The organism is Bacillus sp. FSL P2-0069 (assembly GCF_038593315.1).
GTDB lineage: Bacteria > Bacillota > Bacilli > Bacillales > Bacillaceae > Bacillus > Bacillus safensis.
The window spans coordinates 630,189-1,091,561 of record NZ_CP151984.1 but is presented as its reverse complement, the minus strand read 5'-3'; the positions used below and the strand labels follow the sequence as shown (position 1 = coordinate 1,091,561).

Below are 461,373 nucleotides of genomic sequence, written 5' to 3'. Positions count from 1 at the left end.
ACACTTGGATTTATTTGGATGTTCGATACATAAGTTCTTTCATTAACGCTTTTTGCACATGCAGGCGGTTTTCTGCCTGTTGAAATACTTTTGAGTGCGGCCCGTCAATAATATCTGCCGTCACTTCTTCCCCGCGATGTGCCGGGAGACAATGAAGGAAAATATAATCCTTTGCTGCATGACTCATCAGTTCGTTATTGACTTGATATTCTTTAAATTCAGCAAGACGTTTCTCTGTTTCTGCTTCCTGCCCCATGCTTGTAAACACATCTGAATAAATAACATCTGCATCTTTTACAGCTGCAACAGGATCTGTTGTCACGGTCACTTCTGCCCCTGATTGTTTTGCAAACTCACGGGCAGTGTCTGTGACTTCTTGAAGTGGTTCATAGCCTTTTGGTGATGCAACCGCAATGTCACAGCCTAGCTGCGCACAGCCGATCATTAAGGAGTGCGCCACGTTATTTCCGTCACCGATATAGGCCACTTTGATTCCTTTTAAAGTACCTTTTGTTTCTTTAATGGTTAATAAATCAGCAAGCGCCTGACATGGATGTGAGTAGTCGGTTAATCCATTAATGACTGGAATAGACGCGTATTGTGCAAGCTCTTCAACCTTCTCATGTTCAAAGGTTCGAATCATAATACCGTCGACATAACCAGACAGCACCTGCGCTGTATCACTGATGGTTTCTCCTCTGCCAATTTGCAAATCATTTGAGCTGAGGAAGAGCGCATGTCCTCCTAGCTGCGTCATCCCCGCTTCAAACGAGACACGGGTTCTAGTTGAAGATTTTTCAAAGATCATCGCTAACGTTTTTCCTTTGAATAAATCTTGATATGGGTTTTGTTTCATTTCTTCCGCTTTTTCAATTAAATATGCAATCTCATGGATTGAGAAATCTTTTAATGATAAAAAGTCTTTTCCGTATAATGCCGGTTGCACGTCGACTTGACTCATGCCGTCACTTCCTTTTTATATAATTCATGGAGCGATACTGGTGATACATCTCCATTTTTTCCTTGCAGGAATGCTTGAACTGTTTCATATTCGGTTAGGACTTGAACGCCGTGTGTGAGTGCTTTTACACGCTGCTCTTTTGCCTCTTCATCTTCTCCTAAATGAATATGAAGGGATTTATCTTCATTCTGCAGCCAAGATTCAAAGCTGCCAGTCCAGACGTCAAAGCCTGCATGCTTCGCTTCATCTATCAATTGCTCGCTACCTTGTATAAAAAGGCTTCCTTTTTGCTTCCAGATCGGCGCAAATACTTTTTTCAAGGCGCTTTCGGCGTTCTTGCCTACACACATTCCTTCTCCTGTCGCTTTCATTTCAGGTGTCAGCTTGAGGTCGATATCTTGAATGGCATGTGATGAGAACACTGGGAATTTGACCGCTGTCCCCCCTTTGTTTTTCGTTGCAGGGTTTAGTTCTTCAAGCGATGCACCAGCTAATAATTGAGTGGCCATTGGGATCATATCAATGCCCATTACCTTACTGACGACCGGTACAGTCCGGCTTGCCCGCGGATTCACTTCTAATACAAGCGCCTGATCCCCTTTGATGACAAATTGGATATTCATAATGCCCTTGAATGATAATTTCTTCGCTATTTGTTCAGACGCGGTATGCACCTGCTGTTTGATGTCTTCACTGATTGAGATACTTGGTAAAATGGCAAAGCTGTCACCTGAGTGCACGCCCGCTTTCTCAATATGTTCTACGATGGTTGGAATGAACGCCTTTTTTCCGTCAGAAATAAGATCGACTTCAATTTCTTTTCCAGTGACGTACTCATCAATTAAGATTGGGTATGGCAAATGATCTGGCTGATCAAGCAGTGATGCCAAATGTGCTTCTGACTGAACAACGATCATTCCCATTCCACCAATGACATACGATGGGCGAATTAATACAGGGTAACCGATGCTTTTCGCATGTACGAGTGCTTCTTCTTTTGAATGAGCCGTATCTCCTTTTGCGTGAGGAAGATTCAGTTCATCAAGAAGCTGATAGAATAAATCGCGGTCTTCAAGTGCATCCAGCGTATCAAAGGACGTACCTAACAATGTGACACCGGCTTTTTCTAAGCCTTCTGCGACGTTAATCGCAGTCTGTCCGCCAAATTGGACAATGACAAAATCAATTTGTTCTGCTTCCACAACATTTAAAATGTGCTCTAATGTAATCGGCTCAAAATATAAACGATCTGCAATCTCATAATCAGTACTTACTGTTTCTGGATTGTTGTTCATCATGATGGTTTCAAATCCAAGCTTTTGCAAGGTCAGAACGCCATGAACAGCGCTATAATCAAACTCGACCCCCTGCCCGATTCGAATCGGACCAGAGCCAATGATGAGTGCACGCTGCTTTGTTTTTTCTTGATGTTCACCATCGCTTTTGCCGAAGTAGGTGGAATAGAAGTAATTCGTTTTAGCATCAAATTCCGCCGCACATGTGTCGACAATTTTAAATGAAGCAGCAATGCCGTATTCTTGACGAAGCTGCCTGATTGACTCTTCCGTGTGACCCGTAAGAAGAGCAATCGTTTCATCAAGGAAACCCTTTTCCTTTACCTTTTTCAAGGTATCTTTTGATAGTGTCCCCTTATGATCTTTCAATTCTTGTTCGAGCGTAATCATATTCTGGAACACATGTAAGAAGAATCGATCGATTTTCGTCGTTTGATGAATCGTTTCAACTGTTTCTTGTCTTGAAAGAAGCTCCATAACAGCGAAAAACCGGCGATCGTCTGGTGTTTTGATAAGTTCAAATAAAAGTTCTGTCGATTGCTCTTTCAGTTCTGGCAGGTGGAAGCCCTTCGTTTTAATTTCAAGTGATGCAACTGCTTTTTGAATGGCTGACTCTAAATTCCGATCAATCGCCATGACTTCACCAGTCGCCTTCATTTTTGTGCCTAATTGACGGTCTGCCTGTTTAAATTTATCAAACGGCCAGCGCGGGAATTTCACGACAACATAATCTAGTGCCGGCTCAAAACTAGCATAGGTTGTACCTGTGAGCGGGTTTTTCAATTCGTCTAGCGTATAACCCACCGCAAGCTTAGCTGCCATTTTCGCAATCGGATAGCCAGTTGCTTTTGATGCAAGAGCAGAAGAACGGCTGACCCGAGGATTCACCTCAATGACAAAGTATTCTTTACTGAGTGGATCAAGGGCAAATTGAATGTTGCAGCCGCCGACTACATCCAGCGCTGAAATGATTTTCAGGCTCGCTGAACGGAGCATTTGATAATCCTGATCCGTTAATGTTTGGGAAGGTGCAACGACAATCGAGTCTCCTGTATGCACACCAACTGGATCGATATTTTCCATGTTGCATACCGTGATACACGTATTTTGACGGTCTCTCATGACCTCATATTCGACTTCTTTAAAGCCAGCTATGCTTTTTTCAACTAAACACTGGTGAATTGGACTCGCTAAAAGAGCTCCTTCAATGAGCGGCTTAAACGCCTCTTCTGTTAGAGCGATTCCGCCGCCTTTACCGCCAAGTGTGTATGCTGGTCTTAGGATAACTGGGAAGCCGACTTCTTTTGCAAATTGAAGAGCATCTTCCGCATTATCCACAATTTCACTATCCGGCACGGGTTCGTTCAAATGCTTCATGAGAGCACGGAATTTCTCTCGATCTTCACCGTTTTCAATGGTTTCAACTGACGTTCCGAGCAGGGTCACCCCATGCTTTTTCAGCACACCGGCTTTTTCCAGCTCGACAGCAAGGTTTAAAGCCGTCTGTCCGCCAAGGTTGGCTAAAAGACCATCTGGTTTTTCCTTTTCAATGATTCTTGTCACTGAATCAACTGAAAGCGGTTCAAAATAGATTTCATCAGCAAATGACTCGTCTGTCATAATGGTTGCTGGGTTATTATTCACTAAGATGACTTTGTAGCCTTCTTCTTTTAAGGCCATACATCCTTGTGTTCCTGAGTAATCAAATTCTGCTGCCTGACCAATGATGATTGGACCAGACCCGATGACTAGAATGGTTTGTATGCTTTGATCTTTAGGCATGTGCGACTTCTCTCCTTGCTTGTTTCACTTTCTCAATAAAATCATCGAATACCCATTCACTTTCAGCAGGCCCTGGGTGTGCTTCTGGATGAAATTGAACTGACATAATCAGCTTTTCTTTATGAATGAATCCTTCTACAGATCCATCATTGACATGAAGGAATTTCACATCCACTTCTTTGTCATTCATGCTTTTTTCATTCACAACATAGCTATGGTTCTGACTTGTCATAAAGACACGTTTGGATTCTGTATCCTGGACAGGATGATTCGCTCCCCTGTGGCCAAATGGCAGCTTATACGTATCTCCGCCAAGTGCAAGAGCGATTAATTGGTGACCTAGGCAGATCCCAAGTGTCGGAAATGACATCATGATGTCATGAATTGTTTTTAAATACGGTGTCATGGTTTTCGGGTCTCCAGGTCCGTTTGACAAGAGGATCGCATCCGGCTTGATCTCAAATACCTTTTCCATTTGTTTATATGGAATGACGGTTACTTTACAGCCGCGCGCTGCAAGCGAATCTGCAATTGATTTTTTAAAGCCAAAATCAATGAGCGCCACATGTTCCTCACCGCAGCCTTGTGTGTAAATCTCACTATCTGTCACCTGTGCGACGACATTGTCTTGTTTCATTGCAGGCGGTGTTTCGTTTTCGTCTACACTGAGCACAGCGTTCATCGTTCCATTTGCCCGGATGTTTTGCACGACTGCGCGCGTATCTGTATGTGTCAGAAGCGGGATATTCCACTTTTGTAAATAATCTTTTAAGCTGACCGCTGCAAGATGATGTGAAAAATGCTCTGCTGCCTCGTACACAACCACCGCTTTTACTTGAGGCTTCTTGCTCTCAAAGTCTTCATGGTTAATGCCGTAATTTCCGATCAGCGGATATGTGAAAACAATGATCTGACCTTTATAGGAAGGATCTGTGAGCACCTCTTGATAACCTGTCATACCTGTAAAAAAGACCACTTCACCTGTGATGCCAGCTTCTCCTGTCAGATCTCCTTCAAAAGAGGCTCCATCTTCTAAATTTAAATAACCTTTCATGCTTATGTCACCCCAAAAATTGAATAATTAATGATACAAATGTATTTTTATACGTTCGTTTGTAAAAAAATTTACACCGAAACTGTTTTATTGGCTAATACTTGAACAATTGCTTCGATCGCTTGATCCAGCTCTGCTTTCTTCACATTCAGCGGAGGTAATAAACGAATGACATTCGGACCAGCTGGAAGCACCAGCAGCCCTTGTTCTCTAAGAGCTGTGATATAGCCGGCGACTGGCTGATCACATTCAATACCTGCCATCAATCCTTTTCCCCGCACTTCTTTTACGATATTCAGCTGTTTGACATTTTGCAGCTTTTCTAACAGGTAATCACCCTTTTCTTTCACTTCTGAAAGAAACTCTTCTTTGAAAATGACATCGAGTGTCGCATTCACAGCGGCCATGGCGAGCATATTCCCACCAAATGTTGTACCATGTGAACCTGGAGAGAATGCATCTCCTAGAGCTTTTTTCCCTATGACTGCACCAACTGGAAAGCCGCTTCCTAACCCTTTTGCCGAAGAGATAATATCAGGGTCAAGACACGTCTCTTCGTACGCAAATGCTGTTCCTGTACGACCGATGCCCGTTTGAATTTCATCTACAATCAGCAGTGCTTCATGCTTTTTGCAAAATGCTTGAACGGCTTCAAGGAATGCTGGTGTCGCTGGATTCACTCCACCTTCACCTTGCACAACCTCCAGCATCACTGCTGCCACATCATCGACTTCACACGCTGACATAGCGTCTGGATCATTAAACGGTACGTAGTGAAAGCCTTCTAGCATAGGACCAAAGCCAGTTTTGATTTTATCTTGACCTGTGGCAGCCATACCAGCATACGTGCGCCCATGGAAAGAGTGCAAAAATGTGATGATATTTGTTTTCCCTGTCGCTTTACGTGCTAATTTAATGGCACCTTCATTTGCCTCTGCCCCGCTATTGCAGAAAAACACGAGATCCCCTGAACTGTTTTCTGCCAGCTTTTCTGCTGCTTTTTCTTGCAGTCCATTTTCAAATAGATTTGAAACATGCCAGACGTGGTCAAGCTGTTCCTTAATGGCTTCATTGACCTTTGGGTGATTGTGGCCTAAATTTGTAACCGCAATGCCTTGTATAAAGTCTAAATATTTTTTTCCATTTGTATCGACTGCCCAAGAACCTGCAGCCTCTTTAATTTCAACATTCCACCGACCATAAGTTTGAAAGAGATGACTCACAGGACCGCCTCCTTTTGTTTCACAATTCTTGTTCCTTTAAAGGTTTCTCCTGTAAAGATACTGCCTTTGCCATTTACGATCATCACTTCATCCACATCACCTGATAAAGCACTCAATGCGGATTGTACTTTTGGAATCATTCCCCCGGAAATAATGCCTTCATCAATGAGTGAAAGGGCTTCTTGTTCGGTGACGACATCTAATAGTTCACCATTTTTTAAAATGCCTTCAACATCTGTGACAAACATAAGCTTATCAGCCTTCATGGCTCCGGCGACAGCTGATGCTGCTAAATCGGCATTCACATTTAAGGTTTGGCATTCTTCCGTCATAGACAGCGGCGCAATCACAGGAATGAATTGTTTTTCCATGAGTGCTTCTGCCATCTCTGGATGAACTTCTTTGATTTCGCCAACGTACCCGTAAACGTCTTGATCTAGGAAATCGGCGACAAGCATCTGCCCATCTTTACCGGATACGCCGACAGATGAAATATCATGCTTTGCGAGCTCTGACACAAAGTATTTATTGACCGTTCCCGAAAGAACCATTTCGGCTACCTCTAACACAGGCTTCGTTGTTTTACGCTGCCCGTCAACAAATTCTGTTTTCACTTCTAATTTTTGCAGCATGTCGGTGATTTCAGGTCCTCCGCCATGCACGATAGCCAGTTTAAATCCAGCGGCTTGAAGTGAGCGGACATTTTCATAAAAGGTATCTGAAAGTTCTCGAATGACACTGCCTCCACACTTGAACACGATCGTTTTATTCATGTCTATCTCCTTCTTTATGTGCGATAGCTCGCGTTAATTTTCACATAATCATAGGTAAGGTCACAGCCCCATGCTGCTGCTTCACCATTCCCCTCACTCATTTGAATGAAAATCGTAATCTCATCCTTTTCTAGATATGCTTTTGCTTCCTCTTCTGAGAATGGCTGCGGTTCATTGCGTTTGAACAAACATTGTCCGCCTAAATAGACTTCTACCTCTTCCGGTGTGACGGAAGCTGCGCTATGACCAATGGCTCCAACGATTCGGCCCCAGTTGGCATCCGTACCATATACGGCAGTTTTAACAAGACTTGAACCAACGATTTTTTTCGCAATGATGCCGGCTTCCAAGTTATTTTTAGCACCAGCGACTTTCGCTTCAATTAATTTTGTTGCGCCTTCTCCATCTCTCGCAATCTCTTTGGCTAAATCCTCACAAGCAAGTTTTAATCCTTCTTTAAACAATGGCCATTCTGGATGCTCTTCATTGAGTACATCGTTTTGTGCCATGCCATTTGCCATCACAAGCACCATATCGTTTGTCGAAGTTTCTCCGTCGACGGTAATTTGATTAAAGGTCACATCCGTAATGTCACGAAGCGCTTGCTGTAAGGCTTCCTGTTCAACATTTGCATCTGTTGTGACAAAGCCAAGCATTGTCGCCATGTTCGGGTGAATCATGCCAGAGCCTTTTGCTGCGCCTGAAATGATAATCTCTTTTTCGTCTATCGTAAGAGTGTATGCTGTATTTTTAATGACAGTATCTGTCGTTAAGATCGCTTCTTCAAAATGGCCTTTTTCGGCTTTTGCTTCTTTTAAATCGGCGATGCCCTTTTTGATTTTATCCATCTCCAGACATTCCCCAATGACACCAGTAGAAGAAACAGCAATGTAATCAGGTGCTACACCTAACATATCTGCACAGGCTGCCTGCATGTCGTATGCGTCTTTTATTCCCTGCTCACCAGTACATGCATTGGCGATAGCACTATTGACAATGACACCTTTTAATTGTCCTGTCTTTTTTAAGCTTTGTTGTGTGACTTTGAGAGGCGCAGCTTGAAAGTGACTTTGTGTGTAGACCGCTGCACTTGCTGCTGGTACTTCGCTGACGATGAGGCCAAGGTCTTTTTTTGAATAGCGCAAGCCAATGTGAATCCCCTTTGCTTCAAAGCCTTTTGGTGATGATACGTCACCGTCTATTTTGACAATGCTTTTTTCATTCAATTCGATCATGTTTGTTGTCTCCCCTGTTCTCTTATGGATAAAGAGGTGTCATTGTGAGGCCCGCCTCTTCATGTAAGCCTTTGATAATGTTGAAGTTTTGAACCGCTTGGCCGGCCGCGCCTTTCATGAGATTGTCTATGACCGACACGATTGTCAGTCTCCCTGTTCGCTCATCTAAATGAAAGCCAATATCACAGAAGTTACTGCCGTATACTTCTTTCGTTTGTGGATAAACGCCGTGATCTCTCACTCTGACAAAATAGGAATCTTCATAAAAGTCTTTCATTCGCTTCATCAATTCTTCTTTTGTGGCTTCTGTTTTTAATTGTGTATACATCGTCGCCATAATCCCTCTTGTCATCGGGACAAGATGCGTAGAAAATGTGACGTTCGCCGTCTGCGGATTCCATTCTCTTAATATTTGCTCTATTTCTGGCGTATGCTGATGCTCATTCACCTTATAAATTTTAAAGTTATCGTTTAGTTCTGAAAAATGCGTGCCAAGTGAGGCAGATCGTCCGGCACCGGACACCCCTGTTTTTGCATCTATTATAATCATGGATTCATCGATGACATTCTGTTTGATGAGCGGTGCTAAACCGAGAAGAACTGCGGTAGGAAAGCAGCCCGGATTGGCAATCACTTCAGCCTGTTGAATTTTGTCACGATTCAGTTCGGATAAACCGTACACCGCTTGCTGGACAGATGCTGCATCCGCTGCCCTTCGTTTATACCAAGCTTCATAGGTTGCTCCATCTTGAATGCGCAAATCACCTGATAAATCAATGATCGGCACTCCTTGATTCATCAGCTTTGGTGTCAGTTCACTAGATACGCCTGCTGGTGTCGCTAAAAACACAGCATCTGTCTCTTGCACAATGGCAGCCGGGTCAATGGCTTTTAATGTTTGGTCAGTCATGTTTGTCAGATGCGGATAAGATTGACTGTATGATTGCCCATCACCACTTGATGAATACAATATACATTCCTCCACATGCGGGTGATGCTTGAAGATACGAACCAATTCCGCACCACCGTACCCTGTAGCACCTATAATACCTATTTTCAACGTCAATACACCCTCTTGATCTTTGTGAAATTATTTAACATTATAACATGTATAAAAATTAATTCAATTGTATATTTAATATTCGTTTTCATTTTTTTTCAACAAAAAAACCGCATATCTTCATGAGACATGCGGATTTATCTTTCGTTTTTGATATAGAGGACCATGAGTGCACTGCATAAATATAATATGGAGCTTGCATAAAAAATGAAGTAAACGGTAAAGAAATCAGCAAACAGGCCGCCAAGCATAATGGCAATGGATGAAAATAGGGCTGTCCAAAAATGATAGTGACCGACTTCTTTCATTCTTTTGTTCTCTGTTGTCAGATCAGTGACAAGCAGTTTCTCCCCATGTTTTTGAAAGCCGCCCAGCGCACCAAGTGCAAGCTGAATGATATACACTTGCTCCACTTCTGTTATATGCGGAAAAAGCAGCAAAAGAAACGCCATACCGAACGAATGAATGATTAAAAAGAGCCGCCTGTCAGTGGTTTCCGGCAGTTTTCCTAAAAGTAAATGAATAAACGCACCGCTTAAACCAAACAGACCATAGGCGAGTCCAAACTGTGAATAGCTTGATCCAACATTTTTAATAAAAAGAATGTAAAAGGGGAATATCAAACTGCTGGCGAAAAACAGCAGACTTTGAGAGTAGACGAACCATTTCATTGCTTTTGCATTCATTGTGTATTGTACCTCTCATAAAAGTAGTTGGTAAACGTGCCATCTGGATCTGCTTGTTTTTTCTTTTGGAAAAATACATCGGTTTTAGGATAAGCCCGCTTCATTTGCGCCTTCGTTTGATAAGGCATGTACGGTAAGTAATAGCTTCCATCGTGCCGCAGCGTGATATCTGTCATTTTTCGAATGATCCGCTCTGCTTCCGCCTTCTCTTCTTTTTCGAACCCGTAATTCACTAAAAGCACAAGGGCAAACATATCTTGTTTCGCATATGAGAGATCCGCTTTTTCATTTTTTTGAACGTAGCGGATTGTGATATTCATTAGATTCAAATCTTCCTGTTGTAAGAAGGCTCTCATGTCATCGATGTACGCACGAAAACGGTCAACTGGGACGAAATATTCCTGCAGCACATCTGTGTCTGACTCATTTTCATATTCCAAAAAGGCAGAATCAGAACGCATCACATTGTTTCTTGTGATCAGCTGATCATTTTGACTTAGGAAATACTTCTTTTGCAAATTCCAGAGCAGATCTTTCCCCATATCAAATCTCCTTGAAAGGCCGAGCATAAATTTCAATGGCATAACGAGTTGATCTTCTTTCAGCTCTTGATATGATTCGTTTTTTTGATCTGAAGAGAGGGAATAATTCGTCACATACATTTCTTTCAAAAAGTTTGTTTTTGCTGTTGAGATTCTGGCAAGATGCATGCGTACTTCTTTATTGTGTTTGACATGCTTTTGAAAATAATCCGTATACTCATCGTAATCTAGAGAGGTTGTCTCCATTTTATATAATTCATCTTTTGTTAAAGAAAGATCAGCATCTAAAATGACACCGAACAATCCGTATCCCCCAATGACCGCAGAAAACAAATCATCACCTGGCTTTACTGTGACAATCTCACCATTTGCTTTTAACAGCCTAAAGGAACGTACCGTATCAATGAGTGACCCGTAGCGAATGTCACGTCCATGTGCATTTGCACTTAAAGATCCGCCAATTGTAAAGATATTCTGCGATTGCATCACCTTCACAGCTAGGCCATATGGATTCACATATTTTTGTATATCATCCCATGTAGCACCGCTTTGAACGCGAATCGTTTTCTTTTTTGGATCAAACGCTAAAATCTGGCGGAATTCCGTCATATCGAGCACGATGCCGTTTTCATAATATGTGTGGCCGCCCATACTATGCTGTTTTCCGGCAATAGAAATCGGCAGGTGTTTAGCTTTTGCTTCTTTCAATACTTCTTTTAACGTGTCTATCTCTTTCCCTTGAACAATTTTTTTGATTTTGACAGGCATGAGATGACTGACATCAGTAAAAGCCTCAAGATCCTTTTTTTTGTGTACTTGGCCTTCTCGTATAGTGATTGATATAAGAAATGCAGCAGCATATACGATCAAAAGAACGATCCATAGCCATTTTTGTTTCATGATAGGTACTCCGTTCTATAAAATTACATCCATTATATCAAGCTACTCTCTTCCTCCACCTTAATTTTTCATAAAAAAACCTGGCATGAGTTCAACTCATACCAGGCATTTTTCATTTTGTGCTTATTGAATACCGAGCGCGATTTTTGCGTATCTTGACATTTTGTCTCGTGTCCAAGGGGGATTCCATACGATGTGAACTTCTGTTTCTTTTACTTCTGGAAGATCACTTAATGCTTTTTTGACTTCGTCTACGATAATTGGTGCAAGAGGACACCCCATTGATGTTAAGGTCATGGTGATATCCGCTTTTCCATTCTCATCAAGATCGACATCATAGACAAGTCCAAGGTTGACGATGTCGACATTCAGCTCAGGGTCAATCACCTGTTCTAGGGCGCCTAAAATATTTTCTTTCAATGCTTCATCCATGATATCCACTCCTTTTTCCATTAGTATAACGTACTTTTTCTTATGACTAAACGTTTGTGCTTTTCAGATGTGTCTCAAACCAGTCTATCGTTTCGAACATCGCTTGTCTTGAGACCTTATGTCCAGCTTGTCCATCAGTGATAAAACGAATCAGATGCGGATCCTGCTTATATTGTGTGGCTACTAACTCATCATATAGAGTTTTTGCGTGCCGGTAAGGGACGACAGGATCGTTTTCTGCATGCCAGAATAACAGCGGTCTTTTGTTTAATCGATCCGTTTGCAGCGTTAAATCATATGGGCGCAGGGCGTCTAATTGCAGATGAACCTCTTCGTCTGTAATGTCTTTCATTAACCCTTTGTGACGCATGTCCATGATTTGTGCTTTTAGAAACGTCGTATAGTTTGGACTTCCCATCAAGCTGACAGCGGCTTTGATCCAATCATGCTTGGCAAGTGCACCAAAGGTGGTGATGCCGCCCATGGATGTACCCGCAACGCCTATCAGATCGGCTTCAATCAATTGTTTTTCTTGAAAGTATGTTTTAAGTATATCGATTTCACGAATTTCGTTCAGGACAATTTCCCAGAACTTTGATGCCAGTTCCTCTAAGCTGAGGTTTTCTGATCTTACACCATGATAAGCACAGTCAGGCAAAATGACTCTTATGCCTTTTTCCGCCAAATGGAAGGCAAAGTGTAAATTATGCTCGCGTGCACTTGTAAATCCGTGAATAAAAAATACAAGCGGCAGCGGTTTGTCTTTATTTTCAGCTTTTACGATATGTAAAAATGGAATATCGCGCGTAATTTGCTCATCAATGGTGATCACAGCCTATGAATCCTCCTTTATCATTCCCGTCTTTGTTTATTTTAACATGTAGACAACAAAGATGTGATAAAGATACACTATAGAAAGAGGCGCTAACATGAATTGCCTCCTATCACTTACAGATCAAAGGAGATTTTATGGAGACTAAACCTTATCTAATCGCACTTGACCTGGATGGCACATTATTAAAAGATGATAAAACCATTTCTGCGCATACACTTGACGTCATTCAAAAAGTGAGAGACAGCGGGCATCACGTCTGTATATCAACAGGCCGGCCATTTCGTTCCAGCTCTCCTTATTATCAGCAATTACAGCTTGATTCACCCATTGTGAATTTTAACGGAGCGTTTGTCCATCATCCTCTTGATGAAAAATGGGGCAGATTTCATACGTCACTTGATCTTCAAGTAGTCAAACAGCTTGTAGACATTAGTGAAGAATATAAAGTGCATAATGTCTTAGCTGAAGTGTTAGACGATTTGTATTTCCATTATCATGATGAAAAACTCATTGATATCTTTAATATGAATGCAAACAAAGTCACTGTTGGAGACCTTAGGGACAACCTTGGAGAGAATGTGACGAGCGTGTTAATTCATGCAAAAGAAGAGGACGTCGGAGCCATTCGAAGCTATTTATCAGATGTTCATGCAGAAGTGATTGATCACAGGCGCTGGGCTGCCCCGTGGCACGTGATTGAAATCATTAAAACAGGCATGAACAAAGCCGTTGGACTGCAAAAGATCAGTGATTATTACGGTGTTCCTAAGGAGCGGATTGTGGCATTCGGAGATGAAGACAATGATTTAGAAATGCTTGAATTTGCTGGATGCGGTGTAGCAATGGGCAACGGAATTGATGCCGTGAAACGTGTCTCAAATGAAGTCACTGATACAAATGAACAAGATGGGATTGCAAAGTTTCTAACGAATTACTTCTCGCTTTAATTTTTCCATTCATACATAGCAGATGAAAGCGGGCATACTACCGTTAGACAGGTTGTCCTGTCAGCTTGTGTAAAGGGGCGGATTCCGAATGGGTAAAAGAAGCAAATCGAAACGCTTTATACAACAAGGTAAAGATTCAGTCAGTCTTCATGACGCACGTTTTCCTTATCGTTCGACACTTGAAGAAGCGTCAGACAGAGGGAATATGAAGACTGATGCTTCTGGAGGTTCATTGTGAGAAACGAACTTTTTGATCAAGCCAAATCGTTTACTGAAGAAGCTCTTACTTCTTCATTTTCATCTGGGTTAGAGCGTCAGCAGGCAGTCAAACGAGCGAAAAATGCCGTATCCTCTGCATTTGCCAATTCGACAGATGCAGAAAGAAACCAGCTGCATACCTTCCAAGACTTGCTCGATGATCTCTAACATAAAAAAAGCTGTTCACCTAATGTGGACAGCTTTTTCTGATTCCCTCGCTTATTTGACTTGGAATGTTTTCTTCTCCGTGATTTGTTTCAGCCCTTCTGCTTTTCCTTTAAACGTTACGACTGCTTCGTATGTTCCGGGCTTTACACCGTTTGACCATGTATCTTGAAAATCATAGGCCTCGCCTTTTTTCAGCACAAAAGTCTGGATGGCCTGTGTGAACATACGGTCTTTCGAATAGCGGTATTGTTCATTCCCGTTTTCGTCATACACACTAAGCTCGAATTTTTGGCTTGTGTTAAAAGTAAATTCAAAATCTCGATCTGATTCATTTTTCAGTGACATGTTAAATTGAACTGAAGAACCTTTCTGGACGGGGTCTACTGTGAGCTCAACCGTTTTTTCTCCCATTTGACCGGATACCTCCTTGTCTGGTTCATCCTTTTTTTGTTGTCCACAAGCGGCTAAAACCAATAGAATGAGAAGAAGCACAAACCCTTTTTTCATCTGCTACCCACCTTTTAATCTCGTCTGAAAAATCCAAGAATATTGGTTGTCTGCACAATATTTGTAAAGGCTTTTGGATCGACTTCTTTAATAATTTGTTCAAGTTCATAAAGCTCATACCTTGTAATAACGATCACCATCATTTCCTTTTGCTCGTTGGTGAATGCGCCTTTTGCAGGTACAGTCGTAATGCCTCTGACCATTTTTCCGTAAATGGCTTCTTTGATTTCATCTGCTTTCTTCGTGACAATCATCGCGGTCAGCTTCTCATGTCTTGTATGGATGGCATCAATGACCCTTGTAGTCACATATAATGTGACAAGGGTATATAATGCTTTCTCCCAACCTTGTAATAATCCTGCTGTAAAAATGATGATTCCATTTAAAATGAAGAAATACGTGCCAACTGGTTTATCCTTCCACTTCGCTAAAACCATAGCAACAATGTCTAGTCCGCCTGTCGATGCCCCGTATTTGAGCGTAATCCCAATCCCTACTGCGGATATGACACCGCCAAACACAGCATTTAATAAAATATCGTGGGAAACACTCGTTTCTGGTAAAATGCCAAGGAAAATGGTCGTCAGTGCAACACTGATGATGCTGTACAAAGTAAAGGAACGGCCAACTTTCATCCAGCCTAAAATGCCGACTGGAATGTTTAAAATAAATAATAGAATCCCTGTTGATACATAAAATGGCGCATATTGATCGATTAAGCTGGATAACAGCTGGGCTACCCCTGTAAAACCGCTTGCATATACGTCAGCTGGGATTAAAAATAAATTCAGTCCAATCGCATTGAGTAATGCACCAATAACGACGACAATGAGTTTTTTTGCTTCTCCAATGAACATGTTGTCATTCCTCCACTTACCATTCTCTCTATGGTTTTCCCTAAAATTTAGAATTTGAACACGAAAAGATGATTTCTATGATATAGTTAGGCTAAAAAGATGTAAAATATGGCTTATTTTTTAGAAAGAAGGGATTTATATGACTGTTCATATCATAGCAGACAGTGCTGCTGATCTGCCTCTTTCTTATTATGATGAACATAACATAACGCTCATTCCGCTCCGCGTGTTACTTGGCGAGCAGGAATTTGAGGATTTGATCACCATTGAACCAAAACAAGTATTTGATGCGATGAGACAAGGAGCCAGTCCAAAAACGTCACAGGCTTCACCAAACCGGATCAAGGAAACCTTTGTTTCTGCCGCTCAAACCCATACATCTGCTATCTATGTCGCTTTTTCATCAGAGCTTTCAGGTACATACCAGACAGCTGTGATGATGGCAAACGAAGTGAAGGAAGAATACCCTGATTTTGATTTACGAATCATTGATTCTAAATGCGCTTCACTCGGCTATGGGCTTGCTGTCAAACACGCTCAATCACTTGCCATTGACGGAAATACAATACAAGAAATTGAAACGTCTGTAAAGCATTTTTGTGAATCTTTACAACATATTTTTACTGTAGACGATTTATCGTATTTAGCAAGGGGCGGAAGAATCAGTAAAGCGTCCGCATTTGTTGGCGGTTTGTTAAGTATTAAGCCCATTTTACATGTCGAAGATGGAAAACTCATCCCGCTTGAAAAAATCCGCGGACGTAAAAAACTGCTGAAACGCATTATTGAACTAATGAAAGAACGCGGAACGGATTGGTCGAACCAAACGGTCGGTATTAGTCATGGTGATGATCCTGCACTGGCGGAAGACATGAAACAGCTGATCGAAGCCGAATTTCATCCAAAGGAAATTGATATTCAAATCATCGGTGCCGCTGTTGGGTCCCATTCAGGGCCTAGCACGCTTGCGATCTTTTTTACAGGCAAATGATCATAAAAAGCACCCTTCCCTGACACAACACGGGAAGGGTGCTTTTCTTATGAAAGTTTAAATCGCTGGACGGTTTCATTTAACCTCGCCGTCATACTCATCAATTCTTCGACCTGTTTGTTCATTTGATGGAACGATTGCAGCTGTTCATTGGCTGAGGCAGAAATTTCTTCGCTGCCAGCTGCTGTTTCTTCTACAACTGCACTAATATTTTCAATCGAGTGCAGCACTTGTCCGCCAAGTTCTGTTGATTGCATAATTTGGTCATTTAAGACCGCCATTTCTTGTTTAATATGCTGCGCTTTTGTTTCTATATCTTCAAAGGAGTGTGAGGTTTTGTCCATCGCATCCTGCTGCTGAAGTGAAAGTTTGACCCCTTCTTGAACAGTTTGACTAATGGATTGAATGCCTCTTTCAATATGACTGACCATGTCAAAGATTTGTCTTGTTGCATTAGACGATTCATCAGCAAGCTTGCGAATTTCATCTGCTACAACGGCAAAGCCTTTTCCAGCTTCGCCTGCTCTTGCCGCTTCAATGGCTGCGTTTAAGGAAAGCAGGTTTGTTTGGTCCGCAATGTCAGAAACCGTTTTGGCCATGGCCGAGATTCCGCTGGCGTATTGCGTAAATTCTCCTGCTGATTCTTCGATTTGTCTCGTGGCATGTGTATTTTTTTCAATCGCTGTTTTTGTTTCTGTTAACGTGTGCTTTCCGCTTTCTACGGCTTCGATGGCATCCTCTGTACTGCGGATGACCGTTTGCGAGCGTTCTGAATTTTTACGTCCATGCTGGTCCATTTTCTCAATCAAGCTGACGCCGTGCTGGAGATCTTCTGAAATCGCTTGTGACCCATTGGCCATTTCGTCTGTCGAAACAGATACTTGATTCGCAGACTCCATCATCTTTTTGTTTTCATCATTCAGGTGGATCGAGAATGTCTCTACTCGGCTTGAGACATTGCTGATTTCTTTAATCAGACTAATCAGCTGATCTGTCATTTGATTAAAGGATTCATTCAAGCCGCCGATTTCATCCTTGCGCTGAATATCCATCCGCTCCACAGCAAGATTGCCTTCTGCGATCTGCTTTGCTCTGTAGGATAGTGATTTGATGGGTGTCACGATGGATCGCGTTAATCCAATATTCAAAAAGACAGCAATGACAATTAGTGTAAGTGCTGAGACGAGTGCACTTGTAATAATCCATTGGACATTGTCTGCTGCAGCCTCTAGATTTTGTTTATACGCTTCTTCTGCCCTTTTATTCATCGTATGCACATCGTTTAAAACGCCATCAATTCTTGCTGCCACACGTCTTGCATCCGATGCGTTTTTTTCACCAATGGCGTTGTTTGCTTCCTTGGTCCACGTGTCAAATTTTGAATTTAACCTTGTTAATGCCTCTTTGTTCATATTTCCTGCATGTTTGTTTAGCGTTTGCAGCTGCTTTTTTGCTGTAGAAATATCGTTTTGAACGATCTCTAGCTGTTCATCTGAGAGTGTCATCGAATAATTGGTCATGGCTTGCTCGACACTTTCAAAGCTTGCCTTCGTTTTTTGTACGTTTAATAAGGTTTGCACATCTGTCTCATTTGATGATTGGATCTTTGTCATGCTGACAATGATAAAGGCGATGACGCCAACTGCTAAAAGAAGTGAAATAAGTGAGTTAAGTAAAATTTTGACGCGTAAGCTCATGATGCGTCCCCCTCTTCTTTTAGAAGCGTCTGCTTCAGACCATTTAATTTTTTGGTCAGTGTCTCAGCATTTTTCAGGATCCGGATTTTTGCCATATCGATTCCATCATTGCTTAAGTCATAGACAACATGACCGCTTTTCATTTGATTGTTCTTGACGAGCTGTTCACTGAATTGATAGACCACTTCATCGACTTTTTTCACCATAGACGAAATGACCGCTTTTTCAGCAGTATAGTACTGATCGCTGTCTACACCAATGGCATATTTACCCTGCGCCTGCGCTTCTTTTAATACACCGACACCTGTATAACCGGCTGCGGCATATAAAACGTCTGCTTTCTTTTTGATCATGTCTTTGGCTATTTTACTACCCTTGCCTGCATCACTAAACGTACCGGCATAGGTGGATAAGATCTTGATTTTCGGATTGACTGATTTGGCGCCTTTTTGAAATCCTTTTTCAAAACGATGAATGACATCTGCGTCAACACCGCCAACAAATCCAATGACATCGCTTTTCGTTGTCATCGCAGCAAGTGCTCCCGCTAAATAGCTGCCTTGCTCTTCTTTAAACGTCACAGAGGTCACATTTTTCAGCTCAGATACAGCATCGATCAAAAGGAACTGCTTCTTCGGATATTTCTTTGCGACTTTTTCCAGGTCTTCTTGCATACTGAAACCTACACCAATGACAAGATCATTTCCATCTTTTACGAGTTCTGTCAGCCCTTTTTCATATGTATCAGTTTCTGCAATTTCTCTATAATCAAATTCAATGCCAAGCTCATCACGTGCTTTTTCTAATCCTTTAAATGATGAATCGTTAAATGATTGATCACCAAGACCATCATCTGTGAGCATAACGCCAATATGCTTCGCAGTTGATTTTGGCGAACTCTCCTGTTGATTACCGCATGCGGCGAGCACCATAAGCATGGCTGCCATCAGAAGTAATGAAATCTTCACTTTCATCCAAAAACACACTCCTTTTATCATCCTTACTCCTTTTTTATCGGATTTGAGAGGCGTTGTTTCAATGATTAGTGAAGGTTTTTCATGACTTTTTTCACAGAAAAAATCCATTATTTAAGACAAAAATAAAAAAGTGAGCAAATGCTCACTTTTTCTCGTATGTCCAGCCTTCTTTTTGGTAAACTAAATCATTTTTCATGAGATGACCTAGTGCTCGTTTAAAGGCTGCCTTGCTCATTTGAAATCTTTCGCGGATATCCTCTGGATCACTTTTGTCCCCATAAGGCATGGCGCCGTTTCTTGTTCTCATATAGGTTAAAATTTCTTCTGCATCGACAGATAGTGCATCCTGTTTTCTAGGAAGCAGAGAAACGTTCACCGTTCCGTCCTCTTTCACTGCAATGACGCGTCCTGTCACGGTCGATCCTAATCGTGGCTCTTCCTTTCGTTCCGTGCGGTGAATAAACCCACGCACGCCTGTATCTGTCAGCATAAAAGAACCTGTCGCAATTAAACGATAGATTGTTCCAGTGATTTCTTTGTTCATTAAGGTTTCTGGTGCCTCTGTGAACAATTCACTGATCACGTCTTCTGTGGCTGGTTTTGCGAACATTCTGCCGTAGCTTGTGACTTTCAGCATACAGTAGAGTTTGTCTCCTTTTTTCGGCCATGCTTCCTCAAAAGGCGGGAGGTGTTCTGTTGCAACAAGTGCATCCTTTGACAGCCCAACATCAACAAATGCGCCCATGTCTTCTACCACGTCCACGACTTCTACCCAGTCGTATGTATGTGCGTTAATTGTAGGTATTTTCATCGTGGCAGCGAGTCTTTCTTCATGATCTACATATAAGTAGACCTCTACTTCATCTCGGTCACCAATATCTTCTGTCATTTCACTGCGGTGTAAGAGGACCGAATCTTCACCGTCTGTCAAAAAGTAGCCGTATTCCATTTCATTCTCTATTTGCAAGGTCAGTTGCTCACCTGGTCTCATGTTCTCTTCCTTCCTATCTGCCCATAAAAGAGCGTTCGTTCATCTTTTGATTCACTCTATTCTACTATACTTCTTCCTGCATGAACATCTCTAGTTCTGTTAGCTAAAGTGGACAAACTGGACACGATTTATACGGCTGGCGGCTTTACTCTTTGATAAAGTTTTCTTCTTCTGCTATTTGCATGATAAAATAGACGCAATATCTAAACTTGGAGGTCATGTGTGATGGCAAAAGAAAGCTCATTTGACATTGTATCGAAGGTTGAACTGCCTGAAGTGCAAAACGCTGTTCAAGCAGCACTGAAAGAAATTAAAAACCGTTATGATTTTAAAGGAAGTAAAAGTGATATTTCTCTCGAAAAAGAAGAGCTTGTCCTCATTTCTGATGATGACTTCAAACTTGAGCAGCTAAAAGATGTACTTGTGACAAAGCTGATCAAACGAAATGTTCCAACTAAAAACATCGATTACGGAAAAACTGAGCATGCCCTAGGCGGTACAGTACGCCAGCGTGCGAAGCTGATCAGCGGGATTGATCAAGACAACGCCAAAAAGATCAACGCGCTTATCAAGCAGTCTGGCATCAAAGTGAAATCACAATTTCAGGATGACCAAGTGCGTGTGACAGGGAAAAATAAAGATGATTTACAAGAGGTGATTTCTCTTATGCGCAAGGCTGATTTACCGATTGATGTCCAATTTATAAATTTTCGATAAATTTCAAATTTTCCATTGATTATTTCTGCATTTTTCGTTACAGTTGATGGAAGTTCAATTCATTGACATGTTCATATTGCTTTCTTATCAAGAGAGGCAGAGGGACTGGCCCTGTGAAGCCTCAGCAACCGGTGTAGTAGAAATCTATTTTCTATGACCAAGGTGCTAAATCCAGCAAGCAACTGCTTGGAAGATAAGGAGAAGAATTACGATATAGCCAAAAAGTCTTCTTCTTATCAGAAGGCTTTTTTTGTTACATAGAAATAAGGAGGAATACAATGGGCCTATTACAAGACTTACAAAACCGCGTACTGATAGCTGACGGAGCGATGGGAACACTTTTATACTCTTACGGCATTGACCGCTGCTTTGAAGAATTAAATTTATCGAAAGAGGATGAAGTGAAACGCGTGCACGAAGCATATGTGCAGGCAGGCGCTGACATCATCCAAACGAACACATACGGTGCGAATTATATTAAACTATCCCGCTACGGCTTAGAGGAAGAAACGAAACGCATCAATACAAAAGCGGTACAAATTGCAAAAGCAGCCGCAGGCTCTGCTTATGTACTCGGAACAATTGGCGGCATTCGAACGTTTAACAAAAATGCTTACTCTATAGAAGAAATCAAACGAAGCTTTAGAGAGCAGCTGTACATCCTATTAAATGAAGAGCCTGACGGAATATTGCTTGAAACATATTATGATATAGAAGAAGCGAAGGCTGTTCTCCAAATTGCCCGCAAAGAAACGACTCTTCCGATTGTCATGAACGTCTCAATGCATGAACAAGGCGTTTTGCAGGATGGTACCCCCCTGAAGGATGGTTTATCTGAGTTATCATCTCTTGGTGCAGATGTTGTCGGCATCAACTGCCGGCTGGGCCCTTATCACATGATTCAGGCACTCGAAGGCGTTCCACTTTTGGAAAATTCGCATTTATCTGTCTATCCTAACAGCAGTCTCCCCTCTCTTGAAGCAGGCAGACTCGTCTATGATACCGATAACGATTATTTCCGAAAAAGTGCACTTGAATTTAGAAATCAGGGCGCACGTATTATCGGAGGCTGCTGCGGAACAACACCTCAGCATATTAGCGCAATGGCTGAAGCGGTCAAAGATTTAGCACCGATCACTGAAAAAGAAGTGAAGGTGTTAAAAGAAGAAATCATTTCCATCCAAGATCAGCGCACTGAGCCAGGTCTTGATGAGCTGGCTGTGAAAAAACGATCGATTATCGTAGAGCTTGATCCTCCGAAGAAGCTGAACTTCGAAAAATTTCTCGTTGCTGCAAATGAATTAAAGAATGCTGGCATTGATGCATTGACGTTAGCCGATAATTCTCTTGCGACTCCGCGCATTAGCAATGTCGCTTGCGGCGCATTATTAAAGCAGCAGCTCGATATGCGTTCTCTTGTTCATATCACATGCCGCGACCGTAATTTGATTGGGCTTCAATCTCATTTAATGGGGCTCGACACCCTTGGATTAACCGATATTTTAGCGATCACAGGCGATCCATCTAAAATTGGAGACTTCCCAGGTGCAACATCTGTGTATGATTTAACCTCCTTTGATTTGATTCGTCTTATCAAACAGTTTAACGAAGGCCTTTCTTTCTCAGGAAAGCCCCTTGGCAAAAAGACCAATTTTTCAGTGGCTGGCGCGTTTAACCCAAATGTGCGCCATATTGATAAAGCGGTGAAACGTCTTGAGAAAAAAATCGAATACGGTGCTGATTATTTTATTTCACAGCCTGTTTATTCTGAGGAACAGCTTGTGAAAATTCATGAGGAAAGCCGCCACTTGGATAAACCGATTTATATCGGCATTATGCCGTTAACAAGCAGCCGAAATGCAGAGTTTATTCATCACGAAATTCCAGGCATCAAATTATCTGATTCTATTCGTGACATTATGGCTAAGGCTGGCGAGGATAAAGAAAAGCAGCGAGCAGAAGGCTTAGCGATTGCCCGCTCTTTATTAGATACAGCCTGCGAATTGTTTAATGGCATTTATTTAATTACTCCTTTCCTTCGATCAGATTTAACAGCAGAACTGACCACCTACATCCATCAGAAAGAAAAGGAGTCTAACGTCCATGTCAACTATCACTGAACAGCTCAAAAAACGCATCCTCGTCCTTGATGGGGCAATGGGCACAATGATTCAAAACGCCAACCTGACAGCAGAGGACTTTGGCGGAGAAGAGTATGAGGGCTGTAACGAGTATTTGAATGTGACAGCCCCTCACATCATCTCTAAGATCCATAGGGAGTACCTTGAAGCAAGTGCTGACCTCATTGAAACAAATACGTTCGGCGCGACAAAGCTCGTCCTTGACGAATATGGGCTTGGGCACCTTGCCTATGAACTCAATGTTCGAGCTGCGCAGCTGGCAAAGGCAGAAGCTGACCGTTTCTCCACACCAGAAAAGCCTCGTTTTGTTGTAGGCGCAATGGGCCCGACAACGAAAACATTATCTGTAACAGGCGGCACAACCTTCAGTGAGCTCGTCAGAAATTATGAAGAGCAGGCCCGCGCCCTGATTGACGGAAAGTGTGATGCCCTTCTTTTAGAAACAAGCCAAGATATGCTGAATGTAAAAGCTGGATTCAAAGGGATTCAGGAAGCCTTTCAGCAGACGGGCATCCAATTACCACTCATGGTATCAGGAACGATTGAACCGATGGGCACCACCCTTGCTGGTCAGGATATTGAAGCCTTTTATATCTCTCTTGAGCATATGAAACCAATCAGTGTGGGCCTTAACTGTGCGACTGGTCCAGAATTTATGACAGACCACATCCGCACGCTCTCCTCCATTGCAAAGTCAGCGGTGAGCTGCTATCCGAATGCTGGTCTCCCAGATGAAGAAGGCCAATATCACGAATCCCCTGCCTCTCTTGCTAAAAAAATCGCCGCCTTTGCTAAGGAAGGCTGGTTAAATATTGTCGGCGGCTGCTGCGGGACTACACCTGCGCATATTCAAGCATTGTCAGATGAAGTACGCACGCTTCAGCCGCGTCATATCAACCGCGAATCACCGCAGCATACCGTATCAGGAATTGAGCCTCTTATTTATGAGGATTCGATGCGTCCTCTTTTTGTAGGCGAACGGACCAATGTCATTGGTTCTCGCAAATTCAAACGGCTCATTGCGGAACAAAAGTTTGAAGAAGCAGCAGAAATTGCTCGTGCTCAAGTGAAAAATGGCGCTCACGTCGTTGATGTGTGTCTCGCCGATCCAGACCGTGATGAGGCAGCAGACATGGAAGGCTTTTTACAAGAAGCCATGAAAAAGGTGAAAGCCCCTTTTGTCATTGATTCAACGGATAAACACGTGATTGAAAAGGCACTCACCTACTCTCAAGGGAAAGCCATCATCAATTCCATCAACCTTGAGGATGGCGAGGAACGCTTTGAAGAGATTCTTCCTCTTGTGAAGCTATATGGCGGTGCACTCGTTGTTGGCACGATTGATGAAATAGGAATGGCGGTGACAGCAGAACGAAAGCTTGAAATTGCTGTACGTTCTCACGATTTACTAACAAAGAAATATGGTATTCCCGCAAGTGACATCATTTTTGATCCGCTTGTCTTTCCCGTAGGCACTGGAGACGAGCAATATATTGGCGCCGCTGAAGAAACGATCAAAGGCATTAAAATGATTAAGGAAACCCTGCCTGAGTGCCTCACCATTTTAGGCATCAGCAACGTATCTTTCGGACTTCCGCCTGTTGGCAGAGAAATCTTAAATGCCGTCTATTTGTATCACTGCGTGCAAGCAGGGCTTGACTATGCCATTGTCAATACAGAAAAGCTTGAACGCTTCGCTTCCATTCCAAAGGAAGAAATCAAACTAGCTGAAACCTTGCTTTATGAAACAAATGATCAAACACTGGCTGAATTCACCCAATTTTACCGCGGCAAAAAGAAAACGGAGAAAAAACCAAAGATCTCCTTATCACTTGATGAAAGGCTGGCGCTCTATGTCGTCGAGGGAACGAAAGAAGGTCTCATCGATGACCTATCCCTTGCTTTGGAGCAATATGAATCGCCGCTTCATATCATCAATGGCCCGTTAATGCAGGGAATGGCTGAAGTTGGTCGTCTTTTTAATCAAAACGAATTGATTGTAGCCGAAGTGCTTCAATCGGCTGAGGTCATGAAAGCATCTGTTTCGTTTCTTGAGCAATATATGGAAAAGCAGCATGCGAGCGGGAAAGGAAAGATTCTACTTGCGACCGTAAAAGGAGATGTCCATGATATCGGGAAAAACCTCGTCGACATCATTTTGAGCAATAACGGCTTTCAGGTGGTCGACCTCGGCATCAAGGTGACACCTCAAACATTGATTGAAGCTGTGCAAAAGGAAAAACCAGATATGATTGGATTATCAGGCTTACTTGTAAAATCCGCACAGCAAATGGTACTAACCGCTCAAGATTTACAAAAAGCCAATATTTCTGTTCCTATTTTGGTCGGCGGTGCTGCCCTTTCTCGTAAATTTACGAAAATGAAAATTTCGCCTCATTATGATGGACCTGTTCTTTATGCAAAAGATGCGATGGACGGACTATCATTAGCCAATGAGTTAAAAGCGAATCCTCTTCAATTTCAAACAAAACCAAAAGAAGAGCCAGCGGCACCTTTCAAGGAAAAAGAAGGAAAGCAGCCGAAAGCTGTCATAGAATTACTAGAAAAACGCGCAGCACTCCCGAAGGCACCGGTATTTACGCCAGAAAATACCGCACGCCATTATGTGAGAGACATCGATTTGCATCATATTATGCCTTATGTGAATGAACAAATGCTTATTGGTCATCATCTCGGCTTAAAGGGAAAGATCAAAACCTTATTAGCTGAAAAGCACCCAAAAGCATTGGAATTAAAACAGCTTGTCACAGATCTTCTAAACGAAGGCAGAGAGAAAAACTGGTTTGCGCCAGCATTTGTGTATCAATTCTTCCCTGCCAGTTCAGACGGAAATGATTTGCATATTTATGATCCCGAAGAGCCTGACCGCATCATTGAAACGTTCCAATTTCCAAGGCAGGAGAAGCTCCCGTACCGCTCCATTTCTGATTATGTACGGAAAAGTGATGAAAACGAGAAAGATTATATTGCCTTATTCGCCGTCACAGCCGGCGCGCGTATACGCGAGGTCGCGCAGCAATTTAAGCAGGAAGGAGATTATTTAAAAATGCATGCTGTCCAAGCTCTGGCACTTGAGCTTGCAGAAGGATTAGCTGAAAGAGCCCACCAAGTGATTCGTGACAAATGGGGATTCCCTGACCCAGTCGATTTTACAATGGAAAAACGATTCCAAGCGAAATATCAAGGGCAGCGCTATTCCTTTGGTTATCCAGCGTGTCCAAATCTTGAGGATCAAGAAAAGCTGTTCAAGCTGCTTCAGCCTGAAAAAATCGGCATCCATCTGACAGAAGGATTCATGATGGAACCTGAAGCATCTGTTTCAGCGATCGTCGTTTCCCACCCTGATGCTCGATATTTTAATGTTCATTAAGACTGGCCCCTCCGTCATTGGGGGTTCTTTTTTCATACACGCTGAGAGGAAAAGGATCTTCCTTTTCCTTTTTCTTATGCCTTCATATGGTACGATACATATAGATGAAATCAGCTAAGAAGGAGTTGCGTGTATTGGAAAACGTTGTACAACGAACTTTAACACTTGATGACATACCCGATCTTATCGCATTGTCAAAAGAGGTCGACTGGCCTGATTACAATGCGGATGAGCTTACATCTCTTTTAACAAACGGATATTTTACAGGTTTTTCAACAACAGATGGACAAGTGATCTCATGTGCAGGACTTTTCCAATATGATAAAGCAGCATCAATTGGTGCCGTTATTGTATCTGAGACACATCGCGGCTTAGGCCTTGCACGGAAAATGATTGACACCCTGCTTCGCAGAAGCGATCAAAGCGTTCCTGTCGTTTTAACCGCTACTGTACAAGGACAGCCCGTTTACGAAAAAATTGGATTTCAAACGGCCGGCTACATTCATACATACAAAGCACAGACCACGAATCCAGCGGCTTTTCGTGTGTCAGGCGGGATTCACCTTTCTCCTGCTGATGGAGCAGACCTTCCGTCTATTGAAGCACTTGACGAAAAAGGTGCAGGCACCAATCGATCAAGCTTTATAAGAAAGCGAATGGAACGAGCATCGTTCCGGCTGATTGCAAAGAATGAGCACCATGAAACAACTGGATTTGCCTTTGGCATCGAAACCCCTGCTAATCTAATGATTGGACCGCTTACAGCAAACGATGAACAAACCGCTCTCTCGCTCATCCAATCACTCATCTCGTCTTATTCAGGCGCAATTCGTTTAGATATGCAGGAAGAAACTGCTGAACGCCTGCATGAAACACTTGTTGAAGCAGGATTTACAAAAACAAACGTAGCGCATTTTATGATGATTCGCGGGAAAGAAAAACTGAATGATCCCGCCCTTTTCTATTTCCTTGCCTCTCAAGCATTTTCTTAAAAAACAAACAAGCTGTAGACACTTGATGTCTACAGCTTTTCTATTACTTCTCCCCAACTGACGAAAGAACATGAGCGAGTGCATTTGTGACCTTCCCATGCTCTGATGCATGCGGGCGGTCATCTCCATCTCCATAGCCATAATCAATCATTCGATTTCGATTTAAGCAAAGCTTTGTCAGCTTCGGCTGGAATAGATCAAATAATTCAAAACGGTCTTTTAGCTGCGGGAATTGATTTTGATACTGCTGAATTTCTTCAGCAAGCAAACGCCAAAGAGTCGTTTCATCTAACAGATTGTGATTGTCTAATACGTTGGATACATAACGCAGATTGCAAATAAATAGTCCTGTAAAGATAAATTGCACCAGACCTTCTGGCGGCTCACTGCGCAGCACTTCTCTTAAATCTTCTTCTAATGAAGCTAATTCAGGCAGCGGCTGGTCACTTATATTCACATCATCAACGAAATCTTTGATCGCCAAACGATGCGGCTGATGATTTTTTAACACAAGAATTGTATTTTGCCCATGCGGTGAAAAGACTGTGCCGTATTGATACATAAAGTGCAGCAGCGGCGGCATCACGACATGGAAAAACTTCGCCATCCATTCTTTTGCTGAGAGACCTGATTTTTCAATCAGCTGCTTGATATACGGCTCACCTTCATGATCCTCATAAGTGAGTGCCGCAAGTGTAACAGGGCTCTCCCCTTCTTCTAAGTACGTATAAATGCTTTCTCTAAAAATGACACCGAGCATCTCAAGATATTGATACGGCGCACCAGGCAGTTTGCTGTAGTATGGATGATCGACATTGATACTTGCATTCTCACCTGGTAAAATGACGCGGCAGACATCAGATAAAAATGAGTCTTGATCGGCAATCCCTTTAATATGCGCTGTAATGCGCGGGGCAATGACCGTACGTTCTGATGGGAGTCCACGGTACACGAGTGTATTTAAAATACTCATTGGCAGTTTAATATGATGCTTGCCTTTGTTTGAGATATTTGTAAAGGTTCTGATCGACTGCTGCGGGATATATTGATCCAGTCCCTCTCCCAAATACACAATCCGGCGCAAGGCCAAATCTTCCGGGAAATGCTGAATAATCATATGTGTCCACTGCCACTGATGAACAGGCATCATATAATAGTCAGCTGCATTCAGTCCTTCATCCTTTAACACACGCTGAAATTGACGAATCGTGACTTCATCTAATTCTTTGGCAATTACCTGGTCATAGTTTTCATGGTCGACTGCATGGAATGTCGCAAGCTCTCTATGTACAGCAATCCAAGACAGCTGCACACATTCCTGCCGTTCTGGTGCATAAGCTAAGTAATCATCGTAGCTGAATCCTATACGTCCTTTGTTATACACAATCCAAGGATGGCCTGTCATTTCTCCTTCAATCCATGCATAATCCGTATCTGTCAGTTCATCCGCACGAAGTGCTTTTTTCGACAGCAAATGGACATCGGCTAACAAAGTATGGTGAAGCTCTTTGATAAGATGGCCTGTTGTATCAGAAGACATTGGAATGATCGGCTGAATGTCTAGTAAAAACACAATGGCACTGACATCCTTTGACCATTTTCCATCTTGACAGCACTCAATTGATTCAGCGATTGTATCAAAACTATCAAACAACCGAGGTTTTGCCAGATAACGATATTTCTTATGTTCGTGAATGATTAATTCATACTGCGCGATGCCATCCTTACAATCCAGCTCAACAGGATGAAGCATGTCCTCATACATATATTCAGACAGCATTTTTGCCACCATTCGCTGGTTTGCCTTTTTCCAAGCAGCAGGATTCACCGCTTTTTTCAATTCATCTTGTACACTCATCGCTTCATCCTCCTTATCCTTTGATTTCTTCAAATGTGTGTGCGTTCTTGTGTGTACCAAATGTCTGGAAGACATGCTTTTGATAAAGTGGATACACGGTTTGACGAGCAAGTTCATTGATGATCACACTGTTTCGATAAGCCCCCAGCCCCAAATCTGGAGCGCCGACCCCATGTGTATGAAGCTCTGCATTTTGTACAAAAATATCATTTTCACCCATCGTATTTGTTTTCAAACGATATTCACGTTCAACTTGGAAACGTCCTTGATCATCCCATTGAATGTGATGAGAAATAGGGTTGATAAACGGCGGCAGAACGGATTGGTAGCCAGTCGCCAATACGACAATATCCGTTTCATGTGTAAAGGATTCTTCCTTGACCCATTGCGTACATGAAAGTGATAATCTGCCTGTAGTTTCCTCAATCAGGTTAACCTCTGTCATGGCTTGAAGCACTGTGTTCAGCTGCTTTCCACAGGCAGAACGTTCATAAAGCAAATGATAAATATCACGAATCATCGCCGAACTGATACCTTTATACAGCAAGTCTTGCTGTTTTAATAACGCATCCTTTTTGGCTTGCGGAAGCTCATAAAAGAAATCAATATAGTCAGGGGAGAAATACTCAAGTCCAAGGTTTGAATATTCCATTGGGAAAAATCCTTTTGACCGTGTGAACCAGTGAATATCCTTCGCCTCATCATCTGATAAAATGTCATAAAACACTTCTGCCGCACTTTGACCAGAGCCGATAACTGTCACAGATTTCCCTTTGAAACAGACTTCTTTCTTTCGTTTTAAATAGTCAGCTGAGTGAAAAACCTTCTCTCCTAAAGCTGGCTGGAGCGATGCGGGTATCGCCGGCTGCGTGCCAATTCCTAAGACGAGATGTTTGCTTTCAAACACCTCTACAGTTTGGTCCTTTACATGACGGACATGCACTTCATACCGCTTTTCCCCTGCCTTTTCGATCAGTGAGACAGATTCGACATTCATGCCGAATCGGCAAGAGTCTAACTGGTCAGCGACCCAGCGGCAATAATGACTGTATTCCTTGCGCGGGATATGGAAGTCTTCTAGAAAGTAAAATGAATACAAACGGTTTTGTTCCTGCAAATAGTTGAGGAAGCTATATTTGCTTTTCACATCTGCCATGCTGACAAGGTCCGCTAAAAATGGGACTTGCAGTGTTGTCCCTTCAATGAGCATCCCTGGGTGCCAGTGAAAGGCTTCACTTCTTTCAAAAAACAAAGCGTCGATTTCATTTACCTCTTCAGATAATGCGGCAAGCCCGAGGTTAAACGGGCCAATGCCGATCCCAATTACATCCACTATATTATTTTGCTTGTTGAACCGCGTCATGGTTATACTTCCTTTCGAATCGTTCTCGATCACAAAACATCAAAAGACCTGTTTTATCGGGTAAAGTGACTGGTTTCACACGTTCGAAGCCGCATTTTTCAAATACATGAATCATTTTTTCATTGCGAATATCCGGCTCAGCAACGATTTTTTCTGTTCGTTTGTTCTGCTCAAATTGAAATGCTGTCATTGCCTGAAGGAGCGGCGCAGCAAATCCTTTTCCCACATAATCCGGCTCCCCTATTAACAGGTGGATGCCTTGATCATGCGGAGAAGGCTCATAGTAGGATTCAATGATATCCCCTTTGACGTTGTAAGCCTCAAAATAACTCATTGGCGTCCCATCAATCGTGCCTAAATAAAGGGTTTGATGCGGATCATGTATGGCCTGATAAAAATGCTTTTCAAAAGCAGGAAATGGAATATTCAAATGCCAAAATGGGTGAACGTACTCTTCTTGCATCCACTTATGGACAAGCTGGACATCTCTTTCATATTCAGCACGAATAAACCTGATGCGATGCCTCATCCAATCAGCGCCTCCTTATGTAAAAAGAGCGGATTCAAGACAGCCGTGTAACGAGACTGTGTTTCCAGAGATCCTGTCAGCTCATCCATATCTTCAAATCGTGTCAGCAAATTCGCTTTTGAAGGAAGTTCTTTTGAGCGGAGAAGGCTGTTAGTCAGATCAGATGCTCCGTACGTCTCCTCATGAGCGAGCAATGTATCTCTCACGAGTGCCAGCAAATCTTCTTCCTTTGCTAGACCTTCTGTGCCAAAGCCATTAATGAGACCAAATAAATGATTAAAGAAGAAATAATAACGGAGTCTCTCAACGGCTACATCATCCGCACAAATGGTTTCACTTCTTACGCTCAAGTTTTGAACTAGATTTGCGAGCTTATCTTTTTTTGATTCACTATAATAGTAGCCTTGGTTGTCACGATAATAGAAAGTCTCTGGATAACCATCCTTCATTTGCACAACAGCATTTTGCTGATGGGCCTCGAGTGCAAGACCATACGTTTCAAACAGCCAGAGCATCGGTTTTAACGAAATGGTCAAATATTGTTTAAACCAATCTTGGCTGACCGCTTCAGTTGACCGGCCTTCTGAATCTGCAAGTTTATGAATAATTCCTGCTAATCTCGATTTTCCTCCGTACGCATGATCCTGACATAGCCCAGCAATTAAGCTTGCGCCTTTTTCACGATGCAAGAATGGATTTTGACGAATGACCACTTCAAAGCCTGATTCCGCTTCATCTCCTCGAATAGAGAGATATGCAGGATCTTCAATGACACGGAATCCAGAGAATTTTTCATATAAAGAAACGCCTAATTCTGTTTTTAAGATGCGGGACATCTCTACTCCTCGATCCAGTTCCTTTTGTTTATTGATACGTAAAGAGTTCGTAATTTTCACAGGAACAGAGAATTTGAGCATGTAAGCAGAATCCTTTTGATAGACCGTTCTAAAGGATGAGGTCGCTGTGTATTCAGACCCGAGCGGTCCTAAATAAGTCAGTTTCCCCTCCTCTATATAACGCTTCACGAATGCCTTCTCCATGACCACTTTGACTTGCAGCGGATGAATCGGAATGAGCACAAATTCTCCGTTTTCTGTTAACCTATTCAGTCTCTCTGTTTCTTCTGGCACCTGACGCATAAGCTCTTCTAACATGAGGCTTGCCGCAGATTGTGAAATAGACGAATCCTGAAGCACAATCGAATGGTGCGCTTTAAAGTAATGAAGCTGGAAAGCTCCTTTCAGCTCAGGAGAATAGACGGCTTCCTCCTCTTCTGTCATCCCTTGTCTGCTTTTTGGTGTAGGATGTGTTAAATGTCCAAGGAGAAGTGACTGCTCAGCCTCGATGTACTCAAAATCAGCTTGAGATAAAGCAGCTTGATCACTTTCTCTCTCCCGTAAGAATCGTTCAATATTTCGGCAGCTTAAAATGATGCGAAGCATGAATTCATCCTCTGCATCAGTGCGGCCATATGCAATGAGGAGCTCCTTTGAACATAAAGCAACAAGTGTCGTGTAATCGACGATCGTTCCCTCTTTTTCGCTGCCACTTGGACGAAAGCGAATCGGAAAATCAAAGAGATGGCGGCCTACAGATGAAAAATATCGGATCGGAATCACAAGCTCAAGGTCTTGCTTTGCTAGTTTTGCCACGAATACAAGCGAACCATCTGCTTTCGTCTCTTTTTTTGCAGATCGATCGATTCCTGTTTCACGTAAAAAACAGTTTAAAAAGCTTTGCATAGTTGCATTTTCAGCCATTTGTTTATATTGACTCAACGTAGTACCCTCCCGGATTGAATATGAGCGATCCCGATATCAACGATGTCAGAAAGGATTTCCTCAATATGTGTGATTGTCGTTCTCGGATTTAACAAAGTGAATTTTAAGCATGTTTGACCATCCACCACTGTTTTCGCAATGACAGCAGCTCCTGATTTGAATAACGTTCGATGGATGATTTTATTGATGTCATCCGCCCCCTTAAATCGAAACACAACTGCATTGATTTCTGGCTCAGGATTGATCACGTCAAGGTGATCATTGCTTTCAATAAGCGCAGCCACATCCTTTGCAAAATCAATGGTATGGTCAATGATGTCACCAAACCCTTCCTCACCAATCAGACGAAGAGAAAGAAGCAATTTCAGTGCGTCAAACCGGCGCGTCGTTTGCACAGATTTATGGACAAGATGTAGTATTCCATCCAGTTCATCTTCCTTTGGGTTGAGATAATCTGCATGATAATGAATCAAACCAAAATGTCTTTTATCCTTCAGCAAAAATGCTCCGCAGGAGATCGGCTGATAAAATTGTTTATGAAAGTCAATCGTGATGGAATCAGCAAGTTCAATACCGTCTAATTTATTCCCGTAGGTTTCGCTTAATACAAGCGCTCCGCCGTAGGCAGCATCTGCGTGAATCCATAGACCGTATGGCTTGACGATTTCATACACTTCTCGAACCGGGTCAATACTGCCAAAATCAGTTGTCCCGCAAGTCGCCACTACCGCAAAAGGCAGGAGATCATGCTCCTTTAATTCAACAAGTTTCTTCTTCAAATCGTTGAGGTCCATGCGGTGATGCTCATCTGTCTCTACCAGAACAACTGCCTGCTCCCCTAAGCCTAGCTGGGATGCAGATTTCTTCACAGTGAAATGAGCATTCTTAGAACAAAGAATTTTCATGCGGTGAGCCTCACTCGGCAAGCCTTTCTGCTGAACATTCCATTGCCATGTGTTTTCACAAAATGCATCTCTTGCAAGAAGCAGTCCCATGTAGTTAGATTGGGTGCCACCGCTCGTAAATGTCCCATCTGCTAGATTTCCATAAGAAAACTTCGCACATAGCCACTTTAAAATTTCCTCCTCAACCAAAGATGCAATACCGCTTTGATCGAAGGAATCCATTGATTGGTTAAAGGAGCTCACTATCACCTCTGCGGCAAGTGCAGGGATAAGCGGCGGACAATGCAAATGTGCCAAGCATTTAGGATGCGATACATCAACGAGATGCGGCAAAAGGTGCTGCTGTATATCTTGAAAGACAGATTCCATTGATTCGCCAGACGGTTGAAGCTGAAATAAGGATTCGACACTAGCCGCTAATTTCCCAGGCAATATTCCGCTGTATGGACCTTGGTCTTTTTGCCACTGATCTAGTAAGCTGTCGATAGATGTATGAAGAGCCGCTCGGAAGGACTCTCTTCCAAGCTGGCTTTGATTGATAAATAATGAATCCACAGAAGCTTTAGTTGATTGCATCGTAAACGGCCTCTTTGAAAATAGCGATGACTTGTTCAAGCTGTTCTTCTGTCATGATCAATGGCGGTAAGAATCGAATGACGCTACCGAAACGGCCTCCTGTCTCTACAATTAAGCCTTTGTCGAAGCAATTCTTTTGAATGAGACTGGCTAGCTCAGGATTTGCTGGATAACTTACATCCACATCCTGCTTTTCATTTGGATTGACTATTTCAGCACCAATCATTAATCCTCTTCCTCGAACATCACCAATAGCAGGTACATTTTTTTGAATGTCTTTTAGATAAGCCTGCATGCGATCCCCTAGCTGGTCTACATGATCAAGCAGATTGGTTTCTTTTATAAATTTAAGCGTAGCGGTTCCTGCAGCCATCGCCATTTGATTCCCTCTAAATGTGCCAATGTGTGCACCTGGATTCCATTGATCCAAATCTTGATCATAAATCACAACTGAAAGCGGCAGGCTTCCACCAATGGCTTTAGATAATACAATAACGTCTGGCACAATTCCCGCATGTTCAAAGGCAAACATCTTGCCTGTTCGGCCAATGCCTGATTGAACCTCATCGATAATGAGCGGAATGCCTTTTTCTTTTGTGATTCTTCTCATTTCTTTTATCCATTCAATAGATGCTGGAATTGAACCTCCCTCACCTTGCACTGCTTCAAAGATCATACCTGCTGGCGGAAGAATACCACTTTCAGGATCATTTAATACACGCTCAATATAAGAGCTGGAAATGCGGTGTGAATCTTTCCCGCCAATGCCAAATGGGCAGCGATATTCATATGGATAAGGCATGAAATGCACATCTGGAATTAACCCTTGCACTCTTTCCTTTGGAGACAAATTTCCGCTTAATGACATCGTGCCATGTGTCGCACCGTGATAAGCACCGTGGAAAGAAAGAATGGAACGATTTCCTGTCGCTGTCTTGACTAATTTAATCGCAGCTTCTATGGCATCACCGCCAGTTGGTCCACAAAATTGAATTTTTGCTCTCTTTGCAAACTCTTCTGGCAGGTGAGAAAAAATTTCATTCACAAATTCTTCTTTAATTTCTGAGGTTATGTCCAACGTATGCAATGGTCTTTTTTCATGAAGCATACGTTCAATAGCTTCTATAACAACCGGATGATTGTGACCAAGTGCAAGTGTTCCTGCGCCTGCCAGACAGTCATAAAACTCTCTGCCATCTGCATCTGTCACGATCATACCCTCGGCTTTTTGCATGGCTAACGGGAACCGTCTCGGGTAAGACCTTGCATTAGATTCTCTTTGACTTTGCTGCTCTAAAAATTGCTGATTTTTAGAAACGGTTTTGATGGACATAATAAAACACTCCTCCAATTGATAAAGATTATCATTTTCATTTATTAGCCTAGAGGATATGAGATAGGAAAGTCAATTGTATTCAAAAAGATGATTCAAAAAGCATATGAATGCTATATTCTCTTTTTAATGAGTATTTTCGAGTAATTTTTACAAACCTTACTGCCATAAGGAGATGGAACGCATGAGACGGTTTGATATTGAAAAAAATTACAAATCATTCTTCCTGGTTCTTTTGTTCTACTCAACTCAAAGCGCTTATTTAATGAAGAAATTTGGATGAAATGAAGGTAGAAAATTGAAGAAGTAACATCATTTTTTCTTGATATAAATGGTTTGGATGGTATAATTTCTCTGAAACATAAAGGAATGGAGGGGAATTTGATGATTTTTACAAAGCACGATCTTCACCATTACTTAACGCAGGATAAGATAGCATTAGCGATCACGCGCAAAAGGCCAAAGTGGTTTGGGGACGATATATGGAAATATCAAAGGTATTTGCGAAAATATGAATACTATTCTAATAGCGGCGCTCTACTGCGCAAATGGTTTTATCGCTATTTACATAAAAAGAAAGGCATGCAGCTTGGCTTTGATATTCCGATTGGCGTCTTTGGCCCCGGCCTTAGAATCAATCATAGTGGTCTCTTAATTGTGAATAAGCACGCAAAAATTGGGGCATTTTGTGATATTCATCAAGGGGTGAATATTGGCCAAAACCATTCCGAAAAGGATGTACCAACCATTGGAGATCACGTATGGGTTGGCCCCGGTGCTAAGCTGTTTGGAGACATTTACATTGCAAATCATATTTCAATCGGAGCAAATGCCGTGGTGAATCGTTCCTTTCATGAAGAGCAGATCGTCATTGCTGGTGTACCGGCTCAAAAGGTAAAAGAAAAAGGCCCTTCTTCATGAAGGCGCCTGATAAAAAAGAATAACACCGATCAAAACAGAGATGAGCAGCATGAGATAAAACAAGATGGTTAAAATCAAGATCGTCCAGCCCAGCCCCTTCCTCTCTGTCTTGATCAAATAAATACCAAGTACGATGGTGCTAAATAGCACGCCTAAAACAGCCCACAGCCATTTGTCTTTGTTATGTTTTGGCGCATCAAACCATAAATAGATGGCAACAGCAAGTGAAACGAATAGACCCGTTAATCTCATATTTAAATTCCCCCTTATGTAAAAAAACACATTTTCTATTATTCGCTTGAAAAACCGATTTTTTTCAGTTTATTCAAACATACAATACTTTTGTCCTAAAATATTTTATCATTGTTCCGCGGAAGGCTTCTCCATTCTTCTCTCAACATTCCGTAGCGCATTGAATCATAATAAACCCCTTGATAATAACGGACCTTTCTCAGTCTCCCCTCAAGGATAAATCCGCAATTCTCTGCGCACCGCATCATCCGTTCATTCCCTGACCAAGTTGTTAAACCAATTCGAGGGATATCAATATGCGTAAATAACACATCAATCCAAAGATTTAATGCCTTTGTCCCAATACCCCCGTTCCAAAAGCGTGAATCATAAATGATAATACCGCATTCAAGCCACCTCGTACGTTCATTCTCCCAATAATATGATACGGTGCCTTTGATATCACCATCTATTTCAATGCCATATAGCTTTTGAGGAATGGATTCTTCCTGTAAGTACCGTTTCTTAAATGCAGCAAGCGGGATTTCGTGTTCATAAAAATAAGGGGCATTCCATTTTCGATAGGACTGGTCTGATGCTTTAAATTTTAAATGCCACACCGTTTCTAAGTCCGTTTCGGTTAATGGACGTATGTTCACAAGCTCTTCCTTTTCTTTTTTCATCTGTTCACGTTCCTTTACTTTGTCGTTCTTTTTGCTAAATGACGGTACTCGATCGGCGTCATGCCTTCATTTTGCCGAAACAGCTTAGAAAAATAAGTAGGGTCGTCAATACCTACATGATCTGCAATGGCAGCGATTTTTTCATTCGTTGAGGCCAGCATGCTTTTGGCTTTTTCGATTTTGAGTCGATGGCTGTACTGGTTTGGCGTCAATCCATACACCGTCTGCATACATCTTGTCATGTAATCAGGATGATAGTGCAGTTTCTCTGCAAGCTGCTCCATGTGTAATTTCTCCATAAAGTGATGCTCAAGATAATGAACCACTTCTGATGCGACAGTCTCCTTTGCACTTGGAATATGGAATGCTTCCTTTTGCAGGTGAATGAGCATTTCCTCAAATAATAGCTGTTTTTTCAGCGGAAGTTCAGATGCATCATGATTTAGTGCTCTCATCGCTGAAAGGTGTTTTTTTAACACACTTCGCCCTTTCACTTTTCCTAAACGGGGCAGACTAAATTCATAGGTTGCCGGCTTTTCGAAGGTCGCTTGATTTTGTTTCATATCAATCCAGTGTTCTCTCGGCCGGTTCGTCAGCTCAAATCGGTCAATTGAGAAATGCAGCCACTCATAGTGCGTTTCCTCTTCACATGGCAGATGTCCACCATGAGACAGGCCCGGTGAGAGAATCATATATTCACCTTCTTTTACATGAAAAGCCTCCTCGCCCTCTGTCATCCATAGTTCACCTTTTGTGACATAGAGCAGATCAAATACAGTGAAGGTTCTTGAGATATGTCTTTCTCCTTGATGAAATACCCCTTTACCTGAAGCAATATAAATAGGAAACGGCGGTACAGTAAATGTAATAAATCGATCCATATTCATCCCCTTATGAAGTCGGATTTCTCCAATAAGTTTCGGTTTCATCTCTTCTTATTATAGTCGATGCACGGTACACTATAAATCGGATTTATACGAAAGGAGGCTATGTGATGAAATCTCAAACCCTGTCATATGAAAAGGTTCAAGCCAAAGATGAGAAAACACACCCTTCATTATTTGCATTAACTTGGCCTATTTTTATCGAAATCTCTTTATATATGCTCATGGGGAGCGCTGATACACTTATGCTCAGCCAATACTCCGATAACAGTGTGGCCGCAGTAGGTGTAAGCAATCAGCTCCTGAATTTATTAATTGTCATGTTCAGCTTCATTACAACAGGAACGACCATTGTGATTGCGCAGCTTTTAGGAGCTGACCGCAAGCAGGAAGCGACTCAAGTCGCCTATGTCTCACTAGGAACCAACTTCTTGATCAGCTTTGTCATTAGTCTCCTCATGTTTGTGTTAGCTGTTCCAATCCTGCACATGATGGGCTTATCAAGTGAACTCATGCCGGATGCGGCGGTCTTTTTACAAATTGTCGGCCTGCTTTCTTTTATTCAAGCACTCATTATGACGTATAGTGCTATTTTAAAAAGCTACGGATATACAAGAGACACGATGTATGTCACCATCGGAATGAATTTGCTCAACGTTGCCGGCAATTATTTGGTCATTTTTGGTCCGTTTGGCTTTCCTGTATTAGGTGTCATGGGTGTTGCCTTTTCAACCTCGCTGGCTCGTTTGATCGGATTGATGGCGATGATCCTCATTGTCCGCCGCCGAATTGGATTGCACTTTTCACTGAAGAGTATGTTTCACATCCAGCGGACGCATTTAAGAAAGCTGCTGAAAATTGGCATTCCTTCTGCTGGAGAGCAGCTTTCTTATAACGGCTCTCAAATGATTATTACACTGTTTATTACATTTATGGGGACGCAGGCTTTAGCCGCAAAGGTCTACACTCAAAATTTGATGATGTTTATTATGTTGTTTGGTGCAGCGATTAGCCAAGGGACACAGATTTTAATCGGGCGCCATATTGGAGCGAAAGAATTTGATGCTGCCTACCGCAGATGTATGAAAAGCTTATACTGGGCCATTGGGATCTCTCTTCTTTCTTCCACTGCTTTATCTTTATCATCGACGCATTTGCTTACCTTTTTCACTAGCAATCGTGAAATCATTGAAATCGCCGCCACACTTCTCCTATTGACGATCATTTTAGAGCCGGGACGCTCTTTTAATATGGTCATTATTAATTCATTGCGGGCTGCTGGTGACGCGAAGTTTCCAGTGTATATGGCGATGATTTCAATGTGGGGAATTGGGCTTCCGATCGCTTATTTGTTAGGCATTCAGTTTGAAATGGGGCTCATCGGGGTTTGGATTTCTTTTATTGTGGATGAATGGGTAAGAGGTATCTTCATGTATAGGCGCTGGCGTTCCAGAGTATGGACGGAGTATCGTTTTTCTTCCACATAAAAAGGACTGCGGGTGCAGTCCTTTTTTACGTAATATCTTCTAAAATAAGTGCTTTTTCCTGTTTTGAAATAAATGCTCGCTCTGTAAAGACGCGGTATTCGTTTTCTCTTGTTTTATCTAAAATGGCTTTATAAAAGTAGGCTGCTGCTTTCACCGGTATTCGTGAATAGAGCGGGAATTCATGAAGATGGTCAAAAAACTCCTCGTAGTATGCCTCTGCCTCAAAGGCAATGTACTCCCAGACGTGCTGGAAGGCTTGATTCACAATCCCTTCCTGCAATTCTTGCTCTGTGTACCCGAATTGATCCATCACTTGCTTTGGCAAATAAATGCGGTCTCTTTCAGCCTGATCTTCGCCGATATCTCGAAGGATGTTGGTTAGCTGCATAGCAATCCCTAACGAAATGGCTGCTTCTTTTAGCTGCTCTTTTTTACGCGGTGCAATAATGGGAAGGAGCATAAGCCCAACTGTACTAGCAACATGATAGGAATAGATGAGCAGTTCATCCAACGTTTCGTATCGCTGCTGCTCTAAATCCATCTCCTGTCCTTGGAGCAGGTCACGGAACGGGGCTTCATCCATCCGAAACTCTTGAAATGTATGCTCTAGCGCCACCCATATTGGATCATTCCGGTCTACCTCACCTTGTAAAAATCGATCAAACGTCTCCCGAAAGGATGCAAGGTCCTCTTTTGGCGAAGGAGATTCATCTACAATGTCATCTGCTCTACGGCAAAAGGAATATACGGCCCAGACGGCCTGTCTTTTCTTTTTAGGCAGCATGGAAAAGGCCCGGTAAAACGTTTTTGAATGGGTTTGAATGGTTTCCTCACACACTTTTAATGCTGTTTGTACATCAACCACTTAGCTTCACTTCCTTTCTATCATTCAAATCTTTTAGTAGTACAGAAGCCATAAGCTTCGCACTTTGCATCACGATCGGCACCCCGCCGCCCGGATGGATGGAAGCACCTGCCGCATAAAGATTATCTGTCTCACTGACCTTCACTTGCGGGCGGAAGACACCTGATTGAAACAAATTAGGCGCAAGTCCAAAGCTGCCGCCTTCAAACAATCCTTCTCGCAAGGAATCATTCGGTGTTCTGACCTTTTTCCAGACAATCGACTCTCGCAATCTCGGAAAGCCTCTTTTCTCAAGGACATCCACCATCTTCTCGACAAACTCTGTCTCCTCTTCCCAGTTGATATGATCTCCTGAAGGAACGGGAACGAGCATGTATAGAACACTGCAGCCTTCTGGGGCAAGAGATGGATCAATGATCGATGGATTAAATGTATAAAACGACGGGTCTTGAGGAATCGTTTTCGTTTGAAAAACTTCTTTCATATGCTGATCAAAGTGTTCTCCCATAAAAAATTGATGAACAGGTGCTTCTTGATACATCTTGTTTAACCCGAGATACACCATCACGCAGCCAGAGGACGGCACGTATTTACGGCAATCTTGTTCGTCTAAACCAAGCTGTTTTAACGCAGCTGGATAATCTCCATTGATCACAAATGCATCAGCGGTTTCATATTCATCATTTACTTTAGCTTTGACTGCCCGTTTCCCCTCAAACACCAATTGCGTGACTTCTTCATTTTTTCTTACATGCACACCCATTTTGATGAGCTGCCCTTCCAATATATCTACTAAACTCGCATATCCGCCTTTTAAATAGTAGATTCCATGCGCGTGCTCACTATAGGACACAAGCGAATAAATAGCCGATGCTTCATACGGGTTTCCCCCAACATAGAGGGTTTGAAGTGCGTATGCATCTCGCAGGCGTTCGTCTGAGAAATATTTTTTCAGAGCACTTTGTACCGTTCGATACGCCTTTAATTTCATTAAAATCTTCATATTCGCTTTTGTAAAAAATGTACGTTTTTCGTGAAATGATTTTTCTAGAAAGGCTTGCTGCCCTTCTTGAAACCGGTCTGTCATTTCTTCCATAAACCTCAGGAACCCTTGATCTTCCTTTGGAAATACACGTCTGATTTCATCTAGCTGACGAAGTGCATCAGAGTATTTCGTATAGGAGGTTCCATCTTGATATTGAATTGTGTACAGCGGATCAAGCTGCAGCAGATCAAGAGATGAATCGTCAATTCCTACCTCATGTAAAATGCCTTTTAACATGTCAGGAAGTAGGACAATGGTCGGACCTTCATCTACTTTATATCCTTTCTCACGTACAAAAGCAAGTCTCCCGCCAAGCCGTTCATTTTTTTCGACAAGGGTGACATCATGTCCCGCTTTTTTTAAATAAAGCGCTGAGATCATTCCGCCAATACCGCCGCCTGCAATTAATATATGTTTTTTCATGAGGCGCTCCCCTTTTCTTGATGCGGCATTGTTTTGTGTGAATGTTTCTCTTTTTTAAGAATGGCATTTGTCGTGATACGTGCTGATTCTAAAATGGTTGGCAGTCCGCTTCCTGGATGTGTTCCTCCTCCAACGAGCCAGCAGTGCTTTAATTCATCAAATTCATTGTGCGGCCTTAGGACCATCATCTGCGTCAGCTGGTGGCCGAGGTTAAATGTAGCTCCTTCATATACGTAAAGGTCTTCCTCCCATTGCTTCGGTGTGATCATCCGCTCGACTTCTATATGCTGTCTCACATTCTGAAAGCCTGTTTTCCGCTCCAATGTATCCAGCACAAGCTCTCTAAATTCATGTTGATGCGCCTCCCAATCAATACCGCTTTGGTTATTGGCAACTGGAGCCAGCACATAAAGAGCTGATTTTCCTTTTGGAGCAAGTGAGTCATCGGTTACACTTGCATTTTGAATATAAATAGACGGGTCATCTGGCAGCTCATATGTTTTCGTAATGCCTTTGACAAATCTAGCATAATCATCGGAAAAAACGATGGTATGATGCGGCTCATCATATATGGTATCCAGTCCTAAATAAAGCATAAAGGTAGAGCAAGAGAATTTTTTCTTTTTTAATTTCCTCTCGCTATATTTCTTTAAGAGTCCTGGCTCGACAAGCTTTGTCATCACATGTGCAAAGTCTCCATTGACGACAACCTCATCTGCTTGTATTTCTTCCCCAGATTCTAAACGAATGCCTTTTACTTTCCTTCCCTCCGTGAGCAGCTTTTCGACGCCAGCTGACAGATGAATCTCTGCTCCAGCTTCAAGCGCGGCCTTTGCCATCGCTTCTGACAGCTGATTGACACCGCCCTTCGGATGAAATACACCTGTGTCATGTTCCATAAACGAAAGGATCGAGAACGCACCAGGGCATTCCCACGGGGACATTCCTAAGTACTTTGATTGAAATGTAAAAGCATATTTCACTGATTCATTCGAAAAATAGTCTGACAGCACATCATACAAACTTTTATTTAGTGAAAGCTGTGGAAGTGCTTTGATCACCTTCAGGCGAAGGTAATGATGAAAGCGGTCCATTTTACTTTGTAGAATTGGTGTCAAACGATCCATTTTGCGCTTTGTATCCTTCATAAATCTTAGATACCCTTCGCCCTCACCAGGTGCAAAGGCTTCTAATCGTTTGTACATTTCATCGCGATCCCGAATCATATCGAGCTGATTGTCTTGAAATATTAATCTATACATCTCTTTTAATTCAATCACATCAATATAGTCATAAAGATTTTTACCAGCAAAGGTGAACAGCTCCTCTGCAATATGAATCATGCTGAGAAAGGTAGGACCTGTATCAAACGTGAAATCACCAAGTTGAAACTTAGCGTTACGCCCGCCAACAAAGGGCTGTTTTTCGTATACATGAACATCATGTCCTTTGCTTTGAAGCATCATAGCTGCTGCAAGGCCCCCTGGTCCCGCTCCGATCACAATGATTTTCATTATCCTTTTTCCTCCAAATTAATTCACTTTAAGTTAATTATACAAATTAGAAAGATTAGATCAACTTTTGATGTGCTCAAAAAGTCTCATGTTATGTATCAAAAAAGCCGGCTTCCTTTCAACAAGTGCAAGAAAGCCGACCCTTTATTACGCTTCTATATCAATTCGATACGTTTCAAACCAATGATGAATCTGTGCAAGATGGGCAATCAACTGCGGGCCCTTCATGAGCTGGCCATACCATGGCACATGAAAAGAAGCTCCTTCCGTTTCAATCAGCTGCTTTAATTGATGTGGGTCTAAAAATTCGTGAAGTACAGAGTCTTTTTGCGCGAGGCAGTCTGTTAGCATCTCTTTCACAGCCTGAGTATAGGCTGGATGATGTGTTTTCGGATAAGGACTCTTCTTTCGATAAAGCACTTCATTCGGTAAAATTCCCTCTAATGCTTTTCGTAAAACCCCTTTTTCACGATTTCCATGCATTTTCATTTCCCAAGGAATATTCCACACATATTCGACAAGACGATGATCTGCAAATGGCACACGTACCTCAAGACTAGCCCCCATACTCATTCGATCTTTTCGATCAAGCAGTGTTGTCATAAACCAGATCATATTTAAGTAAAAAAGTTCTCTACGGGCTTTATCAACGCCAGTTTCTCCATCTAAAAGAGGCGTTTCTGCCACCGTTTCTTCATATTTGCTTTGCGCGTATTCCTTAAGTGACAGCTTTTTTTGCCACGAGTCTTGCAGGAGCTGAGTTCTCGCTTCAGTCGATCTCATCCACGGAAAACCATTCGTTTCATTTTCCATATGGAACCAAGGGTAGCCGCCAAAGATTTCATCAGCACATTCACCTGACAAGCCAACAACGAAGTCCTTTTTAATTTCTCGGCAAAACCAAAGCAAGGAAGAATCAATATCTGCCATACCCGGTAAGTCTCGAACCTCAACGGCTTCCTTCAGATAGGAAGCGAGCTCTTTTTGTCCAATGATACAGCTGTGATGATTCGTTTGAAACGCTTTTGTCATTTGATCAATCCATGGGCCGTCAGCATTCGGCTGGAATTGATTTGCCTCAAAGAATTGATCGTTTCCTTCGTAGTCAATGGAATACGTATGAAGCGGTGCTTCCCCTATTTTCTCAAAGTGCTTAGCGGCAATGGCAGTAATGGCACTAGAATCGACGCCACCAGATAAAAATGTACATACAGGCACATCAGAGACGAGCTGTCTTGTCACGGCATCTGTAAAGAGATGCTTAATGTGCTGTGCGGTGTCATCAAGTGAGTCGGTATGCTCCTTGCTTTTGACATTCCAATATCTCCACACGCGCAGTCCGTCTTTTGAAAAGGTCAAGGCATGTGCAGGTCTCAGCTCTTTTATCCCTTTAAACACTCCTTGACCTGGTGTTCTTGACGGTCCTAAGCCAAAGATCTCCGACAGCCCTTCATAATCGACTTTTGCTTTGATATCAGGATGAGCAAGAAGTGCTTTGATCTCTGAACCAAATAAGAAGGAATGATGACGTTCTGTATAGAAAAATGGCTTGACACCTAGCCGGTCTCTCCCTGCAAATAACAATTCACGCTCACTATCCCAGATCACAAATGCAAAAATGCCATTAAAATGGGAGACACACTCTTCCTTCCATTCTGTATAGGCATGAAGAAGAACTTCTGTATCAGAATGCCCAAGAAAGCGGTGCCCCCTTTTTAATAATTCTTTTCTTATATCCTCCGTGTTATAGAGCTCTCCATTGTATACAATCGTATAAGCATGGTTTTGATGTGTATATGTCATCGGCTGCTTTCCGCCTTCTACATCTACCACCGCTAACCTTTTATGCCCGAAAAGAACGTGCTCACTTTTCCACGTATTTGTATCATCTGGCCCTCTTTTAGATAATGTATCTGTCATTTGATTGATTACATGATCCTGTTGGATGAGCTGCTTTTTAAAGTCTGCCCAGCCTGTAATTCCACACATCATCATCAGCTCCCATCCGTTTTTCCTCAAGTGTTCTCATTCAGCCTTTCTTAGTTTATGCATCGTTTCCTTGATAGTTGATTTGTCCTTTTTTCCCGGCGTATAGGACAAGCTTGATTTGGTAAGAAAAGAAAGAAGAAAGGAGCTTTTGCAAATGGAAAATCGAATGAAGCAGCTTGAACGCTGCAGCCGAAGATGGTGTAACGGGTATTTGCTCATTGAAAACGGGCATTGTCTGATTGAAGATGAAGAAGGAGAGATCATGCTGCCAGAAAGTCTTCAAAGCACAATGATCTGTTTGAAGGAAAATGACCAATGGACAAAAGGGGAATTGCTCGGTTCTATGATTCTTCATGAAAACGGGCAACTAATAGAAGTACAGGGAGGAGAAAACATTCAATATACGGCGTCCCTTGCCAAAGGATGGCTTGATCTTCTCATGTTCGTACCGGAAAACGTTTTTGATCACATCCTTGAACAGGTAGAGCAGCTTGGTTTTTCCGTCTATGATTGTGTCTTCTCCTCCTTTTATTCAATGCAGCGCGTCTCTTTCTTTCAGTTTTCGACAGATACGCAATCACTTGCACTTCAATGTCACTATGAGCCTGCAGCCAGCCACATTCGTTTTGAATGGACCACTTCAGACGGACAACGGATCGTTTCACAATTTGATGCCACATAAAAAGGACACTGCTTCGTATAAGCAATGCCCTTTTTATATTAAAAGATATGGAAACCGATCGGCAGACGTAAACCGAGAAGAATGGTCACAATCGCAAATACGATAAACCCAATCAACACACCAGTCACCGATTTTCCTTTTTTCTTGCGCACTAGGACCATTTCCATGAAACCGATCACGAGGATACCGAGAATCATTTTTCCAATATACTCGCCCCCGAAACCTGGAATTTTCATTCCTGTGCGAACATACAATTCTACGCCTGTTGCGATAATGATCAAGTAGAATAAGCGAACGATCATGTGCACAATTTTAGCGCCTTTGTCGTTTTTACCTGCAAGAGCAAAGGCTACGAAGAATAAAATAATCCCCAGCACCCATGCTGTGATATGTAAATGTGTTCCCATTTGTGATTTCCCCCTTTATCAGAACAAGTACCTTCTCATCGTACCACGAAATAAGTCGAACACAAAGCGACAATCCTGTGTCATCACGCGCTTTATTTGACGTGATTTGTCAGCGTTCCAATCGGCTCAATTGTGATGTCAATTCGATCTCCAGAAGCTAAAAACTTAGGCGGTTCAAAGCCCTTCCCTACCCCAGAAGGTGTACCTGTTGCAATGATGTCACCCGCTTCTAATGTCATCCCTTTTGAAAGAGTGGAGACAATGTCTTCAATTGTGAAGATCATTAATTCCGTACTGGCAGACTGACGAACCTCTCCGTTTACCTTTGTTTCCACATGGAGCGCACCATGGTCCTCGATCATTGACTTATGAACGATATAAGGTCCTATCGGACAGGTAGCATCTAAGCTCTTGCCAATGAAAAATTGTTTATGTTTTTTCTGCAAATCTCTTGCCGTCACATCATTTAAAATGGTGTAACCGAATATATAATCTTGGACCTCTTCAGGAGCAATGTTTTTCCCTGATTTGCCCATCACAATGGCAAGCTCTCCTTCATAATCCAGTTCACTGGTCACACCTTCATGAAGAAGAATGTCCGCTCCGTGTCCAATGACAGAAGTAGGTGCCTTTGTAAAAATCATCACGTCTTTAGGAATATCCGCCGCACTTCCCATCTCCATGACATGGTCTTGATAATTCTTTCCGACACACATGATGTTTTTAGACGGCTTTGGAATCGGCGCATGGAGTTTCACGTCCGAAAGCGGATATACATAAGAACCGCGGTCTTCTTCTTTTTTCTCAGCCCAATCAAGAAGCTGTCCTACATGTTCAACAAACTTGTCCCCCATTTTGATACACTCAGATAAAGAGTTTGGCAGTGTCTCAAGCTCAAATAATTTGGCTTCTGCCTTTTTGACGTCCATCACCCATTCATCATCAATGACTACCCCAATAAACATGCTGCTATGTATCTCACCTGTAAAAAACTTCATGTCTTCCCCTCACAATCTTCATTTCGCTAAGTTATGATGTCTCATTTTATTTCTCTACGAAATAAAAAAACCCTTTTTTATCATACTCTCTTTTAAAAAGGGTTTCAAAAATGATGATTGAATGCTTAGCGGAAACGGCGATACTCCCACATGTTCCCTTGATCCCATTTACGCTCAACATTTCCTCTATTTCTGGAACGATGCGACTTCTTTCCACATCTTCGGCAAGAGCGGCTGCGTTTATGGTGATGAGAACGTTTAGATCTATGGCTGCGGCGCGACTTTCGGCTCTTCTTATGATGAGATCTGCATTTGCTGCGGTGTGACTTGCGGCAGCTCTTCTTATGGTGCGATCTGCATTTGCTGCGGTGTGACTTGCGGCAGCTCTTCTTATGATGAGATCTGCATTTGCTGCGATGTGACTTTTTCGGTTCGCTCTTTTTGCTTCTGTAAGATTTTTTGCTTTTATATGACTTTTTACTCTTCATGCTTTTCTTCGAACGATAGCTTTTCTTAGAGCGATAACTTTTCTTTGAACGATAGCTTCTGTAGCTTTTTTTACTGCGGCGTGATTTACGGCGTCCACCACCGCCAAAGAACCAATGACCGCGACTTGAATGACGAGAACGAGCTGACTTATGCGAACGTCTCGATTCTGGTTCACGATCTAAGTGATGATCACGTCCCTCACTTCGAAGTGAAGCTACTGCATGTTCAATGTGTGAATGATCAAATGTACTCACGAACAATTCCCCTCCCAGTCTATCTTCGACAAAACAAACAGACAAAGCTGTTTATCTTCTCTGCTTTATGTTACGAGACTCGGTAGACAAGTGTTCGTGACGAATGCCTCTTTCCTTGAAAACTCCATGAATACCTACCAGCCGGTACAGGACATTCCTTCACTTTCATATCGTAAAGAAGAGCATATAGGAGGCTGATGAACATATGAACACAGAACCTTTAAAACAACTTGATATGTGGATTCATCCAAAGGACCTGATTGAATTAAAAAAAGACATTTGGAACGATGAACCTGTTGAAGCTATTCTAAAAACCGGCCAAACCAAATCACATATTTATGCTTCATACCGCGGATCGCACATTAGAAAGCTTAAGAAAAAGTCCTATCAAATTGAATACCGAAAGCCAAAACAAAGACAAGGCGAATCCATCTTTCATTTAAATGCAGAGTACAATGATCCGTCGTTTATCCGAAACAGGCTGTCCTTTTATTTCTTTGAGCAGATGGGGGTGCATAGCCCAGCCGCTTCTCATGTGTTTCTCACCATAAATGGAAGAAAAGAAGGGATTTATTTGAAAATAGAATCTGTCGATGAGTTCTTTCTTCAAAAACGGCAGCTTTCAGGAGGCGGCATTTATTATGCGGTTGATGATGACGCGAACTTCTCCCTTTTGAGTTCTTTTGATAAAAAACCAAAAAAGCACCTTCTTCTCGGATATGAGAAAAAAACGGGGACTTCTCAACATGATCAGCAGCTGAGCGAATTTATTTACTTTCTCAACACAGCGAAAGATGACACTTTTGCAGAAAAAATTGAACAATACCTAGATGTGACACAATATTTCCGCTGGCTCATCGGTGTGGTATGCACACAAAACTTTGATGGTTTTGTTCATAACTACGCTCTTTATGTAAATGAACAAGGGAGGTTTCAAGTACTTCCTTGGGATTATGATGCAACATGGGGTCGTGACATTCATGGAGAAGAAATGCCGTTTGATTATATCCCAGTAAACGGGTTTAATACATTAACTGCTAGATTACTAGATATCCCTTCGTTTAAAAGAGCCTATTACACACTTTTCCAGCATGTACTCGATACACATTTTGTAGAAGACCGGCTCTGCCCAATCATAGAGAAATGGCATGAATCGATTGAGGATCGAATTGGAGATGATCCATATACGAAAGGCCGAAAAGACATCTTGCAGTCTGAAAGAGACTTAATCCGGCAATATATCAACAAAAGACGACGTTATTTACAGACTGAGATCAAAAAAGAGATTTTTGGTACGTAAGAACACTTTCGAATTTTGTCACTTTATTACTCATATTGACGAAACAGCTTTTTTTATAGAAAAATAGGGTATACTAACCATATCCTTCTATTTGATAAAAAATGTGAGAGTTGGCGTCCGTTATGATCAATTATGAAATTGAACAAAAAAGATTACATTTAATTGAGACTGCAAAAAAATTCGGGATGAATGCCGAAGAAACGATCAGGTGCAGTCAAGAGCTTGACACACTCTTAAATAAAGGCATCAAATCCACCTCTAAAGATTGCTCAAAAAAAGGGTAAACCATACATCTAATTCCTCTCATCAAAAGCTTTCAAAAAGACAATCACACATTAAAAGACCCATCATAAGCTATGGTGAAACGCCCAAAACAAGTGCCCTAATTTTATAAAGGATGTGCACCGCTATGCCGGCTATTGTGGGAGCCTTTAAAGTAAATGCCGTCGGAACGAGCGGAGTCGTTCATGTTGGAGACTGCATCACTATTTCTCCAAATAGTCAGGTTAAAACGTTTGCTGGCGCAGGCAGTTTTAATACTGGTGATCAATTGCGAATTAGCAACTACAAAAGTGTGACAAATACGTACGACAGTGATGTCATTGATCAACCGCTTGTTGGTAACTTGTAAGGAGTGAGGATCCGTTGAACTTCTATATTAATCAAGCGATACAAATTAATTATTTACGTGTAGAGTCTGTAAGTAACTCCTCTGTTCTGCAAATTGGGAGTGCTGGATCCATCAAGGCCCTTTCCAACCTGTATAACACGGGAAGCTACGTAGAAGCAGCGCCTGCCGCAGCAGGTACACAAGGAATTGAAGAATCTCAAGGCGCAAGCACAGCACCTTTTGTACCGCTTCAGTCACCAACAACTTAAGTCATCTGCAATCCCCGGAGGTGTATGTAAATGTATGATTATCAGAGCAACGCTTCACAGGTATATGGCATCATTCAAAAACACTCGCAACAAATCATGATGCTTGAAAAAAGGCTTAACGAGCTTCAGCAGGAAATACAAATGATCAAAGATAAACCGACAACGAATATTGAACGGATTGATTATCAATTTGATCAACTGAAAATCGAACGGCTGGAAGGAACGCTGAATATCGGCCTCAATCCATCTGATCCAAACAGTGTTCAAAACTTTGAAGTGGGCCAAACAACAACCCCGGGAATTGGAATGATGCAGCAAGAAATGGCTGATCAATTTTTCAATCAAACACGGCAGCTTGTCGATGCATTTTTAAATGAAGAAGCCCCAGAACTTCTTGAAGAACTAGAACAGCGATATGAAGGGTCCCTCGATGAAAGCAACAAACACCATATCATTGAGGATATTCGCAAGCAAATTGACAGCAGGATCAAATACTATGCGGGACAGCTGCCACACCGGGAAGAAATGACACCGCTGCAGCGTTCAGAGCAAATTGCTGAATATGTGAAGCATGATGTAAAGCGGGCGATTGAGCACTTTTTAGCCCATATTCCAAGTGAAACGAAAGGAGAGGAAAACGGATGAATTTCACAGTTGTCAACCGCAACATCGAGACCGGAAGCATTAAAGTAGTCGGGGTTTCGTCCTCTTCCCTGTTTATCATCGGGGACACAGACCATGTACAATTATCCTCGATTTTCGATACACCGCCAGAATCACTGATTATTGGCCCGTTTGTTCCTCTGGCACCTCGATAATGATCAAGCGCACATCTAAAGTGAAGTTCTCAAAGGTGAATTCTGTCGGGATTTCGAGTGTGGTTCAAATTGGTGATACACAAGAGCTGTGCCCGGCAGTCAAGGTTTTAGCTGTTCAACGAACCATTAGTTTGTTTTATGGCTATGAAGCAGAAAATTTAGATGCGAAAGAATTTGAAGTGTATTATGAGCCCATTCCATTGATGCTGCCAGAACGATCAGTGAGAACGGCATTTTACCATGAAAAGCCTGTGATTAAAGTGTCTTCAATCCATGTAGAAGGGGTATCATCGTCCTCTGTCTATCAAATCGGCTCTACTTGTAGAATGAATGGCATTGCGCGAGTGAAGCATATTAGAGAGCTGTTTAGCAATGATGAAAGTCCGCAAAACTCACAAATGGACCTACCTGCGCATATGATGGTGATATGACTTCGAATAAAGGATGTCGATTATGCCAGCAATTGTCGGACCCATTTACATTAACTCTATTTCTGGAGGCGTCGTAAACGTCGGTGACTCATTCTACCTGTCGCCTAAAAGTTCGTCAAAATCTGCTTTAGGCTCTGGAGCGGGGAATACCGGAGATTTCTTGATATTAAATAATGGCATTAGCGCCACCAACTATGTGGATCCTGACTTAAATGATCAGAATATGGTAGGCAATGCATAAAGCAGCTCCTCTACACCCATTTCAAATAGAGGAGCGCTTTTTTATGCTTATTTTTTTCTGCGCTGTCTCGATTTTTTCGTTTTGACCAGCTTGCTTGCCGGCTGTTTCCGAATCCATTTGATGTACGAAGCAAGCTTTTCATCCTGCCTCAGCGCATCAATTGTATTCAAACGTGCGGCAAGCTCCTGGTTTGTAAAGAGGGCATGTACTTGTTTATGACAAGGAATGCATAGGAAGGCAGTCGGTAAAAAAGCCCCGCCCTCTTCTCTTGGCGTTAAGTGATGTTCTGTGAGCAGGACATCTTGTCTTCCGCACATCTCACATAATCCAATTGTTTGCTTTGCCACCGCGTCATCACCTCAATATTTACATTAATTCCATTGAGACTGTTGTCCCTTTCCCGCTTGGATCTGCTGGATGGACAATCAGTTTTTTCGGCAGCCGCATTTTCAATTCTTCCACATGGCTGATGACACCAACAGCTAAGTTTTGAGACTGTAATTTCTCTAATGCGGTAATCACTGTATCGAGCAAGTCTTGATCAAGGGTACCAAAGCCTTCATCAAGGAAAAAGAATTGCAGCGGGAACTCACCTCTCAGCTGAATCTGCGCTGAAAGAGCTAGTGCAAGCGCAAGCGACGTCAGGAAGGTTTCCCCGCCGGACAAGCTGGACACTGGACGTCTGACACCGCCATTCGCATCATCACGCATGACAAAGCCGCCTTCTGAATCAACTTCAATCGCATACCTTTGTCTTGTCAAAATACCAAGACGGGCAGATGCATCACGACTGACACTTTCCAGCTGTTCTTCTGCTAAGAACTCAACAAATGTATTTCCTTTAAACACGGTTTGCAGCTTATCGAGCCGATCAATTTCTTGCTGCAGCTCCGCCAAGCGTTCATGAATACTTGCAAATCGCTGGTGATTCTCTTCCATTACACGCAGATGTTCATATGCAGAGCCGCTCATCACTGTTGCTTCTTCCAATGCCTTCTCTGCCGCTTCTTTCCTCAGTTGAATATCAGACCACTGCTTTTCATCTAGTGACTCATCTTTCAGCAGCTCAGAAATTCGCTTTAAGTTTGCGGCACATTGCTTTCTTTTATCCTCAAATTCGTCAATTTCCTGTTTAACCGAGTGACGTACTGCCTGATTCATAAAAGCAGATTCAATCTCTTGAGGCTTATCAAAAGGAGAAGACTCCGATTCTTTAGCCCATGCTGCACTTGCTTCTTGTTTTCTCCGGTCAGCCTCTTGAAGCTGACGCTCACAGCTTGAAAAATGACTTTGTGCTTCACTAAAGAGCTCCTGCGCGTGCTGTAATTGCTTGTACGATTGCTGTTCCATTTCATTGAGACGAGCAAGCGTGTGTTCAACCTCGATCAGCTCTTCAGAAATAGAGACAGCTTTCAATGGATATCTCCCTAAATCTGTTTCATATTGATAAATGAGCTGCTGCTGGCTTTCTAGCTGATGCGCTAGTTTATCAAGTTCCTTCTCTACATCATATATGGCTGTTTGCAGCTGTTCTTTTGCCTGCTGTTTTTCTTCCAAAAATGAAATACTTTTCTCAATACGCTCTTTATAGCCTTCCGCTTGCTGGTCCTTTTCGTCGATCTGCTTTTGCATCTCTTGTACTTGGTGCAATGTAAAGTGCGGGAAGGCCTGTTCAAATTGAGACGTTTGCTCTGAAAGCTCAGATTGAAGCTCCTTGATCAGCCCGTCTAATTCTTCGATACGCTGCTGATCAAATGTCATTTGATCTTTCGTCTTGCTTATCTCTGCTGCTTGATCATATGTTTCATCCATTAAACGAGCTCGTTTACGTTCAACTTCTTGAATATCTTGTTTCAAGCCTTTCCATTCTTGCATGAGATACTGCAAGGACTCCGGCTTTTGCACTGCTTCTACTGCTGCTGCAACTTCCGCACCTGGAGCTTTCTGAGATAAAAAGGCAAACTGCTTTACTAATTGATTGGCGTGCGTTTCCAATAACTGCTTGGCGGCATACATGTCTCTTGTATATTCCTCTGCCTGCTTGAGCTCTGTGTCCATCCGTTGAATCACTTCATCGATTTGTGCCACTGTTTCTTCATGGTCATTGTTTTCCAATGCCTTTGGGTCATGATGAATCGATCCACAAACAGGACATGGCTCACCATCTACGAGCTCTGCCGCTAATTCTTTTCTTAATTCTGCCGCCCTAACAGCATCACGCTGTTTTAATTTTGCGAGCTTCTGACTTTGTTCTCTTTTACTCCATTCTGTAAAAGCCCGTTCGAATTCACATACATAGAAATAGAGCTGTTCAATCGCTTGAAACGATTGGTCTATTTTTTCATGATGGTCTTTTTGCTGTTTTTGAAGCTTTTCAAATGCTGCTGCGGTCTGTGATGATCGCTTTTTGAGCTCCTCCATCTTTTGTTCTTCCTTGTGTATGCTTTGGTGTATTCTTTGAACATTTTCGCTTAAACGCAAAGCATCCTGTACACTTTTCCGTTCTTTTACAGAGACTTGTAATTGCTCCAGCTCACGCTTCAGCTGTGTTTGTTTTGCCAGTGCACGTTCTAACAAAGATTGGAGATTGTCTGCTTCTTCTTTTTTTTGTAATAATTGCTGCGCTGTATCGTTTTTTCGCTGTTCGATTGCCGTCTTTTCCTGAAGAGCCGCCTCTTTTTTCCGTTCAATTTCCTTTAGCTGAAGCAGCTGCTCTTTCTTTTGAAGAAGTTCTGGCTCAGTTTCTATTTTCTTTTGCCTTGCTTGCTCATAGTTCTGTGTCATTTGATCATAGATCGTTCGTTGATGCAGCAGCTGATTTTCTGCTTCCTGCTTCTCTTTTAATGCTTGAGAAAGCTGATTTTCAGCCTTTGTTAATGCATCCGCATAAGGCTTTAATGCCTCTGCCTGCTCAGCAATATGAAGCTTGGCCTTTTTCTCTTCCATTGATGGTGCCAGTTGATTCAGATGGTTTAGTTCCGTCTCATAAGCTTCTCGTTCCTTTTGATACTGCCAAATTGTTTGCGCCTTTGTAAAAGCAGTGAACGCTTTATCCCGCGCTTGTTTTTTCTCATGAAAAATAGCCTTTGCCTGCTCAGCCGCTTCCCTTGCCTTTGCGAGCGCCTCTGGGCCAGCTTCTCCTAAGCCATTCAGCTCAGCAAGCAGTTCATTTTTTTGTCCATACTGATTCTGCGCCTTTGCGCGCAAACGTTTAACGAGCTGATCCCCATACTTCTCTAGGTTAAACAATCGCTGAAGCATTTGTCGTCTATCGGCTCCTTTTAAAGATAGGAATTCTGCAAACTTCCCTTGGGGCAAGACAACCGCACGCGTAAAATCATCAATGGTTAACCCGAGTAATTCTTCTATTTTACGATTGACCTCACTCGCTTTATCTGCAAGAACTGTCTGCGTATCTCCAATTTCAATCAGACGGCATAGTGTCGTTCTGACTTTCATTTCATCTGCTCGCTTGAAAGCACGTTCGACTTTATAAGAAATGTGGTGTTCCTTTTGTAAAGCGAACGTAAAGGAAACTGACAGCTTCTCTTCCGCTTGGTTCAAAATACCATGTGTATTATTTAACGCACGTTCCACTTTGCCATAAAGTGCCAGGGTCATAGCGTCTAATATGGACGACTTTCCGCTTCCTGTCGGTCCAAAAATGCCAAACACACCTGCATCACATAATGAGCTAAAGTCAATTGTTTGTTCTTCTCTGAAGCTATGAAGTCCTTTAATGGTTAGTGTAATCGGCTTCAAGTCGCTTCCTCCTCTTGCATTTCATTGGCGAGCTCCAAAAACAGCTTGACTGTTTTTTCATCAGGAAGACCGCCGCCTGTCTGGCGCTCATAAAATTTCACGAACCGCTCTTCGATTGAGAGCTTTTCGGCTTGTTTTTGTTCTTCCATTTGCTGAAGTTCTTTAAATTTCGGTCTAATATGGACAAACCCGCTATGCTGCTTTCGGAGCTGATGAATCTCTTCTATGGAGAGCTGATCTGTTAAATGAATCTCTAAATCAATCCATGCCTGAAGATCCCGTTTTTCATCCAGCCACTCGTGTACTTGGCTCAATCCTTCAGTTGCCTTCCATTTCACAAGTGGTTTTCCGCTTGATAACAACACTTCCTTCCAGCTTGCTTTTTCATTAGGTTTTGCCTCTACAATCGTGACTGATTTGGCATATCCTGATTCAGAAAAGCTGTAAGCAAGAGGTGACCCGGAATAGCGAGCAGTCGTTTTGGCACGTTTGATGGTTTGCGGGCGGTGCAAATGACCAAGGGCCACATAGCAGGCTGCTTCTGGCAGACTTTCAGCCGCAACGGTATATGCACCGCCTACTTCAATCGGTCTTTCTGAATCTGTTTGACTTCCTCCTGCCACATAAATATGGCTTGTTGCGATATTGACCGTATCGGCTTGAAATTGAGCGCTTAAATGTTGGAACGCTTGCTGTATTTTTAAATTGTAATGATCACGAAGCAATTTCTCTTCAAATGTTTCAGCCAGCACCTCGTTAAGTCTCGCTTCAGACGGATAAGCGAGTGCTGCAATGGATAAACGTTCACTCGAAGAAGGAACATCGACGCGGATGATGTCATTTGTCGGATATCCAATTAAATGAATCCCCTGATCATTTGTTAAAGGCGATGCGGCAGATAGTCGATCCGGATTATCATGGTTGCCTGAGATGACCACGACCTGACGTTTTCCTTTATCAGATAAGGCGGATAGACTTTCATAAAAAAGCTGTTCTGCTCTAGCAGGTGGATTCACTGTATCAAAGGCGTCTCCAGCCATGACAATGACATCAATGTGTTCGTCTTTTACGATTTGATACAGCTCATCTAAAAACTGTGCTTGCTCATCAAGCCGGCTCCGGCCTTCAAGGGTTTTTCCTAAATGCCAATCTGCCGTATGCAAAATCCTCATGTGATTCACCTCTCATTCCGATACATTTATAATGAAATTTCTAAATTCCCATCAAAGAAATAAAGAATTTTCTCCTCTAATGTTCTGTTTGTTAAACGTTCTACTGCTTTTGCATATAACGCTATTTGAGTTTCATAGCGCTTTTTCAAAATAGGTACAGCTGCTTCAAGACCGCCTGTATATCTGCCTTGCACTCTATCTGTTTTATAATCTAGTAAATATAGTTTTCCATCCGTTTCAAATAAACAGTCAATCATCCCTTGAATAAGGACAGGCTCCCCCTCTGCATCAATATGGCTGTATACCTCTTTAACAGGTAACACCATACTAAATGACACTTCTCGTTTCACCCAGTCCGCTTTCAGCAGCTTTTGACCAATAGAAGTAGAGAAAAAAGCTGCAATTCCTTCTTGATCAATTGACTGAACTTGTTCATTTGTTAGCAAGTCTCGCTGCTGTAAGAAATCGAGCAGCTGATGTATACGGATTTCATCGAAGGGCTCGTCAGAAGGAAGCGCAATATGCTGCATGACTGTATGCATTGCGGTGCCTTGCTCTGCGGCAGTGAGTGTTTTTTTCTTCATGAAAGCCGGCCGGTCATACATCGTGGCACGGGCTTTTCGAAGAGAAGAAGGAACACTATACTCATCCTGTATTTCTTTCATTCTTTTTATCTCGGAAACTGACTGCTTTGTGCCGACTTGTGAGGCCGCTAGGTATGGGTATCTCCATGAAAGTCTCTCTGCTACTTTCTCATCAGCATCACCATATTCTTCAACAGGCAGACCTTCCATCAAAGCTTGTACCACCTCGTCCTGCTGCTTCTTTTCAAGTGACATATCTTCTTTTAGAAGATCGGAAGCTTGAGTAAATGAGATTGTGAATGCTGATGGGTGTGAAAGAACAACATCACCTGTTTCTTCTAAAATAGATGACATTGCTTGGTGACGGATGAGAGCAGGGCCAATAAAATCTAAGTATGTTTTCGATTGATAACGTTCAAAATCAGGGAGGAGCCAGTCCTCTCCGGTTGCAGCATTTTGCCATTTGCTTAATGCCTTCACCTGATTTTTGACAGAGCCGACAAGAAATAATTTTTCCTTAGCCCTTGTGAGCGCTACATATAGAACTCTCAGCTCTTCAGATAATAGCTCTTTCCTCATCTTTTTTTTCATCGCCACAAGCGGTAATGTTGCATAGCTAATTCTCAGCTCTGGATGAATATATTTGCTTCCAAAGCCTAATTCTTTATCAAGCAAGTAGGACTGGTTTAAGTCCATCATATTAAAGTTTCTGCCGAGTCCTGCGGTAAAGACGACTGGAAATTCTAATCCTTTACTGCTGTGGATCGTCATCATGCGAACAACGTCCTCTGTTTCACTGAACGTTTTTGCCGCACCAAGATCATCTCCACGCTCCTGCATTCTTTCGATAAAACGAAGAAAACGGAACAGCCCTCTAAAGGCAGCTTTTTCATACTGCTTCGCTCGATCATAAAGAGCACGGAGGTTCGCCTGTCTCTGCTTGCCTCCAGGCATCCCGCCAACGTAATCTAGATACTGCGTATCGCGGTATACTTCCCAAATCAATTCCGCTACTGAATGATTCATGGAGAAATCACGCCACTTACGCAGCAACCTGAAAAACCGTTCTAGTTTTTTGCATGTAGGGTGATCTGAATGAGTCACACTCATAAATGCCTTCACAGCATCATAATAAGTGCCTTTTTTATCACTCGTGCGAATCAGTGCCATTTCATTTTCGTCTAAATGAACAATTGGTGATCTTAATACAGCTGCAAGCGGGATATCCTGATATGGATTATCGATGACTTTTAACAGAGAAAGAATCACAGACACCTCTGTTGCTTCAAAATAACCCGAGGAAAGATTCGCATACACAGGGATTCCCTGCTTCTTCAATTCCTCCATCATTTGCGGGGCCCAAGGCATGGAGCGAAGTAAAATCACAATGTCCCGATACTGCAAGTTACGGGTCATTTGCTGTTTTGCATCGTACACTTGAAATGGCTGCTCCACCAGTTCTCTTATTTTTTTAGCAATGACTCTCGCTTCTAGTTGTACGGTCTCTAGTTCTTCTCGCTCTTCGTCAGTTTCTGCTTCCTGTTGATCTAAATGTACAAGAAGCATTTCTGTCGTTGTATCTTCGCTTTCTGGATAACTAGCTCCAAGCTTTAATTCAGCTTGTTCATCGTAATCAATTTCTCCAACTGTTTCCCCCATCAGCTGTTTGAACAAAAAGTTCGTACTGTCTAACACATCTGAACGGCTGCGGAAGTTTTTATTTAAATCAATTCTTTTCCCTGTTTCTTCGCCGTCTGGTGTAAATTGTTTATATTTGTTTAAAAAGAGCATAGGCTCAGCCAGTCTAAAACGATAAATGGACTGCTTTACATCACCAACCATAAACAGGTTGCCCTCTGCAGCATGTTCCCCTTTAGATACAAGCCTTAAAATCGTTTCCTGTACAAGGTTTGTATCCTGGTATTCATCAACGAGCACTTCTTCAAACTGCTGTTGATAGTACTTGGCCGCTTCTGTTTCAATCAAATTTCCTTCCGCGTCCTGCTCTGCTAAAATGCGTAAGCAATAATGCTCTAAATCCGAAAAATCCACGATTGATTTTTCTTGCTTCGCTCTTTCGAAACGCTGTCCAAATTGGATGACAAGCTCCACAAGTGTTTCGACCACCGGCTTCATTTCAGCTAAGCTTTTCAAATGCTGGGCGGGACTGCGCATAAAGTATTCATCTTTGAGCTTTTCTAGTTGTTTTTTTGCTTGATTGCGTGCATCTGTGGCTTTTTCTAACAGCACAGGGTCATATTCGTCCCCTTTACATGTTTTGAGCCTTTTAAAATTGATGTTTGGCAAAAGCTCGTAAAGCTTCTCAAAATCATCTTGGTGCCTGATTAATTCATTGATCTGCTCTAAATCATCTATAAAATTTTCTGCTCTCGGCGCGGGGCCACCCGGTTCTTTTGATAGGGCTAGAGCTCGTTCGAGCAGTTCCAGACAGCTTCGAAAAACGAGAGAAAGATCCTCTTTGATATATGGGTAAAACGGTAATTGTTCTACTTTTGTTTGAGCATCTACATCATAAAGAGAAAGGAATGCCCTCATCCATTGTTCAGGTGAAGGATGAGATCTGGAAAACTCATAAATTCTCTTCACAAGCCATTGCAAATCTAAATCATGACGGTCAGAAGTGTAACGATCAACCAGTTCAAAGAACGCTGGCTTTCCAGCCTTATATTCATCCTCAAACAGTTCATCTAACACTTCATCTCCTAATAATTCTCCTTCTGTTTGATCAGCCAAACGAAAGCCTGGATCAAGGTCAATCTCATAGTAAAAGGTGCGCAAAACCTGCAAACAAAAGGAGTGCAGGGTGGAAATATTGGCACGATTCATGAGCGACAGCTGTCTTCTCATATGAAGGGACCCGGGGTTCTTAGCTAATTCCTTTTCAAGTGCTTCTGTGATCCGATGCTTCATCTCTGCCGCAGATGCATTTGTGAAAGTCACAACGAGCAGACGATCCACATCAACTGGATCTTCAGGACGGGTCATTTTTCGAATCAGCCGTTCAACCAAAACAGCTGTTTTACCTGACCCTGCCGCCGCCGCAACAAGGATATCTTGTCCTTCTGAAACGATGGCTTCCCACTGGTCATCCGTCCAAGTACTGTTATTCGGTTTTGGTATTTGCATACTGATCCCCTTCTTTTTTGATCCGGTCTATCACAACATCATCCTTTTCAGATGAAAGCACTCTAAATTCATTATCCTCTATCGATTCATCAAATTGGCAAATAGACTTAAATGAACAAAAGCGGCATGGTGTTTGATCCTTCAATTTATATGGATTAATGGCTACCTCGCCATTTGTAATTCTTTCGCCTGCCTCTTCAAACGTGCGCCGAACATGCTGTGTGAGTATATGGAAATGATCTTCACTTAAAACAGCAGAGTCAGAACGGAAAGACCCATCCTTTTTCAAGCCAGCTTGAATGACTTGTGATCTTCCTGATTCAAGCGTTTGATCCATTAGCTTTACCGCTTCTACATCTTCAAGCAAAAGACCTTTCATTTTAAATTTCTTGAATATTTCCTGCTCAATTTCATCCTCTGCAAGCGGAATCGGTGCTTGAATGAGCGGATCATGAATATGGAAATATAAAATGCCAGCTGGCGTTGCTTCTACACCGAGCCACTCCTTTGAATACGTAATCGTCAGGTCTAAGTATGTGAGCATTTGCAAGGCCAGCCCATAGTATACTTCTGCTAGATCAAGGCCTTTCTCACTCGATTTGTAGTCGACGATTCTCAACAGCAGCCCTTTTGAACCTTCTGCTTTATCCACCCGGTCAATTCTTCCGACAAGCTCCATCGTGCAGCCATTTTTCAATTTAAAAGTAAACGGCGGAAGTGGCCCTTGGCCGCCAAAGCCTAACTCAAGCCCAACGGGAGAAAATCCACTCACTCTTGCATGCTCACTTAATATAGAAGAGACTCGAATCAAGATTTTCTGGAGCTTTTCTTTAATATAAGCATGTCGGTTAGAGCTTAATAGGATTTCCTTTTGAAGACGCGGTGCAAGCTGTTCGATTGCATGTCTTGAATAGTTGACACAGTCATCCTTCGTTAGGTTTTTCCAATCCTTTTTTTGTTCAACAAGCGTATCTGAAATATGCTTTAAGGCCGAGTGAAACAGCTGGCCGATATCGGGTGCTTCCAATTTATAAAATTGCCGGTCCTTTAGTTTTAACCCGTGGGAAGCAAAGTGAGAAAATGCACACGCATTGAATTTCTCCATTCTTGAAACACTGCCTTGAATGTGATCACCATAAAGTTCTTTTGTGACGTTAGGTTTTAAGCGCTTCGCTCGATTTGTAAAAAACAAACTCGACAAGATGTTTTTTGATACATCCCGATGAGATGACGTCATCAAATAATTATAGACACTCCACCATACACCACTGATGGGGTATTGGCTGAGCCATTGCTGCAGCTGCGAGACAGTATACGATAACGAGACATGCTCATTCGCTACAAATTTTAATTGCTCCTTGTCATCCAGCTGTTCCGGGTCTAACACATACAAAGTATGCTCATGATTTGGCATAAGCTCCTGACAATACTTGATAAGAGGCGAAGGCAATAGAGAGCGCCCCTCTTCATCTGACACTGAATAAGACAGATACAAATGATGAGATGGACTCGACAGCGCCTGGTAAATTAAAAATTGCTCATCTAGCAGCCGTTCTTTTCCTGTCTCTGCGAGTTCTGCTCCTGCTCGTTTTAACCACTCCCGGTCATCCTCAGACAAAACACTTTCGTCAGAAGGACGTGCGGGAATAACGCCATCATTTACCCCAATGATAAACATACACTTCACTTGATACATTCTCGATAAATCCATACTTCCGATAAATACTTGGTCGAGTGAAGGCGGAATTAAAGCGAATTTTAAAGAGGCCAATCCTGTATCCATCATCTGTTGGAATAAAGGAAATGAGAGCTCCTCCTCACCGAGCATTTCAACAAATTCATCCATTAATTGAATAACAGCATCCCATACTTGTCCATGCTGCATGGCTTCAGCTAATCTACCTGCTTCTTCAGCTTCCAGCCTAGCCTTTTCAAGTTTATCAGGCACTTGTATTTCCTCTAAAAAGACATAGACTGCCTCTACCATGTCTTTTACCTTTTGCGCTTTTTTCAGCCTTTTTTGCAATTGGAAAAGCGGCGGTGCGATCCATTCCTTTACATCATTCAGCATCTGTTCCATTTCAATTTCTTGATCTGTTTGTCCAAAATCCTCATCTAAGGATTGGAATCGTCTGTAATGGAAACGGGAACCGTTTGTCCAGCGTTCTCCTTTTACACCATAAGCAATACAGTAGTTTTCAAGCTGGTCTGCCTGTTCTCTCGCTTTGTTTTTGGCAAGTTCGAGCGGAAATAAGAACTCTGTCTTCACGCAGCGAAACACGGCCTCATAACGCCAGTTTCCTTTTATGACATCCAAGCTTGAACGAATTAATTCAATGAGCGGATGATACTGCATCGATTCATTTCCATCAATAAAAAATGGAATATCGTAATCTCGAAAAACCTCTTTTAACGTATCTTTATAGTCGTCTACATGCCGCGCTACAATCGAAATATCTCGCAGTCTAAGTCCTTCTTCTCTCACTAAATGAAGAATTTCTCTCGCTACTCCCTCAATTTCAGCTCGTTTACTCGCACTTTTAGACACTGTGAGATGAGGGGTTATTTCCTGATATGGCTTCACCGGTCTCTGCTCATATTGCCGTTCTAAATAAGCAAGATCCGACGTATGAAGATGACGGTTATTTTTCTCCAAAATGTGCTCAGAAATGGACGCGCCGCACTCTTTAGCAAGCTGATAGAGCTGGAAATACGTTTTACCTGTCATACGAAATAAATCAAGTTCATTTGGCTGTTTATCATGATAGGAACGATCCACTGTGAAAGCAGCCGTTATTTTCTCAGCATGCAGCAAAAGCTGTTCAATGACGAGAAGCTGCTGCGGTGTAAATTGATAAAAACCATCTATATAAATGTGTGCTCCTTTTATTTCTTCAGATAAAGGAATTTGCTCCGTGAGAAGCGTCAAATAGTCTTCTGAGTGCACATATTCATCTTGTAAATGCTGCTCCATCTGCTGATAAAGAACATGCAGATCATGCAATTTCTCGGCTGCCCGTCTTTCTTCTGTATACTCTGAATGCATGCTCGATAATGAAATTTTTTCAATATCCTCAGGCAGCATGCAATATCTCTTGAACTCAGCCATCGTCTTTTCGATTTGCTCGACAAACCCCGGCTTATCACTCGCTTTTTTGAATACCTTAAACTTTTCTTTCTCCTCTTCAATCACTTTTCTTAAAAGCATTTGAATTCCTGTGCTTGTCACAAATTGCCGGTTCGCTCCGCCAGTCTGCTGTAAAATAGACCAAGCAAGACGCGTGAAACTAAATACTTTGGCCCTGATCATCCCGCCAGCTTCAGACGTTTTTGCAAGCTCGTATTCCATTAAGAATGTCATTTGATCCGGGACTAAAAAAATGATTGGCGGACCCAACGGATCAAGCCGAAGCTGTTCTTTGATTTCCTCTAAGATTGCAGTCGTTTTTCCACTCCCCGATCTGCCTGCTAAAAACTGAATCTCCACGCTCCACAACACCTTTCTTATGTACTCATATTCTAGCGAAAATAAAAGTAAATAGCTATTTTCCCCTTCTCCTTCCTAAAAAGATATAGGCACCTTTCCTTACTCATCTCATATCATAAACCATCATGAACTCAAAGGAGGCTGGCAATATCATGTATTACGGTTATTACGACTACCCGCCATATGACATGCGCCAAAACACAAGAATCATTTCAGACCTTGAAAAAGCAATCAATGGTGAATATTCTGCGATCCAATGCTACGAAAAACTTGCTCAAAGAGCAAAAACTCCTGAGGCAAAAAAAATCATTCAAGAAATACGCCAGGATGAAGTCAGACACTATCAACTATTTTCAAAGCTGTATTATTCTTTAACAGGTAAAAATCACAAACCAAGCGTAACAGAACCTTGTCCAGATCAATTTAGAGAAGGGCTTATTTTCGCATTTAAAGATGAACAAAGAACGGTTGATTTTTACTTAACGATATCAGATTATGTCCGGGATCAAGGAACAAAAGAGCTGATGAAACGTATCGCTCAAGATGAACAGCAGCATGCTGTATGGTTTTTATATCTTTTAACGCACCATGTGTCTTAGATAGTCCTATTTTAATAGGAGATCGTATGTTCCGTCAAAAAATGAAATCGTCTTTTTGTTCATTCAATCTATCAAATAAAATACTATTCTCAATAAATCCCTCATCTCTTTCACTTTTTCAAACGTGAAAACGACAATTTGATAAATAAAAAAACTCCTCTGCCACAAATAGCAGAAGGAGTTTTTTTCATGATCGTTTAATGAAATTTTGCTTCATTGCTTTGCTGCTGATGTTTTAGCAACCCATCAATGGACAGCATCTTACTGCCGCTGAGTGTTAAATAAAGGGCCATGACAAGCAGCGATAGTTCAAATTCATAACCACCAACAAATCCTTTAGAAAAACCAACCGTAATAATCGCCACAGCCATAATTGGTACAAATAATGCTGCGAAAATACGTGTTCCTAGACCTAAAATCAAGGCGATACCACCGACCAGCTCAATTGTCTTTACAATATAGGCCATAAATTCCGGTACACCGATTTGTCCAAAGAATGCCGCTGTTCCTCCCAGACCTCCTTGATATGCCTGAAGTCCGTGTAGAAAGAAGATAATACCTAAAATAACACGTACAAAAAGTGTTCCTATTTCTTGATTCGTTTTCATATAGTGATTTCCTCCTGTTTTTACACTACATAATGTAATGTTAATAAGTAAAAAAAAAATTAGTAATTTAGGTTAAGCATAATCATTAAGGCCACCATGAGAATGGTTGATGTGACAATGGGAATGATGGGTACATTGAAAGGAATATTGTATGTTGGATTTAAGATCTTCTGTATTCTTAAATTCAATGCCCGATCTCCAAAGGATACCGCAAACTTCGTTTGTTTTTGAAACTGCGTTCTCTTTTTAATCAGCTTCAAAAGGGCTTGCCCTACTCCAAGCTCAGTGCCTGTCTGCCGAATCGCATAGTCATCTGCGATCACTTCACGAAAAACGGAATAGCTTTGTCTCATATGCTTTAACACTGGAATGTACCAAATGACTTTTGTGAGCATTGAGAATGTGAAAGCCTTTAAAGGATCATAGCTGTATTTGTGGTGTAATTCATGATAAACAACAGCGTCAATCTCCTCTTCATCCAGCATGTCCATGAGAGACGTTGATAAGTAAACCTTTGGGTGAAGCATCCCCATGGCAAAAGCAAGCGGTTCATGACAATGAAACACAATGATGTCATTTGCATATTTCTCAGATAAAGATTCGGTCGAGTGGTAATCGACTGCAAGCATCAGATTTTGCTTGAATTGAATGTACGTTTTGATTTGCTTCGTCATATAGAAAATCGCAAATCCCAGTGTGTAGAGGACTAAAGCATCTAGAAAATATTTCAAAGGAGTGAATCCATAGAATTCGAGAACAGACTGGCATACATGAATAAGATTATATGCTTGATTCCAGCCAAAAAAGCTTGAAAGCACGTAATAACCCATCTGATAAAAAATCGTTAAACCAATCAATATACCGCCTAAAAACAGCAGGCTCGATTTCATTTTATTCATTTTGCTGCTCCTCTTTTTTGGATGCCAGCCTTGCTTCAAGCACTTTGAGTAATTCAGGGTCAGCACTTTCAATTGCATCCACCATATGATTCACTGCCAGTGGACCAAAATCGTCCATCAGCCCTTGGGTAATCCATTTTGTCTGCTCATTTAGAAATTCTTCTTTTGTTAAAATGGGATTATAAATAGATGAACGCCCTTTTGTTTTCTTCTCGACAATTCCCTTTTCGGTTAAGCGGTTCAGCACAGTCATCACCGTGTTGAAATTAATCGGCTTCTCATCTGACAGCTTCTGCTGCACTTCTTTAATCGGCATACCCTCACCTTGATAAAGGATCTCCATAATCCTTCCCTCTAAAGGACCGAAAAAGCGATTCAAACCCTTTTCATTATATTTAAAAGAAGGAATTTTCATGTCATCACCTCACACTATGGATTGTAGTGTAATTGAAAATGATAGTCAACAGATAACCAAAATAGGGGAAAATCGTTGCATATTACCTTGCTTCTTGGTAAAAATTACGAACCTATTTATATCAATAGGCAATCTGATTCTCGATAAGATAATCTTATGAAATTGGTAAAAAAATTCGTATTTTATTTATAGAGACTTTTGTATTATAGTGAAGATAACAACATTTCACTTACTGAACAAATTTATAGGAAGAAGGTTTACATGTGATGAAACAAGGAAACAGCCTTCGAACCGATCTCATTTTGATCGCGATAAGCGGTTTAGGTGGATTTCTTTTGTCTTTAACAGGAATGTCTATTGGCTGGATGATCGGAACATTAATCACGGCTGCATTTATTGCCATGCGACGTCCCGCCCTGTTTCAGCGTAAAGGAAACAACACCTTGCGTATCCACAGCAGATGGCTACTCCTTGGTCAATTTATTCTCGGAATCGAACTCGGACAGAAAATGAACATGAAAGTTCTTCATATTTTCACTGAACATTGGCTCCCTGTGAGTTTCATGCTCGTTTTTTCTATTCTACTGGCGATGCTCTCTGGCTTTGCCTTATGGAAGCTGAGTAAAACAGATATGCTGACCAGCTTTGTCGGAACAGCACCAGGCGGTTTATCTGCTATGCCAGGGATTGCCCAAGAAGTTGGAGCAAATACAGCCGTTGTCAGTCTCGTACAAACAACACGTGTATTAATGGTGGTACTCACCATCCCATTTACGGTGTTCTATTTAAATACAAAAAATCCAGCGGATGCAGCTGCAACCGTGCAAGGGAGCGCCTTTTCATCCGGCGTTTTCACCCTGTCAAATATCTCGTGGAGTATCGCACTTATTTTAGGTGCCTGGCTTATGTCACGCCTCGCGGTTCGTCTTCATTTCCCTGCCCCTTGGCTGATTGGCAGTATGTTAGGAGTTGCAGCTCTTCAAATAGGTGCAGGTGCGCTCATAGGTCATGATTTGATTCCTTACTGGCCAGCACAAGCGAATATCGCGTCACAGGTATTTCTAGGTGCAACCATCGGTTCAAAAATGAATAAACAGATGTTTGTCGGGCTAAAAAACACGTTAATTGTGGCCGTCGTCAGCTCAGCTGGACTGATTGCTGCAACGGTTCTCAGTTCAATTGCCATTGCAGAGGTCACAGGCATTTCTGTCATTACAGCCATTCTTGCCTTTTCGCCTGGCGGTATTGCAGAAATGGCAACAACAGCAGTCACACTCCATGAGGACTCAACCTTTGTAGTAGCTGTACAAGTCGTTAGAATCATTCTTGTCATTGCGATGCTGCCACCGTTTTTTCGATTCTTACATCATGTCTGGGCAAAAAGACATCCTGAATATAAAGCCGCAAAATAAAAAAAGAGACGCTTTGCATGTGCAGAGCGCCTCTTCTTTTATTCATTCTGATTTCTTTTGACACCAACTACTTGATCCTTTGAAATCGTTCCAAAATGCCGGCTGTCGAAGCTATGTATTCGGTTATCTCCGATCACGAAGTAATGGTTTTTTTTGATTTTATCTTGTCCTGTGATAGCTTTCAGCTGAAAATCTCCTGTCAGGACATTCCCCATTTTATTTTTTTTCTGCTCTTTTAAATAGGGTTCTTTCCATTTTTCCCCATCGACAAATAACTGATCATCTACATACTTGATCGATTCTCCTGGGAGCCCAATGACCCGTTTGATCAAAATTTGATTTTTGGGTCCGTGAAATAACACATAATCAAACCGGCTAATTTTCGTGAGTTTTGGCGAGAACTTGTTGATTAATAATTCTGTTCCATCTGTAAATGTAGGGTCCATACTAACCCCTTCTACTTTATACTTCACAAACATGAAATTCTTTACCTGGAACAATAAGACGATGCATGTAATAATCATCAACCATAGCAATGGCTTCTTTTTCATTAAGAGCCTCCTTTGTCCTCACGCTTGCTCATTCGAATATTCAACCTATTTTCTACTCTCTTTCCAACATACCATAATAAAACGATAACTAGAACCGCAAAAACACTTCTTAACGGATTCTTTACTAAAGCAGAAAGATCATAACCGATAAAACTAATGATAAAGAGCATGACACACTTACCAGCTAAAGCAGCTAATGAAAATTGCCACATGCTAATTCTTGATAAGCCTGCGACAACATTGACAGCCGCAGAAGGTGTAAAAGGAAAGCAGAGTAAAATAAATAACGGACCAAATCCCCGCTTCTCTACCCAAAGCATCAATTTCTTAATGGAAGGGTGTCTGCTGATAAAGTTCAGCATTCTCATCTGTCCAAATTTTCTGATCAGTAAAAAGACAAGAATAGACCCTGCACTTGCACCGATCCAGGTTAATAAAAAGCCTTCCCAAAGGCCGAATGCATTTGCATTGGCCACCGCAAACGCCACAAGTGGTAAAAACGGAAGAAATGCTTCAATCAGAGGAAGCAATATAGCGACAATTGGTCCAAAAGCCTTGTAGCTTTCAAAAAATGATGTGATATTTTCATGAGTAAGTAGAGAAAGAAATGATGTCAACTTGTTTGACTCCTTCAAGGTTTGTCTACATTTCATTTTACATGGAAAACATAAAAATATACAAATGAATCCCACTCGCCCCCTTGAGATTGTTTGACTCATTCGATATAATAAACAAGAACATTTGTTCTATTCATAAAGAAAGCAGGCTTGGACATGACAAGACTATCAAGAATACAGCTTCAGATGATGGAACAGGCCATCTTTCTTCCAATGGTCATCTCCATCCTCAATCGTGACCTGACACACTTAAAACAACATCAAACATTTAAACTAAATGAACCATACATTCAGCTTGTGACCTCTGTGTTAAAGGAAGCACAGAAAGCACTTTACGAACTGAAGCAGCATTTACGTAAAGAAAATATGAAAGTACAGCAAATTGAACACGATGAAGGATTTACAACGTATCTATTTATCATAAATGGCTATGAAGAAAAGCATAAATACTTTAATCCGCGTATACGTCACCGGGTAGAGGAACTGCTGACTGCATATTTTCTGCATCAAGCAAATTAACTTCTTGCTGAAATGCGGCGCGGTACCCAAGCAAAAAAAGCCTGCCGCGGCGGCAGGCTCCTTCTTATTTATGATAATTCAAGCTGTTTTCTCAGCTCTGTTCTAACTTCTTCTAATCCTGGTCCATCTAACTCAAAGTAATACACATTCCCAGGCTGATAATCATGGCCCTTTAGCTGAATCGTATCCACTGATTTCAATGAGCTCAGTAATGGAAAAAGACCGATGAACTGTTTCATGGAAAGGTTGGTTGAGACATTATCACCAAGCGTATCAATGATGTTGTCGTATGACGGGATCGAAGAAATCGATTTAGATTTTTCAAAGATGGCTTGAAGTGCTTCCATTTGGCGCTTTCCGCGCATGAGATCACTATCAGCCTTTCTCGTTCTCACAAAGGCCAAAGCTTCTTCGCCATTCAGTCTATGAGTGCCTGTTTGCACTTGAACTTTTCCCTTTGAATCCTTTTCCATCTGTTTTGCGATGCTTTCATCTTCAATCGTTACGTCAATTCCATTTAGCTCATCCACAATGTCTTGAAACGCCTTAAAGTTCCCTGAAATCACATAGTCTACAGGAATGTTCAACAAGTTTTCGACCGTTTTGACTGACAAATCTGCACTCCCAAACGCATGGGCGTGAGCAATTTTATCATATCCTCTTCCCGGTATATCTACATAAGAATCACGAGGAATACTGAGAAGCTTAATGGTTTTGTCTGTTCGGTTCACCGCCGCCAGTAAGACCGCATCACTTCTTGCTTCATCTACCGTTTCACCTGGACGGCTGTCAATTCCAAGCAGCAGCACCGAAAAGCTGTCCTTTCCTGGATCAAAAGCTTTCACACGCTTTTGCGAGGTGTCTCCTCTTTCTAATGATACTTGCGCCTTATTCGACGCTTTTGAAATTTTATAGTATGCGTATCCAGTCACGGACACTGCCATCACCATGACAAATGCCATGATAAACAGCACGGCTTTTACCCAAGGCCTTAGTCTTCTTTTTGATCTTTTTTCCTTCATCCTTTCCGAACCCTCACTCTATCTTAGTCTATCAATGTAGGTTCCACTATAACATATTTTGATGAAAGTTTCCTGCACGCAACATATTTTTATGAATCCACAATAAAAAAAGCCGCTCAAGATGAGCAGCTTTCGTTCATTATTTTTGGCTAATACCTTGTTTTACTTCACCAATCATGGCAGATAATGATTCAAGCCCGCCACCGGATAAATACCACATGTCAGAGTTCAAATACACCACATGGTTGTTTTTGACCGCTTTGACTGATTTCACATAATCATTCTCAACAAGCTGTTTCGCAGACGTTTCTTCTCCGATCGCTGCGCCTCGATCAACGACAAAAAGATAGTCTGGGTTCGTTTTGACCATGTATTCATACGAAATGCTTTGACCGTGTTTATCAGATGGCTCAAGCTTTTGATCTGCCGGTGTGATACCAAACACATCGTGGATGAGACCGTATCTTGACTTAGGTCCGAACGCTGTCATTTTGCTGTCGTTCGCCATGATCACCAGCCCATTTTTCTTTAACTCTTTTGCTTCTTTCTTTAAAGCGTCCACTTTTTGATCAATGGCTGCAAGTTCTTCTTTAACTTTGTCTTCTTTATCAAAAATCTTGCCTAAAGTTTTGACATTCTTTTTAAAGGATTCCATATAATTGGCATTGTCTACATCCATATAAATCGTAGGGGCAATTTCAGAAAATTCATCGAATGCATCTGCTTGACGGTGCTGGATAATGATTAAATCCGGCTTGATTTCTGCAATTTTTTCAAAGTTCGGCTCTTTTAATCCGCCGACATTTTCATATTTGTCTCCTTCATATTTAGATAAATATTTAGGCACCACTTGTTTCGGTAAAGCTGTTACATTCACACCTAGTTTGTCTAACGTATCAAGACTTCCCATATCAAACACGACCACTTTTTTCGGGTTTTTCTTGATCTTTACACCATCTTTATTCAGCATGTCTTTTACCGTGACGGTTTCCCCTTTTGTGCCTTCAGTTTTTCCTTGGTTCCCGCAGGCAGCGAGTACCACGATTGCTATTAATATAGTCATCATCCAAGTCCATTTTTTCATACGTAATCACCTCTTCATTTTTTAAGAAAAATATAAGCAAATACGCTCACCGCGAATAACTTCAATCGGTATGCGCATGTCATAAATTTGTTCAAGTGCTTCTGTTTGAATCACGTCGTCCACTCCACCTTCTTTAATGACCTGTCCATCTTTTAAGGCGACGATATGATCGGAATACACAGAGGCAAAGTTAATATCATGAAGAACCACAACAATTGTTTTCCCAAGATCTTTGACGAGCTGCTGAAAGAGCTTCATCATCTCGACAGAATGATTCATATCCAAATTGTTTAAAGGCTCATCTAAGAAAATATAATCTGTATCCTGCGCCAGCACCATTGCAATAAAAGCTCTTTGTCTTTGTCCACCGCTCAGTTCTTCTACATATTGATGCTGGATATCGGCAAGCTTCATGTATTGGAGGGACACATCAATCATCTTCTCATCCTCTTTTGTCAGATGACCCTGCGAGTAAGGGAAACGGCCAAAGCTGACAAGCTCCCGAACGGTCAGCCGCACATTCATATGATTGGCCTGCTTTAAAATACTCATCTTCTTTGCAAGTTCCTGCGGAGGGTATGCACTATATGGCTTGTCTTCTAAATAAGCTGCACCTGAGTCTGGCTGAATCAGCCGGCTCATGATGGATAAAAGCGTGCTTTTCCCCGCACCATTCGGACCAATGAGAGACGTCAGCTGTCCCTTTTTCACACTGATCGTTGTGTCGTGAAGCACTGTTTTTCCGTTATACGCCTTACTGACGCCCTTCATCAAGACCATGAACGACTCTCCTTTAACAGTAAATAAATAAAATACAGTCCGCCGACTAAATCAATCAACACACTAAGCGGCGTTTGAAAAGTAAATACCTTTTCTACAAGAAATTCCCCGCCTATAAGGGCAATCACGCTGATAAAAAAAGAGCCTAATAGCAAGTATGTATGCCGGTATGTCCGAAAAAGCTCTCGTGCGACGTTTACGGCGAGTAAGCCGAGGAACGTAATTGGTCCGACAAGTGCCGTTGCGATAGACACAAGGACAGCTATCACGATCAGCATTTTTTTTGTGATGCTGTCGTAGTCAATGCCTAGATTCACCGCATGTTCCTTGCCAAGAGACATGACATCTAATTTGGAGCGGAAAGTCCAAATGTAAACACACAGCGCCGCAAATAAAACAGAAGCAATCAGTAAGATGTCCGTGTTCATGTGATTAAAGCTTGCAAAGGATTTATCCTGTACGACCTGATATTCATTCGGATCGATCAGCATTTCCATAAACGAAGAAAGACTTTTGAATAATGTCCCAAACACAATTCCAACTAGCAGAAGTAAGAAAATGTGTTTATTTTTGCGTTTGAACATGACTGTATACAGCAATACAGAAAATAGAATCATCAGCCCAACGCAAAGGAAAAAATTAATATTCTTATTGACGATCATTAAATGAGTCGACCCAAACACATAAATAATCGCTGTTTGCAAAAACAAGTACAGTGCGTCTAAGCCCAATATGCTCGGCGTTAAGATTCGATTGTTGGTCAAAGTTTGAAAGACAACAGATGAAAAGGCAATCGCGCCTCCCGTTAATGTCATCGCAAGCACTTTCTTTAAACGGCTTGGGACTGTGTACGGCCAGTAGCCCATTTGAAAGGTAATAAAAATTACGATCAACACGGCTGCAATGGCTGCAATCAGACATAATATACGTTTCTTATGCATAGCGTTTCCTCCTTAATAACATGTACAGGAAGATCGCACTCCCGATGATGCCTACCATGAGCCCAACTGATATTTCATATGGATAAATGATCACCCTTCCGAGCACATCACAAATCAGAACAAAAATAGCTCCTAGTAAAGCTGTATGCGGGAGGCTTTTTTTCAAGTGATCGCCGCGGTAGATCGAAACAATATTCGGAATGATTAATCCAAGGAATGGCAGCATCCCGACAGTTAAAATGGTGACAGACGTAATCATTGAAACGATCACCAAACCAACTGCCATCACACGTTTATACGTTAAACCTAAGTTGACAGCAAAGCTCTCGCCCATGCCTGCCACTGTAAAGCGGTCAGCATATAAATACGCAATGATCAATAGTGGAACGCTCACATAGAGCAGTTCATAACGCCCTTGGACAATAAGAGAAAAATCCCCTTGAAGCCATGCGGATACGTTTTGGATCAAATCATATTTATAGGCTATAAACGTAGATATTGAACTGACAATCCCCCCAAACATTAAGCCGACTAATGGTACATAAATCGTATCATTCACCTTGATATGCCGCAGGATTTTTAAGAAAAGAAGATTCCCAGCTAAAGTAAATAGAAACGCAATCCCCATTTTCATAAGCGGATTCGCATGTGTAAAAACAAGCATTGCTGCTAAAATACCAAGCTTCGCCCAATCCATCGTTCCTGCAGTGGTTGGTGAAACAAATTTATTCCTCGTCATGCTTTGCATAATAAAGCCGCATAAACTAAGGCTCATACCAGCAAGCACAATACTCACGAGACGCGGGAGGCGGCTTGAAACTAACGTGTGCACTTGTTCATCTGTTAAATGAAACAGTTCTAAAATGGACAGATCCTGTACGCCGACAAACAGAGATATACATGCCAAACATACAAATAACAAACTTAATTGATACAACTTCATACAGGTTTCTCACTTTCTATCAAGCTCTATCCGCCATAAATGATTATCATTATCAATTAAGCGACAGTTCATATATTATCACATCTAGTGAAATATTCAATAGCGGTATAAAAAAGACGAAAACTCAAAAAACAGCCTGCGGCAGCGGCTGCTTTTTCTCTTATTGAATATTCAATTGAAATTGTCCATTCAGTTCTTCTTCTGCTTCTTGAAATAACTGACGCAAGCTCTCAGCATAATCACCAAGAGCGTCTTTGCTCGTTTGAAAATTCACCCATGTCAGTTCAACTGGAAGAGTCACCTCTCCTGTCAAACAGTCCCAAAGGGCATCAAGGTTTTTCCCATAATAGTCAGGAAGGTGTAAAACTGTTTTTAGCTGGTCATGAAGCTCTTCTTGCGACCTGCACGCTGCGCCGTCAAGCTGCACTTTTTTCATGTTCATCTTCCCCTCTCTTGCCTATATTTTAAACGAATTGGAAGAGAAAGAGAAAGATGGACATCTTACTTTTGTTTCTGCCTGACCCCTGAGATCAAGAGAATGAGGCAGGCAGCCAAAACGATCAAGAGAAAGAGGGTTAACACGATCTGAGTACCGTATATATCAGCAAAGAGTCCAACAAAAACACTCGGAATACCAAGTCCTAAATAGGCAAACAAGTAATACCCTGCAACGGCTCTAGCCGCCTCCTTTTTCCCTCGCTCAACAATGAGCTGAAGGCCACCTAAATAAGTAAATCCATAGCAGGCAGTACCCGCCAGCATCGTTCCGGCAAGTACAAGGAAAATAGACCCGCTGCTTGCACCGTATAGTAAGAGGCCATATCCGCACGGAAGACAGATAAACCCCAAAAGGAGCGCTGTGCTGCTATTCATCTTGCGCACAAAGGGCTGCATCAGGACACCTGCCATATTAATTAAAAAGAGCGCTGGCCCTACCCACAATTCATAACCATTTAGTTTAAGCTGTGCTGGCAAAATTGAAATGACAAGGCCGCACACCGACCATGCGATAGCAATGGCTGCATTCGCCGGCATTGTTCCTTTTGGAAATCTTGGCATGTTCATCATCGGTTTACCTGAATCTCCTTGGACAGGCGGCACGAAAAAGAAGACACCCACAATGGTTAAGATCAAAAAAGCCAGCACAATCCAATAGCTAAGCGGCGTGAGGGACACACGCTGAAAAGAAAGAAGTGCCGTAAAAAGAGCACCGCCCCCAAATCCAACCGAACTGCATAGTGCAATAAAAGTTGGAATCCAGCCTGACTTCTCTGGATATAAAGCAATCAAATATGCGGTGCATGTTCCAACACTAAGACCAAGTCCGACACCTTGCAAGAGCCGGGCAGCAAAGAGCATCTGTATGGAAGGGTGGATAATCATCAACAAGGTGGCACATAACGAAAAGCTAAGCGCAACCAATAAAATCGGTTTGCGTCCAACCCGGTCAGAAATGCCGCCAAGAAAAAGCAAAACTGGAATAAGTCCGAAGACATACGCGGCAAATACAAGTGCTGTTGCCGCCTTTCCGTACCCTGCGTGTTCTGCATACGCCGTATAAAGGGGCACTTGCAGATTCACAGCAATCGTAATCATAAAAAGACCAAGTAAAACGAAAATAAACGGGATGATGGATAAGTGTGCCGTTTCCTCTTTGGATGCTGGGATCATTTGACTCTCTCCTCTATGTCATTGCATATGAGAACAGTGTACACACCATTTGGCTTACTTCCTACATCCAAAAATGACACTATTGACCAGTCCATAATTCAGTGTCATCATCAACTTATGATGTGAAAACGAGAGAAGGTGCACGATGTATATTCATTTAGACCGTTCAAGCGCTACTCCGCTCTGGCAGCAAATCGTGACTGAGATCATTCAAAAAATTCATACACAAAAACTGCATCCTGACGATCAGTTAACACCGACAAGAGTGTTAGCACAGGAGCTTAATGTATCAAGATCAACCGTACAGCTTGCCTATGATGAGCTGCTGGCAAGAGGTTACGTGAGCACATCTAGAAGAGGCGGTACCAAGGTCATTTCAAGCGATCAATATACAGCTTCCCCTCCCTATCAAAGTGAACCGCCTTTTTCACCTCCGACAAGACCTCACTTTGAAGAAGCCGAAAAACAAATGGATCATTGGCTGTCAGCCAATCAATTTCATGAGAAGCTTGATATTGATTTTCGTCATCAGGAGCCAGCCATCGATGCACACTTTCAAAACATATGGAAGCGCTCGCTCATGAAAGCATTACAGCGATTAGATATGAAGGATTGGGGCTATTCCTCACCGCATGGATTATGGGAGGTGCGTTCAGAAATACGCCAATATTTATCTGTTGAACGCGGGATTGATGTAGAAGAAGATCAAATGGTGTTAACAGGTGGTACGCAGCAAGCCATTGATTTGATTTCACAGGTATTGCTTAAAAAAGGTGATACAGTGGCTGTTGAAGATCCAGGTTTCCCTGGGGCAAGGCTGTCGTTTATGCATCGCGAAATGAACATTCACCCCGCACCAGTTGATGAAGAAGGAATGGTGGTGAACACATTGCCCCGGCGAACAAAACTGATTGCTGTGACGCCCTCCCATCAGCGTCCAACTGGAGTATGTATGAGTGTAAACAGAAGGCAGCTGCTGCTGAAGTTTGCTGTCAGCCATCAGTCTTATATATTAGAGGATGATTTTGATGGGGATTATCGTTACCATGGCGGGCCGCTCCCTTCCCTATTTTCAGAAGCACCCGAGCATGTGATTTACATCTTAAGCTTCTCAAAAGTGCTGGCACCTGGCATCCGCCTGGCTGCCATTGTCGGCTCCAAAGCAGTCATGAAAGAAATTGCCGCACTGCAATCACTCATTCAAAGGCAGCTGCCCATTATGGAACAAATCACACTCGCTTCTTTTTTCAAAGAAGGAGAATTCACGCGGTATGTCAGGCGAATGAGACAGTTGTATAAAAAAAGACAGGCAGCCATGATGGAAGCCCTTTTGACACATCACTTTGACAAACACTTCCGTATCTACGGAACCGATACGGGCCTTCATGTCTTTTTAGAAGGAGCGCAAGACTTTGATGAAAAAGGAAGCATTGAGGCAGCAAAAGCAGCTGGCGTTGGCATTTATCCATTAAGTCCTTATTGTTTTGAAAGCAATCGAAAGGGATTACTGCTAGGATTCGCCTGTACGGACGAAAGCATGATTCAAGAGGGCGTTCGCCGTTTAAAGAAAATCCTTCACATCTAAAAAAGTCTGGAAGGTTTACTTCCAGGCTTTTTTAGGATGATTGCTGAATCTGACCTACTTCTTCCATAAATGCGGCTGTCTGCTGCAAGCCATCCTGAAAATGATGGGTAGCGGAAATAAACAGCTTTTCTTGATCGGGATGCTTCAAGAGCTTTTCCACCTTACTGATCCCTTTTTCAAATGAAGCAAGGCCTGTCTTTAATTGTTGATCGGCCTTTTGGTAAGCAGCTGGAACTTCTTGATGATCAAGCCCTTTTTGAATCACACGATCAAATGCTTTCGTCGCTTCTGTCAATTTTTTATTTGTTTGGATCTTTCCATGTCCATCTGAGATAAACTGACCGGTCATATTTTCATATGCTTTATTTAACTCATCCATATAAGACTGCACCCATTGTTCATAAGCAGCTTCTTTTGTGTCTTGCTTTGAAGGCGGCTGACCTGCTTGCTGACAGGCTGCTAGTAATGTCAAAGTTAGGATAAATAGCAGCACCAAATGTGATTGTTTTTTCATACAGAGCCTCCATTTCTTCATCCCATTCGTTCATATCGGTCAAATATAAGCATCCTTTACCACATAAGATTTCTTTTATTGTAACAGACAAGCTCGTGTCTCTTCTGTGATTTATGGATAAATGAATGAAAATATGTCTAAGGATTCACATTTCCCTGTCATTTCCCAAACAACCAATAGACGACGAGACATACGTATTTGGTTTCAATGAATTCTTCTTTATGATGTAGCGGCGCCTTTTTGCATTTCATTCATGCTGGATAAGAGGTCCAGCGGCTGCTCTGCCGCTGGCTTTTGACTAATATTTGTTTCGAAGCTCCCTTAATATAAAATCGTATACGAGATTGAGCTGCTGTTCTTTTGGATACAGCATAAATTCTTGTTTCTTCGGAAGACCTCCATCGAGACGATCTTGAAATTTCGTTCGGAGATATGCTGTCCGGTGCACCTGACTCTCAAATGATTTATATGAGACATCAAGTTTGACGGTTTGCTCGTTTGTAAAGGTGACCACCGTGTCTCCGAGGGATGATTCTTGGAAGGTATGAATGTATTTGTGGGAGATCCAGCCGCACTGAGGACGGTTGGATGAATAGGTTGGGAAAAAATACAGATGATTGGATGAGTCAATCACAATTGGGGGTTTGTGAGAAATTCCTGTTACTTCGTATGTTCCCGCCTTTCTGCCTGCATAGCTTGAGCCGAAGAATCTGCAGCTGCGTTCAATAATTTGCAGGGGCTTTAATTCAACGTAAAAGCTTGTCTCTCTTTCTATAACTTTTGAATATACTCTTTTTCCTTCTTCAACTGGAAGGACCGCCATTGTTGTTTGATTAATGACGTATGAATCTAAAGGTGTTTCACTAATTCCTGACACTTCATTTCCTCCTGTGTTAATATTTGGTTATTTGAGATACTATTAATCTATCACCAACATATAAGAAACGACAGGATTTTTTCAAAATTTATTAAAAATCATCTTTTTATCATATTTTTTAGTCCATTCGATCTATCGAAAAGCCATTTTTAAAGATATATCACATCCTGTCGATTGGACAAGTGGTGTCGATTCTGCTCAAAAATAAATTGTCTAAAAATTATAAATTCTTGTTGATTTTTTCTCCGCCAATCCATATACTATAAAAAAGGCATCGGGGGGATTCTTTATGAAAGAGAAAAAAACGTATGCTGAGCTCATGAAGTCCCGCAACACCCAAAAAACCGAAGAAAACGGCGTCACCATTTTAGACATCTATATTCAAATGGTTTTAGATGAGGCGCTTTATAAACAGCGCTTAACCTTCCTAAGAGAAGAGATTGATAAGGCACTGGATCAGCGTGATGAAAAGCGATTCAATGACTTGTCAGCTCAATATGCAGAACACTGCTTACATCAATCATGATGATTTTACTTGCGGCAGAGAGACAGTAACTCGTCTCTTTACCGCAAGTTTTTTGTTTATCCATTTAAAATGGTCCCGCCATTCACATGCAGCATTTGTCCATTCATATAAGATGAGTCTTCGCTCGCTAAAAATAAATAACTTGGCGCAAGCTCTACTGGCTCACCAGGACGTTCCATTGGGACATCTCCGCCAAATTCAGAGACTTCTTTTTCCGTAAAGGTTGAGGGAATCAGCGGTGTCCAAATAGGACCGGGAGCTACTCCATTCACTCTAATCCCTTGTTTAATGAGCGATAAAGATAATGATCTCGTAAAGGTAACGACCGCCCCTTTTGTGGATGAATAATCGATCAATGTTTCATGCCCTTTATAGGCGGTGACAGAGGCTGTATTAATGATACTGCTTCCTTTTTTTAAATGAGGAAGAACAGCCTTTGTTAAATAAAACATGGCAAAAATATTCGTTTGAAACGTCCGAAGAAGCTGATGCGAGGTAATTTGCTCAATGCTTTTTTGCGGATGCTGTTCCCCGGCGTTATTCACCAAAATATCAATGGAACCGAAGGCATCTTTTGTTTTTTTGACGACCTCATTAGAAAAAGCCTCATCCCCTAAATCACCTGCAATTAAGATGACACGGCCTCCCGCTTTCTCAATATAGTCCTTCGTCTCCTCGGCATCACGATGTTCACTTAAGTAAACAATGGCGACATTGGCACCTTCCTTCGCAAATAAAACAGAGACTGCTCTTCCAATCCCGCTGTCTCCACCTGTCACAATGGCTGTTTTTCCTGCTAACTTTTTATTCTGCACCTCACGATCAAAGACAGGTCTAGGGTTCATTTTATATTCAAGACCCGGACGTTCATTTTGGTGCTGAGGCGGTAATGTTTTCTTCGGCTGCTTTGTTGACACGTTAGTCCACTCCTTCCTTTTATCTTGTTTATTTTTATGTGCTGGCTGCTTTTTTATGTATGACGCCCCTGTTTCCTTTCAGATGTATGATTTTCAGCATTGTGGAAAAATTATACACAACAAATCATTGGAGGCGACAACATGGAACAAGAACATAAAGGAATGGAACAGGCAAAATCGTTATGGCTGGCGGATAGTCAGAAGCATTCTTTTCCTGCTGTCAGTGAAGATCTCACAGCAGATGTGATCATTGTCGGCGGCGGTATTACCGGTATCGCTGCGGCGTTTGAAATGACAGAGCGAGGACTAGATGTGATCATCATTGATGCCGAACAATTGCTGCAAGGCACGACCGGACACACAACGGCTAAAATCACCTCACAGCATGATGTGTACTATTATGAGCTGATTCAACAAATTGGGATGCCAAAAGCACGTTTGTATGTAGAAGCAAATGAGAAAGCAAAAGACCTCATCCAAGCTCGTATCAAAGAGCACGACATTGATTGTCAGCTAGAGATAAAAGATGCTTACCTTTATACAAAGGAAGAAAGCGGTGTAAAAAAGTTAAAGAAGGAATTAGATGCCTACAAACAGCTTGGTATTGACCGGGAATGGAAAACAAAGCTTCCTTTTGACGGTGACATCAAAGCAGCACTTGCGATGACCAATCAGGCACAGTTTCATCCCCTTCATTATCTCAATGCGCTAATCGACAAGCTCCTAGAGCGAGGTGTACGTATCTTTGAACAAACAACCGCTGTTGATGTAAAAGAAGGGAACCGCCCTGCTGTCGTCACAAAAAGCGGACATCATTTGACAGGGCGCTATGTCATTTCATGCTCACACTTTCCTTTTTATGATGGAAAAGGACTTTATTTCACCCGTATTCATCCAGAGCAATCCTATGTCGTAGCAGCTAAAACAACCAAACCACTCCCAGACGGAATGTACTTAGGAATTGACCAGCCTGCTCACTCTTTAAGAACGGCAGAATGGGACGGAGAAGAAGTAGTCCTCATCGGAGGAGAAGGCCATAAAACAGGACAAGGCGGAGATGAATCCGCTCACTATGAAGGACTAGAAACGTTTGGAGATGCCACCCTTGGAATAGAAGAAGTGCTGTATCGATGGTCGACACACGATATGGTCACAATGGATCAAATCCCTTACATTGGCCGCCTGACCAAACACCACCAGAATATCTTTGTAGCAACCGGCTTTAGAAAATGGGGCATGACCACAAGCCACGTCGCAGCCACTCTTATCGGTGATTTAATTGAAGGTAAATCGAATCCATACGAATCAATCTTTACGCCATCAAGACCTGTTACTGACTCTTTCGTCAAAGATTTCGTTAAAGAAAATGCCAATGTCGCTGCCAAGCTGATCAGTGGTAAATTCAAACGAACTGATCAAACAATCGATGATTTAAAACCAGGTGAGGGCGGCATTATCTCGTATGAACATAAAAAGTGCGGCGCCTATAAATCAGAGGATGGGAATGTCTTTCTAGTCGATACAACGTGCACTCACCTAGGCTGTGAAGTGGCTTGGAATAATAGTGACCGCACTTGGGACTGTCCGTGTCACGGTTCACGTTTTTCCATTACTGGAGAAGTAGTAGAAGGCCCTGCTAAAAAACCACTAAAAAGGTCATATAAAGAACAGTAAAATTTCACTCGTCCCCCCCTTTAAAAAATCCAATATTATCCGATAAAAAACATAAAGTCTGATATTTTTGATGATTATGGGGGGACAAACACATTGTTATTTAAAAAAGAACCGAAAAGAAAAAACACTGCTTTTTTCACACAGCAGGATGATGGGATAAAACGAATCAACTTCTCGAACAATACGGACATCGCGAAACAAATCAAAATGATTGACCTGACGCAGCATGACCTATTGATATTAAAGCAGCTCAATCCAATTGTTCAGGATGATATTGCACATATTGTTGATAAGTTTTATAAAAATTTAGAAGTCGAGTCTTCCTTGATGCATATCATTCAAGACAATAGTTCTGTCGATCGTTTGAAAAAAACACTCCGCATTCATATTAGCGAAATGTTTGCAGGCGTGATTGACGAAGCCTATGTGGCAAAACGCATTAAAATTGCGCAAGTTCATTTACGGATTGGACTCCAGCCTAAATGGTACATGGCAGCATTCCAAGACCTTCTGCTATCAATTATGGATTTATTCGCTAACCATATCCAAGATTTCAAAGAATATCAGACAGCGGTCAAAGCGACGACGAAAATTTTAAATTTAGAGCAGCAGCTTGTCCTAGATACATTCCAAAATGAATATTCTAAAATTCGTGATGAAGCAGAAGAGCAGCAGCAAGAGCTTCATACAAAAATCACAGAGACTTCAAATTCGCTTGCTTCGCTCTTCTCAAACACAACAAGTGCGGTCGACAAGCTTGTCTCAAAATCGGATGAGATGGCGGACATGTCACAAGCTGGAACACAAATTTCAGCACAGGTCGAAGAAAAATCAATCGGCGGTAAAAAAGAATTAGAAATTCAGCAAACACAAATGAATCAGATTGATGGCAGCATGACGAAGATTGAAACAGAAATTAAGCGTCTTGAGGAAATCGCCAAACAAATTGAACAAATCTTTGGGATTGTCACAGGCATTGCAGAGCAGACGAACTTGTTATCTTTAAATGCTTCAATCGAATCTGCACGAGCAGGAGAACATGGAAAAGGCTTTGCTGTCGTTGCAAACGAGGTGCGCAAATTATCAGAGGACACAAAGAAAACGGTTTCAACTGTATCTGAACTTGTCAACAATACCAATTCACAAATCGCCATTGTCTCTCAGCACATTGCGGACGTGAATTTACTTGTGACAGACAGTAAAGAAAAAATGACACAAATCAATTCACTCTTCGATGATATCGTCAGCAGCATGAACTTAAGCAAAAACCAAAACGGAAAAATTGAAATTGACCTTCAGACTTTCCTTAACGAATTGAAGGAAGTCAAACAAACGGTGTCTCAAGTCGCAAGCTCCGTCGAATCCTTAACAAGCCTGACAAATCGCTAATACAGTCTTTTTTCTTCTGCTTTAGTATAATAGAAGAAAAGATAGAAAAGGCGGGATTTGATTGACAACAATTTGCCTAGTCAGACACGGGGAAACAGATTGGAATGCAGCGAAACGAATTCAAGGACGAACAGATATCCCTTTAAACGACACAGGTAAATGGCAGGCTGAACAAACTGGACTTTACTTAAAGGATGTCCATTGGGATGTTGTCATTTCCAGTCCACTAACAAGGGCAAAAGAAACGGCACACTTGATTTTAAATCATGTCCATGCTCCACTTGTCATCATGGATGATTTTATAGAACGAGATTATGGTGACGCTGAAGGCATGTCGTTTGAGGAGCGTCAGAAGCTGTTTCCAGATAAACAGTATCCAAATATGGAACCAATTGAGACGATTCAAAACCGAATGCTAGAAGGTATTGAGAAAGTCAGAGCCGCCTATCCAGATCAACATGTCCTGATCGTGGCTCACGGAGCTGCTATCCATGCTTTACTCACCACTTTGGCAGATGAACATATGGGTCTACAGAACACGAGACTTGTTAATGCTTGCTTAAATTATGTGGAATGGTCAGATGGTAAATGGAAGGTCCGTGATTACAACGTGGTCAGCCATTTAACTCAATCCGCCCCTTCTTAAAGAGCCTGTTATCTTAGCAGGTTCTTTTTTATGGCAAAAACAATGATAAAATAATATTTTTTTATATCGAAATTCGAAATAGATGCTAGACGATTCTACCTATTTTATGGCTTTTCGGGTATCGAATATTTAACCGGAAATGGATCATGAGAAAAAAAGCACACTCCCTTTTTAATAGAACATCGCTGAAATGATAGAATAAACATATTTTACCACCAGTTCCAAGTGACTTAATTCCCCAATTTTCGCTAGGACTTTCACAAAAATTCGGGTCTACTCTTATTTGCCTACTTCCCTTAAACTGAATATACAGAATAATCAAACGGTTCATTCTTATAGACTACGGATGATTATTCTGAAATAAGAAAAAAGGGATGTGGAATGTGCGTGAAAAAGAAAAATGTGATGACAAGTGTTTTATTGGCTGTCCCTCTTCTGTTTTCAGCAGGGTTTGGAGGATCCATGGCAAATGCCGAAACGGTCTCCAAAACAGATAGTGAAAAAAGCTATATTGTTGGTTTTAAAGCCTCTGCCACCACAAACAGCTCTAAGAAACAAGCTGTCATTCAAAATGGTGGAAAACTAGAAAAACAATACCGCCTCATTAATGCTGCACAAGTGAAAATGTCCGAACAAGCCGCCAAGAAACTTGAACATGACCCTAGCATTGCTTACGTAGAAGAAGACCATAAAGCAGAAGCATATGCACAAACCGTCCCTTATGGAATCCCTCAAATCAAAGCTCCAGCTGTACACGCTCAAGGTTATAAAGGTGCTAATGTCAAAGTAGCTGTCCTTGATACTGGAATCCACGCTGCACACCCTGACTTAAATGTTGCAGGCGGTGCGAGCTTCGTCCCTTCAGAGCCAAATGCCACCCAAGACTTTCAATCACATGGAACTCACGTAGCAGGAACCATTGCTGCCCTTGATAACACAATTGGTGTTCTTGGGGTCGCTCCAAGCGCTTCCCTATATGCTGTGAAAGTATTAGACCGTAATGGCGACGGACAATACAGCTGGATTATTAGCGGTATTGAATGGGCTGTAGCGAATAACATGGATGTCATCAATATGAGCTTAGGCGGACCAAACGGCTCCACAGCGCTTAAAAATGCTGTTGACACAGCGAATAACCGCGGAGTAGTTGTCGTTGCCGCAGCAGGAAATTCAGGTTCATTTGGCTCTACTAGCACCGTTGGCTATCCAGCAAAATACGATTCTACAATTGCTGTTGCCAATGTAAACAGTAACAATGTCAGAAACTCATCTTCTAGCGCAGGTCCTGAATTAGATGTTTCTGCACCTGGTACTTCTATTTTAAGTACGGTGCCAAGCAGTGGATACACTTCTTATACTGGAACATCTATGGCGTCTCCTCATGTAGCAGGAGCAGCAGCGCTTATCCTTTCTAAGTATCCGAATCTATCAACTTCTCAGGTTCGCCAGCGCTTAGAAAACACGGCAACACCGCTTGGTGACTCATTCTATTACGGAAAAGGGTTAATCAACGTTCAAGCGGCTTCTAACTAATCCAAATGTGATAATAAAAATCCGGCTGATCCAGCCGGATTTTATTTATTCCTGCTTTTTCGGCGTTTTCTCTTTTTCCGCTGCTTTTTCCATATCCATAATTCTTTCCATCATGGTCGGGTGTCCATAGCGGAAAATCTTCACTAGAAATGGTGGATTCACCTGGGAGAGCCCTGATTTTGCAAGCTTTTGAAAAGACGTTACGCCTGCATTCCCGTCTTTTGTCATGTTCACCGCATATTCGTCGGCTGCCCGTTCTTGATGCCTTGACACTGCATTTGTAAAAGGTGAAGCTGCAAATGACAGCATGGAAACGATGATTAAAAGAAGCGGAAGAGCGGCGATGTCGTTAGACACCTTGAGTCGAAATGAGGCTGCTCCTTTTTGATAAAGATAAAAATAAAGACGGTCGATTACAAAAAATCCGGCCAGTGACAGCACTAAATATCCTGCTAACCCAATATAGACATGTTTCATGACGTAATGTCCCATTTCATGCGCCATGATAAATAAAATTTCGCGGTCTTTCAGCTTTTGCAGTGTTGTATCCCATAAAACAATACGCTTATTTTCACCTATTCCTGTGACATAAGCGTTCATCGTATTCGTTTTTTCAGACATATTGACCTCGTATACATGATCTGCCGGAATATGCGCTTTGTCTGCCAGCGTTAATATCTTCTTCTCTAGGGCTTGATCCTTTAGTGGATAAAAATTGTTATATAACGGATCAATGACGACCGGCTGTATAAAGAAGAGAAACAGCGTAACTGGGACTGTCAAACACCACGCATACAGCCACCAGCGCTTTCTTCTCTTTTGAATCAGCCAAAAGAACACAATAGCACAAAGGGCAAGGAGCGGATATTGAATCCAAAAATCCAGTGTTTGATCTTTCAACCAGCTTGCCGTACTTTGTGAAGATACTCCGTAGTGTAAAGACAGCTGATAGCCAATCCATTTAATTGGGAATGAAATGATCATTGTTAAAAGTGACAGCACAAACACATACACAAGTTTGCTTAAAAACTTGAAACGGGCTGCTGCCAAGCTCCAGTCTGCTATTTTCCGTGAAAACCCTGAAATGAGCAAAAGAAAAAAGACATACCAATCTAATGGGATGGTTATGAAATACAGCAGGTTCCGTATGTTCGAGAAATTCTCACTGATCACAAGCTCATGGCTTGTCATAAAAGTATGCGGATCTGCACTTGTCTCTTTTATACTTTCAGGTACCGATGAATCCCCCATTAGAAACAAATACGAATAAATAAAAAGACCGTACAATATGTATGCTACCGTTACAAGAGCTATCCATTTACGTACTCGCACAGGTCAGCCTCCTTTCCATCCCTCTCTCTATTCTAGTCGCGCATTTTTTCGTTTAGAACCTGTCTCATGTGGCTCCATCATAGCATGCCCCATCTGAAAAAGCTTTCGCGAAAAAAATGATTATGCGGCTCAAAAATCGGAGAAGCTACATGTAAAACAGTAAGTTGGAGGATCAAAATGAAGAAAATCCTTGCAGGAGTTGTGATTTTTGGACTTTTATTAATCACTTTCTTTTATGTGTTCAGCCGGACGAGCGAAATCTTTGATGAGAATCGAGCAGAAAAATTGCTGCTCTCACCTGCGAATGAATCAATCTCTTATGAAATAGATGATAAGGACACAGCAGAAGATTTAATTGAAGAATTAAATAAAGGCAAACAAACAAGCAATCATCTCAAGAAAAATTTAAAAAAGCCTGATTATATCGCCAAGGTGATGTTCGGACGAACAAACGGCACCACCTTCCAGCTTTGGACCAACCGATCACAGGTCGTTTTTTTAGTTGATGGAACGTTTTATGAACTGAATCAAAAACAGTCGAATTCTTTTCAGAGACAGTTAAAAGAAGCCATTCAAAAGAGCTAAAATGTCTTTGAGAGAAAACCTTGAAGTGCGGGGATTTGTAAGGGAGCCTCCTCATCAGAGACTCCCTTTTTTTATTTACTTTCTTCTGCTTGATACTTTTCTCTTAGCGCTCTTCTTAAAATTTTACCTGTTGTGTTTTTAGGAATATCATCTATGAAATGGATCGTTTGGGGCTGCTTATATTTTGCTAAATAGCGTGAACAATGTGTGATGATGTCTTCTTGATTGATGTGAGCATGTTTCTTAGGGGAAATGTAACAGACGACTGCCTCTCCTGTGTTTGGGTCTGGCACACCGATGACAACGGCTTCTGCTACACCTTCATGTTGATAGAGTACTTCTTCTACTTCTCTTGGATAAACATTATAACCGCCAACAAGAATCATATCCTTTTTCCGATCGACAATGTAAATATATCCGTCTTCATCTCTTCTCGCCAAATCGCCAGTATACAGCCAGCCGTCTCTTAGTGCAGCTTCCGTATCTTCTAGCATTTGATAATAGCCTTTCATGATGTTTGGCCCTTTTGCTATCAGCTCTCCGACTTCATTAGGACCGACTTCTTCTCCAAGTTCATTCACAATTTTATTCTTCACATTCATAATGTCAGTTCCGACAGAACCCGGTTTTCTTTTTCCGTCAAGAGGATTGAATGCAGTCACTGGAGATGCCTCTGATAACCCATAGCCCTCAAGGACCGTAACTCCGAACTTTTTCTCAAAGCCATGCAGTAAGGCAACAGGCATTGAGGCACCGCCTGATATACAGATCCTCACAGATGACATCGCTTCATTATGCCCCTCCTGTCGGTACAAATAGTTATACATGGTGGGCACACCAACAAATAGCGTTGGCTTCTCTTTTTCCATCATGCGCAAAAGCTCTGACGGGCTGAAATGCGGCAAGACATAAATCGTCGCACCATGAATCAACGGCGCATTCATACAGACTGTTAAACAAAATACATGGAACATTGGCAAAGCGGCAATGACCTTGTCCTTTTTATCAATCGATAAATACTCAGCGACATCTCTGGCATTTGAATAAAGGTTGAAATGAGTCAGCATGGCACCTTTTGGTTTTCCTGTCGTGCCAGATGTAAATAAAATAACAGCGGTATCATCTGGCTGAATGGAAGGGTGTACGTTTTCATTCGCAGCACCTGTCACAAGCTTTCCAAAGAAAACAAGCCGATCAGATACTTCCTTGAAGCTTGATCTGCACGCCGCTTCATTTTCTGCACAAATAATGACTCTTTCAATGGAAGGAAGCTGCTCATACACCTGCTCGTACACTGGCAGAAGCTGTTCAGGCGCAACAATCCCTTTAACATCACCTGTGATGAGCATATATCCAATTTCACTAGGTGTGTATGTTGGGTTAATAGGCACAACGACAAGCCCTGCCTTTAATGCGCCAAAAAAAGAAATGACAAAATGCGGTGAATTTCCTAAAATAAGCGCGATATGATCCCCGACTTGAAACCCTTCGCTCACTAATCCATCTGCAAAACGCTCGATACTTGTCATCAGCTCTCGATAGGTCCACTTCTTTCCTTCAAAGATCAATGCGATATCTTCTCCCTTCGTCATCGCCGTCTGCTGAAGATTTTTGATCAAATCCATTCTCCCACCCCTTACATGTCATCAATGAATGAATGACCATTCATTTTATGGCCGAACATTCCTCCTTTCTATTATAATCGACAATCGAAAAAATCCACAAGATCAAATGTAAATCGCTTTCATTTCCTTCAATCAAAAAAGCACTGCTATGCCTAGCAGTGCTTTCCCGCGATTAATAAATCAAATCAAGAAAATCCTCTTTTGATACGTTGCCGAAATAGTGACGCATGTCCATATTTTCTAAGACGTCACTGATCGTTTTACGATCATATTGCTGGCCAATGAGCCGCTTCTCAATATCGGCAATATCTCCTACGCCAAAGAAATCACCAAAGATTTTGCAATCCTGGATCATCCCTTTTTTCACTTCTAATCGCAAATCAATGGAGCCTGCAGGGAATCTCTTAGAATGCTGCAAATTAAATTTCGGTGAACGGCCATAGTTCCATTCCCATTTTTGATAGCGATCTCGGGAAATCTCGTGAATCTTTTCCCAATCCTTTTCAGTCAGGCGATATTGAGGCACGTCCCCATTTGTATCAAAAATGTAGCTTAAAAGAATTTTTCTAAACTCTTCTGTTGTCATTTTTTGATCCATCAGTTCACTAATATTGGCAACCCTGCTTCTAATTGATTTGATGCCTTTTGATTCAATCTTTTCTTTTTTCACATTTAAAGCCGAAACGACATGTTCAATTTCTGAATCAAATAGCAGTGTGCCGTGGCTGAAAATACGTCCTCTTGTTGCGAACTGGGCATTTCCAGAAATTTTACGTCCATCTGCCATGATGTCATTTCTGCCGCTCAATTCAGCTTTAACGCCTAGCTTTTCAAGCGCTTTGATAACTGGCTCTGTGAACTTTTTAAAGTTATGAAAGCTGTCTCCATCATCTTTTGTGATAAAGCTGAAGTTTAAGTTCCCTTTGTCATGGTAAACTGCACCACCGCCGGATAAGCGGCGCACGACTTTGATTCCATTGTCTTCCACATACTTTGTGTTGATTTCTTCTATTGTATTTTGGTTCTTTCCAATAATGATCGACGGCTGATTGATGTAAAACAGCAAATATGTTTCTTCTGGATCTAAATATTTTAAGCAATATTCTTCAATTGCCAAATTAATCATTGGATCATAATGTTGTTCGTTATCGATAAACAGCATCTCTATCTTCCTTCCTTGTTCCATCTAAGCCCTGAATGGGCAAGCTGTATACTGCCAGTATATAACGCCTGTGCTTCATTGACTAGGTCTTTATGACGACCAAAATGGGGCAGATGGGTGATGATGAGTTCCCCAACATTTGCTTCCTTTGCAATCTTCCCTACTTCCGTACTGTTCATATGTCCGGCACCTGATCCATCTTGTCCAGCGTAAAAATTGCTTTCGGCAATGAGCAGATCTGCCCCTTTGCTAAATGGAATAAATGCCTCCTGATAGCTTGAGTCTGCTGTATACACGACCACAGCATCTTCTGCCTGAATTCTCATCGCATAGCATTCTGCCGGATGAACCGTTTTCAAAAAATCAATTTGAAAGGGTCCGAGTTCAATCCCTTCTTTTGGCTGGTAAGGCTTTGCCTTTGTATGTACATCATCAGAAAGCCGCCCAAATGCTTCTTGATCACCAGTATGTCCATAGATCGGAAGCGGGCCGCTGCTTTTTCCTAAATGATATCCCACTAGCTTTGCATATTGGAGTGGTCCGATATCAGCAATATGATCGTGGTGATAATGAGAAAGGAGAACAGCATCTAGTTCTTCTATATCAATGTATTGCTGCAGCTTTGAAAGAACACCGCTTCCGCAGTCTACAAGAAGACGAAAGCCATTTGATTCAAAAAGGTAGCCTGATGTCGCTTCACCAGCTGCCGGAAACCCTCCATAGCATCCAATCACGGTTAAGTTCAACGTCATTTTTCCCTCCTTTTCTAAAAATCCCCTTCTTACAATATACCCATTTTTCAAGGAAAAAGCATTCTTCCTGCCTATTGTTACAAAACAGATTGACAATTATTAATCTGTTATAATACAATAATAGCAACAAATCGTATTGGAGGATGACAAATGCTGGGAAAAATCACAGAGTTTTTTAGAAATTTGCCCTCAAAGAAATGCACAAAATGTGGAAATGATTTAATGGAACAGCACGAGTGTTACGGTAATGAATGTGAGGAATGCTCACAAGTAAGTTATCTTAAATAAGGAAATAAATTGAATAAAAAAGCACTTTTTTCCTCCGTCATCAGTTGGAGTCAAAGGTGCTTTTTATTTTTTCTGAAAAATAGGTAAAAAGGTAAAACCCTCGTCACAAAAGGGTTTTTTAGTATTTTCATATGATGACTTTTAGTTCTGAAGGCACTTTTTATTGACTCGAAACAATGGAGGGGGTTCTAAATGTCTATTTTTTCTAATAATTTTGTATTTTCTTAATATAATTTAATCGTGGACGAACCTCTTTAAATTTAGTTATACTTTAATTCATATATTAAAACTTAATATGGTGGGAATATTCCTTTAATGAATATGTTAGGGAGGAAATCTATGAAAAAATTAAAATTTGGATTGGCTACTCAAATCCTAATCGGTCTTATTCTCGGTGTTGTTGTTGGGGCAATCTTTTTCGGTAACCCAGGTGTCGAGACATACTTAAAACCAATTGGAGACTTCTTCTTAAGGCTCATAAAGATGATTGTCATACCAATTGTCGTATCCAGCTTAATTTTAGGTGTTGCAGGTGCGGGTGATGGTAAAAAAGTAGGGAAACTAGGTTTTAGAACCATTCTTTATTTTGAAATTATCACAACATTTGCGATTGTCCTTGGTCTTGTGCTTGCAAACTTTGTACAGCCTGGTGCAGGCGTTGACTTTGGAAATACGGAAAAGCAAGATATTAGCCAGTATGTTGAAACGGAAAAAGAGCAAAGCAGCAAATCAGTTGCTGATACGTTCCTTCATATCGTTCCAACGAACTTCTTCCAATCATTGGCGGAAGGTGATTTGCTTGCGATTATTTTCTTCACTGTGCTATTTGCACTTGGCGTTTCAGCAATTGGCGAACGCGGTAAACCAGTGCTCGCCTTCTTCGAGGGTGTATCACATGCCATGTTCCATGTCGTCAATGTTGTGATGAAAGCTGCACCATTTGGTGTATTTGCACTCATTGGTGTGACCGTATCAAAATTTGGTCTTGAATCTCTCATTTCATTAGGTAAGCTTGTAGGTCTTGTTTATTTTGCGCTCGCTCTCTTCCTTATCGTTGTATTCGGAATTATCGGAAAGATGATTGGCGTCAATATTTTCAGATTTCTTGCTTACATGAAAGACGAAATGCTTCTTGCCTTTAGTACATCCAGCTCTGAAACAGTTTTACCAAGAGTCATGGATAAAATGGAGCGCATCGGATGTCCAAAAGGAATTGTTTCGTTCGTTATCCCAATCGGTTATACGTTTAATCTGGACGGCTCCGTCTTGTATCAAGCCATTGCTGCGCTTTTCCTTGCACAGGTATATGGCATTGACCTCACGATCGTCCAGCAGCTTACACTAGTTCTTGTGCTGATGGTAACATCTAAAGGAATGGCTGCCGTTCCTGGTACTTCATTTGTTGTATTACTCGCGACATTAGGAACGATCGGTGTACCTGCTGAAGGTCTTGCATTTATTGCAGGTGTGGACCGTATCATGGATATGGCACGGACTGTTGTCAACTTAACAGGAAATGCACTTGCAGCTGTTGTCATGTCTAAATGGGAAGGGCAGTATGACCCTGAAAAAGGACATCGTGTGATGACTGGACAAGAGGCACCTGAGCCAACACAGCTTTCAAGCTAACCAAAAAGAACCCCATCTATCAGGGGTTCTTTTTTTATGCTGTGATTAATGGTGATTGAACATAGTAGTAAAGGAGATCCGCTGTATGGACAAGTGAATCTTCATGTGTTCTTTCAAAAGCATGCGAGGAATCTATACCAGGACCAATCAGTCCATGAATGATATCATGCCCTGCTCTAATGGCTGCTGATGCATCAGAGCCATAATAAGGGTAGATATCAAGGCGGTAATCAATGTTGTTCTCTTCTGCTAATGCAGCTAAATGCTTGCGAAATCCATAGTGATAAGGGCCGCTCGAATCCTTTACACAAATCGATACACTGTATTCATCTGTCGATTGACCGTCACCGATCGCACCCATATCTACAGCGAGATATTCCACTGTTTCTTCTGGAATATTCGAGTTGCCGCCGTAGCCAATCTCTTCATTATTGGAAATTAAAAAATGCGTCGTATGCGGCAATGTGATGTTTTCCTTTTGAATCCGGTGGATGAGCCGCAAAAGCAGCGCAACACTTGCCTTATCATCAAGATGTCTTGATTTAATAAACCCTGAAGACGTCACTTCCACTCTCGGATCAAATGAAATAAAGTCCCCTACTTGAATGCCAAGTGCTTTGACATCGTCTGCATTTTTCACCTTTTCATCGAGACGAATCTCCATATTTTCTTGGTTTCGTTTCGCTTTTCCAGCATCCGCATAAACATGAACGGATGTTTGATGCATAAGAATGGTCCCTGTGTATGTATGGCCTGATGCTGTTTCAATTTCACAATATTCGCCTTCAATTGAGTTATATTGAAAGCCTCCAATAAGTGCAAGACGAAGCCGTCCATTTGATTTAATTTCCTTAACCATCGCACCGAGCGTATCGACATGCGCTGTCAGCATGCGGTGTTCCTTGTCATCTGTTCCTTTGATTGTGGCAATTAATCCGCCTTTTCGATTTCGTTTTGTCTCAATATTCAAATCTTGTAAAAAACGTTCAACAAAGCCGATCACTTTTTCCGTATTTCCTGATGGACTTGGGATTGATACGAGCTTTTGAATCAGCTGAACGGTTTCGTTTACTTCAGTTGTCATTCGGCATTTCCTCCTTTGTCTGAAAGCAATTCCTTCCATGTATGCCTTTTTCAGCATCTCTTCTTAAAATATATCGCTTCAGGTTCGAGATGTCTAATTTCAAATGAAAAATCCTTCCTCTATAAAGAGAAAGGATTCATGAATTAAGCTTCGTCCTGTTTCATTTTTCTTACGTTCCAAGCAAAGTATGCTGTTGTTGCCGCCATCATGATGATCGCAACTGTTCCAAGGATCGCTGCTTGGTGCCATAAATAGCTGTCATCACCGCTTGCAATGATCGTTCTAAATCCGTTGATTGTATACGTCATTGGAAGCAGACTATGAATGACTTGGAAGAATTTCGGCACAAGTTCAAGCGGGAATGTACCAGCACTTGCTGCGAGCTGAAGAACCAAGATAATAACGGCAATGAAGCGTCCTGGGTTCCCCATAGTTGTCGCCAGCAGCTGAATGATCGCTAAGAATGTCAGACTGACGATAATCGCAAAGAGATAGAAGCGCCAGAGGCTTTCCACCTCAAGACCAAGCCCAAAGATGAGCATGGAGCTTGCAATGACTGCTTGCAGGATACCGACAAAGAGGAGTACGCTATATTTGCTGAAAAACCATTCAAACGCGTTTCTAGGGCGTCCAGCAGGGTCTTTCATTGGGAATACAACGGTGAGCATGAGAGCCCCTACAAAGAGTCCCATCGATAAAATATAAGGTGTGAGCCCTGTACCATAATTATCGATCTTTTTCGCTGTATCATTTTCTGTTTTCACGGGACTCGCAATCATATTGTAATTGTCTTGACCCGCATCAATTTCTCCTGTTTCATCAGCGGCACTTTTTAATTTATCGGACAGCTTACCTGTACCGCTCTTTAAATCTCCCAATCCTTTATCGAGTGATTTTGAGCCTTCAGCAAGCTTAGATGTGTTGCTTTGGATATTCGTTGAACCACTTTCCAGCTTATTTAACGCTGCACTCAGCTGGCTTGAACCATTCGCAAGCTTATCTGCACCGCTTTTCGCTGTATCCAGCTTTCCATTTGCTGTTTGCAGACCATCTTGTAATTGGCCTTGACCTGCTTGGAGCTTAAGTGCACCTTGATACAATTTATTCGTACCAGATGTCATTTGATCAATCGCATTTTGTATCGCGACTGTAGATGTGTACAGCTGTTCCGTTTTCTTTGGCAGCTGTTTGACTTGCTGCAGCTGAGCTTTTGCAGAAGCAACCGCAGATTGAACCTCACTTGCATCAGGCAGTTCCTGCAAGGCCGCTAAGCTTTGTTCAAGTCCAGACAGATCTGGCAGTTCGATTTTAGGCAGACTGTCAAGCTGATCCATTGCCGCCTTTTTCTCTTCATCTGTCATTGAGCTGTTTTGGATGATGCTTTTTACTTTAGCATCTCGATTCGATAGCGCTTCTTTTAATGAAGCAAGTTTTGTACGAAACGTTTTTGCGTCTTTTTTCACCTGATCGAGTTTAGGCGCCATCTTTTCAAGGTTCGCTAATTCTGGTGACGACAAGACTTTTTCTACTGCTTCAATTTTTTCTGAAAAAGATTGTGCTTTGTTGTTTAGCTGCTCAATACCCGCTGTGAATTGTGGCATTTTAGAAGCGAGCTGCTGATGACCTTCACGGCTTGTGTTTAACCCTTCAGTCAATGTATCAATTCCTGTACCAAGCTCTCCAAATTTCTGATCGATGGTTTGATAGCCTGTTAAGAGCTGGCCAAGTCCGCTGTCAAGAGATTGTATCCCTGTGTTCAGTTCACCCATTTTACCAGCAAACTGATGAACACCTTCGCTATAGGTTAACGTTCCTTCAGCCAATTTTGCTAAATTGTCCTTTAACTTGTTACTGCCATCTTTTGCATTTTTTGTTCCGTCATCAATTTTCTTCGCACCATCGCTTGCTTGATCTAAGCCTTTTGCAATCGTTTTGAAGTTATCAAAAATGACCTCTGCATAATTTTTTGTGACTTCCTTTGAAACCGAATCTTTTAATTTGATAATGGCATTATTCGCAATTTGTGACGCCGCATAGTTGGCGCCTGGATTCGTATAATATTTCAGATTCGATTTTTTTGGATGCTTATCAAGGACTGTACTTGCATTTTTCGAGAAATCCTTTGGTATTTCCACGACGAGATAATAATCCTCATTATTTAATCCCTTCACTGCCTTTTCTTCACTATCGACAAAGTTCCATTTGAAATTATCGTTTTTCTTTAATTCCTTCACTAAATCATCGCCGACATGCAGTGTCTTCCCGTCATAATGACTGCCTTCATCCAAGTTGACAACCGCTACAGGCAACTGATCGACTGTACCATATGGATCCCAGTACGCTTTTAAAAATACACCGCTGTAAATCAGCGGAATAAATAAGACAGCTAAAATCGGGATCAGTAGTTTTTTGCTCGTCACAATGTCTTTCCATTGATTCCGAATTAAATTCATTGCTGTTTTCCTCCCATAGATGAATGACTAAATTTAGAATTTGGTCATTTGAACTAAAAAAAAATTATGGTGCTGCTAAAAGTCCTTTGAGTACATAAAGTTCCAGCGACTCGGCCACCTCTTCTTTTGTTAAAGGCTCGTATCGCTTTTCCCAATCAAAAATAAGTGCAATATATAGTTTCACCATCACAAATGCAGTCAATTCAGGATCACATGGCTTAATGTCGCCTTTATCAATCGCTTCTTTTACTTTCGTTTTGATATAGCGAATGATCATTTGCTCCATCTTCTCAATCATTTCCTTGACCGCTGACGTGCCAAGCTCCGCACTTTCCTGAAAGATTTTGATTGTGAGCTGGTGGTTTTTTCGAAATTCCAATATTGCAAAGAGTGCTAAGTGAAGGTTTTCAGAGAAACTTTTTTCCTCATCCATTGCTTCATCCGCAATTTTCCTCATCTCCATTAAAAGGGATGTGAAAATTTCATCGAACAGCTCTTCTTTGTTTTTGAAAAAGGTATAAATGGTTCCTTTTCCGACGTTGGCAAGCTTCGCCACAAGGTCCATTGTGGTGGCTTTATACCCGAATTGAGTAAATGCCTTCGTAGCCCCGTCTAAAATCATTTGTCTCCTATCAACACTCATGATCTCACTCCCAAAATGACTATTTGAACGTTTTGGTCATTAAGTACAGAAAGTAATATACCACACCCTTTTCCCCGGATGCAACAACTTTGTTCACATTTATGATTCCCAACTCTTTTCGATTGATTCGAACATGAAAAACTCCCTTTCCATGACAGAAAAGGGAGTTGTTTTTTATGAAAATAGGTAAGATAAAGCTTCTGAAATAGCAGCTTTTCCTTGATCAATACAATCAGGGATTCCGACACCTTCAAAAGCAGCACCTGTGATATAAACACCAGGATATGATTGCTTAAACGTTTCTCGCATGTTCGAAATAGCTTTTTGATGACCGACGTGATATTGCGGCATGCTCGTCTTCCAGCGAGTCACTGTCGTCAGTTCTGGATCTGCTTTAATATCCATGATTTTTTTCAAATCCTCCAGCACGATGCTGACGATTTGATGGTCTGACTGCTCGACAATTGATTCGTCGCCAGCTTTCCCTACATAGGCACGCAATAGCGTTTTTCCTTTAGGAGCTGTATGCGGCCATTTTTTGTTCGTCCACGTACAGGCTGTAATAGAGAAATCACTGTTTCTTGAGATGACAAAACCAGTACCGTCATATTCATTATGAACATCCTCTTCTTTAAAACCGAGTGCCACCGTTGCAACAGAAGTTGATGTCATATCATGCAAGTACTCAAGCCCTGCTTCTTTTGGAATCATGGAATAGATCGATTGATGCGGAGTTGTCACAATGGCTGAATCAGCAAAAAGCGTTTGACCGCTGTCTAACTGCACACCGTAGCCCCCATCTGTTTTTTCAATCTGCTGCACTTTTGTCCCTTTATAAATCGTTGTCAGCTTGAGCTTGCTTTCTACTGCTTCAACAAGCGCTTGCAGTCCTTGATTGATCGTTTGGAACTGCCCTTGTCTTTTCGCTGTCACTTGCTGCGCTTTCGCATGCTGCTGTGATTTTTTCATCCCAAGAATCAAACTGCGATGCTTTTGTTCTGTTTGATAAAACTGCGGGAAGGTAGACATTAAGCTGAGACGGTCAATGTCACCTGCATAAATGCCTGATAGAAGAGGTTCGATTAAATTCTCAACTACTTCATCACCGACACGTCTTCTAAAAAATTCACCGAGCGACTGATCTTCTGTTTGCTTGCTTTTTGGCAAGACGAAATCCATTGCGGCTCTCGCTTTTCCTGCAACTGAAAAAAGACCGGTTGTGATGAATGGGCTGATTTGAGTTGGAATACCCATGACAGCGCCTTTTGGCATCGGGTGAAGAGTTTCATTGACTAGTACATATGCCTGCCCTGTTTCATTATTGACGAGCTGATCTGCGAGACCCACATCCTTCGCCAGCTGCGGTCCACTGACCTTTCTTTCTAAAAATGAATCAGGTCCACGTTCAATGATGTAGCCGTCTTTATATAATGTTTGTATTTTTCCACCTAGCCTAGGGCTCGCTTCAATAAGAGATATTTGAATGGGAAGACCTTTTTCTTCGACTTCCTTTTCCAAATAGAAGGCGGCGGCTAAACCAGTGATGCCACCGCCAATGATGACAAGGTGTTTTTGATTGTCATGCATAGGATCGCCTTCTTTTATATAATTACTTGCTTTCGTCAAGCTTCTTTAATACGACAGTTGCGAGAGCATCAATAAATGCTGGTTTCGCATTTGGCATTTCTGGACGATAGTAGGCTGCACCGATTTCATCTGTCACGACTTTACATTCATAATCGTTGTCGTATAACACTTCAAGATGGTCAGCGACAAATCCAACAGGCACATATACGAACGTTTTATAGCCTTTTTGTTCGAATAGGTCCCGTGTTAAGTCTTGAACGTCTGGTCCAAGCCATGGATCAGGCGTGTTGCCTTCACTTTGCCAGCCAATTTCATAATGTTCAATTCCTGCACCTTCTGCAATCATTTTGGCAGATTGTGCGAGCTGATCAGGATATGGATCTCCTGCTGCAATAATCTTTTCAGGAAGGCTGTGTGCAGACACAATGAGTACGGCTGATTCTCTTTCCTCTTCACTCATCGATGCATACGTATCCTTCACTTGTTTCACCCAATAGTCCACAAACTTCGGCTCATCGTACCAGCTTTCCACAGACGTAATCTTCAGATTGCCAAGCTTGTCTGCCTCATCTTGTGCACGCTTGTTATACGATTTCACGCTAAAGGTTGAAAAATGCGGCGCAAGAACAATACTCACTGCTTCTGTGATGCCGTCCTTGTGCATCTCTGCAACTGCATCCTCAATGAACGGCTCAATATGCTTTAAGCCAATGTAGACATGAAATTCAATGTCGTCTTGGATGTCGTTCAAATGATCACACAAACCATTTGCCTGCTGTTCGGTAATTTTTGATAAAGGAGAAATACCGCCGATTGCCTTGTAGCGATCCTTCAAATCTTGCAGCATCTCTGGCTCCGGCTTTCTGCCTCTGCGGATATGTGTATAATAACGCTCAATATCTTCTTCTTTATATGGGGTGCCATATGCCATGACAAGAAGTCCCATTTTCTTTTTCTCCACAACCAACACTCCTTCAGATCATTTGAAATAGTTTAGATGGATGATTTTTTATGTTTCGCTGAATAATCGTGAATAAAATCTGTCAGCTTCTTTAACGTATCTGGTGAAACATCTGGAAATACCCCATGACCTAAGTTAAAGATAAAGTGATCTGATTTCATTCCTTGATCTAAAATATCTTTTGCTCTCTCTTCAATGACTTCCCAAGGAGCAAGTAAAATGGTTGGATCAAGGTTCCCCTGTAACGTTTTTGTGAGCCCTTCTTTTCTTGCTTCGTCTACACTCATACGCCAATCCAGTCCAACCACATCAAGCGGCAGGTCATGCCAGTCTTTCGCTAAATGGCTTGCTCCAACTCCATACATGATCATTGGGACGTTTTCAGACTTCAGCTCTGTGAAAATTCGCTGCATGACAGGCTTAATGAATGTCCGGTAATCTGCTGCATTTAAAGCACCAACCCATGAGTCGAAAATTTGAAATGCACTGACCCCGGCTTTTACCTGCGCGCGTATGTACGTAATCGTCATATCAGCTAACTTGTTCATAAGCAGCATCCACGCCTCAGGATCACTGTACATCAGTGCCTTTGTTTTATGATAATTTTTAGATGGGCCGCCTTCAATCATATAGCTTGCCATCGTAAATGGTGCGCCAGCAAAACCGATAAGCGGAACATTCAGCTGCTCCTTCGTTAAAAGCTGAATGGTATCAAGCACATATGGCAGGTCTTCTTCAGGATGAAGTTCCCCAAGACGTTCGATATCTGCTTTAGATCGAATCGGTGCATCAATCACAGGTCCAATTCCATTTTTAATTTCTACGTCCACTCCAATAGCCGGAAGCGGGGTCATAATATCTTTATATAAAATAGCGGCATCTACACCATATTGTTCTACAGGAAGTCTCGTTACATAAGCACATAGCTCTGGCTGATGCGTAATTTCAAATAGCCCGTATTTTTCTTTAAGGGCACGATATTCAGGCTGTGAGCGTCCTGCCTGTCTCATATACCAAACTGGTACATGGTCTGTTTTTTCCCCTTTACACGCCTTTAAGAACGTGTCATTAAAAACCTTCGTTTTTCCCATTACCTTTCATTCCACCTTTCGCCTTATACTCTCTTTTTGTACAAGGCTCAAACCTGCTTTTACTATACCGTTTTTTCAAGGCACGGTATACTAAAGCGGCTCAATGTTCAAAAAATCGCCGAATATTAACGTCCAAAAGCCTCTGGCTTGACATATGGACTGCCTTCGCCTTCTTCTTGCGTTTGGGTATTATATGGAACAACCTTATACTCTGCATTTGAAAATACATTGGCATACGGCATTGTATAGCTGCCCACGCCTGTCACTGTGTCGATCAGCGTCTCGCTTCCATTTCTCTTTTCATAAATGCGGTATTCAACGCGTTTATCCTCTTGATTGTCCCAAGACAGCTCTAATGTAAACAATCCTTTGATTTTAAACGCATAGCGGGCTTCAAATCCTGATAGTCCCTCTAAATGGATAGGCGACTCGAGCTCTTTTATCCCCTCTGGTTTTTCAAACGTTTCATTGGTGATTTGAGCTGCTGTTAAAATATCTTTAAACAGCTGCACCGGGAATTGACTGCCGCCGGTTAAATAGTGACTGTTATCGGTTTTGTCATACCCCATCCAAATCGCACCCGTTGTACTAGGCGTATAGCCGGCAAACCAAGCATCCTTTGTTGCACCTTTCACACCTGAATATGTGGTCGTACCTGTCTTACCTGCTAAATCTCCAGCGTATGAACCGCTCTGGGCTGTCCCGCCTTTGACGACTTGCTGAAGCATTCTTGTCATATTCCAAGCATTCTGCACGCTAAACACTCGTTCTTGCTTACCACGATTCTTTTCTACAGTTTCTCCTTCATCATTGGTGATTTTCTGAATGAAGAAAGGCTTTTTATATACGCCTTCATTTGCAAATGTATGGAAGGCTCCAGCGATCTGTAATGGAGAAACTCCTTTTTCTAAACCGCCAAGCGCCATGGCTAGTCCTTTATCCGAGATATCTATCCCCATTTTCTCAAGATATGATTTCGACGTGTCAATGCCCAGCTGGCTTAACGTCCACACAGCAGCGGTATTTTTACTTTTCATGAGGGCATCCACCATTGTGACCCTTCCTTCATACTGCCCATCGTAATTTTTTGGTGAATAGCCGTCATAGCTTTTTTCTTTGTCTTCAAGCAATGAATAAGGTCTGAATTTTTTCTCCTGCATTGCCGGACCGTAGACCGCGATCGGCTTAAAAACAGATCCAGGCTGCCTAACAGCTGTCACCCTGTTGTAGCCTCTCGCCTGATATTCTCGTCCACCGATGGCTGCTTTCACTCCACCAGACTCGTTATCAATGAATACGGCGCTGCCTTCCGGAGAACCGCTTTTTCCCGGGAAATAACGGTTGTTCTTCATCGCATCATATGCGGTTTTTTGCAGATTCATATCAATCGGAACTGTAATGGTATAGCCGCCTTGAAGCAATTGTTCATGTGAAATGGCATACTCTGACTCTGCTTCTTTAATGATGAGATCAACATAGCTGTCCACCCAAGGCGTTTCTGATTTCTTTTTCAAATGAATGCCTAGTGTTCTCCCTTTTGCTTCTACTGTTTCTGTTGAAGACAAATATCCTTGTTCGTTCATTAAATTCAGGATGGTGTCCCGCCTTTGTTTATTTTTATCAGGGTGTAAAACAGGCGAATAAGAAGATGGTGCCTTTGGCATCGCAGCGAGTGTGGCACCTTCGCTGACCGTTAAATCTTTGACATCCTTACTAAAGTAATAATTGGCTGCTGCCTGAATACCATAAACACCATGGCCAAAGTATAGCTGATTCAAATACATCTCAAGCAGCTTATCCTTTGAATAATCTCTTTCTAAGTTAATGGCAATAATGACTTCTTTTGTTTTTCGAAGAAAGGTTTTGTCATTTGTGAGAAAAATATTTTTTGCGAGCTGCTGGGTGATTGTACTGCCGCCCTCTACCTTCCCTCCTGCTAATATATCTCGATAAACCGCCCTTGAAATAGACTGTGCATCAATGCCGTGATGCTCATAAAAACGCTTGTCCTCAACAGCCACAAAAGCTTTTGCTACTTTATCAGGCACCTCTTTTAATGACACAGGATCCCGATTTTCTGAATACATGCTTGTGAGTTCTTTTCCATTCTGATCAATGATTTTGGAGGAAGCGTGAAAAACAAGCTTCTTTTCATCTATGACATAATGTCCTAAAAATAAAATCGTCAGATAGCCAATAAATGAGAGTACGATTGTACTTCCTGCAATGACTAATGGAATGATTATCTTCTTTTTCTTCAAATTAGGTCACCTCATTCCTTTATACGGATAGTATGGGATGTATTGCTTCATAATATGTTTTATGGATTGACTGCCAAAGAATTATATATCATTCTTTTGTTATACTATCAAGCAGGAGGCGGTTTAGATGAATTTCTATATTACATATGGAACAGCAGATTTTTTGCATAAAATCGCAAAGAAACACCATCTGGAAAATCTGCTTTATATGGTCGGAAAAGAACAAGCAGCTCTTTTTCATGAAACGGAGGGTGAGACTGTATTTAAAGCCCCTCATGCCTATGATGTGATTTATGCGAAAGGCGCGCTTGTCCAATCTGGTTTCGTCACCTTGAATCATATCCCTGTTAAGCTTGAAAGCAGAGCACTGTTTGAATCCACCTTTCAGAAAAAGACGAACATCTCAGAACATCAGCGCGGCTTCCAGGCTATTCGCGTTTTAAGACCGCAAAAAGATGAAGAAGTTTATTTGATTTTGACACTTTGGGAATCAGAGGACTTATTTCAAGACTTTCAAGAATCAGAAGCATTCTTTCAGCCACACGAGGATACAGGCTCCATTTTCTCTCGTCCAGCTTACCTCACATCCTATCATGCCGTCACAGACAATTAAGGAAGTGCTGCTCTCAGCACTTCTTTTTTTCATCAAAAAAAGCCCAGTCGATGGGCTCTTCATTTTATGAGCTTGATTTCAGCTCGTACCGATGAATGATCGGCTGAAGCACATAGAAATTCAGCAATATCCAACCTAATAAGACCGGCCACTTCAACATAGGTGAAGCACCTTTCAATTGAATCAACAGCACCAATAGTGGAATCAAGCAGATCATGAAAAAACTCATTTTTGAGAGAAATGTTTCTTTAATTTGATGCCGGCAGCTTGGACACATCATCATTTTCGTATGTGATAAATGAAATTTTTCGACGAAAGAAAATGTTTTTGAACAATTTGGACAGCTTCCCAACGCTACTCCTCCCTTTCCCTGCTTCATATCAACTTCGACTTTTATGTAAAATGACCTTTTGCTACTGACCACGAAATCCTCTTCTGTTGAAAGATTCTAACAATTACCATACAATCAGTAAAAGAGCATGAAGGAGGTTTTCGATTCAATGACAATATCCACTTTACAAAAAAGCATCAATGAACGTCTTGATGAACATTATGAGGAAATGGTTGAAATTAGACGCCATCTCCATATGAATCCTGAACTTTCTTTTCAGGAAGAAGAAACAGCCGCTTTCATCGCCAGCTACTATGATACATTACAAATACCTACGCGCACCAAGGTGGGCGGTCATGGCGTACTCGCTTTTATTGAAGGAGCTTCTCCGGGACCAACCATTGCCCTCAGAGCTGATTTTGATGCACTTCCCATCCACGATGAAAAAGATGTACCTTACAAATCAACAAAGCCTGGTGTGATGCATGCGTGCGGTCACGATGGGCATACTGCGACACTTCTTGTATTAGCAAAAGTCTTGCATACGCATCGTAATCAATTAAAAGGAAAGATCGTCCTCATTCATCAGCATGCGGAGGAATATGCTCCCGGCGGTGCAAAACCAATGATTGAAGACGGCTGTTTAGACGGTGTCGATGTGATATTCGGTACGCACCTTTGGTCTTCAGAGCCTTGTGGCACGATTCTTTATAAAAGCGGGAACTTTATGGCAGCGGCCGATCGTTTCTCCATTCAAGTCCAAGGGAAAGGCGGACACGGCGCTCAGCCTCATTTAACAAAAGATGCCGTACTCATCGGTTCACAAATCGTCGCAAACCTGCAGCAAGTCGTTGCACGTAAAGTCAATCCGATTGATTCTGCTGTTGTTTCTGTTGGAGGTTTTGTAGCAGAGAATGCCTTTAACGTTATTGCAGATTCAGCTGTTTTAACTGGTACTGCACGATCCTTTGAAGAAAGTGCACGGCATATTATCGAACGAGAAATTGAACAGGTGGTAAAAGGGGTATGCCAGATGCATGATGCTGCCTACACATATGAGTACGTCAGAGGATACCCTGCTGTCAAAAACCATCCAAAGCCGACGGAATATATTGCTGGCATCGCAAACCAGACAGAAGGTGTCACAGAAGTAAAAGAAGCGGAAACCCAAATGGGCGGAGAAGACTTTGCTTACTACCTTCAGCATGTCCCTGGTACCTTCTTCTACACAGGCGCCATGCCGGAAAACAGCCAGGACGTGTATCCACATCATCATCCAAAGTTTGATATCAACGAAAAAGCAATGCCTATTGCAGCAAAGGTACTCGCGAACGCCGTTCTTTCCTACAATGAATAAAAAAAGCCGCTGTCATCAGCGGCTTTTCTATATCATTTCTTTCAATATTCGCAAGTGAAACACATGGCGTGCGACCTCTCCGAGCTGTCCTGTCAGCTGATGATTCGCCACCCCGCCAACAGCGGCTCCGACGACCGGCATTAATTGAAACAGCTTTACAAGATCAATGTAATCTCGATACTCCTGCTGAAAGCTGTACCAATCCATTTCCTCGCGGCTCGTTTCCCAATCATCTATGATCTTCATCATTTTTTGACGATGGGGACTGCTGGAAAAGGCGAGCTGAAATATACAGAGCAAAAAGAGTCTTTCCTCCTTTTGAGATAAATCAAAGCCATAAATACACGCCAGCTCATAAAGGCATTTCATCTTTATGCTTAACAGCAGCGGAAAGTCTGCCATTCCGAGGAATAAACCGCCTGCACCTGTTCCAACCCCTTCGATAGCAGCCGCCTTTTGGTAATACTTCACTTTATCCTTTGCCAGTTCATTTCGTTCTACAATAGATAATTGTTCATCAATCACTGAAAATGAAGTAAAGTGTGATCCTGATACGGTGGATTCAACCATTGTTTTGACTGCACTTGTGATGACTTGATGAAACCTGGCAGGAATTCGGCGGTTCACATGCTGCTGAACTCCTTTTGAAAACCGTTCGATCTTTGAAGGTTTTCTTAAAAAACGTGTTTGAAAAAGAATGGCTTCTTCATACAACTCCCGTTCAGCTGCATTCATCCGGTCCCCTCCTTGATGTCATCATACGCTCGCTGTAATCTCCACTTATCTCATCTTTTTTAACCTGCTTTGTACGTAAGGCTTAAAGAGGACAAGCACAAATGCTAAAGAAATGAGAAAGGCCAGTCCGCTTCCCTGCCAGCCTCCCGCTGGAAGTACCGCACAGCTCAGCAAGATTGATTGGATGATCAGCACATTACGGACGAGAACAAAAAAGCTTCGATCCTTTTCTTTTTGAGAAACTGGATAAAGTGCCTGTAATGAAAGATGAGCAAAGTGCTTCGTTAACGGCACAAGCTGTACACCTGTGATAAATACTGTGAACAAGACTAGTAACGCACCCACCCAGCCTGCTGCACCTGTATACAAAATAATCAGGACAAACACGGCCGTTAATCTAAACACCAGACCAAAATAATCATTTGAGCGTACAAACGCCCTCACATACATATAAGAAAAAGTTTTACGCTGATCGTAAGGAACAAACTTCATAAGCCAATCCATGTATGCTCTTCTTTTCACCTGTTTCTTTAAGTGAGGCACATCTGTAAATAAGTTTGCCAAACGATAAAAGCGCTGCTTCCGTTTTAATTCATCAGAAATATGCATTTCCCATTGAAAGGGCTGTTTTTTCACTGCATTTGTTAAGTAGACGAGATATACACCATAGATAAGATAAAAAACGATTGCAATCGCATAGGCTGCCTGTAAGACGGTGTAGATCAACATCACATTTAATAGAAAACGAAGAGCTGCATCGAGCCATCTCACGTGTTTTCCTTGAAAATATGTGATTCTCCATTGAATGGCTGTATTCAGGCCCTTTATTAAGATCATTTGCGCCAGTATCAGCACATATCCCGTGATGCCTCCTGAAGACACCGCCGAATAAAGCGGAAGTGCGACAATGGATACAGCAATGAGAGGAAACAGCTGAGAAATGAAGCTAAAATTAAACGCTTGTTTTAGGTAAGGCTCCATCTTCCCTTCCAAAGGAAGCAAAAACACGAGATCGGCTTCTTTAATCAACGTACGTACGTATGAGCTTGTAAGTACCAATGAGAAAACAACTGCCATCACCCAGTAAGATGGGAAGTGAGCCGGAATATGTTTAAGCCAGCTGCTGTACCAGCTTGCTCCGCCAGCAAGGAAAAAAATGAGCACAATGACAAGATGATCGTTGAACATGTATTTTAAGTATTTTCTTGTTTCTTGTACGTGTTCCTCTAGTCTTGATTTCCAAATGGTTTGTGTTGTTTTACTCATAGCTTTCTTCCTTTGTTAATTCCAAATAAAGATCATCGAGTGTCGCATCTCTCATATTGAACTGTTCTCTCAGCTCTGCCAGCGTTCCTTTCGCTCTGATTTCCCCTTCGTGCAAAATAATAAAGGAATCACAATAGCGTTCAGCTGTCGCCAAAATATGCGTTGACATCAGGACACTAGCGCCATTTTTCTTCGCAGCATTCATCCGTTCAAGCAGTGCATTGATCGCAAGAGGATCAAGCCCTAAAAACGGTTCATCGATGATATACAGCTCTGGTTCCACAAGGAATGCACACATAATCATGACCTTCTGCTTCATTCCTTTTGAAAAATGAGCAGGGAACCATTTCAGCCGTTTCTCCATTCGAAATTCTTTCAGCAATGATGGCAGGCGTTCGTCTAATTGTTCCTTTGATAGACCGTAAGCCATCGCTGTCAGCTCTAAATGCTCTTTTAGCGTTAATTCTTCATATAAAACAGGTGTTTCAGGAATAAATGTAAATTGTGAACGATACGCCTCTTGGTCGTCTTGAAGAGTTCGTCCATTCAATTCAATGACACCTTTATGCGGTTTCATGAGCCCGATAATATGGCGGATGGTTGTACTTTTCCCCGCCCCGTTTAAGCCAATGAGACCGACGATTTGATTTCTTTCTAATTCAAATGAAATATTTTTTAGAACGGGATTCTTCGTATATCCACCCGTTACATCTTTTACAGTGAGAAGGGACATGAATTCGTTCCTTTCTTTCTTTTTTCCTTTATAGTAACAAAAACGAATGATAATTTGAAATGTTTACCTATAGACGAGTCATGAATAAAAAATAGGCGCTTTGGTCATCATAATGTATGTAGAAGAAATGAACTTGATGACCAATAAGTAAATGAGGTGTTTGTTAAAGGCAAAGAACCGCATGACAAGTTGGTTTTTCATCTAAAAACCTTAGCTTCTGTTTTGCTTCACTGATTCTTGATTTTTGTGTCCTATACAATATGTATACGACAAACCAAAACGTCAAATGAGGTGTTTACGGCAGAAATAGCAGGCATATGAATTCTTTATTTCAGTAAATAGAGAATTCAAAAGGCATTCGAATGAAAGTATCAGCATTTCTTCTGCAGGAGCAGGATGAGCGACCAAAGGAGTTCGCTTGTCCTGTTTTCTTTTTTGCTTCTTTTTGTGATACGATAAAGGAAAAATAATGAGGAGTGACATGGCGTGAGCGACTGCATTTTTTGCAAGATCATTGATGGAGACATTCCATGTGCAAAAGTATATGAAGACGAGCATGTATTGGCTTTTCTTGATATCAGCCAAGTAACAAAAGGACATACCCTTGTAATCCCGAAAATACATAAAGAAAACATCTATGAGATGACACCAGAAGTGTCTAACCACTACTTCCAAGCGATTCCGAAAATTGCAAGGGCGATCAAACAGGAATTTGAACCTATCGGGTTAAACCTCCTGAACAACAACGGTGAAAAAGCCGGACAATCGGTATTCCATTACCATATGCACATCATTCCGCGCTACGGAAAAGGTGATGGCTTTGGTGCCGTATGGAAATCACATCAAGATCAATACACGTCAGAGGATTTAAAAGACATTTCTTCTGCCATCCACACGCGGCTTACCTCATCTTAACAGATGAGGTTTTTCTTATTTTCACCCCTTTTCATCGCTTCCGCCTTTTAATAGTAAGATATTTTGAACGATTCAATTTTTTTGTCCAAATGCTTCAAATTTGTGATAGGATGGTTTTATCTTTTGATCCATTAACGCGAGAAATAGGGAGAGATTGTGATGAAGCGAACGACGAATTTTAATGCTGGTCCGGCGGCATTGCCGCTAGAAGTGCTTCAAAAAGCACAGGAAGAACTTGTTGATTTTAAACAAACTGGGATGTCTGTGATGGAGCTTTCTCATCGCAGCGGTGAATATGAAGCAGTCCACAATAAAGCAAAAGCGCTTTTAGTGGAACTGATGGACATTCCAGAAGATTATGAAGTCCTCTTTTTACAAGGCGGAGCTAGTCTTCAATTTGCGATGATTCCAATGAACTTCTTACATGAAGGCGAAACAGCTCATTTCATTCAAACAGGCGCTTGGTCAGAAAAAGCATTGTCAGAAGCAAAAGGGTTTGGGCAGACATCTGTGCTTGCTTCAAGTGAAGATGACAACTACTCGTATATTCCAGAAGTAGATGCATCCGGTTTAACAGATGGCGCTTACTTACATATCACATCGAACAATACGATCTTCGGCACTCAGTGGAAAACGTTCCCAAACACGTCACTCCCGCTCATTGCGGATATGTCCAGTGATATTCTCAGCAAAAAAATAGACGTTTCTTCATTTGATCTCATCTATGCCGGGGCACAAAAAAACCTAGGGCCTTCAGGTATCACGATTGTGATTGCGCGCAAACGTTTATTAGAGAAAGAGAAAAGCAGCACGCCAAAAATATTAAAATATTCAACACATGCAAAAGCCAATTCTCTTTATCATACACCACCGACTTTTGCGATTTATATGCTGTCACTTGTCCTTGAGCATGTCAAACATGCTGGCGGTGTAGAAGCAGCGGAAAAACGCAATGAACAAAAAGCAGGCATTCTCTATGATACCATTGATCAAAGCGGCGGTTTTTATCAAGGACATGCGCGTGCTGACAGCCGTTCTCATATGAACGTCACCTTTACTCTTCGTGATGATGCACTTACTTCTTCCTTTGTGGAAAAAGCAAAGCAAGAGCAAATGGTTGGACTTGCCGGCCACCGTTCTGTCGGCGGATGCAGAGCATCTATTTACAATGCGGTCTCAATAGAAGACTGCCAAAAGCTTGCGGACTTTATGAAAAAGTTCCAGCAAGAAAATGAGTAAAAAGGCTTTTCTATAGGGAAATAAATTTGTTATAATAACGAGAAATATAAAGTCATGACTCTTGCAATAAATGATGAGCCATATTATTGGAGAGTCCTATAAGAGCTTAGCAGAGGAGAGCATAGAAATGAAAACAAAAGAATTAGTGATTATGTCATTGCTTGCAGCAATGGGAGCTGTTTTGCATACGATTTTCCCGCCCATCTTTTTCGGAATGAAACCTGATATGATGCTGGTCATGATGTTTTTAAGCATCATCCTTTTCCCAAAGGTTCAGCATGTTGTCGTGATTGCGCTAGTGACTGGCGTGATTTCTGCATTAACAACGGGATTCCCAGGCGGACAAATTCCGAATATGATTGATAAACCAGTGACAGCCTTTATCTTCCTAGCCCTTTTCTTATCTTGCTTGAAGATAAAGAACAAAGTGGTGCTGACCGCTGTGTTAACTGCGATTGGAACCATCGTATCCGGTGTGATTTTCCTATCTGCCGCTTTACTGATCACTGGACTGCCAGCTGCATTACCGGCACTTCTTGTGGGCGTGGTCCTGCCAGCAGCCGTGATTAATACCATTGCTATGGTATTTGTCTTCCCAATTGCTCAGTCCATTTTAAGACGTGCAAGAATGATAGAAGTTGCTTAACGAATAACCGAACCTCTTCATGATAGATGAAGAGGTTTCAGATTGTTGACAAAGGGCTAAAATGATCTTGATTTTAGCCCTTTGTCTTCTTTTCAGCGTGATAGAAAACCTTTGAAGTCTAGGAAGGACGAGTACTGGCGCGGAGCGAATTTGATATTCGTGAGCACCAGCACGCAGGACTGACAAAGAATGCGAGGGTTTGTCTACACGCTGGAACCTCTTCATGATAGATGAAGAGGTTTTTTTCATGCTTTTATAAAAGAAAAAGGGTCAGCAGCAAAATGAGGAGCGAAATCCCTGCACCAGCCGCACACACAAGTGCTTTTTGCTTTAAGACATGTTTTGGCGGATAAGACCCTGCATATCCAAGCTGTCTTGCATAATGAATAGAACCAACTGTAAAAACGATGCCGATACACATAAAAACGAACAGAAAGACAGACAACCTTCTCCCCTCCCTTTTCTTCAAAAGTATGCTAAAATAAAGCAAGCTATGTATGGAAGTTCAATGAAGCTGATCGTCAGCTCAGAGAGAACATGCGAATGTGTAAAATTTGACTAGAGGTGATTTGAATGGCTAGTGGACGTTCTTTATTAACAGGATTATTTGTAGGCGGTCTCCTCGGAGGTGCGGCAGTGCTCCTGACGACTCCCTCTTCTGGCAGAGATGTGCGCGGAAAAGTGAAAGACGGCTATGACAAATTCGAAGATACGCTGACAAAATTAAAAAGAGACGGACAAGCTTTAAAAGAGCAAATTGTGGAAACAGCAAAAGAAAGCGCAGAGGTGATTAAAGAAGTCGGGTCTGAATTGCAAACATCGATTCAGCAATGGCGCGAAGAAATCAAACCTCATCAGCAGGACTTACAAAAGGAAATTCAGGAAATTGAAGAAAAGCTCAAACAACTGGAGAAAACCTTACAAAACTAATATACTCACAAAAAAATATTCGTTTACAAAAGTGTGCGGGGTGCGTATCCCGCACTTTTTTTGTTGAAAAAAGGTTATTTTGACAATGTTTTTCATGACTTTTAAAAATTCTTGAATTTTCAGCTTTATTAATCTTTATTTTATTGGCATAATAGAATTACAAGAAAAAGAGAAGTAGGTGAAATGGATGAATCATTCGGAACAGCCTTTCGATGTAAAAGAAGCACTTTTATTCAGTCAAAGAATGGCCCAATTGAGCAAAGCTCTTTGGAAATCCATTGAAAAGGACTGGCAGCAGTGGATCAAACCGTATAACCTAAATATCAATGAACATCATATTTTGTGGATTGCGTATCAATTAAAAGGAGCTTCAATATCAGAAATTGCAAAGTTTGGCGTCATGCATGTATCAACGGCGTTTAACTTTTCCAAGAAACTGGAGGAACGAGGATTTTTAAAATTTTCTAAAAAGTTAAACGATAAGCGCAATACGTATATTGAGCTAACGCCAAAAGGCGAAGAGACATTCCATAAACTACTCGAAGATTATGACCCGGCACGAACTGGTATTGTCAAAGGCGCACAGCCGCTCCATGACATTTACGGAAAGTTCCCTGAGATTTTAGAAATGATGTGTATTATCCGAAACATTTATGGTGAGGATTTCATGGAGATTTTTGAGAAATCGTTTTCAAACATTGAGAAGGACTTTTTGAATGAGCGAGGAAAAGTCACAAAAAAGACTGAGGAACTTGAAAACTCAGCTGAGGCAGCAGAAAAAGCGGCTAAAACAAATCAAATTGTTTAATGATCTTTATAAATTCATTCATTAGCGGCTGAAACAGCCCCTGATCATGCAAAGCAAATATCGTCTCATGAACATCCAGCTTTTCAATTAACTGTCCCGCAAAGAGCGCAAGGAGATCGTCAAACATGACGTAGCCTTGTGCTTTTTGCTTATCCATTTCCTCTGAAAGCTCAGCACAAATACGCTCAATTTCCTCTGCCTCTTCTTTCGATACACGCTGCCTGATCAATAACGCATAATATGGATAACGGCTCATATCGGCTGCCGTCAATAAAAGTTCCATGTAATATTCAAGCTGGCTCATTCGTTCCTCAATACTCATGTACGTTCCCTCTTTCTCTTAGTCCTTCTATTTTAGCCGAAATTACTCATTGACGAAAGAGACGAACCTCCCCCTTCTGTTCTTTTTTCTTGAAAAACCCAAAGTTTCCTCTCCTTATTCCATATGAAGGCACCATTTTATTTTTTTTCATCAAAACCATTGATTTTTATCCTCAGGAAGAGTAAATTATCTTGAGATATTCAATTCGATTTTTAGATTGGAAGGATGAAAAATGAATTGTTGGAAGACCATTAATCTTGAAAAGGATTATGGTTATACGAGAATGATGATTTCAGCCATAAGTCTTGCTATCCTTTTTTTCATTATGGCATTTTTATGTTTTCAACTGACTCATCCTGAAACGCGGCTAAGCAGCCATAACGCACCGCTTTTTGCCGTGCTCTTACTTGTGACATTGCTTGTCCACCGTGTGGTTCACTTGATCCCAGTGATGAAAAATAAGAAAAAAATGACGCTATTGATGAAACGAAATTGCTGGCAGCGCGTGCCTAAGAAAGTGATGCTTTTTTCACTTCTCAGCCCGTTTTGTGTCATCTCACCGGTTTACTTTTTGTTAGGCGTGGCGTTTCCTATGTACGCACACTATTTTATCATCATCGCAAGTATACATGCAGGCTATTGTTTGCCTGACTTTTTATTTGCATGGAAGCTGCTCAAAGCACCTAAATCCTGCATCATCGATCAAGCTCAAGACGAGTTTGATATTTTAGTTGACCAAACTTCCTCATCATGAGGTTTTTAAAGCCAACTTCTATCTTTTTCATAAAAAATTTGGTAATGTAGTATGGGAATAGCATAGAGAGGGGGGATCTCCGATAGTTTTATTTTACTTCATCGTCTTTGCCGCGTTTATTGTGTATTCAATAAACAGGCTTACTAATACATTATGCCTTGTCAGAGAGATTCCTGAAGAACGGCAAGATAAGGTGTTTCGCTTTATCAATGTATCGATACTGATCTTACTTATCTCATCATTTGTTGAAATTACCATTTCCATTTAAGATCAAAGCAAAAGCTGCCAGTTTGAGGGCAGCTTTTTGTGTATATTTTCATTAGCAAATCCAAGATGCACCGATGATGATCAATAAAATAAATAATACGACGACTAGTGCAAAACCGCCAGCAAAGACTTCTCCTCCCATGTGAAAACACCTCCTGCCAGTTCTTCCTCTGTTCTAAGCTCAGTGTATGCAGAAAAATAAAAAACGTTTAGGCACCTGTCATCGTTTGAAAAAAGAACCGCCCTCACGCACGGCAGGACGGCTCCCTTCTGTCACAGCGATTTAATTAGTAAAGATATGCTGCACCAACGATGATCAGCAAAATGAATAGCACGACCAATAAAGCAAACCCATTAGAATATCCTGCTCCCATATAATTCAGCCTCCTTTTTGTGATCACTATATGTGTATGTCGCGCGCAATTTTTTGACTAGACGAATGCCCTTCCATTTGCATTTCTTTTTACAGCGTGTCACAATATGTTATGATACAAGCAATGATAAATAAATTGGAAAGATTAGGAGTGTTTTTTGAATGAAAAAAATGGCTTTAGCAGCTGTAACAGCAGTAAGTGTTTTAACTCTTGGCGCATGCAGTAGCGGTGATAAAGATGTGATCGCCACAACAAAATCAGGAGATGTCACAAAAGGAGAACTTTATACTACTCTTAAGAAACAAGCAGGTGGAGATGCTTTAAACCTACTTGTTCAACAAAAGGTTCTTGCTGACAAATACAAAGTATCTGATAAAGAAATTGATAAGAAATTGGAAGAATATAAAAAGACACTTGGTGAAGATCGTTTAAAACAGCTTCAAGATGAATTCGGTAAAGATTACATCAAAGATCAAGTGAAATATGAGCTGCTGACTCAAAAGGCTGCCAAAGCTAACATCAAAATCACTGATAAAGAAGTAAAATCGTATTACGATGACCTTAAAGGAAAAATCCGCGCAAGTCACATTTTAGTAGCTGATAAGAAAACAGCTGACGAAGTGGAAAAGAAATTAGATAAAGGTGAAAAATGGGATGCCCTTGTCTCTGAATATTCAACTGATACTGCTTCAGCAGCACAAGGCGGCGATGTAGGCTGGTTCGCAAAAGAAGGCCAAATGGACGAGAACTTCAGCAAAGCTGCTTTCAAACTAAAAGTAAATGAAATCAGCAAGCCAGTAAAATCCCAATTCGGCTACCATATCATTAAAAAGACTGAAGAACGCGGTAAATATGATGACATGAAAGCGGACTTGAAAAAAGAACTGCTTGACCAAAAACAAGCAGACACAAATGAAATCCAAAACATCTTAAACAAATTAGTAAAAGATGCTGATGTGAAAGTAAAAGATAAAGAGCTTCAAAAAACGTTCAAAGAAAAATCTGAACAGCCTGCACAAAATCAGCAGCCTCAACAAGGCCAGTAATCACAAAAAAACCCTCTGCCGTCATCGTGCAGAGGGGTTTTTGTATGACGAGATTAAGCAATCGAATGATCTTCATGTGCCGCAGTATCCTGCGATCTTTTCACCTGCTGATCCTGACGTCTGCGCTCTCTTTCCTGTTCCATTCGCTCGATAAAAATTTCTCCTTCCTTTTCAATAAAGGATTGATCAATCTCTTGCTCCTCTTTGGCTGTTGTCATTAATTTATACGCACAGAAAATAATGCCGATGATACATGCATACACCCACCACGGAAAAAACAACATTTTTTCATCGCCTCCTTTTCTTAAGGACATTCCTCTCTTCCTTTGTGTTACATGCTTATGCGAAAAGAAGACAAGTTATGAAAAAAAACGCCCGCATAAACGGACGTTTTGACATGATTATTCGTGATGGAAGGTTGGTTTATAAAACGAACGATTCTCAAGTGCAAAAATACGTTCTGTATATTCTCCTGGTTTCACATGCTCAAGCGCACGATCCATCATGTTCATTTTCGCATCTAAATTATCAATATAGTGGAGAATTTCAGCTTCTTTTACCATTGGTGGTTTCGGGCTGCCCCATTCTCCTTTTCCATGATGACTCAGGACTAAGTGCTGTAAAATGAGAATTTCCTCTGAATCAATGCTAAGCTCTTCCGCAGCTTTCGCAATTTCTGTCACCATAATGGAAATGTGGCCAATTAAATTCCCTTCCACAGTATATGTCGTGGAGACTGGGCCCGAAAGCTCTTTGACTTTCCCTAAATCATGAAGAATGATACCTGAATATAAAAGATCTCGATCTAGTGATGGATATAGGTCAACAATGGATTTTGCTAAATGCAGCATAGACACGACGTGGTAGGCGAGTCCAGAGACAAATTCGTGATGATTTTTTGTCGCTGCTGGATAATCAGCAAATTCCTGTCCATATTTCTTCAGCAAATGCCTTGTAACACGCTGAATATTAGGGTTTTTCATATCAAAGATATATTGCATAATCGTATCCATCATATCGTGTTTTGGAATAGGAGCTGTTTCGAGAAAGTCATCAATTCGAATTTGCTCGTTTTCAGCAACAGGGCGTATATTCCTAAGCTTCAGCTGATTCCTCCCGCGATAATGATGAATGTCGCCTACTACCTTCACGATGGTTTGCGGTCCATAGGTGATTTCATCATTCTGCTTTGCATCCCATAGTTTCGCCTCAATATCTCCACTTTGATCTTGAAGAATGAGCGTTAAAAATGGTTTGCCATTACTTGCAATTCCTTTAGTAGATGATTTAATTAATAAATGCAGGTCAACTTGTTCGCCGACATCATAGGTCATGATCCCTTTAGCCATTCAATAAAAGCTCCTTCCATGTTTCTGCTCATATAAGTATAACATAAGTCATTATTTGTCAATCATTCAACTGCTAAACTCGTAATCTGTCCATCTTCAGCTGCCTGCATCATATGCTGATGACAGGTAAAATAAAACAGCTGTGTTTCAAAACGCGTGAGTTCATTCATCAACTCCAGCACTCTTCCTAGACGAACATGATCAAAATGAACGAAGCTGTCATCCATCATAAACGGAAGCTGACATTCCTGCTGATGAGACAAGGCGAGTGCAAAACGAATGGCCAGATAGACTTGTTCACATGTTGCTTGCGAGAGCTCTTCTGGGCGGAATATTCGTCCATCCATCCTTTTCACGATCAGCCGGTCATCCTCTGGTGAAAATAAAATGGCTTCATATCGATCATTCGTTAACGGCTGAATAAAGCGGGAAGCTGTTTGCAGCAGTGCTGGCAGCCTTTTTTCTTTATGTTCATTCAATTTTTCTCGAATGACGGAGCGGACAAGCTGAATCGCCGCCCATTTTTTCGCAAGGTGTTTTGCATGCTCCTGCTCAGCTGAAAGCTGATGAGTCAAATCAGACACCGTACCTGAAGCTTCTATTTGCCGGATTTCCACTGCTCGTTCTGCCAGACGTTTTTCCATATTCGCCGCATTCGATTGTATGTTATTCAGGTGCTGCTTTGCTTCCGCACACTCTTCTTCAAGAAGGCGCAATCCTTTACGAACAATCGATTCTTCCTCATCAAAGCAGCCGCTTCTATGCAGCTCTTGATTCAGCTGCTGCAAATGGGAAAGCCGTTCCCGATATTCTTTCGATAGATGAGAAAGAATTTGGTAATCTTTTTTGGACTCTGCCTCTACTTGGCGAAAAAGCGCGTCCATTTGTTTTTCGTAATAGTCAATTTCCCCTTCCAGCGTCGTGATCTGCTGTTTCACATGTTGAATCGATACATCCAATGTCTGACGTTCTTTTTCTCTTTTCGCCTCATCTTTCAATATCTCTTGAAAGGCCGAGATGTTCTCTTGAATGGTGCCTTCCTTTCGCTGCAGAAGACTGCTTAACGCTTCCACCCTTTGCTCATAATTGGACTGCTGGCCGGCAAGCTCGTCTATTTCCCGGCTAAGCTCCTCATATCCCGCTGTATTCGTTTTTAATTGCTTCAGGATAAGGAAGGCTTCTACTAGGAAAGAAAGCTCTGAGGACAAGCCCAGCTGTTTTTTCTTTTCCTCTACTTGCTGCTGGACAGGTTCCAGCTCCTGCTCCCAGTCTTCATATTGCCGGATGATCCTTTCGTACAAAAGCTCCTTCTGCCTCACAAGCGTTTCAGCTGAAGCTGCCTGTACTTGGAAGGAATCGAATGTTCCCCCGCCGCTTCCCTGTTTCACCTGTGTCGATTTCAAAAATGGGTAAATAGCAAATAAGACAAAAACAGAAAACCCTGCAAATAAGAAAGTAACCCACCACTCTGTTAAAAAGAAAAGGACAAGCAGAAATGCAGCATCAAATATCACCATCACAGAGAATAACCACGCCCGGGAATGAACCTGTTTCTCTTTTGCTCTTGTCCCCCCAGCTTCCACTGTACTATGCGATTTGGCCTGCTGTTCCTTTAATCCTTTTAAAGCGGTTTCCGCTTCTTCCAGCTCATGTCTTGCATGATCAAACCGGTCATCCAGCTGTGCCTTTCTGTCCATTAAACGAACGTAGTGGCTGACAGCCTCCTTTAATTCCCACTCAAATTCAAGGGAGTCGTCAATCTGCCCAAGCTTGACTGAACGCTGCCACTTTAGCTTCGCTGCGGCTTCGTCCATTTTTTGTTTCAATGAATCACGTTCTGCTTTACATTCTGCTAAGCGGTTTTTGACACGTTCAGCATGAGGAGATTCATCAACGACACGCTTCATCTCCAGTAATGTATCCTTGTCATAAAGCGGTTGAACTTGTGCCAGCGAGGTTTGCAAATGATCTAATTTTTGCTTTAGTGCAGTCATTTGAGCCTTTTTCGGGTGAAGGTGTGATTCTAATTTATCCAATTCATGCTCTGTTTCTGCTCTAAAGCGTTTGACTCGTTCTGGATAACGGGCTAATTCTTTTTTTAACTCCATCTTCTTCTCTAACATGGGATAAAGTCGAATGTGTTCGTTTAACTGCTGAATCTGTTCTTCTGTCTGCTTCATTTCCTTTTGAAGCGCTGTGATCGTCTCTATGAATTCAGAATGCTCCCGTTTTTTTTCTGTATAACGGCCTTCTGCCAATCTAGCTTGTTTCAGCTGGGCAGCCAGCTCTTTTAAACGATCAAGCTGCTGGTTTAATTCCGGCTTGCGTCCATTTGGTTTAAACAGCTGCTCCTGCTGCTTAAGCAGCCTGCTATCCATCTTGGAGGCAGCATCTGAGCCAAATAAACTTGAGAAAAGGAGAAATTCACCGATTTGATCTTCGTTTAAGGCTTGGACATTTTGCAGTCCAAACACATCAAATGAATAGATTGATTGGAATAATCTGCGATCTGTTCCCTTTAAAAGAGTTCGTAGAAATGCTTCATCTTTCACTTCACCATTCGGTAAAAACACCTGCGTTTGACCGCCTCGATCGGACGATCTCTCAATGTGAATGACACCTAACTCCTCATCTAAGCAAGTGAGGGAGCCGCCATAGAAAGATCCTTGTTTCGGCTTGTATATCTTGTTTTTTGAAAAACCAAATAACATCGACTCAATAAATGCCTTCAATGTCGTTTTCCCCGATTCATTCAGGCCGTAAACTAGCTGAAAACCGTCATCAGAAAAGTGAAAGGTTCGATTTGAAAATTTCCCGAAATTCGCTATATGGAGTGAACGTATTTTCATCATACCTCTCCTGTTCTCATAATTGCTTCAGCTGTTCCGTCAGCAGCCTTTGTGCTTCTTCTTTTATATCCACTTCATCCTCTTTTGTGAGCGCTTTTCCTGACTTCCTGTAGGTTGGGTGACGCTTGATCGGTGAAAGCAGCTCTTCATATGACTCAAACTGTGCAATTTCTGCAGTTAGTTCCTTCAAAAAGGAGTCTTCTGGATCAATCACATCCTCGTTTGTTCGGCAATCAATTGACATCACCCAAACAAACACATCTTCATCTTCCTCCTGCTCATGAAAAACAGTCATCAGCTCTTCGAGGACCTCAAGCTGCGTATGCTCAAAGTAAGAAGGCGCATCACCTGTCAATTCAATTCTCACAAAATGAGGAACGCCTTCCTCTTTCAGCTCATTGATTTTGCTTTCCACAAGTGTGACAAGGTCCGTCATATGAGCCGTTTTTGTGATGTCTATGGCCAGTTTCTCAAAGATGATATCTGCACAGCTGATAAAATCCGCTGCCCGTGAATCTTCGGAGAGGTGAATCAAGTAACAGCCTTTTTCTCCCGTTTCTTTAATATGTCTGCCCTGCACATTACCAGGGTAAATAATAAATGGATCTTCATACAGAAGGGCTCTTTTATGTATATGTCCGAGCGCCCAATAATCAAAATCCCGTGCTATGAGCTGCTGAAGCTGAAATGGGGCATATGCATCATGTCCTTCTTGTCCGGCTAAAGTGCCGTGAAGCATCGCAATGTGATAGGCAGCATCTGTTGTTTTGACATAATGAGATGTCATATTTTCATAGACAGCCCGCTCTTTGTAGCTAAACCCATAAATACTCGCGACAAGCTGCTTCCCTCGATAATAGGAGTGCTCACTTGGTGTACTGCTCGAAAAGACATGTACATTCTCGGGCCACTCAATCGGTGTCCATTCCCCGCCTAAATGATCATGATTCCCATAAATAATAAAGACTTCAATGCCGTGCGTTTGCAGTCTTACAAACTGATTTCTTAAAAACAGCTGTGCTTTTAAGCTGCGATTGGATTCATCAAATAAATCTCCGCTCAGCAGCACAAAGTCTACCGCCCGCGCAACGGCGAGATCAAAGATGTTCTTAGCACTTTGAAATGTACTTTCTTTGAGCCGCTTAAATATAGAATTAGGTATAGTCGACATTCCTGCAAATGGACTGTCTAAATGTAAATCTGCGGCATGAATAAAGGTGAGCTTAGTCAAACGTCTATCTCCTTGTCCGATACTGTCATTGTCCATATTTTATCATGCCATTTTTACGAATGCACGTTCTATCACTCTCAATCTAAAAAACACATTTTTAAGGGCTAAAAAAGAGGTTTTGTCTTATTCCATGTTTAATTACATTAAAAAACAGAGGAAAGGAAGATGAGGAATGGAGAAGACATACTTTTTAACCGTATTTGACCGGTCGGGTGAGACTTTATTAAATGAAAAAATCACAGCGGATAATGACGAGAAGGCAAAGGAATTAGGACGCCATCGCTTAATGGAACAGCAATACACAAAGCATTCTCATCGACTCGTTGATCAAGCAGGAAAGCTGCTTTTATTTGAACGTTAAAAAAGCCGGCTTTCGCCGGCCTCATGTTCATTTATGCTTTTTGAAAGACAGGACGTCTTTTTTCTAAAAAGGCTTGTATACCTTCCTTGTGATCATGACTTTTTCTCAGTCTTGCCTGTGCGGCTCTCTCTTTTTGAAGAACGGCTAAGAGCTTTGATTCTGACTGCTGGAAATAGATCATCTTTGTTTCGATAAAGGCTTGAAGCGGCATGTTCATAAATGGCTTCACACACACTTTTTGGTACGTATCGACCTCATCCTGAAACACCCCGTCTGCAAGGCGCAGCTTTAACGCTTCTTCAGCCGGCAGCTTTTGTCCGCTCCAAATCAATTGTTTAGCGGTTTGCTCACTCACTCTTTTTGTGAGGAAAAAATGCCCCCCGCCATCTGGAATTAATCCTACTCCATTAAAATTCATGGCAAGTTTTGCATCCTGATGCATAAACAAGTAGTCACAGCTTAGAGCAAAGCTAAAAGCGAGGCCTGCTGCTGACCCGTGGACAAGCGCAATCGTCACTTTTTTCATACCAGCTAGAGAAAGTGTTATTCCCTCGATCAAATCCATCACACGATGGAAATCTTCTTCACTTTCCTGCTTGAGCATCATCCCAATATCTCCGCCTGCTGAAAATCCTTTTCCCGCTCCCTTGATGACAACTACTTTTGCACTGCTTTCCTCCGCTGCATCACATGCTTCTTTGAATTCAGCAAACATGTCCACATGAAAAGAATTATAAGCTTCAGGCCTATTGAAAACGATTTCAAAAACATCCCCGTCTAACTGACAATTGATATATGTCATCATCCATCCCCCTCTTCTTTTAAAAGCTCATAACTTACTTCCATTTCCATCATGTAAAACCTTTTTCTCTAAACAAAAAATTTCAAGATCAATTGATACTAAAATAAGCATAATGATTGAAACAAGAAATATATTTTTATATAGTAAAAAAAGAAAGAAAATAAATTTGAAAGGAGGAGGATGATTGATCAGATGTTCCATCATGATAGTGGTTAGCTTCATCGTCATGTTTTCTCCTTTTTCAAATGTCGTTTTTGCTTCACAGGCAGAAGCGAGTATACCTAGCCTGATTTCTCCATCCATTTATGATGAAGAAATCAATGCTGTGAAGACACCTTCGTTTTCAAAAAAACATGCTTCATCCATTCTGTTGAAGGACAGATTATCAATGATGGATGCCAAGACTTTTCTGCCAAAGCCTGCCCCATCAGCTGCATTGTCCATTGATCTATGTTTTTTGGAAATGAAGTGTGCGATCCCCGTTATGTATCAATCTAATTACCTCTACTGATTCATTTTATTTCATCCGCATTTACTATATAAAAAACACAGACTATCAAATTCGGAGGGATAAAATGAACATTAAAGAAAATGATCTTCCTGGGATCGGAAAGAAATTTGAAATTGAAACGAGAAATAGAGAAAAAATGACGATTGTGATTCATGATGATGGCAGACGGGAAATTTATCGTTTTGACGATGATGATCCAGATGAAGTGCTGTCTACCATTTCACTCGATGATGCTGAATCCCGGCAAATCGCTGCTATTATCGGCGGTATGGTGTATAAACCGCAGGCACTAGAAACCATTGAAATGGCCTTCAACGACTTGATCATTGAATGGTTTAAAGTGGAAAAAGGTGCAAAAGCGGTTGGACATACACTCGGTGATTTAGATGTGAGACAAAATTATGAAGTCACCGTGATTGCGATCATTAAACATACAAATGAAAAATTACTCAACCCTGGTGCCGATTCGATTATTCAAGCAAATGATACGATGGTCATTTCGGGCGAAAGAAAACACTTGAAACGATTGGTACGTGATTTTCTTTCTAGAGGGGGAGAGTGATGAATGGATCATTTAGTCTTTGAAGTTGGGACGGCGCTAATTCTTATCGCCATCGCCAGCTTAATCGCCAATAAAATTAAATTTTCTATCATCCCTTTTCTCATTGTCCTCGGAATGATTGTTGGGCCGCATGCTCCAACTATCGGGATCATTGATTTGAAATTTATCGAAAGCACGGAGATCATTTCGTTTTTTGGCAGAATGGGCGTCCTGTTCCTTCTTTTCTATCTTGGACTTGAGTTCTCTGTCGGAAAACTCATTAAATCGGGTAAATCTATTGCAGTCGGCGGATCTATTTATATTTTGATCAACTTCAGCTTAGGACTGCTCTACGGTTTTATCACAGGGTTTGGATTCCTTGAGATTCTCATTATGGCAGGTGTGATCACCATTTCATCCAGCGCCATTGTGGCCAAAGTCCTTGTCGATTTGAAACGGACGGCAAATCCTGAAACAGAGTTAATTCTAGGGATTATTATGTTTGAGGATATTTTCCTTGCCGTATATTTATCTGTCGTATCAGGTCTTGTCCTTGGAGATGCCACTACTGTTGGCGGTGCCTTATTATCAATTTTAATCGCTTTTGGTTATATGATGCTTTTCTTTATCATTGCGCGGAAGATGCCAAAACTATTAAATAAGTTGTTTGATATCCGTTCGAACGAAGTATTCATCATTGTGATTTTTGCCGCTTTGTTCTTTGTCGCTGGTTTTTCAGAAACAATTCATGTAGCAGAGGCTATTGGGGCTCTCTTACTTGGTCTTGTTTTCTCAGAAACAGAGCACTCAGACCGCATCGAGCATCTCGTGGTTCCGTTTAGAGATTTCTTTGGAGCGATGTTCTTTTTCAGCTTTGGTCTCAGTATCGATCCGTTTACATTGGGTGATGCCTTCTGGCTTGCGATCGGCGCTGTGATTCTTACCTTAATTGGGAACTTCACTGCCGGAATGTTCGCTGGACGGAGAGCTGGATTTTCTCATAAAGCCTCTTCTAATATTGGATTAACCATCGTATCGAGAGGAGAGTTTTCAATCATTGTTGCCGAGCTTGGCATCGCCGGCGGACTTGCCGCTACTTTGAAGCCCTTTGCTGCTTTGTATGTCTTAATCCTTGCGATCTTAGGACCGCTCGTAACGAAAGAATCTAAGAAAATCTATCAAATCCTAAACAAAATCTTCAAATGGAAACCTGAAAAACCAAAAGTAAAAAAAGAAACGACGATCTAATGAAAAAGGGCCCTATGCTTGGGCCCTTTTCTATGTTTTATTCAAATTGCTGAAATGCAGTTTCTTGCTTGACTGGCGCTTCCTCGACCCCGCGAATGGTTCGAATGACTTTCTGGTTGCGGTAAATCGATAGTTTCAAATTGGTTGCCGCTGTTCCATGAGAATGATCAAGATTCGTGAATGTAAATAAATGATTTGAGCGTTTGTCTTTGAACACAAGCCTGAAGTCGTCTGTCACTTTAAAATGCTCATCACTTTCCCATTCAATCAAAGGTTCATATGCACTAAACCATTCAGGAATATTCGGTGTGTATCCTGTAGCCAATACAGCATGATCTACAGTTATGCTTTTTTCTTTCTTCAGCTGCCACTGTTTGAGATGCAGCTCCAAAGGCTGATGCTCTCCTCTTTGAATCGCTTCAAGCTCTGTCATTGGCTGAATGAGCACAGATGGCTCTTCACCTGAAACAGAGCGATGATACAGCTCCTGATAAATGCGCGAAAGCGTTGATGCATCGATGCCATTTCTTAATCCTGTCAGCCTAGGCAATGTGTTCATACGTTCTTCATAAGGAAGCGAATGAAAATACTCGACATACTTTGGTGTAAAAAGTTCTTGGCCAAGCTCTGCCGTCTCCAGCTCTCTAAATTCACTAGAACGTGTAAACCATGAAAGCTGCTGTCCTTTCTTTTGATGCTGAAGCAGGTCTAAGAAAATTTCAGCTGCACTCTGCCCTGAGCCGATTACCGCCACCGACTCAGCTTCGTGAAGTGCTTTCTGCTGATCTAAATAACGGCTGCTATGGGTCACATATGGGTATGCTGCTTCAGGCACATCGACTGGAATCATTGGTTTGCTTCCTGTGCCTAACACGACATGCTTTGCACGATACTCAGAAAGCGATCCATCGTTCAGCCGTCTGACTTTCACAAGATAGCCATCTTGGCAGTCCGTCACTTCTTCTACCTTCATCCCAAACTGACAGCTGTCTAATTCCCCTGCCACCCATGATAAATACTCATTGAATTCTCTCCGCGGGATATCAAACTGTTCAAATGTATAGAATCGGTGAAGTCTATTTGATTCATGTAAATAATTTAAAAATGTATACCTGCTCCTTGGATTCGCCATTGTGACAAGGTCTGCTAAAAAGGAAACTTGCAAATCCGTTCCTTTGATCAGCATACCAGGATGCCAAGCAAACTCAGACTCTTGTTCAAAAAAACAGCATGAGACATCCTCATACTCCTCTAACAAAGCGGCCAATCCTAAATTGGCGGGCCCAATCCCAATTCCGATCACATCTATCATATGTACACCTGCTTTAACTTTTTATCACTTATATACCCTTTTACAAATGAAAAAAACACTGCGTCATCGCAGTGTTTAAACGTGAGAAACAAATAATGATTCAAGGAATTGAATTTTCTCTTCTGTATAGTGTTCATACCGGTCATTATACGATTTTGGATCTTTTGGATTGGCATACTGCGTAATTTTTCCTGTCCGTGGATCAATGAATTTACTCGCTGCACCGCACCCAATGCCAATGATTGTCTGTACTTCTTCCATGATAATGATATTATACAAACTTTCCTGTCCATCTAATGAATACCCGACATTTTCGAGATTTCCCAAAATATTTTTTTGTCTATATAAATAATACGGGTGATATTGATGTGCTTTCGTCCAAGAGACCGCTTCATCCATCATACGTGTGATTTCTTCTCGGTCTGCTACTTGGTATTTCTCCTTATTGCGCGTCATTTCAGATGCTCTTTTAAAGGAGAGTGTATGCACGGTTAAAGATTCAGGCTTGAGCTCTTCAGTCTGCTGCAAGGAGTGCTGAAATTCTTTGAGCCCTTCTCCCGGCAATCCAATGATTAAGTCCATATTGATATTATTCATGCCGTACTGTCTTGATAAGTGATACTTTTCAATCGTTTCTTCCACACTATGATGCCGGCCAATAGCCTTTAGTGTTTCATTCTCATACGATTGCGGGTTAATGCTAATCCGGTCAATATTGTAGCGGTTTAGCACCTCTAGCTTATCAGGCGAAATCGTATCAGGACGCCCTGCTTCGACAGTCACTTCCCGTATATGCTTCACATCTGGGAACGAGCGATACATTTCTTCATACAGCAAATCCATTTCTTCCGCTGTGATGCTCGTCGGCGTGCCTCCGCCAAAGTAAACGGTCGTCACTTTGATCCCGTGTTCTTTTAGCCATGCGCCCATTTTTTGCATTTCATAATGCAGACCAAACAAAAACGTTCCCACTCTGCCAGCTTGTCCTTTAATGGCGTAAGCAGGGAACGTGCAGTAAGCACATTTTGTGGGGCAGAAAGGAATGCCAATATAAATACTCACTTCCTGCTGAAGGTCATACAGATCTGGAATGGCTTTAAGCTGACGATCGACAATCTCCTGCATCAAATTGATTTTTTCATCATGAATCAAGTAATCACGTTTTAACGCCGCATGTGCATCTTCCTTTGACATGCCCTCTCTCAGCATCTTATGAAGTAATTTCGTCGGACGTATTCCTGTGAGAATCCCCCACTTTTGTGTCATTCCTGTGTGCTCCTGAAGCAAGTGTAAATAAACAGACAGCACTGTGTTTTTGATTTGTTTCCAGCGCTCCTTATCGTTCAAGCTCTCTGGGACATTCCGCGAAAAACGACTGGTGATGTCTGATCCATCGATATGACCAGATGCTTCCACCATGCCATTTTCTTCCTTCCAGCTAAATTCCATGATCAAACCATCATCCAGTTCACTTGGTTCAAACATCACTTCACTATCTTCTTCAAATAAATTGGCTATATTGACAAGCGGGCGATGAAATCGTTCATCTGACAGCCCTTTAATTAAAATTCGCATCATATCACCTTTATCTTCAAACTTGTTTCATTTTACAAAATTCATGTAGGAAAAGCAATGAAGGGAACAGACGAAGGCCCTGTCATTTCTTGATTGACAGGGCCTTCAGTGTATTATCTCTTAATATCGAATTGATGTAAAAATCCTTCTCTTTGCTGCATTCTAAAGTATTCCTTGATCATATAAGCCACACCCTGTTCATCATGCGAGCGCGTCACCCAATCGGCTTTGCGCTTGACATCATTGGGGGCATTTCCCATAGCAACGCCTAAACCAGCCAATTCAAGCATTGGAATGTCATCTGTTCCATGACCAATGACAACCGTATCTTCTAAAGTAAAACCGAGTGCAGAGGTTAAAAGAGAAAGTCCCGCTTCCTTCGAAACCCCTTTGCATACAATATTCATTTTCTCATCACTGATCCTAATAAGATCAACAGATGGGAATGCTTGTTGAATGGTCCTGTGAATCTCAGGCTGAAGCTCCGCGGTCGAATATACTTCAATCACTGGTGTACTGACTGGTTCATCCATCAGCATATCACTTAAAGATTCAACAAATTGGACGGGATAGAAAATGGGATCAGACGGATGAATGAGCGTCTTTCCCATCAGCTGAGACTGCGTTTTTTTCCGGTTGCCGATCGAGAATTTTTCATGCAGCAAGCGGACATTACAATCGAAACTTTCAAGAATTTGCACAAGATTAAATGTCTTTTCTTCCGTTAATTTCTTCACATGAAGCGGCTCATCGAGTTTATCGGCGATAAATGCACCACTATGCGTCACAAGGGTTGATGTTGGAATCTTCAACGCCTTGGCAATTTTTTGAGCGGAACGAAAATGCCGGTTGGTGACAATCGTCACGTAAACCCCTTTTTTCTTTACATATTCCACAGCTTCTTTTGTAGCGGAATGGATTTTACCATTGGAACGAAGTAACGTCCCATCTATATTGAGTGCAAGTAGTTTTTTTGACACTGAGGCATCCCCCTTCTTGATGACTGTACTTACGATGAGGATATGCCCTAGCTTGGCGCTTTAGAACATGCAGTTGAAAGAGCCCAAAGTTATGAATGATTGATATAAATAAAAAAAGCCTACCCCTAGGCTTTTTTTTATGTATGGTTTGGATGCGTTACAATGGAGTGATGAAGCTCCCCATGATCCCCTTATCATTTACACACCAAAGCATTGCTTATATCAGATCCCCTTATGATGCTTTGCGTTTCTCCCAGAAGCGCTTCTCTCTCGTTTGGCTCACCGCCATAAATCCCAAGTGAAACGCACCCAATTGTCCCTTGAGAGCGCCTTTTGAAAGCACTTTCAATATAAGTATTATCGCAGAATTTATGTGCTTCGACAACCTTTTTTTAAAAGATATTGAGGAGAAAAGATAAAACAAAAAAGGGCGAATGACATCGCCCTTTCCATTAGTTTTCTTCTGGATTCCCATAAAGCTCTTCAAGTGGCTTCATGATAATTTTATTTAACTCACCGATAAGAACACTCACACGTTGTTCTGCTTCCATCAACTGAGAGATTTTGTCGTGCTGCTGAACAAGAGCAACTGTTTTTTGAGCTTGCTCCACTTCTTCTTGTGTGATCTCTTGACCAGTCATTTGTTTTTGTTGAAGGTTTACTTGAATGTCACGGAAGTTCTCAAACATTCTTTTAGAGGACTCATCCGCGTTTACCTCATCATAAAGATTTCTTAAAGTTGAATATTCTTCGCTATGACGCAATGCTTTTTCAAGGTCATATGCAACATCATAAAGATTTACAGACATGTTATGTCTCCTTTCTATCCGTTATCACCGATATGATCGGCGGACACCACTCCACTATAACAAACTATGGCTTTCGTTTCACATATATACAATGAATTCATTAAAATTTCTATAGCTTGTCTTAGAATAGCGCCACAAAAACAGCCTGGATAGCACCAATCATCCCGCCTAAAAGACCGCCTAGAAATGTTATCATCTTCAGCTCCTTATTAGAGATGCTGACTACAAGCTCTTCCATTTTTTCAAGCGGGAAAAGTTCAATTTGTTCACGAATGATATCTTCAAATTGCAGCTTTGCAAGCAGACTCTCTAAAGCATTTGAAGCCGCTTCGATCCCCTTACCAATCAACACTGGCGCAAAATGTGTTTTAAGGTCATCCGCTACAGCACTGACATATGTTCCAACTGGTTTGTCTAATATCAGCTTTGTAGAGAAATGAGAAAGCAATTGATTTTTCACACTAAAAATAAGTTCCTTCACATTCCATTTTTCATCAAGCTCATGAAGAGAAAATAGCTTCACCTTGTCCCATTCTTGAACAAGTAAATCTGATAAAAATCTTTTTGTTTCTGCATTCCTTAAGAACTTGATAATTTCTGGATGCACACGGTCAATTAAGCTTGAATTCCCTAGAAACATTTGGACCATACTGCCAAGCATTCCCCGTTCTTTTAAGAAATCATCAATCATATTGCCAAGCCTGGCTTTGCCTTCATCACTTTCAAAATAATGAATGCCTCTCTTTAAAATATAATCTGCTGCATCTGGAATTTTTGATGATATTTTGGTTTCCACTTCTACCGGGAGCAATTCAGATAAAGTTTGCTCGTTATATGTTTCAAGCAATGAAGCGAGCTTCTGGTCAGACCACTGATGGAGCCATCTATCTGCTTTGACATCAGCCTCTGTAACGCCGAATTTTTCTAGCAGGGAGAATACGGTGATCTGCATATTTGCGCCTTTGTCAATATATTGATGGACTGTACGCAGGATCTCCTGCTTTGCATCCGATGATTCAAATCGCTTTTGAATACCTTCTGGCGTGAGCAAATGCTCCATAACCATGACACCAACCTGCTTGGCTACTTCGTCTCTTCTTTTAGGGATAAGCCCTGGTGTAAATGGAAGCTGTTTTCCGAATAAGTAATATGGCTTATAAGGCCGAAAAAGCATTTTAATTGCAAGATGGTTTGTCGCTGCTCCTATGACTGCGCCGATAACAATCATAAAGATAAACGTTGTGAATATATTCAAAGTCGTCATCTACCTTTCAAACAACACCCGAGGTTTATTGTTTTGATCTATACGTATTATAGTTGTTGTCTAGTTCCCAAGCAAATGAAGCATGCAGCGAGACATATGATCAAGCGATCTGTCGTAATGATAAAGGAGCGTAAGCTTTATGTAAAATCATAAAAAAATGTTTTTGTGATGGTAAAAAAAAGAAGTTGAAAAGAAGGTGTTTTTTAATGACAACATTAGGTATTGTGAGCCTTTCTCCGCAGTATGAAGAGGCATTCACACGGCAGCTCGCCAAAGCTGCCTCTTCTTATCGTTTAGTGGTTGTTCGTTTTACACCATTTGATTTAAAGCCGGCTTCAAATTTGATACAAGGCCAAACATATACGAATGGCCAAGGGTTTGCCGACGCACAATTTCCGATTCCCGACTTGATTTATGACCGATGTCTTTACCGGCATGACGCACTATCTAAAAAAGCAAAACCCATCATGGAATGGCTAAAAAAATATCCAAAAACAAATTTTTTGAATACCGGCATTTCAAATAAAATGGTGCTATTTGAGCAGCTCCGTCTCCGCTCTGCTTTACAGCCATATTTACCTGGCTGCTTTATATTAAAAGAGCCCTCAGACCTGATCAATATGGTAAGGGAGTGCGGGGCTGGCGATTATTGTAGAATGCAGCCTCTCTCCCATCAGCATGCAGCATCTACTTACTTCATTTCCTTTGATGGCAAATCAACATTTACCGTTCAGCTAAGTTCCAATCAAACCATTACATTTTCTCGTACGTCAGAGCTGGAGCGCTGGTGCAAAAAATATGCAGGCCGGTATTTTCTTCAATTTTTCAACACGAATGATCAAAAAGAAATTTTATTCAATGAAATCAAGATTTTCCTTATGAAAGATTCACAAAATCAATGGAAACGCATGGGAATTCACACAAAATCACCTGCAGAAAATAGTCTTTTAAGTCATACACAAAAATCAGCTCCTGTGATAGGCTTTGAACACTATCTAAATACATTGCAGCCACACATCAAGGAGCTCCTTTTAGATGATATTGCATCCATTCAGGCATCAATCCCAGCTTATATAGATAAAACTTACTCTCCTTGCTTTGAATTCGCAGTAGACTTACTTCATTCAAGTGAAGGCAGACTTTTCATATCAAATATCAGATCAAAGCCAGGGCGGTCCGCTTTTTTAAAAGCTTACCCTGAGAAGGAACACCAATTGATTCGTACCATTCTTGAACATGCGCAAACGATAAAGTCTCAACCGAAGGAGGTTTCTTATGAACAGAAATCGCTGCATCATCGCCCCACACCTCACAAGTGAAAAAACAATTCATCTTCCCGTCCATTATAAACAGAAAGATGCCATCTATTCTCTTGCTCTAGGGTCCCGTTTAGTAGATGGCTTCAACATTTCCTATCATCTGCATCCAAATAAAATTTTATTATCTGAAGATCTATACAGAGGATTACTGATTCCTTACCCATCAAAAGCTGATGTGATCATCATTGACCATACACTTTTTATAGGGCCGTTGATGGGCATTTTCACTGCGGGTTTTGAGCAAAGTACACAGCCATTGGGAACGAGATCAGAATTTTTTATCAAACTGCTGCACTCTTTCAGGCAGCATCCTGGTTTTGCCTATCTTTTTGGGTCACATTCGATTGATTGGGAAAAAGGAATTGTAGAAGGACTGTTGTACCACGAAGATTCATGGGTTAAAAAACAGCTTCCCCTTCCGTCAGTCATTTATGACCGGCTTCCAAATAGAAAAGCTGCTCAGTCGGCACTCATTCAAGAAACGAAGCGAAAACTCACACAAGACTATGATATCCCTTGGTTCAATCCTTACTTTTTTAATAAATGGGAGATTCATGAACAGCTATTAACAGATGAAAAAACATGGTCCTTTCTCCCACATTCTGTACAATTAGATCCCGTGGACGCTCTAAGTAAAATTGAAACACTTCTCCATCTGCATCAAGTTATATACTTAAAACCGACAAACGGAAGTCATGGAGACGGGATTTATCAGTTAAAAAAGGAAAACGACGGAATCACTGTATCCTCAAATTTCGGAAATTCTATTCCATATGATTCAATAGATCAGTTTGTTCAAAGGCTGCGAAAGGATCATGCAATTCATGATTTTATTGCACAACAAGGCATTGAGCTTCTTCAAATAGACAATCAACCGATGGATTTCAGAGTTCATACGAATAAAAATAAAGAAGGTGATTGGACAGTCACAGCAGCAGCAGCAAAGGTTTCTGGAGATCATACCATTACGACTCACCAGTTACACGGGGGAACGGTGAAAACACTTTATGCTGTCTTTCCAGAAGAAAAGAAACGTTTGCAGATTTTACAACAGCTTTCTCATACTGCCATCATGCTTAGCCAAGTGATAGATAAAAAAATGACCGGGCATATTGGTGAAATCGGTTTTGACTTAGGCATTGATCAAACAGGTGCAATTTGGATGTTCGAAGCCAATTCTCGCCCTGGCCGAGAGATTTTCCAGCAGGTCTCTTTGAAAAAATCAGAATGGCTGATTGGGAAAAGAATCATGGATTACGCATCTTACCTTTCAAAAACGGCACTCACCACTTCAGATCACGCGAACGTCTACTGACGCTTTTTTGTCACATGTCAGTGCTCTTAAATCTATGCTTTTTCTATGCTCTTTTCATGAGATGAGATACAATAAAATCAAGTTCAAGGTTGTTTCCGTGTTGTCGTGTTTGTTTATTGTTTCATCAATAAAAGCAAGGAGGCAATGATGATATGATTTCTCATTTTCAATGGAAACCCCTTTTTAAGAAAGCACAATTGCCAGGCTGGAAAATATCCTTTTTCCACAATGGTGCACACTATGAAGGCATCTACCACAAAACAGGTGACATTGAATGGGGCTCTCAGCTTCCGCCCCATGAAGTAGAACCAACTTTAAAAGAAGAAATCCACGAATTAATGCTGTTCCATGTCTATGATTAAACTGTTTAAGGAGCCCCGCCATGTTAGAAAAATTAAAACTTGTTTACGGAGACCATATCATCAGCACACCTACTCATGACAAACAAATTCTTTGGTATCAAACAGACGAAGGTGAAATATTTGGAGTAAACAAATCGGAGCTTTCAGAAAGAGAAACACTTCTTCTCAACTCTTTTCTTACACCAATTGATCTATTTCAAAAAGCGCAGACCGAGGATGAACAAAAATGGTTCAGCTATCTTTTTGAAAACAAACCACTAACTGTTCAACATCCCGTCCGTGTTTATTATTTTCAAATGATCCATCAAGAAGAACAAAGACAGCAAATAAAAGAGGCTGTGAATAACAGCCTCGAACATACTCATTTCATATGGACAGGCCCTGAAACAGCTATGCTGATTCAACCAAATGCCACATCAGAAAACAGTCAATTAGATCAGTTAAATGATTTGTCTCTGGCTATTACAAGTGATTTTTTAACAGACTCAGTCTTTATACAAGGACAGCTGCATTTGCCAAATGACCATTTACAGATGAGGTTATTAAATGAACAACAGCTATTTTTATACCATATGCAGCGAGAAAAGCTTAGATCAGGGGCTGCTACATTTTATCAATGCCTGCCTTCGTTCATTTGTTATGATGCATCCGCACTCTCTCATGCTATTTCAGATGCTTTTAAAGAAGCGGTCTTTGACCGGGATGTTTACCGAACCCTCATGACCTATATGCAATGTAATTTAAACGCATCCAAAGCAGCAAAAGCGTTATATGTTCACAGAAACAGTCTTCAATATCGAATTGATAAATTTATTGAGCGCACTGGGCTAGATATACGACATTTTCCAGAAGCATCCGCTGCTTATTTGATGATGACTCTACTCGATCTTTCATAAAGAATGAAGACATGAGCACCCTGCCCAAAAATGAAAATAGGATGTTGTGCACGTTGTCCATTTACAGACTCTTCCTCATTTTATACACTTTATTTACTAGTAAAGCGCTTTCAAAAAAAGAGGGACTGGGGAGGCTGACATCTAATGGCTGAAATGATGCTCAATCAAATTTATAAAGTATACGATAACAAGGTAACAGCAGTAGACAACTTTAATCTACATATAGAAGATAAAGAATTTATTGTGTTTGTTGGTCCATCAGGCTGCGGAAAATCAACAACCCTTCGCATGATTGCAGGTCTAGAAGAAATATCACAAGGAGACTTTCTGTTAGATGGAAAACGGATGAATGATGTAGCGCCGAAAGACAGGGATATCGCAATGGTTTTCCAAAACTATGCATTATATCCTCATATGAATGTGTACGATAATATGGCTTTTGGATTAAAGCTTCGGAAGTTTCCAAAAGCAGAAATTGATGAGCGGGTTCGAAATGCCGCTAAAATATTAGGGCTTGAGCAATATTTAGACAGAAAACCAAAAGCACTGTCTGGCGGTCAAAGACAGCGTGTTGCACTTGGCAGAGCGATTGTACGTGATGCAAAGGTTTTCCTTTTGGATGAGCCGCTTTCTAATTTAGATGCAAAACTCCGTGTTCAGATGCGTGCTGAAATTTCTAAGCTTCATCAGCGTCTGCAAACAACATTTATCTATGTGACACATGATCAGACTGAAGCCATGACAATGGCAACACGCCTTGTTGTCATGAAAGATGGTTTTATTCAGCAGGTAGGAGCGCCGAAAGATGTATATGAAAACCCAGAGAATGTGTTTGTAGGTGGATTTATTGGCTCACCTGCGATGAACTTTTTTACAGGAAAGCTCTCTGACGGTGCCATTGCGGTTGGAAAAACTCATATTCGTGTACCAGAAGGAAAAATGAAAGTATTACGCAGCCAAGGCTATATTGGAAAGGATGTCATTTTAGGCATCAGACCAGAAGATTTTCACGATGAACCAGTATTTATAGAGGCGTCTGAAGGCACAAAAATTCATGCTGACGTAGAAGTAGCTGAATTAATGGGGGCAGAAACGATGCTTTATTCTTCTATCGATGGTCAATCGTTTATTGCACGTGTTGATTCTCGTACCGATGTACAGGCCGGACAGTCTATCCCTCTTGCGATTAATATGAACAAAGCCCATTTCTTTGATTCGGATACGGAGCTGCGCATTCGCTCAGCAGAATAAAAAGATATATAAGCAGCGCCATCACTCATCATTGGGTGATGGTTTTTTGTATGTTAACACAACATTTACCATGTTCTTTTTTCGTATGTTTTTTTCGGAAATAACCATAATACTTAGTACAAAGCAGTTACTGCATTGGGTTTCGCCAAGTGGCAAATGACTTGATCATTTCGCTGGTGCGATTCCAGCAAACCCAACCAAAAAAACAAATCATATACAAAAAGGAGAATCACATCATGGCTAATTCTAATAGTTCAAACCAATTACTAGTTCCTGGAGCAGAGCAAGCGATCGATCAAATGAAATACGAAATCGCTTCTGAATTTGGTGTAAATCTTGGAGCAGAAACAACATCTCGTGCTAACGGTTCAGTTGGTGGAGAAATTACAAAACGTCTTGTGTCTTTCGCTCAACAAAACCTTGGCGGAACAAAAGCTTAATTTCATATCTGGATCATAGAAGGCACCTCTTATGGTGTCTTCTTTTTTTGTTTTTATCCCTCACCAAACTCCTTTCAGCTCATATCATGTAGTAGAAAGGAGCGGATCTTCATGGACATTTTTTCTGGTATGAACTTTGAACTTTTACAATTTGTAGGGATCTCTCTATTATGTGAATATGCTCATAGTATTCGGTCCTTTCATCTTTATAAAAAAAGCATCACATAAAAGTTGTACCAATTTGGGTTCTTTTCACTTATAGTATGTAGTGGAGGGATCGAACAGATGAAAATAGCTCTTTTCGGTGCTCATGGACGTGTAGGACAAGCATTTCTTCGTTTCGTTCAAGTAGATGAGCGTTACATGGTTCGTTCATTGATTCGGACAAACCGAGAAGAAATGCTTGCGGGTATGTTTCAAGTCACCGGCAATTCAAGAAATCGAGAAGATGTGCTTGAGACAATCAAAGGAGCAGATATTGTTGTGAGCTGTCTATCAACAGATGGTGATGATACATTATCTGTTTCAATGGAGCATACCGTACAAGCCATGAAGCAAACGAATACATCAAGAATTATTACAATTGGTACAGCTGGTATTTTAAAAGCAAGGCAGCAGCCGGAGCTCTACCGTTTTGAAACAAATGAATCAAGACGGACCACTTCCCGAGCAGCTAAAGAGCATGCGAAAGCGTTTGAAATCCTTCAATCGACTGATCTAGATTGGACCATTATTTGTCCAACCTATTTACCAGATGGAGAAGTGACACGGTCATATCGCTATGAGAAAGATTTTCTCCCTATAGATGGAAAGAAAATTTCAGTTGAAGATACCGCACACTTTTTATATCAGCAGTTAAATTCGAAGGAGTTTGTACATCAACGCGTCGGCATCGCTTATTGATGATGATGCCTGTCCAAACAATATAACCAGTAAAAGTCGAGGACAGAACCCTCGACTTTTTCATGCAAAGGAAAGAGCCTCTTCCAATTGAATGAGGCTCTTTTTTTCTACTATTCATCAGCTGTTTGCAACAGCACCTTTTTGCAGTTCATACATTTGTGCATACAGCCCTTCTTGCTGCATGAGTTGTTCATGACTGCCACGCTCGACGATTTCACCTTTTTCTAACACCAAGATCATATCGGCTTTTTTAATAGTGGATAATCGGTGAGCGATCACAAAAGTCGTTCGTCCTTCTTTCACTACATCAAGCGCCCGCTGAATGATCGCTTCTGTTTCTGTATCAATGTTCGCGGTGGCTTCATCTAAAATTAAAATTGCTGGATCGTACGCCAATGCGCGCGCAAATGAAATCAACTGACGTTCCCCTGAGGAAAGGGTGCTTCCCTTTTCAACGACTGGTTCATCAAAGCCTTCTGGCAAATGCTTCAATAACTCTGCGGCACCTACTTGCTTTAATGAGGATTCAATCGTTTCTCTTTTGATGTCTTCATTTCCTAAGCTCACATTGGAAGCAATCGTTCCAGAAAATAAATATGGGTCTTGCAGCACAATGCCCGTTTGTTTACGGAGCGTTTGGCGCGACTGATCATAAATGCTTTCGCCATCTATGAGAATGTCTCCTTGCTGAATGTCATAAAAACGCAGCAGCAAGTTCATGATCGAGCTTTTCCCAGAACCAGTATGCCCCACAAGTGCAACCGTTTGACCTTTCTTCGCTTCAAACGTAATGTTCTTTAAGACATTTTTCCCTTCATTATAAGCAAAGGTGACATCTTTGAACTGAACGTGTCCCTCCAGCTTCTTCTGAACAGGTTCTTCCACTTCTGTTCCTGGTTCATCTAATAATCGGAAAACCCTTTCTGATGAAACCCTTGCTAATTCCAACCTAGAGAACTGATTCACAATGCCTGTAATCGGCTGGAACAATCGATTTAAATAATCGACAAACGCATAGAGCACACCAATGGACACAATGCCTGTCGCACTTAGCGACGCACCGCCAAAATACCAAATGAGTGCCACATATGCTAAATTTCGCAGCAGGTTAACCAAGTTATGTGAAAGAAGTGAATTTAAATGCAGCATCTTTCGCTGATATCGAAAGTGATTGTTGTTCAGCTCATCAAATTCCTCTTGCGTCGCTTTTTCATGACGAAAGGCTTGAATGATTGTCATCCCTTGAATGGCTTCATTTAGTTTGGCATTGATTTCACTGATGATCGAACGAATGCGGTGATTGTACACTGATGCAAACTTTCTATAAGTCATCGACCATAGGAAAATAATCGGTACTGCGACCAAACAGATGAGTGCCAGCTTCACATTTAATAAAAACATGGCAATGTAAATCCCAATCATGTAAATAGCACTCGTCACGAAATTTGCAAGGACTGTTACATATAAATCACGAATGGTTTCCGTATCATTTGTAATCCTCGCGACAACTTTTCCAGCCGGTAAATTATCAAAATATCGGATCGGCAGCGTTTGGATGTGCTCAAATACGTCTACCCTCATTTTTTGAATAATTCGATTTGCAATCCTCTGGAGCAAATAATGCTGCCCATACTGAAAGAAAATTGCAACGATGAGCAGTCCTAGATAAAATAGAACAAGCTGCACCAAACCACTGATTTCCGGCTGATAAAAAGCGAAAATCTCCTCTTTTGATAAACGCTTTACCTCATAGGTTTCACGCTCGTTCCCATTATCAATGGTGAGCTGATCTCCCGATATTTTTCTGTTTCCATCAAAACGAATCGGCTCATTCACAAAATAGTAACCGAACCCGACTTGCACTACATTGATTTGCTTTCCAGAATCCATTCCATTATTTAATCGATCGCTTCGTATATAGTTATTTCCCTGGTAATAAACGGTTTTGTCTGTCTTTTCATTGACCTCGACATACGGTTTTTCTACACCTAAAATATGATCATCAATCATTTTCTTCCCAATAAACGGCCCTGTCAGCTCAGCACCAACTGCAATCATTAGAAAGATTAAGGCAACAGACAACACTTTCTTATATAGGAGTGCGTAGGCAAGGAGTCTTCTTCCTGTTGTCATGCCTCATCCCCTCCTTCCAGCTGATTTGTTAGCTGCTGACGCAAAAATTGTTCTTTGTACCACCCATCCTGCTGGATGAGCTCGTTGTGGGTGCCCTTTTGGACAATGCGCCCTTCTTCCATGACAAGAATGAGATCCGCATGTTCAACAGCTGATAGGCGATGAGTTGTAATAAACGTCGTTTTGCCATGACGGTTTTGTCTTAGATTTTCTAAAATAGCGGTTTCTGTTTTTGCATCTACCGCAGATAATGAGTCATCCAGAATTAAAATGTCTGGATCAATTAATAAAGCACGTGCAATGGATATTCGCTGTTTTTGTCCGCCTGACAGCGCCACACCTTTTTCCCCAACCATGGTTTCCAGACCCTCTGGCAAAAGGCGTAAATCCTTTTCAAAGTAAGCATCTTTGATTGCTTGTGCTAACTCATCTTGTTTCGCGTCACGATGACCAAAGCGCATATTCTGTTCCACGCTTTTTGAGAAAAGTATATGATCCTGCGGTACATATCCGATCCATTGAAATAACTGATCTAATTCAATGTTTTGGATTGGAACACCTGATAGCAAGATTTGCCCATCACCTGCCGGGTACTGGCGCAGAAGCTGTTTGACAATGGTCGTTTTGCCGCTTCCCGTTTTGCCTGTAATCCCAATTGTCTGCCCTTTTCGAACGGTAAAGGACACATCAATGAGATTATCTTTAGATGAGGTTGGATATCTGAATGACACATGATCAAACTCAATATCTCCAGGCTCTTGTAACGTTTTCGGCTGAGCAGCATCTGTTACGTCCGGCTTGTAGCTGAGTGTATGATTTAACCGGTCTAACGACGCATTTCCTCTTTGCATAATATTAATCAATTCGCCGATCGCAAACATTGGCCAGATCATCATGCCAAGATAGACGTTAAATGCAACAAGCTCCCCAATGGTTAAATCACTTTGGAACACGAGGTATGCTCCGTAGCCGATTCCGATTAAATAGCTGATCCCCACAAGTAATTTCACTGTCGGCTCAAACAAAGAATCAATGATCGCTACTCGCATGTTTTTTTGAAATACATCATCTGTCATTTCTCGAAAGCGTTCGACATCTTGTTTCTCCTGCACAAAAGACCGAATGACCCGGACACCTGCCACTGATTCAAGAACGCGATCGTTCATATCACCAAATGCATCTTGAGCGACTGTAAAGCGCTCATGGATTTTGCTTCCATAAAACGCAATCAAGAGCGCCATCAGCGGCATAGGAATAATCGCCATTAAGGTTAATTTCCAGCTAATCGTCAGCCCCATCGTAAAGAAGATCATCAGCATATAAGCAGTGGAATCAACCAAGGTCAGAACGCCAAAGCCTGTTGTTAAGGCCACAGCATTCAAGTCGTTTGTACCTAATGCCATTAAGTTGCCCGTTTTTTTCTTTTCATAAAAGGTAGGCGTCATCTTAAGCAAGTGGCGCATCAGTTTCCCACGCATCACACGCTCCATGACATTTGCGCCGCCAAATAACTGATACATCCAAAAATATGTAAGTGTATAGACGACGACACCTAGTAAGCAAAAAATGGTCACATAAAACACAATACTGGATGTTGTAAATTGACCAGAACGAATGTCATCAACTGCCTGGCCAAGGTATCTTGGCGGTAGCATTTCAAGCACATTCACAATGAGCAGAAGCGTAATAGCAATCGTATAACGCCTCCACTCTTGTTTAAAGAACCAGCCTAATTTCGCAAATACTGAAAACATGTTTGTCTCTCCTTTTCAAGCTAGCCGCTTTCTAAATTTTCCTGCAAGTCACCTTGTTTCGTTTTTTGAGCTTTTGTCATTTGTCTTGATTTTGGCATGTTCACATGCTTTCACTCCTCTTCATTTACTTGTTGTTTTTCATCCCTTTATTTCGAAATGCGAAATGAATTCAACAAAAAAAGAGGCCACCAGCTGGCTGGTACGCCTCTTTTCGTCATGTAAAAAGGCGCATGTTGACAAATACGCAACATACGCCTTGATTCATCCGATCAATTGGAACAGACGAGTTCCTTTTCCATGACCAATGAAGGTGTAATTGTCACGTGAATCAACCCATTCATGCAGTTTGATTTCATTCTTCCAATGTTGCACATGACATTTCCTCCTTTTGGCTCTTGAATCTTTTTTTATCTTATAGTGGCTGTCACTATTTTGTCAATAAATATTTTTCAATAAATGAAATTTTCTAACAAAAATCATTCTCCTTCATGTGTATCTTTTTCTATTAACGGGTATACCATGAGTGTAAAGACTCCTTTTGAAAGGAATGAGGACATTGTTTCAAGCTGATCGGATGGTCGTAGCGTTTGATGGACATGAAGACAGTAAGAAAGCATTAAAAAAGGCAATCGCTTTAGCTAAAACCTTACATGCCAAGCTGACCGTTACCTATGCACATGATGGCAAAACAGACAGACAGGTGTTCGATGTGCCGCGCCCAATGACTGGCGGAGCTTATATCGGCGGCGGTACGGCAGATCTTCAAACACCCCCTGTATATGTACCTCATGATGAACAGCAAAGTCCCTTGATTTTTGAAGACCATACAGAAGAGGTCGTTGCGGAAGCAAGAATGCTTTTAAATGAGGAGCAGTTTGAGGCTGCCATTGAAATTGTAGAGGGAGAACCAGCGGAAGCGATTATCGAATATGCGGAGGAAATATCAGCAGACCTCATCGTCATGGGAGCACGTGACCAAAGCAGATTGAAAAAAATGCTGTTTGGCAGTGTGAGTGAAAAGTTATCAGCAAAATCAGATATACCTGTGCTTATTGTGAAATAAATGCATCACAAAAGGCTGTAAACATTAGTTTACAGCCTTTTTTTATTTATGAAGAGATCGATGCTTCACTTTCATGGTTAATTTTTTGCTGGAAGCCTTCCTGTACGCGCTTTGTCAGCTTGCCCGGAACGCCTTCCCCTACTGGCTCGCCATCTATTTCAACAATCGGAATGACTTCAGCTGTCGTCGAGCTGATGAAAATTTCCTGAGCGCGCAGCAGTTCTTCTTTGCTTATACGAGTTTCTTCAACAGTACACCCTTCTTCCTCACATACCTCCAGCAGCTTTCTACGAGTAATGCCGTTTAAAATGAGATTGTTTGCAGGGTGAGTACGAATCACGCCATCAATCACGGCATATACATTCGAGGAGGTTCCCTCGGTCACAAAACTGTCTCTCACAAGGATTGCTTCAAACGCACCAGCTTCAGATGCTTTCTGCTTTTCCATGATGTTATATAAAAGGTTTAAGCTTTTGATATCACACCTTAACCAGCGAAGATCCTCAGATAAAATGGCCTTTGCCCCAGCTTCCTGCTCTTGAACAGGCTTTTTCACCTGGAACGTATATGCCGTGATTTGAGGAGTGAGAGAATCACTATATTGATGCTTACGAGGGGCGACACCCCGCGTGACTTGAATATACACACCGCCATCTGTTAATTGATTGTGAGCGACGAGCTGTTGTAACTTTTCTTCCATATCTGATACTGTACCTTGCAGATGAATGCCAATTTCCTTTGCACTCTTGAACAGACGCTCTGTATGTTCCTTTAACGTAAACAAAGTACCATTGTATACACGGATGACCTCATAGACTCCGTCACCAAATTGATAGCCTCTGTCCTCAATATCAACATGTGCATCCTTTTTTTCAATGAAATCTCCATTGTACAATATTTTCATATGGAATCTCCCCTTCGCTTTGCAATAATGGTTGAATCTGATGCTATCTTAGCGGATAAATGGGTTCGTTTCAATGATTATTCAGAATTATTTCACATCATATGAAATGGATAACCTTTCATTGTAACAAATATAGATTGATAACCAAAAAGATTCCAATTTTTTAGCATCTTCTATATTCATAGGCTCTTTTTTCCTGTATACTTACTCCATATAAACACGACAAAAAACAGCGAAAAAAGACAGAATCCACTACATGATTCGACACAAATTTTTGATTTATTGGAGCGATTGTAATGCAACGGGTTAAAAAAAAACAGACACCTTCAAACACAATGCTGCTCTCAAAGGCGATTGGTTTTGTCCTCCTGACACTGATCCTCTTTTTTATTTGGGATATGTCCAAAACCAATATGCAGGCAGCAGATCAGCCGGCGAAATTATCTGCGAGCAGTCAATTTAGAGACACAAGCACTAGTATGAAAGCAAAAGATGCTTCTCGGAAAACATTAGATGCACATTTTAAGATCAATTCAGATAAACATATAACGGATCAAACGATCTTTTTAACCTTTGATGATGGTCCATCAGCGACTTCAAATCAGCTGTTAGATGTGCTAAAAGCGCATCAAGTGAAAGCCACATTCTTTATGCTCGGACCGCAGATTAAAGAACACCCGGCAGCTGTGAAAAGACTCCATCAAGAAGGTCATCAATTAGGGCTTCATGGCATCACCCATGATGTGAAACGCTTTTATCAAAAAAAAGATTCTCCTGTTAACGAGATGAAGGAAGATCAGCGCATTTTGGCTTCTGTCACAGGTGAGTATACCCATCTTGTGAGAACACCTTATGGCAGCACCCCAAATTTAACCGATCAGCAAAAAGCACGTTTAAAACAAAAAGGCTTTGTCTACTGGGACTGGACCATTGACAGTCTTGATTGGAAATATAAAAGCTCAAAATATGTACCAGAGGTATTAAATCAGCTGCAAGTGCTGGAGACAAAAAATCCAAAAGAACCAAAAATCATCTTAATGCATGATCAGCCGGCGACGGCAAAATACTTAAGCAGCTTAATTACGCAGCTAAAGGCAAAGGGCTATACATTTGAAGTCCTTGATGAAACAATGAAGCCGCTGCAGCAATAAAGTAAAACCCGCACCTTTAGGATGCGGGTTTTTTAATGATTTATAAAGCTTTCACGAGATCGCCAATTCGCTCATGAAAGACAAGATCAAAAAGCGGATCGAATTCTGTTTCACTCAAATTCATCATCACCATGAAGATGGAAGGATCATGAGCTGCATCTTCTGGAATATACCTTGCTGGCGCTACCTCCAAGGAAGTCCCCATGACAAGGAGCATGTCCGTTTTCTGAAGTGATGTCTCCACTTGGTCTAAATGTTTGACCATATCGCCAAATAGGACAACATCTGTCTTTAGCACACGTCCACACGTACTGCCGTCTGAGGTAACCCTTTGACAGATCGGCACCTCTTCTTTTAATAAATAAGGCAGATCATATACCGCCTGACACGATGGACAAGTGGCCGTTTGAATGGAGCCATGGAGTTCATATACATGCTGGCTTCCCGCCTTTTTATGAAGACCGTCAATATTTTGGGTAAAAATATCCACATGCTTCCCTTGTTGCTCAAGGCTGGCTAAAAAGGTATGCCCGCTATTTGGCTCATATTCTCCACTCATTTTCATTTGAAACAATTCTTTAAATTTTGGCCAGAATTGATGAGGGTTTGATAAAAAGTAGGACCGGCTCATCGCCTCCATGCGGGAAGTATCTTCTGTCCACAGACCACCCGTTGATCTAAAATCAGGAATACCCGATTCTGTACTCATACCTGCACCTGAGAGTACTGTGATATGTGAAGCCTGCGATAATTTCTCTCTTAACACATCCACCTTTGTTTGGTCCACTCACCATTCCTCCTTTATTCACCCAGCTGCTTCTCACCTTTTTGTTTCATATAAATAGCCTGACCAGGGAAAGCAAATTCTACGCCTTCCTCGTGAAAAATATCTATGATGCGATAGTTAATATCCTGCTTAATATCAAGGTTTTCAGACCAAGCTGTCGTGTTTGTGTAAAAGTTGAAAAACAAGTTCAAATAGCTGTCTGCCAGTACATCGAGATTTACCATAATCGTCTCCTTATGCACACCATCATGCTCGTGAAGCATCTGTTTGAGACGCTTAATACACTGATCAATGTTTTCCTTTGGTGTATTGTAAGAAACGCGAACAGAGAACGTAATCTGACGTTTATTCATTCTTGTCCAGTTTGTGATTGGCTCCTTTGAAAGCGTAGAATTCGGAACGGTCACGACGGCTTCAGCAGGTGTTCGAAACCTTGTACTTCGAAATGTAATGTCCTCCACAGTCCCAAGAACACTTGGTGTCTCCACAAAGTCGCCCATCGTAAAAGGCTTCTCTGTAATGATGACAATCCCTCCAAAAAAGTTAGCCACTGTATCCTGAGCGGCGAGCGCAAAGGCTAGACCACCTAGACCGAGACCTGCCACAAGTCCATTTACGTCATAATTAAATTCTTGTGCAATGACACTAATACTCAGTGCAATAATAATGAAGCGAAGTACCTTTGATAAAAATGGTGCTAAAATATCATCCATATCTAATTCAAATTTCGAATTGACCTTTTGAAACAAGAAAGAAGATGCAGCGGTTAAATTACAAAGCCCCCACGTCAGCATCAATATAATAGAAGATCTATACAATTTAATGATGACATCCATATGATGCTCAAAGTATGGCGCTTGTCTTAACGCAAAATATAAACCAAGTGCCACGAAAAACAGCCTGGCTGGTTTTTCAAATGCCACAACAATTTGGTTAATGACCTCTGTTTTAGACCGATTCGTCAGCCTAAACAAAAGCTGAAATAAATACTTCGTAAATACTTTCCGAAGCAATAAAAAAAGCAATAAAATACAAAGGCTAATACCAATTTGGATCGCAATATCTACTGTAAAATATGTATCCATCCATTTTTGTGTAAACATGTCTGTCTCTCTCCTTTAAAACAATCCTCTCTAGTTTATAATATAACCTTCGTTCATGTCCTCTCTTAAATGTCTGACCTCTACATAAAAAGCCTCGGGACTGATCCCGAGGCATGAAGTTCAAATATGAAATTTTGGCTAGAGACATATCGACGGGCAGCAAACTACTTTTTCTTCTGAGCCTGATCAAGGAGAGTCGCTTTAAACATTTCAGCATCCGTTTCGGCCTTAATACGTTCTTCCACTCTAATTCTCCCTTTACCCAATCATCTCGCCTCCTTTTCATCATTATAAAACATCAGAATTTTCAGTCAACATGACGAAAGCACTAATATTTTGACGAACGCTGACGATTTGGACAAAATTGATCGAAGAAAAAATGATGTAGTTCAGATTTACTCAATAAGAGCTTGGGATATTCCTGCAACTTTTCACCTTTCATACACGATGCTTTCTCACCATATGCCATGTTCCATTACATACAGCTCTCCCTCGTACCATATAGTAAAGAAGGAAAAACAGCAAAAATTTGATATGATAAGACCAGAACTTATGTCAGGAGCTGGAGCATGTGTATATTATCGCGCATAGAGGTTCTTCAAGCGCTGCCCCAGAAAATACAATCGCCGCATTTGATTTAGCTGTTCAGCAGGGTGCGGATTATATTGAGTTAGACGTCCAGTTGACAATGGATCAGCACGTAGCCGTCATCCATGATGATACTGTTGATCGGACGAGTAACGGAAGCGGCTTAGTGAAAGGTTATACACTTGATCGGCTGAAGAAATTGGATGCAGGAAGCTGGTTTCATTCTCAGTACGCCAACGAACGAATTCCCACATTACAAGAAATTCTTGAAAGATACAGTCAGCGTGTCGGGATACTGATTGAGATCAAGCATCCAAAACGGCAGATTGGGATTGAAAAGGCAGTTGTCGACATCATCAACCGGTTTGCCTATTCCCGTCACATCATGGTTCAATCTTTTGATGCCAATGCACTTCAAAGAGTCAAAGCTTACGCCCCTTCTCTTCGAACAGCTTTTATTATAAAACCCTCTGCCTTTAAACTGACGAAAAGGAAATTAGCGGAGTACCGCTCCTTTGCGGATTGCCTTAATATGAAGAAAACGATGATCAACAGATGGTGGATTGATCGCATCCACTCATTTGGAATGGATGTCTTTATATGGACAGTGAAAGATCAAAAAACAGCCGACAGGATGAAAACATACCACATTGATGGAGTGGTGACGGATCACCCGCCATTTTTTCTAAAGGAGAAATGATGTAAATGAAAGCATATCTCGCCGTATTTATCGGTGGATTGGTTGGTACTCTTTGCAGATATGAACTTAGCCAATCCGTTGTCAGCCAGACATTCCCCTATGCAACACTGATTGAAAACATGACAGGCAGTCTGCTTCTTGGCTTTTCAACAGGGTATTTTATGTTTCGGAAAGGAAAAAAATATCTTGCTGCTTTGATCGGAACAGGATTTTGCGGTGGTTTTACGACAATGTCCACTTTTTCTAAAGAAACGGTTCTCTTATTACAGGATGGACTGTTCACATCAAGTATCATGTACATTCTACTCTCAGTGATTGCTGGAGTGGGCGCTGCCTTATGTGGACTGATCACCGCTCAGCGCCTCTTTCAACAAGATGAGCAGCCGAAAGGAAGCAGATAAATGATTGTATTTTATACAGCTGTTGCCGGCGGGATAGGCAGTGCCCTTCGTTTTTTCCTCAGTCAATCGATTCAGAAAACCAAGTTTCATACTCGTTTTCCGTATAGTATTATTCTCATCAACTTACTCGGCGCTGCCGGTTTAGGTTTACTGACAGGTGCAGTGACTGACAGTGATCCGCTGCTAATGATCATAGGTACTGGGTTTTTCGGTGGTTTTACAACCTTCTCTACATTTAGTGTAGAGGCTGCGTCCATGCTGCAAGAGCGGCAAATTGGACAACTTGCTGTCTACTTATTGGTCACAATCATCGGGTCTTTATGTCTCTTTGCTGCGTTTTATCAAATAGGACAGCATCTTTAAATATTGGTAATAGCGGCTAAGCTGATGAGCAGCTGATCCATCAGCTGGCGCTTCATCAAAAAGAGTGTTTTTTCACTATAGCCAATTTCCATTGCACACTTTGCCATCCGCCAATCTCGAAAATATTTGTAATCGATGAGCTGCTGCTCTATTTCGTCCAACTCTTTTAATGCCGTTTCAATACAAGCAACGATGAGTTCATACTGATTTTTTTGCTCTTCTAACTTTTTCCGTGTCATGTGGTCGAGATGATGCGGGCTTCTTTTTTCAAGCTGCCTTTCGATATTTAAGATTGCTGCTTGATAATTTTTGAAATTCTTTAAATGAAACTCAATTCGTTTCATTGAGGTTTTTTTCTCCGTGATACTTGCTGTTTCATACCAAAGCATGTCCATCCCCCTCTATCGAACGTTTGTTCTCATTATATACCGAACATATATTCGTACAAAAGAGACTAAATACCTAAAAAAACCTTGAGCTTATTTTTCGCTCAAGGTCATTTCGTTTACTAACAGCGGCTCCTTTATATCAAGTCCAGTGCGTGCACTGCCTTTTTCTGACGATGTGACGCCTTTTTTCAAATCGATCTTTTTAACGTAGCGTCCATCCATTTCCAGCACTTTCATTCGAATATCATCAAGATAGACGGATTGTCCTTCTCTGATATCAATATTCTCTTTTAAGATGAGTCCGCCGATTGTATCAATTTCCTCATCATGATAAGAGATCTCGATCAAATCTTGAACTTCATCTAATCTCACTTTGCCATCTAAAACATAATGATGATCGGCTCTTTTTTGAATCACTGGTTGTTCATCTTCATCGAATTCATCTCGAATATCTCCGACAATCTCTTCTAAAATATCCTCCGTTGTGACAAGTCCAGACGTTCCGCCATATTCGTCAGTTAAGATCGCCATATGCATTCTATCACGCTGCATCTTGACGAGAAGCTCTTGAATAGGAATCGTGTCGATAACCTCAATCACTGGATATATATAATCTTGAATTTTCAGTTGATCTTTTTCACCTTGATACACAAGATCTGCAAAGAGCTGCTTTTTGTTCAGCATGCCAATGACATGGTCTTTATCTCCTGAAAACACAGGGAAACGTGTATACTTTTCCTGCGTCATGATGGCGAGGATATCATCTAACGGCATATCTTCTGGAATCGCACAAATTTCTCGCCGCGGTACCATGATCTCTCTGGCAATTCGATTATCGAAATCGAAAATCTTGTTCATATAATTATATTCTGATGGGTTGATTTCCCCATTTTTTAAGCTCTCAGATAATAAAATCTTCAGTTCCTCTTCAGAATGGGAATGTTCTTTTTCAGACCCCATATCGATGCCCATCATTTTAGTTAGCAGACGTGCTGACCCGTTTAACACATAAATGAAAGGGAACATAAGGATATAAAATGCATGCAGCGGGCCTGACAGCCATAGTGTCATTTTTTCCGCCTTTTGAATGGCAAGCGTTTTTGGTGCAAGCTCACCTACAACTACATGCAAAAAGGTAATAATAGAGAACGCAAGTGTTGCTGAGATCAGGCTGATTGCTGAATCAGGAATGTTTGTCAAACCAAAACCTCGAACCAAAAGTTCTTTCACAGCCGGCTTACCAATCCACCCTAAACCAAGGGATGTCACTGTAATACCGAGCTGACAGGCTGACAAATATTCATCTAGCCTTGATGTCACCTTTTTCGCCATGATGGCCTTTTTGGACCCTTCGGCAACAAGCTGATTAATTCTTGAACTTCTCACCTTTACTATGGCAAATTCAGATGCAACAAAGAAAGCTGTTAAAGCAATCAAAACACCGACTATACTCAGATTAACAATATCGTCCATTTAACCTTGCTCTTTCTTAGAAGAACAAGGAGTCACCTCCTGATTGATGATGTTATGTTTTGCAAAACGGTTAACTGATTAAATAAGACTACATTGAGGGCCCCACTTAACCACCTCCGGTTCACGTAAAATTCCGCCTCTCTACATATATATGAAACGGTATTCATTTTATCTTACCATAAATAATCTGAAAATTCCTGTATCATCATGCTGTTTTTGACATGACTGACTAAATTGAGGGAAATCCTCCTCTGTTTCTTCTTATTGGCAGGAAATATGAACAATTAACTTGTGTTTCAGACTAGAATTATATTAAACTATTTTCATAAACTATAACGTGACGGTTAGGAGGAGATGTTCAGATGGGGCTGAGAAAAAGTATCGTATTGGTGAACTAGCACAGATTGCACAGGTGACGAAACGAACTGTAGATTATTATACAAATCTAGGTTTGCTTGCGCCTGTTAGATCTTGCTCAAATTATCGTTATTACGATGAATATGCTTTAAAACGATTACAATTAATCGTTCTTTGCAAACAGCAGAGATTGGCTCTTTCTGACATCAAATCCAGATTAGATGAACAATTCCCTTCTCAAAAGGAAGATCATGATGAACTTGTCCATTTAACCTCTGATATCGATCGGATGAATGAGCATATGGACCGCATTTTGGCACGTTGTAAGCAGCTTCAGCCAGAACAACGTGAAAAACTAAAAGAGCAGCTTACTCCTGAAAAAATGACGGCTGTCCAATCATTTTTACTGCTGTTAAGTTAAAATTTTTACTAAACAGGAGGTGTTACCTTCGTTCTCAAAGTCAGAACGAAGGCCTTAATTGGACATAGTTAATTTACTCATAGTCGCTTTACTTATAGCTTTAACCGCGTTTTTCGTTGCATCAGAGTTTGCGATCATTCGCTTAAGAAGCTCAAGAATTGATCAGTTAATCGCAGAAGGTAATAAAACAGCAGTTGCTGTCAAGCATGTAACGACTCATCTTGATGAGTACCTATCAGCCTGTCAGCTTGGTATTACCATTACCGCCCTTGGTATTGGTTGGTTAGGGGAAGAAACAATTGCGCATATGCTTGCGCCGCTCTTTGCAGAGCTGTCCATTCCTCAATCAGCTAGTTCTATTGTCACTTTTATTATTGCGTTTAGTATCATGACGTTTTTACACGTTGTCGTTGGAGAACTTGCACCGAAAACACTCGCCATTCAAAAGGCTGAGCAAGTATCCCTTCTTTTTGCTAGACCACTGATGATCTTTTATAAAGTGATGTTCCCGTTCATTTGGGTATTAAATGGATCTGCTCGTTTGTTAACGAAAGCGTTCGGTCTTCAGCAAGTATCTGAGCATGACATGGCGCACTCTGAGGAAGAATTGCGGATTATTTTATCAGAGAGCTATAAGAGCGGCGAGATTAACCAGTCTGAATTCAAATATGTAAATAAAATTTTCGAATTTGATGACCGTCTGGCGAAAGAAATTATGATTCCTCGTACCGAAGTTGTCAGCTTCCCATATGATATTACCATTGAGGAAATGCTGAAGGTAACAAAGGTAGAGAAATATACACGTTATCCAATTGAAGATGGCGACAAAGACAACATTATCGGTGTTCTTAACATTAAAGAGGTTCTCACTGCCTGCATTAGCGGTGAGTGCTCTACAAGCGATACGATCGAAAAGTTTGTAAATCCAATTATTCACGTGATTGAAACGGTTCCTGTTCATGATTTACTGCTCAAAATGCAGCGTGAACGTGTACACATGGCCATTTTATCAGATGAATATGGCGGTACAGCAGGTCTTGTCACTGTTGAAGACATCCTTGAAGAAATCGTTGGTGAAATTCGTGATGAGTTCGACATTGATGAAATCAACGAAGTGCGTAAACTTGGAGAAGACCATTACATCTTTGATGGCAAGGTTCTTGTTGATCAAGTCAACCTGCTATTAGGTATACAGCTTGATAATGAAGAGGTCGACACAATCGGCGGCTGGTTCCTTACTCAGAAATATGAAGTAGAGAAAAATGACGCCATTCGTGAACAAGGCTATGAATTTATTATTAATGAAGTCGATGGACACCATGTGGCATACATCGAAGTAAAAAAGTTAAATGAACAATTATTAGAAGCAGCTGAAGAAGGCGCTTCTTAAGAAAAAAACGACCCTTGCCTAAGCAAGCGGTCGTTTTTCTTATGCCTTTTCCATTAATTGAGCTTCTAGCTCTTTGATTCTTGTGTTTAATACTTCTGTCATGGCACCTAATCTTTCTTTTGGCGGCAGATGGTCAAATTCAGACAGCTCAATCGGTTCACCGATGATTAAGCGCATTTTCCCTTTTTTGAAAAGGCTTTTCGCATTTGAAGGTCCTTTGTATGCGGCTGGAACAATTGGCGCTTTACCGAGCTGCGCAATGGTAACCGCTCCTCTTTTTAAAGGAACATCCTCTGTAGTACGTGTGCCGCTTGGAAAAATCCCAACGATCTTTCCCTCTTTTAATAATTTAATGGGCGTTTTAATACTGCTTGGCCCAGGATTCTCTCGATCAACTGGAAAGGCATGAATCTTTTTTAAAAATCCACCGATCCATTTATTTGCAAACAATTCTTTTTTCGCCATGTAGTGGATCTCAAACGGAAGAATTCCTGCGCCTAATGCAAGAACATCCACAAAACCCTCATGTGTACAAGCAATGACAAAACCCCGATCAGTTGGCAGATTCTCTTTTTGATATACTTTGATTCCACCTCGGAGACCAAATAATAATTTGACGGTATAGCCTGAAAATTTATACATAGTGCACTTCCTTTGTTTGAAGAATGAAGGATTTGTCTCTATTATAACAAATTTTTTATTACCTGGTACTAAAAATTTGTACGCAGTCCAATCCTCCCTATTTTTTTCGTTTAAAATGAACGTTCTGACTGTATTCAAGCACAAGGTTTTAGGGGAGAATAGAATAGGAATTGTGTCCAATTTTGTCGTTTTTCGATGTTTTTTCCTGATTTGTTCTATTGAAAATACTTTATAAATGATGCAAATTTCGCTATGATAAGGAGAAATGATTTTGATTCGGCGAAAGAAATGAGTAATGTACGGTAATGAGAAGTTTCGTGCAACTTTATGCCTTTCTTATGCGTGTATAACATAGAGGGGAGAAAAATCAGTGACGATCGATGAAATTTATCAAATGTATATGAACGATGTTTACAGGTTTCTGCTCTCCATGACAAAAGACAAACATTTGGCAGAAGACTTATTGCAGGAAACCTTTATGCGTGCGTATATACATATTCATTCCTACGACCATAGCAAAGTGAAACCTTGGTTATTTCAGGTGGCACGAAATGCTTTTATTGATTATGTCAGGAAACATAAAAAAGAAGTGACCATATCGGATGACCTCATTGGCGGTCTTTTACAAACGTCTGTACAAAGCCCTGCTGAACAGGTTGAAATAAAGGAAGTTCTCACCATGTATTTGGAGCAGCTTCCAGATAACTACAAGGAAGCGTTGACATTGTATTATTTAAAAGAGCTAAATTACAAGGAAGCATCCAAGGTCATGAATATTACTGAAGCAAATTTTAAAAGTGTTTTATTTCGTGCAAGGCAGCGCCTAAAAGCACTTTACAACAGAGGTGTTAATGATGAATGAAGAGTTTAACAAGCGATGGGAACAATATAATAATGGTGAGATGAATGAGGAAGAAATGATAGCGTTTGAAGAAGAACTTGAAGAAAACGAAAAACGCTTAAGCCAGGAACTGAACGACTCAGATTGGACAGATTTTTCCATCAGTCCTGAGAAGCAAAAAGCCATTTTACAATACGGAAAAAGAAAGTCATATTTACGTATTTCCGTACTTGCTGTCATATCGACACTCATTATTTTACCGCTTTGTACATTAGGAAGTTATTTATACTACGGCGTTGGCGGCGCCGAGAGCAAAGGCAATCACTTCATGGAAACAGCAGCTGTCACCGTCGCTTTAACCAAACCAAACGTGGCCATTGATATGAAGGATTTAAAAGGTCAGGTCAAACTTTTTGGGATGAACACCGAATTGAAGCTGCAAAAGCAAATTGGCAATAAAACAGAAGCTATTGGCAGCGAACAAATCGAGATGTTTTTCGATAAATTAAAGCAGCCTACCATCTCTTATTATGGTGACAGCGCACGCGAAACGGAGGGTTTCTTTACCCATCCTTCGGCGCAGGCAGATGCCTCAAAAAAACAAACACTCACTACGTTAGACAAGCTTCCTGAAGGAACAGTAAGTGAAGTGTATGTATCCTATGACAGAGCTTACACACCAAAGGATGTTTATTCCTTTGCTAAAAAATACGATATGAAAGTGCTGTGGAATGCGATTAAAACAGAGGATTCATTAAGTGGAAATCAGCGGCCAATCGGCTTTCCTGGGAAGGACTCTGAATTTTTAAAAGAGCTTCAGCACACATCAAAAACTGAGGTAGATCAATTCAAAGATGCCCTTGCTTATGTTAATCAGCACCCGACATGGGCAACAACGATCTCTGGCAGACCTGATCTTGACCTGTCTAATCGTATACGCTATATCGATCAAAATGGCGTCACGGTTTATGGCTCTGTGGTCACTGGGCCTTCAAAAGAGATTGAGAAATTTGTAAAGACAAAACGCATTAAAACGGCAAAAGTGAGCGAGGTGGAATTATGGAATTGGTAAGAATTTTTAAAGAGCATAATGTATTTGGCTGGATTTCTGTCGGCACAGCGATATTATCCCTGCTCATGCTAAACCTCGCCATTATCAGCAACGTGACATTTTATTCTTTTCAAATGCTTCCTTTTGCAATGGCCGCAGTTCCATTTGGCATTATTGAACTGTTCATTAAAAAAGGCCGTACGGGTCCAGGTTTCCTCGGTGTCGTACTGAATATCTTTGTCATTGTTTGTGTCTATGCCATCGTATCAATCGATGTCGATCTTCAATTAGGTTTTTAATCAGCACTCAAAAGCAAAAGCCCGTGTTACTTGACTAATGCCAAGCATCACGGGCTTTTTTCATTTATTGTTTATTCAATTCTGAATGCTTTCTTGAATATAAGAAATACACAACCAGCCCAATGGCAAGCCAGATTAAGAAACGTACAAAGGTGATTGCACCAAGCTTATAAATGAGCAATCCGCAAGATAGAATAGCTAAGATCGGAATAAGCGGAACTGCCGGGCATCTGAAAGCTCTTGGTAAGTCCGGCTGCGTTTTTCTCATCACAATGACCGCCACTGAAATCAAAATGAATGCTGAAAGTGTCCCGATGTTCACTAAACTTGCCAGCTCATCAAGTGGAATAAATCCACCCATTAATGCTGACAATGTACCGAAGAACAATGTATTGATGTAAGGAGTTTTATGCTTTGGATGAACTTTTGATAATACCTTTGGCACCAAGCCATCACGAGACATAGCAAACATCACGCGTGTCTGGCCGTACAGCATGACAAGCATCACGGTTGTCATCCCTAGAATCGCTCCGACATCCACAATACCAGCCACCCAGTTTTGTCCGGCTACTTGTAAAACGAGAGACACTGGATGTGATACTCCTTCAAAATTCATAAAAGGAACGATGCCCGTCATAATCGCACTGACAACGACATAAAGCAGCGTACAAATCAATAAAGAAGTAATAATTCCTCTAGGCAGGTTGCGTGATGGATTTTTTGTCTCCTCTGCCGCAGAAGCAACTGCATCAAACCCGATAAATGCAAAGAATACTAGGGCTGCTGCACTTAAGACCCCTGATGTCCCAAATGGAACGAATGGTGTCCAGTTTTCAGGTTTTACATATTTCACAGCGACTAAAATAAAGAGCAGAATCACAGCAATTTTCATAATAACCATGATGTTATTTACTCGTTTTGATTCTTTAATACCAAAGTACAGCAGGAAGGTGATGACCATTAAAATAATAAATGCTGGAAGATTAAAATATGTCACGTGTCCCTTTAAACCACCTGGTGCTGCTGTTAACTCAACTGGTATATGAACCCCTATCCCATTTAAAAAAGACACAAAATAGCCTGACCAGCCCGCTGAAACGGCACTAGCAGCCAGCATATATTCTAATATTAAATCCCAGCCAATGATGAATGCTAGAAATTCCCCCATTGATGCGTACGTAAATGTATACACAGACCCTGACACAGGCACTGTTGAAGCAAATTCCGCATATGACAGTGCTGCAAACAAACAAGCAAGACCTGCGATGACAAATGATAGCACAAGTCCTGGCCCCGCAGTGACGGCTCCTGTACCTGTTAGAACAAATATCCCTGTCCCGATAATGGCTCCAATGCCCAGCATGGTTAAATCAAATGAACCCAATTCCTTTTTTAATGCTTTTTCCCCTTGTGTTGCCGCAATGAGCTCTGAAATGCTCTTTTTTCTAAACAACGAATTGCTCATACCATCACTCCCAAAACTTAGTATCAGTCTAAAGACGCCACATTCATATAATTCACAATATTTTCTGAATATTTAGATTAAATTTAGCGCAATAAATTGGTGGCGTAAAATTATTATATATGAAAATTAAAAAATGAAAACACTTTTTTAAAAAATAGAGTGAAAATTCTTATATATCAACGAAAATATTGTCAATAAAACGGTTAGATTTTCTTCAATCCTTATTCAATTGATAGTTTGTCTCCCTCTATTTATGATACAACATGGAAGATTATATTTTTTTCATATACTTATTATTCAACAAAAATAAGACCCTTTTTTTAAAAGCGGGGTCACAATTATGTTATTTTAAAGCCTTTAGACCGATAGTGATCTATGAGAAAAAGACCAGTTCTGCGGCACAAATGATATATGAAAAAAGAGACTGCTTCATAGCAGTCTCTTAAAATGAATTAGTTTACAAATGTTTTCGCTCCAAGATAAATAGGCTTCCAATAGCTTGATGTCATATCACTGATCGTTACACCGTCAGAAGCAGCATGGATAAACTTATTGTTCCCAAGGTAGACACCCATGTGAGATGGACCCGATTTATACGTTGTAAAGAAGACAAAATCTCCAGCCTTTGGTTTGGATACACTTTTCATCGATCCCCAGAAACCTTCAGTTGTTTGTCTTGAAATCTTTTTTTGTTTGTTAATGATATACCACATAAATCCGCTGCAATCAAAGCCCTTCGGTGTCGTTCCACCCCATCTATATGGAGTACCGTTTTGCGCTTTAGCATCTGCTATGAGCTTAGACGTGTTTAAGGAAGAAGTAGAGACTGTTTTTTCTTTCACAGGTTTCGCCTTTACTTTAGACGTCTTTTTCACCTTTAGCTTTTGCCCGATTTTAATGAGGTCTGTTTTAAGTTTATTTAACGATTTCAACTCTTTCACAGTCATCCCGTATTTTTTGCCGATCTTAGATAATGTATCACCTTTGACAACTTTATGAGTGGCAGTTGCTGAAGCCGTTTTTACTTTTGTTGTTGTTTTTGATGTCTTCACTGCTTTTTTCGAAGAAGTGCCATTCACTTTTAAGGTTTGTCCAACATAAATCACGTTAGATTTCAGCTTATTGTCTGATTTAATTTTGCTCACGCTTGTTTTGTATCTTTTCGCTAGAACAGAAAGAGAGTCACCTTTTTGAACTTTTACTGATTGTGCTGAGGCAGCGCCGGCAAATAATGTCGTCCCAAGTAGAACTGCACTTGCAGCTGTGATCAATTGTTTTTTCATTTGTTCCTCCTGTATGTATCTATCTGATCCGAATTTTTATCTACTCCCTATTATAAGGATCAAATACCAGAAGAAATAGTCTTGACTTCCTACGACATTATGCTTATTAATTCGGCAAAATTTATTTTTTTTTAGGGTTCTTTTTATTTCATTTTCATTACACAATCATGACAAAATAATCGCATCTTGTCATGGATAAATGATACATTCATTTCTCTTTTTGGTTCATTCTATGTAAAGTGGACCTTTACAATTTTAAAGTGAACTTTACGGTGCTGTAAAAAGGAATCCACACTTCTGCTCTACCATTGTAAACGTAAGAGCGATACATAAACAATGAGGAGGCAAAATGAATGAGTGTGTTGAAAAGCTCGAAAACGAAAATTGCTGCAGTGGCAGCAGCATCTGTGCTATCGATTGGCATTTTTTCAGGGATTGAATTTGGACAAGCTGACAAAGCTGAGGCTAAAAAGAAGCCGAAAAATGACGTGCAAAATGTGATCGTGCTGATTGGAGATGGCATGGGAACACCTTATCTTTCAACTTACCGCTCATTTAAACACAACGGTGACCTTTCAAAGCAAACAGCGTTTGACCCTTACCTCACTGGCATGCATAAAACATACCCTGACGACTCTAAAAGTAACATTACCGATTCAGCAGCAGCTGGTACAGCCATGGCCACTGGTAAAAAGACATACAACAATGCCATTGGTGTAAACAAAAACGGCAAAAAACTAAAAACCGTTTTAGAAGAAGCCAAACGAAAAGGAAAATCGACGGGTCTTGTCGTGACATCTGAATTAACAAATGCTACGCCTGCTGCGTATGCCGCTCACGATGTGTCTAGGAAAAACACTGCAGCCATCGCTGATGATTTCTTCGATGAGAAAATCGGGAAACAGCATACAGTCGATGTCATGCTTGGCGGAGGACTTGTCGATTTTGTCCGAAAGGATCGTGATCTGACGAAGGAATTCAGACAAGCCGGTTATGATTATGTCACCAATAAAGCCGCCTTACAAAAAAACAAAAATGAAAAAGTGTTAGGCATTTTTGCTGATGGAGGTCTCGATAAAGCCATTGATCGTGATCAAACGACCCCTTCCCTGCAAGATATGACATCCTCAGCCATCAAACAGCTGTCTAAAAACAAAAAAGGATTTTTCCTTATGGTCGAAGGCAGTCAAATTGACTGGGCTGGACATGATCATGATATTGTCAGTGCAATGAGCGAAATGAAGGATTTTGAAAAAGCATTTGAAGAAGCGATTCGTTTTGCGAAAAAGGATAAAAACACGTTAGTCATCACGACCGCAGATCATTCAACTGGCGGACTTTCCTTCGGAGCAGACGGTTCAGGCAGCTGGGATTACAAACCGGTAAAAGCAGCGAAAAAAACGCCTGACTTTATCGCAAACAAAATTGTCAGCGGCATGACTGTTGAGTCAGCGCTGAAACAATATATCAATCTTGATTTCACAAAAGAAGAAACAGCCTCTATTCAAAAGGCCGCTGAAACAAAAGATACTGTTAAAATTGATGATGCGATTGAAGAAGTGATCAATACAAGATCACATACAGGCTGGACAACTTCTGGTCATACCGGTGATGAAGTTCCATTCTTTGCGTATGGCCCAACAAGCCAGCAGCTAAAAGGTCTGATGGAAAATACAGATCAAGCAAAACATATCTTTAAATTACTTCATCAATAAAACGAAGAACATTGTAAGAGCAGGTGTAGAAAATGCCTGCTCTTTTTATTGTTCAATCTTCCAGTTGAAATTTCTGAAAATAAAGATATTGACAAATTGTTTATTTGTCTTACAATTAAACAAAAGAGTTTTTGGTAGCGCTTACCTTTCTTTTTAACAAATTACAGGAGGTTTTTAGCAATGATTCAAGGTAGAAGAGCACCAGAAGGCATATTAGGTTTTCCTATCGCTCCTTTTCAAGCAAATGGTCAGCTTTCTGAGGAAGCACTATTTCAAAACATTCAATTCTTACTAGACGAAGGGCTCGATGCCATTTTTATTGCATGTGGGTCGGGAGAATTTCAGTCTATTAGTCAAAAAGAATACGAGCAAATGATTGATGTGGCACTTGCAGCTGCCGGTGGTCAAGTTCCTGTTTATTCAGGAGTTGGAGGAAATTTAAATACCGCACTGGAGTGGGCGAAAATTTCCGAGGAAAAAGGCGTTGACGGTTACTTATTACTCCCTCCTTATTTAATTCATGGTGAACAAGAAGGACTATATGAATACGCCAAAACCATTATAGAAAGTACAAACCTAAATGCCATCTTATATCAACGAGATAATGCTGTTCTTTCTGTGCAGCAAATCAAACGGCTCACTTCTTTTGAACAGCTTGTTGGTGTAAAAGATGGGGTCGGTGATATGGATTTAAACGTGAATCTTTCCTATACAATAGGCAGCAGGCTCAGCTATATAAATGGATTGCCTATGGCAGAGGTCACAATGCCGGCTTACTTACCGATTGGTTTTCATTCCTATTCCTCCGCAATTTCTAATTATATCCCGCACATCTCAAGAATGTTTTATCACGCACTAAAAACGGGTGATCAAGAAACGGTCAAGGACATTTACACAACTGTTATTCTACCGATTAACCGGATTCGCCAACAGAGAAAGGGCTATGCCGTCTCACTCATTAAAGCCGGCATGAACATTATGGGACATTCTGTCCGCAATTCAGCAAGACCGCCTGTTGTTCCTGTAGAAAAAGAACACTATCAAGAACTAGAGAACATTTTACAGCACGCAATGGAACGCTTCCCGAAAAAAGCGGCTGTGAATTAACGAAAGAAAGGAGCTCATATTATGTCCACTTCAGTGAAACAAAAAACGTACTTCAATTATATCAATGGTGAATGGGTAAAGGCTTCCACAGGAGAAGTGATCCCCATTCAAAATCCTGCCGACAAAGAGGAGGCTGCTGGATATGTGCAGCGCTCAAGTCTCGAAGATGTAAACGGAGCCATCACTGCAGCTCATGAAGCAAAGACGATGTGGCGAGATTTATCAGGTGCAGAACGAGGACAATATCTTTATAAAGCAGCTGATTTGCTGGAAGAACGTCTCGATGACATTGCCATTACTGCTGTAAAAGAAATGGGTAAAACTCTGCCTGAGGCAAAAGGAGAAGCGGCACGCGGTGTAGCCATTCTCCGCTACTATGCCGGCGAAGGAATGCGCAAAGAAGGCGATGTCATTCCTTCTACTGACCGAGAGGCACTCATGTTCACTAAAAGGGTTCCATTAGGTGTTGTAGGCATCATCTCTCCTTGGAATTTCCCTATTGCCATCCCTATTTGGAAAATGGCTCCTGCACTCATTTATGGGAACACGGTCGTCATTAAACCTGCGACAGAAACTGCCGTTACTTGCGCAAAAATCATGGCCTGCTTTGCAGATGCCCACCTTCCAAAAGGAGTAGTCAATATGGTCACAGGATCGGGAGCTGTCGTAGGTCAAGGAATGATTGAACATCCAAATATCCAAGGAATTACATTTACTGGATCAAATGCAACGGGTAAAGCCATCGGTCAAAAAGCCTTTGATCGCGGGATTAAGTATCAGCTTGAAATGGGAGGAAAAAACCCCGTTATCGTAGCCAATGATGCGGATCTTGATCTTGCGGTAGAAGCAGCCATTACAGGAGCCTTCCGGTCAACTGGACAAAAATGTACAGCAACGAGCCGAGTCATTGTCCAAGAAGACATCTATGATGCCTTTAAAGAAAAACTCGTTCAAAAAACGCAAGAGATCACTATTGGGGACAGTTTAAAAAAAGACGTATGGATGGGTCCGATCGCAAGCAAACAGCAGCTTGATCAATGCCTTTCCTATATTGAAACTGGAAAAAAAGAAGGTGCCACCCTCCTTTTTGGCGGGAAACCATTAACAGATGGTGATTATCAGAATGGTTATTTTATTGAGCCTGCTATCTTCGAACATGTCACCTCAGACATGACCATCGCTCAAGAAGAAATATTTGGTCCTGTCATTGCTTTAATCAAAGTGCAAGATATCAATGAAGCATTTCACATTGCCAATGATGTGGTTTTTGGCTTAAGCGCTTCTATTTTCACCCAAAATATCGGTCGTATGCTGTCCTTTATTCAGAATATCCAAGCTGGGCTCATTAGAATTAATGCAGAAAGTGCTGGTGTAGAGTTACAGGCACCATTTGGTGGAATGAAACAATCAAGCTCTCATTCTCGTGAACAAGGAGAAGCGGCAAAGGAATTCTTTACAGCCATTCAAACCGTTTTCATTAAATCGTAAAATTGAAGCATTTGAGAGGGCATCTGCCCTCCTCAATTCTCTATTTTAGAAAAGGAGAAGAAATGATGATAAATAACCTCTTCCATGCTTCACAAACTGATAAAAAAACGTCTGTCCGCTGGTTTATCGTCTTCATGCTGTTTCTTGTCACTTCTGTCAATTATGCAGATCGTGCTACCCTTTCTATTGCTGGAGATTCTGTTCAACATGACCTTGGTCTTAGCTCTGTATCAATGGGTTATGTCTTTTCTGCTTTTGGCTGGGCATATGTCATTGGCCAATTGCCTGGCGGTTATTTATTGGATAAATTCGGTTCTAAAATGGTGATTGCCTGCAGTATTTTCTTTTGGTCTTTGTTTACATTGTTTCAAGGTGCCATAGGTTTTTTTACAGCGGGTACTGCGATTATTCTCCTTTTTACCCTGCGATTTTTAGTAGGGCTGGCGGAAGCTCCTTCCTTTCCAGGCAATAGCCGTGTAGTGGCTGCATGGTTTCCTAGTTCTGAACGTGGAACAGCTTCTGCTTTCTTTAATTCAGCTCAGTATTTTGCGCTTGTCATTTTCTCTCCAATTATGGGCTGGCTTACACATTCTTTAGGATGGCATTCTGTTTTTGTTGTTATGGGAATCCTCGGTATTTTGCTGTCTTTTCTTTGGATAAAAACCGTCTATAATCCAAAACAACACCCGAAAATTAACGCAGCAGAGCTCGATTACATATCAAAAGGCGGGGCTTTGACCTCAATGGACGATGAAAAGAGCCAGCAAAACAAAGAATCCAAATGGCCATACGTGAAACAATTACTTTCAAATCGGATGTTAATTGGGGTTTATATTGCTCAATATTGCATTACCACCCTCACTTATTTTTTCTTGACGTGGTTTCCTGTGTATCTTGTTCAAGCAAAAGGAATGTCCATTCTCGAAGCAGGTTTTGTTGCTTCCCTGCCAGCTCTCTGCGGTTTTTTAGGCGGAATCCTTGGCGGCTTGTTATCCGATTTTTTATTAAAAAGCGGGAAATCGCTTACTTTCGCACGAAAGACACCCATTATTATCGGCATGCTTCTTTCATGCAGTATGATCATCTGCAACTATACAGAATCTTCATGGATTGTTGTTGCGATTATGTCGCTTGCTTTCTTTGGAAAAGGATTCGGTGCACTTGGCTGGGCCGTTGTATCAGATACCTCCCCAAAGGAATGTGCCGGGTTAAGCGGCGGTTTATTTAATACCTTTGGCAACATTGCATCCATTACAACACCCATTATCATTGGATATATTGTCAATGCGACAGGCTCTTTCAGTGGTGCGCTCGTCTTTGTCGGCAGTAATGCCGTTATTGCAATCTTAAGTTATTTATTCCTTGTGGGTCCCATTAAACGTGTGAAGTTAAAAGAACCCCCTTCAACACCTGCGGCCCAAGTCCCATCCAGCTCTATTTGAAAGCGCTTTATATAAAGGAGGATATATATGAATCAATACTTAAAAGAAGTCAAAAAGGAACGAGCAAACAATCTCCCTTACATTACTGACATGAAGGTGATTCCTGTTGCCGGCTATGACAGTATGCTTTTGAATCTAAGCGGAGCGCATGGACCTTTTTTCACAAGAAATGTTGTCATACTAACAGACAGCAGTGGCCGTCAAGGAGTCGGAGAAGTTCCCGGCGGTGAAAACATTCGACAAACACTTGAAAAAGCCGCCAGACTTGTCCTCCAAAAACCAATTGGGCAATATCATGCCATCCTGCAATCGGTGCAGCAAACATATCAAGACCTCGATAGAAGCGGGAGAGGCAATCAAACCTTTGACTTACGGACAACAATACATGCTGTTACAGCGTTAGAAGCGGCTCTCTTGGATTTATTAGGTCAATTTTTAGAAGAACCGGTTGCCTCTTTATTAGGAACAGGTCAACAAAGACAGGTCGTTGACATGCTTGGGTATTTATTTTACATAGGGGATCAAATGAAAACCCCTCTCCCCTATTTGAAAGAAGATCATTCATCTTGCAGCTGGTTCCGGCTAAGGCGTCAAAAAGCACTAACACCGATGGACATTGTCCGTTTGGCTGAAGCGGCTTATGAACGCTATGGATTTCAGGATTTCAAGTTAAAAGGCGGTGTCTTTTCCGGGGAAGCAGAGATGGAAGCTGTAGAATCTCTTTCAAAACGTTTTCCAAATGCTCGCATCACACTTGATCCTAATGGAGCGTGGTCTCTTGATGAAGCCATTCAGCTTTGCAAAGGAAAACAACATGTGCTTGCATATGCAGAGGATCCATGTGGAGCAGAAGACGGATTCTCATCAAGAGAAATTATGGCCGAATTCAAACGAGCTACCGGCATTCAAGTGGCTACAAATATGATCGCAACTGATTTCCGTCAATTGTCACACGCCATCCAATTACATGCAGTTGATATTCCACTGGCGGACCCGCACTTTTGGACAATGGAAGGTTCAGTTAGAGTCGCTCAAACGTGTCATGATAACGGCTTGACTTGGGGATCGCACTCAAACAACCATTTTGATATTTCCCTGGCCATGTTTACACACGTTGCCGCTGCTGCACCAGGTCATATAACAGCGATTGATACCCACTGGATATGGCAAGATGGCCAGCATTTAACAAGGAACCCACTTTCAATCAAAGAAGGTCGTGTCAAAGTGCCACAAGAACCCGGGCTGGGTATTCAAATTGATCTAGAAAAGATAGAGGAAGCCAACCGTTTATATAAACAAATGAAGCTTGGTGCAAGAAATGATGCCATTCAGATGCAATATCTCATGAATGGCTGGACATTCGACCCGAAAAAACCGTGTTTGATTCGGTAGTTTGACTGTAAATGATTGTATTCCCCTTCATTTTGTCTTACAATTGAACAACTGAAGGGAGAGAATGACTCGTGAATGAAAGTATGGATGAACTTAAATTTGAAACAGTGAATCGAAAAACATTAGCAAAACAAGTCATAGAACGTATCGTTCATTTATTGTCTAGCGGACAATTAAAAGCTGGTGACAAACTGCCAACAGAAATGGAACTCATGGATATTTTATCGGTAAGCCGCCCTGTGTTGCGCGAAGCTTTAAGTTCTCTTGAAACATTAGGCGTTATCACTAGAAAAACACGAGGCGGTACATATTTTAATGATAAAATTAGCAATCAGCCATTTTCAGTTATGCTCGCACTGGCTCAAGATAATTTACCAGCCATTCTAGAAGCTCGTATGGTACTAGAACTAGGCCTTGTCACCGTTGCTGCTGAGAAAATTAGTGATGAAGAATTAAAAAAATTAGAAAGAACCATTGAAATGATTGAGGAAAGTACAGATAACAACTATGGTGAAGCCGATAAAGAATTCCACCGGATTATTGCCTTAAGTGCAAACAATCCAGTTGTTGAAGGCATGATTCAGGCGCTTTTAGTATCACACGCCAAGATTGACAGCCAAATTCCTTACCGAGAAAAAAACGTGACCGTTAATTATCATCAGAAAATTTATGAAGCGCTTCAGCTTAGAGACCCATATCAAGCACACTTCCATATGCATGAACATTTGAAGTTTGTACGTGATAAGATTTTAAAAGGATTAAATCAAACGCCATGATACGGAAGCGGATATGCTTCCTCTCCTCTTAAAAAGACAGCGTTTTCAAAGGAGTGATCTCTTGAATCAAAAAGCAAAGGAAGCACCTCTATATATTCAGGTAAGTTCAAAGGATAATGTAGCAATCATCGTAAATGATGGCGGACTACCAGCTGGCACCAGCTTTTCAAGTGGATTGACGTTAACTGAACGCATCCCTCAAGGGCATAAAGTTGCACTTAAGACAATTGAACAGCATGCACCAATTGTGCGATATGGTGAAATCATTGGATACGCTAGCGAAACCATCATACAAGGAAGCTGGGTGAAAGAAGAGCTCGTTCAAATGCCAGCTCCTCCTCCTTTAGACAAATTATCATGCCTAACATACAGCGGTCCTCCGCTTAAAAAGTTTGATGGTTATGAATTTCAGGGATACCGAAATCCAGATCATTCTGTTGGTACTAAAAATATTCTCGGGATTACAACAAGCGTGCAATGTGTCGTTGGGGTTCTTGACTATGCGGTCAAAAAAATCAAGGAAGATCTGCTGCCGAAATATCCAAATGTGGATGACGTAATTCCCCTCCACCACCAATACGGCTGCGGTGTGGCCATTCATGCACCAGATGCGGTCATTCCCATCAGAACCATCCAAAACTTAGCCACACATCCGAACTTTGGCGGAGAAGTGCTCGTCATTGGATTAGGCTGTGAAAAACTCATACCATCACGCATTGTGTCAGAAGAGCGGCAAGACGATATTTTAACATTACAGGAGGAATCAGGCTTTTCTTCAATGATTACCTCCATTCTGAAGGCTGCAGAGCACAAACTAAAGAAACTCAATAGGCGGACACGCGTCCCATGTCCTGTATCGGATTTAGTGGTAGGCTTACAATGCGGTGGAAGCGATGCATTCTCAGGTGTAACTGCAAACCCCGCCGTTGGATATGCAGCAGACCTCCTTGTCAAAGCAGGAGCAACGGTTCTTTTTTCAGAAGTGACAGAAGTGCGTGATGCCATTCACCTATTAACTCCAAGAACTTTGAATGAAGAAACGAGGCAGGCACTTATACGGGAAATGAAATGGTACGACGACTATTTAAGCAGAGGTCAAGCAGATAGAAGTGCAAATCCTTCCCCAGGAAATAAAAAAGGCGGTTTATCCAATGTCGTAGAAAAGGCGCTTGGATCTATCGCCAAATCCGGCACAAGTCCAATATCTAGTGTGATTGGGCCTGGTGAGAAAGCGGCCACCAAAGGGCTGATATTTGCTGCGACGCCGGCAAGCGATTTTGTTTGCGGAACACTGCAGCTCGCCTCTGGTATGAATGTACAAATTTTCACAACAGGCCGAGGAACTCCATACAGCCTAGCAGCAGCACCTGTAATAAAAGTTTCTACGAAAACCAGCTTACAGACACAATGGCCGGATCTTATTGATTTTGATGCCGGCCGTATTGCAACCGGAGAAGCAACAATCGAGGAAGTCGGTACAGACCTGTTTCATTATATACTAGATATCGCCAGCGGCCGGAAAGAAACATGGGCCGATCATTGGGGGATTCATAACGATTTGTGTCTATTTAATCCAGCTCCAGTCACATAAAAGAGATGTCCGTTTGAGGACATCTTTTTTTATGATCATTAAGCGAGATATTTCCTATGAACCCCTTTTCCATCATAAGAAAACATCACTTCTTTTCCTTCAAGAACTGACTCGATATGCACACTTCTTCCCCACAGCTGATATAAATACGGAAGGACTTTTTCTAAGTATTTCAGATCAAGTTCAATGCCTTCATACCAATGCTTGATATAAAGTTCGTTATTTTTTAAATAGTCGCCATCGATCACGGTCAAATACGGAAAGCCGCCATTCACTCTCATACTGACTAACTGATCACGAACCGCCTTCCATTCTTTATCAATGACTTTATAATCTCTCCCCTGCTTTTGAAACAAGTACAAGTCTTCTCTCATCACAAGGTCTTTCGTTAAGTAGTTTCGAATAAAAGAAATATCCGATTCAATTTCCCTGACTTCAAACATTTTACTGCGGCCAGATCCTTCTTTGACCCCTGCTTTTTTTAATTCTTCACATGGGTTGTTATAGCGTTCTTCAATATCTTCAAAAATTTTCAGCCCTAAATAGTAAGGATTGATGCCTGTTTTAGATGGCTGCACCACACCTGCATTTAATTTCGCAAACTCTATCGATTCACTTGAATCCAAATCAAGCTCCCGCATAATCCGCTGGTGCCAATACGATGCCCAGCCTTCATTCATAATCTTTGTTTCCAGCTGCGGCCAAAAATAGAGCATTTCTTCTCTCAGCATGGTAAGAACATCCCGCTGCCATGGCTCCAGCTCCCGGGAATGCGCTTCAATAAAGAGTAAAAGATCCTTTTCAGGCTTTGGCGGAAATTGCTTAACGGTTTTCTTTTTCTCACGCATTTTCGGCTCATCCATTCCCCACAAATCATCATAAGGCGTTTGACGTTTTGGTTTATCATCTTCACTTTCTTTATCGTCCATATTCCAGCTTAATTTTGATCGAACAAGAGACGGATCAATATGCTCCTGGATAGCCAATACGGCATCTAAAAAGGCTTCGACTTCTTTTGTTCCGTGGATATGCTCATATTCTTTGATCCGCTCTGCCGCTGCTGACATGCTTTCGACCATATCTCGTTTTGTGTTTTGGAAACGGCAATTATTTTTGAAGAAATCACAGTGTGCCAATACATGAGCCACAATTAATTTATTTTGAACGAGCGTATTGTTATCTAGTAGAAAGGCGTAGCAAGGATTTGAATTGATCACCAGTTCATAAATTTTGCTTAATCCTAAATCATAATGAAGCTTCATTTTATGAAATTGCTTCCCAAAGCTCCAGTGGCTGAATCGTGTTGGCATTCCATATGCACCGAACGTATAAATAATTTCCGCGGGACAGATTTCATACCTCATCGGATAAAAATCTAGACCAAATCCTTCTGCAATTTCTGTAATTTCATCAATCGCTCTTTGTAAAAGACGTTTTTCAGATACGCTCAAGGAAACCATCCCTCCTCATCGGACTTATCCCTACTATATGAGCGTATGTAAAAAAACATGATGTTCCGCCAACCGTTTAGACGACTTCCATTTCTTTTGTGGATTGCCCGCCAAATGCTTCGAAATGAATATTGCGCGATGGAATTCCAAGCTCTTTTAAAATATGAATGATCTCCTGTGTAAACACCGGGGAACCGCATAGATAAAATTGGCCTTTCCCTTCTCCGATCACCGATTGAAGAAATGGACGGTCAATGCGGGAAGACGCTTTCTCAACAAGCTCACCCTTTCCAGACTGCGCAAATTGTTCGTTACATAGGATGATGCGCCCATGGGAAGCTGAAGCTAGAACGCGTTCAAACTCATTTTCAAAAGCATTTACATCCTCTAATCGATCTGCATGAATCATCGTGAATGTCTGGCTGTTTTGTGCGGCAGTTTTTACTAAACCAATCATTGGAGTGACACCAGACCCAGCACTGATGAAATAAACAGGCTCTTTTGTGTCTCCTTGCAAGCAGAACATTCCCTGCGGCATACTCACTTGAAGAACGTCCCCTTCTTCCATTTCATCATGCAAAAATGTAGACACATGACCATCACGCTTCACTGTAATGCGGTAATAAGATGGATGATGCTCGTCTGATAAACTGTATTGTCTGCTGCACATATAGGCTTCTCCTGGCATATCTGCCTGAACCGTAATGTATTGGCCTGCTTGATACAATGGCAGCTCTGATTCATCTTCTGGTACTAAATAAAAAGAGATAAGCGATGGAGATTCTTGCTTCTTTTTCTTAATCACAAACGGCTTCACATCTGCCCATCCGCCTGTCTGTTTCACATTTTCATCCATCATTTCTGCTTCTATGGTAATGAAAATATTCGCAATGATGTCATATGCAGCTTTCCAAGCTAATAAAGTGGCATCCTCTTCTCTTAAGCCAAACACATCTTTCATCGCTTCAATCAGGTGATATCCGACAATTGGGTATTGTTCTTTTTTGACCATGACACTGACATGCTTATGGGCAATTTGTTTGACCGCAGGAAGTAATTCTTCTAATCGATCAATGTGCAGTGCAGCTTGATATAGTGTCGCAGCAAGTGCCTCTGGCTGACTTCCGTTCATCAGATTTGTTTTATTAAATTGATTGAGCAGCTCCGGGTGCTGGCGAATCATATTTTGATAAAAAACAGTGACAAGTTTGGTTCCCTCGGCTTTTAGTAGAGGAGCTGATTGCTTTATTGCATTCATTTGATCTTTAGATAACATCGTCATTCCTTCTTTCAAAAGAAGTATTTTAAATACATCTTTATCGTAATGGATGACAGTCTCTAAAAGCAATATTTATAATACATGTTTTAAATGTTGTCACATTTTACACTTTCTCGAACAGTTTTTGTCTAAAATGTGTTACGATGATACAAAACTCTATTAGGTTTAGAGGTCGTCAAAATGAAACTTACGAATTACACAGATTTCTCATTAAGGGTACTCATTTATTTAGCTTCGAGAGAAAATAATGAACTGTCAAATATTCAGCAGATCGCCGATGTTTATGGCATTTCTAAAAATCATCTGACAAAGGTGATTTATCATCTTGGAAAACGCGGGTATGTGGAAACGATTCGCGGGAGAAATGGCGGGATCAGGCTTGGAAAAAGCCCAGAAAGCATTAATATTGGAGAGGTTGTCCGTTATACAGAGGATGATTTAGTCATGGTTGAATGCTTTGATCCAAAGAAAAACAGCTGCATCATCTCCCCAATTTGTTCATTAAAGCATGTACTTCATGAAGCACTCACTGCTTATTTAAGCGTTCTAGACCGATACACACTAAACGATTTAACACAAAACAAAGATGCTCTTAGAGAGCTCCTGCTTTAAGGCGAAAGAATTTATTCTTTCGTCTTTTTCTTTACCTTCTTGTAATAATAATTTATTTAAAATTATTATAAATAAATATTGACTATCATGTTTGATTCAATATAATTAGGGTATATAGATTGCTAGAAAACACTTTTTTGTTTACAGGAGGAGAAAAGAATGACAAATTCAAATCATAAAAATTTGACAACGAACCAAGGCGTGCCTGTTGGCGATAACCAAAACTCAAGAACAGCTGGTCACCGCGGACCTACCTTTCTTGATGATTACCATTTGATTGAAAAACTCGCACACTTTGATCGTGAACGTATTCCAGAGCGCGTCGTTCATGCAAGAGGCGCCGGCGCTTACGGTGTGTTTGAAGTAGAAAACAGCATGGAGAAACATACAAAAGCAGCCTTCTTAAGTGAAGAAGGAAAACAAACAGACGTTTTTGTTCGCTTCTCCACCGTTATTCATCCGAAAGGTTCACCTGAAACATTGCGTGACCCGCGCGGCTTTGCTGTCAAATTTTATACAGAAGAAGGCAACTATGATCTCGTTGGTAACAACTTGCCGATCTTCTTTATTCGTGATGCATTGAAATTCCCTGATATGGTTCACTCTCTCAAGCCAGATCCTGTAACCAATATTCAAGATCCTGACCGTTATTGGGATTTTATGACCTTAACGCCTGAATCCACTCATATGCTCACATGGCTTTTCTCTGACGAAGGAATCCCTGCAAACTATGCTGAAATGCGCGGTTCTGGTGTGCATACATTTAGATGGGTGAATAAATACGGCGAAGCAAAATATGTAAAATATCACTGGAGACCTTCTGAAGGTATTCGCAACTTATCTATGGAAGAAGCAGCGGAAATTCAAGCAAACGATTTCCAGCATGCGACAAGAGATTTATATGACCGCATTGAAAAAGGCAACTTCCCAGCATGGGACTTATATGTTCAGCTTATGCCGCTTAGCGATTATGATGAACTTGATTATGATCCATGTGACCCAACAAAAACGTGGAGCGAGGAAGATTACCCGCTTCAAAAAGTAGGACGCATGACACTCAACCGCAATCCTGATAACTTCTTTGCTGAAACAGAACAGTCTGCTTTCACGCCAAGTGCATTTGTTCCAGGAATTGAGGCATCTGAAGATAAACTGCTTCAAGGCCGTCTGTTCTCATATCCTGATACGCAGCGCCACCGACTTGGTGCGAACTACATGCGCATTCCGGTTAACTGCCCTTATGCACCTGTACACAATAACCAGCAGGATGGCTTTATGACAACGACTCGTCCAAGCGGTCATATTAACTATGAACCAAACCGTTATGCCGATCAGCCAAAAGAAAACCCTCACTACAAAGAAAGTGAGCCAGTTCTTCACGGTGACCGTATGGTGAGACAAAAAATTGAAAAACCGAACGATTTTAAACAAGCTGGAGAAAAATATCGAAGCTACTCTGAAGAAGAGAAACAAGCATTGATTAAAAACCTAACAGCTGATTTGAAAGATGTGAATGACCAAACAAAATTACTTGCAATCTGCAACTTCTATCGTGCCGATGAAGATTACGGCCAGCGATTAGCAGATTCACTTGGTGTGGATATTCGCGCTTATCTTCAAGGTAGCATGAAGTAATTCCATTTCGAAAAAAATTGTTGGACAAAGGGCTAAAATGATCTTTATTTTAGCCCTTTGTCTTTTTTGACTGAACGCCTCAAGCACCCTTTACAAAAAAAGGGACTTCTTTATAATCGAAACACGTTAATACTAATCAAATGACCAGTCACCGGATGAAAATAAATTTCTGCATGTGCGGCAAAGCGAGTTGATCCTTCCTTTACAGTGACGCGAAACACATCTTTTGTCTGCTCATCATTCACTTCTGTCCGGCCAATGTAATGATAATCATTTAAAGCGGCACCTTTATATTCATCTTTAAACGCTGTGTACGCAAGTCTTTCCCAATTTTCAAACGGCTGAACTGCTGCTTTTGATGCAGGATGAATCATCAAACTGCCAAGCAAAACGATTCCTGCTGCAATAAGCATCCACCATTTCGGCTGCATGATATCATTGAACTCACTTTCATATATGTTTTGTTTAGGTTTAGCAAGCCTGTCCTTTTTCATACATGAAGCAATTATTCAGCCTATAATTCCCGGTACACGATTGATGCGGACACCAACTTTTCCCCTGAAAAAGTCGATATGATCCGAGCAAACTAATGAAGACTTCTCAAGGGAAAGGAGAAGGTTTAATGAATGTGGCGGATTATGATAAAGCACTTTATTATACGCATCGCTCGCAATGGGATAATTTACTTATTCTTATGGTACGTACGCAAGATGATTTGCTCTCGAAACGTATTGAGCATTTCTTACATGCGTATCAATTTAACCGGAACGATGCAGATGTTGAAAAATGTTTATATGGGCTCCTGCAGTACATTGATCATGCTTCAGAGGCTGCTGCTTCTGAAGTTTATTCACAACCGATGTACACATAAAGAAAAAGGGCTAAAATGAATTTTTTTAGCCCTTCCCTTTTATATACAATTAGCAGTGCGCTGTAATGGGAAGCGTTAGAGTTAATGTATGGATCGCAAGCTTATTCAAATTCTCTTTTAATTTGTCATCATCATGACGAAAATCACTTACTAATTCATATGCCTCCACTAGATCCCCTCCTATTTTACATTCACCTGTGATTGACCGGTTCATCCCCTCATTTAAAATAAAAAAAGACTTGATGAGCATACACTCATCAAGTCTTTTTTGGTTTTTCTATTAGAAATTAGACTGTTCATGCTTCTCTTTTTTATTCAATTCATTGAATTGAATGTGCGCTTAAAAGTTTTAGCATGACGTCTAGATCTCCTTCTGTCATAGCAGCTCTTTCGGCTGATTTTTTTGATAATCCACTGCATACAGAGCCGCTTGGGTTCGATCTGCCAGCTCTAATTTTGATAATACATGAGATACGTGCGTTTTAACAGTTTTTTCAGAAATAAACAGCGATGAGGCAATTTCTTTGTTGCTTTTGCCTTTTGCAATCTCAAATAAGACATCTCGCTCTCTATTGGTGAGCTCTTTCATCAATGCCCATTTCTGCTCTTTTGGCTCTGTCAGATGCTGCACGAGAAAGGTCGTGATATGACCATCTAACTGGTAGGTGCCATTTTGAACTTCAATCATGGTCGAAAGCAGCTTTTCTGGTGCTACATCCTTTAATTGATAGGCTTTCGCCCCTGCTTGAATGGCGGGAATGACATAATCTTTATCCGCATAGCTTGTCAGGATCACAATGCGGGAGTCCGGCATTTCCAGCGTCATTTGTTTCGTTGCCTCAATGCCATTCATTACAGGCATAGACAAATCCATTAAGACAATGTCAGGCAGGGTTTCTCTGACAACCTCTAATGCCTCTTGCCCATTGGACGCCTCACCAACGATGTCCACATCAGACTGTGTCTGCAAGAAAAACACAAGCCCTTTTCTCACAATATGATGATCATCTGCAATGACAACTCTCATGACGATCCCTTCCTTTCTTGTGAAAATGGCACTTTTACATGAATCGTAGTCCCTTTACCTAACTCTGAATGGATACAAAATGTACCACCTGCTCTTCGGATGCGGTCAGACATCCCTTTCAGCCCAAGTGAAAGAAGGCTCATCTGCTCGTCATATTGAAAACCTTTTCCGTGGTCAATGATTTTCATCTCCAACGTGTCTTTTGATTGCTCAAGCTTGACCTCGACTTCTTCTACTTCCGCATGTTTTTGACAGTTATTGAGCGCTTCTTGACATACCCGAAAGAAAGTTTCATTGTGAGAATGGTCCATTTCTATACAGCCTGATAAAGATAAAGTGCAGCGTAATCCTAAAAGCTGTGCATACTCTTCAATTGCTGTCGTAAACCCTTTTTCAAGGCCTCTGGGTCTCAGCTGCCAAATAAGTGACCGCATTTCAATCAGAGCATCTTGTGACAAATGCTGAATAAAATCAATCATTTCCCCTAGATGTTGATCGCTTGTCATTTGCCGTGCAGCCTTAGCAGTCAGACTCACAGAGAACAGCATTTGGTTGACAGAATCATGCAAGTCCTGTGCCAGCCGGTTTCTTTCTTCCAGAAGTGCGTGCTGCTGTTCATTTTGCACAAGCTTCATCCGCTGAATGGCGGTGCCAATTTGAAGTGCAATGCTTTCAAGCAAATTCAGCTCCTCTTGCGTAAATGTGACTTTTCCTTTTGCCGCCACATTTAATAAGCCGAACGTACGCTTACACGCTTTTAGCGGTACGGTTGCATGATGAGTAATTCCTTCTGTATCCCCGAGCTTTTCTTCAATTGCCGTTTCAATCCGTTTGCAGTTAATAATATTGGTGGCTGATTGCAGCGAGCCTTTTGTGTATCGGTTGATGCAATAACAATCATTTTGACACATGAGCTGCTTTTGATGCTTTGCAAGTGCTTCAGGTAAGGAAACCTCTGCCATCAGTTCATATGACCCGTCTTTTTCTATAAAATAAATCCATGCTGAATGAAAGCCTGTGACATCCATCAGCATATGGAGCACTTCATGGAGCGTTTCTTTCATTTCCATGCCTTCATTTAGCTTTTCAGCAATTTCTTTTAACGTTTTTAATGTTTCAACCTTCTCTTGGTATTCTCCCATACTGTTTACCCCCGGCATTTGCAGCCTTCACTTATCATTACGCTCATTATACCATGTGCCCCCTCGTCGCTCTTTCTCCAAAAGAATGATTTCTTCTCATCCTTTTGGCTGAGAAAAAGCCATCATGTATTCATACACGATGGCCTTGTCTTTCGTTATTTCGCTGTTTCTTCCACAATATCATAAACGACTTTCATCACTTCTTCTGACAAATGCTTTAGCTTTTCTTCACTATCTGTTAAAGACGTGCCTTTGACTGCAATATAAAATTTCACTTTAGGCTCAGTGCCGGAAGGTCTTAAGCAGAACCACGAACCATCCTCAAGGAAATATTTCAGCACATTTGATGCTGGCAGGTGAATGGTTTCCTCTTTCTTTTCAGCCACAAGTTGTCTTTGACTTGATTGATAATCCTCAATCACTGTGATGCGCTGCCCTGCGATGGCAGCTGGCGGATTTGTTCTAAAGGTATGAAGGATCGCTGAAATCTGCTCTGCTCCTTCTTTTCCTTTTAAGGTTAACGACTTTAATCCTTCCCGGTAAAATCCAAACTGCTTAAAAATATCGACAAGCGCATCGTACAAGGATTTGCCCTGCTTTTTATAGAAAGCAGCAACTTCAACGGCTAAAAGTGCCGCTTGCACCGCATCTTTATCTCGGGCAAAGTCACCGATTAAATAGCCATAGCTCTCTTCATAACCGAATTGAAACGTGTATTCTCCGCTCTTTTCAAACTGCTTAATTTTTTCTCCAATAAATTTAAAGCCCGTGAGTGTGTCTATCGTGTCGGCACCAAAAGCTGATGCTACAGCGCGCCCAAGCTCACTTGTGACAATGGTTTTCATCACAACGGGACGAGGCGGCAATTGACCCAGCTTTTGTTTTTCAGACAATAAATAATGAAGCAGCAGGGCGCCTGTCTGGTTGCCTGTTAAGACAGTAAATTCTCCTTCGTGATCTCTGACCGCAATGCCTAACCTGTCAGCGTCTGGGTCTGTGGCAATGAGGATATCTGCATTTTGTTTTTCACCAAGCTTGATGGCGTACTCAAATGCTGCATGCTCCTCTGGATTTGGCGAGGTCACTGTTGAGAATTGTGGATCTGGTTTTTCCTGCTCAGGCACAACAGCGACATGCTGATATCCAAGAGCCTGCAGCCCGTTTCTGACAGGGTGATTGGCTGTCCCATGAAGCGGAGTAAACACGACTTTGACATCGACCTCATGTGCCAGCTCAGGGTGCACACTAATGGTTTTTAATTTTTCAATATAAGCATGGTCGATTTCTTCTCCGATTATTTTGATCAGCCCTTGCTGTTTCAACGTTTCTTCAGAATCAACTGAAATCGACAGTTCATTTTCAATTGCATCTACTTCTTGAATGACTTGATCTGCTTCAAATGGAGGCAGCTGCCCGCCATCTTCACCATACACTTTATAGCCATTATATTCTGGTGGATTATGACTTGCTGTCACGACGATTCCAGCAAATGCATGCAGCTCACGAACCGCAAAGGAGAGCTCTGGTGTCGGACGCAATTCATTAAATACGTACGTTTGAATGCCCTGTGTAGCAAGTGTTCTGGCTGCTTCCATTGCAAATTCAGGCGATTTATGGCGTGAATCATATGCAATGGCGACGCCTCTATTTTTTGCATCCTCTCCATGTTTCGCAATATACGCAGCAAGACCTGCTGATGCTTTACGAACGGTGTACACATTCATTCGGTTCGTGCCTGCACCAATCTCACCGCGCATTCCTCCAGTGCCGAACTCAAGGTTTTTGTAGAAACAGTCTTCAAGGGCCTGGTGGTCATCTTGATGCGTCTCCAGCCATTCCTTTAGTTCAGTATCCAGGTGCTTCTCATTGATCCATCGCTCATAATTCGTCTTCCAACTCATGGTCGTCCTCCCCAGCTCTTATCATCAATAAAATAACATCTACTGTTATTTTATATGGAATCAGCCTTTATGTCATGCTATATCATTAGCAGTTGGAAAAAATGTTGCACAAATAAAAAAAGCCGATACATGATCGGCTTTCAGTTTGTTCACAAAGGGTTAAAATGATCTTGCTTTAGCCCCTTGTCTTCTTTTTATTCAGCATCAAGCGGTACAACTGCTTCATGGAATAGTTGATCTAATTCTGTTTGATATTTCTGTTTTGCTGCTTCATCCCAGCCAAAACGTTCTGCCATATAATCGATGACTGGCTGTGCATATTTTTTTGCCCAATTGATATTAAATAATAGGCTTCCTGTTCTTCTTAAGAAGAAGTCAACAGGAGTAACGGCTAATTCTTCTTCAATCGCATAGACAAGCTCTGCCAATACATACGCTGGAATATTTCGTTTGTCTGCTTCCCCTTGAAGCTGCTCGACACGTTTGAAGAGACTGCTGACATTTGAGCCATATTTTTCAGCTAGTTTTTGTGCAATCGGTTCTGTTAAACCAACAGATGCACCTTCTGCTGTTTTCGCTTGAACAAAGGCTGCCATGTTTTTAGATCCGCCTACATGGCCGCCTGAGATTGGCATATGTTTTGTTTTACATGGTCCATAATCTTTGCCCGTTTCCTGTTTCAGTCCATCACGTACTAGATCGACAATATGCTCAGCCATTTTACGGTAGCCTGTTAATTTACCGCCAGCAATGGTGATTAAGCCTGAAGATGATGTCCACACTTCATCTTTACGAGAAATTTCTGAAGGATCCTTGCCCTCTTCATGAATGAGCGGACGAAGACCGGCCCAATTGGATTCTACATCTTTTTCTGTAATATTGAGATCAGGGAACATGTACTGAATCGCTTGGATGACATAGTCACGATCGGCCTTTGTCATACGCGGGTGCTCCAGCTGTTTTTGGTACACTGTATCTGTTGTTCCAACGTACGTTTTGCCTTCTCTTGGAATGGCAAAGACCATACGTTTATCAGGTGTGTCAAAGTAAATCGCTTGTTTTAATGGAAAGACCGATTGGTCAAATACTAAGTGAATTCCTTTTGTATGCTGTAAGTGTTTTCCTTCTTTTGAGTGGTCCTTGTCTCTCAGCTGATCTACCCATGGACCTGTCGCATTGACGATCTTCTTCGCATACACATCGTAGGTTTTCTGTGTCATGACATCTTCAATGACAACACCAACCACTTTGCCTTTATCATAAATAAATTCTTTTACTTTCGCATAGTTGACCGCTTCCGCTCCAAATTTCACAGCCTCTTTCATGACTTCGATTGTGAGGCGTGCATCATCTGTACGGTATTCAACATAGTAGCCGCCGCCTTTTAAGCCGTCCTTTTTGACAAGCGGTTCTTTTTCAAGTGTTTCTTTTGCACTTAGCATGCTTCTGCGTTCGCTATGCTTTACGCCAGCTAAAAAGTCATACACTCTAAGCCCAATAGAGGTTGAAAACTTACCAAATGTCCCTCCTTTATGCATCGGAAGAAGCATCCATTCTGGCGTTGTGACATGAGGACCATTTTCGTATACAATGGCACGCTCTTTACCGACCTCTGCGACCATTTTCACTTCAAATTGTTTTAAATAACGAAGTCCGCCGTGCACTAGTTTCGTTGAGCGGCTAGACGTACCTGCTGCGAAATCCTGCATTTCTGCAAGACCGACACGCATTCCGCGTGAAGCCGCGTCAAGTGCTGTACCAGCGCCTGTTATACCCCCACCAATGATAAACACATCATATGGTTTTTTTGTCATTTCCTGCAGCATTTGTTCTCTTTCTAAGCTAGAAAAAGTCATCTCTTGTTCCTCCCATGTTGTACGGTAAAGAAAAAGAGACCGCAAACACCCAAAGCGTATTTCTACACTTCGGTGCCTGCGGTCTCTCCAGTTCTCCAACCGTTCTATTAACTTACTTGAAGTATACCATACTTTTGGTTTATTTGAAAGCTTGAGCTGCTTTTACAGCCTTTTTCCACCCGCTGTATAACGAGTCACGGCTGTCCTCTTCCATTTTAGGGTCAAAGCGCTTGTCAAGGTTCCATTGTTTTGCAATGTCTGAACGGTCGTTCCAGAAGCCAACTGCTATTCCCGCAAGATAGGCCGCACCGAGTGCCGTCGTTTCATTAATTTCTGGACGCTCTACTGGTACATCCAGCAAATCACTTTGGAAGCCCATTAAGAAATCATTCTTTACAGCTCCGCCATCCACACGCAAAGTTTTTAATGAGATGTTTGAATCCTTTTCCATCGCATCTAAAACATCTTTCGTTTGATAAGCAAGTGATTCTAACGTTGCACGGACAAAGTGCTCTTTAGAAGTACCGCGTGTTAATCCGAATACAGCGCCTCTGACATCACTGTCCCAATATGGTGTGCCTAGACCAACAAATGCTGGAACGACATATACGCCATCTGTTGACTCAACGCGCTCCGCATAGGCTTCGCTGTCTTTTGAGTCTTTAAACATTCTCAGTCCATCGCGCAGCCACTGGATCGCTGAACCAGCTACGAAAATACTTCCTTCTAAAGCATATTCAACTTTACCGTCAATGCCCCATGCAATTGTCGTTAATAAACCATGATCCGACTTAATTGCTTTTTCCCCTGTATTCATCAACATGAAACATCCTGTGCCATACGTGTTCTTCGCCATTCCTTCTTCAAAGCAAGCCTGACCGAATAGTGCAGACTGCTGGTCTCCCGCCGCTCCTGCAATCGGGATATTTCTGCCGAAGAAGTGATAGTCTGTTGTTTCACCATAGATGTGTGAAGATGGTTTCACCTCTGGAAGCATAGAAGCAGGTACGCCAAGGATCTCAAGTAATTCTTCATCCCATTTCAGATCGTAAATGTTGAACATTAACGTTCTTGACGCGTTGGAGTAATCTGTGACGTGTGATTGACCGCCTGTCATCTTCCAAATGAGCCATGTATCAATCGTGCCAAACAGCAAGTCGCCATTTTCTGCTTTCTCACGAGCACCTTCTACATTGTCTAAAATCCATTTTACTTTTGTCCCTGAGAAATAAGCATCAATGAGAAGACCTGTTTTATTTCTAAACGTTTCATTGTGTCCTTGCGCTTTTAACTCTTCACAAATGCCAGACGTTTGTCTAGACTGCCAAACAATTGCATTATAAACGGGTGCGCCTGTATGTTTATCCCAAACAACAGCTGTCTCACGCTGGTTCGTAATCCCGATACCGGCGATTTGATCTGCTTCAATGCCTGATTCAATTAAAGCAGTTGAAATGACGGATAGAACAGAGCTCCAAATTTCATTTGCATTATGTTCTACCCAGCCTGGGTTCGGAAAATATTGATTAAATTCCTTCTGAGCTGTATGTGCAATTTTGCCTTCTTGATCAAATAAGATCGCTCTTGAGCTTGTTGTCCCTTGATCTAAAGCGAGAATATATTTTTCTTTTGCCATGGTGTTTTCCTCCCCTTACATACTTTCATTTACAGCATTTGTTTGATTTTTCGTAGAGACATAGAGTCCTAACAATACCACAACTAAAATAACGCTTACAATCCAAAAGGCTGGTGTGATGTTCGCTTTAAAAGCTGCATTGTAGAAAACACCGCCAAATGCGCCGCCTAAAATTGGCCCAACGACTGGCACCCAAGAATACTTCCAATTCGATGGACCTTTACCTGGAATCGGCAGAATCGCATGTGCAATTCTCGGACCTAAATCACGTGCAGGGTTAATTGCATAACCAGTTGTTCCACCTAAAGAAAGACCAATTGCGACAATTAAGAATCCAACAATCAGCGGATTGATTCCGTCTGCGAATTTATTTGCACCAATCGCTAAGATTCCTAGAACCAATACAAATGTACCGATGACTTCACTAAGTACGTTTGCAAAAGTATGCGGAATCGCAGGACCAGTTGAGAATACACCCAGTTTTGCACCTGGATCGTCTGTTGCTTTCCAGTGCGGTAAGTAATGTAAAAAGACAATAATAGCTCCTATTAATGCGCCAAGCATTTGACCGGCAATATACATTGGTACATCAGCCCAAGGAAAACTTCCTTCTAGTGCAAGCCCAATTGTTAGTGCTGGATTCAAATGTGCTCCGCTGATTCCACCTGTTGCATAAGCTGCTATGGCTACTGCAAATCCCCATCCGAAAGCGATTACAATCCAGCCGGACTGATATGCGAGCGATTTCTTTAAATTGACTGCCGCACATACACCGCCTCCAAAAATAATGAGAAGCATTGTACCTACGACTTCACCCCAAAATGGTGTCATGAAAATTCCTCCTCTGGTTCAGTTGCCATCCCCTATGAATGTGTAAAAAAAGATAAAGAAAAAAGATCCACAACAAACATACTTTACATCAGGGTCCTTTGTCACCTAGTAAAGCGTTGTTGTGGATCTCCGTTTCTCCATCACATGATATTAACTTAGTGCTATAGTATCAGAGGATGAAAACGTTGTCAATCAATTTTCACATTTTATCTTTTTCACTTTTGGAACGCTTTCCAAAGGGCTGTATTCGATGTTGTCACAGCTGTAGCTCCCGCTTCAAGCGCTCTTTCTACATCTTCTTTTGTACGGATAAACCCGCCTGCAAATATTGGAATCCCAGCTCGCTCGCGCACTTCTGTAATTAAATCCGGTACGACTCCTGGCAATACTTCAATAAAATCTGGGCGGTGTTTTCCTACGAACTCCATGCTTTTTTCCATCGCACTTGTATCAAGTAAAAACATTCGCTGAATGGCATATACCTTTTTTTGCTTGGCTTTTACTATGACAGAAGACCTAGTAGAAATAATTCCTGCCGGCTTCATTTCCTGACAAATAAATTCCGTTCCATACTCATCATGTTTGATCCCATGAATGAGATCGACATGGACAAACATTTTTTTATGATGGGCATTTGCCTCATTCATGATGCCCTTTAGCCGGCCTAAATGCACATCAAGTAAGACCCCATATGTAAATGGACTTTTTAAAAATTCCTCAAATTGCTTCATATTGCGAACAGCAGGTAGAATGGGTTGATCATGAAAACTCATATGCCGTCTCCTTCTAAAGTATATTGGTTCAGTCTTCTCCTAACAGTAATAGAATCTCTTCTATTTTTCAATACACCTAGTGTATCCAATGCCGATTTCACCTAGCAGATCTTAATGTATGTGCTCTTCCCATAGAAAAAAGCAGAGAAATCTCTCTGCTATAACTGTGCCATGCTTTCTTTTAGCGTGTTGATAATAAATGAAGCGTCTTCGGCTGTTATATTTAGCGGCGGTGCAAGCTGGGCAACGTTATTATAGCCGGCAACCGTATCACCATTTTTCCCGATGATCAGTCCGCGTTTTTTACATTCTGCAATCAATTGACCGACAACCTGTGGAGCAGCCGGTTTTTTAGACTGTTGATCCTGAACAAGTTCAATACCAAACAGCAGGCCTTTCCCTCTGACATCACCGACAAATGGATGCTCTTTTAACTCTTGCAAACGTTCAAGCATGTCTTGCCCAAGTGTGTCAGACCGTTCTACTAATTTCTCGTTTTCCATGATCTCTAGGTTGGCAAGGGCCACCGCACAAGAAGCAGGGTGACCGCCAAATGTATTTACATGGCGCAGCCTGTCATACGTATCTTCTCCTGCGTAGGCTTCATAGATTTCTCGTTTCACGCACGTTGCAGAAAGAGGTAAATAGCCGCTTGTGATCCCTTTTGCCATTGTGATGATGTCCGGCTTTACATCTTCATGCATAAAACCAAACCGCTTCCCTGTCCGGCCAAAGCCGCAGATGACTTCATCCACAATGAGAAGCGCTCCATGAGCCTCACAGATGTCTTTGACCTTCTTCAAATACCCTTTTGGCGGCATTAAGATACCGCCGCCTGTAATAATCGGTTCCATAATGACCCCAGCAATGGTCTCACTTAGTTCCCACGTCATGGCTTGATCGATTGCCGCTGCACTTGCCAAAGTCTCTTGATCCTCAGGATGACGATACATATCAGGCGGTGCGACATGGATAAAGCCTTGACCTAATGGTTCATATTTATATTTACGCTGCGCCTGCCCCGTTGCAGCAAGAGCTGCTGCGGTATTACCGTGATACGACCGATACCTGGAGATGAACTTGGTTCTTGTGCTCTCTCCTTTTTGCGCATGATATTGTTTGGCGATCTTAAATGCGGCTTCATTGGCTTCAGAACCGCTGTTAGAAAAGAAGATGACATAGTCCCCGCCAAGCCATTCATTTAGCTTTTCAGCCAGCTGAATCGCTGGCACATGGCTTTGCGTCAGCGGATAGTAAGGCATTGTCTTTAGCTGCTCATATGCCGCTTCTGCAAGCTCTTTTCTGCCATAACCGGCATTTACACACCAAAGACCTGACATCCCGTCTAAATAGCGATTCCCATGAATATCAGTCACCCATGCGCCTTCTGCCTTGTGAATGACCATGCTTTCATTTTCCTTGTTTGTCCCTTTCATATGATGCCAGATCAACTGATCATCTTTCGCCTGAAGATTTTGAGCCTGCTCATGTATTTTCATCTTCCCGACCCCCATGTATCCGTTTTCATCATTAAAGAAGCTTAAACCGGTTCAGCAGCACATTGCCCCTCTATTCATTATATGGATGAAAAGGGAGGCATATGAAACTGAAACTAGGCCGCCCGTAAGAGAGAACCAACCATTACTTTCATTATAAAAAAGGGGCCGGGCCCATTACATTAGACAGATCGTCAACTGATTGAAAAGAACCGTAAGACACTCTACTCGGATGCTTAGCAAATCTAACATACCTCGTTAACGGTCATTTCCTTGCAGGAATTCATATGCAAGAATCGCAAATTCAAGCGCCTGTCGTTTCGGTGCCTGCATCATATCCTCGCCAAGCAATGCTTGCAGTTTATCTAGTCTATGATAAAGCGTCTGCCTGACAATATAGAGCTGGCTTGCAGTTTCCTTTTTAGAACCGTTTGTCTGTAAAAAGATATTCAGCGTTTGATAAAGTCTGCCGCTATTTTGCTTATCATATAAAATGACAGGCTCCAAATACTCTTTCACCATACATTCAAGCAGTCCGCTTTCCTTCATGACAGGCATGAGACGGAGCATATGCAAATCTTGATAAAATGGGCTTTCCACACGCTGGGGCATCACTTTCTTTAAATGCAGCACTTCTTTGGCTGCTTGAAAGCTTTTTCTCATATGCTGAAACTGTTCACAATATGGACCGATGCCAAAATTGATCACAGTTCCGCGGGGCTGCTCGCGCTCATACAATTGTTTGATATCACTCGCAGCCCTCTCTGCACGCTCTTTCCAATCCTCCTTCTTTCTCGTGTTCAATAAAATAAACAAGGTTTGTCCTTGATGCTCATAAGGAATAAAATGGAAACCCGCTCGCTGAAAGATAGAGCGGCAAGATACGAGAAAATAAAGATTTCCTGCGATTTCTTCGATTTGATGATGCTTTTGAAAGAGCATCACCACACAGCCGGTTGGCTTTTTCAATCCTTCTGTTTCTTCAAGATGCTCTAAAATATCTCTTTCTGTATGCTCTTCTTGGAACCATTTTTGCAGCCATTCGTTCTCTTTTGTCTTCTTCAATTCTTCTGTATAAAGCTCTCTTAGCGTTTGCTGGGCAAGAGCATTTGCCCCTTTATCCATTACGAGCAGTTCGAATTCTGAGAGTGTGTTTGTTTGATGAATGAGCACAAGGTCTGCAAATGTCTGCTTGAGTGCAAGCACTTCTTTTTTGGTCACTTCGTATCCTTTTGGCAAGGAAGCAAACTGTAAATAATTCATGACCATCTCTTCGGTTTGTTTGGAGGAATCACATAAAATAATCGGCTCCCCCTGAACAGGAATGAGTAAAAGAATGCCCCTTACGTGCTGATACACTTGATCCAAAATATCCATCTGCGGATGGGGAGTCAGCAAAAGCTCATTCAGTTTTGATGACAGTGCTTCTAAATCAGCCATCATTTGATACTGGCGTTCAATCATCATCGTATGGAGATGCTGTGTGATGTTGACGAATTTCACTTCTTTTGTAAACAAAATCAGCGGAAAATCTCTTTCTTCTGCATACGCAATCAGTTCTTCCGGCACATCGAATCTGAGCGGAACAAATTCAATACATAAGCCTGCCGCACCAGAATCGATCAGCTGTTTTAAAAATGCTTGAAACACATCCAATTGATCATGAAAGCCTGCGGCTGTGGTTAATATGAGCTCTCCCCCATTTAACAAATCTTCTACAGCAGGCACTTCTAGCACATGGACCCATTTGACCTGCCGAAACAATCCCTTTTCTCCTGCTAACACTTTTGCATGGGCAAAATACTTTGTTTTCAACACATCACTCACTTGAAAATGAACATCTGCATTCATTGATATGTCCCCCTTTGTTTGCCGCCTATCCCCTATCCCAGAGGGTGCATAGATAAAATCCATAATAAAACTGGTAATGTCACAATGCTTAAAACGGTACTGAGAAATGTTGTGCTTGAGACAAACTCAGGCTTCGTTCGAAATTGTACAGCCATCAGGGTGGTATTTGCTGCTGTCGGCATGGCTGCAACTAAGATCATAATTTGTTTCACTAGATCATCTACCGGTAAAATGAGTGTAAAGCCAAATGCGATGAGTGGTGAGATAAACAGCTTCAGCAATACAGCATAAGAAATATTGCGATAATCCACTTGCTTAAAAGAAATGACGGCGAGCTGCATGCCTAAAATAAGCATAATCGTCGGTATGGCGGCATCTCCCACAAGCTGGACACCCGTCATCACCTCTTTAGGTAGTGTAAGATCCATCAGCTGAAATAATAGACCGAGGAGTGCCCCATATGCAACCGGCATACGCAGCACTTTTTTCAGCACGACCTTCCCATCCCCTGCATCCTCTCCGCCCTTTGCTGCATAATACATACCGATCGTACTCATGACAAGCTGCTGCAGCACCATTAAGACGATGGCAATATCTAAACCTGCTGCTCCGAAGACAAGCAGGACAACAGGCGTGCCGTAATTCCCATTGTTCATAAATGCTGACGACAGAATCATGGCACAATACATTTCCTTCGAATAACCATAAATACGAGATAAAATAAAGACACATAAAACAAGTGAAAGACAAAGTCCGACGACAAAAATAGATAGGTACACATAGTCCATCGACACTTTGTTTTGATAAAAGGTTTCAAACGCAAGAAATGGTGACATTAAATATAAAGACATTGATGAGAGCGTATGTATGTCAAAACCAATGGCCTTCTGCCCAATATACCCGATAAGGAAAATACCGAACACTGGCAGTAAGACAAGTAAAAACTCCATGCTGCACCTACTTTTCTCTAGATGAATTCCTATTTTTTGTTTCCTCATAATCATACCACTGTTAAACAATAAAAAAGAAGCGACCTTATGAAAGGTCGCTTCTGATTATTGACAAAGGGCTAAAATGTTCTTTATTTTAGCCCTTTGTCTTCTTTTCAGCGTGATTGAAAACCTTTGCAGTCTAGAAAGGACGAGTACCGAAGCGGAGCGAATTTGACATTCGTGAGCATCGGAGCGCAGGCCTGACACCGAATGCGAGGGTTTGTCTACACGCTGAAGCACCCTTATGAAAGGCCGCTTCTCTCCTCATCCAAATAGAACACTTCCCACAAATGACCATCAAGATCCTGAAAGCTCCAACCGTACATGAACCCATGATCCTGCTTTTCCTTAAACGGTGACCCGCCTGCTGCCATCGCCTGCTCCACCAGCTCATCGACCTCTTTTCGTGAATCAACCCGCATAGAGACAATGACCTCTGATCCCTGCCTTGCATCCACCAATTGTTTTTCTGAGATGGTTTGAAAATGCTTATGGGTTAACAGCATAACCGTAATGGTGTCACCAATGACCAAACAAGCTGCCTGATCATTCGTCAGCTGCTCTTGAAAGTCAAAACCCAGCTGCTCAAAAAAAGCCTTTGATTCCTTGACATGCTTTACCGGTAAATTGATATACAAATGTTTAGCTTGTCGTCCCATGTTCCTCTCCTTTTTGAACACATGATCTCCTTTCAGTATATTCAGATTTTTCTCCGGCATCCCTTTATCGCATGAAAAAATAAGCTCTCCACCTTATTTAAGCAAAAAATGATGATGAATCTTGAACAGGTAGCAGCGCTCGTGCTGCTACTATGTCTCTTAATCAAAAAAAGCGCCTTGTGACAGGCGCTTCTTTTCAGCGTGATAGAAAACCTTTGCAGTCTAGGAAGGTCGAGCACCGGAGCGGAGCGAATGAAACATTCGTGAGCACTGGAGCGCAGACCTGACACCGAATGCGAGGGTTTGTCTGTGCGCTGAAGCGCCTTGTGACAGGCGCTTCCTTTCATTATTTCTTATATTCAATATGGTACACGTCTCTTCTTCGGTCTTTGAGCTGACGTACCGTTCCATCTTGCCGCTGTCTTCTTAAAATTTCTAAATCAACATCGCCAACGACAACCATTTCTATATTCGGATTACATTCTCCTACAATCCCATCTCTTGCAAATTCAAAGTCAGATGGGGCAAAAATCGCTGACTGTGCATATTGGACATCCATATTTTCGGTTTGCGGAAGGTTTCCGACAGTTCCTGAGATAACGGTATAAATCTGGTTTTCAACCGCTCTAGCCTGTGCACAGTAACGCACTCTTAAATAGCCTTGGCGGTCTTCTGTACAGAACGGAGTAAAAATAATTTTCGCTCCTTTATCAGCTGCAATTCGAGCAAGCTCAGGAAATTCAATATCGTAGCAAATTTGGATCGCAATTTTACCACAGTCTGTATCAAATACCCGAACCTGATCACCTGCTGAAATCCCCCACCATTTTCTTTCATTCGGTGTGATATGGAGCTTATATTGCTTTTCAATTGTTCCATCACGTCTAAATAAATAAGCGATATTGTAGATTTTCCCTTCCTCTTCAACGAAATGGGATCCGCCAATGATGTTAATGTTGTACTTCACAGAAAGGTCTGTGAACAAATTAATGTAGTCCTCGGTATATTCTGTGATCCTTTGTACTGCAAGACTTGGGGAGCGCTCCTCTAAGTAAGACATGAGCTGCGTTGTAAAAATTTCTGGGAATACGGCAAAGTCAGCTGACGCATCTGATGCGACATCAACATAATACTCCACCTGATTCATGAATTCCTCGAAGGAATGTATTTGTTTCATCGCATATTGAATGACGCAAATACGAACTGGGAATGCCGATTTATAATATCTCTTCGATTGCGGACGATAATCGACGTTGTTCCATTCCATTAACGTGGCATATGTGCTCGATGCCTTATCATCCGGCAAGTAATTCGGATTGATCCGCATGAGGCTGAATTCATTTAACAGCTGAAAAGATAAAACAGGATCATAAATTTGATGAAGCATGACCTGCTCCACATATTGACGAGGCGTCATTTCCTCTTGGTATTTATGATAATTCGGGATGCGTCCGCCAATGATGATGCTTTTTAAATTTAATCTTCTCGCTAAGTCTTTTCTTGCTTCATATAAACGATGGCCAATTTTCATGCGGCGGTATTCAGGACTAACCATCACTTCAATCCCATACATATTCATCCCATCTGGATTATGGTTAGTGATGTACCCATCATCTGTGATGTCCTGCCAAGTATGACGGTCATCGTATTCATCAAAGTTAATTAATAAACTTGAACAAGAGCCAATGATTTCTCCCTCAAATTCAGCACAAAACTGACCTTCTGGGAAATGCTCAAGATGGCTTTCAAGGTGCTCTCGTTTCCAAGGGTCCATGCCCGGAAAGCATACCTCCTGCAACGCGATGATTCGGTCAATATCTTTTTCCCGGATATTACGGATCACCATTCTTTTTTCAAACCGCGTTAAATCGAGTTTTTCTGCCATGATGTTTTTGCCCCCTTACTGATCCTCTTTTTCAAGCTGATGGAATAGCTGGAGCAATTCGATTTCAGCCATGGATTCTAATCTGACATCATATTCTTCAAACTGCAGCGTACTCGTCACTTTATTTGGGACGATGACGCATTTCATGCCTGCGCGTTTGGCAGCAATTGATCCATTCACTGAATCCTCAAATGCCACACAATCCTTTGGCTCTACACCTAAGCAGCTTGCGGTTTGCAAATAAAGCTCTGGATTTGGTTTGACTTCTTCCACATCATCTGACGTGCGAATACATTCAAAGTAATCGAAAAGACCAATTTGTTTCAGGTGATCAGACACCCATTTATAGTCTGAGCTGGAAGCAAGTCCAATCTTGATCCCAAGCTCCTTCGCTGCCTGTAAATAAGCTTCTACGCCAGGTCGTGCTGATTCATCCTTCATTCTCTTTTGAAAACGAGAACGCCGGTCCGCTGTGAGTGCCTCATGATCGAGCGTCTTTCCTAGCTGCTTTTCTAAGTATTCAAAAGGCTTAAAGCCTGCCTGCGTCCCGATGACGTTGCCCCATACAGAAAGAGGCAGCTCCGACTCATGCTCTGCAAACATTTCTTGTAAAACTTCATATTCATGTGTTTCTGTATCTAAAATTAATCCGTCAAAATCAAATATAATCGCCTTTACCAACGAGGCCACTCCTTTTTTTTACGAAAGTCTTTAATATGATACTCAATGCTATCATATCGTGAATAAAATTGACTTTCAAAGATGAATGTCTGCTAAAATAATTATGTATAAAAGGAGCCTGTACCATTTTGTCAGGCTCCTACCCGTGTTCGGTTTATTCTGCAAGAGGTCCAAGCGCTCCGATTCGTGGAGAAATAGGCAATGTTGAAAAAGAGCGGGTTTGGTATTACAGATCTAAAGGTTTCTCCGTTCCCTTAAAAATAGTATGTGCGGCAGCCTTGTAAGTTAACAAGGAAGTTCACACCAACTTTTACGCATTTTGAAGGCGGCGGCTGGCAAAATCGTCTAAATCAAACGGAAAAGAAAAGCCGCATGCATTGACCTGCTCACGGTTTCGCTCGAATAGCTCACGATCACGCTTTGTCATATGGCGTTTAGGTTTTACAATAATGGTATGTAATAGCTGAAGTCCCGATAAAATACGAAAAGCATCGTCCATCGTTCCGTTATAAACCCCTTCAACAAAGGTCAGCGGGCGTTCTTGTTGACGCGCAGCTGGGTTTTCACCGACAGCATGGGATAGAAGATCTTCAACGTCCTTTGATATTTCTTCAATTGCCTGCTCTTGCAGGTCTGTAGCAGCTTTCATTATTCTCACTTGGCATCTACCTCTCTGTCGTTAGTTCTCCATTCAGAATAGCACAGAAAAAAAGGCGTTCGCCAAGGTAAGTGTTTCCTATATATACCCAAAGAGAGGAACGGATATTATGAATATTAACGGGCACACGCTCTCACTAAAAGCAGGTGAGCAGCATCATGACACTTCACTTAGTCAGTTTTTAAAAACAGCCGTATCGGCCTCAAAACCGATTATCCATTTTTGGATGGAGCATCAAAAAATACGTTTAAATCAAAAGCCTGCCCATCACGCGGCAAAAGTCAGTACAGGCGATCACATCCTGATCGATTTATTTGAAACGGAAGAAAGTGATGTGACGCCAGAATATGGTGAATTAGAGGTGCTCTTTGAGGACGAGCATTTATTGATTGTGCAAAAGCCCGCTGGACGGCCAACGCACCCGAATGAAAAGGGACAAACGGGCACACTGGCAAACCTTGTGGCCTTTCATTTTCAAGCAAATGGCGAGGAAAAGCGAGTGAGACATATTCACAGACTCGATCAAGACACAAGCGGCACGGTCATTTTTGCTAAACACAGATTAGCTCATGCTGTGCTTGATCAAATGCTTTCTAAAAAAACGATCAACCGAACTTACATCGCTATCGCAGAAGGACTTTTCAAGAAAAAGAAAGGCACTATCGATGCAGCGATCGGCCGTGACAAGCATCATGCCGTCAGACGAAGAATCTCTCCTACTGGTCAAAGTGCTGTGACTCATTTTCAGGTTATGGACACTAATAAACGTCTGCAAATGACAGCGGTTAAGCTGCAACTTGAGACCGGAAGAACACATCAAATTCGTGTCCATCTTAGCAGTCTTGGGCATCCTTTAGCCGGGGATTCACTTTATGGCGGTGCTCGCCATCATATCAACAGATGCGCTCTCCATGCCAAACAAGTAGACATGACACATCCTTTTACAGGTGAGCAACTGAGCATAGAAGCGCCGCTTCCACCAGATATGGCTCAGCTCATGGACGAGATCATTCATTAAAAAAAGAGCCTGCTGATTAAATGCAGGCTCTTTTTTCATTAGACAGATGCTCTTTTTGCATAAATAATATATCGCTCTGGTGCATTGCCGACGAAATGAAATGGATAGCATGTCGTTAACACGAGCTCTTCCTTTTTATTCTGCAAAGTAATAATGGATGTATCATGCTGATCCACGATTTTCGTATGTGTGATTTCATAAAGAAACTCACCATACGGCACAGTGATTTTCAGCTGATCCCCAATATCCAGCTCACCTGTTCGGCGAAATACCGTGTCGCGATGGCCAGATAGGACGATTTGTCCCTTTTGATCAGGGTAATAACTGCCTTTGTAATGCCCGACTCCTTTGGCAAGATCATCCGCATCTGTCCCTTCGACAATGGGAAGGTCTGCTTTTAATTTCGGAATCGTCAGGATGCCAGAGGCTTTCCCCACTTCAGGAGAAAACTGCTTCTTTGACATCCTTTGATCGTCCGCTACCGCTTTCTTCGCGGCTTCTAATGATTGTGCTGTTTGAAGGTGTGTAGAGGCGATTTGCCAAATTCCCCAGCCGAGCAAGACAATTCCTGCTGTCATCACAGTAAGTGCAAGCCACTTTTTCATGCTTAAACTCCTTTACCTGTTACATTTCTCTTATATGAAACGCTCTTTAGCTTGCTGCTTTTTCTTCTTGTTTTGCTTTTTGAATGCGTCCCTCTTTTTGATACACAATGGAAGCTCCTTCAAAGCTCTTCACAAAAGCGACAGTGGCTTCTAAATCCTCTGGACCTGTTTCAGGATTTTTCCCCAGCCTTCCTATCGGTGCATACTTACTGCCAGTTGCAGTTGCCATAAAGTTATTCACCGTGAGTGTATACGTTTGATCGAGCTCAACGTCTGATCCATCTGGCAGCTTTAAGTCGACTACTTTATATGTTACCGGATCATAGGAATATGAAAAACCCGAAATGCTATAATCTGGTCCAAATTGAGGAGAAATTTGCGCTTCAATGATCTCAGCCAAGTCTTTCCCCTTAATCTCAAGTTTAACTAAGACGTTGCCAAAAGGCTGAATATTAAACAGATCTCCCCACGTAATCGGCCCTTTTTCAAGGTTTTGCCTGATGCCGCCGCCATTCATCATGGCAAAATCACTTTTCATAGAATACCTCATACCATCAGCAATCAAATTTCCGAGCGGCGTATCTCCATCATTTGAATAGCCGCCTTCCATTTTGACACCAGCTTCTCCAACTACCTCACTAATAATCGGCTCAACTTCTTTTCCGTAATGAGCCAAGATGCCGGCTGCTTCCTTGTCCTTTTCAATACCAGACTGGTCTACATACTGGATATTTGCACTCTTTTTGACAATATCCTTCGTTTTGCGGTCAAGTGTTACATTGACTTCGCCAACGGCCTTCCCATATTCAAAGGCTTGGACAATTAATTTCCCATTGACCTCTCCGTTTACCACTTCGTGATTATGCCCCGCAAAGATGACATCAATTTCATCATCGCCTTCTTTGGCAAGCTTCGCACTTTCTCCAGTGATGGTATCTCCATTTTGAGAGGCTGTCATATGAGCTAAGACCGCAATGGCTTTGATCCCTTTTTGTTTTAATTCCTGCGCGGCTTCATTAACGGCTTTGACTTCATCTGTAAACTGAATGTCTTTAATCCCTTCTGGCATCACCATTCCTGCGGCTGACTTTGTCACAACACCGATAAATGCTACAGGAATTCCCTCGACATCCATGATTTCATAAGCAGGTAAAAGTGGTTTACCTGTATCCTTGTATTCACAGTTTGCACAAACGAGCGGAAAATTCTGTCCGTCATATCCCTTTGTGCCTTTAGGATGATCTCCGCCATTTATGATCCGTAATAGCTCGTCCACCCCTTCATCAAATTCATGGTTGCCGACCGTGCCAACATCAAAGCCAATGTTCTCCATGAGTTCAACAGTTGGTTCATCCTGCAGAAGAGACGATATTGGAGAGCTGCCGCCAATCATATCTCCGGCGTGAACTGTGATCGTATTTTTGTTTGCTGCTTGTTTTTGTTTCATATAAGCCGCCACATAATCCATCCGTCCGTACGTTCCTTTATTGCCATCACCTTTTAGATCCAGCTCGTATTGTTGATCAATTTTTCCGTGTAAATCATTCATGCTTAAAATGGTTAACGGGACTTCCCCAGCTTCCTCTGCCGGCTGATAGCCAGCCTGTTCTGCTTCTTCTTTTGAAGCAAAAAAGATGCGTTTATCTACAGCGATTTCTTTCCAGCTGTCAGGCGATACGTACGTTTTCGCTGATGAATCACCGACGTAGCGTGTCAGTCCTTTTTTCTGTTCACGTGCCCTAAATTCAAACGGCTGTTCCAGCAGCGGGTCCGCTTCGTTCCATATGCCCAGCCCTTTTTCTTTCGCCTCTTTGACCGCTTTTTGGAACATCTGATAGTCCTTTTCATCTCCAATCGGCCAGATGAAATACGTAGGAGCATATCCTTTTTTCACAAGCTCTAAATTCGTATTGACCCCTTTTTTGGTTTTCACTTGAGCTAAAAGACGTCCATAGTCGTCCTTCGCTTCAGGACCAATCTTTAATGTGACTTTATCTCCGCTTGAGAGCAGAGTATTTAAATAGTCCGCCGCCTTCTGTCCAAAACGCAGCTGGTTTTGATCTAATTCATTTTTTGGCTTATGGTACGTTTCCGGCGTGTCCATATTCACAAAGCGCACCTTTGTTGTACCAAGCACAGGCTTCTTTAAATGAATCGTATCACCATCCACTACCCGGTCAACCGTTGCCTCGTATTCTTTCTTGATTTTTGGCGGCTTTGGCTGGCGTTTCAGCAGACTGACATCACCCTTGTGTCTTGGAAGCACCTGCAGCGTATCATATCTGCTTAAAACTCCTGTAAACTCATACCATTTCCCTGTCTTTACTTCATCAATGGCACTTGTATCCACCATCACTCTAAGGATGGTGCTGTGATATTTTTTATCAATAATCACGACATTATATCCACCGCCAGCCGGCTGCTCTGGCTTTGATTCAACATAGCCTTTGATCTTCACAAGTTTTCCTTCATGTTTATGTGCCTGATCCGTTTCTAGTTGTTTCAGTGAGACTCGCTTTGGCTTTGGCAAGGTTTGATTGACAGCATCTACCTTCAGGGCATCTCGATCCGGCACAATTTCAATCAGTCCTTTATAAGACGTGATCTTCCCCGTTACTGTCACCTTCATGCCTGTTTTCAGTTCTGGGAAGTTGTTGGGCTGTACTGAATAAATATTGATTCCTGCTGATTTGTCTTGAATGTACGTTGACAGTTTCCCATTGCCTATAGCCGATTGGTCTGCTGTCACAATTCCACTCACCGTCACCGTTTCTCCGATCAGCAGACGGGCTTTCTTGATTTTCATTGGCTTCTTTTGGTTCCAAACCGTTTCCTTCTTTTCAGACGCAATGGCTTGTTCTGCTGTAATCATGCCAGGCAGTAAGGATTGCAGACTAAAGATCAGTAAAACCAGACAGCAGATCATACGAATGGATCGAACACGTTTCATTAGACCCTCCCCTTCCGAGCTTTATCTCTCATAGTGTACTAAGTAAATATTGATGGTAGATGGATTTCTTGTAAATCTTATGTCTGTCAGCTCATTGGAAACGTAATAATCACTCGTGTCCCCTCAAAGCTTTTGCTTTCAAAACGAATGCTGCCGCCATGGCTTTCAATGATTTTAATCGTCATCATTAAACCAAGACCAGTCCCTTTTTCTTTCGTTGTATAAAAAGGTTCACCCAGTTTCCCTAGTTCTTCTTCTGGTATGCCCTTTCCTTGGTCTTCAAAAATCAGCATCATCTGATTATGTTCCAATACGGATGTGACTTGAATGACACCTGTCACACCATCCATCGCTTCAATACCGTTTTTAAGAATGTTTAAGAAAACTTGTTTCAGCTCATTTGGTATACCTTGAATGTTTGGCAGCGACGGAGACAAATTCTTCTGAATAGATACGCCTTTTAAAACCGCCTGTGATTCAACGACCATGATCACTTCTTCGAGCAGAAGATTGACATGTACCGGCTCAAATTTCACCGATTTGCTTCTAGAGAGCACAAGGAATTCATTAATAATGGCTTCAAGCCGATTAAATTCAGACATCATCACATCTGCATAATCCTTCTGATATTTCTTACTTTGAATCATCAGCTGTAAAAATCCCTTTAACGACGTCAGCGGGTTCCGTATCTCATGGGCGATGCCGGCTGCAAGCTGACCAACTGCGGACAGCATCTCGGACTTCATCAGCATCTTCTCTGACTGCTTTTGATTGGTAATGTCCTCAGAAATCCGCATCACGGTTGACTGCATTTTGTCAGGATCATCAATTCGGTGTAAAGAGACTCTCTCCCATCGTTCACGGCCTGATAAATCCTGAAAGTACAGCTCACCAGTCCAGCTGCCTTCTTTTAAACAAACGTCCCATTGCTTTTCTAAATCATCACATTGACACAGCGAATGATAGACAGAAAAAATATCTTTGCCGATCAGGTCATATTCATGCTGCTGTACAAACTGGCAAAAGCGCTGATTCACGCATTGAATGACCCCTTCCTCAGTTGCAACAACAATATGGATATGGCTGTTATCCAGTGCTGTTACCGCTAGATGGAGTGACTGTTTGATTTTTGTCATTTCCGTCATTTTAATCCACGTCATCACCGCTCCCTCATGATCTTGATCAAAGATAGGTGTGATGTGAACAGTAAATTGTTCTCCTTCATTCGTTTCAATTTCTCGTTCGATGACGCGCCTGTCCGAGATAACCGATTGTATGTCATGATAGAGCGTTTCCTGTGTAAGCTTTTTAGCCATCGCCTGAAAGGATTGCTGTTGCCTTATTTGTGCTGAAGTAAATAAAGAGGCGGCTGTAGGAGTGTAATAGCGAATATTCATGTCCCGGTCCACAAACAACGTCGCAAGCTGAGGCTTGACAGAAGGTCTATACAGTTCTTCCCTTGTTACCCTTAAGTTGTTTATGATATTAATAAAATGTTCATGTTTTTTCTCAAGCTCCGCTATTTGCGTGTTTTTCACTTTTAATTGAGCCCTTGCCTCCTGCTCTTTTTGTTTAATTTCATTGAGTTCAATTTCTAAATCGACAATACGCTGCTGATAAACTGAATTCTGATCTGGCATCCCTTTTTCCCTGCTGTTCTTTTGAATTTTCCCTCTCTCATTCATTCGAATGAGAATGACGTATACCCCTTTAAAACGGTGATCAAAACTCTTTACAATAAAATCCGCATACTGTTTTTTTCCTTTTTCCGAAATGAGGACATGCTGAAACACAACCTCTGTCTCGTCCGTCCATACCTTTTGAAAGGTTTGACTCAACATCTCTTTCAAATAATCAGGTGTGACATATTCACATGATTGATCTGACACTTCTGTACGGTCTAAAAAGGAATAGGCCCCATTTGACATCGCCAGAATTTTGTCACAATCATTGATCACCATGCATGCGTCATATTCTCCGCCCACTTCTTCCATATATTGTGCAGCTCGCTTTTTTAACTCGGCATCACGAGCGTCATATACCCAAGGGACACTAGATGCAGGAACATTTGAATAGGTGTAAATGTTCCACTTCTCATTGAACAATTGAAACAATCGAGGAATATTGGGAACAGTTTCATTTGGCCCTAAGATTAACACCCCTTGATCTTTTAAAGCATATTGGAATCGGGATAATACTCGTTTTTGTACTTCTGGCTCAAAGTACATCAGAACATTTCGGCAACTGATAAAATCGAGGTGGATAAAAGGTGAATCAATCAATAAATTGTGAGGAGCAAAAACAATATGTTTTCTAAGCGACTGCTTCACAATAAAAGCGTCACCTTTTTTTTCGAAATATCGCGCCCGCCATTTTTCCGGTATGCTTGCCATAGACTCTATCGAGTAAAGACCTTTACTAGCTATTTGAATGGCTTTTCGGTTGATATCTGTCGCAAAGACTTGAAGTTCAATGGACACATCTCTTCGCTTCATTTCTTCTAAAAATAAAATCGTAAAAGAATAAGCTTCTTCCCCTGTCGAACATCCCGCAATCCAAATTCGGCACCGAGATTTCCCGTTGTTCATCGAATGGTCAATGATTGACGGGATCACCTTCTGTTCACATACTCGAAAAGCCTCCATATCTCTAAAGAAAGCAGTCGTGCCGCTTAGGAGCTGGGCATGCAGGCGGTCAAGCTCATCTGGTTCTCTTTCTAATAAACGATCGTACTCTGTTAATAATGACATTGGTTCGTTTGCAGTGCGCATGCGTTTTTGAATAACAGAAAGCAGCCTTTTCTTTTCATAGGTTGAAAAGGCAATCCCTTTATACATTTCGAGACGTTCAATGATTCTTAGTAAAGCTGGATCCGTCTCATCCGCATGCGGGACATTGATGATATTGGCCATATAAGCTGCAAGGGTGGATGGATTTTTGAATGTGTGATGATACATGCTGTCAAAACCACTCTCTACCTCACTGCACGATAACGCTGTACCGCCTTGCTCTACCAACCGAAGCAATCCACTCCCCACACAATGACCTTTTTGAAAAAAGATCGCAAACGCCTCTTCCTTTTGAACACTGGCAAGTGACTTAAAAAGCGAGTCGACAGAGCATCCCTTGTTTGTTGGCAGCTGCTCAGATACATGAAGCCCATGATCTTCTGTTAACGTCACAGCCGCATGCTGCGGACAAAAATAGATGGTCTTCTTCATGACTTTCTCACCATGTTTAATCGTTTTTGCCCGGTAGCCAATCGGTAAAACAAGTGCTTCCAAATCTGTTATACAATCGCCTGTCACGTGATTTTGCACAACAATAAAAGAGGCATTTAATTCATGTGGCAACGATTGAAAAAAAGCCTCAAGATGATGCTGTTCAAACGGCGAAACACCGATGCCGATCACTGGTGCCTGCACATGTTCGTCTTCTATCAAACGATTAATGATTTTGTCCTGCATCTGGTACCCCCATGTTCATTCGTCTGATACTTTTTTTCGACAAAAAGAAAGAAAACCCTCTAATTGTAAATAATGTTTTTTGCATGAAAACGAGAAAATATCCTCACATTAAAACAGATTGTATAAACAGAAGGAGGAATATCAATGCAAAACGATCAGCAGCCAATGTTTCAAGGAAGCGCTCAGCAGCCTGAGCTCAACCATGGCGGGCATGAGTTATTCGATTTACATGAAATTTTAGCCGGCACGATTAATATTTTGGATCAATATATGATCCTGCGGCAATTTATTCAAGATCCTGCATTATGCGACATCCTGGATCGACAATATCAGTTCGTTTTATCACAGTACAATGTCACTGTAGATTGTTTTTCTACAGGCCAAAAGCCTAGTGAAGAAACCGCTACTTATATGATGAAAGAACACACACAAGTGACATACGGAATCAAACCTTCTCAGCCGAAGAAGCCGAATCAGTCATTACAGGATGTAAAAGACTTAGGCATCACAGGACATATGCTCAGCCTAGTCAAATCACACGCTGGGCTACTTTCCATGTCCGCATTAGAAGTAACAAATCCTGTTGTCAGACGTGTGCTTGCTGCGCAGATTCCGAACTTTATCGAAATGGCATATGAAATTTTCTTGTATCAAAACAAGCATGGCTACTATCAAGTTCCTCAGCTTTCCAAACAAGATATGACAGCCATGACGTCAGCTTTTGCACCGCTTCAGGGGCAGGTTCAAATGCCTCCTAGCAAGGCAGATCAACAAAAACCGCTTCATTAAAAAAACGGCTGACCCCTTCTCTGGTCAGCCGTTTTTTCTTTGATACATCACTTTAAACTGTTCTTCAAAATCTGTGAGCTTCTCCCCCGTCGCCTGTTCAAAACCGCTAGCAAATTGGCCCGTTTTCGCAGTTTCCTCCATGATCTCATGTATGATGTCTCGTCCGTAAAGCTGCACCAGCTCATAGATCATATAATAGCTTTGTAAATAGACATCTGTCTCATACGTTACCCGGGAGTTCTGCCAGTCTTGATCAGAATGAAGAGATTGAAATGGAATTACATCGAAGCGTTCAGACGTAGCATTTAACACATCATAGGCCGTCCACTCTGCTGTTCCTTCGTGAAACCAAAGCGGAAAAATGCCTGGAGATACTTCATATGAATGGACCTTTTCATAGAAAACAAAATGAGCATACTCATGAATAAAAAGCGTATTGAAAAAGTATAAAGGCAGTGTCTCTTTCTTCAATAATGCTTCCCGTTTATCTGGATATAACCCAATCATTTGATCATGATCGGAGTAAAATCCCGTAATATGCTTGATACCAGCGATTTGTTCGATCGTCTCTTTATCATCAAAATAAATAACGTCTAAAGGTCTGTCAGCTTCAAATTGAAACACTGACGCTGTCCTCTTCTCTGCCTGCTTCATGGCCTCTATGGTCAGATCAACAAAAGCATCCTCTTCCTCTGCATAGTAGATTCGAATATGTTCATAGACTTGCTTATTGAGTCCCTCCGTGATAACCGTTTTAGGAGAAGACTGCTCCAAATATTGTCCTGTCAGCTGAAACGCAACATAAATCAAGTACGCGGTGAAAGCATAAAAAATCAGACCTGCTGCAATCATCCCGCTTACAAGTTTTTTATGAATCAATGACGGCCCTGCTTTCATTTGCTCCCCACCTGAATTCATCCTGCACCCTCTTTCTCTCTCTATGAAGAAACAAAGATCAACAAGAGGTGATATATTTTTTACTTTATGCAGTCAGGTGCGCGAGGTGCGGTTCCAAACAAAAAAGCCGCATATGACATACGGCTTTTGTCGTAGCTATTTTGATTCAGGGAAGACACGTCTAACTGTTTCAGTAAATTCATCGAAAAATCCTGAAATCGGCTCTCCGCTTTTAATACGTTTTCCATAACCTTGCATACGATCGACAAAGTCTGGATTAGCAGATACATACACGTTGTCGATTTGTTGATCCGTTGATTTGACTTTGTCTGAAATTTTCTTTTTCAGATCGTCCGTCACATCACCGCTTTTATTGCCTTCAAGTACAACGGCAACAAATGCATTTTTTCCTGTGACAAGCACGTTTGCTGTCTTCACTTCAGACATATTGGCTACAAGCTCTGACGCCTTATCTGCCACTTTGACCTTCTGAGGTGTTTGAACATCTGGCTGATCCTGTCTCATGTTGTCATTTTTATATGTGACATTTTCATACTGCCTTTTCATTGTTCCTCTACGCTCATCGCCTTGGTTGTTCATTCCACACCCAGCGGTGATTAATGTTGGCACGAGCAGTAAAGATAGCATCCATTTCTTATTCATCAATTATTCCCTCCTTTTGCTCATAGGTTTTTCATCCAGCCGGCTTTTTATGCACATATCCTCTCTTTCCGCAAAATGAATTCATAATTCAGCTGTGATTGGTCATCCTAAACTTGATGAAAGATCATCACGATCAAATGGAGGGATTCGTTTGTTTAAAAAAAGAAAAGGTATGAGCACTGGCGCAATGATCGCAGTATCAACAGCAATCATTGCATTATTCTCCCCGGTTTTACGAAGAAGACTGAAAAGCATGACACAAATGAATATGTCTTCAATGATGAAAGGCGCAAACCATCAGCACCAAGATTCATCTCGTCATGAGTCCCGCTCACATAAGGAATCAAAAGGAACAGGTGAAGTTGGCCAAATGATCAAGCAGGCATTCACAGCTGTCCAGCCAAATCAAACGAACCAGCACCAATCACCATCAAGAACTCATCAGCCAAGAGAATCTTATGCGCAATCTCTTCACATTGATGAAAGTGTGATGAATGTGATGGATGATGAATCGATCCAGCAAGTCATCAATGACATCGAGCACAAATAATAAAACAGTAGCCTTCATAAAAAGAGGCTCCTGTTTATTCTCCTGAAAAATGTTCTTTGACCATAAGACAAAAGGAAGGTAGAAATGTGATTTCGATTGTTGTGATGAAGTCGTCACGATGCTCTAATATCAGCAACAGCTCCTTTTCTTCCTTCCGATCTTTTTTAATCTCTACATGCTGGACTGTTTTAAAATCATATATTCCTAAAACGGATTCGGTCTTTTTTCGAACGACCTTTAAGGTAAACTCCTGCATAGCAAGCGACATGTTCACAACAAATCGCTCCTCCTGATTCTCGAACCGAAACGTCAAATCTTGATATTCAACCGGCATTTCTTTTTCAAATCAGGCATCTGGCATTTTTTCAAAAAAAGAAAGCCAGTCCGTTTGATCTGGAAAGCGTTTTCCCCGCATTTTCTTCAATTCCTCATCATTAAAATTTTTATTAATTATCCTTTTTCCCCTTTTCTTTTGCAACAAATTTTAGTAATTTTAAAAAGGTGATTCTATTTTGCTAAGAGACCTCTTTATTAATTTAACAATTCTTGTCACTTTCCATTAATTATTTATGCTTGTGTTTAAAGAGAATTTTCTGAAGAAAGAAGATACCTTGCTCAGGCAAATATGCAAAGGCATGCTTTCTGGGTTACTCGGTGTCCTTTTAATGTTCTTCTCTATTAAAACAGGACCAGCGATCATCGATTTAAGACATATTCCCCTTATTTTAACGGCCTTTTATGGAGGCATCGCCCAAACAATGATTGCAGCTTTTATTGTGATCATTGGCCGATTATTAATTGAAGCCAACATCGCTTCTTCCATCAATATTTTTTCCATGATGTTTATCGCAGCCTCTTCTTTTTTGATTGCAGAGCGTCATATGAATCATGTTGTGAAAATGCTTTTATCCATTACGATTGGTAATGTGGTTGCCACAAGCCTGTTCATCTTGATCGTGCATGAGACATCATTTCAGCTGCATTCTACATATTGGATTTTCTCATATATTGCTGGATTGTTTAACTTTTATGTCATTGAACATCAAACAAAAGCATATCAGCTGTTAAATTTATATAAATTCCAAGCTCATTATGACTTTTTAACAGGTGTTTTAAATAAACGGAAGTTCGATGAGGTATTAAGAGAAGCTTTTACTAAGAAGTTGAAGCAGCCTATCCATCAAATGTCCCTTATTTACCTAGACATCGATTACTTCAAAACCATCAATGATCAATATGGGCATTATGAGGGAGATATTGTTTTAAAAGAAATCGGTACAAGGCTGATTAAAAACACAAGAAGCTCTGATTATATTGGTCGGATTGGCGGTGAAGAATTCGCTGTCCTTCTACCAAATTGTACAATTGAAAAAACATGGCAGATTGCAGAACGCTTACGAAAAAAAATAGCCGATCAGCCGATTTATTTAAAAAATGGTATGTCCATTCACACTACGGTATCAATTGGATGTGCTTATTCTCATGGAACGAGTGCAGACATCAAGCAATTACCAATTATAGCTGACCAGGAGCTCTATAAAGCGAAGGAGTCTGGCCGAAATCAAGTGAGCTTTTCAGAGAGAAAAAAAGACCATTTAACATAGGCATTTTCCTCAATTTGTTAGCACTAATTATTTTAAAAAAAGTTTTCGTATAACAGTTGTTTTTTCCCGCAAACACTGGTAAAGTAAAGGTAATTATTTTTGTTCGTATCATCTTTAAGAAGAAAGTTTTGAAAGAGTTTTCGTCTTTGAAGTTTGTGTAAGAGCAAGAATAGTGAATTTAAGCGTTAAGATCGCTTTAGGAGGAAATTTCATGTTAGAAGGTAAAGTAAAATGGTTCAACTCTGAAAAAGGTTTCGGATTCATCGAAGTAGAAGGTCAAGACGATGTATTCGTTCACTTCTCTGCTATCCAAGGCGAAGGCTTCAAAACTTTAGAAGAAGGTCAATCAGTTTCTTTCGAAATCGTTGAAGGTAACCGTGGACCACAAGCTGCTAACGTTAACAAAGCGTAATTTAAGAGCATCTGCTCTTTTAGCACTTTATAGAGTGAAGGAAAACCGCCCGGCTTCTGCCGGCGGTTTTTTTGTGCCATAAAAAAAGAGAACCTGTTGAGAGGTTCTCTTTTTTATTTGTCCTTCTGCTTTAGCTTCTGCAAAGCAGAACGATACATATCATCATTCATTTTTGTCTCTGGTTCTTCTTCTTTGACAGGTGGTTCTGGCTGTTTAAACTTTTGAAGCGCCTGTCTATAGAAATCGTCGCCAGACGCAGCATCATCCGTTCGAGAAGGCTCTGACGCTTTTTTTTCAACTTCAGGCTCTACAGGTCTCGCCACAGCTTCTGGCTCGCTATGCGGCACGTCAGGCTGATTGGAGACATCTTCTTTGATCTCTTCCTTATCGGCTGATGCGTGTCTGACATTGAACGCTACTAATCCAATAATGACTAGAACAGCAGCTACTAATGCTACAATAATCGTCGCCAAAAGAACCCTCTCCTTATCGCTTAAATGATGCAGTGACTGATGCTACACGTCTTCCTAGTGCTTTTCCAAGTTCAATGCCTTCAGTCGAAATCAATTCATCTGAATCGATCGGACATGTCACACCAGCTCCATAGTAAGAGCCGTATAAAGCATTCTCTGGAACATTTCCAGGAAGGCCGACAACAAGCATTCCTTGGTGGAACATTGGTGTAATCAAATTATGCATTGTCATTTCTAAACCGCCGTGTGTTGTAGCAGTTGTACAGAAAACAGCACCGACTTTATCGATTAGTTTTCCTTCTGCCCATAAGTAGCCGAGACGGTCAATCCATGTCTTTAACCCAGAACTAATGGTACCAAAGTGACCAGGGCAGCCCCAAATGATCGCATCCATTTGATCGAGTTTGCGAATGTCTGCATCTTTCACGTGATCAATGAATACTTCAGCTTGCTCTGTTTCACCTGCGCCTGCTGCAATCGCTTCTGCAAGTGCTTTTGTATGGTCACCTTCACTATCGTATACAACATAAATTTTCATGTACGGTCCCTCCACACTTATCTTGCATCTTGGTTAGCTTCCTTAGGTGCCGGAAGCAGTGATATTTCTTGTTTCTTATGCTGCTGTTCTTTTCGCTTTTTATCCTTACGAACATCTCGCAGGAACAAGCTGAGAATGACACCAGCGGCACAGAATAATGTCACCCACATGTAAGCATCGTTGATGCCCATCACGTTTGAATCAACCTGTGCTTTTGTAAAGAGCTGGGTAGATACATATTTTTGAGCAGCTTCTGCTGTCATGCCCATATGATGCATCACATTCGATACAGCCGCCTGGAATGAATTCATAAAGAACGGGTCCGCAGTATTTGTTTGATCCGCCATATTGGAATAATGGAATGTCGTCCGATTCGTATAAATCGTTGTGATCAAACTCGTACCGATGGAACCACTAATTTGTCTTAATGTATTAGACATCGCTGTACCATGGCTGTTTAAGTGCTGAGGTAATTGGTTCATCCCTGCTGTCATAACCGGCATCATCAAGAGCGACATACCAAATGCGCGTACTGCATACATGAGCACAATGTGACTATAGGAAGTATCAATGGTCAGCCTCGTAAACTCATACGTCGTGACAACGGTAATGAGCATCCCCACAATGGCAAGCGGACGAGGTCCAAATTTATCAAACAAGATCCCTGAAATCGGGGACATAATGAGCATCGCAAGTGCCCCTGGAAGCATTAATAGCCCAGATTGCAATGCCGTAAACCCAACGAGGTTTTGCAGATAAATCGGAAGTAAGAACATCCCCGTATATAAAGCAACCGTAATAATGATGTTAATGACACTTGATAATGAGAAAATGCTGTATTTAAATACGCGGAAATCAAGCATCGGATTATCAACTTTCAACTGTTGGAAAATAAAGAGAATGATCGCAATCGCACCAATAATAATCGTAGATAAGACGATCGGATCTGTCCAACCATCACTTCCTGCTTCACTCACTCCGTATAAAAGGGAAGCAAAACCGACGATTGAAAGAATCGCACCAAGACTGTCCAGCTTGATTTTTTTAGGCTCTACAATATTTTTAAACATAAAGAAAGCCGCGATAATGACAATCGCACCGATTGGCACAAGTCCATAAAACATAATACGCCAAGAATAATGTTCAATAATGTAACCAGATAATGTTGGTCCTACTGCAGGAGCAAACATCATCGCAAGACCAAAAATCCCCATTCCTTTCCCTCTGTTTTCCGGAGGGAAAATAAAAAGGATTGTTGTCATAACGAGCGGCTGTAAGATACCGCCGCCGACAGCCTGAATCAAACGGCCAATAAGCATCGTTGAAAAGTTTGGCGCAATGCCGCAAATAAATGTACCTAGTGTAAACGAGATCATAGCCACTAGGAATAAGCTGCGCTGTCCAAAACGTGTGATTAAAAACGCAGACAACGGAATCAGCACACCGTTGACAAGCATGTAGCCTGTTGTCAGCCACTGAATCGTCGTTGCACTCACATTAAATTCTGTCATTAAATGGGGCATAGCTACGTTCAAAAGCGTTTGGTTTAAAATCGCTACGAACAAACCGGCCATTAAAATGATCAGTAAAGACAAGGAGCCTGTTCCCTGTTTTGTCGCTGCAGGTTGATTTGCCATCTCAGACAACCTCCTTTCATATTTTGATATCAATCATCATTAAGATGAAATTTTGACAGAAGCATTCATACCTGGAAGCACTTTGTCTGATGGATTTTTAATTGAAATTTTCACTGCTACTTTTTGCGTTACTTTTGTATAGTTGCCACTTGAATTAGTTGCTGGCAGCATATTGAATGTTGAGTTTGTCGCATAACCAATTTGTTCAACAGTTCCTTCAAATGTTGTATCAGGATCTCCATCTACAACGATGTCGACTTTGTCGCCTTTTTCAATGTTTTTAATATCTGTTTCCTTAATATTTGCTGTGATGTAAAGCTTGCTTAAATCAATTGTTTCACCGAGAACTGTACCAGGCTGCACTTGTTGATTGTTTTGTACTTCTTTTTTAACTAATGTGCCATCAGCCACTGCTTTAATGTTTGTTTTTGTTTGTCCTTCAACTTTTGCAACTGTGCTGTCTTTTTCCACTTCGTCACCTTCGTTGATATCCCAGCCTTTGATTTGTCCAGCTGCTGGTGCTGTAATTTGATACATGTCACCTGTCACTTTTGCCTCATCTGTTTTGACAAAGTTTGTGCTTTCATAGTAGTAATAAGCACCTCCGGCAATAATGGCAAGAATCACAATAAGGCCAATAATGTTCGTTAGCAATAAACGCCCTCTGTTCATGTTTTGTTTCTCCTTTCATGTATAAAAATATAGTGTCATCTGCTTTAGCAAACTTAGAATGCCCATCATCTGACAGAATATGAAACAAGCTCAACACTCTGTCCTTTTCCCTTCTTCTACTCCCGCCCCTATCATGGTGTGCAGCCCATTTATACTTATTGTTCACTTATGAGCAAAGAGCAGAAAAAGAAGAAAAGACGATCGGCATCTTTTTTGAAAAACTTATATTTAACAAGATTAAATATTAATAAATGAAAATTGAAATGTCAAAGAGAAAGTTTTACTTTTTTTTTGGCGATCCTTTCCTTCTCCACACAAAAAACCTTTCAGCCCTTATGCTGAAAGGTTTTTTCAAATGTGCTCGTTATGAATGAACTTCTTCCTGCTGAAAAAATTTTTTTAGTGCGAGAAAAACGTCTGATTTTTGCTTCAAAATATAATGCTTAAATTTCTCATCCTGAATGTGTTTATATGCTGACATTAACGTAGAATGCCGGTTGTATTGATTGACTTCACCATAGCAGAATAAATTGGCTTTTTTCATGATCTCAGAAACAAGTTTCACACACCGGGCGTTGTCTGAGGTCAAATTGTCACCATCAGAAAAATGAAAAGGATAAATATTATATCGCGACGGTGGGTATCGTTCGTCTATGAGCTCTAGTGCCTTTCGATAGACAGACGAGCAAATGGTCCCCCCGCTCTCACCCCGTGAGAAGAAATGTTCTTCGTCTACCACCTTCGCCTCTGTATGGTGGGCAATAAATTCAATATCGACCGTCTCATACTTTGTCCGTAAGAAACGTGTCATCCAAAAGAAAAAACTTCTCGCCATATATTTTTCCCAAAGCCCCATACTTCCGCTCGTATCCATCATCGCCAAAACGACAGCTTTCGACTCTGGTTTGGTCACTTCATTCCACGTTTTATACTTGATATCCTCTGGGTAAATCGGATAAAAGGAAGGACTGCCTGTCATCGCATTTCGTTTAAATGCCGACAGCATCGTTCGTTTTTTGTGGATATTTCCTGTTAACCCGGTTTTGCGAATATCGTTAAACTCAATTTGTTCAACAATGATGTCGTCAAGCTCCTTTTGCTTGAGGTTTGGCAGCTCCAGTTCACGAAACAGTGCTTCCTCGAGATCCATTAATGAGACTTCTGCTTCGTAATAATCCTCACCAGCTTGATCTCCAGCACCCTGCCCCTTTCCTTGACCCTGCTTGCTGTCTGAGCCGTCACGCGCAACAACATCGCCAACCTCGCTGTCTCCATCGCCTTGACCCACATGTTTATTTTTGTCGTAGTTATACCGAATTTTATATTCATCTAATGAACGGATCGGAATTTTCACAACATCTTTTCCGTTCGACATGATGATGCTTTCTTCTGTAACAAGATCCGGCAAATTATTTTTAATCGCCTCTTTGACTTTTTTCTGATGACGCTGCTGGTCGTCATAGCCTTTTCGATGGAGGGACCAGTCTTCCTGAGACACAATAAACTGACTTTTTTCTTGCCGGGACATCCATCCCCCTCCTCACCTATTTGCACAATTCTTCTAGCCATCGATTCCTTTATCCTATGCTGCTCGTCATCCAAGTTGACGATCATTTCTAAAAAAGACATTACCGGTGCTGATGCGCCAATAATGCCTCCTTCATTTATTAACGATTCAGAAGACTGCCTACATATTTTAAAAGTTCATTTGCACTTGTTGAATTATAGCCATGCTCATCAATTAATCTAGCCACTACTTCATTGACCTTCTTCAGCTGCTGTTCATCCGGTGTCTTCGTCGATGTCGTGATTTTCACCACATCTTTTAGATCAGCAAACAGCTTCTTCTGAATGGCCTCCCGCAATCTCTCATGTGAATTATAATCAAAGCGTTTTCCCTTTCTCGCATAAGCCGAGATACGAATCAGAATTTCTTCTCTAAATGCCTTTTTGGCGTTTTCAGAAATGCCGATCTGCTCCTCAATTGAACGCATGAGCTTTTCATCAGGATTCATTTCTTCACCCGTTAACGGATCACGCAGCTTGTTTTTATTGCAGTATGCCTCGACATTATCTAAGTAATTATCCATCAGCGTTTTCGCAGACTCCTCATAGGAATACACAAAGGCCTTTTGCACTTCCTTCTTCGCAATATCATCATACTCTTTTCGCGCGACTGAAATGAAATTCAAATAACGCTCCCGATCCTCGCTGGAGATAGACGGATGCTGATCGAGCCCTTCTTTTAAGGAGCGAAGGACATCCAGTGCATTGATCGATTCCATATTCTTTCGAATGATGGTGGATGAAATTCGGTTGATTACATACCGCGGATCAATTCCGCTCATCCCTTCGTCATGAAATTCCTTTTTCATCTCATCAATGTCGACTGACTGGAAGCCTTCGACACTTTCTCCGTCATACAGACGCATTTTTTTCACCAGATCAATATCAGACCGCTTCGGTTCTTTCAGTCTCGTCAAAATGGAGAACATCGCTGCTACCTTGAGCGTATGCGGGGCAATATGCACATCTGAGACATCACTTTCTGAAATCATTTTATGATAAATGCGTTCTTCTTCTGTGACCTTTAAGTTATAAGGAATTGGCATCACAATAATTCTTGAATGCAAAGCCTCGTTCTTTTTATTTGAAATAAACGACCGGTACTCAGTTTCATTCGTATGGGCGACGATCAATTCATCTGCACTAATCAAGGCGAATCTTCCTGCCTTAAAATTTCCTTCCTGCGTTAATGACAGGAGGTGCCAGAGAAATTTCTCATCACACTTTAACATCTCCTGAAACTCCATCATTCCTCGGTTTGCTTTATTGAGTTCTCCATCAAAGCGGTACGCACGGGGATCTGACTCTGATCCAAATTCAGCAATGGTTGAAAAATCGATGCTTCCTGTTAAATCGGCAATATCCTGAGATTTCGGATCAGACGGACTAAAGGTACCAATGCCGGTCCGTTTATCCTCTGAGAAAAAGATCCGTTCAACCCTTACATCCTCAATTCTGCCGCCATATTCCTCTTCCAGTCTCATCATGTTCAGAGGCGACAAATTCCCCTGCACACGAATCCCATATTCTCTATAGAAATCCTCCCGCAGATTTTGCGGAATGAGATGAAGCGGATCTTCATGCATCGGGCAGCCTTTGATCGCATAAACTGCGCCATGATCTGTGAGTGAATATTCTTCAAGTCCTCTTTTCAATCTAGTGACAAGCGTCGATTTCCCCCCGCTTACTGGTCCCATCAGTAATAAAATACGCTTCCTGACATCCAGCCGCTTTGCAGCAGGGTGAAAATATTCCTCCACTAATCTTTCGAGTGATTCCTCTAACCCAAACAGCTCCTGATCAAAAAATTTGTAGGTTCTGACCCCATTCTCTTCTTCAATCCCGCTGTCTTTAATCATATGATAAACGCGAGAATGAGCAGATTGAGCGACAAGTGGATTTTCCTTAATAATGTCTAAATAATCGCTGAATGTGCCTTCCCATTTGAGACGCTGCTCTTCTTCTCTGTGCTGTTCGATTTTCTTTAAAATATCCATATGAACCTCCTCTTTCAAGATTGAAGCTAGAAATCAGATACTGTTTTACAATCTATGCGGAGGCGTCCTATTACATGCTTTCGTTCTTCAAAATGACGAATTGGCAAACTGAATTGACAACCATCCGCAAGACCCTTCATAATAAAGGAAAAATAGGAGAAAAATGATTTTCTTCTCCTGCTTTTCAAGGTGAACTTCACATCATATGAAACAGGCAGCGAACGGAACAAAGGGATAAGGGGGAGCTTATATGAGAACGGTCATTATGATGGGCGTCATCATTACGTTTTTAGTATCCATTTTCACTGCTGGCTACGAAGGCAAGCCTGGTAAATGAAAAAAAGGATGTTCCATTTGCGGAACATCCTTTTTCATTTAGTTCGTTGTTTTCAGCACTTGCATATTCACTGTATTCCCTGACACCTGAACCTTCGTAAAGTCTTGCGTATCGACCACAGGTGTAACGGCACGATTATCCAATGTGATGTCAGTAAAACGAGTAGAGAAATTCGCCCGAATGTCTTTTCGATAAATATCGTCAGTTACTGCTACCGTCGACAGTAGTTTCCACTTGGTCACAGAGCCAATGTTTGAGTTTTGAATTTCTGTAATAATGCGGCCGGTATAACCAACATTATTTGTGCCCCAGAACGTCGCTCTTGTATGCCCATTCAAATTTTTATAAATCGTCATTTGAACAGTACTTCCAGGTTTAAATCCCTTTGTATACGTGAAGTCATCTTTTCCTTCGATATATGTCTCTTGATTATTTGCTCCTACTTTCATCGTAGGTTTCCACACATTATAGGTTGAACTGTATTGAAGACCAATATCCGCTTCCTTTGAACCTGTGAATCCAGAATAAATATAAGCTGTACCATTTGACACACTCATTGTGGAAGGGAGTTGAATTTTTGTGACCAATATGGATCCGTTACTATTGATATAAGTACGCCCGCCAATCCCTTTTGATAACTGCGCTGCTTCTATCTCCTGCGTCTGAGAGAGTCCTGGAATACTGACTGGAAGCGTCCCCATTAAAATTGCTGAGCTAATGGCACTAGTGATCAGTAGCTTTTTCATCTCATTATTCCTCCTAATGGATTCATCATTTTTTGAAAACGTGATCACAATCTATCATACTACCTATTTTTTAACATGTCAAAAAAAGTATAATTAAGTCATATTTTTCATCTTCCTGTTTCTTAACTCACATAAAAAAGCCGAGATCAGTATCTCGGCTTTTAATCATGATCTTATATGAGATCATGATATTGCTGCTGGCGAAGTGCCTCATATACAAGAATGGCTGCCGTATTCGACAGATTCAAAGAACGAACATGCTCTGTCATCGGTAAACGAAGACAACGGTCCATATTTTGTTCAATCAAATCTTTTGGCAATCCACTTGTCTCTCTTCCAAACACAAAGAAATAGTCTTCATCCAGCTGAGAGTAATCAAATGTTGTATGCGGCTTTTGGCCAAATTTTGTGATATAGAAAAATTGCCCCTTCGGATGTGCCTCAAATAATTCATCAAGTGAATCATGATAGACCACATTGGCATATTTCCAATAATCGAGTCCTGCACGCTTCAGCATTTTGTCATCTGTCGAAAAACCAAGCGGACGAATCAGATGAAGGGTTGTATTTGTTGCTGCACATGTACGCGCAATATTTCCAGTATTAGCTGGAATCTCTGGTTGATATAAAACGACATGAAGTCCCAAAAAAGTTCACCTCTAATTTTCATTTCCGCTCAACATTATACCACTAACTATCCTTCGCGGCATCGTCCAAAATGTGAAAAAACATATATCGAATAGCAGGTGTATAGGCTGTCGAATCCTCGTATGACCAATAACGCATGCGGGAGTCATACGTCTGTGCATTCACAAGAGGCATTCCGCCTTTGTCATGATCAACGACAATGGTTGTATGATTATACCTTCCATCACCTTCAAAATCGTAGCAAATGACATCACCAATTTGAAGCTCGTGGGCTTCTTTGAGTTTCTTTGCTCTCAAACCCGCTTTCGAATTCGCTAAATAATTTTTCATCGAATGAGCCACCGTCCAGCTATAGCTCCACGTATGCGGACGCACCCACCAGCCAGACCCGCGGTTTGGATACCCTCTCGTTGGCGCGTTCCCTGCTTTCAAACATTGTGAAATAAAATTTGTACAGTTATCTTCAAAGTTTTTATAGGCTGGATTCCGTTTATTCCAATATGTCTCCGCATACTTCACGGCTGCCCGCCGGTCATAATGAAAGGCTCTCCCGAATTGTTCTTCGGTCTGAAAGCGCTCATCCATACGCTCTTCGCTTTGCCGCTCTTCTAACATCATCCGATCTTTAACAAGCATGTTGTTATAAAGAAACGCTTCTCTTTTTTCCACCTGTTCCTCTAAATAAAAAGAATCGTCTACATCCTTGCATACATATGTGAGATGAGCAAGGTACTGCACATGCTGAGCCCCATCATCTTGAATGGCTGAATCGAGAAGTTTTGTTTTTGCTTTCGCCTTCACAATCTCAACCTGTCTTCTAGCAAAAAGCTCTTTTTTCCGCTCTACTGCTTCCACATCAGACATAAGCTGCGGCTGTTTGATTGCACGGTCATTGATTAAATACGCCAGCCTGTCTTCTAAAGTTTTCTCTAATAATTGTTTCACACAAACACCACCAAACATTTTTTAAAAACTTTGTTTGGTTCATTCTATGTTCACAGGGATGTTATTTAGTATTTAAAGGTGTCTGTAAAAGCTCAATCCCTTTCACAATCTCCTCTTTCGCTTCTTCATCACTTTCCCGTTCAAGGGCTTTTTCCAGCTCTGGAAGCTGCTGATCGTCGCCAATTTTGCCAATTGCCCAAGCAGCCGTTCCCCGAATGACCGGTCTTGGATCCTTGTGCATCAACTCAATTAACACTGGTAAGGCAGATGTATCTTTAAAATGAGCGAGTGCCAAAATTGCATTCCGCTGAATGGGCTTTTTCCCCCGCCATGAACCTGAAACATGACCGTATTTTTCCTTAAACTCACGATTGCTGATCGTCAGAAGCGGCTTTAACAGCGGCTTCGCAATTTCAGGGTCTGGCTCCATTTCAGGATGCAGATGAAAGTCTTTTCCTTTATTGATCGGGCAGACAGTTTGACATGTATCACACCCGTACAATCGATTCCCTATTTTCGAACGAAATTCGTCAGGTAAAAACCCTTTTGTCTGCGTTAAAAATGAAATGCACCGCTGAGAATTCAGCTGCCCTGGATTCACAAGCGCACCCGTTGGACACGAATCCACACATTTATTACAAGTTCCGCACTGGTCTTCAATTTTCTCATCCGGTTCAAACGGAACATTTGTGATCATTTCAGCCAAATACACATAAGATCCAAACTCTGGCGTGATAATCATACAGTTCTTTGCACTAAAACCAATGCCAGCACGTTCTGCTACAGCACGATCAGATAATTCTCCTGTATCCACCATTGATTTTGTCCGTATATCGACATGTTTGCTTCGCAGAAATTCTTCGAGCATATCAAGCTTTTTTTTCAGCACAACATGATAATCTGTTCCCCATGAAGCCCGGCAAAAAATCCCCCGTCTCGCATCCTTTGTACTTCGAGGAGCATCTTTCATTTTGGAAGGATACGCGAGCGCTATCGCAACAATTGATTTGGCCTTCGGAAGCAGCAAAGAAGGGTTTGTCCTTTTTTCAATATCAGGCTCTTCAAAACCTGACAAATACCCTAACGATTCATGTAAGATGAGGCGGTCCTTTAATGAATCAAATGTATCGGCACTTGCAAATCGAATTTTATCGACACCAATTTCTTTCGCATATTGAATCAATTCTTCTTTTAATTCTCCAACATGAATCACCTTGCAAACCTCCTTTCTTTGTTTCTTCTGTTGTTTTCAGTATAATACGAGTGTATCATGACCGATTGGAGTGAGTCACTGTGAAGATACATATGGAAATTTCTCATCCTCAAAACCCGTCTATCCATGTTGGGCAGATTGAATATTCACATATTGAAGTGGGTACATCACCTCAAATGTTAAAAGGCCGCTTACGCTTGTTTCAAGAATCTTTATTTTTTGAATACGAAGATAAAGTCTTAGAAGAAGTACCAGCCATCAAAGAATGGACGGATCTTTTAAAAGACGTTCCTTTCCTTCCACTTCTTTCTAACATCCAAAAGGAACAATTTATTGACTCGACCAATTCCGTACAGGATTTGTCGATATTTTTCTCACTAAAATATTTCTTACCTATCCTGACATTAGATGCCGATCGCATCAAAGGACCGCTTTCACTGGCAAAACATGAGGCTGGTGACATCGAATGGCAGGACAGCGCAGGATTGAATGGATTATTTTCTCAAACAAGTAAAGCACAAATTTCTCAAGACACAAAGAACATTCTTCAAATCATCCTTTTCCCGCCATCTATTTCCCGGGAAAAGAGTGAAGCTCTTATTCAATCCTTGACGAAGATGTTTGTACAAATACATGGCGGAGAAAGCAAATATGAACTCATTGAAAAAGCACTGTAGCCTGACAGTGCTTTTTCACATTATACTGACATAATAAAAAACGCAACACTTCGTTTATCTAAGAAACGAAATACTGCGTTATAAACAAAATTATGTATTGGAGCGGGTGATGAGAATCGAACTCACGACATCAGCTTGGAAGGCTGAGGTTTTACCACTAAACTACACCCGCATCAATCTTTTAAAAGCAACGTCATCGCGTTGACTTTTATTATGTTACAACTTTCTTAACAATTCGTCAAGAGAATATGAAAATTTTTCGTCAAAAAACTTCATATTCTCCGTATATATTACGATAGTTATTTATCTAGCTGGATATAAAATAAGTATGCATGTGACTTATTCTTCAGTGCTTGCTTTGGATTCTCCTCAATCTCTTCAAATATTATTGAACCCCCGTCTTTCCCCATCGCCGCTGTATACGCAATCAGTGCCTTTCCTCCGGAAGCAACTTTGACAGTTTCAGATTGTGCAGAAAATACATAGTCACTTACTTTGAACGGGAAGCTTGATGTCGCTTTCGTCATCCCATCATTCTTTTTATTTGACCAAATACTAAATTGTGATTCATATGTATCTTTCTCATGATGTAATTGAAGAAGTACATTCACCGTTTGGTCGGTTCCATCCTGGTGTAAAGAAAAGGTAGCAGATGATGCTTCCTTATTCACTAATCGTCCATTTTTGTAATGACTCCCGATAAACGTAATACTCTTATTCTTCTTCGTTAATCCTTTCAGTGTCAGAGCCACCTTTTCATTAGCCGTTGCTGCTTCTAGTAAGTTTTTTTCTTTTTTTGAGAGTTTCATTTGTTCGATGGTTACTTGGTTTTTAGTGGCAGGCTCTGTTTTTATGGTCGAAACCGTCTTCTCGGTTGTCGTGGTTTCTTCGGCCTTCTCGCCGCATCCTGCTAATAGAAAAACTGTGAATAAAAGAATGCTCCATTTTTTAAACATTGTGATCCCCTTTGGTGTTTTTTATTTCCTATTATACTAAAAAAAGGTTAGGAGAATTCTCCTAACCTTTTGCTTTTTTCTGTTTCATGGCTGATAGGAATGCCACAATGAGAAAACTCACAGCAAAAATCACCATCATATAAATAAAAAAGTTTGGCTTGATCTGAAAAGTAAATGCGGACGAGCCTTCCATTTCAAAAGCGAGACTGTTAAATAATAAAGCATCGTTCGTTTTTGATTGAAATAAATGATAGAACAGTACGCCGATTGTCAGCATCGGAAAGCCTAAGAATCCTAGAAAACTACCAACTATCGCGCCTTGTTTCATCGCCTGTACGTTCATGATCGTTGTCCTCCCATTCCCCCAAGCAATAGCTGCTTCATAATGGACTTACCATCCCCCATAAACGGAAGAAGATAGAGTAATTGAATAAAATACGTGATTGAAAAAATGAAAAAAGCTGTCGAAACCGGGTTTTCTTTTAGAAATAAAATGGTCACAATGATGCCTGCTGCGCCAATCACACCGGGAACAAGCGGACCAAGCAGCGTAATCCATACCTGCTTTTTCTGAAATGGATCTAATACGGGCCTTACAAACTTCACTGACATCATGTCACTCGCAAAAAAGCCTTGAGGCCCATCCCGCCCTGCAAATTTTCGATGCGCATAGCCATGTGCCGCCTCATGTAAGGCGGTTCCGGTAATTAACCCGAAATAAATAATCGTAAAATAAATCGCAATGGCTGCAATCGACGGATCAGGAATGAATAAAAAAGTGATCCCTGCCATGACCATGAAAAGCATCCAGAAAAAGATGATTTTACGTGTCACCATGAGCAAAGCCGTCCCAAAAATGTGAAGGAACGAGTGACCAGTACAATCAAATCGTTCCTTCATTTTGACTTGATACTGCTTGAAAAATTGACAGCAGGCTGTCACAATCCGATATGGTGAATGATAATGAATAGACAGCAAGTGATGCTGATTCAATCCCATCATCAGCTGATAAAAGTCACGAGCAATCACCGACTCATCGACCTGAAACAAATCGGCGAGCTCTGCGGTAATACTCGCTTCAGTTCTTTTACCGTCCACTTTCGTTAACATATGATAGGCACTTTCATTGATCGGGAGTGTGCTTGCATACTGCGTATCCGTGAGATGCCTCTTTTGTAAGGTCACATACGGCGCTAGTGCCGGTACCCGCTCAATCTTTAGCTTATTGTTAAGAAGTTGAATCATGTGAATACCTCCATGAAAAACCTTTGTATATGGCAAAGATGAGCAGACCCTCAAATGCAGCCATAAGCAGCCACTGAAGCGCTTGACTAGACGCCCCTATGACATAGTTCCCAATAAAAACAATCGGAATCATGAGTAAAATAAGCGCTCCAAATGAAAAAATGCCTGTGTAGGGATTGTTTCGATCTAGAGGAAGTAAGATACCTACCACATAAAAGAGCGCAGTGGCATTGCATAAGACAGCAGCACCAATCAGTGCGTGCCAAATCTGATCAGGAAGCGTCAGCGTTGTCAGCATGAATAAAACAATTTGCAGTACACCTACGAGCAGAAGGCCGATAAATTTATATAAAGCCACTTCCCAAGATCTCAGACCAAATGTTTTATACATGCCCAGCATTCGTTTATCGTTGCCAAACGAATTGAAGGCTGTTAAACCAGCAAGAGCGCATAGAACAAAAAATGCTTCATCTTCAAAGCGGAATCCAAACTGATAACGGACGAATAAGATCACAATGAGGAGAATAAGAAAGTTTAAAATGTTTTCTTCATTTCGCACCTGTGACTTCATTTCCTTCACAATAAGCGACCACTTCTTTGAAGAAGAGAACGGCAGCTTGTGTAAAAAGGTTAGCGCTTTTTTCTCTGCCATAATCGGCATCATCGCAAGAGAAAGAAATGCCCCGCCTGCCGATAAGAGGATGAACAGAATCAAAATGGCATAATTTACCCCTTCAGGAGGCATTCCTTGTGCCGCTAAGAAAAACGGTGCTGTCAAATACATCAAATGATAATCAAACTGAATATATGATTGCTGAATTTGACTAATATCAAAATGCGTCAATCCATACGCCACGACCAGTGCCAATAAAACAAATATCGCTGCAAATTTTTGCAACGGTAATTTTAATTTCAAAACGAGTAAATAAGTGATATTGTAAATAAACTGGAGCAGCATTAAGACAAAAAGCGACTGCAAAAGCACCATCAAAAAGAAAGTGAAGATAAAAAAAATACCAATTCCCTGGGCAATAAAATTAGGTAAAAGCAGAATGCCAATAAAAAATAAAACAAGCCCTGCCACCACTGTCACCATCGGAATGAAGTATCCAAAACTTTTCTGAAAGGTAGAGAGCGGGAACCAGCTGAGCTGCATAGAAAACCGGTCTTGTTCAGGTGTTCTGACCTTGATCAAAACGAATAACAAGCTTGTAAATATAGAAGCATTGATCGCCATTGACACGACGAGTAATCCAAGTGAACGTTCATCTCCATTTAAGAAAGCCTTCATAAAGACACCTGTAAAGCTGTATCCGATAATGGCTCCCATTGTGACGGCAAACAAAAAGAATAAGACCACAATGATCCGCTTCGTTTGAGTATCAAAGAGCTTATACATCTCCTGCTGCCACATTTTAAGCATCATTTTAGAAATGATTAATGATTTCATCAAAATGTGCACCCCTATCACTTAACATTGAAGCTTTCAGAAACACCTGTTCCAGTGTGCTTGATTGATACTTCTCCTTTAAGGCTGAGACCGTTCCTTCATCCATTTTATTTCCTTTAGAAATAATGGCGATTTTGTGGCACAGCTCTTCCGCTGAAAGCATATCATGCGTTGAAAGCAAGATCGCACCATGGTGCTCGGCATACCGCTTCATCAGTTTCTTTGTGTTTATAACCGCTTCAATATCAAGTCCTCTAAAGGGCTCATCCATGATCACCAATTGACTATCAAGCATAAATGCAGCAATCAGCTGTGTCTTTTTTTTCATCCCATGTGAATAGGTTTCGATCGGTCTTGATAAAGCCGAGTCCATATCAAACAGTTCAATTAGTTGATTTCTTCTGTGAATTGTTTTACATTCATACATAGAAGAAACAAAATCTAAATATTCAGCACCAGTCAATGCTTCAGGGAGCAGCAGGTCATCTGGAACATAGGCTACTTGTTTTTTAAAGGATGGTTCATCATTTGGGACGTCCTGCAAGTGAATCCTTCCTTCTGTATGCTTAATAATGCCGAGTATACAGTTAATCATCGTTGTTTTACCCGAACCATTCGGTCCAGCAACAGCAACGATTTGATGAGGGTCGATCTTTAAATGAAAATCATTGACAGCAGTCACGTTATTTTTATACGTCTTGGTTAAATTCTCGATCGTAAACATATAACCTCCAAGTGTCTGCATATTCTTTAAAAACAGATCAGGCTAAACCGCCCGCCACAGACGGTTTAGCCCTGGTGTCTTATCTAAGAAGCAAAAAGATGAATCCTAAGTATAGCTACTTACATTCAATTTTGACTTTTAAGCCACTTTCCCACTGAACGGCTCCTGTAAAGCTACCCTTGCCGTTTGCGATACACCAAACTGCTGCTCCTAGAACGACTGTTGCTCCCAATCCAAGAAGGACAGCAACAAATACTAAGAACCAAGCTTGGTCCATAATAGCAGGTTCCATAGTGGAATAGTCAACTTGCGGCGCTGCATAAGTCATACTTTTCACCTCCCAGCTTATGATGATCGTATCATAGGCGTCACACGCCAAACATCTACAGAACATCCCATTTTTGACCGAACATACATTTGATTAAAATGTGACTTTTTATTCAATTATTCACTTTCATCTGTTTAAACCCTCTCTTATTTACTAGATTTTGACACCCCATAAGAACCACAAAACCCATTTAATGTCATTTGCGCCATCTTTTTTCTTCTTTTTTTCAAATAGTCCATATTTATCATCTATCATATTTATTCTTTCCTTTTTGTGAGATAGAAAGAATTCCCCCGATATATCAGATATAAAAGTCCTGATTATATGTCGCAATAATGCCAATTATGAAATATTTACTGATCATTCCGATAAAAGAGTGAGCACATTTTCCTTCTTCTCTTGACTCTAAAAATATGTATATACAAGAAAATCGATTGGGAAAAAAGCCCTTACCTTGTTCAGCACTACACAACAAATGACTCGCCTATTCTATGAAAAAAAGCAAAGCAGCCATGGCAGACTGCTTTGCTTTTTCAAATTTATGAGGAACTAGCAGCAGAGGCTGCATCTGGAAAATGATTGTTCCCAATGATTTCACCGGCTGGCACAGAGAGTCCTGTATCCCCAGATCTCTTAAATGGAAGGAGCGGGAAAACAAGCTCTGCTAAATAATAAGCTTCTTCTAGGTGCGGGTATCCAGAAAATATAAATGTATCAATGCCTAGAGACTGGTATTCTATGATACGATCTGCTACTGTTTGCGGATCTCCGACGAGTGCTGTTCCTGCACCGCCGCGTACTAAACCAATGCCTGCCCAAAGATTTGGGCTAATTTCAAGTTTGTCTTTCCTCCCTTGGTGCAATTCCACCATTCGTCTTTGACCCACTGAGTCCATCCCCTGTAACACTTTTTGCGCCTCATCAATGGTTTTTTGATCTAAATGACGAATCAGATGTTCCGCTGCCTGCCATGCCTCCTCTTCGGTATCTCTCACAATCACATGAAGACGAATGCCAAACTTCACCGTTCTTCCTTCCTTTTCAGCCTGCTTCTTCACTTGTGTAATTTTCTCTTTCACTTGTGCAGGCGGTTCGCCCCAAGTTAAATAAACATCTGTATGCTTGGCGGCTGCTTGAATTCCTGCTGCTGATGATCCGCCAAAAAAGACTGGTGGATGGGGTGTTTGAGCTGGTGAGAATAACAGACGGCCATTTTCTGCTTGTAGATGTTTGCCATGAAATTGTACATTTTCTCCTTTCAATAACCGCTTCCAAATCGTCAAAAACTCTTCTGTTGCCTCATAGCGTTCATCATGAGAAATGAACAGCCCATCTCCTTCAAGCTCCTCTTTACTTCCCCCTGCTACCACATTAATCAGCAGTCTCCCGCCTGAAAGACGATCTAATGTAGACGTCATTCTAGCAGCAACAGACGGCTGCATCAGCCCTGGTCTAAGAGCCACGAGAAACTTTAAATGAGTGGTTTCCGCAGCTAAAGCAGCTGCCGTCAGCCATGGATCTTCACAGGATCTCCCAGTAGGCAGCAAGACCCCTGTATAACCAAGCTGATCAGCTGCTTGAGCAATCTGTTTAAAATATGGATAGTCTGCCTGTCTTGCCCCTTTTGCTGATCCTAAATAACGGCCGTCTCCATGCGTTGGAATAAACCATAAAATATTCATAACATCGCCCCCTTTTATTATTCACCTTGATAACTAGTGCGCCACTTGAGCAGACGCTTTTCTAACAGACGTACAAATGAATCTGTCAGCTTACCTACTACTGCAAAGATGATAATTCCTACAAACACTTTATCCGTTTGAGAGAATTGCCTTGCATCCATAATCATATAGCCGACCCCGCTGCTTGAACCCATCAACTCAGCTACCACTAAACCAAGCCAAGCAATTCCTAATGACAGTCTCACGCCCAGAAGAATATGAGGAAGAGCAGCCGGTAAAATCAGCTTTGTGATGCTTTGATACACATTAAACTCTAAGGCGCGAGCCACATCAAACAGCTTATTATCTACACTGCGAATACCTAGAAACGTATTAATATAAATCGGAAAAAAAGCCCCAAGTGCAATCAATAAAATTTTCGCTGTTTCATCAAAACCAAACCAGAGGATGAATAAAGGAGTGACCGCTAAATGTGGAACGGTTCTCAGCATTTGCAAGGTCGGATCTACATACTGCTCTGTTTTTTTAGAAAACCCTACGCATACGCCCAGCAAAAGACCTAAGCCTCCCCCTAGCAAAAATCCACATATCGCTCGATAAAGGCTGATGTATAGATGGCCAAACAGTTCACCAGAACGAATCAACTCTCGAAAGGATTCTGCAATCAAGACAGGCGAAGGCAAGACAGTGGAAGAAACGATTTGAGAACCAGCTATGATCTGCCAAACCGCAATAAGTAGAACAGGTAATACCAGTCCCTTTAACTTATATAAAGAAGAAGCTTTTCTCCTTTTTTTCTTTGCCCGCTCGATTTTAGATGCTAAAGCCGGATTCGATACAGCTTTCATTCATCCATCTCCTCTTTCAGCATTTTTTCAATAAACGAATTATCTACAACCTGATTAACATCAATTTTCCGCTGGATCGCCTTTGTTTTGTATTGAAAATCAGCGGTATGCTGCTGAGCATTGATGATCTTCTTCGAAATGGGCTTATTGAGTGGTTCCGTATTGTTTAATACTTGTGTGACGACCTTCTTATCTAAATTTTTTAAACGCGCATATAGAGTAACAGCCTCTTCTGGATGTGCTTTTTGCCACTTCACTGCATGGTCATATACCTTTAAGAATTTCACCACTAGTTCAGGATGCTGATCAGCAAACTGAGTTCGAACAAGTGTGAAACCTGGAGAATATAAATCGGTCGCTTCCCCATTCACCAGCAGCTTTGCTCCTTTCTTTATCGTTTCAAGTGATAAGAACGGCTCCCAGATCGACCAAGCATCAACGGACCCATTTTCAAATGCTGATATCGCTTCATCTGGCTGAAGCTGAATGATCTGAACATCCTTCGCAGATAAACCTGCCTGATCTAATACTTTGTATAAAAAGTCAAAGCCGCTGCTCCCTTTAGCGACAGCAATTTTTTTCCCTTTTAAGTCTTCTACTTTTTGAATCTCACTGTTCTTATTCACTAAAATACCGTTCGCTTTCAGCCCATCCTGAGATAAACCAATTTCCTTAAAATCAATACCAGCTGCCTGACCTGCTATAACAGGTGAGTTTCCAACTTGCGTGAAATCTAATTGATTTGCAGCAAGTCCTTCAAATTGGGGAGGTCCACTTTGAAACTCCACCCACTTTACCTTCACTCCTTCTTTTTCAAATGATTTTTCAAACCACCCCTTTTCCTTTGCTAAAAGCAGCGGGCTCAAACTTTGCTGAATCCCAATCCTAATTTCTTTCACCTTGTTTTCCGAGCCGTCTGCTGCTTGATCACACCCTGCTAAAACAAGCAGCAGACTCAAAAAGATAACGATCATTTGTTTCTTTTTCATGCGATTTCCCCTCCCTAAATCCCTAAGCCATCGGTTAGTAACAATTCATCTGTTTTCTCAAATTCTGAAAGCACCTTTTGTCTTAAGCTTTGAAAAGCGGTTGACGTTCTATCACGCGGAAAAGGCAGGTTCACAGGAAGAATCTTATGGATTCGGCCAGGTCTCGCTTGCATTAGCACAATTTCATTTCCTAAATAAATCGATTCATCAATATCATGAGTTACGAGCATCATCGTTGTTTTTTTCTCCTGCCAAATGTCCAGCAGCACATCCTGCAAGTGCTTTCGTGTGAATGCATCCAGCGCACCAAATGGTTCATCAAGCAATAAGATCTCCGGATCACGAAGGAGTGCTCTCGCAATGGCAACCCGTTGTGACATTCCTCCTGAAAGCTCATGTGGATAAGCATGTTCAAATCCTTTTAATCGAACAATTTCAATCAATTCATCCACTTTGCGGCGTACATCCTGTTGTTTTAAATTGAAATTGGCCGCTATGTTTTCTTCAACCGTCAGCCATGGAAACAGGCGGTGTTCCTGAAAGATAAAGCCCTGTTTCATTCCTGGTTCTGTGATCCGTCTGCCTCCTATCAAAATTTGCCCATCATACGCTGTGTCGAGGCCGCTTATGATCTTTAGCAATGTACTTTTCCCACATCCGCTCGGACCTATCACTGTCACAAATTCACCGGGAATAATGCTCAATCTTAAGTCTTCAAGTACCCGAATGGTCTGTTTGTCTTTCCAAAAGGATTTATCCACAATATCAATTGAAATCGTCATTGAAACCTCCACTCCTCTTACGATCAGATAAATACACAGAAAGGCCCTTATCCCAAAAAAGAGATAAGAGCCTTCGTGTTGTCCGATCAGCTAATCATATTGATTTGTTAGCACCATCCTAAATCATATTAATCCCATAAATCAACTCAAATTTATAAAATGGTTATTTTGTCCTTGTATGCTTTTCATCAATCCGATCGTAAATCGCTTCTATTCGTTCCTTGTTACTGTAAATCTCATATTTGTTCCGCTCAATCAAGATATCGAGTGTCAGATCCATATGTTTTCTGTATTTTTTTCGTTTTTTCTTTTTTTCCATCTTCTTCATCCTTTCTCATTCAAATAAAAAAAGGCTCTTCACTCATATTTGAGTGATAGAGCCTTCGGTTGACCGATCAGCCATTCTTGTTCGTGTTTTCAGTATGCTCATGTTAATACACACTATTCCTACCTGTCAACTATATTTATTGTTTTTTCAGATTTATCTAAAAAATGATTGACCGAGCAGGGAACAAGATTTATAGTCTTATTAAATATTTCTTATCAAAACAGTTGGTTTTATCTAACAAAAGGAGGATACACACATGTCAGAAGAACGTCCATTTCGTTTAGAAACAAAAGCCATTCACGCAGGTCAGGAGCTTGATTCAGCGACCTATTCAAGAGCCGTGCCTATTTACCAAACGAGCTCATTTGGTTTTAGAGACAGTGAGCATGCAGCGAATTTATTTGGTCTTCAGGAACCGGGAAATATTTATTCACGTATTATGAACCCTACAAATGACGTATTTGAAAAGCGTATCGCTGAGCTTGAAGGTGGAATTGGTGCACTTGCTGTTTCTTCTGGACAAGCAGCGACGACTTATTCTATTTTAAACATCGCAGGAGCCGGAGATGAAATCGTTTCCTCAAGCAGTCTTTATGGCGGCACCTACAATTTATTTGCCCATACACTCAAAAAACTCGGAATTACTGTAAAATTTGTCGATTCATCCAACCTTGAAGAACTCGAAGCAGCGATCACTGACAAAACAAAGGCAGTTTATGCAGAGAGCATTGGGAATCCAAAAGGCGACATTTTACATATTGAAGCCATCTCAGCCATTGCACACAAGCATCATATCCCGCTTATTGTTGACAATACACTCGCCAGCCCTTATTTATTAAGACCTATTGAATTCGGTGCAGACATTGTCGTCCACTCAGCGACGAAATTTATTGGCGGTCATGGTACATCAATTGGCGGCGTCATCGTTGATAGCGGCCGATTCCCTTGGGCTGACAGCGATAAGTTTAAAGGGCTGACTGAACCAGATCCAAGCTATCACGGGCTGACCTATACAGAAGCAATTGGAGAAGCGGCTTATATCACAAAAGCACGAGTACAGCTATTACGTGATTTAGGGGCAGCTCTGTCGCCATTCAACTCATTTTTACTTCTGCAGGGCTTAGAAACATTACACCTTCGTCTTGAGCGGCATAGTGAAAATGCATTGAAAACAGCACAATTCTTACAGGATCACCCTCTTGTCGATTGGGTAAGCTATCCAGGTCTTGAAAGTCACGAATCATATGAGCTTGCTCAAACCTATTTACCAAAAGGACAAGGCGCGATCCTCACATTCGGTATTAAAGGTGGACGCGAAGCAGGTAAAAAGCTCATTGATTCTGTCCAGCTTTTCTCCCATCTCGCAAACGTGGGTGATTCTAAATCCCTCATCATTCACCCTGCCAGCACAACGCATCAGCAATTAAGCGAGGCAGAACAAAAAGCGACAGGTGTCACACCAGAGCTCATTCGTTTATCTGTTGGAACAGAAGCGATTGAAGATATTCTTGAAGATCTTGAACAGGCGATGAAAAAAAGTCAGTCTGAATGACAATGACATAGAAAAAAGCACACGGCCGTGTGCTTTTTTATTGTTTATTAATGATTGAGTAATCGAATGTCTTGGAAAGGATAAAATACAAATGAGGTAGTTCCTTGAATATCACGCTTTGTAAAAAGACCTAAGCCGTTGCGGCTGTCCATTGAATTTTGGCGGTTGTCCCCCATGACAAAGTACTTTCCTTTTGGAACAGTCAAAGGGCCAAAATCAGGTGTCAGCAAGGTGCCATCTGCAGCTGCTTTCTTTTTGTTTGACGCTAAGTAAGGCTCCGCCACTTTTTTTCCATTAACATATAGCTGATCATTTTTCATTTCAATTTTATCACCAGGTAAACCAATCAATCGTTTGACATAATGAGTGCTGCGGTCTTCCCCATCAAGAACAATGATCTGTCCCCGTTTATAATCACCGAAATAATCAACCGTTTTATTCACAAACACCCGCTCTGTATCATGCAATGTCGGATACATGGAAGATCCTTTGACAATGTATGGCGCGAATAAAAAGTTGCGAATGATAAAAACAGCTATAAATGCGATTAAAATGGCTTTGATCCAGCCCCATAATTCTGATTTCTTTTTTTGTGTTTTTGTATTTGTTGTCATAAGCTCCTCCTGAATTCCCCAAGGACGAAATGTGTGTCACCAGCTGCCAGCCGGCGTCACGCTTGTTTCTCCCTAAATATAAACATATTTTGCCAACAAATCAAGCGAAGAGAGAGAAAAAGGCAAGCACCTTTCTGTGCTTGCCCAAAACTCAGTTAGTTAGCAGAAGAATCCGCTTCTTTTTCTTTGTTTGCTTTACCATAGAAATAATCCGATGGATTCACTGGTTTGAAATCAGATAACTTATGGAATCGAAGTAGATCCCTATAGAGCACTTTATCTGAAAGACTTAACTGATTATCAACACGGGCTTTAATCGCCTCTGTCTTTTTATTTTGTTTCACCACTTTACCTGTTTTCGTATCATAAACGGTATTATCGACAAGTGTGTATTTCGGTGTCACATAGTTTCCATTACGGAAGGCAACAGTCTCATCATGCTTTTTAGAGAATAGGTCTGTTCCAAAATTCACGAATTCATTTGAATCGATACCTTGTAAGTGAAGAAGTGTTGGCATAACGTCGACTTCACCACCATACGTATGGTTCACGCCGCCCTTCTTACCAGGAATACGAATCATGAGCGGAACACGCTGGTTTTGTGCATTTTGATAAGGAGTGATTTCTTTCCCTTGAATTTCACTCATTGCACGGTTATGGTTCTCAGAAATACCGTTATGGTCACCATATAATAAAATGACTGAGTCTTTATACATACCTGATTTTTTCAAGTCTTTGAAGAATTGCTCTAATGACTCATCTAAATATCTTGCTGTTTGGAAATAGTTATCGACTGTTTTATCGCCAGTTGTTGCCTTAGCGATTGTCGCATCTTTTTCATCTAAATTAAATGGATAGTGATTTGTCAGTGTCATTAAATGTGCATAAAATGGCTTTTTCATTGATTCTAGCATTGGAATTGATTCTTTGAAGAACGGTTTATCCTTCAGACCCATATTCACAAGGTTTTCTTCATCCATGTTGTAATAGGAAGCATCAAAGAATTGATCAATTCCCATATGTTTATAAATCGTGTCACGGTTCCAGAAAGATTTATAGTCCCCGTGAAGCACTGCACTCGTATAGCCTGCTTTTTGATCTAGGATGGCAGGTAGTGATTGGAAGGTATTTTCACCCTTTGTCACAAATGCTGCTCCCTCTGGCAAGCCAAACATACTATTATCCATCATCAGCTCAGCATCTGATGTCTTCCCTTGACCAGTCTGATGGAAGAAGTTATCGAAATACGTAAAGTCGTCTTTCCCATGAGCCAGCTTGTTTAAGAATGGAGTCACTTCTTCTCCATTTAATTTGTAGTCGATTAAGAAAGACTGAAAGCTTTCTAAATGAATTTTAATAATGTTTTTGCCTTTTGCTTTCCCAAAATACTCTGCATTTGGCTTCGCATAGTGAGAAGACGTATAGTTCACAACATCCGTTAAATCTTCACTGCTTGCATTGGCTACCTGTGTTGCGTTTTGTGCTGCTTGTACCCCGTCATAAATCGTATAGTTATAAACACCTAAGTATTTGACAACATACTTATGATCAAAGGTTCTCGTTAATAATTCTGGACGATCCTTTTCAGCCAAATGAAGGTTTACAAAGAACAGGCCAATACCTGCAGCTACAATCAGCAGTGCAAACGTCTTTTTCATTTGGAACTTCTTCACTTCTGGTCTCCAAATGACAATCGCAATCAAGATGATAATATCAAGGAAGTATAAAAGGTCATGCGGCTTAATGCTTGCTAACACACCGCCAGTCATGCCTCCCCCAAGATTTCCTGCCTGCTTCATTGTTGAGAAAGTCAAAAAGTCATCAAAGAAACGGTAATACGCTACATTTGCATATAAAAGTGCGGTCATAATAAAATCAATAACAATTAAAACAATGGCAGATTTACGCCCCTTCAAAAAGAGAGCAAGTCCAAAAAACACGATGGCTGAACTAAATGGATTCAATAAGAGAAGCCCCTCTTGAAAAGAACCTTTTACTCCTAAATTAAAGTCCATTTTGTAGGCTGTGTACGATTTTGCCCAGAATAAAAGGACAGCCAAAACAAAAAAGCTATATTTGTTTGCAAATATTTTTTTCATAAAACCTCTTCTTTCTTATCATCGTTCTGATATAAATGAAATCATAAAAAATTTACATTCATTTTGCAAATGTAAATCTTCTTCGCCAAGCATGCCGATGCTCTGTCTCCGCCGGATACATGCGCTCCTTTAATATAACGAATGAGAAGCATCATAAGTTTCAAAAAAAATACGAGTAAATAAAAGGAAAAATATCCATTTACATTAAATTTACGCACACTTCATGTTTTAGTGGATGAAGAAGGTTTTGTAAATCACTCAGTATTACTTTACTTTTTTCATCTATTCGTGTCAAAGTAATTATAAAGAAAAGGAAGAATCACCTAGGCTTTTCGACTCATTTACCCAAATTTATACAAAATTCGATCCATGCTTCTTTTATTGTGACTCAACCTCCATTAATCCATGTACCTCCCTAAAAAAACAGTTTAAAACAAAAAAAGCTTGATTTCCCCTACTGATGTGCGGTGTGATAAAGAGGTAGAACTTGATCACAACACTTATATGTTCATGACAAAAAAAATCAGGCTGGAGGACATCACATGAAGATGAACAAACAAATCAACACTTTTGAAAAGAGATTTTCAGAAGATGTAATCACAATCATTGCTGTTACAGGACCTTCTGGCGTAGGGGCAGGAAAAGCAGGACAGGCACCTCTTTGGACCGCTTCTATTCCACTGATTGCTTGGAAAGAAAACGGCCGTATCACAACCGAAAATGTAAGACTTTGCTGGTTAACAGATGACGAGGGATTAAGGGAAAAACAGGCACAATTACATAAAGAATCAATCGTTACACTTCAGGTCCGAAAAGGCGAAGGTGAATTCATGCTTGTATCTTTGATTGATACAGATACACAGGATCAAGCGCTTCAAGAAATTTTAGAAGAAGCCCAAAAGCCTGTGTATTATCATGATGACATACTTGGAACCTTTGAGTTAGTAAAAGGACTAGACTTATTTGAAAAAACGATCCAATGGAGCAATGAAGAGTGCCTTCTCTACTTTAACCTCGAAGAAGATGAAAAAATAAATGACTCTCTTCGAACAGCAAACCACCTCATGCAAGAACAGGCCAAATGGGATTCTTCTATTAAATCATTTGCCGCGAATCAGCTGATAGATCTAGCAAAGGATTGGCAGGAACAAGACGAATCAGCTGAAGAGCAAGAAGAACTCACAATGAATCAATTTATAAGCCGCATTTCACTTGAAAGCCTGCATGTTTACCCTGAGGGAGAGTTTGAAGTCTACTATCATGACGGTGATTTATTTTGGGGGCATGTCATTATTGTCAAAGGAAATATAAATGGCACATTTCATGATGCACATATTGCAGGCTAAAGGCTGGAGGAATAACCCATGGAAATCAAAGCTTTTCAAGAATTAAATCTGTTTGGGAAAACACCAGTCATCGCCAAAATTGGCGGCTTCCGTCCTGATCCAGCTGTACACAGCTGGTTTGCAGGCCATTTTTTCATCGATCCTAATCAAGGCTGGCCGATAGATCAAGATGGAGCCATGATTCCGATTTTACAAATTTATTTACCAGAAGTGCCAGGAGGAATGAACGGCTTCAATGAATGTAAGCTGATTCAAATTTTTCTTAATCAGAATACACTTCCGATTGATATCACCAAAAACGGTGAAGGCTGGAAGCTCATTGAATATTCATCAATCGAAGGTTTAGAAGTAGCTGAGACTCCTGAAGAAGTGAGAGGACTCAAACCCTTTCAAATCCAATGGAACGAAAGTGAGCAAAGGGACTTCCCTTGCTGGGAAGAGGCATGGTCATATGTCGATTTATCAGAAGTAAACGAAAGTGAAGAAGCGACAAACCCTTCTTTAATCAATACACAAATTATTCGTTCACAAAAATCGGCGGATATGGGGCGTATATTCAATCCCCGCCCCATCAACAACAAGGCGAATTCATGCTCCAAATCGCCTCAGAAGAAAAACCTCGTTTCATGATTGGTGATAACGGCACGATGTATTTCTATTATGACCAAGAATCAAAAGAATGGTTTATGCACTGGGATTGTTTTTAACGTTTATTGAATGAAACCTCGCCTTCTCCTAAACGTAATGAGTAACAATGAAAGGAGGCAGCAAAATGGGATTCATTCTAGACATCTTTTCACTTGCTGTGTATATCCCTTTTCTACAAGTGGATGAAGAGGAGATCTCGAGGAACGCAGCACATCTCAAAAAATATAGCTGGTTTCAAGCACTATTACATGAACAAACTTGCAGGGAGCTCATCATTTATGATCCCGATGTTCGACGTGTCATAGGCAGGTTTAAAACGGAGAAACTCCATAAGAAGCGATACAACTTAAGATGCGAACGTAAATTACTGCAAGCATTACAACGCGCATTCTAAACTGACAACAAGAGCCGCACTTTCCTGTGGCTCTTGTTTTATTAATAGAATCGTTCCTTTTGAAGAAAACATTTGACGCCTGGACAACTCTCCCCGTATATTATGTATAAATCCATCTTTTTCAAAGAAAAGGGGGCCTCACATGCGCTTGTTTAAGAACTGGAGAAAAAAGCAGCCTGCACAGCAAATCACTTCAGAAAAGCAAGAAGACAGCATCCCAGTCAACTTCTCCACACTTCCCTTTGGCACAGACACCGTCGATGATTTTTTGTTCAACCTAGACCTGACCTCCAAGCTCACAGATCCCTATAAAGAAACAGATACGAACAAGCTTACCTAGATCTTCGTAAATCCTCATCCAATACTGGATGATTTTTTTATACTCAATGAAAGGTGTATCCAATGAAAACATATTATATCGTCAGACACTGCCAAGCAGATGGACAATCTAAAGCTGCAGCTTTAACCCCACAAGGCATCACTCAATCTCATGAACTGACACAGTTTTTTTCCAGCATTCATCTCAATCAAATTATCTCAAGTCCTTATAAACGAGCGATCCAAACTACTGAGCCCCTTGCTCATGCAAAACAGCTCGAGATAAAAATCGATCAGCGCCTCTCTGAACGTGTATTAAGCAGCAAACCAATAGACGATTGGTTTGAGAAGCTAAAGCTCAGTTTTACAGACTTACATATGACCTGTGAAGGCGGAGAATCGAGCCAAGAAGCCATGAATCGTATTGTAGAAGCACTCCACGAACAAATAAAATTAGAAAAAGATCATACCCTATTCGTCACACATGGCAATATCATGAGCCTGCTTCTTAAACACGCTGATCCAACGATTGGATTCGAGGAGTGGAAGAAACTAAGCAATCCAGATGTCTATATTCTGAAATATTTTAGTCCAGATCATATAGAAACAAAGCGAATATGGCATTAAAAAAACGGCAGAATGAACTCTGCCGTTTTCTCATCTATTGCTGATAATAAAATGCCTCTACCCACTCATACGGTTTCTTACGCTCCGCACACCATGTCATAAAGCCTCTTGTCTCCGTCTGCTGAAACGCCATCCAGTCCTTTAAAAGCTGGCCATAATAGACGGCTTGTTTTTGAACATTGGTACGAATTCTTTTATTTTGAATCAGCATCATAACATTTTCAATCCCTTGAATTCTCTCTTGATCCTTCTCATAGGTGCTTAAATAAAGATCTTCATGTATATGGTGAAACGAATACCACAAGGCCGATAAATAGATTTCACAAATTTGAACAATCACACGCTGTTCCTTGCTGCCCCCAAGCTCTAGTGCCTTCAATAAATGAGGCAGCCCTTCTCCCTGATGTACAAACAAACCTTGCCAGCGATACAGTCTTACATCCAATGGGTCAACTTTCTCCCACGTTTGAAAAACAGGCTGGATCACCCCATTTACCAGCGGATACACAAGCAGATGATGACCATCCTCAAACCGTTCAATCCACTCAAACAGCCAAGCAGCAAATTCACGCTGTTCTTCAAAATCGTTCTCTTTCATCTCTTCAATAAAGGCCTGAAGAACTTTTAGCGCATCTTTACGCAGGCCCTGTTCTTTTCTCACACAGTACTGTCTAAAAAGAGGATAATCATTTACTCCCTCGTCTTGAATAATAGCCTGTAATATCGTCTTCGTTTGCATGATCACAACGCCGCCTCTTTACATCCATTCTTTTCTATGTTCATGAATAAATTGAATGTCTTTTTGATAATGTTCAAGATGTCCTTCTTGAATCATGTTTTGAAAAGCGATATCACCCTCACACGCTTGTCGTTTCATATACTGACATAACCCTTCTAAACGAAGCAGCACCATATCCAAATAATCTTCTGCTATTTCCTCGCCATAAGATTCAAAAAACAGTTTGACTCTATGCTTTATCTGGTCTGCATGGTCTAATGAAAGATAATTCACGACCTCCCCTGTTTCAGTGCGAAAAAATCTACTGAGAGGCACACATGTATAAAGGGTATATGCGATATCCCAAAGCCTTGGACCAGGAGCAGCTACATCAAAATCAATAATCCCTACTGGTTTTTTATCCTTGAAAATGATGTTGTACATCGCAAAATCATTATGGCAAACAACCTCTATGTTGTTAGGCGTATTGTCCATTCGTTCCCAATCATCTGAAATGGAGAAGTCCTGAACAGCATCATGATAAAGCCTTAACATGCTCGCTATTTCTTTTAAAACATCGTGAGTACACATGTATTCTTTTAAAGGATCATGACCTGCCACGCCATCAATAAAGGACAATACCTCTCTACCTTGTTCATCAACCCCTAAAAACTTTGGAGCATAGGAGAAATTCTTTTTTTCTAAATGCTTTAGCAGCTTTCGTATATTGATATTGTCTGACTTTACTTCTCGACGAACCGTATCTCCAGAACGATATACGTTCGAGACATTGCCACCTGTCAATAACTCCTCATGATCATTTTGTTTTTTCATAAATTCTCCCCTCAAACTGGGTCACCATGTTGATGTCAGCTAAAGATGTGTATGTACCCACAAATATTCATTTAGTTACTCAAAGGTAGTACAACTGTTTTATGTGAATGTGCTGCTCCATTTTGTTTCCTTACATGGTTAAATGTATCTTATCAAATGTTGCAAATCATCTAAAGATTATTCTGCCAAAAGAAGTACATACTCATTATTTTCTAATAGGTTCCTATTTTTTATCTAAATAACTCATTTAAACCACAAAAAAACGTTTTACCACGAGGGTGAAACGTTAGGTTCATGGAAAAACCAATCATGAAAATTTTAAAAGATACCGGTGGCCGGGGTCGAACCAGCACTCCGTGATAAATTATTCTAAAAAGGCAAGGTATACCCTCTTAAAGTAAAGCCCCTGTTAATGAAAAGAATTAAAGTTCTTCCTGATATATTTCTGATTTTATCGGCTTTAAACTCAAAGGTATTTTAAACTCATGAATACTTTCAATATGATTAAAAAAATGATTGATATCGTCATAATCCATTGACCATTCTTCTACCACCTTTAACTTTTTTAACTCGCTTGTTGGTTTAAATAAAAATTCACAGTGTAGTTGTTCCATGTGAGAATAATCATCTTCTTCATAAACTGTAAACTGACGTACAAAGTCAAAATGAAATAGTTCCTCTCCTGTAAAATCATAGACACCACACTGAAATAAAATTTCTTTATCTTCTTCGCCCTCAACTGTCTCCTTTGAAAAAGCCTTAAATGTTTCCCAAACCTTTTTTATATCATCGTTATCTTCACTAATGCTATCTTTAAGATAACTTTCAGCATTTTTAACCGTAATCATTACAACACCTCTTGTGTACAATTTATCCAATCCTTCTTCAATTATCCTGCCCCTTTAGTTTAATAATAAGACAACCATCAATAAAGTAAAAGTTAATCTCCTTAATATGTTCCTCTTAGCTAATTCACCCTTTCAGCAGTGAACGCGATTTGAAGTAATTTTGTCGTATGAAGAAGCAGCTAAAAAACAAATAAAAAACGCCCTCCTACAATTTGTAGAAAGACGTTTTAAACGTTGATATTCCTTAATTTTTCTGTAATTGACGACAATAAAGAATATCTAAAACTAGATACCGGTGGCCGGGGTCGAACCGGCACTCCGTGAGGAACACGATTTTGAGTCGTGCGCGTCTGCCAATTCCGCCACACCGGCATGATCATTAAAGAGCGCATCTTATATTAAAAAACATGGTGCCGAGGGCCGGACTTGAACCGGCACGGTAGTCACCTACCGCAGGATTTTAAGTCCTGTGTGTCTGCCAATTCCACCACCCCGGCAGTCTTTTCAAAAAAGGCGACACCCGGATTTGAACCGGGGATAAAGGTTTTGCAGACCTCTGCCTTACCACTTGGCTATGCCGCCATTATTGGAGCGGAAGACGGGATTCGAACCCGCGACCCCCACCTTGGCAAGGTGGTGTTCTACCACTGAACTACTTCCGCACATCAACTGGGCTAGCTGGATTCGAACCAACGCATGACGGAGTCAAAGTCCGTTGCCTTACCGCTTGGCTATAGCCCAATAATAAAATGGGGCGATTGATGGGAATCGAACCCACGAGTGCCAGAGCCACAATCTGGTGCGTTAACCACTTCGCCACAACCGCCATAGATGTTATGAATCATATTAAGAAAATTGGCAGGGGCAGTAGGAATCGAACCCACACCGGAGGTTTTGGAGACCTCTGTTCTACCTTTAAACTATGCCCCTATGAAAATAAAAAATGGTGGAGGGGGGCGGATTCGAACCGCCGAACCCGGAGGGAGCGGATTTACAGTCCGCCGCGTTTAGCCACTTCGCTACCCCTCCACTTTTGAAAAACAGTGCCGGCAAGAGGACTTGAACCCCCAACCTACTGATTACAAGTCAGTTGCTCTACCAGTTGAGCTACACCGGCAAATAGTGGTGGCTCGGGACGGAATCGAACCGCCGACACACGGATTTTCAGTCCGTTGCTCTACCAACTGAGCTACCGAGCCAAGTATTCTTTTGAAAAATGGCGGTCCGGACGGGACTCGAACCCGCGACCTCCTGCGTGACAGGCAGGCATTCTAACCAACTGAACTACCGGACCATTTTGGTTGCGGGGGCAGGATTTGAACCTGCGACCTTCGGGTTATGAGCCCGACGAGCTACCGAACTGCTCCACCCCGCGACGATATAAAAGATATGGTGGAGGATGACGGGCTCGAACCGCCGACCCTCTGCTTGTAAGGCAGATGCTCTCCCAGCTGAGCTAATCCTCCGAATAAAAAATGCTGGTGTATATTCTATAAAAATGGTGACCCGTACGGGATTCGAACCCGTGTTACCGCCGTGAAAGGGCGGTGTCTTAACCGCTTGACCAACGGGCCCTTTATTATGTAAATTGTGGCGGAGAGCAAGGGATTCGAACCCTTGAGACGGGGTTACCGCCTACACGATTTCCAATCGTGCTCCTTCGGCCACTCGGACAGCTCTCCAAATTGGCTCCGCAGGTAGGATTCGAACCTACGACCGATCGGTTAACAGCCGATAGCTCTACCACTGAGCTACTGCGGAATGAAGAAAGCCTGGCGATGTCCTACTCTCACAGGGGGAAACCCCCAACTACCATCGGCGCTGAAGAGCTTAACTTCCGTGTTCGGTATGGGAACGGGTGTGACCTCTTCGCCATCATCACCAGACAATTTAGTGACAAAAGATATTATACTATGTATTGAAAATAAATCAAGAGTATTTTAAAAATGTTCTCTCAAAACTAGATAACAATGTTCATGCTTCACATTAGAATATAGGTTAAGTCCTCGATCTATTAGTATCTGTCAGCTCCACGTGTCACCACGCTTCCACCTCAGACCTATCAACCTGATCATCTTTCAGGGATCTTACTTCCTTGCGGAATGGGAAATCTCATCTTGAGGGGGGCTTCATGCTTAGATGCTTTCAGCACTTATCCCGTCCGCACATAGCTACCCAGCGATGCCCTTGGCAGAACAACTGGTACACCAGCGGTGCGTCCATCCCGGTCCTCTCGTACTAAGGACAGCTCCTCTCAAATTTCCTGCGCCCGCGACGGATAGGGACCGAACTGTCTCACGACGTTCTGAACCCAGCTCGCGTACCGCTTTAATGGGCGAACAGCCCAACCCTTGGGACCGACTACAGCCCCAGGATGCGATGAGCCGACATCGAGGTGCCAAACCTCCCCGTCGATGTGGACTCTTGGGGGAGATAAGCCTGTTATCCCCGGGGTAGCTTTTATCCGTTGAGCGATGGCCCTTCCATGCGGAACCACCGGATCACTAAGCCCGACTTTCGTCCCTGCTCGACTTGTAGGTCTCGCAGTCAAGCTCCCTTGTGCCTTTACACTCTGCGAATGATTTCCAACCATTCTGAGGGAACCTTTGGGCGCCTCCGTTACATTTTAGGAGGCGACCGCCCCAGTCAAACTGCCCACCTGACACTGTCTCCCTGCCCGATAAGGGCAGCGGGTTAGAAGGTCAATACAGCCAGGGTAGTATCCCACCGATGCCTCCACCGAAGCTAGCGCTCCGGTTTCCAAGGCTCCTACCTATCCTGTACAAGCTGTACCAACATTCAATATCAGGCTGCAGTAAAGCTCCACGGGGTCTTTCCGTCCTGTCGCGGGTAACCTGCATCTTCACAGGTACTATAATTTCACCGAGTCTCTCGTTGAGACAGTGCCCAGATCGTTGCGCCTTTCGTGCGGGTCGGAACTTACCCGACAAGGAATTTCGCTACCTTAGGACCGTTATAGTTACGGCCGCCGTTTACTGGGGCTTCAATTCGCACCTTCGCTTACGCTAAGCGCTCCTCTTAACCTTCCAGCACCGGGCAGGCGTCAGCCCCTATACTTCGCCTTACGGCTTCGCAGAGACCTGTGTTTTTGCTAAACAGTCGCCTGGGCCTATTCACTGCGGCTTCTCGGGGCTTTAACACCCTAAGAAGCACCCCTTCTCCCGAAGTTACGGGGTCATTTTGCCGAGTTCCTTAACGAGAGTTCTCTCGATCACCTTAGGATTCTCTCCTCGCCTACCTGTGTCGGTTTGCGGTACGGGCACCTCTCACCTCGCTAGAGGCTTTTCTTGGCAGTGTGGAATCAGGAACTTCGCTACTAAATTTCGCTCGCCATCACAGCTCAGCCTTTACGGGAAACGGATTTGCCTATTTCCCAGCCTAACTGCTTGGACGCGGATATCCAATACCGCGCTTACCCTATCCTCCTGCGTCCCCCCATTGCTCAAATGGTGAGGAGGTGGTACAGGAATATCAACCTGTTGTCCATCGCCTACGCCTTTCGGCCTCGGCTTAGGTCCCGACTAACCCTGAGCGGACGAGCCTTCCTCAGGAAACCTTAGGCATTCGGTGGACGGGATTCTCACCCGTCTTTCGCTACTCATACCGGCATTCTCACTTCTAAGCGCTCCACCAGTCCTTCCGGTCTGGCTTCACAGCCCTTAGAACGCTCTCCTACCACTGTTCGTAAGAACAGTCCGCAGCTTCGGTGATACGTTTAGCCCCGGTACATTTTCGGCGCAGAGTCACTCGACCAGTGAGCTATTACGCACTCTTTAAATGGTGGCTGCTTCTAAGCCAACATCCTGGTTGTCTAAGCAACTCCACATCCTTTTCCACTTAACGTATACTTTGGGACCTTAGCTGGCGGTCTGGGCTGTTTCCCTTTCGACTACGGATCTTATCACTCGCAGTCTGACTCCCAAGGATAAGTCATCGGCATTCGGAGTTTGACTGAATTCGGTAACCCGGTAGGGGCCCCTAGTCCAATCAGTGCTCTACCTCCGAGACTCTTACCTTGAGGCTAGCCCTAAAGCTATTTCGGAGAGAACCAGCTATCTCCAGGTTCGATTGGCATTTCACCCCTACCCACACCTCATCCCCGCACTTTTCAACGTGCGTGGGTTCGGGCCTCCATTCAGTGTTACCTGAACTTCACCCTGGACATGGGTAGATCACCTGGTTTCGGGTCTACGACCACGTACTCATGCGCCCTATTCAGACTCGCTTTCGCTGCGGCTCCGCATCTTCTGCTTAACCTTGCACGGGATCGTAACTCGCCGGTTCATTCTACAAAAGGCACGCCATCACCCGTTAACGGGCTCTGACTACTTGTAGGCACACGGTTTCAGGATCTATTTCACTCCCCTTCCGGGGTGCTTTTCACCTTTCCCTCACGGTACTGGTTCACTATCGGTCACTAGGGAGTATTTAGCCTTGGGAGATGGTCCTCCCGGATTCCGACGGAATTTCACGTGTTCCGCCGTACTCAGGATCCACTCTGGAGAGAACGACATTTCAGTTACAGGGCTGTTACCTTCTTTGGCGGGCCTTTCCAGACCTCTTCGCTTATATCGTTCCTTTGTAACTCCGTATAGAGTGTCCTACAACCCCAAGAGGCAAGCCTCTTGGTTTGGGCTGTTCCCGTTTCGCTCGCCGCTACTCAGGGAATCGCATTTGCTTTCTCTTCCTCCGGGTACTTAGATGTTTCAGTTCCCCGGGTATGCCTTCTCATACTCTATGTATTCAAGTATGGATACTACTCCATTACGAGCAGTGGGTTTCCCCATTCGGAAATCTCCGGATCAAAGCTTGCTTACAGCTCCCCGAAGCATATCGGTGTTCGTCCCGTCCTTCATCGGCTCCTAGTGCCAAGGCATCCACCGTGCGCCCTTTCTAACTTAACCATTTCTTACTTTAGAAAGAATCACTATGTGTGATGAACTTTGCATTGCATTCAATGTGAATGTATTACTTATTGTTATCTAGTTTTCAAAGAACAATCCTGTCTCGCTAGAGACATGTTTTGAAGGAATGATCCTTCAAAACTAAACAAGACGAAAACGTACGCTGCTCCATATATCCTTAGAAAGGAGGTGATCCAGCCGCACCTTCCGATACGGCTACCTTGTTACGACTTCACCCCAATCATCTGCCCCACCTTCGGCGGCTGGCTCCATAAAGGTTACCTCACCGACTTCGGGTGTTGCAAACTCTCGTGGTGTGACGGGCGGTGTGTACAAGGCCCGGGAACGTATTCACCGCGGCATGCTGATCCGCGATTACTAGCGATTCCAGCTTCACGCAGTCGAGTTGCAGACTGCGATCCGAACTGAGAACAGATTTATGGGATTGGCTAAACCTTGCGGTCTTGCAGCCCTTTGTTCTGTCCATTGTAGCACGTGTGTAGCCCAGGTCATAAGGGGCATGATGATTTGACGTCATCCCCACCTTCCTCCGGTTTGTCACCGGCAGTCACCTTAGAGTGCCCAACTGAATGCTGGCAACTAAGATCAAGGGTTGCGCTCGTTGCGGGACTTAACCCAACATCTCACGACACGAGCTGACGACAACCATGCACCACCTGTCACTCTGTCCCCGAAGGGAAAGCCCTATCTCTAGGGTTGTCAGAGGATGTCAAGACCTGGTAAGGTTCTTCGCGTTGCTTCGAATTAAACCACATGCTCCACCGCTTGTGCGGGCCCCCGTCAATTCCTTTGAGTTTCAGTCTTGCGACCGTACTCCCCAGGCGGAGTGCTTAATGCGTTAGCTGCAGCACTAAGGGGCGGAAACCCCCTAACACTTAGCACTCATCGTTTACGGCGTGGACTACCAGGGTATCTAATCCTGTTCGCTCCCCACGCTTTCGCTCCTCAGCGTCAGTTACAGACCAGAGAGTCGCCTTCGCCACTGGTGTTCCTCCACATCTCTACGCATTTCACCGCTACACGTGGAATTCCACTCTCCTCTTCTGCACTCAAGTTTCCCAGTTTCCAATGACCCTCCCCGGTTGAGCCGGGGGCTTTCACATCAGACTTAAGAAACCGCCTGCGAGCCCTTTACGCCCAATAATTCCGGACAACGCTTGCCACCTACGTATTACCGCGGCTGCTGGCACGTAGTTAGCCGTGGCTTTCTGGTTAGGTACCGTCAAGGTGCGAGCAGTTACTCTCGCACTTGTTCTTCCCTAACAACAGAGCTTTACGATCCGAAAACCTTCATCACTCACGCGGCGTTGCTCCGTCAGACTTTCGTCCATTGCGGAAGATTCCCTACTGCTGCCTCCCGTAGGAGTCTGGGCCGTGTCTCAGTCCCAGTGTGGCCGATCACCCTCTCAGGTCGGCTACGCATCGTCGCCTTGGTGAGCCATTACCCCACCAACTAGCTAATGCGCCGCGGGTCCATCTGTAAGTGACAGCCGAAACCGTCTTTCATCCTTGAACCATGCGGTTCAAGGAACTATCCGGTATTAGCTCCGGTTTCCCGGAGTTATCCCAGTCTTACAGGCAGGTTACCCACGTGTTACTCACCCGTCCGCCGCTAACATCCGGGAGCAAGCTCCCTTCTGTCCGCTCGACTTGCATGTATTAGGCACGCCGCCAGCGTTCGTCCTGAGCCAGGATCAAACTCTCCGAGGTATGCAGGATGCATATCACACATGCGTTGCTACACGATGTAGCGAACTTAGCATGTGATCATTTCCTGCCTCGCCAGTTTGACTGACTACCTATGAAGTATCATAGGATTTTTTTATAAAAACTCGAATTAACAGGTACGTTTTGTCTTGTTTAGTTTTCAAAGATCATCTTCGTTATCGCTCAGAGGCGACTTTCTTAATATAACATTTGAGCACCGTGTGCGTCAAGCGTTTTTTTAGAATTTCTTTTTGTCAGCTTTTCTTTCAAAGCAACTCAGTTGCTCGTTAGCGACGTTTAATAATATACCATCATAATATTCATGCGTCAATATCTTTTTTCACAAAATATCCTCGATGATAGATTTTTTGACCCTTTGTCTCAATCGGCTCCACTTGAACAATTCCTTTTTCCACAAAGAAATCAATCATGACGCTAAGGTCAGGCGTGAAATACTTTAGATCTGGGTGTGCAAGAAGCTCACCAAAAAGCCATATATCCTTCTGTTCCATGACATGACGCAAATGAGCGGCACCAATTTCTGCTTTTGAATGGATCAAAAAATCATTTGCTAAAAATAAAAGTTCCAAACGTTTATGCAGACTTTCATGGCTTTCAATCAGTTCTGAGTAAAGTTTGTATACTTCAGGTTCCATATGACGCACTTGGTTCCAAACGGTCACTTCTGGGTGGAAGCCTTTATCAATTACTTCAATACGTGCTAGGTGATGCAGGGCATGCACAATGGAATTATATGCATCAAGGAATTGATTTGACTCAAAAAATGCTTTTCCTTCTATATATCTGCGAATGAGCTTGCCATATTCTAAACCGATTTTGAGCTTGCGGTTTGAAAACGGGAATGTACTTAGTTCATCAATTAAGTTGAAGATATATTCATTTCGATCAAACAGGACTTTTCCATTCAAAATCCAATCGATGATTCGGCGGTTAGTGCCGAGGGTAATCCATTCCTTCAGTTGATCATCTGTGACAACATTTAAAGAAGCTGTTTGGTGATCGGATTCATAGTGCTTGATAAATAACGGCTCTTCCGCTTCTTTTACGATGACCAAAAGTGCTGCATCAAAGTTATCCGTCTCAGAAGATACTTTATGTCTTCTTTCTACTATAATCACAGCTAATGTGTCTGGATGGCTTGCTCTCTCTTGATAAATAGGACGGAGAAGATTTTCCATAGTGATTCCTCCAATACTCGGGTGTAAGGTTCTTCTCTAATGCTATGTATTTCTCCTCATAGAATCAAAATTCCTTCAATACATGAAAAAAGATCATTGAATCATTATAAGCAATTTATTCACAAAACTCTATAACTAATTCAAACGGAAAGGTAAAATGTGCTATATTGGAGATAAGGGGGACTAGGGATGGCGAAATACTCCAGTAAGATTAATAAAATCAGAACATTTGCACTTAGTTTGGTTTTTGTTGGCTTTCTGATCATGTATATCGGTGTGTTCTTCAAGGAATCGATTTGGCTGTCGACTTTCTTTATGCTGCTTGGCGTCTTATCGATTGGATTAAGTACAGCCGTTTACTTTTGGATTGGTATGCTTTCTACGAAGGCAGTACGTGTCGTTTGTCCAGGGTGTGAGAAGGAAACAAAAGTGCTTGGGCGGGTGGACATGTGCATGCATTGCAGGGAGCCGCTTACACTTGATCCAGCATTAGAAGGTAAAGAGTTTGATGAATCCTACAATCGAAAAAAGTCATAAAAATAAGCTGACCATTTAAACGGTCAGCTTTTTCATTAATGATTTTCTTTTTTCGCACATTCTTGACAAGTACCATAGATCTCCAAGCGATGATGACTGACTTTAAAGCCCGTCACATGGGATGCAAGCTGTTCAACTTCATCAAGGCCAGGATAGTGAAAGTCCACAATTTTTCCGCAGTTTTCACAAATCGCATGGTAGTGGTCAGATGTCGCAAAATCAAATCGGCTTGAGGAATCACCATACGTTAATTCCTTTACTAATCCAGATTCCCGGAAGACTCGTAAATTGTTGTAAACCGTTGCGACACTCATATTTGGAAATTTTCCTTCAAGTGCTTTATATATATCGTCCGCGGTTGGGTGTGTCATAGAATTTACGAGAAACTCCAAGATGGCATGGCGCTGCGGGGTAATTCGAACACCGGTTTCTTTTAGAGCATCTAAAGCGTCTTTTAGTTCGTGAGCAGCCATTTCATCATGCACCTCTCTTCAAAAATATTCTTATATTATAATCTTTATAAATAGTGTACCCCCAGAGCCGAAACTTTGTCAATTACAATCCTCTTTTTTACCTATTCTTCTTTACAAAAAAGACCGGCATGACTGCCGATCTCATCCTGTGAGGATATTAAGCGTGAGCTTTCAATTCCTCAAGCGCTTCCTCTACGTGGTCTTTTACCTTTACTTTTCGCCATTCTTTCACAAGCGTGCCTTCTTTATTAATCAGAAACGTTGAACGCTCGATTCCCATATATTCTTTTCCAAAGTTCTTTTTCAGCTTCCATACCCCAAAGGCTTCAGACAATTTCTGTTCATCGTCTACAAGAAGAAGAAAAGGCAAATCATGTTTTTCTTTAAACTTTTGGTGCTTGTCCTGACTGTCTGGGCTTACGCCGATAATGACAGCATCTAATTCTGCAAAGCTTTGATGGCGGTCGCGGAAATCACATGCTTCTGTTGTACAGCCTGGTGTCATATCTTTTGGATAGAAATAAAGAACAATATGTTTTCCTTTAAAATCAGAAAGCTTTACTTTCTCCCCATTGTCACCGGTTAATTCAATGTCAGGTACTTGCTGCCCTACTTCGATTGTCATGACACAATCCCTCCAACCTATTTTTTAATTAGCCTATCCAATTTTGAGAGGATATTCAACTAAGGACGCTTGCATCGGCATGTTAAAATAATGATAGACGACGTGATACGTTGAGATAGGAGGCTATTTATGAAATTCACAGAATCAGAAAAATTACATCAAGAGGCGCTGGAGCACATTGTTGGGGGTGTCAACAGCCCGTCTCGTTCATATAAGGCAGTAGGCGGCGGTTCACCCGTTGCGATGGAAAGAGGAGAAGGCGCTTATTTTTGGGATGTTGACGGAAACCGCTATATCGATTATCTGGCAGCATACGGTCCAATTATTACAGGACACGCCCACCCGCATATTACAAAAGCCATCACGAAAGCGGCTGAAACAGGTGTCCTTTACGGAACACCAACGAAGCATGAAGTCACTTTTGCTAAAATGCTGAAGGAAGCCATGCCTGCTTTAGACAAAGTTCGTTTTGTCAATTCAGGTACAGAAGCGGTGATGACAACAATTCGAGTGGCTCGCGCATATACAGGCAGAACAAAAATCATTAAGTTTGCCGGATGCTATCACGGCCACTCTGATCTTGTGCTAGTGGCTGCAGGCTCTGGTCCTTCCACTTTAGGAACACCCGATTCCGCGGGCGTACCAAAGAGTATCGCCAATGAAGTCATTACCGTTCCATTTAATGATATTGACAGCTATAAAGAAGCATTAGATCGCTGGGGAGATGAAATAGCAGCTGTCCTTGTCGAACCAATTGTCGGGAACTTTGGCATCGTAGAACCTAAGGACGGTTTCCTGCAGCAGGTCAATGACCTCACACATGAAAAAGGCGCACTGGTGATTTATGATGAAGTCATTACCGCTTTCCGCTTTATGTATGGCGGTGCACAGGATTTGCTTCAAGTAAAACCTGACCTCACTGCATTAGGAAAAATTATTGGCGGCGGACTTCCTATCGGCGCTTACGGCGGTAAAAAAGAAATTATGGAACAAGTTGCCCCGCTTGGACCAGCCTATCAAGCTGGCACAATGGCAGGAAACCCTGCATCCATTCTTTCAGGTATTGCCTGCTTGGAATTGTTAAAAGAAGACGGCGTTTACGAGCGTCTTGATCAGCTAGGCGCTATGTTAGAGGAAGGCATTTTAGCCCATGCCAAAAAGCATCAAGTAGATATTACAGTGAATCGCTTAAAAGGAGCGCTCACAATTTATTTCACAACAGAAACGATTGTGAACTACGAGCAGGCTGAAAATACGGATGGCGAAATGTTTGCCCGTTTCTTCAAATTAATGCTCGCGCAAGGCATTAACCTCGCTCCTTCTAAATATGAAGCTTGGTTCTTAACGATCGCACATACTGAAAAAGATATTTCTGAGACGCTGCAAGCAGTAGATCATGCATTTGCACAGCTGAAACAATCATAATGAAGTCCCAAACAGGCGTAAAAACATGCGCCTGTTTTTTTATTTACCAGCTCTTGTTTGTCAAAAGCGTGCGAATCTGTTACATTTCTTCTCAATACCTTCTTTTGATGTTTTCATGAACTTTCAAAAATCACTTGAATATTTCGGAAGACCGCTGTATATTACTTAGTTGTTTCATCAAAATATGAATGATAAATGACGAGTGATCATCTATTATCGAAAAGAAAGGAATGCAGGGACAAAACCAATGAAACTTGGAGCCCGTATTTTAAAAACTGGTATTGCCATTGTACTCGCGCTTTACCTGGCAACATGGCTTGGGTTGCCAACGCCCGTCTTCGCGGGAATTGCAGCTGTATTTGCTATCCAGCCATCTATTTATCGATCTTTTTTAACCATTGTTGATCAAGTGCAAGCCAATATTATTGGAGCAGCGCTTGCCATTACGTTCGGTCTGCTTTTTGGCACAGGACCAGTCATTATCGGTTTAACCGCCGTCATGGTCATCGCCATTAATTTAAAGCTGAAGATTGAACACACGATTCCGATTGCACTTGTAACCGTCATCGCGATTTTAGAAAGTGCAGGGGATCATTTCCTTTCCTTTGCCCTAATCCGAACAGCTACTGTGGTGTTAGGAGTTCTTTCTTCATTTTTAGTGAATTTAATCTTCCTGCCGCCAAAATATGAAACAAAGCTTGTTCATCACATTATGGAAAATACGGAGGAGATTTTAAAATGGATCCGTCTGAGCTCCAGACAGTCTACTGATCATTCCACATTAAAGGATGACATCGATCAAATAAAAGAACGCATGATCAAATTAGATCATATTTACTTGCTATACAAAGAAGAACGAAGCTATTTAAAGAAAACCACGTATGTCAAATCAAGAAAGCTTGTTTTGTTCAGGCAGGCCATTATGACATCGAATCGCGCTCTGTATTTGCTGAAAAAGCTTCATAAATTAGAAAATGAAATTCATTTGATGCCAGAGCATTTCAGGGAAAGCTTAACGGATGAAATTGATTATTTATTGTATTGGCATGAGCGCACCTTGATGAAATTCGTCGGAAAAATGAAGCCGCAGGACGATGAATTTCAAAATGAATGCTCTCTTCGCCTTGAGACGTTAACGAAATCATTTATTCAGCATCAGCAAAACCAAGAAAACGACTTGCTCGATTACAATATGCTGAATGTCATGTCCAGCATCATCGAATACCGTGATGAATTAGAGCATTTAGATACATTGATTACAAGCTTCCAGACGTATCACCCAAAAGATAGTGAAATTGAGACAGAAGAAAAAGAAGCATAAACAGAAAAGACCGATTCCTAGAATCGGTCTTAAATTGTTGACAAAGAGCTAAAATGATCTTGATTTTAGCTCTTTGTCATCTTTTCAGCGTGACCTGAAAACCTTTGCAGTCTAGGAAGAACGAGGAGCGGAGCGAATTGGTATTCGTGAGCACCGGCACGCAGGACTGACACCGAATGCGAGGGTTTGCCTGCGCGCTGAGACCGATTCTGAGAATCGGTCTTATTTTATTTTCTTCATTTTAGGATCTAGTGTATCTCTTAATCCATCCCCCATCAGGTTAAAGCCTAGAACCGTCAGCATGATCGCTATCCCTGGGAAGAATAATGTCCAAGGGGCTTGAACGAGATAAGGTCTCGCATCGGCGAGCATTTTCCCCCATTCTGGACTTGGCGCCTGTGCACCTAACCCTAAAAAGCCTAAAGCGGCTGCCTCAATAATTGCGGTTCCGATTGCTAGCGTTGCCTGTACGATGACTGGCACCATACTATTTGGCAGAATGTGACGCAGTACGATGCGGCGGTGTGACATCCCCACCGCCTTTGCTGCCAGCACGTATTCTTCTTGTTTAATACTCAGCACTTTTGAACGAACGAGCCGTCCAAAGGTTGGGACATTAATAATCGCAATGGCAATAAGGGCATTTTGTAAGGAGGGGCCTAGAATGGAGACAATAGCAATCGCTAATAGAATGCTAGGAAAAGCAAGTAAAATATCAAACAATCTAGAGATCACAGCATCTAGCACTCTTCCGCCATAGCCTGCTATCAATCCAAGCAGTGTGCCTAAAATGACAGACCCGAGGACCGAGAAGAAGCCGACCCATAAGGAAATCCGTGCTCCATGCACAACTCTTGAAAATATATCTCTGCCGAAATCATCCGTACCAAACCAGTGTGCAGCTGAAGGGGCACTAAATCGCTCACCGAGTGATTGTTCATTGATTCCATAAGGAGCAATGAGCGGTGCAAAGATTGCTAGGATCAGAAATAAAAAGACAATCACACTGCCAATGACCGCCAGCTTATGCTGAAAGAACTGCTTCATTGATTCAAGAATCAATGATTGAGAGCGTTCATCTTTTGGCTGAGGTGGTTCAAGCTCTTTTTGTGCTTCCATATTGTCACTCTCCCTCCCTAATATTTAATCCTTGGATCAATGACCGCATACAAGATGTCCACAACGAAATTGATCAGGACAAATATAAGCGCAACGACAAGAATACCTGTTTGAATGACTGGGTAATCGCGATAACTGATGGCGTCATATATATACCGTCCGATTCCCGGCCAAGCAAAAATGGTTTCTGTTAAAATCGCTCCACCAAGCAAGAGGCCCGTCTGAAGACCAATAATCGTCAAGACCGGAATGAGCGCATTTTTCAGGCCATGCTGATAAATGATAAAAAATGAACGTACTCCTTTTGCTTTTGCTGTTCGAATAAAGTCGGAATGAAGCACTTCCAGCATACTTGCCCTTGTAATTCTCGCAATAATCGCAGCAGGAATTGTTGCGAGTGCTGTACTTGGTAAGATCAAATGCTTGATGCTGTCAGCGAATTGATCAAACCGGCCTTGCAAAAGCGTGTCCAGTGTATGAATATACGTGATCGACTCGACTGGATTCCTTACATCTTCTCGGCCTGTTGTCGGCAAAATACCTAATTCGATCGAGAACAGCCACTGCCCCATTAAGCCTAACCAGAAAATCGGCATGGACACTCCGATGAGTGCAATAAACATCGCGGCATAATCAAAGAAAGAATGCTTAAACCAAGCACTAATGATTCCGGCATTCACTCCCACCACAATCGCCAGCACCATGGCAAAAAAGGTCAATTCTAACGTCGCAAATAAGTAGGGCTTCATTTCCTGGGCAATAGCCGCTCCTGTTCGAATGGAAGTTCCTAAATCCCCTTTTAAAAGGCCAAGCATATAATGACCGTATTGAACGTACCATGGCTGATCTAAACCGAGCTGGATCGTTAATTGTTCTACTGCCTCTTTCGTTGCCCGCTGTCCTAAGATGACCTGCGCTGGATTTCCAGGTATAAAACGAATAATTGAAAACACGACCAATGTCATTCCGATGAGTACTGGGATGAGCATTCCTGCCCGCTTCATACAATAAGCAAACAAACAGCTTTCACCGCCTTTTTCTTTGTTTGAATCAGGGAGATACAAGATCTCCCTGATTTGCTTATTCGAAATACACGTCAGTTAAAGCTTCTGAACCAGTTGGATGCGGCTGATAGCCTTTTAAATCATTAGAAGCGGCAAGCATTGGAATCGAATGCACCAATGGAATCCAAGGCGCTTCGTCATGAATGATTTCCTGCGCTTTTTTATACAGCTCATTTCGTTTCTTTTGATCTGTGTCTGTTTGCGCTTCAATTAAAATGTCATGCATTTTATCATTTTCGAAGAATGTATAGTTGTTACCGCCAATGCTGTCTTTGTCCAGCAGAGTGTAGATGAAATTATCAGGATCGCCATTGTCCCCTGTCCAGCCTAATAAGAACACATCTGCTTCCCCTTTACTTGCTTTATCTAAGTAGGTTGCCCAGTCATATGTCACAATTTCTGCTTTGACGCCGACCTTTTCAAAATTTGACTGAATGACTTCTGCTACCTTCATTCCATCTGGCATGTATGGACGCGGTACAGGCATTGCCCAAAGCTTGATGCGAAAGCCGTCAGGGAAGCCCGCTTGTTTTAATAGTTCTTTCGCTTTTTCTGGATCATACGGATATGGCTCAATGTCGTCATTGTAGCCTTCTAAAGCTGGCGGCAATGGATTTTTTGCTGGCTCAGCAAGTCCGCCATAAAATGACTCAATAATCGATTCTTTATCGACCGCATAATTGAGTGCCTGACGAACGAGCTTGTTATCAAGCGGCTTTCTTGTGACAGTCAGTCCGATATAGCCTACGTTCATCGATGGTCTTTCAATGAGCTGGAGTGCTTTGTCGGTTTTAATGCCATCTAAATCTGACGGATTCACGCCATCCATTAAGTCGATCTCGCCTGTTTTAAGGGCATTTAAACGAGCAGAGTTTTCTGGAATGGAGCGGAAGATGATTTGATTCAGCTTTGGCTTATCCTTCTGCCAATAATCCTCGTTTTTTTCTAACACGATACGGTCGTTTTGCTTCCACTCTTTAAACTTGAATGGTCCTGTCCCCACTGGATTTTCTCTAAATGAATCGCCGCTTTTTTCAACAGCCGCTGGACTTGCGATGCCAAATGGTGACATAGCAATGTTTTTGAGGAATGTCGCCTGCGGGCGCTTTAGCTGAAATTCAATTTCATGCTCGCCTTTGACGATGATGTCTTTAATGACATGCCCTTTATCTTTTTTATAGCCGCCAAACATACCATAGTAAGGAAACTTTTCTGCGTCTCCATTCATCCAGCGCTCAAAATTGAATTTCACTGCTTCTGCGTTAAAGTCTGTGCCATCGTGGAATTTCACACCTTTTCTTAAGTAGAACGTGTATGACTTTCCGTCCTTTGCAACATCCCATTCTGTTGCGAGGCCAGGATGGATGGTCGTGTCTTTCTCACCGTAATTCAAGAGCTTTTCAAATATATTCTCTGTGACCTTGAAGGTTTCGCCTTCTGTTGTGGTGATTGGATCTAGTGAAGTGGAATCTCCTCCTCTGCCAAATACGAGGGTATCTTTTGTTGCCTTTTCTTCTGATGTCGGTGAAGATGAGCATCCCCCTAAAAAGAGCGCCAGTGCCAGCACAAAAATGAAACTACTGAATAACCATGTCTTCTTCATTGTGTTCCTCCTTTTGATATAAATAACACGCGGCTGCGTGCCCCGGTGCCTCCTCATACAAAGCAGGAACTGCTTTCAGGCATTTCTCCCATCTTTTTGGACACCTTTTGTAGAAAGGACAGCTGCCGCGTTCCGTCATTGGGGTCTCTTCTGCTGCCACATCTTGCGCCTCTAGTACGTGATCCATATGTGGAATGGATTTCAGAAGCAGCGACGTATAAGGATGAAGCGGGCTGTGAAACACATCTTCGGCAGGCCCCATCTCGACAATGCGCCCAGCATACATGACGGCGATCCGGTCGCTCATATATCTGACAACCCCAAGGTCGTGAGAAATAAACAGATACGTCAGAGAAAACGTCTTTTGCAATTCAAGCATCAAATTCAAAATTTGCGCTTGAACGGATACATCCAAAGCCGAAACTGGTTCATCGGCAATGACAAGACTTGGGTGCGTAATAAGTGCTCTAGCAATACCGATACGCTGCCTTTGCCCGCCGCTGAATTGATGCGCATAACGTTCTCCGTAGGAAGGATCAAATCCAACAATGTGCAGCATCTCTTTTACCCGTTTCCGTCTTTCTGCTTTCGTCCCATGCTGATGGACAATCAGCGGTTCCTCTAAAATATCTTTGATTTTCATTCTTGGATTTAAAGAAGCATATGGATCTTGAAAGATCATTTGAATGTCTTTTCTTAAGGAACGCATGTCTCGTTCTTTTAGAAGGGTGATCTCCTGCCCTTTTAATTGAATAGAGCCTGACGTCGGTTCAGTCAATCTCATTAGGCTTTTGCCAAGTGTTGATTTCCCGCAGCCTGATTCACCAACAATGCCAAGCGTTTCTCCTTCCTTCACGTGAAAGGACACTTGATTTAAAGCCAAAGTCGATTGTTTATGTTTAGAAAAAAAAGCGGCTGTGTCATACCGTTTTGTCAGCTGATTCACTTGCAAGAGTGGGTGAGTCAGTGTCTTCTCCTCCTTCCATTAGAAAACATGCCACGCGGTGATTCTGTTCAATGGATTGTAAGGCTGGATCTTTTTCAAGACATTGCGGCATTTGGTATGGGCAGCGTGGTGCAAATTGACAGCCGGACCGGATGGCCCCTGGCTTAGGCACATGACCTGCAATAGAGATGAGTTTTTCTTTTTTCTCTTTAAACGACGGGACTGAGGCGAAAAGACCTTTCGTGTAGGGATGCAGAGGTTTTTGAAAAATACGGTCAACGGTTCCTTCTTCTACAATTCGACCAGCATACATAATCATGACTCGCTGGCATATTTGCCGCACGACGCCTAGATCATGGGTAATAAATAAAATAGCAGTGTCCATCTCTTCGTTCAGCTTTTTGAGCAGACGAAGGATTTGCGCTTGAATGGTCACATCAAGTGCAGTTGTCGGTTCATCAGCGATCATAAGCTTTGGGTGACAAAGCATTGCCATTGCAATCATGACTCGCTGGCGCATGCCGCCTGATAATTCGTGTGGATATTTTTTAAGTAACGATTCCGCTTGCTTCAACCCAACTGTTTGAAGAAGATCAATCGCCTTCGCTCTTGCTTCTTTTTGACCGATTGATTGATGTGTGAAAAGGGCTTCCGTCATTTGTTTGCCGATGGTCATTAATGGGTTCAGAGAGGTCATAGGCTCTTGGAAAATCATTGAAATGTCATTTCCTCTTATCTCTCGCCACTGCTTCTCTGAAAGTGACAGCAGATTTTGCCCTTCGAAGTGAACCTCGCCCGTTGTATCAGTTTGCTGATTCAGACCCATTAATGACATGCTTGTGATACTTTTCCCGCAGCCAGATTCGCCCACAATCCCTAACGTTTCCCCTTTTTGAATCGAGAAAGATATGTGATGGACGATGGGCACTTTTTGCTTTTTCTGCTGAAACGCAATGGACAGCTGTTTGACATCTAGCAGCACGTCTTGTTCTTTCACATATTCACCACCCCGTCATACTTTTTAAAATTGTATTGAGACAAGCTGGGAAATATGTCATGTTTTTGACAAGCATAAAAAAGCCTATCCGCTAGAATCGGATAGGCTTCTACTAATTTAAAGTTTGAATGGTAAATAAATGACGATAGTGGCTGTCTTGGTTCATTAATTCTTCGTGTGTTCCTTTTTCCACAATTTCGCCTTGTTCCATGACCACAATTTGGTCAGCATGTGTAATGGTTGATAATCTGTGTGCGACAATAAAGGTTGTGCGATCCTTCGCCAGCTTTTGCATCGCTTCTTGAATGTAATGCTCACTTTCTAAATCAAGTGCGGACGTCGCTTCGTCTAAAATCAAAAGCGGTGGATTTTTAAGAAATACCCTTGCAATGGAAATCCGCTGTTTTTGTCCGCCTGACAGCTTCACGCCCCGTTCTCCTACTTTCGTGTCATATCCTTCAGGAAGAGACATAATAAAATCATGCGCATTTGCCGCTTTTGCAGCCGACACGATATTTTCAAAAGGTGCTTCAGGGTCTCCAACCGCAATATTTTCTTTAATCGTGCCACTGAATAGGAATGTATCCTGCAGCACCATTCCGACTTGATTTCGGAGACTTCTTGCTTTGTACTCTTTGATATCTATGCCGTCAATTTCAAGTGACCCGTTTGTGACATCATAAAACCTTGGAATTAAGCTGACGAGTGTCGACTTCCCTCCACCGCTCATTCCTACAAGCGCAACCGTTTGTCCTTTTTCTACTTTCAAGGAGATATTGTGCAGAATCTCTTCCTGCGTGTGTTCATAACGAAACGACACATTTTTAAACTCTACCTCTCCTTTTAAATGATTGGCTTCTTTTGCATTCGGCCGGTCTGTGACCTCATATGGCTCATCAATAAACTCAAAGATCCGATCCATTGATGCAACGGACTGGGTTAACGTCGTGGATGAGTTAATGAGACGGCGAATCGGATTGTACATCCGGTCAATATAGCCGACAAAGGCGATCATGGTCCCAATCGACAGCGATCCGTTAATTACTGTGTAGCCAGCAAATGCAATGATTAACAGCGGTGCAATGTCAGTGATGGTATTGACGACGGCAAATGTTTTGGCGTTCCAATTCGTATGGTTGATTGCTTTGTTTAAGAAATTTTTGTTTTCATCATGAAAATTCTCTTGTTCATATTCTTCAATCGCAAAGCTGCGAATGACCGGCATTCCTTGTACCCGCTCATGCAGGTGCCCTTGCACTTCAGCCAGCGCCTGTGACCGCTCTTTTGTCAGCTTACGAAGCCGTCCGTAAAAATACTTTACTGCAAACGCGTATAGCGGAAAAATAATGACAGACACGATGGTGAGCTTCAGATCAAGTGTACACATAATGGCGATCACGATCAGTACAGTCATCATATCCAGCCAAATGTTCATGAGCCCTGTGATGACAAATTCCTTTGTCTGCTCCACATCGTTGATCACTCTTGAAATAATTTCTCCTGTTCTCGTGTTGGCATAGTAACGAAGACTTAGCTTTTGAATATGTGAGAACAATTTTTCCCGAATATCAAATAATACCTTACTGCCTGTCCACTGAGCGTAGTATTGTCTATAGTATTCAACAGGCGGCCTCAACACTAAAAATAATACGAGCATGATTCCCATTATGATCAGTAGAGTTGATGTCTTTTCTTCAGCTGACCCCGAGCCTTGAATGACATCATCAATGACATACTTTAAAAGCAGAGGCAAGGTTAAGGGAATCGAAAACTTAATCATTCCGATGACCATTGTCAATGCAATCTGTTTTTTATACGGTGTTACAAAAGCCATGTAGCGTTTAATGACCCCCATGTAAATCTCCTTCCCAATCTATCAGTGCCTCTTATCCGTACGCAGTCAAAAACCTGTTAGCCTAAAAAGCCAAACAGGTTTTTTGATGCTCTTGCTTATTTTGTATAATGTAAAAAACGTTCATACCACATATCCACAAATTCAGGCGCAAACGGACCTTTCCGCTGGTGAATCCAATGCAGTAATGTATTCAGATGCTCTCTTAAGATACTATCGATTTCTTTTGGATAATTCATCTGCCTCTTATGATCTGCATATTCGTCCTCATCCAAAATATTGTACGTCATGTCTGGAAAGACTTTGACGTCTAAATCGTAATCAATATACTTAATTGCCTCATCATCTGTCGCAAAAGGAGAGCTGATGTTGCAGTAATAATATACCCCATCATCTCTAAGCATCCCAATTACATTAAACCATTGTTTTGCATGGAAATAGCAAATAGCCGGTTCTCTCGTCATCCAAGTACGGCCGTCGGATTCAGTCACCATTGTACGGTCGTTTGCACCAATGATACACAATTCCGTTGCTTTCAGAATGGTGGTTTCATTCCAAATCCTGTGGATCAAGCCATTATGTTTATAGCTTTGAATTTGGATGGTTTCTCCTTCCTTGGGATAGCCCATATTTTCTCCCCTACTTTCTATAACAAACAAACCTAACAGTCCAAAGACCTAATTTCCCAACTAAACATGTCTCTATTATATTATACCGTTACATCATTAAAAAATGAAATGAAAAAGCCATTCAACCCAATTGAACGGCACACTGACTTACATCACGCTAGAACTCTTTTCCATCTGTTTATATGAATTGATGACCTCTTCTGTTTGTTTTGTAAATAAGGTTTGCACTTTTTGCAGTTCCTCACGTTTCTGTTTGATCTGATCACAAAGCCTATGCCACTCTTCTTTTTTTTCATCCTGCTGCAATTGTTTTTCTGTTTCTAAGCATAGATCGAGTTCTCCCTGCACATCGAGCAGCTGATCCATGAGCTGCATTTGTTCTTTTACAAGCTGATCGAAATCAGACATCTAACTCCTCCCTTTTCATCGAATCCACTTTTTGTCTGTATACCATTTCTTGAAAGAAGGAAGAAATCCTTTGACTGTTTATGTAGAGGTTTTACAGGTTTTGTCGGATGGTGATGAGAGGCAAAAAAGAAAAGCACTTCATTCGTATATGAAGTGCTTTCCTTTGTTTCAGTGATTAGCTGTTTTGTTGTTTGTTTTGCTCAGCTTTTTGGTTGTATTTTTTTACTTGCTGTACGTCAGTCTCACTAGCAAATTCAGTACCAAATTGACCGCCTTGTGCAGAAGCTTGGTTTTGTTTCTTCACTTGTTGCGCGTTTGTTTTGTTTTGTTGTTGATCCATCATTATCACCTCCACGCACATTAATTTGTGCAGAAGGTGCAGATCCTATTCATGATTTTTTTAAACAAGCAAAGAACGTCCGCCATCCACAATAATCGTCTGGCCTCTAATCATGTCTGCTTTGCCTGATACAAGGAATTCCACGCTGTCGACCATGTCTTTAATTTCCACCATTCGGCCGGCAGGTGTGTTTTTCTTCGCATCTTCTAAAAGCTCTTCACGGTTCGGGAAGTGCTTAAGTGCATCGGTATCGATTGCGCCGCCTGATACAGCATTGACAACGATATTTTTTTGTGACAGCTCAACAGAAAGGTAACGTGTCAAAGCTTCTAGTGCTGCTTTTGATACGCCGACTACTGTGTAATTTTCAAGATAGCGAATAGAGCCTAGTGAGCTAATGCTGACGATATGTCCGCCGCCGTTTTTCTCCATTAGTTTCGCTGCTTCTTGTCCGCAGAATAACAAGGCTTTCGCATTGATATTCATTGTCCAGTCCCAATGATTTTCTTCAAGGTCCATGATTGGGCGCTGAACGCCAGATGCCGCATTGTTCACAAATACGTCTAAACGGCCAAACGTTTCATCAATTTGCTGGAACATGTCTTTGATTTTCTCAGGCTGGCCTACATTGGCTTTGACAACCAATGTTTTAACGCCCATCGCTTCAATTTCTTCAGCTGTTTCAAGTGCTGCTTTTTTGCTTCTTGCATAGTTAATGACAATGTCATATCCTTTTTCAGCGAGGCGAAGGGCTACTTCTTTCCCTACTCCTCTGCTGCTTCCTGTAATTAATGCACATTTACGTTGACTCATTATAGTTCATCTCCTGATTTGAATAGTTTTCGTTCATTCGCTTCACACTAATAGGAAAGTTCCTATTAGGAGGTTACATTCATGTATGTCGGACGCGATTTAAGCCAGCTTGGCATGATGTCCAAGGATCAATGGAAAGATACTGAGCTTGCTTACTTTCATCATGCTTTCCAACAAATTTTACCTTATTTGAATGAAGAAGGGCAATCTAAGTATCGAGAAATCATTTCTGAAATCGAAGACCGCGGGGGTCTGCACCGAAATGAAGCTGATTATACCCACGGTACAACGGTTAAATATGACTAGACTGCTCAATTGCCAGCTTCCAAATTTTTTGGTGTGAGACTGGCAGAGCATATGCCTCAAATTCTTCTGTTGTGACTTTTTTCAGCTTCGTGTCATCAGATACAGAGGTAACTCGTCCAAAGAAAACAGAAATATTCCAGATGAGGTGGGTAAATACATGCTGAATGGTGCCTTCTAAGTCACCAAGCTCCGCGTGTACACCCGCCTCCTCTTTTAAGAAATCAATCAGCTGATCTTTTTCCGTTTTTCTTCCCTTCATGGTTTCCATGTTAGGGAATTCCCATAAATTCGCAAGGAGGCCTGTACTTGGCCGCTTATGAATATATAGGTTACCTGCATCATCAAATAACACCGCTGCTGCCATTGATTTTGCAGTCGGCTTTTTCTTTTTGCTTTTCACTGGGAGCTCATGCTGAACGCCTTCCTCAAGTGCCGAGCAATGCATGTTCACAGGGCAAATGAGGCAGGCAGGGGATGTTGGGGTACAAATGAGCGCACCAAGCTCCATCAGCCCTTGATTAAATTCTGACGGCTTTTCCCGGGAAATGAGCTGATCGACCGCAAATTCGAAGATATTTCTCGTTTTTGGTTTTGCAATATCATCCCATATGGACAAAATACGAGAAATGACCCTCATCACGTTGCCGTCTACCGCAGGATACGGCTTGTTATAGGCGATACTAAGCACTGCGCCGCTCGTATATGGGCCTACACCTTTGAGCTTTGAAAATTGCTCTTTCGTATCAGGGACAATGCCACCGTAGGATTCATATACTTCTTTCACAGCTGCCTGTAAATTACGCACTCTTGAGTAGTAGCCAAGACCTTCCCATGCTTTCATGACCTTTTCTTCATCAGCTAAAGCGAGATCCTTCACCGTCGGGAATTGCTCCATAAATCGGTTGAAGTATGGAATGACCGTATCGACTCTCGTTTGCTGGAGCATCACTTCTGATACCCAGACGCGGTATGGATCTTGATTTTCTCGCCATGGCAGTGTTCGTTGTTCTTTTTCATACCAATCAATTAAATCATGCTGAAAGCCCGCAATATCTTTGCGGTCCAGCTTTTCTTGAATGTCTTTCATATCTATACTCCTTCTCATTGGACCGAGGGCTAACGTTCTGAATAGAACCTTATTTGTTGTATACTGTTTGTAGATACGTTAACATGTTACATTAAATCGGGATAAAGCAAAAGTGATTTTGCACATAGTCTTGATTGGAGACGTATACTTTGTATGATTGTTCCTAAGCATGACAACTAGGAGGTAATCAATTGGACACTGGTACTCATGTAGTAATGGGCATTTCTCTTGGGGGACTTGCACTTTTAGATCCAGCCGTCAGCGCAGATCCACACATGGCACACGCCGTGATGATCGCGACCATCGCCGGCTCCCAAGCACCAGACATTGATACTGTGCTAAAACTAAAAAATAATGCGGTTTATATAAGAAATCACCGAGGATTTACACATTCCATTCCGGCTGTACTGTTCTGGTCATTGCTGATTCCGGCTGTGATTTTCCCATTTGTGCCGGGGGCGAATTTACTTCACCTTTGGCTATGGACACTATTAGCCGTTGTGCTTCATGTGTTTGTCGATATTTTCAATGCATACGGCACACAGGCTATTCGCCCATTTTCGAAGAAATGGGTAGCACTTGGGATCATTAATACGTTTGATCCGTTTATCTTTTTTACACACCTTGTCGCCATTGTCGTTTGGGCGATTGGCGGACATCCCGGCTATACGTTCATCACGCTGTACGCGGTGATTTTCTGTTACTATATCGTCAGGGTCATCATGCAGCTTCAGATTAAACGTCAGCTGCGTGCACGATTCGATGAAATTGAAGAGATTATCATTTCGCCTACAATGAAGTTCAGACAATGGCGCATTGCCGTGAAATGTAAATCCTCTTTCCATGTTGGGCGCAGTATGAATGGAGAGGTTGTCATTTTAGACACCTTTAACCGGGTGCCGGTCCCTGATACTGAAATTATGAAAATTGCCAAACAAGATGAAAACATTTCAGCCTTTCTCTCCTTCTCCCCTGTCTACCGGTGGGAAGTGGATAAATACAAGGATCATTACGAGGTGCGGTTCATTGATTTGCGCTACCGCAGCAAAGGTCATTATCCTTTTGTCGCGATCTGCCATATCGACATGGACCACCAAATCAAAAATTCCTATACCGGCTGGATTTTCAGTGAAGAAAAACTACAAAAAAAATTAAGACTCGGCTCTGTGTGAGCGAGTCTTTTTTTGTGCTTCACTCTTACAACTTCGTCATATATTCCACAATAAACTCCCAAAAGCCAGGTCCCTCTTGGTAAATTAGCCAGTCTACTTTTTCGATGAGTTTGATATAGAGTTCTTGTTCGAGGTCTTCTCTTTCTTGATATGCCGTGTTTTGTAGTTTCTTTTTGATCATGGGTGTGAAGGTTTCAATGAGTTCTTCCATTTCTCCATTGGTCATTTTGTCTTCGTGCACGGACATCTCCCCCTGTTTCTTCTTTTAGTTTGTTGAGCGCTTTTTTGTGAATGTTTGAGATGTTTTGTCTTGTTTCGCCTAACTGATCGGCTATTTCCTTCATTGTTTGTCCTTCGACATAAATTTGTGTTAAGACCATTTTTTGTTTGTCTGTGAGCTGCTGGTAGGCCTTGTACAATGTTTGGTCTTGCAGATGCTCCCCTAGGTCTTGCTGGTTGAAGAGCACGGCTTCATACGTATCTGTTTGAACAGGGTCTTTCACTTCTTGTGTATCAGGATGATCGAGTATGAGCGGAAAACGCTGCTGCTTCTTTTTCACTCGTTTATCAAAGTCGACTGAAAAGATGCGTATCATTGTGGAGATATACTTGATGATGCGGATTTTCTGATAGAACTGTTTGAACTCGGAATCTAGTTTTTTGGCATTTTCCTCGTTTGGCTCTTCCATGACTTGCCGGAGCAGCTGCTCGTTTTTCGGGTTGCTTAAAAACTGCTGAATGAGCGGGTGATCAATGATTTCCTTCCATTTTGCTTTCAATAACAGCCGATAATCCATGTGCATCCTCCCCTTTGTTCCCTCTACTAGCATTAAGTGGACAAAAGTTAAAAAAAGTAAACTTCGTGAAACGGGTCTAATGGTTCATTTTATCCCCCTCTGCTTTCCTTTTTCTTCTTTCATACCACTTATATAGAAGACGAGCATCCACTGGGAGGTGAGACAAATGGAGACCTTTTTTTCGGAGGAATGGCTGAAGCAGCTCGGTCAGGCTGGCTTCCCTGCCATTTTGACGGTTTACTTGCTGACACGCTTTGAACGAAAGTTTGATGAATTAAGCAAGCTCATCCAACGATTAGTCGCTGCTCAAAAAAATGATGAATCAGATTGACATCTGCTTGATTCGTTTCACCTTATGAAAACGAGGGCGAAATGAAAGGCCTTTTAGTCACCTCACACAATACGATGTTGAAAGGGGATTTTATCATGAGTGAAAAGCCAAATGGAATACCACAGCCGATTCGAGGAGAAAAAGGAGCAACGGTCAAAATTCCACGTAATCTCGAGCGGGACAGACAAAATCCAGATATGCTCACGCCGCCAGAAACCGATCATGGAACGGTCTCCAACCTGAAATATTCTTTTTCTGATACACACAATCGTTTAGAAAAAGGCGGCTACGCCCGTGAGGTAACAGTCCGCGAACTGCCGATCTCTAAAAGTCTTGCATCTGTCAATATGCGGCTAAAGCCTGGTGCGATTCGTGAGCTTCACTGGCATAAGGAAGCGGAATGGGCGTACATGATTTATGGGGAAGCCCGGATTACATCGGTTGATGCAGAGGGGCGCAATTTTACAGAGGATGTGACAGAGGGTGATTTGTGGTACTTCCCTTCTGGCCTGCCGCACTCTATCCAAGCACTTGAACCGGGAGCTGAATTCTTACTTGTTTTTGATGATGGGTCATTCTCAGAAAATAGTACGTTCCAAGTAACCGATTGGCTTGCCCACACGCCAGAGGAAGTCGTGCTTAAGAACTTCGGTATGACAAAGGAGCAGTTTGACAAGCTGCCAGAGAAAGAAAAGTATATTTTCCAAAAAGGCATTCCTGGTTCCCTTGAATGTGACAAGGTGAAAACAGAGCAAGGGGAAGTCCCAAATTCCTTTAAATATGAGCTGTTAAAACAGGAGCCGATTACGTCAAGCGGCGGACAAGTGTGGATTGCGGACTCTACCAATTTCAAAGCGTCTAAAACGATTGCATCCGCTCTTGTGAAAGTTGATCCAGGTGCTATCCGAGAGCTGCACTGGCATCCAAATACGGATGAATGGCAATATTTTATTTCTGGAAAAGCACGAATGACGGTATTTGCTTCTGATGGACATGCGAGAACCTTCAACTATCAGGCGGGAGACGTTGGCTATGTGCCATTTGCGATGGGGCATTATGTAGAAAATACAGGCGACGAACCGCTTTATTTCTTAGAAATCTTTAAGAGCGATCATTATGCGGATATCTCACTCAATCAGTGGCTTGCGGTTACACCGAAACAGCTTGTTCTTGATCATTTAGATCAAGGTGAAGATTTCTTAAAACTGCTTGATACTGAAAAACATCCTGTGATCGCTGCACCAAAAAAAGAGGATTAACATATAACTTCCTGCAAAAAGGCTGTCCTTTTTGCAGGTATCTTCATGTAAAGGAGTGTTTGTTCACCTATGCAGCAATCTGTTCACGCTTTATGGCAAGGGCTGAAATGGCTCATGGCGGCGTCGGCTGTCTGTTACATATTTTTGTTGTTTTGTGTGCTGTTCTTTCATTTAACGGGTGCTTTTTATCAATCGATTTTATCAATGCTTTTATTTATGGGCATCTATGTGATACTTGGGATATCCTTTGAGCATGTGGAGCATGTGCTCATGAGAGTTGTTAGAAAGTGCCGTTCCAAAAAATGCTCTATCGTTTTCTATGCCATTTCAATTCATCTTTTGTTTATTTGGGGTGCTGTCTATTTATCAGATGAATTGGTTGGCGGCATTTTACTATCTACTTCTGAGGAAATCCTCTTTGCCCTCAGTCTTTGGTTGTTTCATTTTTTGTTTGATTATGCGACGTTTTCGTTTGAGAAAGAAGCTTAGTGACTTGCTTCATATGATGGATATCATGCTCCATCAGCCCTTGAAAGTAACTTGATAACGTCAGCTTGGTTTGACCAATAAAAAAGAATTCATTCCAGCGAGATGGTTCGATTTTCTTCATTTCTTGAAGTAATTCTGTTCTGACAGCAATAAATCGACCGATCGTCTCGCTTTTCTTTTCCTTTCTCGCTCTTTCAGCTGACTGCTGATTCATTTTGTGCACATCAGGTGCCTGCGGTAACGGCCGATCGTTCCAAAATTCCTTTAGTCGAGCCTTTAAAATAAATTCATCCCATGGAACGAAATGGGCGATAATTTCAGCCGTACTCCATTTTCCATCAGCGATCGCTCTGCGCCATTCTTCGTCTTTTACTTCCATTAGCGACTGTACCCATTCTATGGAGTGTTCATAATGATCAATAATCGATTCTTTGTTTAAAGTCAAATGGTTCTCCCCCATTTATATGCTTTTATGTAGATTGTATCAATGATGAGAAAGATAAAAAAACACCACTTATGATGAAAAGTGGTGTTTTTTGTGTTTTCTTCGTGCATATAAGATCGCACCAATCAAACTGACGAGTGAAATCAACGCGAGAATTCTGATATAAGGCGGATAGTAGGTTAACACAATCTCGTTTTTGCCTTTTTCTATTGGAAAACCGATAAAGGCGTAATTGGCTTGTTCAATATCGGTCTGCTTTCCGTTCACCGTGAGCTCCCAGCCTTTTTCATATGGTACTGGCAGAACCATATAATCATTGCCACGTTTGTTATCATATGAAATCGTAAAGCGGTTGTTTTCGAGCTTTACCTGCTGGCTGCCATGATCCTGTTTTTCTTTTTCATATGCCTTTTCTAGGATGCGGTAAGGCTCTTGATACAGCCTCAGTTGATTGAGTTCATACGTCCCTTTTGGTACTCGAATGGAAAGGATTTTTTCCGCAGGGACTCGAATCGTCACTTCATTGACACCTGTTTTGTAGATGGATGTATTGCTTTTTCGTGAGGTGACGTAGTGATCAACAGATAACTGAAATCCTTCGTTACGGTCTGTCCGCTTCACATAAAAGCTCACATACACATCCCCAGCGCGGGCCATATCATCTGGCAGCGTGATATTCAGGCCGCCTGTTTCTCCGTATACATCAAGCACGCCATGTTCGTATATGGCTTGTATCGTATGAATATTTGTATCCTTGACTCGATCTGGCGCGTGCTCAATTTCAGCGTTTCCTTTTTTGTCTAAAACCACACCTTGCAGCATCGCATGCTCCCTATCAAGTGCTGAGGCATCCTTTAAGGATTCTTCTGAATAAACGGTGCTTGTTGTTCTTGCAAATGGCAGCGGCCGTGTATTTTCATACACTTTATAATGCTCGCTTTCCAATATAGGCTTAAAATAAGCTGGCGGTGAGTAAGGCATCGCGCTCGTTCTCATATAATACTTTCCATAGGTCAGGCTGTATAAATTCGCCCTGTCCCCCATTGTTGCATAACGGCTGACACTTTCCCGTCCCATATCGATTTGCAGGTCATTCCAGTAGAAATTGAGTAAATGCTGATTCAATATACTTGAATACGCACTCATGCCTTGAAAGCCTTCAAATAACGGGGTGTTGTTGCGCACGCCGTTCATCCAGTCAATCCGGGCAAGCGGATCTTTTGAAGAGCGGCTTTGAATCTGCTGAATGAGCTTCATTTGCTCATGTCCAGCATAAGCCTCACTATTCAGATACGTATCTGATACGCTCTTAATATTGCTTCTTTCAGATAAGTAGCCCTGCTGATACACGCCTGCTGTCAGTAAGCTGACAACGATGAGCACAGCTGAAAAGAGACGAAGGTGCTGGCGTTTTTCCGCATGAGTCACAAGGAAAAACAAGCTGATCACAAGCAGTCCTATGCCTGTAAATACAACAACATCCATATTTCCCTTTGCTCGTTCTGATAAGATGACTGCGAGAAGAAACACGATCCAAGCGCCTAATACCGCACGCTTTTTCCACTTCCACTCGATTTGCGAGAAATGCTTGATGGTGATGGCTGCGACCGCTCCAACTGTAAAGGCAAGAATGTACTCAAATCTGTACTGCGGTGCTGAGAAACCATTAAACACGCTCGCCATCTTTGGACTGTAGTGAAAAACAATGAGCAGAACGCTGATCGATATAAACATGAAAAACCACCTGTTCCGATAAAGCGGAACGAGGAACATACAAATGAGAAAAATCACAGGTAATAAATACACCCTGCTTGTAAACAGCAGATGATCATGCAGATCAAACCAAGGTATGGATTGATCATATGGCGGCCTTATATTATTAAGAAAGCCATAGACAGACGGGACAAAAAAGGCGGCACTGATTCCAAAGGATAACAGCGTAGAGACCGCCAGCGTCCAGAACACCTTCCACCCGTTCTCCTCACTTCGAAGCTTGATGATATATCTGAAGACAAGATAGATCGCTAAAAAGATAAAATGAATATAAGCAAAGTAAAAATTGTTGATAAGCATCAGGCTGCACGCCGCAATAAACCAAGCCGGCTTACCTGTTTTGAAAATCCGTTCAACCCCAAGTACAAGCAGCGGGAGCCACATCATACTGTCGGTGAAAAACTCCCAAAATGTTTGATGCCGAAAATACACAATAGACAATCCGTAAATTGCGGCTCCTGTTAATGCGCTCAGCCTATGCTGAACCATTGAAAGAAGCACACGGTAAGCGATGAAAAGAATAAGCGTCAGCTTGATCACACTCAGCCAAATGACGGCATTTGCCCAGAAATGAATGTCCGTTGACTGGATGAAATGAAGCGCATTCATCAGCCAGACGACAGCGACTGTGACCATAAAGACAGTCGACGTTGTGAAATAATAACCTAATTGCGTATATGTACCGCCGCCTAGACCGAATTGATAGGAATAAAAGAAGTTCCCTTTGACGTATTCATCGTAAAGCAGCTTTTTAAATGGGAGCATTTGTGAGATTCCGTCTCCATCTCCTGTCATATACCGGCCTTGCGTATATTCATATAAGAAAAAGGAGTGTCCTAATAAAGCGAGAATGAGGCACATTCCTATCATTATCCATCTACGTTTCATCATCTAAATCCTTTCCACAAAAGATCCACTTTTCTTTGAAACAAAACAACCCAGCAAGCGATTCGTGCTTGCCGGTTATTTGACTCCACGTTATTTAAATAACTGTGTTAACACTCGGTCTTGTTCCTTTGAGCTTGTCTCTTGTTCCATCACATTTGATTCCTGGATTAAATAATGCGGCCTCTTTTTCGTTTCATAATAGATACGGCCAATATATTCTCCAATCACACCTAGACTCAAAAGCTGGACACCTCCGAGGAACAGCACAGCCGATATTAAAGTAAAATAACCCGGCACCATAATGCCCGTTCTGACGATTTGAATAAAGGTGGCCACGATGTAAATCAATGAGAGAAATAAGATCAGTATGCCAGTATAAAAACAAATTCGCAGCGGGCGGTTGTTAAAGGAAATGACGCCATCTATGCCATAGTTAAATAATTTCTTCAGTGACCATTTTGTATCACCATGCTGTCTTTCTACATTTTCATAATAGATGACCTTTTCTTCAAACCCAATCCAGCAAAAAAGCCCTTTCGAAAAACGATTCCCCTCTTTCAGCTGAAGCAATGCATCGATGGCTTGGCGTGAAATTAAACGGAAATCCCCGACGCCATCACGCAAGTCCACTTCTACTACCTTGTTCATCACCTTATAGTACATGGATGACAGGTAAGAGCGCAGCTTGCTGTCACCTTTACGATTCCGTTTGGCAATGACTTGATGATAGCCTTCTTCATATCCCCTGACAAAGTCCTGAATTAAATACGTCGGGTGCTGCAGATCGGCGTCCATAATAATCGCAGCTGCTCCTTTTGCATGTTCAAGACCTGCCAAAATAGCGGCTTCCTTTCCAAAGTTACGCGAAAAGGAAATATATTTAACCTTTGCACTTTTTCGAGAGAGCTCTCTCATGTATTGAAGCGTGTTGTCTTTGCTTCCATCATTCACAAAGATGATTTCAAAGTCATAATGAAAATCGCGAAACTCTTCCTCAAGTGCCTCAAAGATTCGTCTGATGTTTTCACCTTCATTGTAAGAAGGAATTATAACAGAGAGCAGTTCCCGTTCCATATCGCACCTTCTCTTCACTTTTTTCACATAGTCTGATATGTTCATTATTCCTTTTTTGTCAGAAAACGAAACCCTTTTTTATTATCCATAAATTACATGTCTCTTTAATCGTTTCATTATATCAGAGTTTTATTTCCATTGATTTTCAGCAGGATGAATTTAATGTAATTTTAAGTTTAATCATTGTAAAAAGCCTGTAATTTTGATCACAGACTGGGTATTGTTTCATAAAATTGTTTGTTCATTTATATATTTTCCTATTTATTGAAAAAGATGAATGGAAGTGAAAGGGCAGCCTTTTTAGTGAAGCAGCCCTCGATTGTTTTGTTGCAGATGCTCGTTTGCCTTTGATTGTTTATTTTGAAATAAATGCAGCTGCGCTCCGTAGCTCTCGATCCACTCTTGGACAATTCGTTCTGTTGTTTCCTGTCCTTTATACTTACGGCCAGCCTTTGCATAGGTCGTTTCAAAATCACTCCAAAGCAGCTCTACCCATGTACGTGCTTCGTCATATGTCAGCATATTGTTTTTTTCCATAAGTTGTTCTGTTAGTCGCTCAAAGTATTGTTCCATGCCTGTTCCTCCTTCATCTAGCAGAAAGTGCCTTTTTAAAAAAACTTCTTTTTTCATATACTACCCTTACGTCTTCAAAAGACGCAAATGATTTGTATTGTTTGGAGGGAATCGGTATGCGTAATAAAGCAAAAGGCTTTCCAAATCAGGTAAATCACAAGTTTGAAGGCGAACCAGGCGCTACAGATGCTTATGCGTCTAAACGGCCGAATGGTGAAACAAATACACGTCCACAGGAACGTATGAGGGCATCAGGGAAACGCTAATTTTTCCAAAGGGAGTGCTTGAGATATGAGTTCAAATGGGAAATCGTATATGGCAGACTTTGTTCAATTAAGGACAACCGCTTACCCTCAACCATGGGCAAATGCAAAGCATTCTGCCTCTCAGGTCAATGGAGAAACGCAGCAAACGCAGCACGACATCGTACTTCAGAACAACGTCCGTAAACAGCGTTCGAAGTAAAGAAAAGGACTGATCCTAAGATCAGTCCTTTTGCGTCAGCATTGAAATCGGCAGGGCATCTTCTTTATTTGGAGCCGATACTCTGTATCCCCACGCAAAAACGCCATTTAGATATTCTACATAAAACTCTTCTTCTGTGTCTTTGATTTGATAAGTTGTTTTCGTTTGAATCAAGGCTGGATCTAATAAATAGGCTTTCGCCATATCAATTTTCCGTTCTAAAACTGCGTATTCATTCACAATGCCAAGCTGCTCAGCCTTTCGTGCTTTTTCAGAAAGGGCGGCAATCTCCTGCTTCAATTCGTATTCTGTCATCTCACTATAGCGTTTTTCCATCTGTCATTCCCCTTTGTCTAAAACGTGATCAATTGTATCGAGATCAAAGCCTTTTCTGAATAAAAATTGCTTCACTTTCATCTTCTTTTCAAATGATCCGTCATATCCTACCTTGCGTTTTGCCTTCTCCAGCATATAAAGGAGGGCTTCTTCTTCCTTTTCCTCTTCTTGTCCATCATAGGCTTCTTGAAGGGCTTTATCAATGATCTCAAACGAGAATCCCTTTCGCTGCAGCTGCAGCTTGATGCGCTGCTCGATCTCTTTTGCAGAACGATTTTTTTCTTTTTTGACAAGTTTGAGAACCTGCTTTACCGCTTCCTCCAGCTGTAGGTCATCAGGGTATTGCGACAGCGCCTGTTCAATCGTGTCATCGTCTATCCCCTTGAGCTTCAATTCTTTTTTTAGGACGGACGGTCCTTTGCTGTTCGTTTTCCGGTGGGTGCTGACATAGGCTTCTGCAAATTCAAGATCATTTACATACTTATAATGCTTTAATTTGTGTATAATTTCACTAATAGCAGGTGCAGGGATTTCTTTTTTCGTTAAATAATCGGTGACTTCTTTTACTGATCTCATGCGGTAGGATAAATAATCAACGGCCTGCTGAAATCCTTTTTTCACCGAATCACCGAATTGAATCTCGATGATATCTGCTTCGTCCAGCTCTTTTCCTTTTTTCAAATCGTGCTGGACGAGCACATCTAAATCAACGCTAAAGGCGTACTTTTCATCAAGAAAGATGTTGACCCGCTCTGTATTGTTTTTCTGAGCAGAAATTTTTGTAATATAAGGCATCCTGTGATCACTCCTTTTCCAAAACAGTCAGGATGTTTCTTCTGATTCAAAATCGTGAAAGATATAGGTATGTATATGAGAGGAGAGATGTCAATTGAATATCGCCATTACCGGAGGAACCGGTTTTATCGGCCAGCATGTCACAAAAGTGCTCGCTGCTGAGGGACATCATCTATATATTTTAACAAGAAATCCAAAGGAATCCGAACAAAATCATTTACATTATGTGCAGTGGCTGACTGAAGGTGCTGCGCCTGAGCATGAATTGCCTGCCATCGATGTATGGATTAACCTTGCTGGAAAATCCATTTTTACACGCTGGACAGACAAGGCAAAAGAAGGCATCCTCTCCAGCCGTCTCAAATCAACACAAGAGGTAAAACGCATTATAGAAGCGCAGGAATCAAAACCATCTGTACTGATTCAAGCAAGTGCTGTTGGGATTTATGGCACTTCTCAAACAGGAGATTTTACGGAGGAATCACCTCCTGCGGATTCTGATTTCTTAAGTCATACATCAAGGCTTTGGGAGGCTGAGGGACAAAAGATTGAAGCCCTCGGCATTCGTACGGTCTACACCCGCTTTGGCGTCGTGTTGGGCGAAAAAGGCACACTGCCGCTGATGACACTTCCTTACAAGCTGTTTGCCGGCGGGACAATTGGGTCTGGCTCGCAATGGGTTTCATGGGTTCATGTTGAGGATGTGGCACATCTCATTGCTTATGCGATTCATCATGACGACCTGTCAGGTCCGCTCAATGCGACATCACCGAATCCTGTTCAAATGAAACAGCTTGGACAAACCATTGCTTCTGCCCTTCGCCGCCCCCATTGGCTGAAGGTGCCATCTTTTGTGATCAAAACGGCACTTGGTGAAATGTCATTACTTGTTTTAGAAGGCCAGCGTGCTCTGCCAAAAAAAGCACTGCTCTCTTCTTATGACTTTTTGCACCCTGAACTAAAAGAAGCGATTTTGCATTCTGGGGAATAAATGTTGTCAAAAACACCCATCCTATTAGAAATGAGATGAGGGGGCGATTTTGATGAAGAAAAAAGAACACCAGCCAACTTCGAAGCTGAAGAAAACCCAGGAAGTCCTGTATCAGCAGGAATTCAAAAAAGCGGAAAGAGCAGCAGAAAAAAGAAACAAATAAGGCGGATATTCCCCTCCAACAAGCACATAACTAAAGTGATCTTGTAAAGGAGGGAAAGGCTTTGAAAAAAGACCAACACAAAAAATCCAACCACGAGCTCGCGGCACAAGAGACGGATGGCGAATATGTTGAATTTTCCAAAGAACTTGCAGATCCGAATGACGTAAAAGCAATGGCACGTATGAAAGCAGCCGATCAGCGCGCCAAAAAACAATAAGTAAAAAAGCAGACCTTATTCAGCGGTCTGCTTTTCTTTTATTTGATTTCAGTAAGAAGACTTGATGCTTTCTGGCGTGATTTTTCCTCAGGCACCTCTTCTGGATAACCTATATGAAGGATCGCAGCAAACCGTTCATTTTCCTTTAATCCCATGTCTTGTTGAAAGCCTTTGTCGTATAAAATACGTCCGCTCTTCCATACCATACCGATCCCTTGATCCCACGCAAGCAGCTGAAGATTTTGAATGAGCGCGCTGACAGCGGCAAAATCATCATTTCTCACAACAGGGTTCTCGTCTTCTTTTAGCACGACAAGTAAAAGCGCTGGGACCTTAGAAAAGTAATCTCTGTATTGATTGATTTTTTCTTCTTTTGCATCTGGGTTGTTGCGCTGAAAGAAAGCAATGAAGCGCTCTACAAAAGTCGCTTTGGCTTCATCCGTCACCGCATATAAAAAGCGCCACGGCTCCGTGATTTTATGATTAGGTGCATAGACTGCATCCTCTAATAGCGGCTGAAGCTGCTCAATCGTCACCGGTGTGTCTTTGAATTTTCGAATCGATCGTCTATATCTGACAGCGTCTCGAACCGTTAACGCTTCTGTTTGTTGTTTCATTTCTGGCATAAATGTCATCCTTTCAATCAACTTAATTGAAATTGATTCTCATTCACATTATAAACGTCATCGCGTGCAGTTGCAAATCAAGTATCTCTTCTCCCCGTCTGCTAAATAGTTGTTTGACTTTTTCAAGTAATGTTACAATCATATTACGTTTTAAACAAATTTTGAGAAAAAAGCCAAGATGATGAAATGATTTTCAAGTATTCCCATTTTGTCTGATCTTGTTTTTTTGTCAAAAGGCTTTCAACCATGATTGGAAGGGAGGCTTCTGGATGGAATGAAAATTAATATTGGACAAATCATTAAACTCTACCGTTATAAACAAAATATGACCCAATCTGAATTGGCAGAAGGAATTTGTTCTGTCTCTCATTTAAGTAAAATTGAAAATGGCTCAAAGGAGGCCAATCAAGATACGATCAATCTGCTGCTTGAACGGCTTGGCATCAGCCAAGAAAAGCTGTCACAAAAGGCGCGTCATCTGCTGTCACTTTTGGATGAGTTTCAAATGAATATGTATTTCTATGCTCTCAATCAGGCTGAACAAAATGCAGAAATGATCATTCAGCACGAGGAGCAGTTCTTTTCGCTCGATTTAGGCATTCAGTATCATTTGTCCTTATTTCAATTTTATTTACTAACGGATAAACAGCCGCTTGCCTTAAAAACACACCGCGTGCTCAAAAAATTCGAAAAAACCTTTATTGAAACGGAAAAAGAAATTTTTGAATATCTTGACGGCATTCATCAAATTAAAATTGGTCAGCTTGAAGATGGGCTGAAAAAGCTTGAAAGCTGCTTTTCCTACGCTTCAGTTGAACAAAGTGATTTGTATTATCACTATGCAAAAGCACTTGGAAACTTGGGACAGCTGGGTGATGCGCTTGAAGCGACACATCAAGCGATGGATTTATATAGACAAAAGAACAATTTCAAGCGGATTATTCACTGTACACTTATTCACGGCGTGATCTCACTTGAACTAAAAGCCTATCAAACTGCGAAGAAATATATAAAGGAAGTGATTTTGCACACGTCCCTTCACCCTGATGCCTTTATTAAAATGTCCGCTTATTTTTATTACGGGGTGCTCTTAAAACGTGAAGGTGATTTCTCTTCAGCTGTGCCTTATTTACTAGATTCACTCAATTACTTTAATCAAGAACAGATAGAAGATCGTTACTGTGAAACGCTATATGAGATTGCGACACTATATGCTGAATATGACCGCAAAAAAGCACTTCCCTACATACACGAGCTGTTAAAACAGCCTCGTATTCAGCCAAACTGTTTATATATGATCAAAATCTATAAATTGATGATTGAGGAAAACCCTCTTGATTTGAAAACCTATTTGGTCGAAGCAGCCCTTCCTTACTTTGAACACAATGAGCTGCACAGTGAATATTTGTTTGCTCTTAGAACCTTACTTACCTATGCAGGTGCTGAGCTTGATGAGCAGACGTATCAGTCCTATACAAAAAAGCTTCTTGATCATTTAGCGGGATATCTTCCCTATTACAAAAAAGCATGACCTTCTGCCGATCGAAGGTCATGCTTTTTCTATTTATTAAATGGTCTCTTGTTGATCTGTGTCATGATGGTTCACCCGTTTGACAGAATGAATATACCGTCTTTTTGCAAAGAAATCGTACGCATGCTGTCCAAAGCCAAGCCAAATACTGAGCAAGATGAATGGGACCATTCCCCATAAAGCAGGGATATGGCAGGCCATACGCAGCCAAGTATAAATCCCAGAATTCTTTTGATTTTTGGCTAGGGAAATAGACACGATTCGTTTTTCCGCCTTCTCTTCACTGATTTTATTCAGCCTGAGCAGCTGCGAGTGTCTAAAGGATTCAAAGTGAATCCGATTTTTCCAATCGAGTGATCTTAATAAATCAATCATTTTTGCACATGCAGGACTTTGTCCGTCATAAAACACAAGCAGCCTCAGTGATTTAATGGAACGCTGTTCTCTTTTTTTCGATTCAGCGAGCTTCTTTTTTTCTTGATCGAGATAAATGATTTTTTTCATAAATTGATCGCCTGTCCTTTTCCGTCATTTTTTTAGTTCGTTCAAAGGAGATTACAACTAGATTACTATAGTTGCTGGGCCTCTTGTATTGGGAAAAAGCCAACCATTGTGCGTTATATGAGCCTTTGGATAAGGGCAAAATCATTGATTTCATGGCATATATGAGGTTTTTCAACTAAAAGTGGTTGGGAAAATCGTGGTGCTTTGCGGTTTTCTGCGGTATTTGATAGAATTCTGCGGTTTTCTACATCTTTATGCGGTGGTTTTGTAGGTAAAACGCAAAAACAAGATAAAAAAAGACTACTTCCCATTGCGGCGAAGTAGTCTTTTGGTTTATATTTTTGCCAAAACTTCTACTATTTCTTTCTCAATATCTTTCCATAAGTAACGGTCGGTCGTATAGTGATGTGCGGCTTCTTTCGCAAATACTTGAAAAGCTTCTTCAAAATCAGGTGCATCTTTGTCCGGTTTTTTCTCATCGACAAAGCGCTGTGCTTCTGCTGAGCGAGGTCCCCATTTGCCCACTTCATTCCCGTCCTGATCAATGATGACGATAATCGGAATCGATCTTGCGGTCCCGTTCGTTAAATACTGATCCATCAGGTCTAGATTCTCATCCCGAATGAAATAGCGCACATCAATGAGTGCTTCATTTGCAATACGCATGAAAATCGGGACATTGACCATCGCATCTCCGCACCAATCCGCTGTGATGACAAGCGCTCTGAGCTTTTTCTTTTGCAGCTTTTGCAGCAGCTCTTTTTCTTTTTGATGAATTGCATACTGGTTGTACACCGTGAGCAGATTTTCCCGGTTTTTCTCCATGTTGTGTACATATGTACGTTCAGCTAATCCCTTTGTAAACCATTCATTTAATGTCATATGAACATCCCCCTTACCCTTCAACTTTACCACTTTTGCTATTCTTTTGTCTAAAAAAACCTTCACCTAGTGAAAGGTAAAGGTCTTTTGGTTTATGGACGCCGCTTTCGATTTGGGTCCATCCCGATCAGCTTGGTGACAAGCACCATTGTGACAGGCAGTGACGTATTCTTTTTATACGCTAAATATTTCCCGCGCCATTCAGGCTTATATTTCTGTTTAAATGACCGTAAACCGCTGAAGCTGTACATGTATCTGACATTGTTGAAAATAACACTCGCCAAACGCTCCGTGAGAAAGGACTGATGGAACGTCCCCACATTCGATAAAGGTGCCATTCCCATGTTAAACGATTTGTAGCCTCTTTCTTTCGCCCATTGAAACAGGTGGATAAACAGCGCATCCATCATCCCGTTCGGTGCATCATGCATATGACGCATTAAATCGATGGAAATCTCCCCTTCTTGATACATCGGCATCAATGATACAAAGGAAATGATCTGCCCTTGTTCATCCTTTAGAATCGCAATCGGTGCTTTTTGAAGATAGTCTTCTTGGAAATAACCGAGCGAAAATCCTTTTTCTTTTTTCTTTCCGAGCCAGCTGTCAGATATCTGTTTTAAGGTGGAGATCAACTCATTTGAAAAGGGAGGTTCCAGCATTTCAAAGGTGTAGCCTTCTCGTTCAAATTTATTCGCCACAGCTCGTAAATTTGATTTTTTCTTACCTGACAGAGTAAACGTTTCTAAATCGACCATGGCTTCTTCCCCAAGCTTAAAGAAGTGAAAGCCTAAGTCATGATAAAGAGCCATCCCTTCTCGTTCTACTTGATAAAAAGCGACGCGGTAGCCGGCTTTTTCTGTCTCCTGTAAAAACTCTTCAAGTACAAGCGGATAAGACGCCTCACGCCCAGATGGATCTCCGAGCACAATGACGCAGCGGCCAATTCGCCCAAACTGAAGCATCGCTTCTCCATCACTTGAGAAAAATAGTTTTTTGTCGCCTAAAAAGCCAAGATGACTGAGGGCATTTCCGCCCTTTTCTTCTAAAAACGTTTTTAATTTTTCATCATCTGCTTTTTCTCCAATCGGAAAGGCTTTCTTATTAAAAATCAATTTACTAATGAAGAAGAAAAGCGGTACACCGATGAGAGCGATCATGCTTGTCATCGTGATATGCCGTTCATTATGCACCAAGTAATCCTTACTCAAGAAATGCCCGATTTTTGTCCAAATAAAGTTGCCAATCACATTATAGTTAAAGAGCACGAATAAATAACCAGCGGCAGCCGTCACAAACTGATTTAAGGAGTAAGGTGCCTGCTGCTTCACAAATTGATTTCGAAGAGAGAAAAACACAGCCATGATGACTGGCAAAATAAAGATCAGACTGAGGTTAAACCCCTTTAACAAAGTAAACACAAAACCGCCTGCTAAGGAGATCATTGTCAGCACGTACGATCTTTTCGTTCTTTTATACACTTCAATGGACAAAATCATCAGAATGATTCCGAACATTAAAGAAAGACCATTAAATCCTGATAACAGAAAGCGCGGAATGCTGGTAATCACACCTAATCGATCGACTGGAAGCACAACAGATGCCATGATAAGCAAGCCGCTTCCAAAGGTTAAAATCGATAAAGATCCGTACAATAAACGGATTAATAAAGCACGGTGCAAAACAATTAAAACGTTCGTTGTTTCAATGGCAGGTGCCATTTTCGGATTGCCTTCAAGACGTCTAAGCGTCGTTCCCGTTAAATCGTAAGCAGCTAGACAAAGCCCTAGGATAAACGGGAAGATTGAGTACACGAAGCGGTACAAGACGAGCGCCGTCAGCACCATCTCTTTATCAAAACCAATGTATTGCATGCTCAGTAAAAAGATAAGGTCAAACGAACCAAAGCCGCCCGGAACCATACTGATTAAACCGCCGATTGACGCAATCGCAAATACACCTAAGACAATTCGGACATCGACATTCATCCCCATAGAGACGACAGCCATGTACATGACAAGTCCAGCTGCCAGCCATTCTAAAAACGATGCTCCGATATAAGCGTAAATTGGATGCTTCAGTCCATTTTCACCGCTCTCAATCGAGCTTTTTCGAATGGATGCCATGACGATATATATCGGTACAATACAGGCAAAGATAATGACAAATGCCCATAGCCACGGCTCCTGGCTGATAATACTTTCAACTGGAAGCACCCTGACCAAGATCAAATCACTGAAAATAGATAAGCCCAAAAGGACAGAGGAAGTCAAAAGGGCAATGCCTTTCAGCAATTTTTTCGTATCTGTTATGTACTCCTTATAGAGAAGCGTTCTAAGCCCTGCTCCTGATAGACCGCCAAATCCAAGAACACTGTTAAAGGAGTTTGCAATCCATGAAATGCGTATCGTTTTCCAGCCGCTGATCGGCATATTCAGGCTTTTTCGTAAAATAAAATCATATAAGGACATCGATAAAACCGCGACAAGTCCAAGAAAGACAAGAATAAACAAGTCCATTCGGTTCAAGCTGTCAATAATATAAAACGTCTTTTTAATGGAAAGTCCGCTCAGCTCCTGCTTCGCGACAAAAATCAAGACAAGGATAATGACGATCGGAAAAAGCATTTTTAAGATCGTCATACCCGTTTTTTTGTTCCACATGTTTTTCCCAACTTTCTAGGTTGCTTCATTATTTCAACTGAACATTATTATACAACAAATACCACTTGATTCATGCAGTTTAACATTTAAAAGCTTGACGAACCTTTCAATTAGAAGTAAAAATCAGTAATATAAAGAAAAAGAGCCGCTTAAAGGAAGTGAACAAGCGTGGAATATAATATTCATGACACCACCGTATTAAAAGAAGAGATTCTATCTCCAGAAGAAAAAAAGACATGGGTTCTTTATATGAAAGTGCTCACAGCTGCAGGTCTTGGAGATGTTTCTGAATGGATGAAGCTTGATATGAGTATGCCTCAAATGAAGGTGCTCATGCTGCTCAATAACCATGGCTCTCTCAAAGTATCCGAAATCGCTGAAAAAATGGGCGCTTCTTTGTCCAATATGACAGGCCTGCTTGACAGGTTAGAACAATCTAACTTTGTCATGCGAAAGCACTCTGAGCGTGACCGGAGAATCATTGTCGTAGAGCTGACAGAGGAAGCGAAAAATATTTTCAGAAGTATTTATCAAAAAGGACACGAAAAAATCAAAAATTCCCTGCAGCGGCTCAATGACGAGGAAAAAGAAAAAGTCAATGAAGGCCTTGCTATCTTAGAAAAAGCACTGCGTCCTGAACGCGGCTAAACATGAAAAGGGAAAAAGACGGTCACTTGTTGTCCGTCTTTTTTGTTTCTTCTACTTGTCGATCTGGGGTGAAAAGATTTTTACGAATCACTTCCCTGTCATCCCATAAAAGATAGGCTAAGCCAATGATGAGGAAAAAAATGCTGATCCACGTACCGCCAGGAATCAGCTGTTCAAGTTCCTCAATCGTTCTTTCTGAGCCTAAGCTGTTACTATAGCGTATCTCCAAAAGAGCATATTTCGCTATATAAAACAATGCCGCCATACAGATAAACATGGCGCACCGACAATTCTTCTTCCAGACATGCGTTTACTCCTTTAATTCCACTGATTTCTTTTGATTAATTCCGTGATATGGGCAAGGTGATGCTTTGAATGCCAGACGTACATTCCTGCTGCATCATATAAGGACACCGTTTGTTGATCGGCAGGGTGATAATAAGAAGCGTTGAAGTCCTCCTCTGACATTCCCCGCAGTAAAGTGACCCACCTGCGATGCAGACTGCTGATCAAAGGCAGGGATAAACTGATGGGCGCCTTGCTGTCAGGAAGTGAGGCAAATCCCTCCTGATCATATGGACGTATGTCAGGTGTATCTTCTGTGAGAGCAAGCTTGAATCGTAAGTATGCATTTAGATGGCTGTCTGCTACGTGGTGAATGAGCTGACGAACAGTCCATCCTCCCGGCCGATAAGGTGTATCAAGCTGAGCATCTGTCAGCGGTGCGGTCACTGCTTCATACTCTTCGGGGATTGCAGCCAGCTCATCAATCCATGCTTCAAGCTGTGCTTTCGTTTTTGTTTCAACCGGTTCATATAAGCCAATCGGATATTGTAATGACGTCATACGCTTTCTCCTCTCTCAAATCCTTCAAGCACAAATTTTCCAATCATCTTTCCTTGCTCAAGCGCTTGATGTGCCTGCTTCAAGTTAGCAGCATTGATCGGACTGAGAACCTTTGTTAAGGTATGCGTTATTTTTCCCTGCTCAAATAACTCACCCGCCTCTGTCAAAAGCTCATGCTGTTTGATCATGTCCGCTGTTTCATACATAGGGCGTGTGAACATGAATTCCCATACAAATGCCGCACTTTTATTTTTGAGTAATTGAATGTCTAGGTTGTGCTCGTTTTCGACAATGGTACAGATCGTGCCTTGCGGTTTTATCACTTCTGCCATGCCTTTGAAATGTCCATCTGTATCATTTAAGCATAAAATAAAATCCACTTCGCCGATTCCTTTTTCTTCGAGCTGCGCTAAAAGCGGCTGATGATGATCAATGATATGATCGGCACCTAATGACAGACACCACTCTTTTGTTTCTGGTCTTGATGCGGTAGCGATTACAGTTGCCTTCGCTAATTTGGCTAGTTGAATGGCGATAGACCCAACACCTCCTGCACCACCAATGATCAGCAAGGTTGAACCTTCAGCATTCCGCTTCATATGCATCCGGTCAAATAAAGCCTCATAAGCCGTAATTGTTGTAAGGGGCATCGCGGCTGCTTCTGCAAAGGATAGATTGGCAGGCTTTTTCGCCACAATACGTTCATCCACAAGCTGATATTCACTATTCGATCCTTGACGCGTAATATCTCCCGCGTAGTATACGTGATCACCTGGCTGAAACAATGTACACGCTTCGCCCACTTCTACAACCGTACCGCTTGCATCATAGCCTAGAATTTTCAGTTTTTCTTCCTTCTGATCCTTCGGTGATCTCACCTTTGTATCAACTGGATTCACTGACACAGCCTCTATCTTCACGAGTACATCCCTGCCAGATGCCTTAGGCTTTTCAACCTCCTGATCCATCAGGCTTTGCTCATGCTCAATCGGCAAATACTCCAATAGTCCAACTGCTTTCACTCGCTCGCACTCCCTTTCTCTATTCTTTCTTTCCACATTTTATCATAATTTTCTGATGTTTATGGCTGGATCAAACGAGTGATGGCACATTTATAACCTTTTCAGGGCTTTTCGCTCCCTCGCCATGTATGAAGGACGTGCTTTTTGCAAAGAAGGAACATAAGTGAACCAGCTGTTGGATTTAAAAAATAGCTGAACGTAGTAAAACTGGACATGCTGTAGAAAAACGATGATCAATAGAAAAAGAGTGAATGAGAGTGTAGATAGATCCGCACTTCCTTGTATCCATTCATTGATCAATACAATGACAAAACTGAGGATGAGGAGCTGTTCAACTCTTTGCACGAGCTGGCTAAAGACATGCCCGCGTTTTGATAAATCACCAGACAGGTGCTTTCTAATCTTTCTCGATTTGTAGAGCCAAATGATACTTTCTGCTAAGTTATGAGTTATAAAAAGTGCAATAAGCGCAATCGATAAAGGAGATGGGTGATAAAAAATTGGGACTACAAATGGGATCACAAGAAAATAAATGGTAATACATGTGTGTCTGACTGATAAGAGAAATAGGTCTTTTTCTATAGATGTTTTCATGTGTTTCACCTCCATATGTACTACGTTTCAATTGCCAAAATGTTCCCCTTCGCTATCAAAAAAAGGATGCCCCAAGAAGGCATCCTTTTCATGGATCAAACTTAAAAAGCAGCGCTTAGTACGACTGGACCTTGCGGAAGCTTGTTATCCTTTTTTGGTTCAAGGGTCACAGCCACGGTATCCCATGATTCGCTTGCTTCTTTTTCAGATAACGCATAGGTGACGGTTCCTTCCCCCTTGTTATCTGTTTTAAAGGCACCGGCTGGAACCGGCTGATCTCCTTTAATGAGCCACACTTGATAAACAGCAGATGAATCAAGCTGACCCTTTAAGCCGTCTGCACTCACCACAAGTTCTTTTTTGCCGTTATGCTCTATCACTGAAAAAGCACCCGTCGTTTTTGGTGATGCGGCCGATGCCAGTGATTTTGTGGCAACAACCCTGACAGGTTCTTCCGCCTGTTCTTTTCCATTCGATAAGAAATACACATTTCCAGCTGCTGATATGAGAAGCAGTGCCGCAACGAGCGGTAAGAGCCACTGGTTTCGTTTCTTTTGCAGCGGTTTAATTTCGTTTGGCTCAGGTGCAGCCTTGAGCTCTTTTTTTTGGCTATTCTTTTCTTCGACTGTCTCCTCTTCAAACACCTGGGATAAAATACGGTCTTTCATCCCTGCCGGAGGTATTTGGTCTTCGGCTAGAAATGGAATGTCAGACATGAGCGATGTCAATTCTTCAAGCTCTTCTTTGCAAGCTGAGCAGTGCTTGATGTTCGCTTCAAATTGCGTTTTTTCTTCTCCTTGTAAATGCCCATTAAAATAATCAATTACTTGATGTTTACACTGATTCATGCCTCTTCCTCCTTTCCACCGAGCGACAGTTTCGATCGCAAATGCTTCAGTGACAATCGAACCCTTCCCTTTACCGTACCAATAGGGATGCCCAGCTTTTCGGCGATGCTCTTTTGTGTCATCCCTTTAAAATAAACATCTTCTATAATGGTTTGCTGTTCTTTTGACAATGTAGATACTGCTTCACGTATGTTCTGTTTTTCCTCGTTCCATTCCACTTCTTTTGATACATCTTCTTGATGATCAGCTAAATATTCAATATGCTCATCTTCCAAAGCCGTTTCATTCCGATGCTTTCTTAAAAGGTCAATGGCCGTGTTGCGTGACATCATGAATAACCATGAGGAGAACTTCCCTTTATCGGTATGATATTCTCCTATGCCGCGCCAGAGCTTGATGAAGACCTCTTGAAGTACTTCCTCCGCGAGCTCACGGTTGCCAGTCATTTTATAAATAAACGAATATAACACACGTTCATAACGATCGTACAGCACTTCAAGCGAGGGCTTGTGACGATCATATTTGATCTTGTGATACAGCTCAAAATCTTGCAATGTGTCCATGGTCATCTCCTTCCTTTTTCATGAGAAAGAGCATGCGCATCCATCATGAAATCCTTCACGTATTGCTAATCACTCGATTTGCTGAAATAAGCCTACCTTGTACTTTACTCTTTTTTCAAGGAGAAAAAAAGAGCGCTGAAAAAGGAAGTGTGCTCCTCATGAGAATGTACTTACTTTACGACATAACAGACCATTTGGATCACTCCTAGTACAAAAGTCAAGAATCCATGTGTGACCACTCTCTAATCGGCTGATTTTAGCAAACTCTCGTCTCAATTGAGGTAGAACGCATTCTTTCCTCATGTCATAATAGGGTGTAAATTGGAGAAATTGGAGTGTCTGTATATGATGGTGACGATTGTTCTTTTTTTATTAGCAGGTTTAGCAGAAATTGGCGGCGGCTATTTGGTATGGCTTTGGCTGCGTGAAGCAAAACCTGTCAGCTTCGGGATCGCCGGCAGTCTTATCTTGGTTGCATATGGCGTCATTCCGACCTTCCAGCAGTTCCCGACTTTCGGACGGGTTTATGCTGCCTATGGCGGTGTATTTGTCATTCTTGCTGTGCTTTGGGGCTGGTGGGTCGATCGAAAAACTCCTGATCTATATGACTGGATGGGTGCTTTGATCTGTTTGGCTGGAGTCAGTGTGATGTTATTTGCGCCTCGCAGTTAATGGACCCATATAAAAAGTGCTGCCCGCATCGCTTGTGGGCAGCACTTTTGCTATGTTATTTGAATGATTTAACGAGCTCCAGCTGTTTGTAATTCTTTGTTTTTCTCTTTAAAGCGTTCGTTATGAGAGGAAACGTACGCCACTTTTTCAGCTTCTGGTTCGATGTAAAGCTTCGCGCTATTCAGTGCATTGACTCCATCAACAAACGTACCGGCAATTAAGCGGACCTTGCTTTTATGTGTACACAAGTCGCCTACCGCATAGACGCCCGGTAAATTGGTTTCCATTTTTTCATTGACTTCAATTAGTCCCCATTCACCTTGCTTGAGACCCCATTCTGATAGCACACTTAAATCGCCTTTCATCCCATGATTGACGATCACAGCATCTGTTTCTATTCGTTCTTTTTCACCTGTCTCTATGTTTTGAATGGTGACAGCAGCAATTTTGTCGCCTTGACCATGCAGCTCTGTCAGTTCATGCGGGGTTAAAATTCGTTTGCAAGATGCCTTCATGTTGGCGACGTTTTTCTCATGTCCGCCAAACATGTCACGGCGATGCACGACGGTGACACTTTCAGCAATCGGTGCAAGGGCATTGGCCCAGTCAACCGCTGAGTCGCCGCCTCCAGAAATAACAACCCGCTTCCCTGCAAATGTCTTGAGCTCCTGGACAGTGTAATAAAGGTTTGTCACTTCATAGCGGTCTGCATGCTCGATTTCAAGTTTCCGCTGAACTGGAATGCCGTGACCCATCGCTAATATGAGGGTCTTTGTCAAATGACGATCACCATTTTCAGCCGTCAGCAGAATATGATTATGTTCATCTCGCTCGAATGACGTGATTTTTTGATTCAGTGCAATCTCTGGTTCAAATGTTTTCGCCTGTGTTTCCAGCTGCTGTATCAGCTGTTCTCCTCTTGTTGGCGGCAAACCGCCGACATCCCAAATGACCTTTTCAGGATACAGAAGGATTTTCCCGCCAAGGCTTTCGTTGTACTCAAGTACCTTCGTCTTTAAGTCCCGCATCCCACTATAAAAGGCGGTGTACATGCCTGCTGGACCGCCGCCAATAATGGTGACGTCAAACAATTCAAGCTGATCTGTCATTTGAGTCCCTCCAGTTTTCCATCGAATGATCTATTTTTCAGTGATATTGATTCTCATTATCATATGTACCTATTGTAGTCTACTCTAGTGAAGGGAATCAATAGCTTTCTGCAAAAAAAGAACAGGACGAGCGCTCACTCGTCCTGTCATCCATCACACAATGGTTAAACCAAGGTCTTTTAATTCAAGAGAAACAAGTCTTGCAATCGCATCTGCGCCTTCTTTTGTAAAGTGCGTGCGATCCTCTATGCCTGTTGACAGCATAAAGTAAGAGGTCGTTTTCTCTATACCGGAAATTTGATAAAACTGAAGGCTTGCCGTATTTAAATCAACAAGAAGGACTTCTTCTTCATCAGCTAGTTCTTTCATAGCGGCACAGTAATCAGGAAAATCATTGATAAATTCTCCGTCTTTTTCATGAAAACGGCCGACTGGCGTGAGTAAAAGTGGTGTTGCCCCTTTTGCTCTTGCTCCATGAATATATTGAGACAGGTAGCTTTTATACGTCGTGAAAGGATCTGTATGCCGCTCAGGCTTTTCCTTGGAAGCATCATTGTGCCCCATTTGTGTGAAAAGCCAGTCTCCTGGCTGAATGTCAGCCAATATGTCATCAAGGCGTCCTTCTTCAATGAATGTTTTTGAGCTTCTTCCACCAATGGCACGGTTCTCGACGTTCACCCCATGCGCTGTATAGCGGTGTAAAAACTCTCCCCATCCTCCTTGAACAGGACGATCTGGATAAGATGAAACGGTCGAATCACCAGCTAAATAGATGGTTGTCATGTTCATACGCCTCCCTTTTTCATTGAGCCACTTCACCCGAGCGATACGGACTTTCCTAGTGGCTGCTGAAAAGATATGAAACAATCAGCATCGCTATTTCAATTATTCTCTTTTTAATGATCAAAACCCTGCTTACCGGTAGTTGTGAATGTGTTAAATATGCGGCGGAAGTTCTATTTTTGATTCCACTGCTTGATGTAACGCCTGAAGCATGTAGCCAATTCCTTTATATGGAGCCAGCGGATAATTCGCTTTTTGATGAGGCTGTAATAAAGGGTCGATCACTTTTCGATATTTCTTTCCACCTAGTACCACCAATTCATCATATGCGAAAAGATTTTTTTGATGAAATTGCTGGCTCAGTTCTTCTCGTGTGATCTGTTCAGCATGCGGTGTACCAAAAGCCACATCATAATTTTCATGTATGATATCATCTGCCTTTAAGAATCCGTGCTTCGCTGATAAGATCATCCAGTCTGAAAAGAACGTTTGGGCATAGCTTTTCGTACGCTGATGCAGCGGACTTAAATAAACGAGGTTCGCCGGCTGGCTCCCTGCTTCTGGATCGACATCCCAAATTTTCTTCGCGCCACATGGAATGATACAAACTCGCTTCACTCAAATTTCTCCTTCCTTTTTCGATAGATCTGATACACGATACAGCCTAGCGCTGTGCCAAGCGTATTTAAAAGAATATCATCAATATCGCTGCTTCTTGTAATGATACCAGATTGCGAGAACATCCATTGGAGCAATTCGATCATGGTTGACAGGAGAAAGCCCCCAAGAACCGCCTTTTGCCAGCGCATGGTTCGAAAGGCTTGATAGAGAAAAAACCCGAGTGGTACAAATAACAATATGTTGCCTGCTAAGTTTAAAAAGACAAGATTTGGATAGCCGTGATGGTAGGCGTGAAGATTTTGATAAATGGACTGCAAAGGTATGAGGTTGACACTCACCTGATCTCTTGGGGCGGAAAAACGATTTGGAAAGACCGTCAAATATAATAAAACATTCGTATAAATAAACAGAATGGCTAAGACCAATTCTGTCCGCAAATAGATAAAACGATTGTGCTTTTTTGCCTGTCTGTACCTCATATGTAAATAGAGCGGGACGAGCAGGAGAAAATAAGCAATGGAAAACATAGCACTGGAAGTCATACAGAGAGCTGCCCCTTTCTCACATGATGATGCTTGACCATATTTACAGCTTATTCAGGCTTGCCCGCATCTATTCATCACTTATTCTCACATTCAATGAAGAGAAAACCATATTGACAAATCGTCATTCCCCCGCTAAAATGAATGACATTCAGTCATTTAAGGTCGGTGATGATATGTCGAAACGAGAAAAGATTATGCTTGCTGCGATTGATGCGTTTAAAGAAAAAGGCATCGAAAAGACGACCATTTCGGATATTGTGAAAGCAGCAGGAGTAGCGCAAGGAACGTTTTATTTATATTTTCCTTCAAAGCTTTCCGTCATGCCTGCTATCGCTGAACATTTGATCGCACAGATGGTGCCTGCGATCGAAAAGGAATTAACTCAGCATGCAGATGTCCTCGATCAAGCAGATGCGCTTGTTGAATTCATTTTCGCTTTTACAAGGCAATATCGTGATGTCCTTGCCCTGACCTACTCAGGCTTAGCCGCCACCGAGCATTTAAAGGAATGGGAAGATATCTATGAGCCAATTTACAAATGGGTCGCTGCTTTTTTAGAAAAAGCAAAGCAGGACAAAAGGGTCCGTGCGAATTTGAACTGTCAATATGCAGCCAAATTCATTATCGGTTTACTTGAATCTTCTGCTGAGCAAATGTACTTATTTACGGAAACAGATACAGAAGAGGTTCTGATTCAAAAGCGAGAGGTGAAGCAATTTCTTCTTTACGCACTTGGCATAGAAACACCTTAACTTAGTACAGCACTTGCTGTACGCTCTTTTTTGGCTTGAAAATGACGAATCGTCAGTTTTGGGAGGAAGTAAAATGAAAAAAAGCTGGATGTATGTCGCACTCACTTGTTTATTTGAATTACTTTGGGTGTTTGGTTTAAATAGAGCTGATGCTGTGTGGGAATGGGCGGTCATTATCTGTCTGATCCCAGTTGATTTTTATTTTTTAATGAAGGCCTGCGAAAAGCTGCCGACAGGGACTGTGTACGCCGTGTTTGCCGGAGTTGGAACGATAGGGACATCTTTGATGGATTATGCGCTGTTCGGCGGTTCTTTTTCATTAGAAAAGCTCTTATTTATGGGCATTTTAATCCTCGGGATTATTGGACTGAAAGTGTCTGATGGAGATGTACATGAGCAGAAAGGAGAAGCGGTATAAATGGGCTGGGTTTTTGTACTGTTGGCCTCTGCCTGCGAAATCGGTGGAACCATAGGCCTCAATATGTTTAGTAAGAAGAAGCAAATCACGACTGGCATTTTATTTGTCGGCGGGTTTGCCTTATCCTTTTTGTTTTTATACGCCTCGTTCTCATCCGTTCAAGTATCCGTCGCCTATACGGTCTGGATCGGGCTTGGAACCGCGGGCTCTGTCTTGTTTAATATGATTCTATTTAAAGAGCCGAAAAACTTGATTCGTATACTCAGCTTGCTGCTGATTGTGATTGGTGTGGTTGGGCTGAAGTTGTTTGCGTAATTGAATCACAAGAAAGAAAAAGTTTATGATGGTATTAGCCATACAAAAAGCAATGGAATTGATTTTCCATTGCTTTTTAAGTTATTTTATAAACTTTTCTTGGTACGCTTTAAATTGTTTTTCGTATTTTTGCAACTTTTCCCCATCAACTTTTGAATTTAATTTCGGTTTTCGCTTTCCAATCACCATCACATCTTTATCTACAATAGGACTTGATAAAAAGATGTATGGTGCAAAACGATCACACTTCGTATTTGGGAGAGTTACGGATAACCTGGCATATTCTTCTGTCGGGAATTGGTTCGAAATTTCAAGTTCCTTGAGTCCCTCTAATTCCGATATCGGCTCTAAAGACTCGTCCTTCACTTTTATATTTGATAAGCACAGATATGTTAAATTCTTGAGGTATCTTAAAGGTTGAAGAGTATTTATATTTAATGTATTCCAAATCCCGCCTGACAATTGTAGAAATTCTAAACCAGTATTTTTTTGCAAAGGGGCTATGTCATTCAACTTTGAAAAATCTGTTATGGATAAAGATTTTAAAAACGTGTTTTTTGATAAATCCCATAAACTTTGTGCCTTTGTATTCCATTCAAGTGCCAATACCTCAACATCTTTAACAGAACTGATGATTGATAAATCTTCTACTCTCAGTTCATGCACAAAGAGCATTTTGGGATTAACTAAGCTTAAGATCGTATTGAACTCCTTTTGGTTCACTTTGTAAATCCACAATTTCGTCAGGTTAGAAAAAGATTTCAACCTTTCAATATTTTTTGTTTTTCCTGTGATTAACAACTCAGTGGAATTTTCATCTACATCGGCTAAATCATGAACAACTTGTGGTCGTTTATCATGATGAAAAATATATTGGGGGTCTTCTTTTCGCAAGCTTTTACCTCCACACCTATAATTAAGGAATATCTAAATAAATTTTATCAGTATTTTGGAGTCAACACATGATTATCTTTAGCACTTTCTGATATTCCTTCTGAAGAAACAGGGAAAGGATAAAAACTAGATGATCTTCTTTGGTCGCCAATCTTGATTATGACCTCTGTTTTCGATCCATTTTATCAAATCTTTATCATCTAAACATTAGAGACTATCTGCTAGGCAGCGGACTTCTTAGTAGATAATAAAGTTAGTAAAACGACTATATATAAACAAATAAAAGAACTCTAATTCATATACGAATTAGAGTCCTCATGATATAACTGATTTTATTTTTCCACCTTAAAATCGAACCCGCTAATTTATTTCTCGTTTAATGGGTGTCTTGCTGCTCGAGCAAGAGATCCATTGCGTAAATCGATTCGCCCTTCTCATCCAATAAAAAGTACACAATCAAAGGCTCTCCAAAAGCTGCTGTCTGCTGCGTAAACAAAACACAGGTGAATTTTTCAATACCAATTGGAAGCTTTCTTTTTAATAAAGGGTGAAGAATAGGCGAAGCCCGAATTGTATCTACATCAACTTCCCAACGTTCGTTTTTTAAAGTTGGATAATGCTCTGATAACAATTGGTGTAACATATCGGTCGTGAGCGCTGCTTTTCCATTGCATCCATCATTTATTATGTTGGTGTTATACATCCGATGGCTGCTCACCCTTTGAAGCGTTGATTCGTATTCCTTTTAAGACAAATCGTTTCTGACCATCAAGTGTACAGGTGATCAATGTCAGTTCATTTTTCCCACGATCCTTTAGTACATCCACATCCGTCGGTTCAATCGTAGCTGAGCTGACAATTTTATATTCGTATGTTTCAGCTTGATGATGTAAGACAACTTTTTCTCCTTTAGGCACCTCTGGCAGCTGACGGAAAAGACGATCGCCTCTATACCCTCTATGCCCTGCAATCGTGAAATTCCCTTCACCTGGCATTTGATGAGATTTAATTTGAGTCAGTGCTATACCTAAATTTTCTTTTGATGTAACAGGAAGCACTTTTTCGTTTAAATCAATTGACGGGATCTCTAGCTCCATCACATCTCGCAGGTCTTCTTCTGACACAGTTAAATGTGGAATAGAAGAAAGGGCATCACTGTCATTTTCTTTAATCATCTTTAATGCCTGTTCCATTGCTGCTGTCTCTTGAGAAGTTCGCCACTCATATAGAAAAGGAACGGAGGTGAGCATCAGCCCCGTGACCACCAAAAAGCTACCTAATAAGGTTCTTTTTTTCATCAATACACTCGTTCCTTCCTTCTACTGAATGGTTCTTCTTCTGACAACAAGAAGAACAGTTCCAGAAGCTACTAGTAAAATCCCTGCATACATCAAATAACGCAGCCATTCTTCACCAGTCTTTGGCAGCTCACCGTTTGAGTCATGAGGCGGATGCTGATCCCCTTTATCTGAGGCTGGAGGATTCGTGTGGTCCTCTTCATTCTTCACTGGTGCATTTTTCACAATCATTGTCTTGATCTCCACTTCGCCCATTTGAATTGTAAAAGCGAGCGGTTTCTTTAAAGCTACATAACCATCCGGTGCTTTCGTCTCTGTGAGTAGATACTCTCCAGGTTTAAGCCCTTTGACAATGGCTTCTCCGTCTTTTCCTGTTGTCACAGATTTTATGGTTTTCCCGGCTTTTGTACGAATGTCAAAGGATGCCCCTTTTAAGGTTCTATCTGTCTGCTGATCTACCTTTATGATACGCAGACTTCCTAAGATCAAGTGATTCTTCGCTGTTAAGTGAAGCGGCTTCTGCTGATTTTTCTCAATTGTGAACAGGATCGGCTTATCATCCAATTGATAGCCATGAGGTGCTTTCGTTTCAACGAATTGATATTGTCCCGGTTTTAAATCATTGATGTGAAGCTTTCCTTTTTGGTCCGTTACAAGTGATTTCTTCAACGTTTTTCCTTCTTTACTCAGAAGAGCAAACTCTGCATTTTCCAGCGGGTGTCCCTCATCATCCACTTTGGTCAGTTCCACTGCTCCCGGCGTCAGTTTGTTAATCATTTCTACTTTTGCTGGTTTGTCTTGACCTAAACGAATCTTAAATGAGACAGGTGTCTGATCCAGTTCATAGCCGGCAATGCTTGCTGTTTCGACAAATTGATAGGTGCCTGGCTTCAGTTGATCGACTGTTAGTTGACCATTTTTGTCTGTCTTTAAGTCTTTCTTTATACGTTGATCGTGCTCATCAAGCAGATCGAAGGTCACTCCATGGAGTAACTGACCATCTTCTCCTTTTTTCTGAAGCTGCACAGCACTTGTCGTCCGAATATTTTCTTTTGTCACTTTCACCAGTTGTTTTGGATTGAAATCAATCTTAAAGTCTACTGGTTCTGCATCTAGTTTATGTCCAAAAGGAGCCTTCGTTTCAACCAATTGGTAAGCGCCTGGTTTCAAATCGTTGACGGTGATGATGCCTTTCTCGTTGGTTGTTAAACCTGACATCAATTCTTTACCATCGTCATTGAAAAGGGTAAATTCTGCGCCTTTCAATCTTTCTTTTTCTTCCCCTATTTTTGTGAGTTCTACAGAACCTTTCTTAAGCTGATTGATTGCCTCCACTTGAATCAACTCTTTTTGACCTAATTCAACTTCAAAGACAAGTGGTTTCGCACTCAATTCATAGCCTTCAAGACTCTTTCTTTCAACAAATTGATAGGTTCCAGGTTTTAGCCCTGTGAAGGTGATCTTTCCATCCTGATTGGTTGTGATTCCTTCTCCTCCTGCCACTATCTTTCCTTTATCATCAGATAGATCAAAGACAACCCCTTCTAATGATTTCCCATCTTCGCCTTTTTTGTGCAACAGCACTCCGCCTGTTTTGCGGCTATTTTCTTTTGTCACACTGACCAGCTTCTCAGGGTTAAATGGAATAGCAAAAGTGACAGGTGTTTCGTCAAGCTCATGACCGAATGGAGCCTTCGTTTCAACAAACTGATAGGTTCCAGGTTTCAGATCGTTGACGATGATTTTCCCGTTCTGATCAGTGACGAGACCTGTTTTCATCTCTTTTCCATTTGCATCTACAAGCTTAAATTCTGCTCCTTCAAGCACATCATCCTTTTCACCGAGCTTCGTGAGCTGAACAGATCCAGTTTTGAGATCATTGATCACTTTGATCTCTGCTGGTGTTTTTTGTGCGATTTCGATGGTAAAAGGATAAGGTTTATTATTCTTTTGGTAACCATCAACACTCTCTGTCTCCACGAGCTGATATTTGCCCGGTTTGAGATTATCGACCAAAAGCTTCCCATCTTCATCTGTTGTCAAATCTTTACGCACAACTTTGTCATTTTGATCCAAGACTTCAAATCGAACACCTTGAAGCTTCTTGCCATCTTCCCCTTCTTTTAACACTTCTAATGCACTTGTCTCATATAGGTTCTTTTGCGAAATGACGACTGGTTCCTTTGGATCAAGTGGTACTTCAAATTTGATTGGCGTTTCATCTAATACATAACCATCTGGTGCTTTTGTTTCAACGAGCTGATACGTACCCGGCCTTAGTTCGCTTATCGTGATCTTGCCATTTTCTCCTGTGACAAGCGAATCTTTTAACTCATGCCCGTCTTGATCTAAGAGCTTGAACTGTGCACCTTCTAGTCGCTCTCCGCCTTCACCTATTTTGCTCAATTCTGCTGAGCCTTTGATGATGTCATTTACTGCGGTGACAGTCGTTGTTTCTGTTTGATTTTCTTTAATGGTGAACGGCCATTTTTGCTGATTTAATTGATAGCCTTTCGGTGCGTTTGTCTCAACAAAATAATAGGAACCTGGCTCAAGATGTTTGAAAAGGATTTCTCCTTTTTCGTCCGTTTTCAAATCGGTTTGGACGGTCTCTCCAGATTCATTTTTCAGTTCAAATTCTGCATTCTCTAATGCTGCACCCGTCTCTTTGTCTTTTTTCGTTAACTTGACATGCTGGCGGATTTCTTGGTTCTGCACCGTCATGCTATTTCCTGTTTTCGCTTGATCTCCAGATTCGTAAGGCTGATCAATCGTTACATGGATTGGATCCTTCGTCTTAATATAACCATCAGGTGCTTTCTCTTCTGTCACGATATATTCACCATACAGAAGACGATCAAATCGAAGAGCTCCTTCTTCATCTGTTGTCTTTGTACCAATGACGATGCCGCTCGCAGCATCTGTCAGAGAGAAACTTGCTCCTTTTAGCGCTTTTCCACTACTCGCATCTACCTTTTTAACGGTTAAAGCACCAATCGATCCTGTGCCATCTCCCATGCCAGCGGTGCGTTTCACCACAATTGAGGCTTCGGATTCCTTTTTGATTTCTTTTACATTTTCACCTCTAAACGTTACTTCGTTTTGAAGTGTACTTCCCACTTTATCTAAAATGAGAGATTGGTATTCTAAAATATATGGCCTTGTGATTTCTTCTTTAAATTTAATTTGAAAAGAATCTGGATCAAATTCAAGGTCTAGCTCATAATCCTTCCCTTTTTCCAGCTCTTCTGCTTTTGTCACTTGCCCCTTTTCATCTATTGTCGTCGAATAGAGATGAAATGAGTTTTCTATTATGGCTTGGTTACTGCTTGGATGGTCTATAATCGTCGCATCTTGGACTGTTGATTGACCAAAATTGATATTCAGTTTCCAATCAATGACTTTCCCTTGCTGATTTCCTGATTTGCTCGTGTATTTCCCCCCATTTGGAATGGACACCACTGCATTCACATCAGATTCTTTTGTCTGCCCATCATAAAGGGTCGCTTTATTTTCGTAGGTTTTCTGTACTAAATCCATTCCTTCAACACTTGTTTGATACGTGATTTTGTATGGAGAATCAATGGCTTTTTTGAAAATCACTTCGAAGCCTGTTTCTCCCTTTTCATTTTCAAGGAATTTGATGTCATAATGTTCTTTCGCTAATACCTCTTTTTCTTCTGCTCCATTTTCCCCGCCTTGTAAATCAAGCGAATAGACGATGATTGAATCTTTAAGCAAACGCTGGTTTCCTTGAATGAAATCCTCGATTCTCGCCTCTTCTAGATGTTTCAAGTTATAGTTCACACCGATATTCCATGTGATCTCTTTTTTCTTTGCATTATAAGTTCCGTTTTTGAAGCCATTTGACTGCGTGTATGTGTCAGGCGTGAAGACAGACTGATTTTCCTTCGTCAAATCTTTGCCATCTTCATTTACCCATTCAAGCTTTACATGATTACGCAAGTTCTTTTGGTCTTTATCTGCTCTTTTTTCATAATCAAAAGACGTTGTATATGTGACGGTATGTTCTGTCTTTATTTCTTTCGTAAATTGAATATCAAATCCATTTGCATGTTCAACGATTTGATAATCTGTGCCTTCTTCAAGCACTGTATTACCTGTCGTCACTTTTAAACTATCTTTTTGCAGCGTCAATCCTTCGTTTGTAAACGTATCTTTTAATGTCACATTGTTCATCGTTTGTTGATCTTTGTTGAAGGTGATACGCCAGGGAATGGTCTTGGTCTTGTAATTCGGTGTTCCATGATTTTTCGTTAGGATTTGCTGGTCAATTCTTTGCTTCCCTTGTTTGCTCTCTTTGCCAGCTGTTACCGTATTGATAATCTCTTCAGCTTCAAAAATCCGCTCGGTTGCTTTTGTTTGATAGGTGATGAGATAAGCCGATTGAATATCTTGATTGAATTGCAAGGTAAACCCGTTTTGTTCATCCTTTTTTTGAGGTTGAACCACATAATTTTCAAACGCTTTTGTTCCTGCTTCGTTGCCATTTTGATCAATTGTGACTTCTTTGACTTGAATGGAATCAGATATCAGCGCCTGTGTGCCGTTAAAGAAGTCTTCTAACAAAGCGTCCTTTTCAGCAATCTTTTTTTCGTTATAGTTATAACGAATTTCCCATGTAATTGTTTGTGTGACTGGGTCGTATTGGGCGGCTTTTTTATTTAAAGGACTGCCTCTTGTCACATTCACTGTGCCTTCTGCTGAACTGATCACTTTATCACCAGAGACAAGGGACGCTTTATTACGAAACGCAGACTGGTCTTGATTCGTAATGTCCGTTTCATACATTAAACGGTAAGCTAGATGAACGTCATCTTTAAATTCAATCGTGAAATCTTGACCATCTGCTGTTTGGCCAATTGTGTAGTGGTTTTCGTCAAGCTGCTGACCAAGCGATGTTTCACCATTTAGCTTTGTATCAATACGATAAAGCTTGATTGAATCTTTTTTCAACGCCTGACCTTCTTGAATCGGATCTAACAGTTTCGCTTGTTTCACATCTTCTAAATCCATATTAAAATCTACTGTCCATTGAATGGTTTCAGCATTGTAAGATCGATTTGGTTCTCCCTTTTTAGAGACGTTTGGGCCATTTGGAATGTATTGAATCGGGATTGATATTTTATCCTTTCCTTCAATCGGGGTAATGACCACTTCTTTTTCTTCAGTAATGACAGTTTTTTTATCTAATTGCGTCCACACTTGAAGTGTTCCATGGATATTTGAATATTGTTTAATAAAATCAGTGAATTCGATGGAGGCATTTCCGCTTTCATCTACAGAAAAATAACCAATGGTTGCCTGATTAAATTTCATCTCAAGACGATCGATTTTTTCATAAATCACTAATTCCTCTGGAACCTTGAAATGGAATTCATCCCCGCCATTATAGCTATGACCGTTCGGGATGGCCCACTCATAGTTAATGGAAATCAGCGAGTTGATATCAGGCTTTTCAACTGAATTTCCTTCCTGATCTTCAAAGATTAATTTCGCATCAGTGAGGAGATTTTCTTGTATCAGCATTTGTTTTGAAACACTTTGCAGCCCTGCACGCTTAGATACGCTCACTTTGTTTTTTAGTAATTCATCTTCATCGTTTTGTTTCGTTTGAGCGGCTTCTTGATTGTTAGAAGCTTTATCTTTCTCAGATGAGATTGAGTCATCTTTTGGAAGGCTTTCTTCACCCTTATTTTGCTTTGTTTTCTCTTCTTGCTGAGTTATACTGGTGACATCGATGTCAATTGATCCTTCTAAATTTGGATCGATCTCAACATCTTCTTTAAATTTCACCGTCACTTCATTTTGTTTTGAAACGGTATACTCGCCAACAGGTATGTCACCCACAGTAATGGGTTCCTTCTGCTCCTTCTCTACCTGGATGGCTGAAGGAAGAGTGAGAACATACGGATATTGTTTTTTTAGATCAATTCCTTTTATAGACCAATGCACAGTGGCCTTTCTTACTTGCTGATCTTCCATGCTTGATAACTTATTGCCTTCGCTATCAGCAAATTCAATATCCCCATAAATGTTTTCTTGAATTTCTTTTGCTTGTGCCCCTGCTAAAGGCAAGACTCCTAATATACTAGACTGTATGACTAGCACTGTAATGAGTGCCAGCGACAATATTCTTTTCAATACATCCACCCTTTTCTAAAATTAATTTTCAACAACGATAAAAAAATCATTAGTATACTGTCAGATCAATCACCCCGCTTCTGATCAATATTTTCTAAAAATTGCACCTTAAGACCCTATGAATAAAATGAGTTGATCAATCATGAGCTTGAAAGGTCATCATGAGTAGTGGATTGAGTAAATGGATTGGGGTCTATAGAAATGGGGAATAGTGAGAGGATCGTGAAAAGATTAAATGTGAATTTTTATATTTATACTGGAATGAACAATAAACGATGTGTACATGCATATATAAGCATGTATTCACATATGGTTCGTTCATATGAAACAAGCATGTATCATATCGTATGTAAGGTGAGTCAGTTCAGCATTATATAAATCGCATTCCTTTCTACTCCCTTTCATATGGTAATCAAAAATCTGCTGCGTTTTATTCTTACATTTACCGTTTCAACAGCAAAAAAATAAACTTAAATATCTAAAATGATCCATTTTTATAGGATTCATGGCTTACTTATCACCTTTTAAAAGAAATATATGGAGAATCAGGGAATAACATTTGTTTTCGTCTAATTTTTTTCTCTTTTATCATGAAAAGTGAAGACAAAACGATTTAGCCTAAACATTAAAATCATTTTATGCCTATTTAGAAAATCAAATGTTCTTTAAGTGAACTTCATCATATAGAGGCAAGCCAAGGGAAGGAGTTAGTTGTTTAATGGAGCTCATTGATAATAAATCAAAGAGATGGATAAACATTTTAAAACTGCTTGTATCAAAAGATAAGTGGTGGAGCCTTCAAGAGATATCGAATGAAAATATCGGTTCCGTTCGTGCCATTCAAAGCGATTTAGAACAAATGAAGTCGTTCCAAACAGAGAACGGAGAGCCGTTAATCCACATAAAGCCAAGACAAGGCATATCCATTTGTTATACACAGACGATACGAGTCGACTACTATATCAAAGAAATTCTAAAAGATACGATTGAAATTCGATTGATTGACGGCGTTTTCTTTGAACAAAACAGGTCTTTCTATGAATGGATGGACACGCTGAATATCAGTAGATCCACATTGTATAACACCATTCATAAAATCAATTCGCTTCTTATCTCGTATGACATTGAGTTACGACCAGATAGTATGCAGTTCCATGGGAATGAGAAGGAGATTCGTCAATTTTTTGTGGAATTTTTGTTTGAAGTCTATGGAAGCAGGCTTTGGCCATTCGATGATATTCAAAAGCAGGATGCAGTTGATTTTTTACATAAGCTTTTTCAGGTGCTCGAAGTCAATCTACCTGATGTGGCTATAGATAAATTTTGCCTATGGCTCGCCGTTTCCATACACCGAGTGAGGAAAAATTTTTCAATACGACGCAATTATAGGTACTCATTGGATCAGGAAAAACAAACATCTACAGCTAAAGGTATCTATAATCAAATCAAAAACTTGGAAGAACACGTTTGCCAAATGACAAAGGACACTTTTGGTGTTACGTTGGATCGTCACGAATTTGTCTTTTTACTATTGATTGAACCAGCTATTGGCCATTATAAATCAATTGAAACTGTCGAAGAAAAATTGATGTTCTTTCAATCGCATACACCACACCTCTTCGAAGCCATTCATTCCTTTATCAATCAATTGGAGTTGATTTTTCATCAAGAGGTGGCTAATCGCAAGGCGATGACACTGATTCTTCTCCAATATTATGTGTATTCTAGGGAAATTACCGTAAGAGATGGATTCCTTTTCAAAAAGAAATCGAGGTATTTATCAGAGGTAAAAAAACAGCTTCCTTACTTCTATTCGAGGATTACTCATATCATCCAAGAGCTAAAAACAGACGATATACTTGCTTCTTTAGTGAAAAATGAACGAGAATTGATTCGTATCATTACTTCTAACTGGAGGGGGCTTGTTCATTTGGAAATGGATCGGAGAAACGTGTTGAACATTTTTGTCATTTCAACATTAGGTTATAATCATAGCTTGTTGATTGCGGATTTAATTAAATTAAGATTGCCTCCTCTCATTCATATTTTCACAAGTCCAGAAAATACATTAAATGAACTGACAATGGATCGACTTGGGATTGATATGGTTGTGACCGATACTGAACTTCCTAATCAATTAGGACGGTCTACGCTGCTGATCAGCTCTTTTCCAACAAAGAAAGAAGTGGACAACTTGCACTCAAGATTGGTTGATATGACAAACTAATATTCACAAGAAAAGCTGCTGAGGAGCTCTCAAGCAGCTTTTTTGCTTCTGTATTAATGAAGTGCTATTTGTTCATTCATCAAATCAATGGCGTAAAGCGATTGCTCATATTCATCTAATAGAAGGTAGACTTTGAGCGGTGCAGCGGTTTGATCTGTCTGCTGCGTGAATAGAACACAAGTGAATTTTTCGATTCCTTCTGGCAGCTTGCTTTTCAGAAAAGGATGAAGAATAGGAGAGATTCGAAGGGTATCAACATCTTTCAGCCAAAGCTCATCTTGTAACGCAGGATAATGGTCAACCAAAAACTGACGAAACACTTCCAATGTACTCAAGGTAGATATCCTCACTTTCTTCTATTTATGGCTTTAAGCTTACCTAAAAACAAACATGTTCAACTCATCCTATGATCTTAGTCCGCCTAGTTTCGCTTACTACTAGAGACATGATTTCATTTTTTCTTCTAAAAGATTTGTAGATCAACTTGACTGCAATGGGTTTTCAATATGTATGACGTTTACTATATGAAATACGAATTCCAACCGATGGACCTATGATCATATTCTTATCTGTTTCTTTCGTGATGAAACGACAACTTCCTTCTACAAAATTCCATTTTTATTCTAAAAAGAGGAAAATGGGATAAAAAAGAACAGTTGCTCACTGTTCTTTTAGAAGTTATGAAAGGTCTGTCAAAGAGAACACTTCACCGCTCACTGCATCAACGCCTTCATGACAGTCGAGCTTTCCGCATAAAACATATTGTTTTTGCACATCGTCATAGACGTAGATGGGTGTAAGTTCGAGGTGTTCTCTCAATGTTTCAAAGGCTTCTTTCTGAGATATGGTGATTTCACTAGCTGTTTGAGATGGATTGAGTATCCCGCATACTTGAAACATTTCTTTTTTATCTATGTAATTAATGGCTTCAAAAGTGCTGGCATCAATGAAGACCTTGATCTTATCCATAAAACCACAGCCTTCTTGCTCATTCGTTTTTAATATCGCTTCGATGTAGCCATGATCGCGATGGAGTGTTTTTAACACCCACTTCCCTGTATCCTTTGAATATTTTTGCGCCAAAAAGGTTCGAACCGCTTTGATACACTCAGCCTGCTCTTCTTTTGAGATCGGGAATGTATCCGGTGAAGGCTCCAGTGAGAAGGCTTGTTCAGCAGTAATGTCCTCGTTTATATTGATTTCCTTTTTTTCAAAGGCTTTGTTTAACGGTTCATTCCACTCCATGACCTGATGCATGTGTATACAATGTGTTTCTTCACGCCCAATTTCAAACGGTATCGTTCCTGTTCCATCGTTCTTGATATAAATTTCTTCTAACGCATATATAGGGCGGATTCGATTCTGCTCGAAGGATGGCCAATCAAACCGCTGCACTTGCTGCTGAGCTAAATTCTCGATCCTATCAATGGAAAGCACATATTCTTCAGTTCTTAGTCGTTCTTTTGCCATAAATGGCCCTCGATGTATATAGTGAATGAGCTGCCCATGTTCATCCCATTTCACTTCGATTCTGCCTGAAGGCGTCACTTTCACACCATCTATTGCTTCTTCGAAAAAAAGTTCCCCTTTCTCCTTTTGATGCATATGAAAATGCTCACCATAGACCAACCCTGTTTCTTGTTCGATCCATTGAATGACATGAGCTGGATAAGGCCTCTTAAATGTGACACCATTCTTCGCGAAGGTTTTATCCATGACAAAAATAACCGTTTCACTCTGGCCTGTATTCAAGTTCACGTCAATCACAGCTGTGCCGTCCGGGTTTAGATCATCGTCCTCGGGTTCAGCTTCATGAGAGGGAAACCATTCCATATTCAATGTATAAACCGTTTCATTGAACATATTGACGTAGCGATGAAAACTGTGTCTTTTTAAATAGTAAAGATCTAAACCAAATTTCGCCTTTGTCTGATCGATCAGTTGTTGAATGTTTGCATTCATTTGTTTCACCTCAAAATTCAGTTTTATGGAAGAAAAAAGATGACGATAAATCCGAATATGACAATCACTGATAATAATCCTAAAGCCATTGCCATCATGTTTGATTCCTTTGTAAAGCCTTTTAATCCATGCGCTTCCGTCGATCGGTCGATTTTTCTAAAGCGATAAAGCATGCTTACATTAATAAGAGCTAGAGTTACAAATAATAAGAAAAGTAAAAGTATAGGCTGTATGCTTAAGAATGGAATCGTTACATCTTGGAAGCTAAATGACTGGAGGAACATCAGACCACTCAATACTGCTTTCGAAATATTCTCTGACCTCTTTTCTTTCTCCCACTCTTCCCCCAATTTTTCTTTTTCATAAATGGCTACCTGCTCGAAAATAGGAATGAAAGACTTTGTCGATCCTTTTTTAATAAAACCATAAATACTTAGAAAGAGCATGATAATTCCTAAACAAAGAAAGAAATGTATAAATCGAATGTCAGACATTTGAATCAAGATAAAAAAAGCGACGATCATGATCCCGGCTATTAAATTAGAGACGATTATTTGTTTTGTCCTCATCTTTTTCAGGGCAGCTTGTTCCATGTAGTACTCCTCTCCGTTTTAAAGGTTTCTGTTGAACGCTCTATCTCTATTATGATTTTAACGAAAAAATGTTTCAATATTTTCCCTTTCTACTGTCAATTCGGCTTTTTTCGCAAATGAAAAGACGCCCATTATTCAATGAACGTCTTATTCATCTTCATAAAATCATTACATCATATCTGAGCAGCCGATCTGTCTTTTATTTGCTTAGCTGCCATGTGTTTAAAGTCCTCAATAGACAGCTCTTTTGACGTTTTTTCTCCGTGCTGTCTAATATTCAGTGTTTTTTCTTGCCTTTCTTTATCGCCGATGACCGCGATATAAGGGATTTTTTGCATTTGTGCTTCTCTCATTTTATAGCCAAGTTTTTCATCCCGCTCATCGATTGTGGCCCTTATTCCGATACTTTTTAATTGCTGCTGCACCTCTAAGCAGTGATCAAGGTGAACAGTTGAGACAGGGATGATTTGTACTTGTACTGGTGCTAGCCATAATGGGAAAGCGCCCGCAAAATGCTCGATGAGAATACCTAGGAAACGATCTAGAGAACCGAAAATGGCACTGTGAATCACAACTGGCCGTATCTTTTCATTTTTTTCGTTGATATATGTTAAATCAAATTTCTCTGGCATTTGGAAATCCAGCTGAATTGTGGCGCACTGATGGCTCCGCTGCAGGGCATCTTTAATATGAAAATCGATCTTCGGGCCATAAAATGCCCCATCTCCTTCATTTAGCTGGTAGTCGACCTTTAGACGATCAAGCACATTTTTTAGCGCTGTTTCGGATATATCCCAAATAGCGTCATCCCCTAAGGCTTTTTCTGGACGAGTGGATAGCTCGACGGAATACTCAAACCCAAACGTCCGATACACATGATCAACTAATTGAAAAATCCGTTTGATTTCAGCTTCAATTTGATCTTCTCTCAAAAAAATATGGGCATCATCTTGGCAAAATGTTCTGACCCTGAACAATCCATTTAACGCTCCGCTAAATTCATGACGATGCACCTGACCAAACTCAGCCATTCTAATCGGAAGGTCTCTGTATGAATATAAGCTGTTTTTAAACATGAGCATATGCCCTGGACAGTTCATCGGTTTTAAAGCAAAGCTTGTATGGTCTACTTCTGAGAAATACATATTTTCATGATAATGATCCCAGTGCCCTGACTTTTCCCAAAGCTCTTGGTTCATCATAAACGGTGTACTCACTTCTTCATATTGCGCTTTGCCTCGCACTTCTCTTGAAAAGGCCATTAATTCATTTCTGACAATCTGACCTTTGGGTAAATAAAACGGCATACCTGGCGCTTCTTCTGAAAACATAAAGAGGGACAACTGTTTCCCTAATTTCCGGTGATCACGTTTATTTGCTTCTTCCATGAAATGAAGATACTCAGCTAGATGATTTGGATGTTGAAACGCCACACCATACACTCGCTGCAAGACATCCTGATGACTGTCTCCCCGCCAATAAGCCCCTGCAACACGTGTTAGTTTAAATGACTTTAAGTACCCTGTAGAAGGTACATGCGGCCCGCGGCATAAATCTACAAATTCTCCTTGCTGATAAACTGTGATGGCTTCTTGAGAGGGTAAATCTTTTAAAATATCCAGCTTATATGGATCATGTGCAAACAGCTCTTCAGCTTCTTTGTAAGAGACCTCTTTTCTTTGGATAGGATGATTCTCATTAATGATGTTTTTCATCTCTTTTTCAATTTCAGCCAAATCCTCTACACTTAATGTTTGATCGAGCTTCATATCATAGTAAAATCCATTTTCGATGACAGGTCCGATCCCCAGTGTGACATTGTCATATAACCTTTTCACAGCCTGGGCTAATACGTGGGCAGATGTATGGCGCATCACTTCAAGCCCTTCTTTTGAATCAAGTGTGACAATAGACAGCCGAGCATCGCTGTTTAGCTTTTCACTTAAATCAACCATTTGATCATTGACCTTACCTGCCACTGCTTTTTTTCTTAAGCTCGGACTAATATGGGAGGCAACATCTGCAACAGTCGTACCTGCGGGAAACTCCTTTATCTTTCCATCTGGAAATTGAATCTTCACCATGTTTTCTCTCATAACCGACACACCTTTCCTATTTTTTGAAATAAAAAAACACACCCATCCCGCGTAAAGGGACGAATGTGTAATCCGTGGTTCCACCCAAATTCCCATAAAGCGTATTCGCTTTATGGCTCTGGTGCCGTAACGTGGCATTGACGGTATTGGATACTGCAATTTTCCCCAATACAGCTCAAAGGTGGTAAGACAGCTTTTCTGCGTTAGGAAGATTTCAGCGTGACTCCCCTCTCTGGTAACCGTAAAAGCTGCTCATGTCCTTTTCAAAGCAATAATCCTATAGGAGTGTACAAAAAAACACACCCATCCCTCATAAAGGGACGAATGTGATATCCGTGGTTCCACCCAAATTCCCATAATGCGTATTCGCTTTATGGCTCTGGTGCCGTAACGTGGCGTAAACGATATTGGATACTGTGATTTCCCCAATACAGCTCAAAGGTGGTAAGACAACTTTTCTGTGTTAGGAAGATTTCAGCGTGACTTCCCTCTCTGGTAACCAGTAAAAATCGCTCATGTCCTTTTCTTCGCTTTTAATTTCTCCATATCTTACATGATGATGATGGATTGTGTAAAGGATTATTTTGTACAGTGATAAGAAAATTCATTCTTTAAATGTAATATTGCGCGTATTCACTTGGGCTGTATTCAATTTGAAACGCAGGAGATAAGGCTCGTTTCACTTCTTCAGTGATACGCTCTCCTTCTTGATTGAACTTCCTTTCCATGTCTACGCCATTTGGCAGCAAATCATCGGTTTCTTCGTCAAACCAGCGGCCATACTGTATGTTCCAATTCCAGATCTTTGAGAAAAGAGTATCACTCATTGGTACATCATCTCTTTCTAAATGACATTCGCAATACCCACACTGAAAAGGTTCACCGTAATCTCCTTCAATTTTCACAAAGGGATGATCCTTAAACTCTCGACAGCACACCCATTTTTTGAAGTGCTGACCGAACTCTGTCAGTTTAATCGAGTAATAACGCATGGAAGTTCGACTCCCTATCATGTCAAAAATGCCTTGATCAATTAATGTCTTGATTCGATACTCAATAAAATCATCGCCGATATACTGATCTAAATAACCGATGATTTCTCCTATTAAACGTGGAGTTTTGATGAATTCCTCTTCAGGCTCAGACTGATGAACCCGCTTGGCCATTTTCACTAAATAAGCATCAAATTCATCTTCTGGTACGCTGATCACTTGTCCTTTTTTCCATATCCGCAGCGTATGATTTTCTTTAGCAAGTGAAAGCCATTCATTTTGTAATCTTTCTCTCTCTTCTTTTGTCACTGGGTGAATATGCTCTTTACTCTCATACAAAATTTTAAATTTTTCAGATGCGATTTCTCCGGAATGTCGAATATCCATTCTTCTTATATTTGTATTGAACAGCTGATCAAATGCTGTCGTTGTATTGATTACTGACAATTCTATGCTTTTCTCTTTTAATAAATAGACGGCATATCGCAAGCCAATTTGCTCATGGGCATTACTGCCTGTCCAGAGAAGTATACGACTGCCAGCTTTTATTTCTTTTATTTGCTGAAGCATTCTGTGCTGATCATTGACCATGTCGTCAAAATAGCCATATTCATTTGACATCACGTTACGCAGCCATTCTATACGGTTCGCTTGTCCTTTATGTTCGTGTAAATGTAGAAGTGGTCCAATCGAATAAATATCATCAAAAGCGATGATATCATCTATTTGATCTTGCTTCATTTCACGTACTGCTTGTTTTAAACTACCGGCAGCTGCCGCCCCAAATATGATATGTATCATTATTCGTCTCCCTTTATCTTACAGTTTATTTCATCTTCACCTATTCATGGTTCTTGCGTCAATTCTATTGAGTCAATTTCATTCAAAAGTATGACAAGGAGATCAGGTATTTACAGAAGTAATAAAGCAGAAGTGCAGAAATAAGAATTTTTATAAAAAAAAGCCCACGAAATGGGCCAAGGAACTACCCTAAATAAGTAGTTCCCACAATACAAAACTAAATTTGTATGTTCACTAGTGAAATCGTTCATGTTACCTTCCTTGCTCCATCACCTTCAAACTCTTCTGCTGAGAGATTCGATCAAACGCCACCATCAAGATGGTCATGAGTAAAGCGAGAAGAACCGTTCCAGCGCTGATCCAGCTCAAGTGCAGTATAGATGTCCTGCTCAATACAAGCCCTCCTAATCCCGAGCCTAAAGCAAATCCGAATTGAATAAACGATGTATTGACACTTAATGCGATATCAGGAGATTTGGGTACAAGTGTGACGAGATACAGCTGCTGAGCTGGAGATGTGCTCCATGTAGCAATCATCCATATCATGATCACCGCCACCATGACCACGAGATTCCCTGTCACAAATGCTAGCAGCATCAGCATGATGATTTGTAGAATAATTCCGGAGAAAATCGTGAATGTTGGGCCTTTTTTATCTGCTGCAACCCCTCCAAGACTGGAGCCCAAAAAGCTGCATATTCCCGCTAGTAATAAAATGCCGCTGATTTCTGTGATGCTAAGGTTTGCTGATTCTTGCAGGAAGGGCGTTAAATAGGTAAATAAAGTGGAATATCCGCCTACATAAAAGAGTGTAACTGCCACTGCAAGCAAAATTCGCTTATCTTTTAATATCGATAATTGCATACCTAGCGTCACCGGTTCTTGTTCTTTCATAGAAGGTATGCGCCTATACACAACAATCAGCGGAATGAGCGTGATCAATCCAATGGCTGCAAATAATGCTTTCCATCCAATCATGCTGCTTAGAAATGTCCCGATTGGAACACCTAAAACTAAGGAACTGCTCAATCCCATTAAAATGATACCAATCGCTGTTCCTCTTTTTTCTCGTTCGACAAGACGAGTGGCCACTGCCATTGCCACCACAATGGCCGTCCCCCCACTAATTCCTTGTAAAACCCTAGTCATCAGCACCATTTCAAACGAATGGCTGACACTTGTGATGATATTACTTAAAGTAAAAATGATCAGCATCCATGATAATATTTTTCTGCGGTCGATATTGATGGTCAGTGCAATGACAATCGGCGCGCCGATTGCTGCTGAGAGCGCTAATGATGTGACCAATAAACCAGCAGCAGATGTCGTGACCTGTAAATCATCTGCGACCATTTGAATAATGCCTGTAATGATATATTCGATCGTTCCAATTAAAAAGGCTGCTAAAGCAAGTAAATAGACAACGGCTTTATTTTTCATCGTGGCTTTTCTCCTTTGGACAATGTTTACGATTTGACTTCATTTTTTATAGGAATTTGAATTTCAATGAGTCTTCCTTCTTCATTTTCAGACAATGGGTAATAAATCTCTCTCCCCGGCTGATCTTCTTTCACGCGGTATCCGTTATGTTCGATCCATGTCGCCAGATCAACACAAGCAGTTTGTGCAAATGGAGAATCTGAATGAAATAAGAGCGTCGCCATGGTTTCTTCAGCTGGTAACGTACGCATCGTGATACCCTGAGGCAGAGAGCCCCTTAACGCTTTCGTGGAATATCCCACCTCAAATTCGAACTCACTTTCTTTAGCAATTGATTCCCTCCACAGCACGATTTGCGGCTCCGAGTTCAAGTCTTGCGGATGTTTATGTAACAAATGATGAAACGTTTGAAAGAATGAAGGGATTTCGTCAACAGTTCCGTTGGATTGAAAAGACATGATGCGTTTGCTTTCAACCGATTTGATGATGACCTCCTGTTCTTTTTCCACACACCCCTCTCGTTTGATAAGGTGCATCCGCTCCTTAATACGCGCTAATTTCTGTTGTTCTCTCTCGATCAATTGCTGAATCTCACTCTCTTTCAAGAGAAACATGCCCTGAATCTGCTCGACAGAAATATCTTCACGAAGAAGCTGTCCCATTTGCTTTAACGTAAAACCTAATTCCTTGTACAGAAAAATTCGATTAACCTCAAGCAGCTGCTCAGCTGAATAATACCGGTATCCGGATTCTTGATCGATCTGCTTAGGCTTTAATAAATCTATTTGGTCATAATACCTTAAGGTTTTGACAGGGACCTTACTTAACATAGAAAAATCACCGATTTTAAACATCCTGCATCTCCTCCGTTTTGTTGATCTGATCAAAGTATAAACCTTTCAGTAAAGGGGAAAGTCAACAGGAGATTTTAAAATACAATTTATCGCATATAAAAAGCCCTATTTCAAATAGGGCTCGTTGTTTGATGAATTTTATTCGTCCTCCAAAATATGTTTAGCCGCTTCTAGTGCTGAAGCTGCTTTAGGCCATCCGATATAAAAACTAAGATGGATGATTGCTTCAATCAATTCGTTCTTCGTGACACCATTTTCTTTGGCAAGATGTAAATGATATTCCAGCTGATTCAGGCTGCCCGTACTTACTAAGGCTGAGACCGTAATCATACTGCGATCTCTAAGAGAAAGTTCCTCTCTCCTCCACAAATCTCCAAAGAGAATTTTTTCTGAGTACTCAACAAATGCTGGGGCAAAATCTCCGAGAGTGAATTTTACAGTTGGCTTGATTGGTTGATGCATAGCTATTTCCCCTTCCATTCGTTCTGTTACTTGATCATCTGCGCAAGTCCTTCTCCAAAGGACCAATTCTCCAAGCCTGTCTCAATCAGCATTATGAATACATTTTCTTTCGGGATATGAAGCTGGCAATATAACTGGTCAGCTACTTCCATATATAAAGACTGCTTCTGTTCCTCGGTTCTACCCGCACCACATGTAATTTGGATATATAAAAGACGATGATCTCTTTCATGACGAAGAAAATAATGGGGATCATAAAAAAATTCTTCTTTCTTATGTGAACTGAATACCTGAAAGTAGTCTTTTTTAGGAACTTGAAATTCTTTCATCAGCGCCTTCATGATCGTTTGGCTAACAGAAGCTAAGCTTTCAGTATCGTACGCATTTTCCATATAGCTGACTTTTACAAATGGCATGAATGTCATCTCCTTTTTTCTGTCTACATTCATTTTACATGCTAATACTTGTTTTATATAATTGAATAATATACAAAATTGTATTTATAAAACGAATGGAGATTATTAGAAATGGATTTAAAAGAGTTAAAAGCATTTCAAGCCATCATTCAAGAAGGGACATTCTCAAAAGCCGCTCAAAAATTGAATTATGCCCAGTCGACCATAACGAATCAGATCAAACGATTAGAGAAGGAGTTAGGATTTCAATTGTTTGTAAGAGGATGGGAGGCTGAATTAACCCCTTCAGGACAATTGTTTGCCAAAGAGATTGATCAGCTGATACTCCATTGGCATTTTGTATTAGAGCAATCACAAAAACTCCAAAAAGAAGAAATCGGAACCTTGAATATAGGCGTCATAGAACCAATTGCTGCTACTATTCTTCCTTCCGTCCTTCAAACATTCAGGAGGCAAAAACCGAATATCACATGCCACTTTATCATTGGTAATACAGACTTTCTTCACAAGCTTCTGCTCAAGGGAGAGCTCGATTTTGCCATTTCAGGGGAACCAGTGATGAATACACTTCCGTTTGAGGAGTTGTACAAGGAGGAAATGTCTTTTATTATCGCAAAACAGCAGGCAGATCAAATTGGACCGATTTCATTGATCAAAGATCTTTATGAACAGCCTTTGATTATTGGCGGGGAAAGTTGTTTATATCACATAAAATTACAAAAGGAACTCTCAAGAATAAATGTGGAGCCGTTCACTTACACCATCAGCCAGATTTCAGCGATTCCATCATTTCTAAAAAAATTCCTCTCTGTCGGAGTTGTTCTTTCTTCTACTCTATTGTCAGACGAATTTGTGAAAGTTCCAATTGAAATGGAAGACCCTTTTATCCCAATAGGAATCTTAACTCATAAGGAACCCCATCTCTCTCTGGAAAACACCAAGCAGCTGCTGCTTGATCTATTTCGTCAAGAAGTGGAGCAATTCACATGCTCATAATCTCGTTTCAGAAATAAAAAACCTAGATGTCATACATCTAGGTTTTTCAATCTTTCAAGCCATTTTAAGATGGCTCCACTTTTAAAAGAGCCCAATATGGCACCATCGCAAAACCGCTCAGCACTCACCACTCCCATGATGAGAGCAAGTACACACTGCGCATTTAAATGTGAGAGGTCCACATTCTCGATATCGTTCAATCCACCTTCAATGCCATTTTCTTTGAGGATTTCTCTGTAGCGGATAAGCTCCAGCTCTTGATGTTGTTCCGCAAAGATATAGACATCTTCGATAAAGCGTTGGACCGTTTCGGAATAATGCACAAAAGGCATCTGGATTGGGCGTTCAGCTGTTCCATCATTTTCTTGATCGATCACCCATTCTCCGATATGGTCCTCGCGGAGCATCGGTATGTATTTTGTTAGACTATCAAATTGGCTCATCGTTATCCTCCTCTATTTTTAGAATGCTTTCAAGCCCGACAATAATAAAAGGAAACATATGATCAACTGAATCGTACGTTTTATTATTTTTCATCTTTTGTTTCGTGGTGGCATCTATTCAAAATTAGGCTGGAGCCTTCAAATATATCAAAGGCTCCATTTCCAACTAAACTGCTTTAGCTAAAATAATAAATCTGTGTTGTTTTGCGTCAAAATAACCCTTTTGTTCAATGATTTTATGAATGGTGTATAATTCATATTTGAAATTACTTATTTCAAAACCTGGCACTTGCCAAGAAATTGCTTTCAGATAATACACCAATGCTCCGATATCATAAAATCTTTGAATAGGGAACTCTTCTGCACTTTTCAACACCTCAAAATAATTCTCCTGTATTTCGTCTAAAGCTTTCTTTAAGTTCCAATCAATAAAATCTTTATTTATTGGTACCCTTAGATTCTCATTAATCTCTATGCAATCGAGTCCACCGACTTGTTGAGTTAGAAAAATACCTTCTTTCGAGATAATTCTTCTCACCTCTTTAGATGAAAATGACTCATGTTGATTGATGATAAGATCAAACTTTCCAGTCTCAAACGGAAGATTTCCATCATTAGAAATTTGAACTACCTTCACTCCTAAGGGTGTTAATCGTTCTTTTGCGATAGGTACATTAGGCAAGTACCCTTCTGTAGCATAAACTGACGTTGGAAAAGGTCTTAATTTTGATAAAAACTCTCCACCACCTGTTCCCATGTCCAGCATTGATTTTGCATTTTGAACAAGAGAAGTAGCTATACTACCATATGACCATGAAAGCAGCTCACTTTTCATTCTTCCAGTTTCAGATATGAATGAGAAATCCCACCCAACAAAAGGTTCATCTGCTTGTTTTATAAATGAAGAAAACTGTTTGTCATTCATCATAATCCCTCCAATCATCATTTTGCAGTTTGAATGATTAAATATTTGGAGGGCCTCTTACGAATGTAAAAAGTTGTTATATTTCTTGTTCTTTCAGTCTCATATTTAATCACTACCTTTAAAATATATTTAAAGAGTACCTTGCCGAAGACCTTGTTTTTTGACATTTATTTCATATTCATTCAGCTGATATTTGAGTGTTTGAGAATCGAGAACTCATGAAGGGTGTCTCATTATAGAGGACTAAGTGCAATGATAGAAGAGAATACGAAATGAGAGCTTAGGAAAAAATAAATAGATTGTTAGTTAAAGTAAAACCCCTCCTGTTGGAAGGGGTTTTTCATTTAGTTACTGCCTTTTCTATTGCTGTTTTCGGTCCACCAATTTCGTCTACTGTGGGTCCATATATATCTGGAATCGTTTGACTGCTATTTTTGGTCTATCATAGCTGTCATTTCCTTTTTATTTAAGAGATAAAGACACCACACACTCCACATGCGCCGTATGCGGAAACATATCAACTGGCTGCATGTATTCGATTTTGTAGTCTTTTGACATGTATTCAAGGTCTTTTGCTAGTGTGGATGGGTTGCAAGAGACGTAGACAAAGCGTTTTGGTTTGACTTGTTTGACGGTGTCTAAGAAGGTGCGCTCGCAGCCTGTTCTTGGCGGGTCGACGACGATGACGTCAGGGCGGAAGCCTTCTTTGACCCATTTTGGTAGCCAATGTTCAGCTGTTCCTGTTACATAGGTCGCGCTTTTCATGCCGTGTTTTTTGGCATTTTTCTTGGCATCATCAATCGATTCTTTGATGACATCCATTCCTCGTACTTCTTTGGCGCCATCTGAGAGCCACATCCCAATGGTCCCAACGCCGCAATATGCATCGACAACCTTTTCTTTGCCTGTCAGTTTGGCCGCTTTTTTCGCTTCATCGTAAAGCTTTAGCGTCTGCTTCGGATTCAATTGGAAGAAAGCACGTGCACTCAATTCAAACGAGACGTCTCCTAAAAATTCTTGAATGACCATGTTGCCAGCTAGGTGAGATGTTTTATGGCCGAAGATGACCGACGTTTTTTCACCATTAATATTGTGCATAATGGACGTCACTTCAGGCAGACGTTTTTGAATGGCTTCGGCTATTTCTTTTTTCTTTGGAAATTCAGGTTTTGATGTGACAAGAACGACCTGCACTTCCCCTGTTTCAAAACCGACACGCACGACAATCGAGCGTACGTCGCCTTTTCTTGTCCGTTCATTGTAGACCGATACGCCGAATTTCTCTAAAATTTTGCGGACAACGCCCGTTGTTTTGTTCGTTTTTGGATGCTGTACGATACATTCTTTGATCGGTACAAGCTTATGAGAATTTAGTCCGTAAAGTCCTGCAATGATGTCTCCGCTGTGAGAACGTCCTACTTGGAACTGACTTTTGTTTCGGTAATGCCACGGATCTTCCATACCGATCGTTGGCCTGATATCAAGCTTTTCAACCGATAGCTTCGTATGGCGCTCCATTGATTGAATGACAATATCACGCTTTTCATTTAGCTGCTGCTCGTACGCCAAATGCTGAAGCTGACAGCCGCCGCACTGCTCGTATACTGGGCATGGCGGTTTGACTCGATGCTCGGAGCGCTTTCGCACTTTCCTCACTGTACCTTCTGCATATTTTGCTTGGACATTCGTTGCTTCAACCACCACTTCCTCACCTGGAAGCGCACCTGGGACAAAGACCACTTGCTTTTTAAAATAACCGACCCCTTCACCATTAATGCCAAGGCGTTTAATGGTAAGCGGGAACTGCTGTCCCTTTTGCAAAAGGGCACCTTGCTGTTTTTCTTTCACTTTATTCTCTCCGTTCTATTTGAACCCTTAATAGGTTGTCTTCATTTTATTCCATCTCATTAGTATATCACGTCTTAGACAAAGAGAGAAAATTCCTTTCCGTTATTTATCTGTCTCAATGCTTCTCCATAAATATAAAGAAGCGTAGCTTAAATATGGGGTCCATTCCTTGCTTAGCGCTGCCATCTCATCTTTTGTCGGTTTTTCAGGCAGGTCGAAGTGTCGTTTGATTGCGTTTTGAATGCCGATATCTGCCATCGGAAAAAGATTTGGCCTTCCAAGCCCATTCATGAGCACATTTTGAACTGTCCAAGGTCCAATCCCTCTAATCGGAAGCAATCGCTCTTCCACCTCCAAATCAGATAAATCGTGTAATTCCTCCAAACAAAGTGAGCCGCTCACAATTCGTTTCGATACATCGATGACATATTCTGCTTTTCGCTGACTAAATTGAAGCTTTCTCAAATCATCTGTTTCAAGAGAGGCAATGGTTTCTGGTAAAGGATCAAACCATACACCTTCTATTTGCTCGCCGTACGTATGGACAAATCGTTTCGTGAGCTCGTAAGCAAACGAAAGATTAAGCTGCTGATGAATGATACATTTCATTAAACAATGATATAAATGAAAATCCAGCATGAGCGGCGTTCCGATATGCTGCTCAAAAATGGGCGCTAGATTAGTTTGAGAAAAATGGTCTTGAATCATGTGTAATTGATGCTCCATGCCAAATATCCATTTCACCTCAGAAAGAAGGGGTTCCTCGGGACCGTTTGCTCGCACCCGAAACATAGGCGCATCCTTTGTTCCAGTAGCTTGAACGATGACCACGTACGGTTTTTCCCCTAATCTGATCGGCACTTTGATTTCTCTTTGACTCAAATCGACTGCTTTTAATGGATCACTTGATAAGCGTCTAAGCACTTGATCGAAATGATACGGCGGCTCTACTGCAAGCTGTTTCTCCCACATACATGTCCTCTTCCTTTCTGCAAACATACGCAGATGTGATTGTTTCATTTTGCATGAATGATTCTCTAGATTGAATACTTTTAAACATAAAGAGTACAAGAATTTATCAGTTATATCTTCCTTATTTGTGGTCATTCTCCTTTTGGATAGATGAAAGTTTTTAGTCGAATTCAGCTAAAATTCGACAGCATCCTTCAACATTTTAGGCTCATTTTCCTTAAATTAGAAATAGAACCTCTGGGTGATATCTTCCATTCCAGAAATATTTGTATAATTATGACATATCAAGGAGGTGAACAAAGAAATTAGCGGATTAGGCAATCATTTGTTTTATCTTGCAGGAACATATTTACCTCATTGATGACCGGCTTCACTTAGTTTCACATTTTACAAAAAAGAAGACCCAAAATTTAAAAACAAAGGAGATCCGACCAATGAAAAAAACAATTCTTTCTGTTGCCCTTGCCACTGCTGTTTCTTCGACACTGCCAGTATTCGCTGACGCTGCTGAGCCAAAAACTTCAGCACCTGTTTCTACTACACTTCAGCAAACTGTCTTAAACAAAGCTGCTGAAGGTAAAGCATCTACAACTGCAGGAAACGTTAATATTAACTTTGATGTACTTGGTATTGCAAATGCATTAATCAATGCTGCAAATGCTAACACAAACCGTGAAGGCTTTGTCAAAGGATTAATGGAGTCTGCTTTCTATGCTGCTGGCGCAAAATACAATGTCATGGTATTTAACTTAAGCCAAGGTTATGAGACTCGTTTCAACGGCGTCAAAACGTTTGCTACTGTGAAATACGGAAGTATTACGTACGGAGTCTGGGTATTCGAAAATGGATCTTTCACAAACAAAGGTGACGGCGGCTACATCAACTGGGCATTTAGAGGCTGGTTCGACCGTAATGGTGGTTTCGTCAACTTCCGTCGTCCTTAATTCTCGGTTTTATCCATCAATCATACACGCACATTGAACCGATCTCAAAAATGAGATCGGCTTTTTTTATGAAGAAAACGTATAAGTTCACCGGCGCTGCTTCATGATATAATGCAAGTCTGGAGGGGTGCACATGCTGAGAAAACTTGCAGTGACAAAAAACGGCGACTTGATTGAACATGCAACATTGCAGCAGCTTTCAAGCCCCGATATCGCCTGGTATTGGATTGATTTTCATGCGCCAACGGAAAAGGAAGCAGCGCTTTTAAAGGAATATTTTCATTTCCATCCACTCGCAATTGAAGATTGTTTTCATTATTTACAGCGGCCCAAGCTTGATTTTTATGAAGGATATTTGTTTTTCGTGCTGCATGCCCTTAATCAAAAAACGCTTCGTTCTGAGGAAGTCGATCTGTTTGTTGGTGAAAACTATATCGTGACCTTTCATTTGAAAGAAGCGCCGTACGTTGAACGTGTGATTCGAAAGCTCAAAGGCTCTGATAAAGCGAGAAACAGCGGACCTGAGCATATTGCCTACATGCTGATTGATGAGCTTGTTGATGATTATTTCCCTATTATTTATCAAATTGAAGACAGGCTGAATGAAATTGAGGATGAAGAAGGGCATAAAACGTATGGCACGCTGATGAACGAAGTATTTGGGATTCGATCCGATTTGCTCAAACTGCGAAGAACGATTATCCCAATGAGGGACCTTTTATATCGTATTGTGAACACAAATATGATGAAAAGCGATCCAAACCGCCATGCTTATTTTAATGATATTTATGATCATCTTTTGAAGTTAACCGAGATCGTTGAGTCAAACCGTGATATGACAGCCGATTTGCGAGACAGCTATCAGACGCTGAATTCCAACCGGATGAATGCGATCATGATGACATTGACCATTGTGTCGACCATTTTTATTCCGCTGACCTTTATTGTTGGGGTGTACGGAATGAACTTTGACAACATGCCAGAATTACATTGGAAATACGGCTATTTTGGCGTGCTGATTTTTATGGGTCTCCTCGTCTCGGGGATGCTTTTGTGGTTTAAACATAAAGGGTGGTTTAGGATTTTTAAATAGTGTTTGACTCTTTTTTCACCTCATCACTCTCTTTAGTTTCAGCGTAAAATCAGAGAGGGAAAATCAAAAAGCCTGCAGGTCTTCTGCAGGCTTCTTTCTATAGCTGAGGCAGATGCCATACTTTTTCAAGCATGAGATCGTCTAGACTTTTAAATGAATATCCTTGTTTTTTCAGAGCGGTGATGGCATCATCCAGCGCTTCGGCATTGTCTCTTGAGACGGTATGAAGTAAGTAAATGGCACCTGGGTGCGCCTGCTTCATCATTTGATCGTAAGCATACTGTTTTCCTTTTTGATGATGGATATGCCAGTCCACAAACGCCACTGACCAGAAAACGGTTTGGTAGCCGAGCTGTTTTGTTTCTTTTAATACCCTTTCACTGAACACACCGCGCGGCGGACGAAGATAGAGGTTATCCTGTTTTCCTGTGATTTTGTACACATCTTCATTGACACGGTCCAGTTCTTCTTTGATTTCTTTTGTACTCTTTGTTGTTAAATCAGGATGGTGATAAGAATGGTTGCCAATGATATGACCTTCCTCTGCCATACGTTTGACAAGCCCCGGCTGGTCCTTTACAAAATGACCTGTCACAAAAAAGGTGCCTGGTACTTGATGTTTTTTCAGCACGTCTAAGATCTTGGGTGTGTACCCATTTTCATAGCCATTGTCGAAGGTAAAATAAATCTCTTTCTTTTTCGTGTTGCCTAAATAGAACGCATCATACTTTTTTAAGAGTGCCGTCAATTCTTTGCCCGCATCCGGCGGCCTGTGCTCTTTACTTTTCGCAAATCCCCAGTTAATGGGCTTATTAGACACGGCTTCCGCTTCTGAGAGAGGCATGGAAACAAAAAGCGCACATAAACAGATCAGCATGAATTTTTTCATTTACGTCACTTCCCGGTTTTTCTTCTATTGTGCAGAATAAGACCGAGACTCATACACCGATTCACCTGCCAATTTAAAGAAAAAAGCCCGCACCGCGCGAGCTATTCTTCCTTCCAATCATTTTTAAACCGTTCATATTTCGCTTCCAGGTCGTCAATCATCTGGATCAGTCTGTCTATATCCTCAACGTCTGTTGATTCAGGATCTAATGAATCAATCACATTCATAAACATATCTAATCGGTTCTTTAAATAATCAACCTGCTGCTCTTTGCTGTCTGCTGCCTTACCCATCGATACACTCCCTTTAGCGTTTGTTTATAGCTTATCTTTTTTTCCCTTGCAAATCAATTGTGTCCCCCTTGCGTATAACCGTGATGAGGCTTAAAATTAACTGTTGGCGGGTCTACGTTTGCCCGAATGAAAAGGAGATAGATACCATGAACCAAAAAACAGCACTTCGTCCGATCACACCTGCATACGACCCTTGGGAAGCCTATCTCGATGTGCAGGATTACGGAGAAATGAAGCTGACTAATATTGAATTTACGACAACAACGCTGTGTAACATGAGATGTGAGCATTGTGCGGTCGGCTATACCTTACAGCCTAAAGACCCGAATGCGCTGCCGATAGATTTACTGCTTCGCCGTTTAGATGAAGTTCCGCTCCTGCGCTCACTCAGTATTACAGGCGGAGAGCCCATGCTTTCTCTTAAATCTGTACGGGAATATGTCGTCCCTTTATTAAAGTATGCCCATGAACGCGGCGTCCGTACACAGATCAATTCAAATTTAACCCTTGATTTGGCGCGGTATGAAGAAATTATTCCTTACTTAGATGTCCTTCACATTTCACATAACTGGGGCACTGTCGAAGAGTTTGCAACGGTCGGTTTTGCCATGATGGATCGAAAACCAACCTTTGAGCAGCGCGAGAAATTATTTAACCGCATGATTGAAAATAGTCAGGCACTTGTCAAAGCGGGCGTAACCGTATCCGCTGAAACCATGCTGAATAAGCGCACGCTTCCATATATCGAACACATCCACCGGCAAATCGTCGAGGAAATGAAATGCCAGCGCCACGAAGTTCACCCGATGTACCCAAGTGATTTCGCCAGCGCCCTTGAATCATTGACGCTTCCGCAAATGCGGGATGCGATTCATCAGCTGCTTGATATTCGTGATCAAAACACCTGGATGCTGTTTGGCACCCTGCCGTTTTATTCATGCAGCACAGATGAAGAAGACCAGCGACTCCTCAACCGATTGCGCCAGGAGAAAAATGTCACGGTACGAAATGACCCTGATGGACGCTCACGGTTGAATGTGAATATTTTTGATGGGAATATTATTGTGACAGACTTTGGCGATACTCCGCCGCTTGGAAACATTGCAACTGATACATTGCAATCAGCCTATACACGCTGGATGAACACAAAATTAGCAAAAGAACTGAATTGTCATTGCCCAAGCGTGCAGTGCCTCGGTCCGAATGTTTTAGTGAAAAACAGCTATTATCAAGATGTTGATTTTACTTCTCGTACAGCCAGGGGGTAACCGATAGATGGACGATACATTTCTGACAGTGGTCAAAAACAAATACATTGAAATTCTCCTTGTTGGACTCATTCTTTGGCTTGCTGTCTTTATGATTAACAAAGCCCTTCAAATTTTCTTTAAACGAACTGAGTTTATAGAGGACAAGAAGAAGAAAACAATCGAGAGCTTGGTCAAATCGGTCACGCAATACACCGCTTCGATTTGCTTTGTGCTCTATGTCATTTCTCTGTTCTTTCATGACTTTGGGAAAATCCTTGCGGGTGCTGGTGTTGCTGGGATCGTCATCGGTTTTGGCGCCCAGACGCTGATTCGTGATATTTTAGCAGGCGTTTTTCTTATCTATGAACGTCAGATTCATAAAGGGGATTATGTGACGGTGAATAACCTCTTTAATGGAACCATTGAAGAGATTGGTCTCCGATCTCTGCAAATTAGAGAATGGAGCGGCAAGCTGTTAACCATTTCTAACGGAGATATCCGTCAAATCCAAAACTATAACATGCACTACATGCGGATTACGGAATCTGTGTTAATTAGCGCGAATCAAAACCCAGATATCGCCTTTCAAGCACTTGAAACAGCATGTGACAATTTAAATCAAATGCATCATGATTTTCTTAAAAAAGACGAATTTCAAAACGCCATTGAACCCTTTCAAGTTCATGGAATTATGGGTCTGAATAAGCTGAATCGCGGGATTGAAATCACAGTAAAGGGAATGGTCGAAGACGAAAAATACTTCGACGCCGCCCTCGCTGTGCGAAAAGAAATGATCAAACAACTTCATCAGCATGATGTCAAATTGCTTGAGGATCTCGCTTATCCCCAGCCTGCAAAATAACCTCATATATGATGGGGTTATTTTTTATATACAAGTTGCCGGGCTGACTCGGGCTTGCGAGAAACTTGGAACACTTGAACATTCGCTAACAATTCTTTTCATTTCAGCCCTCTTACTTCTATCCTCTTGACTGATTCATGTATAATAGATAGCAGAATGATTTCATGCAGCATGGGGACCCTCATACTGTGTATTTTCTAAGTGAAAGAGAGTGAATAAGATGGGTCGTAAGTGGAACAACATTAAAGAAAAGAAAGCATCAAGGGATGCCAGTACAAGTCGTATTTACGCAAAATTCGGGCGTGAAATCTATGTGGCTGCCAAACAAGGTGAGCCAAACCCAGAATCAAACCAAGCACTTCGTTTTGTCCTAGAACGTGCAAAAACATATAGTGTCCCAAAACATATCGTGGACCGTGCCATTGAAAAAGCCAAAGGCGGTGCGGAAGAGAACTTCGATGAGCTGCGCTACGAAGGATTTGGTCCAAACGGATCAATGGTGATCGTTGACGCCCTCACCAATAACGTAAACCGGACAGCTTCAGATGTTCGAGCAGCATTTGGGAAAAACGGTGGAAACATGGGCGTAAGCGGCTCTGTTGCCTACATGTTTGACGAAACAGCTGTCATCGGTGTCGAAGGGAAAAGCGAAGAAGAAACGCTTGAGCTATTAATGGAAGCAGACGTTGATGTACGTGACATCATGGAAGAAGATGAAACGGTGATTGTGTACGCTGAACCAGATCAATTCCATCAAGTACAAGAAGCATTCAAACAAGCCGGCGTAGAAGAATTCACTGTCGCTGAAATCACAATGCTTCCGCAAAACGAAGTGACATTAGACGATGAATCGAAAGCACAATTTGAAAAGCTGATCGATGTATTAGAAGAGCTTGAAGACGTGCAGCAGGTTTATCATAATGTGGATTTAGGGGAATAAAAAATTTAAGCCATAGTAGTCGTTGAGTTCATTCAACTTCTACTATGGCTTTTTTTTCTCAAAAAATGCAATATATGTATAAAGATGTTAATGTCTACAATTTTCAAGGAGATGAGTTGCATCTTTAAAACATGGTGGTTTTCTTATTATGGATTTATGATCATCCCTTATTTTGGCCTATGTCTTATTTTCAACAACTTACCGATATTGACTAAAGTTATCTTCTTTCTTTTTATCATTTGGTATTTATATAACGCCTTTGACTTTTACAAGAATGAACTAAAAAGAAAAAAAGAGAAAACCTCTTAGAAAAAAACAGTCATCTCCTCTTTTGATAAGAGGAGATGACTGTTTTAATTCATCCCTTGAAACCCAAACGTCAAGTGATCCTGAACAGGTATCCAAGCGCCGATTCCTTGTGAGGTCACGTTTTTTACGACGAGTTTTCGTTTATTTCCTTTTAGTACAAGGTACACTTCTCCGTATGTGACCTTACCTTTTTCGTTAATCGCTGGTGCATAGGCATGAAGCGATGCTGCTTTTTTCGGAGAGACATGGTATGACTGATCTCGTTTTGTTCCTGCTCCAATCACGGTGTCAAAAGCGAGGGGCAGCTTTGTTTTTTGAATCGCTTTTTGCATCATCAATGTTTTCACATCTTCTGGGTTCGGCACTTTTGCTGTGAGCCCGCCGCTTACTTTCACCTGCTGCTTTTGAACGTATTTTCCAATGGCTGTTTTATTGCCGCCTCTGTTATCAATGTGGTTTGTATTCACTTTTTTGTATTCCCAGTTGGCGACCGTTTCGTTTGAATCGTAGCTCAGCGCCCATCTCCCGAGGAAAATGGTCGCACGGTATCCAACAGCTAATGGCGTCCCTGAAATGCTGGATTCATTCAGCATTTTAATCAAATGAGTATTCTCAATCGGTACACTTGTTGTTTTGAACAATTCAGCCGTCAGCTCGCTCGGCTGGAGCAGCGGCTGATCCTGTGACGCGTTTGGATACGTATTCTCCTTGGAGATACTGGCGACAGAGGATGGCACTTTAAATGGCTTTGCCGCCTCCGCTGAAAAGCTGTATAGAAAACTTAAGGATAAGAGAACAACAAACATGATGCGGAGCATCTTTTTCATATCATCACTCTTTCTCATTCATTTTTCCATAGTATTTTCCGCAAAGACGTCCCTTATCCACAAAAGATTATAAAAGGAAAAATCCAATCGCCATAATAAAATAGGCAGCGAGTAATGTGGCACCTTCAAACCAGTTTGTATCCCCGTCATTAGATAAAATGACCGTGAGCAGCACAGAGGATGCCATCGCAATGAGCTCTGGCAAGGAGAAAATGAGCGGCATCTGCTTATCAAAAAATAGCGAGCTGATGACTAGGATTGGCGCGACCATCATGGCAACCTGAAGTGTGGAGCCAAAGGCAATTTCCACTGCTACATCCATTTTGTTTTTATACGCCATGATGACAGCTGAGGCATGTTCTGCTGCGTTGCCGACGATGGCCACAATAATGACACCAATAAACAGCTCACTCCAGCCAAACTGTTCTCCTACCGTATCAAAAGTATGAACAAGACGCTCTGAAATGTACGCAACTGCGATCGTCGAAAGCAGCAAAATGACAGTGGCAAACTTTCCAGACCATTCAGGTGTTTCTTCTTCCGTCTCCGCTTCACCTTGCATACTGTCCTGCTTAGCAACATAGACTCCGCGGTGGCTGACCAGTTTGAAATAGAGCGCCGCGACATAAAGCAAAATCATCACAATGCTGATCCCAATGCTTAAAACAAACTGCTTATTCTCTGCCATCTCCATCGAAAACACTTCTGGAATGACAAACGCTACAATGATGGCAAACATGAGCAAGCCTGAATTGTGCCTTGCATCATGTACATTGAACACTTGGCGCTTATATTTTAATCCGCCAACAAAAAAAGACAGCCCCGCCACAAGCAGTAAATTTCCGATGACTGATCCAGTTAATGAAGCAAGTACGATGGCCGTCAGTCCTTGCTTCAAGGCAAAAAACGATATGATTAATTCCACTGCATTTCCGAATGTGGCGTTTAAAAGTCCGCCAATTCTAGGTCCCGCAATGATGGCAAGACTTTCTGTGGCTCTTCCCATAAAACTAGCAAGACCAATAATGGCGATACAATAAACGGTAAACATGATGACCTGCGGGAAATGAAGGAAACTGCCAATCACCGATAGCGGAACACCGATTGCGACAATCACAAGAAATAAACGATTCATACAGCCATTCTCCTTTACATATGTCTGACTGTTATTCTTTCGTGAGTGCCGTCATCGTATACATTTTAGATTCGCGCGTGTGAGAAGGTGATATCAATACTCTCTTTCACGGACTGCACCATAGAGCAGTGCTTCAATGCAAGGGTGATCATTTTATCGATTTGTTCATCAGATGTATTGATGTCTTCAAATAAGATATGTAAATGAATGCAGGAAATTTTGTTTACAGCTCCTGCCCTTGTCGTTTCAGGTGTGATCGTCATCCCTTCATAGAATATTCGCTTTTTACGGCATACATGAATGAGCATTTCTCCAAAGCAGCCTGCAATGGCTGAGGTGAGCAATTGAGATGGGCGGTACCCCAGTTCTTCTGTTCCTGAAATAGGCAGCTGCCTGTCCTCAATAAGTGCGATCCAATGATCCTTTTCGTATGTCAGCTTCATTCCTTTTCCACCTTTCTATTGAAACCCCTCTGGTTCCATTGTACGATGAAAGCATGAACTTGTAAGGAGCATCTTATGTCGAGAATTCACTTTATGATTTTAATTTTACTGGTATCCGTATCCGGTTTTTCACAGGGTGCATTACTTCCTGTCATTTCCATTATTTTTGAACATGCCGGCACTTCTCCTACGTTAAACGGCCTGCATGCCACAGGCTTATATCTCGGTGTGCTGCTTGCGTCTCCTTTTATGGAAGCACCGCTTCGCCGGTTTGGATTTAAGCCGTTAATCGTCATTGGAGGCGCTGCTGTCTTTTTAAGCTTGTTTAGCTTTGTGTTTTTTGAATCTTATGTCGTCTGGTTTTTCCTCCGGCTCATGATCGGGATTGGTGACCATATGCTGCATTTCTCTACACAGACGTGGGTGACCTATGCTTCATCATCAAGAAATCGCGGACGAAATATTTCATTGTATGGATTATCATTTGGACTCGGTTTTGCCGCCGGCCCTTTTTTAACGCCGCTCATTGAGATCAATCCAGCCTTGCCTTTTATTGTTTCTGGTGCCGTTAGTTTATGTATTTGGCTGCTTGTGTTTGTTTTAAAAAATACATATCCAGATACAGGCGAAGTGCAAACGTCAGAGCAGACAAACAGTTTGAAGCGCTTTAAAAAGGCCTTTCAATTTGGCTGGGTCGCCTTTATGATGCCATTTTGCTACGGCTTTTTAGAAACGACGCTTAATAGTAACTTCCCTGTGTATGCACTCAGGAGCGGTGTGACAGTAGATGCAGTTGCGTTTATTTTACCTGCGTTTGCCATAGGGAGCATTGTCTTTCAGCTTCCTCTTGGGATGCTTAGTGACCGGTTTGGCAGACGCCGCATCATTTTATGTGTGACACTCGCTGGATCATTCTTTTTCCTTTTGGCAGGGATTTTCATTCAATCCGTTTTGGCTGTGGCCATCTGTTTCTTTATCGCTGGAATGGCTGTAGGCTCTACCTTCTCGCTTGGCATCAGTTTTATGACCGACTTATTGCCAAAGCATCTTCTTCCCGCCGGGAATTTAATGTGCGGGATGGCGTTTAGTGCAGGCAGTATTCTCGGGCCGGTACTCGGAGGATTCTTTGTGCAAACGTTTGAAGGAATGAATTTACTTTACCTTGTCAGCATCGTGATATTATTTGTGTTTTGCTGCGTTCGATTTGGGAGAACGCAGGCAGTGCTGGAAAGTCACTAAAATGGGGGATCAATCGTTGTTTACATATCACATCACAAATGAATTGACTTTGGCATCTCTACAATTAGATGATGCGGACTCACTATTTAGCCTTATTCAAAAGAATAAGGCCCATTTAGGGGAGTGGCTGCCTTGGGTTCATCACTGCAAAAGCATAGAAGCGGTCAAAACGTTTATTCAATCAACTCAAACCACTTACGATGAACAAAAAGGGTTGGAAGCTGGCATTCAGCTGAACGAGCAATTAATCGGTGTGTTCCGTCTGACATTTGATCAACAATTAGGCAATATCGGTTATTGGATTGATGAAGACGCGCAGGGACAGGGCATTGTGACAGCCATCGTGAAATATATGACAGATACCTTTGCTCCTAAAGTCGATGGATTTGAAATTTTTTGTCCTGCTGGCCATGTCAGAAGTGAACGTGTAGCGATAAACGCAGGGTTTCAGCATGATCCTCATTACCAGTCAAAACCTGATACAGCTTTTATTCTTAAGCGATATATACGATTGTCGAAATAAAAACTCCCCTGCATCTATGCAGAGGAGTTTTTTCATTTAATGATAACCATTTTGCCCGTTTGCACTGCCGCTTGTTTTGTGCTTTGGCTGATGGCCTTTGTTTTGTTTCGTGTTGCTTCCGCCTTTTTTCGATTGTTTGGACACATGTGATTCCCCCATCCATCAAGATTGAACATGTTCGTTCTTCTTTAGGATGCCCGGATTTCTTCACACCTTGCCTGGTACGATTTTACGCTTATGTAAAAGCGCATTGAGCTCGCCGCCAAGGATGATCATGATGCCGGTTAAATAAAACCAGATCATTAAAATAATGATTCCCCCAATACTTCCGTACATCGCACTGTAATTAGCAAACTCGCCTACGTAAAATGAGAACAGCATGCTCACCAAAATCCATCCAATCGAGGCAAAAATAGCGCCTGGCAGAACAAATTTCAATTTCAATCTAATGTTTGGGGCGAAATAGTACAAGGCTGTAAACACAATCAATAAAATCAGCGGGCTAATGATCCACCTCATGGCCGTCCAAATGGTGAGAAAGGCATCTGACTGCCCGACTAATTCAGCGAGAAATAAGCCAAGTTCTTTTCCAAAGACAGGCAGCATTAAGGCAAAAATAATCGTAAGAACCATTGCTATGGTTAAGATGATGGATGTTAAACGTACGAGAATGAAGGAACGATTTTCCTCAACTTCGTAAGCATGGTTAAATGCTCTGACGACGGCATTAATCCCGTTAGATGCAGACCAAAGGGCGGCAATAATCCCGAATGACAGCAATCCGCCGTTACGGCTGTTCAGTGTCTCTTCGGCAATGGATTCAATCATCGAAAGCGCTCCTTCTGGCGCATAACCAGAGATGACGCTTAGGACATCCTTCGACGTCAGCGGCAAATATCCAACGAGCGTCAGCACGAAGATGAGAAACGGAAATAATGAAAGCAAAAAGAAGTAAGCAAGCTCAGCAGATTTTGCCGGTCCTTCATGCAGCAAAAAGCGTTCAATTAACGCTTTAATAAAACCCATACGCTTCATCTCCAATGATCAATCTTTCTATTTCGATCGAAAGTGATCCTTTGTTTCTTCAATAATCTCTAATACTTTTGGGGTTGTTTCCTTTAACTGATTGACTTGTTCATTTAAAAATGACAAATCATCTGAGACTGTTCGCATCAGCTGCTTCGTTTCTTCCATTTTTTCTTTCATGCAAGCAGAAATTCTGGCTGGCTCCTGACGGTATTCCGCCAGCTTTTCCTGACAGTCATTCCATTTGTCTTTGAGCGCGATTCTCGTTGGCCGATGAAATAATGTCAGCAGTGCGCCGCAAGCTGCTCCTATCACAGCTCCTCGAAGCATGATTTGATTTTTTTCTTCCATCTCGTCTGATCTCCTTTCAGTTAAAGGTGTTTCTCTTTTTTTACATACGTCAAAAAACGATCAATTCCTTTTTCAATTAAATCATGTACTTCCTCAAAGTTTCCAGTGTAATAAGGGTCTGGCACATCATCACGATCGTCGTCTTCAACAAAGTCAAGAAGACGGCCAATAAAGTGATGTTTCCCATATCCGGCTATACTGCGAAGTGCTCCTACATTTTCAGCATCCATCGCAATGATATAGTCGTATGCTGTGATGTCCTCATCTATGATTTGTCTTGCGGACATCCCTTCATAGCTGATCCCTTTTTCATCAAGCAGCTTTCGTGTTCCTTCATGCGGAGGGCTGCCTTGATGCCAGCCGCCAATGCCTGCTGAATCAATGACAAAGTGCTCGCTTAGCCCCTCATCTTCTACTCGTTTTCTAAACATGGCCTCTGCCATCGGTGATCTGCAAATATTGCCAAGACATACGAATAATACATGAATCATCCTTCATTCTCCTCCTATCTTTTCCCTAAGAACTGCTTTCGGAAACCTTTTCTCTATCATATCAAGCCCTTTTTCTTTTGAAAACTTTGCAAGAAAAACTCCCATCGGCATTGACACATTATACAAAAAAAGGTGACACTTTAGGAGAAATAAACAAATAAAGGGGGATACATATGGGATGGGTAGAACAGATTGTCAGCAGTATCAATGATGTATTATGGGGACCGCCGCTTTTGTTTTTGATCGTGGGGACAGGGATTTACCTTACCTTTCGCGTGCTCTTCATTCAAATTAGGCTGCTCCCCTATTCGCTTAAGCTGGCATTTTCAAAGCAAGATAAGACATCAGAAGGTGATATTTCTCACTTCCAAGCATTAATGACAGCCCTTGCTGCAACGGTTGGAACGGGAAATATTGTAGGGGTCGCCTCTGCTGTCATTGCCGGCGGACCAGGCGCTGTGTTTTGGATGTGGTTTGCAGCGTTCTTTGGAATGGCGACAAAATATGCTGAAGCTGTTCTCGCAGTGAAATACCGTGTCAAAAATGAAAAAGGGGAAATGTCCGGCGGGCCGATGTACTATTTGGAGCATGGCTTGAAGCAAAAATGGCTAGGGGTGCTGTTTGCTATTTTTGGCGCTACGGCTGCCTTTGGGATTGGGAATCTCGTGCAGTCAAATTCGATTTCTGGTGTCATGAATTCAACCTTTCAAATTCCAACATGGATCACCGGCATTATTATTACGGCCTTTACTGCCCTCGTGATTTTAGGCGGGATTAAAAGCATTGGCCGTGTGACGGCTATTTTTGTACCGGTCATGGCTTTATTCTACGTCATTTGCGGACTGATCATTCTTGTCATGAATGCGGATCTTGTCCCAAGTGCCGTCGGGCTCATTTTTACGGATGCATTTACAGGTCAAGCCGTTGCAGGCGGTGCAATCGGCACCGTAATCCGCTGGGGTGTGGCGAGAGGGGTATTTTCCAATGAAGCGGGTCTTGGTTCTGCACCAATCGCTGCAGCTGCTGCCAAAACAGATATGCCTGCTCGTCAAGCGCTTGTGTCAATGACGCAAGTCTTTATTGATACGATGATTGTTTGTTCCATTACAGGGATCACAATTGTCATGGCCGATATGTACGTCACAGAAAAAAGTGATGCACTCACCTCGTTATCCTTTGCTCATTTCCTTGGTCCAATCGGCTCAATCATTGTTGCAATCGGCTTACTTTTATTCGCCTATTCCACCATTATTGGCTGGTCCTATTATGGCGAAAAATGCTTTACATATTTGGCGAAAGATTCATATGTGATGTATTATCGTGTTGTGTTTGTTATTGCTGTCTTTTTCGGTGCCGTGTTTAAGAATGATTTCGTCTGGGGCGTGGCTGATATGCTAAACGGACTGATGGCTGTTCCTAACTTAATCGGCCTCATCGGTTTATCTGGGGTTGTCGTGTTTGAATCTAAACTAATCATTGATAAGATCAAGCAGGAGAAAAAGGAGAAAAACATCTCGGTGTCGTCTTAATAGCCCTTTTATTCTTTTGCATTTCTGTTAAAATAGACATATTATTCAACACATATGCAGGAAAGGACGTGCCGCCCTTGTCAGAGCAAAAAGCGGCTGAAGTCAATCAGCTGATTGAAGACATTTCGCAAAAGTTAAATATGCTGAACATTGGAGTCATCAAAGCCGAGGACTTCAGTCCAGACAAGTACGAAGATATTGAATTTCTACACCAAATGGTGATGAAAAAATCTTCATTCAGCCCAAGTGAAATGCAAGCCATCGCAAGCGAGCTAAAAAACTTAAGAAAATAATCGTGCAAAGGAAACTGGATTGCGGTTTACGCCGTTTTCTTCCATCCATGCGCAGAAAAAGCCAGCACCCCGCAAGGTGCTGGCTTTGTTTATCCTGTCAAAACTGCTTATTTTGCGAGCAGTTTTAATGATTCACGGTTAAATGCTGGAATGTCATCAGGTGTACGGCTTGTCACAAGCTGATCCTGACAAACGACAACTTCTTCATCTTTGAATTTTGCGCCTGCGTTTTCCATATCTACTTGAATGGATGTATAGCCAGTCGCGCCTCTGCCTTCCAGCGACTTCGCTGTAATGAGCAATTGCGGTCCGTGACAGATCGCAAATACTGGTTTTTTCTCGTCCATAAATGCTCTTGTAAATTGGACATAGCGATCATCTGCACGCAGAATGTCTGGTGAGAACCCGCCAGGAATCAGAAGTGCATCGAAGTCTTCAGGCTTCACGTTATCAATGGACGCGTCCACTCTCACTTCTGCTTCTCCTTGCTTCCCTTTCACTGTTTTTCCTTTTTCGTTTTCAATCACTGTGACCTCATGGCCTGCATCTTTAAAGGCTTTTGCAGGCTCGGTGAATTCAACATCCTCAAAGTAATCTGTTAATACAACTGCAATTTTCTTACCCATGTAGAAACCCTCCTGCTTGATTATCGTTACATTACACACTATACCCGGGTACATTGAAATCAAACATCCTATCCCGATCAGAAAACCCCTTATGATGAAAATAAGCATTTAGACTTATTTATATTCCCTCAACAAGGTAATTCGTATGATTTATGTTATCTTTACAATAATCTGCAAAAAATAACTACAAAAGTTAACGAAACATTTCTACAATAGGTATTGTGGTCAAAAAAATTAGAAAGGCGGAGATCAGGTGAAGAAGCAAGCACATAGGTCTAAACGAAGGAAAAACCTGTCTATTCTGCTCACTTCCATTATGATGATTAGTCTCATTCTCCCAGCAGTACCTACTCATGCAGCAATAGAAAACGGCGATGCCGTAAAAGTCAGCATCTTAGCCACAACGGATGTACATGCCAACATGATGAATTACGATTATTACAGCGACAAAGAAACAAATGAATTTGGTTTGGCAAAAACAGCCGAGCTGATAGAAAAGCACCGTTCACAAAATCCTAATACACTCCTTGTTGATAACGGAGACCTGATTCAAGGAACCCCTCTTGGAGAATACGTTTACAAAAATGAGAAAGACCGCATCATTAATCAAACAAAGGTTCACCCCATTATTCATACACTCAACAAACTAAAGTACGATGCAGGAACACTTGGCAATCATGAATTTAACTACGGATTATCATTTCTTGATGGTACCATTGCCGGCGCTAACTTCCCGATTGTCAATGCGAACGTCAAAAAGTTAAATGGAGAACACCGTTTTACGCCTTATGTGATCCAAGATAAAACCTTTAAAGATGCAAACGGAGCTTCACAAACTGTAAAAGTCGGTTACATAGGATTCGTTCCACCGCAAATTATGACGTGGGATAAGAAACATTTAGATGGACAAGTTCAAGTGCAGGATATCGTCGAATCTGCCAATGAAACCATTCCTGAAATGAAGGAAAAAGGGGCAGATATCATCATCGCTCTTGCCCATACAGGAATTGAAAAAACCGCTTCGCCTAAAGGGTCAGAAAATATGATCTTTGATCTTGCCACGAAAACAAAAGGCATCGATGCGATCGTGTCCGGCCACCAGCACGGCACATTCCCAAGCGCTGAATATAGCGGCGTCGACAAATTCGATGTCTCAAAAGGAACGATCAACGGCATTCCAGTCGTCATGTCAAAAAACTGGGGAAGCTACCTCGGAGTCATTGATTTAACATTAGAGCCTGACGGCAGCAAATGGAAGGTCACAGACGGAACAGGAAAGATTGAACCTGTTGCAGGAGTCACTTCTCAAAACAGCACTGTGAAAGATGCCATTCAAACAACGCATCAAAACACACTTGATTATGTGAGAAAACCTGTCGGTAAAACAGAAGCAGACATTAACAGCTTTTTTGCTCAAGTGATGGATGACCCCTCTATTCAAATTGTGACAGATGCACAAAAATGGTATGCACAAGAAAAAATGAAGGATACCGCGTACAAAAACTTACCGATTTTATCTGCAGGCGCCCCGTTTAAAGCCGGCGGTCGAAACGGTGTGAATTATTATACGAATATCGCAAAAGGTGATTTAGCGATTAAAAATATCGGCGATCTCTACCTTTACGATAACACCGTGCAGATTGTTAAACTCAAAGGCAGTGAAGTAAAAGACTGGCTCGAGATGTCTGCCGGACAGTTTAATCAAATCAAACCAAACGATTCAAATGAACAGCCTATTTTAAACGAAGAATACCGCTCGTATAACTTTGATGTGATCGATGGTGTCACCTATCAAGTCGATGTGACGCAGCCGGCTAAGTACAGCACAACAGGCACCCTTGTCAATGCAAATGCAAACCGCATCAAAAACCTGTCCTTCAACGGGAAACCAGTCTCTGACAATCAAGAATTTTTAGTCGTGACGAACAACTATCGAGCTTCTGGCGGCGGAGGCTTCCCGCATCTGACGCAAGATAAAGTGGTGCTAGCCTCAGCTGATGAGAACCGCCAAGTACTGATGGATTATATTATCGAACAAAAAACCATCAACCCAAGTGCGGATCAAAACTGGTCCATTGCACCAATCAAAGGCGCAACAGTCACATTCGAATCTTCTCTTATGGCTAAGCCGTTTGCTGAAAAATCAAGCAGCATAGACTTTGTTCGTAACGCCAGCACAGATGGTCTTGGCGTGTACAAGCTAGCCTTTAAAGAGGATGGCACAACAGAACCGCCTGCATCAGACAACTGGAATTTAACGGTGATGCATACAAACGATACACATGCACACCTTGATGATGCAGCAAGACGTGCAACAAAGATTAAAGAAGTTCGAGCCGAAAGCAAAAACAACATTTTATTAGATGCTGGAGACGTCTTCTCTGGTGACCTATATTTCACAAAATGGCAAGGACTTGCCGACCTAAAACTAATGAACTTAATGAAATATGATGCCATGACGTTTGGTAATCATGAATTTGACAAAGGTCCTTCTGTTCTTCGTCAATTCCTGACGGGTGATGCTTCAGATGTAGATGCGAAAAATCGTCACCAATTTGAAAAGCCTGCATTCCCGATTGTGTCATCAAACGTTGATGTCTCTAAGGAAAAACAATTGAGCGGCTTAGTGAAAAAGCCAGCGACATTTAAAGCTGGTGAGAAAAAAGAAGCTGGGATTTACCCATACATTCTGCTTGATGTAAACGGTGAAAAGGTGGCTGTATTCGGCTTAACCACTGAAGACACGGCCATTACATCCAGCAGCGGTCCTAACATTCAATTCAAGGATGCATACAAGAAAGCAAAAGAAACAGTTAACACGATTCAAACAGAAGAAAAAATCAACAAAATCATTGCTTTAACACACATTGGCTATAACCGTGACCTTGAGCTTGCTCAAAAAGTAGATGGTATTGATTTAATCATTGGCGGTCACACGCACACCCTTGTTGAAAAATTAAAGGTCGTCAATAAGAAAGAACCAACGATTGTCGCACAGGTAAAAGACTACGGACAATTTTTAGGAAAAGTAGACGTGGCCTTTAATCAAAAAGGAGTCGTACAGCCAAAGGAATCTTCTTTTGATCTCATCACCATCGATGACTCTGTCAAAGAAGATGCTGATGCAAAAGCGATCCTCGATCAGTACAAGGCAGATATTCAAGATTTAAAAACGGAAAAAGTCGGGTCTGCTGATGTCCTCTTAGATGGACAACGCGAGCATGTCCGTGCAAAGGAAACGAACCTTGGGAACTTTATTGCTGACGGCATGCTGAAGAAAGCGCAAGAATCTGCTGGTGCTGATCTTGCCATCACAAACGGCGGCGGAATTCGAGGCAGCATTGAAAAAGGAGATATCACTTTAGGTGATATTTTAACGGTCATGCCATTTGGAAACACACTCTATGTCGCAGATTTAAAAGGCAGCCAAATTAAGAAAGCACTCGAACAAGGGCTTTCAGGCATTGAGGAAGGCGGCGGCGCATTCCCTCATGTAGCCGGCATTGAATATACGTTTACACTGAGTAAACCAGCTGGCAGCAGACTCATTGATGTCAAACTGAAAGACGAAAACGGCAAACTAACAGACATTGATGATAAGAAAACATACCGCGTGGCGACAAACGCATTTGTCGGCACAGGCGGAGATGGCTACAGTGTCTTTACAGAAGCCTCTCACGGCGAAGACTTAGGCTATGTTGACTATGAAATCTTCAAAGAGCAAATTGAACAGGCAGACGGCGGGCATATTTCTCCTGTCATCGATCACAGGGTGAAAGAAGTGTTCCTTCCGCGTGCGAAAGGAAAAAGCACCTATGACATTCAAGATGATGAGAAATTCCAAACGTATGTGCAGCATACAAACAAAGCATTGCTCTATTTAGACAAAGCGAGCGAAGCGAAAAACGTTCAATTGTCTCTATCAAAAGCACAGGTAGCCGAGCTGAAGAAAAGAGAGCAAGATCCAAACGTCACCATCTATCATGACAAAGTGGGACTCGCATTACCGCTCTCTAACTTGTCCGAGAAAAGCGCAGATATATGGATGACAAAGACGGATAAGGTGAAAAATGCATTAACGGATACGTATGATTTCCAAATCAAACAAGATCAGAAAAAGGTTTCTACCTTTAAAGATCCTGTCACACTATCCTTTACATTAGATGAGCCTCAAAAGGCGAAGAAACCTGGTGTATATTATGTAGACCGCAAGAAAAACCGTTATGCAAAAACAAGTAACGGATCGTTCGAAAATGGTGTCGTATCAGGTCAAACTGAACACTTCAGCGAATATACCGTACTCAACCAAAGCGGGGCAGCTGGAACAACGCCAGATCAAACTGGCGGAGACGGCGGTACATCAGCGCCAGGCGGAGGTACAGGTACAGATCCAAACCAAGATGGAACCGGACTCCCAGGCGGCACACTCCCGAATACAGCAACAATGATGTATACAGCTGTATTGATTGGCGTACTCATGCTTGCCTCAGGCGGTATCCTATATTACTACCAGCGCAAGCGTACAAGAAAAAATGTATCATCCTAAAAGAAAAGGACAGAGCCTATGCTCTGTCTTTTCTCATCTCAATCTTGGGATAAATAAATCCAATTGCGTTTATCAAATTGTTTCACCTCATCTGATCCTATATGACGCAGCATTCTATTGAAGAATGTGATGTCATCTTCATCATCGACGGCATATAAATCCTCTTGAACATAATCTCTTATAATAAAATTCGTTAAGTTTGTATTATTCACAAAGTCTGCAAAATAATCTTCTACAAGAGTTAAATCCTCTTCACTTAATTTTTCATCATTGATAATGGAAATATGAAAAACATTCAAATACGCTTGTATATCTTCTTCATCCATATAACATAAAGGTTCCAGCTTTCTGTCTTCTGCCGTAAACGGTTTTCGAGTATCTTCAATGATGACATAACATAAAATCTGCTGATCTTTCATCACACTGAATATTTCTAAATCTCTTAATTTTAATGGTCTATTTACTCTCATCATCTTTCCTCCAGAAAGTAGTGATCTATTCGTCATCTACTTTTCCCATAACCTGAAAAGGACAGAGCCTAGGCTCTGTCCGTTCTTTCTCTTCTAGCAAAATCGACGAATCTGAAGCGGTCTAATCGGTGACGGCTTTCTGTGTATTGAAATAGACTCGTATCCTCTAAGAACACATAATTTTTTACCACAACGACATGGTCAAATCCCTTCAAATCAAGGTACTTGGCGTCCTCTTCTGTACATGGCTCTACCACAAATTCTTTTTGAGCATAGCTGATCGATACACCGAGTTCTCCCTCAATATACTCGTAGATTGATCCTTCGCATATGTCTTTAGACAATACTTCGACATGCTTTTGCAAAAAGTAGTCCTTGTCTAAAATCACCTCTTCACCGCTAATATTGCGAGATCGAATGACTTTCCAGACGTCTGTCTGTTCATCAATTTTCAGCTGAGACTGAATATACTGATCCGGTTTGATTAAACCAAATTCATGAACTGTTGTGACCGTCTTTCGGCCAAGCGTTTGGGAAAGCTCTTTAAAGCTGACAAGACCTGAAACAGGAAACTGCATTTTCTCCCGATTCAGCAATACAGAACCTTTCCCGCGGATTTTTTGAATATAGCCATTTTGCACCAGAATATTTAATGCCTTTCTCACCGTCTCCCGGGACGTGTCGTACATGATAGAAAGTTCATGCTCTGATGGGAGGATGCCTTTATCCTGCCATTCACCTTGCTCAATTCGTCTTGCGAGCTGATCATAAATCACTCGAAACTTATTCTCTTTCATTTTCCCTCCGCCCCATTTTCTAGCGTTTGGTTAAATGATAAACGATTGACTCATATGGGCGCAACGTAAATCCCTTGATATGTGCCGGCACATCCTCATAATTGGATAACAGGACTTGCCCCTCCATCTCATCTACAGCCTGCACAAGCTCATCAGGAAGCGTAAAGTCCGCCTCCCCTGCATAAAAGTGGTTGATCACGAGGAGCTTCTCATTCTTGCTTTCTCTAACATAAGCAAAAATCTTTGGATCTTCTGCTAAAAGTAAGGAGAAGCTGCCATATGTGATCACATCAAGTTCTTTACGCAGTCTGCAAAGGGCTTGGTAATGATAGAAAATGGACGTCCGGTCTTTTAACGCAGCTTCGACCGAAATGTCGTTATCGGCTGGCTCAATCCAAGGCGTTCCTGTTGAGAAGCCTGCATTCTTCTCTGAGGTCCACTGCATTGGAGTTCTCGCATTATCTCTTGACTTGACCTGTAAAATGGCGAGTGCTTCTTCCTTTGATTTTCCCTTTTCAAGCATGACTTCGTACATATTGAGTGATTCGATATCACGGTAAGACGAAATGTCCTCAAAGCGAGGATTCTTCATGCCAATTTCCTCACCTTGATAAATATAAGGAGTCCCCTGCATCAGATGAATCGTGGTCGCCAGCATCTTCGCTGATTGCTGATGATACGTGTCATCATCACCATATCTTGAGACGATACGCGGCTGATCATGATTGCACCAGAACAGCGCATTCCAGCCGCCGCCCTCATGCATTTTCGTCTGCCATTCAGACAGAATCGACTTTAATTCTTGAAAATCAAATGGTGCGATCGCCCACTTTTCGCCGTTTGGATAATCCACCTTTAAATGATGGAAGTTAAACGTCATATCCAGCTCCTGCCGATCAGGTCTTGTATACCGAATGCAGTCTGCGATATTCGTTGAAGACATTTCTCCAACTGTCATGCTATCGTATTTCGAAAAAACCTCCTGGTTCATTTCATGCAGAAATTCATGAATTCTCGGCCCGTCCGTATAGTACATGCGGCCGTCGCCTTGCACAGATTGTCCGGCATCATCTAAGAAGCGCTGATCCTTTGAAATGTTGTTGATGACATCCAGCCTGAACCCATCAATTCCTTTTTCAAACCAAAAGTGCATGATGTCATATACTTTCCTGCGCACCTCATCCTTCTCCCAATTGAGATCCGCCTGAGTGACATCATATAAATGGAGATAATAATCTCCTGTTATTTCGTCTAGTTCCCAGGCTGGGCCGCCAAATTTCGACTGCCAATCGTTCGGAGGAGATCCGTCCGCTTTTGGCTCCTTCCAAATATAATAATCTCGGTAAGGGTTATCCTTTGACTCACGCGAGGCTTGAAACCACTCATGGAAAATGGATGTATGGTTAACGGCTAGATCCATGATGACTCGTATTCCTCTCTCATGCGCTTCCTTCAGCATGCGTTCAAAATCTGTCATTGTGCCGTACATGTCATGGATTTTTGTATAATCACTAATATCATAGCCGTTGTCATGCTGCGGGGACTCATACATTGGCGTGAGCCAAATACAATCCGCCCCAAGCTCTTTGATGTAATCAAGCTTTTTCGTCACGCCATTGATATCCCCTGTACCAGAGCCCGTTGTATCTAAAAAGCTCTTCGGATAAATTTGATAGACCACCGCTTTTTTCCACCACGGTTCATTTGATTGCTGATTCAATTTCCTTCACCACCACTAGTTAAGTTCTTCTGAAAAATCCTTCTTCTTTTTTAGTTTTGCATATAAAAGAGTACCGATGAATGGGAGGATGAGTACAATCACCATTCCAATTGCAAATGCCCCCCAATATTTCGGGATAATGGAGAAGATTCCTGGAATGCCTCCAACACCAACTGAGCTTGCCAGCACCCCTTGAGAGGCGATAAACATACCGGCTAATCCTGAGCTGATCAGTGCAAAAATAAATGGGAATCGATAACGCAGGTTGACCCCAAACATCGCCGGTTCGGTAATTCCTAAATAAGCAGAAATACTTGATGTCAGCGAAAGTCCTTTTTGCTTTTCATCTTTTAAGACAAACATCATTGCCAGTGCAGCTGATCCTTGTGCGATATTGGACAGTGCAAGCATTGGCCATAGGAACGTGCCGTGCAGCTTTGAGTTAATCAATTGAATATCCACAGCGAGGAACGTATGGTGCATTCCTGTAATGACTAATGCTGCATACAGTCCGCCATATAATAGACCGCCAAGTGCTGCGAATTGCTGGAATACAGCTACAAGTCCAGATGTTAAAACATTACCGATTGCAAAGGTAACAGGTCCAATGACGATAAATGATAAAAATCCAATGACTAATAACGTAATCGGTGCAACAACTAAAAGCTGAATACTTTCAGGTGTCCGTTTTGTGATAAACAATTCGAGCTTTGCAAGTAAATAAGAGGCAACGAGTATCGGAAGAACCTGTCCTTGATAGCCTACCTTCTGCACTTCAAGACCAAACAAGTTCCAAACGGGAATGTCACCGGTCTTCTCAGCCGCTCCATAGCCCCATGCGTTTAACAAGTCTGGATGTACAAGCATTAGCCCAAGGACCATTCCTAAAAGCGGATTCCCCCCAAACCGCTTCACAGCTGACCAGCCAATTAATGCTGGCAGGAAGGTGAAAGCAGTGCCTGCAATTAAGTTGATCATATTCGCTAAATCAGCCCATGCCGGATACACATCCACAATCGATTTTTGATCAAAGAAAATATCAGGAGCTGTTAAAATATTATTAATTCCCATTAATAAACCGGCTGTGACGATGGCAGGAAGAATCGGTATAAAGATATCCGCAAGCGTTTTCACAGCACGCTGCAATGGATTCAATTTCTGATCAGAGGCACGCTTGACGTCCTCTTTTGTGGCTTCACCAATCCCCGTCTGTTTCACCATTTCGGCATATACTCGATTGACGACCCCTTGGCCGATCACCACTTGGTATTGACCGTTCGCTGAGAAAGATCCCTTCACTTCTTCAATTTGTTCAAGTGCTTTCTCATCCACCTTACCTTCATCTTTCAGCACAAAGCGCAGTCTTGTTACACAATGTGTCGCTTGATCAATATTTTCTTTGCCGCCGATGGCTTTCACAATCTGATCTGCTGCTGCCTGATAATCAGCCATACTATCCCCTCCGAGATCGTTTTTTTATATAAGAAAAAAGAACCAAAAAACTTGTATATACATGTTTGATTCTTATTTTATATTTGTATATACATGTAGTCAACAACAAAATGCAGCGCTTACATAAAAAAAGCCCCCTCAATGTGCTCAGGGAGAGGCAGCGTGTCATCATCTTTTTTTATGCTCCGTTAATTTCTCGTATACCTTATTTTTATAGAAGGAGGAAGCTGGACGGGCAAAAGTTTGGCGCTTAGATGTAAGTTCATCCAGACGTTTTTGTTTTTCTTCACATATGAGAGACAGCTTTTTTCTCTCCTCTCCGTCTATACTGGAGCGAAGCAGCTCTTTGACAGTCATGAGTTCTTTTTTCAGCGCTGTTTCTTCCCCAGCAAATCCGGCATTTTTCATGATGCGGTAGCCCATTCTAAGTTCTTCTGGTACATGAGCAGCATCATCTTTTGGCAGAGGCTTCCCAAAGCCAGATAATCCTTCAAAAGCCCCGTTATCCATCGCTTTTTTGATCCGTTCTTCTGATAATCTCTGCGCAAAATCCATAGCGTTTCTCCTTTCGCCGCAAGTATTTGATTAAGCATAGCAAAAAAGCTGGCTCTCTCACAAGAGCCAGCTTCAGCATCTAAACAAGCCCTCGCATTCGGTGTCTATCCTGCGCTCAGGTGCTCGTCCCTTCTTCGCTAAAAAGAGAAAAAGGGCTAAAATATTTTAGCCCTTTCTCGTTATTTATTGTCGACTTTGAAGGTTGAGACCATTTGTGCTAAGTCATCCGACATATCAGAGAGCTGTTCAATCGCACTTGAAATTTGCTGCATACCAGCACTTTGCTGTTCTGTTGCTGCCGCCACTTCTTGAGAGCTGGCTGCATGTTCTTCCGATACAACAGAAATTTGCTCAATCGATGTAGAAATCGTTTGATATGCTTTCTCAACTTGCTTAATAGAAGCAAGCAAATTGTTCGTTCTTCTTGAAAACTGGGACACACCGTCGTAAATCAAAGCGAAGTTTTGTGACGTGCCTTCCATTTGCTCACGTCCTTCTTCCACTGCTTTACTGCTTTCCTCTACGCTTTCAAGAACGCGCTGACTGTTTTCCTGTGTACCGATGACAAGGTCTGAAACGGTTTTAGCCGCATCCGCTGATTGTTCAGCTAACTTGCGCACCTCATCTGCCACAACAGCAAAGCCTTTTCCTTCTTCTCCAACACGTGCCGCTTCAATGGAAGCATTCAGTGCAAGCAGATTCGTTTGTGCTGAAATGTCTGTAATAATCGAGATGACACTTTCAATCTCCGTTGAATGAGATTGTAATTCTTCTGCTGCCTGCTTTGAGTTGGTCATCTTGTCATGTAGCATATTCAGATGATCAAGCACATGGTTCACTAATTTTTGACCAGATTCTGACTGCTCTTGTACGTTAGATGAAACAGATTTCATTTCATCAACTTCTTTTGTGACACCTTCGATTTGCGTATCGATCTCAGCAACGGATGTCGTACAATCCGTAATATTTGCGACAGAATCATTGATTCCTTCACTCATATTCGTCATGGCTTCTGATACTTGCTGCGCACTTTGACTCGATTCGTTCGTCACCGTACGAAGCTGTGAAGACATTTTCGACACTTCACTAGATGAGTGTGAGATTTTCGAAATGAGCTCTTTGATCCGCCCCTGCATCTTTTGGAAGGATGCGGCAAGCTGGCCGATCTCGTCTTTACTTTCAACCTCTACCACACCAGTTAAATCACCGTCAGCAATTCGGTTCGCTGATTCCATCAATGAACGTGCTGGTTTCGCAATTCTTCTTCCCATAAAGTATGAGAAGAGTAATCCACCGATGAGCACAATGGCAGATGCCACTGTGATATAGATCGTCAGCTTCTGCGTTGTTTGAGGCACGACAGACGCATCTAAATCAATGCCTAAAATCCCTGTCAGCTCACCGCCTGAATCCTTGATTGGCAAAAAGACTGATTTATGTGTACCAAATGAATCTTTGTAAATATCACTTTTGACCATTTTATCTTCAGAAAGAGCTTGTTTCATCTCATCTGAGAATGCATAATCCTGGTCAAAATCATTGTCTTCTCCAGTTAATACGATAATTCTTTCTTTACCGCCTTTATTAGATAACACGTATAAGTTCTCAAGCGTATGATCTTTTTGAAGCTCTGTGAATTTCGTTTTAATCTCGGCATAAATGGGATCATCCTTCCCGCTAATGCTGAGCACGTTTCCATCGATGTTATCGATTTCTTTTTTGGCAGTATCAATATCTGTTGTTAATCGATAATCAAATTGCTTTAATAACTGGGATGATAAATCCTGGCTGACTAGATAAAAGGTTAGAACGAATAATGCAACGGTTGCGAGTAATGTTACGGTAACGACTGACATGATTTTAGAGGATATCGTGTATCCTCCAAATTTCCTTTGTTTCGCCATTTTTTCCTACATCTCCACTCTCAGATTTGATTTAAGCATGTACATTTTCAAATTGTCCACAAACAGATGCAATCACATCTTTTAAATAAGATACGATATGAGGGATATGCTCTGGTAACGTATAAGGTGAGATGACAAAAAACTTACTAACACTTAGATAGAATTCTTGGCCTTCTTTCGAGTTGACAAGTAAAAACTTCGTTGTATCGCCAAAGAACATCTCATCTCTTTTCTCTCCAAGCTTTTCAAACAGCATTTTGTTCAATTCATTGTTCCGCTCAATTTCGATTGAAGTCGCTTCGCCAGAAATCTCTTCTTGAAAACGCGGTGAGCCGTCTAGGTAAATTCTAAATAATGTAGCCATTCCGACGTTGTCATCATTCACGACTTCTGCTTGCGGAATTTCCCGACTAAGTGCTTCTCTGAAGGCAAGGTTCACTTCTAAGAATTGACCAAGCAAGCGCTGATAGCCTTCAATCCCAAACGTTAACAGCACACTCAGCATACTGATCGAGCTTCCCATTCTTGAGCATTCCAGTGTATAACCCGTATGGTATTCTCCGTAGCCTCTATGGCCAACATATGGTGTCTCCTGTTCTTCCAGGTCCAAACGCTTTAAGTCAGCAGCGTTTTTCACTAGGAATAAACTGGATGTGTAAGGTGTTTGGCCAAGCTTTTGAAAATCAAAGCACATCGAGTCTGCAAGAGACAGATGCTGGAATTTCGCTTTGATTTCTTTTAGCATACGAAGAATACCGTCTGAGAATTGCAGCGGATTTTCCGATACATCATACTCATTAAAGAAAGCAAAGAATCCACCCAGCGCCGAATCTGCATGAATATGCGGCACCTTCAGATCATACTTTTCAGCAATCGTTTCTGCTGTTTCACGTACCCCTTTTACATCATCAATTGCAATGGCATCTGTTGTTCCGGTTGTTGCAACAATATAAACGGGAATCCCGCCACCCTGTGCAACACGTTCCATTTGACAACGCAAATCTTCCATATCCATTGAATGATCTTTATTCGTCTTAATTCTGATTAAGTTGTTTGTGCCAAGTCCTGTTGCTTCCATTGACTTAAATAGGCTGTAATGTGCAGCATCAGAACAAAACGCATAAAGATTTTGCGGAACTCCTTTTCGCAGTGACTCCGGCGCAGCCTTTGCGATCGCTAAACGAAGTCCTGAAAAAATCGCTCCTTGACCTCCCCATGTTGTGTATCCCCCGCTCACATTTGGATCATATCCGATGAGCTTAGACATCATTGAGACCACTCTGACCTCAGCTTCCGCACCTGCTGGTCCATAAACATCCCATAGGTTGTTTCCGTTTACCAGCATAGCTGTCAGCATGCCTAAAATTCCTGGTGTACTTGCCATTGGCAAAATGTTCGTGAAGAAATACTTGGTGTGGTATGGATGGTTATGTAAAAGCTTCAGTAATTCTTCATTCACAAGTTCCGCTTGCTGGCCGTTCATCGGAATTTGACTTGTTTCAGTAAGCTTTTTGTAAAAGTCCTCCCCACGATTCTTTTCACCTTTAAGGTGTGCACGGTTGGGATCTTTCAGGTCATCGACCCCTGAAATGATCTGCTCCATCAATTTGATGAGTTCTTTACGCTCTCCTGCATTTCCGTCCTCACTCGGAAACCAGTTCTGAACGAGGTTCTCTGCTCGTACAGTCATATACTATCAATCCTTTCAATGGAAGATTTCCTGTCACTGTCTATATCGACCCCAATTCAGAAGTTTATAGTCTCAATATGTTCACTTAAGTATATTTAGATAATTTGTTCACTTATTAAAATAAATAAAACCCTTAAAAAACACATGAAAACCATTATTTTCGTGAAACACAAAAATATATTGATATATTGTATGAGAGGAATTTTTATCCATCGCTTTGTTCCATTCCATGGCTCATTTTTTTTGCTTAACCTGCATAAACATTAAGAAACAATGGAAATACTCTCTAAATGACCATTGTAGAAATCAAATTAATTCTTTAGACTTGTGTCTTTTTACCTGTTTTATTGATATAGCAACTGGAAAATTACTGAATTTTCTGTCAATAATAGGTCGATTTTCATAAAAAGTTTTTCGATGGGCGAATATTTTCATTTTCTCTCCTTTTATTGCTCGGACAGGCTTCCAAAGGCTCTTCACTGGTTATGACTTTTCTATTTGTGCATTTCGTGGTATATTCTAATGGTTCGTTTTCTTTCGTTCCGCCTCTTCCGTTTAACGGAGAAAAGGAGTGTTTATATGAAAACATTTATTCAAAAAAGAGGTCTCGGCTTCTTTCTGATTGCAGCCGTCTTACTATGGCTCAAAACGTATTCAGCGTATTTAATCGAATTTAAACTTGGTATATCAAATGTGCTTCAGCATATTTTGCTTTTCGTGAATCCTATTAGCTCCAGCTTGTTCTTTCTTGGCTTTGCTTTATTGTTCAAGAAAAAATGGCAGCCTGCCGCTATCATTGTGATTCACTTTTTCATGTCTTTTTTACTATACGCAAACATCGTGTACTATCGATTCTTCAATGACTTTATCACGCTGCCTACAGTGATGCAGGCAGGAACGAATGGCGGACAATTAGGTGATAGTGCATTTTCACTCATGCGTTGGACTGATGTGTTTTACTTTATTGATACAATCATTTTGATCGTACTTGCAGTCCGCATGAAAAGGCAGCAGCAAACAAGTACAGCCACTGTACCTGTTCAAAAGTCAAAATCGTTTAGACTCGTCCTTGTGTCCTCTGTTGTGATCTTTGTTTTAAACTTAGTGGCTGCAGAGATCGATCGTCCAGAGCTTTTATCAAGATCGTTCGACCGCAATTATTTAGTTAAATATTTAGGCGCTTATAACTTTACTGTGTTTGATGCCATTCAAAATGTGAAATCAAACAGCCAGCGTGCTCTGGCAAATTCAAATGACGTGACAGATGTAGAGAACTATTTAAAAGCGAACAGCGCTGATCCTAACCCTGCTTATTACGGGAAAGCGAAAGGCATGAACGTCATTACAATTTCTCTTGAATCTCTGCAAAACTTTGTCATTGATTATAAGGTCAATGGAAAAGAAGTAACGCCATTCCTTAATTCATTGGCACACGACAACAAAACGTTTTACTTTGATAACTTCTTCCATCAAACAGGACAGGGAAAAACGTCTGATGCTGAATTTATGATGGATACTGGGTTATTCCCATTATCACAGGGCTCTGTTTTTATTAACAAGGCGCAAAACACATATCAAGCACTTCCTGGTATTTTGAAGAAGGATCAATATACGTCAGCAGAATTCCATGGAAATACGAAAACCTTCTGGAACCGTAATGAAATGTTTAAATCCTTTGGATATGACAGATTTTACGATTCTGAGTACTACGATATGAACGAGCAGGATACGAAGAACTATGGACTGAAAGACAAACCGTTCTTCAAAGAATCGATGCCAATTCTTAAAAACATGAAGCAGCCGTTTTATTCGAAATTCATTACCTTATCGAACCATTTCCCATTTGGAATGGATGAAGGTGATACTGATTTCGAGCCTGGTGATTTCGGTGACTCTGTCGTCGATAACTACTTCCAATCGGCTCATTATTTAGATGAAGCGATTGAACAGTTCTTCAACGATTTGAAAAAGTCAGGTCTCTATGACAATACAGTCGTTATTATGTACGGCGATCATTACGGTATTTCTGAAAACCATAATGAAGCGATGGAAAAAGTGACAGGGCAAAAAATTGGAGATTATGAAAATGCGCAGCTCATGCGTGTGCCGCTCTTTATCCATGTTCCTGGCGTAAAAGGCGGACAGATTCATAAATACTCTGGTGAAGTCGATGTCGCACCAACTCTTCTGCACCTGCTTGGCGATGATACGAAGAACTATTTAATGTCTGGTTCTGATATCTTATCGAAGAACTTTAAAGAGCTTGTGCCATTTAGAAACGGTGACTTCGTGTCTAAGGACTACACGAAAGTAGGCAATAACTATTACAGCAACAAAACAGGCGAGAAAATCGAGCCAACTGACAAGGCATCGCAAGAAAATGAAACGGTGAAAAAGATGCTGGAGACATCTGATAAGATTGTCACCGAAGATTTACTCCGTTTCTACAAGCCTAAAGGCTTTACACCGATTGACCGCAACGATTATGATTATACAAAGAAAGTACAGGATGAAAAGGATTCCTCTTCCGCCAAAGATGAATCCAGCTCTTCTTTAAAATAACGTTCTCATGCTAAGAACCAGCCGATCCTTGATCAGCTGGTTCTTTTCACGTTTGATCATGATGGCCCCGGGTATAGGAGAAGAAGGAGGGATTTATCATGAAGAAAACAGCAGCTTTTGTCGTAACTGCCTCACTTGCTTCATCGGCCCTATTCGGTTTCAGCCCTGCGGTCTCAGCACACGCCATGATTAAACCAGCAGCAGAGCAATCCATTCCTCAAGGTCCAAAAGCCGCGCTTAACAGCATTTATAAGCTGGCACATAAAGGACAAATGCCCTACTATGCGAAGGGACTGAAAATAGGCGTTCAAACAAAAAAAGACGTTCATCATCAGCTCGGACATCCATATCCAGAAACAGGTCAAAGCAGCTTTGATTTGTATCATGCTGAAATGGGGAATCCTGGATTTGCTTTTCACTATGATGCGAAAGGCAAAATTGATGAAATCCGTTATTTCGGTACAAATGTAGAAAAAGAAACAAATATCGGCGGTATGACCCCTTCGTTACTAAAGAAACAGCTTGGACCAGCGGATTCAGTGAGTACCATTCCGCAGACAAAAGAGAAAAAATATGTGTATCGAACCGGTGATTATGAACTCGAATTTATCGTAGGCCATGATCCAGATATGAGTCAGCATGAGCTCACCGTCCTGCATATCAACCTCATTAAAGCCGATTCTTAAATAAAAAAGCATCCTGAGCTTGTGCTCAGGATGCTTTTCTTTATTATGATGCCACTTCTAACTGCGGCTTTCTTTTCATTGTTCTTTTGAGGACTGGACCTGCGACATAATCAAGTCCAAATTTGCCTGCATTCCCTTTCGCTGCCATGATAATGATGGCTATGAGCAGAAGCAGCGGGTTCACAGAGACAGTTCCAGCTAGTAAGAAAGAGACATTCATCACGCTTCCAAAAAAGGCTGCCGTTGTTGTAAACAATCCAACAATTAATCCTAGGCCTACTAAGATTTCTCCCCACATGACCATGGCACTGAATAGTCCGGCATTTGGCAAAGCGACATTTTCTAAAAACCATACATAGAACGGATACACTAGATGACCATCTTTGACGACAGGTTCAGATATTGCAAATTGCAAATAGCCTGACGCATCAAATCCACCTGTTAGTTTTCCAATACCAGATGTCAGCCAAGTCCATCCGATATAAAGTCTTGCTGCCAAAAGGATAACAGCTGCCCATACATTCGTTTGTAAGAATTTTGTAAACATGATGATGCCTCCTTTTAAATTATGTGAAATATTTCACATTTTCTTTATGATCTTATTATACTATGCTATATCTAATTCGTGATCTTTTTCACATATATATTCACAAATTGTTCATGAATATCTAGTTGAGGTAAACTTTTCCCTTGCTAAAACCGTCTAAGTCATTTCAGACAGTAAAAAGGGGTTTAATTTTGTATGAAAACACTATTTCATTTTGCTTATTTACAAGCCATCTCATGTCTATTCCCCGTCATGATCTTTGCGGCGCTTGCCCTATCAAAGACGGTGTCTATTCCTTTTCTTCACCGGTATGATTTCATTCTACTGCTTTGCATCGCAGCTCAGATCCTGATGCTGACGCTGCGGCTGGAGACTTGGGCGGAGCTAAAGGTCATTTGTCTATTTCATCTCATAGGAATCTGTTTAGAAGTGTATAAAGTACATATGGGCTCTTGGTCCTACCCTGAAGACGCTTATACAAAAATATTTGGGGTTCCACTTTATAGCGGCTTTATGTATGCGAGTGTGGCTAGTTATATTTATCAGGCACTTTCACGACTTCATGTAAAAGTGGCCGACTGGCCTCATCCATTTCTTTCAATTGGCATCAGTTTGTGCATTTATGTCAATTTCTTTACGCATCACTGGCTCTATGATGTCAGGTGGTGGCTGACATGTCTGCTTGTTGTTGTGTTTCGGAAAACGTCGGTTTCGTTTCAGGTTGGTCCATTTTCCTTTCGAATGCCGCTTGTTGTTTCATTTCTCCTGATTGGCTTTTTTATTTGGGTGGCCGAAAATGTCACGACCTTTTTAGGCGCATGGCAATATCCAAATCAGCAGCATGCTTGGTCTCTCGTCCATCTTGGTAAAATCAGTTCGTGGTTTTTACTTGTTGTCATCAGCATTGTACTGGTGATCGAACAGCGTAAACAAAAAAACGTTCAGCCCATTTGACCTGGCTGAACGTTTTTTTTTAATCTCGATCGACTTCCTTACGGAGATCATCTGCGACAAATTCTACATTCGTTCCAATGATGATTTGTACGGTTGTTTTTCCAGAAGTCAGGACCCCTTTGGCACCTGCTTTTTTCAATGTACCTTCATTTAATAAATTTGTATCCTCTACTGTTAAGCGAAGACGTGTGGCACAATGATCAATCGTGGTGATATTGTCTTTGCCGCCAAGTCCCTCTACGAGCATACTCGCTCCTCCTGCCGTCACCGTATCATCCGCTGCGATATCTTCCATGTCATCATCTTCCCTGCCTGGTGTTTTCAGCTTTAATAGTTTAATGAGGAAATAGAAAACGACAAAGTACACGACGCCATAAATGATTCCTACTACAAGAAGCAAGATCGGTTTTTGCGCAATTCCGAAGCTTAAGACGTAATCAATCGCACCTGCTGAAAAGGCAAAGCCGCTATGAATCCCAAGAGTGTTTACAATAAAAAGCGAAAGCCCCGTCAAAATAGCATGGACACCATATAAAAGTGGAGATAAAAACATAAAAGAAAATTCAATTGGTTCAGTGATCCCTGTTATAAATGATGTAAGTGCCATACCAATCATCAGTCCAGCTGTTGCTTTTCGCTTCTCAGGCTTTGCAGTCACAACCATGGCTAGACATGCCGCTGGCAGACCAAACATCATCACTGGGAAGAATCCGGTCATAAAGACACCCGCGCTTGGATCTCCTTTAAAGAATCGCGCTAAATCCCCTGTTGCCCCGCTGAATTCCCCGAATTGAAACCAAAATAAGTTATTCAAGACATGGTGAAGTCCTAATGGAATGAGCAATCGGTTAAAGAAACCAAACAGCCCTGCACCTGTTGCCCCAAGACTTAAAATCCATTCCCCTAAATCATTGATCACACTTTGAATCGGCGGCCATACATATCCGAAAACGGCTGCTAATAGAATGGTGAAAAGTGCGGTCATAATAGGCACAAGCCGCCTTCCGCTAAAGAAACCTAAGTATTCCGGCAGTTTCGTATCCTTAAATTTATTGTAAACATAACCTGCCAAAAGCCCGCATAAAATACCGCCCAATACCCCCATATTGTTGGTTGAGTTAATCGACGTTGTACCGGCTGACAAAATAAAATAAGAGATCGCACCTGATAATGCCGCTGCCCCGTTCCCATCCTTTGAAATACCAATCGCTACACCCATTGCAAAAATTAAAGCCAAGTTCGCAAAAATTGCATTCCCTGCCGCATGAATAAACGGGATATTGAATACGTCCTCCCGCCCAATGGCCAAAATAATCCCTGCTGCTGGAAGTACAGCGATTGGAAGCATAAATGATTTTCCTAGCTTTTGAAAAAACTGAAACACCATCTGATTTCCCCCCTTTGTCATCATCATGACCAAAATCATTCATGATGTTCATAAAAAATATATCATATGCACGTCTAGTTATCTATACCAATTTGTCCACATCCATTTGAATTCCGCTCTTTACTCTTTTTGCGTAAAATGTGGTAAGCTATTGAATAGAATGAAGATATAGAAAGCGGGAATGAACAGTGATTGTCAAACATGATCATGAGTTAGAAGCCTTAAAAAAAGTCGGCCGAATTGTCGCTTTGGCAAGAGAAGAAATGAAAAGCCAAGCGAAACCAGGCATGTCTACAAAAGAATTAGATTTGATTGGGAAAAAAATATTAGAAGAGCACGGTGCCAATTCAGCACCTGAAAAGGAATATGACTTTCCTGGTACCACTTGTATCAGCGTAAACGATGAAGTTGCACACGGTATCCCTAGTGAAAAAACCATTTTACAAGAGGGCGACCTCGTGAACATTGATATCTCAGCAGAGCTTGACGGATATTATTCCGATACAGGTATTTCATTCGTTTTAGGAACAGGTGATGCTCGTCTTGAAGCATTATGTAAGTGTGCGGAGGATGCGTTCCTTGAAGGATTAAAGCATGCAAAAGCCGGTAAAAGACAAAACCAAATTGGCCGTGCGGTCTACAATACAGCGAAAGAACAAGGATTTACTGTCATTAAAAACCTGACAGGACACGGCATTGGGAAGAATCTGCATGAAGCACCCAACCATATTTTGAACTACTATGATCCATTCGATAATGCTTTGTTTAAAAATGGCACAGTCATTGCCTTTGAACCTTTCATTTCAACAAATGCTGAATCGATTTATCAGGCTGATGATGGCTGGACATTTAAAACACCAGATAAAAGTCTAGTGGCACAGATTGAACATACGATTGTGATTACTAAAGACGAACCGATTATTTTAACAAAGCTGTAAGCCAAGCGAGTCCCCTCCTTCACAGGTGGGGATTTTTTCATGCCCGTTTCACGAATCTGTCACGACTAAACAAAAAAGCCTGTGGTAAAATAGGCAAAGATATGCGAAAGGGGTCTTATTTGATATGTGGTTCATCATCATAGGTGTTATCTTTTTCATCGAAAGTATTATCTTAACGGTTGTAGGGATTAAGAAAAAACAATCCATGATGACCTATCTTGGTGTTATCATCATGATTATGACGGTCGGCATGATCCTCGTTACCCTCAACCCGCCAAATTCATAAATCAATATTTCCAGCATATACATGGATCATAGGTAGATAGAATCAGTTTTCATTTCTTGACACCTGCACGCTTTTCACCTCCTTTTTTGAGATGTTACAATGCAGGCAGTTTCAATTGAAAGGAGTTTTCTATCATGCATTATGGTAGCAAAGGCTGGTATGTCGAAGAATTAAAGAAGCTTGGTGTGACCAAGCATGAAGGAAGAAAGCTTCAAAGCTTAAAAACATATTTCCTTGCAAATCTTCTTGAGCAAAAGAAACGCAGCTCATAAGCTTAGAAAAGCCGCACATCTTAAGCTGATGTACGGCTTTTTTTAAATGTGCTGAATTCGTTTTTCTAAAGACTTCCTGACCACATCTGCTAAGGCATCTACTTCAAGAACGGCTTTCAGTCTCTCTGGACTTGTTTGACGATATTTGACTTCATTGACCTCATTGACCGTAATTTGATGGGACGCTTTTTCTACTAGTACTAGCGATGCATCAGGCGGCACCATGCCTTCTTTCAATACACGTAAATAAAAGCCTGTATACCCTGTTTTTTGCACTTCCTTTACAAGCTTCATGTTGCCATGCTTAAGAGACAATTTCACACAAGGCTGTCTTGGCTGGCTCACCTCAACAAATGCATCCCCAAGCTGAAACACATCGCCAATATGCACATTCGTTTCAACTAGCTGGCGTACTGTTACATTCTCGCCAAAGGCAGCTTCCTGTAATGGAACCCCTAAAAATTGTTCAAAGTGAGCATAATGATCATACGGAAAGACGCAGACGGCTTTATCATAACCCCCATGATGAACCAAATCCCCCTGACCATCTCCTTCAAAATTGACCTGACTTAAATACACAGGCTCATGAATGCGCCTTTTGTTGATGGCTGTTTTGATTTCTTTTCCATTCGCATAGGTAATGATAGGCTGTCCTACTTGGATTCCTTCTATGTCGTATCTCTTTTGTCCCACGATGGCCATCTCCTTTGGTTGTCTACTGGCTTTTATTTTACATCGTTTGACAATCAAATCATAGTCGAGGCGTGAAGATCAGATGCAGGCTATGGTACGATGTGAAAAAAGGAGTGATGATCATGATTCATTATCACGCCATTGTAAAAGGACGTGTGCAAGGAGTCGGCTTTCGTTATTTTGTTCAGGGAGAAGCTGTCAATAGTGGAATGAAAGGCTGGGTACGCAACACAGATGAAGGTCATGTCGAGTTAAAGGTAGAGGGTGAGCAGCAGAAAGTGATTGATTTCTTAGAGACTGTCCGGAAAGGAAGTCCTTTTTCAAAAGTCACCGACATGCAAATGGAGCCGCTCACTGAGCTGGCTCATTATCAGGATTTTCGAATAAGATAATAAAAAAACCTAGCTTTCGCTAGGCTTTTTCTGTCCCGTGATAGGGCTTGTCCTGATAAAAATAGTTTGGTTTCACAATGGTATTGTCGTAATTCTTGTGGAATATGTGGGTAGCAGCTGGTGATACTGGGGGAATCAGCCATGTCCAGTCCCCAGTCAGCTTGCGGTCAGCCTTTTCTTCCTGCTTTTCAAACTGCTTGAATTGATGTGCTGCTGTGTGATGATCAACAATGGTCACCCCTGCTTCGCGATAAGAATGGAGAACCGCCTCGTTCAATTCGACAATGGCTTTATCCTTCCAAAGGGACGAATTCTTGGTTGTGTCCAGTCCTAAAAGAGAAGCGATTTTTTTCAGCATATTGTAGCGGTTTTCATCCGCTAGGTTGCGTGCGCCAATTTCTGTGCCCATATACCAGCCATTAAACGGTGCAGCATTGTAATGAATACCGCCAATCTCTAATTTCATATCAGCAATAATCGGAACCGCATACCATTTCAGTCCTAAATCACGGAATTCATCGTATTCAGGATGGGTGATCTCTACCTCTTGGACGATTTCTTTCGGAAGCTCATACAGAACAGGCGGCTGATCTTTTAGCTGAAACATGAGAGGCAGAATATCAAAATGTGTGCCCTCCCCTTTCCAGCCATGTTCTTCACATAATTTTGTTAATTCAAGAGATGCCTCGTCGCCGATGATGCCATATTCAGTTTTATAGCCTGCATAACGAACGAGCTGATGATTATAAATGACGACTTCCTTCTGCCTGTTCTTCTCTGGGGGAAAGATCGTAATGGACGGTTTGATTTTCCCGCCATTTGTCGCATACTCAATATGATGAAAGAGCGCCTCCTTCACCTCATCCTCTGTCTTTACATGCCGGCAGTCATGCACTTGCAGGGTCGACCAAAACAAACGGCCAATGCAGCGGTTACTGTTGCGCCATGCCATTTTCGCCCCGTGAGCTAATTCCTCTAGTGTATGCGTATAAATTCCTTCAGACTCAATTTCTTTTTTTATTTCATGCAGACGTGCTGCTTTCTCTTCATTTGACTTGTTTAATTCTTCATAGCATACAGAAATAAAAGCTTCTGCTTCATTCCACAACGCTTCTTGATTACTCAAACATACTCGCCTCACTTTAATACGAATATATCCATTGTAGCGGTTTCTATTGATAAATTCACTCGTTTCAAACCATTTTTTATCATATCATCCGACCATTGTCCTTAGACCATAGATGAATCAATACGTTTAAGGGTCTTTTGGAGCCAGCGGACATAGCCTTTTTCTCTTTCAATTGCCCTTGTCAGCACTAAGTAATGCCCAAATTGAGCTGAATGTAGCGATTCAGCAGAAGGGTCTTCCTCTGTCAAAGCGTGCAGCTTTTGTTCCAGCACATCTACTTTCTTGGTGCGCTCTAACAGTTGATACGCAAACAGGTCAGCCGCTTCTTTTTTGTCCATGGAGGAGATGAAAAAGGTTTTGAGCATGAATTCATCCTTTGTTGTTTCCGGAATCGGATCTTTTGTTTTTAACCACTGACGCAATTCTTCTTTTCCTGCCGCTGTGATTTGATAGACCTTCTTCTCCAGCTTTTTTCCTTGTATGTGAATATCAAATTCAATAAATCCTTCCTCTGTAAGACGCTTCAGCTCAGGGTAAATCTGACTGTGCTTCGCACTCCAAAACTGTCCAAGGGAATCCTTAAAATGTTTCGTGATATCGTATCCCGTCAGCTCATGCTGATCCAGCAAGCCAAGAATGGCATATTTTAGTACTCTCATGATGTGCCTCCAACGCTTATTCTTTGACAATAGTATACCATAGACTTTAAAATAAATATGTAAATCACAACATGTTTGAAAAAACATCATTCTAATGAAAGAAGGAATAAACATGGATCAATTCGTTGGACTTCATATGATTTATACGTATGAAAATGGCTGGGAATATGAGATTTACATTAAAAACGATCACACCATTGATTACCGCATTCATAGCGGAATGGTTGGAGGTCGCTGGGTCCGTGATCAAGAAGTAAATATTGTGAAGCTGACAAAAGGCGTATACAAAGTCTCTTGGACAGAACCAACTGGTACAGACGTCTCTCTGAACTTTATGCCTGAAGAAAAACGCATGCATGGCGTCATCTTCTTCCCAAAATGGGTGCATGAACGTCCAGACATCACCGTCTGCTATCAAAATGACTACATCGATCTCATGAAAGAATCTCGTGAAAAATACGAAACCTATCCAAAATATGTTGTCCCAGAATTTGCGGACATTACGTATATCCATCATGCAGGTGTGAATGACGAAACCATTATCGCAGAAGCACCATATGAAGGCATGACAGATGAAATAAGAGCTGGACGAAAATAAAAAAAGCGGCACGCCTAGTGCCGCTTTTACATTTGATAAAGGGCTATCATTTTAGTCCTTTTTATTGAATGCCTAACGTCTTTTTTGGAAGCATGAAACGATAGACTGGCAGTTCATCACCTGCTTTTGAAGCAATAAACCCTGATGACATATAGCTGTCCTTTGATTCTGGTTCAAGGGCAAGTGAGAGCAAATTGGTTTGCGGCTGTGCCGTGACATATACCTTTGTTCCTTTTGGCAGCTGGCGTTTCTTGTCAACGAGCTTTGTTTCAAGCTGAATATCTGTTTTGCTCTTTTCCTCTCGCTTTGCCACCTGATAGGCTTGTACCGGCACTTTCATGCCAGCCGGCAATGTGACACTTTTTAATCCTAATGTTCTGAGTTTCCTTTCTACTCCTTCATGCCCCGGAAGAATGAGATAAGCTGTCGGCCGTTCTCTTGTTAAGATGGGAACAGCATCGCTCGCACTGTGAAAGCGTACAGGAACTTGAGTCGTTTGTCCCTTCTCAATATCAACCATTTCCAGCGAGTCATTGACAGATGCTTTGAAATCGTCTTGAATGACTACCTGATCATCATCATTTGGCAGCAGTCCTTTTTTGACCAGCTTCAGCCGCTCCGTCACCATTTGCTGCTTCACCTGTTTGGCATGTTTCACTGTAGTTTCAATGATTTTTTCATGGGTGGCTACTTGGGCAGCGACGCGGCGGGCAAAATCCTCTCTTCCAATCCCAATCCCTCTGCTTTCTACAAGAAATGACAGGGCTGGCGAAAGTGCAAGGGCATTACGGCCAATTCGCGCATCCGTTCCACCTTCATAGATGTCGATCTTTCCATCCTTTCCTCTTGTGTTTGTATAATACAAATCGTTAGAAAACCCTTTATTTGTCAGCGTTTCACGAACTCCGTTTACATACAACTCATTTGATGTCAGCCGGATGCTTTCTGGAATATTTAGATTCTTCCCTGAAAGAATAAGCAAATCATGATATTTGAGAGCGCCTGATGAACCGATATTTTCAAACTGCTTTTGACCCACATCGTATTCATGGGCATCAATGACCACTTCTGGCGCATACCGATTAAATTCTTGATGCAGGGCTGTCAGTTCTGGAGATTCTAATGTCATATGATCACGGTTTCCGTCTAATCCGTTTGCCAGTCTGCGGTCAAACGCATAAGAACCATCAGGATTGATTCTTGGGACAATGATGATATTGACATGATTGAGTATACGCTCTCCTTCTTCACCTGCTAATCGTTTTGCAATGACGAGAGCAGATTCACCGGAGGCTGGTTCATTTCCGTGTATTTGTGCTTGGAGCCAGATGGTTGGCTTTTTTGAAAGTGGCGTTATGGAGCGATCCTTTGTAAAGTACAGAGCCGGAATGGATCTGCCTTCAATGGATGTTCCAATCTGTCTCTGCGTGGCGTAAGGACTTTTGCGGACAATGTCTCGTAAGAAAGCTTGTAGCTCTTCTTGGGTCGTAAATGCTTCTCCTTTTTTCTGAAAGGCAGGGGTATCAAACGTCTCGTCAGGCTCAGGGTATAGCTTTTTCACTGAAGCTGGCTGTTCATAACTCTTTCCATAATAAAGGGTTTCTGCATGAGCTGAAGCTGGGCTCACCATCGACAAACTGCCTGCTAAGAGGCATGCAGCAGCAAAAAGAATTGTGCCTTTTCGTTTGGACATGCTATCCTCTCCCTTCGTTGATTTGCATTATAAAGAAAAAAACAGCAAAAGTGTCAGTATTTTTCAAAAATAAATCTTTTGGAGGAACAGGCTTGTCTTTGTCTAGGGCAAATGAATGGAGCCTGGTCGGCAATATGACCTAAAAAAAGTGCCTGCCCGCAGCAGACACTTTTTTATTTACCAGATGGAAATGGCCCCAATGAGAACCGCCATGACGGTCATAGCGACGACTGCCAGCACAGCCCATTTCATCCCAAATTTCTGATGCTGATCCAGTGATACCCCAACAAGTCCAACAAGTAAATGAGTCGATGGAACAAGTGGACTTAACATATGAATCGGCTGACCAATAATAGAAGCTCTGGCAATCTCAATTTTATCGACACCGTATGCTGCCGCTGTTTCTGATAGGATCGGCAGTACGCCGTAAAAGTATGCATCATTCGGCATAAAGAAAGTAAAGATCCCGCTTGTTAATGCGACAATGACTGGAATAAAGCCGCCCAGCTGCTCTGGAATTGCAGATACAATCGAAATCGCCATTTCATCGACCATTTTCGTTCCAGTTAGAATACCTGTAAAAACACCTGCCGCAAAAATCATCGAAGCAATGGCTAAAACGTTTGTTGAGTGAGCCGCAATTCGCTCACGCTGCTGGTCCAAGTTCGGATAGTTCACGATAATCGCCACACAGAAAGCAAGAACAAATAGAACAGTTAAGCTGACTTTACCTGATACAAGCAGCAGCACCAATAACAAAGTCAGCGCCAGGTTAAACCACCAAAGCTTCGGCCGTTTGATGTCATCTTGCAGTGCCGCTGCCATTTCATTTGCATGAATCGGCTGGTCAAGTTCAATCACACCAAGGCGTTTTCTTTCGGCTTTTCCAAGAAAATAAGCAACAATAATCATACTGAGAACCCCTGCACCAATGACTGGAATCATTGGTCCAAATAAAAGTGAAGGATCAACGCCAAGTGCACTCGCCGCTCTAGGTGTAGCTCCTCCCCATGGAATTGTATTCATAATTCCCATGCCAACCCCGGCAATACCCGCTAAAATAATTGGACGGATGCCAAGCAGCGTAAATAGTGGAAGCATCGCTGTTGTTGTAATCATATACGTTGTCGTTCCATCACCATCAAGTGCAACAAGCATCGTTAAGACAGCTGTTCCGACAACGATTTTTAATGGATCGCCTTTAACGATTTTTAAAATTTTCGCCACCATTGGGTCAAATAAACCCGCATCAATCATAATGCCAAAGTACAAAATCGCAAACATGATCATGACCGCTGTTGGTGCGACTTGCTGCACGCCTTTGACAATCATGTCTGAAATTTCTGTAAAATGAAAACCTGCAATAAGAGCAAATGCAATTGGTGTTAACACCAATGCCGTTAAAACAGACATACGTTTCGTCATAATCAAAACCATAAATACAATCATCATAAGAAATCCTAAAATTGCTAACATATTGTTCACCCCTTATGTTGTATACGCTTTCATTAATGTGTTGGTATCCCATTTCCAACCCTTTTTGTCATCATATCTGAGGTGAGAATTGAAGTAAATATTATGAATTTTAATTCTTTTTCGGTCGATAAATGCTTTTTGTTCATTTTGTTCAAACATTGGGCTTTTTAATTCCATGAAAAAAACAAAGGGTTTATTTAAGCCCTTTGTCTTCTTTTCAGTGTGATAGAAAACCTTTGCAGTCTAGGAAGGATGAGTACTGGAGCGGAGCGAATATGAGATTCGTGAGCACCAGCACACAGAACCGGCACCAAATGCAAGGGTTTGTCTACACGCTGGAAGCGGTCTCACTCGATCGCTTGTTCTCCTTGTATCAATTGCTCATATTGCCTTAATTGATCTTCCATAAAGACCTTTGCCTCTTTGCTGTTCATATAACGACTTGTCCAGCCCTTTTGCTTTAATCGCTTTTTCCAGGACTTCGTTTTCGTCATTTTTTGAAGAAGCTGATCCCATTCACGAACCTCATGCTGACTCATTTGTTTTGGGCCCATCACACCGCGCCAATGGGAAAAGATGAGCGGAATGCCCTGCTCTTTCCATGTCGGCACATCTTCAAATCCATCTAAGCGCTGGCTGGTTGTCGTCGCTACGAGCTTCAGCCTCTTTTTTTCATAATCATGACGAACCTCTGTAATGGTAGTCGTTGCTGCATCCACCTCATGGTCGATGAGCGCCTGAAATAAATCATCTGCACTGTCAAATTTCAAAAATTGAATGCGATATGGATCAATTCCTGCCATTTCTGCTGCCCGGGCGAATGAGATTTGATCATCATTTCCAAAATCAGGGGCAAACCCAATTTTTAAGGAATCTGGTTTTTTCTTAAGTGCGTGTAACAGCTCCTTCCCATTTGAAAAAGGAGAATCCACTGGGACTGCGACGACCTGCCACTCTTCTGCAAGGATTGCCAGCGGTGTCACATCATTCATCGTCACGTTACTGCTGCCAAGCAAATTACGGCTTAACAATAAGCTTGAATTTAAACTGATATAGTTGGCTTCTCGCTCCATCATGTATGTCCATCCTTTATCCACCGTTCCGCCTCTTTGATAAAGAATGTTCACAGGCCGGTTCACCAGCTTCTCTTGTTCAAGCACTGATTTCATCACCTGAGCCGTTTGGTCAAATCCCCCCTCTGGTACACCCGACACCACAATATATAAGGAGCTTTGCTGCAGGAAAGAATCACCGGCCTTTTTTTCATTAAAGGTAAGCGTCATACAAAGGCAGAGCACGATCACAAAAAGTATTCCTTTTTTCATCTTTTATGACTCCGCTTGTTTGGCAGGGTAATATTTACGTTCAGGTCTGCCAATGATTCCGTATGCAAGCTCTGCCCGGCATTCCCCTGTTGTCACGAGATACTCTACGTACCGTCTCGCCGTTGTACGTGATGCGCCCATCTTTTCCCCGAGTTCTTCTGCTGTAATTCCGCTAATCTCGGATGCCATCAATGTTTTCACTTTGTCCAAGGTCAGTGAATTGATGCCTGTAGGAAGATCTCTGTCATCCCTTTGTTTTGGCTCTTCCTGCATCTGCCCAAAAAACAGATCGATCATCGTTTGATTGACTTCATCTTTTGAATTGATGATGTCTTTCTTCTCTTTGTATTCGGTTAAAACTTGTGCAAACTTTTGTGCGGTCACCGGTTTGATTAAATAATGAACCACTCCGTAATGAAGCGCATCTCTTAAAAGCGTCGTTTCCGTTGCAGCCGTGATAATGATCACATCTACTTCAGGATAGCGTTCTCTTAAAAGCGGCAGCAGGTTTGTGCCGAGCTCATCAGGCATATAGACATCAAGCAAGATGAGATCCACTTGTTCCCTCTGGAGCGCCTCCCACATATCCTTTGCACTCTTTGCCTTTCCAGCGACCTTAAATCCTTCTATCTTTTGTATATAAGATTCATGAATGGCAGCGATTCGAAAATCATCCTCCGCAATGAGTACCTTAATCACCATCTATTCCCCCTTTGTGCCTTTCGGTATGTATACAGTGAAGATGGCACCGCCTTCTTTTTGGTTCGCAACTTCAATCCAGCCCCCAAGCTCGTCCAACACTTCTTTCACATTTGCAAGCCCATAGCCTCGTCCTTCTCCCTTTGACGAATGGCCTCTTGTGAAAATCTGTGAGAGCTCCTCTTCATTCACTCCATCACCTGAATCTGACACTTCTATGATAATATCAAACCCAATATCTGTGATGAACAGGTCTACCTCGCGCTTCTCCTTATTTAATACAGCTTCAAAAGCATTATCAACGAGATTGCCAATGATGGTGATAAAGTGAGATAGGCTTAAATGAGCTGGGAGCGGCTCAAGTGAGCTATTTTCATCAATGTGGAAATGGACTTTCTTCTCAGATGCTTTCCCTAACTTGCCAAGTAAGATGGCTTGTATTTTAGGAGACCGAATCTGCTTCATGAGTAAATCGTGCTGACGGTTTTGCAGATGATATTCTTCTTTAATTAAGTCGATGGCTTCATCGACTTGCTTCAGCTCAAGCAGGCCTAAAATGGCGTACAGCTTATTTGAGAATTCGTGCGTTTGGGCCCTTAGGTCTTCTGAATATTGGCTGACCTCTGTTAATGTATCCAGCAGCTTCGTCAGCTCTGTTTTCTCTCTGAAGCTCACAATCCCTCCGAATACTCGATGATCCTGCATTACTTTTTTCACATTTAAGACATAGGTTTTATCATTGACGACGGTTTCGATGTTAGGTTCAATCGTCTCTGCCTTTAAATAGAGAAGAAGTTTGGCATTTGGCAAGACTTGATCAATATGAAGAGGCAGCTCTGATGAGACGCGCAGCATGTGCTCAGCTGATGTATTCATCATCGTAATCGCGCCTTTCTGGTCAAACGCAATGATCCCTTCTTTTATAGCGAGCAGCATCGCTTCTCTTTCTCGATACAACGAAGCTATTTCATGCGGCTCAAGCCCTAATGTATCTTTGCGAATACTCTTCGTTAAAAAAATCGCACCGAATATGCCCGGCAAGAGCACAAGAAGGGCAATATAGCTAAGCTTCAATAGCTGATGAGCTGTCGCTTGATCGATTTCTTTTTTTAAAAATTCGACGGTGACTGTGCCGATAATTTCTTCATGCCCTTCTGTTTCTTTCATAATGGGTGCACTGCCTCTGACAACGGTTTCACCATTAGAATCATCAGTTGATATGGAAGTTCCTCCAAATAAGAGAGTACTTCTTCCTTCCGATACACTGATGGTCTTTCCTACGTCCTCATGATTCGTATGAACAAGGACCTTTCCTTTTCGATTGGTAATGAAGATGGCATGTGCTCTTACTTGCTCCTTCATTTGCTCAAGCACTGCCTGTTCTTCATTTTGGGACGCTGATAGAGCCACCGATGCTTTAATGGGCGGCATATATGATATTGTTCTAGCGGTCTGCACCGCCAGCTGTTCAGCTTGTCCCTGCCTTTCTGATGTCTGCAGAAAACCAAAACAAATGGTTAATAACGCAATGACAACAAGCAAAAGCCCGATAATTAACCCCAAAATTTTCGTTTGTAAAGTGACTTTCCTTTTGCCCATCCTCACCGCTACAACCCCTAATTCAGTAGATTCACCCGAATAGACTCTATGAAAATGATATCATTTTTTCTGACTAAGTTAAGAGAAAATTCTTTCAAACAAAAAAGACGACTCAAAATCGAGTCGTCCCTGTATGCCTATTACGTGATCGATAAACCAGCACTCGCATAGCCTGCTACAGTATTCACTAAGGATAGACCTGTAGCTGATGCGGAGAATACAACAAGCAATCGTGTTTCCGGTGTGACTGGTACATTTAGACCAGTCGCAATACCGTTTGCAATCGCACCCAGCGTTAAAACACCGGTTAAAGCTGGTGCTAATGTGACACTCGCTACTTGAGTGAAACTGTTATTTGGTGTCGGTGAAGCGAATAGACTAGCCGTTACGGTAATACTCGTGCCGACTAAAGAAAGAGCTGCTGTTGTGCTGAAATAGCCTGCAAATGACGTGATCGTCCCAGCTCTCGGAACTGAGAACGCCATGTTGAGTAAAGTGCCTGCAGCGCCTGTTAAATCAATTACTCCGCCTAAAATACTGACACCTGTCGCTGAGTTACCAAATCCGATCAAGCTGGATGTTCCAACAAGACCGCCTGCAATTGTTGTCAGGACAGCAGGTGTACCTGATGCAAACGGAATGATCGCACTCGATCCTGTCACTCCTGTTGGACCGGTGGCTCCTGTGGCTCCTGTACCTGTGACTCCGGTGGCTCCTGTTGCACCGGTTACACCCGTTGCTCCAGTTAAACCTGTAATACCCGTTACACCGGTCACTCCTGTTGCTCCCGTAGCTCCCGTAGCTCCCGTAGCTCCGGTAACCCCTGTTTCTCCCGTGGCTCCGGTTATTCCAGTTGCACCGGTTGCTCCGGTAACCCCTGTTTCTCCCGTAGCTCCGGTTATTCCAGTTGCACCGGTCGCTCCAGTCACTCCTGTAACTCCCGTCGCTCCTGTACCGGTTGCACCTGTAACGCCAGTCGCGCCTGCGGCAGCTAATAACGTATAATCTGGTGACGTATCTGGTGTGCCTGTTGGCGGTGCTGTGTTCACGATATAGGTTCCACCTTCATACGTGACCACTTGACCTACTGGATACGTTGGGGCTGCCGCTGGATCAAACGCCGTGACACCGGCTAAGCCTACTCCCGTCGCTCCTGTGATCCCGGTTGCACCTGTTGCGCCCGTATCACCAGTTACCCCAGTTGCACCTGTGACACCGGTGGCTCCGGTTGGACCAATTTCCCCCGTTGCTCCTGTAACGCCAGTAACTCCGGTTGGACCAATTTCCCCCGTTGCTCCCGTGACGCCAGTGACTCCGGTTGGGCCAATTTCTCCTGTTGCTCCCGTCGCTCCTGTGATCCCGATTGCACCTGTTGCGCCCGTATCACCAGTTACCCCAGTTGCACCTGTGACACCGGTGGCTCCAGTTGGGCCAATTTCTCCTGTTGCTCCCGTGACGCCGGTGGCTCCGGTTGGACCAATTTCCCCCGTTGCTCCCGTGACGCCAGTAACTCCGGTTGGACCAATTTCCCCCGTTGCTCCTGTAACGCCTGTTACTCCCGTCGCTCCTGTACCGGTTGCACCTGTAACGCCAGTCGCGCCTGCGGCTGCTAATAACGTATAATCTGGTGACGTATCTGGTGTTCCTGTTGGCGGTGCTGTGTTCACGATATAGGTTCCACCTTCATACGTGACCACTTGACCTACTGGATACGTTGGGGCTGCCGCTGGATCAAACGCCGTGACGCCGGCTAAGCCGATTCCCGTCGCTCCTGTGATCCCTGTTGCACCTGTTGCACCTGTTGCGCCCGTATCACCAGTTACCCCAGTTGCACCTGTGACACCGGTGGCTCCAGTTGGGCCAATTTCCCCCGTTGCTCCCGTGACGCCAGTAACTCCGGTTGGACCAATTTCCCCCGTTGCTCCCGTGACGCCAGTAACTCCGGTTGGACCAATTTCCCCCGTTGCTCCAGTTGCACCCGTACCGGTAGCGCCTGTAACGCCAGTCGCGCCTGCGGCTGCTAATAACGTATAATCTGGTGATGTATCTGGTGTACCTGTTGGTGATGCTGTGTTCACAAGATATGTTCCACCTTCATATGTCACCACTTGCCCAAATGGGTATCCTGGCGCTGCTGCAGCATCATACGGTACGACTCCCGTTAAACCCACGCCGGTGGCGCCTGTGGCTCCAGTTGGACCTGGATCTCCTGTGACACCTGTTGGCCCTGTACCTGTTTCCCCCGCTGCAGCTAATAATGTATAATCTGCCGACGTATCCGGTGTACCTAATGGAGGTACTGAATTGACGACGTACGTACTGCCATCGTATGTCACCACTTGCCCTACTGGGTAGGTTGGTGCTACTGCTGGATCAAATGCCAAGATGCCTGTTAAACCTACGCCTGTTGGACCGATTGGACCTGCTGGACCTGCTGGGCCTGCCGGACCCGCTGGACCCACTGCACCCGCTGGACCTGCTGGGCCTCTTTTTCCTCTCCCGCCTGGCGGACCTTGAATCACACAAACACAAGGATCTTTTCCGCAGCAAGGATTTTTTACTGGTTTCCTAGGCTTTTCTGATATCCCTTTTTTACAACTATCACATTCCCAGCCATCATCCTTATACGCATCATACCAGCTTCCTTTTTGGTAGTGGTCTGTCGAATGAGTTGGATATGTCTTACCACATTGCCTACATCTTTTCATGGAATCACCCCCATCCATCGTATTCATCATGACTGGGAAAGGTGTATGTACACTTTTATTTTTTTAAAATAATCAAAAGACCTTGCACTTTATGCACAAGGTCCTTCTTTCATTAAAGTCTCATCGTCATTTTTAAATCTTTTCCTACCATACTATAATCCATATCTACCGGCCGGATGGCTTCTTTTAATGATTTCGTACCTTCTCCTTCAAAGAAAGTAGGTGCATCTTTCCCTCCAATTAATAATGGTGCCATATAAATAATGACTTCGTTCACAAGTGACGCTTCTAAAAAGGATGCGCTCACACTCCCTCCCGCCTCTACAAGCACCGACATCACAGAGCGCCTTTTCAGCATACGTAACACCGCATGAAGATCTGTCCGATTTTCTCCGCTTGTGACAAATACTTGATGTCCTTTTTGCACCAGTTGATGGTATTTTTTTTGATCATACTTGTTTGAGGTACAAATGATGGTTTCTGCCATATGATCATTTAAACATTTCGCATGAAGCGGAATCCTTAAGGTGGAATCTAAAATGACACGAATGGGCTGTGTCACGAATGAATCTTTTACAATAAGACCTGCATCATCTTGAATAATGGTTTCGACGCCTGTTATCACAGCATCTGCTTCTTGACGTAATTGCTGCACTTCATTCCTCGCTTCTGTCCCTGTAATCCATTTGCTTTCTTGATGAGCTGTTGCAATTTTCCCATCTAACGAAATGGCTGTTTTTAATATGACATAAGGAAGGTCTGATTGTATCGAATGAAAAAAAGGAAGATTTAAGCTGTCCGCTTCCCGCTTACATATCCCTTCTTCTACTTCTATCCCTGCTTGTTTCAACATCGTGACCCCTTTACCTGCTACAAGTGGATTTGGGTCCCCAGTGGCAATGACCACACGTTTCACCCCGCTCTTTATAATGGCTTCTGAGCAAGGACCTGTTTTTCCATGATGCGAACAAGGTTCGAGCGTCACATATAGATGAGCCCCCTTCGCCTTTTCTCCTGCCATTTGCAGCGCATGAATTTCAGCATGCGGCTCGCCCGCCTTCATGTGAGCACCAATTCCAACGATCTCACCTTTTTTGACTACCACTGCCCCGACAAGCGGATTTGGCGAGGTTTGTCCTTTCATGGCCTTTGCGTTGGCAATCGCTAGCTTCATATAAAAAACATCGTCTTTCATGTAAGTCTCCTTTCCTCTCTTTCAAGGGAAAGAACTCCTTCAGGGAATGAAGGAGTTCTATTCTCATGTGCTATATTTTTTCCATCCGTTTCTTTTCAGATCGATCATAGTAAGGCAAGGAATAAAAAAGTTTATAAGATGCTCGTTGTTTACAAAAACAGCATTTGCGACATTCATATTTATTAATGAGGAGCACATGCGGACAATTGAGTACAGACAGACCTTTTTTCATATGTTCCTTGCAAACACTTATCATGAGAATCCCCCGCTTACATTCTTTTTCTTAATGAGAGATTACTTCTTTCGGAAATTGTTCAAATAAGCGTAGTACTTCGGTATGCGTCCCATCTTCTCGAACGTGATAAATCCCGCCGTCATATGAGCTTGCATATACATCATTGCCTAATTGTCTGATGGCACTAATCCCATTTTGGGCAATTCTAATTGGGCCGGTGTTGACATCCAGCTCTGGATTCCACACAACGATATAGCCCCAATAATCACCGCTTACAATATAGCCTGAGTCTGTGACTGTGACCGATTTAATCGAATACTGGTGTTCGTTATGCTGGTCTAAAATTCTTCCTGTATGCAAATCAAACAATCTCACATTCTTGTCGCGGCTGACAATGGCGATACGGTCTCGTTTACTATCAATAAAGACATCATTTAACAGCTCTGTCGCACCAATGTATTCCGCTTTTAAGGACAAACTCTTTTTATCTAAAAGACAGATGGTTCCTTCAACTGCTGCTGTGATGATAAGATCTCCTTCTACCTTTAATGCTTTAACTGCACAATCGTGTGCTTTGGAACGGCCGATTTCCTTTAAGTGTTCTGTCGAAATGACATGGACATAACCGCCATAAGTTCCAATATAAAATTGACGATCCTCCTCGTGGAAATATACGCTGTTGACCGGACCTGTGTTAAGATCAAACGAAACCATTTGCTTTAATGACTCATGAACAATATGCACCTGACTTGCATGATCTCCCCACGCATAATAGCTTCCATCCCGTGCAACAGCTACTCCATTTGTTAAAACGCCCGTCGATTTGGCGATTTCAATCCCATTTTTTCTGAATTTTCCATCATCAGATGCGGTAATAATATCACCCGCATCAGTCAGCGCAATATCATTGATAGATGGTGTCGCCATTTCGATCTCATCTGATATGACTTTGCCCTTTTCGATCGACCATTCACAATATGTTTTTCCAAAGCTGGCCCCTAGTATTGACTTCTCATCTTCTGTCCAGACAAGTGAGCGCTCCCACTGATATTTATGAGGCAGCAGTGTATCGACTAAATCACCTGTTTCATAATTCCACAGCTTAATTAAATGGTCGTAGCCTGCTGTCAGCAAGTAATTGCCGCTTGGAGAAAAATTCACGCGCTTGACGCCCTGTAAATGGGCTTTGATGATTTTCTTCTCCTGTAAAGTAGCTGCATCGTAAATAATAACAGTGCCATCATCTCTGCCAAGTGCGAATACTTCTTTTTGATTGCTGCCGCTGATTGTATCGAGCTCATAATCAAACGGGCCGATTTCCCCTACAATTTCTCCGGTTTCATACAGCCATACAAGGACATATCCATCATCACCTGTTGTATAAGCTTTATCACCATGTATCCATACAGCTAATACATCTTTGCTATGGCCATGGAATTCTCTTAAAATAGCGCCCGTTTCGATATCCCAGACTAAGCATCTTCTATCTCTAGACACGGATACAAGTAAAGTATCCTGCTTCGCAAAAGCGACGGCTTCTACATCATCTGCATGACCAAACAACGTGCGGATTCGGGTATGTGTGCCTGTATCATACAATTGAATGGTATAGTCTGACGATGCACTTGCTAAATACTTTCCGTTTTCAGAAAGAGATAAAGAGTTAATGATATGCTCGTGACTGCCAATAAACGTTCCTTCTCCCGTCGCCCGGTTCCACTGATAAATACAGCGGTCATAGCCGCCAGTGTAAACAATTTGGTCGTGCTGAGTTGATAAAACAGATGTAATTGGTCCTCTATGCATAGTTTTACACTCCCACCTTTATATGTTGTTTTTGACGAGTCACTAAACGAAAACCAGTAAATCGAAAAACAGGATCTGGGTGCTTCCCGTGTCTTCTTGCGACTCTGCATAAATCTCCGCCTCTTGCGAAAGAGCCGCCTTTTAAAATGTAGTAATCACTTCCGAGTGTTTCCGTTAAATCATCGACGACCTCGATGCCGCCTTCATAAACGTGATATTTGGTGTTGACCCATTCCTCGACGTTTCCTCCCATATCATAAAGACCAAATAAGGATCGGCCCTTTTCGTAATGACGGACAGGCGTCGTTTTTTCAATATTTGATTCGTGCGTATTGCAGTAAGAAGGATCAAACTCATCTCCCCACGGGTATTGATTTCTCGTGTTTCCCCGGGCAGCATACTCCCATTCTTCTTCAGTAGGAATCGAAACATCAATCCCAAGTTTCCCGCTCAGCCACTGACAGAACGAGAAGGCATCCTCAATGTCCATGCCCCAAGCTGGATGATCTTTTCCCCCGCCAAGCTCTTCGTTCGTTAAACTCTCCGGGTATGTCTGGCCTGTTTCATCACAATAGCTTTGATACAGTTCATTGCTGACGACCGTATCTGAGATAAAAAATTCGTTGATATACGGCTGATAGGACGGAAATTCTTTGTACAGCCATTTTTGAAATTTTTTCTCACGGCCGTAGGTTGGATTGAGCAACTTGTCCTTCCAGAATTCTGCTGCCTTTTTCATATCTTCTTCATTACTTCCAATCGTTGCATAGCCGCTTGGGATTTGAATCCAATTGATATCAGGTTTCACGCTTTTCTCCCGCCTTCTTTCAATAAACTCGTCTATTGATTAATTAATTTCTTCTCATCGACCATATGCCCTGAGGCTGCTTTTGCCTTTAAATAGGCTTCATTGTAGAGAGAGGCTTCGACCGTATGATCAAACCGCAAAACAGGAAGACCGAAAGCTGCAATAGAATCGACTTTATCTGGATTGTTCGTTAGTAAATGCAATGGTTTTCCTTTGTTTAAATAGTGCAAAACAGCTGCTGCTTCCTCGTAATGCCGATCATCATCCCCGCAGCCGATCAGGCGGTTGGCTTCAAAAGTATCCAGCTGCATCTCCTGTAATTTATACGTCAACGCTTTTGCCATCAGCCCAATAGACCGACCTTCTTGATTGGCCATATACACAAGCATGCCTTTTCCGTAATCGGTGATTTTCTTCAGCGATAATGCAAGCTGTGGACCACAATCACATTTCAGTGACCCAAACACATCTCCTGTTTGGCAGACACTATGGATTCGCACAAGCGGCGGCCGTTCATTTTCAAAGTCGCCAAATAAGAGACAAGAGGAAAAGGTTTGCTGCGCGGTACTCATTTGGACAATCGATTCGATCGTTGGTTTTGTATCCCGTTCAACAGGCGCGAAGGCATACCACTTAAATGGCACTTCTTCATGTTGAATGGAAATTGGCAAATTCACAGGCCCCACGAGCAAATAGTGTTTATCTTGAAAGGTAAAATGATGAATCATTGATTGTAATTCATCTACAAACTTGTTCATTAGTCTCCCCCCTATTCATCACTGCACCCAAATCGACTCCCATAGCGCAGTGATGGAGTGATGAATATGTGTACGCACCCCTCAGCTTGTGTGCTCCCGCAGAAGGAAATGGATGTGCGATGTCTCTCATCGTTTTAGACCTTGTCCTTTTCCAGTACAAAGGAGCAGAAATTTTGGTTCATATGCTTTATTTTCTGTCAGAGCAGCAAACGCTCTTGATTGGCAGACGCTCTTTCTTCCCATGAACTCCTCTGCTAGCTTTGAATCACTCACCTTTGTACTAGATTTTGACGGCAATGACATGATGCTGGCTTATTCCAGCCTTCGCTTGTAACGGTGATATGGATACAAGCTCAAGACCTGATGTACAAATTTTTTCGCCAAGCTGAGAATCTGAAAATGAAAAATGGAAACGGCCATCTTCTCCGATTAATCCTGTTTTCCACTGTTCTCCCCAGACAACAAGTGAAAAGACACCGCCTTCATGAAGTAAAGAAGAGACCTGTTTTAAATAACGTTCATGATCATCAGGATGTTGATGATGAAAGCAGCCATGATCTAAAATTAAATCAAACTGCATCCCGCGTCCCTGATCCATGGACCATGACATAAAATCTTGATGAACAAAATGGACAGGAACTGTTTCTCTTTTCTGTAACCCTGCCCACTCCTCATGCTCATACAGGTCGATACCGACATATGCGGAAAGCCCGCTTAAATGTTCTAGTGCACGGCCGTTGCCGCACCCGATATCCAGCACAGAAGCAAGTGCATTCTTTTCCCTTGAACGCCATGCCTTTAATGACATCACTGCTGCGTCTGTTAAGGATGGATCAGTAGACCACATATCTGTTCTTTGCTCATAATGCTCTTGGAATGCCATGCGCATCTTTTCTAAATACAATCCACTGTCTTCATGGTACAAAGCCTTTTTCATCATGAAACCTCCTTCAATTCACAATCTTCTTTTCGGGCAAAGGTGGTTTTCAAGCCAAAAACCTTATGTTAAAATGAAAGATGGATTTTTTAGGAAAATCTGTTTTTCTGAAAAAGAAGAGAAGCACCCCACATGTTTACTCTTCTTTTTCAGCATTCATCCTCATATGCAGCCGTTCGAAGGCCGCACCGCCTCAGCTTGTTCTCTCTTTTTTTCATATGAGTTCACCTCCTTTACCGTTCGATCAACTCACATTTCTTATTGAAACCGCTTTCTCTTTTTTATAAGGACTTAACGTCTTTTTCAATCTCTTACACTATGCTTTTAGTAGAAAGATCAATCTACTGTTTAGAATGGTGATCATTTTTTCTTCAAGTAAACGACGATTTGTTCTGTTCTAGTAGACATTTTTGTACCTAAGAGGCGCTTACGCTTTGGTTCTTGCCACCCCCTTTCACTAGATTATGCTTGGAATAAACCCGCCAGAAATTTAACAACTAATTCCATAATGACTGGATTAAGCCAAATATATTGTTTTTAGTTTATTTTGTCAACAAATTATTTCCTAAACATTAAAATGAATTTCTAATTGAAAATACAGGTATTTTTCGTGGTTTTTTGACCTTAAAACACTTATTTCTACACAAAAATACAACTTAAACCAATAGAACTAAGAAATTTATCTACTAAATTACACAAGTTTTTATTTAATTTTAAATCAAAATAGAAAGATACAATGATTATTTCCCGAATGGTTTTTTGTGATATTTCGACTATTTTTTTTGATTCTCCATGATTTTCATTGGTATAACGGCATTTTCAATTAGAGAGTTTACTATTTATTCCATACTTCTGTATTTACTTATTATCGTAAAAAAGATATATGTCTCTCTTTCAGACATGGAAGCATGAAAAAAAGCCCCTTACAAAAGTAAGAGGCTTTTTCGGTTGGCGTTTACGCCCAGTTTTTCACTTTTTCATGATCTGTGACAAAGAGAAGGACTTTCCCTTCGTCTAAATGTTCTTCAAATGTCTCAGCTTCTTCTTTTGAGAAACCAATTTCATGAATTTTATTGCGGAGCTCATCACCCTTTTTACTAAAGATGTTCCCAACCGCATGTTTGAGTCCAACTTCTCTTGAGCCAATCGTATTGGCATCTGCATTATTTGCAATACGCTCTGTTCGATCATCGTCATGGGACAGAACATAAATGTCCTCTCTTGCAACACCGAGTGCCTTTAATTGCTCTACATCTTTTTGAAGTGTTTCATCATTTGAATACTCTCTTACAACAGGTTTCATTTTATATTCCTCCTTTAACGTCTTACGAATCTTTTACCCGTCACTTTTGACATTAAACCTTCCACGAGCACATCCAATTTTCTTGAAAGACGTACCATGTCTATCGACTTATTTTTGACAAAAATCCTGTAAAAATGACTAAATTTTCTGAATTATCATGTTCAATCCTGTTGATTTGTTGTACAATTCTTATACTGGAGGCTAGAAATGAGGGAGAGCTGATGTATTACTTTTCAGCGGAGCAGCAGTTTAATGCTTGGGTTGTCAGTGATTTGGTGAAACAGCTTTTTCAAAAGTGGAATCCTGAAGAAGCAAATACAAAGCCGCTTACATTGTTTGCCGAACAGCACTTTCACATCTCAATTGATTATCTCTTTTCCATCATTATTAACATTGGAGATATTGAGTCAATTGAACAAGATCCACAAGACATGTTGTCCTCATACTTGAATATCCTTTTTCCTTTTGTGACGCGCGATATGATGAAAGCCTCCATGCAAAATGCAAACGAATATTTGTTAAAAGAACGTGATGCGGATGTGTATCAGCTGTTTGGCTGTCTCCCGCCGCTCCTCTCTGTATCTTTTCAGAAAAAGTAGTCCCCTTCGATAAGATGGCGGCTGCTTTTTTGTATGTGTTTTGAAAAGACCGTATGTTTTGAACGAAAAGAAGCATCATGTTAATGTAAATCTAGGCTGTAAGTGAAAGGGAGGATTTGACATGAGTCAACAAAAGCAAATTCAATTAGCTAAACGTCCTAAAGGATTACCTACAAAAGATGTTTTTCATTTTGAAACAGTCGATATACCTGTGCCGCAAGATGGGGAGGTCTTGATTCAAACGAAATATGTTTCTGTAGATCCTTATATGAGAGGGCGAATGCAGGATACAAAATCCTATACACCTCCGTTCAAGCTAAATGAAGTGATTCAGGGCGGTGTTGTCGGAGAAGTCGTTGAGTCGAAATCGCCTCAATTTGAAAAGGGTGATTTTGTCCTTGGATTCCTTGGATGGCAAGAATACTCCACTGCCAAAGCTGAATCTCTGACTAAAATTGATCCGTCCATTGCGCCATTGTCCTATTATTTAGGGATTTTGGGCATGCCAGGGCAAACCGCTTACTTCGGCCTGCTTGCGATTGGCCAGCCAAAAGAAGGCGAGACGGTTGTCATTTCTGGAGCAGCAGGTGCCGTTGGTTCTGTTGTGGGACAAATCGCTAAGATCAAAGGCGCACACGTCGTGGGAATTGCCGGATCTGACGATAAACTCGCTTATTTAAAAGAATTGGGCTTTGATGAAACGATTAATTATAAAACAACAAATGATTTAGATGATGCCATTGCAAAAGCCTGCCCTAACGGCGTTGATGTGTATTTTGACAATGTAGGCGGCGAGATTTCAGATCCGGTGATGAATCATTTAAACCGTTTTGCACGCATTCCAGTATGCGGCGCCATTTCTTCTTATAATATTAGCGCAAGCGAGGACATCGGGCCGCGTGTGCAAACAAAACTCATCAAAACAAGCGCATTGATGCAAGGCTTCATCGTTGCCAACTATTCAGATCGTTTTGGAGAGGCAGCGAAGGATCTCGCACAATGGGTAAAAGAAGACAAACTCACATATAAAGAAACAATCATAGAAGGCTTTGACAACATTCCTGACGCATTCCTTGGACTATTCAAAGGAGAAAATGTCGGGAAACAACTTGTCAAAATTTCATAACAAAAAAGGACCCTCCATGTGGAAGGGTCCTTTTCTTATGCCTGCTTGGGCGCAAGGTGCAGCCGGCCTTGCTTATACACAATTTCTTCAAGCGAAAGATTCAGCTTTTTCGCCATTTTTTTCAGCATTGATTGCTCTTGAGGTGTGACAAGGCTGATGACTGCGCCTTCTTTTCCTGCGCGCCCGGTTCTGCCTGAACGGTGGATGTAGCCCTCTTCATTTGGCATATCTGCATGAATCACATATGGCAGATCATCAATATCGATTCCTCTTGCTGCAATATCTGTTGCAAGGAGGAGCGGGAATTCACGCTGTTCAAATGATTTCAAGATCACAGCACGTTCAGCTTTTTTTGCTTCACTATGAAGGACACCAAGGTCGACATGATGGTACGCTAATTTCTCTGCATAAATGCTTAAGTTCGTAATGTCACGTACAAAAACGAGCGCCTGCATGTCCTCAAGCCGTGATAGCTTTTGCAGCAGTTTCACTTTGTCACGCTGATCACATAACAGATAATAGTGACCCACTTTCTGCGCTTCTTCCTCGCTTCTAGCAATTTTCAATACTTCTGGTTCAGATGTCATTTCTTTGATCAGCTGAACGGTTTCTTCTTTCAATGTTGCAGAAAAACAAAGGATTTGTCTTTCTTTTAATGTGGACTTAATGATTCCTTGGATCGTTTTCATATGCTCTGGCACAAGAAGCTGATCTGCTTCGTCTAATACAATCGTTTTGACTTCATGCATTTTCAGTTTCTTGATTTTGATTAATTCTTGTACTCGGCCCGGTGTCGCCACAACGATGTTCGGATGTTTCTTTAGTTTTTCTTGCTGCTTCTTGATGTTCGCTCCACCAATCAAGGAGACCGCTTTGATGTCTGATCCTTGTTTAAACTCTTGCACGACATCAAAGATTTGCATCACAAGCTCTCTTGAAGGTGCCAAGATTAAGACTTGCGGATGCTTAATATTGACATCAATTTTATTTAAAAGCGGCAGAACATACGCAAGTGTCTTCCCCGTTCCAGTTGGCGATTCTGCGATCACATCACGCTTCTCCGTAATCCACTCTGCTGTTTTTTCTTGTATAGCTGTTGGTTTTTCGAAGCCAGCCGCTTGAAAGTTTTCCTGAATAAATGGCTTTGCTTCTTTCAAAAATGCCCAATTTTCCGTCATGTCGATCTCCTTTACCCTCATTCAATCTATCCTTTAGTATCTCAAAATCAGCTTTGAAACGCAATTTTTCTTTTGATGCTTTTATCGAGCCGGACAGTTCGATATAATCATGAGAGGCACTAGCCGTTTTGAATCTATTTGAGGTGTAAAAAATGATATTATCTGTTAAAGATTTAAGTCATGGCTTTGGCGACAGAGCCATTTTCCACGAAGTGTCCTTCCGTTTATTAAAAGGCGAGCATGTCGGCTTAATCGGCGCCAACGGTGAAGGAAAGTCAACGTTTATGAATATTATTACTGGCAAGCTGGATCCAGATGCAGGAAAAGTCGAATGGGCGAAAAATGTCCGTGTCGGCTACCTTGATCAGCATACCGTGCTAGAAAAGGGCAGAACGATCCGTGAAGTCCTTCAGGATGCATTCCATTATTTATTCTCCATGGAAGCTGCGATGAATGACATTTATGGCAAAATGGGTGAAGCCGATCCTGATGAGCTGGAAAAGCTGTTAGAGGAAGTTGGCGTCATTCAGGACGCACTGACAAACAATGATTTCTATATCATTGATTCCAAGGTCGAGGAAATTGCAAGAGGTCTTGGATTAACGGATCTTGGACTGGACCGTGATGTGACGGAGCTCAGCGGCGGTCAGCGTACGAAGGTCCTGCTAGCGAAATTGCTGTTAGAGAAGCCAGAAATTCTCCTTCTCGATGAGCCGACCAACTATTTGGATGAGCAGCATATTGAGTGGCTGAAGCGTTATTTACAGGAATATGAAAATGCGTTTATCCTCATTTCACATGATATTCCGTTTTTAAACAGTGTTATTAACTTGATTTATCATGTTGAAAATCAAGAGCTCACGCGCTATGTTGGTGATTACGACCAATTTAAACAAGTGTACGAAGTCAAAAAGCAGCAGCTCGAAGCAGCCTATAAAAGACAGCAGCAGGAAGTGGCTGAACTAAAGGATTTTGTCGCAAGAAACAAAGCACGTGTCAGCACAAGAAATATGGCGATGTCCCGTCAAAAGAAATTGGATAAGATGGATATGATTGAACTGGCAGCAGAAAAGCCAAAACCAGAATTCCACTTTAAACCGGCACGTACTTCTGGGAAACTGATTTTTGAAACGAAAGATTTGGTCATTGGTTATGATGAACCGCTCTCCCGCCCATTGAATTTGAAAATGGAACGCGGGCAAAAAATTGCGCTGTACGGTGCTAACGGTATCGGAAAAACGACGCTGCTCCGAAGTCTTCTTGGGGAAATCACACCTATTTCTGGTGAAGTGGAACGTGGAGAATTCTTGCATATTGGCTACTTTGAGCAAGAAGTAAAAGAGCAAAACAGCAATACTTGTATTGAAGAAGTATGGAGCACCTTCCCTTCTTACACGCAATATGAAGTCAGAGCCGCTCTTGCAAAATGCGGATTAACGACAAAACATATTGAAAGCCGTGTGTCTGTATTAAGCGGAGGAGAAAAAGCAAAGGTCCGTCTTTGTAAGCTGATCAACGAAGAAACCAACTTACTTGTTCTCGATGAGCCGACAAACCATTTAGATGTCGATGCAAAAGAAGAACTAAAACGCGCCTTAAAAGAATATAAAGGCAGTGTCTTATTGATTTCTCACGAGCCTGAATTTTATCAAGATGTGGCAACTGAAACATGGAATTGCGAATCTTGGACGACAAAAGTATTATAACGACAAAAAAGCCTTATATCTTCAAAAGATATAAGGCTCAGATGATTGTGACAAAGGGCTAAAATGATCTTTATTTTAGCCCTTTGTCTTCTTTCAGCGTGATAGAAAACCTTTGCAGTCTAGGAAGGACGGCTACCTTTGCGGAGCGAATTTGCCATTCGTGAGCATCGGCGCACAGGAACTGACACCGAATGCGAGGGTTTGTCTACACGCTGAACTTTTTTCTAATTAATGACCTGCTTGGATATTCACCAAATGCTTACGTCCAAGGAGCAGAATAATCATGCCTAGAAGAACAACACCAGCCCCGACATAGTAAGGTGTACTTGCTGTATAGGATTCAGCGAGAACTCCGGCAATCCAAGGAGCGATCGCGCCCCCAATAAACCGTACAGCACTGTAAGAGGATGAAGCAATTGAACGTTCAACCGGTGCTGACCCCATCACAGCTGTCGTGAGCACCGTATTGATCATACCGAGAATTCCCCCAGCAATGACAATTCCGCAGATCACGACCACAATATGAGACGTCCATATTCCAATGCCGAATAAAATCACAGCAAACGAAGCAAACAAAACCACCAGCGAGGTCAATGTCCCAAGTTTACGATGAATGACCGGCGCGGAGAAGACGGAGGTCACAGCCAAAAATAGCCCCCAACCAAAAAAGACATAACCAAGTCCATGCTCATCAAGATGGAGCACAAATGGTGAATACGCTAAAAGCACAAAGAAACCAAAATTATATAAGAAAGCGGCAGATGCCATCGTTAAAAGTCCTTTATATTTTAACGCCCCGACAGCCTCAAATAATTTCACTTTTTTCTCAGGCTTTTGCATAGGTGGAAGCATAAAGGTTATCGCTAAAAGAGCGATAAGCATTAACACGGCAACGCCAAAGAAAGGCCCGCGCCAAGAAATTGTTCCAAGCTCACCGCCAAGCAGCGGTCCAACCGATATCCCAAGACCTAGTGCTGCCTCGTATAAAATAATGGCCTTCGCACTTCCTCCAACAGACACACCGACAATGACAGAGAGTGCAGTTGAAATAAATAAAGCATTCCCGATGCCCCATCCGCCTCTAAAGCCAATTAATTCATTAATCGTTGAAGAAGTACCTCCTAAAGCAGAAAAAACAATAATAAAAATGAGTCCTACTAATAACGTCCATTTCGCACCAATCCGGCTAGAAATAAAACCGGTAAAAAACATCACAAAGCCGGTCACAAGTAAGTAGCTAGTAAATAAAAGAGAGACCTGGCTTGGAGATGCATGTAATTGTGATGCAATGGCTGGCAGGATCGGGTCAACGAGTCCTATTCCCATAAACGAAATCACACATGCAAAGGCAACAGCCCAAACGGCTTTTGGCTGCCTAAGCAGACTTGTACGCTGTTTCAACACTTCTTCTTCCTTCATTCCATCAGAACCTTTCCTTCAAATGTTGACAAAATAAAATAAACACGCAGAGGTGTTTATTTTTGTAATTGCTCAATTGCATGAGCCGCTCTTTCTTTCATCGCTTCAAGATCCTTTTTAAAGGATTGAATGGTTTCAAGCTTTTTTGAAATCAATTGATGCTGCACAGTCAGCTGCGCCTCAATATCTAACAGCTTCTCTAATCGTTCCTTCGGATCAAGCGACAACAAGTAGCCTTCTTTATTCAGCTCTAGCTGCTTTCCGATTTCCATAAACGATTGAAGCTCCTGTAAAGAAAAGCCGAGTACCTCTTTTGCCTGCATCACTTTCTCTAGCTCTTCCATGTCGTCCTCTGAGTAAAGTCTGACTCCGCCCTCTGTCCGCTTTGGTGCTGATAATAAACCAATCTCTTCATAGAAACGAATCGTCCGTTTTGTCAGTCCGCTTCTTTTCGCCACTTGATCAATTTTCATCCATTCCATCACCAGTGCCTCCTGCTCATCAATTCATGTTTTATTATACACCTTTATAACCTTAACGTAAACGTCAAAGTTTTAACCCTTGATTTCCTTCGTGTTTTATCGCAAAATAAATAGGAATAATTACGATTTAAAGGAGGTACTATATGCGCTCTTTTCCATCTAAAGAAGAACGGCATCTGCTATTCGGATCTGTACCGCCAAGTCTTGGCACAAAGCCTTGGCAAAAAGAGGACATGACGGACATTCAAAAAACAGAGCAAAACTTTTATTTTCATCTTGAACAAGTCGGGATCTGCCGCATGTCCTATCCGGTGCATATCGTATCTAAAACAGCACCACATCGCCAGACAACTACAGCTGAATTTACACTGAGTACTTCCCTGCCAGCTCATCAAAAAGGCATTCATATGAGCCGGCTCACTGAACAGCTGCACTCGTTTTATGAGAGCAGCAAGCCGCTTAATGTGAATGCCCTAAAAGAATGGACGGCAGCGCTCGCCCGGAAAATGGATCAGCCCTCTGCTTCCATTCAAGTTGCCTTTCCATGGTACATGGAAAAACAGAGCCCAGTCACCGGGCAGTCAGGCTTGATGCATGCGACTGTCCAATATGACGTCCATTTTCATGAAAAAGACGGATGGACCTGTCACGTTGGCTGCGATGCACAGGTCACGACATTATGCCCTTGTTCCAAGGAAATCAGTGAATATGGTGCACATAATCAGCGCGGATCTGTTTCCATTCAAGTAGGGTTGTTTGAACAAGCATCGCTTCCTGACGACATCAAGGCCGCTCTTTTACATATCATCGAGTCCAATGCGAGCGCACCGCTTTATCCCGTGCTCAAAAGACCTGATGAAAAGAAAGTGACGGAAGAGGCTTATGAAAATCCGCGCTTTGTAGAAGATATCACAAGATTAATTGCCATCGAATTATATGAGCAGCCATGGATTAAAAGCTTTCAAGTCGAGTGTCGTAATGAGGAATCCATTCATCAGCATGATGCGTATGCCAAATGCTCCTATCAAAAAAACCTGTAGAGCGATTCTACAGGTTTTTTATTTCCACATCTTTATTCATTCAATTCCTCAATCATAAGCGACAATTCTGTCCAGCGGTCCATTGCTTGTTCTAGTTCTTCCGCAACGGCTTTTTGTTCGTCCATCAGCTCTTGAATTTTTCCAAAATCACTTCCTGCTTCTACAATGCTGGTTTCGAGCTGCTGATGTTTTTCCTCTAATGCCTGTATCCGGTCTTCAATCCCGTCCCATTCAAGCTGATCTTTATAAGAAAGTTTTTTTCTCTTTTTAGGTGCGGCTTCTACTTGTTTCTCAGCAGGCTTTGTCTCTGTCCGCTTCTGCTCTTTTTCCTGTTCCATATAATCGCTGTAAGCACCTTGGAAGTGTGAAACGCGCCCATTTCCTTCAAAGACAAGCAGACGGTGAACCACTCGGTCTAAGAAATAACGATCATGGGACACGGTGATGACGACGCCGGGGAACTGCTCTAAATAATCTTCTAAAATACTGAGGGTCTCTGTATCAAGGTCGTTCGTCGGCTCATCTAAAAAGAGAACATTCGGCTCTTCCATTAAGACCTTCAATAAATACAATCTGCGGCGTTCTCCCCCTGACAGCTTACGAATATACGTCCGCTGCATCGATCTTGGAAAAAGGAACCTCTCCAGCATCTGCTCTGCTGTGACAATAACGCCATCAGACGTCTTGACGATCTCAGCTGTTTCCTTGATATACTCAATGATGGTCAGCTCATCATTCATTTCCTTGTGATCCTGCGTGTAATAGCCAATACGAACGGTTTGTCCAATGGTCAATTGTCCTGAGGTCGGTTCAATCTTACCCGCTAGACAGTTCAGCAGAGTGGTTTTGCCAACTCCATTCGGTCCGATGAATCCGATACGATCACCCGGCACGACTAAATCTGTAAACCGCTCCACAAGGGACTGGCCAGCAAATGAAATTGATAAGTCTTCTGCCTCTATCACTTGTTTCCCCAAGCGGTGCGAGCCGATGGCAAAATCAAGCTCTCCCTTCGCATCAGGTCCTTTTTGATCTTTCAGCTCTTCGACTCTGCCGATACGTGCTTTCTGCTTTGTCGTTCTTGCTTTTGCTCCTCGTCTCAGCCATGCAAGCTCTCGTCTAAGCAAGTTTTGACGCTTCGTTTCTTTCACCTGAGCCTCTGCTTCCCGCTCCGCTCTTTTTTCTAAAAAGACTTCATAATTTCCTTTATACGTATAAAGCTGCCCTTGATTTAACTCATAAATCCGATTGGCCACCCGGTTTAAGAAATAACGATCGTGCGTCACGAGAATGACAGCACCGCTATATTGGCTTAAGTATCCTTCAAGCCATTCAATGGTGGCATTATCAAGGTGGTTGGTTGGCTCATCTAAAATCAGCAAACCTGCAGGCTGAATTAAATTTTTAGCAATGGCGACACGTTTTTTCTGTCCGCCAGATAATGCATGTACAGAGCGGCTCACATCTTTCACGCCAAGCTTTGTCAAAATCGTTTTAGCTGAAAGGTTCGCATCCCAAGCATCTTCCTGATCCATTCGATTCTGCATGCGCATCAGCGCCTCTTGTTTTGCCTCATTTTGCGGGTCATGCTCTAAATCGGCGAGTGCCTGTTCATACGCCTTCATCGTTTGAATCATTGGTGCCGTTCCAGAAAAAATGTAGTCAAGAATCGTTTCATTTCCGGTCATTTCAGGATCTTGCTCAAGAAATTCGATATCAAGTGTCCCTGCTTTCGTGATGTCACCTTCCTCAAACGATTCAAGTCCCGCGATGACCTTTAGAAGTGTTGACTTCCCTGTACCATTTGGTCCAATCAATCCGATGCGTTCCTTCGGTTCTATATGAAACGAAATATGATCAAACAGCGTTTTCTCGCCATAGGTTTTATATAGTCCTTCAACATTCAATAAACTCATTTTATCAACCCTTACATAGATTCTTCCTTTATTTTAAATCAGCCAGTAGCAGAAAACTAGTTTTAAAAAACCAGCTGATGAAAAGAATGTTTCCTTTTGATGCTCGATACACTATGAAGAGGTGATCTAAAGATGATAACCATTAGCTTATGTATGATTGTGAAAAATGAAGAGGAAGTGCTGGCGGAATGCCTTTCTTCTGTTCAAGACATTGTCGATGAGATAATCATCGTTGATACGGGATCAACAGATCAAACAAAAGAGATCGCTCATTCCTTTTCAGCAAAGGTGCTGGATTTTGAATGGGTGCAGCATTTTGCAAAAGCACGTAACTTTGCTTTCTCACATGCAGCGAAAGAGTATATTTTATGGCTCGATGCTGACGATGTTCTGCTTGAAGAAGACCGCCAAAAACTGCTTCAACTCAAGCAGACACTTGATCCCTCAGTGGATGCCGTTTCGATGTTTTATCATGTGGGCTTCGATGAAAGCGGTCAAGTCAATTTCAAATATAGAAGAAATCGCCTTGTGAAGCGTTCCTTAAACTTTCAGTGGTACGGGGCCGTTCATGAGTTTCTTCAAGTGTATGGAAACATCTTTCCAGCAGATATCGCCGTCACACATCAAAAACGAAAGAAAACAACTGCTGGTGAGCCTGGGCGCAACTTGCGAATTTATGAAGACATGCTGGCAAAAGGAGAGGACATGACGCCCCGTGATCTCTTTTATTTTGCCAATGAATTAAGAGACAATGGACAGCATGTCAGAGCGATTCGTTTTTATCATGAATTTTTAAACACAAAACAGTGCTGGATTGAGGATGAAATTCGCACATGCCAATATTTAGCGGACTGCTATTATGCGGCAGGCTTTGAGGAAGCGGCCTTATCCTCCTTATTACGATCCTTCTTATATGATCAGCCCCGGCCAGAATTTTGCTGCCGGATCGGGGATCATCTAAAAATACAAAATAAACATCAGGCAGCCATCTTTTGGTATGAGCAGGCGCTGAAGGCTCCTGAAAACGAAACAGCCTTCACACTTACACAATATAAAACATGGTATCCTCACCTTCAGCTTTGCTACTGTTATTATCAGCTCGGCGACCTGGAGCAAGCCAAAATACATCACCATGCCTCCTCCTCCCATCATCCAACTCATCCAAGTGTCCTGTACAATGAAAAAATATTTGCTGAACAGACATAGGTCGTCTGTTACCACATCCGCCTTCCATCTCCCGGCGGATGTCTCTTTTTATACACTTATTCGGTTGTGACGTTTAACACTTTAGTGATTTAAAGCGTTTTTCAACCAATTGACTAAATTGTCATTTGCGCATATACTAACATTCGTCTTACGAAAAGATTTATCCATTAGGAGGTCACCATGAGTTCTTTATTTAGAAAAAAATCTCTCGACCAGCTCATGCTTGAAAGTCAAACAAAGCGGCTCAGCCGTTCGTTGAATACGTTTGATTTAATCTTGCTTGGCATTGGCTGTGTGGTCGGGACTGGAATCTTTGTCATTACGGGGGTTGCTGCGGCAAATGATGCGGGACCTGCGATTATTATATCTTTTATTTTGGCTGCGATTGCATGCGCCCTTGCTGCTTTTTGCTACGCTGAATTCTCCTCTTCCATTCCTGTGTCAGGAAGCGTTTATACGTATTCCTACGCAACACTTGGAGAATTTCTCGCCTTTTTAATGGGCTGGGATCTCATGCTTGAATATGTCATTGCGCTCTCTGCTGTAGCAAGTGGATGGTCGTCCTATTTTCAATCACTGCTCAGCGGATTTGGCCTGCACATACCGAAGGCTTTATCAGCTGCACCTGGAGCCGCTGACGGGGCCGTCTTTAACCTTCCAGGCGCACTCATTATTTTGCTCATCACCTTTATCGTCTCAAGAGGCGTCAAAGAAAGCACAAAGCTGAATAACATTATTGTGCTGATCAAAATTGCCATCGTCCTTCTCTTTATCATTTCAGGCTTTGCTTACGTCAAACCTGAAAACTGGACACCGTTTATGCCAATGGGATTTGAGGGCGTGATCGCAGGCGCAGCAACAGTCTTTTTTGCTTACCTCGGATTTGATGCAATCGCCAATGCATCGGAAGAGGTCAAAAATCCGCAAAAGGCAATGCCGATTGGGATTATGGGAGCGCTCGGTGTATGTACCATTTTATACATCGGGGTTTCCTTTGTCTTAACAGGAATGGTTCACTATACGAAACTGAATGTCAGTGATCCTGTCGCATTTGCTCTTCAAGTGGTCGGTCTGAATAGTGTGGCGGGTATCATATCAGCCGGTGCCATTATTGGGATTACAACGGTACTCATTGCCTTGGTCTATGCACAGGTTCGCTTAACCTTTGCGATGAGCCGCGATGGACTTATGCCAAAGGTTTTCTCAAAGGTTCATCCAAAATCACAAACACCTGTTGCCAACACTTGGCTAACAGGGGCAGTCGCAGCATGTATCGTAGGTTTTGTGAATTTATCGACGCTTGCGAATTTAGTCAGTATCGGAACACTTGCAGCCTTTACGGTGATTTCCATTGCGGTCATCATATTGCGAAAAAAACACCCGAATGTTAAAGCTGCGTTTAAAGTGCCATTCGTGCCTGTGCTTCCAATTATCAGCGCGATCATTTGTATCACACTTGCGACAACACTTTCTTGGGTCACATGGAGAGCCTTCCTCATCTGGATCGCCATCGGTGTTGTTGTCTATTTCACCTATGCAAGACGAAAAAGCCATCTCAATGAAACACATTAGAAAAGAGACACGGGGATTCCCGGTCTCTTTTTTTGCTTAAATCACGCTGTTTTTGACTGAATTTGAGTCCACCATATCTGGATCTAGCACGCTTGAAATCGGAATGACAAGCGGTGAACAATCTCCATTGTCCTCACCAAAACCTTGGTTCATTTTCATTGAGAGAAAATAATCAATCTGCTGATAAGGTCCTAGCGTCAGTGATGCACCCCGATCCATTGCATTGATTTTAAAAGCACCGACATTGACGACTGAGGGTGAGAATAACATCACACGTCACTTCCTTTGAATGGGTTTAGCTGCTGGTGAAAAAGAGGCAGGTGAGTCCACTTGATCTCGATCATCTACATGGCTTTTTGTACCGACAAAACCGCTGGCATCTCCAAAATTCTGCCCGTAACCCTGATTTTTTTTATCTGAGTTTTGCCACTCTGCTAACAAATTTTGTCCGACATTCACCGCCGACGCATTTTCAAAGGAATTAATTTTTAACATGAAAATATTAATATTGATATACGGAGTTGGTTGAACCACAGATAAACCTCCTTTTTATAGGTATATGCAAGCACCCATCAAGTATGTTAACGGGAGGTCTTCACATGGACTTCGAAAAAATGAAGCAGTGGATGGATATTGCCCAGCAAATGCATGGAGATGATTTTTGGAAAATGATCTTCGATGATGAGCAAAGATCCCCCTTTATGGCAAACGGTCCATCTCCATTTACATTCACACAGCAGGATCAGCGGGGATCAGATGCGTCGTTTCCTCCAATCGACATGGTGGAAACCCATGCAGAAATTCAATATTTAATTTATTTGCCTGGCTACCGAAAGGAAGATGTTCAGGTGTTATCATATGGTGAATATTTGGTTGTGAAAGGACAGCGTTTTTCCTTTTTTAACGAACAGGACTTTCGCCAAAAGCAAGGGAAGTATGGTCCGTTTGAAAAGAAAATCCGCCTTCCAGAAATGATTCTTGGTCAAATGAATGCTGCCTTTAAAGACGGTGTACTTTACATCCGCCTGCAAAAGGATGAAGGAAAAGCGACGGCTATCATCATAGATGACGAATATTGATACTCACTGCGTCTATTTGATCACGATCATCAATTGTTTCAATTGGCAGGATCGTGATCACGCCATCAGCATTCTGTTCCCCAAAGCCATTGTTTCGTTTGATCGTACTGCAATGATTGCGAACAAACGTCGAGCCAAACGTCATAGATGATCCTGTGCCAATGGAATTCGTTTTCATATGGGCAATGTGAATCTGAGTAGGCAGCATATGCTTCTCCCCTTTCTTGTCATCTCTATAAGTATATACGGGGCAGCTTTTCCATAGACTAGAGTAAGGCGGAAGAAAAGGTTGTGGTCTACTTGAAACATTTCATTCAATCACTCTTTAAAAAAATTGAATCCAATCCATCCCCATCTGTCATTGAGCTAGAAAAAAGACTCGCCGCTCTTGAGCAAAAAATGTCTGCACCAGCTGCTCCTGTCTCAGAGGATACACACATCCATATCGAATCCCTGCGAGTGGACAAAATTGACTACCATTTAGAATTTGGGGAGCTTTCTATTGACCAGCTTCAAGGCAGGCTCAATATTGGGGCAACCTATTACACGCCAAAGGACACATGCATCAAAAAATCCACACAAACACCGAAGCCAAAAGAAACAAAAACACCGGTTGTCTCGATTCGATCAAAGCCTTCATCTTCTTAATGTGCTCGGCTTTTTAGTACAATCGGGGCAGTATCACAAACGATAAGACAAGTCCAAAATAAAAAGCTCTACTTCTCTACAAATCAAAGTAGTGAAATTGAGCTTTTTCCGTTACTTCATTTATTTATTGAATTCATCAATCGGAAGAAATATTCAGATTGATGTGTCTTATTCAGGTTATACCAAGAATGTAAGGCATCTGGTGCAAATACTTCTATTTTTTTCAGCACTTCCATTGCAAATTCTAAAGGAGCTATTCCTGATGCAGTAACTAAATTCGCATCAGATACCGCAGGTGCCAACTCATAGAACTTCTCTCCTTTATAGTTAGGACAAACCATTTTAGTATATTCTAAGTTATTACTTGTATGCCTTCTAGTATTTAAGTATCCCATATTCGCGAGCCCGTCAGTTGCACCACAAATTGCAGCAACAATTGTGCCAAGCTCTAAAGCTTGACCAATTCTTCCCAAGATAGGTTGGTGAATTTTTTCACCCCAAGTCGTCCCTCCTGGTAAAATCAAAAGATCTTTGCTCTCAAGATTACATTCTTCAAGGGAAATATCTGGTTTTATGCTCAAACCTCCCATAGTAGTCTTTATTTCTTTATTAACTCCTACTGTAATTACTCTTAAAGGTGCTAAATCTTTTTTGAAATATCTACCTGAGTTTAGTTCAGCGATTAAATATCCATATTCCCAGTCAGACATCGTATCAAATACATATAGATAAACTTTTTTTGTTTGCATCCAATCACCTTCCATTCACAATTGATATAGCTATTATAAAATAACTTCCCTGACAGTTAACGTCAGGGAAGTTATCATACTTGGTAAAATTTTATTAAATCCGACAAAACTTCAATAACTCTTTTCTTAAGACTAATTGGCTCAACAACTTTAATAGATTTATTATAAGGTAAAAGTAAATAAGGTACATATGTATGTATCATATCTTTTGGAAGAAGAAAAACTGCTTGATCTGAAGTCCGTTCTTGTAAATAATGTCCTAAAAACCAATGTTGGCAAATATCAGCCAATACATTTTTATCCCCATGAATCACCAAAGAAATAATCTCTTCCTTATCTTCTAAAGTTGGTAGGAGACTGTTTATAAAAAAGTCACGTGCTGAAAAATTTTCTTTCTGGTCAAAATGATTTACTGTCAGCATTAGACTTTCAATTCGATCTACTCTAAAACTACGCATATCATTCCTAAGATGACAAAATCCAATCACATACCACTTATTATTCCAATAGATTATTCTGTATGGATCGACACACCTATGATGTAATTGCTTTTCTCCACTTTTATTGTAAAGAATTTTCACCGTGTATGCGTCTGCTATGGCCTTTTCCAACTTCTTTAAAGAAGGTTCCAAAGAGATTGAAGGGGTTCGACTTATTACTTCAAGACTAGTTATATGTTGGTTTACCTTTGTTTCTTGCTCTTGATTTGAGTGTTTACTAAGTTTTGAAATGGCCCTTTTTAGCGCTTCATCTCCATAATATCCGGCTTCTTCTGCAAAAACAGCAGCGTGAAATAGTGAAGTCATCTCCTCAAAATCAAAAAATAGAGGGGCCTCTATAAAATTGTTCAATAAACTATATCCACCGTTATGTCCTGGTTCTGAAATAATAGGTACGCCACTCGTTGAAAGTGTATCAATATAACGATACACAGTTCTTATATTCATCTCTAACTTTTCTGAAATTTGTTTTGCAGTTATTTTTTTATCCGAACGAAGCATCCATAAAATGGATAACAAATTGTCTACTTTAGGCATATAATTCCACCTTTATATGAGTTTTATTTCCGATGATATACTTGTGATTTTTGGTATAACTCATCAATTTCTTTCCGATATCTTTCTAATTGAAGCTTTACACAGATTTGTCATTTCACACATTTGATTTACAATTTTATTTTCCTCTTTATAAAGCTTTACTGCATCATGGTATCTCAAGCAGACCTTAAGCATTGGATAATATCACGTTCTAATTGGCTTACACCCGCTATAAATGTAAATTAAGAATTGGCTGTAAGGATTATCTTCTGATATCTAGCTACGTATCTTTTAAGAATTTTAAATTTGTCTTTTTACTGTGAGTAATACAGGGCTAGGTCTGTACCATAAATGATTTCACCTTTTTCTTCAATAGAGGACTTAGATATTATTAATAAAATTGGGTATCCTAAACGATAAATCACAGGTCGTTTTTCTTATCTATTTAGCTAGGTTTCTATGAGAAACTATACAAATCACGACCAATCACTGTAAAATATAGAGGATCTAATCAAAAATTGAGGTGTTTTCATTGTATACGGGTCAAAAAAAATCATTTTGGAAACAGAAAAAAGTCATCATCCCTCTTCTTAGCATCATCGTAGTTGCTGCTGCTTTCTTTTTCTTAAAAGATACTCTTTTCTCAGAAGAAAAAGAGGCTTTAAAAGCCGCTCAAAGCTTTACGAAACATATGGAGAAGAAAGACTTTACGAAGCTGGCAGATGAGGTGACAAGTGCATCTTTGAAAGCCAATGACTTTTCAAAAAAACAACTAGCCGAAAAATACGACAATATTTTCAACGGCATTGGTGCTTATGATCTGAACATATCAAAACTCAACGTTGAAAAACAGGACAAAGGAGATGGGTATCAATTCTCCTATGATGTAACGATGAAAACGTCTCTTGGCAAGCTGCATAAGCTGTCTTACAAGGGCATTCTCTCTGAAGAGGGCGACAAGTGGAAAGTGGACTGGAAACCAAATCTCATCTTCCCGCAAATGGAGAAAGGAGATACCATCAAGGTCAAATCAGACCCTGCTGTCCGCGGAAACATTGTCGATCGAAAAGGACGTACGCTGGCAGAAACAACTGGTGGAAACGCACTTGGCATCATCCCGGGCAAGCTCGGAACAGGAGAAGAAAAAGAACGCAATATCAAAAAAATCAGCAAAGCTTTTGATATAGAGGAAGAACTAATCAACAATCAGCTGAAACAAGCATGGGTCACAGACGACACGTTTGTCCCGCTCAAATCGATGTTAAAACAAAAGCCAATTCCAAAGGACGTCAATGGCGTTACCTATCAATCAAAGGAAATGCGCTACTATCCATATAACAAAGCCGCCGCTCATCTCACCGGATATGTAGGAAAAGCAAATGCGGATGATATCAAAAGGAATCCAGCATTAAAAGCGGATCAAATCATCGGCAAAACCGGCCTTGAATTCACATTTGACAAAAACTTACGCGGACAAGATGGCGGAAGCATTCTCATCGTCCATGATGAAACAGGCATTGAAGAAACATTGCAAAAATCAGCTCGAAAAGATGGAAAAACAGTGAAGCTGACGATTGATGCTTCTTTACAGAAAAAAGCCTATGATCAGCTGAAAGGTGAAAAAGGGGCCGTCACGATCATGAATCCATCATCAGGTGATCTATTAGCACTTGTCAGCACCCCTTCCTACGATGTCAATCTCATGACAAACGGGATTACACCTAAGCAATATCAGGCATACAGTGAAAATCCAGACCTTCCATTCCAAGCTCGATATGCGAGCCGGTATGCACCAGGGTCCACATTCAAAACCATTACAGCCGCCATTGGGCTGGAAACAGGTGTCACAAAGCCTGACAAAGTGCGCACCATTCACGGACTGAAATGGCAAAAGGATCAATCTTGGGGAAATTATCGCATCACCCGGGTTCACGATAAAGAAAAAGTAAATATGGTCGATGCCCTTGTGTACTCAGACAATATTTATTTTGGACAGGAAGCACTCGAAATAGGCAAAGCCACCTACGATAAAAAAGTGAAAACATTTGGATTCGGCGAAGACTTACACATGCCATTTACAATGAAGCCTGCACAAGTATCGAACGATGGCATTCAATCGGATATCTTACTGGCTGACTCGGCGTATGGGCAAGGCGAATTACTCATGTCACCGATTGAACAAGTACATGCCTATTCTCCATTTGCTACAGGAGGCAAGCTTGTCTATCCTCGAGTGATTCAAGATGAAAAAACAGCTTCACCAAAACAAATCATCAAAGAAGGCTCGGCAAACACAGTGAAAGATGCATTGACTAAGGTCGTGACCAGTCCAAACGGAACAGCCCACTCCTTACAAATCGAAGGAGCGGATATTGCCGCTAAAACGGGAACGGCAGAGTTAAAAAGCAAACAAGGTGCAACAGACGGCACCGAAAATGGATTTTTACTTGCGTTTAATCCTAAAAAAGAAGATTACGTCCTCGTCGGCATGATCGAAGGGGTAAAAAACCGCGGCGGCAGTGGGCTTGTCGTTCAAAAAATGAAGCCTGTGATTGCTTCTTTTTACAAATAACTCTTTAGAGACACAAGCTCAATCAAATGCTTGTGTCTCTTTTTTTCTAAATCATGACAATTTGCTATTGTTTTATAGTTCACCTTATGAATAAAATGAGAAGAATGCAAAAATCAGAAAACAGATAAATGAAGGGAGGAAGTCTCATTGGCCATTGCTGCTCGTACAAAGGATAAACCTCAACATTCTGTTACCGGCTCAACGGTTTATCCCATCTTATTGATTATTGGTATTTGTCATATGCTGAACGACACATTACAAGCTGTTATTCCTGCGATGTTCCCTATTTTGGAACGCTCAATGGGGCTGACCTTTACACAATTAGGGCTGATTGCCTTTACATTAAATATGGTCTCCTCCGTGATGCAGCCTGCTATTGGGTGGTACACAGATAAACGGCCGATGCCTTATGCACTTCCGATTGCTTTATTTTCAAGTGCTGTCGGTATATTCGGACTCGCGTTTGCTCCGTCCTTTGCCACCATTCTGCTTTGCGTTGTCTTTATCGGACTCGGCTCTGCGATCTTCCATCCAGAGGGCTCCCGTGTTGCCAACATGGCAGCTGGTCCAAGACGAGGTCTTGCCCAGTCCATCTATCAAGTAGGCGGGAATACAGGTCAAGCCTTTGCTCCGCTTATCGCTGCATTAATGCTCGTCCCGCTCGGTCAGACAGGCGTGGCTTGGTTTACGATTGTTGGAATGTTGGCGGTTGGTTTCCTTCTTTATATTTCAAGATGGTACGCAGGAAGGCTTCAAACCATTCGGGCCCAAGCGAAAAAAACACCTACAAAAGCAGCTAGATCTGATATTCATCGTAAATCAGCACTCATTGCACTTGGCATTATCGTCTTTCTCATCTTCGCCCGCTCTTGGTATGGAAATGCCATTTCGAATTTCTATGCATTTTATGCGATTGAACAATACGGTTTGACGATTAAAGAATCACAGACTTATATCTTCTTATTTCTCATTCTAGGTGCAATTGGGACATTTTTAGGCGGTCCGCTTGCAGACCGCTTTGGCAAGAAAAACGTGATTTTAGTTTCCTTATTGGCATCCTTCCCGCTTGCCCTGCTGCTGCCATTTGCCGGACCCGTTTTTGCTTATGTTTTACTCGGGCTGATTGGGCTCATTTTGACATCAAGCTTCTCTGTTACCGTGGTTTATGCCCAAGAACTATTTCCCGGGAAAATTGGCACAATGTCTGGTTTAACTGTTGGGCTTGCGTTTGGTATGGGTGCAATCGGATCGGTTGCCCTCGGCTCATTCATTGATGCCTTCGGCTTAACGCCTACCATGATCGGTGTTGCCTTTTTACCGATATTAGGCATCCTAGCCTTCCTACTTCCTAGCGACCAAACCATTTCTAAATGGAATGAATCATAAAAAGAAAACCGCTCAATCAATGAGCGGTTTTTTTCGATTGTTGACAAAGTGCTAAAATGATGTGTATTTTAGCACTTTGTCTTCTTTTCAGCGTGATAGAAAACCTTTGCAGTCTAGGAAGGGCGAGCACCGGAGCGCAGACCTGACAAAGAATGCGAGGGTTTGTCTACACGCTGAAACCGCTCATAAATGAGCGGTTTTTCATCTCTCATAAAAATGCGTGTCAGGCACATGCTTCTTCGCAATAAATCCTTGCTTAAATTCTGGAAATACCTTTTGCACCTGCTTAATCTTTTGATGAACCAAGTCGGCATACGGAATATACAAATGATCCACAAGCTTCTGTTCTTTCATATAGTAATACCAATTAAGGTTAAAGGTATTCTCGTCAATGATCGTAAAGGCAGAAAAATGATAGAACAAGAGTGGACATTCGTCGAGATACATATCTCCTTTTACAACTGAAAGCTTGTAGTTTTCAATGTTCCAAATCGCCGCATTGGCTCCTTTAGATGCAACGATATGAACCCCTTCAAAATCATCAACCCATCTTTCCACATACCGCTGATCTCCGTACGTCTTTTTTTCTGTATCCATTTCTACTGTACAATGGGCAAGACAATTTTCTTTCCATTGCGTGACTGCCTGTATGGCAACATCTGTGTTACGACAGCCTACAAACCCTGTATTAAAGCGGCCAGACAACTCATAAAAATGATAGAACCGCTTGGAATTCATATGATCCGTCAAAAATAAATGAGCGCTTGGATTCTCTGCAAAAATCGCCTCCGGATCATGATAAAAATACAAATCCGTATCCAGATGGGCAAGATAATCCGCATCTGAGGACTCAAGAATGTTGAGCAGAAAAGCAGGCTTTAACGTCCAGCAATACTCATGAAACGTTCGATCTTCTTTTGCCTTTCGCAGCGTATCATCTTCAATGTCCTCAAGCTGTTCATATTGAACATGCGGGTGAGGGAACTCCTTTAATACCTTATAAGCCAAAGGGTCTGCACATAAAACGGACAGCTTAAAGGCATGAGCGTTTTGTTCAAGCGAATGAATCAGCGCCAAAAGCTTAAAAACATGGGTATTCGACACAATGGTTGTAAAGTGATAAGACGCCATTTACAACACATCCACTTGGAACAAATCAACGCGCAACAGCTCTTTCGTCAGCCCTTGAATGGCTTCTACAAGCACCATGCAGCCATACTCCTCACGTGCAAGCTGCGCCGCTTCTGCCAGCTTTTTCAAAGGAACATGCTTGGCTGTCAGCATATCTTTTTTATCCCGCTTGATGCCTACATTCCGCTCTGTGATCAAATGAAGCAGCTCTAAAAAATAGGATAACAGGTCATCAAATGCTGGATTCTCACGCAGCTGCCGAACTTCTTTCACAATATCATTTGTCACAGTGTGAGAAAACGGACCAGAGAAAGCCAAGTGGACATCAATGGAATCAATATTGTTATACTTCTCACACATATACAAAATGTTGTATTTGATGTCATCAAATGACGTTAAATTACTTGGATGCTCTTGATGCACACTCATGATATCCTCTCGCAATTCAAAGGAGAGACCAAGCTGATTCAATCGAATCCCTAAATCATAATCCTCAAATCCGTACCGAACGATATTTTCATCAAACATCCCTAGTGCCATGACATGCTTACGTTTAACAGAGGAGTTATTTGTAATAAAAAATCGCCATGGCAGCTCATAAGAACCTAAATCATAGTGGTACGTTTCCAAAATGTCTTTCAGAATATCAATAAACTCAGACTGCAAATCGAAGCTTTTCTCTAAAAATGCACCATTTTCGACTTCTTCCAATGATAAAAGAGGTGTTTTGTCCTCCATTTTCCGTTTATACAGTCCTTGCTTTTTCAACCGCTTCATATGATCCTTATCAAACGCTTTGTAAAAATAGCGATAAATCCGCTTCCAGCACACACCGCAAATGACAAGATCCTCCCTGTCAGCATGAGCCTCTGCATGCTTTTGAATAAATCTCGGTTCTGCCAGCATATCACTGTCATGAAAAATGAGCAGATCTCCCTCCGCCTCGCGAATGGCATGATTACGCCCCTTTGCAATCCCTTGATTGACAGGAATACGCACCTTTTTAAATGGGAAGTTCACCTCAATATTCTCGAGCATTTCCATCGTGCCATCCGTTGAGCCATTATCGGCAACAATGACCTCAAATGGAATATCTGTTTCCTGAAGCGTTAATGAAAAAAGGCTTCCTTCTAAACGCTCTTTGGCATTATAGCTTGGAATAATGACGCTTACCTTTGGCTTTTCGTTCATGCGTCATCCTCCTCCCGTTTGGCATAGCCGTTAAACAGCGGATCGACCTGCTCCACAGATTCAATCACATGGCGAAGCACTTGCCGATAGGCTTCTTGGAAAAACGGCAGGTCATTTCGTCCTTTTTCATGAATTTGCTGCATCTCATCCTTGCTCACAATCCGAAAGCCGCTGTAATGATAGCAAATGAGCGGGTGCCCATCCTCCAGAAGAATACGTCCATTCTCCTCCCGATAAGAATGCTGCCCATAGTTCCAATGACCAATATTCACGCCTTTTGTCTCAATATCTTCTACTTTGTCAAACAGCCTCGGCATATGATCTAGATATCCTTGATCGCCAAACTTGCCTTCTCCCGGTGCATTTTTACATTCTTTTAAGCATTCTTCTTTCCACCAGCTGAGGCATTTTCGTCCGGCTTCATCTCCTTTAAAATGCAGAAAACCTGAGTTATAGCGTCCTAAAAGCTTCTGAAGCATCTTCACTTCCTCTGCATCAAAGCTTGGAATGACAATATCCCCTCTCGAAATTAAAACAGAAGCATTCGGCTGATGTTGAAAAATCACCTGAGGGCTCTCATAAAAGAACAAATCCGCATCAAGATAGGTCACGCTCTCTGCCTGCTCCTGTTCAAATAACCACTCAATCCAAATCGGCTTTAAGGTCCAGCAATATTCCGATGCATCCCGTTCCTCTTTTTTCTCCAGCAGCTCTGGTGTTTCGAGCTCCCGTACATGAACAAGATCCACATGCGGAAAATTCATTTGATGAAGCAAATCAAATGCAGCATCATCCATGCATAACGTCTTGATGACAGCATCATCTTCTACTTGCTTCAACGATAAGAAAAACGCAATGGCTTGATAAAGTCTTCCACTTGAAAGAACCGTACAATATATGCTGTTCATCTTTTTACACCTCTATTTTTGAAAGAATTCGCGGTACCATTCAATCGTCTTCTCTAAGCCTTCATCAATGGAGTAATCAGGCTTCCAATCAAGCAGCTTTCTCGCTTTCTCTGCTGACAAATATTGATGCTTAATTTCATGTGTTCCTTGGTTGAGAATACGAGGCTTCAGTTCACTTCCCATTGCCTTTAAAATCTTATCCACAAGCTCAAGCACTGTCAGCTGAATCTCGTTACTAAAGTTAAAGGCTTCTCCCGCCAGCCCTTTTTCCTCCATCTTCTCAGCTAGCAGCAAATAAGCCTTCACTGCATCTTCAATGTAGAAATAATCACGAATAAATGTCCCGTCACTTCTAATTTCCGGCGCCTTTCCTTCTAACACAAGCTGAATGGTTTGCGGAATGATTCTGTTGAAATTCAAATCTCCGCCTCCATATAAATTACCGCAGCGTGTAATACAAACCGGAAGACCATATGTGTTGTAGTACGTATGAGAAATGAGATCTGCACAGCTCTTCGAGACATCATACGGATGTTTCCCGTTTAACGGCATGTCTTCATCGTATGGCAGCTGCTCTTGATCACCGTATGCTTTGTCACTTGATGCCACGATCACTCGTTTGATCAGCGGCTGTCTTCTGCAAGCCTCCAGCACATTCCATGTCCCTAAGATATTCGCTTCAAATGTAGAAACAGGATGTCTATTTGCGACTCCAACAATGGCTTGGGCAGCCAAATGGAAGACGGTGTCAATTTCATATTCTCCTAACGCACGTTCAATCGTCTGCATATCCTCTAATGCGCCTTGCACCACATTCATTTTTTCAAATTGACTGCCTTGATATAAATTCGATCGAGGCACCTGATCACGCACAAGTCCAGTCACGTTTGCCCCTTGATCAATCAATTCCTTAACGAGATAGCTCCCTAACAGCCCTGTACATCCAGTTACAAATACGTTCTTTCCATTCCAAAATCCGCTCATGCTGTCACCAAACCTTCCATGGTTGTTTTCCATCTGTCCACATGTCGTTAATTTCCTTCAGGTTTTTATACGTATCAATTGCTGTCCAAAATCCGTGATGCTCATAAACGGCAAGCTCTCCATCATCCGCCAGTTTTTGAAGAGGCTCCGCTTCAAACACGCATTGGTCATCATCTGTCAAATAATCAAATACCTTTGGAGACAACACAAAAAATCCTCCATTGATCATCCCGATACTGTCTGTCTTCTCAGAGAAGGATTGTGCCATCCCGTTATACACCTTCAGTGTCCCGTACTGGGACTTCTTTTCAATGCCTGTGACAGTCGCAGCTGCTCCAAGATCCTGATGACGTTTCAGCAAATGAAACATATTGATATTGGCCAGTCCATCACCATACGTCATCATAAAGGTCTCATCACCAATGTAATCCTGTGCCTGCTTTAAACGTCCGCCTGTCATCGTATCTTCACCTGTATCTAAAAAGGTGATTTTCCAGTTCTCCTTTTTCCCTAAAAGCTTCATTTCTCCTGTCGCCATATCGAGCTGCATGCTGTGATGCTGCCAGTCGTAGTTCAGAAAGTACTCTTTGATCTTCTCTCCTTTATATCCAAGCAATAGGATAAATTCGTCTACACCGTAATACTGATAGATTTTCATAATATGCCATAGAATAGGCCGGTCTCCGATCATAGCAAGTGGTTTAGGAAGCGCTTGTGTGACCTCACTCATTCTCGTTCCCTTTCCTCCGCAGAGAATGACTGCTTTCATCTTCTCCCCTCATCTCTCTATGAAGATTTTTGATTAAAACCCTATCTTTATGCGGAAAATCAGTACATGTACCCTCATACTTTGTCCGACATCAGGTTTTGAATCTACTCTATTCATATGTCGAAATGAGAGAGTGTGCCACCTAGCATTTAACTATTTTTACAAATAAAAAAAGAGCGAGATTCATATTCTCGCTCTTCCAAAGTTTAAATTGTATATTTTCAGGGTAGATGGTATGATAAACATGTGCATAATCAGCACAAACAGCCTCTTTCTACAAAGAGACTACTAGATTGAATGAATTCAAGTGGCAGCTTGCTTCATTCTCAATATGAATCACGGAGGTGAATTCCCATGGCACAAAACGTTCTTTGTGAAGTGAACTCTTGCCGTTTTTGGGCTGAAAACAGCTGTACCGCTTCTACCATTAAAATTGGTAAAAACACGATGACTGAAGTGACTCGTAATACTGAAACTGATTGCGAAACATTTGAAACAAAATAATCTATTTTTCTCTGAGATGAAGGAACTGGCTGGTTCCTTCTTTTCTTTTATCATTCTATCAAGAATGATAATTATTATCAAGTGTTTTTCAATAAACATTTCTCGGGAAATAATGACACGATATTTCTCCATTCGTTGACGATTTTCACTCCTTTTTCTATACTCAACATATCCGAAGAAGAAAAAGTGGTGACCAATCAATGGATTTTACGATACGTTTTCTCTCATTCTTTGTCGTGGAAATCGAAGGCAAAGATGAACAAGCAAATAAACGGTTTAAACATTATCAAACACTAGATCAAGAAGAATTTGAACAAAGTGAGCTGAAGGACTTTTTAGACGGTGAGCTGAAAAAAATCGTCAAACGAAAAGTGGACAGACACCCTAAATCTGAACAAGTACCGACCAAAATTGGCCGATTTATTGTAGAACCCGGTCATGAGCTCGATTCAAATCCCAACTACAACCTATTTCATCAAACGAGATTTGCAGATACAAAAGAATTGTTTAATGAATGCAGTGAACAGTTTGTTCGCACATATTTAGATACAAGTGCTGTCAGAGGCGGCGTTTTTTTAGTTGCTTCTGCTGTTCCAAAAAAGTATTTCGATGATTCCTTTGTCTTTATTATGAAATGCGATTTCGAACAGAAAGTGGCTTCCATCGCTGATACATCTACCTTGATTAGAAAAGTCGAAATGGCTATTACGACAAAAAACATGAAATCGATTCAATACCCGTTTATGCCAGAAGAGGGCATGACTGAGGAAGCTGAAGTGAAAATTCACCAATCTTCACACGCTCGTTATTTTGAAGACTTTTTGAAGTTCGTCGAATACGGTGAATCCATGCCTGAAATCATGAAATCACAGGTCATGAATATGGTACAGGAACAGGTTTTTGAAACATTACAGGATGAAAGTGAAGAATTAAAGCAGTTTGAAGAGGATCTTGAAATATGGGAAGCGAGTGAAAAGCGAGAAATTAGAGAAACACTCGATACAGAACAGGTCACACAAGCGGCCTCCCATATTGTTGAACAAACCCCTGATATCACAATGAAAATGCGTCTAGGCGAAACGGAAATCAAAGGTCTTCTAGCAGACTTCGGCCAATCAATCCATATTGCAAAGCTCAACAATCGATATGTCGTGCTCGTTGAAGCAGATCAAATCGTCTTCGAAAAGGGAAGCACACCTGTTGAGTTTCATAAACCAAATGGGTTAAAAGAGGTGGTCAGCCAGCTGACGCAAAAAGCCTATGATTCAGATCTAGAATAAAAAAACATGACTGCCTCTTGCATTCAGCGCATGAGGCATTTTTTTGTATAACGCTTGATTTATTACGCTGGATCAGAAGAAACATGCAGCTCCCTGCCTCTTGCCCACATGCTGACAAGCAATAAGCTTATGATGAGCATCAGCCAAAAGACGCTGCTTGATCCAAAAAGCTGAATCATCGTATATCCGCACAAGGGTCCTAAAGCCGCTCCCATATCTTGAACAAAGGAATAGCTTGCGAGGAAGCGATTTTTATCTGTTTGAGCAGAGGCTTTTTGAAAAGCAAGTGTATCCGTTAATGTCGTTAAGATCGTTGACAGCAGCTGGATCAAAAGCAGCATCACAAGAAACCAGCCGCTTACCTTCAGCATGACCGCTAGAAAACTGAGACCTCCAAATGAAAGAAACATCCAGCAAAGCGTTCGTTCCTTCATCACAAGACGATCAAACCATCTGCCTGTTTTCGGTGCGACAAATGGTTCCCATCCCCATCTGAGCGCTTGAATGATTCCGCTTAAAGCCGAAGCTCCGATGACAAAGCCGAACAGAGCAAATTCTCCATGACCGATCCTTGCTTCAATGACATGGCTGAGGGTTGATGCGAATAACCCTTGGATCACAAGTGCGATCAGCATACCTGTCATTAATACTTTTACAACATCCCGTGCAAGCCACCTCTGTTTGATGACTTGATACACCTGCCCCTCTTCTCCCTTTTCAATCTCATCCAAAGAGACATAAAAAATGATCCCTAGTAATGTGAGTAAACCAAAAACAAGCGTCATGGACTGGAAGCCGATCAGGCTGGCGAATATTCCGCCAAATAACATGCCGAATAAACTGCCAAGCCGGTAAAGTCCATTATAAATGCCCGTATAATGCCCTTGAGAGCTTTCCTCCATCTCAGCAATTAATCTCATTCCACTCATACGCAATAACGTCCATGCCAGCCCCCAAGCGCAGCGGCAGATCAGCAGCAGCCAAAAACCACTCACACCATATAGCATCGTGGTCACTGAAGCAATCAAAATAGCGATCAATACACCAGTCTTCATTGGGACAAACCGATAGAGCCACCAAACGACAGGCGTTAGCGGGATGCGGATGAATCGGTTAATGGACAGCAGCAGCCCGACCTCCCAAATAGACGATAAACCAATCTCTTTCCAATAAATCGGAAGAACAATATAAAGCATTGAATCCCCAATCAGTGCAAATGCTGTGATAAGCGATATTGACACCACTTGCTTTCGACGATGATCCATTTCCCTTCCCCCTTCGCTATCTTTACAATAAGGGATGCCTTATAATAAATCTAATGAATGTTTTTGATTAAACCATCAAAATAATTGATAGGTGGTGCAAAGTTGAATTTACATGCCCTTCGGATTTTTGCAAAGGTCGCAGAGACAAAAAGCGTTACACAAACAGCAGACGTGCTATCTTTGACACAGCCTGCTGTGACGGCTCAGCTTAGAAGCATTGAAAGTGAGATCGGTTTCCGTCTTTTTAAACGAAATGGCAGAGGCATTACACTTACGGAAATGGGGAAAATTCTATATCCTTATGCCCGGCAAGTGTTCGAGGCTGAAAAAGAAGTAGAATATCAGATCACACTTTTACAAAACGGAAAAAAGGGGCGGCTCCGCATCGCTTCTACCTATGTACCACTTAACTTTTTACTGCCAGATTGGCTTGCTGCCTTTAAAACATCTTCACCACAGACAGAAATTGAATTAAAAAGCGGAAACTCCGCTCAAGTTTTAGAGAGCCTGCTTCAATATGAATCAGATGTGGCCATCGCTGTGATCGAGGATCTGCACCATGAGGAGATTCTCACCTCTCATTTAACGAATTTAAGCTATGATTTTATTGTGCCGGCAGACCATCCGTTGAACGGAAAAACTGTCCCGCTAGAGCGCCTGAGTCAGGAGCCTTTTTTGATGCGTGAAGAAGGCAGTTCCACAAGAGATAAGCTCTTTTCATTATTTACCTCGAAAGGGATCAAAAAACCGACCGTTGATTTACAATTCAGCGGTGTTCATGAAGCGATTCAAATGATCAAAGCTGGATATGGCATCACACTTGTTCCCCGTGATGCGGTTCATGGCAGTCTCAAGCGGCAAGAAATTGGGCGCGTGTACATTGAAGGCATTGAGATCGTCAGACCCGTTGTTGTGTGCAAACGGGCGAATGATCTTGAAGAAAATAGAACCGTGGATGCCTTCTTGCAAATGAAAGGTATCGGTCCATTTACTATGCCTGCTGCCAATTAAAAAAGTGCCTGCTTCTGAAACAGGCACTTTTTTTCTATTCGGCTGGCTGCACGATGTCAAACGGTACAGCTTTTGAGGATTTCACTAATTGTTCTGGGGTGATGAGGATTTCATTTCCCCATTCGCCTGCTCCAACACCTAATATCTCCTCTTCTAATAACGAAGCCTCAATAATGGTGCGGAATCCTTCTGGCTGCCAGCAAAACGGCGGAATCGAGCCAATTCGATAGCCCGTCACTTCAAGAACCTTCTCCGGTGAAGCCATTTTAATATTACGGGAGCCGGCGGCTTTCTTTAGTTTCCCTGACTTAATATGCTGATCAGCGCCAACCATCACAAGCAGCTGCTCTCCTTCTCCTGTTTCAAAAATCAATGTTTTAATCATTTGTCTTTCACGAAAACCAAGAGCTGCCGCTACATTTGCTGCTCCCTTCTCTGTTTCGGCAGAAAATGTTTTGATCTCATATGGGATCTCGTGTTTGTCCAAAAAGTCATGAGCCGGTAATTTTTTCAATCGATTGAACCCCTTTCCTTACAATGTCCTTCATTTAGCTTATCACAATCTTCTCATCCTTAAGATGTATTTTTCAATGGAAAGCCTATGGACCCTTTATCACCATGCTATACTAAACTTGTTTTTGAAAAGGAGCCGATTTGATATGGGAAACAAGTTTTGGTGTTATACAAGCAGTAAAAGCCTTCTCATGCTGAGTGATATTTTATTTGTGATGACGATCACGTTTGTCATTTATCAAGATACACAATCTGTTGCCTATGCAGCTGTATTTCCGCTGATTAGAACGATATGCCAGCTATTGGCTGGGCTCTTCTCTCCTGTTTTAACCGATTACTTTCAAGCTGGCCGGCTATTGAAATGGGTCCCGCTTTTACGTCTTGGGATGCTCATCGTGTTTACAGCCCAATTTCATTTCTTTCAGCAGCATATAATCTGGCTGTTTAGTGCGCTCATTTTGATTTCCCTCACAGGCGGGTTCATCAGTCCTTTAATGCAGGCCATCATGCCGATGCTTGTGCCAGCAAATCAGCTTGTGAAAGCGAACAGTACAGCGTCGATATTTCATCAAACGATTCAAATCGCCGGCTATTCGTTCACTGGAATGCTCGTCCTGTTGATCGGTCCATTTTATTTAATGTGGATGACTTGTGTCATGATTGTATTGTCTTATCTATTATTCATCCCTGTCTTTCCTCTTCTCAAGCAAGAAGAGACGGTTCGAAAGGCAAATAAGATGAACAGCTTCAAAGATGGATGGACGATCATTTGGAGAAATAAAACGGTGCGCACCCTGACCTTTATGGATGTTTGTGAAAATATTGCGGGTGCTGTGTGGATCGGAGCAATTACGCTTGCTTTTGTCACACATGATTTAAAGCAAGGTGAGGAATGGTGGGGATTTATCAATGCCGCTTATTATACAGGTGCCATCATAGGCGGGCTCTTAGCTGCATGGATGAGTCAGTTTATCCAAAAACAGCTTCTCCTCTTTATGGCAGCTGGTTCATTCATTTATGCAGTGCTGACCATTGTCTATTCACTGAACAGCCTCCCGTGGCTTGCTTTGGTGCTTTGTATTTTGATGGGGCCTGCTTATCAAATCCGAGATGTTTCGCAGCAAACCATTCTTCAAACGGAAACGCCAGTACGTGATTTATCAAAGGTGTATTCGGCTCACTACGTCCTTTCTTCAGTATCGGTCGGTTTGTCTATTTTCTTTGTTGGATTGATTGCAGATGTATACGGGGCGAGGTCTGTGTATTTGCTAGGCGGTCTGTTTGTGCTCGTCTGTTCCGGCATTGCCATCCTTGCTTTTATGAAGCAGAAAAAAGAGAGCAGCTGATGTATGCAGCGGCTCTTTTACTTTTCTTTTAACATCGCAAACATGTCACGGGCCATGGCTTCTAAAATATACACAACTGGCGTCTGTGTGGTGATATTGGCTCTGTGGACCCGTTCATCTGTGACGTAGTAGGCAATATTTAAATCTGAAATGCGCGAAATCGTGCAGTGCTGGTTATTCGTAATACTAATGATTGTGCTGCCTTCTCTTTTTAACTTCGAAATATGATCAATCGTAATACTGTTCTCCCCTGATACAGACAGCACAATGGTGACACTATTGTCTAAATACTGCATATTCATCGGGAAAAACGGATCGTTGATGTAAAATGAAAATTTCTCAAGACTTGAAAAGTACCTCGCTCCATACTGCGCCAAAATGCCAGAACTGCCAGTCCCAATAAACAGCACATTTTTTGCCTCAGCAATGAGCTTTGCTGCCTCCTTAATTTTCCCCTCAAAGTCCCCCTTTAATGTTCGTTCAATAAATTCATATAGAAAGTGCTGTGTGCTTTTTAAAGAAGGTGTCTGCTCTGATTCTAAATACATTTTGAGCTTCACTTTAAACTCTGAAAATCCATCACAATTTACTTTTCGGCAAAAGCGAAGGACAGACGAGGTGGATATATGTGCAGCATCTGCAAGGTCTCGAATTCTCATGTACACGACCTTTTCACTGTTTTCCATGATATATCGGTATAAAGCGCTTTCTAGTTCATTAAAGCTGGAAATGACCTCACTTGAAAACATCTGACTTCCCCTTTCTCCAACAACATGTCACAATGTGTTTCTTTTATGTAACAAATCTCTAAATAGGGCACCCTTGCCTAAAGACGCTGAAGTCATTTACGCACGCGATGCTCTCACGATAAGCTATTGATGTACACAATAAAAAAGACTTTTCTCTATTATAACATTGCGCGTTACATTATTCGGAGGTGCAGAGCATGGCAAAAGGATTAAAGGTTGTCACAATTGGCGGAGGATCAAGCTATACACCAGAGCTTGTAGAAGGATTTATTAAACGATACGATGAATTTCCGATTAGTGAGCTTTGGCTCGTTGATATTGAAGCGGGAAAAGAAAAGCTTGAGATCGTCGGAAATCTTGCAAAACGCATGGTCAAAAAAGCAGGGCTCCCAATCGAGGTTCATTTAACATTAGATCGCAGGAAAGCACTTGTAGATGCTGATTTTGTCACAACACAATTCCGTGTCGGACTTCTTGAAGCACGTATGAAGGATGAACGCATTCCTTTAAAATATGATGTCATTGGTCAAGAAACAAATGGTCCAGGAGGTCTATTCAAAGGACTTCGCACCATTCCTGTCATTCTTGATATTGTCAAAGATATTGAAGAGCTTTGCCCGAATGCATGGCTTGTGAATTTCACAAATCCAGCTGGTATGGTTACTGAAGCCGTTCTTCGTTATTCAAACCATCGTAAAGTCGTTGGTTTATGTAACGTGCCGATCGGCATTCGCATGGGAATCGCCAAAGGGCTTGGTGTCGACGCAAGCAGAGTCGAAGTCAGCTTTGCAGGATTAAACCATATGGTCTTTGGACTCAATGTATTCTTAGATGGCAAAAGCATCATGGATCAAGTCATCGAAGACATGGCTGATCCAAACTCCAGCATGTCGATGAACAACATTCAAGCGATTCCGTGGGATGCTGATTTCTTAAAAGGGCTTGGCGTCATTCCTTGTCCGTATCACCGCTACTACTACAAAACAAGTGATATGCTGGCTGAGGAAAAGAAAGCAGCAGCAAATGAAGGAACTCGTGCTGAGGTCGTTCGCGCATTAGAAAATGATTTGTTCGAGCTTTACAAAGACCCTGATCTCGACATCAAGCCGCCACAGCTTGAAAAACGAGGCGGTGCCTACTACAGTGATGCGGCTTGTAACTTAATTGCATCCATTTATAACGACAAGCATGACATTCAGCCTGTAAACACCATTAATAATGGGGCTATTAGTGACATTCCAAATGATTCTGCGGTTGAACTCAACTGTGTTATCACAAAAGACGGTCCTAAACCAATTGCTGTTGGTGAAATGCCGGTCGCTGTCAAAGGACTCATTTCTCAAATTAAATCCTTTGAACGTGTAGCTGCTGAAGCAGCCGTGACAGGCGATTACAACACAGCTCTTGTCGCAATGACCATCAACCCGCTTGTCCCATCAGATGCCATTGCAAAAAGCATCCTAGATGAAATGCTAGAAGCACACAAAGAATATTTGCCGCAGTTCTTCAATAAAGTAGAAGCATAAAAAGAAGCCGCACTTGTCGAAAGTGCGGTTTTTCTTATTTCGCTGCAAACAGGCGGTCCATCTTAGGGCGATCATAGTCTAATAGCCATTGCTGTAAGCCTTCATAGACTGGTCTTAAACGCTCTGGATCTGCCGCAATGAGATCACAGCCTCGATCATCATATAAGTGAAATATCATTTTTTTCGAGAGATTCATTAGGTAAATTTCATAACCATGCTTCCCCTTCAAGATTTGATTCGGTGCATAGAAGTCTTCCTGGCAGATCGCATGGAGAAGCGGACGCAATCGAATGTCTTGCAGCTGGCATTTGAGTGTAAATCTCTCTATTGTCAGTGAATCTTCTATTTCTGGACGTACATAGGTCAAAAGCTCATGACGCAATCGGTAACGCATTTTCCGATTGACATATTTTTGATAAACCAAGAGCTGACGCTTCGTTAATTCATGTTCATGTTCTGTATACACATCCGTTACAAGCAGCATCTCGTCTTCTGGATCAAAAGCATATTTCACAATCTCTAAAGCACGATCCCCCGCTTTTTCTAATACAATCGATTCTTTTCCTAATGACCAATCTGCCAATTCAAACCGAAGCCCGATAGGCCACTCATAAAAAAGCGGCGGCGTGAGGATAAGATGAGGAAAATGACTTTTTAGAAACATATTTGTTTGACCACTCATTTGCTTTCCTTTCACTCGTTTTATTTTTCATTTTACCGTTGAAACATATAGGGAAACAATTGGAAATAAACTGTCATTTCTTATATGATAGAAAGAGATGGAGGTGTGACCTATTGAAAAAATCAAAATGGTTTTTACAGGTGTTCCTTACAGCACTGATCACCATGTGGATACAGGCTGGACTTGATCAGGCGAACATCATTCAGATCACCAATGTTTGGGTCGATGCCAGCAGCTGGCTCCTGATCTTCTTTGTTATTTACGCAATTTTTGAATGGACAGCTCACGTCTTAACAAAACGAAAAACCGCTCTCCGCTGAACATCTCTTTTCATAGAGATGTTTTTTCCTGAAACTCTTCTTGCACAAATTCATGAATGACGCCCATTCCTGCCTGGCTTCCAGCTGCTGCTGCAAGAACTAACTGAGCAGGGCCGCCTAAATTATCCCCACACGCAAAGACTCCACTAACGGTTGTACGTCCAAGAATATCTGTTTCAATCCCCGCATTCTTCGTCATTTGACAGCCAAGCTTTTCGGCAAATGGGGCTGACTGCTTGAATTCACTTGCGACAAAACCGCCTTCCCTATTCACTATCTCCCCATTCGCAAGCTGTAGAGAGCGCAGCTGCCCATTGTCATGATCAATCGACACAATTGGCACATCAATGACTTGAATAGAATGTGCCGTCAGAAGCGTCTTGTCTTCTTCAGCTAACATGTGCCCATTCGTAAACACGATCAAATCCTTTGTCCAATTGGAAAGAAGTTTAGCCATGTGCAAGGCTCGCTGATTCTCTGCAATGAGGGCAAGTGCTTTCTCCTTAAATTCCCATCCATCACAGAAAGGACAACTAAACAATGTTTTTCCGTACACATCATGAATTCCTTCGATCTCTGGCAGTATATCCTGCAATCCAGTTGCCAAAATGATTTTTTTCGCTTCGAATGCATCCCCCTCGTGTGTTAGTAACGTAAAGCTTTCCTCTTTCTTTTGTATATCAACAATTTGACTTCGTTTGATTTGGATATGAGGATATTTTTGAAGATCTGCCTCTCCGGCTTGTCTAATCTCAAATGGTGTCATTCCATCGTTTGTAATAAATCCATGTGATTCCTGCGTCACTCGATTTCTTGGCAGCTCATTATCAAATACAATGACCTGCTTTCTGCCTCTTCCTACAACAAGTGCTGCACTTAATCCGGCTGGCCCGCCTCCGATAATGGCACAATCTAATAACATATCAATCTCTCCTTTTTTTATTAAAGACTTTAAAGACTCTTAATATCTATAATTAGTTCAAAAAAATCACACGTTGAAAAATGGATTTTTTTCTGTTTGCTCAAGTTGGTTCGCAATATCAATTAACCGTTTTTGACTTAATGTCTCCTGCATTTTCGTTTCAACATCCTGCATAACTTGTTCAATCAAACAGCCATCATGAGGCATGAAGGAGTCATGCTCTAAAGAGCAGCGAAATAAATTCGTTTGTCCTTCTACAGCCTGAATGACATCTAAAAAAGAAATGTCTTCCTTTCGTTTAATAAGGGTGTATCCTCCCTTTGCACCAGGTGTTGATTCAATCAGTCCCGCCTTCACAAGCTTTGTTAAAATTTTGGATAGATAGGTTGGTGAAAGGTCTTGTATCTTAGCAAGAGGCTCAACGCCAATCGCTTTACCCTTTGGCGCAAGAGTTAAAAACACCATCGTATGCAGCGCATAGTTGGTTGCTTTAGAATATTTCATGAGGAAACTCCTTTCTATCTATTATAGACCTTTTATATCTGTAATTGATCATAGATGATTCAAGAGAAAAAAGCAAGAGTTGTGAATCTGCTCCACTTTTCATTCCACATTTCACATTTCCTTCCGATAATAGAAGTAAGCACGAAATAAAGTTTTGATTGAGAACGAGAAGGAGTGAAGAAAAATGTCAAATCAGCAGCACAATGCAGCACACGAAGAAGAAGAGGAATTTAACGTATACGACATGCTTCCGCCGGCAGGTACAATCATCGGAGAAGCAACAGAAGAAGAAATGGAAGCCGCAGCAGCACTTGAAGTGAGACACGTCGCGTTCATGCGCCTTCAAGATATGTTCATTCAATTTGATGGCTCGTCTTACAAAGACTTATTAAAAGACTTCCAAGAATTCGAATTGGATTCCACAAAATTCTGGAGAGCCATTGCTAGACGACTTCAAATCCCATACGAATGGCCAATCCGAATCGACCACGCTAACGGCCCTATTTATATTGGTGAAACAGAGGATAGCCGTGAGGTTGAGGAGAGCGCAGAGTAAGGAATGGCGGCCCCCTTTTGGTAAGGGGGCTTTTTGTCTCCATTACAATACATCGGTTAAAAAAACAAATAAGCAATATGAGCGCTGTCACGCCCATATTGCTTATTCTCGTGTTATGTTAACTCTGGCCAAAATGCTTGATTTGCCACAATTAAGTCGTCTAAAATATCTTTTGCTACTTTAGCACTTGGCACCGTTTTCGATAATGTGATGGCCTGCCATAGTTTTTGATAGGACCCTTCTTCAAATGCTTCTACTACTAATTTTTCTACGCCCACTTGCTGCTCCATGAGACTTTTTTGGAATCTAGGAATCTCTCCAACTACTAATTTTTCTGGACCGCTGCTGCCAACGATACAAGGAATTTCGACCATGGCTGTTGGATCAAAGTTCCTAATGGCGCCATTGTTCTCTACAATCATCAGCATCCGTTCTTTTTTATTAAAAGCAATAGCTCTTGCTAAATCAACAATATAAGAAGCGTGCTCATCAATGGTCAGCTTTGTTTCCTTTGCAGTTCCTTTATCAATGATGGCCTGACATTCACTAAAAACAAAAGCTTCCCGCCCCTCCATCACTTCATTGGCACGCGTGAACTCAATATTTGAATGTGCCACTTCTTCATCTGGAAATAGATAGTATTTCAAATACGTATTCGGTACCGTTTTTGGATCAAGTGCTTGAATATCTTTGGCCTTTTTTAATGTGCTGTTCCAGCTCTTCTGCTGTTCTAATTCAGATGTTCCATCTGTTGCATAACCATGCTGGGTTACATGCTTAATTACCTCAGGCATTAAGCTATTTCCAGCTTTATCTCGAATATCTGTCCACCAGCCAAAATGATTTAAACCATAGTAATCGACTTCTAGTTCTTTCCGCGAAGATAAGCCTAAATTTTTTGCAATTAATTCTTCGATACCAATTGGCATATCACATATGTTTAAAATCTTGGCATTCGGCCTTAGCTTACGTGTTGCCTCTGCTACTATCGCTGCAGGGTTCGAATAGTTTAACATCCAAGCTTCAGGTGAGTATTTTTCCATATAATCGACAAGTTCTAATACACCTGGAATGGACCGCATCCCGTAAGCTATTCCGCCTGGACCGCATGTTTCCTGTCCGACGACTCCATGCTTCAATGGAATTTTCTCATCTAATTCACGCATTGCATATTTGCCGACACGAATATGTGCCATCACAAAATCGACTTGAGTAAAGGCTTCTTCTGGGTCCGTGCTTGCCAGTAATCGTACTTCTGGTGCTCGTTCTTTTAACATAATCTCACATGCATCTGCAATCGTCTTTTGTCTAGCTTCATCATTATCATAGAGTTTAATTGTATGAATTGGGAACTCCTCTAGATAGTCTAACAGCATCAAAATGATTCCCGGTGTAAATGTACTTCCGCCTCCAGCGATCGTAATATTAAATTTTTTCATCATATCCAGCTCCTTTTTCAATCTAATGAAAGTTTTGTCTCAAAGGACTCTCTTACTTGCGGTACACTTAAGCCAACAATGATTTGAATGCTTTGACCACTTTTCGCCATGCCGTGTGCCAGTTTATTTTTTGTAAAGTAGTCCCTATCTTTCACCAAGCTAGGGTCAATCACTGTAATACGCAGACGCGTGGCACAGTTTGTCACATCTTTAATGTTTTCTTTACCGCCAAGGCCTTCTAAGAAATAAACCGCTTTCTCTTCATACTCAGACGCATAAACGGGCGCTTCCTTTCGGTCATGACCTTTTTTATGAGCATTCTCATAATCTTGTTTTGTATATAGCCTCGTCTCCTCCTCGTGTTTTCGTCCTGGTAATGGAATATCAAATTTCACAATCATCCATCTAAAGATGACAAAATACACTGCTGTAAAGAGAAGTCCAATCATCGCTTGGATCAGATAAGTCCCTCCATGATTTGAAGAGAGCGGAATCCAGTTCAATGCAGCTATTTCAATAAGCCCGGAACCCATCATTCCAACAACACCAAACATATTCATAATTGTCACCATGGTCGCACCAAGAAGTGCATGTATCACAAATAAATAAGGCGCGAGAAATAGGAATGTAAATTCAAGCGGTTCTGTAATTCCGGCAAATATGGCTGTTAATGTGGCCGGTAATACCAATGCCAAAACCTTTTTTCTGTTTTCTTTCGGTGTAGAAAAATACATGGCTAAAGCTATCCCTAAACAGCCGAACATCTTAATATTCCCATGCAATAAAAATCCGTATGGATAAAGATCCTTCAAATCGGAAGTGGAGGACGCAAATTCATTTAAGTGAGCAATCCAATATGGTTTTAACCCCCCATTTACAGCCGCTGGACCAAACTCAAAAGGTGTATAAATAAAATGGTGAAGTCCTGTTGGAATTAACACCCTTTCCAAGAAATGAAACAGCCAGACACCAATATAACCAGACTGTGCCATGAACCCTTGGAGAGATTGAATCCCCTGCTGAACATAGGGCCATACAAAAGCAACGATAAAAGCAATAGGAATCATCACAAAGAATCCGATGATGACAACAAATACAAGCCCCTGAAAAATCCCGAGCATCTCAGGCAGCTTTTGATCATAAAAACGATTATGAATCCAAATGACGATTCCAGATATCATCACCGCACCAATGATACTTGTATCCAGCGTAGGTATACCCGCAATTTCTTTTACTCCCGCTACGTTCTCGACACCTTGCGATAAATCAACGCCAAAAGTAGACGGCCAAAGTGTCAAAATACCATGAATATAATTGTTAAATACGAGATAAATCATCAAAGCTGCGAGCGTCGCACGTGCTTGCGCTTTTTTTGCAAGTGAGATGGGCAATCCAATCACAAAGGCCAGCTCCATATGATTGAAAATCGTCCATCCTCCGCTTTCAATCAGTGACCAAACCTTGTACCACATCGTACCTTCTGCAGCCATTTCCCCCATAATCGCTGGATTCTTACATAAAGTCGCGAGGCCGACAACAATACCAAAAAACGCGAATAAAAGTACAGGAACTACCATAGCACTGCCAAACCGCTTGATTGCATTCATAAGCATAACCCCTTTGCTTGATCCATAACACCACTGTAAAGGTAGCGCTTACAAAAACCAATAGGTTTGACGTATTTAGAAATCAAGTTGTAACATTAGATTATATTTTCACAGGAAGAAAATATTTTCATGTTGGAGGGCACATCGCATGATACTGGACAAGCTGGTAAATGAATACTTCGAAGATTTAAATAAGAATGACCTGCACATTATTAAAACGATCCATGATCATCTTGAAGAAATGAAGACAATGAAAATTCAGGACCTTGCCCGTTTTGCTCATACTTCCATCTCATCCATCCATCGGCTTGCCAAAAAAATAGGGTTCGACGGCTACAGTGACTTAAAGTCTTATGTGAAATTAAATGCTTTCACTGAAGAGACAACACAGGATTTAATGAAGCTGCTCGATCAAGATATCCAGCAGACAAGAAAATATATGGAGCAGCTGGACTTTCATCAATTAAATCAACTGATTGATCGTGCACCGTATATTTATATTTATGGTACAGGAACTGCACAGCTCGATTTGGCCAATGATGTACAGAGGCAGCTATGGTCACTGCATAAAAAATCTCAAGTATTACGAAGCAAGCGAGACTTAACAGATGGAATCATTGAATTTGGTGAGGATGACCTTTTATTTATCATTTCTTTATCGGGTGAATCGAAGAATTTAGATGAAATCATTCAATTGGTGAAAACAAGACATATCAAATTTATCAGCATGACCACTTTAAGGAATAACCTCCTTGCACAAAATGCCATGTTTAACATCTATGTAAGCAGCACCCCGTTTCTCTTATATAACAAAGTAGACAACTCCAGCTTTCTGCCATTTTACATTGTGGCAGATATTATCGTCAGGAAATTTAGTGAGTGGAAATCGAACCAATTGAATAATAAGACTTAAACATAACAGATACAGTTTTGGAGAGAGATTCAATGTTGCTTCGCAAAAAAAGAGAGACTCTTTTGTCTCTCTCAAAAAATACTGTATAACAACGGTTTTAATGAAATATATCTATTTGCGGCTGCCTTTTCCTATTCAGCAGTATAATGCCCAGCAAGCAGTTCATCAAACGAATCCGCTAATTTAAAATCCGTCTCATCTTCTAGATCAAAGTAGTGAATCGGTGGATCTTCCTTCGTTTCTCTATAATCCAATGCAATCCACGTATGACCATCCCCACAAATGAGCACAAGTCCCTCAGGCAATTCCCATTCTTCTATTAAATAATCACTATCCATAATACCTTCATCTTTGGCAATTCCTCTTAAATGATCAAATGACACATGATCCTCTGCCCATCCATTCGGCTGATCCGTTGGAAAAGCATTATGCAATGTATACCCGCCATTTTGTTCGAGAATCAGTTGCTTATATGTATCCGGCAGGATGACGCCTAGCTTCTTTTCCGCTTTTGCAATGCCTTTCTCATTGATTTTCTTAAATGTTTCTTCGCTTTCTCTATCTTTATCCCAAAATGGTTTCAAATAAAATACCTCCAATTGTTATTTCTATCTCATTTTACCATTTAAGAGAACTAGTTTAATAGTCCTATTTAATAAAAAAGAGAAGGGTTCCCCCTCCTCCTCTTGTTGGTCATGATTGTTCTTGATTTCTCGCTTCAAATTCATCCAGCATTGCACGCACTTCATCTGTTGATGATGTGTTCATTAATTGATTTCTCAAGAAACTCGCTCCTCTGAATCCTTTCACATAAATCTTAAAGAAGCGGTGCAGTGCCTTGAATGGACGCAAACCTAGTGATGAGTATTGATCATGGAGATCAAGATGTAATCTTAAAAGACCGAGCAGTTCATCACTTGTATGCTCCTTTGGCTCTTTTTCAAAAGCAAATGGGTTATGGAAAATCCCGCGCCCAATCATCACGCCGTCCACTCCATACTGTTCAGCGAGCTTTAAGCCTGTTTGACGATCAGGAATATCACCATTGATTGTCAAAAGAGTATCAGGTGCTACTTCATCACGAAGTTTTTTGATCTCAGGAATGAGCTCCCAATGCGCATCCACCTGGCTCATTTCCTTTCTTGTGCGAAGGTGGATCGATAAATTCACAATGTCTTGCTCCAAAATGTGTCTAAGCCACCCGCGCCATTCATCGACTTCAGTAAAACCAAGTCTTGTTTTGACGCTGACAGGTAATCCCCCAGCTTTTGCCGCTTGAATCAGCTCTGCGGCAACGTCTGGGCGAAGAATCAAGCCGCTGCCCTTCCCGTTTTGCGTAACATTTGGGACAGGACAGCCCATATTAATATCAAGCCCCTGAAATCCTAACTCCGCCATTCCAATGCTCATCTGTCTAAAGTTCTCAGGCTTGTCTCCCCAAATATGAGCAACAATCGGCTGCTCATCCTCTGTAAACGTTAAACGCCCCTTCACACTTTGAATACCATCAGGGTGGCAATAGCTCTCACTGTTCGTAAACTCTGTAAAAAACACATCCGGTCTCGCCGCCTCACTCACAACATGACGAAACACAACATCTGTCACTTCTTCCATTGGTGCTAATATAAAAAATGGCCGCGGTAAATCACGCCAGAAATTTTTACTCATCTTTCATCCAATTCCTCTCATGACATAGCACCTAAAGGGCATGTCCTTCTATAAAGTCTTTCAGCAATTTTTATCATTATATACTTTTGTAAGGATTCAACGCAAAAGGAGTATAAAATGAACAAAAAACTATCAACACTTTATAAAATATCAAAAATTTGAGGAGACGTAAACGCCGTTCAAAAGCTACTTCTGGGAAACGTGTCACGCGACGGGCAGCAGGAACAGCATCCGGCAAACTAATGAAAAGATATTCAAATAAAAAAGCCCTATGCAGGGGCTTTTTAAATTGTAATTGCCTTTTCTGTTACATGATAAGTGTTAGAAGTAATGATTTTATCAAGTGACCAACCGGCAGCGAATAACACAGAAAAAATTGTTAAACTGATAAATAACTTTTTCATCATAACGCCTCCGCCATTTTTAGTATTTGTTGTTGTGCTTTAATGGTCTTTTTTAGATATTCTCTATTCAATTCAAAATTCCCTTTTTGATAATGATAATCTGCGAGTTTTTCTGATAACTCCGCTACATCTTGCCACAAACTTTTGCTTTCTAAATAACTGAGGCTTTCATTTACCTCCGATTCATTATATTCTTCAAAAAGCGCATAAATGATTTTTAATTTAGCTATATATTCTTGATCGTCTGCAAAATTAGCTCTATTTAAGCCAATGGTGAAATATTGGTTTCCTCTATCTTTTTTATCTTGTTCGTAGAATACCCAGGACAACATATAAAGTGTTCTAATTCCCGAGATCGTTTCGGCATGTTCTTTTATTTGAATTGAATTTAGAAATTCATTTTCTGCGGTTTCAATTTCTCCGGCTCTTTTTTTCACTAAACCTAAATTATGATGTATTACACCAATAATCCGTTGGGATGTTTCCTCATTAAGCTCTTGAGCCATGCTCAAGGCTTCCCTATAATAAGATTCTGCCTCATCTAAGCGGTATAAGTCGTACATATTCGCTCCAAATTTGATATTACAACCGACTACTTTTGCTTTGTAAAACTCGCTTGTTGAATACATTTCTTTTGCTTTTTCCAAATGGTTTAACGATACGAAATGTTGATCAATGCGATAATATGCATCAGCTAGTTTGTAATGAAATTCGGCTCTTTCTATATCATCGGGAACATTCTTTAAATGTTCTTAAGCAGCCTTGTAAAAATTTATAGCAGCAACATAATTTTTTTGGTGGAATTCGTGCATACCTCTAAAGAAGTTTGAATAGTAGTCAAGCGTTCCTTTGACGTGGGGCTGTTTGTTCTCTATTTCTCTGAGTAAATCGGGTAAAGTGGGGCGTTGTTGATTCATTTCAATAGGCACAAGACTTTCAAGCATGAGTCGATGCCTAAACTCCATTAATTGATAATATAGCAGTAAATCTTGATCCTCTTCCATGTTCTCTATTTCTCTTTCAACCTGTTCTTTTAAAATCTCTGCATCCGGCACGCTAAATGTCCTTATAAATCTATACCAATCATTTATCAATATACCAACTTGAGAAGAAAAAATTTTCTCCACTCCTACCATCTCCTTTCTTGCTATTCCCTATAATGACATATATTATCATTTTCGAAATATTTCCACACCGAAAAGAAACCGCAATTTTTCCATAATATAAAATACAATTATATAGACACACAAATGTATAACGTTGTGAAAATACAGTATTAAAATACTATTTACCCTTAATTTGGTTGTTGTTACAATTTTTATGTAAATCAAGAAAGGAGTGATTATCTTATATAAAAGTCCTATAAGAATTTAAGACATATGCCACTGTTTTTTCTCAAGATGTATTTTATAATTGAGGCTTGAACAACAAGATTTTTTTAGCACTATAAACAGCCTCTTCATTTTCGGAGGCGAAATTACTATGACTTTTAGAAAGAAGTTTGTTCCTGTACTATTAAGCGCAACTTTATTAACTTCCGGTCTTGGTGCGACTACTGCGTTTGCAGCGGAGCCAACTAAATCAATAGCACCAGTACATACGAAGGTATATAAAACATCTTTACAACAAGCCGCAACAAATAACAGCACTAGCCCTATTCAGTCAAATGCTTTAACAACTCAAACAGCCACAAACGGGGAAGTTTCTACTCAAGGTGCTGTTTCATGGTCATATAAAGCATTCCGAGGTGCTTTACGTTCTGGTGGATGGTTACTATCAAAAGCATTGAAACCCTTTAATCCAAAGGCTGCTGCTTGGATCAGAAAGAAATCTGCTAAAATCGCAAAGGTAATGGATAAAGGGGAAAAGTGGACAGAAAAACAGTTTGTAACAGCTTTTATTAAAATGGGTGCACCTAAAGATGTTGCTAAAACTTTGGCAAAATTCATCATTACTCTTATTTAAATAAACAATAAGTGCTATTAGTTTTCTAATAGCGCTTTTTTATGGAGGGTATATATTGTCTTTTTCTTATGTGATTTCATTGACTTTTTTAATACTTCTTTTAGTTTCTATCATATTTTATACTTTTTTAAGGAAAAAAAATGTTGTAGATGAACCCCCAGGTGCTATTGCTGCCGTTCTTCTTATTTTACTAATATGTTTTTCCCTTGGTTTCGTCATTGCTATTCCGACTTTCATGCTTTACCTAGTATCATTGGGAGTAAATTTTCTTTTCGGCGAATACATAACTTATGATTCATTTTTCTCTTTGGTGACTTTTTCTTTGTTAGTTAGCATCATCGTAATTTTTTGGTCATTTATAGTTTTATTTATAGGGAAAGGAATCATTTTTTTGTTGAAGGTCCCAAAATGGATAACTTATATTTTAGAATTTTTTGCTTCGTGGGCTCTTATTTACTTCACGATTAAATATGTACTAAATTTAAAGATAATTGAAGTTTCTATATGGGGGAATGGTGTATTAATTTTATCTTTCTTTGTTAGCTTTTTATACATTGGTCTTGATATCATATCCACTGCGCTGGATCAAAAAAATCAGAATATAGAAGAAGAACCCCCTATCCTATAATGGAGAAAGGGGTTTTTTGATATATAGAATTTATCTAATTAACATAAGGGACGAATATAGATTACTCAAGATATCTGAATTTTTTCTTTTGAATTACGTGAAAAAAATGAAGTACTTAAAAGGTCAAAAGGTGTAAAACTGATATACATAGGAGTTATACAACATCTTCTTACCTTTCCATTAGTTTTTGGCTCAAGGATCTAATTTGACCAAATTCCTTTTCGAACATCAAATCCCATATATCAAGACATTCATTTGCAATATCTTTTATCTCAGGGATAGTTGAGTTAGAGGTTTCGTCATATAATCCAATAATCAATTTAGACATTTCATCTTCTATTCCCCAAATCTCTTCAAACTTACCAACTTCGTTTCCAAGTAAGTGGTAACTCATTGAAAATATAATATCTTTGTAATCAACAAATGATTTTGATTTTTCTTCAAGATAATGAACAAAAGCATGTACTATTCTACGGTTTAAACCAGAATTCATTATTTCAATCATAAAATCCTTATCTCTCTTTAAATCAATGAGATCATCATAAAATAATCGTGAAATTGGCATCCTGAGATCTAATGCACTTGCCTTAAATTTACGTATTAAATCTTTTACTATTGAATTAAATTCACCTTTGTTAAAATAGTTAGTAGCCATATGAAGTATGGCTTTTGCTTGTGCTTCACTCATTGCATCTACGTTATTAATTATTTCAAAAAATTCATTATTACAAATAAACATTTCTGAAAGACAATTTGCACCCATATCAATTAGGTCTTTATCTTCGGATTCGTAGCATTTTTTTATAGTTTTCAGTACTTGTTCACGATATTTAGGATAAAGCAAAAAGAGCATATTTTTCGTATCATAGAAACCTGCTAACCTGTAATCTTTATCATATTGATTTAATATTATCTCTGATGCCCACTTTCTTTCAATATTATAGGCAGGCCATAATGCGAATAAACTAGCTAACTTCACTGCTGGATTTTCATCAAATACCAATCTTTCAATTGTATCTTTAAGCTGTTTAAACAAAGTTCTTTCATTCCATAATAACTCAGCTATTGCTTGAGCTGCGTTACCCCTTACACAGTTAATCGCATTACTTTGTAGCATGGCATAGCTACGCATTTCTTTATCCTCATTATTAGTTACATTCACAATTCCTAATTCTGGGTTATTATGGTTAATCGCAATATCCTTTAGAATATCCAAAATCTCCTGAGACCAATTTACGTTTTTCCTGTCTCTAATGATTGAGCAAATATCGTTCGCCCGATATGAGGTATAATCATATGGATAGTTCAAAATCATTTTTTCCAATAACTCTATCGGCACATCCCCCAATGCCTTACTAGATGCAACGCCACTAAATAAGGAATCTACGTATGATTCCAGAACTTTCTCTTTATTCGAAAGAACTAGATTTATCATTCTTTCAGGTTCCTCAGAAACAGCTTTACTAAAACTACTTGCAAATTCTTCAATAGAAGAACTAATAAAACCTTCTGGAACCTCTATCCATCTGGAAGAATCTTTTTGAATAAGTTTTTTATTAGTTAAAATCTCTATCCACTTTTTGTTATTTATTTTTTTCCCCGCCACGGGTGAGCTTATCGATCCGCTGTGTCCATCTGAATATTTATATAAAGTTGATCCTTTAGGGTATTTACGTCTTAAAATACGCAACAGATTTTTTGCTTGAATGCTCAATCGATTATAGGGAAGAACTTCTAAAATTTCTTTTTGAAAATCCCCCCAAAAACTCAAATAAACTGTACGACCATTTTTTTCTCTATTATAATTAATTCTACGACGATATACGTCTTTAGCTTGCGGAGAAAGATAACTTAGAATTCTCTCTTCTAATAAATTGAAAATATCCTCACTACAGTATCTCGTATGCTTTTCTAATATTTGTTTGGCAAGAATTAATTTATCACCATTGCCACTTGTATTATCGAATACGTTACTGTTGAAATCACTGCACAAATAATTAATAACAACATCGCTATAACTTTCTGATACTCTGAATAATCCATCCAATATAATTTCATTAAATAAATCATTACCTTTTCCCATGAACTCTTTATAGCGATCAAAGAATTTTTTCGGTTGTTGAGAAATTATTGCGGCATTCGCTTTCTTTATAATTTGGATACAAGCCCTTTCTAGCCCTCTTTTATGAATATATTCCCCAGACCAACCACTATAAATAAAGCTTACGTCTTTATCTATTGGAACGAGTGGTAATAATAAATTAAGAACCTCTTCTCCATTATTGATTAGAATTTCAGAGTCTTCATAGAGAAATGTTTCTTCGTAATAATAAATTTGTTTACCTTTGCTTTTAATTTTATTTTCCAATAAAAAAGCTAGTAGCCGTATTGTTCTTAATTCACTATTTTTGAGCATCGACTTAAAATCAAGATAGTTATCAGCCATTCGCGGATATCGCTTATAAAATTTCATTCTTAATTCAAATAACTCATCCGTATCTTGATTTATATCGCGCAAAAAACATTTAGAGAATTTATTATCGTCTTCCTGTGAATTAAATGAATATTTTTCAATGAAGGTAATATCATCAGCTTCAAAATTAGGACTCATACTTACAAGCAAATTAATAACTATATCTTTCTTAGATGGGGTGTTAAACCATTTCTCTAAAATGCCACATTGTCTAAGCAACTTAATATAATTGGGCTTGGAAAATATAACATTATTAATAATATGATTACCGAATATTTCATTTTCGCAGTTATTCACAATAAAATTTTGTATATTTTCATCTATATTATCTATCTGGTTTAACACCTCGAAGAAAACAAATTTGACAAAATACCTGATTTGTTTTGCTTCAAACATTTTTTGTCCAACAGTAATAAAATCATGGCTATCAATTTCAAATAAATTTTGCATAAACATTTGCACTTGATATCTTTTACCAGGTGTTTGTTTATCTTTAGCCCCAATAATATCTACGATATCTTCACCATCATAATATCTATGAAGCATCTTATCTGCTAAAAAACAGTCTAATATAGACTGATGAGCGAATGAAACTTTTCTATCCTGAATTATTAAGAAAGCATTTGAAGATAAGAATTCTAAGGTTGATTTATTTTCGTTTAATATACTTAAAGGAATAAATATTCTACTAGACTTTTCTAAAAAAGTTACCATCTTATCTTTAATCTGAGTTAGATTGTCTTCTCTCAATCCAAACTCAAAACATTTTTCGGACAGCTGTCCCCACCATTCTGAGATCAAATGGCTTGCGGTAGAACATTCTGCATATACTTTGCCAGGGTCTAGCTGTTTCCAAATATATAAATTGCTTGGAATTCTTAGTATCTCTTTCAATTTACTTGTTAGTTGCTCATAACGCTTTCCAACAATACCCTCAACTAATTCCTCGTCCAACTCATTAACCTGAACCCTATCCCATTGAATAACGTCCTCTTTTGAATCATCTTTTTTAAATAATGCTCTAATATTATTATCGTTTTCCAAATCATGAGTTCGACACACAAAAACAACAGATATCTTGTTTTTTCTATCATTATTCAATGTCTCTACTTGATTAATAATCTGAGAGCATACTAATAAAGCATCTCTAGAATGAGCAAGAGTCCAGCGTAGGGCATCCAACTGATCCAAAATAATTACTGCCTTTTCATTTTTAGAAACACTGTGAATACAATGAGTGATTGATGCAGGTAATCCTAAATCTTCTCCCCACTTCTCGGCAGTCATACTGGGAACTCGTTTATCTAATTTAATTGCTAAATACGGTATTTCATTTTCTTCACAATAATTGATAACATCTTCTGTACATCCACTTTTCCCTCTTCCAGCCTTTCCATGTATTATTAAAGATTTCTCTGAATCTAATGCTTCTCTACATAAAGAAAATTCTTTTCTCTTTATAAGACTATTATCCAACGGAATAAAAGTTGATTTATATTCGCAATTCAACTCCTCTAGCCTAGGCTTGATTTGTTCATTAGACGAAAGGTGTTTATTCCCTCCTAACAAATAATCGGCCCTTAGCTCCTCAATTGTTCTTATAATTTCCCCTTCTGATTTACCAATTGACTCATCAACCATTGATACAATTGCCTTGTCTTTAATATCTAATAACGACTCTCGAAAATTTACTAGTATTTCAAATAACTCAGAGAAGTACTCTTCAAAATCACTCGGTTTCTTAATAGGTGTATGCTTAAATTCATCTTTTTTAATATTGACAAATTCGACCGCTTCTTGTGCTAGTTTCTTAAATATATCTTGGTAATCTTCCTTTGTAGTGTTATATGCATAAAATACTCTTTGTATTATTGTCTCAACAGTCTTGCTCTGTTGAAGAAACTCTATAAAATAGTTACTATCAACCTCAGTATTATCAAACTTACGATTAAATTCATTAACTGTATCTTCTATGTCTTTAATTAATCTCTTTTCACCTCGATTTGTTAAACCTTTTGACAAAAGATAACCCGCAAAATTTGGGGCTATCAAAGTTCCTGCTATATATGCTAAAATGCTCACTATTATTCCCCCCTAATCGACGACCATGATTTTTCTTATATTCCAATAACAAACCTTCTCATCATCGTTTTAATTACCAATTTTACATTTTATTCATATTTCTATTATATCAAAAAGTTAAAATAAATTTTCTGTGAATTGTCTGATTAAGTACCAGCAGTTGCCGACAAAGAGTTTGAGGGCTCTTCAACTAAAACTTTGTTAATCCCCCTACTATAAAAAAAGAAGACAACACCCATACGGGTTAGTTGCCTTCTTTTAAAATAAGTTGCGCCACACATTCCACATGTGAGGTATGCGGAAACATATCCACAGGCTGTACTTCCTCTGTCACATACCCGCCATCTTCAAGAATACGCAAATCACGAGCAAGCGTCCCTGGGTTACAGGAGACGTAAACAACACGGTTTGGTTTCATCTTTAAAATCGTGTCAAGCAGTGCTTCGTCACAGCCTTTTCTTGGCGGATCGACGACGAGGGTGTCTGCTTTGATGCCTTCTTTATACCAGTTTGGGATAACAGTTTCTGCTTCGCCGACTGCGAATTCAACATTATTGATTCCGTTTAAGGCAGCGTTTCTTTTTGCATCTTCAATTGCTTCTGGAACAATTTCAACCCCATATACTCTGCCTGCTTTTTGTGCGAGAAATAAGGAAATCGTACCGATTCCGCAGTAGGCATCGATGACGGTTTCTTCGCCTTGCAGCTCTGCATATTCAAGCGCTTTGTCGTAAAGCACCTTTGTTTGAGCTGGGTTCACTTGATAAAATGAGCGGGCCGAAATGGCAAATTTGATGTCGCCAATCGTGTCATAAATGTATTCTTCCCCCCATAAAACGGTTGTTTCGTCTCCGAAAATGACATTTGTTTTCTTTGAATTCACGTTTTGTACAATTGACCGAACATGTGGGAAGCGTGCTATAATCTGCTCAATCACCTGCTGCTTTTGCGGAAAATCAGCCGTTCTAGTCACAAACACAACCATCATTTCACCTGTTGCAATACCGTAGCGAACCATCACATGACGCAGCCAGCCTTTGTGCCGCTCTTCGTTATATGCTTTGATGCCAAACGCATTGCATATATCTTTTACTGCCTGTACCACTTCGTCGTTTTCTGACTGCTGAATCAAACATTTTTCCATATCAATGATTTCATGGGTACGCTGCTGATAAAATCCTGCAACAAGTCCGCCTTCGCGTTCACCAATTGGAACTTGTGCTTTGTTTCTGTAATTCCAAGGATCTTCCATGCCGAGTACAGGATGAACTTTTACACGGCTCATATCAAGCTTGCCGATCCGCTCTAAAACGTCCTTTACTTGTTTCTGTTTAAATAGCAGCTGGCCTTCATAACTCATATGCTGAATTTGACAGCCGCCGCACTGCTTGTAAATGGGACATGGCGCATCTTGCCTGTGCTGACTTTCCTTTGTCAGCTCCATGAGTCGTCCAAAAGCAAATCCTTTTTTGACTCGTGTAACTTTGATTTGCCCTTGTTCGTCAGGAAGGGCATTCGGTACAAAGACAGGGAATCCTTCAATTTTTGCTACACCTGCACCTTCATGCGTTAAGTCTTCGAAGGTTACATTGTAGTATTCATTCTTTTCAACAGGCGGTTTCATTTTCACCAATTTTATCACCTCATTTGCAAAGAAAAACTTGGCCGCCATAAGGAACCAAGTTCAGTCTTCACCCTATTTTTTCAGCTGTTGCTTTTGGCACAATAAATTCAATATGGCGATACAGGTTTTCAAATTCACCTGGCAGCATGCCGCCGTATTCACCATCTAAATTTAATTGCATTTTATCTTTTACATCTACCTTCACGCGATTCGCTTTTGCGTAGATGACATTGTTATCATGAATATGCTCGCCTCTGAGTGCAAGGCTGACCACTCGAATGGCTTCTGCTAGATTGACCTTCTTTAGAATGATCAGGTCAAACATCCCATCATCTAAAATGGAATCTGGCGCTAGTTTTTCAAAGCCGCCTACTGAGTTTGTGAGTGAAACAAGAAACAGCATGATTTCTCCATGAAACAATTTGCCGTCATATTCAATTTCGACTTCTGTCGGGCGGATAGAAGGAAGCATCTCCATGCCTTTTAAATAATAAGCAAGCTGTCCAAGCATGGTCTTCAGTTTACTAGGCACCTCATAGGTGAGCTCTGTTAACCGGCCGCCGCCAGCAATATTAATAAAATAATGGCCATTGACTTTACCGATATCAAGCGGCTTCGCTACACCCTCAATAATGGCATCTGTCGCTTTCAAAACACCTTCTCGTGGAATTCCAAGTGCTCTTGCGAAGTCATTTGTTGTTCCAACTGGAATAATTCCTAGTTTTGGTCTTTTTTCAAGCGGTGCTAGTCCGTTGACGACTTCATTGATCGTGCCGTCTCCACCTGCTGCTACAATTAAATCAAAATCTCTCTGTGCGGCTTTTTCTGCTGCTTGCGTGGCATCTCCTGCACATGTCGTCGCATGACAAGAAGTTTCATAGCCAGCTTGTTCAAATTTTTGCAAAACCTGCGGTAAATTCTTCTTGAAGAGTTCACGCCCAGATGTCGGATTGTATATAATTCGAGCACGTTTCATTCATCATCATCCTATATTCATTATGCAATCTATTTTCACCACTAACAACCTTTAATTATACTATGAGATTTGAAAATGGCAACAAAACAACCACCTAATATGTGAAATCTCCTACCACATTTCCCGCAGCAAGAAAGCATTCTGATAAGATAAAAGAAAACGCTGTAAAGGATGATATGCGATGAAAAAGCCTGTCTATTTTAATCATGACGGCGGTGTTGATGACCTCGTCTCTTTATTTCTTCTCCTTCAAATGGAACATCTGAAAGTCATCGGAGTGTCTGTGATTCCTGCTGATTGTTATTTAGAGCCTGCTCTCAGTGCATCTCAAAAAATCATTGATCGATTCAGCCCTTATGAAATGGAAGTCGCTGCTTCAACTTCTAGAGGCGTCAATCCATTTCCGAAGGAGTGGCGGATGCATGCTTTTTATGTAGATGCTCTGCCAATTTTAAATGAAAAAGGCACTGTTGATACAAAAGTGTCCAAGCTGCCAGCACACCTTCATCTGATTGAAACGGTTAAGAAGGCAAAAGAACCTGTCACCCTGCTCTTTACTGGTCCGCTCACAGATCTTGCACGCGCTTTAGAAGAAGATCCTTCGATCTCTAATAAAATTGAGAAATTGGTGTGGATGGGCGGCACGTTCCTTGAAAAAGGCAATGTTGAAGAACCCGAGCATGACGGGACAGCAGAATGGAATGCCTTTTGGGACCCTTATGCTGTGAGCACTGTCTTTCAGGAACCGTTCCCTATTGAAATGGTCGCACTTGAAAGTACAAATCAAGTCCCGCTTACACTTGATGTACGTCAGCGCTGGGCTTCTCTTCGTTCTCATATTGGAATAGATTTTATCGGTCAGTGCTACGCCTTTTGCCCGCCGCTCATTCATCATGAAACGAACTCGACGTATTACTTATGGGATGTGCTGACAACAATTACTCTTGCATCTACATCATTTACCCGTTCGAAAGAAGTTAATGCGATCGTTTATACCGAGACGCCAAAGCAAGGACGCACCGAAGAGCATCCAGATGGAAAATCAATTCAAGTGATTGACCATGTCGATCGTGATGCCTTTTTCCACGCATTTGAAGAGCTTATGAGAAAAGCTGTTTGTCAGATTTCAAAATAAAAAAAGCCCCGCCAATGAGCGGGGCTTCCTCTTATTCTTCTTCTGCGTACTTTTTCTTACGTCTAAACTTGCTTAACATTTCATACACGATTGGGACGATGACCAATGTGAGAAGTGTAGAACTTGTTAAACCGCCAATTACGGTTACGCCAAGTCCTTTTGATACGATCTGGCTTCCGCCTTCAAATCCTAATGCGAGTGGCAGCAGTGCACCGATCGTCGCAAGTGCCGTCATTAAGATTGGGCGTAATCTTGTTGTTCCAGCTTCAAGTAATGCTTCTCTTGTTGAGAGACCTTCTTTTTCTTTATGAATCACGCGGTCAATCAAGACAATGGCATTTGTTACAACGATACCGATCAGCATGAGCAATCCAATCATGGCATTTAAGCTGATGGTTTCTTTTGCTATAAACAATCCAAGCAGTGCGCCAATAATCGTAAATGGCAGTGAGAAGAGAATCGCAAATGGTGCAAGTCCTCCGCCAAATGTGATGACGAGAACGAGATACACAATGGCAATCGCTGCAAGCATTGCAAGGCCAAGCTGTGTAAAGGATTCCTCAATATCCGCACTTACGCCGCCTGTGTCAATCGTTACGCCAGATTTTAGATCAAGCTTGTCGACTTTCTTCTGAACATCCTGCGTTACACTTGAGACGTCGTCTGTTGTCATGTCACCAGACACTTCTGCGTAGATTTTCCCATCACGTTTTGTCACCGTATTTGCTGTCGTACCATCTTTTACTTTGACGACATCACCAATACGGACTTCTTGCCCTGTTGGTGTGGTGATCTTTTTATTTTCTAAATCTTTTTTGCTCTTATATTCATCTTTTTCCGTTTGAAGCTTCACATCAAGTTCTTTGCCGTCCTCTGTGACTTTCGTCAGTGTTGTTTCACTATTTTGAGGTGCAATCGCTTGAGCGATTTGTGAAGCAGTTAGACCTAGTTTCGCTAGTTTTTCTTGATCTGCATTAAACGTATATTCGTCGTATTTCTCAGATAAGCTTGTGCTGACATTTTTCAGGTTTTTCTCATCTTTTAAGATGTTCTCAACATCTTTTACTGTGCCTTCAATATCACTTGCTTTATCCCCGTACACATAGTACGTCACCGTATTGCTTGCACCAGCAGATGAGAAGTCTTGTGATTTCCATTCCCCTTTAGATGCTTTATCTTGCAGAGCTTTGACCACGCGGTCTTTTTCTTTATCAAAGTTTGGCGTGTCATCATCATATTGTACGAAGAATAATGCACCGTTAGAGTTACCGCCAACACTTGCTGTCATGGCATTTGAAGAGCCTAGTGAATACTGAACTGTATTGACATGATCACGTTTCATCAAATAATCTTCAGCTTTTTTCGTTTCATCAATTGCTTGCTCTCTCGTTTGTCCAGGCTCTGGCGTGTATGTCACCATGGCCGTTTTCTCTGCTTCCTGTGGTAAGAAGCTGACACCGACAAGTGGTGCTAAGAATAAGCTTCCGACAAGCATAAGAATGGCAATTCCTGATGTGATCCATTTATGGTTGAGTGTCCAATTAAGTACACGTCTATAACCGCCAGCAAGTTTGCTTGGTTTATGTTCTTTTACTTTTTTCGCTGTGCCGTAGAGATTCTTTTTAAATAGACTGTGTGCCATCATTGGAACAATTGTAATGGCGACAAGCAGTGAAGCAAGTAACGCAAACACAATCGTTAGGGCAAATGGGATGAATAGTTCACCAATCATTCCACCTACTAATGCTAACGGTAAGAATACTGCAATAGTCACAATGGTCGAAGACATAATCGGGATAAACATTTCTTTTGTGGCTTCTCTGACGAGTGCCTTGCCTTTTAATGGTTCATCCTTTAATGCCATTCGTCGATAGATGTTTTCTATGACCACTATCGAGTCATCGACAACACGCCCAATGGCGACGGTCATGGCACCAAGTGTCATGATATTTAATGTAATATCCAGCTGATTTAATAATAAAACAGCAATCAACAGAGATAACGGAATGGAAATGACCGAAATTAATGTTGATTTGATATCTCGAAGGAACAACATAATGATAATGATCGCAAAGATTGCTCCGATGATCGCCTTGTTCAGCATTGTGCTGACAGACTCTTTAATCGGTCCTGCTTGATCATATGTGGTACTTACTTTGATGCCTTTGTTGTCTTTTTTAAATTTCTCAAGCTCTTTTGTCACTTCTTCTGCTACACTCACTGTGTTGGCATCAGAGCCTTTAACAATTTGCAGACCGATACTGTCTTTTCCGTTCGTTCTAGAGATCGATTCTGCATCTTTTACGACTTTAATATCTGCTATCTCAGATAGCTTGATCGTCGGCAGCTCTACAGATTGACTGCTTGCTGCACCTGCTTGCTGCTGAGCTGCTGCTTGCTGCTGACTTGCACTTCCAGCCTGCTGCTCCGCAGCTTGCGCACCTGGGTTTTCTGAGCCGTTAGAAGGTGCTCCAGCTCCAGCGCTTCCCGCACCGCCGCCTGCACTTGGTGTGACTGGAATACGCATGTTTTTCAAATCTTTGACGCTTAAAATATTGCCGTCCACGACAACTGATTTTTGTTTGTTGCCAAATGTGTATAGACCTAATGGTACATTCACATCAGAGCCTTTGATCATGTTTTGGACGGTATCTTCATCTAGACCGTATTCTTTCAATTTCTTTTGTTTAAACGAAAATTCTACTTCTTTGATTTGCTGTCCTGAAGTTTCGACAGAAGAGACACCGTCTAATCCTTGAAGTGAAGGAACGAGATCATTTTCTACTTTTTGTGTAAGGTCTTGTAATGATTCTTTATCACCAGAGACACTAAGAGCTAGGATTGGAATCGCATTAATACTAAAGCGTGCGATTTTAGGTTTTTCTGCATTTTCAGGGAAATCGATATTGCTAATCGCATCTTCAATTTCCTTTTTTGCTTCATCCATGTCTTTGTTGTAATCGTACTCGATTTGAATGGATGATGCATTTTCAAATGAATTAGAAGTGACCACGCTGACCCCATTGAGGTTTTGAATCGATTTTTCAATTGGATCTGTCACCTTATCTGATACTTCGTCCGGCGTTGCGCCAGGGTACGTTGTAGAAACCGTAATGACTGGCGTGTTGATATTAGGGATTGATTCTTGTTTCATATTCAATCCGGCATATAGACCAGCAACTGTTACGATAATCGTCATGAGCCATACAGCGAACTTATTCTTTAATACAAAATTGATGATCGAATTCATTATATCCTCCATTTTCCTTTATGTATTGACTGACTGGTCATTCTATATCATAATAAACGGTGATATACAATGCCGTCAACCATTTCACTTGCGTTTGACGTAACATTCTAAAGCTGAAGGGGCCTTATTTCATGAACGAAAAAAAAGAAAAAATCATTAAAGCAAGCATCCAATTGTTTGCGAAAAAGGGTTTTTCTTCTACGACCATTCAGGAAATTGCAGATGAATGCGGAATATCAAAAGGCGCATTTTATTTACATTTCAAATCAAAAGAACAGCTTTTCAACCGAGCGTTTGAATATTATATCGACACTTCGATGCAAACTATCGAAATGATTCGAAAAGAGAATCAGCATCTCGCGCCGAGAGAGATCTTTCAGAAACAAATCGCTGAACAGTTTCAGCATTTTGCTGAGAATAAGGATTTTATCATTCTGATCCTCAGCGAGAACATTATTCCGGAAAACCAGCAGATTAAAAAGTATTCAAAAACTGTGAAAAAGCAAATGAACGATGAAATTCAAATTTCCATCTTGACCACTTATGGACAGGAAATCGAACCGTATATAACTGACCTGTCAGTCATGATTCAAGGAATTATCCAATCATATGTGCAGGTTCTGCTTTTACAGGATCAAATGAAATTATCATTTGATGAGCTCTCATCCTTTATACTCGAACGGTTTGATGATCTGGTTCACGGCTTGCTTCGTTCTCAGACGAAGCCGATTTTGAAGCAAAGCATTTGGGATGATGAAGCGCCGAGTGCTGCTTCCCTTCAAGAGGGGCTTCGCTTGTTAAAGCTTGAGCATCTGCTTTCAGATGATACCGTTGTATCCATTGAAGTGATTGAAGAAGAGCTGGCAAAAGCTGAACCTCGTAAGCCAGTCATCCAAGGAATGCTGACGAATTTAGAAAAGTGTGAGGAGCCTGCTGTTCTAAGAGCAGTGGAGCAATTGAAGCTGTTTCTTCAGTAACATGTCGTGCTGTTTTTCGATTTAGCTCACCTTTCCCCCTTCGAATGTGCACTTTCGCTTATGCTTCATTATAAGAAAAGATTCTCTAAATTGATATACGGCGGTGGTCTGAATCTATGTTAAGACCCTGTCATTTCAAGCAAAAAAACCGCCTATTTCATCAGGCGGTTTTTTGCGATTTAGCGTTTTTTGATTTCTTCAAGGAGAATCTTGTTCACCATCGGCGGGTTAGCTTGGCCCTTCGATGCTTTCATGATTTGTCCGACTAAGAAACCAATCGCGCGGTCTTTACCATTTTTAAAGTCTTCAATGGATTGCGGGTTGTTATCAAGTGCTTCTGTGACAAGTTTGAGCAGTGCACCTTCGTCAGAAATTTGGACAAGTCCTTTTTCTTTGACGATTGTTTCTGCATCTCCTCCATTTTCAATGAGCTCTTTGAATACCTTTTTCGCAATCTTAGAGGAAATTGTTCCTTTTTCAATAAGCTTGATCATGCCAGCAAGTCCTTGCGGCGTTAGCTTTGTATCGTCCAGCTCTTTTTGAGCAGAGTTTAAGTAAGCAGATACTTCACCCATGAGCCAGTTCGATGCTTGCTTCGCTTCTGCACCTTCTGAAATGGTCGCTTCAAAGAAATCAGACATTTCTTTCGTCAGCGTGAGTACCATTGCATCGTATGCAGGGAGTCCAAGCTCATCGATATAGCGTTTGCGGCGCTCGTCTGGAAGCTCTGGGATCGATGCTCTTACGCGTTCTTTCCACTCGTCATCAATGTACAGTTCCACCAAATCCGGTTCTGGGAAGTAGCGGTAATCATCAGATCCCTCTTTGACACGCATCAGGATCGTCTTTTTAGACGCTTCGTCATAACGGCGGGTTTCCTGTTCGATCAATCCGCCAGAAAGCAATACTTGCTCTTGACGCTTCTCTTCGAATTCAAGGCCTTTTTGTACGAAAGCGAATGAGTTCAAGTTTTTGAGCTCTGTCTTTGTACCAAACTCTTCACGGCCGATTGGGCGAAGAGAAATATTGGCATCACAGCGAAGTGAGCCTTCTTCCATCTTACAGTCAGAAACGCCTGTATATTGAATAATGGATTTTAATTTTTCTAAGTAAGCATACGCTTCTTCTGGCGTGCGAATGTCTGGCTCAGATACGATTTCAACAAGCGGTGTGCCTTGACGGTTGAAATCGACGAGTGAGTAACCGTCGCCTGTGTGCGTCAGTTTCCCTGCATCCTCTTCCAAATGGAGACGCGTAATACCGATTCGTTTTGTTTTGCCTTCTACCTCAATTTCAATCCAGCCGTTTTCACCGATCGGTTTATCAAACTGAGAAATTTGATACGCCTTTGGGTTATCAGGATAGAAGTAGTTTTTACGGTCAAATTTTGTATCTGTTGCGATTTCACAGTTCAGCGCCATGGCCGCTTTCATCGCAAAGTTCACCGCTTCTTTGTTCAGTACAGGCAGTACGCCAGGATATCCAAGGTCGATGACACTTGTTTGCGTGTTGGCAGCTGCACCAAAAGGTGTCGGCGAGCTTGAGAAAATTTTCGATTGTGTTTTTAGCTCTACGTGGACTTCAAGTCCAATTACCGTTTCAAAGTTCATTCTGATTCACCCCTTACAGTTCAGGTTTTGCTTTATGATGATCTGTTGCTTGCTCAAAAGCGTGAGCCACGCGGTACACTGTTCCTTCGTCAAAGTGCTTGCCGATGATTTGCAGTCCTAACGGAAGGCCATTTGCAAACCCACAAGGCACACTGATTCCTGGAACGCCTGCAAGGTTAACAGGGATCGTTAAAATATCGTTTGCATACATGGTTAGCGGGTCGCTTGTCTTTTCACCAATGTTAAATGCAGGAGTCGGCGTTGTTGGTCCTACAATGACATCATACTTTTCGAAAACATCTTCAAAGTCTTTTTTGATCAATGTACGGACTTTTTGCGCTTTTTTATAGTACGCATCGTAATATCCTGAGCTTAGCGCGAATGTTCCAAGCATGATGCGGCGCTTCACTTCGTCTCCGAAGCCTTCAGAACGAGTATTTTTGTATAAATCAATCAAGTTGTCTGCATTATCTGTACGGTAGCCATAGCGGATGCCGTCAAAACGTGCAAGGTTTGCAGATGCTTCTGAAGAAGACAGTAAGTAGTAAGTCGCAAGCGCGTATTTAGAATACGGAAGAGACACTTCTTCCCACGAAGCACCAAGTCCTTCTAATACTTTTAACGCTTGAAGAACAGATTCTTTTGCTTCCTCGCCAACACCTTCGCCAAGGTATTCTTTCGGCACAGCAATTTTCAAGCCTTTGATGTCGCCAGTTAATGAAGAAAGAAAATCTGGGACATCGACATTTGCGCTTGTTGCGTCCATTTGATCGACACCTGCAATTGCTTGAAGAACATATGCGTTATCCTCTACATTACGTGTAATCGGACCAATTTGGTCTAATGATGAAGCAAATGCGATTAATCCGTATCTGGATACACGGCCATATGTCGGCTTAAGACCGACAACCCCGCAGAAAGATGCCGGCTGACGAATAGAACCGCCAGTATCTGAACCAAGTGAGAACGGTACTTCACCTGCTGCAACAGAAGCTGCTGATCCACCGCTTGATCCGCCTGGAACGGTGTTTAAATTCCATGGGTTTTTCGTCGCTTTGTAGCCTGAGTTCTCCGTAGAAGATCCCATTGCGAATTCGTCCATATTTAATTTACCGATTGTGACTGCTTCTGCGTCTCTTAAGCGGTTCACAACGGTTGCATCATAAATCGGATCAAAGTTTTGCAGGATTTTACTTGAAGCTGTTGTACGCAAATCCTTTGTAACAATGTTATCTTTCACACCGATCGGCATACCGAACAATAGGCCAAGCTCGTCCTTTTCACCAACTGCCTCGTCCAATTCCTTTGCATACGCACGTGCTTTTTCTTCGTCCAGTGCAAGGAATGCTTGTACTTTCCCGTCTACTTCATTGATTCGTTTATAAGACTCGTCCACTAAATCAGAAACAGACAGTTCCTTTTTATGTAAAAGCTCTTTTAATTCAGAAATTTTGTGATCAAACAGTGACATGTCTCGGGCCTCCTTTAGTCCAAAATTGATGGCACACGAATATAACCGTCTTTATGATCAGGCGCGTTTTTGACGACTGCCTCAATGGAAAGACCTTTATTCGGAACATCTTCTCTCATGACGTTTTTCATTTTTAATACGTGTGTAGTAGGTTCAACGTTTTCCGTATCTACCTCGTTTAACTGCTCTGCAAATGAAATGATGCTATCAAGCTGTTCTGTAAACATCTCAGCTTCTTCTTCTGTAATCGCAAGCCTTGCTAAATGGGCAACGTGCTTGACTTCTTCTATTGAAATTCTTGACATGCAGGTTCACCTCCAAAAATGATGCGTACTCGTGGTCATGATCATAAGTCATATACACTTTATCATATCAAATTTTACTGTTCTAAAGCAACTTTACGAAGGTGCGGTGAAAGGTTCGTTTTCTTGAAAACGTCTTCTTATCAAACCAATAAATGAAATATTCATCAAGTGACTTTTTATTTTTCAGAAAATTTTTACTTTTGTTTATTTTTGTAATCGCTTACATACTGGTTCTTATCACCGATCTGTCCATTTTTTCTTCAAAATGAAGAGGTTTAGGCAGGTTGATCACTTGGGAATACTCTGTTAGGTTAAGTAACCATAGCAGTGAGCGGGACAGTCAAGCAAAAAAGCTGCCATCGCTCTTCTGTATATTTTGATTGAGGTGATGTCAAATTAATACGAAAAAGGTGAGAACACAAAATGAGTATTGAAGTTACAATTTCCTTATCTATTTATTTTATCGGGATGCTTGCCATTGGCTGGTATGCATTCAGGAAAACACATGATTTAAATGATTATATGCTTGGCGGACGCGGGCTTGGCCCATTCGTTACAGCCCTTTCAGCAGGTGCTGCGGACATGAGCGGATGGATGCTGATGGGTGTGCCAGGTGAGATGTATAAAACAGGTTTATCGACAGCCTGGCTTGCGATTGGTTTAATCGTTGGTGCTTACTTGAACTACCTCATTCTTGCACCTCGTTTACGTTCTTATACAGAGATTGCGGATGATGCGATTACGATTCCTGATTTCTTTGATAAACGATTCAAAGGATCATCTGCTTTATTAAAAGCTGTTTCAGCCGTCATCATTTTAATTTTCTTTACGCTGTATACATCGTCTGGGATGGTATCAGGCGGACGTTTATTTGAGTCAGCATTCGGTGCTCACTACATGTTTGGACTGATTTTGACGTCAAGTATTGTCATTTTGTATACATTGTTCGGCGGATTTTTGGCAGTGAGCTTAACGGACTTTGTCCAAGGAGCTATCATGTTTTTAGCATTAGTGCTCGTGCCGATCGTTGCCTTTACACAATTAGGCGGACCTGTTGCTACATTCCAAGATATTCAACAGATTGACCCTAAATTGCTTGATATTTTTAGAGGAACGAGCGTCATTGGCATTATTTCCTTCCTTGCCTGGGGACTAGGTTACTTTGGACAGCCGCATATTATCGTGCGCTTTATGGCCATTACGTCTGTTAAAGATTTAAAACCAGCACGCCGAATTGGAATGAGCTGGATGATTATTTCAGTGATTGGATCACTGTCTGTCGGTTTAGTGGGTGTTGCCTATGTTCATGAAACGGGTATGAATCTTGCTGATCCTGAAACCATCTTTATCGTTTTTTCTAAAGTATTGTTCCATCCATATATCACTGGATTTTTACTTTCTGCCATTTTAGCTGCGATTATGAGTTCAATATCGTCTCAGCTGCTTGTCACAGCAAGTGCCATGACAGAGGATCTATACAGAACGTTCTTTAGAAAAACAGCATCAGACAAAGAGCTCGTCATGATTGGCCGGATGTCTGTACTCGTTGTCGCTGTGATTGCTCTCTGCCTTTCACTTAACCCAAGTGACACCATTCTTGACCTTGTCGGTTATGCGTGGGCAGGATTTGGTTCTTCATTCGGTCCAGTCATCTTGCTTTGCCTATACTGGAAACGAATGAATCATCACGGTGCCCTAGTTGGAATGATCGTTGGTGCAGTTGTGGTTCTGACATGGATTACAACAGGCCTCAACCATGCCACAGGTATTTATGAAATGATTCCAGGCTTTACCCTTAGTGGATTAGCTGCCATTATTGTGAGCTTATTGACAAGTAAGCCGTCAAAAGCATCAAAACAGCTATTTCACAAAATGGAAGATCATCTTGAAGAAGAAACAAAATAAAGAATTGAAGAGTCATCTGCCCTATGCGGATGACTCTCTTTTTAAATAAAATAAAAAGCTTTTCTTTCTTCAGAAACTGAATAAAATAAGAGTTGTGCAGCCATATGGGCTGTGAGAAGATCATATACATGTTGTGAAACGTACATGAAGTGAAAGGAGCGATACGCATGTTTTGGACAATTGAATGGGATACAGTCTTAAAATTAGCCGTGGCCACCTTAATCGGTCTGATTATCGGGCTTGAACGAGAGCTGAAGAAAAAGCCCCTCGGCTTAAAAACGTGTATTGTCATTGCTGTCAGCTCCTGCGTCTTAACCATCATCAGCATTGATGCAGCCTACAATTTCCCTCGAGTCTCTAAGCTTCAAATGGACCCACTCAGGTTACCGGCGCAAATTATATCTGGTGTTGGTTTTATTGGAGCAGGTGTGATTCTTCGAAAAAGCAATGATGTCATCTCAGGACTCACGACTTCTGCGATGATATGGGGAGCAGCAGGACTTGGGGTTGCAACAGGTGCAGGGTTTTATAAAGAAGCCTTCCTCAGTCTTTTCTTTATTCTCATTAGTGTCGAATTCCTGCCATGGCTCTTCCAGCGGATCGGACCGATTCGTCTGCAGGAAAAAGAAATCCGCATCAGAATGTCTCTTTCTGACCGAAACCGCATGACCGATATTTTAAAAGAAATGAAAGCCCTCAATATCCGCATTCATTCTGTACGAATTGATGATTTAAAAGAAAAGGACTATCCGATCATGGAAGTACGCGTACGTGTGCATAAAGACCGCTATACAACCGATGTGTACTTTGATATTAAAGATCTAGAAGGCGTCGTTGGCGTGAAGTGTGATACGGTGTAGTCATAAAAAACCCCTTGCTGTTTGACACAGCAAGGGGTTTCTTTTATCGGGCCAGCTGTTGAAAGTCAAAAGGAGTAATTGGTGTTTTTTGCTCAATTTCCTTTCGAAAACATGACAGCATGGCTTTTTGGTCAGAAGTCATTGTTTGGAGATCAAATGCTTGATGTAAAAGCCCATAAATAAGCATATGACGCAGCATGAGAAAATCAGGGATTGTTGCCAGCCACGCGTCATCAAGCTCATTCTCCTGTCGATAGCCTTTTAAAAAATGACTCATAAATTCTGCCGTAAATTCAGCTTTATCATCATATGGAATCACTGGATACCAAAGAACATTGTATAGCAAAATACTAATATCATTGATAAACCAGTGATATCCAATATCATCAAAATCAAATGCGATAATCTCTCCTTGATGATAATGAAAGTTCCCGTGATGCAAATCGGCATGCACCAGCCCATACACATCCTTCGAAATTCGGAGCTGGTGAAGCTTTTGCATCAGTTCATCTTTTCTTCGCAAAACAACCGTTTGATCAGACGGAATATATTGATCAAGCTTTAATTGCTCCTCTTCATACCACTCTTGACGCTTATAAAGAGGGTCTTTTACTTGATATCGTTTTGTTATTTGATGCATTCGTCCTGTATAGGACCCTAACGCTTCAAACAGCTCCCCATTCCAATCTCCTTCATTCACTTTTCTCCCCGGTGCTTTTTCATACACACGGAGTAAAAATGCGCCTCCGGCTTGATCAGGAATGGTTTCAACGTCTTTTCCTCTTGCTGATGAAATCGGCTTTGCTACGGAAATTCCATGATGAGACAGGAATCGAATCCAGTCCATTTCTCCTAAAATATATGTGGGTGAACGACGAATGGTATGGGTGATTTTTAATATATAATTCTCCCCATTCATTGCCTTATATTCATACACATAATTTTCTGCATCGGCTAGAAATGTGACTTGGTCAAGCTGAAATTTATACAAGTGAGCCGCTTTCTTTAAGACTTTCTGTTCATCGTATCGTGCTTTTACTTCTTTATGCATGCTGATTCTCCTTTATCGTCTTTTTAAATGTTCTTGACGGTAATCAGCATTATACGAGCATCAACATACCTGCCTTTCTTCTTGGTTTCTACTAATATTTTGACAAGAGTTTGGAAATCCCTCTTATTTAGTCATATATATGAACAGTCGGTTCTTTGTCTTCAGCATTTTTCGTGATCAGGGCTTCTTGTTGATCAGAAGATGTGATGTTGATTTCAATATTGGTACTCTTGTAATAATCCATGACTTCACCCGTTAAATATTGTGTGAAGGCTACAACTTCCGTTTTTCCATAGAACTGCATTGGAATTTCGATTTTCATTTTTTGCAGGTTGCCGTTTTTGTAAAAGCCTTTTCCTACAACACCAGTGTAATTCGGGAAGTAGTCTTCGACCTTTGTCTTGAAGCGGTCAAATCGCTCTGAATCATCTTTGTAGCTGCTTTTCGCATTATCTGAAGGGAAGAATACATTCTCCTCATTGAGCGTATCCCAATTTCCGATATCAGCAGAGCCTGCTTTCACATCCGTTTTGGCGATAAAGTTGCCTGGAACGATAGATGATTTTGGTGCTTGCTTATAAAGGGCAATCATGACAGGCACTTTTTGCAGTCCGTCCATTTGACGAATGCGCTTAACCACTTGTTCAGCGATTTTTTCACCATCTGCCAAAAGTTTCTTTGAATTTTTCGATGAATCGATGGTCACCTCTTGCTGCGGGTCACCGATCTTTTCACGGTAATAATAAACAGAGTTCAGTGCAAGACCAATGACAACTCCGCCAAGCTGTAAGCTGTTTTTGTCTTTTCGAATTAAGTAATTATGCTCTAGCATCGAAGCTAAGTAGATAGGACTATTTTCATTTTTAGACTTTGTTGAACCTGAGTTTGGAAGAGCAGGATTTAAGCCTAGATTCTTAAAGTCTTTATCTTCTTTTTCTGCCTTTTTCAGATCACTGCCTGTTTTTTTGCGTGCCAGCCAGCTGAGAACGGTGTCCTCATCTAAATGCTGTCCTTCTTGGAAAAGATAGTCGTTTGTATTAAATGACTCTGTTGCGAGGCGCATGAGTCCTGTTTCAAATTCATCAATGTCCAAGCGTGTGTTGAGACGCTCCGCTGTTAAACCTCTCGCAGCTCCTTGTTTAAACGGCAGCACCATTTTGTAATAGGAGTCTGAGATATTGTACATCGGGATGATGGCTGTTTCCTTTGTTTCCTTCGTTTCATCCGTTTTTTGTGTGACCTCTTCCTCTTCCTTTCCCCCAAAAGGTGCACACGCTGACAATACCAGTGTGAGCATTGTCAGCAGCAATAACAACTTTTTCAATAGAAAACACTCCTCTTATTTCTTTAGCTCCTCGAGCATTTTAGCTTCGTCCCAAATTTCAATATTGAGTTCTTCTGCCTTTGTCAGCTTACTCCCCGCTGCTTCTCCGGCAATGACTAGATCTGTTTTTTTACTCACACTGCCTGCCAGCTTGCCGCCTAATGCTTCGATCGCTGCTTTTGCATCGTTTCGAGCCATTTCTTCTAACTTTCCTGTCAGCACAATGGTTTTTCCTGCAAAATAGGAATCACTTTCTTCTGCTTTTACCGGCTTTGGTCCTGTATAGGTCATATTGACTCCAAGCTCTTTTAGTTCGTTCAGCAGATCGAGTATTTCTTCTTTCTCAAAGTACGTGACGACGGCATCAGCCATTTTTTCACCAATTTCGTCGACTTCAAGTAATTGTTCTTTCGTTGCTTGCTTTAATTGATCGATGTTTTCGAAATGCATCGCCAAGGTCTTAGCCGCCTTTGAACCAATAAATCGAATGCCGAGTCCAAATAGTAAACGCTCAAGAGAGTTTTCTTTCGACTGCTCAATCGAACGCAGTAAATTGTCGACAGATTTTTCGCCCATTCGTTCAAGCTGAATCAGCTCTTCTTTCGTTAATCGGTAAAGGTCTGACACACGAGAGACTAGCTGTTCCTTGAAGAGCTGTGTAATGACCCGCTCGCCAAGCCCATCAATATTCATTGCATTACGGGAAACGAAGTGAATGAGACCCTCACGTATTTGGGCAGGACATTCTGGATTGATGCATCGCAAGGCCACTTCTCCTTCGATTCGCACCAGCTCACTATGACACTCTGGACATTCAGTTGGCATGTGAAACGGCTTTTCTTCGCCTGTACGCTGATCGACAAGGACACCTGCGACTTCAGGAATAATATCGCCGGCTTTTTTCACAATCACCTGATCAAACAAGCGAATATCCTTTTCTTTGATCAAATCTTCATTATGAAGAGATGCACGCTGCACTGTCGTCCCTGCTACTTTGACAGGCTCAAGAATCGCTGTTGGTGTAATCACGCCTGTTCGCCCGACGCTTAGTTCAATATCAAGCAGCTTCGTTACGACCTCTTCAGCTGGAAACTTGTACGCAACCGCCCAGCGCGGGCTTTTTGCTGTAAAGCCGAGTTCTTCCTGCTGAGCCAGTGAATCGACTTTAATGACAATTCCATCGATTTCATATGAAAAATCGGCACGCTTTACTTTTAATGTTTCAATAAGGTCGATGACTTCTTCGATCGTTTGGCACATCCGTCTTTCTTTGTTTGTTTTAAAGCCAAGTTCGTCGAGAAGATCAAGTCCTGCGCTTTGCGTTTCAACACCAATTTCATCAAGCTCCGCTATACTGTAGACGAATATATCAAGGTTTCGTTTCGCTGCAATTTTCGTATCAAGCTGACGAAGTGAACCTGCAGCCGCATTACGCGGGTTTGCAAACGGCTCTTCTTCGTTTTGTATTCTTTTTTCATTTAATGCTTCAAAAGAAGGTTTTGGCATAAATGCCTCGCCTCTCACTTCAATCGACAGAGGGCGTTTGATTTTAAGCGGGATGGAACGAATCGTTTTGAGGTTTTCAGTAATATCCTCCCCCGTTGTTCCATCTCCGCGTGTCGCTCCTCGGACAAACACGCCATTTTCATAACGGAGAGAAACAGCGAGTCCATCAATTTTCAGCTCGACATTATATGCGATATCGTCACCGACTGCTTGACGAACCCGACGGTCAAAATCAAGAAGGTCCTGTTCATTAAACGCATTCCCAAGGCTGAGCATTGGTGTGCCGTGACGTACTTTTTGGAAGGCGTCTAAAACAGCGCCGCCTACTCTTTGTGAGGGAGAATCCGCTGCTTTTAAATCAGGGTGCTCTTCCTCCAGAGAAATCAGCTCACGCATCCGCGCATCATATTCAGCGTCAGGAACACTTGGACGATCAAGTGTATGATATTCGTAGTTGTATTGATTCAAAATCTGGTGCAGTTCCTCGATCCGGCGTTTCGCTGCTTCTTTATCCATCTGCTTCTTCCTTTCAATTCATCCGTTTTGTCAGTCCGATCATTCTATTGCTTCTCGATTGGTGCAAATGCTGCGAGAAGACGCTTAATCCCAGTAGGGCTTGGGAACGCAATATCAAGCTCTGTGCTGTCTCCGCTGCCTTTCACACTCACAACCGTACCAACGCCCCATTTTTTATGGGCCGCTTTATCGCCCACAGCCCAGCCAATACTGCCGCCGCCTGTGTTTTGAATCGTTTGAGTTTGCGGACGCGAGACTGGTCCCCGTCTTTGCGGTCTTTCTCTTGTTTGACCAAACGGTGTTTTTGTTTCTTTTTTCTCATTTAGGTTGTCCAATAAATCGGCTGGTATTTCTCGAATGAATCTTGATTCAAGGTTCATGTTTGTCCGGCCGAAAAGTGTTCTCATTTTTGCACTTGATAAATAAAGCTCTTCTTCAGCTCGTGTGATGCCAACATAAGCGAGGCGGCGCTCTTCTTCCATCTCTGCATCTTCCATTAATGAACGGCTGTGCGGGAAGACACCTTCCTCCATTCCCATTAAGAAAACAACAGGGAATTCTAGACCTTTTGCAGCGTGAAGTGTCATTAAGATGACGGCATCCTGATCTTCTTCTTCATTCTCATCCAGTTTATCAATGTCTGCGACGAGGGCGAGATCTGTGAGGAAGGTCACAAGTGACTTGTCCTCATTTTGTTCTTCAAAATTCTTAGTGACGGATAAAAACTCGTCAATATTTTCTAAGCGGCTTTGTGCTTCAATCGTTTTTTCAAGCTTCAGCGCTTCACGATAGCCTGTTTTCTCTAGAATTTCTTCTGTTAATTCAGTGACAGATAAATAATCCTGCATGTTCGTCATTTGATCAATGAGCTGTTTGAACTCATCAAGCGCATTGGCTGCCCGTGCACTCAGTCCAATGAAATCCACCTGACCAAGTGCTTCAAACATAGACAGGTCATTCATCTCAGCATATGCTGCAATTTTATCAACAGATGTCGCCCCGATTCCGCGCTTTGGTACGTTGACAATTCGCGCAAAACTAATATCGTCATCTGGGTTTGCCACTAGGCGTAAGTATGCCAAAATGTCTTTGATCTCTTTTCTGTCATAGAACTTCGTGCCGCCGACAATATTGTACTGAATGTTGGCTTTCATTAACGTTTCCTCTATGACACGAGACTGAGCATTTGTCCGGTAAAGGATCGCAAAATCGGATAATTTGCGCTTTCCGCTCTGATGAAGCTGACGAATCTTTCCTGCGACAAATTGTCCTTCACCAAATTCATTATCTGCACGATAATAGGCAATCTTCGCTCCTTCATCATTTTCTGTCCAAAGATTTTTCGGCTTCCGGTTTGCATTGTTTTGAATGACCGTATTTGCGGCTTGCAAAATGCGTTTCGTCGATCTGTAATTTTGCTCAAGCAGAATCACTTCACTGGATGGATAATCTTTTTCAAAGGAGAGAATGTTTGTAATATCCGCTCCGCGCCAGCGATAAATAGACTGATCCGAGTCACCGACAACACATATATTTTGAAAGCGCTGCGCGAGCAGTTTCACAAGCATGTACTGTGCTCTGTTCGTATCCTGATACTCATCCACATGAATGTATTGGAATTTCCGCTGATAGTGCTCTAATACTTCAGGAATGCGCTCAAACAGACGAATTGTCATCATAATTAAATCATCAAAGTCGAGTGATTGGTTTTTGAGTAAACGCTTTTGATAATCTGTATAGACATCGCTGACCACTTGATCATAGAAATCACCCGCTGTTTTGGCGTATTCCTCTGCGTCAATGAGTTCGTTTTTTGCACTGCTGATTGATCCTAAAATACTGCGCGGGTCGAACTTTTTAGGATCGATATTCCGTTCTTTTAAAATGTTTTTAATAACTGAAAGCTGGTCAGATGTGTCTAAAATAGAGAAGTTGCGATTCACACCAATGCGGTCAATATCACGTCTTAAAATGCGGACACACATGCTGTGGAACGTAGAGATCCAGATGTCATCAGCGCCAGGCCCTAAAATAGCTTGGACACGTTCACGCATTTCACGTGCTGCTTTATTTGTAAATGTAATCGCTAAAATATTCCACGGCGCCACATGCTTTTCTGCCATTAAGTAGGCAATTCGATGTGTGAGCACCCGTGTCTTCCCGCTTCCTGCTCCTGCCATCAACAATAAAGGACCGTCTGTTGCTTTGACTGCTTCTTTCTGCGCGTCATTCAGCCCTTCTAATAGATGATTCGATATTTCATTCATTCCATTCACCGCCAATTCGAACTTATGTTCTATTTTAACCCGTTTCGTCTTATTTGACTATGATGACTTTTTGACTGCTTCGACTGTCTTTAATGCTTCTTTGAAATTGTCATAAATGACGTTTCCTACAACCACGACGTCTGCATGCTGGGAGAAGTCTTTTGCCTGCTTAGCGTTCTCGATGCCGCCGCCATAAAAAAGAACTGTTTCATCAAGCACTGCTTTTGTTTCTTTGACAAGCTCTATGTCTCCAAGCGTTCCACTGTATTCCAGATAAAAAACGGGCAGCTTCATCAAATGCTCTGCCACTCTTGCATATGCCCTGACGTCATCAATATCCAGCGCTGTATTTGCCTCTGTAAGCTTGGCCGCTTTACAATCTTCATTTAAGATCACATAGCCTTCAGGCACAATCTCTTCCATTGACATCAAATCACCGAATTCCTTCATTGCGTCCTTGTGCAGCCCAACAATCCAATCAGGGTGAGAGCTGTTTAAAACGGTCGGGATGAAATACAGATCAAAGCCAGGCACAATCATCTCATGTGTGGAGATTTCGAGCACACATGGCACTAGAAACCGGCGGACCTTTGACATCAATTGAAGCACGTTGTCCTCTGTCACATGATCACTTCCGCCAATCAATATGGCATCCGTCCCAGATTCGCAAATCGCTTCTAGCTGTTCATCGGAAATTTCTTTATTTGGATCGAGTTTAAAGACATGCTTCCACTCGGTAACATCATACATGAAAAACGTTCCTCCATTCGTTTCATTCCATTTAAATATTATAACAAAATCAAAGGCCGCAAAAAATGGGTAACCTCCTTTAGCTAAAAGTTTCATTCTTTTGAAAATGGGTGATCGTGACTTTACATAAAATTGCTGGAGAATAGATAAAAAATCCACTAGAAGAGGAGCTGAAAGAGGTTGTTATTTTGGCACTTTGTCACATGCTATTATACAATAAAGGAATATTTTACTATAGATTTAAAAACCATCTATTAAGCAGAGGTGACTCAGTTGAAAAGAACGATTACATATGAACAAAATATAGACATCGGATACATCTATATCACCCCGCAAGCGAAGCATATGAAAATCAAAAAAACCATTGAATTAGATGTCAATGAATGTGTCAATGTAGATATCGACCAAGAGGGCCGAGTGGCTGGCTTGGAGTTATTTTCAGAAGAATCCAAAGTGCTGCGGAACACACCGGTTTATGAGGATGAGCTTTCTTTACGTTTGACGGATCAGGAAATTCTCTCAACCTATCAACTGTCAGGCGTTGAATTCCAATTCTCAACACCTGATCACAATGAGCTGATCGGTTTTACTATTGTCGATCCTCTTCGCTATAACATCACAAGAAAAAAACCGTTTTGATCTTTCAAAACGGTTTTTTCAAACTATTGTCTCACTTCATTAAAATAATGGACGGATGTCATGGCCCCTTCGTCGACCATCTTGTTGTCTTGGATATCTAATGGATCTGGGTGGCCGGCTTTTTCAGGAACCTTTTCATCTGACCGGAACATGCCTGCCCATTTTTTCAGATGCTGTTTATTTTTTACCGCTAATAACACAGCTCCTCCAACCCCTAATCCTGCAAGTACATACGCATTTGGACGCTTATTCATGTATGTTCCCTCCCCTTATGATCTTATTTGTAAGTTACCCCGCCTTTTCATTTCTAAACGTCACAATATGCTGGTGTGGTTTCTCTTTCATTAAAAAGTGGAATAACAACAGCAATGAAAGAGAAAAGAGGGGATCTTCGTGACAACAACTTTAATTGTCATCGGCGCATTGCTAGTCATTTGTTTGATCATCCCAATCATTCTATTGATCTGGATTTGGATGAGGGATGAAAAACAAGAAGAACATTCAGTTCTGCGAAATTATCCGGTCATTGGAAAGCTGCGGTTTATCTTTGAAAAAATAGGACCTGAGCTTCGCCAATATCTGTTTCTGAATGACCGAGAGGAATTGCCCTTCTCAAGAAGAGAATACGAGCAGGCGGTCATGTCAGGGAAGTACAAAAGCCGGACGATGGGCTTTGGATCAAAACGTGATTTTGACAAGCCAGGCTATTACATTCGAAACGTTTTGTTTCCAAAGCAGCGAAATGAACTTCGCATCGATCAATCTGAAAAAATCAAAACGAAAGTGTATCAGATTGATCAAGACAATTTACTGAGAAGAAGTGAACATGTCAAAGAAGTCGAAGCAAATCCTTACTTTCTCCATCAAGAGGATGTACAAGTCATTGGCGAACATACATGTCAAAAGCCTTTCCATGTGAAAGGACTGATCGGTCAATCTGCCATGAGCTACGGCTCCTTAGGCGACAGGGCGATTACAGCTCTATCCTCAGGATTAAAAATGGCCGGCGGGACGTGGATGAACACAGGTGAAGGCGGGCTTTCTCCTTATCACCTCAAAGGCGGCGCAGATATCATTTGCCAGATTGGGCCTGGTTTATTTGGCGTTAGAACAGAGGATGGCGCATTTTCCTTTGAAGAATTCAAGAAAAAAAGCGAACACGAGGAAGTCAAAGCCTTTGAACTCAAGCTGGCACAAGGAGCAAAAACACGCGGCGGTCATATTGACGGCGAAAAGGTGACGGAAGAAATAGCGAATATCCGTAAATTACCACCTCACCAATCCATTGACAGCCCAAACCGCTTTGAGATGTTCCACTCCATTCCTGACATGTTTGATTTCATTGAACAGCTGCGGAGTATAGGCGGAAAGCCAGTTGGAATCAAACTTGTTGTCGGACATAAAGAAAATATTGAAGAGCTCGCCAGCTATATGAAAAAAAGCGGGAAACACCCTGATTTCATTACAGTGGATGGCGGAGAAGGCGGTACAGGGGCGTCCTTTCATGAATTGGCGGATTCCGCAGGGCTGCCGATTTTCACGGCGCTCCCAATGGTTCATCAAATATTGAAAGAATACGGTGTCAGACATCAGGTGAAGCTCTTTGCTTCTGGCAAGCTTCTCTCGCCTGATAAAATTGCGATTGCCCTTTCAATGGGAGCTGACTTTGTGAATATTGCCAGAGGTCTCATGTTTTCAGTCGGATGCATTCGCGCCCAAGTCTGCCACACGAATAAATGCCCGGTCGGGGTCGCCACGACTGATCCAAAGCTGCAAAAGGGTTTATCGATTGAAGAAAAAAAATACCGAGTGTGCAATTATATCCTGTCTCTTAGAGAAGGTTTGTTTAATTTATCCGCAGCTGCGGGAATAGAATCGCCTATTCATTTTAATGAAAAACATATTATCTTTAGACAAGAGAATGGCGAGACAAGCGAAGTGCCGATGTTCTCAGGCACACAGCCATCTGTCTAGCTCGAAAAGGTGCGGAAACGCGCCTTTTTTGTTAATATTTTTGATCAATCGCGTACTAAGTTTGCAAACAGTAGAGTTTAAGGAAATCATCTCAAGCGAAGGCGGCATCTCCTATGAAGGAGAAAGATGGTTGATGGGCGAGCTAAAGTAAAAAAACAGGGACACTTTATCAGCCCCTGCCCGCCTTTTCATAAAAAAACTGCAAACAAGTCCATTTTTCGTAAAAAGGATTGTTTACAGTGAAAGCTGCTTTATTTTGTTTCGTTATTTTCCTGCTGTTCTGCTACGCGGTCAAGTGCCATCGTATAGGCATCGTTGCCATAGTTCAAGCAGCGTTTGACACGTGAGATGGTTGCAGTGCTTGCACCTGTTTCCGTCTCAATTTTATGATACGTGTTTCCCTCACGAAGCATACGCGCTACTTCAAGACGCTGTGATAAAGATTGGATTTCATTGATGGTACATAAATCATCAAAGAATCGATAACATTCTTCCAGGTCTTTAAGGGATAAGATGGAGTTGAATAACTGATCTAAGCTTTTGCCCCTTAATTTATCAATTTGCATCTTAATACATCTTCTCCTTTACTATTGCCACACCGCTTCGCACGATCTTCTTCTAAGAAAGCGGTATCTTTCCTGACTAATTTTTTTAAAACCTCAGCAATGAGCTTTGAACAGATCATGACAGGTTTGGTTCTACGCTGAAAATGCCGTCAGGTTCTTTCGTAAGCCGAAGCTTCTTTATCGTAAACAAATTCGACAAGTTCTGTCATTTTCCTTGTATGACAATCTGACAAACTTGTTTGCTTCCGGTATAAAGATGACTTCTGCTTGGTTAGGTCTTCTGCCCTCATATACAGGCTTTGCGGAAAGCTCGGCGAGACCACAAATATGCGCCCCGCCTTGCTCGGGTTATTCAAAATATGTTGGCCGGTCAGCGTAACCGGCAAATTCATTTTACAATTAGAGTACTTCATTCGTCATGTCAAAGCCCTCTGCTTTGTCAACAGCTCCACATAAGATCATGATCACTTACATGGCAGTGAAGAGAACCATGGCTCACTTCTGCCCTATAACAGCAGTCAGAAATGCAGCAAAGATGATACAGCTCCACTCTGTTATATTTTAACGCATTATAGACGGAAAGAGTACAGTTTTTTTCATGACATCAAATATTCCTCTTGGTGTCACTCGAATATACGGCAAATGTGTACTTTGGAAAAAGACAAGTGTATCAATTGGGCAGTCAAATGGATAGCCGCGCTCAATGAGCAGCTCACGTAATGTTTGTTCCTGCTGAAGAACAGTCTCAAACGGTTCAGCCGATGCACAACCTGATAATTGCAGCGGGATTTCGTGCAAAATTTTCCCGTTCTCTGTGAGTACGATTCCCCCGCCAATTTCTTTCATCCGCTTATGTGCCAGCATCATATCTTCTTTATTCTTCCCGATCACTAAAATATCACCCGTGAGCGAAAATGAGCTGACAAAGCCCTGCACTTTATTTGCGAACCCTTTTAGCATCGTATTCACACGCCACTCACCTTTTCGGTCAATCAGGCTAAAGAAGCTTTGATCATGGTCACATGACAGCTGGTTGATTGAGTTATCAATTTCCACTGTATAAGGCTCCATGATGACAGCATTTCTCATCTTCACACCTAGCGGCATAGAGAATTGCAAATCACTCATCGTGAGGTCGTAGCTTAAATCTAATGGAGCAAGCCCGCCATTTTCCCATTTTGTTTCTTGGAATTGATGCTGGTTCTCGCCATCTAATTTGAGAATAACCCCTTTAGATATGACCGTTTCAGGATTTGGGTTCATTGGATCATCTAAAATATTCAAAGAAGCCAGCCGGCCTGGGCCAACAACGCCTAATAAATCATCAATTTGATAGTATTTTGCAATGTTAAATGTCGCCATATTATACGCATCAATGATCGGCACGCCTTCTTCAAGGGCAATCGAAATCAAACGGTTAATCATGCCTTCCTCATAAAAGTGAGGGGCAGCACCATCTGTTGTATAGAAAAAGTGATCATAGTGTCTAAAGTCACGCTCATGCAGTTCTCTTAAAATGTTCACTAAATCTGGGCGGATGGAAGAATGCCGCAATGAAACATGATAGCCAAGGGACAAGCGTTTTAACACATCGTCGGCATTCATCGCTTCATGATCACTGTCCGCGCCAAACAGCTTCATTTTTGTTAGCGTTTTCTCAGAAGCTCCAGGGAAATGCCCTTCAATTCGTTTTCTCTGCTTCTTTGTTTCTTGCATGCAATATAAAATGAGATCATCACCGTCCATCAATCTTGGCCAGCTTGTTAATTCGCCGCCTTGGAGGACGTCAGGATGATCAATCCATTCCTTCCGGTAGTTGACTGGCAGCATCTCATCTTCATATCTGACTTCCGTTTGAAGATCGTATCTGGACCACCAGAAATACTGAAATGGCTGCTTTTTTAATTCACATAGGGTGGAAAGCGCTTTCTTTTCATTGCTTTGCAAAAGAAGAAATAAGTTATCGCTGACCATTGTTGTTGTGCCAAATTGAGACACATATTCTGCAAGTGATTGGGGATTATAAATATGGAACGGATGCGCGTGAGGCTCTATATACCCAGGCACAATGTATTTCCCTTCACAATCAATCACACGTTTAGCTGATTTATTTTGAGGAAGCTCTGCTCCGACATAAACAATTCGATCATCATGTATCCAAATATTTGCCTTCACCCATTGCTTCAAAAACGGGTTAAGCACGAGTCCATTCGTTAAAAGGAGTGTTGGAACTATTTTTGAGTCGACTACATCGATTTGTGTGCGGATGTCATTGTTTCTCCAATTAAAAGTACGTTCGGACATTCACATACTCTCCTTCATTTGTATTAGCCCTATCGTAACATAACGAACTACGTTACGCATTAATGAAACGTTACAATTTCTTGAAATCACACTTAAAATAATTTAAAAAAGGAGATTCACCTTCAATGAAACCTAATCTCGGCTTAATGGAAGCGCTCATTAGAATTGCCTGCGGAATGACAATATGTACTGTGGCTGGATCCTTATATGCTAGAAAACCATGGAGTAAAATGCTGCTTTTTAGCATCATGTTTGGCGGTATGAAACTGGGGTCTGGCATTCTTCGTTTTTGTCCAGTGACATATATGTGTGAGCAGCAGGACACACATAAAGAGAAGGCTGAGTAAGGCAGCCTTCTTTTTTGTGATCATTTTCATCTCATTCCGCTGCTTCACACCATTCGACCATTGTCCCTGCAATAATTTCAGCTGCTTCAATCACATGCTCAATGTCAATGGATTCATTCGGAAAATGGGCAAGCTCCGTTGTTCCCGGTCCAAACACGATGATCGGAATACCTGTAGCTTGTGACAGTAATCCGCCGTCCGTTCCCCAAGGGGCGGCTTCGATTTTCGGCGGCTGCTTCATGACCGCTTCATATTGTTCCTTCAATAAACCTAAAAGCGGATGATCTGTATCGATTGAACCCGGAAGCCATCTTGCACCAAACCATTCGACCTCAACAGGATGCTCTTGGAACCATTCATCTTTTTCTCCGAGTCCTGCCATCCAATTTTCTAATTCCTTCTCTGCCTGTTCTACCGTTTCACCGGGCATCACCCCGAGCCTGCCTTCCATTGTGACAAGGTCTGCTACAGAGGATGGCCAATCACCGCCTTGAATTTTCCCGATATTGATTGGGATCGGGATTGGGATATGCTGAAACAGCGGCTCGGTGATTCGCTGATTTCTTTCTTCTTCAAGTGCCGCTATATGTGAAAGGACAATCGTGCTCTTTTCAATAGCAGAAACGCCGTGATATCTTGTTCCGCCATGAGCAGCCCTTCCTTTAATATGCAGTCTGAACCATTTAGATCCCTGCTGAATCGGAAAGATTTTCATATGACTTGGCTCTGGAATGATGGCTGCATCTGCGGTATATCCTCTTAGTATGGCTGCAAGGGTGCCTGCACCGCCGCTCTCTTCTTCGACAACACTATGAAACACAACATCTCCCTTCAGCGGAATCTGAAGCGCATGCAGTGCCTCAAGTGCAAAGAGTAAAGAAACGTTTCCACCTTTCATATCTGTTGCCCCGCGTCCATAAAGTCTCCCGTTTATGATATGCCCGCTGTAGGGCGGATATGTCCATTGTTTGTGATCTCCTGCCGGGACAACATCCACATGCCCATTTAATAAAATAGATTTGCCGCCTCCTTTACCTTTCAATCGTCCAGCGACATTGGGACTTCCGTTAAAGGAACGCCTCGGGGAATAAAAATACGGATGGTTCAGCAAGTCATCTCCGCCAATGTCCCACATGTCAACATCAAAGCCAATGGCAGAAAGTTTATTTGCTACGATTTGCTGTACTTCTTGCTCATTTCCTTGTGTGCTGTCACATTGCACCATTTGCTGAAGAAGCGTCACGGCTTCCTCCTTATGCTCTTTCATCCAGTTTCTGATACGTGTGGTTGGCTGCAAGTCGGTCATCCTTTCTACACAACAGATTTGACATCAGGCGCTAAAATGAGCGGCGCCTCTGTCGCCCTCATGACATCTTCCGGCTGATACGGCGGCATGACTTCACGCAAAATGAGCAGCTGTGATTTGACCTCAATGACTGCCATATCCGTAATAATCAGATCTACACAAGACTTAGCAGTTAAGGGCAGCGTGCAGGCTGCTTTTATCTTAGATTGTCCATGTTTATCAAGGTGGCTCATCACGACCACCACCTTTTTCGCTTTTTGCGCAAGTTCAATCGCTCCACCCATACCCGGCACTCGTTTCCCTGGCACAATCCAATTGGCAAGATCCCCATGACTGCTGACTTCAAGTGCACCTAAAATGGTCATATCCAGCATTCCTTTGCGAATGATGCCAAAAGCGGTTGTGCTGTCCATATATGAGCCGCCTTTTGTTAACGTAATGGGAAAACCGCCGGCATTGCACAAATTCGGATCTTCTTCCCCTTGTACTGGTGAACCGCCTGCTCCCATAATGCCGTTTTCTGCATGCAGCCACACCTCGTAATGTGCTGGGATGTATTCAGCTGCAAGGGTCGGGATGCCGATCCCAAGATTGACGATCATCCCATCTTCAATTTCCTGTGCCGCGCGTTTGGCTATGCGGTGTCTTAAATCGATGTCTCCCATGCCCATGTCCAGTTCACTCCTTTTGATTGCACGATCTGGTTCACAAATACGCCTGGTGTGACGATTTCCTCTGGATGAAGCCTACCAACAGGCACAATCTCTTCTACTTCCGCAATGGTCCAGTCTCCTGCCATCGCCACAATCGGGTTTGTATTCCGCGCGCTTTTATCAAAAATCAGGTTGCCTGCTTCATCTGCTTTGAGGGCATTCACAATCGCGATATCCGCAGTCAGTGCAGGCTCAAGAATATACTTCTTTCCATCCAGCTGAACCAATTGTTTCTCATCAAGATTGAGACTATCCATGCCGACATCTGTCACAATGCCCGCTAAACCCATCCCGCCTGCCCTGATCTTTTCTGCTAGGATGCCCTGCGGGTAAAAAAGAACGTCTAGTGTACCTGCCTGCATTTTCTGCCCGGCAATTGGATTTGAGCCAATATGAGAGGCAATGATTTTCTTCACTCTTCCTTCTGTGATCAGCCTGCCAACACCGATTTGCGGGAAGCCTGCATCGTTTCCGATCAATGTCAGGTCTTTGATATTGGCTTCTAGGATGGCATCGATCAATGATGGCGGGGACCCCACACCGCCAAAGCCGCCAAACATGATGGTCATTCCGTCTCTAAAATGCGTGATGACTTGATCAAAGTTCGCTGTTTTGTTCATCATTTTTCCTCCCTACATGGCAGATGGGAAAAACCCTCGATTGATGACTTCTTGCTCGACCTGCGTCATTGTCTGCCCGAATAAATGAATCAGTTCATCCATCTCCTGCTGCGTAATGGAAAGAGGTGGTGCGATCATGACCGCTGCACCTCCCACACCATCCTCTCCAGCGCTTGCTGGGTAAACAAGCAAACCATTTTGCTTGGCCGTCTCCACAACTAAATGCGTCATTTGAGCATGGGCAGGAAATGGTGTTTTCGATAATCGGTCTGCGACAAACTCAATGCCAATGAGCAGTCCCTTTCCTCTCACATCCCCTATGATGGAATGTTTTGTTTGCAAATCCTTTAAAGCATTCATTAAATATCGGCCAGACAGATCAGCCCGTTCTGAAAGCTGGTGTTTTTTCATGTATCGAATGACAGCCAGTGAGACGGCTGCTGAAAGCGGATTGCCGCTATAAGTGTGGCCTGCCATCACAGAGCCCGAACCGCTGAGGATCGGTGCAATCACATGATCTGCTGAGACAGCTGCAGCAATCGGTGCATAGCCGGCGCTCATGCCTTTTCCGAGTACCATAATATCTGGTACGACGCCCCAATGTTCCATGGCAAACATTTTCCCAGTTCGTCCAAAGCCTGTCATGACTTCATCTGCAATCATTAAAATATCGTTTTCCTCACAAACTCGCTTCATCGCCGCAAAATATCCATCTGGCGGAACAAGCGCCGCGCCCGCTGCTCCAACAATCGGCTCTGCAATAAAAGCCGCAATCCTCTCTTTTCCTATACGCTGGATGACAGTTTTAAATTCCTGTACATACCATTCGACCTGCTTGCTTTCTTCCTTTGGCAGCCACGAACGATAGCTGTATGGCGGAGACAGCACCGGGTGTTTTTCGAGCAGTGGTTCAAAGCGCTCTCTCCTTGCAATATGACCTGACATCGACAGCGCACCGAGTGTGATGCCGTGATAACTCATCCATCTTGAGATGATGTGATTCTTCTCAGCCTTCCCCTGCTCCTGCCAATGCTGAATGGCAATTTTCATGGCGGTCTCTGTTGCCTCTGATCCGCTTCCGACAAAAAAAGACCAGTTCAGGTTCCCTGGGCAGAGCGTACTCAATTCATAGGCAAGTTCTTCTGCTGGTTCATTTGTGAATTGTGATCTGTACGTAAAGCTCACCTTTTCCGCTTGCTCTGTCATGGCATCAATGATGTCTCGTATGCCATGTCCAATACTTGCCGTGACAGCACCCGATGAGCCGTCTAAATATTTTTTCCCGTCCCGATCATATAAATAAATCCCCTCTCCTTTCACAGCCACAGGATAATGCTGATTCAACATCGGTTTGATTAAGTAATCCCGGGTCTCCACTTTGTCATTCCTCCCTCTCTCGTCAGCAGCTGCATCTTTCTTTTTTCATGAATCGCAAGAAAATTTTGTATACTTGTTATAAGCTTAGCTTAATCAAGAGGGCAGTCATCCTCCATTCGCCACATGCCCGAATTTCACACGCATTTTTTATACATCGTGTATAAGAGTGTTCAAAAGGAGGTCATGAGTCTATGGCGATTCTCGTCAAAGATGCACTCTCGCTCGATATCATGAAGGAAACAAAGCTGCTTGCTGGGGAAAATGGACTGGACCGCCTCATTCAGTGGGTGACCATCGTGGAAATTATCGAAGATACTTCAAGGCTTTCAGAAGGGGAACTGCTCGTCACAACCGGTTTTGGGCTTGCAGACAATCTAGAAAGGCGCGCCCGGCTTGAGGAGCTGATTCAATCTCAACGTCTATCGGCCATTGCGATTTATAAAGGGGTATACTTAACGAAAATTCCGGCATCACTGATCGAAGCTGCCAAAAACAGCGGCATTCCACTCATCGAGATTCCTTCACATGTCAACTTCTCAGACATTACAAAAGCCGTCCTAGAGCAAATCGTCAGCAGCCAGCTCCATCAGCTTAAATATTCTTCAGCCATTCACCAAAGACTAACCCATTTAAATGTCAGCAATAAAAATGTCACACAAATTACAGATGAGCTGGCCCATCTCACTTCGGCAAACATCGTCGTGCTTGATGTTTTTTTACATCAAACAGCAGCTCATCTCATAAAAGATGAAGTGACGTACTCTCCTGCTTTTGGCTTTATGACAGATCATGAACCAATCGAAACGACGCCTCTTCTCAAGCAGGCTGAGGAGAAAGGAAGGCTCGTTTATGACACGTGCGGTGCGTTTGTCCTCGCTGCATGCCCAGTGATTGCGATGGGCGATATTTTCGGATTTATTGTATCTTTAAAGAAAAAGGATGCGTGGCATCATCTCGACGCGATTGCCATCGAGCATGCCGGGGCGGTGTATGCGATTGAATGGCTGAAGCAAAAAGCCATTCAAGATACAGAAAACCAAATGCAAGGTCATTTGTTAGATGATATTTTGCAGCAGCAATACACAGAAGAAAGCTATGTGGTCGAACAGGCAACAAAGCTGCAATACGATATGAGCGATGAGCAGGTGGTCATCTACTTTCAATTTCAGCATCAGCACACACAGCTCGATCACCAAATGATGCAGCGCCTATCTCAATTGCTCACGTCGATATTTGAACGCAGACATATTCCTTTTTTACTTAAGACAAGGCTCGATTCCATTTTTGTTCTTACACCGGCAGGAAAAAAAGCGTTTCAAGAAGCGGAGTGGTATCGTGCAGCAGAAGAGTGCCGGAGCACTTGGTCTTATTTTTTTCCCGTCCATCCGATTGTGATTGGCATTGGGAGAGCCTATGACCAGATCGGTCTCTTTTCAAAAAGCGCGAAGGAAGCGCAGTATGCAGCAAGGCTTCTTCCGCTTTTAAAGACAGACGAATGCATCATTCATTATCAGAAGCTCGGCTTATACGGGATGCTGCTTGAAATGAATGAAGCGGGTATGAATTTGCATGACTTTTACGTGGAGCTGTTAAGTCCCTTGCTTTATACGAAAAAACAGGGCGCTGACCTGATCCATACACTCGAAGTGTATTTGGCACACAATGAAAATATTCAAAAATCTGCGGGAGAATTGTTTATTCACAGGCATACATTAAGCTACCGGCTGAAACAAATTGAAACGAAAACAGGCTGCAGCCTCAAATCCACAGATGATCGGATGAAGCTGCAGCTCAGTATCATGGCGTACCGCCTATCTGGTCTGCTTGATCAAATGAGAACCATTTCATGATTCATTCGGCGTTTTCACCCATAGATTCATATCTTCAATTTTGTCAAAAATATAGCAGTTGTTTTGGAAACGCCCGGTATACGTATAGCCGAGCTGATAAAACACTTGGTTCATTCCATAGGACAGTGCACGTGCGAGAGAATAAAAGACATAGATGTGCATGGATTGAAGTTCTTTTTCGAGTGCTAGAATCAAATGATGCATGAATCCTAGTTTTCTGTATGATGGAAGGGTCGCACAATCTGTTAATTCCGCATGACCATACGGTACATTGATTTCAGCGGATGCTGCACTCACAATGTGACCGTCATGTTCAACGGCATAAAAGACGGTCCCTTCCTCCATCACCTTTTGGATGTAATCTGGCTCATTCATTGGCGTAGGATACGTTTCAAAAACGGCATCATAGAGCTTTGCCAGCTTGTTAATATCCTGCGTATCCGCTTTCCGCATCACATACTCATCCTGCCACGTGCCTTGGTCTTTTTTGAGAGGCTTTTCCTGAATAGACGCAACAATTTCATCTTCCTTCAGCCAATACGGGCTGTTCATCCGATCCTCCGTCAGAAAGAGCGACATGCCGTACGCATCACTTCCAAGAAAATAATGAGAAAACACGCCTTCAAGCCGAAAGCCTTTTTCTAAAAAAAGAGGCATATGCTCACGCCTGACTTTCACAATGACCTTAGAAGCCTTGGAGTCTGCCGCTTCCTGAAGAACCGACTGAATCACATCCCGCACCCTGCCGCTGTAGTCATCCAAACGGATTCGCTCATTAAATGAATCAATACAGATCGAGGCAGAAAAACGCTTGTTCGCAAGTTCCTTCAATTGCACCATATACTCATCCTCTCTTATAAATCAGCTAATAAAAAAAATCCAAATGGAAAATGAAACAATGACGATACCAGAAAAAATCGACATGATCATATACCGAATGGCTGAGCCTTTTTTGGCTTTGTTTTGCTTTCTCGCTTCATACATGATGAGATTTGAGAACAGTATAAATAAAATAAGTAACACGATTGCAAATAGAATAATTCCTTGAATGACCATGCTGCCTCCTCATAAACTCGTCATCCCATACTACTTCTTCATATTCGAGCATCATCCCTTCTCATGAACAAAAAACACCTTTCCATCTCATCAGATAGAAAGGTGTTTTGATTAAACGTTTTTCCCCGCAGCCTTCAGTGCACGGGCACCGATGTCACGGCGATAAAATAGACCTGGCTGTATGATTTCTTCAACCGCTTCATACACTCTTGATCTTGCCGCTTCAAATGTGTCGTCAAATGCGGTTACATTCGCTACACGGCCGCCATTTGTGACGAATTGATCGTTTTCTTTTTTTGTTCCTGCGTGGAAGGTCACGACATCAGAGACAGTCGTTTGCAAGGCACCGATCGGTGTGCCTTTTGCATAGTCTTCTGGGTATCCTTCTGATGCAAGAACCACACTGACAGCCGCAGTGTCTTTCCACTGTAAGTCCACATCTTTTCCATCAAGAATATCGAGGAAGACTTGGACTAGATCTGATTCAAGACGAGGGAGAACCACCTGCGTTTCAGGGTCGCCAAAGCGTGCATTGAATTCAATCACCTTTGAGCCTTCTGGTGTCAGCATTAAACCTGCATATAAAATGCCTGTAAATGGACGCCCTTCTTGCACCATCGCGCGAGCTGCCGGTTTCACAACATCTTCCACGGCTTTCTGAACCACTTCATCTGAAATTTGCGGAACTGGTGAATAAGCGCCCATTCCGCCGGTGTTCGGCCCTTTGTCATCTTCAAAGGCCCGTTTGTGATCCTGCGCAATCACCATCGGGTACACCTTTTCTCCGTTGACAAAGGCCATGAGTGAAAATTCTTCGCCTGTTAAAAATTCTTCGATGACAACAGATGCACTTGCATCGCCAAACTTTTCATCCTCTAAGAAATCATGCAGACAATCGACGGCCTCTTCAAGCGTCATGGCCACTGTGACGCCTTTTCCTGCGGCAAGCCCGTCTGCTTTAATGACAATCGGCGCACCCTTTTCTTCTACATATGCTTTTGCTTCTTCAAACGAGGTAAAGGCAGCGTAAGCGGCTGTTGGGATATCGTAGTTCTTCATTAAGTCTTTTGCAAATTCCTTTGAGCCTTCAATGACCGCAGCTTTTGCATTCGGTCCAAATACTTTTAGACCTGCTTCTTCAAATGCATCAACGACACCTGCGATTAAAGGAACCTCTGGACCGACAATGGTTAAGCCGATTTCGTTTTCTTTTGCAAAACGAATTAATGACTCATGATCGCCTTCGTCGATTGGTACAAGCTTCGCAGCATCTGTCATTCCATCATTGCCGGGTGCGACAAATACTTGGCTGACAAGTTCACTTTGATTCACTTTCCATGCGATGGTATGCTCTCTTCCGCCTCTGCCGATAATTAATACGTTCACACTGTCATCCCCTTAATGTTTGAAATGTCTAACGCCAGTGAAGACCATGGCGATGCCGTATTCATCTGCTTTTTGAATCGATTCTTCATCACGAATAGATCCGCCTGGCTGAATGATCGCTGTGACGCCTGCCTTTGCAGCAGCTTCCACTGTATCGCCCATTGGGAAGAATGCATCAGAGCCTAGTGCACTTCCTTTTGCCTTTTCACCAGCTTGCTCAATTGCAATGTTAGCTGAGCCCACGCGGTTCATTTGACCAGCACCGATTCCTGCTGTCATTTGATCTTTCGCAAGGACAATAGCATTTGATTTCACATGCTTGACTACTTTCCAAGCAAGCTTTAAGTCTTTCCATTCGTCTTCTGTTGGTTCTCTTTTCGTTGGAATAGAAATCGTTGCTTCCTCTAAGCCGTACGTGTCAATATCCTGAACAAGCAGTCCGCCATGGACACTTGTCAGCTGCTTTTCCTTTTTCCCGAGATCTGCTTCTACATCTAATGTTAATAGACGAAGATTCTTTTTCGCTGTTAACACGTCAAGTGCTTCTTGGCTGAACGATGGGGCGATGACAATTTCTAAGAAAATCGTATGCAGCACCTCAGCCGTTTGTTTGTCTACTTCACGGTTAAGTGCCACAATGCCGCCAAAAATAGACGTCTCATCTGCTTTGAATGCTCGGTCAAATGCTTCTGCAATCGTTTCTCCTGTACCAACGCCGCACGGGTTCATATGCTTCACAGCGACAGCTGCTGGCTCCGTGAATTCACGTACAATTTGAAGAGCGGCATCTGCATCTTTGATATTGTTGTAGGAAAGTTCTTTTCCATGTAATTGCTTTGCAGTAGCCAAAGAACCTTTGGCTGGAAGAGCATTTTCATAGAAAGTCGCCGCTTGGTGCGGGTTTTCTCCATAACGAAGGGATTGTTTTTTCTCAAACGTGACAGTGAACTGTTCTGGCTCTGTTTCGCCCACAAAGTTTGTTAAGTAATCCGCAATCAGAGCATCGTATGCAGCCGTATGACGGAATACCTTTGCAGCGAGCTCACGTTTTTTCTCGAGTGACACGCCGCCTTCTTTGATTTGCTGGATGACTGTATCATAGTCACGAGGATCGACAATCACTGTGACGTCTTGATGGTTTTTTGATGCCGCACGAAGCATTCCCGGTCCGCCAATATCAATGTTTTCAATCGCTTCTTCATACGTCACATCGTCTTTTGAGATCGTCTCTTTGAATGGATAGAGATTCACGACAACAAGATCAATCGGCTGAATGCCATGCTTCTCAATCTGTGCCATATGCTCATCGTTTTCTCTCACTGCTAAAAGTCCGCCATGAATGTTCGGGTGAAGTGTTTTGAGTCGTCCGTCCATGATTTCAGGGAATCCAGTGACTTCTGAAATTCCAATGACATCAATGCCGTTCTCTTGAAGAAGCTTATGTGTACCTCCAGTTGAAATCACTTCAACGCCAAGTTCTGTTAATTCTTTCACAAAAGGTACAAGATTCGTTTTATCGGAAACACTGATTAATGCGCGTTTGATCGTCATGCCTTCGTCACCTCATTAAGATAATTCTAAAAGTGATTTGATCACTTTTGGATATAGTGTGTGTTCTAGTTCATGCATTCTTTTTTCAATCGATTCAAGCTCTTCCCCTTGTTCGATGTAAATCGACGCTTGGTCAATAATCGGACCCGTATCCATGCCTTCATCGACAAAATGGACGGTGATACCCGCCACTTTGACGCCTGCTTGATAGGCTTGTCCAATGGCATCCAGCCCTGGGAAGGCTGGCAGCAAGGACGGGTGGATATTGACAATTTTCCCTCTGAATGCTTCAAGTAATGTCGGACCAATCAGTCTCATATACCCAGCAAGGAAAATCCATTCCACTTCATGCAGCCTAAGCTGTTCAATGATCGTTTGTTCAAAAGCAGCTTTATTCGGAAACGCCTTCGGGGTAAAGGCAAAGGAGGGAATGCCCTCTTTCTCAGCACGCTCCAGCACCTTTGCACCCGGTTTATCACAAATCACAATGGCGGCCTCTGCCTGCCACTGTTCTTTTTTTAATGTATCAATAATGGCTTGAAAATTCGTCCCGCTTCCAGAGGCGAAGATCGCAAACTTCTTCATGAGAGGCTTCCACCGCCGAATGTGACACCTTCTCCTTTTTGAACACGGCCGATGAGAAATGCTTTCTCTCCGTCTTCTTCAAGTCCTCTGATCACTTCGACAAGGTCATCTTCTTTTACCGCTAAGACAAAACCAATGCCCATATTAAACACATTGAACATTTCTTCTGCCTTTAACTGTCCTTTTTCTTGAATAAAGGAGAAAATTGGCGGTACTGGCCATGAGCCGTTATCAATCTCAACGCCAAGCCCTTCAGGCAGCATACGCGGTAAATTTTCAATAAAGCCGCCGCCTGTCACATGTGCCATGCCGTCAATCTTGCCGGCTTTCACTTGTTTGAGAACAGGCTTCACATAAATTTTGGTCGGTTCAAGAAGCTCTTCTCCAAGCGGTCTTGTAAAAGGTTCATACGTTTGATGCAGATCCAGACCAGCGTCTTCCAGCAATACTTTACGAACGAGAGAGTACCCATTGCTATGAATTCCGCTTGAGCTGAGTCCGATAAGCAAGTGCCCCTCTTTGATGCTCTCTCCTGTCACGATTTCATCCTTTTCAACGACGCCTACTGAAAAACCAGCAATATCATATTCATCTTCTGTGTAAAGACCCGGCATTTCTGCTGTTTCTCCGCCGACAAGCGCTGAACCAGACTGCTCACAGCCGTCAGCCACACCTTTGACGATTGATTCAATTTTTATCGGATCTGCTTTACCAACTGCTAGGTAATCTAAGAAAAAGAGCGGCTCTGCCCCTTGTGCCAGCACATCGTTCACACACATTGCCACGGCATCAACACCGATCGTATCGTGTTGATCCATTAAAAAGGCAAGCTTTAATTTTGTTCCGACACCATCTGTTCCTGAGACAAGAACGGGCTTTTTGTATGGCAGCTCAGATAAATCAAACATACCGCCAAATCCGCCTAGAGCACCCATGACGCCTGCTCTTTTTGTACGTTCTACGTGTGTTTTCATTCGTTTAACGGCTTCGTATCCTGCTTCGATGTCGACACCGGCGTTTTTATATGCTTCTGACATCCCATTCACTCCTTTTAGCTGCTTCTCTTCCATTTATTTTCAGCAGAATGAAAGAGCAGCATATCAAATCATCTTGACTGCTGCTCCTTTATTCGATTATTTCGTCAGTGCTGTTTCCTTCACATGCGGAAGAACAGTATCTTCATAAATTTCAGTCGGGTATTTCCCAGTAAAGCATGCTAAACATTGACCGCGCTGCGGATCATCATACTTCCTGCCAATCCCGTCCATTAAACCGTCTACAGATAAAAATGCAATGGAGTCTGCACCGATTTCCTGTCTAATTTCTTCCACTGAATGAGAAGAAGCAATCAGCTCTTCATGTGTGGACGTATCAATTCCATAAAAACAAGGATGTGCGATGGGCGGTGAACTAATGCGTACATGGACTTCCGTCGCACCCGCTTCTCTTAGCATCGTCACAATGCGGCGGCTCGTAGTTCCGCGTACGATGGAATCATCGACCATCACGACACGTTTTCCTTCGACGACCCCGCGCACAGCTGATAGCTTCATGCGCACGCCCTGCTCACGCAATGCTTGAGACGGCTGGATAAAGGTTCTGCCGACATAACGGTTTTTAATTAAACCGAGCTCATATGGAATACCTGTTGCTTCGGCATATCCAATCGCTGCAGAAATACTCGAATCTGGTACACCTGTCACGACATCTGCTTCGACATGCGCTTCCTCGGCAAGCTTTTTGCCAAGGTTCTTTCTCGCACTATGCACGTTGATGCCGTTGATATTGCTGTCAGGTCTTGAGAAATAAATGTATTCCATGCTGCACATGCTGCGGTTAATGTTCATGGAGAAGCGTTCAGATTTCAGACCTTCATCATTAATGATCAGCATTTCTCCAGGCTCAACATCTCGTAAATACGTGGCACCGACAACATCAAATGCACATGTTTCAGAAGCAACAACATACGCGTCCCCAAGCATACCAAGTGAAAGCGGACGTAAGCCGTTCGGATCAAGAGCCACAATCATTTCTGTTTCCGTCATAATTAAGAAAGCATATGCGCCTTTAAGCATGGACAGGGCATTTTTGATCTGCTCTTTCAATTCAACATAGCCGCTGCGCTTAATTAAATGAGCAAGCACTTCAGTGTCAGAAGATGTTTGGAATATACTCCCCTGGTTCTCTAGCTGCTGCTTTAATTGCGTTGCATTCACTAAGTTCCCATTATGAGCAAGGGCAAGACTGCCGTTGTTTTGCGAGCGGAAGAAGAGGGGCTGCACATTTTCAAAGCCGCCTCCGCCTGCTGTCGCATACCGAACGTGTCCGATCGCACCTTTTCCTTTCAAATCCTTTAGCTCACCGTTTTGAAAGACTTCCGTAATCAGTCCAAGGCCTTTATGTGCCGTCAGGTTTTCACCATCTGTTGCAATGATTCCCGCACCCTCTTGTCCTCGGTGCTGAAGACTATGCAATCCGTAATATGTGATTTGCGGGGCTTCTTCGTGTCCCCAAACCCCAAAGACGCCACACTCTTCGTTTAAGCCTCTGATTTCAGCAAGCATGGGATCGCTCCTTTCCATGCGCGTTCAAGCTCGTTGACCGCTGCATGAATCCATTGTTGTCCTTCTTGATTTTTGACAGTGAATACCCCATCATTTGTGACCGTTCCAACTTCTTTCGCATCTTTGACAGCCGCAGCAAACGCTTCGCGGTGCTCTGGTTTCACTGTGACGACAAAACGTGACTGTGTTTCACTGAATAATGAAGCTTCGCTGTTTAAATCAATTTGGATATGAGCGCCAAGACCGTCTGTTCCAAATGTACTTTCAGCAAGTGCAACACCAAGACCGCCTTCAGACACATCATGAGCTGATTGAACAAGTCCGTTTTGAATCGCAGCAAGAAGGGCTTCCTGACGAGTGAGCTCTACATCCAAATCAATTTCTGGTGCTTTTCCGTAAATACGGCCTTCTGTCATCTTTTGAAGCTCACTGCCTGCAAATTCTTCCTTCGTCTCACCAATGACGAAAATCACATCGCCAGCCTGCTGGAACGACTGCGTCGTAATATGAGCTGTATCCTCAACCAAACCAACCATCCCAATGACTGGTGTTGGGTAAATGGCTGTTCCATTTGATTCGTTATATAAAGAGACGTTACCACCAATAACTGGTGTGCTTAGCTTGCGGCACGCTTCACTAATACCGTCAGCAGATTTTTCAATTTGCCAGAAAATTTCTGGTTTTTCTGGGTTACCGAAGTTCAGGTTATCTGTTACTGCAAGCGGACGAGCGCCTGAGCACACAATGTTACGCGCTGCTTCTGCGACTGCGATTTTCCCGCCGACCTCTGGATCAAGGTAGAGATAACGTGCGTTACAATCGGTTGTCATCGCAAGGGCTTTTTTCGTTCCGCGGATTCTTAAAACGCCCGCATCAGAGCCTGGTGCAACGACTGTATTTGTCCGAACCATGTAGTCATATTGATCATAAACCCATTCTTTACTTGCAATTGTTGGCTGCTGAAGGAGCTGCTTTAACGTGTCGGCTGCATCTGCGATAGCAGGTGCTTCAACTTTTGTTTCTAAAAACTCACGATAGTATGCAGGCTCACTTGACGGCTTGTGATAAACCGGCGCTTCTTCTGCAAGTGCATCAACAGGAAGCTCACATACCACTTCACCTTGATGAAGTAAACGAAGCATTTTATCGTCTGTCACATGACCGACTGATACCGCTTCAAGATCGTATTTTTCAAAAATATCAATGATTTCTTGTTCACGGCCTTTTTCAATGACCAAAAGCATTCTTTCTTGAGATTCAGACAGCATCATTTCGTATGCGGACATGCCTGTTTCACGCTGCGGTATGAGATCTAGATTCATCTCGATACCAGAACCTGCTTTACTCGCCATTTCAGCACTTGAGCTTGTTAAGCCAGCCGCTCCCATATCCTGAATTCCAACGAGTGCATCGTTTTTGATGACTTCAAGGCACGCTTCAAGCAGCAGTTTTTCCATGAACGGATCACCGACTTGAACAGCTGAGCGTTTTTCTTCTGATTCCTCAGAAAATTCCTCAGATGCAAATGTTGCACCGTGAATCCCGTCACGTCCCGTTTTGGCACCAACGTACATGACCGTGTTGCCGACACCTTTTGCCTGCCCTTTTTTGATGTCCTCATGGTTGATTAATCCAACACACATCGCATTTACGAGCGGGTTGCCTTCATAGCTTTGATCGAAATGAACCTCTCCGCCGACTGTTGGAATTCCGATACAGTTTCCATAGCCTGCGATCCCTGCCACTACTTCTTCAAACAAGTACTTCACGCGCGGTGAAGTCAGTTCACCAAAACGAAGAGAGTTTAATACAGCAATTGGACGCGCACCCATGGAGAATACATCACGGATAATTCCGCCGACACCTGTCGCCGCTCCTTGATATGGTTCAATCGCAGATGGGTGGTTATGTGATTCGATTTTAAATACAACCGCTTGGTTGTCTCCAATATCAACGATTCCAGCGCCTTCCCCAGGACCTTGAAGGACGTGCTCTCCTTTTGTCGGGAATTTGCTTAAAACAGGCTTTGAGTTTTTATAACTGCAATGCTCTGACCACATGACAGAAAAAATGCCCGTTTCTGTGTAGTTTGGCAGCCTGCCAATAATGGATTCGATTAAAGCGAATTCTTCATCACTCAATCCCATTTGCTGATACAATTTCTCTTCTTTAATTTGCTTGTGACTTGGTTCAAGCAGTAGTGACATGAGTGTCCCTCCAATTTTTCACGATAGATTGAAACAATTTAAGTCCGTCTGCGCTGCCTAGTAATGAATCAACTGCGCGCTCAGGGTGCGGCATCATGCCGAGTACATTGCCCTCTTCATTCGTTACACCTGCAATACGATTCACACTGCCGTTAATATCGTCTCCATAAGTGAAAGCGATTTGGCCGCGTTCAATGAGCTTCGCTAAAGTGTCTTCGTCACAGTAGAAGTTGCCTTCACCGTGCGCTACAGGAATCGTAATGGATTCGCCTTTTTGATAACCGCTTGTAAATGGCGTTTCGTTGTTTTCTACAATGAGTTCAACTGGACGACAGATAAATTTCAAGTCTTTATTTCGTCTCATCGCACCCGGAAGAATGCCAAGCTCCTGAAGAATTTGGAACCCGTTACAAACACCAAGAACAGGTTTCCCTTCCTCAGCTGCTTTTTTCACCGCCGGCATGATGTTTGAGAAGCGGGCGATCGCACCACATCTTAAGTAATCCCCATAAGAGAAACCGCCTGGTACGAGTACACCGTCAAATCCGTCAAGACTCGTTTCGTCGTGCCATACATATTCAACTTGTTCACCTAGCTCATCTTGAATCGCATGGTACATATCGATATCACAGTTAGAGCCAGGCAAGACGATCACTGCAAACTTCACTGTGCGACAACCTCCTCCACCTCATAGCGGTAATCTTCAATCACCGTGTTGGCAAGTAATTTTTCGCACATTTCTTTGACGACTGTGTCTAAATCACGATCTGATTTTTCAATGACAAGCTCCATGTATTTCCCAATACGGACATCCTTTACTTCCTGATAAGACATGCTGTGCAAAGCGTGCTGCACGGCACTTCCTTGTGGATCAAGAACGCTCTCTTTTAAGCTGACAAAAATTTTCACTTTATACATGTTTATGGCCTCCAAGTCTTTTGAAAATTTCTTCGTATGCATTCGTTAAGCCGCCCAGGTTTCGTCTGAACACGTCTTTATCAAGCTTTTCGTTTGTATCTTTGTCCCAAAGCCTGCACGTATCAGGTGAAATCTCATCAGCTAGCAAAATACGATTCTCGTGATCTATTCCGAATTCAAGCTTGAAATCAATTAAATTCACATGGCAGTCTGAGAAAATTTGCTTTAACTCTTCATTCACTTGTCTTGTGATTGTTTTCATTTCCTCGACCTGCTCTGGTGTCGCTGCATCTAAAATGCGGATATGATCTTCTGTAATGAGCGGATCACCGAGTGCATCATCTTTGTAGTAGAACTCAATCAAAGGTGTGTCCAGTTTTGTTCCCTCTGGAATGCCGAGGCGTTTTGACATACTGCCTGCCACTACATTACGTACAACCACTTCAAGCGGAACAATCTGCACCTTTTGAATGAGCTGCTCTGTTTCAGAAAGACGTTTCACAAAGTGATTGTTGATCCCTTTCTCATGCAGCATTTGAAAGATTAAGCTCGAAATTTCGTTGTTCAGTCTGCCTTTACCTTCGATTTCGGCTTTCTTTTCGCCGTTAAATGCTGTAGCTGAGTCTTTATATTCGACATATAAAATATGCTCGTCATCGGTCTGATAGATTTTTTTCGCTTTGCCTTCGTAGAGAAGTTCTTGTTTCACAGTCATTCAGGTTGGCCTCCTAATTTGAATGTTGGCAATTTTCAGGATTGGGCGCCTGGTAAGCAGGCGGCCCATTTCTTACGCAAGACCTAGACGTTCGAAAATCATATCGACATTTTTCAAATGATAGTTGTAATCGAAGCAGTCAGCGATTTGTTCAGGTGTTAAGCGTGACGTGATTTTTTCTTCTGCTTCTACTAATGAACGGAACGGCACTTGTTTCTCCCACGCTTCCATTGCCTTTGGCTGAACCGTGTCATATGCCTCTTCACGTGCCATGCCTGTATCGATTAATGCAAGAAGAACGCGCTGTGAGTAAATTAAGCCAAGTGTGCGGTCCATGTTGCGCTTCATGTTTTCAGGGAAAACCGTTAAGTTTTTCACGATGTTTGAGAAACGGTTGAGCATATAGTTCAGTGCAATCGTTGCATCTGGTAAAATGATGCGCTCAGCAGATGAATGAGAAATATCACGCTCATGCCAAAGCGGTACATTTTCATAAGCTGTCAGCATATATCCACGAATCACGCGGGCAATTCCCGTCATATTTTCAGAGCCGATTGGGTTACGCTTATGCGGCATCGCTGATGATCCTTTTTGTCCTTTTGCAAAGAACTCTTCTACTTCACGTGTTTCACTCTTTTGAAGACCACGAATTTCAACAGCAAATTTCTCAATGCTCGTTGCGACTAAAGCTAGAGTAGCCATGTAATCTGCATGGCGGTCACGCTGCAAGGTTTGGGTTGAAATTGGTGCAGCTTTGATGCCAAGTTTCTCACATACATATTGCTCAACAAACGGGTCGATGTTCGCATATGTGCCAACAGCTCCAGAGATTTTGCCGTATTCAATACCAGCTTTTGCTTGTTTAAAACGTTCTAGGTTACGCTTCATTTCCTCGTACCAAAGACCAAGCTTCAGGCCAAATGTTGTCGGTTCAGCGTGTACACCGTGTGTACGGCCCATCATGACGGTATATTTGTGCTCTTTTGCTTTTTCTTTTAGTATGTCAACAAATCTCTCAATGTCCTTGAGCAGGATATCGTTCGCCTGTTTTAATAGATATGAAAGCGCCGTATCCACTACGTCTGTCGATGTTAACCCGTAATGAACCCACTTTCTTTCTTCTCCTAGAGATTCAGATACAGCACGCGTAAAGGCAACAACGTCGTGGCGCGTGTCCTGTTCAATCTCTAAAATACGTCCAATATCAAAGCTTGCATTCTTGCGCATGGTCACAACATCTTCTTTCGGAATGACGCCAAGCTCTGCCCAAGCTTCACAAGCGAGAATCTCTACTTCAAGCCATGCATTAAATTTGTTTTCCTCTGTCCAGATTGCTGACATTTCTGGTCGTGCGTAACGTTCGATCATTTCCCGTTTCCTCCATCTCTTTCAGTCCATATCTTTGTGATGTTTGTCATCCACTCATCATCGAGCTGTTTCATAAACGTCATATGCCCCATCT

Annotated in this window: 434 protein-coding genes, 17 tRNA genes, 3 rRNA genes, 3 pseudogenes, 1 riboswitch and 2 other annotated features (1 of these 460 cut by a window edge); of the genes and pseudogenes, 152 read left to right on the top strand and 305 right to left on the bottom strand. The window is 41.7% G+C overall.

Features of this window, described 5'->3' with window-relative positions:
• Positions 1-10 precede the first annotated feature (10 nt).
• The 11 genes from argF to NSQ34_RS05390 form a co-directional block, all read right to left on the bottom strand.
• Positions 11-961, bottom strand: a complete 951-nt coding sequence (argF, locus tag NSQ34_RS05440) for an ornithine carbamoyltransferase (protein WP_176967527.1) — start codon at positions 959-961, stop codon at positions 11-13.
• Complete coding sequence (locus tag NSQ34_RS05435; RefSeq protein ID WP_254001641.1) at positions 958-4,038, bottom strand: carbamoyl phosphate synthase large subunit; 3,081 nt, start codon at positions 4,036-4,038, stop codon at positions 958-960. Before NSQ34_RS05435 ends, argF begins: the two co-directional genes overlap by 4 nt.
• Positions 4,031-5,092, bottom strand: a complete 1,062-nt coding sequence (locus tag NSQ34_RS05430) for a carbamoyl phosphate synthase small subunit (RefSeq protein WP_098676806.1) — start codon at positions 5,090-5,092, stop codon at positions 4,031-4,033. Before NSQ34_RS05430 ends, NSQ34_RS05435 begins: the two co-directional genes overlap by 8 nt.
• A gap of 71 nt (positions 5,093-5,163) precedes the next feature.
• Entirely contained in the window at positions 5,164-6,315 is a 1,152-nt protein-coding gene (locus tag NSQ34_RS05425; protein WP_098676805.1) for an acetylornithine transaminase, read from the bottom strand.
• Positions 6,312-7,088, bottom strand: coding sequence for an acetylglutamate kinase (argB, locus tag NSQ34_RS05420; RefSeq protein ID WP_025093396.1), 777 nt, complete (start codon positions 7,086-7,088; stop codon positions 6,312-6,314). Before argB ends, NSQ34_RS05425 begins: the two co-directional genes overlap by 4 nt.
• A 14-nt stretch (positions 7,089-7,102) precedes the next feature.
• Positions 7,103-8,323, bottom strand: coding sequence for a bifunctional ornithine acetyltransferase/N-acetylglutamate synthase (gene argJ, locus NSQ34_RS05415; protein ID WP_061109664.1), 1,221 nt, complete (start codon positions 8,321-8,323; stop codon positions 7,103-7,105).
• Positions 8,324-8,345: 22 nt separating this feature from the next.
• Positions 8,346-9,383 carry an N-acetyl-gamma-glutamyl-phosphate reductase gene (argC, locus tag NSQ34_RS05410; protein WP_061109663.1) on the bottom strand — a complete coding sequence of 346 codons (1,038 nt, stop codon included), beginning with the start codon at positions 9,381-9,383 and terminating at the stop codon, positions 8,346-8,348.
• A 137-nt stretch (positions 9,384-9,520) separates the two neighbouring features.
• Positions 9,521-10,069 (bottom strand): MFS transporter, encoded by a 549-nt coding sequence (locus NSQ34_RS05405; RefSeq protein WP_061109662.1) that lies wholly within the window; start codon positions 10,067-10,069, stop codon positions 9,521-9,523.
• Positions 10,066-11,511 (bottom strand): FAD-binding oxidoreductase, encoded by a 1,446-nt coding sequence (locus tag NSQ34_RS05400; RefSeq protein WP_061109661.1) that lies wholly within the window; start codon positions 11,509-11,511, stop codon positions 10,066-10,068. Before NSQ34_RS05400 ends, NSQ34_RS05405 begins: the two co-directional genes overlap by 4 nt.
• A gap of 123 nt (positions 11,512-11,634) precedes the next feature.
• Positions 11,635-11,943 (bottom strand): metal-sulfur cluster assembly factor, encoded by a 309-nt coding sequence (locus NSQ34_RS05395; protein ID WP_024425066.1) that lies wholly within the window; start codon positions 11,941-11,943, stop codon positions 11,635-11,637.
• A gap of 46 nt (positions 11,944-11,989) precedes the next feature.
• Positions 11,990-12,775: an alpha/beta fold hydrolase gene (locus NSQ34_RS05390; RefSeq protein ID WP_264316076.1), complete on the bottom strand. Its 786-nt coding sequence runs from the start codon at positions 12,773-12,775 to the stop codon at positions 11,990-11,992.
• A gap of 137 nt (positions 12,776-12,912) precedes the next feature.
• Here NSQ34_RS05390 and NSQ34_RS05385 point away from each other — a divergent pair, with 137 nt between their 5' ends.
• The 3 genes from NSQ34_RS05385 (at position 12,913) to NSQ34_RS05375 (ending at position 14,151) form a co-directional block, all read left to right on the top strand.
• Positions 12,913-13,725, top strand: a complete 813-nt coding sequence (locus NSQ34_RS05385; RefSeq protein WP_024425068.1) for a Cof-type HAD-IIB family hydrolase — start codon at positions 12,913-12,915, stop codon at positions 13,723-13,725.
• 88 nt (positions 13,726-13,813) lie between these two features.
• Positions 13,814-13,963 (top strand): hypothetical protein, encoded by a 150-nt coding sequence (locus NSQ34_RS05380; protein WP_024425069.1) that lies wholly within the window; start codon positions 13,814-13,816, stop codon positions 13,961-13,963.
• Complete coding sequence (locus tag NSQ34_RS05375; protein WP_024425070.1) at positions 13,960-14,151, top strand: DUF3813 domain-containing protein; 192 nt, start codon at positions 13,960-13,962, stop codon at positions 14,149-14,151. The genes NSQ34_RS05380 and NSQ34_RS05375 overlap by 4 nt, the downstream gene beginning before the upstream one ends.
• Before the next feature lie 51 nt (positions 14,152-14,202).
• On the opposite strand, the gene NSQ34_RS05370 is transcribed toward NSQ34_RS05375, so the two are convergent.
• Together NSQ34_RS05370 and NSQ34_RS05365 are read right to left on the bottom strand one after the other, a co-directional pair.
• A complete protein-coding gene (locus tag NSQ34_RS05370; RefSeq protein ID WP_024426502.1) occupies positions 14,203-14,658 on the bottom strand; it encodes a BsuPI-related putative proteinase inhibitor in 456 nt (151 codons plus the stop codon).
• Between the two features lie 14 nt (positions 14,659-14,672).
• Positions 14,673-15,515, bottom strand: coding sequence for a YitT family protein (locus NSQ34_RS05365; protein ID WP_024425072.1), 843 nt, complete (start codon positions 15,513-15,515; stop codon positions 14,673-14,675).
• 139 nt (positions 15,516-15,654) lie between these two features.
• Here NSQ34_RS05365 and NSQ34_RS05360 point away from each other — a divergent pair, with 139 nt between their 5' ends.
• Positions 15,655-16,506 carry a DegV family protein gene (locus NSQ34_RS05360; protein WP_024425073.1) on the top strand — a complete coding sequence of 284 codons (852 nt, stop codon included), beginning with the start codon at positions 15,655-15,657 and terminating at the stop codon, positions 16,504-16,506.
• 47 nt (positions 16,507-16,553) lie between these two features.
• On the opposite strand, the gene NSQ34_RS05355 is transcribed toward NSQ34_RS05360, so the two are convergent.
• From NSQ34_RS05355 to NSQ34_RS05345, 3 genes are all read right to left on the bottom strand, one after another.
• Positions 16,554-18,203: a methyl-accepting chemotaxis protein gene (locus tag NSQ34_RS05355; RefSeq protein WP_024426503.1), complete on the bottom strand. Its 1,650-nt coding sequence runs from the start codon at positions 18,201-18,203 to the stop codon at positions 16,554-16,556.
• The gene (locus tag NSQ34_RS05350; RefSeq protein ID WP_024426504.1) at positions 18,200-19,177 is read right to left on the bottom strand and encodes a BMP family ABC transporter substrate-binding protein; all 978 of its coding nucleotides are present in this window, start codon (positions 19,175-19,177) and stop codon (positions 18,200-18,202) included. Before NSQ34_RS05350 ends, NSQ34_RS05355 begins: the two co-directional genes overlap by 4 nt.
• Positions 19,178-19,322: 145 nt before the next feature.
• Complete coding sequence (locus NSQ34_RS05345; protein WP_024426505.1) at positions 19,323-20,171, bottom strand: S1 RNA-binding domain-containing protein; 849 nt, start codon at positions 20,169-20,171, stop codon at positions 19,323-19,325.
• A gap of 225 nt (positions 20,172-20,396) precedes the next feature.
• On the opposite strand from NSQ34_RS05345, the gene NSQ34_RS05340 reads away from it, so the two are divergent.
• The 4 genes from NSQ34_RS05340 to NSQ34_RS05325 all read left to right on the top strand — a co-directional run bounded on the left by NSQ34_RS05340 (position 20,397) and on the right by NSQ34_RS05325 (position 27,412).
• Positions 20,397-20,888 (top strand): YajQ family cyclic di-GMP-binding protein, encoded by a 492-nt coding sequence (locus NSQ34_RS05340; protein ID WP_012009527.1) that lies wholly within the window; start codon positions 20,397-20,399, stop codon positions 20,886-20,888.
• A gap of 81 nt (positions 20,889-20,969) precedes the next feature.
• Positions 20,970-21,088: riboswitch (SAM riboswitch) on the top strand.
• A gap of 78 nt (positions 21,089-21,166) precedes the next feature.
• Positions 21,167-23,008: a bifunctional homocysteine S-methyltransferase/methylenetetrahydrofolate reductase gene (locus tag NSQ34_RS05335; RefSeq protein ID WP_024426506.1), complete on the top strand. Its 1,842-nt coding sequence runs from the start codon at positions 21,167-21,169 to the stop codon at positions 23,006-23,008.
• Positions 22,992-26,420 (top strand): methionine synthase, encoded by a 3,429-nt coding sequence (gene metH / locus NSQ34_RS05330; RefSeq protein WP_098676802.1) that lies wholly within the window; start codon positions 22,992-22,994, stop codon positions 26,418-26,420. The genes NSQ34_RS05335 and metH overlap by 17 nt, the downstream gene beginning before the upstream one ends.
• Before the next feature lie 134 nt (positions 26,421-26,554).
• Positions 26,555-27,412, top strand: a complete 858-nt coding sequence (locus NSQ34_RS05325; RefSeq protein WP_046310514.1) for a GNAT family N-acetyltransferase — start codon at positions 26,555-26,557, stop codon at positions 27,410-27,412.
• Positions 27,413-27,455: 43 nt separating this feature from the next.
• Here the strand turns inward: NSQ34_RS05325 and NSQ34_RS05320 are convergent, their stop codons facing one another.
• From NSQ34_RS05320 to NSQ34_RS05295, 6 genes are read right to left on the bottom strand one after another with little or no spacing between them, the layout of a single operon-like run.
• Positions 27,456-29,270: an IucA/IucC family siderophore biosynthesis protein gene (locus NSQ34_RS05320; RefSeq protein WP_176967529.1), complete on the bottom strand. Its 1,815-nt coding sequence runs from the start codon at positions 29,268-29,270 to the stop codon at positions 27,456-27,458.
• 13 nt (positions 29,271-29,283) lie between these two features.
• The gene (locus NSQ34_RS05315) at positions 29,284-30,633 is read right to left on the bottom strand and encodes a lysine N(6)-hydroxylase/L-ornithine N(5)-oxygenase family protein (RefSeq protein ID WP_176967530.1); all 1,350 of its coding nucleotides are present in this window, start codon (positions 30,631-30,633) and stop codon (positions 29,284-29,286) included.
• On the bottom strand, positions 30,608-31,162 hold the full coding sequence (locus NSQ34_RS05310; protein WP_024426511.1) for a GNAT family N-acetyltransferase: 555 nt from the start codon (positions 31,160-31,162) through the stop codon (positions 30,608-30,610). Before NSQ34_RS05310 ends, NSQ34_RS05315 begins: the two co-directional genes overlap by 26 nt.
• Positions 31,159-32,940, bottom strand: a complete 1,782-nt coding sequence (locus NSQ34_RS05305) for an IucA/IucC family protein (protein WP_061109653.1) — start codon at positions 32,938-32,940, stop codon at positions 31,159-31,161. Before NSQ34_RS05305 ends, NSQ34_RS05310 begins: the two co-directional genes overlap by 4 nt.
• Positions 32,937-34,424 (bottom strand): aspartate aminotransferase family protein, encoded by a 1,488-nt coding sequence (locus tag NSQ34_RS05300; protein ID WP_342501049.1) that lies wholly within the window; start codon positions 34,422-34,424, stop codon positions 32,937-32,939. The genes NSQ34_RS05305 and NSQ34_RS05300 overlap by 4 nt, the downstream gene beginning before the upstream one ends.
• Positions 34,411-35,757: an aspartate aminotransferase family protein gene (locus NSQ34_RS05295; protein WP_342501048.1), complete on the bottom strand. Its 1,347-nt coding sequence runs from the start codon at positions 35,755-35,757 to the stop codon at positions 34,411-34,413. The genes NSQ34_RS05300 and NSQ34_RS05295 overlap by 14 nt, the downstream gene beginning before the upstream one ends.
• Positions 35,758-36,141: 384 nt before the next feature.
• On the opposite strand from NSQ34_RS05295, the gene NSQ34_RS05290 reads away from it, so the two are divergent.
• Positions 36,142-36,678 (top strand): serine acetyltransferase, encoded by a 537-nt coding sequence (locus tag NSQ34_RS05290; protein WP_101677384.1) that lies wholly within the window; start codon positions 36,142-36,144, stop codon positions 36,676-36,678.
• On the opposite strand, the gene NSQ34_RS05285 is transcribed toward NSQ34_RS05290, so the two are convergent.
• The 3 genes from NSQ34_RS05285 to NSQ34_RS05275 all read right to left on the bottom strand — a co-directional run bounded on the left by NSQ34_RS05285 (position 36,673) and on the right by NSQ34_RS05275 (position 38,473).
• Positions 36,673-36,930, bottom strand: a complete 258-nt coding sequence (locus NSQ34_RS05285) for a hypothetical protein (RefSeq protein WP_034282121.1) — start codon at positions 36,928-36,930, stop codon at positions 36,673-36,675. The genes NSQ34_RS05290 and NSQ34_RS05285 overlap by 6 nt on opposite strands.
• A gap of 95 nt (positions 36,931-37,025) precedes the next feature.
• Positions 37,026-37,592: a GNAT family protein gene (locus tag NSQ34_RS05280; RefSeq protein WP_098676798.1), complete on the bottom strand. Its 567-nt coding sequence runs from the start codon at positions 37,590-37,592 to the stop codon at positions 37,026-37,028.
• A 14-nt stretch (positions 37,593-37,606) separates the two neighbouring features.
• Positions 37,607-38,473 carry an AraC family transcriptional regulator gene (locus NSQ34_RS05275; protein ID WP_041117083.1) on the bottom strand — a complete coding sequence of 289 codons (867 nt, stop codon included), beginning with the start codon at positions 38,471-38,473 and terminating at the stop codon, positions 37,607-37,609.
• Between the two features lie 113 nt (positions 38,474-38,586).
• On the opposite strand from NSQ34_RS05275, the gene NSQ34_RS05270 reads away from it, so the two are divergent.
• Positions 38,587-39,963: an MATE family efflux transporter gene (locus NSQ34_RS05270; protein WP_081124235.1), complete on the top strand. Its 1,377-nt coding sequence runs from the start codon at positions 38,587-38,589 to the stop codon at positions 39,961-39,963.
• A 25-nt stretch (positions 39,964-39,988) separates the two neighbouring features.
• Here NSQ34_RS05270 and NSQ34_RS05265 read toward each other — a convergent pair whose 3' ends face one another.
• The 4 genes from NSQ34_RS05265 to asnB form a co-directional block, all read right to left on the bottom strand.
• Positions 39,989-40,828 carry a phytoene/squalene synthase family protein gene (locus NSQ34_RS05265; RefSeq protein ID WP_034282127.1) on the bottom strand — a complete coding sequence of 280 codons (840 nt, stop codon included), beginning with the start codon at positions 40,826-40,828 and terminating at the stop codon, positions 39,989-39,991.
• A complete protein-coding gene (crtI, locus tag NSQ34_RS05260) occupies positions 40,821-42,296 on the bottom strand; it encodes a phytoene desaturase family protein (protein ID WP_176967531.1) in 1,476 nt (491 codons plus the stop codon). Before crtI (NSQ34_RS05260) ends, NSQ34_RS05265 begins: the two co-directional genes overlap by 8 nt.
• The gene (gene crtI, locus NSQ34_RS05255; RefSeq protein WP_098676797.1) at positions 42,293-43,810 is read right to left on the bottom strand and encodes a phytoene desaturase family protein; all 1,518 of its coding nucleotides are present in this window, start codon (positions 43,808-43,810) and stop codon (positions 42,293-42,295) included. The genes crtI (NSQ34_RS05260) and crtI (NSQ34_RS05255) overlap by 4 nt, the downstream gene beginning before the upstream one ends.
• Before the next feature lie 147 nt (positions 43,811-43,957).
• A complete protein-coding gene (gene asnB, locus NSQ34_RS05250; protein WP_041117075.1) occupies positions 43,958-45,799 on the bottom strand; it encodes an asparagine synthase (glutamine-hydrolyzing) in 1,842 nt (613 codons plus the stop codon).
• Positions 45,800-45,953: 154 nt separating this feature from the next.
• Here asnB and NSQ34_RS05245 point away from each other — a divergent pair, with 154 nt between their 5' ends.
• On the top strand, positions 45,954-46,481 hold the full coding sequence (locus NSQ34_RS05245) for a DUF2777 family protein (RefSeq protein ID WP_041117073.1): 528 nt from the start codon (positions 45,954-45,956) through the stop codon (positions 46,479-46,481).
• A 38-nt stretch (positions 46,482-46,519) separates the two neighbouring features.
• Here the strand turns inward: NSQ34_RS05245 and NSQ34_RS05240 are convergent, their stop codons facing one another.
• Together NSQ34_RS05240 and NSQ34_RS05235 are read right to left on the bottom strand one after the other, a co-directional pair.
• Entirely contained in the window at positions 46,520-46,888 is a 369-nt protein-coding gene (locus NSQ34_RS05240) for a YisL family protein (RefSeq protein ID WP_034282135.1), read from the bottom strand.
• Positions 46,889-46,980: 92 nt separating this feature from the next.
• Positions 46,981-47,886, bottom strand: coding sequence for a fumarylacetoacetate hydrolase family protein (locus tag NSQ34_RS05235; protein ID WP_061109645.1), 906 nt, complete (start codon positions 47,884-47,886; stop codon positions 46,981-46,983).
• 948 nt (positions 47,887-48,834) lie between these two features.
• Here NSQ34_RS05235 and NSQ34_RS05230 point away from each other — a divergent pair.
• The 8 genes from NSQ34_RS05230 (at position 48,835) to NSQ34_RS05195 (ending at position 52,298) form a co-directional block, all read left to right on the top strand.
• Positions 48,835-49,929, top strand: coding sequence for a CotH kinase family protein (locus NSQ34_RS05230; protein WP_041117067.1), 1,095 nt, complete (start codon positions 48,835-48,837; stop codon positions 49,927-49,929).
• 122 nt (positions 49,930-50,051) lie between these two features.
• A complete protein-coding gene (locus NSQ34_RS05225; protein ID WP_029707539.1) occupies positions 50,052-50,213 on the top strand; it encodes an aspartyl-phosphate phosphatase Spo0E family protein in 162 nt (53 codons plus the stop codon).
• Between the two features lie 125 nt (positions 50,214-50,338).
• Positions 50,339-50,560 (top strand): spore germination protein, encoded by a 222-nt coding sequence (locus tag NSQ34_RS05220; protein ID WP_003211745.1) that lies wholly within the window; start codon positions 50,339-50,341, stop codon positions 50,558-50,560.
• 14 nt (positions 50,561-50,574) lie between these two features.
• Positions 50,575-50,808 carry a spore germination protein GerPB gene (locus NSQ34_RS05215; protein ID WP_003210877.1) on the top strand — a complete coding sequence of 78 codons (234 nt, stop codon included), beginning with the start codon at positions 50,575-50,577 and terminating at the stop codon, positions 50,806-50,808.
• A gap of 30 nt (positions 50,809-50,838) precedes the next feature.
• Positions 50,839-51,453 carry a spore germination protein GerPC gene (locus NSQ34_RS05210; protein WP_041117065.1) on the top strand — a complete coding sequence of 205 codons (615 nt, stop codon included), beginning with the start codon at positions 50,839-50,841 and terminating at the stop codon, positions 51,451-51,453.
• Positions 51,450-51,626, top strand: a complete 177-nt coding sequence (locus tag NSQ34_RS05205; RefSeq protein ID WP_003210893.1) for a germination protein GerPD — start codon at positions 51,450-51,452, stop codon at positions 51,624-51,626. Before NSQ34_RS05210 ends, NSQ34_RS05205 begins: the two co-directional genes overlap by 4 nt.
• The gene (locus NSQ34_RS05200) at positions 51,626-52,057 is read left to right on the top strand and encodes a spore germination protein GerPE (protein ID WP_061109643.1); all 432 of its coding nucleotides are present in this window, start codon (positions 51,626-51,628) and stop codon (positions 52,055-52,057) included. Before NSQ34_RS05205 ends, NSQ34_RS05200 begins: the two co-directional genes overlap by 1 nt.
• A gap of 22 nt (positions 52,058-52,079) precedes the next feature.
• Positions 52,080-52,298 carry a spore germination protein gene (locus NSQ34_RS05195; protein ID WP_003211468.1) on the top strand — a complete coding sequence of 73 codons (219 nt, stop codon included), beginning with the start codon at positions 52,080-52,082 and terminating at the stop codon, positions 52,296-52,298.
• Positions 52,299-52,345: 47 nt separating this feature from the next.
• Here the strand turns inward: NSQ34_RS05195 and NSQ34_RS05190 are convergent, their stop codons facing one another.
• From NSQ34_RS05190 to addB, 5 genes are read right to left on the bottom strand one after another with little or no spacing between them, the layout of a single operon-like run.
• Complete coding sequence (locus NSQ34_RS05190) at positions 52,346-52,645, bottom strand: hypothetical protein (RefSeq protein WP_034282144.1); 300 nt, start codon at positions 52,643-52,645, stop codon at positions 52,346-52,348.
• 19 nt (positions 52,646-52,664) lie between these two features.
• Positions 52,665-56,060: an SMC family ATPase gene (locus NSQ34_RS05185; RefSeq protein ID WP_111927183.1), complete on the bottom strand. Its 3,396-nt coding sequence runs from the start codon at positions 56,058-56,060 to the stop codon at positions 52,665-52,667.
• Entirely contained in the window at positions 56,057-57,232 is a 1,176-nt protein-coding gene (gene sbcD / locus NSQ34_RS05180; protein ID WP_024426531.1) for an exonuclease subunit SbcD, read from the bottom strand. Before sbcD ends, NSQ34_RS05185 begins: the two co-directional genes overlap by 4 nt.
• Positions 57,233-57,258: 26 nt before the next feature.
• Positions 57,259-60,963, bottom strand: coding sequence for a helicase-exonuclease AddAB subunit AddA (gene addA, locus NSQ34_RS05175; RefSeq protein ID WP_111927181.1), 3,705 nt, complete (start codon positions 60,961-60,963; stop codon positions 57,259-57,261).
• Positions 60,941-64,450, bottom strand: a complete 3,510-nt coding sequence (gene addB, locus NSQ34_RS05170) for a helicase-exonuclease AddAB subunit AddB (protein ID WP_342501047.1) — start codon at positions 64,448-64,450, stop codon at positions 60,941-60,943. The genes addA and addB overlap by 23 nt, the downstream gene beginning before the upstream one ends.
• 152 nt (positions 64,451-64,602) lie before the next feature.
• Here addB and NSQ34_RS05165 point away from each other — a divergent pair, with 152 nt between their 5' ends.
• A complete protein-coding gene (locus NSQ34_RS05165; RefSeq protein WP_061109640.1) occupies positions 64,603-65,049 on the top strand; it encodes a ferritin-like domain-containing protein in 447 nt (148 codons plus the stop codon).
• Positions 65,050-65,246: 197 nt separating this feature from the next.
• On the opposite strand, the gene NSQ34_RS05160 is transcribed toward NSQ34_RS05165, so the two are convergent.
• Genes NSQ34_RS05160 through NSQ34_RS05150 form a run of 3 tightly spaced genes read right to left on the bottom strand, consistent with a single transcriptional unit; the run spans position 65,247 to position 66,971 of the window.
• Entirely contained in the window at positions 65,247-65,657 is a 411-nt protein-coding gene (locus NSQ34_RS05160) for a DoxX family protein (RefSeq protein ID WP_034282155.1), read from the bottom strand.
• 59 nt (positions 65,658-65,716) lie between these two features.
• The gene (locus tag NSQ34_RS05155; RefSeq protein WP_034282157.1) at positions 65,717-66,556 is read right to left on the bottom strand and encodes a M56 family metallopeptidase; all 840 of its coding nucleotides are present in this window, start codon (positions 66,554-66,556) and stop codon (positions 65,717-65,719) included.
• Positions 66,549-66,971 (bottom strand): BlaI/MecI/CopY family transcriptional regulator, encoded by a 423-nt coding sequence (locus tag NSQ34_RS05150; protein WP_034282159.1) that lies wholly within the window; start codon positions 66,969-66,971, stop codon positions 66,549-66,551. Before NSQ34_RS05150 ends, NSQ34_RS05155 begins: the two co-directional genes overlap by 8 nt.
• Before the next feature lie 266 nt (positions 66,972-67,237).
• Between NSQ34_RS05150 and NSQ34_RS05145 the strand changes: the two genes are divergently transcribed.
• Positions 67,238-68,383 carry an AbrB family transcriptional regulator gene (locus NSQ34_RS05145; RefSeq protein ID WP_061109639.1) on the top strand — a complete coding sequence of 382 codons (1,146 nt, stop codon included), beginning with the start codon at positions 67,238-67,240 and terminating at the stop codon, positions 68,381-68,383.
• 38 nt (positions 68,384-68,421) lie between these two features.
• Here the strand turns inward: NSQ34_RS05145 and lepB (NSQ34_RS05140) are convergent, their stop codons facing one another.
• Both lepB (NSQ34_RS05140) and NSQ34_RS05135 read right to left on the bottom strand, forming a co-directional pair.
• Complete coding sequence (lepB, locus tag NSQ34_RS05140) at positions 68,422-68,934, bottom strand: signal peptidase I (protein ID WP_098676792.1); 513 nt, start codon at positions 68,932-68,934, stop codon at positions 68,422-68,424.
• A complete protein-coding gene (locus NSQ34_RS05135; protein ID WP_098676791.1) occupies positions 68,934-69,551 on the bottom strand; it encodes a TVP38/TMEM64 family protein in 618 nt (205 codons plus the stop codon). The genes lepB (NSQ34_RS05140) and NSQ34_RS05135 overlap by 1 nt, the downstream gene beginning before the upstream one ends.
• Positions 69,552-69,707: 156 nt before the next feature.
• On the opposite strand from NSQ34_RS05135, the gene NSQ34_RS05130 reads away from it, so the two are divergent.
• Positions 69,708-70,070: a hypothetical protein gene (locus tag NSQ34_RS05130; RefSeq protein WP_034282166.1), complete on the top strand. Its 363-nt coding sequence runs from the start codon at positions 69,708-69,710 to the stop codon at positions 70,068-70,070.
• 68 nt (positions 70,071-70,138) lie between these two features.
• Here the strand turns inward: NSQ34_RS05130 and NSQ34_RS05125 are convergent, their stop codons facing one another.
• The 7 genes from NSQ34_RS05125 to NSQ34_RS05095 all read right to left on the bottom strand — a co-directional run bounded on the left by NSQ34_RS05125 (position 70,139) and on the right by NSQ34_RS05095 (position 76,511).
• Positions 70,139-71,092 (bottom strand): LCP family protein, encoded by a 954-nt coding sequence (locus NSQ34_RS05125; RefSeq protein WP_034282168.1) that lies wholly within the window; start codon positions 71,090-71,092, stop codon positions 70,139-70,141.
• A gap of 139 nt (positions 71,093-71,231) precedes the next feature.
• Entirely contained in the window at positions 71,232-72,176 is a 945-nt protein-coding gene (locus tag NSQ34_RS05120; protein WP_098676790.1) for a siderophore ABC transporter substrate-binding protein, read from the bottom strand.
• 21 nt (positions 72,177-72,197) lie between these two features.
• Positions 72,198-72,956 (bottom strand): ATP-binding cassette domain-containing protein, encoded by a 759-nt coding sequence (locus tag NSQ34_RS05115; RefSeq protein WP_034282171.1) that lies wholly within the window; start codon positions 72,954-72,956, stop codon positions 72,198-72,200.
• Complete coding sequence (locus NSQ34_RS05110; RefSeq protein ID WP_268456275.1) at positions 72,947-73,897, bottom strand: iron chelate uptake ABC transporter family permease subunit; 951 nt, start codon at positions 73,895-73,897, stop codon at positions 72,947-72,949. Before NSQ34_RS05110 ends, NSQ34_RS05115 begins: the two co-directional genes overlap by 10 nt.
• Positions 73,890-74,840 (bottom strand): ABC transporter permease, encoded by a 951-nt coding sequence (locus NSQ34_RS05105; RefSeq protein WP_041117046.1) that lies wholly within the window; start codon positions 74,838-74,840, stop codon positions 73,890-73,892. The genes NSQ34_RS05110 and NSQ34_RS05105 overlap by 8 nt, the downstream gene beginning before the upstream one ends.
• A gap of 160 nt (positions 74,841-75,000) precedes the next feature.
• The gene (locus tag NSQ34_RS05100) at positions 75,001-75,276 is read right to left on the bottom strand and encodes a barstar family protein (RefSeq protein ID WP_034282178.1); all 276 of its coding nucleotides are present in this window, start codon (positions 75,274-75,276) and stop codon (positions 75,001-75,003) included.
• A 65-nt stretch (positions 75,277-75,341) separates the two neighbouring features.
• Positions 75,342-76,511 carry an MFS transporter gene (locus NSQ34_RS05095; protein ID WP_034282180.1) on the bottom strand — a complete coding sequence of 390 codons (1,170 nt, stop codon included), beginning with the start codon at positions 76,509-76,511 and terminating at the stop codon, positions 75,342-75,344.
• A gap of 145 nt (positions 76,512-76,656) precedes the next feature.
• Here NSQ34_RS05095 and NSQ34_RS05090 point away from each other — a divergent pair, with 145 nt between their 5' ends.
• Positions 76,657-78,096 (top strand): PLP-dependent aminotransferase family protein, encoded by a 1,440-nt coding sequence (locus NSQ34_RS05090; protein WP_034282181.1) that lies wholly within the window; start codon positions 76,657-76,659, stop codon positions 78,094-78,096.
• 31 nt (positions 78,097-78,127) lie between these two features.
• On the opposite strand, the gene NSQ34_RS05085 is transcribed toward NSQ34_RS05090, so the two are convergent.
• Together NSQ34_RS05085 and NSQ34_RS05080 are read right to left on the bottom strand one after the other, a co-directional pair.
• A complete protein-coding gene (locus NSQ34_RS05085) occupies positions 78,128-78,610 on the bottom strand; it encodes a hypothetical protein (RefSeq protein WP_034282182.1) in 483 nt (160 codons plus the stop codon).
• Between the two features lie 298 nt (positions 78,611-78,908).
• On the bottom strand, positions 78,909-79,487 hold the full coding sequence (locus NSQ34_RS05080) for a competence protein ComK (RefSeq protein ID WP_034282183.1): 579 nt from the start codon (positions 79,485-79,487) through the stop codon (positions 78,909-78,911).
• A gap of 289 nt (positions 79,488-79,776) precedes the next feature.
• Here NSQ34_RS05080 and NSQ34_RS05075 point away from each other — a divergent pair, with 289 nt between their 5' ends.
• A complete protein-coding gene (locus NSQ34_RS05075) occupies positions 79,777-80,013 on the top strand; it encodes an IDEAL domain-containing protein (RefSeq protein ID WP_008348804.1) in 237 nt (78 codons plus the stop codon).
• Positions 80,014-80,069: 56 nt separating this feature from the next.
• On the opposite strand, the gene NSQ34_RS05070 is transcribed toward NSQ34_RS05075, so the two are convergent.
• Complete coding sequence (locus NSQ34_RS05070; protein ID WP_034282185.1) at positions 80,070-80,930, bottom strand: SDR family oxidoreductase; 861 nt, start codon at positions 80,928-80,930, stop codon at positions 80,070-80,072.
• 141 nt (positions 80,931-81,071) lie between these two features.
• On the opposite strand from NSQ34_RS05070, the gene NSQ34_RS05065 reads away from it, so the two are divergent.
• The 4 genes from NSQ34_RS05065 to NSQ34_RS05050 all read left to right on the top strand — a co-directional run bounded on the left by NSQ34_RS05065 (position 81,072) and on the right by NSQ34_RS05050 (position 86,172).
• Complete coding sequence (locus tag NSQ34_RS05065; RefSeq protein ID WP_098676788.1) at positions 81,072-82,604, top strand: FAD-dependent oxidoreductase; 1,533 nt, start codon at positions 81,072-81,074, stop codon at positions 82,602-82,604.
• Positions 82,605-82,697: 93 nt separating this feature from the next.
• Positions 82,698-83,993: a globin-coupled sensor protein gene (locus NSQ34_RS05060; RefSeq protein ID WP_024426546.1), complete on the top strand. Its 1,296-nt coding sequence runs from the start codon at positions 82,698-82,700 to the stop codon at positions 83,991-83,993.
• A 61-nt stretch (positions 83,994-84,054) separates the two neighbouring features.
• Complete coding sequence (locus NSQ34_RS05055; RefSeq protein WP_024426547.1) at positions 84,055-84,639, top strand: histidine phosphatase family protein; 585 nt, start codon at positions 84,055-84,057, stop codon at positions 84,637-84,639.
• A 387-nt stretch (positions 84,640-85,026) separates the two neighbouring features.
• The gene (locus NSQ34_RS05050) at positions 85,027-86,172 is read left to right on the top strand and encodes a S8 family peptidase (RefSeq protein WP_034282323.1); all 1,146 of its coding nucleotides are present in this window, start codon (positions 85,027-85,029) and stop codon (positions 86,170-86,172) included.
• Positions 86,173-86,217: 45 nt separating this feature from the next.
• Here NSQ34_RS05050 and NSQ34_RS05045 read toward each other — a convergent pair whose 3' ends face one another.
• Positions 86,218-87,504 carry a M48 family metallopeptidase gene (locus NSQ34_RS05045; protein WP_034282187.1) on the bottom strand — a complete coding sequence of 429 codons (1,287 nt, stop codon included), beginning with the start codon at positions 87,502-87,504 and terminating at the stop codon, positions 86,218-86,220.
• Positions 87,505-87,681: 177 nt separating this feature from the next.
• Between NSQ34_RS05045 and NSQ34_RS05040 the strand changes: the two genes are divergently transcribed.
• On the top strand, positions 87,682-88,089 hold the full coding sequence (locus tag NSQ34_RS05040) for a hypothetical protein (protein ID WP_034282188.1): 408 nt from the start codon (positions 87,682-87,684) through the stop codon (positions 88,087-88,089).
• A 71-nt stretch (positions 88,090-88,160) separates the two neighbouring features.
• Here the strand turns inward: NSQ34_RS05040 and NSQ34_RS05035 are convergent, their stop codons facing one another.
• From NSQ34_RS05035 to NSQ34_RS05025, 3 genes are all read right to left on the bottom strand, one after another.
• A complete protein-coding gene (locus tag NSQ34_RS05035) occupies positions 88,161-89,714 on the bottom strand; it encodes a fatty acid--CoA ligase family protein (protein WP_176967534.1) in 1,554 nt (517 codons plus the stop codon).
• A 172-nt stretch (positions 89,715-89,886) separates the two neighbouring features.
• On the bottom strand, positions 89,887-90,876 hold the full coding sequence (locus NSQ34_RS05030; protein ID WP_098676786.1) for a lipoate--protein ligase: 990 nt from the start codon (positions 90,874-90,876) through the stop codon (positions 89,887-89,889).
• 2 nt (positions 90,877-90,878) lie between these two features.
• The gene (locus tag NSQ34_RS05025) at positions 90,879-91,622 is read right to left on the bottom strand and encodes an MBL fold metallo-hydrolase (protein ID WP_242026086.1); all 744 of its coding nucleotides are present in this window, start codon (positions 91,620-91,622) and stop codon (positions 90,879-90,881) included.
• 156 nt (positions 91,623-91,778) lie between these two features.
• On the opposite strand from NSQ34_RS05025, the gene yhfH reads away from it, so the two are divergent.
• Together yhfH and NSQ34_RS05015 are read left to right on the top strand one after the other, a co-directional pair.
• Positions 91,779-91,916: a protein YhfH gene (gene yhfH, locus NSQ34_RS05020; RefSeq protein WP_008359029.1), complete on the top strand. Its 138-nt coding sequence runs from the start codon at positions 91,779-91,781 to the stop codon at positions 91,914-91,916.
• A gap of 339 nt (positions 91,917-92,255) precedes the next feature.
• Positions 92,256-93,545, top strand: coding sequence for a cation:dicarboxylase symporter family transporter (locus NSQ34_RS05015; RefSeq protein ID WP_034282190.1), 1,290 nt, complete (start codon positions 92,256-92,258; stop codon positions 93,543-93,545).
• 34 nt (positions 93,546-93,579) lie between these two features.
• Here the strand turns inward: NSQ34_RS05015 and NSQ34_RS05010 are convergent, their stop codons facing one another.
• From NSQ34_RS05010 to NSQ34_RS04980, 7 genes are all read right to left on the bottom strand, one after another.
• Positions 93,580-94,629: a M42 family metallopeptidase gene (locus tag NSQ34_RS05010; protein WP_034282191.1), complete on the bottom strand. Its 1,050-nt coding sequence runs from the start codon at positions 94,627-94,629 to the stop codon at positions 93,580-93,582.
• Between the two features lie 143 nt (positions 94,630-94,772).
• On the bottom strand, positions 94,773-97,082 hold the full coding sequence (locus NSQ34_RS05005) for a YhgE/Pip domain-containing protein (RefSeq protein WP_176967535.1): 2,310 nt from the start codon (positions 97,080-97,082) through the stop codon (positions 94,773-94,775).
• 64 nt (positions 97,083-97,146) lie between these two features.
• Complete coding sequence (locus tag NSQ34_RS05000) at positions 97,147-97,725, bottom strand: TetR/AcrR family transcriptional regulator (protein ID WP_041117030.1); 579 nt, start codon at positions 97,723-97,725, stop codon at positions 97,147-97,149.
• Positions 97,726-97,899: 174 nt separating this feature from the next.
• Positions 97,900-99,312: a protoporphyrinogen oxidase gene (gene hemY / locus NSQ34_RS04995; RefSeq protein WP_176967536.1), complete on the bottom strand. Its 1,413-nt coding sequence runs from the start codon at positions 99,310-99,312 to the stop codon at positions 97,900-97,902.
• A gap of 22 nt (positions 99,313-99,334) precedes the next feature.
• The gene (gene hemH / locus NSQ34_RS04990; RefSeq protein WP_024426557.1) at positions 99,335-100,273 is read right to left on the bottom strand and encodes a ferrochelatase; all 939 of its coding nucleotides are present in this window, start codon (positions 100,271-100,273) and stop codon (positions 99,335-99,337) included.
• A gap of 32 nt (positions 100,274-100,305) precedes the next feature.
• A complete protein-coding gene (hemE, locus tag NSQ34_RS04985) occupies positions 100,306-101,364 on the bottom strand; it encodes a uroporphyrinogen decarboxylase (protein ID WP_024425464.1) in 1,059 nt (352 codons plus the stop codon).
• Positions 101,365-101,489: 125 nt separating this feature from the next.
• Complete coding sequence (locus NSQ34_RS04980) at positions 101,490-103,625, bottom strand: PBP1A family penicillin-binding protein (RefSeq protein WP_041117024.1); 2,136 nt, start codon at positions 103,623-103,625, stop codon at positions 101,490-101,492.
• A gap of 127 nt (positions 103,626-103,752) precedes the next feature.
• On the opposite strand from NSQ34_RS04980, the gene NSQ34_RS04975 reads away from it, so the two are divergent.
• Positions 103,753-104,238 (top strand): antibiotic biosynthesis monooxygenase, encoded by a 486-nt coding sequence (locus tag NSQ34_RS04975; RefSeq protein ID WP_034282197.1) that lies wholly within the window; start codon positions 103,753-103,755, stop codon positions 104,236-104,238.
• 64 nt (positions 104,239-104,302) lie between these two features.
• Here the strand turns inward: NSQ34_RS04975 and NSQ34_RS04970 are convergent, their stop codons facing one another.
• Positions 104,303-104,455, bottom strand: a complete 153-nt coding sequence (locus tag NSQ34_RS04970; RefSeq protein WP_224426392.1) for a hypothetical protein — start codon at positions 104,453-104,455, stop codon at positions 104,303-104,305.
• Between the two features lie 283 nt (positions 104,456-104,738).
• Here NSQ34_RS04970 and NSQ34_RS04965 point away from each other — a divergent pair, with 283 nt between their 5' ends.
• The gene (locus NSQ34_RS04965; RefSeq protein ID WP_176967538.1) at positions 104,739-105,926 is read left to right on the top strand and encodes a M20 family metallopeptidase; all 1,188 of its coding nucleotides are present in this window, start codon (positions 104,739-104,741) and stop codon (positions 105,924-105,926) included.
• Between the two features lie 27 nt (positions 105,927-105,953).
• Here NSQ34_RS04965 and NSQ34_RS04960 read toward each other — a convergent pair whose 3' ends face one another.
• The 3 genes from NSQ34_RS04960 to NSQ34_RS04950 are packed head-to-tail and all read right to left on the bottom strand — an operon-like array spanning position 105,954 to position 108,660.
• The gene (locus tag NSQ34_RS04960; RefSeq protein WP_176967539.1) at positions 105,954-106,661 is read right to left on the bottom strand and encodes an EcsC family protein; all 708 of its coding nucleotides are present in this window, start codon (positions 106,659-106,661) and stop codon (positions 105,954-105,956) included.
• Positions 106,662-106,706: 45 nt separating this feature from the next.
• On the bottom strand, positions 106,707-107,927 hold the full coding sequence (locus NSQ34_RS04955; protein ID WP_176967540.1) for an ABC transporter permease: 1,221 nt from the start codon (positions 107,925-107,927) through the stop codon (positions 106,707-106,709).
• Complete coding sequence (locus NSQ34_RS04950) at positions 107,920-108,660, bottom strand: ABC transporter ATP-binding protein (protein ID WP_046310435.1); 741 nt, start codon at positions 108,658-108,660, stop codon at positions 107,920-107,922. Before NSQ34_RS04950 ends, NSQ34_RS04955 begins: the two co-directional genes overlap by 8 nt.
• Before the next feature lie 486 nt (positions 108,661-109,146).
• On the opposite strand from NSQ34_RS04950, the gene NSQ34_RS04945 reads away from it, so the two are divergent.
• The 3 genes from NSQ34_RS04945 to NSQ34_RS04935 all read left to right on the top strand — a co-directional run bounded on the left by NSQ34_RS04945 (position 109,147) and on the right by NSQ34_RS04935 (position 111,460).
• The gene (locus NSQ34_RS04945) at positions 109,147-109,575 is read left to right on the top strand and encodes an HIT family protein (protein WP_024425457.1); all 429 of its coding nucleotides are present in this window, start codon (positions 109,147-109,149) and stop codon (positions 109,573-109,575) included.
• A gap of 159 nt (positions 109,576-109,734) precedes the next feature.
• On the top strand, positions 109,735-110,814 hold the full coding sequence (gene serC, locus NSQ34_RS04940) for a 3-phosphoserine/phosphohydroxythreonine transaminase (RefSeq protein WP_034282206.1): 1,080 nt from the start codon (positions 109,735-109,737) through the stop codon (positions 110,812-110,814).
• 127 nt (positions 110,815-110,941) lie between these two features.
• A complete protein-coding gene (locus tag NSQ34_RS04935) occupies positions 110,942-111,460 on the top strand; it encodes a tryptophan transporter (RefSeq protein WP_024425455.1) in 519 nt (172 codons plus the stop codon).
• 253 nt (positions 111,461-111,713) lie between these two features.
• Here NSQ34_RS04935 and NSQ34_RS04930 read toward each other — a convergent pair whose 3' ends face one another.
• Positions 111,714-111,905, bottom strand: coding sequence for a hypothetical protein (locus NSQ34_RS04930; protein WP_041117013.1), 192 nt, complete (start codon positions 111,903-111,905; stop codon positions 111,714-111,716).
• A gap of 128 nt (positions 111,906-112,033) precedes the next feature.
• On the opposite strand from NSQ34_RS04930, the gene NSQ34_RS04925 reads away from it, so the two are divergent.
• Together NSQ34_RS04925 and NSQ34_RS04920 are read left to right on the top strand one after the other, a co-directional pair.
• Positions 112,034-112,390: a YtxH domain-containing protein gene (locus NSQ34_RS04925; RefSeq protein WP_024425453.1), complete on the top strand. Its 357-nt coding sequence runs from the start codon at positions 112,034-112,036 to the stop codon at positions 112,388-112,390.
• Positions 112,391-112,577: 187 nt separating this feature from the next.
• The gene (locus NSQ34_RS04920) at positions 112,578-113,198 is read left to right on the top strand and encodes an HTH-type transcriptional regulator Hpr (protein WP_034282207.1); all 621 of its coding nucleotides are present in this window, start codon (positions 112,578-112,580) and stop codon (positions 113,196-113,198) included.
• Here the strand turns inward: NSQ34_RS04920 and NSQ34_RS04915 are convergent.
• Entirely contained in the window at positions 113,176-113,520 is a 345-nt protein-coding gene (locus tag NSQ34_RS04915) for a YhaI family protein (protein WP_024426566.1), read from the bottom strand. The two genes, NSQ34_RS04920 and NSQ34_RS04915, sit on opposite strands and share 23 nt — an antisense overlap.
• Before the next feature lie 232 nt (positions 113,521-113,752).
• On the opposite strand from NSQ34_RS04915, the gene NSQ34_RS04910 reads away from it, so the two are divergent.
• Positions 113,753-114,274, top strand: coding sequence for a DUF3267 domain-containing protein (locus tag NSQ34_RS04910; RefSeq protein ID WP_034282208.1), 522 nt, complete (start codon positions 113,753-113,755; stop codon positions 114,272-114,274).
• An 82-nt stretch (positions 114,275-114,356) separates the two neighbouring features.
• Positions 114,357-114,542: a hypothetical protein gene (locus tag NSQ34_RS04905; RefSeq protein WP_072368131.1), complete on the top strand. Its 186-nt coding sequence runs from the start codon at positions 114,357-114,359 to the stop codon at positions 114,540-114,542.
• Between the two features lie 51 nt (positions 114,543-114,593).
• Here the strand turns inward: NSQ34_RS04905 and NSQ34_RS04900 are convergent, their stop codons facing one another.
• On the bottom strand, positions 114,594-114,683 hold the full coding sequence (locus NSQ34_RS04900; protein ID WP_017360317.1) for a YjcZ family sporulation protein: 90 nt from the start codon (positions 114,681-114,683) through the stop codon (positions 114,594-114,596).
• A 145-nt stretch (positions 114,684-114,828) separates the two neighbouring features.
• Positions 114,829-114,915 carry a YjcZ family sporulation protein gene (locus tag NSQ34_RS04895; RefSeq protein WP_008361129.1) on the bottom strand — a complete coding sequence of 29 codons (87 nt, stop codon included), beginning with the start codon at positions 114,913-114,915 and terminating at the stop codon, positions 114,829-114,831.
• A gap of 161 nt (positions 114,916-115,076) precedes the next feature.
• Here NSQ34_RS04895 and NSQ34_RS04890 point away from each other — a divergent pair, with 161 nt between their 5' ends.
• Positions 115,077-115,961, top strand: a complete 885-nt coding sequence (locus tag NSQ34_RS04890; RefSeq protein WP_041117009.1) for a peptidylprolyl isomerase — start codon at positions 115,077-115,079, stop codon at positions 115,959-115,961.
• Positions 115,962-116,014: 53 nt separating this feature from the next.
• Here the strand turns inward: NSQ34_RS04890 and NSQ34_RS04885 are convergent, their stop codons facing one another.
• From NSQ34_RS04885 to NSQ34_RS04870, 4 genes are all read right to left on the bottom strand, one after another.
• Positions 116,015-116,245 (bottom strand): sporulation YhaL family protein, encoded by a 231-nt coding sequence (locus NSQ34_RS04885; RefSeq protein WP_041089925.1) that lies wholly within the window; start codon positions 116,243-116,245, stop codon positions 116,015-116,017.
• Between the two features lie 117 nt (positions 116,246-116,362).
• Positions 116,363-117,310 carry a 3'-5' exoribonuclease YhaM gene (gene yhaM / locus NSQ34_RS04880; protein ID WP_024425447.1) on the bottom strand — a complete coding sequence of 316 codons (948 nt, stop codon included), beginning with the start codon at positions 117,308-117,310 and terminating at the stop codon, positions 116,363-116,365.
• A 62-nt stretch (positions 117,311-117,372) separates the two neighbouring features.
• Positions 117,373-120,159 (bottom strand): AAA family ATPase, encoded by a 2,787-nt coding sequence (locus tag NSQ34_RS04875; RefSeq protein ID WP_342501046.1) that lies wholly within the window; start codon positions 120,157-120,159, stop codon positions 117,373-117,375.
• Positions 120,160-120,175: 16 nt separating this feature from the next.
• Positions 120,176-121,390: a DNA repair exonuclease gene (locus tag NSQ34_RS04870; RefSeq protein WP_176967542.1), complete on the bottom strand. Its 1,215-nt coding sequence runs from the start codon at positions 121,388-121,390 to the stop codon at positions 120,176-120,178.
• A 172-nt stretch (positions 121,391-121,562) separates the two neighbouring features.
• Between NSQ34_RS04870 and NSQ34_RS04865 the strand changes: the two genes are divergently transcribed.
• Positions 121,563-121,751 (top strand): YhzD family protein, encoded by a 189-nt coding sequence (locus NSQ34_RS04865; protein ID WP_034623924.1) that lies wholly within the window; start codon positions 121,563-121,565, stop codon positions 121,749-121,751.
• Positions 121,752-121,782: 31 nt separating this feature from the next.
• On the opposite strand, the gene NSQ34_RS04860 is transcribed toward NSQ34_RS04865, so the two are convergent.
• Positions 121,783-122,556 (bottom strand): enoyl-CoA hydratase, encoded by a 774-nt coding sequence (locus NSQ34_RS04860; protein ID WP_051582030.1) that lies wholly within the window; start codon positions 122,554-122,556, stop codon positions 121,783-121,785.
• Positions 122,557-122,737: 181 nt separating this feature from the next.
• Here NSQ34_RS04860 and NSQ34_RS04855 point away from each other — a divergent pair, with 181 nt between their 5' ends.
• The 3 genes from NSQ34_RS04855 to NSQ34_RS04845 all read left to right on the top strand — a co-directional run bounded on the left by NSQ34_RS04855 (position 122,738) and on the right by NSQ34_RS04845 (position 124,853).
• Positions 122,738-123,064 carry a potassium:proton antiporter gene (locus tag NSQ34_RS04855; protein ID WP_342501045.1) on the top strand — a complete coding sequence of 109 codons (327 nt, stop codon included), beginning with the start codon at positions 122,738-122,740 and terminating at the stop codon, positions 123,062-123,064.
• A 64-nt stretch (positions 123,065-123,128) separates the two neighbouring features.
• Positions 123,129-123,626, top strand: coding sequence for a cation:proton antiporter regulatory subunit (locus NSQ34_RS04850; protein ID WP_024425442.1), 498 nt, complete (start codon positions 123,129-123,131; stop codon positions 123,624-123,626).
• 3 nt (positions 123,627-123,629) lie between these two features.
• On the top strand, positions 123,630-124,853 hold the full coding sequence (locus NSQ34_RS04845) for a cation:proton antiporter (protein ID WP_176967543.1): 1,224 nt from the start codon (positions 123,630-123,632) through the stop codon (positions 124,851-124,853).
• Between the two features lie 37 nt (positions 124,854-124,890).
• On the opposite strand, the gene NSQ34_RS04840 is transcribed toward NSQ34_RS04845, so the two are convergent.
• From NSQ34_RS04840 to NSQ34_RS04820, 5 genes are all read right to left on the bottom strand, one after another.
• Positions 124,891-126,165: a SidA/IucD/PvdA family monooxygenase gene (locus tag NSQ34_RS04840; RefSeq protein WP_342501044.1), complete on the bottom strand. Its 1,275-nt coding sequence runs from the start codon at positions 126,163-126,165 to the stop codon at positions 124,891-124,893.
• A 75-nt stretch (positions 126,166-126,240) separates the two neighbouring features.
• A complete protein-coding gene (locus NSQ34_RS04835; protein ID WP_176967569.1) occupies positions 126,241-127,740 on the bottom strand; it encodes a coproporphyrinogen III oxidase in 1,500 nt (499 codons plus the stop codon).
• Between the two features lie 113 nt (positions 127,741-127,853).
• Positions 127,854-128,720 (bottom strand): Cof-type HAD-IIB family hydrolase, encoded by an 867-nt coding sequence (locus tag NSQ34_RS04830; RefSeq protein WP_039177545.1) that lies wholly within the window; start codon positions 128,718-128,720, stop codon positions 127,854-127,856.
• 452 nt (positions 128,721-129,172) lie between these two features.
• On the bottom strand, positions 129,173-129,529 hold the full coding sequence (locus NSQ34_RS04825) for a YlbF family regulator (protein ID WP_024425750.1): 357 nt from the start codon (positions 129,527-129,529) through the stop codon (positions 129,173-129,175).
• 121 nt (positions 129,530-129,650) lie between these two features.
• On the bottom strand, positions 129,651-130,784 hold the full coding sequence (locus tag NSQ34_RS04820; RefSeq protein ID WP_176967544.1) for a DUF445 family protein: 1,134 nt from the start codon (positions 130,782-130,784) through the stop codon (positions 129,651-129,653).
• 215 nt (positions 130,785-130,999) lie between these two features.
• Between NSQ34_RS04820 and NSQ34_RS04815 the strand changes: the two genes are divergently transcribed.
• From NSQ34_RS04815 to NSQ34_RS04785, 7 genes are all read left to right on the top strand, one after another.
• A complete protein-coding gene (locus NSQ34_RS04815) occupies positions 131,000-132,112 on the top strand; it encodes a YheC/YheD family protein (RefSeq protein ID WP_176967545.1) in 1,113 nt (370 codons plus the stop codon).
• Positions 132,069-133,427 (top strand): YheC/YheD family protein, encoded by a 1,359-nt coding sequence (locus NSQ34_RS04810; RefSeq protein WP_176967546.1) that lies wholly within the window; start codon positions 132,069-132,071, stop codon positions 133,425-133,427. The genes NSQ34_RS04815 and NSQ34_RS04810 overlap by 44 nt, the downstream gene beginning before the upstream one ends.
• A gap of 152 nt (positions 133,428-133,579) precedes the next feature.
• A complete protein-coding gene (locus tag NSQ34_RS04805; protein ID WP_003211787.1) occupies positions 133,580-133,789 on the top strand; it encodes a YheE family protein in 210 nt (69 codons plus the stop codon).
• Positions 133,790-133,809: 20 nt separating this feature from the next.
• Positions 133,810-134,685: a helix-turn-helix domain-containing protein gene (locus tag NSQ34_RS04800; RefSeq protein WP_024426580.1), complete on the top strand. Its 876-nt coding sequence runs from the start codon at positions 133,810-133,812 to the stop codon at positions 134,683-134,685.
• A gap of 144 nt (positions 134,686-134,829) precedes the next feature.
• Entirely contained in the window at positions 134,830-135,936 is a 1,107-nt protein-coding gene (gene ugpC, locus NSQ34_RS04795) for a sn-glycerol-3-phosphate ABC transporter ATP-binding protein UgpC (protein ID WP_024425745.1), read from the top strand.
• Between the two features lie 236 nt (positions 135,937-136,172).
• Positions 136,173-136,376: an alpha/beta-type small acid-soluble spore protein gene (locus NSQ34_RS04790; protein ID WP_024425744.1), complete on the top strand. Its 204-nt coding sequence runs from the start codon at positions 136,173-136,175 to the stop codon at positions 136,374-136,376.
• A 285-nt stretch (positions 136,377-136,661) separates the two neighbouring features.
• The gene (locus tag NSQ34_RS04785; RefSeq protein WP_268456285.1) at positions 136,662-137,279 is read left to right on the top strand and encodes an NAD(P)H-binding protein; all 618 of its coding nucleotides are present in this window, start codon (positions 136,662-136,664) and stop codon (positions 137,277-137,279) included.
• 117 nt (positions 137,280-137,396) lie between these two features.
• Here the strand turns inward: NSQ34_RS04785 and NSQ34_RS04780 are convergent, their stop codons facing one another.
• Together NSQ34_RS04780 and NSQ34_RS04775 are read right to left on the bottom strand one after the other, a co-directional pair.
• The gene (locus NSQ34_RS04780; protein ID WP_268456286.1) at positions 137,397-139,412 is read right to left on the bottom strand and encodes an ABC transporter ATP-binding protein; all 2,016 of its coding nucleotides are present in this window, start codon (positions 139,410-139,412) and stop codon (positions 137,397-137,399) included.
• Positions 139,409-141,166, bottom strand: coding sequence for an ABC transporter transmembrane domain-containing protein (locus NSQ34_RS04775; RefSeq protein WP_268456287.1), 1,758 nt, complete (start codon positions 141,164-141,166; stop codon positions 139,409-139,411). Before NSQ34_RS04775 ends, NSQ34_RS04780 begins: the two co-directional genes overlap by 4 nt.
• A gap of 556 nt (positions 141,167-141,722) precedes the next feature.
• On the opposite strand from NSQ34_RS04775, the gene NSQ34_RS04770 reads away from it, so the two are divergent.
• A complete protein-coding gene (locus tag NSQ34_RS04770; RefSeq protein WP_025093324.1) occupies positions 141,723-142,229 on the top strand; it encodes a universal stress protein in 507 nt (168 codons plus the stop codon).
• Between the two features lie 46 nt (positions 142,230-142,275).
• Here the strand turns inward: NSQ34_RS04770 and dat are convergent, their stop codons facing one another.
• Positions 142,276-143,133: a D-amino-acid transaminase gene (gene dat / locus NSQ34_RS04765; RefSeq protein WP_268456288.1), complete on the bottom strand. Its 858-nt coding sequence runs from the start codon at positions 143,131-143,133 to the stop codon at positions 142,276-142,278.
• Between the two features lie 296 nt (positions 143,134-143,429).
• Between dat and NSQ34_RS04760 the strand changes: the two genes are divergently transcribed.
• Positions 143,430-144,284 (top strand): polysaccharide deacetylase family protein, encoded by an 855-nt coding sequence (locus NSQ34_RS04760; RefSeq protein ID WP_025093322.1) that lies wholly within the window; start codon positions 143,430-143,432, stop codon positions 144,282-144,284.
• A 40-nt stretch (positions 144,285-144,324) separates the two neighbouring features.
• Here the strand turns inward: NSQ34_RS04760 and NSQ34_RS04755 are convergent, their stop codons facing one another.
• The 3 genes from NSQ34_RS04755 to NSQ34_RS04745 form a co-directional block, all read right to left on the bottom strand.
• Positions 144,325-145,071, bottom strand: coding sequence for an NAD-dependent protein deacylase (locus NSQ34_RS04755; RefSeq protein WP_087975654.1), 747 nt, complete (start codon positions 145,069-145,071; stop codon positions 144,325-144,327).
• 14 nt (positions 145,072-145,085) lie between these two features.
• Entirely contained in the window at positions 145,086-146,174 is a 1,089-nt protein-coding gene (locus NSQ34_RS04750; protein ID WP_024425736.1) for a mechanosensitive ion channel family protein, read from the bottom strand.
• Between the two features lie 164 nt (positions 146,175-146,338).
• A complete protein-coding gene (locus tag NSQ34_RS04745; protein WP_017360338.1) occupies positions 146,339-146,440 on the bottom strand; it encodes a YhdX family protein in 102 nt (33 codons plus the stop codon).
• Positions 146,441-146,745: 305 nt separating this feature from the next.
• Between NSQ34_RS04745 and NSQ34_RS04740 the strand changes: the two genes are divergently transcribed.
• The 3 genes from NSQ34_RS04740 to crcB (NSQ34_RS04730) are packed head-to-tail and all read left to right on the top strand — an operon-like array spanning position 146,746 to position 148,226.
• Positions 146,746-147,462: a glycerophosphodiester phosphodiesterase family protein gene (locus NSQ34_RS04740; RefSeq protein ID WP_252050306.1), complete on the top strand. Its 717-nt coding sequence runs from the start codon at positions 146,746-146,748 to the stop codon at positions 147,460-147,462.
• A gap of 5 nt (positions 147,463-147,467) precedes the next feature.
• The gene (gene crcB, locus NSQ34_RS04735; protein WP_024425734.1) at positions 147,468-147,863 is read left to right on the top strand and encodes a fluoride efflux transporter CrcB; all 396 of its coding nucleotides are present in this window, start codon (positions 147,468-147,470) and stop codon (positions 147,861-147,863) included.
• A complete protein-coding gene (gene crcB / locus NSQ34_RS04730; RefSeq protein WP_087976965.1) occupies positions 147,864-148,226 on the top strand; it encodes a fluoride efflux transporter CrcB in 363 nt (120 codons plus the stop codon). It begins immediately after the preceding gene.
• On the opposite strand, the gene NSQ34_RS04725 is transcribed toward crcB (NSQ34_RS04730), so the two are convergent.
• Positions 148,223-148,615: a hypothetical protein gene (locus NSQ34_RS04725; protein WP_024425732.1), complete on the bottom strand. Its 393-nt coding sequence runs from the start codon at positions 148,613-148,615 to the stop codon at positions 148,223-148,225. The genes crcB (NSQ34_RS04730) and NSQ34_RS04725 overlap by 4 nt on opposite strands.
• A gap of 90 nt (positions 148,616-148,705) precedes the next feature.
• The gene (locus tag NSQ34_RS04720) at positions 148,706-150,088 is read right to left on the bottom strand and encodes a hemolysin family protein (protein ID WP_024425731.1); all 1,383 of its coding nucleotides are present in this window, start codon (positions 150,086-150,088) and stop codon (positions 148,706-148,708) included.
• Positions 150,089-150,425: 337 nt separating this feature from the next.
• Here NSQ34_RS04720 and NSQ34_RS04715 point away from each other — a divergent pair, with 337 nt between their 5' ends.
• Both NSQ34_RS04715 and NSQ34_RS04710 read left to right on the top strand, forming a co-directional pair.
• Positions 150,426-150,866, top strand: a complete 441-nt coding sequence (locus NSQ34_RS04715; RefSeq protein WP_034667702.1) for a MerR family transcriptional regulator — start codon at positions 150,426-150,428, stop codon at positions 150,864-150,866.
• A 58-nt stretch (positions 150,867-150,924) separates the two neighbouring features.
• Entirely contained in the window at positions 150,925-152,256 is a 1,332-nt protein-coding gene (locus tag NSQ34_RS04710) for a hemolysin family protein (RefSeq protein ID WP_034282244.1), read from the top strand.
• Positions 152,257-152,295: 39 nt separating this feature from the next.
• Here NSQ34_RS04710 and NSQ34_RS04705 read toward each other — a convergent pair whose 3' ends face one another.
• Positions 152,296-152,898: a 1-acyl-sn-glycerol-3-phosphate acyltransferase gene (locus NSQ34_RS04705; RefSeq protein WP_024425286.1), complete on the bottom strand. Its 603-nt coding sequence runs from the start codon at positions 152,896-152,898 to the stop codon at positions 152,296-152,298.
• 370 nt (positions 152,899-153,268) lie between these two features.
• Between NSQ34_RS04705 and NSQ34_RS04700 the strand changes: the two genes are divergently transcribed.
• From NSQ34_RS04700 to NSQ34_RS04690, 3 genes are read left to right on the top strand one after another with little or no spacing between them, the layout of a single operon-like run.
• Positions 153,269-153,760, top strand: a complete 492-nt coding sequence (locus NSQ34_RS04700) for a sigma-70 family RNA polymerase sigma factor (RefSeq protein WP_024425287.1) — start codon at positions 153,269-153,271, stop codon at positions 153,758-153,760.
• The gene (locus tag NSQ34_RS04695; protein WP_046310389.1) at positions 153,753-154,811 is read left to right on the top strand and encodes an anti-sigma factor; all 1,059 of its coding nucleotides are present in this window, start codon (positions 153,753-153,755) and stop codon (positions 154,809-154,811) included. The genes NSQ34_RS04700 and NSQ34_RS04695 overlap by 8 nt, the downstream gene beginning before the upstream one ends.
• Positions 154,799-155,089 carry a hypothetical protein gene (locus tag NSQ34_RS04690; protein ID WP_024425288.1) on the top strand — a complete coding sequence of 97 codons (291 nt, stop codon included), beginning with the start codon at positions 154,799-154,801 and terminating at the stop codon, positions 155,087-155,089. The genes NSQ34_RS04695 and NSQ34_RS04690 overlap by 13 nt, the downstream gene beginning before the upstream one ends.
• A 64-nt stretch (positions 155,090-155,153) precedes the next feature.
• Here the strand turns inward: NSQ34_RS04690 and NSQ34_RS04685 are convergent, their stop codons facing one another.
• Positions 155,154-156,554, bottom strand: a complete 1,401-nt coding sequence (locus NSQ34_RS04685) for an amino acid permease (RefSeq protein WP_098676770.1) — start codon at positions 156,552-156,554, stop codon at positions 155,154-155,156.
• A gap of 452 nt (positions 156,555-157,006) precedes the next feature.
• Positions 157,007-157,837, bottom strand: coding sequence for a C40 family peptidase (locus NSQ34_RS04680; protein WP_041116968.1), 831 nt, complete (start codon positions 157,835-157,837; stop codon positions 157,007-157,009).
• 353 nt (positions 157,838-158,190) lie between these two features.
• Here NSQ34_RS04680 and NSQ34_RS04675 point away from each other — a divergent pair, with 353 nt between their 5' ends.
• The 7 genes from NSQ34_RS04675 (at position 158,191) to garD (ending at position 167,348) form a co-directional block, all read left to right on the top strand.
• On the top strand, positions 158,191-159,552 hold the full coding sequence (locus NSQ34_RS04675) for an alkaline phosphatase (protein WP_061109610.1): 1,362 nt from the start codon (positions 158,191-158,193) through the stop codon (positions 159,550-159,552).
• Between the two features lie 180 nt (positions 159,553-159,732).
• Complete coding sequence (gene kdgD / locus NSQ34_RS04670; protein ID WP_046310385.1) at positions 159,733-160,659, top strand: 5-dehydro-4-deoxyglucarate dehydratase; 927 nt, start codon at positions 159,733-159,735, stop codon at positions 160,657-160,659.
• 21 nt (positions 160,660-160,680) lie between these two features.
• Positions 160,681-162,147, top strand: a complete 1,467-nt coding sequence (gene gucD / locus NSQ34_RS04665; RefSeq protein WP_176967549.1) for an alpha-ketoglutaric semialdehyde dehydrogenase GucD — start codon at positions 160,681-160,683, stop codon at positions 162,145-162,147.
• A 65-nt stretch (positions 162,148-162,212) separates the two neighbouring features.
• Positions 162,213-163,589: an MFS transporter gene (locus NSQ34_RS04660; protein WP_176967550.1), complete on the top strand. Its 1,377-nt coding sequence runs from the start codon at positions 162,213-162,215 to the stop codon at positions 163,587-163,589.
• A 27-nt stretch (positions 163,590-163,616) separates the two neighbouring features.
• A complete protein-coding gene (locus tag NSQ34_RS04655; protein WP_176967551.1) occupies positions 163,617-164,981 on the top strand; it encodes an enolase C-terminal domain-like protein in 1,365 nt (454 codons plus the stop codon).
• Between the two features lie 71 nt (positions 164,982-165,052).
• Positions 165,053-165,757, top strand: a complete 705-nt coding sequence (locus tag NSQ34_RS04650) for a FadR/GntR family transcriptional regulator (RefSeq protein ID WP_034282256.1) — start codon at positions 165,053-165,055, stop codon at positions 165,755-165,757.
• 13 nt (positions 165,758-165,770) lie between these two features.
• Positions 165,771-167,348 carry a galactarate dehydratase gene (gene garD, locus NSQ34_RS04645; protein ID WP_176967552.1) on the top strand — a complete coding sequence of 526 codons (1,578 nt, stop codon included), beginning with the start codon at positions 165,771-165,773 and terminating at the stop codon, positions 167,346-167,348.
• Positions 167,349-167,386: 38 nt separating this feature from the next.
• Here garD and NSQ34_RS04640 read toward each other — a convergent pair whose 3' ends face one another.
• Together NSQ34_RS04640 and NSQ34_RS04635 are read right to left on the bottom strand one after the other, a co-directional pair.
• Positions 167,387-168,799 (bottom strand): SpoVR family protein, encoded by a 1,413-nt coding sequence (locus NSQ34_RS04640; protein WP_024426593.1) that lies wholly within the window; start codon positions 168,797-168,799, stop codon positions 167,387-167,389.
• A gap of 76 nt (positions 168,800-168,875) precedes the next feature.
• Positions 168,876-170,075, bottom strand: coding sequence for a globin domain-containing protein (locus NSQ34_RS04635; protein WP_046310376.1), 1,200 nt, complete (start codon positions 170,073-170,075; stop codon positions 168,876-168,878).
• A 183-nt stretch (positions 170,076-170,258) separates the two neighbouring features.
• Between NSQ34_RS04635 and NSQ34_RS04630 the strand changes: the two genes are divergently transcribed.
• Positions 170,259-170,690: an Rrf2 family transcriptional regulator gene (locus NSQ34_RS04630; protein WP_024425294.1), complete on the top strand. Its 432-nt coding sequence runs from the start codon at positions 170,259-170,261 to the stop codon at positions 170,688-170,690.
• A 159-nt stretch (positions 170,691-170,849) separates the two neighbouring features.
• Positions 170,850-172,325, top strand: coding sequence for a catalase (locus NSQ34_RS04625; protein WP_034282264.1), 1,476 nt, complete (start codon positions 170,850-170,852; stop codon positions 172,323-172,325).
• Positions 172,326-172,435: 110 nt separating this feature from the next.
• Here NSQ34_RS04625 and NSQ34_RS04620 read toward each other — a convergent pair whose 3' ends face one another.
• Positions 172,436-172,699, bottom strand: coding sequence for a YqzG/YhdC family protein (locus NSQ34_RS04620; protein ID WP_224426432.1), 264 nt, complete (start codon positions 172,697-172,699; stop codon positions 172,436-172,438).
• 248 nt (positions 172,700-172,947) lie between these two features.
• Here NSQ34_RS04620 and NSQ34_RS04615 point away from each other — a divergent pair, with 248 nt between their 5' ends.
• Complete coding sequence (locus NSQ34_RS04615) at positions 172,948-173,196, top strand: YhdB family protein (protein ID WP_024426598.1); 249 nt, start codon at positions 172,948-172,950, stop codon at positions 173,194-173,196.
• 376 nt (positions 173,197-173,572) lie between these two features.
• Here the strand turns inward: NSQ34_RS04615 and NSQ34_RS04610 are convergent, their stop codons facing one another.
• The 14 genes from NSQ34_RS04610 to NSQ34_RS04545 all read right to left on the bottom strand — a co-directional run bounded on the left by NSQ34_RS04610 (position 173,573) and on the right by NSQ34_RS04545 (position 190,584).
• Positions 173,573-174,223 carry a response regulator transcription factor gene (locus NSQ34_RS04610; RefSeq protein WP_101677420.1) on the bottom strand — a complete coding sequence of 217 codons (651 nt, stop codon included), beginning with the start codon at positions 174,221-174,223 and terminating at the stop codon, positions 173,573-173,575.
• Complete coding sequence (locus NSQ34_RS04605) at positions 174,220-175,365, bottom strand: GAF domain-containing sensor histidine kinase (RefSeq protein WP_101677421.1); 1,146 nt, start codon at positions 175,363-175,365, stop codon at positions 174,220-174,222. Before NSQ34_RS04605 ends, NSQ34_RS04610 begins: the two co-directional genes overlap by 4 nt.
• Positions 175,366-175,520: 155 nt before the next feature.
• The gene (locus NSQ34_RS04600; protein WP_061109602.1) at positions 175,521-177,266 is read right to left on the bottom strand and encodes a phospho-sugar mutase; all 1,746 of its coding nucleotides are present in this window, start codon (positions 177,264-177,266) and stop codon (positions 175,521-175,523) included.
• A 194-nt stretch (positions 177,267-177,460) separates the two neighbouring features.
• Positions 177,461-179,122: a glycerol-3-phosphate dehydrogenase gene (glpD, locus tag NSQ34_RS04595; protein WP_061109601.1), complete on the bottom strand. Its 1,662-nt coding sequence runs from the start codon at positions 179,120-179,122 to the stop codon at positions 177,461-177,463.
• A gap of 139 nt (positions 179,123-179,261) precedes the next feature.
• Positions 179,262-180,758, bottom strand: coding sequence for a glycerol kinase GlpK (gene glpK, locus NSQ34_RS04590; protein ID WP_024425302.1), 1,497 nt, complete (start codon positions 180,756-180,758; stop codon positions 179,262-179,264).
• 15 nt (positions 180,759-180,773) lie between these two features.
• Positions 180,774-181,589 (bottom strand): MIP/aquaporin family protein, encoded by an 816-nt coding sequence (locus NSQ34_RS04585; RefSeq protein WP_268456293.1) that lies wholly within the window; start codon positions 181,587-181,589, stop codon positions 180,774-180,776.
• Between the two features lie 215 nt (positions 181,590-181,804).
• On the bottom strand, positions 181,805-182,362 hold the full coding sequence (locus NSQ34_RS04580) for a glycerol-3-phosphate responsive antiterminator (RefSeq protein ID WP_024425304.1): 558 nt from the start codon (positions 182,360-182,362) through the stop codon (positions 181,805-181,807).
• A gap of 158 nt (positions 182,363-182,520) precedes the next feature.
• Entirely contained in the window at positions 182,521-183,861 is a 1,341-nt protein-coding gene (locus NSQ34_RS04575) for an aspartate aminotransferase family protein (protein ID WP_268456295.1), read from the bottom strand.
• A 255-nt stretch (positions 183,862-184,116) separates the two neighbouring features.
• A complete protein-coding gene (locus NSQ34_RS04570) occupies positions 184,117-185,709 on the bottom strand; it encodes a PucR family transcriptional regulator ligand-binding domain-containing protein (RefSeq protein ID WP_251232251.1) in 1,593 nt (530 codons plus the stop codon).
• 32 nt (positions 185,710-185,741) lie between these two features.
• Positions 185,742-186,659, bottom strand: coding sequence for an AEC family transporter (locus NSQ34_RS04565; protein WP_024425307.1), 918 nt, complete (start codon positions 186,657-186,659; stop codon positions 185,742-185,744).
• A gap of 284 nt (positions 186,660-186,943) precedes the next feature.
• On the bottom strand, positions 186,944-187,360 hold the full coding sequence (locus NSQ34_RS04560) for a VOC family protein (RefSeq protein ID WP_024425308.1): 417 nt from the start codon (positions 187,358-187,360) through the stop codon (positions 186,944-186,946).
• A 346-nt stretch (positions 187,361-187,706) separates the two neighbouring features.
• Positions 187,707-189,245 (bottom strand): bifunctional GNAT family N-acetyltransferase/carbon-nitrogen hydrolase family protein, encoded by a 1,539-nt coding sequence (locus NSQ34_RS04555; RefSeq protein WP_268456298.1) that lies wholly within the window; start codon positions 189,243-189,245, stop codon positions 187,707-187,709.
• Between the two features lie 15 nt (positions 189,246-189,260).
• Positions 189,261-189,926, bottom strand: a complete 666-nt coding sequence (locus NSQ34_RS04550) for an HAD family hydrolase (RefSeq protein ID WP_024425309.1) — start codon at positions 189,924-189,926, stop codon at positions 189,261-189,263.
• A gap of 310 nt (positions 189,927-190,236) precedes the next feature.
• Positions 190,237-190,584, bottom strand: a complete 348-nt coding sequence (locus tag NSQ34_RS04545; RefSeq protein WP_041116937.1) for a DUF5365 family protein — start codon at positions 190,582-190,584, stop codon at positions 190,237-190,239.
• A gap of 109 nt (positions 190,585-190,693) precedes the next feature.
• Here NSQ34_RS04545 and NSQ34_RS04540 point away from each other — a divergent pair, with 109 nt between their 5' ends.
• Complete coding sequence (locus tag NSQ34_RS04540; protein ID WP_098676763.1) at positions 190,694-191,602, top strand: RluA family pseudouridine synthase; 909 nt, start codon at positions 190,694-190,696, stop codon at positions 191,600-191,602.
• Positions 191,603-191,640: 38 nt separating this feature from the next.
• Here NSQ34_RS04540 and NSQ34_RS04535 read toward each other — a convergent pair whose 3' ends face one another.
• The 3 genes from NSQ34_RS04535 to NSQ34_RS04525 all read right to left on the bottom strand — a co-directional run bounded on the left by NSQ34_RS04535 (position 191,641) and on the right by NSQ34_RS04525 (position 198,624).
• Positions 191,641-192,207 carry a class D sortase gene (locus tag NSQ34_RS04535; protein WP_268456299.1) on the bottom strand — a complete coding sequence of 189 codons (567 nt, stop codon included), beginning with the start codon at positions 192,205-192,207 and terminating at the stop codon, positions 191,641-191,643.
• Between the two features lie 46 nt (positions 192,208-192,253).
• A complete protein-coding gene (locus tag NSQ34_RS04530) occupies positions 192,254-195,157 on the bottom strand; it encodes a 5'-nucleotidase C-terminal domain-containing protein (protein WP_268456301.1) in 2,904 nt (967 codons plus the stop codon).
• Between the two features lie 86 nt (positions 195,158-195,243).
• Positions 195,244-198,624, bottom strand: a complete 3,381-nt coding sequence (locus NSQ34_RS04525; protein ID WP_268456302.1) for a CheR family methyltransferase — start codon at positions 198,622-198,624, stop codon at positions 195,244-195,246.
• 144 nt (positions 198,625-198,768) lie between these two features.
• Here NSQ34_RS04525 and NSQ34_RS04520 point away from each other — a divergent pair, with 144 nt between their 5' ends.
• Positions 198,769-199,413, top strand: coding sequence for a spore coat protein (locus NSQ34_RS04520; protein ID WP_034282292.1), 645 nt, complete (start codon positions 198,769-198,771; stop codon positions 199,411-199,413).
• 24 nt (positions 199,414-199,437) lie between these two features.
• On the opposite strand, the gene NSQ34_RS04515 is transcribed toward NSQ34_RS04520, so the two are convergent.
• Together NSQ34_RS04515 and NSQ34_RS04510 are read right to left on the bottom strand one after the other, a co-directional pair.
• On the bottom strand, positions 199,438-200,310 hold the full coding sequence (locus NSQ34_RS04515; protein WP_098676836.1) for a hypothetical protein: 873 nt from the start codon (positions 200,308-200,310) through the stop codon (positions 199,438-199,440).
• A 156-nt stretch (positions 200,311-200,466) separates the two neighbouring features.
• Positions 200,467-200,973 (bottom strand): YhcN/YlaJ family sporulation lipoprotein, encoded by a 507-nt coding sequence (locus tag NSQ34_RS04510; RefSeq protein WP_034282294.1) that lies wholly within the window; start codon positions 200,971-200,973, stop codon positions 200,467-200,469.
• Positions 200,974-201,124: 151 nt separating this feature from the next.
• Between NSQ34_RS04510 and NSQ34_RS04505 the strand changes: the two genes are divergently transcribed.
• Positions 201,125-201,523 carry a hypothetical protein gene (locus NSQ34_RS04505; protein WP_024426613.1) on the top strand — a complete coding sequence of 133 codons (399 nt, stop codon included), beginning with the start codon at positions 201,125-201,127 and terminating at the stop codon, positions 201,521-201,523.
• 34 nt (positions 201,524-201,557) lie between these two features.
• On the opposite strand, the gene NSQ34_RS04500 is transcribed toward NSQ34_RS04505, so the two are convergent.
• Positions 201,558-201,797 carry a hypothetical protein gene (locus NSQ34_RS04500; RefSeq protein WP_227001710.1) on the bottom strand — a complete coding sequence of 80 codons (240 nt, stop codon included), beginning with the start codon at positions 201,795-201,797 and terminating at the stop codon, positions 201,558-201,560.
• Between the two features lie 295 nt (positions 201,798-202,092).
• On the opposite strand from NSQ34_RS04500, the gene NSQ34_RS04495 reads away from it, so the two are divergent.
• Both NSQ34_RS04495 and cspB read left to right on the top strand, forming a co-directional pair.
• On the top strand, positions 202,093-203,127 hold the full coding sequence (locus NSQ34_RS04495; RefSeq protein WP_335371101.1) for a diguanylate cyclase: 1,035 nt from the start codon (positions 202,093-202,095) through the stop codon (positions 203,125-203,127).
• Positions 203,128-203,338: 211 nt separating this feature from the next.
• Positions 203,339-203,539 carry a cold shock-like protein CspB gene (gene cspB, locus NSQ34_RS04490; RefSeq protein ID WP_008349061.1) on the top strand — a complete coding sequence of 67 codons (201 nt, stop codon included), beginning with the start codon at positions 203,339-203,341 and terminating at the stop codon, positions 203,537-203,539.
• Positions 203,540-203,652: 113 nt separating this feature from the next.
• Here the strand turns inward: cspB and NSQ34_RS04485 are convergent, their stop codons facing one another.
• The 10 genes from NSQ34_RS04485 to queG all read right to left on the bottom strand — a co-directional run bounded on the left by NSQ34_RS04485 (position 203,653) and on the right by queG (position 214,308).
• Entirely contained in the window at positions 203,653-204,012 is a 360-nt protein-coding gene (locus tag NSQ34_RS04485; protein ID WP_034282297.1) for a hypothetical protein, read from the bottom strand.
• Between the two features lie 13 nt (positions 204,013-204,025).
• Complete coding sequence (locus NSQ34_RS04480) at positions 204,026-204,550, bottom strand: flavodoxin family protein (protein WP_024425322.1); 525 nt, start codon at positions 204,548-204,550, stop codon at positions 204,026-204,028.
• A gap of 17 nt (positions 204,551-204,567) precedes the next feature.
• The gene (locus NSQ34_RS04475; RefSeq protein ID WP_041116922.1) at positions 204,568-206,187 is read right to left on the bottom strand and encodes a DHA2 family efflux MFS transporter permease subunit; all 1,620 of its coding nucleotides are present in this window, start codon (positions 206,185-206,187) and stop codon (positions 204,568-204,570) included.
• A gap of 39 nt (positions 206,188-206,226) precedes the next feature.
• Positions 206,227-206,859 (bottom strand): HlyD family efflux transporter periplasmic adaptor subunit, encoded by a 633-nt coding sequence (locus NSQ34_RS04470; RefSeq protein WP_024425324.1) that lies wholly within the window; start codon positions 206,857-206,859, stop codon positions 206,227-206,229.
• 364 nt (positions 206,860-207,223) lie between these two features.
• Complete coding sequence (gene yhbH / locus NSQ34_RS04465; protein WP_034282299.1) at positions 207,224-208,387, bottom strand: sporulation protein YhbH; 1,164 nt, start codon at positions 208,385-208,387, stop codon at positions 207,224-207,226.
• A 139-nt stretch (positions 208,388-208,526) separates the two neighbouring features.
• On the bottom strand, positions 208,527-210,422 hold the full coding sequence (locus NSQ34_RS04460; RefSeq protein WP_024425326.1) for a PrkA family serine protein kinase: 1,896 nt from the start codon (positions 210,420-210,422) through the stop codon (positions 208,527-208,529).
• Positions 210,423-210,797: 375 nt separating this feature from the next.
• Complete coding sequence (locus tag NSQ34_RS04455) at positions 210,798-211,505, bottom strand: YrpD family protein (RefSeq protein WP_034282300.1); 708 nt, start codon at positions 211,503-211,505, stop codon at positions 210,798-210,800.
• Between the two features lie 173 nt (positions 211,506-211,678).
• A complete protein-coding gene (gene trmL, locus NSQ34_RS04450) occupies positions 211,679-212,152 on the bottom strand; it encodes a tRNA (uridine(34)/cytosine(34)/5-carboxymethylaminomethyluridine(34)-2'-O)-methyltransferase TrmL (protein WP_061109589.1) in 474 nt (157 codons plus the stop codon).
• Between the two features lie 43 nt (positions 212,153-212,195).
• Positions 212,196-213,098: an amidase domain-containing protein gene (locus NSQ34_RS04445; RefSeq protein WP_061109588.1), complete on the bottom strand. Its 903-nt coding sequence runs from the start codon at positions 213,096-213,098 to the stop codon at positions 212,196-212,198.
• A gap of 61 nt (positions 213,099-213,159) precedes the next feature.
• Positions 213,160-214,308: a tRNA epoxyqueuosine(34) reductase QueG gene (queG, locus tag NSQ34_RS04440; RefSeq protein WP_024427417.1), complete on the bottom strand. Its 1,149-nt coding sequence runs from the start codon at positions 214,306-214,308 to the stop codon at positions 213,160-213,162.
• Between the two features lie 83 nt (positions 214,309-214,391).
• On the opposite strand from queG, the gene NSQ34_RS04435 reads away from it, so the two are divergent.
• Positions 214,392-214,988, top strand: a complete 597-nt coding sequence (locus tag NSQ34_RS04435; RefSeq protein WP_241770685.1) for a hypothetical protein — start codon at positions 214,392-214,394, stop codon at positions 214,986-214,988.
• 98 nt (positions 214,989-215,086) lie between these two features.
• On the opposite strand, the gene NSQ34_RS04430 is transcribed toward NSQ34_RS04435, so the two are convergent.
• The 12 genes from NSQ34_RS04430 to NSQ34_RS04375 form a co-directional block, all read right to left on the bottom strand.
• A tRNA-Gly gene (locus tag NSQ34_RS04430) sits at positions 215,087-215,160 on the bottom strand.
• Between the two features lie 127 nt (positions 215,161-215,287).
• Positions 215,288-215,944, bottom strand: a complete 657-nt coding sequence (locus NSQ34_RS04425) for a hypothetical protein (protein WP_024427415.1) — start codon at positions 215,942-215,944, stop codon at positions 215,288-215,290.
• Positions 215,945-216,005: 61 nt separating this feature from the next.
• Positions 216,006-216,287: a hypothetical protein gene (locus NSQ34_RS04420; RefSeq protein ID WP_024425332.1), complete on the bottom strand. Its 282-nt coding sequence runs from the start codon at positions 216,285-216,287 to the stop codon at positions 216,006-216,008.
• Positions 216,284-217,189: a PqqD family protein gene (locus NSQ34_RS04415; protein WP_061109587.1), complete on the bottom strand. Its 906-nt coding sequence runs from the start codon at positions 217,187-217,189 to the stop codon at positions 216,284-216,286. The genes NSQ34_RS04420 and NSQ34_RS04415 overlap by 4 nt, the downstream gene beginning before the upstream one ends.
• Positions 217,173-218,639 (bottom strand): hypothetical protein, encoded by a 1,467-nt coding sequence (locus NSQ34_RS04410; RefSeq protein WP_034282304.1) that lies wholly within the window; start codon positions 218,637-218,639, stop codon positions 217,173-217,175. The genes NSQ34_RS04415 and NSQ34_RS04410 overlap by 17 nt, the downstream gene beginning before the upstream one ends.
• Entirely contained in the window at positions 218,617-219,363 is a 747-nt protein-coding gene (locus NSQ34_RS04405) for an ABC transporter ATP-binding protein (protein WP_025093295.1), read from the bottom strand. The genes NSQ34_RS04410 and NSQ34_RS04405 overlap by 23 nt, the downstream gene beginning before the upstream one ends.
• A gap of 115 nt (positions 219,364-219,478) precedes the next feature.
• Positions 219,479-219,691 (bottom strand): hypothetical protein, encoded by a 213-nt coding sequence (locus NSQ34_RS04400; RefSeq protein ID WP_024425336.1) that lies wholly within the window; start codon positions 219,689-219,691, stop codon positions 219,479-219,481.
• Positions 219,692-220,230: 539 nt separating this feature from the next.
• Entirely contained in the window at positions 220,231-221,373 is a 1,143-nt protein-coding gene (gene ssuD / locus NSQ34_RS04395) for an FMNH2-dependent alkanesulfonate monooxygenase (RefSeq protein WP_041116909.1), read from the bottom strand.
• A gap of 17 nt (positions 221,374-221,390) precedes the next feature.
• A complete protein-coding gene (locus NSQ34_RS04390; protein WP_098677264.1) occupies positions 221,391-222,221 on the bottom strand; it encodes an ABC transporter permease in 831 nt (276 codons plus the stop codon).
• On the bottom strand, positions 222,218-223,210 hold the full coding sequence (locus NSQ34_RS04385) for an aliphatic sulfonate ABC transporter substrate-binding protein (protein ID WP_176967557.1): 993 nt from the start codon (positions 223,208-223,210) through the stop codon (positions 222,218-222,220). Before NSQ34_RS04385 ends, NSQ34_RS04390 begins: the two co-directional genes overlap by 4 nt.
• A gap of 14 nt (positions 223,211-223,224) precedes the next feature.
• The gene (locus NSQ34_RS04380) at positions 223,225-223,992 is read right to left on the bottom strand and encodes an ABC transporter ATP-binding protein (RefSeq protein ID WP_024427408.1); all 768 of its coding nucleotides are present in this window, start codon (positions 223,990-223,992) and stop codon (positions 223,225-223,227) included.
• 163 nt (positions 223,993-224,155) lie between these two features.
• Positions 224,156-224,311, bottom strand: coding sequence for an FbpB family small basic protein (locus NSQ34_RS04375; protein ID WP_029707817.1), 156 nt, complete (start codon positions 224,309-224,311; stop codon positions 224,156-224,158).
• A 265-nt stretch (positions 224,312-224,576) separates the two neighbouring features.
• Between NSQ34_RS04375 and NSQ34_RS04370 the strand changes: the two genes are divergently transcribed.
• On the top strand, positions 224,577-225,872 hold the full coding sequence (locus tag NSQ34_RS04370) for a homocysteine synthase (RefSeq protein ID WP_061109582.1): 1,296 nt from the start codon (positions 224,577-224,579) through the stop codon (positions 225,870-225,872).
• A gap of 47 nt (positions 225,873-225,919) precedes the next feature.
• On the opposite strand, the gene lepB (NSQ34_RS04365) is transcribed toward NSQ34_RS04370, so the two are convergent.
• Positions 225,920-226,486, bottom strand: a complete 567-nt coding sequence (gene lepB / locus NSQ34_RS04365; RefSeq protein ID WP_024425343.1) for a signal peptidase I — start codon at positions 226,484-226,486, stop codon at positions 225,920-225,922.
• Positions 226,487-226,641: 155 nt separating this feature from the next.
• Positions 226,642-228,585, bottom strand: a complete 1,944-nt coding sequence (locus NSQ34_RS04360; protein ID WP_024427404.1) for an LTA synthase family protein — start codon at positions 228,583-228,585, stop codon at positions 226,642-226,644.
• A gap of 542 nt (positions 228,586-229,127) precedes the next feature.
• Between NSQ34_RS04360 and NSQ34_RS04355 the strand changes: the two genes are divergently transcribed.
• The 5 genes from NSQ34_RS04355 to NSQ34_RS04335 all read left to right on the top strand — a co-directional run bounded on the left by NSQ34_RS04355 (position 229,128) and on the right by NSQ34_RS04335 (position 231,918).
• On the top strand, positions 229,128-229,931 hold the full coding sequence (locus NSQ34_RS04355; RefSeq protein ID WP_061109581.1) for a DUF2262 domain-containing protein: 804 nt from the start codon (positions 229,128-229,130) through the stop codon (positions 229,929-229,931).
• A 533-nt stretch (positions 229,932-230,464) separates the two neighbouring features.
• Positions 230,465-230,638, top strand: a complete 174-nt coding sequence (locus NSQ34_RS04350; protein ID WP_342501081.1) for a DUF1963 domain-containing protein — start codon at positions 230,465-230,467, stop codon at positions 230,636-230,638.
• A 65-nt stretch (positions 230,639-230,703) separates the two neighbouring features.
• Entirely contained in the window at positions 230,704-230,973 is a 270-nt protein-coding gene (locus tag NSQ34_RS04345) for a hypothetical protein (protein ID WP_061109579.1), read from the top strand.
• A 142-nt stretch (positions 230,974-231,115) separates the two neighbouring features.
• On the top strand, positions 231,116-231,313 hold the full coding sequence (locus NSQ34_RS04340; RefSeq protein ID WP_034282315.1) for a hypothetical protein: 198 nt from the start codon (positions 231,116-231,118) through the stop codon (positions 231,311-231,313).
• Between the two features lie 62 nt (positions 231,314-231,375).
• On the top strand, positions 231,376-231,918 hold the full coding sequence (locus NSQ34_RS04335; RefSeq protein WP_061109578.1) for a histidine phosphatase family protein: 543 nt from the start codon (positions 231,376-231,378) through the stop codon (positions 231,916-231,918).
• 34 nt (positions 231,919-231,952) lie between these two features.
• Here the strand turns inward: NSQ34_RS04335 and NSQ34_RS04330 are convergent, their stop codons facing one another.
• The 23 genes from NSQ34_RS04330 to NSQ34_RS04220 all read right to left on the bottom strand — a co-directional run bounded on the left by NSQ34_RS04330 (position 231,953) and on the right by NSQ34_RS04220 (position 242,170).
• Complete coding sequence (locus NSQ34_RS04330) at positions 231,953-232,657, bottom strand: hypothetical protein (protein WP_061109962.1); 705 nt, start codon at positions 232,655-232,657, stop codon at positions 231,953-231,955.
• Between the two features lie 18 nt (positions 232,658-232,675).
• Complete coding sequence (locus NSQ34_RS04325) at positions 232,676-233,470, bottom strand: phosphotransferase (protein WP_034282318.1); 795 nt, start codon at positions 233,468-233,470, stop codon at positions 232,676-232,678.
• Between the two features lie 422 nt (positions 233,471-233,892).
• Positions 233,893-234,318: a hypothetical protein gene (locus tag NSQ34_RS04320; RefSeq protein ID WP_061109577.1), complete on the bottom strand. Its 426-nt coding sequence runs from the start codon at positions 234,316-234,318 to the stop codon at positions 233,893-233,895.
• Between the two features lie 290 nt (positions 234,319-234,608).
• Positions 234,609-234,690, bottom strand: a tRNA-Leu gene (locus tag NSQ34_RS04315).
• 36 nt (positions 234,691-234,726) lie between these two features.
• Positions 234,727-234,815, bottom strand: a tRNA-Leu gene (locus NSQ34_RS04310).
• 14 nt (positions 234,816-234,829) lie between these two features.
• A tRNA-Cys gene (locus NSQ34_RS04305) sits at positions 234,830-234,900 on the bottom strand.
• Positions 234,901-234,905: 5 nt separating this feature from the next.
• Positions 234,906-234,980: transfer RNA gene (locus NSQ34_RS04300), tRNA-Gly, on the bottom strand.
• Positions 234,981-234,987: 7 nt separating this feature from the next.
• Positions 234,988-235,059, bottom strand: a tRNA-Gln gene (locus NSQ34_RS04295).
• 9 nt (positions 235,060-235,068) lie between these two features.
• Positions 235,069-235,144 (bottom strand) — tRNA-His (locus NSQ34_RS04290).
• A gap of 30 nt (positions 235,145-235,174) precedes the next feature.
• A tRNA-Trp gene (locus NSQ34_RS04285) sits at positions 235,175-235,248 on the bottom strand.
• Positions 235,249-235,262: 14 nt separating this feature from the next.
• A tRNA-Tyr gene (locus NSQ34_RS04280) sits at positions 235,263-235,347 on the bottom strand.
• A gap of 15 nt (positions 235,348-235,362) precedes the next feature.
• A tRNA-Thr gene (locus NSQ34_RS04275) sits at positions 235,363-235,435 on the bottom strand.
• Positions 235,436-235,441: 6 nt separating this feature from the next.
• Positions 235,442-235,517 (bottom strand) — tRNA-Phe (locus tag NSQ34_RS04270).
• An 18-nt stretch (positions 235,518-235,535) separates the two neighbouring features.
• Positions 235,536-235,612 (bottom strand) — tRNA-Asp (locus NSQ34_RS04265).
• A 4-nt stretch (positions 235,613-235,616) separates the two neighbouring features.
• Positions 235,617-235,693, bottom strand: a tRNA-Met gene (locus tag NSQ34_RS04260).
• 15 nt (positions 235,694-235,708) lie between these two features.
• Positions 235,709-235,784 (bottom strand) — tRNA-Val (locus NSQ34_RS04255).
• A 33-nt stretch (positions 235,785-235,817) separates the two neighbouring features.
• A tRNA-Glu gene (locus NSQ34_RS04250) sits at positions 235,818-235,892 on the bottom strand.
• A gap of 17 nt (positions 235,893-235,909) precedes the next feature.
• Positions 235,910-236,000, bottom strand: a tRNA-Ser gene (locus tag NSQ34_RS04245).
• A 4-nt stretch (positions 236,001-236,004) separates the two neighbouring features.
• Positions 236,005-236,079 (bottom strand) — tRNA-Asn (locus tag NSQ34_RS04240).
• A 9-nt stretch (positions 236,080-236,088) separates the two neighbouring features.
• Positions 236,089-236,204 (bottom strand): 5S ribosomal RNA (rrf, locus tag NSQ34_RS04235).
• 108 nt (positions 236,205-236,312) lie between these two features.
• Positions 236,313-239,243: ribosomal RNA gene (locus NSQ34_RS04230) — 23S ribosomal RNA — on the bottom strand.
• A gap of 182 nt (positions 239,244-239,425) precedes the next feature.
• Positions 239,426-240,974, bottom strand: a 16S ribosomal RNA gene (locus NSQ34_RS04225).
• Together the 16S, 23S and 5S rRNA genes with 16 tRNA genes alongside form the textbook arrangement of a ribosomal RNA operon.
• A gap of 317 nt (positions 240,975-241,291) precedes the next feature.
• Positions 241,292-242,170, bottom strand: coding sequence for a nucleotidyltransferase-like protein (locus tag NSQ34_RS04220; RefSeq protein WP_024425790.1), 879 nt, complete (start codon positions 242,168-242,170; stop codon positions 241,292-241,294).
• A gap of 189 nt (positions 242,171-242,359) precedes the next feature.
• Here NSQ34_RS04220 and NSQ34_RS04215 point away from each other — a divergent pair, with 189 nt between their 5' ends.
• Positions 242,360-242,707, top strand: a complete 348-nt coding sequence (locus NSQ34_RS04215; RefSeq protein ID WP_024425201.1) for a YgzB family protein — start codon at positions 242,360-242,362, stop codon at positions 242,705-242,707.
• Positions 242,708-242,742: 35 nt separating this feature from the next.
• Here NSQ34_RS04215 and perR read toward each other — a convergent pair whose 3' ends face one another.
• Positions 242,743-243,180 carry a peroxide-responsive transcriptional repressor PerR gene (gene perR, locus NSQ34_RS04210; RefSeq protein ID WP_012009347.1) on the bottom strand — a complete coding sequence of 146 codons (438 nt, stop codon included), beginning with the start codon at positions 243,178-243,180 and terminating at the stop codon, positions 242,743-242,745.
• A 157-nt stretch (positions 243,181-243,337) separates the two neighbouring features.
• Entirely contained in the window at positions 243,338-243,805 is a 468-nt protein-coding gene (gene bcp / locus NSQ34_RS04205) for a thioredoxin-dependent thiol peroxidase (protein ID WP_024425791.1), read from the bottom strand.
• 129 nt (positions 243,806-243,934) lie between these two features.
• On the opposite strand from bcp, the gene NSQ34_RS04200 reads away from it, so the two are divergent.
• The gene (locus NSQ34_RS04200; RefSeq protein ID WP_034284215.1) at positions 243,935-245,230 is read left to right on the top strand and encodes a glutamate-1-semialdehyde 2,1-aminomutase; all 1,296 of its coding nucleotides are present in this window, start codon (positions 243,935-243,937) and stop codon (positions 245,228-245,230) included.
• A gap of 247 nt (positions 245,231-245,477) precedes the next feature.
• Positions 245,478-246,551, top strand: coding sequence for an aromatic acid exporter family protein (locus tag NSQ34_RS04195; RefSeq protein WP_034284217.1), 1,074 nt, complete (start codon positions 245,478-245,480; stop codon positions 246,549-246,551).
• 222 nt (positions 246,552-246,773) lie between these two features.
• On the opposite strand, the gene NSQ34_RS04190 is transcribed toward NSQ34_RS04195, so the two are convergent.
• The 10 genes and pseudogenes from NSQ34_RS04190 to fabL all read right to left on the bottom strand — a co-directional run bounded on the left by NSQ34_RS04190 (position 246,774) and on the right by fabL (position 256,322).
• A complete protein-coding gene (locus NSQ34_RS04190; RefSeq protein WP_025093464.1) occupies positions 246,774-247,670 on the bottom strand; it encodes an ABC transporter permease in 897 nt (298 codons plus the stop codon).
• Positions 247,671-247,687: 17 nt separating this feature from the next.
• A complete protein-coding gene (locus tag NSQ34_RS04185; protein WP_061110605.1) occupies positions 247,688-248,689 on the bottom strand; it encodes an ABC transporter permease in 1,002 nt (333 codons plus the stop codon).
• 61 nt (positions 248,690-248,750) lie between these two features.
• Complete coding sequence (locus NSQ34_RS04180) at positions 248,751-250,337, bottom strand: ABC transporter substrate-binding protein (RefSeq protein WP_061110602.1); 1,587 nt, start codon at positions 250,335-250,337, stop codon at positions 248,751-248,753.
• Positions 250,312-251,289 (bottom strand): ABC transporter ATP-binding protein, encoded by a 978-nt coding sequence (locus NSQ34_RS04175; RefSeq protein WP_120208556.1) that lies wholly within the window; start codon positions 251,287-251,289, stop codon positions 250,312-250,314. Before NSQ34_RS04175 ends, NSQ34_RS04180 begins: the two co-directional genes overlap by 26 nt.
• Complete coding sequence (locus NSQ34_RS04170) at positions 251,258-252,280, bottom strand: ABC transporter ATP-binding protein (protein WP_120208558.1); 1,023 nt, start codon at positions 252,278-252,280, stop codon at positions 251,258-251,260. Before NSQ34_RS04170 ends, NSQ34_RS04175 begins: the two co-directional genes overlap by 32 nt.
• A 112-nt stretch (positions 252,281-252,392) precedes the next feature.
• The gene (locus tag NSQ34_RS04165) at positions 252,393-254,135 is read right to left on the bottom strand and encodes an ABC transporter ATP-binding protein (RefSeq protein ID WP_120208561.1); all 1,743 of its coding nucleotides are present in this window, start codon (positions 254,133-254,135) and stop codon (positions 252,393-252,395) included.
• Between the two features lie 95 nt (positions 254,136-254,230).
• Complete coding sequence (locus NSQ34_RS04160) at positions 254,231-254,761, bottom strand: DUF402 domain-containing protein (RefSeq protein ID WP_024425209.1); 531 nt, start codon at positions 254,759-254,761, stop codon at positions 254,231-254,233.
• 147 nt (positions 254,762-254,908) lie between these two features.
• On the bottom strand, positions 254,909-255,169 hold the full coding sequence (locus tag NSQ34_RS04155) for a YgaB family protein (RefSeq protein ID WP_034284208.1): 261 nt from the start codon (positions 255,167-255,169) through the stop codon (positions 254,909-254,911).
• A 175-nt stretch (positions 255,170-255,344) separates the two neighbouring features.
• A pseudogene (locus NSQ34_RS04150) lies at positions 255,345-255,494 on the bottom strand (gamma-type small acid-soluble spore protein); the annotation flags it as partial.
• A 75-nt stretch (positions 255,495-255,569) separates the two neighbouring features.
• On the bottom strand, positions 255,570-256,322 hold the full coding sequence (fabL, locus tag NSQ34_RS04145; protein ID WP_024425211.1) for an enoyl-[acyl-carrier-protein] reductase FabL: 753 nt from the start codon (positions 256,320-256,322) through the stop codon (positions 255,570-255,572).
• Positions 256,323-256,403: 81 nt separating this feature from the next.
• Here fabL and NSQ34_RS04140 point away from each other — a divergent pair, with 81 nt between their 5' ends.
• Positions 256,404-256,628 (top strand): hypothetical protein, encoded by a 225-nt coding sequence (locus NSQ34_RS04140; protein ID WP_003217808.1) that lies wholly within the window; start codon positions 256,404-256,406, stop codon positions 256,626-256,628.
• Here NSQ34_RS04140 and mutY read toward each other — a convergent pair.
• Positions 256,615-257,715 (bottom strand): A/G-specific adenine glycosylase, encoded by a 1,101-nt coding sequence (gene mutY, locus NSQ34_RS04135; RefSeq protein ID WP_041116269.1) that lies wholly within the window; start codon positions 257,713-257,715, stop codon positions 256,615-256,617. The genes NSQ34_RS04140 and mutY overlap by 14 nt on opposite strands.
• Positions 257,716-257,906: 191 nt before the next feature.
• Between mutY and NSQ34_RS04130 the strand changes: the two genes are divergently transcribed.
• The gene (locus NSQ34_RS04130) at positions 257,907-258,887 is read left to right on the top strand and encodes a metal-dependent hydrolase (RefSeq protein ID WP_034623275.1); all 981 of its coding nucleotides are present in this window, start codon (positions 257,907-257,909) and stop codon (positions 258,885-258,887) included.
• Between the two features lie 25 nt (positions 258,888-258,912).
• Here NSQ34_RS04130 and rsoA read toward each other — a convergent pair whose 3' ends face one another.
• Positions 258,913-259,134 (bottom strand): sigma-O factor regulator RsoA, encoded by a 222-nt coding sequence (gene rsoA / locus NSQ34_RS04125; RefSeq protein ID WP_041116267.1) that lies wholly within the window; start codon positions 259,132-259,134, stop codon positions 258,913-258,915.
• Positions 259,082-259,684: a sigma-70 family RNA polymerase sigma factor gene (locus NSQ34_RS04120; protein WP_024425214.1), complete on the bottom strand. Its 603-nt coding sequence runs from the start codon at positions 259,682-259,684 to the stop codon at positions 259,082-259,084. Before NSQ34_RS04120 ends, rsoA begins: the two co-directional genes overlap by 53 nt.
• 166 nt (positions 259,685-259,850) lie before the next feature.
• Between NSQ34_RS04120 and NSQ34_RS04115 the strand changes: the two genes are divergently transcribed.
• The 3 genes from NSQ34_RS04115 to NSQ34_RS04105 all read left to right on the top strand — a co-directional run bounded on the left by NSQ34_RS04115 (position 259,851) and on the right by NSQ34_RS04105 (position 261,763).
• Positions 259,851-260,015: a YvrJ family protein gene (locus NSQ34_RS04115; protein ID WP_073204399.1), complete on the top strand. Its 165-nt coding sequence runs from the start codon at positions 259,851-259,853 to the stop codon at positions 260,013-260,015.
• A 95-nt stretch (positions 260,016-260,110) separates the two neighbouring features.
• Positions 260,111-261,274, top strand: coding sequence for an oxalate decarboxylase family bicupin (locus NSQ34_RS04110; RefSeq protein WP_061110592.1), 1,164 nt, complete (start codon positions 260,111-260,113; stop codon positions 261,272-261,274).
• 69 nt (positions 261,275-261,343) lie between these two features.
• Positions 261,344-261,763, top strand: coding sequence for a regulatory YrvL family protein (locus tag NSQ34_RS04105; RefSeq protein ID WP_120208565.1), 420 nt, complete (start codon positions 261,344-261,346; stop codon positions 261,761-261,763).
• Here the strand turns inward: NSQ34_RS04105 and NSQ34_RS04100 are convergent.
• The 4 genes from NSQ34_RS04100 to NSQ34_RS04085 all read right to left on the bottom strand — a co-directional run bounded on the left by NSQ34_RS04100 (position 261,699) and on the right by NSQ34_RS04085 (position 266,516).
• Positions 261,699-262,208, bottom strand: a complete 510-nt coding sequence (locus NSQ34_RS04100) for a DinB family protein (protein WP_254001616.1) — start codon at positions 262,206-262,208, stop codon at positions 261,699-261,701. The two genes, NSQ34_RS04105 and NSQ34_RS04100, sit on opposite strands and share 65 nt — an antisense overlap.
• A 69-nt stretch (positions 262,209-262,277) precedes the next feature.
• Positions 262,278-264,872: a YfhO family protein gene (locus NSQ34_RS04095; protein WP_034283757.1), complete on the bottom strand. Its 2,595-nt coding sequence runs from the start codon at positions 264,870-264,872 to the stop codon at positions 262,278-262,280.
• Between the two features lie 87 nt (positions 264,873-264,959).
• Positions 264,960-265,943, bottom strand: coding sequence for a glycosyltransferase family 2 protein (locus tag NSQ34_RS04090; protein WP_024425218.1), 984 nt, complete (start codon positions 265,941-265,943; stop codon positions 264,960-264,962).
• A 300-nt stretch (positions 265,944-266,243) separates the two neighbouring features.
• Positions 266,244-266,516, bottom strand: a complete 273-nt coding sequence (locus NSQ34_RS04085) for a YfhJ family protein (protein WP_024425219.1) — start codon at positions 266,514-266,516, stop codon at positions 266,244-266,246.
• Between the two features lie 116 nt (positions 266,517-266,632).
• Between NSQ34_RS04085 and NSQ34_RS04080 the strand changes: the two genes are divergently transcribed.
• Both NSQ34_RS04080 and NSQ34_RS04075 read left to right on the top strand, forming a co-directional pair.
• Positions 266,633-266,782 (top strand): small, acid-soluble spore protein K, encoded by a 150-nt coding sequence (locus NSQ34_RS04080; protein ID WP_003217849.1) that lies wholly within the window; start codon positions 266,633-266,635, stop codon positions 266,780-266,782.
• Between the two features lie 25 nt (positions 266,783-266,807).
• Positions 266,808-266,981 (top strand): YpzG family protein, encoded by a 174-nt coding sequence (locus NSQ34_RS04075; protein WP_008360604.1) that lies wholly within the window; start codon positions 266,808-266,810, stop codon positions 266,979-266,981.
• Positions 266,982-267,002: 21 nt separating this feature from the next.
• On the opposite strand, the gene NSQ34_RS04070 is transcribed toward NSQ34_RS04075, so the two are convergent.
• Together NSQ34_RS04070 and recX are read right to left on the bottom strand one after the other, a co-directional pair.
• Entirely contained in the window at positions 267,003-267,317 is a 315-nt protein-coding gene (locus NSQ34_RS04070) for a YfhH family protein (RefSeq protein ID WP_047202061.1), read from the bottom strand.
• Between the two features lie 3 nt (positions 267,318-267,320).
• Entirely contained in the window at positions 267,321-268,112 is a 792-nt protein-coding gene (recX, locus tag NSQ34_RS04065; RefSeq protein ID WP_024425808.1) for a recombination regulator RecX, read from the bottom strand.
• Between the two features lie 94 nt (positions 268,113-268,206).
• On the opposite strand from recX, the gene NSQ34_RS04060 reads away from it, so the two are divergent.
• From NSQ34_RS04060 to NSQ34_RS04050, 3 genes are all read left to right on the top strand, one after another.
• Positions 268,207-269,103, top strand: coding sequence for a TIGR01777 family oxidoreductase (locus NSQ34_RS04060; protein ID WP_252050267.1), 897 nt, complete (start codon positions 268,207-268,209; stop codon positions 269,101-269,103).
• 52 nt (positions 269,104-269,155) lie between these two features.
• Positions 269,156-269,266: a YfhE family protein gene (locus tag NSQ34_RS04055; protein WP_017358836.1), complete on the top strand. Its 111-nt coding sequence runs from the start codon at positions 269,156-269,158 to the stop codon at positions 269,264-269,266.
• A gap of 61 nt (positions 269,267-269,327) precedes the next feature.
• Positions 269,328-269,483, top strand: a complete 156-nt coding sequence (locus NSQ34_RS04050) for a YfhD family protein (RefSeq protein WP_024425223.1) — start codon at positions 269,328-269,330, stop codon at positions 269,481-269,483.
• Between the two features lie 38 nt (positions 269,484-269,521).
• Here the strand turns inward: NSQ34_RS04050 and NSQ34_RS04045 are convergent, their stop codons facing one another.
• Entirely contained in the window at positions 269,522-270,109 is a 588-nt protein-coding gene (locus NSQ34_RS04045; RefSeq protein WP_061110587.1) for a nitroreductase, read from the bottom strand.
• Between the two features lie 274 nt (positions 270,110-270,383).
• Between NSQ34_RS04045 and NSQ34_RS04040 the strand changes: the two genes are divergently transcribed.
• Complete coding sequence (locus tag NSQ34_RS04040) at positions 270,384-271,640, top strand: transcriptional regulator (protein ID WP_268456662.1); 1,257 nt, start codon at positions 270,384-270,386, stop codon at positions 271,638-271,640.
• Positions 271,641-271,676: 36 nt separating this feature from the next.
• Here NSQ34_RS04040 and NSQ34_RS04035 read toward each other — a convergent pair whose 3' ends face one another.
• The 3 genes from NSQ34_RS04035 to mprF all read right to left on the bottom strand — a co-directional run bounded on the left by NSQ34_RS04035 (position 271,677) and on the right by mprF (position 275,689).
• Positions 271,677-272,144: a DUF393 domain-containing protein gene (locus tag NSQ34_RS04035; RefSeq protein WP_252050266.1), complete on the bottom strand. Its 468-nt coding sequence runs from the start codon at positions 272,142-272,144 to the stop codon at positions 271,677-271,679.
• A gap of 333 nt (positions 272,145-272,477) precedes the next feature.
• The gene (locus NSQ34_RS04030) at positions 272,478-273,026 is read right to left on the bottom strand and encodes a thioredoxin family protein (protein ID WP_034283751.1); all 549 of its coding nucleotides are present in this window, start codon (positions 273,024-273,026) and stop codon (positions 272,478-272,480) included.
• Between the two features lie 92 nt (positions 273,027-273,118).
• Positions 273,119-275,689 carry a bifunctional lysylphosphatidylglycerol flippase/synthetase MprF gene (gene mprF, locus NSQ34_RS04025; protein WP_034283750.1) on the bottom strand — a complete coding sequence of 857 codons (2,571 nt, stop codon included), beginning with the start codon at positions 275,687-275,689 and terminating at the stop codon, positions 273,119-273,121.
• Between the two features lie 168 nt (positions 275,690-275,857).
• On the opposite strand from mprF, the gene NSQ34_RS04020 reads away from it, so the two are divergent.
• The gene (locus NSQ34_RS04020) at positions 275,858-276,337 is read left to right on the top strand and encodes a MarR family transcriptional regulator (protein WP_120208572.1); all 480 of its coding nucleotides are present in this window, start codon (positions 275,858-275,860) and stop codon (positions 276,335-276,337) included.
• 22 nt (positions 276,338-276,359) lie between these two features.
• Here NSQ34_RS04020 and NSQ34_RS04015 read toward each other — a convergent pair whose 3' ends face one another.
• From NSQ34_RS04015 to NSQ34_RS03990, 6 genes are all read right to left on the bottom strand, one after another.
• Positions 276,360-276,614 carry a hypothetical protein gene (locus NSQ34_RS04015; protein WP_242025911.1) on the bottom strand — a complete coding sequence of 85 codons (255 nt, stop codon included), beginning with the start codon at positions 276,612-276,614 and terminating at the stop codon, positions 276,360-276,362.
• A gap of 41 nt (positions 276,615-276,655) precedes the next feature.
• A complete protein-coding gene (locus NSQ34_RS04010; RefSeq protein WP_025093479.1) occupies positions 276,656-277,183 on the bottom strand; it encodes a YfiT family bacillithiol transferase in 528 nt (175 codons plus the stop codon).
• Entirely contained in the window at positions 277,180-278,205 is a 1,026-nt protein-coding gene (locus NSQ34_RS04005; protein WP_111927643.1) for a zinc-binding alcohol dehydrogenase family protein, read from the bottom strand. Before NSQ34_RS04005 ends, NSQ34_RS04010 begins: the two co-directional genes overlap by 4 nt.
• Before the next feature lie 90 nt (positions 278,206-278,295).
• On the bottom strand, positions 278,296-278,799 hold the full coding sequence (locus NSQ34_RS04000) for a hypothetical protein (protein ID WP_111927642.1): 504 nt from the start codon (positions 278,797-278,799) through the stop codon (positions 278,296-278,298).
• Positions 278,800-278,900: 101 nt separating this feature from the next.
• Positions 278,901-279,647: an anti-sigma factor gene (locus NSQ34_RS03995; protein WP_264316066.1), complete on the bottom strand. Its 747-nt coding sequence runs from the start codon at positions 279,645-279,647 to the stop codon at positions 278,901-278,903.
• A complete protein-coding gene (locus tag NSQ34_RS03990) occupies positions 279,644-280,210 on the bottom strand; it encodes a sigma-70 family RNA polymerase sigma factor (protein ID WP_098676632.1) in 567 nt (188 codons plus the stop codon). Before NSQ34_RS03990 ends, NSQ34_RS03995 begins: the two co-directional genes overlap by 4 nt.
• A gap of 345 nt (positions 280,211-280,555) precedes the next feature.
• On the opposite strand from NSQ34_RS03990, the gene NSQ34_RS03985 reads away from it, so the two are divergent.
• The gene (locus tag NSQ34_RS03985) at positions 280,556-280,882 is read left to right on the top strand and encodes a YnfA family protein (protein ID WP_098676633.1); all 327 of its coding nucleotides are present in this window, start codon (positions 280,556-280,558) and stop codon (positions 280,880-280,882) included.
• Between the two features lie 68 nt (positions 280,883-280,950).
• On the opposite strand, the gene NSQ34_RS03980 is transcribed toward NSQ34_RS03985, so the two are convergent.
• The 4 genes from NSQ34_RS03980 to NSQ34_RS03965 form a co-directional block, all read right to left on the bottom strand.
• Positions 280,951-281,991, bottom strand: a complete 1,041-nt coding sequence (locus NSQ34_RS03980) for an NAD(P)/FAD-dependent oxidoreductase (RefSeq protein WP_098676634.1) — start codon at positions 281,989-281,991, stop codon at positions 280,951-280,953.
• A gap of 153 nt (positions 281,992-282,144) precedes the next feature.
• On the bottom strand, positions 282,145-282,774 hold the full coding sequence (locus NSQ34_RS03975) for a rhamnogalacturonan acetylesterase (RefSeq protein WP_024425819.1): 630 nt from the start codon (positions 282,772-282,774) through the stop codon (positions 282,145-282,147).
• A gap of 153 nt (positions 282,775-282,927) precedes the next feature.
• Positions 282,928-283,392 (bottom strand): DUF6884 domain-containing protein, encoded by a 465-nt coding sequence (locus tag NSQ34_RS03970; protein WP_098676635.1) that lies wholly within the window; start codon positions 283,390-283,392, stop codon positions 282,928-282,930.
• Positions 283,389-283,937, bottom strand: coding sequence for a VanZ family protein (locus tag NSQ34_RS03965; RefSeq protein WP_172881343.1), 549 nt, complete (start codon positions 283,935-283,937; stop codon positions 283,389-283,391). Before NSQ34_RS03965 ends, NSQ34_RS03970 begins: the two co-directional genes overlap by 4 nt.
• A 176-nt stretch (positions 283,938-284,113) precedes the next feature.
• Between NSQ34_RS03965 and NSQ34_RS03960 the strand changes: the two genes are divergently transcribed.
• The 3 genes from NSQ34_RS03960 to NSQ34_RS03950 all read left to right on the top strand — a co-directional run bounded on the left by NSQ34_RS03960 (position 284,114) and on the right by NSQ34_RS03950 (position 285,425).
• A complete protein-coding gene (locus tag NSQ34_RS03960; protein WP_024425822.1) occupies positions 284,114-284,692 on the top strand; it encodes a TetR family transcriptional regulator in 579 nt (192 codons plus the stop codon).
• A 73-nt stretch (positions 284,693-284,765) separates the two neighbouring features.
• A complete protein-coding gene (locus NSQ34_RS03955; RefSeq protein ID WP_087976441.1) occupies positions 284,766-285,110 on the top strand; it encodes an SMR family transporter in 345 nt (114 codons plus the stop codon).
• Positions 285,111-285,425: an SMR family transporter gene (locus NSQ34_RS03950; protein WP_342501042.1), complete on the top strand. Its 315-nt coding sequence runs from the start codon at positions 285,111-285,113 to the stop codon at positions 285,423-285,425.
• Between the two features lie 81 nt (positions 285,426-285,506).
• Here the strand turns inward: NSQ34_RS03950 and NSQ34_RS03945 are convergent, their stop codons facing one another.
• The 4 genes from NSQ34_RS03945 to NSQ34_RS03930 form a co-directional block, all read right to left on the bottom strand.
• Positions 285,507-286,319: a leucine-rich repeat domain-containing protein gene (locus tag NSQ34_RS03945; protein WP_098676637.1), complete on the bottom strand. Its 813-nt coding sequence runs from the start codon at positions 286,317-286,319 to the stop codon at positions 285,507-285,509.
• 376 nt (positions 286,320-286,695) lie between these two features.
• Positions 286,696-287,022, bottom strand: a complete 327-nt coding sequence (locus tag NSQ34_RS03940; RefSeq protein WP_098676638.1) for a hypothetical protein — start codon at positions 287,020-287,022, stop codon at positions 286,696-286,698.
• Positions 287,015-287,617, bottom strand: coding sequence for a class D sortase (locus tag NSQ34_RS03935; protein ID WP_024425825.1), 603 nt, complete (start codon positions 287,615-287,617; stop codon positions 287,015-287,017). Before NSQ34_RS03935 ends, NSQ34_RS03940 begins: the two co-directional genes overlap by 8 nt.
• A gap of 21 nt (positions 287,618-287,638) precedes the next feature.
• Complete coding sequence (locus NSQ34_RS03930) at positions 287,639-293,791, bottom strand: SpaA isopeptide-forming pilin-related protein (RefSeq protein WP_258521798.1); 6,153 nt, start codon at positions 293,789-293,791, stop codon at positions 287,639-287,641.
• A 709-nt stretch (positions 293,792-294,500) separates the two neighbouring features.
• On the opposite strand from NSQ34_RS03930, the gene NSQ34_RS03925 reads away from it, so the two are divergent.
• A complete protein-coding gene (locus NSQ34_RS03925) occupies positions 294,501-296,009 on the top strand; it encodes a helix-turn-helix domain-containing protein (RefSeq protein WP_098676640.1) in 1,509 nt (502 codons plus the stop codon).
• Positions 296,010-296,062: 53 nt separating this feature from the next.
• Here the strand turns inward: NSQ34_RS03925 and NSQ34_RS03920 are convergent, their stop codons facing one another.
• The 9 genes from NSQ34_RS03920 to NSQ34_RS03880 form a co-directional block, all read right to left on the bottom strand.
• The gene (locus NSQ34_RS03920; protein WP_024425245.1) at positions 296,063-296,344 is read right to left on the bottom strand and encodes a hypothetical protein; all 282 of its coding nucleotides are present in this window, start codon (positions 296,342-296,344) and stop codon (positions 296,063-296,065) included.
• 343 nt (positions 296,345-296,687) lie between these two features.
• Entirely contained in the window at positions 296,688-297,971 is a 1,284-nt protein-coding gene (locus NSQ34_RS03915) for a hypothetical protein (protein ID WP_111927637.1), read from the bottom strand.
• 23 nt (positions 297,972-297,994) lie between these two features.
• A complete protein-coding gene (locus tag NSQ34_RS03910) occupies positions 297,995-298,564 on the bottom strand; it encodes a hypothetical protein (protein WP_101676712.1) in 570 nt (189 codons plus the stop codon).
• Between the two features lie 173 nt (positions 298,565-298,737).
• Positions 298,738-300,660 carry a threonine--tRNA ligase gene (gene thrS, locus NSQ34_RS03905; protein ID WP_111927636.1) on the bottom strand — a complete coding sequence of 641 codons (1,923 nt, stop codon included), beginning with the start codon at positions 300,658-300,660 and terminating at the stop codon, positions 298,738-298,740.
• 52 nt (positions 300,661-300,712) lie between these two features.
• Positions 300,713-300,936, bottom strand: a binding site (T-box leader).
• A gap of 37 nt (positions 300,937-300,973) precedes the next feature.
• Positions 300,974-301,197: a binding site (T-box leader), on the bottom strand.
• Between the two features lie 74 nt (positions 301,198-301,271).
• Positions 301,272-302,453: a DUF1835 domain-containing protein gene (locus NSQ34_RS03900; protein WP_111927635.1), complete on the bottom strand. Its 1,182-nt coding sequence runs from the start codon at positions 302,451-302,453 to the stop codon at positions 301,272-301,274.
• A 252-nt stretch (positions 302,454-302,705) separates the two neighbouring features.
• The gene (locus NSQ34_RS03895; RefSeq protein WP_025093495.1) at positions 302,706-303,893 is read right to left on the bottom strand and encodes an MFS transporter; all 1,188 of its coding nucleotides are present in this window, start codon (positions 303,891-303,893) and stop codon (positions 302,706-302,708) included.
• Between the two features lie 26 nt (positions 303,894-303,919).
• Positions 303,920-304,747, bottom strand: coding sequence for a MerR family transcriptional regulator (locus NSQ34_RS03890; RefSeq protein WP_111927634.1), 828 nt, complete (start codon positions 304,745-304,747; stop codon positions 303,920-303,922).
• Between the two features lie 138 nt (positions 304,748-304,885).
• Positions 304,886-305,209, bottom strand: a complete 324-nt coding sequence (locus NSQ34_RS03885; protein ID WP_264316055.1) for a carboxymuconolactone decarboxylase family protein — start codon at positions 305,207-305,209, stop codon at positions 304,886-304,888.
• A 26-nt stretch (positions 305,210-305,235) separates the two neighbouring features.
• Positions 305,236-305,625 (bottom strand): tautomerase family protein, encoded by a 390-nt coding sequence (locus NSQ34_RS03880; RefSeq protein WP_264316054.1) that lies wholly within the window; start codon positions 305,623-305,625, stop codon positions 305,236-305,238.
• A 111-nt stretch (positions 305,626-305,736) separates the two neighbouring features.
• On the opposite strand from NSQ34_RS03880, the gene NSQ34_RS03875 reads away from it, so the two are divergent.
• The gene (locus NSQ34_RS03875) at positions 305,737-306,621 is read left to right on the top strand and encodes a LysR family transcriptional regulator (RefSeq protein ID WP_268456676.1); all 885 of its coding nucleotides are present in this window, start codon (positions 305,737-305,739) and stop codon (positions 306,619-306,621) included.
• A 29-nt stretch (positions 306,622-306,650) separates the two neighbouring features.
• On the opposite strand, the gene NSQ34_RS03870 is transcribed toward NSQ34_RS03875, so the two are convergent.
• From NSQ34_RS03870 to NSQ34_RS03855, 4 genes are all read right to left on the bottom strand, one after another.
• Positions 306,651-307,064 (bottom strand): DUF6508 domain-containing protein, encoded by a 414-nt coding sequence (locus tag NSQ34_RS03870; RefSeq protein WP_264316052.1) that lies wholly within the window; start codon positions 307,062-307,064, stop codon positions 306,651-306,653.
• 166 nt (positions 307,065-307,230) lie between these two features.
• The gene (locus NSQ34_RS03865; RefSeq protein ID WP_101676706.1) at positions 307,231-307,989 is read right to left on the bottom strand and encodes a methyltransferase domain-containing protein; all 759 of its coding nucleotides are present in this window, start codon (positions 307,987-307,989) and stop codon (positions 307,231-307,233) included.
• A gap of 462 nt (positions 307,990-308,451) precedes the next feature.
• On the bottom strand, positions 308,452-309,837 hold the full coding sequence (gene rlmD, locus NSQ34_RS03860) for a 23S rRNA (uracil(1939)-C(5))-methyltransferase RlmD (protein ID WP_111927630.1): 1,386 nt from the start codon (positions 309,835-309,837) through the stop codon (positions 308,452-308,454).
• A 102-nt stretch (positions 309,838-309,939) separates the two neighbouring features.
• Entirely contained in the window at positions 309,940-310,809 is an 870-nt protein-coding gene (locus NSQ34_RS03855) for a DNA-3-methyladenine glycosylase (protein WP_264316049.1), read from the bottom strand.
• A 434-nt stretch (positions 310,810-311,243) separates the two neighbouring features.
• Between NSQ34_RS03855 and NSQ34_RS03850 the strand changes: the two genes are divergently transcribed.
• Together NSQ34_RS03850 and corA are read left to right on the top strand one after the other, a co-directional pair.
• Entirely contained in the window at positions 311,244-311,753 is a 510-nt protein-coding gene (locus tag NSQ34_RS03850) for a hypothetical protein (protein WP_024425256.1), read from the top strand.
• A gap of 133 nt (positions 311,754-311,886) precedes the next feature.
• Positions 311,887-312,846 (top strand): magnesium/cobalt transporter CorA, encoded by a 960-nt coding sequence (gene corA, locus NSQ34_RS03845; protein ID WP_034283707.1) that lies wholly within the window; start codon positions 311,887-311,889, stop codon positions 312,844-312,846.
• A gap of 97 nt (positions 312,847-312,943) precedes the next feature.
• Here the strand turns inward: corA and pdaA are convergent, their stop codons facing one another.
• Together pdaA and NSQ34_RS03835 are read right to left on the bottom strand one after the other, a co-directional pair.
• On the bottom strand, positions 312,944-313,735 hold the full coding sequence (gene pdaA, locus NSQ34_RS03840) for a delta-lactam-biosynthetic de-N-acetylase (RefSeq protein ID WP_024425844.1): 792 nt from the start codon (positions 313,733-313,735) through the stop codon (positions 312,944-312,946).
• Positions 313,736-313,836: 101 nt separating this feature from the next.
• Positions 313,837-314,028: an SE1561 family protein gene (locus tag NSQ34_RS03835; RefSeq protein ID WP_012009274.1), complete on the bottom strand. Its 192-nt coding sequence runs from the start codon at positions 314,026-314,028 to the stop codon at positions 313,837-313,839.
• A gap of 146 nt (positions 314,029-314,174) precedes the next feature.
• Here NSQ34_RS03835 and yfkAB point away from each other — a divergent pair, with 146 nt between their 5' ends.
• The 3 genes from yfkAB (at position 314,175) to NSQ34_RS03820 (ending at position 317,080) form a co-directional block, all read left to right on the top strand.
• The gene (gene yfkAB / locus NSQ34_RS03830; RefSeq protein ID WP_024425845.1) at positions 314,175-315,296 is read left to right on the top strand and encodes a radical SAM/CxCxxxxC motif protein YfkAB; all 1,122 of its coding nucleotides are present in this window, start codon (positions 314,175-314,177) and stop codon (positions 315,294-315,296) included.
• 7 nt (positions 315,297-315,303) lie between these two features.
• Complete coding sequence (locus tag NSQ34_RS03825) at positions 315,304-316,140, top strand: mechanosensitive ion channel domain-containing protein (protein WP_024425846.1); 837 nt, start codon at positions 315,304-315,306, stop codon at positions 316,138-316,140.
• 220 nt (positions 316,141-316,360) lie between these two features.
• A complete protein-coding gene (locus NSQ34_RS03820; protein WP_264316048.1) occupies positions 316,361-317,080 on the top strand; it encodes a YebC/PmpR family DNA-binding transcriptional regulator in 720 nt (239 codons plus the stop codon).
• Positions 317,081-317,433: 353 nt separating this feature from the next.
• Here the strand turns inward: NSQ34_RS03820 and NSQ34_RS03815 are convergent, their stop codons facing one another.
• The 3 genes from NSQ34_RS03815 to NSQ34_RS03805 form a co-directional block, all read right to left on the bottom strand.
• Entirely contained in the window at positions 317,434-318,195 is a 762-nt protein-coding gene (locus NSQ34_RS03815) for a YfkD famly protein (RefSeq protein WP_227001727.1), read from the bottom strand.
• An 88-nt stretch (positions 318,196-318,283) separates the two neighbouring features.
• Positions 318,284-319,351 carry a calcium/proton exchanger gene (gene cax / locus NSQ34_RS03810; RefSeq protein ID WP_034283700.1) on the bottom strand — a complete coding sequence of 356 codons (1,068 nt, stop codon included), beginning with the start codon at positions 319,349-319,351 and terminating at the stop codon, positions 318,284-318,286.
• A gap of 65 nt (positions 319,352-319,416) precedes the next feature.
• On the bottom strand, positions 319,417-319,794 hold the full coding sequence (locus NSQ34_RS03805) for an OsmC family protein (RefSeq protein WP_111927627.1): 378 nt from the start codon (positions 319,792-319,794) through the stop codon (positions 319,417-319,419).
• 75 nt (positions 319,795-319,869) lie between these two features.
• Here NSQ34_RS03805 and NSQ34_RS03800 point away from each other — a divergent pair, with 75 nt between their 5' ends.
• Positions 319,870-321,033: an MFS transporter gene (locus NSQ34_RS03800; RefSeq protein WP_046314260.1), complete on the top strand. Its 1,164-nt coding sequence runs from the start codon at positions 319,870-319,872 to the stop codon at positions 321,031-321,033.
• 16 nt (positions 321,034-321,049) lie between these two features.
• Entirely contained in the window at positions 321,050-321,556 is a 507-nt protein-coding gene (locus NSQ34_RS03795) for a GNAT family N-acetyltransferase (RefSeq protein WP_120208611.1), read from the top strand.
• A 207-nt stretch (positions 321,557-321,763) separates the two neighbouring features.
• Here NSQ34_RS03795 and NSQ34_RS03790 read toward each other — a convergent pair whose 3' ends face one another.
• Genes NSQ34_RS03790 through NSQ34_RS03780 form a run of 3 tightly spaced genes read right to left on the bottom strand, consistent with a single transcriptional unit; the run spans position 321,764 to position 323,424 of the window.
• Positions 321,764-322,582 (bottom strand): YhjD/YihY/BrkB family envelope integrity protein, encoded by an 819-nt coding sequence (locus tag NSQ34_RS03790; protein ID WP_024425272.1) that lies wholly within the window; start codon positions 322,580-322,582, stop codon positions 321,764-321,766.
• Positions 322,583-322,609: 27 nt separating this feature from the next.
• Positions 322,610-322,933, bottom strand: a complete 324-nt coding sequence (locus tag NSQ34_RS03785) for a YtxH domain-containing protein (RefSeq protein WP_111927625.1) — start codon at positions 322,931-322,933, stop codon at positions 322,610-322,612.
• A 20-nt stretch (positions 322,934-322,953) separates the two neighbouring features.
• Positions 322,954-323,424, bottom strand: a complete 471-nt coding sequence (locus NSQ34_RS03780) for a low molecular weight protein-tyrosine-phosphatase (protein WP_024425273.1) — start codon at positions 323,422-323,424, stop codon at positions 322,954-322,956.
• A gap of 173 nt (positions 323,425-323,597) precedes the next feature.
• On the opposite strand from NSQ34_RS03780, the gene NSQ34_RS03775 reads away from it, so the two are divergent.
• Together NSQ34_RS03775 and NSQ34_RS03770 are read left to right on the top strand one after the other, a co-directional pair.
• Positions 323,598-324,953 carry a sodium:alanine symporter family protein gene (locus NSQ34_RS03775; RefSeq protein ID WP_217008924.1) on the top strand — a complete coding sequence of 452 codons (1,356 nt, stop codon included), beginning with the start codon at positions 323,598-323,600 and terminating at the stop codon, positions 324,951-324,953.
• A gap of 77 nt (positions 324,954-325,030) precedes the next feature.
• Entirely contained in the window at positions 325,031-325,246 is a 216-nt protein-coding gene (locus NSQ34_RS03770; protein ID WP_003214000.1) for a DUF1128 domain-containing protein, read from the top strand.
• A 107-nt stretch (positions 325,247-325,353) separates the two neighbouring features.
• Here NSQ34_RS03770 and NSQ34_RS03765 read toward each other — a convergent pair whose 3' ends face one another.
• On the bottom strand, positions 325,354-325,872 hold the full coding sequence (locus tag NSQ34_RS03765; RefSeq protein ID WP_070326778.1) for a type 1 glutamine amidotransferase domain-containing protein: 519 nt from the start codon (positions 325,870-325,872) through the stop codon (positions 325,354-325,356).
• A gap of 253 nt (positions 325,873-326,125) precedes the next feature.
• Between NSQ34_RS03765 and NSQ34_RS03760 the strand changes: the two genes are divergently transcribed.
• Positions 326,126-330,418, top strand: coding sequence for a multifunctional 2',3'-cyclic-nucleotide 2'-phosphodiesterase/3'-nucleotidase/5'-nucleotidase (locus NSQ34_RS03760; protein WP_111927624.1), 4,293 nt, complete (start codon positions 326,126-326,128; stop codon positions 330,416-330,418).
• Between the two features lie 38 nt (positions 330,419-330,456).
• On the opposite strand, the gene NSQ34_RS03755 is transcribed toward NSQ34_RS03760, so the two are convergent.
• From NSQ34_RS03755 to NSQ34_RS03725, 7 genes are all read right to left on the bottom strand, one after another.
• The gene (locus NSQ34_RS03755; protein WP_111927623.1) at positions 330,457-330,891 is read right to left on the bottom strand and encodes a terpene synthase; all 435 of its coding nucleotides are present in this window, start codon (positions 330,889-330,891) and stop codon (positions 330,457-330,459) included.
• Between the two features lie 65 nt (positions 330,892-330,956).
• Positions 330,957-331,685, bottom strand: a complete 729-nt coding sequence (treR, locus tag NSQ34_RS03750; RefSeq protein ID WP_061110564.1) for a trehalose operon repressor — start codon at positions 331,683-331,685, stop codon at positions 330,957-330,959.
• Positions 331,686-331,704: 19 nt separating this feature from the next.
• Positions 331,705-333,405: an alpha,alpha-phosphotrehalase gene (gene treC, locus NSQ34_RS03745; protein ID WP_041116184.1), complete on the bottom strand. Its 1,701-nt coding sequence runs from the start codon at positions 333,403-333,405 to the stop codon at positions 331,705-331,707.
• 15 nt (positions 333,406-333,420) lie between these two features.
• Positions 333,421-334,857: a PTS system trehalose-specific EIIBC component gene (gene treP / locus NSQ34_RS03740; protein ID WP_046314249.1), complete on the bottom strand. Its 1,437-nt coding sequence runs from the start codon at positions 334,855-334,857 to the stop codon at positions 333,421-333,423.
• 168 nt (positions 334,858-335,025) lie between these two features.
• Complete coding sequence (locus NSQ34_RS03735) at positions 335,026-335,412, bottom strand: DUF1992 domain-containing protein (protein WP_041116179.1); 387 nt, start codon at positions 335,410-335,412, stop codon at positions 335,026-335,028.
• A 179-nt stretch (positions 335,413-335,591) separates the two neighbouring features.
• Positions 335,592-337,316 (bottom strand): methyl-accepting chemotaxis protein, encoded by a 1,725-nt coding sequence (locus NSQ34_RS03730; RefSeq protein WP_041116177.1) that lies wholly within the window; start codon positions 337,314-337,316, stop codon positions 335,592-335,594.
• A 31-nt stretch (positions 337,317-337,347) separates the two neighbouring features.
• Complete coding sequence (locus NSQ34_RS03725; protein WP_120208616.1) at positions 337,348-339,006, bottom strand: pyridoxal-dependent decarboxylase; 1,659 nt, start codon at positions 339,004-339,006, stop codon at positions 337,348-337,350.
• A gap of 579 nt (positions 339,007-339,585) precedes the next feature.
• Here NSQ34_RS03725 and NSQ34_RS03720 point away from each other — a divergent pair.
• Both NSQ34_RS03720 and NSQ34_RS03715 read left to right on the top strand, forming a co-directional pair.
• On the top strand, positions 339,586-341,568 hold the full coding sequence (locus NSQ34_RS03720; RefSeq protein ID WP_111927621.1) for an LTA synthase family protein: 1,983 nt from the start codon (positions 339,586-339,588) through the stop codon (positions 341,566-341,568).
• A 98-nt stretch (positions 341,569-341,666) separates the two neighbouring features.
• Positions 341,667-342,254, top strand: coding sequence for a YjgB family protein (locus NSQ34_RS03715; protein WP_041116171.1), 588 nt, complete (start codon positions 341,667-341,669; stop codon positions 342,252-342,254).
• A gap of 43 nt (positions 342,255-342,297) precedes the next feature.
• Here the strand turns inward: NSQ34_RS03715 and NSQ34_RS03710 are convergent, their stop codons facing one another.
• Positions 342,298-342,801 (bottom strand): DoxX family protein, encoded by a 504-nt coding sequence (locus NSQ34_RS03710; protein WP_034283676.1) that lies wholly within the window; start codon positions 342,799-342,801, stop codon positions 342,298-342,300.
• Positions 342,802-342,996: 195 nt separating this feature from the next.
• Here NSQ34_RS03710 and NSQ34_RS03705 point away from each other — a divergent pair, with 195 nt between their 5' ends.
• Positions 342,997-343,755 (top strand): DUF817 domain-containing protein, encoded by a 759-nt coding sequence (locus tag NSQ34_RS03705; protein ID WP_268413615.1) that lies wholly within the window; start codon positions 342,997-342,999, stop codon positions 343,753-343,755.
• Between the two features lie 19 nt (positions 343,756-343,774).
• Here the strand turns inward: NSQ34_RS03705 and nagE are convergent, their stop codons facing one another.
• Positions 343,775-345,142, bottom strand: a complete 1,368-nt coding sequence (gene nagE / locus NSQ34_RS03700; RefSeq protein WP_034283672.1) for an N-acetylglucosamine-specific PTS transporter subunit IIBC — start codon at positions 345,140-345,142, stop codon at positions 343,775-343,777.
• Positions 345,143-345,330: 188 nt separating this feature from the next.
• On the opposite strand from nagE, the gene map reads away from it, so the two are divergent.
• The 3 genes from map (at position 345,331) to NSQ34_RS03685 (ending at position 346,638) form a co-directional block, all read left to right on the top strand.
• On the top strand, positions 345,331-346,080 hold the full coding sequence (gene map, locus NSQ34_RS03695; protein WP_024424611.1) for a type I methionyl aminopeptidase: 750 nt from the start codon (positions 345,331-345,333) through the stop codon (positions 346,078-346,080).
• 124 nt (positions 346,081-346,204) lie between these two features.
• Positions 346,205-346,366, top strand: a complete 162-nt coding sequence (locus tag NSQ34_RS03690; protein ID WP_087976421.1) for a hypothetical protein — start codon at positions 346,205-346,207, stop codon at positions 346,364-346,366.
• Positions 346,367-346,500: 134 nt separating this feature from the next.
• Entirely contained in the window at positions 346,501-346,638 is a 138-nt protein-coding gene (locus NSQ34_RS03685) for a YflJ family protein (RefSeq protein WP_064497716.1), read from the top strand.
• A 42-nt stretch (positions 346,639-346,680) separates the two neighbouring features.
• On the opposite strand, the gene NSQ34_RS03680 is transcribed toward NSQ34_RS03685, so the two are convergent.
• Positions 346,681-347,331: an MOSC domain-containing protein gene (locus NSQ34_RS03680; protein ID WP_268413608.1), complete on the bottom strand. Its 651-nt coding sequence runs from the start codon at positions 347,329-347,331 to the stop codon at positions 346,681-346,683.
• A 122-nt stretch (positions 347,332-347,453) separates the two neighbouring features.
• Here NSQ34_RS03680 and NSQ34_RS03675 point away from each other — a divergent pair, with 122 nt between their 5' ends.
• Positions 347,454-347,723, top strand: a complete 270-nt coding sequence (locus tag NSQ34_RS03675) for an acylphosphatase (RefSeq protein ID WP_265192001.1) — start codon at positions 347,454-347,456, stop codon at positions 347,721-347,723.
• Between the two features lie 19 nt (positions 347,724-347,742).
• On the opposite strand, the gene NSQ34_RS03670 is transcribed toward NSQ34_RS03675, so the two are convergent.
• Both NSQ34_RS03670 and NSQ34_RS03665 read right to left on the bottom strand, forming a co-directional pair.
• Positions 347,743-348,849: a nitric oxide synthase oxygenase gene (locus NSQ34_RS03670; protein ID WP_041116165.1), complete on the bottom strand. Its 1,107-nt coding sequence runs from the start codon at positions 348,847-348,849 to the stop codon at positions 347,743-347,745.
• Between the two features lie 104 nt (positions 348,850-348,953).
• Positions 348,954-349,511 carry a PadR family transcriptional regulator gene (locus tag NSQ34_RS03665; RefSeq protein WP_034283668.1) on the bottom strand — a complete coding sequence of 186 codons (558 nt, stop codon included), beginning with the start codon at positions 349,509-349,511 and terminating at the stop codon, positions 348,954-348,956.
• A gap of 112 nt (positions 349,512-349,623) precedes the next feature.
• Between NSQ34_RS03665 and NSQ34_RS03660 the strand changes: the two genes are divergently transcribed.
• Positions 349,624-350,109: a phenolic acid decarboxylase gene (locus NSQ34_RS03660; protein ID WP_008341777.1), complete on the top strand. Its 486-nt coding sequence runs from the start codon at positions 349,624-349,626 to the stop codon at positions 350,107-350,109.
• Positions 350,110-350,170: 61 nt separating this feature from the next.
• Here NSQ34_RS03660 and NSQ34_RS03655 read toward each other — a convergent pair whose 3' ends face one another.
• The 10 genes from NSQ34_RS03655 to NSQ34_RS03610 all read right to left on the bottom strand — a co-directional run bounded on the left by NSQ34_RS03655 (position 350,171) and on the right by NSQ34_RS03610 (position 364,411).
• Positions 350,171-351,802, bottom strand: a complete 1,632-nt coding sequence (locus tag NSQ34_RS03655) for a M14 family metallopeptidase (protein ID WP_098676662.1) — start codon at positions 351,800-351,802, stop codon at positions 350,171-350,173.
• Positions 351,803-351,979: 177 nt separating this feature from the next.
• Complete coding sequence (locus NSQ34_RS03650; protein WP_034283666.1) at positions 351,980-353,278, bottom strand: citrate:proton symporter; 1,299 nt, start codon at positions 353,276-353,278, stop codon at positions 351,980-351,982.
• 347 nt (positions 353,279-353,625) lie between these two features.
• A complete protein-coding gene (locus tag NSQ34_RS03645; RefSeq protein WP_034283665.1) occupies positions 353,626-354,603 on the bottom strand; it encodes a tripartite tricarboxylate transporter substrate-binding protein in 978 nt (325 codons plus the stop codon).
• Positions 354,604-354,606: 3 nt separating this feature from the next.
• Positions 354,607-355,302 (bottom strand): response regulator, encoded by a 696-nt coding sequence (locus NSQ34_RS03640; RefSeq protein ID WP_046314340.1) that lies wholly within the window; start codon positions 355,300-355,302, stop codon positions 354,607-354,609.
• Positions 355,303-355,305: 3 nt separating this feature from the next.
• Positions 355,306-356,901 (bottom strand): sensor histidine kinase, encoded by a 1,596-nt coding sequence (locus tag NSQ34_RS03635; RefSeq protein ID WP_208945899.1) that lies wholly within the window; start codon positions 356,899-356,901, stop codon positions 355,306-355,308.
• Positions 356,902-357,041: 140 nt separating this feature from the next.
• Entirely contained in the window at positions 357,042-359,609 is a 2,568-nt protein-coding gene (locus NSQ34_RS03630) for an exosporium glycoprotein BclB-related protein (RefSeq protein ID WP_342501041.1), read from the bottom strand.
• Between the two features lie 112 nt (positions 359,610-359,721).
• Complete coding sequence (ribD, locus tag NSQ34_RS03625) at positions 359,722-360,804, bottom strand: bifunctional diaminohydroxyphosphoribosylaminopyrimidine deaminase/5-amino-6-(5-phosphoribosylamino)uracil reductase RibD (protein WP_024426637.1); 1,083 nt, start codon at positions 360,802-360,804, stop codon at positions 359,722-359,724.
• 283 nt (positions 360,805-361,087) lie between these two features.
• Positions 361,088-362,845, bottom strand: coding sequence for a WD40 repeat domain-containing protein (locus NSQ34_RS03620; RefSeq protein WP_024426638.1), 1,758 nt, complete (start codon positions 362,843-362,845; stop codon positions 361,088-361,090).
• A gap of 4 nt (positions 362,846-362,849) precedes the next feature.
• Entirely contained in the window at positions 362,850-363,653 is an 804-nt protein-coding gene (locus NSQ34_RS03615) for an SUMF1/EgtB/PvdO family nonheme iron enzyme (protein ID WP_024424597.1), read from the bottom strand.
• A gap of 32 nt (positions 363,654-363,685) precedes the next feature.
• Positions 363,686-364,411: a GTP cyclohydrolase II gene (locus tag NSQ34_RS03610; protein WP_024426639.1), complete on the bottom strand. Its 726-nt coding sequence runs from the start codon at positions 364,409-364,411 to the stop codon at positions 363,686-363,688.
• A gap of 119 nt (positions 364,412-364,530) precedes the next feature.
• On the opposite strand from NSQ34_RS03610, the gene NSQ34_RS03605 reads away from it, so the two are divergent.
• A complete protein-coding gene (locus NSQ34_RS03605; RefSeq protein WP_254968622.1) occupies positions 364,531-364,656 on the top strand; it encodes a hypothetical protein in 126 nt (41 codons plus the stop codon).
• A gap of 35 nt (positions 364,657-364,691) precedes the next feature.
• Here NSQ34_RS03605 and NSQ34_RS03600 read toward each other — a convergent pair whose 3' ends face one another.
• Together NSQ34_RS03600 and NSQ34_RS03595 are read right to left on the bottom strand one after the other, a co-directional pair.
• Positions 364,692-365,348 carry a methyltransferase domain-containing protein gene (locus tag NSQ34_RS03600; protein ID WP_024426640.1) on the bottom strand — a complete coding sequence of 219 codons (657 nt, stop codon included), beginning with the start codon at positions 365,346-365,348 and terminating at the stop codon, positions 364,692-364,694.
• Between the two features lie 955 nt (positions 365,349-366,303).
• Positions 366,304-366,651 carry a general stress protein gene (locus tag NSQ34_RS03595; RefSeq protein WP_034282732.1) on the bottom strand — a complete coding sequence of 116 codons (348 nt, stop codon included), beginning with the start codon at positions 366,649-366,651 and terminating at the stop codon, positions 366,304-366,306.
• A 221-nt stretch (positions 366,652-366,872) separates the two neighbouring features.
• Here NSQ34_RS03595 and NSQ34_RS03590 point away from each other — a divergent pair, with 221 nt between their 5' ends.
• Positions 366,873-367,250 (top strand): YfmB family protein, encoded by a 378-nt coding sequence (locus NSQ34_RS03590; protein ID WP_024426642.1) that lies wholly within the window; start codon positions 366,873-366,875, stop codon positions 367,248-367,250.
• A gap of 121 nt (positions 367,251-367,371) precedes the next feature.
• Positions 367,372-368,376 (top strand): NADP-dependent oxidoreductase, encoded by a 1,005-nt coding sequence (locus tag NSQ34_RS03585; protein WP_342501040.1) that lies wholly within the window; start codon positions 367,372-367,374, stop codon positions 368,374-368,376.
• 35 nt (positions 368,377-368,411) lie between these two features.
• Here NSQ34_RS03585 and NSQ34_RS03580 read toward each other — a convergent pair whose 3' ends face one another.
• Positions 368,412-369,554 carry a DEAD/DEAH box helicase gene (locus NSQ34_RS03580; RefSeq protein ID WP_268456686.1) on the bottom strand — a complete coding sequence of 381 codons (1,143 nt, stop codon included), beginning with the start codon at positions 369,552-369,554 and terminating at the stop codon, positions 368,412-368,414.
• 152 nt (positions 369,555-369,706) lie between these two features.
• On the opposite strand from NSQ34_RS03580, the gene NSQ34_RS03575 reads away from it, so the two are divergent.
• On the top strand, positions 369,707-371,260 hold the full coding sequence (locus tag NSQ34_RS03575) for an ABC-F family ATP-binding cassette domain-containing protein (protein WP_034282735.1): 1,554 nt from the start codon (positions 369,707-369,709) through the stop codon (positions 371,258-371,260).
• A gap of 228 nt (positions 371,261-371,488) precedes the next feature.
• Here NSQ34_RS03575 and NSQ34_RS03570 read toward each other — a convergent pair whose 3' ends face one another.
• A complete protein-coding gene (locus NSQ34_RS03570) occupies positions 371,489-372,679 on the bottom strand; it encodes an MFS transporter (protein WP_176966829.1) in 1,191 nt (396 codons plus the stop codon).
• A 56-nt stretch (positions 372,680-372,735) separates the two neighbouring features.
• A complete protein-coding gene (locus NSQ34_RS03565; protein ID WP_024424586.1) occupies positions 372,736-373,161 on the bottom strand; it encodes a MerR family transcriptional regulator in 426 nt (141 codons plus the stop codon).
• Between the two features lie 143 nt (positions 373,162-373,304).
• On the opposite strand from NSQ34_RS03565, the gene folE2 reads away from it, so the two are divergent.
• On the top strand, positions 373,305-374,201 hold the full coding sequence (folE2, locus tag NSQ34_RS03560; protein ID WP_176966830.1) for a GTP cyclohydrolase FolE2: 897 nt from the start codon (positions 373,305-373,307) through the stop codon (positions 374,199-374,201).
• 32 nt (positions 374,202-374,233) lie between these two features.
• Here folE2 and NSQ34_RS03555 read toward each other — a convergent pair whose 3' ends face one another.
• A complete protein-coding gene (locus NSQ34_RS03555; protein WP_034282742.1) occupies positions 374,234-376,117 on the bottom strand; it encodes an ABC-F family ATP-binding cassette domain-containing protein in 1,884 nt (627 codons plus the stop codon).
• Positions 376,118-376,249: 132 nt separating this feature from the next.
• Here NSQ34_RS03555 and NSQ34_RS03550 point away from each other — a divergent pair, with 132 nt between their 5' ends.
• Together NSQ34_RS03550 and NSQ34_RS03545 are read left to right on the top strand one after the other, a co-directional pair.
• Positions 376,250-377,323 carry a glycosyltransferase family 2 protein gene (locus NSQ34_RS03550; protein ID WP_254001606.1) on the top strand — a complete coding sequence of 358 codons (1,074 nt, stop codon included), beginning with the start codon at positions 376,250-376,252 and terminating at the stop codon, positions 377,321-377,323.
• A 180-nt stretch (positions 377,324-377,503) separates the two neighbouring features.
• Entirely contained in the window at positions 377,504-378,895 is a 1,392-nt protein-coding gene (locus NSQ34_RS03545; RefSeq protein WP_024426650.1) for an amino acid permease, read from the top strand.
• A gap of 36 nt (positions 378,896-378,931) precedes the next feature.
• Here the strand turns inward: NSQ34_RS03545 and NSQ34_RS03540 are convergent, their stop codons facing one another.
• Together NSQ34_RS03540 and NSQ34_RS03535 are read right to left on the bottom strand one after the other, a co-directional pair.
• Entirely contained in the window at positions 378,932-379,165 is a 234-nt protein-coding gene (locus tag NSQ34_RS03540) for a hypothetical protein (RefSeq protein WP_034282744.1), read from the bottom strand.
• A gap of 6 nt (positions 379,166-379,171) precedes the next feature.
• On the bottom strand, positions 379,172-379,429 hold the full coding sequence (locus NSQ34_RS03535; protein WP_003213975.1) for a hypothetical protein: 258 nt from the start codon (positions 379,427-379,429) through the stop codon (positions 379,172-379,174).
• 65 nt (positions 379,430-379,494) lie between these two features.
• On the opposite strand from NSQ34_RS03535, the gene NSQ34_RS03530 reads away from it, so the two are divergent.
• On the top strand, positions 379,495-379,974 hold the full coding sequence (locus NSQ34_RS03530; RefSeq protein WP_024424582.1) for an Hsp20/alpha crystallin family protein: 480 nt from the start codon (positions 379,495-379,497) through the stop codon (positions 379,972-379,974).
• Here NSQ34_RS03530 and NSQ34_RS03525 read toward each other — a convergent pair.
• Positions 379,955-380,182: a hypothetical protein gene (locus NSQ34_RS03525; protein ID WP_039177063.1), complete on the bottom strand. Its 228-nt coding sequence runs from the start codon at positions 380,180-380,182 to the stop codon at positions 379,955-379,957. The genes NSQ34_RS03530 and NSQ34_RS03525 overlap by 20 nt on opposite strands.
• A 92-nt stretch (positions 380,183-380,274) precedes the next feature.
• On the opposite strand from NSQ34_RS03525, the gene NSQ34_RS03520 reads away from it, so the two are divergent.
• Positions 380,275-380,622: a hypothetical protein gene (locus tag NSQ34_RS03520; RefSeq protein WP_046314051.1), complete on the top strand. Its 348-nt coding sequence runs from the start codon at positions 380,275-380,277 to the stop codon at positions 380,620-380,622.
• Positions 380,623-380,738: 116 nt separating this feature from the next.
• Here NSQ34_RS03520 and NSQ34_RS03515 read toward each other — a convergent pair whose 3' ends face one another.
• The 3 genes and pseudogenes from NSQ34_RS03515 to NSQ34_RS03505 all read right to left on the bottom strand — a co-directional run.
• Entirely contained in the window at positions 380,739-381,371 is a 633-nt protein-coding gene (locus NSQ34_RS03515; protein WP_034282747.1) for a type 1 glutamine amidotransferase family protein, read from the bottom strand.
• A gap of 74 nt (positions 381,372-381,445) precedes the next feature.
• Positions 381,446-382,408 (bottom strand): YafY family protein, encoded by a 963-nt coding sequence (locus NSQ34_RS03510; RefSeq protein WP_046314053.1) that lies wholly within the window; start codon positions 382,406-382,408, stop codon positions 381,446-381,448.
• 63 nt (positions 382,409-382,471) lie between these two features.
• Positions 382,472-382,724 (bottom strand): annotated as a pseudogene (locus NSQ34_RS03505) (recombinase family protein); the annotation flags it as partial.
• A 216-nt stretch (positions 382,725-382,940) separates the two neighbouring features.
• Here NSQ34_RS03505 and NSQ34_RS03500 point away from each other — a divergent pair.
• Entirely contained in the window at positions 382,941-384,980 is a 2,040-nt protein-coding gene (locus NSQ34_RS03500) for a penicillin-binding transpeptidase domain-containing protein (RefSeq protein WP_268456688.1), read from the top strand.
• 147 nt (positions 384,981-385,127) lie between these two features.
• Positions 385,128-386,366 (top strand): MFS transporter, encoded by a 1,239-nt coding sequence (locus NSQ34_RS03495; RefSeq protein ID WP_034282755.1) that lies wholly within the window; start codon positions 385,128-385,130, stop codon positions 386,364-386,366.
• 201 nt (positions 386,367-386,567) lie between these two features.
• Here NSQ34_RS03495 and NSQ34_RS03490 read toward each other — a convergent pair whose 3' ends face one another.
• The 5 genes from NSQ34_RS03490 to rfbF are packed head-to-tail and all read right to left on the bottom strand — an operon-like array spanning position 386,568 to position 391,349.
• Positions 386,568-387,497, bottom strand: a complete 930-nt coding sequence (locus NSQ34_RS03490; protein ID WP_046314059.1) for a putative nucleotide-diphospho-sugar transferase — start codon at positions 387,495-387,497, stop codon at positions 386,568-386,570.
• Complete coding sequence (locus NSQ34_RS03485) at positions 387,498-388,688, bottom strand: glycosyltransferase family 2 protein (protein WP_024424576.1); 1,191 nt, start codon at positions 388,686-388,688, stop codon at positions 387,498-387,500.
• On the bottom strand, positions 388,685-389,596 hold the full coding sequence (locus NSQ34_RS03480) for a putative nucleotide-diphospho-sugar transferase (RefSeq protein WP_024426658.1): 912 nt from the start codon (positions 389,594-389,596) through the stop codon (positions 388,685-388,687). The genes NSQ34_RS03485 and NSQ34_RS03480 overlap by 4 nt, the downstream gene beginning before the upstream one ends.
• Before the next feature lie 12 nt (positions 389,597-389,608).
• Positions 389,609-390,580 (bottom strand): GDP-mannose 4,6-dehydratase, encoded by a 972-nt coding sequence (locus NSQ34_RS03475; RefSeq protein WP_025092661.1) that lies wholly within the window; start codon positions 390,578-390,580, stop codon positions 389,609-389,611.
• Between the two features lie 4 nt (positions 390,581-390,584).
• Positions 390,585-391,349, bottom strand: a complete 765-nt coding sequence (rfbF, locus tag NSQ34_RS03470) for a glucose-1-phosphate cytidylyltransferase (RefSeq protein WP_024426660.1) — start codon at positions 391,347-391,349, stop codon at positions 390,585-390,587.
• A 354-nt stretch (positions 391,350-391,703) separates the two neighbouring features.
• Here rfbF and NSQ34_RS03465 point away from each other — a divergent pair, with 354 nt between their 5' ends.
• Together NSQ34_RS03465 and NSQ34_RS03460 are read left to right on the top strand one after the other, a co-directional pair.
• Positions 391,704-391,853, top strand: a complete 150-nt coding sequence (locus NSQ34_RS03465; protein ID WP_072367870.1) for a DUF1540 domain-containing protein — start codon at positions 391,704-391,706, stop codon at positions 391,851-391,853.
• Positions 391,854-392,053: 200 nt separating this feature from the next.
• The gene (locus tag NSQ34_RS03460) at positions 392,054-393,133 is read left to right on the top strand and encodes a DUF3900 domain-containing protein (RefSeq protein ID WP_034282768.1); all 1,080 of its coding nucleotides are present in this window, start codon (positions 392,054-392,056) and stop codon (positions 393,131-393,133) included.
• Positions 393,134-393,195: 62 nt separating this feature from the next.
• Here the strand turns inward: NSQ34_RS03460 and NSQ34_RS03455 are convergent, their stop codons facing one another.
• Positions 393,196-394,398 carry an MFS transporter gene (locus NSQ34_RS03455; RefSeq protein WP_268456693.1) on the bottom strand — a complete coding sequence of 401 codons (1,203 nt, stop codon included), beginning with the start codon at positions 394,396-394,398 and terminating at the stop codon, positions 393,196-393,198.
• A gap of 102 nt (positions 394,399-394,500) precedes the next feature.
• On the opposite strand from NSQ34_RS03455, the gene NSQ34_RS03450 reads away from it, so the two are divergent.
• A complete protein-coding gene (locus NSQ34_RS03450; protein ID WP_268456695.1) occupies positions 394,501-395,409 on the top strand; it encodes a LysR family transcriptional regulator in 909 nt (302 codons plus the stop codon).
• 34 nt (positions 395,410-395,443) lie between these two features.
• Here NSQ34_RS03450 and NSQ34_RS03445 read toward each other — a convergent pair whose 3' ends face one another.
• The gene (locus NSQ34_RS03445) at positions 395,444-395,923 is read right to left on the bottom strand and encodes a YbaK/EbsC family protein (RefSeq protein ID WP_268456697.1); all 480 of its coding nucleotides are present in this window, start codon (positions 395,921-395,923) and stop codon (positions 395,444-395,446) included.
• 145 nt (positions 395,924-396,068) lie between these two features.
• On the opposite strand from NSQ34_RS03445, the gene NSQ34_RS03440 reads away from it, so the two are divergent.
• Positions 396,069-397,268: an MFS transporter gene (locus NSQ34_RS03440; RefSeq protein ID WP_268456699.1), complete on the top strand. Its 1,200-nt coding sequence runs from the start codon at positions 396,069-396,071 to the stop codon at positions 397,266-397,268.
• A 17-nt stretch (positions 397,269-397,285) separates the two neighbouring features.
• Here the strand turns inward: NSQ34_RS03440 and NSQ34_RS03435 are convergent, their stop codons facing one another.
• Complete coding sequence (locus tag NSQ34_RS03435) at positions 397,286-398,017, bottom strand: MurR/RpiR family transcriptional regulator (protein WP_034282778.1); 732 nt, start codon at positions 398,015-398,017, stop codon at positions 397,286-397,288.
• Positions 398,018-398,214: 197 nt separating this feature from the next.
• Here NSQ34_RS03435 and NSQ34_RS03430 point away from each other — a divergent pair, with 197 nt between their 5' ends.
• Positions 398,215-399,543, top strand: coding sequence for a 6-phospho-beta-glucosidase (locus NSQ34_RS03430; RefSeq protein WP_024424565.1), 1,329 nt, complete (start codon positions 398,215-398,217; stop codon positions 399,541-399,543).
• 34 nt (positions 399,544-399,577) lie between these two features.
• Here NSQ34_RS03430 and NSQ34_RS03425 read toward each other — a convergent pair whose 3' ends face one another.
• Complete coding sequence (locus NSQ34_RS03425) at positions 399,578-400,225, bottom strand: DUF3885 domain-containing protein (RefSeq protein WP_268456703.1); 648 nt, start codon at positions 400,223-400,225, stop codon at positions 399,578-399,580.
• 113 nt (positions 400,226-400,338) lie between these two features.
• On the opposite strand from NSQ34_RS03425, the gene NSQ34_RS03420 reads away from it, so the two are divergent.
• Positions 400,339-400,545 carry a hypothetical protein gene (locus NSQ34_RS03420; protein WP_144485790.1) on the top strand — a complete coding sequence of 69 codons (207 nt, stop codon included), beginning with the start codon at positions 400,339-400,341 and terminating at the stop codon, positions 400,543-400,545.
• A 10-nt stretch (positions 400,546-400,555) separates the two neighbouring features.
• Here the strand turns inward: NSQ34_RS03420 and NSQ34_RS03415 are convergent, their stop codons facing one another.
• Together NSQ34_RS03415 and NSQ34_RS03410 are read right to left on the bottom strand one after the other, a co-directional pair.
• Positions 400,556-401,467, bottom strand: coding sequence for an NAD(P)/FAD-dependent oxidoreductase (locus NSQ34_RS03415; RefSeq protein ID WP_342501039.1), 912 nt, complete (start codon positions 401,465-401,467; stop codon positions 400,556-400,558).
• Positions 401,468-401,533: 66 nt separating this feature from the next.
• Entirely contained in the window at positions 401,534-401,971 is a 438-nt protein-coding gene (locus tag NSQ34_RS03410; RefSeq protein ID WP_061110512.1) for an Rrf2 family transcriptional regulator, read from the bottom strand.
• Positions 401,972-402,155: 184 nt separating this feature from the next.
• Here NSQ34_RS03410 and NSQ34_RS03405 point away from each other — a divergent pair, with 184 nt between their 5' ends.
• Entirely contained in the window at positions 402,156-402,527 is a 372-nt protein-coding gene (locus NSQ34_RS03405; RefSeq protein ID WP_176966835.1) for a hypothetical protein, read from the top strand.
• A 113-nt stretch (positions 402,528-402,640) separates the two neighbouring features.
• Here the strand turns inward: NSQ34_RS03405 and NSQ34_RS03400 are convergent, their stop codons facing one another.
• Positions 402,641-403,966 carry a 6-phospho-alpha-glucosidase gene (locus tag NSQ34_RS03400; protein WP_034282791.1) on the bottom strand — a complete coding sequence of 442 codons (1,326 nt, stop codon included), beginning with the start codon at positions 403,964-403,966 and terminating at the stop codon, positions 402,641-402,643.
• Positions 403,967-403,983: 17 nt separating this feature from the next.
• Positions 403,984-405,573: an alpha-glucoside-specific PTS transporter subunit IIBC gene (locus NSQ34_RS03395; RefSeq protein WP_254001600.1), complete on the bottom strand. Its 1,590-nt coding sequence runs from the start codon at positions 405,571-405,573 to the stop codon at positions 403,984-403,986.
• Between the two features lie 148 nt (positions 405,574-405,721).
• Here NSQ34_RS03395 and NSQ34_RS03390 point away from each other — a divergent pair, with 148 nt between their 5' ends.
• On the top strand, positions 405,722-406,486 hold the full coding sequence (locus NSQ34_RS03390) for a MurR/RpiR family transcriptional regulator (protein WP_254001599.1): 765 nt from the start codon (positions 405,722-405,724) through the stop codon (positions 406,484-406,486).
• Between the two features lie 134 nt (positions 406,487-406,620).
• On the opposite strand, the pseudogene NSQ34_RS03385 reads toward NSQ34_RS03390, so the two are convergent.
• The 4 genes and pseudogenes from NSQ34_RS03385 to NSQ34_RS03370 all read right to left on the bottom strand — a co-directional run.
• A pseudogene (locus NSQ34_RS03385) lies at positions 406,621-407,070 on the bottom strand (SMI1/KNR4 family protein); the annotation flags it as partial.
• Between the two features lie 109 nt (positions 407,071-407,179).
• On the bottom strand, positions 407,180-408,154 hold the full coding sequence (locus NSQ34_RS03380) for a tRNA-dihydrouridine synthase (protein ID WP_017366774.1): 975 nt from the start codon (positions 408,152-408,154) through the stop codon (positions 407,180-407,182).
• Positions 408,155-408,557: 403 nt separating this feature from the next.
• Complete coding sequence (locus tag NSQ34_RS03375; protein ID WP_240491093.1) at positions 408,558-409,187, bottom strand: tetratricopeptide repeat protein; 630 nt, start codon at positions 409,185-409,187, stop codon at positions 408,558-408,560.
• A 123-nt stretch (positions 409,188-409,310) separates the two neighbouring features.
• The gene (locus NSQ34_RS03370) at positions 409,311-409,685 is read right to left on the bottom strand and encodes a hypothetical protein (protein ID WP_254001598.1); all 375 of its coding nucleotides are present in this window, start codon (positions 409,683-409,685) and stop codon (positions 409,311-409,313) included.
• Between the two features lie 286 nt (positions 409,686-409,971).
• On the opposite strand from NSQ34_RS03370, the gene NSQ34_RS03365 reads away from it, so the two are divergent.
• Positions 409,972-410,523 carry a hypothetical protein gene (locus NSQ34_RS03365; protein WP_254001597.1) on the top strand — a complete coding sequence of 184 codons (552 nt, stop codon included), beginning with the start codon at positions 409,972-409,974 and terminating at the stop codon, positions 410,521-410,523.
• 55 nt (positions 410,524-410,578) lie between these two features.
• Entirely contained in the window at positions 410,579-411,151 is a 573-nt protein-coding gene (locus tag NSQ34_RS03360; protein WP_070326801.1) for a hypothetical protein, read from the top strand.
• 169 nt (positions 411,152-411,320) lie between these two features.
• On the opposite strand, the gene NSQ34_RS03355 is transcribed toward NSQ34_RS03360, so the two are convergent.
• From NSQ34_RS03355 to NSQ34_RS03345, 3 genes are all read right to left on the bottom strand, one after another.
• Positions 411,321-415,706, bottom strand: coding sequence for a hypothetical protein (locus tag NSQ34_RS03355; protein ID WP_254001596.1), 4,386 nt, complete (start codon positions 415,704-415,706; stop codon positions 411,321-411,323).
• Between the two features lie 244 nt (positions 415,707-415,950).
• Positions 415,951-417,336 (bottom strand): 23S rRNA (uracil(1939)-C(5))-methyltransferase RlmD, encoded by a 1,386-nt coding sequence (rlmD, locus tag NSQ34_RS03350; RefSeq protein WP_254001595.1) that lies wholly within the window; start codon positions 417,334-417,336, stop codon positions 415,951-415,953.
• Between the two features lie 61 nt (positions 417,337-417,397).
• A complete protein-coding gene (locus tag NSQ34_RS03345; RefSeq protein ID WP_024424554.1) occupies positions 417,398-418,306 on the bottom strand; it encodes a diacylglycerol kinase in 909 nt (302 codons plus the stop codon).
• A 181-nt stretch (positions 418,307-418,487) separates the two neighbouring features.
• Here NSQ34_RS03345 and NSQ34_RS03340 point away from each other — a divergent pair, with 181 nt between their 5' ends.
• Positions 418,488-419,441, top strand: coding sequence for a nucleoside hydrolase (locus NSQ34_RS03340; RefSeq protein ID WP_144496724.1), 954 nt, complete (start codon positions 418,488-418,490; stop codon positions 419,439-419,441).
• A gap of 31 nt (positions 419,442-419,472) precedes the next feature.
• Here the strand turns inward: NSQ34_RS03340 and NSQ34_RS03335 are convergent, their stop codons facing one another.
• Complete coding sequence (locus NSQ34_RS03335) at positions 419,473-422,691, bottom strand: efflux RND transporter permease subunit (protein WP_268456712.1); 3,219 nt, start codon at positions 422,689-422,691, stop codon at positions 419,473-419,475.
• 131 nt (positions 422,692-422,822) lie between these two features.
• Here NSQ34_RS03335 and NSQ34_RS03330 point away from each other — a divergent pair, with 131 nt between their 5' ends.
• Positions 422,823-423,668: a TetR/AcrR family transcriptional regulator gene (locus NSQ34_RS03330; protein ID WP_268456713.1), complete on the top strand. Its 846-nt coding sequence runs from the start codon at positions 422,823-422,825 to the stop codon at positions 423,666-423,668.
• 179 nt (positions 423,669-423,847) lie between these two features.
• Here the strand turns inward: NSQ34_RS03330 and gatB are convergent, their stop codons facing one another.
• From gatB to gatC, 3 genes are read right to left on the bottom strand one after another with little or no spacing between them, the layout of a single operon-like run.
• Positions 423,848-425,278: an Asp-tRNA(Asn)/Glu-tRNA(Gln) amidotransferase subunit GatB gene (gatB, locus tag NSQ34_RS03325; RefSeq protein WP_024424551.1), complete on the bottom strand. Its 1,431-nt coding sequence runs from the start codon at positions 425,276-425,278 to the stop codon at positions 423,848-423,850.
• 13 nt (positions 425,279-425,291) lie between these two features.
• Positions 425,292-426,749: an Asp-tRNA(Asn)/Glu-tRNA(Gln) amidotransferase subunit GatA gene (gene gatA, locus NSQ34_RS03320; protein ID WP_268456715.1), complete on the bottom strand. Its 1,458-nt coding sequence runs from the start codon at positions 426,747-426,749 to the stop codon at positions 425,292-425,294.
• Positions 426,750-426,763: 14 nt separating this feature from the next.
• A complete protein-coding gene (gene gatC, locus NSQ34_RS03315) occupies positions 426,764-427,054 on the bottom strand; it encodes an Asp-tRNA(Asn)/Glu-tRNA(Gln) amidotransferase subunit GatC (protein ID WP_024424549.1) in 291 nt (96 codons plus the stop codon).
• Positions 427,055-427,477: 423 nt separating this feature from the next.
• On the opposite strand from gatC, the gene putP reads away from it, so the two are divergent.
• Together putP and NSQ34_RS03305 are read left to right on the top strand one after the other, a co-directional pair.
• A complete protein-coding gene (putP, locus tag NSQ34_RS03310; RefSeq protein ID WP_034282812.1) occupies positions 427,478-428,959 on the top strand; it encodes a sodium/proline symporter PutP in 1,482 nt (493 codons plus the stop codon).
• Between the two features lie 161 nt (positions 428,960-429,120).
• The gene (locus NSQ34_RS03305; RefSeq protein ID WP_169510856.1) at positions 429,121-429,819 is read left to right on the top strand and encodes an MgtC/SapB family protein; all 699 of its coding nucleotides are present in this window, start codon (positions 429,121-429,123) and stop codon (positions 429,817-429,819) included.
• 43 nt (positions 429,820-429,862) lie between these two features.
• On the opposite strand, the gene NSQ34_RS03300 is transcribed toward NSQ34_RS03305, so the two are convergent.
• The 5 genes from NSQ34_RS03300 to NSQ34_RS03280 form a co-directional block, all read right to left on the bottom strand.
• Entirely contained in the window at positions 429,863-430,870 is a 1,008-nt protein-coding gene (locus tag NSQ34_RS03300; RefSeq protein ID WP_034282815.1) for a phosphotransferase, read from the bottom strand.
• A gap of 127 nt (positions 430,871-430,997) precedes the next feature.
• Positions 430,998-432,167, bottom strand: a complete 1,170-nt coding sequence (locus NSQ34_RS03295) for a CamS family sex pheromone protein (RefSeq protein ID WP_342501080.1) — start codon at positions 432,165-432,167, stop codon at positions 430,998-431,000.
• Between the two features lie 42 nt (positions 432,168-432,209).
• On the bottom strand, positions 432,210-434,216 hold the full coding sequence (gene ligA, locus NSQ34_RS03290; RefSeq protein WP_024426682.1) for an NAD-dependent DNA ligase LigA: 2,007 nt from the start codon (positions 434,214-434,216) through the stop codon (positions 432,210-432,212).
• 44 nt (positions 434,217-434,260) lie between these two features.
• Positions 434,261-436,483: a DNA helicase PcrA gene (gene pcrA, locus NSQ34_RS03285; protein WP_041116090.1), complete on the bottom strand. Its 2,223-nt coding sequence runs from the start codon at positions 436,481-436,483 to the stop codon at positions 434,261-434,263.
• A gap of 57 nt (positions 436,484-436,540) precedes the next feature.
• A complete protein-coding gene (locus NSQ34_RS03280) occupies positions 436,541-437,233 on the bottom strand; it encodes a heptaprenylglyceryl phosphate synthase (protein ID WP_034282821.1) in 693 nt (230 codons plus the stop codon).
• A 273-nt stretch (positions 437,234-437,506) separates the two neighbouring features.
• Between NSQ34_RS03280 and NSQ34_RS03275 the strand changes: the two genes are divergently transcribed.
• A complete protein-coding gene (locus NSQ34_RS03275; protein ID WP_098676688.1) occupies positions 437,507-437,872 on the top strand; it encodes a DUF2283 domain-containing protein in 366 nt (121 codons plus the stop codon).
• A gap of 23 nt (positions 437,873-437,895) precedes the next feature.
• Here the strand turns inward: NSQ34_RS03275 and NSQ34_RS03270 are convergent, their stop codons facing one another.
• Complete coding sequence (locus NSQ34_RS03270; protein ID WP_046314118.1) at positions 437,896-438,126, bottom strand: hypothetical protein; 231 nt, start codon at positions 438,124-438,126, stop codon at positions 437,896-437,898.
• Positions 438,127-438,265: 139 nt separating this feature from the next.
• Between NSQ34_RS03270 and NSQ34_RS03265 the strand changes: the two genes are divergently transcribed.
• A complete protein-coding gene (locus tag NSQ34_RS03265) occupies positions 438,266-439,846 on the top strand; it encodes an FMN-binding glutamate synthase family protein (protein ID WP_098676689.1) in 1,581 nt (526 codons plus the stop codon).
• A gap of 251 nt (positions 439,847-440,097) precedes the next feature.
• Here the strand turns inward: NSQ34_RS03265 and NSQ34_RS03260 are convergent, their stop codons facing one another.
• Both NSQ34_RS03260 and NSQ34_RS03255 read right to left on the bottom strand, forming a co-directional pair.
• Positions 440,098-440,412, bottom strand: coding sequence for a YerC/YecD family TrpR-related protein (locus NSQ34_RS03260; protein ID WP_024424524.1), 315 nt, complete (start codon positions 440,410-440,412; stop codon positions 440,098-440,100).
• A 561-nt stretch (positions 440,413-440,973) separates the two neighbouring features.
• Positions 440,974-442,716: an adenine deaminase C-terminal domain-containing protein gene (locus tag NSQ34_RS03255; RefSeq protein WP_024426688.1), complete on the bottom strand. Its 1,743-nt coding sequence runs from the start codon at positions 442,714-442,716 to the stop codon at positions 440,974-440,976.
• Between the two features lie 125 nt (positions 442,717-442,841).
• On the opposite strand from NSQ34_RS03255, the gene NSQ34_RS03250 reads away from it, so the two are divergent.
• Positions 442,842-443,063 carry a DUF2892 domain-containing protein gene (locus tag NSQ34_RS03250; protein ID WP_024426689.1) on the top strand — a complete coding sequence of 74 codons (222 nt, stop codon included), beginning with the start codon at positions 442,842-442,844 and terminating at the stop codon, positions 443,061-443,063.
• Positions 443,064-443,094: 31 nt separating this feature from the next.
• On the opposite strand, the gene NSQ34_RS03245 is transcribed toward NSQ34_RS03250, so the two are convergent.
• From NSQ34_RS03245 to NSQ34_RS03230, 4 genes are read right to left on the bottom strand one after another with little or no spacing between them, the layout of a single operon-like run.
• Positions 443,095-444,360, bottom strand: a complete 1,266-nt coding sequence (locus NSQ34_RS03245; RefSeq protein ID WP_342501038.1) for a peptidase — start codon at positions 444,358-444,360, stop codon at positions 443,095-443,097.
• Between the two features lie 14 nt (positions 444,361-444,374).
• Positions 444,375-445,040, bottom strand: a complete 666-nt coding sequence (locus NSQ34_RS03240; RefSeq protein WP_024426691.1) for a 3-oxoacid CoA-transferase subunit B — start codon at positions 445,038-445,040, stop codon at positions 444,375-444,377.
• Positions 445,016-445,702: a CoA transferase subunit A gene (locus NSQ34_RS03235; RefSeq protein ID WP_024426692.1), complete on the bottom strand. Its 687-nt coding sequence runs from the start codon at positions 445,700-445,702 to the stop codon at positions 445,016-445,018. The genes NSQ34_RS03240 and NSQ34_RS03235 overlap by 25 nt, the downstream gene beginning before the upstream one ends.
• A 12-nt stretch (positions 445,703-445,714) precedes the next feature.
• The gene (locus NSQ34_RS03230; RefSeq protein WP_025092628.1) at positions 445,715-447,079 is read right to left on the bottom strand and encodes an aspartate aminotransferase family protein; all 1,365 of its coding nucleotides are present in this window, start codon (positions 447,077-447,079) and stop codon (positions 445,715-445,717) included.
• Positions 447,080-447,270: 191 nt separating this feature from the next.
• Here NSQ34_RS03230 and NSQ34_RS03225 point away from each other — a divergent pair, with 191 nt between their 5' ends.
• The gene (locus tag NSQ34_RS03225; protein WP_268456718.1) at positions 447,271-448,929 is read left to right on the top strand and encodes a PucR family transcriptional regulator; all 1,659 of its coding nucleotides are present in this window, start codon (positions 447,271-447,273) and stop codon (positions 448,927-448,929) included.
• On the opposite strand, the gene ablB is transcribed toward NSQ34_RS03225, so the two are convergent.
• From ablB to purK, 13 genes are all read right to left on the bottom strand, one after another.
• Positions 448,924-449,769, bottom strand: coding sequence for a putative beta-lysine N-acetyltransferase (gene ablB, locus NSQ34_RS03220; RefSeq protein WP_268456720.1), 846 nt, complete (start codon positions 449,767-449,769; stop codon positions 448,924-448,926). The two genes, NSQ34_RS03225 and ablB, sit on opposite strands and share 6 nt — an antisense overlap.
• A 21-nt stretch (positions 449,770-449,790) precedes the next feature.
• Positions 449,791-449,985: a hypothetical protein gene (locus NSQ34_RS03215; RefSeq protein ID WP_024424515.1), complete on the bottom strand. Its 195-nt coding sequence runs from the start codon at positions 449,983-449,985 to the stop codon at positions 449,791-449,793.
• 111 nt (positions 449,986-450,096) lie between these two features.
• Positions 450,097-451,371 carry a phosphoribosylamine--glycine ligase gene (purD, locus tag NSQ34_RS03210; RefSeq protein WP_046314136.1) on the bottom strand — a complete coding sequence of 425 codons (1,275 nt, stop codon included), beginning with the start codon at positions 451,369-451,371 and terminating at the stop codon, positions 450,097-450,099.
• Positions 451,372-451,383: 12 nt separating this feature from the next.
• The gene (gene purH / locus NSQ34_RS03205) at positions 451,384-452,922 is read right to left on the bottom strand and encodes a bifunctional phosphoribosylaminoimidazolecarboxamide formyltransferase/IMP cyclohydrolase (RefSeq protein WP_025092624.1); all 1,539 of its coding nucleotides are present in this window, start codon (positions 452,920-452,922) and stop codon (positions 451,384-451,386) included.
• Between the two features lie 15 nt (positions 452,923-452,937).
• Positions 452,938-453,507 (bottom strand): phosphoribosylglycinamide formyltransferase, encoded by a 570-nt coding sequence (gene purN, locus NSQ34_RS03200; protein ID WP_095407892.1) that lies wholly within the window; start codon positions 453,505-453,507, stop codon positions 452,938-452,940.
• Entirely contained in the window at positions 453,504-454,544 is a 1,041-nt protein-coding gene (purM, locus tag NSQ34_RS03195; RefSeq protein WP_024424511.1) for a phosphoribosylformylglycinamidine cyclo-ligase, read from the bottom strand. Before purM ends, purN begins: the two co-directional genes overlap by 4 nt.
• Before the next feature lie 96 nt (positions 454,545-454,640).
• Positions 454,641-456,071, bottom strand: coding sequence for an amidophosphoribosyltransferase (gene purF, locus NSQ34_RS03190; protein WP_024424615.1), 1,431 nt, complete (start codon positions 456,069-456,071; stop codon positions 454,641-454,643).
• Complete coding sequence (gene purL, locus NSQ34_RS03185) at positions 456,047-458,278, bottom strand: phosphoribosylformylglycinamidine synthase subunit PurL (protein ID WP_268456726.1); 2,232 nt, start codon at positions 458,276-458,278, stop codon at positions 456,047-456,049. The genes purF and purL overlap by 25 nt, the downstream gene beginning before the upstream one ends.
• On the bottom strand, positions 458,262-458,945 hold the full coding sequence (purQ, locus tag NSQ34_RS03180; protein WP_024426699.1) for a phosphoribosylformylglycinamidine synthase subunit PurQ: 684 nt from the start codon (positions 458,943-458,945) through the stop codon (positions 458,262-458,264). The genes purL and purQ overlap by 17 nt, the downstream gene beginning before the upstream one ends.
• Complete coding sequence (gene purS, locus NSQ34_RS03175) at positions 458,942-459,196, bottom strand: phosphoribosylformylglycinamidine synthase subunit PurS (protein ID WP_003214349.1); 255 nt, start codon at positions 459,194-459,196, stop codon at positions 458,942-458,944. The genes purQ and purS overlap by 4 nt, the downstream gene beginning before the upstream one ends.
• Positions 459,189-459,911, bottom strand: a complete 723-nt coding sequence (gene purC, locus NSQ34_RS03170) for a phosphoribosylaminoimidazolesuccinocarboxamide synthase (RefSeq protein ID WP_024426700.1) — start codon at positions 459,909-459,911, stop codon at positions 459,189-459,191. The genes purS and purC overlap by 8 nt, the downstream gene beginning before the upstream one ends.
• A 72-nt stretch (positions 459,912-459,983) precedes the next feature.
• Positions 459,984-461,279, bottom strand: coding sequence for an adenylosuccinate lyase (gene purB / locus NSQ34_RS03165; protein WP_024426701.1), 1,296 nt, complete (start codon positions 461,277-461,279; stop codon positions 459,984-459,986).
• On the bottom strand, positions 461,276-461,373 hold the 3' end of the coding sequence (purK, locus tag NSQ34_RS03160) for a 5-(carboxyamino)imidazole ribonucleotide synthase (RefSeq protein ID WP_111927667.1). Its footprint extends 1,045 nt past the window's final position; 98 of the gene's 1,143 nt are visible here — the last part of the coding sequence; the start codon falls outside the window, past its right edge; the stop codon is at positions 461,276-461,278. Before purK ends, purB begins: the two co-directional genes overlap by 4 nt.

What these genes read in the sequence shown, in the direction of transcription:
- argF (WP_176967527.1), bottom strand. Translation starts at nt 961, where the DNA reads ATGAGTCAAGTCGACGTGCAACCGGCATTATACGGAAAAGACTTTTTA.
- NSQ34_RS05435 (WP_254001641.1), bottom strand. Translation starts at nt 4,038, where the DNA reads ATGCCTAAAGATCAAAGCATACAAACCATTCTAGTCATCGGGTCTGGT.
- NSQ34_RS05430 (WP_098676806.1), bottom strand. Translation starts at nt 5,092, where the DNA reads ATGAAAGGTTATTTAAATTTAGAAGATGGAGCCTCTTTTGAAGGAGAT.
- argB (WP_025093396.1), bottom strand. Translation starts at nt 7,088, where the DNA reads ATGAATAAAACGATCGTGTTCAAGTGTGGAGGCAGTGTCATTCGAGAA.
- argJ (WP_061109664.1), bottom strand. Translation starts at nt 8,323, where the DNA reads ATGATCGAATTGAATGAAAAAAGCATTGTCAAAATAGACGGTGACGTA.
- NSQ34_RS05405 (WP_061109662.1), bottom strand. Translation starts at nt 10,069, where the DNA reads ATGAATGCAAAAGCAATGAAATGGTTCGTCTACTCTCAAAGTCTGCTG.
- NSQ34_RS05400 (WP_061109661.1), bottom strand. Translation starts at nt 11,511, where the DNA reads ATGAAACAAAAATGGCTATGGATCGTTCTTTTGATCGTATATGCTGCT.
- NSQ34_RS05395 (WP_024425066.1), bottom strand. Translation starts at nt 11,943, where the DNA reads ATGGATGAAGCATTGAAAGAAAATATTTTAGGCGCCCTAGAACAGGTG.
- NSQ34_RS05385 (WP_024425068.1), top strand. Translation starts at nt 12,913, where the DNA reads ATGGAGACTAAACCTTATCTAATCGCACTTGACCTGGATGGCACATTA.
- NSQ34_RS05380 (WP_024425069.1), top strand. Translation starts at nt 13,814, where the DNA reads ATGGGTAAAAGAAGCAAATCGAAACGCTTTATACAACAAGGTAAAGAT.
- NSQ34_RS05370 (WP_024426502.1), bottom strand. Translation starts at nt 14,658, where the DNA reads ATGAAAAAAGGGTTTGTGCTTCTTCTCATTCTATTGGTTTTAGCCGCT.
- NSQ34_RS05365 (WP_024425072.1), bottom strand. Translation starts at nt 15,515, where the DNA reads ATGTTCATTGGAGAAGCAAAAAAACTCATTGTCGTCGTTATTGGTGCA.
- NSQ34_RS05360 (WP_024425073.1), top strand. Translation starts at nt 15,655, where the DNA reads ATGACTGTTCATATCATAGCAGACAGTGCTGCTGATCTGCCTCTTTCT.
- NSQ34_RS05355 (WP_024426503.1), bottom strand. Translation starts at nt 18,203, where the DNA reads ATGAGCTTACGCGTCAAAATTTTACTTAACTCACTTATTTCACTTCTT.
- NSQ34_RS05350 (WP_024426504.1), bottom strand. Translation starts at nt 19,177, where the DNA reads ATGAAAGTGAAGATTTCATTACTTCTGATGGCAGCCATGCTTATGGTG.
- NSQ34_RS05345 (WP_024426505.1), bottom strand. Translation starts at nt 20,171, where the DNA reads ATGAGACCAGGTGAGCAACTGACCTTGCAAATAGAGAATGAAATGGAA.
- NSQ34_RS05340 (WP_012009527.1), top strand. Translation starts at nt 20,397, where the DNA reads ATGGCAAAAGAAAGCTCATTTGACATTGTATCGAAGGTTGAACTGCCT.
- NSQ34_RS05335 (WP_024426506.1), top strand. Translation starts at nt 21,167, where the DNA reads ATGGGCCTATTACAAGACTTACAAAACCGCGTACTGATAGCTGACGGA.
- metH (WP_098676802.1), top strand. Translation starts at nt 22,992, where the DNA reads ATGTCAACTATCACTGAACAGCTCAAAAAACGCATCCTCGTCCTTGAT.
- NSQ34_RS05320 (WP_176967529.1), bottom strand. Translation starts at nt 29,270, where the DNA reads ATGAGTGTACAAGATGAATTGAAAAAAGCGGTGAATCCTGCTGCTTGG.
- NSQ34_RS05315 (WP_176967530.1), bottom strand. Translation starts at nt 30,633, where the DNA reads ATGACGCGGTTCAACAAGCAAAATAATATAGTGGATGTAATTGGGATC.
- NSQ34_RS05310 (WP_024426511.1), bottom strand. Translation starts at nt 31,162, where the DNA reads ATGAGGCATCGCATCAGGTTTATTCGTGCTGAATATGAAAGAGATGTC.
- NSQ34_RS05300 (WP_342501049.1), bottom strand. Translation starts at nt 34,424, where the DNA reads ATGCAATCAACTAAAGCTTCTGTGGATTCATTATTTATCAATCAAAGC.
- NSQ34_RS05295 (WP_342501048.1), bottom strand. Translation starts at nt 35,757, where the DNA reads ATGTCCATCAAAACCGTTTCTAAAAATCAGCAATTTTTAGAGCAGCAA.
- NSQ34_RS05290 (WP_101677384.1), top strand. Translation starts at nt 36,142, where the DNA reads ATGATTTTTACAAAGCACGATCTTCACCATTACTTAACGCAGGATAAG.
- NSQ34_RS05285 (WP_034282121.1), bottom strand. Translation starts at nt 36,930, where the DNA reads ATGAGATTAACGGGTCTATTCGTTTCACTTGCTGTTGCCATCTATTTA.
- NSQ34_RS05280 (WP_098676798.1), bottom strand. Translation starts at nt 37,592, where the DNA reads ATGAAAAAAGAAAAGGAAGAGCTTGTGAACATACGTCCATTAACCGAA.
- NSQ34_RS05275 (WP_041117083.1), bottom strand. Translation starts at nt 38,473, where the DNA reads ATGGATCGATTTATTACATTTACTGTACCGCCGTTTCCTATTTATATT.
- NSQ34_RS05270 (WP_081124235.1), top strand. Translation starts at nt 38,587, where the DNA reads ATGAAATCTCAAACCCTGTCATATGAAAAGGTTCAAGCCAAAGATGAG.
- crtI (WP_176967531.1), bottom strand. Translation starts at nt 42,296, where the DNA reads ATGAAAAAACATATATTAATTGCAGGCGGCGGTATTGGCGGAATGATC.
- crtI (WP_098676797.1), bottom strand. Translation starts at nt 43,810, where the DNA reads ATGAAAATCATTGTGATCGGAGCGGGACCAGGGGGCCTTGCAGCAGCT.
- asnB (WP_041117075.1), bottom strand. Translation starts at nt 45,799, where the DNA reads ATGTGTGGAATTACAGGCTGGGCAGACTTTAAAAAGCAGCTCATCCAA.
- NSQ34_RS05245 (WP_041117073.1), top strand. Translation starts at nt 45,954, where the DNA reads ATGGAAAATCGAATGAAGCAGCTTGAACGCTGCAGCCGAAGATGGTGT.
- NSQ34_RS05240 (WP_034282135.1), bottom strand. Translation starts at nt 46,888, where the DNA reads ATGGGAACACATTTACATATCACAGCATGGGTGCTGGGGATTATTTTA.
- NSQ34_RS05235 (WP_061109645.1), bottom strand. Translation starts at nt 47,886, where the DNA reads ATGAAGTTTTTTACAGGTGAGATACATAGCAGCATGTTTATTGGGGTA.
- NSQ34_RS05230 (WP_041117067.1), top strand. Translation starts at nt 48,835, where the DNA reads ATGAACACAGAACCTTTAAAACAACTTGATATGTGGATTCATCCAAAG.
- NSQ34_RS05225 (WP_029707539.1), top strand. Translation starts at nt 50,052, where the DNA reads ATGATCAATTATGAAATTGAACAAAAAAGATTACATTTAATTGAGACT.
- NSQ34_RS05220 (WP_003211745.1), top strand. Translation starts at nt 50,339, where the DNA reads ATGCCGGCTATTGTGGGAGCCTTTAAAGTAAATGCCGTCGGAACGAGC.
- NSQ34_RS05210 (WP_041117065.1), top strand. Translation starts at nt 50,839, where the DNA reads ATGTATGATTATCAGAGCAACGCTTCACAGGTATATGGCATCATTCAA.
- NSQ34_RS05205 (WP_003210893.1), top strand. Translation starts at nt 51,450, where the DNA reads ATGAATTTCACAGTTGTCAACCGCAACATCGAGACCGGAAGCATTAAA.
- NSQ34_RS05200 (WP_061109643.1), top strand. Translation starts at nt 51,626, where the DNA reads ATGATCAAGCGCACATCTAAAGTGAAGTTCTCAAAGGTGAATTCTGTC.
- NSQ34_RS05195 (WP_003211468.1), top strand. Translation starts at nt 52,080, where the DNA reads ATGCCAGCAATTGTCGGACCCATTTACATTAACTCTATTTCTGGAGGC.
- sbcD (WP_024426531.1), bottom strand. Translation starts at nt 57,232, where the DNA reads ATGAGGATTTTGCATACGGCAGATTGGCATTTAGGAAAAACCCTTGAA.
- addA (WP_111927181.1), bottom strand. Translation starts at nt 60,963, where the DNA reads ATGCAAATACCAAAACCGAATAACAGTACTTGGACGGATGACCAGTGG.
- NSQ34_RS05165 (WP_061109640.1), top strand. Translation starts at nt 64,603, where the DNA reads ATGTATTACGGTTATTACGACTACCCGCCATATGACATGCGCCAAAAC.
- NSQ34_RS05160 (WP_034282155.1), bottom strand. Translation starts at nt 65,657, where the DNA reads ATGAAAACGAATCAAGAAATAGGAACACTTTTTGTACGTGTTATTTTA.
- NSQ34_RS05155 (WP_034282157.1), bottom strand. Translation starts at nt 66,556, where the DNA reads ATGAATAAAATGAAATCGAGCCTGCTGTTTTTAGGCGGTATATTGATT.
- NSQ34_RS05150 (WP_034282159.1), bottom strand. Translation starts at nt 66,971, where the DNA reads ATGAAAATTCCTTCTTTTAAATATAATGAAAAGGGTTTGAATCGCTTT.
- NSQ34_RS05145 (WP_061109639.1), top strand. Translation starts at nt 67,238, where the DNA reads ATGAAACAAGGAAACAGCCTTCGAACCGATCTCATTTTGATCGCGATA.
- lepB (WP_098676792.1), bottom strand. Translation starts at nt 68,934, where the DNA reads ATGAAAAAGAAGCCATTGCTATGGTTGATGATTATTACATGCATCGTC.
- NSQ34_RS05130 (WP_034282166.1), top strand. Translation starts at nt 69,708, where the DNA reads ATGACAAGACTATCAAGAATACAGCTTCAGATGATGGAACAGGCCATC.
- NSQ34_RS05125 (WP_034282168.1), bottom strand. Translation starts at nt 71,092, where the DNA reads ATGAAGGAAAAAAGATCAAAAAGAAGACTAAGGCCTTGGGTAAAAGCC.
- NSQ34_RS05120 (WP_098676790.1), bottom strand. Translation starts at nt 72,176, where the DNA reads ATGAAAAAATGGACTTGGATGATGACTATATTAATAGCAATCGTGGTA.
- NSQ34_RS05115 (WP_034282171.1), bottom strand. Translation starts at nt 72,956, where the DNA reads ATGGTCTTGATGAAGGGCGTCAGTAAGGCGTATAACGGAAAAACAGTG.
- NSQ34_RS05110 (WP_268456275.1), bottom strand. Translation starts at nt 73,897, where the DNA reads ATGCATAAGAAACGTATATTATGTCTGATTGCAGCCATTGCAGCCGTG.
- NSQ34_RS05105 (WP_041117046.1), bottom strand. Translation starts at nt 74,840, where the DNA reads ATGAAGTTGTATCAATTAAGTTTGTTATTTGTATGTTTGGCATGTATA.
- NSQ34_RS05100 (WP_034282178.1), bottom strand. Translation starts at nt 75,276, where the DNA reads ATGAAAAAAGTGCAGCTTGACGGCGCAGCGTGCAGGTCGCAAGAAGAG.
- NSQ34_RS05095 (WP_034282180.1), bottom strand. Translation starts at nt 76,511, where the DNA reads ATGATCCCAGCATCCAAAGAGGAAACGGCACACTTATCCATCATCCCG.
- NSQ34_RS05090 (WP_034282181.1), top strand. Translation starts at nt 76,657, where the DNA reads ATGTATATTCATTTAGACCGTTCAAGCGCTACTCCGCTCTGGCAGCAA.
- NSQ34_RS05085 (WP_034282182.1), bottom strand. Translation starts at nt 78,610, where the DNA reads ATGAAAAAACAATCACATTTGGTGCTGCTATTTATCCTAACTTTGACA.
- NSQ34_RS05075 (WP_008348804.1), top strand. Translation starts at nt 79,777, where the DNA reads ATGAAAGAGAAAAAAACGTATGCTGAGCTCATGAAGTCCCGCAACACC.
- NSQ34_RS05065 (WP_098676788.1), top strand. Translation starts at nt 81,072, where the DNA reads ATGGAACAAGAACATAAAGGAATGGAACAGGCAAAATCGTTATGGCTG.
- NSQ34_RS05040 (WP_034282188.1), top strand. Translation starts at nt 87,682, where the DNA reads ATGAAGAAAATCCTTGCAGGAGTTGTGATTTTTGGACTTTTATTAATC.
- NSQ34_RS05035 (WP_176967534.1), bottom strand. Translation starts at nt 89,714, where the DNA reads ATGGATTTGATCAAAAATCTTCAGCAGACGGCGATGACGAAGGGAGAA.
- NSQ34_RS05030 (WP_098676786.1), bottom strand. Translation starts at nt 90,876, where the DNA reads ATGCTGTTTATCGATAACGAACAACATTATGATCCAATGATTAATTTG.
- yhfH (WP_008359029.1), top strand. Translation starts at nt 91,779, where the DNA reads ATGCTGGGAAAAATCACAGAGTTTTTTAGAAATTTGCCCTCAAAGAAA.
- NSQ34_RS05015 (WP_034282190.1), top strand. Translation starts at nt 92,256, where the DNA reads ATGAAAAAATTAAAATTTGGATTGGCTACTCAAATCCTAATCGGTCTT.
- NSQ34_RS05010 (WP_034282191.1), bottom strand. Translation starts at nt 94,629, where the DNA reads ATGACAACTGAAGTAAACGAAACCGTTCAGCTGATTCAAAAGCTCGTA.
- NSQ34_RS05005 (WP_176967535.1), bottom strand. Translation starts at nt 97,082, where the DNA reads ATGAATTTAATTCGGAATCAATGGAAAGACATTGTGACGAGCAAAAAA.
- NSQ34_RS05000 (WP_041117030.1), bottom strand. Translation starts at nt 97,725, where the DNA reads ATGAGTGTTGATAGGAGACAAATGATTTTAGACGGGGCTACGAAGGCA.
- hemY (WP_176967536.1), bottom strand. Translation starts at nt 99,312, where the DNA reads ATGCATGACAATCAAAAACACCTTGTCATCATTGGCGGTGGCATCACT.
- hemE (WP_024425464.1), bottom strand. Translation starts at nt 101,364, where the DNA reads ATGGGAAAAACGAAGGTTTTTAATGACACGTTCTTAAAGGCGTGTAAA.
- NSQ34_RS04975 (WP_034282197.1), top strand. Translation starts at nt 103,753, where the DNA reads ATGAATTTCTATATTACATATGGAACAGCAGATTTTTTGCATAAAATC.
- NSQ34_RS04970 (WP_224426392.1), bottom strand. Translation starts at nt 104,455, where the DNA reads ATGATCTGCTTGATTCCACTATTGGTGCTGTTGATTCAATTGAAAGGT.
- NSQ34_RS04965 (WP_176967538.1), top strand. Translation starts at nt 104,739, where the DNA reads ATGACAATATCCACTTTACAAAAAAGCATCAATGAACGTCTTGATGAA.
- NSQ34_RS04960 (WP_176967539.1), bottom strand. Translation starts at nt 106,661, where the DNA reads ATGAATGCAGCTGAACGGGAGTTGTATGAAGAAGCCATTCTTTTTCAA.
- NSQ34_RS04955 (WP_176967540.1), bottom strand. Translation starts at nt 107,927, where the DNA reads ATGAGTAAAACAACACAAACCATTTGGAAATCAAGACTAGAGGAACAC.
- NSQ34_RS04950 (WP_046310435.1), bottom strand. Translation starts at nt 108,660, where the DNA reads ATGTCCCTTCTCACTGTAAAAGATGTAACGGGTGGATATACGAAGAAT.
- serC (WP_034282206.1), top strand. Translation starts at nt 109,735, where the DNA reads ATGAAGCGAACGACGAATTTTAATGCTGGTCCGGCGGCATTGCCGCTA.
- NSQ34_RS04935 (WP_024425455.1), top strand. Translation starts at nt 110,942, where the DNA reads ATGAAAACAAAAGAATTAGTGATTATGTCATTGCTTGCAGCAATGGGA.
- NSQ34_RS04925 (WP_024425453.1), top strand. Translation starts at nt 112,034, where the DNA reads ATGGCTAGTGGACGTTCTTTATTAACAGGATTATTTGTAGGCGGTCTC.
- NSQ34_RS04920 (WP_034282207.1), top strand. Translation starts at nt 112,578, where the DNA reads ATGAATCATTCGGAACAGCCTTTCGATGTAAAAGAAGCACTTTTATTC.
- NSQ34_RS04915 (WP_024426566.1), bottom strand. Translation starts at nt 113,520, where the DNA reads ATGAGTATTGAGGAACGAATGAGCCAGCTTGAATATTACATGGAACTT.
- NSQ34_RS04910 (WP_034282208.1), top strand. Translation starts at nt 113,753, where the DNA reads ATGAATTGTTGGAAGACCATTAATCTTGAAAAGGATTATGGTTATACG.
- NSQ34_RS04900 (WP_017360317.1), bottom strand. Translation starts at nt 114,683, where the DNA reads ATGGGAGGAGAAGTCTTTGCTGGCGGTTTTGCACTAGTCGTCGTATTA.
- NSQ34_RS04895 (WP_008361129.1), bottom strand. Translation starts at nt 114,915, where the DNA reads ATGGGAGCAGGATATTCTAATGGGTTTGCTTTATTGGTCGTGCTATTC.
- NSQ34_RS04890 (WP_041117009.1), top strand. Translation starts at nt 115,077, where the DNA reads ATGAAAAAAATGGCTTTAGCAGCTGTAACAGCAGTAAGTGTTTTAACT.
- NSQ34_RS04885 (WP_041089925.1), bottom strand. Translation starts at nt 116,245, where the DNA reads ATGTTGTTTTTTCCGTGGTGGGTGTATGCATGTATCATCGGCATTATT.
- yhaM (WP_024425447.1), bottom strand. Translation starts at nt 117,310, where the DNA reads ATGGCTAAAGGGATCATGACCTATGATGTCGGCGAACAAGTTGACCTG.
- NSQ34_RS04875 (WP_342501046.1), bottom strand. Translation starts at nt 120,159, where the DNA reads ATGAAAATACGTTCACTCCATATAGCGAATTTCGGGAAATTTTCAAAT.
- NSQ34_RS04865 (WP_034623924.1), top strand. Translation starts at nt 121,563, where the DNA reads ATGGAGAAGACATACTTTTTAACCGTATTTGACCGGTCGGGTGAGACT.
- NSQ34_RS04860 (WP_051582030.1), bottom strand. Translation starts at nt 122,556, where the DNA reads ATGATGACATATATCAATTGTCAGTTAGACGGGGATGTTTTTGAAATC.
- NSQ34_RS04850 (WP_024425442.1), top strand. Translation starts at nt 123,129, where the DNA reads ATGAACATTAAAGAAAATGATCTTCCTGGGATCGGAAAGAAATTTGAA.
- NSQ34_RS04845 (WP_176967543.1), top strand. Translation starts at nt 123,630, where the DNA reads ATGGATCATTTAGTCTTTGAAGTTGGGACGGCGCTAATTCTTATCGCC.
- NSQ34_RS04840 (WP_342501044.1), bottom strand. Translation starts at nt 126,165, where the DNA reads ATGATAGATGTGATCGGAATTGGGATTGGGCCCGCCAATTTAGGATTG.
- NSQ34_RS04835 (WP_176967569.1), bottom strand. Translation starts at nt 127,740, where the DNA reads ATGCGAATTTTAATTAAAGGGCTGTCAGATGAACGATTTCATCGCCCG.
- NSQ34_RS04825 (WP_024425750.1), bottom strand. Translation starts at nt 129,529, where the DNA reads ATGTCTGTAAATCTTTATGATGTTGCATATGACCTTGAAAAAGCATTG.
- NSQ34_RS04815 (WP_176967545.1), top strand. Translation starts at nt 131,000, where the DNA reads ATGACAACATTAGGTATTGTGAGCCTTTCTCCGCAGTATGAAGAGGCA.
- NSQ34_RS04810 (WP_176967546.1), top strand. Translation starts at nt 132,069, where the DNA reads ATGAACAGAAATCGCTGCATCATCGCCCCACACCTCACAAGTGAAAAA.
- NSQ34_RS04805 (WP_003211787.1), top strand. Translation starts at nt 133,580, where the DNA reads ATGATTTCTCATTTTCAATGGAAACCCCTTTTTAAGAAAGCACAATTG.
- NSQ34_RS04800 (WP_024426580.1), top strand. Translation starts at nt 133,810, where the DNA reads ATGTTAGAAAAATTAAAACTTGTTTACGGAGACCATATCATCAGCACA.
- ugpC (WP_024425745.1), top strand. Translation starts at nt 134,830, where the DNA reads ATGGCTGAAATGATGCTCAATCAAATTTATAAAGTATACGATAACAAG.
- NSQ34_RS04790 (WP_024425744.1), top strand. Translation starts at nt 136,173, where the DNA reads ATGGCTAATTCTAATAGTTCAAACCAATTACTAGTTCCTGGAGCAGAG.
- NSQ34_RS04785 (WP_268456285.1), top strand. Translation starts at nt 136,662, where the DNA reads ATGAAAATAGCTCTTTTCGGTGCTCATGGACGTGTAGGACAAGCATTT.
- NSQ34_RS04780 (WP_268456286.1), bottom strand. Translation starts at nt 139,412, where the DNA reads ATGACAACAGGAAGAAGACTCCTTGCCTACGCACTCCTATATAAGAAA.
- NSQ34_RS04775 (WP_268456287.1), bottom strand. Translation starts at nt 141,166, where the DNA reads ATGTTTTCAGTATTTGCGAAATTAGGCTGGTTCTTTAAACAAGAGTGG.
- dat (WP_268456288.1), bottom strand. Translation starts at nt 143,133, where the DNA reads ATGAAAATATTGTACAATGGAGATTTCATTGAAAAAAAGGATGCACAT.
- NSQ34_RS04760 (WP_025093322.1), top strand. Translation starts at nt 143,430, where the DNA reads ATGCAACGGGTTAAAAAAAAACAGACACCTTCAAACACAATGCTGCTC.
- NSQ34_RS04750 (WP_024425736.1), bottom strand. Translation starts at nt 146,174, where the DNA reads ATGTTTACACAAAAATGGATGGATACATATTTTACAGTAGATATTGCG.
- crcB (WP_024425734.1), top strand. Translation starts at nt 147,468, where the DNA reads ATGAAAGCATATCTCGCCGTATTTATCGGTGGATTGGTTGGTACTCTT.
- crcB (WP_087976965.1), top strand. Translation starts at nt 147,864, where the DNA reads ATGATTGTATTTTATACAGCTGTTGCCGGCGGGATAGGCAGTGCCCTT.
- NSQ34_RS04725 (WP_024425732.1), bottom strand. Translation starts at nt 148,615, where the DNA reads ATGCTTTGGTATGAAACAGCAAGTATCACGGAGAAAAAAACCTCAATG.
- NSQ34_RS04720 (WP_024425731.1), bottom strand. Translation starts at nt 150,088, where the DNA reads ATGGACGATATTGTTAATCTGAGTATAGTCGGTGTTTTGATTGCTTTA.
- NSQ34_RS04705 (WP_024425286.1), bottom strand. Translation starts at nt 152,898, where the DNA reads ATGTATAAATTTTCAGGCTATACCGTCAAATTATTATTTGGTCTCCGA.
- NSQ34_RS04695 (WP_046310389.1), top strand. Translation starts at nt 153,753, where the DNA reads ATGAATGAAGAGTTTAACAAGCGATGGGAACAATATAATAATGGTGAG.
- NSQ34_RS04690 (WP_024425288.1), top strand. Translation starts at nt 154,799, where the DNA reads ATGGAATTGGTAAGAATTTTTAAAGAGCATAATGTATTTGGCTGGATT.
- NSQ34_RS04685 (WP_098676770.1), bottom strand. Translation starts at nt 156,554, where the DNA reads ATGAGCAATTCGTTGTTTAGAAAAAAGAGCATTTCAGAGCTCATTGCG.
- NSQ34_RS04680 (WP_041116968.1), bottom strand. Translation starts at nt 157,837, where the DNA reads ATGAAAAAACAATTGATCACAGCTGCAAGTGCAGTTCTACTTGGGACG.
- NSQ34_RS04675 (WP_061109610.1), top strand. Translation starts at nt 158,191, where the DNA reads ATGAGTGTGTTGAAAAGCTCGAAAACGAAAATTGCTGCAGTGGCAGCA.
- kdgD (WP_046310385.1), top strand. Translation starts at nt 159,733, where the DNA reads ATGATTCAAGGTAGAAGAGCACCAGAAGGCATATTAGGTTTTCCTATC.
- gucD (WP_176967549.1), top strand. Translation starts at nt 160,681, where the DNA reads ATGTCCACTTCAGTGAAACAAAAAACGTACTTCAATTATATCAATGGT.
- NSQ34_RS04660 (WP_176967550.1), top strand. Translation starts at nt 162,213, where the DNA reads ATGATAAATAACCTCTTCCATGCTTCACAAACTGATAAAAAAACGTCT.
- NSQ34_RS04655 (WP_176967551.1), top strand. Translation starts at nt 163,617, where the DNA reads ATGAATCAATACTTAAAAGAAGTCAAAAAGGAACGAGCAAACAATCTC.
- garD (WP_176967552.1), top strand. Translation starts at nt 165,771, where the DNA reads ATGCTTCCTCTCCTCTTAAAAAGACAGCGTTTTCAAAGGAGTGATCTC.
- NSQ34_RS04635 (WP_046310376.1), bottom strand. Translation starts at nt 170,075, where the DNA reads ATGTTATCTAAAGATCAAATGAATGCAATAAAGCAATCAGCTCCTCTA.
- NSQ34_RS04630 (WP_024425294.1), top strand. Translation starts at nt 170,259, where the DNA reads ATGAAACTTACGAATTACACAGATTTCTCATTAAGGGTACTCATTTAT.
- NSQ34_RS04625 (WP_034282264.1), top strand. Translation starts at nt 170,850, where the DNA reads ATGACAAATTCAAATCATAAAAATTTGACAACGAACCAAGGCGTGCCT.
- NSQ34_RS04620 (WP_224426432.1), bottom strand. Translation starts at nt 172,699, where the DNA reads ATGATTCATCCTGCATCAAAAGCAGCAGTTCAGCCGTTTGAAAATTGG.
- NSQ34_RS04615 (WP_024426598.1), top strand. Translation starts at nt 172,948, where the DNA reads ATGAATGTGGCGGATTATGATAAAGCACTTTATTATACGCATCGCTCG.
- NSQ34_RS04610 (WP_101677420.1), bottom strand. Translation starts at nt 174,223, where the DNA reads ATGAGAGTTGTCATTGCAGATGATCATCATATTGTGAGAAAAGGGCTT.
- NSQ34_RS04605 (WP_101677421.1), bottom strand. Translation starts at nt 175,365, where the DNA reads ATGGGAGAATACCAAGAGAAGGTTGAAACATTAAAAACGTTAAAAGAA.
- NSQ34_RS04600 (WP_061109602.1), bottom strand. Translation starts at nt 177,266, where the DNA reads ATGAGTTGGAAGACGAATTATGAGCGATGGATCAATGAGAAGCACCTG.
- glpD (WP_061109601.1), bottom strand. Translation starts at nt 179,122, where the DNA reads ATGACTTTTTCTAGCTTAGAAAGAGAACAAATGCTGCAGGAAATGACA.
- glpK (WP_024425302.1), bottom strand. Translation starts at nt 180,758, where the DNA reads ATGGCAAAAGAAAAATATATTCTCGCTTTAGATCAAGGGACAACAAGC.
- NSQ34_RS04585 (WP_268456293.1), bottom strand. Translation starts at nt 181,589, where the DNA reads ATGACACCATTTTGGGGTGAAGTCGTAGGTACAATGCTTCTCATTATT.
- NSQ34_RS04580 (WP_024425304.1), bottom strand. Translation starts at nt 182,362, where the DNA reads ATGAGTTTTCATGATCAACCCATTCTACCTGCTGTTCGCAATATGAAG.
- NSQ34_RS04575 (WP_268456295.1), bottom strand. Translation starts at nt 183,861, where the DNA reads ATGAAAATACATGAGCAGGCTCAAAATCTTCAGGCGAAAGATGATCAG.
- NSQ34_RS04570 (WP_251232251.1), bottom strand. Translation starts at nt 185,709, where the DNA reads ATGAATGCAGATGTTCATTTTCAAGTGAGTGATGTGTTGAAAACAAAG.
- NSQ34_RS04565 (WP_024425307.1), bottom strand. Translation starts at nt 186,659, where the DNA reads ATGGAGTTTTTACTTGTCTTACTGCCAGTGTTCGGTATTTTCCTTATC.
- NSQ34_RS04560 (WP_024425308.1), bottom strand. Translation starts at nt 187,360, where the DNA reads ATGGGACGACAAGCTAAACATTTGTATATCAATTTACCGGTAAAGCAT.
- NSQ34_RS04555 (WP_268456298.1), bottom strand. Translation starts at nt 189,245, where the DNA reads ATGGCAGAAAAACTCGATTTAACGCGGTTTGAAAAAAGAATGGTGATC.
- NSQ34_RS04540 (WP_098676763.1), top strand. Translation starts at nt 190,694, where the DNA reads ATGAATATTAACGGGCACACGCTCTCACTAAAAGCAGGTGAGCAGCAT.
- NSQ34_RS04535 (WP_268456299.1), bottom strand. Translation starts at nt 192,207, where the DNA reads ATGAAAAAGTGGCTTGCACTTACTGTGATGACAGCAGGAATTGTCTTG.
- NSQ34_RS04530 (WP_268456301.1), bottom strand. Translation starts at nt 195,157, where the DNA reads ATGAAACGTGTTCGATCCATTCGTATGATCTGCTGTCTGGTTTTACTG.
- NSQ34_RS04525 (WP_268456302.1), bottom strand. Translation starts at nt 198,624, where the DNA reads ATGCAGGACAAAATCATTAATCGTTTGATAGAAGACGAACATGTGCAG.
- NSQ34_RS04520 (WP_034282292.1), top strand. Translation starts at nt 198,769, where the DNA reads ATGCAAAACGATCAGCAGCCAATGTTTCAAGGAAGCGCTCAGCAGCCT.
- NSQ34_RS04515 (WP_098676836.1), bottom strand. Translation starts at nt 200,310, where the DNA reads ATGAAAGCAGGGCCGTCATTGATTCATAAAAAACTTGTAAGCGGGATG.
- NSQ34_RS04510 (WP_034282294.1), bottom strand. Translation starts at nt 200,973, where the DNA reads ATGAATAAGAAATGGATGCTATCTTTACTGCTCGTGCCAACATTAATC.
- NSQ34_RS04495 (WP_335371101.1), top strand. Translation starts at nt 202,093, where the DNA reads ATGCTTGTGTTTAAAGAGAATTTTCTGAAGAAAGAAGATACCTTGCTC.
- cspB (WP_008349061.1), top strand. Translation starts at nt 203,339, where the DNA reads ATGTTAGAAGGTAAAGTAAAATGGTTCAACTCTGAAAAAGGTTTCGGA.
- NSQ34_RS04480 (WP_024425322.1), bottom strand. Translation starts at nt 204,550, where the DNA reads ATGAAAATTTATGTTGTATACGATAGTGAAGGTGACCATACAAAAGCA.
- NSQ34_RS04475 (WP_041116922.1), bottom strand. Translation starts at nt 206,187, where the DNA reads ATGGCAAATCAACCTGCAGCGACAAAACAGGGAACAGGCTCCTTGTCT.
- NSQ34_RS04470 (WP_024425324.1), bottom strand. Translation starts at nt 206,859, where the DNA reads ATGAACAGAGGGCGTTTATTGCTAACGAACATTATTGGCCTTATTGTG.
- yhbH (WP_034282299.1), bottom strand. Translation starts at nt 208,387, where the DNA reads ATGTCCCGGCAAGAAAAAAGTCAGTTTATTGTGTCTCAGGAAGACTGG.
- NSQ34_RS04460 (WP_024425326.1), bottom strand. Translation starts at nt 210,422, where the DNA reads ATGGATATTTTAAAGAAAATCGAACAGCACAGAGAAGAAGAGCAGCGT.
- NSQ34_RS04455 (WP_034282300.1), bottom strand. Translation starts at nt 211,505, where the DNA reads ATGAAAAAGCTACTGATCACTAGTGCCATTAGCTCAGCAATTTTAATG.
- NSQ34_RS04425 (WP_024427415.1), bottom strand. Translation starts at nt 215,944, where the DNA reads ATGTTTAAAAAATGGAGCATTCTTTTATTCACAGTTTTTCTATTAGCA.
- NSQ34_RS04420 (WP_024425332.1), bottom strand. Translation starts at nt 216,287, where the DNA reads ATGAACGTACAGGCGATGAAACAAGGCGCGATAGTTGGTAGTTTTCTA.
- NSQ34_RS04415 (WP_061109587.1), bottom strand. Translation starts at nt 217,189, where the DNA reads ATGATTCAACTTCTTAACAATAAGCTAAAGATTGAGCGGGTACCGGCA.
- NSQ34_RS04410 (WP_034282304.1), bottom strand. Translation starts at nt 218,639, where the DNA reads ATGAAATCATTAATCATTTCTAAAATGATGCTTAAAATGTGGCAGCAG.
- NSQ34_RS04405 (WP_025093295.1), bottom strand. Translation starts at nt 219,363, where the DNA reads ATGTTTACGATCGAGAATTTAACCAAGACGTATAAAAATAACGTGACT.
- NSQ34_RS04400 (WP_024425336.1), bottom strand. Translation starts at nt 219,691, where the DNA reads ATGACTTATGCAGCGCCGCAAGTTGACTATTCCACTATGGAACCTGCT.
- ssuD (WP_041116909.1), bottom strand. Translation starts at nt 221,373, where the DNA reads ATGAATATTTTATGGTTTATTCCAACGCATGGAGACGGCCGTTATTTA.
- NSQ34_RS04390 (WP_098677264.1), bottom strand. Translation starts at nt 222,221, where the DNA reads ATGAAAGCTGTATCGAATCCGGCTTTAGCATCTAAAATCGAGCGGGCA.
- NSQ34_RS04385 (WP_176967557.1), bottom strand. Translation starts at nt 223,210, where the DNA reads ATGAAAAAGAAACAAATGATCGTTATCTTTTTGAGTCTGCTGCTTGTT.
- NSQ34_RS04380 (WP_024427408.1), bottom strand. Translation starts at nt 223,992, where the DNA reads ATGACGATTTCAATTGATATTGTGGATAAATCCTTTTGGAAAGACAAA.
- NSQ34_RS04375 (WP_029707817.1), bottom strand. Translation starts at nt 224,311, where the DNA reads ATGGAAAAAAAGAAAAAACGAAAAAAATACAGAAAACATATGGATCTG.
- NSQ34_RS04370 (WP_061109582.1), top strand. Translation starts at nt 224,577, where the DNA reads ATGTCAGAAGAACGTCCATTTCGTTTAGAAACAAAAGCCATTCACGCA.
- lepB (WP_024425343.1), bottom strand. Translation starts at nt 226,486, where the DNA reads ATGACAACAAATACAAAAACACAAAAAAAGAAATCAGAATTATGGGGC.
- NSQ34_RS04360 (WP_024427404.1), bottom strand. Translation starts at nt 228,585, where the DNA reads ATGAAAAAAATATTTGCAAACAAATATAGCTTTTTTGTTTTGGCTGTC.
- NSQ34_RS04355 (WP_061109581.1), top strand. Translation starts at nt 229,128, where the DNA reads ATGAAGATGAACAAACAAATCAACACTTTTGAAAAGAGATTTTCAGAA.
- NSQ34_RS04345 (WP_061109579.1), top strand. Translation starts at nt 230,704, where the DNA reads ATGGGATTCATTCTAGACATCTTTTCACTTGCTGTGTATATCCCTTTT.
- NSQ34_RS04340 (WP_034282315.1), top strand. Translation starts at nt 231,116, where the DNA reads ATGCGCTTGTTTAAGAACTGGAGAAAAAAGCAGCCTGCACAGCAAATC.
- NSQ34_RS04335 (WP_061109578.1), top strand. Translation starts at nt 231,376, where the DNA reads ATGAAAACATATTATATCGTCAGACACTGCCAAGCAGATGGACAATCT.
- NSQ34_RS04330 (WP_061109962.1), bottom strand. Translation starts at nt 232,657, where the DNA reads ATGCAAACGAAGACGATATTACAGGCTATTATTCAAGACGAGGGAGTA.
- NSQ34_RS04325 (WP_034282318.1), bottom strand. Translation starts at nt 233,470, where the DNA reads ATGAAAAAACAAAATGATCATGAGGAGTTATTGACAGGTGGCAATGTC.
- NSQ34_RS04320 (WP_061109577.1), bottom strand. Translation starts at nt 234,318, where the DNA reads ATGATTACGGTTAAAAATGCTGAAAGTTATCTTAAAGATAGCATTAGT.
- NSQ34_RS04220 (WP_024425790.1), bottom strand. Translation starts at nt 242,170, where the DNA reads ATGGAAAATCTTCTCCGTCCTATTTATCAAGAGAGAGCAAGCCATCCA.
- NSQ34_RS04215 (WP_024425201.1), top strand. Translation starts at nt 242,360, where the DNA reads ATGGCGAAATACTCCAGTAAGATTAATAAAATCAGAACATTTGCACTT.
- perR (WP_012009347.1), bottom strand. Translation starts at nt 243,180, where the DNA reads ATGGCTGCTCACGAACTAAAAGACGCTTTAGATGCTCTAAAAGAAACC.
- bcp (WP_024425791.1), bottom strand. Translation starts at nt 243,805, where the DNA reads ATGACAATCGAAGTAGGGCAGCAAGTACCTGACATTGAATTAACCGGT.
- NSQ34_RS04200 (WP_034284215.1), top strand. Translation starts at nt 243,935, where the DNA reads ATGAAATTCACAGAATCAGAAAAATTACATCAAGAGGCGCTGGAGCAC.
- NSQ34_RS04195 (WP_034284217.1), top strand. Translation starts at nt 245,478, where the DNA reads ATGAAACTTGGAGCCCGTATTTTAAAAACTGGTATTGCCATTGTACTC.
- NSQ34_RS04190 (WP_025093464.1), bottom strand. Translation starts at nt 247,670, where the DNA reads ATGGAAGCACAAAAAGAGCTTGAACCACCTCAGCCAAAAGATGAACGC.
- NSQ34_RS04180 (WP_061110602.1), bottom strand. Translation starts at nt 250,337, where the DNA reads ATGAAGAAGACATGGTTATTCAGTAGTTTCATTTTTGTGCTGGCACTG.
- NSQ34_RS04165 (WP_120208561.1), bottom strand. Translation starts at nt 254,135, where the DNA reads ATGGGGGTCATTAAACGCTACATGGCTTTTGTAACACCGTATAAAAAA.
- NSQ34_RS04160 (WP_024425209.1), bottom strand. Translation starts at nt 254,761, where the DNA reads ATGGGCTATCCCAAGGAAGGAGAAACCATCCAAATTCAAAGCTATAAA.
- NSQ34_RS04155 (WP_034284208.1), bottom strand. Translation starts at nt 255,169, where the DNA reads ATGTCTGATTTCGATCAGCTTGTAAAAGAACAAATGCAGCTCATGGAT.
- fabL (WP_024425211.1), bottom strand. Translation starts at nt 256,322, where the DNA reads ATGAGTCAACGTAAATGTGCATTAATTACAGGAAGCAGCAGAGGAGTA.
- NSQ34_RS04140 (WP_003217808.1), top strand. Translation starts at nt 256,404, where the DNA reads ATGTATGTCGGACGCGATTTAAGCCAGCTTGGCATGATGTCCAAGGAT.
- mutY (WP_041116269.1), bottom strand. Translation starts at nt 257,715, where the DNA reads ATGAAAGACATTCAAGAAAAGCTGGACCGCAAAGATATTGCGGGCTTT.
- rsoA (WP_041116267.1), bottom strand. Translation starts at nt 259,134, where the DNA reads ATGTCCGTGCACGAAGACAAAATGACCAATGGAGAAATGGAAGAACTC.
- NSQ34_RS04120 (WP_024425214.1), bottom strand. Translation starts at nt 259,684, where the DNA reads ATGGATTATCGGCTGTTATTGAAAGCAAAATGGAAGGAAATCATTGAT.
- NSQ34_RS04115 (WP_073204399.1), top strand. Translation starts at nt 259,851, where the DNA reads ATGGAGACCTTTTTTTCGGAGGAATGGCTGAAGCAGCTCGGTCAGGCT.
- NSQ34_RS04110 (WP_061110592.1), top strand. Translation starts at nt 260,111, where the DNA reads ATGAGTGAAAAGCCAAATGGAATACCACAGCCGATTCGAGGAGAAAAA.
- NSQ34_RS04105 (WP_120208565.1), top strand. Translation starts at nt 261,344, where the DNA reads ATGCAGCAATCTGTTCACGCTTTATGGCAAGGGCTGAAATGGCTCATG.
- NSQ34_RS04095 (WP_034283757.1), bottom strand. Translation starts at nt 264,872, where the DNA reads ATGATGAAACGTAGATGGATAATGATAGGAATGTGCCTCATTCTCGCT.
- NSQ34_RS04090 (WP_024425218.1), bottom strand. Translation starts at nt 265,943, where the DNA reads ATGGAACGGGAACTGCTCTCTGTTATAATTCCTTCTTACAATGAAGGT.
- NSQ34_RS04085 (WP_024425219.1), bottom strand. Translation starts at nt 266,516, where the DNA reads ATGGAACAATACTTTGAGCGACTAACAGAACAACTTATGGAAAAAAAC.
- NSQ34_RS04080 (WP_003217849.1), top strand. Translation starts at nt 266,633, where the DNA reads ATGCGTAATAAAGCAAAAGGCTTTCCAAATCAGGTAAATCACAAGTTT.
- NSQ34_RS04075 (WP_008360604.1), top strand. Translation starts at nt 266,808, where the DNA reads ATGAGTTCAAATGGGAAATCGTATATGGCAGACTTTGTTCAATTAAGG.
- NSQ34_RS04070 (WP_047202061.1), bottom strand. Translation starts at nt 267,317, where the DNA reads ATGGAAAAACGCTATAGTGAGATGACAGAATACGAATTGAAGCAGGAG.
- recX (WP_024425808.1), bottom strand. Translation starts at nt 268,112, where the DNA reads ATGCCTTATATTACAAAAATTTCTGCTCAGAAAAACAATACAGAGCGG.
- NSQ34_RS04055 (WP_017358836.1), top strand. Translation starts at nt 269,156, where the DNA reads ATGAAGAAAAAAGAACACCAGCCAACTTCGAAGCTGAAGAAAACCCAG.
- NSQ34_RS04045 (WP_061110587.1), bottom strand. Translation starts at nt 270,109, where the DNA reads ATGCCAGAAATGAAACAACAAACAGAAGCGTTAACGGTTCGAGACGCT.
- NSQ34_RS04040 (WP_268456662.1), top strand. Translation starts at nt 270,384, where the DNA reads ATGAAAATTAATATTGGACAAATCATTAAACTCTACCGTTATAAACAA.
- NSQ34_RS04035 (WP_252050266.1), bottom strand. Translation starts at nt 272,144, where the DNA reads ATGAAAAAAATCATTTATCTCGATCAAGAAAAAAAGAAGCTCGCTGAA.
- NSQ34_RS04030 (WP_034283751.1), bottom strand. Translation starts at nt 273,026, where the DNA reads ATGACATTAAATGAATGGTTTACAAAGGGATTAGCTGAACGTACATAT.
- mprF (WP_034283750.1), bottom strand. Translation starts at nt 275,689, where the DNA reads ATGTGGAACAAAAAAACGGGTATGACGATCTTAAAAATGCTTTTTCCG.
- NSQ34_RS04015 (WP_242025911.1), bottom strand. Translation starts at nt 276,614, where the DNA reads ATGTTTATCTGTATGGCGGCATTGTTTTATATAGCGAAATATGCTCTT.
- NSQ34_RS04010 (WP_025093479.1), bottom strand. Translation starts at nt 277,183, where the DNA reads ATGACGTCATTACAATATCCGATTGGCTTATATGAACCGGTTGAAACA.
- NSQ34_RS04000 (WP_111927642.1), bottom strand. Translation starts at nt 278,799, where the DNA reads ATGAAAACATCTATAGAAAAAGACCTATTTCTCTTATCAGTCAGACAC.
- NSQ34_RS03995 (WP_264316066.1), bottom strand. Translation starts at nt 279,647, where the DNA reads ATGAATCAGTGTAAACATCAAGTAATTGATTATTTTAATGGGCATTTA.
- NSQ34_RS03990 (WP_098676632.1), bottom strand. Translation starts at nt 280,210, where the DNA reads ATGGACACATTGCAAGATTTTGAGCTGTATCACAAGATCAAATATGAT.
- NSQ34_RS03985 (WP_098676633.1), top strand. Translation starts at nt 280,556, where the DNA reads ATGATGGTGACGATTGTTCTTTTTTTATTAGCAGGTTTAGCAGAAATT.
- NSQ34_RS03980 (WP_098676634.1), bottom strand. Translation starts at nt 281,991, where the DNA reads ATGACAGATCAGCTTGAATTGTTTGACGTCACCATTATTGGCGGCGGT.
- NSQ34_RS03975 (WP_024425819.1), bottom strand. Translation starts at nt 282,774, where the DNA reads ATGACAACCATCTATTTAGCTGGTGATTCGACCGTTTCATCTTATCCA.
- NSQ34_RS03965 (WP_172881343.1), bottom strand. Translation starts at nt 283,937, where the DNA reads ATGACTTCCAGTGCTATGTTTTCCATTGCTTATTTTCTCCTGCTCGTC.
- NSQ34_RS03960 (WP_024425822.1), top strand. Translation starts at nt 284,114, where the DNA reads ATGTCGAAACGAGAAAAGATTATGCTTGCTGCGATTGATGCGTTTAAA.
- NSQ34_RS03955 (WP_087976441.1), top strand. Translation starts at nt 284,766, where the DNA reads ATGAAAAAAAGCTGGATGTATGTCGCACTCACTTGTTTATTTGAATTA.
- NSQ34_RS03950 (WP_342501042.1), top strand. Translation starts at nt 285,111, where the DNA reads ATGGGCTGGGTTTTTGTACTGTTGGCCTCTGCCTGCGAAATCGGTGGA.
- NSQ34_RS03940 (WP_098676638.1), bottom strand. Translation starts at nt 287,022, where the DNA reads ATGTATAACACCAACATAATAAATGATGGATGCAATGGAAAAGCAGCG.
- NSQ34_RS03935 (WP_024425825.1), bottom strand. Translation starts at nt 287,617, where the DNA reads ATGAAAAAAAGAACCTTATTAGGTAGCTTTTTGGTGGTCACGGGGCTG.
- NSQ34_RS03925 (WP_098676640.1), top strand. Translation starts at nt 294,501, where the DNA reads ATGGAGCTCATTGATAATAAATCAAAGAGATGGATAAACATTTTAAAA.
- NSQ34_RS03915 (WP_111927637.1), bottom strand. Translation starts at nt 297,971, where the DNA reads ATGAATGCAAACATTCAACAACTGATCGATCAGACAAAGGCGAAATTT.
- NSQ34_RS03910 (WP_101676712.1), bottom strand. Translation starts at nt 298,564, where the DNA reads ATGGAACAAGCTGCCCTGAAAAAGATGAGGACAAAACAAATAATCGTC.
- thrS (WP_111927636.1), bottom strand. Translation starts at nt 300,660, where the DNA reads ATGAGAGAAAACATGGTGAAGATTCAATTTCCAGATGGAAAGATAAAG.
- NSQ34_RS03900 (WP_111927635.1), bottom strand. Translation starts at nt 302,453, where the DNA reads ATGATACATATCATATTTGGGGCGGCAGCTGCCGGTAGTTTAAAACAA.
- NSQ34_RS03895 (WP_025093495.1), bottom strand. Translation starts at nt 303,893, where the DNA reads ATGAAAAATAAAGCCGTTGTCTATTTACTTGCTTTAGCAGCCTTTTTA.
- NSQ34_RS03890 (WP_111927634.1), bottom strand. Translation starts at nt 304,747, where the DNA reads ATGTTTAAAATCGGTGATTTTTCTATGTTAAGTAAGGTCCCTGTCAAA.
- NSQ34_RS03885 (WP_264316055.1), bottom strand. Translation starts at nt 305,209, where the DNA reads ATGCATCAACCAATCAAGCCAACTGTAAAATTCACTCTCGGAGATTTT.
- NSQ34_RS03880 (WP_264316054.1), bottom strand. Translation starts at nt 305,625, where the DNA reads ATGCCATTTGTAAAAGTCAGCTATATGGAAAATGCGTACGATACTGAA.
- NSQ34_RS03875 (WP_268456676.1), top strand. Translation starts at nt 305,737, where the DNA reads ATGGATTTAAAAGAGTTAAAAGCATTTCAAGCCATCATTCAAGAAGGG.
- NSQ34_RS03870 (WP_264316052.1), bottom strand. Translation starts at nt 307,064, where the DNA reads ATGAGCCAATTTGATAGTCTAACAAAATACATACCGATGCTCCGCGAG.
- NSQ34_RS03865 (WP_101676706.1), bottom strand. Translation starts at nt 307,989, where the DNA reads ATGAATGACAAACAGTTTTCTTCATTTATAAAACAAGCAGATGAACCT.
- NSQ34_RS03855 (WP_264316049.1), bottom strand. Translation starts at nt 310,809, where the DNA reads ATGTGGGAGAAACAGCTTGCAGTAGAGCCGCCGTATCATTTCGATCAA.
- NSQ34_RS03850 (WP_024425256.1), top strand. Translation starts at nt 311,244, where the DNA reads ATGAAAAAAACAATTCTTTCTGTTGCCCTTGCCACTGCTGTTTCTTCG.
- corA (WP_034283707.1), top strand. Translation starts at nt 311,887, where the DNA reads ATGCTGAGAAAACTTGCAGTGACAAAAAACGGCGACTTGATTGAACAT.
- pdaA (WP_024425844.1), bottom strand. Translation starts at nt 313,735, where the DNA reads ATGAAAAAATTCATGCTGATCTGTTTATGTGCGCTTTTTGTTTCCATG.
- NSQ34_RS03835 (WP_012009274.1), bottom strand. Translation starts at nt 314,028, where the DNA reads ATGGGTAAGGCAGCAGACAGCAAAGAGCAGCAGGTTGATTATTTAAAG.
- yfkAB (WP_024425845.1), top strand. Translation starts at nt 314,175, where the DNA reads ATGAACCAAAAAACAGCACTTCGTCCGATCACACCTGCATACGACCCT.
- NSQ34_RS03825 (WP_024425846.1), top strand. Translation starts at nt 315,304, where the DNA reads ATGGACGATACATTTCTGACAGTGGTCAAAAACAAATACATTGAAATT.
- NSQ34_RS03820 (WP_264316048.1), top strand. Translation starts at nt 316,361, where the DNA reads ATGGGTCGTAAGTGGAACAACATTAAAGAAAAGAAAGCATCAAGGGAT.
- NSQ34_RS03815 (WP_227001727.1), bottom strand. Translation starts at nt 318,195, where the DNA reads ATGTTTGTTGTTCTCTTATCCTTAAGTTTTCTATACAGCTTTTCAGCG.
- cax (WP_034283700.1), bottom strand. Translation starts at nt 319,351, where the DNA reads ATGAATCGTTTATTTCTTGTGATTGTCGCAATCGGTGTTCCGCTATCG.
- NSQ34_RS03805 (WP_111927627.1), bottom strand. Translation starts at nt 319,794, where the DNA reads ATGAAGCTGACATACGAAAAGGATCATTGGATCGCACTTATTGAGGAC.
- NSQ34_RS03800 (WP_046314260.1), top strand. Translation starts at nt 319,870, where the DNA reads ATGTCGAGAATTCACTTTATGATTTTAATTTTACTGGTATCCGTATCC.
- NSQ34_RS03790 (WP_024425272.1), bottom strand. Translation starts at nt 322,582, where the DNA reads ATGGGTTTTATTAAAGCGTTAATTGAACGCTTTTTGCTGCATGAAGGA.
- NSQ34_RS03785 (WP_111927625.1), bottom strand. Translation starts at nt 322,933, where the DNA reads ATGGAAGAAAAAAATCAAATCATGCTTCGAGGAGCTGTGATAGGAGCA.
- NSQ34_RS03780 (WP_024425273.1), bottom strand. Translation starts at nt 323,424, where the DNA reads ATGATTCATGTATTATTCGTATGTCTTGGCAATATTTGCAGATCACCG.
- NSQ34_RS03775 (WP_217008924.1), top strand. Translation starts at nt 323,598, where the DNA reads ATGGGATGGGTAGAACAGATTGTCAGCAGTATCAATGATGTATTATGG.
- NSQ34_RS03765 (WP_070326778.1), bottom strand. Translation starts at nt 325,872, where the DNA reads ATGGGTAAGAAAATTGCAGTTGTATTAACAGATTACTTTGAGGATGTT.
- NSQ34_RS03755 (WP_111927623.1), bottom strand. Translation starts at nt 330,891, where the DNA reads ATGATGAGAGTAAATAGACCATTAAAATTAAGAGATTTAGAAATATTC.
- treR (WP_061110564.1), bottom strand. Translation starts at nt 331,685, where the DNA reads ATGAAAGAGAATAAGTTTCGAGTGATTTATGATCAGCTCGCAAGACGA.
- treP (WP_046314249.1), bottom strand. Translation starts at nt 334,857, where the DNA reads ATGGCTGATTATCAGGCAGCAGCAGATCAGATTGTGAAAGCCATCGGC.
- NSQ34_RS03735 (WP_041116179.1), bottom strand. Translation starts at nt 335,412, where the DNA reads ATGGATTTTGCGCAGAGATTATCAGAAGAACGGATCAAAAAAGCGATG.
- NSQ34_RS03730 (WP_041116177.1), bottom strand. Translation starts at nt 337,316, where the DNA reads ATGGCGAAACAAAGGAAATTTGGAGGATACACGATATCCTCTAAAATC.
- NSQ34_RS03725 (WP_120208616.1), bottom strand. Translation starts at nt 339,006, where the DNA reads ATGACTGTACGAGCAGAGAACCTCGTTCAGAACTGGTTTCCGAGTGAG.
- NSQ34_RS03720 (WP_111927621.1), top strand. Translation starts at nt 339,586, where the DNA reads ATGAAAACATTTATTCAAAAAAGAGGTCTCGGCTTCTTTCTGATTGCA.
- NSQ34_RS03715 (WP_041116171.1), top strand. Translation starts at nt 341,667, where the DNA reads ATGAAGAAAACAGCAGCTTTTGTCGTAACTGCCTCACTTGCTTCATCG.
- NSQ34_RS03710 (WP_034283676.1), bottom strand. Translation starts at nt 342,801, where the DNA reads ATGTTTACAAAATTCTTACAAACGAATGTATGGGCAGCTGTTATCCTT.
- NSQ34_RS03705 (WP_268413615.1), top strand. Translation starts at nt 342,997, where the DNA reads ATGAAAACACTATTTCATTTTGCTTATTTACAAGCCATCTCATGTCTA.
- nagE (WP_034283672.1), bottom strand. Translation starts at nt 345,142, where the DNA reads ATGGTGTTTCAGTTTTTTCAAAAGCTAGGAAAATCATTTATGCTTCCA.
- NSQ34_RS03690 (WP_087976421.1), top strand. Translation starts at nt 346,205, where the DNA reads ATGTGGTTCATCATCATAGGTGTTATCTTTTTCATCGAAAGTATTATC.
- NSQ34_RS03685 (WP_064497716.1), top strand. Translation starts at nt 346,501, where the DNA reads ATGCATTATGGTAGCAAAGGCTGGTATGTCGAAGAATTAAAGAAGCTT.
- NSQ34_RS03675 (WP_265192001.1), top strand. Translation starts at nt 347,454, where the DNA reads ATGATTCATTATCACGCCATTGTAAAAGGACGTGTGCAAGGAGTCGGC.
- NSQ34_RS03665 (WP_034283668.1), bottom strand. Translation starts at nt 349,511, where the DNA reads ATGAGAGTACTAAAATATGCCATTCTTGGCTTGCTGGATCAGCATGAG.
- NSQ34_RS03660 (WP_008341777.1), top strand. Translation starts at nt 349,624, where the DNA reads ATGGATCAATTCGTTGGACTTCATATGATTTATACGTATGAAAATGGC.
- NSQ34_RS03655 (WP_098676662.1), bottom strand. Translation starts at nt 351,802, where the DNA reads ATGTCCAAACGAAAAGGCACAATTCTTTTTGCTGCTGCATGCCTCTTA.
- NSQ34_RS03650 (WP_034283666.1), bottom strand. Translation starts at nt 353,278, where the DNA reads ATGTTAGCAATTTTAGGATTTCTTATGATGATTGTATTTATGGTTTTG.
- NSQ34_RS03645 (WP_034283665.1), bottom strand. Translation starts at nt 354,603, where the DNA reads ATGAAAAAAGGAATACTTTTTGTGATCGTGCTCTGCCTTTGTATGACG.
- NSQ34_RS03635 (WP_208945899.1), bottom strand. Translation starts at nt 356,901, where the DNA reads ATGGGCAAAAGGAAAGTCACTTTACAAACGAAAATTTTGGGGTTAATT.
- NSQ34_RS03630 (WP_342501041.1), bottom strand. Translation starts at nt 359,609, where the DNA reads ATGAAAAGATGTAGGCAATGTGGTAAGACATATCCAACTCATTCGACA.
- ribD (WP_024426637.1), bottom strand. Translation starts at nt 360,804, where the DNA reads ATGAAAGACGATGTTTTTTATATGAAGCTAGCGATTGCCAACGCAAAG.
- NSQ34_RS03620 (WP_024426638.1), bottom strand. Translation starts at nt 362,845, where the DNA reads ATGCATAGAGGACCAATTACATCTGTTTTATCAACTCAGCACGACCAA.
- NSQ34_RS03610 (WP_024426639.1), bottom strand. Translation starts at nt 364,411, where the DNA reads ATGAACAAGTTTGTAGATGAATTACAATCAATGATTCATCATTTTACC.
- NSQ34_RS03605 (WP_254968622.1), top strand. Translation starts at nt 364,531, where the DNA reads ATGTCTCTCATCGTTTTAGACCTTGTCCTTTTCCAGTACAAAGGAGCA.
- NSQ34_RS03600 (WP_024426640.1), bottom strand. Translation starts at nt 365,348, where the DNA reads ATGAAAAAGGCTTTGTACCATGAAGACAGTGGATTGTATTTAGAAAAG.
- NSQ34_RS03595 (WP_034282732.1), bottom strand. Translation starts at nt 366,651, where the DNA reads ATGAAACCTGTTGTAAGAGAGTATTCAAATGATGAAACACTTCAAAAA.
- NSQ34_RS03590 (WP_024426642.1), top strand. Translation starts at nt 366,873, where the DNA reads ATGTATTACTTTTCAGCGGAGCAGCAGTTTAATGCTTGGGTTGTCAGT.
- NSQ34_RS03585 (WP_342501040.1), top strand. Translation starts at nt 367,372, where the DNA reads ATGAGTCAACAAAAGCAAATTCAATTAGCTAAACGTCCTAAAGGATTA.
- NSQ34_RS03580 (WP_268456686.1), bottom strand. Translation starts at nt 369,554, where the DNA reads ATGACGGAAAATTGGGCATTTTTGAAAGAAGCAAAGCCATTTATTCAG.
- NSQ34_RS03575 (WP_034282735.1), top strand. Translation starts at nt 369,707, where the DNA reads ATGATATTATCTGTTAAAGATTTAAGTCATGGCTTTGGCGACAGAGCC.
- NSQ34_RS03570 (WP_176966829.1), bottom strand. Translation starts at nt 372,679, where the DNA reads ATGAAGGAAGAAGAAGTGTTGAAACAGCGTACAAGTCTGCTTAGGCAG.
- NSQ34_RS03565 (WP_024424586.1), bottom strand. Translation starts at nt 373,161, where the DNA reads ATGGAATGGATGAAAATTGATCAAGTGGCGAAAAGAAGCGGACTGACA.
- folE2 (WP_176966830.1), top strand. Translation starts at nt 373,305, where the DNA reads ATGCGCTCTTTTCCATCTAAAGAAGAACGGCATCTGCTATTCGGATCT.
- NSQ34_RS03555 (WP_034282742.1), bottom strand. Translation starts at nt 376,117, where the DNA reads ATGAGTTTATTGAATGTTGAAGGACTATATAAAACCTATGGCGAGAAA.
- NSQ34_RS03550 (WP_254001606.1), top strand. Translation starts at nt 376,250, where the DNA reads ATGATAACCATTAGCTTATGTATGATTGTGAAAAATGAAGAGGAAGTG.
- NSQ34_RS03545 (WP_024426650.1), top strand. Translation starts at nt 377,504, where the DNA reads ATGAGTTCTTTATTTAGAAAAAAATCTCTCGACCAGCTCATGCTTGAA.
- NSQ34_RS03540 (WP_034282744.1), bottom strand. Translation starts at nt 379,165, where the DNA reads ATGTTATTCTCACCCTCAGTCGTCAATGTCGGTGCTTTTAAAATCAAT.
- NSQ34_RS03530 (WP_024424582.1), top strand. Translation starts at nt 379,495, where the DNA reads ATGGACTTCGAAAAAATGAAGCAGTGGATGGATATTGCCCAGCAAATG.
- NSQ34_RS03525 (WP_039177063.1), bottom strand. Translation starts at nt 380,182, where the DNA reads ATGCTGCCTACTCAGATTCACATTGCCCATATGAAAACGAATTCCATT.
- NSQ34_RS03515 (WP_034282747.1), bottom strand. Translation starts at nt 381,371, where the DNA reads ATGCAAACAAAAAAAGTTTATCTATATGTATTTGATACGATGTCTGAC.
- NSQ34_RS03510 (WP_046314053.1), bottom strand. Translation starts at nt 382,408, where the DNA reads ATGCCTAAAGTAGACAATTTGTTATCCATTTTATGGATGCTTCGTTCG.
- NSQ34_RS03490 (WP_046314059.1), bottom strand. Translation starts at nt 387,497, where the DNA reads ATGGCGTCTTATCACTTTACAACCATTGTGTCGAATACCCATGTTTTT.
- NSQ34_RS03485 (WP_024424576.1), bottom strand. Translation starts at nt 388,688, where the DNA reads ATGAACGAAAAGCCAAAGGTAAGCGTCATTATTCCAAGCTATAATGCC.
- NSQ34_RS03480 (WP_024426658.1), bottom strand. Translation starts at nt 389,596, where the DNA reads ATGAACAGCATATATTGTACGGTTCTTTCAAGTGGAAGACTTTATCAA.
- NSQ34_RS03475 (WP_025092661.1), bottom strand. Translation starts at nt 390,580, where the DNA reads ATGAGCGGATTTTGGAATGGAAAGAACGTATTTGTAACTGGATGTACA.
- rfbF (WP_024426660.1), bottom strand. Translation starts at nt 391,349, where the DNA reads ATGAAAGCAGTCATTCTCTGCGGAGGAAAGGGAACGAGAATGAGTGAG.
- NSQ34_RS03465 (WP_072367870.1), top strand. Translation starts at nt 391,704, where the DNA reads ATGGCACAAAACGTTCTTTGTGAAGTGAACTCTTGCCGTTTTTGGGCT.
- NSQ34_RS03460 (WP_034282768.1), top strand. Translation starts at nt 392,054, where the DNA reads ATGGATTTTACGATACGTTTTCTCTCATTCTTTGTCGTGGAAATCGAA.
- NSQ34_RS03455 (WP_268456693.1), bottom strand. Translation starts at nt 394,398, where the DNA reads ATGGATCATCGTCGAAAGCAAGTGGTGTCAATATCGCTTATCACAGCA.
- NSQ34_RS03440 (WP_268456699.1), top strand. Translation starts at nt 396,069, where the DNA reads ATGGGAAACAAGTTTTGGTGTTATACAAGCAGTAAAAGCCTTCTCATG.
- NSQ34_RS03435 (WP_034282778.1), bottom strand. Translation starts at nt 398,017, where the DNA reads ATGTTTTCAAGTGAGGTCATTTCCAGCTTTAATGAACTAGAAAGCGCT.
- NSQ34_RS03430 (WP_024424565.1), top strand. Translation starts at nt 398,215, where the DNA reads ATGGCAAAAGGATTAAAGGTTGTCACAATTGGCGGAGGATCAAGCTAT.
- NSQ34_RS03425 (WP_268456703.1), bottom strand. Translation starts at nt 400,225, where the DNA reads ATGAGTGGTCAAACAAATATGTTTCTAAAAAGTCATTTTCCTCATCTT.
- NSQ34_RS03415 (WP_342501039.1), bottom strand. Translation starts at nt 401,467, where the DNA reads ATGTTATTAGATTGTGCCATTATCGGAGGCGGGCCAGCCGGATTAAGT.
- NSQ34_RS03410 (WP_061110512.1), bottom strand. Translation starts at nt 401,971, where the DNA reads ATGAAATATTCTAAAGCAACCAACTATGCGCTGCATACGATGGTGTTT.
- NSQ34_RS03405 (WP_176966835.1), top strand. Translation starts at nt 402,156, where the DNA reads ATGTCAAATCAGCAGCACAATGCAGCACACGAAGAAGAAGAGGAATTT.
- NSQ34_RS03400 (WP_034282791.1), bottom strand. Translation starts at nt 403,966, where the DNA reads ATGAAAAAATTTAATATTACGATCGCTGGAGGCGGAAGTACATTTACA.
- NSQ34_RS03395 (WP_254001600.1), bottom strand. Translation starts at nt 405,573, where the DNA reads ATGAATGCAATCAAGCGGTTTGGCAGTGCTATGGTAGTTCCTGTACTT.
- NSQ34_RS03390 (WP_254001599.1), top strand. Translation starts at nt 405,722, where the DNA reads ATGATACTGGACAAGCTGGTAAATGAATACTTCGAAGATTTAAATAAG.
- NSQ34_RS03380 (WP_017366774.1), bottom strand. Translation starts at nt 408,154, where the DNA reads ATGAGTAAAAATTTCTGGCGTGATTTACCGCGGCCATTTTTTATATTA.
- NSQ34_RS03375 (WP_240491093.1), bottom strand. Translation starts at nt 409,187, where the DNA reads ATGTATTCAACAAGCGAGTTTTACAAAGCAAAAGTAGTCGGTTGTAAT.
- NSQ34_RS03345 (WP_024424554.1), bottom strand. Translation starts at nt 418,306, where the DNA reads ATGAAACGTGCTCGAATTATATACAATCCGACATCTGGGCGTGAACTC.
- NSQ34_RS03340 (WP_144496724.1), top strand. Translation starts at nt 418,488, where the DNA reads ATGAAAAAGCCTGTCTATTTTAATCATGACGGCGGTGTTGATGACCTC.
- NSQ34_RS03335 (WP_268456712.1), bottom strand. Translation starts at nt 422,691, where the DNA reads ATGAATTCGATCATCAATTTTGTATTAAAGAATAAGTTCGCTGTATGG.
- NSQ34_RS03330 (WP_268456713.1), top strand. Translation starts at nt 422,823, where the DNA reads ATGAACGAAAAAAAAGAAAAAATCATTAAAGCAAGCATCCAATTGTTT.
- gatB (WP_024424551.1), bottom strand. Translation starts at nt 425,278, where the DNA reads ATGAACTTTGAAACGGTAATTGGACTTGAAGTCCACGTAGAGCTAAAA.
- gatA (WP_268456715.1), bottom strand. Translation starts at nt 426,749, where the DNA reads ATGTCACTGTTTGATCACAAAATTTCTGAATTAAAAGAGCTTTTACAT.
- gatC (WP_024424549.1), bottom strand. Translation starts at nt 427,054, where the DNA reads ATGTCAAGAATTTCAATAGAAGAAGTCAAGCACGTTGCCCATTTAGCA.
- putP (WP_034282812.1), top strand. Translation starts at nt 427,478, where the DNA reads ATGAGTATTGAAGTTACAATTTCCTTATCTATTTATTTTATCGGGATG.
- NSQ34_RS03300 (WP_034282815.1), bottom strand. Translation starts at nt 430,870, where the DNA reads ATGCATAAAGAAGTAAAAGCACGATACGATGAACAGAAAGTCTTAAAG.
- NSQ34_RS03295 (WP_342501080.1), bottom strand. Translation starts at nt 432,167, where the DNA reads ATGCTCACACTGGTATTGTCAGCGTGTGCACCTTTTGGGGGAAAGGAA.
- ligA (WP_024426682.1), bottom strand. Translation starts at nt 434,216, where the DNA reads ATGGATAAAGAAGCAGCGAAACGCCGGATCGAGGAACTGCACCAGATT.
- pcrA (WP_041116090.1), bottom strand. Translation starts at nt 436,483, where the DNA reads ATGAATGAAATATCGAATCATCTATTAGAAGGGCTGAATGACGCGCAG.
- NSQ34_RS03280 (WP_034282821.1), bottom strand. Translation starts at nt 437,233, where the DNA reads ATGTATGATGTTACCGAGTGGAAGCATGTCTTTAAACTCGATCCAAAT.
- NSQ34_RS03270 (WP_046314118.1), bottom strand. Translation starts at nt 438,126, where the DNA reads ATGAATAAGCGTCCAAATGCGTATGTACTTGCAGGATTAGGGGTTGGA.
- NSQ34_RS03260 (WP_024424524.1), bottom strand. Translation starts at nt 440,412, where the DNA reads ATGCAAATTGATAAATTAAGGGGCAAAAGCTTAGATCAGTTATTCAAC.
- NSQ34_RS03255 (WP_024426688.1), bottom strand. Translation starts at nt 442,716, where the DNA reads ATGTCCGAACGTACTTTTAATTGGAGAAACAATGACATCCGCACACAA.
- NSQ34_RS03250 (WP_024426689.1), top strand. Translation starts at nt 442,842, where the DNA reads ATGAAACCTAATCTCGGCTTAATGGAAGCGCTCATTAGAATTGCCTGC.
- NSQ34_RS03240 (WP_024426691.1), bottom strand. Translation starts at nt 445,040, where the DNA reads ATGGGCATGGGAGACATCGATTTAAGACACCGCATAGCCAAACGCGCG.
- NSQ34_RS03235 (WP_024426692.1), bottom strand. Translation starts at nt 445,702, where the DNA reads ATGAACAAAACAGCGAACTTTGATCAAGTCATCACGCATTTTAGAGAC.
- NSQ34_RS03225 (WP_268456718.1), top strand. Translation starts at nt 447,271, where the DNA reads ATGGCGATTCTCGTCAAAGATGCACTCTCGCTCGATATCATGAAGGAA.
- ablB (WP_268456720.1), bottom strand. Translation starts at nt 449,769, where the DNA reads ATGGTGCAATTGAAGGAACTTGCGAACAAGCGTTTTTCTGCCTCGATC.
- NSQ34_RS03215 (WP_024424515.1), bottom strand. Translation starts at nt 449,985, where the DNA reads ATGGTCATTCAAGGAATTATTCTATTTGCAATCGTGTTACTTATTTTA.
- purH (WP_025092624.1), bottom strand. Translation starts at nt 452,922, where the DNA reads ATGACGATCAAACGCGCATTAATCAGTGTTTCCGATAAAACGAATCTT.
- purN (WP_095407892.1), bottom strand. Translation starts at nt 453,507, where the DNA reads ATGAAGAAGTTTGCGATCTTCGCCTCTGGAAGCGGGACGAATTTTCAA.
- purM (WP_024424511.1), bottom strand. Translation starts at nt 454,544, where the DNA reads ATGTCAGAAGCATATAAAAACGCCGGTGTCGACATCGAAGCAGGATAC.
- purF (WP_024424615.1), bottom strand. Translation starts at nt 456,071, where the DNA reads ATGCTTGCTGAAATCAGAGGCTTAAACGAAGAGTGTGGCGTCTTTGGG.
- purL (WP_268456726.1), bottom strand. Translation starts at nt 458,278, where the DNA reads ATGTCACTACTGCTTGAACCAAGTCACAAGCAAATTAAAGAAGAGAAA.
- purS (WP_003214349.1), bottom strand. Translation starts at nt 459,196, where the DNA reads ATGTATAAAGTGAAAATTTTTGTCAGCTTAAAAGAGAGCGTTCTTGAT.
- purC (WP_024426700.1), bottom strand. Translation starts at nt 459,911, where the DNA reads ATGACTGTGAAACAAGAACTTCTCTACGAAGGCAAAGCGAAAAAAATC.
- purB (WP_024426701.1), bottom strand. Translation starts at nt 461,279, where the DNA reads ATGATCGAACGTTACGCACGACCAGAAATGTCAGCAATCTGGACAGAG.